Origin of the sequence: Acidovorax sp. (assembly GCF_034519795.1) — a bacterium.
Lineage (GTDB): Bacteria > Pseudomonadota > Gammaproteobacteria > Burkholderiales > Burkholderiaceae_C > Acidovorax.
In genome coordinates this window covers 113541-565155 of sequence record NZ_JAXHOB010000020.1, presented here as the reverse complement: position 1 = coordinate 565155, position 451615 = coordinate 113541, and the positions used below count along the sequence as shown (strand labels likewise).

Annotated in this window: 399 protein-coding genes, 5 tRNA genes, 4 pseudogenes and 1 riboswitch (2 of these 409 only partly in view); of the genes and pseudogenes, 169 read left to right on the top strand and 239 right to left on the bottom strand. The window is 67.6% G+C overall.

Translation table 11 applies throughout. The features are described 5' to 3' along the window. From clsB to U5N23_RS23820, 7 genes are all read left to right on the top strand, one after another. A protein-coding gene (gene clsB / locus U5N23_RS23850; protein WP_322595192.1) for a cardiolipin synthase ClsB crosses the window boundary here: on the top strand, positions 1–859 show its 3' portion. Its footprint begins 359 nt before the window's first position; only the last 859 of its 1218 coding nucleotides appear in the window; its start codon lies off the left edge, out of view; it ends in the stop codon at positions 857–859. Between the two features lie 119 nt (positions 860–978). Then, entirely contained in the window at positions 979–1707 is a 729-nt protein-coding gene (gene folE, locus U5N23_RS23845) for a GTP cyclohydrolase I (RefSeq protein WP_322595191.1), read from the top strand. A gap of 2 nt (positions 1708–1709) precedes the next feature. Further along, the gene (locus U5N23_RS23840; protein ID WP_322595190.1) at positions 1710–2132 is read left to right on the top strand and encodes a BLUF domain-containing protein; all 423 of its coding nucleotides are present in this window, start codon (positions 1710–1712) and stop codon (positions 2130–2132) included. Between the two features lie 104 nt (positions 2133–2236). Beyond that, positions 2237–3118, top strand: a complete 882-nt coding sequence (locus U5N23_RS23835; protein WP_322595189.1) for a DMT family transporter — start codon at positions 2237–2239, stop codon at positions 3116–3118. 3 nt (positions 3119–3121) lie between these two features. After that, positions 3122–3979 carry a DUF429 domain-containing protein gene (locus U5N23_RS23830; protein ID WP_322595188.1) on the top strand — a complete coding sequence of 286 codons (858 nt, stop codon included), beginning with the start codon at positions 3122–3124 and terminating at the stop codon, positions 3977–3979. Continuing rightward, on the top strand, positions 3976–4218 hold the full coding sequence (locus U5N23_RS23825) for a hypothetical protein (RefSeq protein ID WP_322595187.1): 243 nt from the start codon (positions 3976–3978) through the stop codon (positions 4216–4218). Before U5N23_RS23830 ends, U5N23_RS23825 begins: the two co-directional genes overlap by 4 nt. 75 nt (positions 4219–4293) lie before the next feature. Next, positions 4294–4980 (top strand): histidine phosphatase family protein, encoded by a 687-nt coding sequence (locus U5N23_RS23820; RefSeq protein ID WP_322595186.1) that lies wholly within the window; start codon positions 4294–4296, stop codon positions 4978–4980. Between the two features lie 21 nt (positions 4981–5001). On the opposite strand, the gene U5N23_RS23815 is transcribed toward U5N23_RS23820, so the two are convergent. The 12 genes from U5N23_RS23815 to U5N23_RS23760 form a co-directional block, all read right to left on the bottom strand. After that, positions 5002–5703, bottom strand: coding sequence for a hypothetical protein (locus U5N23_RS23815; RefSeq protein WP_322595185.1), 702 nt, complete (start codon positions 5701–5703; stop codon positions 5002–5004). A gap of 26 nt (positions 5704–5729) precedes the next feature. Next, a complete protein-coding gene (locus U5N23_RS23810; RefSeq protein ID WP_322595184.1) occupies positions 5730–6131 on the bottom strand; it encodes a response regulator in 402 nt (133 codons plus the stop codon). A gap of 5 nt (positions 6132–6136) precedes the next feature. Next, positions 6137–8368, bottom strand: coding sequence for an ATP-binding protein (locus U5N23_RS23805; RefSeq protein ID WP_322595183.1), 2232 nt, complete (start codon positions 8366–8368; stop codon positions 6137–6139). Continuing rightward, positions 8365–9006 (bottom strand): biliverdin-producing heme oxygenase, encoded by a 642-nt coding sequence (locus U5N23_RS23800; RefSeq protein WP_322595182.1) that lies wholly within the window; start codon positions 9004–9006, stop codon positions 8365–8367. Before U5N23_RS23800 ends, U5N23_RS23805 begins: the two co-directional genes overlap by 4 nt. Before the next feature lie 172 nt (positions 9007–9178). Continuing rightward, the gene (locus U5N23_RS23795) at positions 9179–10525 is read right to left on the bottom strand and encodes a tetratricopeptide repeat protein (RefSeq protein WP_322595181.1); all 1347 of its coding nucleotides are present in this window, start codon (positions 10523–10525) and stop codon (positions 9179–9181) included. Between the two features lie 44 nt (positions 10526–10569). Beyond that, a complete protein-coding gene (locus U5N23_RS23790; RefSeq protein ID WP_322595180.1) occupies positions 10570–11178 on the bottom strand; it encodes a hypothetical protein in 609 nt (202 codons plus the stop codon). Between the two features lie 3 nt (positions 11179–11181). After that, positions 11182–12585, bottom strand: a complete 1404-nt coding sequence (locus U5N23_RS23785) for an amidase (protein ID WP_322595179.1) — start codon at positions 12583–12585, stop codon at positions 11182–11184. 153 nt (positions 12586–12738) lie between these two features. Then, complete coding sequence (locus U5N23_RS23780) at positions 12739–14229, bottom strand: ABC transporter substrate-binding protein (protein WP_322595178.1); 1491 nt, start codon at positions 14227–14229, stop codon at positions 12739–12741. A 95-nt stretch (positions 14230–14324) separates the two neighbouring features. After that, a complete protein-coding gene (locus U5N23_RS23775) occupies positions 14325–15203 on the bottom strand; it encodes an ATP-binding cassette domain-containing protein (RefSeq protein ID WP_322595177.1) in 879 nt (292 codons plus the stop codon). Further along, positions 15200–16240, bottom strand: coding sequence for an ABC transporter ATP-binding protein (locus U5N23_RS23770; protein ID WP_322595176.1), 1041 nt, complete (start codon positions 16238–16240; stop codon positions 15200–15202). Before U5N23_RS23770 ends, U5N23_RS23775 begins: the two co-directional genes overlap by 4 nt. Before the next feature lie 15 nt (positions 16241–16255). Beyond that, positions 16256–17140, bottom strand: coding sequence for an ABC transporter permease (locus U5N23_RS23765; protein WP_322595175.1), 885 nt, complete (start codon positions 17138–17140; stop codon positions 16256–16258). 17 nt (positions 17141–17157) lie between these two features. Then, positions 17158–18120 (bottom strand): ABC transporter permease, encoded by a 963-nt coding sequence (locus U5N23_RS23760; protein WP_322595174.1) that lies wholly within the window; start codon positions 18118–18120, stop codon positions 17158–17160. A 231-nt stretch (positions 18121–18351) separates the two neighbouring features. On the opposite strand from U5N23_RS23760, the gene U5N23_RS23755 reads away from it, so the two are divergent. Then, positions 18352–18609 carry a YfhL family 4Fe-4S dicluster ferredoxin gene (locus U5N23_RS23755; protein WP_322595173.1) on the top strand — a complete coding sequence of 86 codons (258 nt, stop codon included), beginning with the start codon at positions 18352–18354 and terminating at the stop codon, positions 18607–18609. A 13-nt stretch (positions 18610–18622) separates the two neighbouring features. Here the strand turns inward: U5N23_RS23755 and pth are convergent, their stop codons facing one another. From pth to U5N23_RS23720, 7 genes are all read right to left on the bottom strand, one after another. Further along, positions 18623–19294: an aminoacyl-tRNA hydrolase gene (gene pth, locus U5N23_RS23750; RefSeq protein WP_322595172.1), complete on the bottom strand. Its 672-nt coding sequence runs from the start codon at positions 19292–19294 to the stop codon at positions 18623–18625. A 929-nt stretch (positions 19295–20223) separates the two neighbouring features. Beyond that, the gene (locus U5N23_RS23745) at positions 20224–20856 is read right to left on the bottom strand and encodes a 50S ribosomal protein L25/general stress protein Ctc (RefSeq protein WP_322595171.1); all 633 of its coding nucleotides are present in this window, start codon (positions 20854–20856) and stop codon (positions 20224–20226) included. A 182-nt stretch (positions 20857–21038) separates the two neighbouring features. Beyond that, complete coding sequence (locus tag U5N23_RS23740) at positions 21039–22013, bottom strand: ribose-phosphate pyrophosphokinase (protein WP_322595170.1); 975 nt, start codon at positions 22011–22013, stop codon at positions 21039–21041. Positions 22014–22063: 50 nt separating this feature from the next. Continuing rightward, positions 22064–22140, bottom strand: a tRNA-Gln gene (locus tag U5N23_RS23735). Between the two features lie 24 nt (positions 22141–22164). Beyond that, a complete protein-coding gene (gene ispE / locus U5N23_RS23730) occupies positions 22165–23028 on the bottom strand; it encodes a 4-(cytidine 5'-diphospho)-2-C-methyl-D-erythritol kinase (protein ID WP_322595169.1) in 864 nt (287 codons plus the stop codon). Between the two features lie 29 nt (positions 23029–23057). Then, positions 23058–23606 (bottom strand): outer membrane lipoprotein LolB, encoded by a 549-nt coding sequence (locus U5N23_RS23725; RefSeq protein ID WP_322595168.1) that lies wholly within the window; start codon positions 23604–23606, stop codon positions 23058–23060. After that, positions 23606–25405, bottom strand: coding sequence for a tetratricopeptide repeat protein (locus U5N23_RS23720; protein WP_322595167.1), 1800 nt, complete (start codon positions 25403–25405; stop codon positions 23606–23608). The genes U5N23_RS23725 and U5N23_RS23720 overlap by 1 nt, the downstream gene beginning before the upstream one ends. A gap of 29 nt (positions 25406–25434) precedes the next feature. Between U5N23_RS23720 and mutM the strand changes: the two genes are divergently transcribed. The 3 genes from mutM to mutY all read left to right on the top strand — a co-directional run bounded on the left by mutM (position 25435) and on the right by mutY (position 29448). Next, positions 25435–26250 (top strand): bifunctional DNA-formamidopyrimidine glycosylase/DNA-(apurinic or apyrimidinic site) lyase, encoded by an 816-nt coding sequence (gene mutM / locus U5N23_RS23715; protein WP_322595166.1) that lies wholly within the window; start codon positions 25435–25437, stop codon positions 26248–26250. Positions 26251–26404: 154 nt separating this feature from the next. Further along, on the top strand, positions 26405–28381 hold the full coding sequence (locus tag U5N23_RS23710) for a dynamin family protein (protein ID WP_322595165.1): 1977 nt from the start codon (positions 26405–26407) through the stop codon (positions 28379–28381). Further along, positions 28378–29448, top strand: a complete 1071-nt coding sequence (gene mutY / locus U5N23_RS23705) for an A/G-specific adenine glycosylase (protein WP_322595164.1) — start codon at positions 28378–28380, stop codon at positions 29446–29448. Before U5N23_RS23710 ends, mutY begins: the two co-directional genes overlap by 4 nt. 172 nt (positions 29449–29620) lie before the next feature. Here the strand turns inward: mutY and rapZ are convergent, their stop codons facing one another. The 3 genes from rapZ to U5N23_RS23690 are packed head-to-tail and all read right to left on the bottom strand — an operon-like array spanning position 29621 to position 33115. After that, positions 29621–30499: an RNase adapter RapZ gene (gene rapZ, locus U5N23_RS23700; RefSeq protein WP_322595163.1), complete on the bottom strand. Its 879-nt coding sequence runs from the start codon at positions 30497–30499 to the stop codon at positions 29621–29623. After that, complete coding sequence (gene recN / locus U5N23_RS23695; protein ID WP_322595162.1) at positions 30489–32201, bottom strand: DNA repair protein RecN; 1713 nt, start codon at positions 32199–32201, stop codon at positions 30489–30491. The genes rapZ and recN overlap by 11 nt, the downstream gene beginning before the upstream one ends. Positions 32202–32203: 2 nt before the next feature. Continuing rightward, on the bottom strand, positions 32204–33115 hold the full coding sequence (locus U5N23_RS23690) for an NAD kinase (protein ID WP_322595161.1): 912 nt from the start codon (positions 33113–33115) through the stop codon (positions 32204–32206). 213 nt (positions 33116–33328) lie between these two features. Here U5N23_RS23690 and hrcA point away from each other — a divergent pair, with 213 nt between their 5' ends. From hrcA to greB, 6 genes are all read left to right on the top strand, one after another. Beyond that, positions 33329–34327 (top strand): heat-inducible transcriptional repressor HrcA, encoded by a 999-nt coding sequence (hrcA, locus tag U5N23_RS23685; RefSeq protein ID WP_322595160.1) that lies wholly within the window; start codon positions 33329–33331, stop codon positions 34325–34327. Positions 34328–34379: 52 nt separating this feature from the next. Continuing rightward, positions 34380–34456 (top strand) — tRNA-Ile (locus U5N23_RS23680). A gap of 531 nt (positions 34457–34987) precedes the next feature. Then, positions 34988–36085 carry a hypothetical protein gene (locus U5N23_RS23675; protein ID WP_322595159.1) on the top strand — a complete coding sequence of 366 codons (1098 nt, stop codon included), beginning with the start codon at positions 34988–34990 and terminating at the stop codon, positions 36083–36085. Between the two features lie 265 nt (positions 36086–36350). After that, a tRNA-Arg gene (locus U5N23_RS23670) sits at positions 36351–36427 on the top strand. Between the two features lie 210 nt (positions 36428–36637). After that, positions 36638–36967, top strand: a complete 330-nt coding sequence (locus U5N23_RS23665) for a hypothetical protein (RefSeq protein WP_322595158.1) — start codon at positions 36638–36640, stop codon at positions 36965–36967. A gap of 236 nt (positions 36968–37203) precedes the next feature. Next, complete coding sequence (greB, locus tag U5N23_RS23660) at positions 37204–37797, top strand: transcription elongation factor GreB (RefSeq protein WP_322595157.1); 594 nt, start codon at positions 37204–37206, stop codon at positions 37795–37797. A gap of 26 nt (positions 37798–37823) precedes the next feature. On the opposite strand, the gene U5N23_RS23655 is transcribed toward greB, so the two are convergent. The 4 genes from U5N23_RS23655 to U5N23_RS23640 all read right to left on the bottom strand — a co-directional run bounded on the left by U5N23_RS23655 (position 37824) and on the right by U5N23_RS23640 (position 41996). Further along, a complete protein-coding gene (locus U5N23_RS23655; RefSeq protein ID WP_322595156.1) occupies positions 37824–40100 on the bottom strand; it encodes a bifunctional (p)ppGpp synthetase/guanosine-3',5'-bis(diphosphate) 3'-pyrophosphohydrolase in 2277 nt (758 codons plus the stop codon). 98 nt (positions 40101–40198) lie between these two features. Then, on the bottom strand, positions 40199–40402 hold the full coding sequence (gene rpoZ / locus U5N23_RS23650) for a DNA-directed RNA polymerase subunit omega (RefSeq protein WP_005794722.1): 204 nt from the start codon (positions 40400–40402) through the stop codon (positions 40199–40201). Positions 40403–40421: 19 nt separating this feature from the next. Then, the gene (gene gmk / locus U5N23_RS23645) at positions 40422–41042 is read right to left on the bottom strand and encodes a guanylate kinase (RefSeq protein WP_322595155.1); all 621 of its coding nucleotides are present in this window, start codon (positions 41040–41042) and stop codon (positions 40422–40424) included. Between the two features lie 36 nt (positions 41043–41078). Continuing rightward, positions 41079–41996 (bottom strand): YicC/YloC family endoribonuclease, encoded by a 918-nt coding sequence (locus U5N23_RS23640; protein ID WP_322595154.1) that lies wholly within the window; start codon positions 41994–41996, stop codon positions 41079–41081. 75 nt (positions 41997–42071) lie between these two features. Here U5N23_RS23640 and U5N23_RS23635 point away from each other — a divergent pair, with 75 nt between their 5' ends. The 5 genes from U5N23_RS23635 to hemW all read left to right on the top strand — a co-directional run bounded on the left by U5N23_RS23635 (position 42072) and on the right by hemW (position 47041). Further along, complete coding sequence (locus U5N23_RS23635) at positions 42072–43088, top strand: serine/threonine protein kinase (RefSeq protein WP_007855567.1); 1017 nt, start codon at positions 42072–42074, stop codon at positions 43086–43088. Between the two features lie 79 nt (positions 43089–43167). Then, positions 43168–44070 carry a PP2C family serine/threonine-protein phosphatase gene (locus U5N23_RS23630; protein ID WP_322595153.1) on the top strand — a complete coding sequence of 301 codons (903 nt, stop codon included), beginning with the start codon at positions 43168–43170 and terminating at the stop codon, positions 44068–44070. 128 nt (positions 44071–44198) lie between these two features. Beyond that, positions 44199–44930 carry a ribonuclease PH gene (rph, locus tag U5N23_RS23625; RefSeq protein WP_322595152.1) on the top strand — a complete coding sequence of 244 codons (732 nt, stop codon included), beginning with the start codon at positions 44199–44201 and terminating at the stop codon, positions 44928–44930. A gap of 53 nt (positions 44931–44983) precedes the next feature. After that, on the top strand, positions 44984–45583 hold the full coding sequence (rdgB, locus tag U5N23_RS23620) for an RdgB/HAM1 family non-canonical purine NTP pyrophosphatase (protein ID WP_322595151.1): 600 nt from the start codon (positions 44984–44986) through the stop codon (positions 45581–45583). Positions 45584–45763: 180 nt separating this feature from the next. Further along, a complete protein-coding gene (gene hemW / locus U5N23_RS23615; RefSeq protein ID WP_322595150.1) occupies positions 45764–47041 on the top strand; it encodes a radical SAM family heme chaperone HemW in 1278 nt (425 codons plus the stop codon). Here hemW and U5N23_RS23610 read toward each other — a convergent pair whose 3' ends face one another. After that, positions 47042–48235, bottom strand: coding sequence for an MFS transporter (locus tag U5N23_RS23610; RefSeq protein WP_322595149.1), 1194 nt, complete (start codon positions 48233–48235; stop codon positions 47042–47044). It lies immediately after the preceding gene. Between the two features lie 101 nt (positions 48236–48336). Next, positions 48337–48675, bottom strand: a complete 339-nt coding sequence (locus U5N23_RS23605) for an I78 family peptidase inhibitor (protein WP_322595148.1) — start codon at positions 48673–48675, stop codon at positions 48337–48339. 258 nt (positions 48676–48933) lie between these two features. Between U5N23_RS23605 and U5N23_RS23600 the strand changes: the two genes are divergently transcribed. Together U5N23_RS23600 and U5N23_RS23595 are read left to right on the top strand one after the other, a co-directional pair. Beyond that, positions 48934–49134, top strand: coding sequence for a hypothetical protein (locus U5N23_RS23600; RefSeq protein WP_322595147.1), 201 nt, complete (start codon positions 48934–48936; stop codon positions 49132–49134). 23 nt (positions 49135–49157) lie between these two features. After that, a complete protein-coding gene (locus U5N23_RS23595; protein ID WP_322595146.1) occupies positions 49158–49505 on the top strand; it encodes a hypothetical protein in 348 nt (115 codons plus the stop codon). A gap of 108 nt (positions 49506–49613) precedes the next feature. Here the strand turns inward: U5N23_RS23595 and U5N23_RS23590 are convergent, their stop codons facing one another. Beyond that, positions 49614–50048, bottom strand: coding sequence for a hypothetical protein (locus U5N23_RS23590; RefSeq protein WP_322595145.1), 435 nt, complete (start codon positions 50046–50048; stop codon positions 49614–49616). Between the two features lie 191 nt (positions 50049–50239). Here U5N23_RS23590 and U5N23_RS23585 point away from each other — a divergent pair, with 191 nt between their 5' ends. Continuing rightward, positions 50240–51397 (top strand): ABC transporter substrate-binding protein, encoded by a 1158-nt coding sequence (locus U5N23_RS23585; RefSeq protein ID WP_322595144.1) that lies wholly within the window; start codon positions 50240–50242, stop codon positions 51395–51397. Between the two features lie 9 nt (positions 51398–51406). Here U5N23_RS23585 and U5N23_RS23580 read toward each other — a convergent pair whose 3' ends face one another. Both U5N23_RS23580 and U5N23_RS23575 read right to left on the bottom strand, forming a co-directional pair. After that, positions 51407–52438, bottom strand: coding sequence for a tripartite tricarboxylate transporter substrate binding protein (locus U5N23_RS23580; RefSeq protein WP_322595143.1), 1032 nt, complete (start codon positions 52436–52438; stop codon positions 51407–51409). Then, positions 52422–53357, bottom strand: a complete 936-nt coding sequence (locus U5N23_RS23575) for a LysR family transcriptional regulator (protein WP_322595562.1) — start codon at positions 53355–53357, stop codon at positions 52422–52424. Before U5N23_RS23575 ends, U5N23_RS23580 begins: the two co-directional genes overlap by 17 nt. Before the next feature lie 179 nt (positions 53358–53536). Here U5N23_RS23575 and U5N23_RS23570 point away from each other — a divergent pair, with 179 nt between their 5' ends. Continuing rightward, the gene (locus tag U5N23_RS23570) at positions 53537–53866 is read left to right on the top strand and encodes a hypothetical protein (protein ID WP_322595142.1); all 330 of its coding nucleotides are present in this window, start codon (positions 53537–53539) and stop codon (positions 53864–53866) included. 257 nt (positions 53867–54123) lie between these two features. After that, positions 54124–55191, top strand: a pseudogene (locus tag U5N23_RS23565) (hypothetical protein); the annotation flags it as partial. Between the two features lie 27 nt (positions 55192–55218). Here U5N23_RS23565 and U5N23_RS23560 read toward each other — a convergent pair. From U5N23_RS23560 to U5N23_RS23545, 4 genes are all read right to left on the bottom strand, one after another. Continuing rightward, positions 55219–55839, bottom strand: a complete 621-nt coding sequence (locus U5N23_RS23560; protein ID WP_322595141.1) for a hypothetical protein — start codon at positions 55837–55839, stop codon at positions 55219–55221. Positions 55840–56044: 205 nt separating this feature from the next. Continuing rightward, entirely contained in the window at positions 56045–56608 is a 564-nt protein-coding gene (locus U5N23_RS23555) for a hypothetical protein (RefSeq protein WP_322595140.1), read from the bottom strand. A gap of 1060 nt (positions 56609–57668) precedes the next feature. Next, positions 57669–58463 (bottom strand): carboxymuconolactone decarboxylase family protein, encoded by a 795-nt coding sequence (locus tag U5N23_RS23550; protein ID WP_322595139.1) that lies wholly within the window; start codon positions 58461–58463, stop codon positions 57669–57671. After that, the gene (locus tag U5N23_RS23545; protein ID WP_322595138.1) at positions 58429–58932 is read right to left on the bottom strand and encodes a cupin domain-containing protein; all 504 of its coding nucleotides are present in this window, start codon (positions 58930–58932) and stop codon (positions 58429–58431) included. The genes U5N23_RS23550 and U5N23_RS23545 overlap by 35 nt, the downstream gene beginning before the upstream one ends. A 166-nt stretch (positions 58933–59098) precedes the next feature. Here U5N23_RS23545 and U5N23_RS23540 point away from each other — a divergent pair, with 166 nt between their 5' ends. After that, complete coding sequence (locus U5N23_RS23540; RefSeq protein WP_322595137.1) at positions 59099–59995, top strand: LysR family transcriptional regulator; 897 nt, start codon at positions 59099–59101, stop codon at positions 59993–59995. A gap of 113 nt (positions 59996–60108) precedes the next feature. Here the strand turns inward: U5N23_RS23540 and U5N23_RS23535 are convergent, their stop codons facing one another. Continuing rightward, positions 60109–61014: a LysR family transcriptional regulator gene (locus U5N23_RS23535; RefSeq protein WP_322595136.1), complete on the bottom strand. Its 906-nt coding sequence runs from the start codon at positions 61012–61014 to the stop codon at positions 60109–60111. Between the two features lie 168 nt (positions 61015–61182). Here U5N23_RS23535 and U5N23_RS23530 point away from each other — a divergent pair, with 168 nt between their 5' ends. The 7 genes from U5N23_RS23530 to U5N23_RS23500 all read left to right on the top strand — a co-directional run bounded on the left by U5N23_RS23530 (position 61183) and on the right by U5N23_RS23500 (position 68706). Further along, positions 61183–62325: an alpha/beta hydrolase gene (locus U5N23_RS23530; protein ID WP_416208658.1), complete on the top strand. Its 1143-nt coding sequence runs from the start codon at positions 61183–61185 to the stop codon at positions 62323–62325. After that, positions 62325–63542, top strand: coding sequence for an MFS transporter (locus U5N23_RS23525; protein ID WP_416208657.1), 1218 nt, complete (start codon positions 62325–62327; stop codon positions 63540–63542). Before U5N23_RS23530 ends, U5N23_RS23525 begins: the two co-directional genes overlap by 1 nt. 188 nt (positions 63543–63730) lie before the next feature. Further along, on the top strand, positions 63731–64072 hold the full coding sequence (locus U5N23_RS23520) for a cyclophilin-like fold protein (protein WP_179683697.1): 342 nt from the start codon (positions 63731–63733) through the stop codon (positions 64070–64072). 208 nt (positions 64073–64280) lie between these two features. Next, the gene (locus tag U5N23_RS23515) at positions 64281–65120 is read left to right on the top strand and encodes a 2Fe-2S iron-sulfur cluster-binding protein (RefSeq protein ID WP_322595135.1); all 840 of its coding nucleotides are present in this window, start codon (positions 64281–64283) and stop codon (positions 65118–65120) included. Beyond that, entirely contained in the window at positions 65107–66099 is a 993-nt protein-coding gene (locus tag U5N23_RS23510; protein WP_322595134.1) for a xanthine dehydrogenase family protein subunit M, read from the top strand. The genes U5N23_RS23515 and U5N23_RS23510 overlap by 14 nt, the downstream gene beginning before the upstream one ends. A gap of 13 nt (positions 66100–66112) precedes the next feature. Continuing rightward, positions 66113–68305: a xanthine dehydrogenase family protein molybdopterin-binding subunit gene (locus U5N23_RS23505; protein ID WP_322595133.1), complete on the top strand. Its 2193-nt coding sequence runs from the start codon at positions 66113–66115 to the stop codon at positions 68303–68305. A 44-nt stretch (positions 68306–68349) separates the two neighbouring features. Further along, positions 68350–68706 carry a cyclophilin-like fold protein gene (locus U5N23_RS23500; RefSeq protein WP_322595132.1) on the top strand — a complete coding sequence of 119 codons (357 nt, stop codon included), beginning with the start codon at positions 68350–68352 and terminating at the stop codon, positions 68704–68706. 112 nt (positions 68707–68818) lie between these two features. On the opposite strand, the gene U5N23_RS23495 is transcribed toward U5N23_RS23500, so the two are convergent. The 9 genes from U5N23_RS23495 to U5N23_RS23455 all read right to left on the bottom strand — a co-directional run bounded on the left by U5N23_RS23495 (position 68819) and on the right by U5N23_RS23455 (position 74785). Further along, positions 68819–69520, bottom strand: a complete 702-nt coding sequence (locus U5N23_RS23495; RefSeq protein ID WP_322595131.1) for a glutamine amidotransferase — start codon at positions 69518–69520, stop codon at positions 68819–68821. 62 nt (positions 69521–69582) lie between these two features. Then, positions 69583–69670 (bottom strand) — tRNA-Ser (locus U5N23_RS23490). Between the two features lie 19 nt (positions 69671–69689). After that, positions 69690–70373, bottom strand: coding sequence for an urease accessory protein UreG (ureG, locus tag U5N23_RS23485; protein WP_322595130.1), 684 nt, complete (start codon positions 70371–70373; stop codon positions 69690–69692). Next, positions 70370–71089 carry an urease accessory protein UreF gene (locus U5N23_RS23480; RefSeq protein WP_322595559.1) on the bottom strand — a complete coding sequence of 240 codons (720 nt, stop codon included), beginning with the start codon at positions 71087–71089 and terminating at the stop codon, positions 70370–70372. The genes ureG and U5N23_RS23480 overlap by 4 nt, the downstream gene beginning before the upstream one ends. 39 nt (positions 71090–71128) lie before the next feature. Continuing rightward, on the bottom strand, positions 71129–71710 hold the full coding sequence (gene ureE, locus U5N23_RS23475) for an urease accessory protein UreE (protein ID WP_322595129.1): 582 nt from the start codon (positions 71708–71710) through the stop codon (positions 71129–71131). A 27-nt stretch (positions 71711–71737) separates the two neighbouring features. Next, on the bottom strand, positions 71738–73456 hold the full coding sequence (gene ureC / locus U5N23_RS23470; RefSeq protein WP_322595128.1) for an urease subunit alpha: 1719 nt from the start codon (positions 73454–73456) through the stop codon (positions 71738–71740). Positions 73457–73527: 71 nt separating this feature from the next. Further along, positions 73528–73833: an urease subunit beta gene (locus U5N23_RS23465; protein ID WP_179683720.1), complete on the bottom strand. Its 306-nt coding sequence runs from the start codon at positions 73831–73833 to the stop codon at positions 73528–73530. Between the two features lie 28 nt (positions 73834–73861). Continuing rightward, entirely contained in the window at positions 73862–74458 is a 597-nt protein-coding gene (locus tag U5N23_RS23460; protein WP_322595127.1) for a HupE/UreJ family protein, read from the bottom strand. A 24-nt stretch (positions 74459–74482) separates the two neighbouring features. Further along, complete coding sequence (locus U5N23_RS23455) at positions 74483–74785, bottom strand: urease subunit gamma (RefSeq protein WP_055399013.1); 303 nt, start codon at positions 74783–74785, stop codon at positions 74483–74485. Between the two features lie 203 nt (positions 74786–74988). On the opposite strand from U5N23_RS23455, the gene U5N23_RS23450 reads away from it, so the two are divergent. Beyond that, positions 74989–78588 carry an ATP-binding protein gene (locus tag U5N23_RS23450; protein WP_416208656.1) on the top strand — a complete coding sequence of 1200 codons (3600 nt, stop codon included), beginning with the start codon at positions 74989–74991 and terminating at the stop codon, positions 78586–78588. Continuing rightward, positions 78585–79631: a response regulator gene (locus U5N23_RS23445; protein WP_322595126.1), complete on the top strand. Its 1047-nt coding sequence runs from the start codon at positions 78585–78587 to the stop codon at positions 79629–79631. Before U5N23_RS23450 ends, U5N23_RS23445 begins: the two co-directional genes overlap by 4 nt. Here U5N23_RS23445 and U5N23_RS23440 read toward each other — a convergent pair. After that, positions 79628–79954, bottom strand: coding sequence for a plasmid stabilization protein (locus U5N23_RS23440; protein ID WP_322595125.1), 327 nt, complete (start codon positions 79952–79954; stop codon positions 79628–79630). The two genes, U5N23_RS23445 and U5N23_RS23440, sit on opposite strands and share 4 nt — an antisense overlap. A gap of 381 nt (positions 79955–80335) precedes the next feature. Here U5N23_RS23440 and U5N23_RS23435 point away from each other — a divergent pair, with 381 nt between their 5' ends. Both U5N23_RS23435 and U5N23_RS23430 read left to right on the top strand, forming a co-directional pair. Next, the gene (locus U5N23_RS23435) at positions 80336–81232 is read left to right on the top strand and encodes a hypothetical protein (protein ID WP_322595124.1); all 897 of its coding nucleotides are present in this window, start codon (positions 80336–80338) and stop codon (positions 81230–81232) included. Between the two features lie 330 nt (positions 81233–81562). Continuing rightward, a complete protein-coding gene (locus U5N23_RS23430) occupies positions 81563–84487 on the top strand; it encodes an EAL domain-containing protein (protein WP_322595123.1) in 2925 nt (974 codons plus the stop codon). Between the two features lie 18 nt (positions 84488–84505). Here the strand turns inward: U5N23_RS23430 and U5N23_RS23425 are convergent, their stop codons facing one another. Both U5N23_RS23425 and U5N23_RS23420 read right to left on the bottom strand, forming a co-directional pair. Continuing rightward, positions 84506–85138 carry an FMN-binding negative transcriptional regulator gene (locus U5N23_RS23425; RefSeq protein WP_322595122.1) on the bottom strand — a complete coding sequence of 211 codons (633 nt, stop codon included), beginning with the start codon at positions 85136–85138 and terminating at the stop codon, positions 84506–84508. 70 nt (positions 85139–85208) lie between these two features. Next, positions 85209–86093 (bottom strand): LysR family transcriptional regulator, encoded by an 885-nt coding sequence (locus U5N23_RS23420; protein ID WP_322595121.1) that lies wholly within the window; start codon positions 86091–86093, stop codon positions 85209–85211. A 74-nt stretch (positions 86094–86167) separates the two neighbouring features. Here U5N23_RS23420 and U5N23_RS23415 point away from each other — a divergent pair, with 74 nt between their 5' ends. Beyond that, entirely contained in the window at positions 86168–86893 is a 726-nt protein-coding gene (locus U5N23_RS23415) for a glutathione S-transferase family protein (RefSeq protein WP_322595120.1), read from the top strand. On the opposite strand, the gene U5N23_RS23410 is transcribed toward U5N23_RS23415, so the two are convergent. Both U5N23_RS23410 and U5N23_RS23405 read right to left on the bottom strand, forming a co-directional pair. Further along, positions 86853–87662, bottom strand: coding sequence for a helix-turn-helix domain-containing protein (locus U5N23_RS23410; protein ID WP_322595119.1), 810 nt, complete (start codon positions 87660–87662; stop codon positions 86853–86855). The genes U5N23_RS23415 and U5N23_RS23410 overlap by 41 nt on opposite strands. Positions 87663–87688: 26 nt before the next feature. Further along, the gene (locus tag U5N23_RS23405; RefSeq protein WP_322595118.1) at positions 87689–88393 is read right to left on the bottom strand and encodes a DUF3334 family protein; all 705 of its coding nucleotides are present in this window, start codon (positions 88391–88393) and stop codon (positions 87689–87691) included. A gap of 164 nt (positions 88394–88557) precedes the next feature. Between U5N23_RS23405 and U5N23_RS23400 the strand changes: the two genes are divergently transcribed. Both U5N23_RS23400 and U5N23_RS23395 read left to right on the top strand, forming a co-directional pair. After that, positions 88558–89748 carry a DUF917 family protein gene (locus tag U5N23_RS23400; protein ID WP_322595117.1) on the top strand — a complete coding sequence of 397 codons (1191 nt, stop codon included), beginning with the start codon at positions 88558–88560 and terminating at the stop codon, positions 89746–89748. 340 nt (positions 89749–90088) lie between these two features. Continuing rightward, positions 90089–91144 carry a sensor domain-containing diguanylate cyclase gene (locus tag U5N23_RS23395; protein ID WP_322595116.1) on the top strand — a complete coding sequence of 352 codons (1056 nt, stop codon included), beginning with the start codon at positions 90089–90091 and terminating at the stop codon, positions 91142–91144. Between the two features lie 39 nt (positions 91145–91183). Here the strand turns inward: U5N23_RS23395 and U5N23_RS23390 are convergent, their stop codons facing one another. From U5N23_RS23390 to U5N23_RS23380, 3 genes are all read right to left on the bottom strand, one after another. Then, positions 91184–91645: a (2Fe-2S)-binding protein gene (locus tag U5N23_RS23390; RefSeq protein ID WP_322595115.1), complete on the bottom strand. Its 462-nt coding sequence runs from the start codon at positions 91643–91645 to the stop codon at positions 91184–91186. A 182-nt stretch (positions 91646–91827) separates the two neighbouring features. Continuing rightward, positions 91828–94101, bottom strand: coding sequence for a xanthine dehydrogenase family protein molybdopterin-binding subunit (locus U5N23_RS23385; protein ID WP_322595114.1), 2274 nt, complete (start codon positions 94099–94101; stop codon positions 91828–91830). A 96-nt stretch (positions 94102–94197) separates the two neighbouring features. Then, on the bottom strand, positions 94198–94806 hold the full coding sequence (locus tag U5N23_RS23380) for a glutathione S-transferase (protein ID WP_322595557.1): 609 nt from the start codon (positions 94804–94806) through the stop codon (positions 94198–94200). A gap of 144 nt (positions 94807–94950) precedes the next feature. Between U5N23_RS23380 and U5N23_RS23375 the strand changes: the two genes are divergently transcribed. The 6 genes from U5N23_RS23375 to urtE all read left to right on the top strand — a co-directional run bounded on the left by U5N23_RS23375 (position 94951) and on the right by urtE (position 101970). Beyond that, the gene (locus tag U5N23_RS23375) at positions 94951–95409 is read left to right on the top strand and encodes an Lrp/AsnC family transcriptional regulator (protein ID WP_322595113.1); all 459 of its coding nucleotides are present in this window, start codon (positions 94951–94953) and stop codon (positions 95407–95409) included. Positions 95410–95646: 237 nt separating this feature from the next. Then, positions 95647–96909: an urea ABC transporter substrate-binding protein gene (urtA, locus tag U5N23_RS23370; RefSeq protein ID WP_322595112.1), complete on the top strand. Its 1263-nt coding sequence runs from the start codon at positions 95647–95649 to the stop codon at positions 96907–96909. 122 nt (positions 96910–97031) lie between these two features. Beyond that, a complete protein-coding gene (gene urtB, locus U5N23_RS23365; RefSeq protein WP_322595111.1) occupies positions 97032–98606 on the top strand; it encodes an urea ABC transporter permease subunit UrtB in 1575 nt (524 codons plus the stop codon). Between the two features lie 16 nt (positions 98607–98622). Beyond that, complete coding sequence (gene urtC, locus U5N23_RS23360) at positions 98623–99771, top strand: urea ABC transporter permease subunit UrtC (RefSeq protein WP_322595110.1); 1149 nt, start codon at positions 98623–98625, stop codon at positions 99769–99771. After that, positions 99768–100643: an urea ABC transporter ATP-binding protein UrtD gene (gene urtD, locus U5N23_RS23355; protein ID WP_322595109.1), complete on the top strand. Its 876-nt coding sequence runs from the start codon at positions 99768–99770 to the stop codon at positions 100641–100643. Before urtC ends, urtD begins: the two co-directional genes overlap by 4 nt. A 634-nt stretch (positions 100644–101277) precedes the next feature. Then, positions 101278–101970 (top strand): urea ABC transporter ATP-binding subunit UrtE, encoded by a 693-nt coding sequence (urtE, locus tag U5N23_RS23350; protein ID WP_322595108.1) that lies wholly within the window; start codon positions 101278–101280, stop codon positions 101968–101970. Here the strand turns inward: urtE and U5N23_RS23345 are convergent, their stop codons facing one another. Continuing rightward, positions 101971–102819, bottom strand: a complete 849-nt coding sequence (locus U5N23_RS23345) for a phosphatase PAP2 family protein (protein WP_322595107.1) — start codon at positions 102817–102819, stop codon at positions 101971–101973. Between the two features lie 198 nt (positions 102820–103017). On the opposite strand from U5N23_RS23345, the gene U5N23_RS23340 reads away from it, so the two are divergent. The 3 genes from U5N23_RS23340 to U5N23_RS23330 all read left to right on the top strand — a co-directional run bounded on the left by U5N23_RS23340 (position 103018) and on the right by U5N23_RS23330 (position 106253). After that, positions 103018–104115: a diacylglycerol/lipid kinase family protein gene (locus U5N23_RS23340; RefSeq protein ID WP_322595106.1), complete on the top strand. Its 1098-nt coding sequence runs from the start codon at positions 103018–103020 to the stop codon at positions 104113–104115. 49 nt (positions 104116–104164) lie between these two features. Beyond that, the gene (locus U5N23_RS23335; protein ID WP_322595105.1) at positions 104165–104977 is read left to right on the top strand and encodes a metallophosphoesterase family protein; all 813 of its coding nucleotides are present in this window, start codon (positions 104165–104167) and stop codon (positions 104975–104977) included. A 190-nt stretch (positions 104978–105167) separates the two neighbouring features. Continuing rightward, a complete protein-coding gene (locus U5N23_RS23330; RefSeq protein ID WP_322595104.1) occupies positions 105168–106253 on the top strand; it encodes an adenylate/guanylate cyclase domain-containing protein in 1086 nt (361 codons plus the stop codon). Between the two features lie 16 nt (positions 106254–106269). Here U5N23_RS23330 and U5N23_RS23325 read toward each other — a convergent pair whose 3' ends face one another. After that, positions 106270–106995: a haloacid dehalogenase type II gene (locus tag U5N23_RS23325; protein WP_322595103.1), complete on the bottom strand. Its 726-nt coding sequence runs from the start codon at positions 106993–106995 to the stop codon at positions 106270–106272. A 239-nt stretch (positions 106996–107234) separates the two neighbouring features. On the opposite strand from U5N23_RS23325, the gene U5N23_RS23320 reads away from it, so the two are divergent. The 3 genes from U5N23_RS23320 to U5N23_RS23310 all read left to right on the top strand — a co-directional run bounded on the left by U5N23_RS23320 (position 107235) and on the right by U5N23_RS23310 (position 110290). Next, positions 107235–108467, top strand: a complete 1233-nt coding sequence (locus U5N23_RS23320; protein ID WP_322595102.1) for an MFS transporter — start codon at positions 107235–107237, stop codon at positions 108465–108467. Positions 108468–108600: 133 nt separating this feature from the next. Beyond that, entirely contained in the window at positions 108601–109833 is a 1233-nt protein-coding gene (gene alaC, locus U5N23_RS23315; RefSeq protein ID WP_322595101.1) for an alanine transaminase, read from the top strand. 166 nt (positions 109834–109999) lie between these two features. Beyond that, the gene (locus U5N23_RS23310; RefSeq protein ID WP_322595100.1) at positions 110000–110290 is read left to right on the top strand and encodes a hypothetical protein; all 291 of its coding nucleotides are present in this window, start codon (positions 110000–110002) and stop codon (positions 110288–110290) included. Between the two features lie 43 nt (positions 110291–110333). Here U5N23_RS23310 and U5N23_RS23305 read toward each other — a convergent pair whose 3' ends face one another. From U5N23_RS23305 to U5N23_RS23225, 17 genes are all read right to left on the bottom strand, one after another. Further along, positions 110334–110630, bottom strand: a complete 297-nt coding sequence (locus U5N23_RS23305; RefSeq protein ID WP_322595099.1) for a BrnA antitoxin family protein — start codon at positions 110628–110630, stop codon at positions 110334–110336. Next, positions 110590–111033 (bottom strand): transcriptional regulator, encoded by a 444-nt coding sequence (locus U5N23_RS23300; RefSeq protein ID WP_322595098.1) that lies wholly within the window; start codon positions 111031–111033, stop codon positions 110590–110592. Before U5N23_RS23300 ends, U5N23_RS23305 begins: the two co-directional genes overlap by 41 nt. Before the next feature lie 449 nt (positions 111034–111482). Then, entirely contained in the window at positions 111483–112586 is a 1104-nt protein-coding gene (locus U5N23_RS23295; protein WP_322595097.1) for a M14 family metallopeptidase, read from the bottom strand. Positions 112587–112632: 46 nt separating this feature from the next. Beyond that, positions 112633–113472 carry an urease accessory protein UreD gene (locus tag U5N23_RS23290; protein ID WP_322595096.1) on the bottom strand — a complete coding sequence of 280 codons (840 nt, stop codon included), beginning with the start codon at positions 113470–113472 and terminating at the stop codon, positions 112633–112635. Positions 113473–113541: 69 nt separating this feature from the next. Next, complete coding sequence (locus tag U5N23_RS23285; RefSeq protein ID WP_322595095.1) at positions 113542–114903, bottom strand: FAD-binding oxidoreductase; 1362 nt, start codon at positions 114901–114903, stop codon at positions 113542–113544. A gap of 268 nt (positions 114904–115171) precedes the next feature. Next, a complete protein-coding gene (locus U5N23_RS23280) occupies positions 115172–116071 on the bottom strand; it encodes an ABC transporter permease (RefSeq protein ID WP_322595094.1) in 900 nt (299 codons plus the stop codon). Then, positions 116068–116907 (bottom strand): ABC transporter ATP-binding protein, encoded by an 840-nt coding sequence (locus U5N23_RS23275; protein WP_322595093.1) that lies wholly within the window; start codon positions 116905–116907, stop codon positions 116068–116070. The genes U5N23_RS23280 and U5N23_RS23275 overlap by 4 nt, the downstream gene beginning before the upstream one ends. Positions 116908–116982: 75 nt before the next feature. Further along, positions 116983–117975 (bottom strand): ABC transporter substrate-binding protein, encoded by a 993-nt coding sequence (locus U5N23_RS23270; RefSeq protein WP_322595092.1) that lies wholly within the window; start codon positions 117973–117975, stop codon positions 116983–116985. A 76-nt stretch (positions 117976–118051) separates the two neighbouring features. Then, positions 118052–118915 (bottom strand): creatininase family protein, encoded by an 864-nt coding sequence (locus U5N23_RS23265; RefSeq protein WP_322595091.1) that lies wholly within the window; start codon positions 118913–118915, stop codon positions 118052–118054. Between the two features lie 189 nt (positions 118916–119104). After that, on the bottom strand, positions 119105–119575 hold the full coding sequence (locus tag U5N23_RS23260) for a RidA family protein (RefSeq protein ID WP_322595090.1): 471 nt from the start codon (positions 119573–119575) through the stop codon (positions 119105–119107). Continuing rightward, positions 119572–120906 carry an amidohydrolase family protein gene (locus U5N23_RS23255; RefSeq protein ID WP_322595089.1) on the bottom strand — a complete coding sequence of 445 codons (1335 nt, stop codon included), beginning with the start codon at positions 120904–120906 and terminating at the stop codon, positions 119572–119574. Before U5N23_RS23255 ends, U5N23_RS23260 begins: the two co-directional genes overlap by 4 nt. Positions 120907–120915: 9 nt before the next feature. Further along, a complete protein-coding gene (locus U5N23_RS23250; RefSeq protein ID WP_322595088.1) occupies positions 120916–121503 on the bottom strand; it encodes an NAD(P)H-dependent oxidoreductase in 588 nt (195 codons plus the stop codon). 16 nt (positions 121504–121519) lie between these two features. Next, positions 121520–121822: a 2Fe-2S iron-sulfur cluster binding domain-containing protein gene (locus U5N23_RS23245; RefSeq protein WP_322595087.1), complete on the bottom strand. Its 303-nt coding sequence runs from the start codon at positions 121820–121822 to the stop codon at positions 121520–121522. Positions 121823–121993: 171 nt separating this feature from the next. Further along, a complete protein-coding gene (locus tag U5N23_RS23240) occupies positions 121994–122578 on the bottom strand; it encodes a TetR/AcrR family transcriptional regulator (protein WP_057265004.1) in 585 nt (194 codons plus the stop codon). 124 nt (positions 122579–122702) lie between these two features. Next, positions 122703–123218 carry a nucleoside deaminase gene (locus U5N23_RS23235; RefSeq protein ID WP_416208668.1) on the bottom strand — a complete coding sequence of 172 codons (516 nt, stop codon included), beginning with the start codon at positions 123216–123218 and terminating at the stop codon, positions 122703–122705. 117 nt (positions 123219–123335) lie between these two features. Then, the gene (locus U5N23_RS23230; protein WP_322595085.1) at positions 123336–123857 is read right to left on the bottom strand and encodes a nucleoside deaminase; all 522 of its coding nucleotides are present in this window, start codon (positions 123855–123857) and stop codon (positions 123336–123338) included. Beyond that, positions 123854–124897 (bottom strand): ABC transporter substrate-binding protein, encoded by a 1044-nt coding sequence (locus U5N23_RS23225; protein WP_322595556.1) that lies wholly within the window; start codon positions 124895–124897, stop codon positions 123854–123856. Before U5N23_RS23225 ends, U5N23_RS23230 begins: the two co-directional genes overlap by 4 nt. Before the next feature lie 646 nt (positions 124898–125543). Between U5N23_RS23225 and U5N23_RS23220 the strand changes: the two genes are divergently transcribed. Next, on the top strand, positions 125544–126578 hold the full coding sequence (locus tag U5N23_RS23220) for an isopenicillin N synthase family dioxygenase (RefSeq protein WP_416208655.1): 1035 nt from the start codon (positions 125544–125546) through the stop codon (positions 126576–126578). A 26-nt stretch (positions 126579–126604) separates the two neighbouring features. On the opposite strand, the gene U5N23_RS23215 is transcribed toward U5N23_RS23220, so the two are convergent. From U5N23_RS23215 to U5N23_RS23170, 10 genes are all read right to left on the bottom strand, one after another. Next, complete coding sequence (locus U5N23_RS23215; protein WP_322595084.1) at positions 126605–127096, bottom strand: ribosomal protein L7/L12; 492 nt, start codon at positions 127094–127096, stop codon at positions 126605–126607. Between the two features lie 40 nt (positions 127097–127136). Further along, entirely contained in the window at positions 127137–127562 is a 426-nt protein-coding gene (locus U5N23_RS23210) for a VOC family protein (protein ID WP_322595083.1), read from the bottom strand. Then, positions 127559–128539, bottom strand: coding sequence for an isopenicillin N synthase family dioxygenase (locus tag U5N23_RS23205; protein ID WP_322595082.1), 981 nt, complete (start codon positions 128537–128539; stop codon positions 127559–127561). The genes U5N23_RS23210 and U5N23_RS23205 overlap by 4 nt, the downstream gene beginning before the upstream one ends. A gap of 13 nt (positions 128540–128552) precedes the next feature. Beyond that, complete coding sequence (locus U5N23_RS23200; RefSeq protein WP_322595081.1) at positions 128553–129584, bottom strand: ABC transporter substrate-binding protein; 1032 nt, start codon at positions 129582–129584, stop codon at positions 128553–128555. Positions 129585–129937: 353 nt separating this feature from the next. Further along, positions 129938–130570, bottom strand: a complete 633-nt coding sequence (locus U5N23_RS23195; RefSeq protein ID WP_322595080.1) for a hypothetical protein — start codon at positions 130568–130570, stop codon at positions 129938–129940. Between the two features lie 264 nt (positions 130571–130834). Next, the gene (locus U5N23_RS23190; protein WP_322595079.1) at positions 130835–131887 is read right to left on the bottom strand and encodes a patatin-like phospholipase family protein; all 1053 of its coding nucleotides are present in this window, start codon (positions 131885–131887) and stop codon (positions 130835–130837) included. A 188-nt stretch (positions 131888–132075) separates the two neighbouring features. After that, positions 132076–132552 (bottom strand): nucleoside deaminase, encoded by a 477-nt coding sequence (locus tag U5N23_RS23185; protein ID WP_322595078.1) that lies wholly within the window; start codon positions 132550–132552, stop codon positions 132076–132078. Between the two features lie 4 nt (positions 132553–132556). Next, a complete protein-coding gene (locus tag U5N23_RS23180) occupies positions 132557–133324 on the bottom strand; it encodes an ABC transporter permease (RefSeq protein ID WP_322595077.1) in 768 nt (255 codons plus the stop codon). A 15-nt stretch (positions 133325–133339) separates the two neighbouring features. After that, positions 133340–134176 carry an ABC transporter ATP-binding protein gene (locus tag U5N23_RS23175; RefSeq protein ID WP_322595076.1) on the bottom strand — a complete coding sequence of 279 codons (837 nt, stop codon included), beginning with the start codon at positions 134174–134176 and terminating at the stop codon, positions 133340–133342. Positions 134177–134280: 104 nt separating this feature from the next. Next, complete coding sequence (locus U5N23_RS23170) at positions 134281–135312, bottom strand: ABC transporter substrate-binding protein (protein WP_322595075.1); 1032 nt, start codon at positions 135310–135312, stop codon at positions 134281–134283. Between the two features lie 327 nt (positions 135313–135639). On the opposite strand from U5N23_RS23170, the gene U5N23_RS23165 reads away from it, so the two are divergent. Beyond that, on the top strand, positions 135640–136458 hold the full coding sequence (locus U5N23_RS23165) for an HDOD domain-containing protein (RefSeq protein WP_322595074.1): 819 nt from the start codon (positions 135640–135642) through the stop codon (positions 136456–136458). 177 nt (positions 136459–136635) lie between these two features. Here U5N23_RS23165 and U5N23_RS23160 read toward each other — a convergent pair whose 3' ends face one another. The 13 genes from U5N23_RS23160 to U5N23_RS23100 all read right to left on the bottom strand — a co-directional run bounded on the left by U5N23_RS23160 (position 136636) and on the right by U5N23_RS23100 (position 151898). Next, complete coding sequence (locus tag U5N23_RS23160) at positions 136636–138942, bottom strand: NADP-dependent malic enzyme (protein ID WP_322595073.1); 2307 nt, start codon at positions 138940–138942, stop codon at positions 136636–136638. Between the two features lie 238 nt (positions 138943–139180). Further along, positions 139181–139498 (bottom strand): DUF6471 domain-containing protein, encoded by a 318-nt coding sequence (locus tag U5N23_RS23155; RefSeq protein WP_322595072.1) that lies wholly within the window; start codon positions 139496–139498, stop codon positions 139181–139183. Then, complete coding sequence (locus U5N23_RS23150) at positions 139495–141318, bottom strand: ATP-binding protein (protein WP_322595071.1); 1824 nt, start codon at positions 141316–141318, stop codon at positions 139495–139497. Before U5N23_RS23150 ends, U5N23_RS23155 begins: the two co-directional genes overlap by 4 nt. 27 nt (positions 141319–141345) lie before the next feature. Next, the gene (locus U5N23_RS23145; protein ID WP_007861927.1) at positions 141346–142050 is read right to left on the bottom strand and encodes a PspA/IM30 family protein; all 705 of its coding nucleotides are present in this window, start codon (positions 142048–142050) and stop codon (positions 141346–141348) included. 16 nt (positions 142051–142066) lie between these two features. After that, positions 142067–142921: a hypothetical protein gene (locus tag U5N23_RS23140; protein WP_322595070.1), complete on the bottom strand. Its 855-nt coding sequence runs from the start codon at positions 142919–142921 to the stop codon at positions 142067–142069. 8 nt (positions 142922–142929) lie between these two features. Next, positions 142930–143820 carry a hypothetical protein gene (locus tag U5N23_RS23135; protein ID WP_322595069.1) on the bottom strand — a complete coding sequence of 297 codons (891 nt, stop codon included), beginning with the start codon at positions 143818–143820 and terminating at the stop codon, positions 142930–142932. Next, positions 143817–144659: an ABC transporter ATP-binding protein gene (locus U5N23_RS23130; RefSeq protein ID WP_322595068.1), complete on the bottom strand. Its 843-nt coding sequence runs from the start codon at positions 144657–144659 to the stop codon at positions 143817–143819. The genes U5N23_RS23135 and U5N23_RS23130 overlap by 4 nt, the downstream gene beginning before the upstream one ends. 48 nt (positions 144660–144707) lie before the next feature. Continuing rightward, positions 144708–145511, bottom strand: a complete 804-nt coding sequence (locus tag U5N23_RS23125) for an ABC transporter permease (RefSeq protein WP_322595067.1) — start codon at positions 145509–145511, stop codon at positions 144708–144710. Positions 145512–145521: 10 nt separating this feature from the next. Further along, positions 145522–147237 carry a phosphate ABC transporter substrate-binding/OmpA family protein gene (locus U5N23_RS23120; protein WP_322595066.1) on the bottom strand — a complete coding sequence of 572 codons (1716 nt, stop codon included), beginning with the start codon at positions 147235–147237 and terminating at the stop codon, positions 145522–145524. Between the two features lie 13 nt (positions 147238–147250). Continuing rightward, positions 147251–147922, bottom strand: a complete 672-nt coding sequence (locus U5N23_RS23115) for a hypothetical protein (RefSeq protein ID WP_322595065.1) — start codon at positions 147920–147922, stop codon at positions 147251–147253. Positions 147923–148176: 254 nt separating this feature from the next. After that, a complete protein-coding gene (locus tag U5N23_RS23110) occupies positions 148177–149664 on the bottom strand; it encodes a nucleobase:cation symporter-2 family protein (RefSeq protein WP_322595064.1) in 1488 nt (495 codons plus the stop codon). A gap of 210 nt (positions 149665–149874) precedes the next feature. After that, complete coding sequence (locus U5N23_RS23105) at positions 149875–150576, bottom strand: GntR family transcriptional regulator (RefSeq protein WP_322595063.1); 702 nt, start codon at positions 150574–150576, stop codon at positions 149875–149877. After that, a complete protein-coding gene (locus U5N23_RS23100; protein ID WP_322595062.1) occupies positions 150573–151898 on the bottom strand; it encodes a C4-dicarboxylate transporter DctA in 1326 nt (441 codons plus the stop codon). The genes U5N23_RS23105 and U5N23_RS23100 overlap by 4 nt, the downstream gene beginning before the upstream one ends. 173 nt (positions 151899–152071) lie before the next feature. Between U5N23_RS23100 and dgt the strand changes: the two genes are divergently transcribed. Both dgt and U5N23_RS23090 read left to right on the top strand, forming a co-directional pair. Beyond that, a complete protein-coding gene (dgt, locus tag U5N23_RS23095; RefSeq protein ID WP_322595061.1) occupies positions 152072–153562 on the top strand; it encodes a dGTPase in 1491 nt (496 codons plus the stop codon). Next, positions 153559–154140, top strand: coding sequence for a hypothetical protein (locus U5N23_RS23090; RefSeq protein ID WP_322595060.1), 582 nt, complete (start codon positions 153559–153561; stop codon positions 154138–154140). The genes dgt and U5N23_RS23090 overlap by 4 nt, the downstream gene beginning before the upstream one ends. Before the next feature lie 496 nt (positions 154141–154636). Here the strand turns inward: U5N23_RS23090 and U5N23_RS23085 are convergent. The 11 genes and pseudogenes from U5N23_RS23085 to U5N23_RS23035 all read right to left on the bottom strand — a co-directional run. Beyond that, a pseudogene (locus U5N23_RS23085) lies at positions 154637–154992 on the bottom strand (gamma-glutamyltransferase); the annotation flags it as partial. A gap of 92 nt (positions 154993–155084) precedes the next feature. Beyond that, complete coding sequence (locus U5N23_RS23080) at positions 155085–156278, bottom strand: 2OG-Fe(II) oxygenase (RefSeq protein WP_322595059.1); 1194 nt, start codon at positions 156276–156278, stop codon at positions 155085–155087. A 253-nt stretch (positions 156279–156531) separates the two neighbouring features. Beyond that, positions 156532–157824 (bottom strand): ATP-grasp domain-containing protein, encoded by a 1293-nt coding sequence (locus tag U5N23_RS23075; protein ID WP_322595058.1) that lies wholly within the window; start codon positions 157822–157824, stop codon positions 156532–156534. Beyond that, positions 157799–158635 carry a hypothetical protein gene (locus U5N23_RS23070; RefSeq protein WP_322595057.1) on the bottom strand — a complete coding sequence of 279 codons (837 nt, stop codon included), beginning with the start codon at positions 158633–158635 and terminating at the stop codon, positions 157799–157801. The genes U5N23_RS23075 and U5N23_RS23070 overlap by 26 nt, the downstream gene beginning before the upstream one ends. A gap of 470 nt (positions 158636–159105) precedes the next feature. After that, positions 159106–159333, bottom strand: a pseudogene (locus U5N23_RS23065) (gamma-glutamyltransferase); the annotation flags it as partial. An 86-nt stretch (positions 159334–159419) separates the two neighbouring features. Then, the gene (locus tag U5N23_RS23060; protein ID WP_322595056.1) at positions 159420–161042 is read right to left on the bottom strand and encodes a PAS domain-containing protein; all 1623 of its coding nucleotides are present in this window, start codon (positions 161040–161042) and stop codon (positions 159420–159422) included. Positions 161043–161575: 533 nt separating this feature from the next. Continuing rightward, positions 161576–163369 (bottom strand): gamma-glutamyltransferase, encoded by a 1794-nt coding sequence (ggt, locus tag U5N23_RS23055; RefSeq protein ID WP_322595055.1) that lies wholly within the window; start codon positions 163367–163369, stop codon positions 161576–161578. A gap of 154 nt (positions 163370–163523) precedes the next feature. Then, complete coding sequence (locus U5N23_RS23050; RefSeq protein WP_322595054.1) at positions 163524–164783, bottom strand: ArgE/DapE family deacylase; 1260 nt, start codon at positions 164781–164783, stop codon at positions 163524–163526. Then, a complete protein-coding gene (uraD, locus tag U5N23_RS23045; protein ID WP_322595053.1) occupies positions 164780–166564 on the bottom strand; it encodes a 2-oxo-4-hydroxy-4-carboxy-5-ureidoimidazoline decarboxylase in 1785 nt (594 codons plus the stop codon). Before uraD ends, U5N23_RS23050 begins: the two co-directional genes overlap by 4 nt. 5 nt (positions 166565–166569) lie before the next feature. Next, the gene (gene puuE / locus U5N23_RS23040; protein ID WP_322595052.1) at positions 166570–167541 is read right to left on the bottom strand and encodes an allantoinase PuuE; all 972 of its coding nucleotides are present in this window, start codon (positions 167539–167541) and stop codon (positions 166570–166572) included. A 4-nt stretch (positions 167542–167545) separates the two neighbouring features. After that, positions 167546–168235, bottom strand: a complete 690-nt coding sequence (locus U5N23_RS23035; RefSeq protein WP_322595051.1) for a GntR family transcriptional regulator — start codon at positions 168233–168235, stop codon at positions 167546–167548. A gap of 90 nt (positions 168236–168325) precedes the next feature. On the opposite strand from U5N23_RS23035, the gene uraH reads away from it, so the two are divergent. Then, a complete protein-coding gene (uraH, locus tag U5N23_RS23030; protein WP_322595050.1) occupies positions 168326–168676 on the top strand; it encodes a hydroxyisourate hydrolase in 351 nt (116 codons plus the stop codon). An 11-nt stretch (positions 168677–168687) separates the two neighbouring features. Here uraH and U5N23_RS23025 read toward each other — a convergent pair whose 3' ends face one another. After that, entirely contained in the window at positions 168688–169173 is a 486-nt protein-coding gene (locus U5N23_RS23025; RefSeq protein WP_322595554.1) for a hypothetical protein, read from the bottom strand. Positions 169174–169300: 127 nt separating this feature from the next. On the opposite strand from U5N23_RS23025, the gene xdhC reads away from it, so the two are divergent. Together xdhC and U5N23_RS23015 are read left to right on the top strand one after the other, a co-directional pair. After that, complete coding sequence (gene xdhC, locus U5N23_RS23020; RefSeq protein ID WP_322595049.1) at positions 169301–170158, top strand: xanthine dehydrogenase accessory protein XdhC; 858 nt, start codon at positions 169301–169303, stop codon at positions 170156–170158. A 217-nt stretch (positions 170159–170375) separates the two neighbouring features. Next, positions 170376–171680: a urate hydroxylase PuuD gene (locus U5N23_RS23015; RefSeq protein WP_322595048.1), complete on the top strand. Its 1305-nt coding sequence runs from the start codon at positions 170376–170378 to the stop codon at positions 171678–171680. Between the two features lie 26 nt (positions 171681–171706). Here U5N23_RS23015 and U5N23_RS23010 read toward each other — a convergent pair whose 3' ends face one another. After that, positions 171707–173578 (bottom strand): phosphodiesterase, encoded by a 1872-nt coding sequence (locus U5N23_RS23010; protein ID WP_322595047.1) that lies wholly within the window; start codon positions 173576–173578, stop codon positions 171707–171709. A gap of 103 nt (positions 173579–173681) precedes the next feature. Between U5N23_RS23010 and U5N23_RS23005 the strand changes: the two genes are divergently transcribed. Further along, positions 173682–175034 carry a glycerate kinase gene (locus U5N23_RS23005; protein WP_322595046.1) on the top strand — a complete coding sequence of 451 codons (1353 nt, stop codon included), beginning with the start codon at positions 173682–173684 and terminating at the stop codon, positions 175032–175034. Positions 175035–175064: 30 nt separating this feature from the next. Here U5N23_RS23005 and U5N23_RS23000 read toward each other — a convergent pair whose 3' ends face one another. After that, positions 175065–176102: a porin gene (locus U5N23_RS23000; protein ID WP_322595045.1), complete on the bottom strand. Its 1038-nt coding sequence runs from the start codon at positions 176100–176102 to the stop codon at positions 175065–175067. A gap of 231 nt (positions 176103–176333) precedes the next feature. Between U5N23_RS23000 and U5N23_RS22995 the strand changes: the two genes are divergently transcribed. After that, positions 176334–176957 (top strand): Crp/Fnr family transcriptional regulator, encoded by a 624-nt coding sequence (locus U5N23_RS22995; protein ID WP_322595044.1) that lies wholly within the window; start codon positions 176334–176336, stop codon positions 176955–176957. A 163-nt stretch (positions 176958–177120) separates the two neighbouring features. Continuing rightward, complete coding sequence (locus tag U5N23_RS22990) at positions 177121–179232, top strand: diguanylate cyclase domain-containing protein (protein WP_322595043.1); 2112 nt, start codon at positions 177121–177123, stop codon at positions 179230–179232. Positions 179233–179238: 6 nt separating this feature from the next. Here U5N23_RS22990 and xdhB read toward each other — a convergent pair whose 3' ends face one another. Continuing rightward, positions 179239–181665 (bottom strand): xanthine dehydrogenase molybdopterin binding subunit, encoded by a 2427-nt coding sequence (xdhB, locus tag U5N23_RS22985; protein ID WP_322595042.1) that lies wholly within the window; start codon positions 181663–181665, stop codon positions 179239–179241. After that, positions 181662–183158, bottom strand: coding sequence for a xanthine dehydrogenase small subunit (gene xdhA / locus U5N23_RS22980; protein WP_416208654.1), 1497 nt, complete (start codon positions 183156–183158; stop codon positions 181662–181664). Before xdhA ends, xdhB begins: the two co-directional genes overlap by 4 nt. 267 nt (positions 183159–183425) lie before the next feature. On the opposite strand from xdhA, the gene U5N23_RS22975 reads away from it, so the two are divergent. The 14 genes from U5N23_RS22975 (at position 183426) to guaD (ending at position 201016) form a co-directional block, all read left to right on the top strand. Then, complete coding sequence (locus tag U5N23_RS22975) at positions 183426–184097, top strand: GntR family transcriptional regulator (protein WP_322595040.1); 672 nt, start codon at positions 183426–183428, stop codon at positions 184095–184097. A 90-nt stretch (positions 184098–184187) separates the two neighbouring features. Then, entirely contained in the window at positions 184188–184823 is a 636-nt protein-coding gene (locus tag U5N23_RS22970; protein ID WP_322595039.1) for a flavin reductase family protein, read from the top strand. A gap of 220 nt (positions 184824–185043) precedes the next feature. Beyond that, entirely contained in the window at positions 185044–185976 is a 933-nt protein-coding gene (locus tag U5N23_RS22965) for a LysR family transcriptional regulator (RefSeq protein ID WP_322595038.1), read from the top strand. Between the two features lie 79 nt (positions 185977–186055). Further along, complete coding sequence (locus U5N23_RS22960) at positions 186056–187645, top strand: ABC transporter ATP-binding protein (RefSeq protein WP_322595037.1); 1590 nt, start codon at positions 186056–186058, stop codon at positions 187643–187645. Continuing rightward, a complete protein-coding gene (locus U5N23_RS22955) occupies positions 187638–188711 on the top strand; it encodes an ABC transporter permease (RefSeq protein WP_322595036.1) in 1074 nt (357 codons plus the stop codon). The genes U5N23_RS22960 and U5N23_RS22955 overlap by 8 nt, the downstream gene beginning before the upstream one ends. Positions 188712–188762: 51 nt before the next feature. After that, the gene (locus U5N23_RS22950) at positions 188763–189683 is read left to right on the top strand and encodes an ABC transporter permease (protein ID WP_179683822.1); all 921 of its coding nucleotides are present in this window, start codon (positions 188763–188765) and stop codon (positions 189681–189683) included. Between the two features lie 189 nt (positions 189684–189872). Then, positions 189873–191042 carry a BMP family ABC transporter substrate-binding protein gene (locus tag U5N23_RS22945; protein ID WP_322595035.1) on the top strand — a complete coding sequence of 390 codons (1170 nt, stop codon included), beginning with the start codon at positions 189873–189875 and terminating at the stop codon, positions 191040–191042. Between the two features lie 120 nt (positions 191043–191162). Continuing rightward, the gene (locus tag U5N23_RS22940) at positions 191163–192140 is read left to right on the top strand and encodes an aromatic ring-hydroxylating dioxygenase subunit alpha (protein WP_322595034.1); all 978 of its coding nucleotides are present in this window, start codon (positions 191163–191165) and stop codon (positions 192138–192140) included. Continuing rightward, a complete protein-coding gene (locus tag U5N23_RS22935) occupies positions 192140–193192 on the top strand; it encodes an adenosine deaminase (RefSeq protein ID WP_322595033.1) in 1053 nt (350 codons plus the stop codon). The genes U5N23_RS22940 and U5N23_RS22935 overlap by 1 nt, the downstream gene beginning before the upstream one ends. A gap of 174 nt (positions 193193–193366) precedes the next feature. Next, the gene (locus U5N23_RS22930) at positions 193367–194941 is read left to right on the top strand and encodes a methyl-accepting chemotaxis protein (protein WP_322595032.1); all 1575 of its coding nucleotides are present in this window, start codon (positions 193367–193369) and stop codon (positions 194939–194941) included. 99 nt (positions 194942–195040) lie between these two features. Further along, entirely contained in the window at positions 195041–195850 is an 810-nt protein-coding gene (locus U5N23_RS22925) for a helix-turn-helix transcriptional regulator (protein WP_322595031.1), read from the top strand. Positions 195851–195946: 96 nt separating this feature from the next. Next, positions 195947–198391: a penicillin acylase family protein gene (locus U5N23_RS22920; protein WP_322595030.1), complete on the top strand. Its 2445-nt coding sequence runs from the start codon at positions 195947–195949 to the stop codon at positions 198389–198391. Positions 198392–198515: 124 nt separating this feature from the next. Next, on the top strand, positions 198516–199649 hold the full coding sequence (locus U5N23_RS22915; protein WP_322595029.1) for a BMP family ABC transporter substrate-binding protein: 1134 nt from the start codon (positions 198516–198518) through the stop codon (positions 199647–199649). 77 nt (positions 199650–199726) lie between these two features. Next, positions 199727–201016 (top strand): guanine deaminase, encoded by a 1290-nt coding sequence (gene guaD / locus U5N23_RS22910; protein ID WP_322595028.1) that lies wholly within the window; start codon positions 199727–199729, stop codon positions 201014–201016. On the opposite strand, the gene U5N23_RS22905 is transcribed toward guaD, so the two are convergent. Next, on the bottom strand, positions 201006–201311 hold the full coding sequence (locus U5N23_RS22905; RefSeq protein ID WP_322595027.1) for a hypothetical protein: 306 nt from the start codon (positions 201309–201311) through the stop codon (positions 201006–201008). The genes guaD and U5N23_RS22905 overlap by 11 nt on opposite strands. A gap of 111 nt (positions 201312–201422) precedes the next feature. On the opposite strand from U5N23_RS22905, the gene dcd reads away from it, so the two are divergent. Then, positions 201423–201995, top strand: a complete 573-nt coding sequence (dcd, locus tag U5N23_RS22900) for a dCTP deaminase (RefSeq protein WP_057201405.1) — start codon at positions 201423–201425, stop codon at positions 201993–201995. A gap of 142 nt (positions 201996–202137) precedes the next feature. Beyond that, positions 202138–202479, top strand: a complete 342-nt coding sequence (locus U5N23_RS22895; RefSeq protein ID WP_322595026.1) for a hypothetical protein — start codon at positions 202138–202140, stop codon at positions 202477–202479. Here the strand turns inward: U5N23_RS22895 and U5N23_RS22890 are convergent. The 3 genes from U5N23_RS22890 to pcp are packed head-to-tail and all read right to left on the bottom strand — an operon-like array spanning position 202422 to position 205865. Further along, positions 202422–204128 carry a sensor domain-containing diguanylate cyclase gene (locus U5N23_RS22890; RefSeq protein ID WP_322595025.1) on the bottom strand — a complete coding sequence of 569 codons (1707 nt, stop codon included), beginning with the start codon at positions 204126–204128 and terminating at the stop codon, positions 202422–202424. The two genes, U5N23_RS22895 and U5N23_RS22890, sit on opposite strands and share 58 nt — an antisense overlap. Continuing rightward, positions 204125–205141, bottom strand: coding sequence for a delta(1)-pyrroline-2-carboxylate reductase family protein (locus U5N23_RS22885; RefSeq protein WP_322595024.1), 1017 nt, complete (start codon positions 205139–205141; stop codon positions 204125–204127). The genes U5N23_RS22890 and U5N23_RS22885 overlap by 4 nt, the downstream gene beginning before the upstream one ends. Positions 205142–205193: 52 nt before the next feature. Continuing rightward, positions 205194–205865 carry a pyroglutamyl-peptidase I gene (gene pcp, locus U5N23_RS22880; protein WP_322595023.1) on the bottom strand — a complete coding sequence of 224 codons (672 nt, stop codon included), beginning with the start codon at positions 205863–205865 and terminating at the stop codon, positions 205194–205196. Positions 205866–206003: 138 nt separating this feature from the next. Here pcp and U5N23_RS22875 point away from each other — a divergent pair, with 138 nt between their 5' ends. From U5N23_RS22875 to U5N23_RS22865, 3 genes are all read left to right on the top strand, one after another. After that, positions 206004–206891, top strand: a complete 888-nt coding sequence (locus U5N23_RS22875) for a neutral zinc metallopeptidase (RefSeq protein WP_322595022.1) — start codon at positions 206004–206006, stop codon at positions 206889–206891. Further along, positions 206891–209062, top strand: a complete 2172-nt coding sequence (locus U5N23_RS22870) for a SulP family inorganic anion transporter (protein WP_322595021.1) — start codon at positions 206891–206893, stop codon at positions 209060–209062. The genes U5N23_RS22875 and U5N23_RS22870 overlap by 1 nt, the downstream gene beginning before the upstream one ends. 159 nt (positions 209063–209221) lie before the next feature. Then, positions 209222–210742, top strand: coding sequence for a DEAD/DEAH box helicase (locus tag U5N23_RS22865; protein WP_322595020.1), 1521 nt, complete (start codon positions 209222–209224; stop codon positions 210740–210742). A 61-nt stretch (positions 210743–210803) separates the two neighbouring features. Here the strand turns inward: U5N23_RS22865 and U5N23_RS22860 are convergent, their stop codons facing one another. Beyond that, the gene (locus tag U5N23_RS22860; protein WP_322595019.1) at positions 210804–211646 is read right to left on the bottom strand and encodes a symmetrical bis(5'-nucleosyl)-tetraphosphatase; all 843 of its coding nucleotides are present in this window, start codon (positions 211644–211646) and stop codon (positions 210804–210806) included. A 21-nt stretch (positions 211647–211667) separates the two neighbouring features. Here U5N23_RS22860 and U5N23_RS22855 point away from each other — a divergent pair, with 21 nt between their 5' ends. After that, positions 211668–212972, top strand: a complete 1305-nt coding sequence (locus U5N23_RS22855; protein WP_322595018.1) for a hemolysin family protein — start codon at positions 211668–211670, stop codon at positions 212970–212972. Positions 212973–213109: 137 nt separating this feature from the next. After that, positions 213110–213400 (top strand): H-NS histone family protein, encoded by a 291-nt coding sequence (locus U5N23_RS22850; RefSeq protein ID WP_322595553.1) that lies wholly within the window; start codon positions 213110–213112, stop codon positions 213398–213400. A gap of 134 nt (positions 213401–213534) precedes the next feature. Here the strand turns inward: U5N23_RS22850 and U5N23_RS22845 are convergent, their stop codons facing one another. Next, positions 213535–214410: a helix-turn-helix transcriptional regulator gene (locus U5N23_RS22845; protein ID WP_322595017.1), complete on the bottom strand. Its 876-nt coding sequence runs from the start codon at positions 214408–214410 to the stop codon at positions 213535–213537. A 117-nt stretch (positions 214411–214527) separates the two neighbouring features. On the opposite strand from U5N23_RS22845, the gene U5N23_RS22840 reads away from it, so the two are divergent. The 5 genes from U5N23_RS22840 (at position 214528) to U5N23_RS22820 (ending at position 225478) form a co-directional block, all read left to right on the top strand. After that, positions 214528–214932, top strand: coding sequence for a hypothetical protein (locus tag U5N23_RS22840; protein ID WP_322595016.1), 405 nt, complete (start codon positions 214528–214530; stop codon positions 214930–214932). Positions 214933–215109: 177 nt separating this feature from the next. Further along, positions 215110–218010: an aconitate hydratase gene (locus tag U5N23_RS22835; RefSeq protein WP_322595015.1), complete on the top strand. Its 2901-nt coding sequence runs from the start codon at positions 215110–215112 to the stop codon at positions 218008–218010. 307 nt (positions 218011–218317) lie between these two features. Continuing rightward, positions 218318–221644 (top strand): EAL domain-containing protein, encoded by a 3327-nt coding sequence (locus U5N23_RS22830; RefSeq protein WP_322595014.1) that lies wholly within the window; start codon positions 218318–218320, stop codon positions 221642–221644. After that, positions 221641–224202, top strand: a complete 2562-nt coding sequence (locus tag U5N23_RS22825) for a putative bifunctional diguanylate cyclase/phosphodiesterase (protein ID WP_416208653.1) — start codon at positions 221641–221643, stop codon at positions 224200–224202. Before U5N23_RS22830 ends, U5N23_RS22825 begins: the two co-directional genes overlap by 4 nt. A gap of 37 nt (positions 224203–224239) precedes the next feature. Then, positions 224240–225478: an FAD-dependent monooxygenase gene (locus tag U5N23_RS22820; protein ID WP_322595012.1), complete on the top strand. Its 1239-nt coding sequence runs from the start codon at positions 224240–224242 to the stop codon at positions 225476–225478. A 5-nt stretch (positions 225479–225483) separates the two neighbouring features. Here the strand turns inward: U5N23_RS22820 and U5N23_RS22815 are convergent, their stop codons facing one another. Beyond that, positions 225484–225837, bottom strand: a complete 354-nt coding sequence (locus U5N23_RS22815) for a MerR family DNA-binding protein (protein ID WP_322595011.1) — start codon at positions 225835–225837, stop codon at positions 225484–225486. A 91-nt stretch (positions 225838–225928) separates the two neighbouring features. Between U5N23_RS22815 and U5N23_RS22810 the strand changes: the two genes are divergently transcribed. Beyond that, positions 225929–226387, top strand: a complete 459-nt coding sequence (locus tag U5N23_RS22810; protein ID WP_322595010.1) for a hypothetical protein — start codon at positions 225929–225931, stop codon at positions 226385–226387. Here U5N23_RS22810 and U5N23_RS22805 read toward each other — a convergent pair. From U5N23_RS22805 to U5N23_RS22770, 8 genes are all read right to left on the bottom strand, one after another. Further along, the gene (locus tag U5N23_RS22805; RefSeq protein WP_322595009.1) at positions 226359–227540 is read right to left on the bottom strand and encodes an MFS transporter; all 1182 of its coding nucleotides are present in this window, start codon (positions 227538–227540) and stop codon (positions 226359–226361) included. The genes U5N23_RS22810 and U5N23_RS22805 overlap by 29 nt on opposite strands. A 174-nt stretch (positions 227541–227714) precedes the next feature. Beyond that, on the bottom strand, positions 227715–228605 hold the full coding sequence (gene kynA / locus U5N23_RS22800; RefSeq protein ID WP_322595008.1) for a tryptophan 2,3-dioxygenase: 891 nt from the start codon (positions 228603–228605) through the stop codon (positions 227715–227717). A gap of 3 nt (positions 228606–228608) precedes the next feature. After that, a complete protein-coding gene (gene kynU, locus U5N23_RS22795) occupies positions 228609–229916 on the bottom strand; it encodes a kynureninase (protein WP_322595007.1) in 1308 nt (435 codons plus the stop codon). A 25-nt stretch (positions 229917–229941) separates the two neighbouring features. Next, positions 229942–230598: an arylformamidase gene (kynB, locus tag U5N23_RS22790; RefSeq protein ID WP_322595006.1), complete on the bottom strand. Its 657-nt coding sequence runs from the start codon at positions 230596–230598 to the stop codon at positions 229942–229944. Between the two features lie 109 nt (positions 230599–230707). Beyond that, positions 230708–231040: a YkgJ family cysteine cluster protein gene (locus U5N23_RS22785; protein WP_322595005.1), complete on the bottom strand. Its 333-nt coding sequence runs from the start codon at positions 231038–231040 to the stop codon at positions 230708–230710. A 104-nt stretch (positions 231041–231144) separates the two neighbouring features. Beyond that, complete coding sequence (locus tag U5N23_RS22780) at positions 231145–231825, bottom strand: hypothetical protein (protein ID WP_322595004.1); 681 nt, start codon at positions 231823–231825, stop codon at positions 231145–231147. A 172-nt stretch (positions 231826–231997) separates the two neighbouring features. Further along, entirely contained in the window at positions 231998–232906 is a 909-nt protein-coding gene (gene argF / locus U5N23_RS22775) for an ornithine carbamoyltransferase (protein WP_322595003.1), read from the bottom strand. A gap of 33 nt (positions 232907–232939) precedes the next feature. After that, on the bottom strand, positions 232940–234136 hold the full coding sequence (locus U5N23_RS22770; protein WP_305745130.1) for an aspartate aminotransferase family protein: 1197 nt from the start codon (positions 234134–234136) through the stop codon (positions 232940–232942). Between the two features lie 246 nt (positions 234137–234382). On the opposite strand from U5N23_RS22770, the gene U5N23_RS22765 reads away from it, so the two are divergent. Next, positions 234383–234718 carry a DUF3579 domain-containing protein gene (locus U5N23_RS22765; RefSeq protein ID WP_322595002.1) on the top strand — a complete coding sequence of 112 codons (336 nt, stop codon included), beginning with the start codon at positions 234383–234385 and terminating at the stop codon, positions 234716–234718. A 192-nt stretch (positions 234719–234910) separates the two neighbouring features. Here U5N23_RS22765 and rpsT read toward each other — a convergent pair whose 3' ends face one another. After that, positions 234911–235210, bottom strand: coding sequence for a 30S ribosomal protein S20 (gene rpsT / locus U5N23_RS22760; protein WP_007848982.1), 300 nt, complete (start codon positions 235208–235210; stop codon positions 234911–234913). Positions 235211–235503: 293 nt separating this feature from the next. On the opposite strand from rpsT, the gene murJ reads away from it, so the two are divergent. Both murJ and U5N23_RS22750 read left to right on the top strand, forming a co-directional pair. Beyond that, positions 235504–237075, top strand: coding sequence for a murein biosynthesis integral membrane protein MurJ (murJ, locus tag U5N23_RS22755; RefSeq protein ID WP_322595001.1), 1572 nt, complete (start codon positions 235504–235506; stop codon positions 237073–237075). Between the two features lie 89 nt (positions 237076–237164). Then, entirely contained in the window at positions 237165–238016 is an 852-nt protein-coding gene (locus U5N23_RS22750) for a SirB1 family protein (RefSeq protein ID WP_322595000.1), read from the top strand. Positions 238017–238049: 33 nt separating this feature from the next. On the opposite strand, the gene U5N23_RS22745 is transcribed toward U5N23_RS22750, so the two are convergent. After that, positions 238050–238892 carry a plasmid replication/partition related protein gene (locus U5N23_RS22745; protein WP_322594999.1) on the bottom strand — a complete coding sequence of 281 codons (843 nt, stop codon included), beginning with the start codon at positions 238890–238892 and terminating at the stop codon, positions 238050–238052. A gap of 65 nt (positions 238893–238957) precedes the next feature. Further along, entirely contained in the window at positions 238958–240037 is a 1080-nt protein-coding gene (locus U5N23_RS22740; protein WP_322594998.1) for a transporter, read from the bottom strand. Positions 240038–240205: 168 nt separating this feature from the next. Here U5N23_RS22740 and ppk2 point away from each other — a divergent pair, with 168 nt between their 5' ends. Next, a complete protein-coding gene (gene ppk2 / locus U5N23_RS22735; protein ID WP_322594997.1) occupies positions 240206–241120 on the top strand; it encodes a polyphosphate kinase 2 in 915 nt (304 codons plus the stop codon). Positions 241121–241149: 29 nt separating this feature from the next. On the opposite strand, the gene U5N23_RS22730 is transcribed toward ppk2, so the two are convergent. Genes U5N23_RS22730 through U5N23_RS22720 form a run of 3 tightly spaced genes read right to left on the bottom strand, consistent with a single transcriptional unit; the run spans position 241150 to position 243049 of the window. Then, positions 241150–242142, bottom strand: a complete 993-nt coding sequence (locus U5N23_RS22730) for a GlxA family transcriptional regulator (protein ID WP_322594996.1) — start codon at positions 242140–242142, stop codon at positions 241150–241152. Between the two features lie 17 nt (positions 242143–242159). Beyond that, a complete protein-coding gene (locus U5N23_RS22725; RefSeq protein WP_322594995.1) occupies positions 242160–242468 on the bottom strand; it encodes a DUF1272 domain-containing protein in 309 nt (102 codons plus the stop codon). Positions 242469–242482: 14 nt separating this feature from the next. Beyond that, complete coding sequence (locus tag U5N23_RS22720; protein ID WP_322594994.1) at positions 242483–243049, bottom strand: isochorismatase family protein; 567 nt, start codon at positions 243047–243049, stop codon at positions 242483–242485. Between the two features lie 295 nt (positions 243050–243344). On the opposite strand from U5N23_RS22720, the gene U5N23_RS22715 reads away from it, so the two are divergent. Continuing rightward, a complete protein-coding gene (locus U5N23_RS22715; RefSeq protein WP_322594993.1) occupies positions 243345–244451 on the top strand; it encodes a PHB depolymerase family esterase in 1107 nt (368 codons plus the stop codon). A 125-nt stretch (positions 244452–244576) separates the two neighbouring features. Here U5N23_RS22715 and U5N23_RS22710 read toward each other — a convergent pair whose 3' ends face one another. Both U5N23_RS22710 and purM read right to left on the bottom strand, forming a co-directional pair. Further along, positions 244577–245722 (bottom strand): permease, encoded by a 1146-nt coding sequence (locus U5N23_RS22710; protein WP_322594992.1) that lies wholly within the window; start codon positions 245720–245722, stop codon positions 244577–244579. Positions 245723–245736: 14 nt separating this feature from the next. Next, a complete protein-coding gene (purM, locus tag U5N23_RS22705) occupies positions 245737–246780 on the bottom strand; it encodes a phosphoribosylformylglycinamidine cyclo-ligase (RefSeq protein WP_322594991.1) in 1044 nt (347 codons plus the stop codon). A 379-nt stretch (positions 246781–247159) separates the two neighbouring features. On the opposite strand from purM, the gene hda reads away from it, so the two are divergent. Genes hda through folK form a run of 4 tightly spaced genes read left to right on the top strand, consistent with a single transcriptional unit; the run spans position 247160 to position 250790 of the window. Next, the gene (gene hda / locus U5N23_RS22700) at positions 247160–247858 is read left to right on the top strand and encodes a DnaA regulatory inactivator Hda (RefSeq protein ID WP_322594990.1); all 699 of its coding nucleotides are present in this window, start codon (positions 247160–247162) and stop codon (positions 247856–247858) included. Positions 247859–247912: 54 nt separating this feature from the next. Next, positions 247913–248617, top strand: coding sequence for an HAD family hydrolase (locus U5N23_RS22695; RefSeq protein ID WP_322594989.1), 705 nt, complete (start codon positions 247913–247915; stop codon positions 248615–248617). Then, entirely contained in the window at positions 248614–250278 is a 1665-nt protein-coding gene (gene pcnB, locus U5N23_RS22690; RefSeq protein WP_322594988.1) for a polynucleotide adenylyltransferase PcnB, read from the top strand. The genes U5N23_RS22695 and pcnB overlap by 4 nt, the downstream gene beginning before the upstream one ends. Before the next feature lie 14 nt (positions 250279–250292). Next, positions 250293–250790, top strand: a complete 498-nt coding sequence (folK, locus tag U5N23_RS22685) for a 2-amino-4-hydroxy-6-hydroxymethyldihydropteridine diphosphokinase (RefSeq protein WP_322595552.1) — start codon at positions 250293–250295, stop codon at positions 250788–250790. Here folK and U5N23_RS22680 read toward each other — a convergent pair. Next, positions 250787–251524, bottom strand: a complete 738-nt coding sequence (locus tag U5N23_RS22680) for a TetR/AcrR family transcriptional regulator (RefSeq protein WP_322594987.1) — start codon at positions 251522–251524, stop codon at positions 250787–250789. The genes folK and U5N23_RS22680 overlap by 4 nt on opposite strands. A gap of 118 nt (positions 251525–251642) precedes the next feature. Between U5N23_RS22680 and U5N23_RS22675 the strand changes: the two genes are divergently transcribed. Then, positions 251643–252956, top strand: coding sequence for an aspartate aminotransferase family protein (locus tag U5N23_RS22675; protein ID WP_322594986.1), 1314 nt, complete (start codon positions 251643–251645; stop codon positions 252954–252956). A 43-nt stretch (positions 252957–252999) separates the two neighbouring features. On the opposite strand, the gene U5N23_RS22670 is transcribed toward U5N23_RS22675, so the two are convergent. Then, positions 253000–253983, bottom strand: coding sequence for a tripartite tricarboxylate transporter substrate binding protein (locus tag U5N23_RS22670; protein ID WP_322594985.1), 984 nt, complete (start codon positions 253981–253983; stop codon positions 253000–253002). Positions 253984–254042: 59 nt separating this feature from the next. Then, positions 254043–255104 carry a CDP-6-deoxy-delta-3,4-glucoseen reductase gene (locus U5N23_RS22665; protein WP_322594984.1) on the bottom strand — a complete coding sequence of 354 codons (1062 nt, stop codon included), beginning with the start codon at positions 255102–255104 and terminating at the stop codon, positions 254043–254045. 43 nt (positions 255105–255147) lie between these two features. Here U5N23_RS22665 and U5N23_RS22660 point away from each other — a divergent pair, with 43 nt between their 5' ends. After that, entirely contained in the window at positions 255148–256095 is a 948-nt protein-coding gene (locus U5N23_RS22660; protein ID WP_322594983.1) for an SDR family oxidoreductase, read from the top strand. A gap of 150 nt (positions 256096–256245) precedes the next feature. Here the strand turns inward: U5N23_RS22660 and U5N23_RS22655 are convergent, their stop codons facing one another. The 6 genes and pseudogenes from U5N23_RS22655 to U5N23_RS22630 form a co-directional block, all read right to left on the bottom strand. Beyond that, positions 256246–256989, bottom strand: coding sequence for a DUF4124 domain-containing protein (locus U5N23_RS22655; RefSeq protein ID WP_322594982.1), 744 nt, complete (start codon positions 256987–256989; stop codon positions 256246–256248). Positions 256990–257181: 192 nt separating this feature from the next. Then, positions 257182–257682 carry a hypothetical protein gene (locus U5N23_RS22650; protein ID WP_322594981.1) on the bottom strand — a complete coding sequence of 167 codons (501 nt, stop codon included), beginning with the start codon at positions 257680–257682 and terminating at the stop codon, positions 257182–257184. Positions 257683–257956: 274 nt separating this feature from the next. Then, a complete protein-coding gene (locus U5N23_RS22645; protein ID WP_057203486.1) occupies positions 257957–258916 on the bottom strand; it encodes a chemotaxis protein in 960 nt (319 codons plus the stop codon). 192 nt (positions 258917–259108) lie between these two features. Then, positions 259109–259303: pseudogene (locus U5N23_RS22640) on the bottom strand (antibiotic biosynthesis monooxygenase family protein); the annotation flags it as partial. 2131 nt (positions 259304–261434) lie between these two features. Further along, positions 261435–261590, bottom strand: coding sequence for an antibiotic biosynthesis monooxygenase family protein (locus tag U5N23_RS22635; protein ID WP_416208652.1), 156 nt, complete (start codon positions 261588–261590; stop codon positions 261435–261437). Between the two features lie 777 nt (positions 261591–262367). After that, the gene (locus U5N23_RS22630) at positions 262368–263270 is read right to left on the bottom strand and encodes a LysR family transcriptional regulator (RefSeq protein ID WP_322594980.1); all 903 of its coding nucleotides are present in this window, start codon (positions 263268–263270) and stop codon (positions 262368–262370) included. A 108-nt stretch (positions 263271–263378) separates the two neighbouring features. On the opposite strand from U5N23_RS22630, the gene U5N23_RS22625 reads away from it, so the two are divergent. Continuing rightward, a complete protein-coding gene (locus U5N23_RS22625; RefSeq protein ID WP_322594979.1) occupies positions 263379–264020 on the top strand; it encodes an NAD(P)-dependent oxidoreductase in 642 nt (213 codons plus the stop codon). Between the two features lie 27 nt (positions 264021–264047). Here the strand turns inward: U5N23_RS22625 and U5N23_RS22620 are convergent, their stop codons facing one another. Beyond that, a complete protein-coding gene (locus U5N23_RS22620; protein ID WP_322594978.1) occupies positions 264048–264716 on the bottom strand; it encodes a CPBP family intramembrane glutamic endopeptidase in 669 nt (222 codons plus the stop codon). Positions 264717–264967: 251 nt separating this feature from the next. On the opposite strand from U5N23_RS22620, the gene U5N23_RS22615 reads away from it, so the two are divergent. Then, the gene (locus U5N23_RS22615; protein ID WP_322594977.1) at positions 264968–265915 is read left to right on the top strand and encodes a class I SAM-dependent methyltransferase; all 948 of its coding nucleotides are present in this window, start codon (positions 264968–264970) and stop codon (positions 265913–265915) included. 6 nt (positions 265916–265921) lie between these two features. On the opposite strand, the gene U5N23_RS22610 is transcribed toward U5N23_RS22615, so the two are convergent. From U5N23_RS22610 to U5N23_RS22585, 6 genes are all read right to left on the bottom strand, one after another. Next, positions 265922–266242, bottom strand: coding sequence for a hypothetical protein (locus U5N23_RS22610; protein ID WP_322594976.1), 321 nt, complete (start codon positions 266240–266242; stop codon positions 265922–265924). 113 nt (positions 266243–266355) lie between these two features. After that, positions 266356–267636, bottom strand: coding sequence for a TRAP transporter large permease subunit (locus U5N23_RS22605; protein ID WP_322594975.1), 1281 nt, complete (start codon positions 267634–267636; stop codon positions 266356–266358). After that, a complete protein-coding gene (locus U5N23_RS22600) occupies positions 267633–268217 on the bottom strand; it encodes a TRAP transporter small permease (protein WP_322594974.1) in 585 nt (194 codons plus the stop codon). Before U5N23_RS22600 ends, U5N23_RS22605 begins: the two co-directional genes overlap by 4 nt. A 38-nt stretch (positions 268218–268255) precedes the next feature. Beyond that, on the bottom strand, positions 268256–269479 hold the full coding sequence (locus U5N23_RS22595) for a fumarylacetoacetate hydrolase family protein (protein WP_322594973.1): 1224 nt from the start codon (positions 269477–269479) through the stop codon (positions 268256–268258). A 51-nt stretch (positions 269480–269530) separates the two neighbouring features. Beyond that, positions 269531–271312, bottom strand: coding sequence for an IlvD/Edd family dehydratase (locus tag U5N23_RS22590; RefSeq protein ID WP_322594972.1), 1782 nt, complete (start codon positions 271310–271312; stop codon positions 269531–269533). Between the two features lie 68 nt (positions 271313–271380). Beyond that, positions 271381–272391, bottom strand: a complete 1011-nt coding sequence (locus tag U5N23_RS22585; protein WP_322594971.1) for a TRAP transporter substrate-binding protein — start codon at positions 272389–272391, stop codon at positions 271381–271383. A 147-nt stretch (positions 272392–272538) separates the two neighbouring features. Between U5N23_RS22585 and U5N23_RS22580 the strand changes: the two genes are divergently transcribed. The 3 genes from U5N23_RS22580 to U5N23_RS22570 all read left to right on the top strand — a co-directional run bounded on the left by U5N23_RS22580 (position 272539) and on the right by U5N23_RS22570 (position 275091). Then, entirely contained in the window at positions 272539–273516 is a 978-nt protein-coding gene (locus U5N23_RS22580) for a LysR family transcriptional regulator (protein WP_322594970.1), read from the top strand. A 123-nt stretch (positions 273517–273639) separates the two neighbouring features. Then, a complete protein-coding gene (locus U5N23_RS22575; RefSeq protein ID WP_322594969.1) occupies positions 273640–274125 on the top strand; it encodes a hypothetical protein in 486 nt (161 codons plus the stop codon). A gap of 84 nt (positions 274126–274209) precedes the next feature. Further along, positions 274210–274407: riboswitch (FMN riboswitch) on the top strand. Positions 274408–274593: 186 nt separating this feature from the next. Next, positions 274594–275091, top strand: coding sequence for a 6,7-dimethyl-8-ribityllumazine synthase (locus tag U5N23_RS22570; protein WP_322594968.1), 498 nt, complete (start codon positions 274594–274596; stop codon positions 275089–275091). A gap of 36 nt (positions 275092–275127) precedes the next feature. On the opposite strand, the gene U5N23_RS22565 is transcribed toward U5N23_RS22570, so the two are convergent. The 3 genes from U5N23_RS22565 to U5N23_RS22555 form a co-directional block, all read right to left on the bottom strand. After that, positions 275128–276717, bottom strand: a complete 1590-nt coding sequence (locus U5N23_RS22565; protein WP_322594967.1) for a methyl-accepting chemotaxis protein — start codon at positions 276715–276717, stop codon at positions 275128–275130. A gap of 191 nt (positions 276718–276908) precedes the next feature. Next, positions 276909–278162: a CaiB/BaiF CoA-transferase family protein gene (locus U5N23_RS22560; protein ID WP_322594966.1), complete on the bottom strand. Its 1254-nt coding sequence runs from the start codon at positions 278160–278162 to the stop codon at positions 276909–276911. 102 nt (positions 278163–278264) lie between these two features. Next, on the bottom strand, positions 278265–279464 hold the full coding sequence (locus U5N23_RS22555; RefSeq protein WP_322594965.1) for an acyl-CoA dehydrogenase: 1200 nt from the start codon (positions 279462–279464) through the stop codon (positions 278265–278267). A gap of 210 nt (positions 279465–279674) precedes the next feature. Here U5N23_RS22555 and U5N23_RS22550 point away from each other — a divergent pair, with 210 nt between their 5' ends. From U5N23_RS22550 to U5N23_RS22540, 3 genes are all read left to right on the top strand, one after another. Continuing rightward, on the top strand, positions 279675–280604 hold the full coding sequence (locus U5N23_RS22550; RefSeq protein WP_322594964.1) for a LysR family transcriptional regulator: 930 nt from the start codon (positions 279675–279677) through the stop codon (positions 280602–280604). A 222-nt stretch (positions 280605–280826) separates the two neighbouring features. Next, positions 280827–281060 carry a hypothetical protein gene (locus tag U5N23_RS22545; RefSeq protein ID WP_322594963.1) on the top strand — a complete coding sequence of 78 codons (234 nt, stop codon included), beginning with the start codon at positions 280827–280829 and terminating at the stop codon, positions 281058–281060. 106 nt (positions 281061–281166) lie between these two features. Beyond that, positions 281167–281373 (top strand): hypothetical protein, encoded by a 207-nt coding sequence (locus U5N23_RS22540; protein WP_157421847.1) that lies wholly within the window; start codon positions 281167–281169, stop codon positions 281371–281373. A 349-nt stretch (positions 281374–281722) separates the two neighbouring features. On the opposite strand, the gene pcaC is transcribed toward U5N23_RS22540, so the two are convergent. Beyond that, positions 281723–282121 (bottom strand): 4-carboxymuconolactone decarboxylase, encoded by a 399-nt coding sequence (gene pcaC / locus U5N23_RS22535; protein ID WP_322594962.1) that lies wholly within the window; start codon positions 282119–282121, stop codon positions 281723–281725. Between the two features lie 164 nt (positions 282122–282285). Here pcaC and U5N23_RS22530 point away from each other — a divergent pair, with 164 nt between their 5' ends. Further along, the gene (locus tag U5N23_RS22530; RefSeq protein WP_322594961.1) at positions 282286–282957 is read left to right on the top strand and encodes a GntR family transcriptional regulator; all 672 of its coding nucleotides are present in this window, start codon (positions 282286–282288) and stop codon (positions 282955–282957) included. A 14-nt stretch (positions 282958–282971) separates the two neighbouring features. Here the strand turns inward: U5N23_RS22530 and U5N23_RS22525 are convergent, their stop codons facing one another. From U5N23_RS22525 to U5N23_RS22495, 7 genes are all read right to left on the bottom strand, one after another. Then, the gene (locus U5N23_RS22525; RefSeq protein WP_322594960.1) at positions 282972–283196 is read right to left on the bottom strand and encodes a hypothetical protein; all 225 of its coding nucleotides are present in this window, start codon (positions 283194–283196) and stop codon (positions 282972–282974) included. Between the two features lie 217 nt (positions 283197–283413). Further along, a complete protein-coding gene (locus tag U5N23_RS22520; RefSeq protein WP_322594959.1) occupies positions 283414–284109 on the bottom strand; it encodes a SprT family zinc-dependent metalloprotease in 696 nt (231 codons plus the stop codon). Continuing rightward, positions 284106–287405: a type I restriction endonuclease subunit R gene (locus tag U5N23_RS22515; RefSeq protein ID WP_322594958.1), complete on the bottom strand. Its 3300-nt coding sequence runs from the start codon at positions 287403–287405 to the stop codon at positions 284106–284108. Before U5N23_RS22515 ends, U5N23_RS22520 begins: the two co-directional genes overlap by 4 nt. A gap of 295 nt (positions 287406–287700) precedes the next feature. Then, positions 287701–289377 carry a DNA glycosylase AlkZ-like family protein gene (locus U5N23_RS22510; protein WP_322594957.1) on the bottom strand — a complete coding sequence of 559 codons (1677 nt, stop codon included), beginning with the start codon at positions 289375–289377 and terminating at the stop codon, positions 287701–287703. Next, entirely contained in the window at positions 289374–290648 is a 1275-nt protein-coding gene (locus U5N23_RS22505; protein ID WP_322594956.1) for a restriction endonuclease subunit S, read from the bottom strand. Before U5N23_RS22505 ends, U5N23_RS22510 begins: the two co-directional genes overlap by 4 nt. Beyond that, entirely contained in the window at positions 290641–293100 is a 2460-nt protein-coding gene (locus U5N23_RS22500; protein ID WP_322594955.1) for a class I SAM-dependent DNA methyltransferase, read from the bottom strand. Before U5N23_RS22500 ends, U5N23_RS22505 begins: the two co-directional genes overlap by 8 nt. Positions 293101–293397: 297 nt before the next feature. Further along, positions 293398–293482: transfer RNA gene (locus U5N23_RS22495), tRNA-Leu, on the bottom strand. A 41-nt stretch (positions 293483–293523) separates the two neighbouring features. On the opposite strand from U5N23_RS22495, the gene cysM reads away from it, so the two are divergent. From cysM to U5N23_RS22480, 3 genes are all read left to right on the top strand, one after another. After that, a complete protein-coding gene (gene cysM, locus U5N23_RS22490) occupies positions 293524–294426 on the top strand; it encodes a cysteine synthase CysM (RefSeq protein WP_322594954.1) in 903 nt (300 codons plus the stop codon). A gap of 123 nt (positions 294427–294549) precedes the next feature. Further along, positions 294550–295116: an NUDIX hydrolase gene (locus tag U5N23_RS22485; RefSeq protein WP_322594953.1), complete on the top strand. Its 567-nt coding sequence runs from the start codon at positions 294550–294552 to the stop codon at positions 295114–295116. Positions 295117–295121: 5 nt separating this feature from the next. Continuing rightward, entirely contained in the window at positions 295122–295361 is a 240-nt protein-coding gene (locus tag U5N23_RS22480) for a sulfurtransferase TusA family protein (protein WP_322594952.1), read from the top strand. Positions 295362–295484: 123 nt separating this feature from the next. Here U5N23_RS22480 and galU read toward each other — a convergent pair whose 3' ends face one another. After that, on the bottom strand, positions 295485–296372 hold the full coding sequence (galU, locus tag U5N23_RS22475; RefSeq protein WP_322594951.1) for a UTP--glucose-1-phosphate uridylyltransferase GalU: 888 nt from the start codon (positions 296370–296372) through the stop codon (positions 295485–295487). A gap of 85 nt (positions 296373–296457) precedes the next feature. Then, positions 296458–299439, bottom strand: a complete 2982-nt coding sequence (locus U5N23_RS22470) for a valine--tRNA ligase (protein WP_322594950.1) — start codon at positions 299437–299439, stop codon at positions 296458–296460. Between the two features lie 307 nt (positions 299440–299746). Between U5N23_RS22470 and U5N23_RS22465 the strand changes: the two genes are divergently transcribed. From U5N23_RS22465 to U5N23_RS22450, 4 genes are all read left to right on the top strand, one after another. Further along, positions 299747–301600, top strand: coding sequence for a M48 family metallopeptidase (locus tag U5N23_RS22465; RefSeq protein WP_322594949.1), 1854 nt, complete (start codon positions 299747–299749; stop codon positions 301598–301600). Positions 301601–301894: 294 nt separating this feature from the next. Beyond that, a complete protein-coding gene (locus U5N23_RS22460) occupies positions 301895–303817 on the top strand; it encodes a PrkA family serine protein kinase (RefSeq protein WP_322594948.1) in 1923 nt (640 codons plus the stop codon). A 326-nt stretch (positions 303818–304143) separates the two neighbouring features. Next, entirely contained in the window at positions 304144–305415 is a 1272-nt protein-coding gene (locus tag U5N23_RS22455) for a YeaH/YhbH family protein (protein WP_322594947.1), read from the top strand. 38 nt (positions 305416–305453) lie between these two features. After that, positions 305454–307046: a SpoVR family protein gene (locus U5N23_RS22450; protein WP_416208667.1), complete on the top strand. Its 1593-nt coding sequence runs from the start codon at positions 305454–305456 to the stop codon at positions 307044–307046. 31 nt (positions 307047–307077) lie between these two features. On the opposite strand, the gene U5N23_RS22445 is transcribed toward U5N23_RS22450, so the two are convergent. From U5N23_RS22445 to U5N23_RS22435, 3 genes are all read right to left on the bottom strand, one after another. After that, positions 307078–308520 carry an aldehyde dehydrogenase family protein gene (locus tag U5N23_RS22445; protein WP_322594945.1) on the bottom strand — a complete coding sequence of 481 codons (1443 nt, stop codon included), beginning with the start codon at positions 308518–308520 and terminating at the stop codon, positions 307078–307080. A gap of 10 nt (positions 308521–308530) precedes the next feature. Further along, positions 308531–309853: an aminotransferase class III-fold pyridoxal phosphate-dependent enzyme gene (locus U5N23_RS22440; RefSeq protein ID WP_322594944.1), complete on the bottom strand. Its 1323-nt coding sequence runs from the start codon at positions 309851–309853 to the stop codon at positions 308531–308533. A gap of 146 nt (positions 309854–309999) precedes the next feature. Further along, complete coding sequence (locus tag U5N23_RS22435) at positions 310000–310875, bottom strand: GntR family transcriptional regulator (protein ID WP_322594943.1); 876 nt, start codon at positions 310873–310875, stop codon at positions 310000–310002. Between the two features lie 81 nt (positions 310876–310956). Here U5N23_RS22435 and U5N23_RS22430 point away from each other — a divergent pair, with 81 nt between their 5' ends. From U5N23_RS22430 to U5N23_RS22410, 5 genes are read left to right on the top strand one after another with little or no spacing between them, the layout of a single operon-like run. Then, complete coding sequence (locus U5N23_RS22430) at positions 310957–312117, top strand: C45 family peptidase (protein ID WP_322594942.1); 1161 nt, start codon at positions 310957–310959, stop codon at positions 312115–312117. Positions 312118–312169: 52 nt separating this feature from the next. Further along, positions 312170–313747 carry an ABC transporter substrate-binding protein gene (locus U5N23_RS22425; RefSeq protein WP_322594941.1) on the top strand — a complete coding sequence of 526 codons (1578 nt, stop codon included), beginning with the start codon at positions 312170–312172 and terminating at the stop codon, positions 313745–313747. A 32-nt stretch (positions 313748–313779) separates the two neighbouring features. Next, complete coding sequence (locus U5N23_RS22420; protein WP_322594940.1) at positions 313780–314736, top strand: ABC transporter permease; 957 nt, start codon at positions 313780–313782, stop codon at positions 314734–314736. Positions 314737–314747: 11 nt separating this feature from the next. Further along, positions 314748–315563: an ABC transporter permease gene (locus U5N23_RS22415; protein WP_322594939.1), complete on the top strand. Its 816-nt coding sequence runs from the start codon at positions 314748–314750 to the stop codon at positions 315561–315563. 38 nt (positions 315564–315601) lie between these two features. Further along, positions 315602–317230 carry an ABC transporter ATP-binding protein gene (locus U5N23_RS22410; RefSeq protein ID WP_322594938.1) on the top strand — a complete coding sequence of 543 codons (1629 nt, stop codon included), beginning with the start codon at positions 315602–315604 and terminating at the stop codon, positions 317228–317230. 68 nt (positions 317231–317298) lie between these two features. Here the strand turns inward: U5N23_RS22410 and U5N23_RS22405 are convergent, their stop codons facing one another. Next, entirely contained in the window at positions 317299–317919 is a 621-nt protein-coding gene (locus tag U5N23_RS22405; protein ID WP_322594937.1) for a VOC family protein, read from the bottom strand. Between the two features lie 225 nt (positions 317920–318144). On the opposite strand from U5N23_RS22405, the gene U5N23_RS22400 reads away from it, so the two are divergent. After that, positions 318145–319851, top strand: coding sequence for an ABC-F family ATP-binding cassette domain-containing protein (locus U5N23_RS22400; protein WP_322594936.1), 1707 nt, complete (start codon positions 318145–318147; stop codon positions 319849–319851). A gap of 60 nt (positions 319852–319911) precedes the next feature. On the opposite strand, the gene U5N23_RS22395 is transcribed toward U5N23_RS22400, so the two are convergent. From U5N23_RS22395 to hemC, 7 genes are all read right to left on the bottom strand, one after another. Further along, a complete protein-coding gene (locus U5N23_RS22395; protein WP_322594935.1) occupies positions 319912–320496 on the bottom strand; it encodes a YceI family protein in 585 nt (194 codons plus the stop codon). Positions 320497–320564: 68 nt separating this feature from the next. Then, a complete protein-coding gene (locus tag U5N23_RS22390) occupies positions 320565–321137 on the bottom strand; it encodes a YceI family protein (protein ID WP_322594934.1) in 573 nt (190 codons plus the stop codon). A 48-nt stretch (positions 321138–321185) separates the two neighbouring features. After that, complete coding sequence (locus U5N23_RS22385) at positions 321186–321761, bottom strand: cytochrome b (protein WP_322594933.1); 576 nt, start codon at positions 321759–321761, stop codon at positions 321186–321188. A gap of 314 nt (positions 321762–322075) precedes the next feature. Then, positions 322076–323353 (bottom strand): heme biosynthesis HemY N-terminal domain-containing protein, encoded by a 1278-nt coding sequence (locus U5N23_RS22380; RefSeq protein WP_322594932.1) that lies wholly within the window; start codon positions 323351–323353, stop codon positions 322076–322078. 14 nt (positions 323354–323367) lie between these two features. Then, positions 323368–324444, bottom strand: coding sequence for a uroporphyrinogen-III C-methyltransferase (locus U5N23_RS22375; RefSeq protein ID WP_322594931.1), 1077 nt, complete (start codon positions 324442–324444; stop codon positions 323368–323370). Beyond that, positions 324441–325244 carry a uroporphyrinogen-III synthase gene (locus U5N23_RS22370; RefSeq protein ID WP_322594930.1) on the bottom strand — a complete coding sequence of 268 codons (804 nt, stop codon included), beginning with the start codon at positions 325242–325244 and terminating at the stop codon, positions 324441–324443. The genes U5N23_RS22375 and U5N23_RS22370 overlap by 4 nt, the downstream gene beginning before the upstream one ends. A 165-nt stretch (positions 325245–325409) precedes the next feature. Then, positions 325410–326333 (bottom strand): hydroxymethylbilane synthase, encoded by a 924-nt coding sequence (gene hemC, locus U5N23_RS22365; protein WP_322594929.1) that lies wholly within the window; start codon positions 326331–326333, stop codon positions 325410–325412. A gap of 112 nt (positions 326334–326445) precedes the next feature. Between hemC and ppc the strand changes: the two genes are divergently transcribed. After that, positions 326446–329235: a phosphoenolpyruvate carboxylase gene (gene ppc, locus U5N23_RS22360; protein ID WP_322594928.1), complete on the top strand. Its 2790-nt coding sequence runs from the start codon at positions 326446–326448 to the stop codon at positions 329233–329235. A 165-nt stretch (positions 329236–329400) separates the two neighbouring features. Next, entirely contained in the window at positions 329401–331422 is a 2022-nt protein-coding gene (locus U5N23_RS22355) for an EAL domain-containing protein (protein WP_322595551.1), read from the top strand. A 178-nt stretch (positions 331423–331600) separates the two neighbouring features. Here U5N23_RS22355 and U5N23_RS22350 read toward each other — a convergent pair whose 3' ends face one another. Next, a complete protein-coding gene (locus U5N23_RS22350) occupies positions 331601–332965 on the bottom strand; it encodes an AI-2E family transporter (protein ID WP_416208651.1) in 1365 nt (454 codons plus the stop codon). A gap of 138 nt (positions 332966–333103) precedes the next feature. Here U5N23_RS22350 and U5N23_RS22345 point away from each other — a divergent pair, with 138 nt between their 5' ends. Both U5N23_RS22345 and U5N23_RS22340 read left to right on the top strand, forming a co-directional pair. Next, the gene (locus tag U5N23_RS22345) at positions 333104–333961 is read left to right on the top strand and encodes a hypothetical protein (RefSeq protein ID WP_322594927.1); all 858 of its coding nucleotides are present in this window, start codon (positions 333104–333106) and stop codon (positions 333959–333961) included. Then, positions 333958–334524 carry a FlgO family outer membrane protein gene (locus tag U5N23_RS22340; RefSeq protein ID WP_322594926.1) on the top strand — a complete coding sequence of 189 codons (567 nt, stop codon included), beginning with the start codon at positions 333958–333960 and terminating at the stop codon, positions 334522–334524. Before U5N23_RS22345 ends, U5N23_RS22340 begins: the two co-directional genes overlap by 4 nt. Positions 334525–334623: 99 nt before the next feature. On the opposite strand, the gene flhC is transcribed toward U5N23_RS22340, so the two are convergent. The 5 genes from flhC to U5N23_RS22315 form a co-directional block, all read right to left on the bottom strand. Next, positions 334624–335178 carry a flagellar transcriptional regulator FlhC gene (gene flhC, locus U5N23_RS22335; protein WP_322594925.1) on the bottom strand — a complete coding sequence of 185 codons (555 nt, stop codon included), beginning with the start codon at positions 335176–335178 and terminating at the stop codon, positions 334624–334626. A 49-nt stretch (positions 335179–335227) separates the two neighbouring features. Continuing rightward, entirely contained in the window at positions 335228–335554 is a 327-nt protein-coding gene (gene flhD, locus U5N23_RS22330) for a flagellar transcriptional regulator FlhD (RefSeq protein WP_007853391.1), read from the bottom strand. Between the two features lie 247 nt (positions 335555–335801). Then, positions 335802–336704, bottom strand: a complete 903-nt coding sequence (locus U5N23_RS22325; RefSeq protein ID WP_322594924.1) for a sulfurtransferase — start codon at positions 336702–336704, stop codon at positions 335802–335804. A gap of 67 nt (positions 336705–336771) precedes the next feature. Continuing rightward, positions 336772–337683: a DMT family transporter gene (locus U5N23_RS22320; protein ID WP_322594923.1), complete on the bottom strand. Its 912-nt coding sequence runs from the start codon at positions 337681–337683 to the stop codon at positions 336772–336774. Positions 337684–337809: 126 nt separating this feature from the next. Then, positions 337810–338949, bottom strand: a complete 1140-nt coding sequence (locus U5N23_RS22315) for an aromatic ring-hydroxylating dioxygenase subunit alpha (protein WP_322594922.1) — start codon at positions 338947–338949, stop codon at positions 337810–337812. Positions 338950–339300: 351 nt separating this feature from the next. Here U5N23_RS22315 and xseB point away from each other — a divergent pair, with 351 nt between their 5' ends. From xseB to U5N23_RS22290, 5 genes are all read left to right on the top strand, one after another. After that, positions 339301–339543 (top strand): exodeoxyribonuclease VII small subunit, encoded by a 243-nt coding sequence (gene xseB / locus U5N23_RS22310; protein WP_322594921.1) that lies wholly within the window; start codon positions 339301–339303, stop codon positions 339541–339543. Further along, positions 339540–340487: a farnesyl diphosphate synthase gene (locus U5N23_RS22305; protein WP_322594920.1), complete on the top strand. Its 948-nt coding sequence runs from the start codon at positions 339540–339542 to the stop codon at positions 340485–340487. The genes xseB and U5N23_RS22305 overlap by 4 nt, the downstream gene beginning before the upstream one ends. 111 nt (positions 340488–340598) lie before the next feature. Beyond that, positions 340599–342482, top strand: a complete 1884-nt coding sequence (gene dxs, locus U5N23_RS22300; protein ID WP_322594919.1) for a 1-deoxy-D-xylulose-5-phosphate synthase — start codon at positions 340599–340601, stop codon at positions 342480–342482. A gap of 181 nt (positions 342483–342663) precedes the next feature. Beyond that, positions 342664–343746, top strand: coding sequence for a TRAP transporter substrate-binding protein DctP (locus U5N23_RS22295; RefSeq protein WP_322594918.1), 1083 nt, complete (start codon positions 342664–342666; stop codon positions 343744–343746). 252 nt (positions 343747–343998) lie between these two features. After that, positions 343999–345081, top strand: a complete 1083-nt coding sequence (locus U5N23_RS22290; RefSeq protein WP_322594917.1) for a TRAP transporter substrate-binding protein — start codon at positions 343999–344001, stop codon at positions 345079–345081. A 411-nt stretch (positions 345082–345492) separates the two neighbouring features. On the opposite strand, the gene U5N23_RS22285 is transcribed toward U5N23_RS22290, so the two are convergent. From U5N23_RS22285 to U5N23_RS22275, 3 genes are all read right to left on the bottom strand, one after another. Next, positions 345493–347274 (bottom strand): TRAP transporter large permease subunit, encoded by a 1782-nt coding sequence (locus U5N23_RS22285; protein ID WP_322594916.1) that lies wholly within the window; start codon positions 347272–347274, stop codon positions 345493–345495. Between the two features lie 18 nt (positions 347275–347292). Then, on the bottom strand, positions 347293–347913 hold the full coding sequence (locus U5N23_RS22280) for a TRAP transporter small permease subunit (RefSeq protein WP_322594915.1): 621 nt from the start codon (positions 347911–347913) through the stop codon (positions 347293–347295). A gap of 318 nt (positions 347914–348231) precedes the next feature. Then, positions 348232–349374: a substrate-binding domain-containing protein gene (locus U5N23_RS22275; protein WP_322594914.1), complete on the bottom strand. Its 1143-nt coding sequence runs from the start codon at positions 349372–349374 to the stop codon at positions 348232–348234. A 49-nt stretch (positions 349375–349423) separates the two neighbouring features. Between U5N23_RS22275 and U5N23_RS22270 the strand changes: the two genes are divergently transcribed. The 4 genes from U5N23_RS22270 to U5N23_RS22255 are packed head-to-tail and all read left to right on the top strand — an operon-like array spanning position 349424 to position 352573. Further along, entirely contained in the window at positions 349424–350161 is a 738-nt protein-coding gene (locus U5N23_RS22270; protein ID WP_322594913.1) for an ABC transporter permease, read from the top strand. A gap of 20 nt (positions 350162–350181) precedes the next feature. Continuing rightward, entirely contained in the window at positions 350182–350913 is a 732-nt protein-coding gene (locus U5N23_RS22265) for a phosphate ABC transporter ATP-binding protein (RefSeq protein WP_322594912.1), read from the top strand. Then, positions 350910–351746, top strand: a complete 837-nt coding sequence (locus U5N23_RS22260; RefSeq protein WP_322594911.1) for an extracellular solute-binding protein — start codon at positions 350910–350912, stop codon at positions 351744–351746. The genes U5N23_RS22265 and U5N23_RS22260 overlap by 4 nt, the downstream gene beginning before the upstream one ends. A gap of 14 nt (positions 351747–351760) precedes the next feature. Further along, a complete protein-coding gene (locus U5N23_RS22255) occupies positions 351761–352573 on the top strand; it encodes a molybdate ABC transporter substrate-binding protein (protein WP_322594910.1) in 813 nt (270 codons plus the stop codon). Positions 352574–352580: 7 nt separating this feature from the next. On the opposite strand, the gene U5N23_RS22250 is transcribed toward U5N23_RS22255, so the two are convergent. The 7 genes from U5N23_RS22250 to modA form a co-directional block, all read right to left on the bottom strand. Further along, the gene (locus U5N23_RS22250; RefSeq protein ID WP_322594909.1) at positions 352581–353060 is read right to left on the bottom strand and encodes a DUF2269 domain-containing protein; all 480 of its coding nucleotides are present in this window, start codon (positions 353058–353060) and stop codon (positions 352581–352583) included. After that, a complete protein-coding gene (locus tag U5N23_RS22245; protein ID WP_322594908.1) occupies positions 353057–353425 on the bottom strand; it encodes a DoxX-like family protein in 369 nt (122 codons plus the stop codon). Before U5N23_RS22245 ends, U5N23_RS22250 begins: the two co-directional genes overlap by 4 nt. Continuing rightward, positions 353422–354567 carry a saccharopine dehydrogenase NADP-binding domain-containing protein gene (locus U5N23_RS22240; protein WP_322594907.1) on the bottom strand — a complete coding sequence of 382 codons (1146 nt, stop codon included), beginning with the start codon at positions 354565–354567 and terminating at the stop codon, positions 353422–353424. Before U5N23_RS22240 ends, U5N23_RS22245 begins: the two co-directional genes overlap by 4 nt. After that, positions 354564–356267, bottom strand: coding sequence for an EAL domain-containing protein (locus U5N23_RS22235; RefSeq protein ID WP_322594906.1), 1704 nt, complete (start codon positions 356265–356267; stop codon positions 354564–354566). Before U5N23_RS22235 ends, U5N23_RS22240 begins: the two co-directional genes overlap by 4 nt. A gap of 92 nt (positions 356268–356359) precedes the next feature. Continuing rightward, entirely contained in the window at positions 356360–357451 is a 1092-nt protein-coding gene (gene modC, locus U5N23_RS22230; protein WP_322594905.1) for a molybdenum ABC transporter ATP-binding protein, read from the bottom strand. Next, positions 357448–358128: a molybdate ABC transporter permease subunit gene (modB, locus tag U5N23_RS22225; RefSeq protein WP_305745215.1), complete on the bottom strand. Its 681-nt coding sequence runs from the start codon at positions 358126–358128 to the stop codon at positions 357448–357450. The genes modC and modB overlap by 4 nt, the downstream gene beginning before the upstream one ends. A 42-nt stretch (positions 358129–358170) precedes the next feature. Continuing rightward, positions 358171–358896 (bottom strand): molybdate ABC transporter substrate-binding protein, encoded by a 726-nt coding sequence (modA, locus tag U5N23_RS22220; RefSeq protein ID WP_322595549.1) that lies wholly within the window; start codon positions 358894–358896, stop codon positions 358171–358173. Positions 358897–359083: 187 nt separating this feature from the next. Between modA and U5N23_RS22215 the strand changes: the two genes are divergently transcribed. Then, entirely contained in the window at positions 359084–359863 is a 780-nt protein-coding gene (locus U5N23_RS22215; RefSeq protein WP_322594904.1) for a TOBE domain-containing protein, read from the top strand. A gap of 12 nt (positions 359864–359875) precedes the next feature. Here the strand turns inward: U5N23_RS22215 and U5N23_RS22210 are convergent, their stop codons facing one another. Continuing rightward, positions 359876–361039 (bottom strand): helix-turn-helix domain-containing protein, encoded by a 1164-nt coding sequence (locus tag U5N23_RS22210; protein ID WP_322594903.1) that lies wholly within the window; start codon positions 361037–361039, stop codon positions 359876–359878. 218 nt (positions 361040–361257) lie between these two features. Between U5N23_RS22210 and U5N23_RS22205 the strand changes: the two genes are divergently transcribed. Genes U5N23_RS22205 through U5N23_RS22175 form a run of 7 tightly spaced genes read left to right on the top strand, consistent with a single transcriptional unit; the run spans position 361258 to position 368923 of the window. Continuing rightward, positions 361258–361728: a (2Fe-2S)-binding protein gene (locus tag U5N23_RS22205; RefSeq protein ID WP_322594902.1), complete on the top strand. Its 471-nt coding sequence runs from the start codon at positions 361258–361260 to the stop codon at positions 361726–361728. A 33-nt stretch (positions 361729–361761) separates the two neighbouring features. Beyond that, positions 361762–364149 carry a xanthine dehydrogenase family protein molybdopterin-binding subunit gene (locus U5N23_RS22200; RefSeq protein ID WP_322594901.1) on the top strand — a complete coding sequence of 796 codons (2388 nt, stop codon included), beginning with the start codon at positions 361762–361764 and terminating at the stop codon, positions 364147–364149. Between the two features lie 13 nt (positions 364150–364162). Then, complete coding sequence (locus U5N23_RS22195; protein ID WP_322594900.1) at positions 364163–364954, top strand: xanthine dehydrogenase family protein subunit M; 792 nt, start codon at positions 364163–364165, stop codon at positions 364952–364954. A 4-nt stretch (positions 364955–364958) separates the two neighbouring features. Further along, positions 364959–365867 (top strand): MoxR family ATPase, encoded by a 909-nt coding sequence (locus U5N23_RS22190; protein ID WP_322594899.1) that lies wholly within the window; start codon positions 364959–364961, stop codon positions 365865–365867. Between the two features lies 1 nt (position 365868). Continuing rightward, complete coding sequence (locus U5N23_RS22185) at positions 365869–367086, top strand: vWA domain-containing protein (RefSeq protein ID WP_322594898.1); 1218 nt, start codon at positions 365869–365871, stop codon at positions 367084–367086. 24 nt (positions 367087–367110) lie between these two features. Then, positions 367111–367791 (top strand): carbon monoxide dehydrogenase subunit G, encoded by a 681-nt coding sequence (locus U5N23_RS22180; protein WP_322594897.1) that lies wholly within the window; start codon positions 367111–367113, stop codon positions 367789–367791. A 58-nt stretch (positions 367792–367849) separates the two neighbouring features. Continuing rightward, positions 367850–368923 carry an XdhC family protein gene (locus U5N23_RS22175; protein WP_322595548.1) on the top strand — a complete coding sequence of 358 codons (1074 nt, stop codon included), beginning with the start codon at positions 367850–367852 and terminating at the stop codon, positions 368921–368923. A 23-nt stretch (positions 368924–368946) separates the two neighbouring features. Here U5N23_RS22175 and U5N23_RS22170 read toward each other — a convergent pair whose 3' ends face one another. The 9 genes from U5N23_RS22170 to U5N23_RS22130 all read right to left on the bottom strand — a co-directional run bounded on the left by U5N23_RS22170 (position 368947) and on the right by U5N23_RS22130 (position 375575). Then, a complete protein-coding gene (locus tag U5N23_RS22170) occupies positions 368947–369318 on the bottom strand; it encodes a transcriptional regulator (protein ID WP_322594896.1) in 372 nt (123 codons plus the stop codon). Positions 369319–369335: 17 nt separating this feature from the next. After that, on the bottom strand, positions 369336–369647 hold the full coding sequence (locus tag U5N23_RS22165) for a type II toxin-antitoxin system HigB family toxin (RefSeq protein ID WP_322594895.1): 312 nt from the start codon (positions 369645–369647) through the stop codon (positions 369336–369338). 115 nt (positions 369648–369762) lie between these two features. Next, positions 369763–370269 carry a low molecular weight protein-tyrosine-phosphatase gene (locus tag U5N23_RS22160; protein WP_322594894.1) on the bottom strand — a complete coding sequence of 169 codons (507 nt, stop codon included), beginning with the start codon at positions 370267–370269 and terminating at the stop codon, positions 369763–369765. A 63-nt stretch (positions 370270–370332) separates the two neighbouring features. Next, complete coding sequence (gene phhA, locus U5N23_RS22155; RefSeq protein WP_322594893.1) at positions 370333–371232, bottom strand: phenylalanine 4-monooxygenase; 900 nt, start codon at positions 371230–371232, stop codon at positions 370333–370335. An 18-nt stretch (positions 371233–371250) separates the two neighbouring features. Beyond that, positions 371251–371550, bottom strand: a complete 300-nt coding sequence (locus tag U5N23_RS22150; protein WP_322594892.1) for a 4a-hydroxytetrahydrobiopterin dehydratase — start codon at positions 371548–371550, stop codon at positions 371251–371253. Beyond that, positions 371547–372653 (bottom strand): 4-hydroxyphenylpyruvate dioxygenase, encoded by a 1107-nt coding sequence (gene hppD, locus U5N23_RS22145; RefSeq protein WP_322594891.1) that lies wholly within the window; start codon positions 372651–372653, stop codon positions 371547–371549. The genes U5N23_RS22150 and hppD overlap by 4 nt, the downstream gene beginning before the upstream one ends. Positions 372654–372904: 251 nt before the next feature. After that, complete coding sequence (locus U5N23_RS22140) at positions 372905–373591, bottom strand: glutathione S-transferase (protein ID WP_322594890.1); 687 nt, start codon at positions 373589–373591, stop codon at positions 372905–372907. Positions 373592–373692: 101 nt separating this feature from the next. Continuing rightward, entirely contained in the window at positions 373693–374571 is an 879-nt protein-coding gene (locus U5N23_RS22135; RefSeq protein WP_322594889.1) for an N-formylglutamate amidohydrolase, read from the bottom strand. Positions 374572–374576: 5 nt separating this feature from the next. Next, on the bottom strand, positions 374577–375575 hold the full coding sequence (locus tag U5N23_RS22130; protein ID WP_322594888.1) for a tripartite tricarboxylate transporter substrate binding protein BugE: 999 nt from the start codon (positions 375573–375575) through the stop codon (positions 374577–374579). Between the two features lie 126 nt (positions 375576–375701). On the opposite strand from U5N23_RS22130, the gene U5N23_RS22125 reads away from it, so the two are divergent. Then, positions 375702–376619 (top strand): LysR substrate-binding domain-containing protein, encoded by a 918-nt coding sequence (locus tag U5N23_RS22125; RefSeq protein WP_322594887.1) that lies wholly within the window; start codon positions 375702–375704, stop codon positions 376617–376619. Between the two features lie 104 nt (positions 376620–376723). On the opposite strand, the gene U5N23_RS22120 is transcribed toward U5N23_RS22125, so the two are convergent. The 3 genes from U5N23_RS22120 to U5N23_RS22110 all read right to left on the bottom strand — a co-directional run bounded on the left by U5N23_RS22120 (position 376724) and on the right by U5N23_RS22110 (position 378664). Continuing rightward, entirely contained in the window at positions 376724–376894 is a 171-nt protein-coding gene (locus U5N23_RS22120; protein ID WP_164470704.1) for a hypothetical protein, read from the bottom strand. A 108-nt stretch (positions 376895–377002) separates the two neighbouring features. Beyond that, positions 377003–377911, bottom strand: a complete 909-nt coding sequence (locus U5N23_RS22115) for a transglutaminase family protein (protein ID WP_322595547.1) — start codon at positions 377909–377911, stop codon at positions 377003–377005. Positions 377912–378295: 384 nt separating this feature from the next. Then, entirely contained in the window at positions 378296–378664 is a 369-nt protein-coding gene (locus U5N23_RS22110) for a hypothetical protein (protein WP_322594886.1), read from the bottom strand. A 100-nt stretch (positions 378665–378764) separates the two neighbouring features. On the opposite strand from U5N23_RS22110, the gene U5N23_RS22105 reads away from it, so the two are divergent. The 6 genes from U5N23_RS22105 to U5N23_RS22080 all read left to right on the top strand — a co-directional run bounded on the left by U5N23_RS22105 (position 378765) and on the right by U5N23_RS22080 (position 389810). Further along, entirely contained in the window at positions 378765–379403 is a 639-nt protein-coding gene (locus U5N23_RS22105; RefSeq protein WP_322594885.1) for an ABC transporter ATP-binding protein, read from the top strand. 80 nt (positions 379404–379483) lie between these two features. Further along, entirely contained in the window at positions 379484–380116 is a 633-nt protein-coding gene (locus U5N23_RS22100; protein WP_322594884.1) for a LysE family translocator, read from the top strand. A 294-nt stretch (positions 380117–380410) separates the two neighbouring features. Next, entirely contained in the window at positions 380411–382054 is a 1644-nt protein-coding gene (locus U5N23_RS22095) for an MdtA/MuxA family multidrug efflux RND transporter periplasmic adaptor subunit (RefSeq protein ID WP_416208650.1), read from the top strand. A gap of 36 nt (positions 382055–382090) precedes the next feature. Continuing rightward, positions 382091–385222 (top strand): MdtB/MuxB family multidrug efflux RND transporter permease subunit, encoded by a 3132-nt coding sequence (locus U5N23_RS22090; RefSeq protein ID WP_322594882.1) that lies wholly within the window; start codon positions 382091–382093, stop codon positions 385220–385222. Beyond that, complete coding sequence (locus U5N23_RS22085; RefSeq protein WP_322594881.1) at positions 385219–388356, top strand: efflux RND transporter permease subunit; 3138 nt, start codon at positions 385219–385221, stop codon at positions 388354–388356. Before U5N23_RS22090 ends, U5N23_RS22085 begins: the two co-directional genes overlap by 4 nt. Next, the gene (locus tag U5N23_RS22080; protein WP_322594880.1) at positions 388356–389810 is read left to right on the top strand and encodes an efflux transporter outer membrane subunit; all 1455 of its coding nucleotides are present in this window, start codon (positions 388356–388358) and stop codon (positions 389808–389810) included. The genes U5N23_RS22085 and U5N23_RS22080 overlap by 1 nt, the downstream gene beginning before the upstream one ends. Positions 389811–389816: 6 nt before the next feature. Here U5N23_RS22080 and U5N23_RS22075 read toward each other — a convergent pair whose 3' ends face one another. The 4 genes from U5N23_RS22075 to U5N23_RS22060 all read right to left on the bottom strand — a co-directional run bounded on the left by U5N23_RS22075 (position 389817) and on the right by U5N23_RS22060 (position 392585). Then, positions 389817–390446 carry a LysE family transporter gene (locus U5N23_RS22075; RefSeq protein WP_322594879.1) on the bottom strand — a complete coding sequence of 210 codons (630 nt, stop codon included), beginning with the start codon at positions 390444–390446 and terminating at the stop codon, positions 389817–389819. Between the two features lie 140 nt (positions 390447–390586). After that, entirely contained in the window at positions 390587–390982 is a 396-nt protein-coding gene (locus tag U5N23_RS22070) for a hypothetical protein (RefSeq protein WP_322594878.1), read from the bottom strand. Further along, positions 390979–391677, bottom strand: coding sequence for a nucleotidyltransferase domain-containing protein (locus U5N23_RS22065; RefSeq protein ID WP_322594877.1), 699 nt, complete (start codon positions 391675–391677; stop codon positions 390979–390981). Before U5N23_RS22065 ends, U5N23_RS22070 begins: the two co-directional genes overlap by 4 nt. Continuing rightward, positions 391674–392585, bottom strand: coding sequence for a LysR substrate-binding domain-containing protein (locus U5N23_RS22060; protein WP_322594876.1), 912 nt, complete (start codon positions 392583–392585; stop codon positions 391674–391676). Before U5N23_RS22060 ends, U5N23_RS22065 begins: the two co-directional genes overlap by 4 nt. 166 nt (positions 392586–392751) lie before the next feature. On the opposite strand from U5N23_RS22060, the gene U5N23_RS22055 reads away from it, so the two are divergent. The 5 genes from U5N23_RS22055 to U5N23_RS22035 are packed head-to-tail and all read left to right on the top strand — an operon-like array spanning position 392752 to position 397048. After that, positions 392752–393534, top strand: a complete 783-nt coding sequence (locus U5N23_RS22055; protein ID WP_322594875.1) for an ABC transporter permease — start codon at positions 392752–392754, stop codon at positions 393532–393534. Continuing rightward, positions 393531–394559: an ABC transporter ATP-binding protein gene (locus U5N23_RS22050; RefSeq protein ID WP_322594874.1), complete on the top strand. Its 1029-nt coding sequence runs from the start codon at positions 393531–393533 to the stop codon at positions 394557–394559. The genes U5N23_RS22055 and U5N23_RS22050 overlap by 4 nt, the downstream gene beginning before the upstream one ends. A gap of 44 nt (positions 394560–394603) precedes the next feature. Next, positions 394604–395686 (top strand): extracellular solute-binding protein, encoded by a 1083-nt coding sequence (locus tag U5N23_RS22045; RefSeq protein ID WP_322594873.1) that lies wholly within the window; start codon positions 394604–394606, stop codon positions 395684–395686. Between the two features lie 14 nt (positions 395687–395700). Continuing rightward, the gene (locus tag U5N23_RS22040; protein ID WP_322594872.1) at positions 395701–396513 is read left to right on the top strand and encodes an ABC transporter permease; all 813 of its coding nucleotides are present in this window, start codon (positions 395701–395703) and stop codon (positions 396511–396513) included. Then, positions 396500–397048, top strand: a complete 549-nt coding sequence (locus U5N23_RS22035) for a TIGR00725 family protein (RefSeq protein ID WP_322594871.1) — start codon at positions 396500–396502, stop codon at positions 397046–397048. Before U5N23_RS22040 ends, U5N23_RS22035 begins: the two co-directional genes overlap by 14 nt. Positions 397049–397069: 21 nt before the next feature. On the opposite strand, the gene U5N23_RS22030 is transcribed toward U5N23_RS22035, so the two are convergent. Further along, on the bottom strand, positions 397070–397729 hold the full coding sequence (locus U5N23_RS22030) for a hypothetical protein (RefSeq protein WP_322594870.1): 660 nt from the start codon (positions 397727–397729) through the stop codon (positions 397070–397072). Further along, positions 397726–398712, bottom strand: coding sequence for a YafY family protein (locus U5N23_RS22025; RefSeq protein ID WP_322594869.1), 987 nt, complete (start codon positions 398710–398712; stop codon positions 397726–397728). Before U5N23_RS22025 ends, U5N23_RS22030 begins: the two co-directional genes overlap by 4 nt. 123 nt (positions 398713–398835) lie before the next feature. Here U5N23_RS22025 and U5N23_RS22020 point away from each other — a divergent pair, with 123 nt between their 5' ends. Then, positions 398836–399447 carry a glutathione S-transferase family protein gene (locus tag U5N23_RS22020; RefSeq protein ID WP_322594868.1) on the top strand — a complete coding sequence of 204 codons (612 nt, stop codon included), beginning with the start codon at positions 398836–398838 and terminating at the stop codon, positions 399445–399447. Here the strand turns inward: U5N23_RS22020 and U5N23_RS22015 are convergent, their stop codons facing one another. The 8 genes from U5N23_RS22015 to U5N23_RS21980 all read right to left on the bottom strand — a co-directional run bounded on the left by U5N23_RS22015 (position 399448) and on the right by U5N23_RS21980 (position 405697). Beyond that, a complete protein-coding gene (locus U5N23_RS22015; protein WP_322594867.1) occupies positions 399448–400716 on the bottom strand; it encodes a putative Na+/H+ antiporter in 1269 nt (422 codons plus the stop codon). A gap of 122 nt (positions 400717–400838) precedes the next feature. Further along, positions 400839–401666, bottom strand: coding sequence for a LytTR family DNA-binding domain-containing protein (locus tag U5N23_RS22010; protein ID WP_322594866.1), 828 nt, complete (start codon positions 401664–401666; stop codon positions 400839–400841). Then, positions 401663–402730, bottom strand: coding sequence for a sensor histidine kinase (locus U5N23_RS22005; RefSeq protein ID WP_322594865.1), 1068 nt, complete (start codon positions 402728–402730; stop codon positions 401663–401665). The genes U5N23_RS22010 and U5N23_RS22005 overlap by 4 nt, the downstream gene beginning before the upstream one ends. 21 nt (positions 402731–402751) lie before the next feature. Beyond that, entirely contained in the window at positions 402752–403054 is a 303-nt protein-coding gene (locus U5N23_RS22000; RefSeq protein ID WP_322594864.1) for a 2TM domain-containing protein, read from the bottom strand. Positions 403055–403252: 198 nt separating this feature from the next. After that, complete coding sequence (locus U5N23_RS21995) at positions 403253–404317, bottom strand: alpha/beta hydrolase family protein (RefSeq protein WP_322594863.1); 1065 nt, start codon at positions 404315–404317, stop codon at positions 403253–403255. Positions 404318–404338: 21 nt separating this feature from the next. Next, a complete protein-coding gene (locus tag U5N23_RS21990; RefSeq protein WP_322594862.1) occupies positions 404339–404635 on the bottom strand; it encodes a 2TM domain-containing protein in 297 nt (98 codons plus the stop codon). A gap of 41 nt (positions 404636–404676) precedes the next feature. Further along, a complete protein-coding gene (locus tag U5N23_RS21985; RefSeq protein ID WP_322594861.1) occupies positions 404677–405240 on the bottom strand; it encodes a DUF6622 family protein in 564 nt (187 codons plus the stop codon). Positions 405241–405286: 46 nt separating this feature from the next. Next, complete coding sequence (locus tag U5N23_RS21980; RefSeq protein ID WP_322594860.1) at positions 405287–405697, bottom strand: DUF2306 domain-containing protein; 411 nt, start codon at positions 405695–405697, stop codon at positions 405287–405289. 207 nt (positions 405698–405904) lie between these two features. Here U5N23_RS21980 and U5N23_RS21975 point away from each other — a divergent pair, with 207 nt between their 5' ends. Together U5N23_RS21975 and U5N23_RS21970 are read left to right on the top strand one after the other, a co-directional pair. Further along, positions 405905–406729 (top strand): undecaprenyl-diphosphate phosphatase, encoded by an 825-nt coding sequence (locus tag U5N23_RS21975; protein ID WP_322594859.1) that lies wholly within the window; start codon positions 405905–405907, stop codon positions 406727–406729. 128 nt (positions 406730–406857) lie between these two features. Continuing rightward, positions 406858–408186 carry a diguanylate cyclase domain-containing protein gene (locus tag U5N23_RS21970; RefSeq protein ID WP_322594858.1) on the top strand — a complete coding sequence of 443 codons (1329 nt, stop codon included), beginning with the start codon at positions 406858–406860 and terminating at the stop codon, positions 408184–408186. A 12-nt stretch (positions 408187–408198) separates the two neighbouring features. Here U5N23_RS21970 and U5N23_RS21965 read toward each other — a convergent pair whose 3' ends face one another. From U5N23_RS21965 to U5N23_RS21930, 8 genes are all read right to left on the bottom strand, one after another. Then, the gene (locus U5N23_RS21965; RefSeq protein WP_322594857.1) at positions 408199–409698 is read right to left on the bottom strand and encodes an FAD-binding oxidoreductase; all 1500 of its coding nucleotides are present in this window, start codon (positions 409696–409698) and stop codon (positions 408199–408201) included. Positions 409699–409799: 101 nt separating this feature from the next. Beyond that, a complete protein-coding gene (locus tag U5N23_RS21960) occupies positions 409800–411560 on the bottom strand; it encodes a diguanylate cyclase (RefSeq protein ID WP_322594856.1) in 1761 nt (586 codons plus the stop codon). Positions 411561–411601: 41 nt separating this feature from the next. Then, positions 411602–413455 carry a diguanylate cyclase gene (locus U5N23_RS21955; protein WP_322594855.1) on the bottom strand — a complete coding sequence of 618 codons (1854 nt, stop codon included), beginning with the start codon at positions 413453–413455 and terminating at the stop codon, positions 411602–411604. 134 nt (positions 413456–413589) lie between these two features. Further along, positions 413590–415326, bottom strand: coding sequence for a diguanylate cyclase domain-containing protein (locus U5N23_RS21950; RefSeq protein ID WP_416208666.1), 1737 nt, complete (start codon positions 415324–415326; stop codon positions 413590–413592). A gap of 89 nt (positions 415327–415415) precedes the next feature. Continuing rightward, positions 415416–416909 (bottom strand): oxygenase MpaB family protein, encoded by a 1494-nt coding sequence (locus U5N23_RS21945; protein WP_322594853.1) that lies wholly within the window; start codon positions 416907–416909, stop codon positions 415416–415418. Continuing rightward, positions 416906–417730: a carotenoid biosynthesis protein gene (locus U5N23_RS21940; RefSeq protein WP_322594852.1), complete on the bottom strand. Its 825-nt coding sequence runs from the start codon at positions 417728–417730 to the stop codon at positions 416906–416908. Before U5N23_RS21940 ends, U5N23_RS21945 begins: the two co-directional genes overlap by 4 nt. A gap of 228 nt (positions 417731–417958) precedes the next feature. Then, positions 417959–418777, bottom strand: a complete 819-nt coding sequence (locus tag U5N23_RS21935; RefSeq protein WP_322594851.1) for an alpha/beta hydrolase — start codon at positions 418775–418777, stop codon at positions 417959–417961. Between the two features lie 206 nt (positions 418778–418983). Further along, positions 418984–419811, bottom strand: a complete 828-nt coding sequence (locus U5N23_RS21930; protein ID WP_322594850.1) for a proteasome-type protease — start codon at positions 419809–419811, stop codon at positions 418984–418986. A gap of 475 nt (positions 419812–420286) precedes the next feature. Between U5N23_RS21930 and U5N23_RS21925 the strand changes: the two genes are divergently transcribed. Continuing rightward, positions 420287–421489: an alpha/beta hydrolase family protein gene (locus U5N23_RS21925; RefSeq protein ID WP_322594849.1), complete on the top strand. Its 1203-nt coding sequence runs from the start codon at positions 420287–420289 to the stop codon at positions 421487–421489. A gap of 8 nt (positions 421490–421497) precedes the next feature. Here U5N23_RS21925 and mutS read toward each other — a convergent pair whose 3' ends face one another. The 4 genes from mutS to msuE all read right to left on the bottom strand — a co-directional run bounded on the left by mutS (position 421498) and on the right by msuE (position 427208). Continuing rightward, the gene (mutS, locus tag U5N23_RS21920; protein WP_322594848.1) at positions 421498–424122 is read right to left on the bottom strand and encodes a DNA mismatch repair protein MutS; all 2625 of its coding nucleotides are present in this window, start codon (positions 424120–424122) and stop codon (positions 421498–421500) included. A gap of 351 nt (positions 424123–424473) precedes the next feature. Beyond that, positions 424474–425499 (bottom strand): methionine synthase, encoded by a 1026-nt coding sequence (locus U5N23_RS21915; RefSeq protein WP_322594847.1) that lies wholly within the window; start codon positions 425497–425499, stop codon positions 424474–424476. Positions 425500–425582: 83 nt separating this feature from the next. Then, complete coding sequence (locus U5N23_RS21910; RefSeq protein WP_322594846.1) at positions 425583–426569, bottom strand: DUF1852 domain-containing protein; 987 nt, start codon at positions 426567–426569, stop codon at positions 425583–425585. 45 nt (positions 426570–426614) lie between these two features. After that, positions 426615–427208 carry an FMN reductase gene (msuE, locus tag U5N23_RS21905; RefSeq protein WP_322594845.1) on the bottom strand — a complete coding sequence of 198 codons (594 nt, stop codon included), beginning with the start codon at positions 427206–427208 and terminating at the stop codon, positions 426615–426617. Positions 427209–427285: 77 nt separating this feature from the next. Between msuE and U5N23_RS21900 the strand changes: the two genes are divergently transcribed. After that, a complete protein-coding gene (locus U5N23_RS21900; protein WP_322594844.1) occupies positions 427286–428203 on the top strand; it encodes a LysR family transcriptional regulator in 918 nt (305 codons plus the stop codon). Here U5N23_RS21900 and U5N23_RS21895 read toward each other — a convergent pair. Then, positions 428200–429729: a carotenoid oxygenase family protein gene (locus U5N23_RS21895; protein WP_322594843.1), complete on the bottom strand. Its 1530-nt coding sequence runs from the start codon at positions 429727–429729 to the stop codon at positions 428200–428202. The genes U5N23_RS21900 and U5N23_RS21895 overlap by 4 nt on opposite strands. A 23-nt stretch (positions 429730–429752) precedes the next feature. Further along, positions 429753–430211 carry a DUF2141 domain-containing protein gene (locus U5N23_RS21890; RefSeq protein ID WP_322594842.1) on the bottom strand — a complete coding sequence of 153 codons (459 nt, stop codon included), beginning with the start codon at positions 430209–430211 and terminating at the stop codon, positions 429753–429755. Between the two features lie 373 nt (positions 430212–430584). On the opposite strand from U5N23_RS21890, the gene U5N23_RS21885 reads away from it, so the two are divergent. Genes U5N23_RS21885 through U5N23_RS21875 form a run of 3 tightly spaced genes read left to right on the top strand, consistent with a single transcriptional unit; the run spans position 430585 to position 439184 of the window. Further along, positions 430585–433131 carry an EAL domain-containing protein gene (locus tag U5N23_RS21885; protein WP_322594841.1) on the top strand — a complete coding sequence of 849 codons (2547 nt, stop codon included), beginning with the start codon at positions 430585–430587 and terminating at the stop codon, positions 433129–433131. A gap of 27 nt (positions 433132–433158) precedes the next feature. Beyond that, on the top strand, positions 433159–438027 hold the full coding sequence (locus tag U5N23_RS21880; protein WP_322594840.1) for a PAS domain S-box protein: 4869 nt from the start codon (positions 433159–433161) through the stop codon (positions 438025–438027). A 26-nt stretch (positions 438028–438053) separates the two neighbouring features. Then, positions 438054–439184: a two-component system response regulator gene (locus U5N23_RS21875; protein WP_322594839.1), complete on the top strand. Its 1131-nt coding sequence runs from the start codon at positions 438054–438056 to the stop codon at positions 439182–439184. Between the two features lie 46 nt (positions 439185–439230). Here U5N23_RS21875 and U5N23_RS21870 read toward each other — a convergent pair whose 3' ends face one another. After that, on the bottom strand, positions 439231–440163 hold the full coding sequence (locus tag U5N23_RS21870; protein WP_322595546.1) for an inositol monophosphatase family protein: 933 nt from the start codon (positions 440161–440163) through the stop codon (positions 439231–439233). A gap of 157 nt (positions 440164–440320) precedes the next feature. Here U5N23_RS21870 and U5N23_RS21865 point away from each other — a divergent pair, with 157 nt between their 5' ends. Together U5N23_RS21865 and cysE are read left to right on the top strand one after the other, a co-directional pair. Beyond that, on the top strand, positions 440321–441124 hold the full coding sequence (locus U5N23_RS21865; RefSeq protein ID WP_322594838.1) for an RNA methyltransferase: 804 nt from the start codon (positions 440321–440323) through the stop codon (positions 441122–441124). A 34-nt stretch (positions 441125–441158) separates the two neighbouring features. Next, a complete protein-coding gene (cysE, locus tag U5N23_RS21860) occupies positions 441159–441935 on the top strand; it encodes a serine O-acetyltransferase (RefSeq protein ID WP_322594837.1) in 777 nt (258 codons plus the stop codon). Between the two features lie 33 nt (positions 441936–441968). Here the strand turns inward: cysE and U5N23_RS21855 are convergent, their stop codons facing one another. From U5N23_RS21855 to yjgA, 3 genes are all read right to left on the bottom strand, one after another. Further along, positions 441969–442859, bottom strand: coding sequence for a hypothetical protein (locus U5N23_RS21855; protein ID WP_322594836.1), 891 nt, complete (start codon positions 442857–442859; stop codon positions 441969–441971). Between the two features lie 177 nt (positions 442860–443036). Next, on the bottom strand, positions 443037–443645 hold the full coding sequence (mog, locus tag U5N23_RS21850) for a molybdopterin adenylyltransferase (RefSeq protein ID WP_416208649.1): 609 nt from the start codon (positions 443643–443645) through the stop codon (positions 443037–443039). Then, entirely contained in the window at positions 443638–444297 is a 660-nt protein-coding gene (yjgA, locus tag U5N23_RS21845; RefSeq protein WP_322594834.1) for a ribosome biogenesis factor YjgA, read from the bottom strand. The genes mog and yjgA overlap by 8 nt, the downstream gene beginning before the upstream one ends. A 64-nt stretch (positions 444298–444361) precedes the next feature. Between yjgA and pmbA the strand changes: the two genes are divergently transcribed. Further along, positions 444362–445792 carry a metalloprotease PmbA gene (gene pmbA / locus U5N23_RS21840; protein ID WP_322594833.1) on the top strand — a complete coding sequence of 477 codons (1431 nt, stop codon included), beginning with the start codon at positions 444362–444364 and terminating at the stop codon, positions 445790–445792. 78 nt (positions 445793–445870) lie between these two features. Here the strand turns inward: pmbA and hpaI are convergent, their stop codons facing one another. The 4 genes from hpaI to U5N23_RS21820 are packed head-to-tail and all read right to left on the bottom strand — an operon-like array spanning position 445871 to position 450755. After that, positions 445871–446674 (bottom strand): 4-hydroxy-2-oxoheptanedioate aldolase, encoded by an 804-nt coding sequence (gene hpaI / locus U5N23_RS21835; RefSeq protein WP_322594832.1) that lies wholly within the window; start codon positions 446672–446674, stop codon positions 445871–445873. A 12-nt stretch (positions 446675–446686) separates the two neighbouring features. Beyond that, positions 446687–448156 (bottom strand): NAD-dependent succinate-semialdehyde dehydrogenase, encoded by a 1470-nt coding sequence (locus U5N23_RS21830; protein ID WP_322594831.1) that lies wholly within the window; start codon positions 448154–448156, stop codon positions 446687–446689. A 27-nt stretch (positions 448157–448183) separates the two neighbouring features. Then, positions 448184–449731 (bottom strand): altronate dehydratase family protein, encoded by a 1548-nt coding sequence (locus U5N23_RS21825; protein ID WP_322594830.1) that lies wholly within the window; start codon positions 449729–449731, stop codon positions 448184–448186. A 31-nt stretch (positions 449732–449762) separates the two neighbouring features. Further along, positions 449763–450755, bottom strand: coding sequence for a tripartite tricarboxylate transporter substrate binding protein (locus U5N23_RS21820; protein ID WP_322594829.1), 993 nt, complete (start codon positions 450753–450755; stop codon positions 449763–449765). Positions 450756–450870: 115 nt separating this feature from the next. On the opposite strand from U5N23_RS21820, the gene U5N23_RS21815 reads away from it, so the two are divergent. Then, positions 450871–451615, top strand: partial view of a LysR substrate-binding domain-containing protein gene (locus tag U5N23_RS21815; protein WP_322594828.1) — the 5' portion only. 209 nt of this gene lie beyond the right edge of the window; only the first 745 of its 954 coding nucleotides appear in the window; the start codon lies at positions 450871–450873; its stop codon lies off the right edge, out of view.

Here is a 451615-nt window from a genome sequence, read left to right as displayed (position 1 = left end):
GGTCGATGGCTGCATGCTGTTCTGCGGCGGCATCAACGTGCTGGACGACCTGCACGACCCCAACCACGGCGCCCTGGCTGCGCCGCGCTTCGACTTCGCCGTGCAGGCCACGGGCAGCCTGGTGGCGGTGGCCAGCGACACCATGGACCAGCTGTGGTGGCGCATGCAGGCCGTGCGCGACATGCGCGAGCGCCGCCTGCCCGAGGCCCTGCAGGCGCTGCGCGCGGCCAGCGCCGCCCGGCATGCGGCCCAGGTGGCCGAAGACGGCCCGCGCATGCGCGCCGCGCTGCTGCTGCGCGACAACGTGCGCAACCGCAGCCGCATCGAGCGTGCCTACCGCCGCGCGATTGGGGCGGCGCGGCACGAGGTGATCATTGCCAACGCCTACTTCCTGCCCGGCGGCAAGCTGCGCCGTGCACTGCTGATGGCGGCGCGCCGCGGCGTGCGCGTGCGCCTGCTGCTGCAGGGGCGCTACGAGTACTTCATGCAGTACCACGCGGCGCGGCCGGTGTATGGCGCGCTGCTCGCGGCGGGGGTGGAGATCCACGAGTACGCACCGAGCTTTTTGCACGCCAAGGTGGCCGTGATCGACGCGCTGGGCGAGCGGCCCTGGGCCACGGTGGGCTCGTCCAACCTCGACCCGCTGAGCCTGCTGCTGGCGCGCGAGGCGAATGTGGTGGTGGAGGATGCGGCCTTTGCCGCCGACCTGCGCGCACGCCTGGTGCAGGCCATGCAGCAGGCCGGCCGGCGCATGGAGCCGGCGCGCTACGCGGGCCGGCCGCTGCGCCAGCGCGTGCTCGACCAGGTGGCCCATGCGCTGATGCGCCTGGCCCTGTGGATCACCGGACGCCGCTACTGAGCCCGGCAGCCTGGCTTTGTTGCTATGCAAATGGTAGCTGTATCGCAATATGGGCTGGGCGGTAGGTGCGTAAAACCTTTGCCAGACGGCCGGCTCGGTTCACTGTTACGATGCCGGACATGTCCAGTCCCACTGCCGCCGATATGACGACCACCCCGCCGGACGAAGAAGGCACGCCCGTCTCCGTCAAGATCCGAGAGCGCCTTGCCGCCGCGCGCAAGCGTTTCCACGCCAACGACAACATCGCGGAATTCATCGAGCCCGGCGAGCTGGAGAGGCTGCTGGACGAGGTCGAGGTCAAGATGCAGGGCGTGCTCGACAGCCTGGTCATCAACACGCAAGGCGACCACAACACGCACAACACGGCACGCCGTGTGGCCAAGATGTACCTCAACGAGGTGTTCAAGGGCCGCTACGTGGCGCAGCCTCCGATCACCGAGTTCCCCAACGCCGAGCACCTGAACGAGCTCATGATCGTCGGGCCCATCACCGTGCGCAGCGCCTGCAGCCACCATTTCTGCCCGGTGATCGGCAAGATCTGGATCGGCGTGATGCCCAACGAGCACACCAACGTGATCGGCCTGTCCAAGTATGCGCGCCTGGTCGACTGGGTCATGGGCCGCCCGCAGATCCAGGAAGAGGCCGTGGTGCAACTGGCCGACCTGATCATGGAAAAGACCCAGCCCGACGGCCTGGCCATCGTGATGGAGGCCAGCCACTTCTGCATGTCCTGGCGCGGCGTGCGCGAGATGGACAGCAAGATGATCAACTCCGTGATGCGCGGCGTGTTCCTCAAGGACCCCTCGCTGCGCCGCGAATTCCTGTCCCTCATCCCCGGAAAGAACTGACCATGCTCGTACGCCTGCTCTATGCCAGCCGCGCGGTGGATACCTCGCCCTCCGCGATCGAAGCCATCCTCACGCAATCGCGCCAGCACAACCCGGGCAGTGGCATCACCGGGGTGCTGTGCTATGGCGGCGGTATCTTCCTGCAGGCCATCGAGGGCGGCCGTTCTGCCGTGAGCGACCTGTACGGCCACATCCAGCGCGACCCGCGCCACCAGAACGTGGAGCTGCTGCACTACGAGGAGATCACCGAGCGCCGCTTCGGCGGCTGGACCATGGGCCAGGTGAACCTGTCCAAGATCAACCACTCGATCCTGCTCAAGTATTCCGAGAAGCCCGAGCTCGACCCGTATGCGGTGTCCGGCAAGGTGTCGTTCGCGCTGCTCGAAGAACTCATGGCTACGGCTTCCATCATCGGGCGAGCTTAAAAAGGACTGGCCTCCAGGCCTGCCCTCTTTTCCAGACATCCGAACCCGGGCCGCAGCCGCCGACGCGCTGCGGCCTTTTGCATTCCCTTCCCCGCTTTTTCACCGTGACCCTCAACGCCTTCGGCCTCATCATTCTGGCGGGCCTGATCCATGCCTGCTGGAACATCGTGGCCAAGAAGGCGGGTGGGGATTCGCGCTTCGCGTTCTTCACCTCGGTGCTGATGATGCTGGTCTGGGCGCCGCTGGGCTGGTACCTGGGGCGCGATGCGGTGCCGCTGTGGGGCGCGGTGGAGTGGGGCTTCGTGGTGGCCAGCGGGCTGCTGCACGTGGGCTACTTCGTCATCCTGCTGCGCGGCTACCGCAGGGCCGACCTCACCGTGGTCTACCCGCTGGCGCGCGGCTCGGGGCCGCTGATGTCGTCGCTGGTGGCGATCACGCTGCTGGGCGAGCGCATTTCGGCGCTGGGCGTGGCCGGCATCGCGGGCGTGGTGGGCGGGGTGTTCCTGATCGCAGGCGGCCCGGGCCTGCTGCGCGCCGCGCACGATCCGGGCGCGCGCGAGCGCGTGCACAAGGGCATGTTCTACGGCCTGCTCACGGGGGCCTTCATCGCCAGCTACACGGTGGTCGACGGCTACGCCGTCAAGATCCTGCTGATGTCGCCCATCCTCGTGGACTACATGGGCAACTTCGTGCGCGTGGCACTGCTCGCGCCTGTGGTGCTGCGCGACCTGCCCACCGCCGGCCAGCTGTGGCGCGCGCAATGGCGCTTCGCGCTGCTGGTGGCCATGGTCAGCCCGGTGGCCTATGTGCTGGTGCTGTATGCGATGAAGGAGGCACCCCTGTCCCATGTCGCGCCAGCACGCGAGGTGTCCATGCTCTTTGCCGCGCTGATCGGCGGCCACCTGCTGGGCGAAGGCGACCGCGTGGCGCGCATCTGCGGGGCCGTGCTCATCGCGGCCGGCGTCACCGCGCTGGCCCTGGGGTAGGCCATGCTGCTCGGGTGCGACTTTTCGAGCAGCCCCACGCGCCGCAAGCCGGTGGTGCTGGCCCTGGGCCGGCGCGATGGTGCGCGCGTGCAGCTCACGGAACTGGTGCGGCTGGAAACACTGGCTGCGGTGGGCACCTGGCTGGCCGAGCCGCGCCACTGGGTGGGCGGGTTCGACCTGCCCTTCGGCCTGCCTCGCGAGCTGCTGCAGACCCTGGGCTGGCCGCTGCAGTGGCATGCCAGCATGCAGCACTACCGGTCGCTCACCCGCCCACAGATCCGCGAGGCCTTTGCCGGCTTCTGCGATGCGCGCCCCGTGGGCGGCAAGTTCGCGCACCGCGCGACCGATGGGCCCGCGGGCTCCAGCCCGTCGATGAAATGGGTGAACCCGCCCGTGGCCTACATGCTGCATGCCGGGCTGCCGCTGCTGCTCGATGCCGGCGTGCACCTGCCCGGCCTGCATGCCGGCGACCCCACGCGCGTGGCGCTGGAGGCGTATCCTGGCCTGCTCGCGCGCGAGGTACTGCAGCGGCGCAGCTACAAGAGCGACGACGTGGCGAAACAGACGCCCGAGCGCCTCATCGCGCGCAAGGACCTGCTGACCGCGCTGGAGCTGGGGCAGACGCGCCTGGCGCTGCGCCTCAAACTCAGCCACGCCCAGCGCGATGCCCTGGTGGCCGACGCCAGCGGCGACAGCCTGGACGCCGTGCTGTGCATGCTGCAGGCCGGCTGGGCCGAGCTGCGCCATGCCGAGGGCGACGCGCTGTATGGCCTGCCGCCCGGCCTGGACCCGCTGGAAGGCTGGATCATCACCGCGCCCATGCCCCTGGCGAGCGCAGGGGTGGACACAATGGCGCCATGACAGTTGCCATCGCTTCCATGCAGGCTTGCCGGCGCTGGGCCGGGGTGCTGGCCTGCACGGTCGCCGTCACGGCGGTATTCGCCGCGCCGGCCCCCTGGTTCTACTGGCGCAGCAAGGTCGATGGCCAGCGCGTCTGCGCCCAGACCTCGCCCGGCAGCGGCTGGGAAAAGGACAGCCCGCCCTACGACGGCCCCGGCTGCGCCCCGCGCCGCAAGGTGCTCATCGTCCCGATCCGTTGAGGGCCGAAACGCCGGGCATGCGAATTTTCACCGTCATGGCTTGCAATACTGTGCATGCATTCGATAATGGTCAGGATGACCGAACTGATCTTGATACGCCACGGCGAGACCGACTGGAACCGCGAGCTGCGCTTTCAGGGGCAGGTGGACGTGCCCCTGAACGCCACCGGCCATGAGCAGGCGCGCCGCCTGGCCGAACGCCTGGGGGCCGAGCGCCTGGCGGTGGACCACCTGGTCTGCAGCGACCTCATCCGCACGCGCCAGACGGCGCAGCCCGTGCTGGGCACCTTGCTGCCACAGCTGCACATCGACAACGTGTTGGATGCCAGCCTGCGCGAGCAGAGCTTCGGCCTGGTCGACGGCATGCGCGTGGACGACATCAAGCTGCAGCATGCCGAGGCCTGGGAGAACTGGCTGCGCTTCGACGCCGATGGCGGCATGCCCGGCGGCGAGACCACGCGCCAGTTCCACACCCGGGTGATGGGCGCCGTGCGCCGTCTGGCGCAGGAGCATGCGGGCAAGACGCTGATGGTGGTGACCCATGGCGGCGTGCTCGACATGGTCTGGCGCACGGCCCGCGGCGTGGGCCTGCACGGCCCGCGCCAGAGCGACATCCCGAATGCCGGTTTCAACCGCGTGCGCCTGGATGGCGAGGCCATCGAGCTGCTGCACTGGGGCGATGTGCGCCACCTGGCGGACCTGCCGCCGCAGCCGGTGTATGACCAGGCCAAGCTGCTGGTCACGGAAGGCAGCACGGACTGAGCATGCCGCGCGCTGGAGCCGTCAGGCTCCGGGCAGGGTGATGTCGATCTGACGCTCGCTCGCCTGTACCTGCACGCCCAGGGGCTGGGCCAGCCGCAGCAGGGCGGCCAGGTCCAGGGCCGGGGGCCGCGCGGGGCCTCCGGCCTCGGGTGGGGGCAGAAAATTCTGCGACGCGGTCGAGGTGCCGTGTGAGCGCACCCGCACGCCGAGGGCACCCACGGGCTCCACCGTGACCTGGGCGGGCGCCGGACCGGGCTGTTCGGCCAGGTGGTAGATGGCAGCCAGCACCAGGTACAGCAGGCTGTGGAGCACCTTGGCATCGCCTTCCCAGCCGGGGGCGTCCTCGGCCAGGGGCTCCATCTCGGTGCCGCGCACCATCAGCATCGGGCGCGCCAGTTCCACCGCTTCGCGCGCCAGTTCCAGCACGGTGTGGCGGTCGTTGATCTGCAGGTCCCACAGCCGCAGGCGGCGGATGTGGCGCGAGATCTCGTTGAGCTGTTCTTCCAGCTGCTCCACGCGCTCCACGGCCTGCTCGGGTGCCATGTCGCCCTGGCCCAGGCGGCGCTTGAGCAGCATGGTGCCCATGCGCATCACCGACAAGGGGCTGGCCACGTCGTGCCGCAGCACCGGCATGGCACGCATCAGCACGGCATGCTGCAGGCCGGCATCCGTCAGCTCCCGGTCGTGGTCGGGCACAGGGGGCGCAGATTTCTGGGCAGGCATGGGGTGGAGGGCTCGGGTTGTGGTGCTCAGGGAGCGGGAGGGGCCTGCAGCGCGGCGGCGCAGCGTGCCAGCAGCGCATCGAAGGCGTCGAAGTCGAGCGGCTTGCCCAGGATGTAGTCGAACACGCCCATCTGCCCGGACGCCGTGCGGGCGTTGCCCGAGGCCATGCCGGTGATGGCGATCGCAAAGCAGGGGCCACTGCCATGCGCGGCCACGCTCTCGCGCAGCAGGGGCACGAGGTCCGAGCCGCTCATGTCCGGCAGGTTCTGGTCCACCAGGAAGATCTGCACCGGCTTTTCGCGGGCCAGTGCCAGGGCGCGGGCCGCAGTGGCGGCCGTGCGCACGGCATGGCCTTCCATGGTCAGCAGTTCTTCCAGGAGTTCGGTGGCGTCCTGGTTGTCGTCGATGACGAGGATCTCTAGCGGCATGGTGGTCAGGCAAGGGGGTTGTTGGCGGCGCCCGGGGGACGCAGGGGCAGGTGCACGGTGAAGACCACGTGCGGCGCTTCGTGCGCGTAGCCGATGCGGCCGCCGTGGCCCTGCACGATCTGGTGTGCGATGTACAGGCCCAGGCCCAGGCCGGAACGGTTGCGCACCTTGCCCACGGACGAGGACTTGAACGGGGTGAACAGGTCGGCCGCCACCTCGGGCGCGATGGCCGGCGCCACGTTGCGCACCTCGATCACGGGCCCGGCCGGTGTGCCATGCGCATGCACCTCGACCGGGTGGCCCGCATCCCCATGGTGCCGTGCGTTGCTGATGAGGTTGGCAAACACCTGGGCGATGCGGTCGGGGTCGGCCTCGGCGCGCAGGCTGTCCGGCAGGTGCCCCACCAGTTGCATGCCGGGGTGGGCCGTGCGCGCCTCGTCCATCAGGTCGGCCAGCAGCTGCACCAGGTCGAGGGTTGCGGGCCTCAGGTCCAGTCCCAGACGGCTTTGCAGGCGCGACATGTCCATCACCTGGCTCACCAGGCGCTGCATGCGGCTGCTGCTGGACTGGATGCGCTGGCCCAGCCGGCCGGTGCTGCCATCGGTGCCGCTGTTTTTTTCGAGCACCCGTGCCGCCATGCTGATGGAGTGCAGCGGGTCGCGCAGGTCGTGGCCGAGCACGGCCATCAGGTGGGCGCGGGCGTTGTTCAGTTCGGCATGGCGGGTGCTCTGGGCGCGCACCAGCTCGGCGAGCAACTGGCGGGCAAGGTCCAGGTCGTCGCCGGCCCATGGCTCGGCGGTGGCGCGCACGATTTCCTTCCACAGGTCGAACGAGCCGCGTGGCGTCAGGCGCGGGCCCAGCGGGCCGGCTCGCACCTCTTTCTCGGGCTTGCCGCCCCAGTGGATGGTCTCGATCTGTTCCTTGCGCAGGAACACCAGCCAACTGCCGCGGTGCATGTCCAACGGCAGGGCCAGCACACCGCACCAGGGGGACAGCTGCACGCCGACCTCGGGCGCCTCCAGCGGCAGGGCATGGGTCGCATAGAGGGCGCCGCCGGCATGCGTGGCATCGAGCCAGTGCAGCAGGGCCTGGGCGGCCGAGTCGCTGATCTCGCCTTCGGTGCACAGCTTGCTGCTTTCGGACACGATGACGGCCCCGGCGTGCATCGATGTGGCCAGGGCGGCCGCATGGGCACACAGCGCGGCGAACTCATCGTCGGAGTGCAGCACGCTCTCCATCACGCGCGTGCGCAGCTCGGACACCTGCTGCTGGCGCTCGGCCTGCTTGCGCGCCAGGGCCGCCTGGATGGTGGCACCCAGCATCTGCGCCATCACGTCGCAGGCCATGCGCACGCTGTAGGGCACCTGGCGCGGGCCCATGTGGTGGCAGGCCAGCAGGCCCCACAGCCGGTTGTTGATGACGATGGAAATGCTCATGGACGCGCCCACGCCCATGTTGGTGAGGTACTCGATGTGGATCGGCGAGACGCTGCGCAGGATGGCGGCGCTCTGGTCCAGTGGCTTGCTGCCTGGGGCCTGTGCCAGGGGCACCGGCGCGGCCTGCACGTCCGCGATCACGCGCAGGGTGTTGGCCACGTACAGGGCACGCGCCTGCGCCGGGATGTCGCTGGCGGGGTAGCGCCGGCCCAGGTAGGGGTCCAGGAAGTCGGCACGCGACTCGGCCACCACGTCGCCGCTGCTGTCGGGCCGAAAGCGGTAGGCCATCACCCGGTCGAAGCCGGTGAGCGCCTGCAGTTCCTGCGTTGCCAGCTGCAGCAGGTCGTCGATGGAGGCGCGCGGGCGGCGCAGCTTCTCCATGGCGCGGTGCGCCTGCATGGCAAAGCCCGTCAGCGCGTCGGAGGATGCCTGGCGCGCCTCGAACTCGATCACCAGAAGCTCGTGCGACTGGTGCAGCACCACGTCGAAGCTGCGGCCTGCGGCCAAAAGCTCGGTCGGCATGGGCAGGTCGGCCGCAGCGCCCAGCGCGGCCAGACCTTCGTCGAGCAGTTCTCCCAGCACCGGGTGCTGCGCGACCAGTCTGCTGCCGCGCAGCAGCTCGCCCGGCTGCAGCGCATGCCCGAGCAGCGCATGGGCATTGCCGCTGGCATGGCGCACCAGGCCGCTCGCATCCACGGCCACGAGCACGCCGTGGGACTGGATGGAGCCCGGGATGTGGATGGGCTCGCGGTCGCAGTTTTCCAGCGTGGTGGGCTGCACAGGGGCGGTGCCGGAGCTCATGCGGGCGTTCCCTGCGTGGCATCGAAATGCAGCTGCAGGCCCTGGAAGGCGGCCAGCGCGCCGTCGCACGCGGCCGCGATGGCCGGGGGCGACACCACGTGCGCGCGCAGCAGTGCCATGAACGCCTTCCAGCGCGCCCCGGTGCCAGCGCCATCGCCCTGCAGGGTGCGCAGGGGGTGCGGTGCCAGCCGGGACGCAAGGCCGCGGTACAGCACCTGCGCGCCGAGTTGCGAGCCTTCGACCACGTAGGCCAGGCCCCAGCGCACGGCATCGGCCTGCTCCGGATGGTGCGACAAGGCCTGTTCCACGCCCAGCGCAGTGGCCGCGCTGGGCTGGGGCCAGGGCAGGCTGGCCTGGCCTGCGTGCGCCAGGTCCTCGCGCAGCGCCAGCAGCCGACCCGCAGGCGCGAAGCCAAAGCCGGGTGCTTGCGCCTGCAGGCATTGCAGTGCAGGCCAGAGCGCCTGCAGCCAGGCAGACAGTGCGTGGACATGCTCCAGGTAGTCGGCCAGGCTGGCGTCCGTGCGGGCAATGGGCAGGCGGGAGTCGAGCTGCGCATGCCGCGCGGCCGTGGCATGCCGCAGCGCTTGCAATGCATCGGTCGTGGCGGGCTGCAGTGGCGTGAGAGCAGTGTGCGGCAAGGTACGGGTGACCTGTGGAGGGGGGAGGGTGCACCGCACCCCAGGGCACCGTGCATCCCCATTCTAGAACCGGATTGCCCTGTGCAGGCCCCGTGCCAGCAGGGGTTTGCACCGCCGATGGCGTGCCGCCGTAGCGGCGGGCTGTGCGGCTACGATGCCACGCAGCCTTGTCCTACGCGTGGCCCAGGGCGCTGTCGAGGGCCAGGGCGGTGTACACCCCCCGAAGCTGCCGCGCCAGGCGCAGGGATTCAGGCTGCGCGTTGGCCTGGGGCTGCAACAGGTTCTGCAGCGTGGCCCACTGGCCGCTTCGGGCCAGGGCGTCGAGGTAGACCTGGTGGAACAGGTCGCGCTGGGCGTGGCTGCCGCCCACGGCCACCAACTGGGGCAAGGCCTGGCCCAGCTGGTGTGCCGCCGTGGCCCAGTCGCCGGCCGCATGGGCGAGCAGGCCGTGGGCGGCGGGCACACTGACCTGTTGCCACACCCTGCGCTCGTGCGCCTCGGTGCGGTTGGCGGCGTGCTCCTCGATGTGGCGCAGCAGTGTGCGCGCCTCGTCCAGGCGCCCGGCGCGCGCCAGGCCGTAGAGGTACTGCAGGTCCAGGAAGGGCAGCACCTGGTCGGACAGGCGCAGCGCAAGGTGGGCGGCCAGGTCGTCCCAGCGTGCGCGTCCCACGTCCACGCCAGCCAGCTCCAGCCGCGCCAGCAGCGAGACGGCGTTGATCTGGTCCTGCGTGTATTCCTTGACCACGCCCCAGACCTGCTGGTCGTACAGTGCCAGCACCTCGGCGTGGCGCTCCTGCTCCAGCAGGAACAGGGCCTGGTGCCACCAGTTGTGCGTCACCATGAAGGAGTTCAGGCCGGTCCAGGTGTCGGCCACGCTCGCCATGAAATCGGTGCCTTCGGCGATGCGGCCCTGGGTCAGCATCACATGCGCCAGCGCATGGTGGGCCCAGGGCTCCTTGCGGCACAGGGCCACCGCATGGCGCGCAGCGGCTTCCGCATGGTCGAGCAGATGGCACTGCTCCCAGCCGAAGGCCAGCATGCCATGCAGGTAGGGCACCTCGGCTGCGGCGGGCAGGGCGGCCAGGGCGATGCGCAGCATGCCCGGGGAGTCGCCTCGGTTGAACAGGTGGTACTGCCCCAGCTTGAGCGAGGCCAGGTCGCGCGGGTGCAGCCGGGCCTGCTCCTCGTGCAGCGCAATGGCCCGGGGCAGGTCGCCCGCCACCCAGGCGGCCACGGCGGCGACGAAGCGTTGCTCGCGCTCACTGGCCTGGCCGGCGGTCGCCTGTGCGCGCGCCAGGTAGGGTTGTGCGTTGCGCGGTGCATCGGCCGATTCGGCAAACATGTGCAGCGCCGCGCAGCAGGCCTGCACGATGGCGCTTTCGTCCTGCTCGGCCGCGAGCACGTTCACGGCACGCGCTTCGCAGCGGATGAACCCTTCGACGAAATCGTTCAGGGCGGCAAGGCTGCCCGGCTCGTGCAGGGTGACGGGGTTGCCCAGGCTGTCGGTGGCGGTGTGCATCGGTGCATTGTGCGGGGCAAGAAGCTACCCCGTCTGGCGGTCACTCATTTCCCGTGGATGAGCGCGAGGTACGCGGTGCGCGTGGGGGCGGACACCGAGGCCACGAGTTGCTCGTGCGGCGTTTTGTGGCGCGCCAGCATGCGCGCCGTGGCAATCGTCTTGGACTTGCAGAACCAGTGGCAGCTGTGCTGCATGAGCAGCAGTTCGGCCGTCATCACGAAGGCCTTGTCCTTGGGCGTGCGGTGCTCGCTGTTCTCCGCCACGCTGGCGATGCCGCGCGCGTGCACGGCCAGTGCGCGGCGCATGTCGAAGGTAGCGGCGGGCAGGATGGCCTGCGCGAAAGGAATGGCCAGGGCCAGGCGGCTGACGCGGGACTGGGCCTCGTCCACCTTGGCGAAGTCGGCTGCAAAGCGCGCGAACTGCTCGGCCAGCTGGGATTCGGTGGTTTCCAGCAGCGACCAGATCTGGCCGCGCCGCTCGTCGGTGCCCTCGCCCAGGGCGCGCAGGTAGCCCTCGGTCAGCGCCTCCATGAGCTTTTCGATCTGGTAGTTGGCCAGGTGGCTGCCCAGCAGCGCAATGCGCTTGCGCTGCTCCTTGGCATTGAGCATGTAGATGCCGCTGGCGATCAGGATCGACAGGATCAGGACGTCCATGGCTCAACCCCGGGGCGGCTGCGGCCAGGGGCGCTGCGGGCCACGGACCAGCTCGAAAGCGCGCGAGACCTGCAGCACCCCGAGGTCGTCGAAGCGTGCGCCCGCAATCTGCAGGCCGATGGGCAGGCCGGCCTCCGTGTAGCCGCAGTTGACCGATGCGGCCGGTTGCTCGGACATGTTGAAGGGCACGGTGAAGCCGATGTGCTCCAGCGGGCGCAGGGGGTCGTTGGTGGGCGAGGGCAGCTCGGCCTGGAAGGCGACCATCGGCGCCACCGGCGAGATCACGTAGTCGAACGCGCTGCAGGCCTTGACGGCCGCTACGCGCGTGAGGTGGAACTGCTGGCTGGCGTTGAACACCGCGGTGCCCGACATGCCTTCGGCGCTGTCGGCCCAGGCGCGGATGTAGGGCAGCACCTTCTCGCGCTTGGCCGCAGGCAGGGCCTGCATGTCGGTGAAGGAGCGCATGCGCCAGAAGTGGTCCATGCCGTCGAGCATGGCCTCTGTCATGAAGGGCTGCATGGGCACGATGGTGGCCCCGGCGGACTCCATCAGGCGCGCGGCGTTTTCCACGGCGGCGCGCACCTCGGGGTCCACCGGCAGGCCGCAGCCGGCGTCCAGCAGCAGGCCGATGCGCAGGCCGCGCAGGCGCTCGGCGCCTTGGTCGAACCGGTCCCAGGCGATGTCCTGCGCGGGCAGGCCCATGCTGTCGCGCGCGTCGGGGCGGCTGAGCACCTGCATCATCAGCGCGGCATCGGCCACGCTGCGTGTCATGGGGCCGGCGGCGCGGCCGGTGTAGGGCGGGTCGATCGGTATGCGGCCCAGGCTGGGCTTGAGGCTGAAGATGCCGCACCAGCTGGCCGGCAGGCGCAGCGAGCCACCGATGTCGGTGCCGATGTGCAGCGGGCCGTAGCCGGCCGCAGCCGCTGCGCCGCCACCGGCGCTGGAACCACCCGGGCCCTTGCTCGTGTCCCAGGGGTTGCGCGCCAGCGGGTGAAAGCTCGACAGCCCCGATGACAGCATGCCGTAGTCGGGCATGGTGGTCTTGGACACGATGACGGCACCGGCCTCGCGCATGCGCGCGGCGGGGGGCGCATCGGCCGCCGCGGGCACCAGGTCCACGGCAGCCGTGCCGGCCGGCAGCGGGTCGCCCTGGGTGGCGATGTTTTCCTTGATGGTGGCGGGCACGCCGTCGAGCGGGCCCATGGGCTCGCCGCGCTTCCAGCGGGCCTCGGAGGCACGGGCCTGGTCCAGCGCCAGGTCGGGGCGCAGCAGGTAGGTGGCCCGGATGTGGGGCTCCCACGCCTCGATGTGCCTGAGCACGGCTTCGGTGACCTCGACGGGAGACAGCGTGCGCTGGCGGTAGGCAGCGATCAGGGCGTGGGCGGGCAGGTCGTGGAGGTCACTCATGGCAGGAGGCTGGGGCAGGAGAGGGGGAGAAAGGTGGCTGCACGGCGGCGTGGCAGCGATAAGGGGGCAGGGGCGCACAGCCTGTGGCTGGCGCCCCTGTCGCCCTGGCGGCGGTGGGCCCGCAAGGGCCGATCCGCCGCCGGGTGGTGGTCATCAGGCCCAGGACAGGACCGAGATGTCGTTCACGAACACGGGCATGTCTTTCCACAGGCCCTTGAGGTTCTTGTTGGCCACCGTGATCCACTGGTTCGAGTACAGGAAGGCGTGCACCGAGTCCTGCGCCAGCAGGCGCTGCGCGTCGCCCAGCAGGCGCGAGCGGTCGGCCGGACGGGCGGCGTTCTTGATCTGGTTGAAGATTTCGTTGAACTTGGGCGAGTTGTAGCCCCAGTAGTAGTCGGGCTTGGCGAAGTTGCCCAGGTCGAACGGCTCGACGTGCGAAATGATGGTCAGGTCGTAGTTCTTGTTGCCGTAGGTGCCGCTGAGCCACTGCGCCCATTCCACGTTCTGCAGCTTGGCCGTGATGCCGATCTTGGCCAGTTGGGCCGCGATCACCTCGCCGCCCTGGCGCGCGTAGGGCGTGGGCGGCAGGGTCACGGTCAGCTCCAGCGGCGTCTTCACGCCGGCCTCGGCCAGCAGCTTCTTGGCCTTCTCCACGTCGTAGGGGTTCACGCCCGTGGTGTCCACGTAGCCGAAGGCCCCGGGCACGTAGTGGCTGCCGATGGGCGCGCCATAGCCGTCGGCGGCGCCCTCGATCACGGCCTTGCGGTCCACGGCGGCGGCGATGGCGCGGCGCACGCGCACGTCATCGAGCGGCTTCTTGGCGTTGTTGATGGCCAGGATGGTCTTGGCGCGCGAGCCGCACACCAGCACCTGGAAGCGCGGGTTGGCCTTGAACTGGCTCACGCTGCGTGGCGTGACGCGCTGGAAGGCATCCACGTCGCCCGCCAGCAGGGCGGCGACCTGGGCGGCCGGGTCGGAGATGAAGCGGAACGTGGCGCGCTTGATCTTGATGCTGGCCGGGGCGCGAAAGCCGCTCCAGGCCGTCAGCACCACGGAAGAGCCCTTGTTCCATGCGCTGAGCTGGTAGGGGCCGGTGCCCACGGGCTTGGTGGCATTGCCATCGACGCTCTTGGGCTCGACGATGATGGACGTGGCCTGGCCCAGGATGAACAGCAGATCGGGGTCGATGTCCTTGTTGAGCAGCACCACGGTGTAGTCGTCCACCACCTGCGTGGTGAGGTTGGCGAAGGTGCGCTTGTCCTTGTTGGTGCTCTTTTCGCCGCCGGCGCGGTCGTAGGAGAACTTCACGGCAGCGGCGTTGAAGGGCTCGCCGTTCTGGAAGGTGACGCCGCGGCGCAGCTTGAAGGTGTAGGTCTTGAGGTCGGGCGAGACTTCCCAGCTCTCGGCCAGCAGCGGCGAGACGCTGCCGTCGGCATTGATCTTGGTCAGCGTCTCGAAGATGTTGTACTGCACGATCTCGGCGATGGCCGAGGCGGCGCCGGCCGTCGGGTCCAGCCCTGGCGGCTCCAGCGTCATGGCCAGCACCACGGCGTCCTTGCGGCCCTGGGCAAGGGCGCCGAACGGGGTGGCGAGGGGCACGGTGGCGATGGCGCCAGTGGCAAGAACGGTACGGCGGTTCAGCATGTTCGGACTCTCCAGACAAAAAACTGACGAAGACCCCGGTGCAAATTGTTACCGGGGAGCACGGAAGCTTTGTACACCATTGGTGGCGCTTGTGGTTATGCGGTTTTCGCGGCTGCGGCCGCAGCGGCGCGCCGGGCACGCGCGCGGCCGGGCTGCACCTGGGGCACCGCGCCCACCAGCGAGCGGGTGTAGGGATGCTGCGCATTGCGAAACAGCTCGGCCGGCGAGCCGCGCTCGACGATGCGCCCCTGGTAGAGCACCACCACTTCATCGCACAGGTGGTTGACCACCGCCAGGTCGTGGCTGATGAGCATGTAGGTGATGCCGAACTGCTGCTGCAGGTCCTGCATCAGGTTGAGCACCTGGGCCTGCACCGAGACGTCGAGCGCGCTCACCGGCTCGTCGGCCACGATCAGGCGCGGGCGCGTGATGAGCGCCCGCGCGATGGCGATGCGCTGGCGCTGCCCGCCCGAGAACTCGTGCGGGTACTTGCCCAGGTCGCTGGTGCGCAGGCCCACCTGCGCAAGCACCTGGCCGGCCTGCTCGCGCTGCTCGGCGCGGCTGGTCTCGCCCTGGGCCTGCAGTGGCTCGGTCACGATGCGCTCCACCGTCTGGCGCGGGTCGAGCGAGCCGTAGGGGTCCTGGAACACCATCTGGAAGTCGCGCCGCGCCTGGCGCAGCTCGGCCGGCGCCAGCGCGTGCAGGTTGCGGCCGAGCAGGTGCACCGTGCCGGCGGTGGGCGCGTCGAGCGCCATCACCGTGCGAGCCAGGGTGGACTTGCCCGAGCCTGATTCGCCCACGATGCCCAGGCTGCGGCCCGAGGCGATGGAAAAGCTCACGCCGTTGACGGCATGCACCTTGCCCGGGGGCTTGAAGAGGTGCTCGCGCGGCAGAGTGTATTCGCGCACCAGGTCCGTGACCTGGAGCAGGGCGGTGTCGGCGCTGGCTGCTGCCGAGGGCTGCTTGCTGCTCATGCGGCCACCTCCACGACTTCGACCGCCTGCTGCGCGCTCAGCGCCTGGGCGATGGCGTCGCGGCGCAGGCAGCGTACCTCGTGGTCACCGTCTGCATCACGGGCCACCAGCGTGGCGGCGGGGCGCTCGTGGTGGCAGGCGTCCACCGTGTAGCTGCAGCGGCCGGCGAACGGGCAGCCGGCGGGCAGGTCCACCAGCTCGGGCACGGTGCCGGCAATGGTCGACAGGCGCGGGCGCTGGCCCGGCGCATGCACTGCGCCCAGGTGCGGGCGGGCGGCGAACAGGCCGCGCGTGTAGGGGTGGGCCATGGCGGAGAAGACCGAGGCGGTGGAGCCGCTCTCGACCACGCTGCCGCCGTACATCACCATCATGCGGTCCACGTTCTGCGAAATCACCCCGAGGTCGTGCGAGATCAGGATGAGCGCCATGTTGCGCTCGGCCACCAGGTCGCTGATGAGGTCCAGGATCTGCTGCTGGATGGTCACGTCCAGCGCGGTGGTGGGCTCGTCGGCAATCAGCAGGTCGGGCCCGCAGGCCAGGGCCATGGCGATGGTGATGCGCTGGCGCTGCCCGCCCGAGAACTGGTGCGGGTAGGCGTCGAAGCGCTGCGCGGCATTCGGTATGCCCACGCGGTCGAGCAGCGATATCGCTTCCTGCCGTGCCTGGGCGGCGCCCATGCCCCGGTGCAGGCGCAGCGGCTCGGCCACCTGGCGGCCGATGCTGTGCACCGGGTTCAGGGCCGTCATGGGCTCCTGGAACACCATGCCGATGCGGTTGCCGCGCATGCGGCACATCTGCGCGTCGGTGCGGCCCACGAGTTCCTCGCCATCGAAGCGGATGCTGCCGCTGACCTGGGCGCTGTCGGGCAGCAGGCCCATGAGCGACATGGCGGTGATGGACTTGCCGCAGCCCGATTCACCGATCAGGCCCAGGGTTTCGCCGCGCTCCAGGGCAAAGCTCACGCCGCGCACGGCGTCGGCAGGGCCCCGGTGGGTCTGCAGGCGGATCTGCAGGTTGGAGACTTCAAGCAGGGGCATGGCAGAAGGTCGTCTTCATCGTTTGCGAGAGAGGCGCGGGTCCAGCAGATCGCGCAGGCCGTCGCCCAGCAGGTTCAGGCCCAGCACGGCGAAGGCGATGGCCAGGCCCGGCCACACGGCCAGCAGCGGCGCCTGGAACATCAGGGTCTGCGCCTCGCTGAGCATGCGGCCCCACGAAGGCTGCGGCGGCTGCGTGCCCAGGCCCAGGTAGGACAGCGCGGCCTCGGCCAGGATGGCGATGGCGAACTGGATCGTGGCCTGCACGATCAGCACCGACAAAATGTTGGGCAGCACATGCTCGATGGTGATGCGCCAGGCGCCCTTGCCGCAGGCGCGCGCCGCCAGGATGTACTCGCGCGACCACACGGCATTGGCCGAGGCGCGCGTGACGCGCGCGAAGGTCGGGATGTTGAAGATGCCGATGGCGATGATGGAGTTGACGATGCCCGCGCCGAACACCGCCGTCATCATGATCGCCGAGAGGATGGCCGGGAAAGCGAAGGTGAAGTCCGCGAGCCGCATGATGAGTTCTTCCACCCAGCCGCGCTTGGCCGCGGCCAGCAGGCCCAGTGCCGTGCCGATGGACAGGCCGATGCCGACCGCGATCACGCCCACCAGGATGGAGTTGCGCGCGCCCACCAGCAGCAGCGAAGCCACGTCGCGTCCGAAGGCATCGGTGCCCAGCCAGTGCGCCAGGGTGGGGCCTTGCAGCTTGCCGGGCAGGTCCATCTCGTAGGGGGACCAGGGGGTCCAGACCAGGGACAGGCTGGCCGCGAGGAGCAGCAGCAGCGACAGCACGGCGCCGATGACGAAGCTGCGGTGGCGCAGCGCGCGGTGCCACCAGCCGGGCGGGGGCGTGCCAGCGGGGCGGATGGAAGGAGTGGAGGGAACGGCGCTCATGGGGTTCGGGGTGTCGTTCAGATGTCGCTGGCTTTGACGCGCGGGTCGATCACGGCGTAGAGGATGTCCACCACGAAGTTCACGATGACCACCATGGCTGCCAGCAGCATCACGCAGTTGCGCACCACGATCAGGTCGCGGTTGGAGATGGACTGGAAGATCAGCCGGCCCAGGCCCGGCAGGTAGAACACATTCTCGACCACGATGGTGCCGGCGAGCAGGTTGGCGAACTGCAGGCCCATCACGGTGATCACCGGGATCATGGCGTTGCGCAGCACATGGCCCCAGAGCGCGGCACGCTGCGACAGCCCCTTGGCGCGCGCGGTGCGCACGAAATCCTCGCGCAGCACCTCGAGCACGGCCGAGCGCGTGATGCGCGCCAGGATGGCGGCCTGCACCACGGCCAGTGCGATGGCGGGCAGCAGCAGGGCCTTGAGGGCTTCGAGCGGGCTGCCGCCAGCGTCTTCCGTCCAGCCCGGAAAGCCTCCGGCCGAGAACCACTGCAGCTTGACCGAGAACAGCAGGATCAAGAGGATGGCGAACCAGAAATTGGGGATGGCGATGCCGATCTGCGCCAGGCCCATCACGCCCACATCGCCCACCTTGTTGTGGCGCGAGGCCGCGTACACGCCTGCGATCAGCGCCAGCACGGTGGTGATCACCATGGCCATCAGGGCCAGTGGCACCGTGAGGGCCAGGCGTTCGAGCACCAGCTCCAGCACTGGCGTGCTGTAGGCGTAGCTGTTGCCCATGTCACCCACCACCAGGCCGCTGATCCACTCCCAGTAGCGCTGCATGGCCGGCTGGTCCAGGCCCAGCTTGGTGGCCAGGGCGGCCACGGCGTCGGGCGATGCGTCGGGCCCCATGAGCATCTGCGCCGCATTGCCCGGCAGGATCTCCAGCACCAGGAAGACGACGATGGAGGCGCCGATCAGCGTCGCCAGGAGCGTGATGAACCGCTTGAGAAAGAACAGTCCCATGGTGGGGTGTCGTGTGGGTGAGGTGGTTGTGCGTGGCGCCCGGTCCGTGGAGATACCCAAGCGTCACAATTAATGTGTATACACAGCATAACGGCAAAAACCCCCACGCTGGCGGTGTTGTGATGTGGTGTGGCTCGCAAGGTACATGCCCGGACCCACGATAATGTGCACCATGAAGCGCGCACTGTCTCCCCCTGTCTTGACCGCACCCCGTGCGCTGGGGGGCGTGCCATGGCACTGATGATCACCGACGAGTGCATCAACTGCGACGTCTGCGAGCCCGAGTGCCCCAACGACGCGATCTACCTGGGCCAGGAGATCTACGAGATCGACCCGCGCAAATGCACCGAGTGCGTAGGGCATTTCGACGAGCCCCAGTGTGTGCAGGTCTGCCCCGTGGCCTGCATCCCCGTGAATCCCCAGCATGTGGAGACCCGGGAAACCCTCTGGCAAAAGTTCCAGCGCTTGCAGGCGCCCGCCCAGGGCTGAACCGCGAACCCTCTCAACTCGCCGCGTCCGGCTGCTTGGCGGCAAGCGGCGGGCTTGCCGTTGCCAGCTCGGGCGGGCGGGGCGGCTTGGGGCGGGGCGGCTTGGGGCGGGGCGGCTTGACCGTGTGGATCAGCAGCGTGGCCTTGTCCATCTCGCCGGCCAGCATCGCCGGGTAGGACTTGAGCGAGTGGCTGATGCTGTCCTCGATCAGCGTGCGCTGGTCGGGGGCGGGCTTCTTGAGCACCCAGTTGGCGACTTCCGACTTCACGCCCGGGTGGCCGATGCCGACGCGCAGTCGCCAGTAGTCGGCCGAACCCAGCTGTGCATGGATGTCGCGCAGCCCGTTGTGCCCCGCGTGGCTGCCACCGCGCTTGAGCTTGACCTGGCCCGGGGGGATGTCGAGTTCATCGTGCACCACCAGAACTTCCTCGGGCGCGATCTTGAAGAAACGCGCGAGCGAGGCCACGGATTTGCCAGACAGGTTCATGAACGTCTGCGGCTGCAGCAACCACACGCTCTGGCCGTGCACGGTGGCACGGGCGGCCAGGCCGTGGTAGCTGCGTTCGGGAACCAGGTGTACCTTCAGTTCGCGCGCGAGGGCGTCGATCCACCAGAAGCCGGCGTTGTGGCGGGTGGCTTCGTAATCGGGGCCTGGGTTGCCCAGGCCTACAAACAGCTTGATCATGGGGGGATTATCGGTGGCTTGCTGTCTGTGGTTGCTGTGTGCCTTCGTTGAGGGCGGAGGCCGGGTCTCGGCCCGGCGGCCGAGGTACTTGTTCTTTGCTTCGCCTAAGAAAAGTACCCAAAAGAAAGGCGACCCCGCTGCCCGTGTCCCCCTCGCCGGTGGCGAGGGGGCAGCCTGCGATGCTCGGACCTGGGGTGACGCCGAAGAACTCCCTGCGCTGCCTCTTCGAGGCAGCTCCGGTCAAACAGCTTCGGCGAGCCAGACAACGATGCGCGTGTCCTTCGGCACGCGCTCACCCCAGGCCCTGCGCTTCTCGGCACGGTCAGAAGGGGGTGGGAGCGGGCTCCCTACGGGCCATTGCTTCGCTCGGCCCGGTGCGCCGTCGCTGCGCTCGGCCTGGGCAGAGAGATCGCGCCCAGGCCGTCGGCAGCGCGCAACGCGCGCGTCCCCGACCCGAGGCGCAGCTGCGCAGCAGCAGCCGTACGTGACCCCGTTTCCACCCCTTCTGGCTGCGCCGAGAAGCGCAGGAGCTGGGGTGGGCGTGTGTGCCGAAGGACACACACGCTTCGTGATCTGGCTTGCCGATGCTGTTTGAGCGGAGTTCGGAGAACGCAGCGAGTTCAGCGGCACCACCCCAGGCCCGAGCATCGCAGGTTGCCCGCAGCGAAGCGAAGGGACGCAGACTGCGGGGCGCTGTTTCTTTGCCTACTTTCTTTTTGCGCAAAAAAAAGTAGGTGCGCCGCCGGGCGCACATCCCGGCCTCCGCCCTTTACACACGCACGCAGCCACCACAGACAAACAAGCGTCCACAAACTCTTCACACAATACCGCTCGAACAAAACAAAAACGGCCCACCGAAGTGAGCCGTTCTTGTTGCTGGAAGCAGCGCCACCAGGGCAACGCTGATCCGGACAGGGAAAAGCCAAGAGTTACTTCTTGCCCTTGCCCTTGCCCTTGGCGTCCGCAGCAGGAGCGGCTTCCACAGGCGTCTCGACAACCACGACCGGGTTGGTCACAGAGACCAGCACGGGGTTGTTCTGGCCACCGCGGATCACGGCGCTCACGCCCTTGGGCAGCTTGATGTCCTTGAGGTGCAGGGAGGTGCCCTTTTGCAGCTTGGACAGGTCCACAGCGATGAACTCGGGCAGGTCCGAAGGCATGCAGGTCACGTCGAGTTCGTTCACGACGGGGTTCACCAGGCAGTGGTCCACCTTGACGGCGTTGGACTCTTCGGCACCGCTGAAGTGCAGTGGCACCTTCATGTGCAGCTTGGTCTTGGCATCCACGCGCTGGAAGTCGATGTGCAGCACGAGTTGCTTGTAGGGGTGGTATTGCACGTCACGCAGCAGGACCTTGCTGGTGGCGCCGGCAACTTCCATGTCCAGCACGCTGGAGTGGAAGGCTTCCTTCTTGAGGGCGTGCCACAGTGCGTTGTGGTCGATCTCGATCAGTTGGGGTTCGGCAGCACCGCCGTAGACGATGCCAGGCGTCTTGCCCGAATTGCGCAGACGGCGGCTCGCACCCGTACCTTGCTTGGCGCGCTCAAAAGCGACGAAGTTCATAACTAGCTCCTGAAAGGGCAGACCGCGACCAGTCGTGCCCTGTTTTAAAAAGACCTGCGTTGCCATGGGGCAGGCAGGCCACATTGCGTTCCCGAACCAACAGACAAGCCTCCCGAAGGAGGCTTGATGTCAACAACAACCGTCTTGCACCACCGAGGGCCTCCTGCGAGGCCCGGGGCATGTCAGAACAGGTTGTCCTGGTCCGAGAACAGACTCATCACCGACTCGCCCTTGGCAATGCGCTGGATCGTTTCGGCGATCAGCGGGGCCACGGAGAGCTGGCGGATTTTTGCGCATCCCCTGGCGTTGTCGTTCAGGGGAATCGTGTTGGTCACCACCACTTCATCGAGGGCCGAGCCCTTGGCGATGCGTTCGATGGCAGGACCTGAGAAAATGGGGTGCGTGCAATAGGCATACACGCTCTTGGCACCGCGCTCCTTGAGCACTTCGGCGGCCTTCACCAGCGTGCCGGCGGTGTCGATCATGTCGTCCATGATCACGCAGTTGCGGCCTTCGATCTCGCCGATCACGTGCATCACTTCGGACACGTTGGCCTTGGGGCGGCGCTTGTCGATGATGGCCAGATCGCAGTTGAGCTGCTTGGCCAGCGCACGGGCGCGCACCACGCCACCGACGTCGGGCGAAACGACGATCAGGTCTTCGTAGTTCTTCTGGCGCAGGTCGCCGAGCAGCACGGGCGATGCGTAGATGTTGTCCACCGGGATGTCGAAGAAACCCTGGATCTGGTCGGCGTGCAGGTCCATGGTCAGCACGCGCGCCACGCCCACGGCCTGCAGCATGTTGGCCACCACCTTGGCGGTGATAGGCACGCGCGACGAGCGGGGGCGGCGGTCCTGGCGGGCGTAGCCGAAGTAGGGGATCACGGCGCTGATGCGCTCTGCCGATGCACGCTTGAGCGCATCGACCATGATCAGCAGTTCCATCAGGTTTTCGTTGGTCGGGGCGCAGGTGGACTGCACCACGAACACATCGCGCGCACGCACGTTCTGCTTGATCTCGACGGTGACTTCACCATCGGAGAAGCGGCCCACATCGGCGGCGCCGAGCGTGGTCCCGAGGTGTTGGGCAATTTCAGCTGCCATGCCAGGATTGGCATTGCCGGTGAATACCATGAAGTCGGGTTGATTGCCTTGCATGAGCGTCCCAGCGGTCTGAAAAAAAAGCCCGTACTACGCGAGTAGATATTTGGCAGGGGAAGAAGGATTCGAACCTTCGCATGCCGGAATCAAAATCCGGTGCCTTAACCAGCTTGGCGACTCCCCTACACGGGTCAACTGCCGAAAGCAGCTAACCGAAATTCTCGTCCGATGCCCACCCTGCCAGAGGATGAACCATCAGATTGTCACATGCCTTGATCTGCCAATCGCCGGGGGCGCCTTCCAGATCTGCTGCATGTGGCATTTGTGCAAACACAGCACTTCCCGAGCCTGTCATCCTGGGCCGCATCCCGCGCTGTTCAAGCCATGAAAGGGCTTGCTTCACATCGGGGCACAGTGCCTCGGCAACTGGCTGCAGATCGTTTCGACCGAAGTCAAAGTGTGTTGCAGCAAAGCCTAAGATTGTAGCACAGCCAGAATCGCGTTTCAAACTCGGCGAAGAAAAAATTGCTTTTGTCTCCAATCCTGCTGCGGGCTTGACGACCGCGAAGCGTGCTTGCGGAAGTTGCTGTGCATTCTCAAGCGGCGTGATTGTCTCACCAATTCCTTCGACAAAAGCGTTCGTGCCGCATAAAAAAAACGGAACGTCCGCGCCGAGGGCCAGGCCGATCTTCTGCAGCGCCTGGCGCGAGAGGTTCAGGCCCCACAGCCGGTTCAGCGCCAGCAGCGTGCTGGCCGCATCCGACGAGCCGCCGCCCATGCCGGCCTGCGCAGGGATGCGCTTGGTGATGCCGATGTGTGCGCCCTCGGTGCAGCCCGTCGCCGATTGCAGGGCATGTGCCGCGCGCAGCACCAGGTCCATCTCGGGCAGCGCCGGGCCCAGGTCTTCGCGGCTCAGGGCGCCGGCCGGCCGGCGTTCGAAGTGCAGGGTGTCGCACCAGTCGATGAGCATGAACACCGACTGCAGCAGGTGGTAGCCATCGGCGCGCCGGCCCGTGATGTGCAGAAAAAGATTGAGCTTGGCCGGTGCGGGTACGTCGAACAGCGATTGCATGGAAGGAAAGGCGGAGGGTAGCGCGCTGCTCAGCGGCTGAACGCGATGCGCAGCGTGGCTTCGGGGGAGGGGTCGTGGCGCCGCGCGACCAGGCGGCCGTCGGCACTGCCCGAGAGGTCGGCCTGCCAGCCGGTGGCCGTGGCCTGGTTGCCGTTGAGCCACTCGAAGATGGCGGCCACGGGGATGGCAGTGCCGGTGGCTTCGCGCAGCAATTCATCCAGCGAGGTGGATTCGCGCTTCTCCTGCCCGGTCAAGAGCTGGGCCCGGCCGTCTTCCCAGTGCAGGCGCGCCAGGGTATTGCCCAGTGGGCTGGTCAGCACCAGTTCGCCCTTGCCGGGGTTGCCCTGCAGGTCGAACAGCGCGGAGAAGGACTGCGATGCCTGGCCTTCCACCTGCAGTGACAGGCGGCCCGACCAGGAGGCCGAAGCAGCAGAGGGGGTGCCGGAGGCCGTGGCGGCCCGGGGCGGCTGGGCGCAGCCCGTGAGCCACAGCATGCAGGCCAGGGCCAGCCATGCCATCCACCGGCCCAACGGCAGGCCATCGCCCGGCCTGCCGGCGGCGCTGCCAGTGCTGCGCATCAGGGCTTGGCCCCCAGGCGCTTCAAGGTGTCCTTGAGGCTGTCGTTCTCGGGGTTCAGGCGCAGGCCTTCGCGCCAGATGCCCAGGGCCTTGTCGCGCTCGCCCATGCTCCAGACCACCTCGCCCAGGTGGGCGGCGATCTCGGCGTCGGGCCGGGCCTTGAAGGCGGTCTCCAGCAGGTCGCGCGCCTTGGCCTTGTTGCCCATGCGGAACTCCACCCAGCCCAGGCTGTCGGTGATGAAGGGGTCGCCAGGGGCCAGCTCCAGGGCCTTGGCGATCAACTGGCGGGCCTCGGGCAGGCGCTGGCCGCGCTCGGCCATCGAGTAACCCAGCGCGTTGTAGGCGTGGTGGTAGTCGGGCTGGCGCGCGATGATCTGGCGCAGCAGCTTTTCCATGGTGTCGAAGCGGCCGATCTTCTCGGCCAGCATGGCCTGGTCGTAGAGCAGTTCGCTGTCCTCGGGGGCCAGGGCCACGAGTTCGGTTTGCACCTCGTAGGCGTCCTGGAAGAGGCGCTGGTCGCGCAGCAGTTGCACTTCGGCCAGCAGCTTCATGCGCTTGTCGTCTTCGGTCACGCCGGGCAGGGCACGCAGCAGCGCCCGCGCCTGGGCGACCTTGCCTTGCTTGGCGAGCAGCGAGGCGCGGCGGCTCTGGGCGCTGAACAGCTCGCCCGAGTTCTCGATGCGGGCGAGCCAGCCTTCGGCCGCAGCGAAATCCCCGCGCTTTTCGGCAATCTGCGCGTACAGCAGATGGGCCTGGTTCAGGCTGCGCTGGCGCGCTTCGCGGTTGATGCCCGGGCCCTCGATGAGCGCCAGAAAGCGCTTGAGGGAGGTTTCGGCCAGGTCCAGGCGGTTGTCCTGCAGCTGCAGCGTGGCCAGGATCAGCCAGGGCTCCGGCAGGTCCGGCTTGGCCCGGGTCACGGCTTCGAGCTGGGTCTTGGCTTCGGCATACTTCTGCTGGCCGAGCAGCACGCGCGAGTAGGCCATCTGCATTTCGGGCGTGGCCTGCGGCTGGCTGGCGAAATAGCGGGCCACCAGCGCTTCCCCTTCGGGCACGCTCTCTTCCTGCAGCTCCAGGCCCAGGCGGGCAGGGCCTTCACTGGCCGGGTCCAGATCCTGGGCGGCGCGGGCGCTGGCCAGCGCTCCGGTCTTGTCGCCGGCGGCCAGGCGCACGCGCCCGATGGCAATGTGCGCGGCGGCCGCGTTGTCAGGCTTGGCCAGTTCGTCGACCAGGGCCTGCTCGACCACCTTGGCGGCCAGGGGCTTGTCGCTGGCGCGGGCGAACATCTGGGGCACGATGCCCAGGATGGTGGGCTTGGCCTGGACCGGGGCCTGGGCCAGTTCCTGGCGCAGCAGCTCCGGCGTCTCGCCGATGCGGTTCAGGGCGATCAGGATCTGTAGCACATAGCGGTTGGCCTCGCGCGAATCTGGCTGGGCGTCGCGCCAGGCCTTGGCCGCTGCCAGCGCATGGTCGCCCGCGCGCGCCTGCAGGGCCATGTCGGCGGCGCGCTGGTAGAGCTGGGGGTTGTTGGTGCGCCGCGCCGCCTCCAGCATGAGGGCGTAGCCCGTGCCCGCCTCGCCGGTTCGGGCGTTGATCTCGCCCATGAGGATTTCATAGAACAGCTCTGCATCCAGGGCAGGGTTGCTCGAAGGGGCGCCGTCGGATGGGGGGTCGGCCGCCGGTGGCGCTGCACCGCCGGGTGGCTGCTGCGCATGGCCCACGCTGGCGATAGCTGCAAGAGCAACTGTCAATACGGCAGACCGAAAGTAGTTTGAAGGCACCATCGACCCATAATAATCCATGCATGATTACCTGTTTGTAAGGGCTTTGGATGCCTGAGTTGCCCGAAGTGGAAGTAACACGGCGCAGTTTTGCGCAGGCCATCGCTGGCGCCCGGGTCACGGGCGTGCGGCTGGGCAAGCCGCTGCGCTGGCCGCTGGGGGCCGAGGGCGATGCCCTGGTGGGGCGGCAGGTGCTGGGCGTGCGCCGCCGCGGCAAGTACCTGCTGGTGGACCTGGACGAGGGCATTCTGCTGGTGCACCTGGGCATGTCCGGCAGCCTGCGCTTTGCTCACGCCCTGCCGCCGCCGGGCCCGCACGACCATTTCGACCTGGCCACCACCCAGGGTACCCTGCGCCTGCATGACCCGCGCCGCTTCGGCGCGGTGGTGCATGCCGCGGGCGAAGCCGACGCCGTGGCGCACAAGCTGCTCGGTGGCCTGGGCATGGAGCCCCTGTCCGACGATTTCACCCTGGACGCCTTCAGCCGGGGCATCAAGGCCAGCCGCGCGCCCATCAAGCAGATGCTGCTGGCGGGCAAGGTGGTGGTGGGGGTCGGTAACATTTATGCGTCGGAGGTACTGTTTCTGTCGGGTATTCGCCCGCAGACCCCCTCGGCGCGCATCGGTCCCGCCAGGATGGGGCGCCTGCACGCCGCCATACGCCAGGTGCTGGAGCGCGCCGTGGAGCTCGGGGGCAGCACGCTCAAGGACTTCTCGAACGCCGACGGCGCCTATGGCAGCTACCAGGCCCACGCCAATGTGTACGGGCGCGAGGGGGCGCCCTGCAAAGTCTGCGGCACGCCCATCCGGGCCCTGCGCCAGGGCCAGCGCAGCAGTTTTTTCTGCCCGCGCTGCCAGCGCGCCTGAGGGCCTCCCGCAGGGCGGCCGGCCCGGCCGAGTGTGGTGTATGCGGCCCATCGTGACGGGTAAGCACCATCCACAGCTATGGCCGGCGCACAGTCGATGCTATATTTTGTTCAGTTCAGAACAGAAACAGTCGTTATCGAACGCCGGGAGCAAAGTGGGACCTTCATTCAACGAGCAGTTTGACCAGCATGGCGCGTGGAGACGTGCGTTCGCTCAGCAGCTCAAGCAGCTGGCCGAGTGGATGTCTTCGCACGAGCTGATGGACGCATCCGTCCAGGAGCGCCTGCAGCGCCTGGAGAGCCAGGTCCGCACCGACAAGGTGATGGTCGCGTTCGTTGCCGAGTTCTCGCGTGGCAAGTCCGAGCTGATCAACGCGATCTTCTTTGCCGACTATGGCCGGCGCATCATGCCCGCCAGCGCCGGGCGCACCACCATGTGCCCGACCGAACTGGGCTACGACGCCGAGTTCGCCCCCAGCCTGCGCCTGTTGCCCATCGAGACGCGCCTGCAGATGCACGGCCTGGCCGAGTGGCGCCTGAGGCCCGAGCGCTGGCAGGAGATCCCGCTGGACGTGAACGACCCCGACCAGATCGCCAAGGCCCTGGAAAAGGTGGCCGAAGTGCGCCGCGTGAGCCTGGACAACGCCCGCGCGCTGGGTTTCTGGCACGACGATCTGGTGGACGAGAACCCGATTCCGGACGCCAATGGCCTGGTCGAGGTGCCCATGTGGCGCCACGCCATCATCAACATCCCCCATCCCCTGCTCAAGCAGGGGCTGGTGATCCTGGACACCCCGGGGCTGAACGCCGTGGGTGCCGAGCCCGAACTGACGGTCAATCTGATTCCCCAGGCCCATGCCGTGGTGTTCATCCTGAGCGCCGACACCGGGGTGACCCGCTCGGACCTGTCCATCTGGCGCGAGCACCTGGCCACCTCGACCGAGAGCCTGGACGGCCGGCTGGTGGTGCTCAACAAGATCGACACCCTGTGGGATTCGCTCAACTCCGCCGAGCAGATCCAGGCGCAGATGGTGCGCCAGGTCAACACCGCAGCCGAGATGCTGGGCGTATCCCCCGACAAGGTGGTGCCCGTGTCCGCCCAGAAGGGCCTGGTGGCCAAGATTTCGGCCGACGACCTGTTGCTGGAGACCAGCGGCCTGCCCGTGCTCGAAGAGGCACTGGCCAAGGGCATCATGGGCCAGCGCCAGGCCATCCTGCGCGCGGCAGTGGCCACGGGCGTGGCGGGCCTGCGCGCCGAGACCGGGCGGGTCATCAACATCCGCCGGCGCGACCTGGACGACCAGATGGCAGAGCTGCGCAGCCTGCGCGGCAAGAATGCCTCGGTCATCGAGTCCATGCGCCAGCGCATCGAGCAGGAGCAGCACGAGTTCGACCTCTCCGCCTCCAAGATCCAGGCCGTGCGCGCCGTGCACCTAAAGCTCTTGCGCGATGTGTTCCAGCAACTGGGTTCCAAGGCGCTCAAGGTGGAGCTGGCCGAACTGGCCCAACTGCTGCAGCAAAAAGGCCTCAAGCTCGGCGTCAAGAAGATCTACGTGCAGACCTTCGACAAGCTGCGTGGCACGCTGGACAAGGCCCAGGCCTCGGGCACCGAGATCCAGGCCATGCTGGGCGGCACCTTCCGCCAGCTCAATGCCGAGTTCGGCTTCTCGCTGCAGGTGCCACCGCCCCCGCAGCTTGAGCATTTCTCGCACGACCTGTCGCAGATCGAGCAGAGCCACCTGCAGTACCTGGGCCTGGGCAACTCGCTCAAGCTGGCCCAGCCAGAATTCTCCGAGCGCCTGGTGCGCGCCCTGGCCATGCGCCTGCGCACGGTGTACGAATCCGCCGCCAACGACCTGGAGCTGTGGAGCAAGTCCGCCACGGCGCAGCTCGACGCGCAACTGCGCGAGCGGCGCCGCAGCTTTGCCCGCCGCATGGAGGCGGTGGACCGCATCCAGCAGGCCGCCAGCGGCCTGGTCGAGCGCATCGCCGAAATCGAGGAGGGCGAGGGCGAGCTGATCCAGCTGGAGCACCGCCTGCAGGAGCTGACCTCGCAACTGATCGCGCCGCCAGCGGCCGACCCGGCTGCGCCCGAAGAGTCCGCCGTGGACCTGGCACTGCCGCTTTCATGAGCGTTGCGGCAGGGGAGGTCGCCCGGCGCGTGGTGCGCTGGCAGGCGACGGCCGGGCGCAACCACCTGCCCTGGCAGAACACGCGCGACCCGTACCGGGTCTGGCTGTCCGAGATTATGCTGCAGCAGACCCAGGTGAGCACGGTGCTGGGCTACTACGCGCGCTTTCTCGAAAGATTCCCCGATGTGCAGGCCCTGGCCGCAGCCCCGCAGGACGAGGTCATGGGCCTGTGGAGCGGCCTCGGTTACTACAGCCGCGCACGCAACCTGCACGCCTGCGCCCAGGCCGTGGTGGCCCTGCACGGCGGCGCCTTCCCGCGCACGGCCGAGGTACTGGCCACCCTGCCGGGCATCGGCCGCTCCACGGCCGGTGCCATCGCCTCCTTCTGCTTTGCCGAGCGCACACCCATCCTCGATGCCAACGTGCGCCGCGTGCTCACGCGGGTGCTGGGCTTCGACGCCGACCTCGCCGTGGCGAAGAACGAGCGCCTGCTCTGGGACCAGGCCGAGGCGCTGTTGCCCACCGAGGATCTCGGCCACGCCATGCCGCGCTACACCCAGGGCCTGATGGACCTTGGCGCCTCGCTGTGCAGCCCGCGCAGCGCCGATTGCCCGCCCTGCCCGTTGCTGGACATCTGCGTGGCCGGCCAGGCTGGCGATGCCGAGCGCTACCCGGTGCGCACGCGCAAGCTCAAGCGCCGCGCAGAATCCTGGTGGCTGCTGGTGATGCGCGATGGAGAGGGCCGCGTGTGGCTGGAACGCCGGCCCGACTCGGGCATCTGGGCCGGGCTGTTCTGCCTGCCTGTGTTCGCCGACGAGGCGCACCTGCACGAGCACCTGGCCCACCTGCCCGTGCCGGTGGTCCCGGGGCAGACCGAGGCGCTGAGCGCCTTCCTGCACGTGTTGACCCACCGCGACCTGCACCTGCACCCTGTGGTGCTCACGGCGCCTGCGGCGCGCGATGCGGCCGGGGAGGGCGGCTGGTTCGGCGCCAGCGAGTGGGAGGCGATGGGCCTGCCCGCGCCCATCCGCAAGCTGCTGGGCAATCTCTTCGGCGGCCTGTTGTAAGGCGTCCGCTCAGAGGCTGGGAATATTTTGGCCGTGTCCGAATGGCGCGTCAAAACGCCCTGGATCCAGGCGCAAAGCACAGCCATAGCTCGGGCTATGGCGAGCATTTGCTTTCGACGAGCCGGGGTGTTCTGGCGTGCAAGGCGGGCATGGACGAAAGATTCGCAGCCTCTCAGCGCCCGTCCAGCTCGCGGTGGCGCCGCAGCGTCGCCCAGCGCTTGCCGAAGGCCTCGGCCAGCCGTTCCACCAGGTACACCGAGCGGTGCTGACCCCCGGTGCAGCCGATGGCCACCGTCACGTAGCTGCGGTGGTTGCGGTCCAGCATCTCCAGCCAGTGCGCCAGAAAACCCTCGATGTGGCCCTGCATCAGCGATGCATCGGGCTGCGCGCGCAGGAAGTCGGCCACGGGCGCGTCCAGCCCCGTCAGGTCGCGCAGCTCGGGCTCGTAGTGCGGGTTGGGCAGCATGCGCACGTCGAACACGTAGTCTGCATCCACCGGTATGCCGCGCTTGAAGGCAAACGACTGGAACACCAGGGTCAGCTGCCCCGGCGCCGTCGCCATCAGCGTCTTTACGTAACTTTGCAATTGCGAGGCGCGGATGGCGCTGGTGTCGATGACATGCGCCTCCTCGCGCAGGTCGGCCAGCAGCTCGCGCTCGAGCTCGATGATCTGCACCAGCGCGCGCCGGCCCTGCTTGAGCGCGTCCGGGGTCAGTTCGTCGTGCGACAGCGGGTGGCGCCGGCGCGTTTCGGAGAAGCGCCGCACCAGGGTGTCGATGGTTGCGTCCAGGAACAGCGAATGCACGACCACGCCCTGCTTGCGCAGCCGGTCGAGCTCCAGCGGCACCAGCGGCAGCGACGTGGCACTGCGCACGTCCATGGCGATGGCCACGCGGTTGCCGTGGTGGCGGTGCTCCAGCGACACGAAGGCCGGCAGCAGCTCGGGCGGCAGGTTGTCCACGCAGTAGTAGCCCGCATCCTCCAGGGCATGCAGTGCCACCGACTTGCCCGAGCCGGACATGCCGGTGATCAGCACGATCTCAAGCGCCATCGGCCTGCTTCCTTCTCTTGGGGCGGCGCACGGGGGCGGCGGGCGGCGCGATGGCGAGCATCTCGCGCGCGTGCGCCACGGTCACCTTGCTGGAGTCGTCGCCGCCCAGCATGCGCGCCATTTCGGAGATGCGGTCCTCGCCCTGCACGGCCACCACCTGGCTGGCCGTGCCCTTGGCGCCGCTGCGCTTGGAGACCACCAGGTGGTGGTCGGCCCGCGCCGCGACCTTGGGCAGGTGGGTGACGGTGAGCACCTGGCGGTCGCGCCCCAGCTGCTGCATGAGCCGGCCCACGGTGTCGGCCACGGCCCCGCCCACGCCCGAGTCCACCTCGTCGAAGATCAGGGTGGGCGCCTCGCCCAGGGCGCTGGTGGTGACCGCGATGGCCAGCGAGATGCGCGACAGCTCGCCGCCCGAGGCCACCTTGCCGATGGGCCGGGGGCTCGCTCCCGGGTGGCCCGCCACGAGGAAGGCCACGTCGTCCGTGCCATGGGCGGCAGGCTCGGCCAGCTTGCCCAGGGCCACCTCGAACTGGCCGCCGGCCATGCCCAGGCCCTGCATGGCCTGGGTGATGGCGGCCGACAGCCGGGGCGCGCCTTTGGCCCGCGCCAGCGACAAGGCGCGCGCCGCGGCCTGGTAGGCCCGGGCGCTGGCGGCCTCGGCCTTTTCCAGGGCCACCAGGTCGGCTGCGGCGTCGAGCTGCTGCAGCTCGGCCTTCCAGCCGTGCAGCAGGGCGGGCAACTCCACCGGGCTGCGTTTGTAGCGCCGCGCAAGCGTCATCCACAGCGACAGCCGCGCATCCACGGCGGCCAGCCGCTCGGGGTCCAGGTCGTTGTGGCGCAGGTAGGCGTGCAGCGAATGCACCACGTCGCTGGCCTGCGCCACGGCGGAGTCGAGGATGTCGGCGGCGCTGGCGAACTCGGCTTCGAGGTGCTCGTGGCCTTGCAGCAGGTCCTGGGCGCGCGAGAGTCCGTCCAGCGCGCCGCCGCCGCCCTCCGCATCGCCACCCGACAGGGCCGCGATGGCGGCGTTGGCCGCGTCCATCAGCGCGGAGGCGTTGGACAGGCGCTTGTGCTGGGCGTCCAGCTCGCTCCATTCGTCGTCGCCGGGCGCCAGCTTGTCCACTTCGGCGATCTGCCACTGCAGGCGCTCGCGCTCCTGCTGCAGGGTGGCCTGGGCGGCGCGGGCCTGGGCCAGGGCCTTCTGATCCTGGCGCCACTGGTTCCAGCGCTCGACGGTGGGCCGGTCGCTGGTGCCGGCGTAGGCGTCGAGCAGGCCGCGCACCGATTCGGGCCGGGTCAGGCTCTGCCAGGCGTGCTGGCCGTGGATGTCCAGCAGCAGCTCGCCCAGCGCGCGCAGTTGCGTGGCCGTGGCGGGCGTGCCGTTGATCCAGCCGCGGCTCTTGCCCTGGGTGTCCACCGTGCGGCGCAGCAGCAACAGGTCTTCGCCCTCCAGCCCCGCCTCTTCGAGCCAGGGCCGGATGTGGCCGGTCGCGTCGAATTCGGCGCACACGTCGGTGCGCGCACAGCCCTCGCGCACCAGGGCCGCATCGGCGCGGGCGCCGAGCACCAGTTGCACGGCGTCGATCAGGATGGACTTGCCGGCGCCGGTCTCGCCGGTGAGCACGGTGAAGCCGCCTTGCAGCTCCAGCTCCAGCGCCTCAACGATGACGAAATCACGCAGCGTGATGCGCCTCAGGGCCATGGTCAGGAACCCCCTTCGTTCCAGCGCAGCTTCTTGCGCAGGGTGGCGAAGTAGTTCCAGCCCAGCGGGTGCAGAAAGCGCACGCAGTGCTCGGAACGCTGCACCAGGATGCGGTCGCCGTGCAGCAGCGAGGCCAGGGACTGCATGTCGAAATTGGCGCTCACGTCGCGGCCACTGACCACCTCGACGGCGATCTCGGTCGCATCCGAGAGCACGATGGGCCGGTTGGACAGGGTGTGCGGCGCGATCGGCACCAGCACCCAGCCGGGAATGGACGGGTGCAGCATGGGGCCGCCGGCCGACAGTGCATAGGCCGTGGAGCCCGTGGGCGAGGCGATGATCAGGCCGTCAGCCCGCTGGTTGGCCACGAAGCGGCCGCCCACCTCCACGCGCAGCTCCACCATGCCCGAGGTGGCGCCCCGGTTCACGACCACATCGTTCATGGCCAGCGCCTCGAAGACCACCTGGCCGTCGCGCACCACGCGGGCATGCATCAGCGGCCGCAGGTCTTCCTCGTACTCGCCCTGCAGCATCGGGGGCAGGGTGGCCTGGTAGGTGTCGAAGGGAATGTCGGTGATGAAGCCCAGCCGCCCCTGGTTGATGCCGATCAACGGTGTCTTGTGGCGCGCCAGTTGCCGGCCTATGCCCAGCATGGTGCCGTCGCCCCCCACCACCAGCCCCAGGTCGCACTGGGTGCCGATGGTGTCCACGTCCATCGCCGCGTAGCCGGTCAGGCCGGTGTTGGCGGCGGTCTCGGCCTCCAGCACCACGGTGCAGCCCTGGCCCTGCAGAAACTGGGCGATGTCCTGCAGGGCCTGGCGCGAGCTCTCGGTCATGGAAGAGGCCGCCGCAGCCGTCGCCGGTGCCTGCTGGTACTTGCCGATGAGCGCGACATGGCGGAAATTGGAGGTCATCGTCAAATTACATCATTGTTGTAGGAACACCGGGCCCGCGCGGGGCCTTGCACGTGCCGCTGCGGCCACCGTGGGCCGCGAAGGCGCCAGCTGAAACGGCCCAAAAAACCGTGCTCGGTGTTTAATGCTAGTGCATCCCATGCGGACTTCTCCGTACAACGATAGACGAAACCCGACAGGGAATCACCCACTTCCCTCATTAAAATCGACCGCATGCTCGATGACCGCGCCAAGTTGTTGCTCAAAGCGCTCGTGGAGCGCTACATAGCCGATGGGCAGCCCGTCGGCTCGCGCACGCTCTCGCGCGCCTCCGGCATGGACCTGTCGCCAGCGACCATCCGCAACGTGATGGCCGACCTCGAAGAGCTGGGCCTGATCGCCAGCCCGCACACCTCGGCGGGGCGCATTCCCACGGCCAGGGGCTACCGGCTGTTCGTGGACACCATGTTGACGGTGCAGCGTGACCCTTTGATTTCACCACCGCTGGCGCCCGAGCAACCGCAGAAAGTGATCGCCAACGCGGCCAACCTGCTGTCCAACCTGTCGCAGTTCGTCGGTGTGGTGATGGCGCCACGGCGCACCTCGGTGTTCCGGCACATCGAATTCCTCAGGCTGTCGGAGCGGCGCTTCCTGGTGATCATCGTCTCGCCTGAAGGCGATGTGCAGAACCGCGTGATCTTCACTGACATCGACCACTCGCAGTCGCAGCTCATCGAGGCCGCCAATTTCCTCAATGCCAACTACGCCGGCCTGGCGATGGAGCAGGTGCGCGAGCGCCTCAAATCCGAGGTGGACGCGCTGCGCGGCGAGATCGGCACGCTGATGCAGGCGGCCGTCAACGTGGGTTCGGAGGGCGAGGCGCAGGACGAGGTGGTCATCTCCGGCGAGCGCAACCTCCTGTCGGTGAGCGACTTCTCCAGCGACATGGGCAACCTGCGCCGCGCCTTCGACCTGTTCGAGCAGAAGACGCAGATCCTGCGCCTCATGGATTTTTCCAGCCAGGCCGACGGCGTGCGCATCTACATCGGCGGCGAAAGCCAGGTCGTGCCCTTCGAGGAACTCTCCATCGTGAGCGCCCCGTATGAGGTGGATGGCAAGGTGGTCGGCACCCTGGGCGTGATCGGCCCCACGCGCATGCCCTACGACCGCATGATCCAGATCGTGGACATCACCTCCAAGCTGGTGTCCAACGCGCTCAGCCACCGGCGCTGAGCCCCTGGATACACCCTACAATACCGCGTGCCCCATCTTCGGTCAGGTACACGGGGCGTTAGCTCAGTTGGTTAGAGCAGAGGACTCATAATCCTTTGGTCGCGGGTTCAAGTCCCTCACGCCCTACCATATCCCGCTTAGGTTTTCTGCTATTGTTTTTGCAGAAAACCGCCAAAGCCGACCAGGCCGCCCAAGGCCATGGCATATGGCTTTGAAGTCCTCTCGCTCAAAGGCGTGTGCTTTCCCATCGTATGGCCCTGGGCTGCAGCCCAGTTCAGGCCCGCGTGCGCTCGGAAGTCCTTCATGCGAAGTTGGTCTTGATCCTTTTCATGTCCTACGCTGTCAAACTACGTATGTTTGTAGGCGTTTGCCGCGACCGGATGTCAGTATGTAACTTGTGCGCCACGTCACTGCATTGACGACGGACCATCGATACCATTTGAAGACACGCAATGTCACGCTTCTTGCGAGTCCTGCGGCAATCGGGGTGTGATGGCGCAGGGTGCCTGCGTCCGTACGCGCGGTGGGCCATTCGGGTCTGCGCAACTTTCACCCAAGGGGTGGTGGGCTTTGCTGGAGGAAGCCCGCCGACACTGCTCGGCCATTTTTGTTTTTGGAGTCCATTCAATGCGGTATCTAATTGTTTTGTTCTTAGCGGCAGTGACCACGTTTGCCCAGGCTGCAAATTTCGTTTCGATGCACCAGTCGGCGCACAAGATCGCGCTGCCTCCGGCGCCCGGCACGTTCAACTACACCTTTGATACCAAGGTCGGCTTCAAGGAGCAGTACGCGCCTACCGGCGTGACGGGTTGCGCGATCGGTTTCGGCACCGGCGGCTGTGCCTTCCCTGGCGCAGGTTCCCTCTCCCTGCCTGAATTCACCGGTTTCCAGATGCAGAACCAGGAATTCAAGATCTTCATCCCCGCAGGGACCCGTTCGTTCCTGTTCTCGGGCTATGCGGCCCAAGGCACCCAGTCGGCCTTCGTGCTGCGCTACGGCAAGGAGCCGACCCGTGTCGCCGCCCTGAGCGGCAGCGAGTACCAGGCGGCACAGACCGGCGAGCGCATCGATTCCTCGTTTGCGCGCCTGGTCACCCAGGACGTCGACCATTTCGTCGTGCACGATGGTGGCGGTACCCTGCGCTTCGTGGGTGGTCAGCTCGACGTCAACCGCGGCAGCACCAACCAGGGCCAGTGGCTCTATGTTCGCCAGCTCAGCGGCGCCGCGCTGTTCGACTACCAGGGCGCCCTGGACGTGGACATGCCCAAGTACGCAGCGGGCTACAACGCCATCACCTGGACCACCAGCCCCTTCCCGGATCCCGTGGACACTGCAAGCCCTGGCGGCGGCGGTGGCACCACCAACCCGCCGGTTGCAGGCACGACGGTCACCACCTCGGTGGCCTCTACCGCTGGCCAGCCCCTCAAGCTGGACATCACGATGACCCAGTCGGCCACCGAGGTCGCTGCCAACCCGCAGATCAGTGCCTGGGTGGCTGCACGCATTCCCGCCAACGGCCTGTTCTTCACGACCGATGTCTGGTTCTTCCGCAAGGTCGATGGCTGGGCCCAATTGGTATTGCCCAACCCCGAGCTCGTGGCCTACTCCAGCCTGGGCACGAACGCGACCACCCTGAAGTTCTCGCCCTCGCTGGACCTGACGGACACGGACCTGCGCGCCTTCAATGTCGAGATCTACTTCGGCTACAAGACCAGCACGGGCGCCTTTGTGAGCAAGGGCAAGGTCTGGCCCCAGTAAACGGGTTGGCGCGCGGCGCTTGCCCACTTCGCAAAAAGGCCCTTCGGGGCCTTTTTGCATGGGGTCACCGACAAGAGGGGCAACTGGCCGATCAGGGGCGCAGTTCAATAAATTTGGACCTTTTGCCTGGAGGCTCCTTTTGCGTGCGCTACAATACGTGCAGCAGACGGGTTCTGTGATTGCACCAGGGTTTCACGTTGAGGCAAACGCAGCAAGCAGCGATTTTTTGAAATGTTGAAAAATCCATGCTATAATTCGAAGCTTAGCGGCTGTAGCTCAGCTGGATAGAGTACTTGGCTACGAACCAAGGGGTCGTGGGTTCGATTCCTGCCAGCCGCACCAACAGGTAAGCCCTGATATCGCAAGGTATCAGGGCTTTTTCCTTGGTGGGTCCTGCTCTCATGCCGCATCTGGCCAGATGCCGCTGGGGGCCTTGAGATGACCCCGCTCTTCTTACGCACCTCACGCCGTCTTCCTACACGTCACCCGCTCCGGCCGGCGCACCCTGTGGGGCAGAGTTCACTGCAAAGAAGACCTCCGTCTCCCACAGCCATGCCCGCCCACGCCGTCACCTGCCAGTTCCAGCGCGATCCTGGATCCGAGCGCCTTGCCTCCACACCGGTGGAGGCGGATGCGGAAGCTGTGCTCTTCAGTTGGACAGACCAGGAGGGCCGGGGCTATGAAGTGTTGCTGCGCGGCGGTGACCGGCTGGTGGCCACGCTCCGGTTCGATGCGCAGGAGCGCGATGTCGCCACCGAGGAACTGCACCTGCAATGCCGGGCGCTGGGACTGGTGTGGGAGGCAGCGACTTCCGCGTCGGGTGAAGGTGTGTCGGTAGCCGAAGAGATTCCCCTCCCAGGAGTTGACCACCATGGCCACTGATCCCAAGGACCATCCGCAGCACCGCGCGCCCGAGCACCTGCCCAGGCCATTCGTCAGCGCACCGCATCCATCCGCGCCCCGGCAGTAACCCGGCACGGTGCCATCGCCAGACGGGGCCGGGGCTTTTGCGGGCGAAGTGGAGGACGAAGCCGACGACCCCGTGGGCAAGCCCCCCAGGACCTGAGGGGCGCCAAGGCGCGCGGCGGTCCACGCTGCGGCACGGGTAACATGCCCCCATGAGCAAGGCTTTCACCAAGGAATCCGACACGCAGGCCGATGACGACGAAGGGCCGGCGCTGCCTCCCATCCCTGCCGGGTCGCGCAACTACATGACGCCTGCGGGCTATGCGCGGCTGCGCGGCGAGCTGCTGGACCTGATCGACAACGAGCGCCCGAAGATCGTCGAGGTGGTGCACTGGGCGGCCAGCAATGGCGACCGCTCGGAAAATGGCGACTACCTCTACGGCAAGAAGCGCCTGCGCGAGATCGACCGGCGCATCCGCTTTCTCACCAAGCGGCTGGAGGTGGCCGAGGTGGTGGACCCGCTGGTCCACGCCGGCAGCGACCAGGTGTTCTTCGGCGCCACCGTGACCTACGTGGACGAGGAGGACGCCACGAGCACCATCACCATCATGGGCATCGACGAGGCCGACAGCGGCCGCGGCCAGGTGAGCTGGGTGTCGCCCGTGGCGCGGGCCCTGCTCAAGAGCCGGGTGGGCGACGAGGTGCCGCTGCCCACGCCGGGCGGCGTGCGCTCGCTGGAGGTACTGGAGGTGCGCTACGAGCGGCACGATCCCCCGCCTGCGGCGCAGGATGCAACGGCCTCCTGACCGCCGAATCGCGGTGCCAGCGAGGTTCAGGCCGCAGGCGTGATGCGGCTGGCGCGGATGACGGCGGGCGTGCGGCGCAGGTTGCGCAGCGCGGCTTCGATATGGGCCTGGTCGCGCACGGCCACGATGAAGCGCAGGTCGGTGGTGTCCAGCGCCACCTCGTCGTCCATGTCCACGTGGGTGATGTCGGCCTCGGCGCTGGCCAGGTCGGCGGCCACGCGGGCCAGCACGCCCTTGCTGTTGGTGATGGTGACGACGATGCCGGTCTCGAACATGCGCACGGGTTCGTCCGCCCAGTCCACGGCGATGAAGCGCTCGCTGTCCTTGTGCTGCAGGCGCTTGGCCACGCCGCAGTGGGTGTTGTGCACCACCAGGCCTTCACCGCGGCCAAGGTAGCCCACGATCGCGTCGCCCGGCACGGGGCGGCAGCAGTGGGCGTACTGCACCGATGCGTTCTCGCTGCCGTCCAGGGTGACCGCGCCCTGCGACAGCCGTTCGTGCGAGGTGTAGCGCTCGCGGCTGAGCAGCAGCGCGTCGGGCCGGTGGCCGTGCTCGCTCATCAGCACCATGAGCCGCTTGGCCACGATGCTGGCGATGCGCTTGCCCAGGCCCAGGTCGGTCATGAGCTCGCTGCGCGTGCGGTTGCCCGTGAAGCGCAGCAGCTTGTCCCACATCGGCTGGGTCTCGGCGTTCACCGGGGGCAACTGCTCCAGGCCTTCGGAGCGGATGGCCTGGGTCAGCAGCTTCTCGCCCAGGCCTTCGGACTCGGCATGCGCCAGGGTCTTGAGGTAGTGGCGGATCTTGGAGCGCGCGCGCCCCGTGCGCACAAAGCCCAGCCACGCCGGGTTGGGCGTGGAGATGGGGGCGGTGATGATCTCCACCACGTCGCCGTTCTTGAGCTCGGTGCGCAGCGGCACCTGCTCGTTGTTGATCTTGGCGGCCGTGGTGCGGTCGCCCACGTTGCTGTGAATGGCGTAGGCAAAGTCCACCACCGTCGCGCCCCGCGGAAGGGCCATGATCTGGCTCTTGGGGGTGAACACGTAGACCGCGTCAGGAAACAGGTCCACCTTGACGTGGTCCCAGAACTCGGCGGCGTCGCGCGTCTCGTTCTGGATGTCGAGCAGCGACTGCAGCCATTTGGTGCCCAGGCGCTCGGCCGAGGTGCCGTCGCCGTCCTGCGCCTTGTACAGCCAGTGCGCGGCCACACCGGCCTCGGCGATCACATGCATCTCGTCGGTGCGCATCTGGAACTCGATGTTCACACCCGAGGGGCCCACCAGCGTGGTGTGCAGCGACTGGTAGCCATTGAGCTTGGCGATTGCGATGTGGTCCTTGAACTTGCCCGGCACCGGCTTGTACATCTGGTGCAGCACGCCAAGGGCCGTGTAGCAGTCGGTCACCGTGGGCACGATGACGCGAAAACCGTACATGTCCGTCACCTGGGCAAAGCTCAGGTGCTTCTGGTCCATCTTCTGGTAGATGGCGTAGAGCGTCTTTTCGCGGCCGGCCAGGCGCACCTGCATGCCGATGCGCGAAAACGCCGCGTCCACCTCGGTCTGCACACGCTGCACCAGGTCGCGGCGGCGGTTGCGCGACTTGTTCACCGCCTTGGCCAGCGTGGCGTAGCGCCAGGGGTGCAGGTGGCGGAACGACAGGTCCTGCAGCTCGCGGTAGGTCTGGTTCAGGCCCAGGCGGTGGGCGATGGGGGCGTAGATCTCCAGCGTCTCCGACGAGATGCGGCCCCACTTGCTGCGCGGCATGTCCGACAGCGTGCGCATGTTGTGCGTGCGGTCGGCCAGCTTGATGAGGATGACGCGCACGTCGCGCGCCATGGCCAGCAGCATCTTGCGAAACGACTCGGCCTGGTTCTCCTCGCGCGTGTTGAACTGCAGCTTGTCGAGCTTGGTGAGGCCGTCGACCAGTTCGGCCACCGGCGCGCCGAAGCGCTCGATCAGGTCCACCTTGGTCACGCCGCAGTCTTCCATCGCGTCGTGCAGCAGTGCGGCCATCAGGGCCTGGGCGTCGAGCTTCCAGGTGGCGCACTGGGCGGCCACCGCGATGGGGTGGGTGATGTAGGGCTCACCGCTGTTGCGCAGTTGGCCCAGGTGGGCCTCGTCGGCGAAGCGGTAGGCCTGGCGCACCTGCTCGATGCTGTGGGCGTCCAGGTAATCCAGGTTGTCGGTGAGCGCGGCAAAGCTGGCAGCCGCTGCATTGGCCGCTGCCGCAGAGGCACTGACTGGCGCGTGGGTGTCGCCAGGCCGGGCATGCGTTGCTGCCGAAGGAGTGTTGAACACCGCGTTCATGCCTTAAATGTAGCGCGGGTGCGCCATACGGGTCGCCGAGGAAAAAAAAAGCACCGCATGAAAGCGGTGCTCTCGGGGGCCGGTGCCCGCCGAAAGATTCAACCAGGAACCTTCTTGAGCATTTCCAGGCCGACCTTGCCTTCGGCGATTTCGCGCAGGGCGGTCACGGCGGGCTTGTTGCGGCTTTCGATGCGCGGGGCATGGCCCTGGCTCAGCATGCGGGCGCGGTAGGTGGCAGCCAGCACGAGCTGAAAGCGGTTGGGGATCTTTTCCAGACAGTCTTCTACGGTGATGCGTGCCATCGGTGGGTACTCCGGGGATTCAGGTGATATTGAGCGACTGGAAGGTGTCAGCACGGGCGCGTCGCTGGGCGGCGTACTTCAGGCGCTGGGCGTGCACGACGGCTTTCAGGTCGAAAAGCGCGCGCTCAAACAACTCATTGATTATAACGAAGTCGAATTTGCTGACCTGCGCCATCTCGGTAGCCGCGTTCTTCAGGCGGACTTCGATCACCTCCGGAGAGTCCTCGCCCCGGCGTTCCAGGCGCGAGCGCAGCTCCTCCCAGCTCGGCGGCAGGATGAAGACCAGCAGGGCATTGGCGAATGCCTCCTTGATCTGCAGTGCGCCCTGGAAGTCGATTTCCAGGATCACGTCCGAGCCCTGGGCGATGCGCTCTTCGATGGCTTTCTTGGAGGTGCCGTAGCGGTTGCCGTGCACGTGCGCCCATTCCACGAAGGCATTGCCCTCGACCATGGCGTCGAACTCGGACTGCGACGCGAAATAGTAGTCGCGGCCGTGCTTTTCCTGGCCGCGGGGGGGGCGCGTGGTGTGCGAGATGGACAGGTGGACGTGCGAGTCCAGTTCCAGCAAGGCCTTCACGAGGCTGGATTTGCCGGCGCCGCTGGGGGCTGCCACTACGATGAGATTTCCTGGGTAGTCCATAGGTGATGTGCGCGGGGCGCTATCAAAACATGAGTGTCATTCGATATTTTGCACCTGCTCGCGCATCTGCTCGATCAGGACCTTCATGTCCACGCTGATGCGGGTCAGGTCCAGCGCGGCCGACTTGGAGCCCAGGGTGTTGGCCTCGCGGTGCAGTTCCTGGATCAGGAAATCCAGGCGCTTGCCGACTTCGCCGCCCTTCTTGAGCAGCCGCTCGATCTCGTCCAGATGGGAGTCGAGGCGGGTGATCTCCTCGGCCACGTCGATGCGGATGGCGAAGGCGGTGGCCTCGGTCAGTGCGCGGTCGCGAGCGGCCTCGGGCAGGGTGGCGCCATCGGTCAGGGCCATGGCCTCCTTCCAGCGCTCCATGAAGCGCTGGCGCTGCTGCTCCACCAGCAGGGGCACCATGGGCACGGCCTGCTCGGCCAGGGCGCGCAACTGCTTCAGACGGTCCAGCAGCATGGCGGCCAGGCGCTTGCCTTCGCGCTCGCGGGCCGACATCAGGGCGGTCAGGGCTTCTTCGGCCAGGACGGGCACGGCCTCGCTCCAGTCCTCGTTGCCCGAATGCGCGTTGGCGCACAGGCGCAGCGCGTCGGCCACGCTCAGCGGCGCGGCGTTGGGCAGCCAGGACTTGACCGAATCCTGCAGGGAATTGAGGCGCTGCAGCAACCGGGCCGGCGGGTCCTGCAGGGTGTTGCTGTCTTCGTTCTCCAGCGCGGCGCGCACCTCCACCTTGCCGCGCTTCAAGCGCGCGGTCAGCAGGGCGCGCAGGGCGGGCTCCATGGCACGCAATTCGTCGGGCAGGCGAAACGACAGGTCCAGGAAGCGGCTGTTGACCGAACGGATCTCCAACCCCAGGCGGCGCGACTGGGTGGCGCGGCCTTCGGTTTCAGCGCCGGCGGCGGACGTGCCGTGCTGCGCGCTGGCATAGCCGGTCATGCTGTAAACTGGCATTGGACTTTTTGATGGTTGCTTGCGATCCGGCGATTATCCGGGTTCCGCCTTACCCCCGAGTCATCTTCGCAAAATATGTCAAAAATCAAACCGGCCCCCTTGCCACCCGATACCGCGATTGGTGGTTACCGTGTGGTGCGCCGGTTGTCGTCCGGCGGCTTCGGGGTGGTCTACCTGGCCCTCGACACCGAAGGCCAGCAGGTCGCCATCAAGGAATACCTGCCCTCGTCCCTGGCCACCCGTGCCCCGGGCGAGCTGCTGCCCAAGGTGCAGTCCGAGAAGCTGTCGCTGTACCGCCTGGGCCTCAAGAGCTTCTTTGAGGAAGGCCGCGCGCTCGCACAGATCTCGCACGCCTCGGTGGTGAGCGTGCTCAACTTCTTTCGCGAGAACGAAACCGTCTACATGGTGATGAACTACCTGGAGGGCGCGACCCTGCAGGACTTCATCATCACCGCGCGCGACCTCAAGACGCAGAAGGTGTTCCGCGAGTCCACCATCCGCTCGCTGTTCGACGAGGTGCTGCGCGGCCTGCGCATCGTGCACCAGCACAAGATGCTGCACCTGGATATCAAGCCGGCCAACATCTTCATCACCGATGACAACAAGGCGGTGATGATCGACTTCGGCGCCGCGCGCGAGGTGCTGTCCAAGGAGGGCAACTTCATCCGCCCCATGTACACGCCGGGCTTCGCCGCGCCCGAGATGTACCGGCGCGACTCGTCCATGGGTCCGTGGACCGACATCTACGCCATCGGCGCCTGCATCTATGCCTGCATGCAGGGCTTTCCGCCCAACGAGGCGCCCCAGCGCATCGAAAAGGACCGCCTCTCGCTGGCCCTGACCAAGCTGCGCGGCGTGTACTCCGACAACCTCATTGAGGTGGTGGAGTGGTGCATGGCGCTCGACCCGCTGTCGCGCCCGCAGTCGGTGTTCGCCCTGCAAAAGGAGCTCAGCCGCGAGGGCGAGCGCCGCTACACCAAGCTCACGGTGGCCGAGAAGATGCGCCTGCAGCTCGATACCCTGGTGTCCGACACCAAGAAGAATGTGCAGAAGGTGGGTGAAGCCACCGGTATCGGAGCCAAGCCCAAATGAACACGACGGCGCACGCAAAGCAGGTCCAGGCGACGAGGTGCCTGTCCATCCTGGTGCCCCCTTGCCCGGGTGAATCACTATGAAGTTCTCGGTGTTCCAGATCAGCCGCCGCGGCGGCCGCGAGAAGAACGAAGACCGCATGGGCTATTGCTACACGCGCGAATCGGGCCTGTTCGTGCTGGCCGACGGCATGGGCGGCCACCCCGAGGGCGAGGTGGCGGCGCAGATCGCGCTGCAGACCATCTCGGCGCTGTTCCAGCGCGAGGCCAAGCCCCAGCTCAAGGACGTGCAGGAGTTTCTCTCGGGCGCGCTGCTGGCCGCGCACCACCAGATCCTGCGCTACGCCACCGACAAGGGCATGCTCGACACGCCGCGCACCACGCTGGTGGCCGCCGTCATCCAGGCCGGCACGGCCACCTGGATCCACTGCGGCGACTCGCGCCTGTACATGGTGCGCGACGGCGACCTGCTCACCCGCACGCGCGACCACTCGTACATGGAGCTGCGCAACAACCCGCCACCGGGGCTGGAGCGCATCAACCGCAACGTGCTGTTCACCTGCCTGGGCTCGCCGACCAAGCCCATCTACGACATCACCGGCCCGGTGTACCTGGAGCAGGGCGACCGCATCCTGCTGTGCTCCGACGGCCTGTGGGGCACGCTCAGCGACGAGGAGATCTCCAAGCAGATGTCGCGCCAGACGGTGTCGCATGCCGTGCCCGAGCTGGTGGAAGAGGCCCTGCGCACTGCGGGTGACAGCAGCGACAACGTGACCGTGGTGGCGCTGGAGTGGGAGACGCCCGATGCCTTCGAGTCCACCCAGGGCGTGTCCACCGACAGCATCAGCGACGACGTGTTCGCCTCCACCATCCAGGCCGGCCCGCTCGACGGGCTGGTGGACGACCTGGACGATGCCGCCATCGAGCGCTCGATCGCCGAAATCAACGAAGCCATCCGCCGCTCCGCAGCCCGGAAAGCCTGACCGGACGAAGAACAGGCGCGCAGCGCCCTGTGCGGACCGCCTCTGGCCCCGCCCCCAGCCTCGCCTGTCGCACGCTCACCGTCCCGGGTGCGGCGCGCGCGGGCTTTCCCTTTGACACTGGAAACCACATGACCACCACCTTCACCCGCACCGGCGCCCGTGCCGCCGACCAATTGCGCCCCGTGCGCATCACGCGCCACTACACCATGCATGCCGAGGGCTCGGTGCTGATCGAGTTCGGCAACACCAAGGTGCTGTGCACCGCCTCGGTCGAAGAGCGCGTGCCGCCGCACAAGCGCGGCAGCGGCGAAGGCTGGGTGACGGCCGAGTACGGCATGCTGCCGCGCGCCACCCACAGCCGCAGCGATCGCGAGGCCGCGCGCGGCAAGCAGAACGGCCGCACGCAGGAGATCCAGCGCCTCATCGGCCGCAGCCTGCGCGCCGTGTTCGATTTGAAGCTGCTTGGCGAGCGCACCATCCAGCTCGACTGCGACGTGATCCAGGCCGACGGCGGCACCCGCACCGCCGCCATCACCGGCGCCTGGGTGGCCGCGCAGGACGCCGTCACCAAGCTGCTGGCTGCCGGCAAGATCACCCAATCGCCCCTGCTGCAGCCCGTGGCCGCCATCTCGGTGGGCATCGTCGAAGGCACGCCGCTGCTCGACCTGGAATATGTGGAAGACGTGGGCTGCGACACCGACATGAACGTGGTCATGACCGGTGCCGGACACTATGTGGAAGTGCAGGGCACGGCCGAGGGCGTGGCCTTCACGCGCAAGGAGATGGATGCGCTGCTGGCCCTGGCCGAAAAAGGCATTGCCGAGCTGATCACCCTGCAGCAGCAGGCCTTGCGCGACTGATTCCGATGCCCTCGGGCCGCTCCGGCCCCCCATAACAAGATGGTTCCTCTACGATGAAACTGGTCCTCGCATCCAACAACCGTGGCAAGCTGGCCGAGCTGCAGGCCATGCTGGCGCCGCTCTCGGTCGAACTCGTGCGCCAGGGTGACCTGGGCGTGGGCGAGGCCGACGAGCCGTTTCGCACCTTTGTCGAGAACGCCCTGGCCAAGGCGCGCTTTGCCGCCGCCCACACCGGCCTGCCGGCCCTGGCCGACGACGCCGGCCTGTGCGTGGACGCCTTCGGCGGCCTGCCGGGCGTGGACACGGCCTACTACGCCACGCAGTTCGGCTACGAAAAAGGCGACGACACCAATGTGCGCGCCATCCTGGAGCAGATGCAGCACATCGACCAGCGCCGCGCCGCCATGGTCAGCACCCTGGTGGCGGTGCGCAGCCCCGAAGACCCGGAACCGCTGATCGCCGTGGGCCGCGTGGTCGGCGAGATCACGCGCGAGCCGCGCGGCAGCAACGGCTTCGGCTTCGACCCCGTGATGTTCATCCCCGAGTTCGGCAAGACCTTTGCCGAGCTGCCTGTGGAAGTGAAGAATGCCCACAGCCACCGCGGCCGCTCGGCCCAGCAGATGCTGGCGCTGATGCGCGAGCGCTGGTTCTGAGAGGCTGAGAATCTTTCGTCCATGCCCGCCTTGCACGCCAAAACACCCCGGCTCGTCGTTGCAAATGCTCGCCATAGCCCGAGCTATGGCTGTGCTTTGCGCCTAGATCCGAGGCGTTTTGGCGCGCCCCTCGGACACGGCCAAAAAATTCCCAGCCTCTGAGCCGGCCGCCGAAGTCCCATGACCCACATCCCCATCGTCCCCGACACCGAGGCCGCCGAGCCCGCCGTGGTGCGCGACATCCAGCACTACATGCGCGCCGGCCTGCTGCAACTGCAGAGCCTGCCGCCGCTGTCGCTGTACGTGCACCTGCCCTGGTGCATCCGCAAGTGCCCGTACTGCGACTTCAACTCGCACGAGTACCGGGGCGCCGCCGCAGGGGCCGATGGCGCGCCCGCTGCCCCCGGCCAGGTGCCCGAGCAGCGCTACATCGACGCCCTGATGGCCGACCTGGAGGCCGCGCTGCCCCTGATCTGGGGCCGCTCGGTGCACAGCATCTTCATCGGCGGCGGCACCCCGAGCCTGTTCTCTCCGGCGGCCATCGACCGCCTGGTGGGCGACATCCGCGCGCGCCTGCGCCTGGAGGCCGACTGCGAGATCACCATGGAGGCCAACCCCGGCACCTTCGAGAAGGACCGCTTCAAGGCCTTTCGCGCCGCAGGCATCACGCGCCTGTCCATCGGCGTGCAGAGCTTCAACGACCGGCATCTGCAGGCCCTGGGCCGCGTGCACGACCGCGCCCAGGCCCTGGCCGCCGTGCGTGAAGCCGCCGAGGCCTTCGACACCTTCAACCTCGACATCATGTACGCCCTGCCGGGGCAGACCCCGGCCGAGCTGGAGGAAGACATGGCCACGGCCCTGTCGCTGAATCCCCCGCACATCTCCATCTACCACCTGACCATCGAGCCCAACACCTATTTCGCGAAGTACCCGCCGGCCATCCCCGAGGACGACCAGGCCTACGCCATGCTCGACCGCATCACCGAGATGACGGGCGCGGCGGGCCTGTCGCGCTACGAGATATCGGCCTATGCGCGGCCCGGCCACCAGTGCTGGCACAACACCAACTACTGGCAGTTCGGCGACTACCTGGGCATCGGCGCGGGCGCACACAGCAAGCTCAGCTTTGCCCACCGCGTGGTGCGCCAGGTGCGCTTTCGCGACCCGGGCCGCTACATGGACAACGCCCTGGCTGGCCACGCCGTGGCGCAGGACGAAGAGGTGCGCCGTGCCGACCTGCCGTTCGAGTACATGCTCAACGCCCTGCGCCTGCGCGAGGGCTTTGCGCTCAAGGACTTCACCGAGCGCACCGGCCTGCCCGTCACCGCCATCGCCAAGGCGCTGGAGAAGGCCGAGGCCAAGGGGCTGATCGTGCGTGACCTGGCAGGCCAGGTGCGGCCCACGGAGCGGGGCTTCGACTTCCTGAGCGACCTGCAGGAGCTGTTCCTGGCCGACTGATCAGGCGCTGCGGGGGGCGCCCTGCAAGCGCCACAGGCCGAACAATGCGCCCAGCGCCAGCAGCGATATGCCGAAGGCCAGCCACAGGGCTGCGTGGGGTCCCGCCGCGGCCATGATGGCGGCGAACACCGGCGGCGCGGCAGCGAACGAGAGGTTCAGCGGCATGGCCAGCCGTGCCGACGCGCGCGCATAGGCGCTGGCCGGAAAGACCAGCAGCGGCAGTGTGGCGCGGCTGACGGCGATGACGCCGCCCGCAACCCCGTACACCAGCGCAAACAACAGGGCGCTGGCAAAGCTGCTGCCCATCAGCAGCACGATGAAGCTCAGTGGAAACAGGGCTGCGGCTGCCAGGCCCATGGCGAAGCCCGACCAGCGGCCGCCGCCGAGGAAGTCGAACAGGCGCCCGGCCCATTGCGCGATGCCGATGAAGGAGGCGGCAGCCAGCGCGCTTGCATGGCTCAGGCCCGAAGCCTCGAACAGGATGATGATGGTCAGGGCAAAGCCCCAGGTCACGAAGCCATTGGCCGCAAAGCCCACGGCCAGCAGGGCGAAGCGGGGGCGGTCGATTTGAGCCGGCGCGGCCGGCGCCTTGGTGGCGGTTTTCCCCCGGGGCCGGCGCGCCAGCATGGTCCAGTGCAGCGGCAGGCAGACCAGCAGCACCAGTGCGGCGAAAGCCAGCGTCGCCGCGCGCCAGCCCCACTGGGCCTGCAGCAGCCCCGTGAGCGGCCAGAACAGCGTGGAAGTAAGGCCCCCGGCGAGGATCAGCACACCCAGCGCCCGGCGCGCCTTGTCGCCAGCGATTTCGGTCACCGCGATCTGCGCCGGCGTGCTCAGCATGCCGGCACCGGCCAGGCCCAGCACCGTCCACGCCAGCAGGTAAGACACCGGGCCCTGCGCCAGGCCCACGAGCATGAGGCCGAAAGCGCCCAGCAGCGAGCCCAGCACCATCACCGGGCGCGCGCCATGGCGCTCGAACACGGCGCCCAGCGGCCACGAGACCAGGGCCATCACCACCAGCATGGCCGTGGGCCCGGCCATCACCAGTGGCAGCCCCATGCCCAGTTCGGCCGCCATGGCCGGCCCCGTGACGGCAGGCAGCCAGAAGGTGGAGCCCCAGCCGATGAGCTGGGTGAGCGACAGCGCGGCGATGGCGCGGGTGGTGCGGGACGGGGTGGTGAGCGAGCGCAGCGGCATCGGGCAGGAAGGTGCGGCGCGAAGGGGTGGAAAAGAAGGAGAGGGCGGGCCGCCCCGGGCATGATATCCGGCCCTGCCCGGCACCTGCCCGCAGCGCTCGCTCAGCCGCAGCGCACGGTGGTGATCTTGCCGCTCGCGTCGGTCACCAGGTTCAGCCGCTCGGCGTTGAACTCCATCGTGACGGGCTGGTTGTCGCGCAGCACGCGCGCCATGGCCGCGCCCGAAGCCACGCGCGCCTGTTCCACCGTGCTGGCCGTGGGCTGCTTGCCCTTGGCGCCCTGGGCCGGCGCGGCATTGCAGGTGCCACCCCTGGGGCCGGGGCCCACGGACGGCGTGTCGGCCGCTGGCGCGCGCGCGGGGGTGCCGGCACAGCCCGCGATCAGGGCCAGGGCGAGGCCCGCGCAGGTGGCGAGAAGGGGGCGTTGGGGAATGCGGCGCATGGAATGAATCTCCTGAAAGTGACGGCGGAACGCGCAAGGGAGCCCGTTGGAACAACGGGGTACGCCCACCACCATACCGCCTTGCGCGCCGCCCATTTGTGACGCGGCGTAACCGCCATGGCCGTGCCTACTGGGGAGCTGCCATGGTGCAGGACATTTCCTACACCGGGGGCCTGGGCTCTCCGACCCCGCTCCACAGCCGGAAGTGCGCCAATGCAGCCATAGCCACTGTTTTTGCCGAACGCGAGGATGGACACCATGCACTTCGAAGACCTTCAGATGAGGCGCCTTGACCTGATCGGCGAGCCCAATCCGCTGCAGATGGGCCAACCCATGCGTGCGGCCTCCCAGTCCCAGCAGAGCGAGTACCTCATGGTGGGCCGGACCGACATGGCCCATGTGCAGGTGGAGCCGCAGTTCGGGGACACCTTCCGTGGCGAATTCCAGGCCATGGGCTGATGGCCTTGCAGGACAACACCACCATGCTTGCCGCCATTGCCAGCCCCAGCCCCGACCCGCGCCAGGGCGGGGCGCGTGAGGAGGACAGTCATTTGCCAGGCAGCCTTATCCTGCACATCGCCCACGACGGCGCGCACAGCTACCGTGCGCGCATGTTCGATGAGCGCGATCAGGTCGGCACGCCCACCTACCACTCGCGCATCGACGAAGCCATCCGCTGGTATGGCGAGCACTCGCCCGCTGCTGGCGTGAAGGCCTTCCGCATCTGGTACGGGGGATGGTGCGCGGGCAGCTTCAGCCTGGCAGAGATGGAGCAGGATGCCGACGACATCGCTGAGCGCCTGCTGGTCCTGGCTCTTGTGGCGCGCTGACCGGGTCATGTCCCCTCGCACCGCCGCGTGCGCTGCTGCCGGTACTCTGCATGCCGCTTTTGCCGATGCGCTGTGCTGCCCTTTGGGCGGGCACGGAGCGCTGCCCTGTCAGGGGATCAGGTAGTAGTACCAGATCCAGGGCGCGTAAACCAGGTTGGGCGCCCAGGCCACCACGATGATGCCGTTGTAGAAGGGGCAGTTGTACCGGTCCGCGACGTAGCCGTCGAACGGGACGAAGGTGCCCGCTGTCGTGCAGCCCAGATAGCCGGTCAGTTCGTTGAAGGCATCGTTGCGCGTCAGGTAGCCGAGGCTCTGGGTGGCCACCGGGTACGTGGTGCCTGTGCTGGTGCTCAGCAGGTAGGTGTAGAAATAGGTGGGCTCGATCACCAGAGCCTGGCCGGTGGCCCCTTTGGGGGCGGGGCTGGCCGCAGGCCGTTCGAGGAGCGGCAACTGCACGGCATCGAGGGTCGGCGCCTCGCTGGCCTGCGCCAGCGCGCCATGCGATACCACCAAGGCCAACAGCAGCAAGAGCAGCTTCTTCATGGTATTCCCCCGGGAATTGGATACCCATGGTTGCACTCTCCAGGCCAGAGCGCAAGCCCGCATGGCCAGTTTTCTCCCAAATCAAAGCTGACAGAAGGCTGTCGACCGGGTGAGGGTGCTGGTATAAACGCGCTCGGCCACCGGCGCGCCTGCGCCGGCATGTCCATAACGAGATAAAACCGAGGAGACACATGAACCCGAGCGCCGCCGCAACCACTGTCCGCCACTGGCTTGCCAGCCCTGTTCTATGTGTGGGCGTGCTGCTCGCCGCCATGGTGGGAGCGGCGCAGGCAGCCCCCATCGTGGTCGGCCAGGTGGCGCCGCTGTCGGGCCTCAAGGCCAGCGACGGCCGGGGTTACTCGGCGGGCATGCAGATGTACTTCAACCACGTCAACAAGGCCGGTGGCATCAACGGCAACACCCTGGTGCTGGCCCGCAAGGACGATGGCGGCCGCGCCGACCAGACGCTGGCAGCCACCCAGCAACTGCTGGCCGAGCAGCGCCCGCTGCTGCTGGCCGGCTACATGGGCGCCGGCAACCTGGCCGCGCTGCAGAAGTCCGGCCTGCTGGCCAAGGAGAAGATCGCGCTGGTGGGCTACCGCAGCAGCACCTTCCAGCCCGACTCGCCCCTGCTGTACAACGTGCGTGCCGGCCTGCGCGACGAGATCGGCAAGATCTCCGAGCACCTGGCCACCGTGGGCATCACCAAGCTGGGTCTGCTGTACGAAGACGGGCCCGACGCCCCGGCGCTGCTCGCCAGCGCCGAAGAGGCGGTGAAGAAGAACGGCGGCAGCCTCGTGGCCAAGGGCTCCTACGAGATGGACACCCTGCGCATGGAGAACGCCAACAATCTGCTGCAGGCGGCCAAGCCCCAGGCCATCATCCTCATCACCAGCGGCGCCGCCGCCTCGGCCTTCATCGAGAAATACCGGCTGGAAGGCGGCACGGCGCGGCTCTTCGCCTCGTCCGATGTGGACCTGGAGCAACTGGCCAAGCGCTTGGCCGAAGAGCACATGCAGGGCATCTCGATCGCCCAGGTCACGCCCAACCCCTACCGCCCATCGAGCAAGCTGAGCAAGGAATTCCGCGAGGTGCAGGCCAAGAGCGGCGACCCCGACGTGCCCGTGAGCTACGCCATGATGGAAGGCTACATCACCGCCAAGGTGATCGCCGAGGCCACCCGCCGCGCCGGTGCCCGGCCCACGCGCGAGAACCTGGCCGCTGCGCTGGACAGCATCGACAGCCTGGACCTGGGCGGCTACACCGTGGGCTACCGCCCCGGACAGCGCGGGGGCTCGCGCTTCGTGGAGCTGTCCATCGTGAGCGCCACCGGCCGCATCCGGCAGTAACCACCCACCTCAGCGCAGCACGGCGCCGCTCTGGCGCACCAGCGCCTCGTTGCCCTGCCGGTCGGCGGTGATCTGCTGCGCGAAAGCGGCCACCGTGCCGCCTGCGGGCAGCAGGTGCTTGTCCCTGAGCATTGCGGCGAAGCCCCCGGCGTTGAGAATGCGGTTGACGGCATCGTTGAGGCCCTGCACCACCGCTGCGGGCGTGTGTGCGGGCGCGAACAGGCCGAACAGCGAGCTCAGGTTGGCGCGCGGGTAGCCCAGTTCGGCCAGGGTGGGTACCTCGCGCAGCGCTGGCATGCGCGCGGGCGAGCCCACGGCCAGCGCGTGCAGGCGCCCGGCGCCCACGTACTCGAGCTGCTGCGCCGCAAGGTTGGAGGACAGCACCTCGAACTGGCCGCCCAGCGCGTCGTTGAGCTGCGCGCCGCCGCCCTGGTAGGGCACGTGGGTGATGTCGGCACCGCTGTGCAGCCGCGTCTGCACCAGCACCATGTGCCCGGTGGTGGCCACACCCGAGCTGGCCCAGCGCACCGCGCCGGGCCGCGTGTGGGCCAGGGCGACCATCTCGGTGAACGAGCGCGGGCCCAGCGCCGGCGTGCCCATCACCAGCACCGGCGTGTGCATGATGCCCACGACGGGCGCCACCAGGCCCAGCGGGTCGCGCAGGCCGCCGGATACCAGCAGCGGCTGCAGCGTGAGCGGTGTGATGGCCGAGAACGCCAACGTGTGCCCGTCGGGCGCGGCCCGGGCCAGCAGGTCGATGCCCACCGAGCCGCCGGCCCCTGCACGGTTGTCCACCAGCACGGGAACGCCCAGCGCGCGTGCCAGCGGCTGCGCCAGCGCGCGCGCCGTCGCATCGCTCACGCCGCCGGGCGGGTACACCACGATCAGGCGCACCGGGCGGTTGGGCCAGCGCGGTGCGGCGGCTGCATGCAAGGCCGGTGCTGTAGCCACCAGGGCCGCGCCGCCCGCGGCCCAGCGCAGCAGGCGGCGGCGGGCCAATGCGGCGATGGCGGGCCGCGGGGGCTCAGGGCTTCGCGGCAACTTTGGCCCTCCCGGCCGCGATCTTGGTGACCAGCTCGACGAAGGCGGCCGTGGGGCCGTGGCAGTCGCTCTTGCGCCAGGCCAGCGTCAGCGGTGCACCGAGCTTGACCGCGCGCGCCAGCGGCCGGTAGACGATGGCGTTGTGGTGCGTGCCCTGCATGGACGAGGGCACCACCGAAATGCCGGCACCGGCGGCCACCAGGTTCAGGTTGGTCATCATGCGGTCCACCTCCGAGACCACGTTGATGGCCACGCCCTCGCGCGTGCACAGCTCCAGCAGGTTGGCATACAGCCCCGGTGCGCCGGGCTTGCGCACGAAGATGAACTTCTCGCCCTGCAGCTCCTTGAGCTGCACGGGCGGCTGCTTCTTGCCCACAGGCGCCTGCGCCAGCGGGTGGTCGCGCGGCATGGCCAGCACGGCGGGCTCCTGCAGCAGGGTCTTGAGCACCACGCCCTTGGGCCAGGCCACGGGCACGCGCAGAAAGCCGCAGTGCAGGCGCGACGAGGCCACCGCCTCGGTGATCTCGGCGGCGTTGTTCTCGCTCACCACCAGCTGGATGCCGGGGTGGGTGGCGCGGCACATGCGCAGGGCCTCGGGCGTGAAGTCGTGCGCCGCCGACGAGCTGGTGAAGCCTATGGACAGCATGCCCTGGCTGCCGTCGGCAAAGGCCAGCATGCGCTCCTGCATGGCCGCGCAGTCGCGCAGCAGGCGCGTGGCCTCGGCGTAGAAGAGCTGGCCCGCATCGGTCAGCGTCACGCCCTTGGGGTGGCGCAGGAACAGGGGCACACCGAGCTCCACTTCCAGTCCCTTGATCTGCTGGCTCAGCGGGGGCTGCTGCATGCCCAGGCGCTCGGCGGCGCGCGTGATGTGCCGGGCATCCGCGACGGCGACGAAGTAGCGCAGGTGCCGAAACTCGATATTCATAACGTATGGACCACAGATTATTCAGGTGTTTGGCATGTGCAGCCTACGCTTCTAGGATACGCCCTGTTCCCTGCAACCGGCCTCGTCGGTTTCCCTGTGGCGGGCTGCGCGCCCGCCTGTGCATTGCGCAGAGGAGCACGCTTTTGCCACAACAACATCCGGAGACACAATCCATGCGTTCCACCACCGGCCCGCGCAGCCCGGTCGCTTCGTCGACCCTGTCCGTCCTGACCACCCTCTCGACCATCACCCTGCTGTCGGCCTGCGGCGGCAGCGACAGTCCCTCCCACCCGCCCGAGGCCAAACCCGTCGCAGTGGCCTGCCCGGCAGAAGTGCCCGCCACGGCCACCTGCCTGGGCGGGCGCGACTCGGCCGGCGCCTATTACCTCATCGCCACGCCCAAGGACTGGGGCGGCAACCTGATCCTGCACGCCCACGGCGGGCCCGACCTGGCCGCCCCCACGGCCGAGCGCGCGCGGGAAGACCCTAGAGCCTGTTCATAGTCTTTTTGAAGCCGCGCAAGTCCCTTTTCGGGATGGGATGCAAGGCGCGGTGCGCAGTTGATAGCTCGGCTATCAACAAGCGCCGCAACGCCGCAGACCGCCCGAAAAGGCACTTGCCCGAAGGGTTGGAGTGAAATCGGGCGATTGGACGCCCCGGCTGCTTGCATGGGCATGGGCCCATGCGGCGCACCCGAAGCATCCACTCATCCCGATTGCACTCCAACGCGGCTTCAAAAAGACTATGAACAGGCTCTTGCCGCTGGGCCATCATGGTCAAGGCCGGCTACGCCTGGGCGGGCTCCACCTTCCGCCAGGGCGGGGTCGAAGTGCGCGCCGCGGCCGAGGACACCGAGCGCCTGCGCCGCATCTTCAACGAGCATGTGGCGGTGCCCAAGCGCACGGTGCTGCACGGGCAGTCGTGGGGCGCGGGCGTGGCCGCCAAGGCCGCCGAGATGTTCACCGCGCAGACCGTGGGCGCGCAACCGTACGACGCGGTGCTGCTCACCAGCGGTGTGCTGGCCGGCGGCACGCGCTCGTACGACTTCCGCCTGGACCTGCGCGCCGTCTACCAGTACCTGTGCAACAACCACCCGCGTCCCACCGAGGCGAGCTACGCGCTCAACCTGGGCCTGCCGGCCACGCTGACCCTGGCACGCGACGACTTCAACGCCCGTGCCAACGAATGCCTGGGCCTGGACAAGCCCGCCGCGCAGCGCACACCCGAGCAGCAGCGCAAGGTCGAGACCATCGAGAAGGTCATCAAGATCCCCTCCAGCTCGATATCGGCCCACCTGAGCTGGGGCACCTACCACTTCCAGGACGTGACAGCCAGGCGCACCGGCGGCGCCAGCCCCTTCGGCAACACCGGCGTGGTCTACAGCGGCTCGGCCGACGATGCCGCGCTCAACGCCGGCGTGTTGCGCTACCGCGCCGACCCGGTTGCCGTGCAGCGCTTTGCCGACGACACCGACCCCAAGGGCACCATCCCCGTGCCCGTGCTCACCACCAAGTGGATCAACGACCCCACGGCCTTCGTCGAACTGGACGCCTACTTCAAGACCGTGATGGACCGCGGCGGCAGTGGCGACCGCCTGGTGCAGACCTTCGTGACCAGCGGCACGCACAGCTACATCAGCGACCCGACCTACCCGGCGCTGGTGACCTCGCTGCTCGACTGGGTGGAAACGCGCACCAAGCCCACGCCCGCCAGCGTGGCGCAGCGCTGCACCGCGCTGGAAGCGCGTTTCGGCACGGGCTGCACCTTTGCGCCGGCCTATGTGCCCAGCGCGCTGGAGACGCGTGTGCCGGCGCGCACGCGGCCGTAAGGCCATCGGGGACGGTGCGGTCGGCTTTCAGGCCGCAGTGGTGAAACTGTCGGCCAACCGCGCCTCCACCACCGCATTGCGCGACTGCTTGATGGTGCGGCGTTGCTGCGCACTCCCATCGCGCAGCCACTGCAGCGCATGCGGGCCCACCCAGACCTGGGCGTCGGGCTTGCCGAGGTTGGCCGAGCGCCCCGGCCCGGCCGGGCCGAAGGGCAGGCTGGGGTTGCACCAGCTGACCACCGCGTTGATGTAGTGCTTGCGCACGAAGCGGCCCAGCGCCTTGTAGCGCCGCTCCACCCCCTGGGCGGCCTGCGCGCTGGCGATGCCCGTGGCCACCGCGATGCGCCCCTCGGTGAGCACGCCTTCCGCGAAGAGCTCGGAGCGCAGGAACTGAACGGTGGCGTCTTCCGATTCGCAGTACCAGTCGTTGCAGCCGGCGATGTAGCGGGCTTGCAGCGCTGCCTGGTCATCGGGCGACCAGAGGATGCAATAGCTGCCGCGGATGGCATCAAGGGAGCGGAAGGTCTGCGGCGCGGCGGCTGGCCAGCGCGGCCCGTCGATCAGCAGCACCGCAGGGTCGGCAAGAACCTGCGCGGCAAACTCACGCTCATCGTCGGGGTGCATCACGAAGCGAAGCTGGCTGTTCATCGGCGAAGAAGGGCGGGGGTGTCGCCGTTAGGAGGCTGTCGGACTTGAAGCGTCGAAAGCGAAAATCGGCCCCAGCGAGGACAGTTTTTGCCGGATTTGCAGCCCCATAGCCAGGCTATGGGGCAAAAAGACGGTGAAAAATGGACCGCTGCGGCCGATTTGCAGCCGACGATTTCCAAGTCCGACAGCCTCCTGGAATGCACCGTCAGCGGTCCACGTACTGCGCGTCGAAGCGCTTGCGCGCCGCGAGGTGGGCGTCGGCGCAGGCGCCGGTGGCCGGGTCGGCGCGGCACACCGGGCTGGGCTGGAAGTAGCGGGCCCAGGCGTCGGCGCGGCGCTGCTGGCGCTCGGATTCGAGCCGGGCGGCCAGGGCCTGGGCGGTCTTGAGCTCGTCGTCGACCTTCTTCTGGCCCGCGTCCTGCACCGGCGCAGTGGGCGGCGGGGCCTCGACCTGGGGTGCTGCGGTCTGTGCAGACGCTGGCGGCGCGGGTTCGGGGGCGGGCGGTGCCGGTGGCGGCGCGGGCTGGGCCACCATGGGTGGAGGGGCAGCCTGCGTGCTGGGTGTGCCGCTGCTGGTGCTGTCATCGCCCACGGGCCGTGGCGGTGTCTGCACGGCGGGCGTGGCCGCCGGTGGTGGCGGGCGCTGGCCGACGATGGCATCGTGGGCGAACAGGGCGGCCAGACCGCCGATGAACACGCCCAGCGCGATCCTGGCAACGTCCGGCAAAAAGGGGCCCTTGCCGGCCGCGGGTGACGAATCTGCTTGCATGGCACACCTCCTGCAGGCAGTGTAGCCGCGCATGCGGCGGTGGATTGGTCAAATCGCAGGCACCGCGTTGCAACCCGCGCCGGCACTGGGCCTGGCCGGCATGCACAGGGGTTATCCACAGAGTCATCCACGGTGGCTGTGGACTGCTGCAGTGGGCTGCGTGGCAAGGTGTACCGGGGAGGTGCGCGGCGCTACAGTCGGGCCATTGCCAACCATGCGCCAGGGCCTGAAAAGTGGCCCACCACTATGCTGCGGCGCGCGGAAGTGGGCTGATGAAAGAACAGGCACCGCGTCGTAGACCGCGCCAGTGCTGGCTTTGCGGTGCATCCATCAGGGTTTTCCACAGGGTCATCCACGGTGGCTGTGGATGGTGTGGCAGCGCACGCAGGCTGCGCTTCCGGCGCGCCTTGCGGCAGGCAAGGGGGGCGGCTGCGGCGCGCGGCTGATGAAATCGCAGGCACTGCGTTGCAGGCCGCGCCAGTGCTGGATGTGGCGTGTCTGCACAGGGGTTATCCACAAAGTCATCCACGCCGGCTGTGGACTTTGCGGACGCCGTTTGCGCTCCCTGCACGGTCATTGGTCAATCCGCAGGCACCGCGTTGCAAGCCGCGCCGGCATTGGCTTTGCGCGGCATGCACAGGCCTTTTCCACAGGGTCATCCACGGTGGCTGTGGACTGGTTCGGCCGCCGGTGCGTGGCAGGCGCCAAAGGCATGGCAAGGAGCCGGGCCGGTTTGCGGCGGACAGGCCAGGCTCTCCGGTACCCGCGCCGCGCTGATGAATTCGCAGGCACCGCGTTGCAGGCCGCGCCAGTGCTGGATTTGACGTGCATGCCCAGTGCTTGTCCACAGGGTCATCCACGCCGTCTGTGGACCGTGCATGTGGACGCAGGGCACCCTCACACTCGCCCGCTCGGGGCATTGATGAAATCGCAGGCACCGCGTTACAGCCCGCGCCGGCATTGGCTTTGCGCCGTATCCATCAGCGTTTTCCACAGGGTCATCCACGGCGGCTGTGGACTGTGGGCCCGGTGTCGGCGCTGCTGCCCTTGCCAACTGCCGCTACTTGCCACCCCGAGCAGCCAGGGCCCGCACCAGCGCCGCGTCGGCGCGGGCCGCATGGGCGCCATCCACGCGCTCGGCCAGCACCTGCGCGAGCTGGCGCAACTGGCCAGGCGTGAGCCCCACGTTCATGCTGATGCCCATGTGCGACTGCAGCTGCGATTCGGCGCCGGCCAGGGCCGAGAGCATGCCTACCGTGGCGATTTCCCGGCTCTGCCAATCCAGGTTGTCGCGCTCGAAGATGTCGCCGAACAGGTGGGTCTTGAGGTACTCGTCGATGGCCGGCGCGAAGTCGAACAGAGGGCCCTTGACGGGCGCACCCACCAGGCGGGTCTGGTTGGCCGTGCCGGCTGCCAGCAGGGCATCGCCCTGCGGGATGGGCCGGCTGGGCGGGCGCCCGGGGGCGTCCTGCACGCCGCGCTGGCGGCGGGCCTCCAGCACCTTCATGAGCTCGCCCAGCGCGTTCAGGCTGCGCGGGAAACCCGCGTAGGCATACACCTGCACCAGCACCTCGCGCGCATCGGCCACGGTAAGGCCCGCATCCAGGCCCTGGTTCAGCGCGGGGCCCAGGCGCGCGATGTCGCCGGCCGCCGCGAAGGCGGCGATGGGCACGATGGCCTGCTGGCGCGGCGATAGCGTCTCGCTGGTCTGCGCGGTGGTGGGTTGCATGGCCTTGGGTTCCTGGGGGCTGGTGGATGCATGGCTCGGTGCAAGTGCCAGGCCCGCCAGCAGGCCGATGGCTGCGAGCCGGGCCATGCGCTCAACGCGCCGTGGTGTTGCTGTGGTATTGCTCATCGCTGACCTTTTCCATCCATTCGACGTTCTTGCCATCTGCCGTGCCCGTCACGGCCAGGTGGGTCATGGCCGTGCTGGGCGCAGCGCCGTGCCAGTGCTTCACGCCGGGCGGGCACCAGACCACGTCGCCAGGGCGGATCTCCTGCACCGGCTTGCCCCATTCCTGCGTGCGGCCTGTGCCCGAGACCACCACCAGCCGCTGGCCTGCGGGGTGGGTGTGCCAGGCAGAGCGGGCGCCCGGCTCGAAGGTGACATGGGCGCCCGAGGCGCTGATGCCCTTGTCGGCAGGCCAGACCGGATCGACGCGCACGCGGCCGGTGAAGAAGGCATCGGGCCCGGCGGCCGAGGCCTGCGCGCCGGCCCGGGTGATCTGCTGCGTGCTGGTGGCGGTGGGTGCCTCGGTGGCGGCCGCCGCGCCGCCCTGGGCCACGGCCAGGACCAACGCGGTTCGCATGAGGGTGGGGTTCATAGGCTGGGGTTCCTGAAGGATGAAAAGGAGGGAGGGGAGGGGATCTGAGGGGTGCGGGAGGTTGGCTGTGACCACCCCCGGCCCGCTGCAGTGACTGTAGGCAGAGGCGATTGGGCTGAGAAGATGCCAAAATCGGCATGCACTTGTGCAGCACATTCACCAATCCATGTCCCCCGGCGAAAACCTCAACGATCTGCGCGCCTTCGTGGTGGTGGCGCGCGAGCGCAGCTTCACCCGCGCCGCGGCGCAGGTGGGCCTGTCGCGCTCGGCGCTCAGCCATGCCATGCTGGCGCTGGAGGCGCGCCTGGGCGTGCGCCTGCTGGCCCGCACCACGCGCAGCGTCTCCACCACCGAGGCCGGGGCGCGCCTGCTGGCCACGGTCGCCCCACGCCTGCAGGAAATCGAGGCCGAGCTGGGCGCCCTGAGCGCCATGCGCGACAAGCCTGCCGGCACCGTGCGCATCACCGCGCACGACCACGCCATTGCCACCGTGCTCTGGCCCCGGCTGCAACCGCTGCTGCTGGAGTACCCCGACATCCGCATCGAGTTCAGCGTGGACTACGCCTTCACCGACATCGCCTCGCAAGGCTTCGATGCGGGCGTGCGCGTGGGAGACCGGGTGGACAAGGACATGGTGGCGGTGCGCATCGGGCCGCCGCTGCACATGGCGGTAGCGGCCTCACCGGCCTACCTGGCGGGCAAGGCACTGCCGTTCACGCCCCACGAGCTGACCGGGCACCAGTGCGTGAACCTGCGCCTGCCCACGCACGGCGGCCTGTATGCCTGGGATTTCGAGAAGGACGGGCAGGCCCTGGCCGTGCGCGTGCAAGGACAGGTGGTGTTCAACAACACCCAGCTGATGCTGCAGGCGGCGCTGGACGGGCTGGGCTTTTGCTACGTGCCGCTGGAGCTGGTGCAGCCGCACGCCGAGCAGGGCCGCCTGGTACCGGTGCTGAAGGACTGGTGGCCCAGCTTCTCGCCCTACCACCTGTACTATGCCAACCGCCGCCAGACTGCGCCCGCGCTGGCCCTGGTGATCGAGGCACTGCGCTGGCGTGGATAGGTAAAGCGTGCAGCAGCGGCATGGGTCATGCAACCATCACCCTCACCAGTCGGCCCGCAGTGCACAACAGAAGTCTTGGCAGATCGGGTGTCTCGTTCTGGCGCACTCGGCGACTAGGCTGCTCGTGACCCGCTCAAGCGCAGCGCCTTCACCACCAGCGAAAACGCGGGCGAGGGCTGGCGCTTGCTGGGGTAGTACAGGTGGTAGCCGGCAAACTTGGGGCACCAGTCCTGCAGCACGCGCACCAGCCGCCCCGATGCGATGTGCGGCATCAGCTCATCTTCGGGCAGCAGGGAGATGCCCAGCCCGGCCAACGCCGCGTCGACTTGCGGCGCGGAGGTGTTGAAGATCAGCGGCCCATCGACACGCACATTCATCTTGCGGCCGCGCTTCTCGAAATCCCAGACATACAGGCCGCCCGATGTCGGCATGCGCTGGTTGATGCACTGGTGGCTGGTGAGGTCTGCGGGTGTCCTGGGAATGGGGTTGGCCGCGAAATACCCGGGAGAAGCGACCACGGCCATCTGCAGCGGCGGGCCGATGGGCACGGCAATCATGTCGTTGTCGATCGTGTTGCCCATGCGCACACCGGCGTCGAACCGGTCGGCCACGATGTCCCGAAAGCTGTAGTTCACGTCGAACTCCAGCTTGATCTCGGGGTACTCGCGCAGCAGTGGCGCGAGCTTGGGCAGCAGCACCGTGTGCAGCACGTTGTCGCCACAGGTGATGCGCACCGTGCCTGCGGGCTTGTCCCGCAGCTCGGTCAGTGCGTCGAGCTCGGCCTCGATTTCCTCGAAGCGGTGCCCGATGGCCTTCATGAGCCGCTCGCCGGCCGATGTCGGCGCGACGCTGCGGGTGGTGCGCGTCAGCAGGCGGATCTGCAGGCCCTCTTCGAGTCCGCGGATGGCCTGGCTGAGTGCGGATTGGGTGACCCCCAGCGTGCCCGCAGCGCGCGTGAAGCTCCCCTCGCGCGCGACCGTCACGAAGGCCAGCAGATCGTTGAAATTGCGTCGTGGCATCGATGGCGCTTCCTTACAACTTGTTATTCGACTTGTTATCAAGGCTAATAAATGTATTAAGCATTCATTACCTAGTCAATGGATGCCTCGACCGGCACACTTGCCTGCAAGCCTCAGGGCATGAGCGCAGGCAGCCGCGGCGCACCCACAGCACAAGGAACTCCGGCCATGAAACATCAAGCAGACCACACCCTCCCATCCGCCGTCGGGCAAGCCGAACCGTTGCCCGACCGGCGCGAATTCCTGAGGATCGCCGGCACCAGCGCAGCCGCCGGCATGCTGTCGACCGCGGGCAGCACGGCATTCGCAGCTGCACCGAAGATGGGCGCATCGGTGCCCCCTGGCGCCGACAACTTCTACACGAGCAACCAGGTCATCGTGCAGCAAGTGAGCTTCAAGAACCAATACCGCATGACCGTGACTGGCACCCTGTTCGTGCCCAGCACGCTGGACCGCAACAAGCGCACCCCGGCCATCGTGGTCGGCCACCCCATGGGCGCGGTCAAGGAGCAAAGCGCCAATCTCTACGCAACGAAGATGGCCGAGCGGGGCTTCGTGGCCCTGTCGGTGGATCTGGCATTCTGGGGCGGCAGCGAGGGCCAGCCGCGCAATGCGGTGTCTCCCGACATGTATGCCGAAACCTTCAGCGCCGCGGTCGACTTTCTGGGCAGCCAGGCGTTCGTGGACCGGCAGCAGATCGGCGCCATCGGCGTGTGCGGCAGCGGCAGCTTCGTCATCAGCGCCGCCAAGATCGACCCGCGCCTGAAGGCCATCGCCACGGTCAGCATGTACGACATGGGGGCGGCCAACCGCAATGCGCTCAACCACTCGCAAACGCTGGCGCAGCGCAAGCAGATCATCGCTTCCGCCGCAGCGCAGCGCGACGTGGAGTTCAACGGCGGTGCAGTGCAGTACACCGGCGGCACGGTGCTCAGGCTGAAAGCGGACACGCACCCGATCCAGCGCGAATTCTTCGACTTCTACCGCACCCCGCGCGGCGAGTTCACGCCGCTGGGCGCTTCGTCACAGACCACCACCATGCCAACGCTGAGCAGCAACGTGAAGTTCATGAACTTCTACCCGTTCAACGACATCGAGACGATCTCGCCCCGGCCGCTGCTGTTCATCGCCGGCGACCAGGCGCACTCCAAGGAGTTCAGCGAAGACGCCTATAAGCGCGCTGCCGAGCCCAAGGAACTGCACTACGTGCCCGGTGCTGGCCATGTGGACCTGTACGACCGGGTGACCCTGATCCCATGGGACAAGCTGGCATCGTTCTTTGACCGCCACCTCATCAAGGCCCGGGTCTGATGGCGGCCCCTGCCATCACCGCGACCGCCGGCATACCGCTTGACCAGGAAAGCGGTGGTCGCTCTGCGCACTGGGGCGGAGTCTTCGCGATGACGCTGTGCGTCTTTGCGCTGATCGCTTCGGAATTCATGCCCGTGAGCCTGTTGACGCCAATGGCATCGGACCTGCAGGTCACCGAGGGCATGGCCGGGCAGGGCATTGCCATCTCCGGCGCTTTTGCGGTGCTTGCCAGCCTGTCGATCCCAGCGGTTGCAGGGCGAATCCATCGCAAGGCGCTGCTGCTCGCGCTGACGGCGATGATGTGTGTTTCCGGTGCCATCGTCGGCCTTGCGCCCAACTACCTCACGTACATGGTGGGCCGGGCGCTGATCGGCGTGGTCGTCGGCGGCTTCTGGTCCCTGTCGGCTGCCACTGCCATGCAGCTGGTGCCACCGTCCAAGGTGCCCCGCGCGCTGGCGATCTTCAACGGCGGCAACGCACTGGCCACGGTCATCGCCGCGCCGCTGGGCAGCTACCTTGCGTCCATCATGGGCTGGCGCGGGGCCTTCTTGTGCCTGGTGCCCATCGCTGTGCTCGCATTCGCCTGGCAGTGGTTCAGCCTGCCCGCCATGCCGGCCTTGCCGCGCGCAGGGTCTGGCAACGTGCTCCGACTTTTCAAGAGCCGGCGGTTCGTGCTCGGCATGCTGGCGGTGGGCATCTTCTTTATGGGGCAGTTTGCGCTGTTCACCTACCTGCGGCCGTTCCTGGAGGCGGTGACAGGGGTCGGTGTGTCCATGCTGTCTCTCATCCTGCTCGCGCTCGGCGTCGCGGGCTTCATCGGCACCCTGCTCATCGGGCGATTTCTGAAAGCAGGTTTCTATGCCACCCTGGCCATCATCCCGGTGGTGATGGCTGCCATCGCGGTGCTGCTCACGGCCCTGGGCAGTTCCGTGGTCGCCACCACCGTGCTCCTGGCGCTGTGGGGCCTGGTGGCCACTGCAGCCCCGGTCGGCTGGTGGACCTGGATCGCGCAGACCCTCCCGCAGGACGCCGAGGCGGGCGGCGGGCTGATGGTGGCGGTGGTGCAGCTGTCCATCGCACTGGGGTCCACCGCCGGTGGACTGCTGTTCGATGCCAGTGGTTACCAGGCTACTTTCGCCTTCAGCGCCGCACTGCTCCTGGTCGGCGCATTCCTCGTCACCTTGACGGCGCGTGCGAGCCACGCTGAATCCACATGACGCAACATGACCCATTGCCCGCCCCCACGGTGCGCGCTCACCGTCCCTCGCAGATGCTGGCTACTGGCCTGGCCGCCGCACTCCTTATGTTTGGCGTCGGCAATGCTGCTGGACAGGCGCGGCCCAGCGCGCCCTTGGCAAGCCAGGCAGACGCAGCACTGGCATCCGACACTTCAAAGGCAACGCGCATGCAGCTCACCGTTGGAAACCGTCGTTTCACACTCACGGTGGCCGATACCGATGCCGCCCGCGCATTTGTCAGCCAATTGCCGCTGACGCTGGACATGCCGGACCTCAACAGCAATGAGAAGCACGCCAAGCTGCCCAAGGCACTGCCCGCAAATGCAATTCGACCGGGCACGATAAGCAACGGCGACCTGATGCTGTACGGCTCAGACACCCTGGTCCTTTTCTACTTGGGTTTCGAGTCGGCCTATTCATACACGCGCCTTGGCCGCGTCGACGACCCGAGCGGCCTGGCGCAGGCGCTCGGCCAGGGCACCGCTCGCATCACGTTCTCGCGCTGGTAGCGGTCACTCCATTGCGCGCCCGCCTTGCATTGCGGGGAATTATTAGCCAAGGTAATAGCAGCAATAAGCAATCGTTCGGTAGTCAAACACCCGGCTGCTCGACAAACTCGATGTGCGGCAAAGAACGATGAGAACAACACGCCCAGCCCCATCGGCCAGCGCCCCTGCGTGGCCTCCACGAATGCGGTTTTCAAGAAGGACACAGTCCATGCCCCACGAAACACACAACGATCTGCCAACGGAAATCAGTGCCGACGAGGCCGCCCTGGTGCGTGACATGCCTGAGCTCAAGGGCGTTGGCCAGGCGCGGCGCACGTTCATGGTGCAGACCGGTGGCGGTGGCATCGGCCTGTTTGCCGCCAACCTGCTGGCCACGGAGTCCGCGCTGGCGCAACTGCCGCCGGTGCCGGGTGCGGCGTCTGCGCCCATCGTCGCGCAGAACGTCGTGGGCGTGACGTTCAAGGTCAACGGCACACCGCAGACGCTGCAGCTCGACTCGCGCGTCGTACTGCTCGATGCGCTGCGCGAGCGGCTTGCGCTCACCGGCTCCAAGAAGGGGTGCGACCAGGGCCAGTGCGGCGCCTGCACGGTGCTGGTCGACGGGCAGCGTGTGCTCTCGTGCCTGACCCTGGCCGCCACGCTCGAAGGCCGTGAAGTCACGACCATTGAGGGCTTGGCAAAGGGCGGCCAACTGCATCCGATGCAGGCCGCTTTCATCAAGCACGATGGCTTTCAGTGCGGCTACTGCACATCGGGGCAGATCTGCTCTGCCGTCGGCATGCTGGCCGAGGCCCGGCGCGGCCAGGTCAGCCACGTCACCGAGAACGTCGGCAGGACAACGACCCGCCTGACGGACGACGAGATCCGCGAGCGCATGAGCGGCAACATCTGCCGCTGCGGCGCGTATCCAGGCATCGTCGCCGCGATTCAGGAAGTCCATTCGGGCCGGCAGGCAACCCAGACCTGGGGCTTTGCCACCGAGGCGCAAATTGCGATGGCATCCACCGCTTCCAGCCCTTCAAAGGAGGACGGCCATGAGACCGTTTGAGTATGTTCGCGCCGCAGATTCCGCTGCCGCTACCGCAGCGGTGTCGGCCATGCCCCAAGCCCGGTACCTGGCCGGTGGCAGCAACCTGCTGGACCTGATGAAGGAGGACGTCGAGCGGCCCACGCGGCTGGTGGACATCACGCGGCTGCCGCTGCGCGAGATCCAGCGCACGCGCTCCGGCCTGTCCATCGGCGCGCTGGCAACCAACAGCGAGACCGCCAACCACCCGTTGGTCCGCGAGAGCTACCCGCTGCTGACGCAGGCGATCGTGGCAGGCGCCTCCGGGCAGTTGCGCAACATGGCGACCAACGGCGGAAACCTGCTTCAGCGCACGCGCTGCAACTACTTCTACGACACATCGATGCCCTGCAACAAGCGCGAGGCCGGCAGCGGCTGCGGCGCACGGGAGGGCCTGAACAAGATCCACGCGATCCTGGGTTGGAGCGAATCGTGTGTGGCGACCTACCCTGGCGACATGGCAACGGCCTTGTACGCGCTGGATGCCAAGGTGCGTGTGCGCGCACCGGATGGGCGTGAGCGGCTGATCGCCATCACCGACTTCCACCGGCTGCCGGGCGATACGCCGCAGCGCGACAACAACCTGGAGCACGGCGATCTGATCCTGGCCATCGAGCTCCCGGTGCCGTCGGGCGACTTTGCGCGCCACTCGCACTACCTGAAGGTGCGCGACCGCGCCTCGTACGCGTTTGCGATGGTCTCGGTGGCCGCCGCGCTGCAGCTGGACGGCGGCACGATACGGCAGGCGCGCGTGGTGCTGGGAAGCGTCGCCCACAAGCCCTGGCGCAGCGCCGAGGCCGAGGCCGTGCTGGTCGGCCAGCGCGCCGATGAGGCCATCTTTCAGCGCGCGGCTGAAGCCGCGCTGCGCGATGCGCGGCCACTGGCGCACAACGCCTACAAGGTGGAACTGGGTCGTCGTTCTGTCGTGCGGGCGCTGATGCGCGCGTCGCGACTGGCTTGAGGAGAAGATCGCCATGGCACGCCATCTGGGCAAAGAAACCACCCGCGTCGACGGACTCGCCAAGGTCACAGGCCAGGCGAAGTACACCGCCGAGTTCCAGATCCCGAATATCACCTACGGCTTCATCGTGCTGAGCACGGTGGCCAAGGGGCGCATCTCGGCCATCGACACACGGCAGGCAGAGCAGGCGGGGGGCGTGATCCGCGTCTTCACGCACCTGAATGCGGGCCGGCTGGGGCCGCCACCGGCTGCCGGGGCGGCGCCCGGGTGGGCGTGGCCGCTGCAGTCGGACCGGGTGTTCTTCAACGGCCAGCCGATTGCCCTGGTCGTTGCGGAGACCTACGAACAGGCCCGGCACGCGTCGAGGCTGGTGAAGGTCAGCTACCAGACCGAACCCCACAACACCGACCTCGCCACGGTGCTGGAACGGGCGCAGCCCGACCCGGCCTCGGCCAAGGCCGTGCCCCGCGGCAACCCGGTGGCCGCCATGCAGGCGGCGCCGGTCAAGGTGGCGGCGGAGTACCGCATCCCCATCCACCACCACAACCCGATCGAGCCGCACGCAGCCATTGCCTTCTGGCAGGGCGATCAACTCACCATCTTCGACAAGACACAGGAGGTCTTTGGCGTACAGAAGCACCTGGCCGCGGGCCTGGGCGTGCCGGCCGAGAACATCCGCGTGGTGTCCCCGTTCGTCGGTGGGGCCTTCGGCGCATCGCTCAAACCCAATTACTACCCCTCCCTGACGGCGATGGCCGCACGCGAACTCAAGCGCCCGGTGAAGGTGGTCTACACGCGGGCGCAGATGTTCACCGGCCATGGCTATCGGCCCCACACCATCCAGAAGGTGGCGCTGGGGGCAGACCGCGATGGCAAGCTGTCGGCCATCATCCATGAAGCCTTTCACAACACCTCTTCGTTCGAGCCGTTCTCGGACGCCACCACCAGCTTTTTGAAGCAGGTGTATGCGTGCCCGAATCTGCATGCGCCGCTGAAGGTGGCCGCCACCGACCTTGCCACGCCCACGTGGATGCGCGCACCGGGCGCCGTGAGCGGCATGTTCGCCCTGGAAAGCGCGATGGACGAGCTGTCGTACGCGCTCAAGATGGACCCGTTGGCGCTGCGCCTGGCCAACTACGCCGAGGTGGACCCCGAAAGCGGCAAGCCTTTCTCGAGCAAGGCGCTGCGCGAGTGCTACCGCCTGGGCGCAGAGAAGTTTGGCTGGGGCAACCGCAAGGCCGAGCCGCGCTCGATGCGCGATGGCCGGCTGCTCGTCGGCTGGGGCATGGCCTCCAGTGTCTGGGGCGCCTTCCAGCAGCCGGCCAGCGCGCGCATTGTGTTTCGCGCCGACGGCACGGCAAGTGTCACCAGCGCAACCAGCGACATCGGGCCAGGCACCTACACCGTCATGACCATGATCGCGGCCGAATTCCTGGGGCTGCGGCTGGACCAGGTGCATTTCGAGCTGGGCGACACGCGCCAGCCCAAGGCACCGGCGCAAGGCGGCTCATGGACCACATCCAGCGTGGGTTCCGCTGTTCGGGGCGCTGCCCTGGCTATCACAGCGAAGCTCCTGGAGCTGGCGAACCGGGATGCAACATCTCCACTGCGGGGGAAGGCCCCTGACGAGGTGGAGATGCTCGACGGGGTTCTGCGCCCCAAGGGCGATGTGTCGCGATCGGTGGCCATTGCCGACGTGATGCGGCGCACCGGTACGCACGAGATCGTCGAGACCTACGACTCCACGCCATCGCCAGAGCGCGCAAAGTACGCATCGCTGGCCCACGGCGCCCAGTTCGTCGAGGTGAAGGTCGATCCCGACCTGGGCACCGTCAAGGTCACCCGCGTCATCGAGGTGACCGCCTGCGGCAGGATTCTTAACCCGCTGGCCTCGCACAGCCAGGAGATCGGCGGCGTGGTGTGGGGCATCGGCATGGCTTTGGAAGAAGCCACCGAGATCGATCACCGCTACGGCCGGATCATGACGGCCAGCCTGCAGCACTACCACGTGCCTGTGAATGCGGACATCCATGCCATCGAGACCATCTTCGTGGAGGAGGAGGACACCATCGTCAACCCGCTGGGGGTGAAGGGAATGGGTGAGCTCGGCATGGTGGGCATTCCCGCTGCCATCGCCAATGCGGTGTTCCACGCCACCGGCAAACGCATCCGCGATCTGCCGATCACGCCCGACAAACTGCTGTGACCGCCAGGCGCTCCGGCCGCAAGGTCCGACCTGGTTGAGCCTTCATGAAAGTCGATGTCATCCTGAACGGTGCGGTGGTCGCGACGGCAACGCTCGACGACAACGCGAGTGCGCGCGATTTCGCGTTGCTGCTGCCGCTGGATTTGGCGCTGGAGGACTACGAGGCGACCGAGAGGATTGCAGGCTTGCCTCGGTCACTGGCCACCGAGGGAGCGCCTGCCGCCCATAGGCCAGTCGCCGGGGACCTCTGCTTTTATGCGCCATGGGGCAACCTGGCCATCTTCTACAAGGATGGGCAACTCTCGGACGGCCTGGTCAGGCTGGGCCGCCTTGAACCGGGATGGGACCCTGCCTGGCTCTTCGACGACGCCATTGTGCGGCTGGTGGTCGCTGCCACCTGAAGAGCTGCTTGACGCAGAGGCAGGGCCGTCGGCGGCGGGCACCCTGGGCGGCGCCCTGCAAATGCAGGTGCAGCTCGTACAAGGCGGGTACGGACGAAAGGTTCTCAGCCTCTCAGTCCCGTGCCGCCACCATCGCGGCGAAGCGGCCGAGCAAGCTGGCCGCGTCAGGCGTGGCGCTGACGGCGGCATCGTGGGGCCCGTTGACGTGGCCCACATAGGCCTGCATCGCCTGCGCCGAAAATTCCGGGTGGAACTGCACGCCCCAACCGCAGCCTCCCACTCGAAAGGCCTGGTGCGGCTCCAGGGCGCTGCGTGCCAGCAACACGGCCTCCTGCGGCAGGCGCAGCACCGACTGGTAATGCACCAACTGCGCTGGGAACTGTTCCGGCAGCCCTGAGAACAGCGCATCGTGCCTGGCCTCGGGCATCAGCCGCACGGCGTGCGTGCCCACCTCCGGGCCACCCGGCAGGTCGTCCACCTGTCCGCCAAACGCATGCGCCAGCAACTGGTGGCCGTAGCAGATGCCGAGCACCGGCACCTGCGCCTCGACACAGCGCCGCATCCACAGCGCGAGCCGCTCGCTCCACGGCTCGCGGTGCGACACCATGGCATGCGAGCCGCTGACCACCACGGCCGACAGCTCGGACGGATCGGGAAGGGCGGCTGCCTCTTGCTGCGCATCGATGCGCCGGTGGGGAAGTGCGTCGCCCAGGCCTGCGGCGATCCAGTCGTCGAAATCCCCCTCGGTCTCACGGATGCCGGGCAAGGTCTTCCCGGCGGCGACGATGAGGATGGGTTTGGAGCTTGCGGTCATGGGTGCAGCAGCATGATGGCCCAAAGAAAAAGCGCCCGGAGGGCGCCTGCTTTCCCTGTCACTGGCGGAGACTGTGAGATTCGAACTCACGGACGGTTGCCCGTCGGCAGTTTTCAAGACTGCTGGTTTAAACCGCTCACCCAAGTCTCCGGGAGGGAAGGCGCATATTCTAGCCGGCCGCAGCGGTCGCTTTGGCCAGCATGCCCTTGGTCTCGATGAAGCGCACCACATCGGCCAGGCCGGTCAGGGTTTTCAGGTTGGTCATCACGAAGGGGCGCAGGCCCTGGGGCGTGGTGCGCATGCGCACGGTGTCCGACGCCATCACCGACAGGTCAGCGCCCACGTGCGGCGCCAAATCGGTCTTGTTGATGATGAACAGGTCGCTCTTGGTGATGCCGGGGCCGCCCTTGCGCGGGATCTTCTCGCCGGCGGCCACGTCGATCACGTAGATGGTCAGGTCCGACAGCTCTGGGCTGAACGTGGCGGCCAGGTTGTCGCCGCCGCTCTCGACGAAGACCACGTCGGCATCCGGGAACTGCTCGAGCATGCGGTCGATGGCTTCGAGGTTGATCGACGCATCCTCGCGGATCGCCGTGTGCGGGCAGCCGCCGGTCTCCACGCCCAGGATGCGTTCGGCCGGCAGGGCGCCGCTCACCGTCAGCAGGCGCTGGTCTTCCTTGGTGTAGATGTCGTTGGTGATGGCGATCAGGTCGTAGTCGTCGCGCATGGCCTTGCACAGCATTTCGAGCAGGGTGGTCTTGCCCGAGCCGACAGGGCCGCCGATGCCCACGCGCAGCGGGGGCAGGTGCTTGGTGCGGCGGGGGATGTGGTGCAGGGGGCTGGTGGTGGTCATGATCTGAAAAGGCGGGAGTACTGGGTTTCGTGCCGGGCCGACAGGATGGCCAGCATCGGTGAAAAAGCCTGGCGCTCGCCGTCGGGCAGCGCCAGCGCATGGGTGGCGGCTTCGGGGATGGCCTGGGCCAGCCGCGCCAGGATGCGCTGGCCCGCGCTCTGGCCCAGCGCCATGGACTTGAGCGCGGCCTGCACCATGTTCTCGGCCCAACCGAAGGCAAAGGCCAGCAGCACATCGTAGACCGATGCCTCGGTGGTGGACGCGGCCAGTGCAAAGGCCACGGGGTAGGTGGGGGGCAGGGCGGCCAGGGCCTGCACCGCCGGCATGCGCGCCGCGTCGCCCTGGTGCTGGTTGCGCAGCCAGTCGGCCAGGGAGCGGCCCATCTGCTCGGTCTGCAGGCGCAGCTCGCTGGTCTCGCGCGTGTGCAGCACCCAGTCGTTGAGCTCGCGCACATGCGCCATGTCGCCCTGGCGCCAGGCGCCCACGGCCTGCGCCACCACGGCCATGTCGCCGCGCGCCTGGGTGATGTGCAGTTGGTCCAGCAGCCAGGCGGCCACGGCCGCTTCGGACGCGACGCCCGCGCTTTCAATGGCGCTTTCCAGCCCTTCGGAATACGAGAATCCGCCCACGGGCAGCGCAGGCGATGCCAGCCAGATCAGCTGCAGCAGGCTGCTTGCGGGCAGTGCCGTGGCGGCATGGGGCTCGCGCATCATCATCATGGTGCTGGTGGCTTGCAATGCCGCGTGGCGCAATGCTCAGTGGGCATGCTTGTGGCCGTGCCCATCACCATGGTCGTGATCGTGCCCATGGTCGTGGGAGTGTTCGTGTGCGTGGCCATGGTCCCCATGCTCATGCCCATGGTGGCCGTGCCCGCCGCCATGCCCTGCCGCATAGGCGCCGCCCTCGGGCTCGAACGCCATGTCTTTCGCGTGCACGATCAGGTGCATGGCGCGCAGCATGTCGGCCAGCACATGGTCGGGCTCGATCTTCAGGTGGTCGGGCTGCAGCTCGATGGGCACGTGGCGGTTGCCCAGGTGGTAGGCGGCGCGCGTCAGGTCGAACGGTGTGCCGTGGTTCTGGCAGTGGGTGATGTAGAGCACCGGCTGCGGCGCAGCCAGCACGCGCACCAGCGAGCCGTCTTCGGCCACCAGCACATCGCCGCCGCGCACCAGCGTGCCCCGGGGCAGGAAGACGCCCAGCTCGCGCCCGGCAGAGTCGGTGGCCGAAAAGCGGCTTTTCTGGCGCACATCCCAGTCGAGCTCCACCGTGGTGGCGCGCTTGAGCAGCACGGGGGCCAGGCCGCGGCCCTGGGCAATGAGTTTGGATGCCTGGATCATCGGATCAAATGAAGGTGCGGTGTCGGTTCAGAAGAGGAAGTAGCGCTGCGCCATGGGCAGCAGCGTGGCGGGCTCGCAGGTCAGCAACTGGCCGTCGGCGCGCACCGTGTAGGTCTGCGCGTCCACCTCCATGCGCGGGGTGTAGTGGTTGTGCACCATGTGCTGCTTGCGCACGCCGCGGATGTTGCGCACGGCGACGAGCGTCTTGGCCAGGCCGAAGCGCTCGCCGATGCCCGCATTGAGCCCCGCCTGCGAGACGAAGGTCAGCGAGGTGCGCGCAATGGCCCCGCCAAAGGCACCGAACATGGGCCGGTAGTGCACCGGCTGCGGCGTGGGGATGGAGGCATTCGGGTCGCCCATGGCCGCCATGGCGATGAAGCCGCCTTTCAAGATCAGCGCCGGCTTCACGCCGAAGAAGGCCGGCTTCCAGATCACAATGTCGGCCCACTTGCCCACCTCGATCGAGCCCACCTCGTGGCTGATGCCGTGCGCGATGGCCGGGTTGATGGTGTACTTGGCCACATAGCGCTTGATGCGCGTGTTGTCATTGCGCGCGCTGTCGCCGTCGAGCGAGCCGCGCTGCGCCTTCATCTTGTGCGCTGTCTGCCAGGTGCGCAGGATCACCTCGCCCACCCGGCCCATGGCCTGGCTGTCGCTGCTCATCATACTGATGGCGCCCAGGTCGTGCAGGATGTCTTCGGCCGCGATGGTCTCCTTGCGGATGCGGCTCTCGGCAAAGGCCAGGTCCTCGGCAATGCCGGCATCGAGGTGGTGGCACACCATGAGCATGTCCACATGCTCGTCCAGCGTGTTCACCGTGTAGGGCATGGTCGGGTTGGTGGAGGATGGCAAAAAGTTCGCCTCGCCCACCACGCGCAGGATGTCCGGCGCATGGCCGCCGCCCGCGCCTTCGGTGTGGAAGGCGCAGATGCCGCGCCCGCCCACGGCGGCAATGGTGTTCTCCACAAAGCCCGACTCGTTGAGCGTGTCGCTGTGGATGGCGACCTGCGTGTCGGTCTCTTCGGCCACGTCCAGGCAGTTGCTGATGGCCGCGGGCGTGGTGCCCCAGTCCTCGTGCAGCTTCAGGCCAATGGCCCCGGCCTCGATCTGCTCGCGCAGCGGCGCCGGCAGGCTGGCATTGCCCTTGCCCAGAAACCCGAGGTTCATCGGGAAGGCATCGGCCGACTGCAGCATGCGCTCCATGTTCCAGGTGCCGGATGTGCTGGTGGTGGCCAGCGTGCCCGTGGCCGGGCCCGTGCCGCCGCCCAGCATGGTGGTCACGCCCGAGGCCAGGGCCTCTTCGATCTGCTGCGGGCAGATGAAGTGGATGTGGCTGTCGATGCCGCCAGCGGTGACGATGTTGCCCTCGCAACTGATCACCTCCGTGCCCGGGCCGATGATGATGTCCACGCCCGTCTGCGTATCGGGGTTGCCGGCCTTGCCAATGGCCACGATGCGCCCGCCCTTGAGGCCGATGTCCGCCTTCACGATGCCCGTGTGGTCGATGATGAGCGCATTCGTCAGCACCGTGTCCACCGCGCCCGCGTCGCGCGTGCGCTGGCTTTGCGCCATGCCGTCGCGGATGGTCTTGCCGCCGCCGAACTTCACTTCCTCGCCGTAGCCGCCGGCGCGCAGGGTGTAGTCCGCCTCCACCTCGGCGATCAGGTCGGTGTCGGCCAGGCGCACGCGGTCACCCACGGTGGGGCCGAACATCTCCGCATAGGCGCGTCGTCCAATGGTTGCCATGGTTCAAAACCTTTTGCTGGTGCCCGACGCGGGGCTGGAAAGGGGGATGGAGAAAAGGGCAGGGCGCTGCATCACAGCGGCCCCTGCACCAGCCCGCGAAAGCCGTACACCGTGCGGTCGCCCGCATAGTCCACCAGCTCCACGGTGCGCTCCTGCCCGGGCTCGAAGCGCACGGCCGTGCCCGAGGCGATGTTCAGCCGCATGCCGCGCGCGGCCTCGCGGTCGAAGCCCAGGGCGCCGTTGGTCTCGGCAAAGTGGTAGTGCGAACCGACCTGGATGGGCCGGTCCGCCGTGTTGCGCACCAGCACGGTCAGCGTGCGGCGCCCGGGGTTCAGGGCATGCTCGCCCGCGTCGATCAGCAGCTCGCCTGGGGTCATGGTGGCGTGTCCTTGTGCGTTGGTGGGGTCAAGCCAGTTGCAAGAGCAGGGCGCCGCCCAGGGCGGCCACCCCGGCACCGGCCGCACGCGCCAGCCACACGGTGCGCTGGCGCAGCGCCCAGCCAGCGGCCAGGCCCGCGCAGTGCAGCAGCACCGTGGCGCACAGCATGCCGGCCAGGGTCTGCCAGGCGCTGTCGCTGCCGGCCAGTTCGTAGCCGTGGGCCAGGCCGTGGAACAGCGCGAACACGCCCACGCCCAGCGCCGCCACCATGCCCGGCACGCGCAGGCGCGATGCCACCAGCAGGCCCGTTGCCAGCAGCGATGCGGCGATCATCGGCTCCACCGCCGGCAGCGCCACGCCCTGCAGGCCCATCACCGCGCCCACCAGCAGCAGGCTGGCAAAGCCCAGCGGGCCCCACAGCAGCTCGGGCCCGGCGCGGCGCGCGGCCAGCGCGCTCCACAGGCCCACGGCCACCATGGCGGCCAGGTGGTCCAGCCCGAACAGCGGGTGGGTGAAGCCGCTGAAGAAGTCGTTGTGCACGTGCGCGCCGCCATCGGTGTGGGCGCTGGCGGCCGTGGCCAGCGTGGCCAGGGCGATGAGGGCAAGGGTGCGGGATGCGCGCATGAAGTGGATCTCCAGGAAGAATGCTTAGACGATGGGTTGATGGACCGTGACCAGCTTGGTCCCGTCGGGAAAGGTGGCCTCGACCTGGATGTCCGGGATCATCTCGGCGATGCCGTCCATCACGTCGGCGCGGGTCAGCACCGTGCGCCCCTCGCTCATGAGCTGGGCCACGGTCTTGCCGTCGCGCGCGCCCTCCATCACGGCGGCGCTGATCAGGGCCATGGCCTCGGGGTAGTTGAGCTTCAGGCCCCGCGCCTTGCGGCGCTCGGCCAGCAGGGCCGCGGTGAAGATCAGCAGCTTGTCTTTTTCGCGGGGGGTGAGTTCCATGGTCTTGGCGGTGTGGTGATCGATAGGGCGGTGCGGTGCCGTGCGCTGGAGCAAGGGCCGGCCCTGGTCCGCACCATCATAGTGAGCAAGCCCCGTGCCGGCCATACGTCGATTGGCGCATCCGCCCCGCCTGGGGTGGCGCCAGTGGCATGGAAACTGCACCACCACGGGGACTGTCGCCCCGCATCCATTGACGCCCCTCCATGTCTTCCACCACCCCCACCATCGCCTCGTCTGACGCGGGCACTCCCTTACAGGGTGGCATGGACGTGGACGCACAGGCCCCGCAGCAGGTCGTCAAGGTCCGGCGCGACTACAACAGCTGGGTGGCCACCGAGACCATGGAAGACTATGCGTTGCGCTACACACCGCAGCGCTTTCGCAAGTGGTCCGAATGGCGCGTGGCCAACACGGCGTTCGGCGCGGCCTCGTTCCTGATCCTGGAGGCCGTGGGTGCCACGCTGCTGGTGCAATACGGCTTCATCAACGCCTTCTGGGCCATCGTCGCCACGGGGCTCATCATCTTTCTGGCGGGCCTGCCCATCAGCGTCTATGCCGCGCGGTATGGGGTGGACATGGACCTGCTCACGCGCGGCGCGGGTTTCGGCTACATCGGCTCCACCCTCACCTCGCTGATCTACGCCTCGTTCACCTTCATCTTCTTCGCGCTCGAGGCGGCCGTCATGGCCTATGCGCTGGAGCTGGCGCTCGACATCCCGCCCACCTGGGGCTACCTCATCTGCGCGGTGGTGGTGATTCCGCTGGTCACCCACGGGGTCTCGGCCATCAGCCGGCTGCAGGTGTGGAGCCAGCCGCTATGGCTGGTGATGCTGGTGGTGCCCTTCGTCTATGTCATTGCGCACGATCCTGGTGCGTTCGCGGGCATATCGCACTATGGCGGTGAATCGGGGCGCGGTGCCAGCTTTCAATTGCCCTTGTTTGGTGCGGCTCTCACGGTCGGCATTGCGCTTATTACCCAGATGGGGGAGCAGGCCGATTACCTGCGCTTCATGCCGGCCAGCACCCCCGCCACGCGCGGGCGCTGGTGGCTGGGGGTGCTGGCCGGCGGGCCCGGCTGGGTGGTGCTCGGGGTGCTCAAGATGCTGGGCGGCGCACTGCTGGCCTACCTGGCGCTCACCCACATGGTGCCGGCCGACCGCGCGGTCGACCCCAACCAGATGTACCTGGTGGCCTACGGCTACGTGTTCTCGCACTACGGCTGGGCGGTGGCGGCCACGGCGCTGTTCGTGGTGGTCTCGCAGATGAAGATCAACGTCACCAACGCCTACGCGGGCTCGCTGGCCTGGTCCAACTTCTTCTCGCGCCTCACGCACAGCCACCCGGGGCGCGTGGTGTGGGTGGTGTTCAACACGCTCATCGCCTTCATGCTGATGGAGATGAACGTCTTTCGCGCCATGGGCGAGGTGCTGGGCCTGTACTCCAACATCGCCATCGCCTGGATCATGGCGGTGGTGGCCGATCTGGTCATCAACAAGCCCCTGGGCCTGTCGCCCAAGGGCATCGAATTCAAGCGCGCCCACCTGTACGACATCAATCCCGTGGGTGTGGGCTCCATGGCGCTGGCCTCCGTCCTGTCCATCAGTGCCCACCTGGGCCTGTTCGGCCCGCTGCCGCAGGCCTTCTCGGCCGTGATCGCCATGGCGGTGGCCTTCGTCACCGCGCCGCTGATCGCCTGGGCCACCCAGGGGCGCTACTACATCGCGCGCCAGCCCGAGCCGGCGGCCGTGCCCATGCACGGCCCGGTCAGCGGCCAGGTCGCGGCGGACCTGGGTACGTACACACGCTACAGCGTGCAGCGCTGCGTGGTCTGCGAGCGCGAGTACGAGGCGCCCGACATGGCCCAGTGCCCGGCCTACGGTGGCGGCATCTGCTCGCTGTGCTGCACGCTGGATGCGCGCTGCGGCGACCTGTGCAAGCCCCACGCCAGCATGGCGGTGCAGTGGTCCTCGGCCTTGCGCTGGGTGCTGCCGCGCGCCGTCTGGCGTTACCTGGACACGGGCCTGGGCCATTTCCTGCTGCTGATGCTGGTGATTGCGCCGCTGCTGGCCTCCGTCATGGGCCTGCTGTACCACCAGGAGCTCAACACCATCGCCCAGGCCATGACCGATACCGAGGTGCTGGCCGCGCCCGAGGTGGCGCTGCGCTCGGGCCTGCTCAAGGCCTATCTGGCGCTGCTGGTCATCTCCGGCATCGTCGCCTGGTGGCTGGTGCTGGCGCACAAGAGCCGCCAGGTGGCTCAGGAGGAGTCGAACCGCCAGACCGGCCTGCTGGTGCGCGAGATCGAGCTGCACCGCCAGACCGACGAGGCCCTGCAGAACGCCCGCAGCGTGGCCGAGCAGGCGCGCCAGGTGGCCGAGGAGGCCAAGCGCGCCGCCGACCAGGCCAACCAGGCCAAGAGCCGCTACATCAGCGCCATCAGCCATGAGATCCGCACCCCGCTCAACTCCATCCTGGGCTACGCGCAGCTGATGGGTGAGGACGCGGGCGTGCCGCCGCACCGCAAGCAGGCCGTGCACGTCATCCGCCGCGGCGGCGAGCATCTGCTGTCGCTGATCGAGGGCACGCTCGACATCGCGCGCATCGAATCGGGCAAGCTCACGCTCGTTGTCACGCCCATGCGCTTTGCCGACGGCCTGCACGAGATGGCCGGCCTGTTCGAGCTGCAGGCTGCCGCCAAGGGCCTGGCCTTCCAGTTCGATGTGCAGGGCGTGATCCCCGAGGTCGTGCGCGCCGATGAAAAGCGCCTGCGCCAGATCCTCATCAACCTGCTGGGCAACGCCGTCAAGTTCACCGCGCACGGCCGCGTCACGCTGCGCGTGCGCTACGCCCGGGAGATCGCGCGCATCGACGTGCAGGACACGGGACCGGGCCTGAGTGCCGACGAGATCGAGCGCATCTTCGAGCCCTTTGCACGCGGCGGTGGTGCCAGCAGCGCTGCGGCCGTGGCCGCCGCGCCGGGTGCCGGCCTGGGCCTGACCATCGCCAAGATGCTCACCGCGCTCATGGGCGGCGAGCTCACCGTGACCAGCGAGCCGGGCCTGGGCTCGGTGTTCCACGTCAAGCTGTTCCTGCCCGAGGTGCATGCCGATGCCCTGGGCAAGGCCGCAGCAGCGCCGCTGGCGCGGGTGCAGCGGGTTCGCAAGGGCTACGCCGGCGAGCGCCGCCGCATCCTGGTGGTCGACAACGAAGAGCCCGACCGCGAGCTGCTGGTGCAACTGCTCGAACCCCTGGGCTTCGAGCTGCGCCAGGCCGCCAGCGGCCACGACGCCCTCGACCTGCTGGCCACCGGCTACCGGCCGCACGCCATCTTCATGGACCTGGCCATGCCCGGCATCGATGGCTGGGAGACCCTGCGGCGCGTGCGGCAGATGAATCTGCCCCCTGTCCAATGTGCCATTGTTTCGGCCAACGCCTTCGACAAGGCCCTGGACAACGACGTCGATATCCGCCCCGAGGACTTCATCGTCAAGCCCGTGCGCCACAGCGAACTGCTCGACTGGCTGGAGCGGCGCCTGGCGCTGCAGTGGCTGGGCGAGGCAGGGCCCGAGACGGCGCTGCCCGCGCCCACGCCGGACGCTGCCCTGAGCTACCCCGACCCCGGCGCGCTGACAGCCCTGGCGCAGGCCGTGTCGCTGGGCTATTACCGTGGCATCCTCAACGCCCTGGAAGACATCGAACGCCACCAGCCCGCCCACGGCGCCTTCGTGCACACCATGCGCGGGCTGGCCCGGCAGTTCCAGTTCGACGCCATGGGGCAGATACTTGAGCAGGCACCACCGTGAACACCGCAGCACCCACCCACGGCCCGCTGGCCGCATCCTCCCCCGGCGACACGCTCGACCGGGGTGACAGCGACGTCGTGCTCATCGTCGACGACGTGCCCGACAACCTGGCCGTGCTGCACGATGCGCTCGACGAGTCGGGCTACACCGTGCTCGTGGCCATGCACGGCGAAGCGGCGCTGCAGCGCGCCGCGCAGGCCCTGCCCGACATCGTGCTGCTCGACGCCATGATGCCCGGCATGGATGGCTTCGAGGTCGCGCGCCGCCTGAAGGCATCGCCCCTGACGGCGCACATCCCCATCATCTTCATGACCGGCCTGACCGAGACCGAGCACCTGGTGGCCGCGCTGGAGGCGGGCGGGGTGGACTATGTCACCAAGCCCATCAAGCCGCGCGAGGTGATGGCACGCATGGGCGTGCACCTGGGCGCCGCGCGCAAGGCCCGGGCCGACGCCAGCCAGGCGCGCGAGGCGCGCAACGCGCTCGACGCCTTCGGCTACGCCAGCATCACCGTGCGCGCGGTGGATGGGCGCATCGTCTGGCAGACCCCGCTGGCGCGCGATCTGCTCAAGGCCTACTTCGGCGAGGCCAGCCCCTGGGCGCCCGAGCAGGTGCAGGCCTGGTTGCGCCGCCATGTGCTGGCCGAAAACGCTGCCGAGCTGCTGGCCCATGCCCAGGCCGAGCCCCCGCGCCTGGCCATCGACCAGGGCGCGCGGCGCCTGACCTTCCGCCTGCACCAGCAGGCCGGCGACAGCGAGGGCGGCGGCGACTGGCTGATCGTCATGCGCGAGGTGTCCGACGCCAAGATCATCGAGTCCATGAGCCTGTCCTTCAAGCTCACCGCGCGCGAGGCCGAGGTGCTCTACTGGGTCGTCAAGGGCAAGATCAACCGCGACATCGGCGACATCCTGGGTGCCAGCCCCGCCACCGTCAAGAAGCACCTGGAGCGCGTGTTCGCCAAGCTCGGGGTGGAGACGCGCACGGCGGCGGCCGGCATGGCGATGAACCGCATCCGGCAGCTGCACCCGCAGTTCGAGGGCTAGCGGTCTACGGCCTTCTGCAACTGGGCCTTGTTCATTTTCGAGCGGCCCTGGATGCCCTTGCGTTTGGCGTCTTCATACAGCTGCTCGCGCGTGCGGCCCTGCGCGCCCTGGTGCGAGCGCTGGCCGCCGCGCACCGGGGCGGGCGTGTCCTTCAGGGTCTTGGGGTTGGCCTTCTCGGCCTCGCCGTGCTGCGCGCGCTCCTTGTTCACGGTGCGCGCGGCGATCTGCTCGGCCGTGCGCTCGCTCTTGCCGCGCTCGAGCAGGCTGTCCTTGATGTGGCCGTACTGGCGTTCGCGCTTGGCGCTCCAACTCGTTTGGGGCATGGCGTCCTCCATTGTGGTGTGTCCAGTACCCCAATCTATGCGCCATGACACGCGGCCCGGATAGGACGGCCCATCGCCCCGGTGTAGGACAGGCCTACAACCTCTGCGCCCTGCGCACCCGCATCACGATGCTTTGAGCCCAACAGGGTCATTTTTCGGGGATGCGTGCGGTCCGCTGACAAGGTCTTTGAACGCCAGTGATCGCAAGGGAGACACGCCACTGCCCGCCAGGGAGACAGGCCTGTCAGGCAACTTCGCACCAGGCGTGTCCGAAGAAAAGAGACAGGATTTCCATCCCGGCCCTGACTCAAGAAATCCGGAGCGGCCTCTACATTGGAATTGCGCAATTTGCCAATTTTTTCTTGTCACCGAGGCCCGATCATGTTTGAGTCCATCGCCACTGCTCCCGCCCCTACCGTGCGTGTGCACCCGCCGCTGCCGTCGCGGGCCTTTGGCGTGGCCTCCAGGGAGCGTGGGGCGCGCACTGCCTTGCGCCCCACGCGCATGGACGCGCTCAACCGCCTGGCCGCCAAGGAGGAGCGCCTGCCCTTCTGGGTGCGCCTGGTCAGGAACGAGGCCGACCTGCGCAAGGCCGTGCACATCCGCCACGCGGCCTATGCGCGCCATGTGCCCGACCTGGCGCACCAACTGCAGGAGCCCGAGGCCACCGACTACGAAGACGGGGTCGTGGTGCTGCTGGCCGAGTCCAAGCTCGACGGCTCTCCCCTGGGTACTGCGCGCATCCAGAGCAACCGCTTTCGCGCCCTGAGCGTGGAGCAGTCGGTCGACCTGCCGGCATGGATGGACGGCATGCACCTGGCCGAGGTGACGCGCCTGGGCATCGTGGGCGGCACCATGGGCCGGCTGGTCAAGACGGTGCTCATCAAGGCCGCTTTCCAGTACTGCGAGCGCCAGGGCATCGAGCAGGCCATTGCCGCTGGCCGCGCGCCCATCGACCGGCACTACGAGCAACTGCTGTTCGAGGACCTGTTCCCTGCCAAGGGTTTCATTCCCCTGGCCCACGCGGGCAACCTGCCACACCGGGTGATGGCTTTCGACATCGACAGCGGCCCGGCACGCTGGCAGCAGGCGCAGCACCCGGCGCTCAACTTCTTTTGCCACACCCGCCATCCGGACATCGACATGGGCCCGGTGCCCGTCCATGGCCTGCCCGCCAGCGACAAGCCGGCCGTGGTGGTGCCGACCCCGCGCCGTGCGTCGGCCAGTGGCCGGGGTCGGGAGCTGCCCCCGCGCATCAGCAACCGGGCATTTGCCTGAGCGATCCCACCCCCGGTGGGTGGGGTGAAAGGTGCGAGCTGGTCCCTCCAGAAAAATCACCTGTTGGTAAAAAGGCCACACCTGCCGTGGCCTTTTTTGTGTGCGTTGCTTTGTAAACTTCCAAAAAAATGGGGAACGTGCAAAGACTTGCGATGCAGGCCGTGTGTTCCGTGACAAGATGGAAGTTTGCGCGTGATCGCGGCCTTGCCTGGCCGGGTTCCATGCGCGATCCAGCGCGTGGCCGAGGGGGCTGCGTATCCACACGAACACATGGGGTCAGCGCGATTGCAGGAGCACGCACGGCATTGGGTACGGCGCGGCGTAGTCTGGATGGACTGGCTGCTGCGCACGATGTCCATCTACATCATTCCCATTGCCATGGCTGGCGTGGCCGTGTGGGCGCTGCTGTTCTGGCAGAGCAATTACCTGTCGGCCGGCGGCCACACCTTGATGATGCGCGTGCTGCCGCAGGCCGCCGCAGAGCTCACGCCCGAGCAGGCACTCGCCGCATTGGCGGATCGGCCCCTCAAGTCCTTCCACGATACCAACCTGTCCGAGGCGCCCCTCTGGCTGCTGGTGGACTTGCCGGTCTCGATGGCGCAGCCGCCCTCGCTGCTGTTCCCCTCGCGCCATGCCGTGGCCATGGCCTGCTGGGACGGCAAGAGCCTGGTATCGCTCGGCCAGTCCACGCGTGAGCAGGCCAGCGGCAGTCTCGTCCCCCTGAAGGCCGGTTTCGGCCTGCCCGAGGCCAGTGCCGGCCAGCGCGTGCTGTGCCGTGCGTCCTTCGTCGGGCCGGCACGCCTGCAGGCCGACTGGTGGGCGCAGGCCGATCTGCAGGCCTCGGTGCTCGAGTTCCACCGCAACCTGGGCCTGCTCGAAGGCGGCCTGGTGGTGCTGGGCATGTTCGTGCTCATGACGGCGCTGATCAATCGCCAGTCGCTGTACGTGCTGTTTGCCGCCTGGCTGGTGGTCACGCTGCGGGTGGGTGCCATCTCGGCCGGCTGGGACGTGCAGTGGCTGGGCCACCTGGTGCCCACGCCCTGGCTGTTTCCGACCCGTGCGCTCACCGTGGCGGTGTACGGTTTTCTGACCATCACGCTGTACAAGAACCTGTTCCAGGAAGACCTGGACCGTTCGCGCCTGGGGCCCTGGATACGCGGCGCGCAGTGGGCCTGCATTCCCCTCCTGCTGGCCGCCGTGTTCCTGCCCTACGGCCTGTACCTGCCCATGATGTGGGTCTCCACCGGCCTGGGGTTGCTGCTCATGACGGTGAGCCTGGTGCGCATCGTGTTCAAGACCCGCTCGCGCGTGGCCATGTGGTACGGCGCTTCGCTGGGGGTCACCTTCCTGTCGAGCTTTTCGGAGATCGTGGCGGCCGCCTATGGCATGAAGGTGCTGGTGGGCACCGTGAACCACGTCACGGCGGCCCTGTCGTCCAGCTTGCTGGCGGCGCTGGCGATTGCCGAGCAGATGCGCCAGGAACACGTCAAGCGCCTGGAGGTGCAGGCCCAGCTGCAGTATGCCTACGAGGCCATGCCCATCGGCCTGTTCACGCTCGACCTGCAAGGCCGCTTCCTGAGCGCCAACCCCGCACTGGTGGACATGCTGGGCGACGGCCTGCTGGACAACGGCGGGCGCACCTGGCGCGCGCAGTTCGGCGACGCGGCCTGGCTGCAGCTCGACCAGATGGTGCACGGTCAGGGCGAGACGGAAACCGAGTTCGCGGTGAGCGGGCGCGATGACGGAGAGCTGACCCGGCGCTTCATGGTGCGTGCCACCCAGGCGCGCGGCCGCATCGAAGGCTCGCTGCAGGACGTGACCGAGAAATCGCGCGCCACCGAAAACCTGCGCGTGCTGGCCCACCACGATGCGCTCACGCGCGTGCTCAACCGCCGCGGCATCGAGCAGGTGCTCGAATCGGCCCTGGCCCAGCGCAACCAGGGCAAGCCGCTGGCGCTGGCCTACCTGGACCTGGACCGCTTCAAGCTCATCAACGACCTGTTTGGCCATGCGGCCGGGGACGACGTGCTGCAGCAGGTGTGCGCGCGCGTCTCGCAGATGCTCTCGGGCAACATGCAGATCGGGCGCGTGGGAGGCGATGAATTCCTCATCGTCTTTCCGGACACGCACATCACGCTGGCCCGGCTCATCAGCCAGGGCATTGTTGCCAGCATCTGCACCAGCCCCTACCGGGTGGGGGCGCGCTCGTTCCACGTGCGCGGCTCCATCGGCCTCATCGAGGTGGCGCCGGGCAGCACCATCCGCGATGCGGTCTCCACCGCCGACCATGCCTGCCGCGATGCCAAGCGCGGCCTGCAGCACGGCCTGGCGGTGTATGAGCGCGATGCGCCCGGGCTGATCGCCCACGAGACCGAGATGAAGCTGGTGGAGCGGCTGTCGTCCGACGAACGCATCGAGGGCCTGTACCTGGAAATGCAGCCCATCATGTCGCTCACCGCGCCGACCGAGTCGCTCAACTTCGAGGTGCTGCTGCGCATGCGCGATGCCAGCGGTGCGCTGGTGCCCACGCCACGGCTGATCGCCGCCGGCGAGCACAGCGGGCGCATGGGTGTCATCGACCGGTGGGTGCTGGGCACCGTGTTCGAGTGGCTTGGCAAGCACCATGGCCAGCTCGGGCGCACCCAGTTCGTGTGCCTGAACCTGAGCGGCGCCTCGCTCAACGACGAGGCCTTCATCGACGACGTGTTCGCGCTGTTCGACGAGCACCCGCACCTGGCCAGCTGGCTGTGCCTGGAGATCACCGAAAGCGTGGCCCTGCACGACCTGGAGAACACGCGCCGTTTCATCAGCCAGGTGCGCTCCTATGGCGCCAAGGTGGCGCTCGACGACTTCGGTGCCGGCTACACCTCGTTCTCCTACCTCAAGGACCTGCCGTCCGACCTGCTCAAGATCGACGGCAACTTCATCGTCAACATGAACCGCCACCCCGCCAACGTGGCCATCGTCGAGGCCATCGTGAGCCTGGCGCGCAATCTGGGCATGAAGACCATCGCCGAGTGGGCCGAAGACCACGCCACGGTGCAGACGCTGGCCGAGATCGGCGTGGACTATGTGCAGGGCTTCATCGTGGCCCGGCCCCAGTCGCCCGAGAAGCTGCTCGGTGCATCGTCCGCCGCCAGCTTCATCGAAGACCCGCAGCTGGCGCAGTTCGTTCAGATGCTCGGTGCGTCCGGCCCGCCATCAGGGCAGGGCGGGCTGTTTGGCGAGCGCCGCTCCGACCCATCTGCCCACTGACGCCTGCAGATTCCGGGGTCAGGGGGTGATCAGCTGTGCCACATCGCGCGCCATGCCCGAGGGCTCGCGTGCCAGGTGCTCGACCAGGCTGTGCCGGTCGGCCTCGGTGCGCTGCTGCGACAAAAAGCGCTTGCCCTGCAGCGCCGTGACCTCGATCTCGAACCCGACCAGGCGCCGCGCGGCGTCCTGCACGTAGTTGGGCGCCGCCAGCTCCAGCGACCAGGGCTCGCTGCGCCCGGACTCCTGCGCGGCGGTCAGGGCCGCCAGGTGGGCCAGCAACCACGCGGGGTCGTCCTCCACCCAGCGCAGGCGCCCGCGCGCCTGCACCGCCACGTAGTTCCAGCTGGGCGCCAGGCGCGCGCTGCGCTGGCCATTCACATACCAGCGTGGCGAGATATAGGCGTTGGGCCCCTGGAACAGCACGAGCATGCTGCCGCCATCGGCCACGTCACGGCGCAGCGGATGGTCGCGCACCACATGGCCCCGCAGGCGGGCCGGCGCAGCGTTCTGCTGACGCAGCTCCAGAGGCAGCAGATGGGCATCGGCCGCCCCGCTGGTGCGGGTGCTGACCAGCGTGGCCAGCGGATAGCGGGCCATCAGGCGGTAGAGCGTGGCCGGGTCGTTCTCGGCAAAAAGGGGCTGTATGTGCATGTCCCCAGTATCGGCCGGCGCGCCGGGGGCGTATTGAACGTTGCGGCCAATGGCCCCCGTTCAGCCTTGCTCACTCCAGCACCAGCGTGCGCGCTAGGTGGCCGTACACCGTGGCCACGCGGCGCAGGTGGCGCGACTCGGGGTGGGTGAGCAGCCACAGCCCGGTCTCGCACTCGTCGAGCGCGCCGGTCAGCGCCACCAGGCCGGGGTGTGGCTGGGCCAGGAAGACCGGCAGCACGCCCACGCCCAGCCCCAGGGCCACCAGCTCCATCACGGTGAGGATGCTGCCCACGCGGTAGCGCGCCACGGCCTTGGGAAAATGCCGCTTGCGCCATAGCACCGAGGGGTGCTCGGGCAGTGCATCGTCGGGCGCCACCCAGTCCTGCGGGGCTGCCTGCACGTCGGCCAGCTGCTGCACAGGCCCCTGGCGCGCGGCATACAGCGCCATGCGGATGGGGCCTACCTGCCGCCCCACCAGGTGCGCGGGCGGGCGGCGCGTGGCGCGCACGGCGATGTCGGTGTCGCGCCGGGTCAGGCTGGCCAGGTCGTTGCCCGCATGCAGTTCGAACTCGAGCAGCGGGTGCTGCCCCTGCAGCGTCTGCAGCGCGGGCGCCACCAGGCCGTGCAGGATGGTGTCGGTGGTGGTGATGCGCACCGTACCCGAGACGCGCTCGGGCTGCGCCTGCGCGGCGGAGCGGGCCGATTCCAGCGCCGACTCCAGTTGCTCGGCATGTCCGGCCAGGGTCTGCGCCAGCTCCAGCGCCTGGTAGCCGGTGCGCGAGCGCGTGAACAGCGCCTGCCCCAGGCCCCGTTCGATGCGCTGCAGCGTGCGGAACACGGTGGACGGATCCACCCCCAGGCGCTCGCCGGCCCCGGCCAGCGTGCCGGCGCGTACCAGAGCGAGCACAGTCTCCAAGTCGGCGGGGTCCAGCTGGTATTGCGTTGGTGCAATCATGGGTTGCGAGTGTGCCTATTTTCATTTCGCAGATGCAATCATAGATTCAGCGCTCCCACTCTTGAAGGACCACCATGCCGCACGCACTCACCCTCATCAGCCACCCGCTGTGCCCCTATGTCCAGCGCGCTGCCATCGCCCTGGCAGAAAAAGGCATTGCATTCGAACGCATCGACATCGACCTGGCCGACAAGCCCGGCTGGTTTCTTCAGGTCTCCCCGCTGGGCAAGACGCCCGTGCTGCTGGTCGATGGTCAGCCCATCTTCGAATCGGCCGCGATCTGCGAGTACCTGGACGAAACCGCGGCGCCCCGCCTGCACCCGCAGGATGCGCTGGCCCGGGCCCGGCACCGGGCCTGGATGGAATTCGGTTCTGTGGTGCTCCACGCCATCGGCGCCTTCTACAGCGCACCCGACGAAGCCGCGCTGGCCGGCCGGGCTGCGGACCTGCAGCGCCTGTTCGCGCAGGTCGAGGCACAGCTGGCCACACGCATCGAAGCGGGCCCTTACTTTTCCGGGGCGGATTTCACGCTGGTCGATGCGGTGTTCGGCCCGGTATTCCACTACTTCGACGTGTTCGACCGGATCGGCGACTTCGGGGTTTTCACCGGCCTGCCGCGCGTGGCGGCCTGGCGCACGGCGCTGGCGGCCCGGCCCGCGGTGGCAGGCGCCGTGGGCGCGGACTATGGGGACCGGCTGTGCGCCTTTCTGCGTGCGCGCCAGGGGGCGCTGGCGGAGCGCATGGCGCGGGCAGGCCGCGCTATGCCACCACCGGCACGGGCTGCGGAAGTGCCGGCGTAAAGCCACCCAGTTTGCGGAATTGCCGCGTCATGTGCGCCTGGTCGGCATAGCCTGCCTCGTGTGCCAGGTGGGCCAGCGAGGGCAGGGCACCACCCTGCACCAGCGCCATGGCGCGCTGAAAGCGCAGGATGCCGGCCAGGCTGCGCAGCGGCAGGCCCACGGCGGCCAGCATGTCGCGGCGCAAGGTGCGCTCGGGCAGGGCCAGGGCGGCGCTCAGCGCATGCAGCGGGGCGCCGGGGTGCTGGCGCAGCCAGCGCAGGGCCTGCAGGGCGCGGGCTTGCGAGGGGTTGGTGGCCGGGGCCGGCCCGGCCCGTTGCGCCAAGGCCGCCGCAGCAGCCACCAGCGCAGCCTGCAGGGCGTGGCTATCGGTGGCGGCGAGCAGCGGGGAGGCCAGCGGCCCGAGCGCCTGCTCGGCCGCAGTCCCGGTCAGCACCTGGTTCACCAGCGTGGCCGGCTCCAGGCCCAGGCAGGCGCCGCCCCAGCCGAGCTGGAAGCGCACACCCATGCTCCAGACCGGGGCGCGGTGGGCTACGGTGGCAGGGCGGTCGGCCGGGCCGGCAATGGCCAGGGTGATGCGGGTGATGTGGCCGCTGGCGCCATGCTCCAGTGCAGCGTGGGCCACCAGGTCCATGCGCCCGTCGGGCAGCACGGTCTGCCGGCGCGGCGCACCCGGGTGGTAGCGCCAGAGCGCTTCGATGCGCGCGCTGTCCAGCCGGCCCAGCGGCAGTTCCTCGTAGGGAAGGGGTTCCCGCGGGGGCGGCGGGCGCATGCTGGCAGGTGCGGGGGCTGGCGGGCCTACATCCCGAGGGACTTGAGCAGTTCGTCCGTATCGGATCCGCCGCCGCCGGTGTCCGCTGCGGGCGCCGGGGCCGGGGGCTTCTGTGTGCCCTGCGCGTTCTGGGACATCAATGCATCGGCATCGGGTGTGTCCTGGGCTTCGAAATCCACCACCTTGATGAATTCGGTGCGGTCGATGGCCAGCTCCAGGTAGAAGATGTTGTTGCTGGCGGTGTAGAAGGTCACGCGCCGGGCTTCGGGCTTGTCCAGGTTGGCGTCCACGCTGAGCATCACCTGCTTGTTGAGCACCAGCATCTTGGGCTGGTTCTGGGTGATGTGGGTCTGCAGCTCGCGCCGCACCTTGCCGGTGAAGTCGCCCACCACCTGGTTCATGAGCTCGCCCATGACGTTGCTCACTTCGTCCGAGGTGTAGGAAGAGACCAGGTCGTCCTTGGACATGCCCATGTTCAACAGGTAGCTCGAATACAGCTCCATGGCCGCCTGGGCCGAGAAATTGATGATCACCAGCCCCGAAAAGCCGCCGTCGAACAGCACGAAGCAGCCGATGTCGGGTTTCAGGCAGGTCTTGCTGATGCGCTGCACCATCCCGGAGTAGTGGATCTGGCTGTGGGTGGCCACATTGAGCACGCGGGTGACCGAGTTGCACAGGCTGATCAGCAGGTCTTCGGTGCCGTAGATGACGGAGGTTTCGGTGTGGCTCATGGTATTGGCGGGGTTGCTACTCGGAAAAATGGGGCTGTACGGAGCATAGGCGAAGCCGCCGCGCTCGGCCAGCGTGCTTTCCTGCCACTGTGGCCTGCTTCGGGTTGACAATCAGGCGGCAAGGCGTATCGTGCCAGCCAACCAAGACTACAGGGAGGAATCCAATGGCGGCTGCAGTGTTTACCTATGGGCTGGGCGATCTGGAGGCCGTCGCGGCGGGCGCCGCGGTACTGGCCAGTGGCGGCGGTGGCAGTTACAACGATGCCTGCACCATCCTCCAGCAACTGGCGCAGCAGGGCAGCTTCACGCCGGTCACCGTCAAGGACTACGATGGCGCCACCGCATCCTGCGTGCTGGCCATCATGGGCTCGCCCGATGCCGCCGACGGGCTGACCCTCGCGGCCATCCAGAACTCCATCACCAACACCTCGCAGGTGTTCGAGCAGGCCACCGGGTCGCCTCTGGGCTGCGTGATCCCGGTCGAGATCGGTCCCATCAACTCCCTGGTGCCCCTGATCGGGGCCGGCATGTCCCGCGGCACGGTCTACGTGGTCAACGGCGATGGCGCCGGCCGCGCGGTGCCCGAGCTGCCGCAGACCACCTTCACCGGCAGCGCCCAACTGGCGCCATGCCCCTGCGCGCTGGCCAGCGATGCCCCCCCTTCGCCGCTGGTCGAATCGGCCGTGCTGGGCGCGCCCACCGCGGACAAGGTGGAAACGCTGGCGGGCAGCGTGGTCGGCGGTTTCGGGGGCTACTCGGGCATTGCCATGTGGCCGTCCAACGAGGGCAACGGCTACGCGCTGTCGGGCAACTACATACCCGGCACCCTGGAGCAGGCGCGCCAGCTGGGGCTTTCGCTGCTGCAGGCGGCCAGCCCGCCGTCCACGGCGTCCGTGGCGGCCAACATCACCCAGCTGACCGGCCGGTCCGCCAAGGCGGTGCTGACCAACTTCTACATCACGGCGGTCACGCAGTCCACCTCCAGCGCGTCCTCGCTCGACTCCGGCATCATCCGCCTGGACAACGCGCAGGACCCGTCGCAAAGTACCGAGACCCACTACCTGTACAACCTGAACGAGAACCTCATCATGTACAGCACGGCGAGCACCTCGCCCGACATCATCGCGCCCGACTCGATCTGCTACTACTCCGAGAGCACGGGCCGGGGCTTCTCCAACGCCAGCGATGACCTGGCCATCTACTTCGACACCGCCACTGGCCAGAGCACCGGCCGGCAGGTCAGCATCATCCAGGTGCAGACCGCGCCCCAGCTGTACAACACGCCGGGCGTGGTGGCATCGTTTGCCGGGCTGCTGCGCAACATCGGCTATGCCGGTGCCATGCCCTCGGCCTGAGAGGCTGAGAATCTTTCGTCCATGCCCGCTGTGCACGCCAAAACACCCCGGCTCGTCGTTGCAAATGCTCGCCATAGCCCGAGCTATGGCGGTGCTTTGCGCCTAGGAGCGTGCGCGGCAGAAGGAGCATCGGCTGCAACGCCCGACAAACCGGTCTCGCCGGGTATCACCTCCGGCGCCCAGGGGGCCACCCTGGGCTTGTCGGTACTACCCAGCGATCCTCGGTTTTCGGACGTTTCGCTTCGATGCCTTCTGCCGCGCACGCTCCTAGATCCAGTGCGTTGTGACGCGCCCCTCGGATACGGCCAAAAATTCCCAGCCTCTGAGTGGATGGGCCACCATGGGTGAAGCAGATCTGAACCGGGAACGGCTGGAGCTGGCGCTGGAGGCGGCTGGCCTGGACCTGTGGGAGAACGATCTGCTCACCGGCAACGTGACCCGCAAGGCCACCAAGACCTTCCTGGAGCTGGGGTTCACCGAGGAGGAGATCGTCTCGGGCCTGCAGGACGTCTACGGCCTGTTCCACCCCGATGACCTGGCGACGGTGCAGCAGGCCGTGTCCGACCACATGTCGGGTGTCACGCCGCAGTACCGCTGCGAGTTCCGGCTGCGCGCCAAGAGCGGCGAATGGGTCTGGTATGCCAACTACGGCCGCATCATGGACGGCCATACCGACACGCCGGGCAAGCGCCTGATCGGGGTGACCTTCAACATCGACGACCGCAAGCGCAAGGAAGACGAGATCGCCCAGATCAACCGCCAGCTGCGCGAGCAGAACGCCCTGCTGCAGCAGCTCAACACCGCGCTGGAGCAACTGGCCGCGTGCGATTCGCTCACGGGCCTGTCCAACCGGCGCACGCTGATGGACCTGGGCGCGCGCGAGTGCCTGCGCACCGGGCAACTGGGCCAGCCGCTGTCGCTGATGGTGGTGGACATCGACCATTTCAAGGCCGTCAACGACGCCTGGGGCCACCTGGCCGGGGACCGGGTGATCTGTGCCGTGGCCCAGGCCTGCCTTGCACGCGCGCGCACGGCGGTGGACATCGTGGCCCGCTTCGGGGGCGAGGAGTTCGTCATCGTGCTGCCGGGCATCGATGCCCCCAATGCGCTGCGCCTGGCCGAGTCGCTGCGCACGGGCGTGTCGGACCACAACGTGCTGGTGGATGCGGACGGCGCCTGCGTCACCGTCACCGTGAGCATCGGCGTGGCCACCCTGTACGACGTGCGCGGTGCGAGCTTCGAGGAACTGGTGAACACCGCCGACAAGGCCCTGTACCGGGCCAAGCAGGCCGGGCGCAACAACGTCCAGTCGGCGGTGGCTGCAGAGTCTGCCGCCCGTGCAGAGGCCCACATGCTGCACGATCCGGGGCCAACCCAGGGCGCATTGGCCAGTTGAGCGGGGCCGTGCCCCGCTGGCGCATTCCGGCGGCGTCTGTCAGCCGGGTTGCTTGCCTGCGGCCTGGTGGATGGCCGCGCGGATGCGCGGGTAGGTGCCGCAGCGGCAGGCATTGCCCGACATGGCGGCGTCGATGTCGGCATCGCTGGGCTGCGTGGTCTTGGTGAGCAGCGCGCAGGCCGACATCAGCTGGCCGCTCTGGCAGTAGCCGCACTGGGCCACGTCCAGCGCAATCCAGGCGTTGCGCAGGGCTTCGGCCTGGGGGCCGACCAGGCCCTCGATGGTGGTCACATCGGCCTCGCCCACGGCGGACAGCGGCGTGACGCAGGCGCGCATGGGCTCGCCGTTCAGGTGCACGGTGCAGGCGCCGCACAGCGCCATGCCGCAGCCGAACTTGGTGCCGTTCATGTGCAGCTCGCCGCGCAGCACCCACAACAGGGGGGTGTCGGGCTCGGCGTTCACGGAGACGGCCTTGCCGTTGATGCGAAGGGTGGTGGGCATGGATGGGGCTCCTTGAGGGGTCAGAGGCTGGGAGTTTTTTGGCCGTGTCCGAAAGGCGCGTCAAAACGCACTGGATCCAGGCGCAAAGCACAGCCATAGCTCGGGCTATGGCGAGCATTTGCAACGACGAGCCGGGGTGTTTTGGCGTGCAAGGCGGGCATGGACGCAAGACTCTCAGCCTCTCAGGCCAGGCGCAGCGGCAGGCTGCGCAGGCGCTGGCCATTCAGCGCGAAGAGGGCGTTGGCCACGGCCGGGGCGATGGGCGGAACGCCCGGCTCGCCCACGCCCTCGGGCGGCTCGGCGCTGGGCACGATGTGCACCTCGATGCGCGGGCACTCGGCCATGCGCAGCAGCGGGTAGTCGTGAAAATTGGCCTGCTGCACCTGGCCCTTGTCCACGGTGACCTCGCCATGCAGCGCGGCCGTGAGGCCGAAGACCACGGCGCTCTCCATCTGCTGGGTGATGAGGTTGGGGTTGATGGCCGCGCCGCAGTCGATCACGCAGACCACGCGGTGCACGCGGATGGCCTTGCTGTCTGCCGCCACCGACACCTCGGCCACCTGGGCGACGATGGAGCCGAAGGACTGGTGCAGCGCAATGCCCCGGGCGCGTTTCGCGCCCGATGCATCGGCTGCCAGCGGCTGGCCCCAGCCCGCCAGCTCGGCCGCCTTCTTGAGCACATGCAGGTGGCGCGGGTGCTTTTGCAGCAGGCTGGCCCGAAAGGCCACCGGGTCCTGCTTGGCCGCAGCTGCGGCCTCGTCCATGAAGCTTTCCTTGAAGAAAGCCTGGTGCGAATGCCCGACCGAGCGCCAGAAGCCCACCGGCAACGGCAGCGCGATGATCTCGTGCGCAATGCGTGCGTTGGGCCATTCGTAGGGCTGGTCGAAGGCGCCTTCCGAGGTGGTCTTGTCCGGTCCGGCCCCGGGCAGGCCGAAGATGCGCCCGAGCACCTGAGGCACGATGGCCTGGCCCACCGAGAGGTTGTCCCAGGCCACCAGCCGGCCCTCGCCATCAAAGCCGGCCTTGAATCGCGCCATGCACGCAGGGCGGTAGAAATCGTGCTGCGTGTCCTGCTCGCGCGTCCACAGCGTCTGCACCGGTGCGCCACCGGCCTCGCGCGCAATGGCGGCGGCCTGGGCCACGTAGTCCACCTCCAGCCGGCGGCCGAAGCCGCCGCCCAGCAGCAACTGCTGCACGTCCACCTTGTCCTCGGCGATGCCCAGTACCTTGGCCGCAGCCGTGCGCGCCAGGTCGGGCACCTGGGTGGAGGTCCACACCGTCGCCGCTCCGTCCTTGAAGTGCACCGTGCAGTTGATGGGCTCCAGCGCCGCGTGCGCCAGGTAGGGCGCGCGGTAGTCGGCCGTGAGGGTGCGCGCCGCGCCCTGCATGGCCACCTCGGCATCACCGCTCTGGTGGTAGCCAAAGCCCTTGGCCTGGCCCAGCGCCTGGGCCAACTGGGTGTATACCGCCGCGCTTGACAGTGCGGCCGCCGGGCCGTGGTCCCACTCCACGGTGATGGCCGCCACGGCCTTGCGCGCATGCCAGGGCGTGTCGGCGATCACGGCCACGGCGCCGGTGCTGCCGTTCAGCGCATCCACGGTCAGCACCTTCTTCACGCCCGGCAGCTTCTCGGCAGCCGCGCCCTCCATGCGCGCCACCTTGCCGCCGCGCGTGGGGCACATCACCACGGCGGCATGCAGCAGGCCGGGCGGGTTGGCGTCGATGCCGAAAACAGCCGTGCCATCGAGCTTGCTGCGCGCCTCGATGCGCGTGAGCGGCTTGCCGATCAACCGGAACTGCGCCGCCTCCTTGAGCGCCACCTTGCCCGGCAGCGGCTGCTGCGCGGCCAGGGCCGCCAGCTCGCCGAAGCTCGCGCGCTGGCCCGCGGCATGCTCCACCACGCCGGCCTGCACGCTGCACTCGGTGGCCTGCACGTTCCACTGCGCGGCCGCTGCGCGCACCAGCATGGCCCGGGCGCTGGCGCCGGCCTCGCGCATGGGCAGCCACAGGTCCTTGATGCTGGACGAGCCGCCCGTCATCATCACACCCACCTCGCGCATGGTCTTGGCGGTGAGCCAGCCGGCCACGGCCTTCATCGAGCCATCGTTGTCGGGGTGGAAGGGCAGGCCGTCGACCACGGTGACCAGGTTGTTGTAGATGTCGTCGATGGGCGCCATCTCCAGCCGCACCTGGGGCCAGTCGGCATCGAGCTCCTCGGCCAGGATGGCGGCCAGCCCGGTGTGCGTGCCCTGGCCCATCTCGGCCTTGGCCATCATCACCGTGACGGTGTTGTCGGCGCCGATCTTGAGCCAGCCATTGAGCGCCGCCTGGCCGCCCGCCGTGGGCAGGGGATCGCCCGTGCGCAGGCGCTGGCGCGGGGGCAGCACCCCCCAGCCAATCACCAGCGCGCCGGCCGTGGCGGCGCCTCCCCAGAGCACTGTGCGTCGTTTCACCATGGTTGTTGCCTGCCTCTCGTCGGAGCGATGGGTAGGGGCCATCGTATACCGGCAGGATGTCGGGCGCGATGCGCCCAGGCGACACAAGCGCCCGATTCAGCGCGCCGGCCATGCGGCAAAGGCCGGCAAGCGCTCTGCCTGCTCCGCATGGGCGGCCAGCGCCGGGTAGCCAGCCGCCGCCACCGTGTCGGGCACCATCATCTGCGTGAAATCCCAGGCCACGGCGATGGTGATGCCCGCGTCGCCGATCTCGCTGGCGGGCGCAGGCAGGGGCGTACGCGCCAGTTCTGCCTCCAGCAGCGCGCAGGCGGCCAGCAACTGGCCCGTCACGCGCTCCAGCCAGGGGGCGTGCAGCTTCTCGGTGGGCCGCAACTGGTGCTCGTAGACGATCTGCACCGCCTTCTCGCACACGGCCAGCGCCAGGCCCGTGAGGCGCAGCTCGCGCTGCAGCGCCGGGCCGCCCGCTGGCTGCAGCCGGCGCGGCGACAGCGTGGCCGCCCACTGCAGTATCAGCGTCGAATCCATGAGCACGCCGCCGTCGTCGCAGACCAACGTGGGCGCCTTGACCACGGGGTTGATGCGCCCGAACGCATCGAAGGTGCTGAACACCGACAGCGGCAGGTGCGTGAACGGCACATCGAGCACCGTGAGCGCGATGGCGACGCGGCGGACATAGGGCGAATCGAGCATTCCAACCAACTGCAGCATGGGTTTCTTTCCTGAAAGATCGTGAAGAGGTTTTGGGACGATAGGCGCCCCAGCGCTGCGCAGGAAGGGCAAGGCATCGGAACAATGGACGCCAAACCGATGGATGATCGGCTCCTGCACCACCCCCTTCCCCCACCCACCATGCAACTCGACAAGAAAGACTGGCTCATCCTCGAAGCCCTGCAGGCCGACGCCCGCCAGAGCCTGGCCGCCCTGGGCAAGCGCATCGGGCTGTCGCAACCGGCCATGAGCGAGCGCGTGCGCAAGCTCGAAGACGCGGGCGTGATCGAGGGCTACGGCGCGCGCGTCAACCTGCGCGCCATCGGCGTGCGCCTGCAGGCCCTCATCCGCATACAGACCACGCACGCCGGCATTGCGCCCTATGTGAAGCTGTTCGAGACCATGCCCGAGGTGCTGGAGGCCGACCGCGTCACGGGCGAGGACTGCTTCATCGTGCGCTGCGCCATCGCCGAGCCCGAGGACCTGCAGCGCGTGGTCGATGCGCTGGCGCAGCACGGCGGCGTGACCACCTCGCTGGTGCTGTCCAGCCCGGTGCGCAAGACCACCACCGTGCATGCGCTCAAGCGGCCGGCGCGCTGAGCGGGCGGTGGCGTATGCCGAGGGGAAGGTTTCTGCTCTGCTTTTGGTAGCTGAAGGCGACCGAACAGCTTGGGTGAAGTGGCGATTTTTGCCCCGCTTGTAACTGGCCGTGTACGCCACCCGGCGTATTCCCGATCCGGGGGGCTGTCTCCAGAATCCATTCCATCGACCGAACCATGCGCCCACCAAGGCGCCATCGGGCGAAGCGGTTTGAACCCCTCTACTGGAGAAGCACACATGCAACGTCGTTATTCCCTCAAGGCCCTCGCGGCCGTCGCTGCGCTCGCTGGCCTGTCTGCCTTGCCAGCCCACGCGCAGGACACCATCAAGGTCGGCATCCTGCACAGCCTGTCGGGCACCATGGCCATCTCGGAGACCGTGCTCAAGGACACCGTGCTGATGGCCATCGACGAGATCAACGCCAAGGGCGGCGTGCTCGGCAAGAAGCTCGAACCCGTGGTGGTGGACCCGGCCTCCAACTGGCCCCTGTTCGCCGAGAAGACCAAGCAGCTGCTGGGCCAGGACAAGGTTTCGGTGATCTTCGGCTGCTGGACCTCGGTGAGCCGCAAGTCGGTGCTGCCCGTGGTCGAGGAAATGAACGGCCTGCTGTTCTACCCCGTGCAGTACGAGGGTGAAGAGCTGTCCAAGAACGTTTTCTACACCGGCGCCGCGCCCAACCAGCAGGCCATCCCCGCGGTGGACTACCTGATGAGCAAGGACGGCGGCAGCGCCAAGCGCTGGGTGCTGCTGGGCACCGACTACGTGTACCCCCGCACCACCAACAAGATCCTGCGCGCCTACCTCAAGTCCAAGGGTGTGAAGGACAGCGACATCGACGAGAAGTACACCCCCTTCGGCCATTCCGACTACCAGACCATCGTCGCCGACATCAAGAAGTTCAGCCAGGGCGGCAAGACGGCCGTGGTCTCCACCATCAACGGTGACTCCAACGTGCCCTTCTACAAGGAACTGGGCAACGCCGGCCTGAAGGCCAAGGATGTGCCCGTGGTCGCCTTCTCGGTGGGCGAAGAAGAGCTGCGCGGCGTGGACACCAAGCCGCTGGTCGGCCACCTGGCCGCCTGGAACTACTTCCAGTCCATCAAGAGCCCGGCCAACACCGAGTTCATCAAGAAGTGGGGCGACTACGCCAAGGCCAAGGGCATCGCCGGCCACAAGGACAAGCCGCTCACCAACGACCCGATGGAAGCCACCTACATCGGCATCAACATGTGGAAGCAGGCTGTCGAGAAGGCCAAGAGCACCGATGTCGACAAGGTGATCGCCGCCATGGCCGGCCAGACCTTCAAGGCACCGTCGGGCATCGTCTCCAAGATGGACGAAAAGAACCACCACCTGCACAAGAGCGTGTTCATCGGCGAGATCAAGGCCGACGGCCAGTTCAACGTGGTGTGGAAGACCCCTGGCCCCGTCAAGGCCAAGCCATGGAGCCCCTACATCGAAGGCAACGACAAGAAGCCCGACGAACCTGCCAAGAAGTAACGGCATCGCCCAAGGCGGACAGGCGCCTTGCAAGGGGAGGGGCGCTGCCGTGCCCCTCCCTTTTTTCTTTCCGGGCGCACCCCGCCTTGCGGGGTGCCTCCACAGGCATTGACTGACGCACTATGTTCAGATTTCTTTCGATGGCATGGCTGTGCCTGCTCGCGTGGGCCGGCCCTGCGCAGGCACTCACGGCCGAGCAGGCGCTGGCCATGGCCGCCGGCGACACCGACGAGCGCGTGGCCGCCGTGCAGCAGGCCATCGTGCAGCCTGACGAGCGCATCGCTGCCTTCCTCCAGGCCCTTGCCGCGGACGAGGTGAAGATCGTGGCGGGCAAGGCCATCGTCGTGCGCGACGGCAAGGGGCAGGACCCCGTCACCGGCACCGAAGTGCCCGTGCCCGAAGACGCCGAGGACATCATCAACAACAACCGCATGCGCGGCGAGATCGACACCGCCATGGCCGGCCTGGCCCTGTTCGGCAAGGACGAGGCCAAGCGCCTGGCCGCTGCCAAGGCCCTCACGCGCGAGCCCGACGCCGGCCGCCTGCCGCTGCTCGACAAAGCCCTTGCGCAAGAGACACAACCTGCCATCAAGGCGCAGCTCGAACTGGCCCGCTCTGCCACCCTGCTGGGCAGCGACGACGCGGCCCAGCGCATCGCCGCCGCGCAGGCCCTGTCGCTGAGCGCCACGCCCGACACGCGCCTGTTGCTCAACGAACGCGCCACGGTGGAAGAGGACGCCAAGGTCAAGGCCGCGCTGCAGGCGGCCCTCAGGGCCATCGACGGCGAGCTCGCCTGGGGCGAGCGCCTGGGCGCCGCGTTCTCGGGCATCAGCCTCGGGTCCATCCTGCTGCTGGTGGCGCTGGGCCTGGCCATCACCTACGGCCTGATGGGCGTGATCAATATGGCCCACGGCGAGCTGATGATGATCGGCGCCTATGCCACCTACGTGGTGCAGGGCCTGTTCCAGAAATACCTGCCCGGCGCCTTCGACTGGTACCTGGTGGCTGCGGTGCCGCTGGCCTTCGGCGCATCGGCCCTGGTGGGCGCGGTGCTCGAGCGCAGCGTGCTGCGCTTTTTGTACGGCCGCCCGCTGGAGACGCTGCTGGCCACCTGGGGCATCAGCCTGGTGCTGATGCAGCTGGTGCGCACGATTTTCGGTGCGCAGAACGTGGGTGTGGAAAACCCCGCCTGGATGAGCGGTGGCGTGCAGGTGCTTTCCAACCTCACCTTGCCCTACAACCGCCTCGTGATCATCGGCTTTGCGATTGCGGTGCTGTTGTCCATGGGCTGGCTCATCGGGCGCACGCGCCTGGGCCTGTTCGTGCGCGGCGTCACGCAGAACCGGCCCATCGCCTCGTGCATGGGCGTGAACACTGCGCGGGTGGACACCATGGCCTTTGCGCTCGGCTCGGGCATCGCGGGTCTCGCCGGCTGCGCCCTGAGCCAGGTGGGCAACGTCGGCCCCGACCTGGGCCAGAGCTACATCGTCGACGCCTTCATGGTCGTGGTGCTGGGCGGCGTGGGCCAGCTGGCCGGCACCGTGTATGCGGCCCTGGGCCTGGGCGTGCTCAACAAGTTCCTCGAAGGCTGGGCCGGCGCCGTGCTGGCCAAGATCGCCGTGCTCGTGTTCATCATCATCTTCATCCAGAAGCGGCCCCAAGGGATCTTCGCGGTGAAGGGTCGTACAGCGGACTGAACGGGCAAGCCATACCATGATTACCAAGCCTTCTCTCCAACTGCCCGCCTCGGCCCCGCTGCTCACGCGCACCGGCTGGTCGGCCTTCATCGTCGCCCTCATCGTGGTCTGCGCCCTGGCGCCGCTGCTCAACCTGGTGGTGCCCGCCGGCAGCGTGTTCCACATGAGCGATTACGCCGTGGCCTTGCTCGGCAAGATCATGTGCTACGCCATCTGCGCGCTCGCCATGGACCTGATCTGGGGCTACACCGGCATCCTGAGCCTGGGCCACGGCCTGTTCTTCGCACTCGGCGGCTATGTGATGGGCATGTACCTCATGCGCCAGATCGGCCGCGACGGCAACTACAAGAGCGAGCTGCCCGACTTCATGGTGTTTCTCGACTGGAAGGAACTGCCCTGGCACTGGATGCTGTCCGACAGCTTCATCGCCACGCTCATACTGGTGGTGGCCGTGCCCGGCCTGGTGGCCTTCGTGTTCGGCTACTTCGCCTTCCGCTCGCGCATCAAGGGCGTGTACTTTTCCATCATCACCCAGGCCATGACGTATGCGGCCATGCTGCTGTTCTTTCGCAACGAGACGGGTTTTGGCGGCAACAACGGCTTCACCGACTTCAAGCGCATCCTGGGCCAGCCGATTGCCACGCAGAACATGCGCATGCTGCTGTTCGTGCTCACGGGGCTCACCTTGCTCGGCTTCTTCTTGCTGGCCCGCTGGCTGGTGCGCAGCAAGTTCGGCCGCGTGCTGCAGGCCGTGCGCGACGCCGAAACGCGCGTCATGTTCTCGGGCTACTCGCCGCTGCCCTACAAGCTCACCATCTGGACCATCAGCGCCATGATGTGCGGCGTGGCCGGCGCGCTGTACGTGCCCCAGGTCGGCATCATCAACCCCGGCGAGATGAGCGCCGCCAACTCCATCGAGATCGCGGTCTGGGCCGCCGTGGGTGGCCGCGCCACGCTGATCGGCCCCATCGTCGGCGCCTTCATCGTCAACGGCGCCAAGAGCTGGCTCACAGTGACGGCGCCCGAATTCTGGCTGTATTTCCTGGGGGCGCTGTTCATTGCCGTCACCCTGTTCCTGCCCAACGGCGTGGTGGGCCTGGTGAAGAAATTCGGTTTCGGCAGCAAGAACAAGAACAACGACGACAAGAAGGGAGGCACGCAATGACCCCGGACCTGATGGAAGAGGGCGCGCGCCGCATTGCTGCCAAGGCCGCCCCGGTGGCCTCCGGCCAGACCGAATCGGGCGGCCGCGCCGCGGGCTTCTCGCGCATCGCCACACCCGGCGAGGTGGACGTCACGCATGGCCGCATTTTGTACCTCGAAGACGTGAACGTGAGTTTTGACGGCTTCAAGGCCATCAACAACCTGAGCCTCGATATCGCCCCCGGCGAGCTGCGCTGCATCATCGGCCCCAACGGCGCCGGCAAGACGACGATGATGGACATCATCACCGGCAAGACCCGGCCCGACAGCGGCACGGTGTTCTTCGGCAGCACCATCGACCTGCTGCGCCACAACGAGCCCGAGATCGCCAGCCTGGGGATAGGCCGCAAGTTCCAGAAGCCCACGGTGTTCGAGCAGCTCACCGTGTTCGAGAACCTCGAACTGGCGCTCAAGACCCACAAGGGCGTGTCGTCGAGCCTGTTCTTCAAGCTCGATTCGGCCCAGTCCGACCGGCTGGCCGAGATCCTGCACACCATTCACCTGGCGGGCAGCGTGGCGCGCATGGCGGGGAATTTGAGCCATGGGCAAAAGCAGTGGCTGGAGATCGGCATGCTGCTGATGCAGGACCCGAAGTTGTTGTTGCTCGACGAGCCTGTGGCCGGGATGACGGATGACGAGACGGCTCGCACGGCCGAGCTGTTCCTGACCCTGAAGGGCAAGCACTCGCTGATGGTGGTGGAGCATGACATGGGGTTCATCCGCACTATTTCTGAGATCGTGACTGTGCTGTGCGATGGGTCTGTGCTGGCGCAGGGGACCTTGGACCAGGTGCAGTCGGATGAGCGGGTGATTGAGGTTTATCTGGGGCGGTGATGGTTTGCTGCTCTTCGTTCTTCTGTGCTTTGTTTGAGGGCGGAGGCCGGGATGTGCGCCCGGCGGCGCACCTACTTTCTTTTGCGTCGCCAAAAGAAAGTAGGCAAAGAAAAGGCGACCCCCAGTCTGCGTCCCCCATTCGCCCTGTCGGGCGAATGGGGGCAACCTGCGATGCTCGGACCTGGGGTGGTGCCGCAGAACTCGCTACGTTCTTCGAACTTCGCTCAGACAGCTGCGGCAAGTCAGTTCACGAAGCGTGTGTGTCCTTCGGCACACACGCCCACCCCAGCTCCTGCGCTTCTCGGCGCAGCCAGAAGGGGTGGGGAGCGGGGACAAACACGGCTGCTGCTTCGCAGCTGCGCCTGGGGTCGGCTCGCGCTGTGCGCTGCCGACGGGCGGCGCAGCCGCCCTGGCGAGCCGAGCGCAGCGAAGGACCACAGGCCGAGCGAAGCAATGGCCCGAGTGGAGCCCGCTCCCACCCCCTTCTGACACGGGCAGCGGGGTCGCCTTTCTTTTGGGTACTTTTCTTTGGCGAAGCAAAGAACAAGTACCTCGGCCGCCGGGCCGAGACCCGGCCTCCGCCCTCTGCACAAGAGCAGAAGTAACCATAGGCACCCGACATAGGCCAACCAACATGCTCACCGTCCAAAACATCAACCAGTACTACGGCGGCTCCCACATCCTGCGCGACGTGAGCCTCACCGCCGAACCCGGCAAGGTCACCGTCCTGCTCGGCCGCAACGGCGTAGGCAAGACCACCCTGCTCAAAAGCCTCATGGGCCTGGTCCCCATCAAGAGCGGCGCCATCAGCTTCGATGGCAAGGCCATCGACAAGGCGACTCCGTATGACCGCGCCCGCGCAGGCATCGGCTTCGTGCCCCAGGGCCGCGAGATCTTCGGCCGCCTCACGGTGGAAGAGAACCTGCGCATGGGCCTGGCCTACAAGAGCGGCTCCACCCCCGTGCCGCCGCACCTGTACGAGCTGTTCCCGGTGCTCAAGCAGATGCTGCGCCGCCGTGGCGGCGACCTCTCGGGCGGGCAGCAGCAGCAGTTGGCCATCGCGCGCGCCCTCGCGCCGGGGCCGCGCCTGTTGATCCTGGACGAACCGACCGAAGGCATCCAGCCGAGCATCATCAAGGACATCGGCCGCGTCATCCGCATGCTCGCCGACAAGGGCGAGATGGCCATCCTGCTGTGCGAGCAGTACTACGATTTCGCGCAGGAGCTGGCCGACCAGTACCTCGTCATGGAGCGCGGCGAGGTCATCGCGCGCGGGCCGGGCAGCGAGATGGAAGCCAAGGGCATCCGCAACCTGGTGGCCATTTGATCAGGCTGCGGTCGTGCGTGCCACATCCCCCCGGTGCCGCCAGCGCGCCACGCCCTCGATCACCAGCACCGTGCACACCATCCAGGTGCCGCCCAGCAGCCAGCCGGCCAGCACGTCGCTGGCGTAGTGCACCTGCAGCACCATGCGGCTCCAGCCGGTGGTGAAGACCAGCATGCCCGCCAGCACCACGCAGGGCACATGCCAGCGCGGTGGCAGCAGGCGCGTGGCCAGGTAGGCCAGCAGGGTGTAGCCCACCATCGAGGCGCTGCTGTGCCCGCTGGGAAAGCTGTAGCCATCGGCCTGCGCCACGCCGTGGTGCAGGTGCTCGGGTCGGGCGCGCTCGAAAATGCTTTTCAGGATGCGCGTCAGCGCCCCGTTGCCGCCCATGGCCGCCAGCCAGCCGGTGGCCAGCAGGCGGTGGCCGCGCCACCACAGGCCGGCGGCCACCAGGGCCGTGAGCGCGGTGAGCACGGCGGTGTCGCCCAGGTGGGTGAGGGCGGCAAAGAAACGCAGCACCCCGGTGGCGGCGTGCAGGCGCAGGGCTTCGGCAATGGCATCGTCCACCGCGCCCCAGTCACCGTCCTGCTCACTGCCGCTCTCGGCCAGCTCGGCCATCACGCTGCCCGCCAGCACCACGGCGCAGGCAGCGGCCAGCATGCCTGCCAGCAGGGCCCAGCGCGGGTCGATGGCCGTGGGCAGCGTGCGCTGCAGCAGCGGCCCGCCGTGTCGGCGCACCGTGCGCAGGCCCCACAGCGCAAGGGGCCCCGCCAGGCCGGCCAGCGCCAGGCCCGCCAACCACCAGCCCATAGGGTGGCTGGCGATGAGGTGGCCGATGGCGGTGGTGTTCATGGGATTCACTGGCAAGCGTTCGGTTTCGGGTGGATACTGCGGTTGTATCGCACCGCCCATCACCCCTTTGCGCCGGGCGTGAATGTAGGACAAGGCGCCGACAGATTCACAGCGCCGTGGCTGACAGTGCCGGGCGGGTGCTCAGGGCACCATGGATACAGTGGCGCCATGCCGCCTATCGGAGCCTGCCTTTCATCCATGACCATCGCCCATCGCCCCCCTGCCGTCCATCCCCATGGGCGCATCCACCTCGTGGTACCCAAGCGCCCCGGCGCCGACTTCGACCTGGTGCGCGCCAAGCTCGAAGGGGCCTTTGCAGCCCATGCGCACGACGTGGTCTGGCACGTGCCCGACCAGCGCGGCGACATCGTCGAGCTGGCCTACCAGGCGGTGCGCGACGCGCAGGCCGATGGCGGGCTGGTCGTGGCCGCAGGCGGCGACGGCACCATCAATGCGGTGGCGGCGGCGGCCCTGCGCGAGGCGGTGCCCATGGGGGTAATACCCATGGGCACGTTCAACTACTTCAGCCGCGAGCACGGCCTGGCGCTCGACCCCGAGATCGCCGTGCAGGACATGCTGCACGCCATGGAGCGCAGCGACATGCGCCCCGTGCAGGTCGGCTTCGTCAACGAGCGCATGTTCGTGGTGAACGCCGCCGTGGGCCTGTACCCGCGCCTGCTGGCCGAGCGCGAGATGGCCTCCAAGCGCTTTGGCCGCTCGCGCATGGTGGCCATCCTGTCCGCGGTGTGGAGCATGTTCCGCCCCGCCGGCGGGCGGCGCTGGCGCGTCATCATGCGCACGCACGAAGGTGCCCAGGCGCAGCAGGAGGAGCACCTGGTCACCACCCTGTTCGTCGGCAACAACCCGCTGCAGCTGGGCCGCATGGGCCTCACGCAGGCCCAATCCGTGGCCGACGGCGGGCAGCTCGGCGTCGTGCTGCTGCAACCGCAGGACCGCTGGTCAGTGGCCCGCACGGTCTGGAACGCGGCCACCGGCCAACTGGCGCGCGACAGTGCCGTGGTGAGCATGGCCTGTGCCGAGATGACCGTGGCCCCCGCCAGCTGGCGCCCCGCGCAGGTCAAGGTGGCTTTCGACGGTGAGCGTGAATGGATGGCGCCACCGCTGCGCTTTCGGGTGCACGACAAGCCGCTGTGGCTGGTCACGCGCACCACGCTCGACCGCGACAGCTCCGCCGCCCCGCAGCCAGAACAGGAGCCCGACCACGTTGCCGCCGAGCCCGAGGCCCCCGCGATCGTGCCCCTGCCCGCGTTGGGTGGCGCCATGGCAGCCGGCTGACCGGGCCCGAATCCGCCCGCTCACGCCCTGGCGCCTGTACCCTACGCCCATGTCCGTCTTGATGCACCTGTCCGACCTGCACTTCGGCGCCCACGAGCCTGTGGTCTGCCGCGCGGTGCAGGCCCTGGCGCGCCAGCTCGGGGTCTCAGTGGTGGTGGTCTCTGGCGATGTCACCCAGCGCGCCACCGCTCCCCAGTTCGCGCAGGCCGCCAGCTTCATCCGCGGGCTCGATGTCGGCGCCACGGTGGTGCTGCCCGGCAACCATGATCTGCCGCTGTTCGCCTGGTGGCTGCGCTGGGGTCGCGCCTACGACCGCTTCGAGCACGAATTCGGCAAGGACCTGGAACCCGTGCGGCACCTGGGCCGCTTCTTCATCGTGGGAGTGAACACCACGCGCCCCTGGCGGCACGAGCGCGGCAGCCTGTCCAGCGCCCAGATCGCCCGGGTCGAAAAACAACTGGCCGAGGCCTACGAAGAGCCCTGGCGCATCGTCGTCGCCCACCATCCGCTCGCCGCCCGCAACACGCAGGATAGGGAGCACCGCCCCGCGCGCGCCGACGAGGCCCTGCTGCGTTGGCGCGATGCCGGTGCGCAGATGCTGCTGTCGGGCCACACCCACGCCGCCGGCCTGCTGCAACCGCTGCCGGGCCTGTGGGCCAGCCAGGCCGGCACGGCGGTATCGCACCGCCTGCGCCATGGCTACCCCAACAGCCTGGTCATCCTGAGCCATGAGGCCGATGCGCAAGACCCCGACAAGGTGCTGCGCTGGGCCGCGCGCTGGGACTACGACCCCGAGCGTGCCGCCTTCCACTGCGTGCAGCGGCAGTGGGTGGACGACCCGACAGGGGCTTTGGCGGTGTGAATGCCCGCACGGTGCGCATGCGCGCACGAGTTGCCGTGCCGGGCCCGCCGCGCTCCGCCCACTCGCTGGTTGTTTTCCTGGTCGTTTTCCCGCGGGCGGCTTGACCGATGGCCCGGCGCGCCCCTATTCTGGCTGGCGGGCGCCTCCATGGCCCCGGCCCTTCCCATTGGAGCCCCTGCGCTTGCCGCCCATGCACAAAGAATTCAACCACGATGCCCTGCGTCGCCTGCAGGCGCTGATTGCCCGCGAGACGGGTGCCCCGCTCAACGAGGCGGCCACGGCCGAGATGGCGGCCATCCTTCGCGGTAGCGAGGGGCCGGATGGCGTACTCAACGAAGGCTTGGTAGTGGCACCGCGCGAGGTCACCATTTTGCTGGCCGACCTGCGTGGCTTCACGGCGCTGTCGGCATCGCTGCCTGCGGGCGTGGTGATTCCCGCGCTCAACCGCTGCCTGTCCCTGCTCAGCGAGGTGGTGTTCAAGCATGGCGGCGCCATTGACAAGTTCATGGGCGACTCCATCATGGTGCTGTTCGGCGCGCCCGTGGCGCGCGAGGACGATGTGGACCGCGCGCTGATGTGCGCGGTCGAAATGCAGATGTCCATGCGCGACCTGAACCTGGCCCACATGCGCGAGCGCCTGCCCGAGGTGTTTCTGGGCATCGGCGTGAACACCGGCACGGTGATGGCCGGGCGCTTCGGGTCGGACGTGTATTCCGAGTACACCGTCATCGGCGAAGAGGTCAACCTCGCCTCGCGCATCGAGGCCTTCAGCCTGCGTGGGCAGGTGCTCATCAGCGAGGCCACCTACCAGCGCTGCTGGGGGCTGGTGTCGGCGTCGGCCCCCATGCAGGTCTATGTCAAGGGGCGCCAGCAGCCCGTGGGCCTGCGCGAGCTGGTGGCCATCCCCTCGCGCAAGCTCAAGGTGCCGCGCCAGGAGTTTCGCCGCAGCCACCGTGTGGACACGCGCCTGCCCTGCCTGTGCCAGCGCATCCAGGACAAGATCATCGTGCCGCAGATCGTGCACGCCGCCATCCGCGACATCGGCTACCACGGCCTGCTGGTCGAGCTGACCGAAGAACTGGCCCTGCACAGCGAGCTCAAGCTTGAGTTCGACCTGACGCTGGTCGAATACCACGCCACCGACGTCTACGCCCGCGTCATCACCTTGAAGCCCGAGGGCGGGCAGTGGCTGGCGGGGCTGGAGTTCACCTCCATCAGCCCCGAGTGCCATGCCAAGGTGCAGATGTTCGTGCAGCTGCTGGTGGCGGCGCGATAGGTTCCGAGGCCTGCGCTCAGCAACCCAGCCGCTGGGCAAGATCGAGGATGCTGGACGTGTGCAGGTCGTTGCCTGGCTGCGGCGTGCAGTCCTTGGGGCGGGCTGCGCCCAGTTCCAGCGGCCGCTCCACATAGATGGTGCGCAGCCCGCAGGCGCGCGCAGCCTCCAGGTCGTCGTGGTGGGTGGCCACCAGCGCCACCTGCGCGGGTTCCAGGTCAAAAGTGCGCGCCACGCCCAGGTAGGTGTCCGGGTGGGGCTTGTAAGCGCGGAACACCTCGGCGCTCAGCACGCAATCCCACGGCAGGCCCGCACGCTTGGCCATGTGGGTCAGCAGGCTGATGTTGCCGTTCGACAGCGTGGTGATGGTGAAGCGCGTCTTGAGCCGCGTGAGCCCGGCCACGCTGTCGGCCCATGGGTCCAGCCGCTGCCACACGTGGTTCAGGTGCCAGCGCTCGGCCTCGGTGAGGTGGGCCAGGCCGAATTTAGGCAGTATCTCGTCGAGGATGCCGCGGTGCAGCGCGTCGATGCGCGTCCACCCCTGCTCGCCACGCATCACGCGCGCCATGGCCGGCTGGTAGCCGCTGCGCCAGGCAATGGCAAAGGCATCTCCATCCACGGCCGGGTACAGCGCCTGCATCTCGCGCACGATAGAGCCGTGCCAATCCACCACGGTGCCGAAAATGTCGAAGGCCAGCACCTTGACGGTGTCGGCAATGTGGTCGGCTGTGCTGGGTGTTGTCATTCGCGGTCCTTGGTGGGAGGAGGGGCGTGCTCAGTCCACTAGCGTAGCAGCCCCGCTGGCGAGGCCTGTTCACCAAGGTTACAGATATCCCCGCCCCTGCAGCGCAGCGCGGGGCGTGATATGGTTACATGAATCGGGTTTACCCCCGTAACTCCGTTTCTTCCCCATCCCGTGCTTCTTCTGCGCCGCCTTGCCCATGGCTGGTGCGGCGTTGCCCTGTTGCCGTTGCTGCTGCCGCCATGACCGCGCCCCTGTCCCCCACGTCGTCGCCCATCGCCCACACCCCTACCGACGACCGCACCCTGGTGCGCGCCGTGCTGGCCCTGGGGGTCGGTGGCTTTTCCATCGGCACGGGTGAATTCGTCATCATGGGCCTGCTGCCCGAGGTGGCGCGCGACATCAACGTGAGCATTCCGCAGGCCGGCCACGTCATCAGCGCCTATGCGCTGGGCGTGGTGGTGGGCGCGCCCGTGCTGGCCGTGCTGTGCGCCAACTGGGGCCGGCGTGCGCTGCTGATGGCATTGATGGTGGTGTATGCGCTGGGCAACTTCGCATCGGCCCTGGCACCCGGCTACGGTTCGCTCAGCGCCATGCGCCTGTTCACCGGCCTGCCACACGGCACCTACTTCGGTGTGGCGGCCCTCGTTGCCGCCGCGCTGGCACCCCCGGGGCGCCGCGCGCGCGCCGTGGGCTGGGTCATGCTGGGGCTGACCACGGCCACGCTGGTGGGCGTGCCCATTGCTGCGGCGCTGGGCGAGCATTTCGGCTGGCGCGCGGCCTTTGTCTTCGTGGGGCTCATCGCCGTGGCCGCCGTGGTCATGGTGCGCCTGTGGGTGCCCGAGATGCCGGCATCGCACGGCGCCAGCCCGCTGCGTGAGCTGGGTGCCCTGGCGCGCAAGCAGGTGTGGTTCACCCTGGGCATCGGCGCCATCGGCTTTGGCGGCATGTTCGCGGTGTTCAGCTACATCAAGCCCACGTTGCTGGAGGTGGCCGGCATGCCGCCTGCGCTCATGCCCTTCGTGCTCGCGCTGTTCGGCCTGGGCATGGTGGTGGGCAACATCGTTGGCTCGCGCATGGCCGACAAGGCCCTCATGCCCACCGTGGGCACGGTGCTGCTGTGGTCCATCGTGGTGCTGGCGCTGTCCGTGCCCGCGGCCCACCATCCCGTCACGGCTGCGCTCTCCACCTTCTTCCTGGGCACGCTGGTCGCCATCGGCCCCGCACTGCAGATCCGCCTGATGGACGTGGCGGGCCATGCGCAGACCCTGGCTGCCGCGCTCAACCACTCGGCCTTCAACGCCGCCAACGCGCTGGGTGCGTGGCTGGGCGGTGTGGCCATTTCGGCCGGCATGGGGTGGACCTCCACCGGCTGGGTCGGCGTGGTGCTGGGCATCTGCGGCGTGGGCATCTTCGCGTGGTCCATGTCGAGCGAAAAGGCCACCACGCGCGCTAGCACAGGCCTGAACGCCTGAGCGTAGCGGCGGTGCGACACCGCCGCAATGTGAGGAACGAACACCGCGTTTGATGTACATTGAATGCGGGCCGGCCTTTCTGCCAGCCACGTCGCTCGGACGGTTCCGGGCGCTTACGTGAAAGTTCATCAGCATGTCTGCTTCTCAGGGCAAGCGCCGCTTTGCGCGCATCGATCGCCTTCCCCCCTACGTCTTCAACATCACGGCCGAGCTCAAACTCGCGGCCCGCCGCCGTGGCGAGGACATCATCGACATGAGCATGGGCAACCCCGATGGCGCCACCCCGCCGCACATCGTGGCCAAGCTCACCGAGGTGGCCCAGCGGCCCGACACCCACGGCTATTCGGCCAGCAAGGGCATCCCCCGCCTGCGCCGCGCCATCAGCCACTGGTACAAAGACCGCTATGCCGTGGACATCAACCCCGACACCGAGGCCATCGTCACCATCGGCTCCAAGGAAGGGCTGGCCCACCTGATGCTGGCCACGCTGGACCGGGGCGACACCGTGCTCGTGCCCGACCCGAGCTACCCCATCCACATCTACGGCGCGGTGATTGCCGGGGCCGACATCCGCAGCGTGCCCGTGGCGCCCGATGTCGACTTCTTTGCCGAGCTGGAAAAAGCCATCCGCGGCAGCTACCCCAAGCCCAAGATGATGATCTTCGGCTTCCCGAGCAACCCCACCGCGCAGTGCGTGGAGCTGTCGTTCTTCGAGCGCGTCATCGCCCTGGCCAAGAAGCACGACATTCTGGTGGTGCACGACCTGGCGTATGCCGACATCGTGTACGACGGCTACCGGGCCCCCAGCATCATGGAAGTGCCCGGCGCCAAGGACGTGGCCGTGGAGTTCTTCACCCTCTCCAAAAGCTACAACATGGCCGGCTGGCGCGTGGGCTTCATGGTCGGCAACCCCGACCTCGTGGCCGCGCTCGCCCGCATCAAGAGCTACCACGACTACGGCACCTTCACCCCCCTGCAGGTCGCGGCCATCGCCGCGCTCGAGGGCGACCAGCAGTGCGTGAAAGACATCGCCGCCCAGTACCAGCGCCGCCGCGACGTGCTGTACAAAGGCCTCACCGAATCGGGCTGGGTCGTGGACTGCCCCAAGGCCAGCATGTACATCTGGGCCCGCATCCCTGAGCCCTACCGCGCCCTGGGCTCGCTCGAATTCGCCCGCCAGTTGCTCGACAAGGCCAAGGTCTGCGTGTCCCCTGGCATCGGCTTTGGCGACCAGGGGGATGAGTACGTGCGCTTCGCGCTGATTGAGAACGAGGCCCGTATCCGCCAGGCCGTGCGCGGGATTCGGGCGATGTTCAAGGCCGATGGGTTGTTGAAGGTGCCTGCGGTGGCATCGGTTGCCGCCTGATAGTCATGCCGTTCTGCTGATGTGCTGTAGCAGTCGCAACCAATGGACTGTTGCGGCCCATGGTGCCGGGCTGGGTGGCCGCAGAGCGCGGCCAACAAAGCTCAGCGAAGCGGTTCTGGCCAGGTGCTACATCGCAGGGCGCCGGTTTGCGCCCGTCGTGGCAGGCATGTCCGACCCGGCCGAAGAAAGCTGGTGCCCGTATGCGGTCGAAGGCCGCTTGCCAGAAAAGATCGACAATGCCGTGCCTCTCGTCAAGGCAGGCCAGGCGCCCGACCCCGGGTTCGACATCGGCACTCATCTGAGCACCCCCGTGCGCCTGGCAGACGGCCAGGTCTATGGCACCCTGTGCTGTTTCAGCCGGGGCGTGCAGAGGGATGCGGATATCGACCGGCTGCGGTACACCGCCAACCTGCTGGGCGAAAAGCTGTCGGAAGGGGCTGGCGAGGCATCCCGCTGAATGGGCTGTGACTGGTTGCGCACGCTTTTGCGCACTTGTGCACCTACGCCTTCTCCGTATGGCGCCCCGCCTGAATGTCCGCGCGCAGCAGGTCATTGATCCGGGTCTGCCAGCCGCTGCCCGTGGCCTTGATCGCATCCAGCACATCGGGGTCCACCCGCAGCGTCACCCGCTGCTTTGCATCGGCCTTCGTGGTGCCCGCAGGGCGGCCCCGCTTGCGCGCCGTGATCTGCTCCGGCGTGTGCACCGCACCCACCTCGCCCGCCAGGGCCTGGCCCACGCTGCGCAAAAGCGCCGCTTCAAACTCGGCCACTTCGGGGTCCATCTTTTTGTTGGGCATCGAATTTCTCCTTGATTGCTTTCAGCACAGCGGCGCTGATGTTGTCGAACTTGGCCTTGGCATAGACCAGCACCAGCACCACCTCGCCCTTTTCGTTGCGGGTGAAGTAGATCACCCGGGCGCCGCCGCGTGTGCCCATGCCAGAGCGGCTCCAACGCACCTTGCGCAGGCCTCCCGAACCGGGGATCACATCACCAGCTTCGGTGTTCACAGCAATCCAGCTGATGAAGTCGGCGCGCTCTGCATCGCTCCAGACCCCTGCGGACCAACTGATGAACTCCGGGGTCTCGATGACTGTGAACATAAATTTATTGTAGTGCCAATTAAATTGGCGTGCAATTATTTTTTTGTATGCACGTAAAAATCTACCACGCTCTTCACAATGCAGTTCGATCATGGCCATGGGATATGGGCTGATCACAATCTCTTGGTTCGGGGGTATTGGAGATGCGAACCGACCGCCTACTCCGTTGGAGTCACCTTCCTCCGTCAGCAGCCTTGCCCCTGCACTGAGGCGGCACCGGTGCCAACGGTTGCCATCGGGACGGCAGCACAGGTCTTGGCCGCCGCCCCTTGCGCCCAGGTCACGCACCAGCGCAGGTCTGCGTAGGGGTAGCAGTCACCCCATCACCGATGGCGACACGCTGCACGTGAACACACCCACGGGGCCCGAGCGCGTGCGCATCAGCCAGATTGATGCCCCCGAGCGCGGCCAGCCCTATGGCATCGATGCCACGCAATGCCTGGAAAGCCTTTTGCAGGACCAGTCCGCCGTCATGTGCCGAGAAGGCAAGGCCCACCGCAGCCCACCCCGAACGTCGACTTCAATCCGGCACGCCTGCCCCGACCCCATCAACCCTTGCGCAACCCCTGCACCGTCTGCAACAACACCACCCGCGTCTGCCCCAGCACCATGCCCTTCCACTCCTCGTTGTCGCAGTAGAACGCGTCGCGCAACTGGGTGCGTATCTCGCGCTGCTGCGCCGCCGGTGCGTCGGGGTGGCTGCGCAGCCAGGTGTCTGCGCGCAGGCGCAGCAGCATGTCCGCCTCGGGCAGGGTGCCGAACTCCAGGCCCATGGGGGCGATGCGGGCGTGGGGGCATTCGTCGAACGCGGTGGTGACCACCGGGCCCGACACGTCGGCCGAGGCGGAGTCGCCGGAGAAGGGCGAGAACACGTCGGCGCCCCACCAGGACTGGGCCAGCGCCAGGTCCTCGGGCGTGTTGCGGCCGGGGTAGATCTTTTCGCCGTGGCCGTAGGGGCCCAGGCCCGTGTGCACGTCGATCCAGCCCAGGTGCGTGGCGGCAGCAGCGTACTTGCGCAATATGGCGCGGATGGTCCGGTTGCTCCACGATGGCGCGGTGCCGCCGTAGAACAAGCCGTCGGGCGAGGTGTACTGGCCCTTGAACACGGCGTTGCGAAACGCGGCCAGGCCGTGCTGGGCAATGTAGGCGTCCACCGCCGCGTCGTCGGCGGGCGTCGGCGGCCAGGTGGCCGGCAGCATCAGCGGCTCCACGTCGGCATACGCGGCGTTCACCGGCAGCGGCGCGCTGAAGTCGATGTGGTTGCGGTTCAGGTCGATGTTGTCTTCGTTGGTGCGGTGCAGGTGCGAAAACCCGTGCGGGTTGACCGCATGCACCAGCAGCAGCGCCACGCCGGCCTGCTGCAGCCGCGCCAGCAGGTCGGCATCGTGCAGCGTGGCCACCTGCGTGCCCGACCCGCAAAAGCCCTCGGGCCCGTGCGTGCCCGAGGTGACGAGCAGGATCTTCTTCGCATCAATGGCGCCGATCAGCGCCACGTCGGTGGCCAGCTCTTCGCCCAGCGCGCCGCGGTGCTCCGGGTGCACGAAGGATTCGACGGCCGCGCCGCTCTGGGCAGCAGCATCGAGGAACTTGGCGCGGGCTTCGGCATACGTGCCCGAGAAATACCGCGTGGCGGCGCTGGGTTGTATGGACATGGTGCGTGGGGTTCCTGTGTTGTGACGGGGGTTGGGTGCGTTGCGGCTACATCGCCCAGATGCGCGGCGCCTCGCCCTGCAGCGCCCACATCTCTTTTCTCCAGGCCATGCGCACCGCCTTGAGCAGCTTCATCGCCGGCTCCACTTGAGGGGCCAGCACGCGCACCACCACCATCTGTGCGTTGGGGCTGGTGGCGCCTGCGGTGGCGGTCAGGGTGGGGTGCGCATCCATCACCGCGCGCGCCGCGTCCAGCGCGGCGTCGCGGCGGTTGCGCTCCAGCGCGCTGCCGGCGGCAAAGAACATGCTGGCCATGCAGCGCTGGCCGGCCAGGCCCAGCGGGCTTTGCAGCAGGCGCTCGTCGGCCGCGTCGATCACGCCGCGCTCCAGCCACAGGCCGGGCACGGTCAGGTGCTGCACGAAGCGGCCCTGCACAAAGGGCTGGTCGGCATGGGGCAGGCCCAGGGCGGTCACGTCCCAGCCCATGCATTCGGCGCCAGGGGCCAGGTTCAGGGTGAGGTGGTTCTCGGCATTGCAGGCGCTGTAGCACAGGGCCTCCAGCGGCAGCCATTCCAGGCGCGCGCCTTCGGCCAGCGTGAGGTGGCTGCGCTGCAGCGCCAGCGGGCCGGTGGAGCGGTAGAAGCGCGTCGCCCCTGGCGTGGTGATCAGGCCATGCGCGCCAGGCCCCACGGTGGTGGTGATGTCCAGCGTGTCGCCGCCCACCAGGCCGCCGGGCGGATGCACCAGCACGTTGTGGCAGATGCCTTCCCCCTCGGGGTACAGGCTTTGCAGGATGCGCAGCGGCCCATCGTGCTGGTAGCGCGCCACGGTGCGGGTGGTGGGGCCTTCAACGGTGTAGTCGAGCTGCAGGCGCGCGTGCCAGGACATGGATGGGAACTGCTATTAAATGAATAGCTGATTATGCCTTTGCACCGCCTGCAGCCGCTGCCCCAGGGGCTATGCGGCTTTCGCCACCGGCGGCACCCAACTGCGCAGCTTGCCGGGGTTGAGCAAACCTTGCGGGTCAAAGCGCTGCTTGATCCCCACCACGGCGGGGTCCAGGTTGTTCTGCTTGCCGTCTTCCACGATGTACACGTGCGGGTTGTTGATCTGCACGCCGTGGTCGCGGTAGATCTGCATGATCTGGTTCAGGCGCTCTTCGGTGCTGTAGCGAATGAGCTGCAGCCCGCTGCAGTTGAATGCGCCTTCCTTGGTGCGCAGGAACTCCAGGTGCATCATCACCTCGCCGCCCAGGGCTTTTTCGAGCGCCTTCACCTGCTCCAGCCGGGTGGCGGGGGTGAAGCCGCTCTGGATGTAGGTGAGCGATTTGTCCACCTTCAGCGCGTGCAGGGTGGTGTGGTTCCAGGTGTATTCGAGCAGGGTCTTGTGGCTCTTGTCCACCTCGTCGGCGCTCTTGCGGTAGCTGACGCTGCCGCCGTATTTGGCGGCCATGTCGCGCATGCCGTCTTCGGAGTGCGGGGCCACCAGCAGCATCACCGCATGGCAGCCCTTGGGCAGGTGCTCGGCCAGGCTGGTGAAGTAGTCGGGGATGGGCGCGGCCAGGAAGCACACCTCTTTTTTCTCCAGCCCCGGCGCGGCGCCAAAGCGGTCGGCAAACTCCAGCGCGGCGTCGAATTCGGTGAAGGTGACGATGCACTCCGTCCACGCCACGGTGGGGGTCAGGGCCACTTCCAGCTCCAGCACGATGCCGTTGGTGCCGTAGGTGTGGTGCAGCAGCATGGCCTCGGGGCCGCGCAGCTCGATGACCTGGGGCTCGGGCTCCACCGTCATGGCGCGCACCGCCAGCACGTTGCCGGGCGCGGCCAGCGGGCCGTGGTTGATCGACCCGGCTCCGCCAAACCCGCCGCCAAACAGCCCGCCCAGCGTGGCGCTGCGGTAGGTGGAGGGCAGCCAGCGCAGCTCCTGCCCCTGGGGCTTGGCCTGCGCGTCGAACTCCGACAGGCGGATGCCGGCCTGCGCGCGGCCCACGCCGCCGCGCACCCAGCCAAAGCCGTTGTAGCCCGACAGGTCCAGGATCACCCCGCCATGCAGCGGCGTGCTCTGCCCGTAGTTGCCGGTGCCGCTGCCGCGCACGGTGAGGGGGATCTGCGCCTTGGCGCAGGCCGCCACCACCTGGCGGATCTCGTCCTCGGTGCGCGGGCGCACGGCCACGTCACCGCGCTTGCCGGCCAGGTCGCGTTTGAGCACGGGGCTGAACCAGGCAAAGTCCTGCGACAGGCGGCCCACGCGCAGCGGGTCGGCAATCCAGTCCAGGCCGGGCAGTTGTTCGGGCAGTTGGTGGGCGGTGGTGGTGGTCATGTCTGTCTCTCCTGTCGGTGCAGTGGGTGGTGTGTGGCGGGCAAAGCGGCGCCCCCACCACGCGTGCGCGGTGTCAAAAAATGGATGTGGCCTGGGTGGGTGGGGCTAGTGTCCTGTCCCGCAAATAAATGCCAATAAAACCGCGTCTTTCACGCCAGGGCCGCGTTGCAAATCCTCGCGATAGCTACGGCTATCGCTGCGGTTTGCGCCTTGCCCTGGCGCGAAATCCATCGGTTTTATTTTTGGCATCTATTTACGGGACAGAACACTAGTCGTGCGAGTTTTCGCTGGCGTGCCAGCTCCCGAGGGCCAGGCGGGTACCCCAGGCCATCAGTGCAAACAGTGCGACCCCGGTCAGCGATATCAGCAGCAGTGCGGCGAACATGCGCGGTATGTTGAGCTGAAAGCCGGCCTGCAGAATCTGGTACGCCAAACCCGCGCCCTGGCCGCCCGTGCCCGCCACGAACTCGGCCACCACGGCGCCGATGAGGGCCAGCCCGCTGGAGATGCGCAGCCCGCCAAAGAAGTAGGGCAGCGCGCTCGGTATGCGCAGGCGCAGCAGGGTCTGCATGCGCGTGGCGCGGTTGAGCTGGAAGTAGCTTTGCAGATCGGGCTCCACGCTGCGCAGGCCCAGCGTGGTGTTGCTGATGATGGGGAACAGCGCCACCAGCGCGGCGCAGATCACCATCGACGCGGTCGGGTCCTTTACCCAGATGATGATCAGCGGCGCCACGGCCACGATGGGCGTGACCTGCAGCAGCACGGCGTAAGGGAACAGGGCCGTCTCGATGCGCTTGCTCTGCACGAACAGAAACGAGATCAGCACACCCGCCACGGTGGCCACGCCAAAGGCCAGCACCGTGATCTTGACGGTGACCCACAGCGAGCCGCCCAGGGCCGCCCAGTCGGTGAACAGCGTCTTGAGCATGAGCAGGGGCGAGGGCACCAGGTAGGGCGGCAGCTCCAGCGCCGTGACCAGGCCCTGCCACAGCGCGATGAGCACCAGGCCCACCAGCAGCGGGTAGACCACGCGCTGCACGCGCGGCTGGGCCATGAGGGGAATGCGCGGCTTGGCGGGCTTGGCTGGGGCTGGTGCGCGCGCAGGCTGTGCGCTGCGCTCGGCAGCGGCAGCAGGGGCCACGGAGGCCGCAGGGTAGGGCGTGCTCATGCTGCGGTCTCCTCGACGTCTTCGGTACTGGCGCTGGCGCGCAGCAGGCTGTCCTGCAACTGCTTGGCGTAGCGGCTGAACTCGGGCGACACCATGAAATCGGCGGTGCGCGGGTAGGGCGCGTCGATGGTGAACTGCTCCACCACACGCCCGGGGCGCGCGGCCATCATCACCACGCGGCTCGACAGGAACACCGCCTCGTGGATCGAGTGGGTCACGAAGATCACGGTGAGCTTCTTCTTGCGCCACAGGTCCAGCAGGTCGGCGTCGAGCTTGTGGCGCGTGATCTCGTCGAGCGCGCCAAAGGGCTCGTCCATCAGCAGCAGATCAGGCTGGGTGACCAGGCCGCGCGCGATGGAAACGCGCATCTGCATGCCGCCCGACAGGGCGCGCGGCAGCGCGCTGGCAAATTTCGACAGGCCCACGAGGGCCAATGCCTCGGCCACGCGGCCATCGGCCTCCTGGCGCGGCACGCCGGCCAGATCCAGCGGCAGGCGCACGTTGGTCTGCACGCTGGCCCAGGGCATGAGCGTGGGCGACTGGAAGACGAAGGCCATCTTCTTGCCGCTTTCGTCCAGCTGCGCCACGGGCTTGTGCCACAGCTGCAGGCGGCCGTCGGTGGGCTCCAGCAGGCCGGCCACCATCTTCAGCAGCGTGCTCTTGCCGCAGCCCGAGGGGCCGAGCAGGGTGACGAACTCGCCCTCTTCGATGGTCAGGTCCACCGGCAGCAGGGCCTGCGTGCCGTTGGGGTAGGTCTTCTCGGCCGACAGCACCTGCACGGCGGGCGTGGGGCGGTGGGTCGCGAGAGGGGCGGGGGTGGACTCGGCGGACTGCATGGGGTGGCCTTTCGATGGATGCGGCCCGCCCCGCTGCGCGCGGGGCAGAGGCCGCTGTTTCAGGGCAGGGTGGGCTTACGGAAGGACTTTCAGGTCCTTGACGAAGGCGGTGCTGTACGTGTCGGCCAGCTTCACCTTGGCGGGGTCGATGAGCTTGGACTCGACCAAGAAGTCGTAGCTCGCCTTGGCGCGTGCGTCGGTCATGGTGCCGATGCCCATGCTGGCCGCGTCGCCGCCCGTCACCATGCCCATCTCCTTGAGCTTGGCCACGCTGTAGGCCAGCTGTTCGTCGGTCATGTTGGGGTTGTCCTTCTTGATCAGGACGTTGCCGGGGGCGGGGTCGGCCAGGTAGCTCTTCCAGCCTTCCATCGACGCCTTCACGAACGAGGCCACGGCGGCGCTGCGCTCCTTGAGCGTCTTGTCCATGCAGCTCACGGTGGTGGCGTAGGCGGGGTAGCCCTGGTCGCTGAACATCAGGGTGTTGGCCTTGACGCCGGCCTTGGCGATGGCAAACGGCTCCGACGTCAGGTAGCCCTGCTGGGCGGTGTTCTTGTCGGCCACGAAGGGCTGGATGTTGAAGGTGTAGGGCCGCGTCTGCGAATCGGTGAAGCCGTACTTGGCCTTGAGCCAGGGCCAGTAGCCGCGCTGGGCCGACGAGGCGATGAGGATGGTCTTGCCCTTCAGGTCCTCGAACTTCTTCACGTCGTCATGCGCGATGAGCACCTGCGGGTCTTTCTGGAACACCGCTGCCACCGTGGTCACGGGTACACCGCCCTCGCGCATCTGGATCATCTGCAGGTCGCTCGATCCCATCACGCACTCGGCCTGGCCGGCCGCCATCATCTGCACGATGTTGACCTGCGGGCCACCCATCTTGATGCTCACGTCCAGGCCGTACTTTTTGTACAGGCCCGTGGCCACCGCCTGGTAGAAGCCGCCGTGCTCGGCCTGCGCGTACCAGTTGGTCATGTAGGTGAACTTTTCCTGCGCTTGGCTGGTGCCGATGGCACCAACAGCGAGCAGGGCGGCTGCACCAAGTTTGGAAAGGCGGGAGGCGGTCTTCATCATGGCAGTTCTCCGGTAGGGTGATGGGCGGGGATGGAACAGGGGCGTCAGGGATGGCGGTGTGCGGGCTTCGCAGGTTTCAGGCCAGTGCGGAGGAGTTCTCCACATGGCCCGTGTGGTTGGCGCGGCCCCAGGTGGGCTCGGGGCGGGCGGCCCACTGCAGCTTGTGCAGCTCGGTGATGGCGGCGGCCCAGCTCACGGCCAGCGAATCGAGGATGGCGTGGCCCTGCTCGGCGGTGGCGGGCAGTGGGTCGCCGATGATGCCGCTGGGCCCGAAGTCGCGCGCGCTCCAGGCGCAGGCGGGGCGGCCGTCGGGCGACAGCAGGGGCGAGTCGAACACGGGGGGGTAGTTCACCACCGCGCGCTCCATGTGCACGGTGTCGGGGGCCAGGGCCAGCATCAGCGCCGTTTCGGCATGGCCGGCGTGCATGGCCAGCTTCTTCTCCTGCTCCGACAGGTACTTGCCCGCCACGTGCGGCACGCGCCAGGTGAAGCTGGGCACCACGATGAAGTCGCCATGGCGCAGGCGCAGCTCGCGCGCGCACATCTCCATGACCTGCGGCTGGCCGCCGTGGCCGTTGACGAACAGCAGCTTGCGAAAGCCCGCGCGGTAGACCGACTCGCCCACCTCGTTCATGGTGGCCAGCAGGGTCTCGCCGCTCAAGGTGATGGTGCCGGGAAAGTGCAGGTGCTCCTCCGACTTGCCGTAGGTGATGGGCGCCATGGCAAAGGCCGGCACCTCGGCCGGCAGGCGCGCCAGGGCATGGCCCACCACGCCGGCGCTGATCACCGTGTCCACCGCGCAGGGCAGGTGCGGGCCGTGCTGCTCGGTGGCGCCCGTGGGCAGCACGATGACGGTGTTCTCCTTGTCCGGCAGGTCGACGATCTCGGTCCAGCTCAGGTAGGGCAGGTAGCGGTGGGGCGGGTTGTAGCCGTGCAGCATGGATGGGCTTTCGTGGGTAGGACGCTGGTTCAAAAAAGCAGTGGTGAGAGGTTCTTCAATCGCAGGTGGGTGCCGCCATCAGCGGCCGTGCAACTGGCATGGCCGAGGCCAGTGCCGCCGTGCAAGGGCCGCCCCGCCGCACTGGCGGCGTCCCCCTGAGGGGGAAGGCGCGAAGCGACTCAGGGGGCTTCATTTCAAGGGCAGGTACGCCGTGGCTTCGACTTCGATCAGGATGTCCGGGGTCGGCAGCATGCCGCTGACCTCGACCACGGTGGAGGCCGGGGGCTCGCCCGGGAAGAACAGCTTGCGCACCCGGCTGTACTGGGGAAAGTGGTCCAGGTTCTTGAAGTACTGCACCAGCTTGAACACGTCCGACATCTGCCCGCCCGCGGCCTCGATGGTCAGGCGGATGCGGTCGAGCACGTACCAGCTCTGCGCGAGGATGGGGCCCTCCTTGGTGTCGCTGCTGAACTCGCCCGTGCGGCCGACCAGCGTGGCCGCCTCGTCGGGGATGTCGGCATAGCCGCGCACGATACGGCTGGCTGCAGGGTCCACGGCGATGATCCCGGACAGGAACACCAGGTCGCCCGCGCGGCGCCAGGCGGCATAGCGGGCCAGGGGCTGGGCGATGCCTGGGGTGTTGGGTGCGTTGTCGCTCATGCAAGGCTCCGTGCAGGGATGGGTGTGGATGGTGCGGGGGTGGCATTCGCCAGGTGCCAGGCGGCGCTGGCATGGCCGCTGGCCACGCGGCCGTTGCGCAGCACTACGCGGGGCTGCGTGCGCGAGGGAAAGCCCCAGCGGTCGGCCTGCTGAAAGACGATCAGGTCTGCCGCGCTGCCGGGCTGCAGGGGCAGTGCGTCGGGCCCGCGGCGCAGCCAGTCGCCGCGGCACAGTGCTTCGGACCAGCGGTCGAACGGCGCGTCGAGCTGCGCGGCCAGCACGCCGGTGGCCAGGGCCTCCAGCGGGTCGAAGCTGCCCACGGGGCAGAACGGGTCCTGCACGTTGTCGCTGGCCACCAGCACGGGGATGCCGCGCGCATGGGCTTCCTTCACCAGGGTCAGGCCGCGCTGGCGCGGCGTGCGGCCGGTCACTGCGTCCTGCAGCAGCAGGTTGGTGATGGGCAGGGTGACCAGGGTGATGGGGCTTGCCGCCACGGCGTCGAGCGTGGCCAGGGCTGTCGCCTCGTCCTGCGCGGCCAGTGCGCAGGTGTGGCCGCAGACCACATGGCCTTCGAAGCGCAGTTCCTGCAGCAGCGCAGCCGTGGTCGCCAGGCCCAGGGCGCCGGGGTGCAGTTCTTCGTCCACATGCAGGTCCACGTTCAGGCCGTGGTGCTGTGCGGCCTCGAACAGGTGGCGCAGGGCCTGCGGGTTCCAGTTGGTCGAGTGCACGAAGCCGCCCAGCAGTGCGCCCGGGCCGCTGGCAGCCACAGTGGCGGCCAGTTGCATGGCGGTGGCGCGATCGGTGTACAGGTGCAGGGGGATCAGGCCCACGCGCTCCAGCGTGATGCGGCCGGCCCACTCCTGCGCCAGCTCACGCAGCACGCCCCAGGCCAGGGGCTGGGCCTCGGGCTCCCACCAGTCGCAGTGGGTGCGCACATGCACCGTACCGGCCTCGCAGGCCCATTGCAGGGCGCGGCTGGCACGCTGGCGTATGTCGGCCTCGGTCCAGCCCTGGCGGTCGACCATCATGGCCTCGATGGCGCCCAGCAGGCCGGGCTGGACGCTGCCCATGCGCGGCAGGGTGAAGGCCTTGTCCAGATGGGTGTGGGCATCCACCAGGCCGGGCAGCACCAGCGCGCCGGCCAGGTCCCAGGTGCTGCCCTCGGGCAGGGCGCGGGCCGGGTCGTGCGGCGCGATGGATGCCATGCGGCCCTGGGCCAGGTGCAGGTCGGCCAGGGCGGGCTGGCCGGCGCTGGTGGGCCAGGCGTGGGGCAGCAGCCAGCGCGGCAGGCGGGCGTTCAGGATGTGATCGGGGGCGTTGGATGCGTGCATGAAAATCCCTTACGCAAAGCGCGCCATGGCCTGGCCTACACGGGCCTTGAAGGCTGCGAGCCGCGGCGGGGTGGCCACGTTCATGTGGTAGTAGGCGTGGTAGTCCACCCGCGCCTTGCCGCCCGTGAGCAGGCGCATGTAGCGTGTGACGGACTTGCGCGGCGGGTCGCCCATGAGCAGCGCCGTCCAGCGCGGGCGGCCATAGGTCACCACGGCCGAGATGCGCTTGATGTGCGTGAGCGAGGGCTTGACGTTGTGCGGGTCGCTGATGTCGAAGGCCACGCCGGGCATCAGCACGCGGTCGAAAAAGCCCTTGAGCATGGCCGGCATGCCGAAGCACCAGGTGGGAAAGCAGAACACCACCGCCTCGGCCTTGAGCAGCCGGTCCACATAACCCTGCACCGGCAGGCGGTTGCTCGGCACCTCGTGGTAGCCCAGGCGCTCCTCGCGGCTGAGCACGGGGTTGAAGTCTTCGGCATACAGGTCGCAGTCGTCCACCTCATGGCCGGCCGCGCGCAGGTTGCGCACCACCTCGTCGTGCAGGGCGGCGTTGTAGCTGGCCTCCACCGGGTGGCAATAGATCACGAGGATGCGCATGGCGAGGTGTCCTTCTTCAAAGGTCGAGCGTGAGCGTGGGGCCGTGGCTGCGCGCGCAGCACACGGCCACACGGGTGGCCTGCTCTTCGGGGCTCAGGCAGCTGTCGCGGTGGTCCGGGGCGCCTTCGAGCCAGCGCGTGGCGCAGGTGCCGCACACGCCCTGTTCGCACAGGGTGTCGATGGCGATGCCGGCGAGCTGCAGCACATCGGCCATGCTTTCGCCGGGCTCCACCGGCAACCGCATCTGGCTGCGCGCAAGCACCAGTTCAAAAACCTGTTCCGTGGCGGGCAGCGGCGCTGCCGTGGCTGGGTTGTGCATGTTTGACCACTTGATTTGATCGATTGGTCAAACTATTGCAAATGCTGTGCCAGCAAGGCCTGGTGCGGGTTTCGGCTGGCCCGGGGGTCTTGCCCTGGGTCAAGGGGCTGTGCGTGGCCTGCTCAGGCCACTGGCGGGCAGGCATTGCGCCCGCCAACGTGCATGCTGTGCTTAATCTGGTGCGAGGCCGCAGCCCAGCAGCACAAATGTGGTGAGCTGGCGCACGATGGGCTCACGGTCGATGGCTTCGTCGGGTGCCAGGCCCAGCATGATGTGCACCTGCACGCCGTAGTCGGCGTAGTGCTGGGTCATGCCCCAGATCTGCATGAGCAAGAGGCGCGCGTCCAGCGGGCGCATGCGGCCCTCGGCGATCCAGCGGTCGATCAACTCCACCTTCTGCTGGGTCGACTTGACGGCCACGGGCCAGTACTTGCCCAGGTTGCGCCCGCCGCCCAGCACCTCGGTGGTGAAGATGCGCGACAGGCCGGGGTTGTCCAGCGCGTAGTCGAGCTTCTTGCGCACATAGCTGCTCAGCACCTTCTTGGGGTTGTCGCTCTGGCTGTCGAACTGGAAGGCGCCCGACCAGCCGTTGAGCACCGAGTACAGCAGCTCTTCGTAGAGCTCTTCCTTGCTGGCGATGTAGTAGTGCAACTGCGGCTTGGTCAGCCCCGCGCGCTCGGCGATGGCCTTGGTGGACGCACCCTTGAAGCCATGGCGGCTGAACTCGGCAATCGCCGCCTCGCGGATCGCGCCCATGATGCGCTCGCGCCCCTGCTTGGAGCGGCTGAGCAGGGTTCCCGAGACGACATTGCTGCCGGTCTCGATATCGGCTTCGTTCACGGGCGGGGCGTTGGTCGGCATGGTGGGCGATTGTCGCTGCTCACGACTTCCAGAAGCCGACATGGGGTGCGCTGGCCTCTTCGATCAGCGCCGGGCCGATGCATTCGATGGCGTGTGGCGATGCGGCGAACACATCGCGGCACGAGAGCTCGGCGTCGCGTTGCTCGGGGCGCTCGCCGCGAAACTCGCGCAGGCGCACCGCATCGATGCCGAACACCACGCGGCCGATGCCCGACCAGAAGATGGCGCCCGCGCACATCACGCAGGGCTCGGCCGATGAGTACAGCGTGGCCTGGGCCAGCGCGTCGCGGCCCACGCGCGGGCTGAGTTGGCGCACGGCATTGGTCTCGGCGTGGCCGGTGCAGTCGCCGGTTTCGCTGGTGTTGCAGTAGGCCTCGGCCAGCAGCGTGCCGTCGCCGCCGATCACCACCGCGCCGAAGGGCCGGTTGCCGCGCGCACGCGCCGTGCACGACCAGGCGATGGCCTGGCGCAGGTAGGAGCCGTCGGTTGCGTCGATCTCGGTCGGGTCGTCGAACTGGCTGGGCATTGCGGACATCAGGGCATGCATGGGGTGTCTCCGTCGAAGGGTTGGCTTGCCCCCGTTATGCATTTGGCATGCCATGAACAATGTGTGACATGTATGCATGCCTTCTGCCGCCGTACGCGCCGGTGCTCAGCTCTTCCACGCGCCCTGGTGCGAGGTGGACGATTCTTCGATCAGCGCTGGCCCTATGCAATCGATGGGGTGCGGCGAGCTGTTGAAGACGTCGCGGCAGAACAGTTCGGCATCGCGCTGGTCCAGCCGCTCGCCGCGGAACACGCGCAGCCGCACTGCGTCGATGCCGTACACCACGCGCCCGATGTTGGCCCAGTAGATGGCGCCTGCGCACATCACGCAGGGCTCGGCCGACGAGTACAGCGTGGCGCCGGCCAGGTCCTCTCGGCTGTGCACGGGGCTTGCCAGGCGCACGGCCGAGGTTTCGGCATGTGCAGTGCAGTCGCCGTTCTCGCCGGTGGCGTTCCAGGCCTCGGCGAGCACGCGGCCATCGGCCGCCACGATCAGGGCGCCGAAGGGCCGGTTGCCGCGCGCGCGGGCCTTGTCGGCCAGGGCGATGGCCTGGCGCAGGTAGCTGCCGTCGCGCTCGTCCAGCTGTGCCTCCTGCGGCAGCAGTTCTGCCGGTGCGGCGCTGTTCATGCCACCACCTTGCGCTCGGCCAGGGCCGGCAGGAAGGCGGGGTTGAACACGCGCTCGGGCGCGGGCTTGCGCGCCAGGTTGAACACGGTGCCCACCTCCTCGATCTGGTGCGCCAGCACGGTGCCCTGCACGCCACCCAGGCCCACGGCCTGCGATTCGGCCGTTTGCAGGTACTGGCGCGTGATGGCCCAGCGCTCGCGCTCCACCTCCATGTTCAGGATGGCTTCGCGCGCCTTGATGGCGGCAAACGCGGCCTCGGGGTTGGCCAGCGTCTCGCGCAGCGCGCGGTTGCTGGCGCGCAGGAAGGCCTTGGCCACCTCGGGCTTGTCCTGCAGCAGCTTGCCGGCCAGCACGGCGTTGCCATACAGGTGCAGGCCTGCCTTGTTGTATTCGAGCACCGACAGGTCCTTGGGTGGCACGCGCGCGAACAGCGACACGGCGGAGTCGTGGAAGTAGGTGGCGGCATCCACATCGCCGCGCACCACCACGTTGTCGCGCGCGCTGAAGTCGGTGGTCACCCAACTGAACAGCTCGGGTGGGGTCTTGAGCGCGCGGGCCACCATGGGCCAGCTGCGGCGCGTGGCTTCCACGGCGGCGGCGGCCACCTTCTTGCCCTTGAGCGACTGGAAGTCGGTGGTGATGCCGCGGTCCTTGCGGCCGATGATGACGAAGGGCGCGCGGTTGTAGTACTGGTAGATGGCCTGCACCGGCGTGTCGGCGTTCTGCGCGTGGAACTCGGCCAGCGCGCTGATGTCGCCCAGGCCGATGTCGTAGGCCCCGCTGGCCACGCGCGTGATCGATGCGACCGAGCCTGCGCCCACGTCGATGCTCACGTCCAGGCCCTCGTCCTTGAAGTAGCCCTTGGCCTGCGCCAGGAAGAAGGGCGAGGTCTGGCTGGTGACGCGGAAGTCGAGCGTGAACTTGAGCGGGGTGAGGGCGCCCTGCGCATGCACCACGGCAGGCGCGGCCAGGCTGGCTGCGCCCAGCGTGGTGGCGATGGAGGAGGCGAGGGTGGTCGAGAGAAAGCGGCGGCGTTGCATCATGGCGGAGGCCCAGGTTCGGTGGAATGTCCCGGGCCCACGGGCGTGTGCGCCGCAGAACCGGGTCGAACTGAGCAATTTCCGGGCGCCACCATCAGAAAAGGGTGGCAGCGCTGAACGCTTCTACTCGGCAGGGGCTGATGCAGAAAGCGTGCCCGGTGCCGCGAAAGCGCTGCGCTGTGCTGTGCGCCAGGCCCTTGCTTGCCAGGGCCTTGCCTTGGCGCGAGTCCCTGCCGGGCCTCTTGTGCATCGGGGTTGGCAGCCGCTGGGCACGCACCCGCAGTGCGCTGGCTTGGTGCGTTGGCGCCCTGGTTTGGTGAGGGGCAGGCCCTGGGCCTGAAGGTGCCAAGGGGCTCTCCTGGGAGGAGCATGGCGGTGTTGCTGGCCTGCTGTTTGCTAGCATCCGCAATGAGAGTAGAAGCGTTCAGTCCAGCAGATCCGCATTGCGCGGGCCGGCTGGCGGGTCATTGCTCTTGAAGCCGGTGGCGGCTTGTGTGCAGTGCGCGTGCCTTTTTGCGGGCCCGCGCAGCCTGCGGGCCGTTGCCATTGTTCCCTTCAAGAGCCACATGGCGCCGTGCCGCTTCTTCATGCCTTGCGGTCTGCCATGTGCCTTGTTTGCCATTGATCCAACGAGGAAACAGACCCCATGCAGAGCATTGCCACACCCTCCCCATCTTCCGTCTACGAACCCACCGTCGCCCCCGATGTGCTGGGCGAGCTCGAAAAAGAATCGCGCATGGGCGGCGCGATGGACGGCGAGACCTCCACGCGCGAAGTGCGCCGCATCGACATATCGAACTTCGACGAGCGCAAGGAAGAGATCGCCGAGCAGCTGTGGGCCGCATCGGTCGATATCGGCTTTTTCCAGGTGACGAACCACGGCATCCCCATCGAGGACATCCGTGCGGCCTTCGCGCGGGCACAGGCCTTCTTCGACCAGCCCAAGGACACCAAGGCCCAGTGGCCGCTGTCGCGCAACTCCGGCTGGGAGCACAAGGCGCAGATCCGCCCCTCCACGCGCACGCCGGACCAGAAGGAGTCCTACCAGGTCACGCGCCCGCGCATGGCCGGCCTGTGGCCCACCGAGGCCGAGCTGCCGGGCTTCCAGGCCGCCACGCTGGCCTTCGAGCGCCAGTGCTGGGAGGTGGGCATACGCCTGCTCTCGTGCTTTGCCTACAAGCTGGGCTTCGACGCGGACTTCTTCACCCGCGCCCACAACCCCGACCTGCCCACCTACCAGAGCACGCTGCGCATGCTGCATTACTTTGCGGTGGACCCGGCGCTCAAGGACGAGCTGGGCCTGTGGCGCGCCGGCGCCCACACCGACTTCGACTGCCTCACCCTGCTGTTCCAGCGCCCCGGCCAGGGCGGCCTGCAGGTGCTGCCCGGCAAGGAAGCCGAGGGCCGCCAGTGGACCAGCGTCGAGCCGGCCGAGGGCGTGATCACCTGCAACATCGGCGACATGCTCACGCGCTGGAGCGACGACCAGCTGCCCAGCAACTTCCACCGCGTGCGCAACCCCCTGCCGAACGAATACCAGGGCGCACGCTACAGCCTGGCCTTCTTCTGCCAGGCCAATGAAGACGCCGTCATCGAAGGCCCGGCGAAGAAGTACCCGCCCATCACCGGCGCCGAGTACCTGCGCCAGCGCATCAGCGCCAATTTCTCCAACAAGTACTGATGGATGGGCAGCGGGGCGGGGCTTGACTAACCCCCGCCCCGCATCCAGAAGTAGGCGCCTGCGGCAATCGCCACCACCACGGCCACCGCAAGCCAGTTGCCTGCGCCGCCGCCGGGCTGCTGGCCGGGCGAAAGGCCCGGGGTGCCCGCACCCATGCCGATGGAGGTCGGCTCGGCCATGGACTGCTCGATCGCATCGGCCCGCTCCTTGGCCTCCTTGAGGCCCAGCCCCTCATGGTCGCGCAGCAGGCGGATGGCCTCGATCTTGTTGCCGTCGGCCAGGGCCTGGCGCACCGCGTCGGGCACGTGGAAGCTGCCGTCCAGCGGCTGTTGTGCCGCACGGGCCGCTACCGACACCGCCTCGCCACGCTGGTGCGCATCGATCAGGTCCTTGGCCTCCTTGAGGCCCAGGCCCGTGGCGGCGCGCAGGCGTTTGATGGCTTCGATCATCTGGCCCGCGTCGAGCGCGGCCTGCACGTCGGGCGGCAAGGGGTGTCCGGGGCGGGGGGTGTTCTGCATCGGCGCGTTGTACCACGGCGCCCCGGTGCCCCGGTGCCGCTCATGCCGATGCGGCAGCCCGCCCGAACGCGCTGAGGCGAAACACATTGTCCTCCGGGTCCGCCAGCACCACCTGCCACTGGCCGTAGTAGGTGGCGTAGGGCGGCTTGATGAGCTGCCCGCCCAGCACCGTGGCCTGGTGGCCCGCGGCGTCCACGGCCTCGGGCGTGGCAAGCATGAAGGTAGCGTAGCCCGTCACGCTGCGGGGTGGCAGTTGGGCCTCGTCGGGCCGGCGGTCGGCCAGGCCCAGCAGGGCATAGGCCTCGGACGCATTGAAGCCCAGCTGGAAGTGCTCGGTCTCCACCGCGCGGTAGATGGGCGAGCGCGTGCCCACCGCCTCGGGCAACTGCAGCAGCGCCTGGTAGAACTGCAACTGGGCCTCGATGTCGCGGCAGAACAGGTTGAACCAAAGCTTGGTCGCCGTCATGCCATCGCCGCCTTTCTCGTGCTGTCGGCCAGGCCATAGGTCTTGCGGTACATGGCCTGCAGGTGCTCGCCCACGGTGCAGGGCTCGAAGCGCGGCGCCTCGCCAGCGGGCACGCAGGTAGCGACCGGGGCCACGCGCGCTTCGTAGTCGGGCGTGTAGAAAAAAGGGATCGAGTGGCGCGGCGCCCCGCCGCTGTGCACGTTGCGCACGCGGTGCGGGTTGGAGCGGTACAGGCCATTGGTCCAGCGCGGAATCATGTCGCCAAGGTTCACGACGAGCGCACCCTCAATGGGCGTGGCAGCGGCCCATTCGCCGCCAGGCAGCTTCACCTCCAGCCCGCCATGGCGGTCCTGCGCGAGCAGGGTGATGGCGCCCCAGTCGGTGTGCTCGCCGGCCCCGAAGGTGAGCGCATCGGCCCCCTCGGGGTGCGGCGGGTAGCGCAGCAGCCGCAGCGTGAGCATGGGGTTGGCGTGCGTGTGGTCGAAGTAGCCCTCGGGCAGGCCGAGCGACAGCGCCAGGAGCTGCATGAGCCGCAGCGCCAGTTGCTGCATAGCGGCGATGTAGGCGCGGCACTGCTCGCCGAGTTCGGGCAGCTGCGCGGGCCACTGGTTGCTGCCGTACGAGTGGTAGCCGCGCTGCACGTAGGGGTGATCGGCCGCATAGTCGAGCCCGCAGTAGAAGCTCTCTTTGAGGTCGGGCCGCGCGCCGGCATCGAGCGTCTGGCCGCCCAGGCTCTCATAGCCGCGCATGGAGGGCGAGCGGTGCAGCGAGATGGCCTCCTTCTCGGCCAGGGGCAGGTCGAAAAACCGCTGCACCAACGCGAACTGCCGCGCGATGAGTTCCTGCGGCACGCCGTGGTTCACCACATAGAAGAAGCCGGGGCCCATGCAGGCCTGGCGCAGCGCGGCAGCCACGTCGGCGCCGCGCGGGGCGCCGGTGTGCAGTGCCCCGGTGAGGTCGATGAGGGGGATGCCCATGGCAATGCCTCGGTCAGCCCTTGAGCTTGCGGTCTGCCGCCGTGGGCAAAAAGCGCTCGGTCCAGATGTCGGCCACGGCCAGGCTGGATTTGAGGCCGAAGGCCGCCACCGTCTCGTCGATGGTGGCCTGCAGGCGTGCCGGGGTGGCGGCGCCCCAGCCGTTGGCGCGGGTCTCGGCGGTCTTCATGGTGCCGTCCACGATGAGCTGCAGGCGTTCGAGCTCGATGGCCTCGTTGGCCAGTGGTTCGCGCGCCTTGATGGCTGCGGCGCCCGCCTTGGGGTCAGCTATGGCCTCGATCCAGCCGCGCGTGGTGGCCTTCACAAAGGCCTTCATCGCATCGGGTGACTCCTGCATCGTCCTGGGGCTGGCCACCAGGCCGTTGCCGTACGACTGCATGCCGAAGTCCGAGAAGCGGAACACCGTGAGCTGCTCGGGCCCCATGCCGCGCGCCTTGAGGTTGAGCAGCCCGGTGAAGAAGAAATAGGCCGCCGCGTCGAAGTCGCCCTTGACGAAGCGCGTGTCGCCGATGTCGGGCGCCACGTTCTCCCACTTCACGCCGCCGGTGTCGAAGCCCTGGGCCTTGGCGAACACCGGAAACAGCTTGCGCGAGGCGTTGAAGGGCTGGCCCAGGATGGTCTTGCCGGCCAGATCGGCAGGCTTCTTGATGGGGCCGTCCTTGCGCACCATCACCGCGTTGGGGTTCAGGTCGTACTGGATCGCCACGGCGGCCAGCTTGGCGCTCGGGTTGGCGGTGTTGAACTCGATCATGGTCGACAGGTCGGCCGAGGCCACGTCGTAGGCCCCGCCCGCCACCAGGCTGATGGCCGACGCCGAGCCGTTGCCCGTATCGATGGCCACATCCAGCCCCGCGTCCTTGTAGTAGCCGCGCTGGTGCGCAAGCAGAAAGCCCGCGCCCGAGGCCTCGACCTTCCAGCCCAGGTTGAACTTGAACTTCTGCAGGTTGCCCTGGGCAAAGGCCAAGGGAGAAGCGGCGCCGACAAAGGCTGCGGCGCCGGCGGCTTGAAGCAGGGAACGACGTTTCATCATGATGGCACTCCGTCACAGGTGGGTCGGAACCACCGGCGGTGCCAGCAAGGCGGGTGCGGGGGAGAGATGAACGAAGCCGGTGCACCCGCGCGCTTGAAGACACAGCCGGTGCCCATGCGGCGCACGGGCAGCGGTCTTCAAGAGCAATTTCCGGACGCCCGGGCCGTGCGCGGCACCGGGGCGGTGCAGGCGCGGGCCATGGCGGTGAACGCTTCTACTCTTGCGGGTGCAGGTGCAACATCCGTGCCACGGGGCCGGCGGCACGCCGGAGCGCCCGGCCGGCTCCCGGCCTGCCCTTCGCACCGGCGTGAAAGCACCCGCGCCGCCAGCTCGCTCGCAGAGCGCGTGGCCTACTCCTCGTACAAGCCGTTCAGCGCTGCAAAGACATGCCGCTGCCCCAGGAGCAAGGCCAGATAGCCGAGCAGCTCCATCCATTCTTCCAGAACGACCTCATGCCCGTGGAGCATCTGCACAATGGGGAGTCCGAACAGATGCCCGTCCGCGTAAGTGCTGACCAGCGCCGCGAGCAGCAGAATGGTGAACTCCGCCGTCGGAAAATTCCCCGTGCGCACAAGCCGCCACAGCATCCGGCCGAGACGCAATCGCGCGGCAAAGCCCAGTGCGCAAAGGGCAAAGACAGCGACCAGTGGCCGGATCGCCTCGTGGTACCACAGGACCGACGAGGAGTAAAAAGGGCCGTCGGGCATGACCACCACGGGAGCGCCCAACGCGGCGCCCCAGCTCAGCTCGCGTGCGACCATCAGGAACCAGGTGGGCGCACAGAGCAGGCCGAACGCCCTGATCGCGGATGGAAGGCCCTCGCGCCTGCTGACCCGGGCAAACTGCACTGCCATCAGCCCGCCACCGACCAGTATCAGCAACTGGCTGTTTTCGATCCAGCCGTTCTCCCATCCGGCCGCTGGTGGCAGGCGGATGGCAAGGGCGTATCCCAGCACCAAAGCCAGGGACAGGAAGGTCAGCAACACTCGCCGCCCTGTTGCGGTCGGCCACCAACCCGATTGCCGCCCCAGTACCACCGTCCCTGGTCTGCCCATCACCGGTGGCCCTTCATGGGTTGGCGGGCCTGGGTCCACGTCGCCTTCGACCTGGATACTCTGTAGTCGCTCTTCATCGAGCCAAGTCTCGCACTTTCGGGCGCCGGGTGCTTGCGGCGGGTCTTGCAGGGCATGCCACCGCGCCCCGGTGCGCGAGTGCGGGTTCTTTTGCCGCCTTTGCCTGGCAGGCCTTTACCTGGCCGATGGCGCGGGGCAGCCCTCGCCCATGCCTGCCATGCCGGCCAGCCGCTGCAGGCGCGAGCGCTTGTCCAGGCAGGCCTTGTGCTCGGCCTCGATGATCTGCTGGCGGGCCACCTGCGCAGCACGCGCACGCTCGGTCTGCAGTTGGGCAATCCGCTCGCGCAGCTGCGGCATGGCGGCCAGCGCGGCCTTTTCACCTTCGAGGATGGCACTGGCACGCTGGCTGAAATCAGCCGCGCCGATGTCCAGCACCAGCGGGCGGATCACCACGTCGGCGCGCGCCAGTTCGGCCTCGCCCAGCTTCTGGCCCATGATGGCGATGGACTGGCCCAGCGTGCCCAGCATGTCGCCGGGCGACCTGCCGCGCGCCTTGTTCGAGATGTCCACGGCCACCACCACATCGGCGCCCAGCTGGCGCGCGGCGTCCACCGGCACGGGGCTGACGATGCCGCCGTCCACGAAGTGGTACTTGCCGATGGTGACGGGCTGGAACACGCCGGGCACGCTGCTCGATGCGCGCACCGCCTGGCCGGTGTTGCCGCGGGCGAACACCGTGCGCTCGCCATCCTCCAGGCGCGTGGCGACCACCGCGAAGGGTTTGGCCAGTTGCTCCAGCGGCTTGCGGCCGACCTGCTCGTTCACATAGTCTTCGAGCTTCTTGCCCAGCACCAGACCGCCGGTGGAAAACTGCAGGTCGCGGATCTTGGCCTCGTCCAGGGCCACGGCCTTTTCCTGCATCTCGAAGGCGTTCATGCCGCTCGCATACAACGCGCCGACCACGCTGCCCGCGCTGGTGCCGGCAATGAAAGCGGGCGCGAAGCCATTGGCCTCCAGCATCTTGATCACGCCGATGTGCGCAAAGCCCTTGGCCGCGCCACCGCCCAGGGCGATGCCGACCTTGATGGGCGCCGGGCCGGTGGCCTGGATGGCAGGCGCCGGCGCAGCGGCTGCCGGCTGGCTCGGGGCGGTGCCGCCGCCGCACGCGGCCAGGCCGGCCACGGCCAGTGCAAGCGCCAGGGGGTGCAGAAAAGTGTCCAGGCGCATGCCGAAATATCCTGTGGTTACAGGGCGGCGAGTATATCGACGGGCGCTTTCCGGCGTTGCCTACAGGGTCGGCTCAGAGCGGATAACAAAACTCAGCGAAGCGGTTCTGGCTAGGCGCTGCATCGCAGGCAGTACGAGTAGTACGACAAGACGCGGCAACGACGCCAGAAGAGTTTTGTTAGCCGCTCTCAGCGCCAGAAGTCCCGGTGCAGCGCCGTGATCTCGTCTTCAAGCGCAGCCACCGGCCCCAGCACCTCGGTGGCGCGCTGGCCGGCGGCGAAGACCGTGCGGCAGGGCAGGTCCAGCGTCGGGTTCTCGGGGTGGTCGCCGGTCAGTGCCTTCAGAGACGACTCTTCGGCGCCATACAGCACCCTGCCGATGCCCGCCCAGTAGATGGTGCCGGCGCACATGGCGCAGGGCTCGAAGGTGGTGACCAGCGTGCACTGCGCCAGGTAGGCGCCGGGGTAGTTGGCCGCCGCCGTGCGCGCCAGGGTGCTTTCGGCATGGTTCACGGTGTCGATGTTGCCCTGCTCGGCCAGCACGGTCTGGCCATCGGGTGCGACCAGCAGCGCGCCGAAGGGATGGCGACCCATGCCCATGGCGCGCTGCGCCACGGTGTTGGCGCGGCGCAGCAGCGTGGCGGCTTGGGCATCGCTCAACGCCATCGCGTTATTCACCCTGAGACCCGCGATGTGCCCAGCCCGTGGTGCGCTTCTCGATCCAGCTGAACAGTTCGTACATCACCATGGCCATGGCGCCCACCACCATCAGGCCGGCAAAGGCCAGGCCCATCTGCATCGACGAGCCGGCGCTGATCAGCAGGTAGCCGATGCCCTCGTTGGCGGCGGTCATCTCCGACACGGTGGTGCCCACGAAAGCCAGGGTGATGGCCACCTTGAGCGAGCCGAAGAAGTAGGGCATGGAGCGCGGCAGCCCCACCTTGGTGAGCACGTCCCAGCGCTTGGCGCCCAGCACGCGCAGCACGTCTTCGAGCTCGGGCTCCAGCGTGGCCAGGCCGGTGGCGATGTTCACCATGATCGGAAAGAAGCTGATCAGAAAAGCCGTGAGGATGGCCGGCCCCACGCCGATGCCGAACCACACCACCAGGATGGGCACGAAAGCCGCCTTGGGCAGGGCGTTGAAGGCTGTCATCAACGGGTAGACGGCGGCATAAGCCAGGCGCGAGGAGCCGATCACGAAGCCCAGCAGCACGCCGACCACGATGGCGATGCCAAAGCCCGCCATGGTGACCCAGTAGGTGCGCCAGGCGTGGCCGGCGATGACGCCGCCAAACTCCACCAGCTGCGTGCCGATGGCCCAGGGGCTGGGGAAGATGAATTCCGAGACGTTGAAGGCCGAGCAGATGATCTGCCACAGGATGATGGTGGCCACCAGCAGGATCCAGGGCGACCAGCGTTCGAGGTTCTTGTTGTGCATGGGAATCTATGGAGCCTATTGCGGGATGGGGGCGGCAGGCTTGCCTGCACCCTGGCGTATGGCGCCGATGTGGCCGCGCAGCTCGTGCACGATGTCGCTGAACTCCTTGGTGTAGGTCAGCTCCAGGTCGCGCGGGCGCGGCAGCTCGATCTCGCGGCGCACCACGAAACGGCCGGGGCTCTTGCTCATCACGTACACCGTATCGGCCAGAAAGACCGATTCGCGCAGGTCGTGCGTCACCAGGATGACGTTGAATTTCTGCTCGGTCCACAGATCGCGCAGAATGCACCACAGCTCCTCGCGCGTGAACGCGTCGAGCGCGCCGAAGGGCTCGTCCAGCAACAGCATCTTGGGCTCGTGGATCAGCGCGCGGCAGATGCTGGCGCGCTGCTGCATGCCGCCCGACAGCTGCCAGGGGAACTTGTCCTCGTAGCCGCCCAGGCCTACCTTCTGCAGCAGCTTGCGCGCACGCTCCTCGTACTCCTTGCGCTTTTGTTTGAAGTGGCTGCGGTAGGGCTCCACGATCTCCAGCGGCAGCAGCACGTTGTCCACCGTGGTGCGCCAGGGCAGCAGCGAAGGCGCCTGGAAGGCCATGCCCGAGATCTTGAGCGGCCCGGTCACGGGCTTGCCGTCGATCAGGATCTTGCCCATCGAGGGCATCTTCAGGCCCGTGGCCAGTTTCATGAAGGTCGACTTGCCGCAACCCGAGGGGCCGACAATAGCGATGAACTCGCCCTGGCGGACCTGCAGGTCGATGGCCTCGACGGCGAAGTGGTTCTGCGCGCGCAGCTCGTCGTTGTAAGCGAGCCAGACGTCACGAAAATCCACGAAATAGGAATCGGCAGCCGTCATTGGATGGTGTTCTTGTGGGCTGGGCCCGCCAGCCCGTAAAAGGCGGCTGGGCGGGCGGGTCGGAGGGAATGCATCGGCCAGCGGCACGCCGCTGGCCGCAGAGGTCACTTCTTGGGCAGGATGTTGAGATCGGCGGCGCTGGGCAGGAAGGCGTCGGTCCACACGTCGTCGGCCTTCACGCGGGTCTTGGTGTTGAAGGCGTCGGACACCTGCGAGGCCATCAGCGACAGGCGGCCGGGCACGGCCTTGCCGAAGCCTTCGGCGCGCGCGTCGGGGCTGTTGATCACGGTGTCGATGGCCAGCTGCAGGCGGCGCGTTTCGAGCGGCACGTTGACGATGCCGTCACGCGCCTTCACGTGCTCGATGGAGGCGGCCGGGTTGGCCATGACTTCCTTGGCGCCCTTGGTGAAGGCCTTCAGGAAGGCCTTGATCGCGGCGGGGTTCTCCTTGATGAGCTTGGGCGAGGCGATGATCACGTTGCCGTAGAGCTTCACGCCGAAGTCGGCATAGGGCAGCACCACCACGTCGGCGGCCTTGGCGCCGCGCGCCTCCAGGTTCAGCAGCGAGGTGAAGGTGAAGCCGGTGATGGCGTCCACGTCGCCGCGCACCAGCATGGTCTCGCGCAGCGGCGGGTCCATGGCGGTCCACTGCACGCTGCCCACGCCGTTGGCCTTCTGGAAGATCGGGAACGCGCGGCGGCCGGCGTCGAACACCGGGGCGCCGAGTTTCTTGCCTGCCAGGTCGGCGGGCTTGGTGATGCCGCTCTTCTTGAGCGCCATGACCGAGGCCGGGGTGTTGTTGTAGACCACCATCACTGCCACGGGCTTGTTCTGCGCGTCGGGGTTGTTGGCGTGGAATTCCATCACCGCGGCCAGGTCGGCAAAGCCCATGTCGTAGGTGCCCGAAGCCACGCGCTGCACGGCGCCGCCCGATCCGTTGCCAGCGTCCACCGACACATCCAGCCCCGCTGCCTTGAAGTAGCCCTTGGCCACGGGCTGCAGGAACAGGGCGGACGGGCCCTCGAAGCGCCAGTCGAGCTGGAACTTGATGGGCGTGGTGGCCTGCGCATGGGCCAGGGAGAAGCTGCCGGCGGCGACCAGCAGCACAGCGGCTTGCAGGAGGGAGCGTTTGTTCATGGGTAGGATCCTGTCGGGAGTGGCAGAGAAATAAAAAGCGAAACGCGCTGGCGGCCGGGATGCACCGCCTGTGTGCGATGCCGAGCAATCAGCAAAAACGATGCCCGCTTTCAGGGGAGCGGGACCGGGGTGGCGCCTATTGTTCGCCAGTTTGGTGCATACGGCCCTACAGGCTTTCCCGAAATGGTGCATCAGCACTGTATGCCACGGTGGTACATCCGCGATGCCCCAGCCAGGTGCGCGCATTGGGGCAAACGTGCACCCGCGGCCGGCGTGCCGGTGGTACAACGAAAGTCCATTCGTTTCCAATGGTTGAGGGGGGTCTCCATGGCAAATATCCAGGAATTCTTCGAGAACGTGCAACTGCCCACCATCCCCGACGTGGCGCGCGAGCTGATCGCCACCATGAAGGACGATGACATCCCCTTCGAGAAGGTGCGCAGCGCGATTTCCAAGGACCCGGCCCTCACGGCCAAGCTGATCCGCCTGGCCAACAGCGCCCGTTTCGGCCTGCCGCGCCAGGTGGCCTCGCTCGACGATGCCATCACCATGGTGGGCCTGAACCAGGTGCGCACCCTGGCCCTGGCGTCGTGCATGTCCGGCGTGTTCAAGGATGCCTCGGGTGTGGACGCCGAAGCCTTCTGGAGGGAAAGCATGGCCATCGCCGGCTACTCGCAGTGGCTGGCGCGCACCCTGGGCTCGGACGTGCAGGAGTCCTGGCTGGCCGGCTTCCTGGTGCGCCTGGGCGAGCTGATCATTGCGCAGAAGATGCCCGAGCAGATTCCCGCCATCGAACAGCTGCCCCACCATGCGGGTGGCCGCTGGGAGCGCGAGCGCTCGCTGCTGGGCTTCACCGAAGCGCAGGTCACCGGCGAGCTGGCGCGGCGCTGGCGCTTTCCGGACACCATCGTGCGTGCGCTGGAGACGGCCGAGGACCCCGTGGCCTCCAACCCGTTCTGCCGCCTGGGCGGCATCCTGCACGTGGCCACCCTGCTGGCCGAGATCGGGCTGGAGGAACCCAAGTCCCCCGCCGACACCATCGCCAGCCTGCCCGCCGAAGTGACCCGCGCCCTGCAGCTCGATGCCGACTGGCTCATCGAGCACCTGCCGCCCGTCGCCGGCTACGTGGACGTGTCCGTGCGCTGAGAGGCTGAGAATCATTCGTCCACGCCCGCCTTGCACGCCAAAACACCCCGGATCGTCGACCCAGTGCGTTTTGACGCGCCCTTCGGGCACGGCCAGAAAATTCCCAGCCTCTGAACCCGCACGGCGGATCGAAAAAAAAGGCCCGAGGGCCTCTTTTTTTGTAAGCGCTGCTGCAGATCAATGCGCGCGCGTGGCTGCGCTGGCAACGGCCAGGGCGGTCATGTTGAAAACCCGGCGCACCGTCGCCGCAGGGGTCAGGATGTACGCCGTGGCAGCGCCGCCCATGAGGATAGGGCCCACGGTCACGCCGCCGCTGGTCGTGGTCTTGAGCACGTTGTAGAGGATGTTGGCCGCGTCCAGGTTGGGGCAGATCAGCAGGTTGGCCGAGTCGGTGAGCGTGGAGTCCGCCATGTAGGCATTGCGGATGTTGGGCTCCAGCGCGGCGTCGCCGTGCAGCTCGCCATCGCACTCGATCTCGGGGTGGGCGGCCACGAACAGGTCGCGCGCCTCGCGCATCTTGCGGGCCGAGGCGCGCTTGGACGAGCCATAGCTGGAGTGCGACAGGAAGGCCACCTTGGCCGGCAGTCCGAAGCGCTGCACCTCCTGCACGGACATCCAGGCGATGTCGGCCAGTTGCTGTGCCGTGGGGTCCTCGTTCACGTAGGTGTCGGCGATGAAGAGCGTGCCCCGGTTGGTCATCAGGGCATTGAGGGCGGCATAGTCGTTCACGCCTTCCTGGCGGCCCAGGATGCTGTGGATGCGCTCCAGGTGGGTTTCATAGGTGCCCACCAGGCCGCAGATCATGGCATCGGCATCGCCCAGCGCCACCATCAGCGAGGCGATGATGGTGTTGGAGCGGCGCACGGCGGCCTTGGCCACTTCGGGCGTGGCACCGTTGCGCTTCATGAGGCCGTGGTAGTGCTCCCAGTACTGGCGAAAGCGCGGATCGTCCTCGGGGTTGCACACCTCCACATCCTTGCCCAGTTGCATGCGCAGGCCGGCTTTTTCGATGCGGGCGGCGATCACGGCGGGGCGGCCAATGAGGATGGGATGGGCGATCTTGTCGTCAATGACCATCTGCGCGGCACGCAGCGCGCGCTCGTCCTCGCCATCGGCGTAGGCCACGCGCTTGCTGCCTTCTGGCAGCGCCTTGGCCGCAGTGATCACCGGGCGCATCAGCATGCCGGTCTGATACACGAAGCGCGACAGGGCTTCCTTGTAGGCCTCCATGTCGGTGATGGGGCGTGTGGCCACGCCGGACTCTGCCGCCGCCTTGGCCACGGCGGGCGCGATCTTCAGGATCAGGCGCGAGTCGAACGGTGTGGGGATCAGGTAGTCGGGGCCGAAGGTGAGCTCCTTGCCCGCATAGGCGCTGGCCACTTCTTCGCTGACGTCGGCCTTGGCCAGGTCGGCGATCTCGCGCACGCAGGCCAGCTTCATGGCCTCGGTGATCTTGGTGGCGCCGCAGTCCAGCGCGCCGCGGAAGATGTAGGGGAAGCACAGGACGTTGTTGACCTGGTTCGGGTAGTCCGAGCGGCCCGTGGCGATGATGCAGTCCGGCCGCACAGCCTTGGCCAGCTCGGGGCGGATCTCGGGCTCGGGGTTGGCCAGCGCCAGGATGATGGGCTTGGCGGCCATGGTCTTGCACATCTCGGCCGTGAGCACGCCGGGGGCCGAGCAGCCCAGGAAGACGTCGGCACCATCGACCACATCGGCCAGGGTGCGGGCCTCCGTCTTTTGCGCATAGCGCTGCTTGGAGGCATCGAGCCCGCCGGGGCGGCCTTCGTAGATCACGCCCTTGGAGTCCACCATGAAGACGTTCTCGCGCTTCACGCCCAGGCCCACCATCACGTCCACGCAGGCAATGGCGGCGGCACCCGCGCCCGAGACGGCGATCTTCACCGCGCCGATCTCCTTGCCCACCAGCTCCAGGCCGTTGAGCAGCGCAGCGCTGGAGATGATGGCCGTGCCGTGCTGGTCGTCGTGGAAGACGGGGATGTTCAGCCGGTCCGACAGCTTCTTCTCGATGTAGAAGCACTCGGGCGCCTTGATGTCTTCGAGGTTGATGCCGCCCAGCGTGGGCTCCAGCGCCGCAATGATCTCGACCAGCTTGTCCGGGTCGCGCTCGGCCAGCTCGATGTCGAACACATCCACGCCGGCGAACTTCTTGAACAGGCAGCCCTTGCCCTCCATCACCGGCTTGCTGGCCAGCGGGCCGATGTCGCCCAGGCCCAGCACGGCCGTGCCGTTGGTGATCACGCCCACCAGGTTGCCACGCGAGGTGTAGTCGAAGGCCTTGGACGGGTCGGCCTCGATATCGAGGCAGGGATAGGCCACGCCCGGCGAGTAGGCCAGCGACAGGTCGCGCTGGTTGGACAGGGGCTTGGTGGGGGTGACTGCGATCTTGCCCCGGCTGGGGTTGCGGTGGTATTCGCGGGCCGCGTCGCGCAATGCCTCTTCGGCAGCGGAAAGGTTCTGTGTCATACGGAAATCCTGCAGGAGATTCTCAGCAAATGCCAAAAATGAGCTTACTCCATGGAGGAAGCTATCGGGGTGAGGGTTAATGCGTTGATTGCATGGATTCCAACCTGGGGTTCCATCGATGGAATGGTCACGGGGTGGAGGCCTGACCTGGCCCGGTGGGGCCGGTGAGGTGGGCGGGGCGGTGGGCCCGGTGCACGGCAAAAATCGGATTGTCTTCCTTTTCAGAAAGCCAATAGGCCTATCCAGGTTTGGACAGCCGTGCCTTTTTGTTGGCCTCCACCTTGCGGGTGGCCGGCGCCAGGCCGGGGATTTCGAGGGCGCTCAGGTCCAGGTGCGTCACGCCCATGCTGCGCAGCAGCAGCAAAAAGTCAGACGCCTTGAACGCACCCCGGCTCTGGCGCGTGGTGAGGTTGTTCGGGGTCTGCTCGATGCCCAGCTCGGTGAGCAGCTCCGACACCTCCTGCCAGCCCCAGCGCTTGTCGTTCTTCGCGGCGGTCAGTGCCTTGCGCACCTGCTCCTTGGCAAGGGTGTGCACATGGTCGCTGGCGCTGCTCATAGGCGCAGCTGGCTGCGCACGCGCTTCATCTCGGCGTGCAGCTCGTCGGTGGTGCGGTGCTTGAACTTCTCGGGCAGCAGGCTGCGGCGCGATGCTTCGGAGATGGCCAAAAGCTCCATGTACTCGATCATCAGCGTGTCGCGCGTGGGCATGTAGTCCACCGCGGCCTGCAAAAACACCTCGCGCGTGAGCCGGCCATCGGCGCGCTCGGCCAGGTCGATGGACAGCAGGGTCAGCGCCTCCAGCTCGGCGTTCGAGAACTCGGTGTCTTCGAGCGCCGCCTCCATCCAGCCTGCGCTGGTGCCGTCGTCGTCATCCTGCGGCGCCGGCTCCTCGACGGCCTTGCCAAAGCGCTTCAGGATCACGCGCACGATGTTCGCGCGCTCGGCCCCGTTCTCGGGGAAGAACAGCGGTATCTTGGTGTCGAAGCGGCCCGGCCGCTTCATGTCGGCATCGAGCTTGTCGGGCCGGTTGGTCATCATGATGAACAGCACCTGGCCGCGGTTGTCGGTGTCCGACATGAACTCCTTGAGCCGCGCCGTGACGCGCGACGAGGTGCCGCCGTCCTCGTCGCCCTCACCACCCAGGCTGCGGTCGCCCTCGTCGATGATCAGCGCAATCGGCCCCATGGCCTTGACCATGGCCAGCACCTTCTCCAGGTTGCTCTCGGTCGCGCCCACCCACTTGGAGCGGATGTTCTTGAGCATCACCGCCGGTATGCCGGCCTCGCGCACGAAGGCCTTGGTGACAAAGGTCTTGCCCGAGCCCATGGGCCCCACCACCAGAATGCCCATGGGGATGCGCGCCACGTTGCCCGAGCGGATGGCGGCGGCAATGGCGGCCAGCTCGGCCTTCACCATGGTCATGCCGCCCACGCCTTCAAGGCCGAATTTCGGCTCGACAAACTCGATCAGGCCAAAGCACTCCTGCGTCACCAACTCGCGCTTGCGCGTGCGCAACAGCGCCGCGATCTCCTCGAAGGCGTTGCCCTTGGCCGGCGCCTTGCTGCCCGGCTGCAGCAGGTGGCGTATCTGCTCGTTGGTCTGCCCGCTGGTCAGCTTGGTCAGCTGCTTGGCGCGCGCCTCGGCGTCCTCGGTGCCGGCGATCAGCTCGCGGATCAGCGCCTCGCGCTCGGCATCGTTGGGCGCGGGCGCCTTGCTGTCATTGCCCAGCAGACCGAACAGCTGCACCAGGCGCAGGCCCGAGGCCTGCTGCGCCAGCCGTGTGACCTGGCCGGCGTCGAGCGAGGCGTCGGCCATGCGGATCGTGGTCTCGCGCTCGGCCTGGCCGGGCATGGGGATCTCGACCGTGGCGATGCGCGGGTTCGACAGGATCTGTGCGTTCAGCTCGGTCAGCGACTCGACCAGCAAAAACACCACGTTGTCGCTGTCGCCGATCTGCGGGTCCAGCGACCAGCGGTGCAGCTTGGCAATCGCCTGGCGGTCCTGCATGGTCATCATCGACGGGTCGCCCGCCGGGAACAGCGAGCCCGCGTAGTGGATCACCACCGCCGTGCCGCTCTCGTGCGTCAGCGCCTGCTCGATGCCATCGAGCGGCTCGGCCTCAGCGTCGAAGGCCCGGCCCGCCAGCGCCTGCGTGCCCGAGGCGATGCTGTGCGAAAGCACGCGCTTCTTCTTGCCCTCCAGCAGCGAGCGGAACAGGTACTGCTCCAGTTCGACGAACTTGCCATCGAGCAGGATGCGGTCGTAGATGTTGCGGTACAGCACGAAGACCGAGGCATCGCCGCCCAGGTAGCGCCGGCGCACGGTGTCGACCCAGGCCGGCGTGGCGGGCACTGAGGAGGGGGTAGGTGTGCTCACGGGTTTCCTTGGGCGATGGCAGGCTGGTTACATCTGCTTGGCGCCGGCACCCTGTGCGCGTGCCGCCTTGAGTTGCGCCAGCTGCGCTTCGGCCGTGGCGCGCGAGGCGCCCTTTTGCAGGCCCTTCATGCGCACATCCAGGTCGGCGCCGCGCAGCTCGTCGCCCAGGTTGGCTTCGGAGATCACGTTGGCGATGTGGCCGCGCACGTTGTCCAGCGCGCGAATCTCGGCATCCACCGACAGGCCTTCGAGCTGGCTGTGGATCTGGATCTTGGCCTTGGCACCGGCCAGCTTGGCCAGGTTGCGGTCGCGCTCGTCTTCCACGCGCTTGATCTCGCTCTTCATCTCCAGCAGCGCGTCCTTGATCTTCTCGGCCTCGGCCATGGCCGTCTCGGCCTCGGCCGTGAGCTCGGTCACCGACTGGTCGTTGTCGTTCTTCATCTGCAGAATGCTCACCGCCAGGTCGTCCTGGTTGGTGTCCATGGCCTGCTGCAGGTTGGCTTCGAGCTGCGCCTGCTTCTGCTTGGCGTTGTGCAGGCGCGTGGTCACGTCGTCGCGCTGGCGGATGATGGCGCCCGCCGCCTTCTTCAGGCGGTCGTAGTTGGCCTTCATGCTGTTGATCGAGTTCTCGTACGCGATCTCGGGGTTGTTCTTTTCGATGCCCGAGACGAACAGCGAGAGAAAGCCGGTGAACAGGTTGCTCAGGCGGCCGAGGAAGTTGGAAGAAGCCATGGTGCAGGTCCCTTGCTTAGCTGATGTTGACGTTGTCGAAGAAGGTGCGGTGGTCCTGGGCAAAGGCGGCAAAGCCCTGCTCGACCTGGGTCAGCATGGCCGCGCGCTGCGCGGGGTCGATGAAGTCGAAGGCGGCGTTCACGCCCTGGGTGGCCCACTCGAAGTGGTCGGCCTCCACGGCGCCGCCCTCGCCCGAGTGGATGCCCACCCAGGACAAGGCCTTGTGCTTGGTGCTGCCGATGTCCACCTCGGTGTGGAACAGGCGCTCGGCCAGGCCGCCGCCGGCCTCGCGCAGGGTGGCGCCGATCACGGTGAACTCGCGGTCGGCCAGCAGCTCGCTGCCCAGGTGGTAGCCCATGGCGTGGAAGATGGATGCGAGCGAATCGTCCTGCCCGCCGCCATAGCCGCGCATCACGCCCTGGTTCAGCGCCTTGAGCCAGGCGGGCTCGGCCGCCAGCGCATTCAGCGTGGCCATGTCGGCCCCCGGCATGGTGGTCTGCACGATGCCCTTGAGGAAGGCCTGTGCCAGGCTGCGGTGCGGGTCGCGCGCGCGGGTCGAATGGTCGTCGAACTCGTCGCGCGCCGCATCGAAGATGTAGCTGGCCACCAGCACGTTGCGGTCGGCCGCCGGCAGAAAGGGCTCGGCCGGGTCGGTGAACAAATGCCGTGCGCAGCCGATCTTGCCCGCCAGCGACGCCACGCTGCAGCCGAAGTAGCCGTTCCAGGCGATGTAGCGCGCAAAGAAGCGCACCAGCCGGCCCGGCTCGTCGGAGACGATGGCAGCCTTCAGCGCGGCCTCCATCAGGCGCGTGTACTCGTCGAAATCGACGAGGGTCTGCAGGTGCGATTTCTGTACGGTGGTGGTCTTCATGGCAGGGGTCATTTCATGGTTTGTGCCACGGGGCGGGGCACGGGGGCCGCGGCAGCTTTTGCCACGGCGGGGCTCGGTACATGGACGCCGATGGTGTCCAGCTCCTCGCTGATGTCGGCCTCCAGGTTTTCTTCGATTGCCAGGCGGTCCACGCTCTCGCGCAGCCGGGCCGATGCATCGCTGGCCATGGGCATCGACACGGCCTGCTGAAAGACCTCTTCGATGATGTCGGGCATGGAGACCATGGCCGCCTCGATGGCGAACATGCGGCTGCTCAGGCGGCTGCTGCTCTCCATCAGCCGCAGGTAGTCCTTTTTGGCCTGCAGCAGCTGGCGGCGCTCGCGCTCGCCGGTGGTCGCTGCCAACTGCTCTTCCACGCTGCGCAGGCGGTCGGCGATCTCTTTCTTGCTCAGCTGGCTCTGGCGCTCGTTGGCGCTCACGATGGCCAGCCAGCGCGCCAGGTAGTCGCGTGTCACGTCCTTCAGGCGGTCGATGTCCTCCACGCTCAGCGCGCAGGTGCGGGCCTTGACCATGCGCTCCAGCGCGTCGATGCGGTCCAGCGTCTGCAGGTACACGCGCATGCGCTTGGAGCTGGGGTCGCATTCATTGCGGTCGCCCAGCTCCTTGAGCAGGCTGTCCACCTGCGCCTGGTAGCGCAGCGTGGCGTACTTGCGCCGCACGCTGTAGCGAAAGGTCGACATGCCCGGCACGTACAGCAGCGCCAGCCCTTCGATGGCCGCGTACGCCGTGCCCACGAAAATGAAGCCCGGCAACCCGTACGGGAAGGACGCCAGCACCGCTAGCGCGGCCGCGCCCAGCGAGGCCGTGACGTTCCACTTGCTGGTCAAAAACTCCTGGATGTACGGGGGCTCTTCCCGTTCGCCCGGGTCGAATTTCATACGCTCAGCGTGATCTGGCCATGGCCCTTCGCGTCGCGCAGCGACGTGAGGATGCGGTCCTGCATGCGCAGGGTCTCGGTGGACCGCGCCCAGGCCTCCGAGCGCGGGTGCTCGGCGTGGATGGCAAAGTCATCGGCAATCTTTGCGGGCTGGGGCGAGAGCACGATCACCCGGTCGCCCAGCGCCAGCGCCTCGCTCACGTCGTGCGTGACGAAGACCACCAGGCAGGGGTTGGCCTTGCACAGCGACAGCAGCAGCCGCTGCATCTCCTCGCGCGTCTGCGGGTCCAGCGCGCCAAAGGGCTCGTCCATCAGCAAGATGCGCGGGCGCAGCACCAGGGCGCGCGCCAAGGCCACACGCTGGTTCTGCCCACCCGACAGCTGCGCCGGGCGCATGGCCTTCTTGTCGGCCAGGCCCACCGCGGCGAGGATGGTGTCCACGCGCTCCTTGATCTCGGCCTGGGTGATGCGCCCCTTCCACAGCTTGAGCGTGAACGGAAAGGCCACGTTGTCCCACACCGTCAGGTCTGGGCGGTTGGCGTACTGCTGGAACACGGTCACCGCATCGTCGTGCTGGTCCAGGCACTCGCGGCCGTCGATCTCCACCCGGCCGATGGTCGGCGTCTTCACATTGAACGGGCGCACCCCGCCCATCATGCGCATCAGCGTGGACTTGCCGCAGCCCGAGGGGCCCAGCAGCATGTTGATGCTGGGGTTCGTGAGCTGCAGGTCGATGCCGTCGATCACGCGCAGCACGCCCCGGCCGTTGGCGGCAGGGTACTCCTGCACGATGCCGCTCATGTGGATGGAAATGCTCGCAGCGCTCGGGGTCGATGTCATGCTTGGCTTTGTTGTATCAGTTCTTATTGGTGGTGCATGCCCGGGCCGTCAAACGCTCTGTTCCCAAGGGAACATCTTGCGTTTTGCCCATGTCATCAGGCGGTGCGTGATCAGCGCCAGCGCAATGATGGTGATGATGCCCGCGAACACCTGGTCCATCGCCGAGAAGCGGCGCGCGTTCTGGATCAACTGGCCCAGGCCCTCCTTGGCGTTCACGTACTCGGCCACGGTGATGTAGGTCCACATCACCGAGATGGCGATGATGATGCCGTCCACGATGCGCGGCATGGCCATCGGTATCACCGCGCGGCGAATGCACTCCCACGGCGTGGCGCCCAGGTCGCGCGCGCTGATCCAGTACGACTGCGGCACCGAGCGGATCGCGTCGCGCACCAGCGGTATCAGGTAGACCACCGCGCCCGAGAACAGGAAGACGATCTTCATCTCCTCGCCAATGCCGAACCACATCACCATGATGGGCAGCAGCGCCACGATGGGCGCCGAGCGGAACGGGTCGATCAGCGGCGACAGCGTGGCGTTGATGCGCGGCGATGCCCCCATCAAAATGCCGATGGGCAGGCCGATCAGGATGACCAGAATGCCCGCCACCACCAGCCGCCCGCCCGACCACAGCACCGAGGTCAGCAGCAGGCTCTCCTGGCGCACGGGGTCCCACGCCAGGCGCGAGAAGGCCATGGCCACCTCCCACGGTGCAGGCAGCCGGTTCGAGTTGACCAGGCCCGATGCGCTCACCAGCGCCCAGGTCGCCAGCACCACCACCACGGCGCCCACGCCCAGCATGCGCTGGGTCTGGGGCGAGATCGGATGGCTGGGGTTCCAGAATTGGGCCATCGCCGGCCCCTCAGCGTGCCAGCACGGCGATGCGGGTGGCGCGGTTCATCTGGCGGCAGGTGTCCAGGTCCACCTCCAGCGCGCCGGGGTTGGCTTCGTTGCAGATCGGGTTGTTCGAGCCATTGCCCACCACCTTGAAGCGCGCGGCCGGAATCTCCCACTGCGTCACCACGTACTTGGTCACCGCGTCGGCCCGCGCCTTCGACAGGCGCTGGTTGGCCTGCGCACTGCCGGTCGAATCGGTGTTGCCCGAAATCTCGAAGTACGCCGAGCCATTGCTGTTGATGAAGGGCACCACCTGGGTGTCGATCACCTCCTGCGCCTTCTTGGTCAGCTCGGCCTGGCCCACGGGGAAGTTCACGCTCACCGGCTTGGTCAGCGCGGCGGGGCGGGTTTCGGCCTTTTGCATGCCGGCCGTGTCGAAGGTGAACTCGGGCTTGGCGGCGGCGGCGCGCGCAGCCTGGTTGTCCTTGAGCAGGGCGTTGATGAAGCGGTAGTCGAACGAGTTCTGCGGCGAGACCACGGGCGAATTCGGGTTGGCCAGCGAGCCGGCGGCGCGGTAGATCGCGTCGAACTCGCGGTACACGCGCTCATAGTGGTTGGTGTCGCCCGCCAGGCCCAGAATGCGGGCGTTGTCGTCCAGGCCCGTCCACACCAGGTTCGAGAACAGGCTGGTGATGAAGGGCATGCCCTCCTTCTTGGCCAACTGGTCGAAGAAAGGCTCGGTGCGCACCAGCGCCTCGGCAGCGCCTGCGGGGTTGGCGCGGGCGGCGATCACGCCGTCCATCCAGCCCTTGACGAAACCCTGGAAGGCCTGCTGGTTGGCAGGGTCCTGCAGCATCTTCTGGTTGCAGACCATCACGTCGTAGATCAGGTTGGTGGCCACCTTGGTGGAGTACACCACGCGCGCACCGGGCGTGGCCTTGACGGCCAGCGACAGGTCCGGGTCCCACAGCACGGCGGCGTCCACGCTGCCGGCGGCAAACGCGGCGCGCACGCCGGGCGTGCCCTCGTCGGCGTTGATGTAGACCACGCGGTCGAGCACGTTGGCCTTTTGCTTGGCGCTCAGGCTGGAGTTGTTGATGGCGTTGATGAACAGGCCGTGCGAAGGCGTGTACTTGAGCAGCGCCACCTTCTTGCCCACCAGGTCCTCGATGCGCTTGATGTCCGGGTCACGCGCGATCACGGCGTCGGCGCCCTGCGTGTTGTCCACGATCATGATGGCGCGGCCATCGTGCTTGGTGTTGATCAGGTTGGGCTGCTCCTGCGCCCAGAAGTCCGAGGTGCGCCAGGCGCACTGCGCCGTATTGCTCTCGAAGATGGTGGTCAGCGTCGGGATGTCGTCCTGGATGATGAACTCCACGTTCACCCCGGCCTTCTGGAAGATCGAGCCCGGCTGCGTCTTCAGGCTGTTGCCGTTGGCCACCAGGGCCGGCGCATAGCCGTGAAAGCTCACGATGCTGACCTTGAGCGGGTTGCCGGCCGAGCCCAGGGCGCCGCCCTTGGGCGCCGCCGCAGCGGGTGCGCTGGGCGCCGTGTTGCCGGCCACCACTGCGGGCGCCGCGCTGCCGTCCTGCGGGCTGCTGCCGCTGGCCGGGGCCGACGCCTCGGTCTTGCCCAGCTTGTCCTGCACCCACATCTTGCCGCCCATGTTCCACAGGACGGATCCCGCAGCCCCCACGACGATGACCGCGATCAGCGCCTTCCCCATGCCAGTCAATTGCATTGCTTACTCCTCTTTATTTTTGAACCTGTGATTGGCCCGAGAACGTGATGACGATCTGGCCCAGCCGGTTCATTTCTGCATCCAGCCGGGCGGATTCCCTCTCCCCGGCCTCCTGATTTGTCCTGGCCGCCGCACGCACATCGGCCGTCTGCTGCGCGGCGCGCGCCACGCCCCGGTCCAGCAGCGCCGTCAGCTCGGCGATCTGCTTGCGCACCTGGGCGCTCTTGTCCTGTTCTTCGGCCTGGATGGCCGCGATCTCGCGGTCCGCATTTTGCAGTGCAGAAGCCACCTGCTGCGCAATCTTTTGCTTGGCGATGGCCAGCGCCTTGACCTTGCGTTGCGCGTCCAGCACGGAATCGTCCACCGTCCAGGTCTCGTCGGCGTCGTCCATGGCCTTGATGGCCTGCTTGCGCACCTCCATCGGCATGCTCTCCAGGCCCCCCATCAGCTTGAGCAGCTTTTCGGCGCTGTAGGCCACCACGGGCACGTTGGCCTCGCGGTACAGGTCGGCAAAATCCTTTTGCTCGGCCACCACGCTCTGCTCGGGCGCCAGCACCGGCGCGGGCGCCGCTGGCGCAGGCGCGGGTTCGGGCTCCGCCTCGGGCTCGGGGTAGGCCTCGGCGGGCGCGTCCAGGTGGGTATCTTCCTCCGGGTCGAGCGTCACAAGACCGGTGGCCGCCAACATTTTGCTGAATTTTGTGCGCATTGGATTCCTTGCAAAGGATCAATGTAACGTACCAAGGGGTACGCTATGTTGCACGGGCGCAAGTTGTCAACCTCTGTTGCGCCTTCCCCGGCACTTTTCCACAGAGGCGCGGGCTTTTGGGCGTGTGGCCCGCTTTTCCATCGGCGTTGCATGGACTTTTGGGCGAGGCCTGAAAAAACAAAGCCCCGCGGGCCGCACAGGGCGGGCCGCCGGGGCTGTTGGGTGACTGGGGGTCAGTGCGCTTCTGCCTGGCGCGCTGCGTTCACGGCAGCGCTGGTGTCCTTGCTGGCACCGTTGAAGAACACATTCAGCGCCACCGCCGTGATCGAGGCCAGCAAAATGCCCGATTCGATCAGCGGGTGGATGGCATGCGGCATCCACTGGCGGAAGTTGGGTGCGATCAGCGGGATCATGCCCACGCCGATGGACACCGCCACGATCATGCCGTTGAAGCGGTTGTTGCGGAAATCCACCCCGCCCAGGATGCGGATGCCCGTGGCCGCAACCATGCCGAACATCACCAGCCCCGCGCCGCCCAGCACCATGGTGGGCAGCGATTCCACCAGCGCCGCCATCTTGGGCAGCACGCCCAGCACGATCAAGATCACGCCGCCAGCCACGCAGACAAAGCGGCTCTTCACGCCCGTCACCGCCACCAGGCCCACGTTCTGCGAGAAGCTGGTGTACGGAAAGGTGTTGAAAATGCCGCCCAGCAGCGTGCCCAGGCCATCGGTGCGCAGGCCGCGGGTCAGGTCGTCCTGCTCGATCTTGCGGTCCGTCATGTCCCCCAGCGCCAGGAACATGCCGGTCGACTCGATCATCACCACGATCATCACCAGCGTCATCGTCAAAATCAGGATGGGGTCGAACACCGGCAGCGCGATCTCGAAGGGCAGCACCAGGTCGAACCAGTCGGCCTTGCCCACCTTCTCGAACGACATCAGCCCCATGGCCGCCGCCACCACGCCACCGATCACAATGCCCAGCAGCACCGAGATATTGGCGACGAAGCCCTTGGCAAACTTGGCGATCAAGAGGATGGACACCAGCACCAGCGCCGAAATGCCCACGCCCGTCAGGTCCGCATAGCGCGGGTTGGGCACCGTGGGCACCACCGCAAAGCCCTTGGGCACCGGCGGCAGCGACGAGCCCGGCGCCCCGGCGGCCGACTGCGCCTCGGTCAGCCACTTGATGTGCTCGGGGTTCACCACATTGGGCGCCGTGGGGCCCACCGGGTTGCCAAAGATCCAGTTGATGCCCACCCGCATCAGGCTGATGCCGATGACCGCGATGATGGTGCCCGTCACCACCGGCGGAAAAAACCGCAGCATGCGGCTGACCATGGGCGCGATCAGGATCGATATCACCCCTGCCCCGATCACCGAGCCGAAGATCAGCCCCGCGCCCGCCGTGCCGCCCGTGCTCTGCGCCATGGACACCATGGGCGCCACAGAGGCAAAGGTCACCCCCATCATCACCGGCAGCTGGATGCCGAACCAGCGCGTGGCGCCCAGCGCCTGGATCAGCGTGACCAGCCCGCAGACGAACAGGTCGGCCGAGATCAGCTTGGCCACCTGGTCGGGCGTGAGGTTGAGCGCCCGGCCCACGATCAGCGGCACCGCCACGGCCCCCGCATACATCACCAGCACATGCTGCAAGCCCAGCGCCCCCAGGCGCCCAATGGGCAGGTGTTCATCCACAGGGTGCACGGACGGTTGCATGGCAAAGCTCCTTCGGGGTGGGTCTGTCGGGTGTGGTTGGAAAGTTGGATGGTCTGCACACAGGTGGGTGTACAGCGATCCATACAAAAAGTGTATACACGTTATGGCGACAGTCTTATCCCGGTAAACCCTAGCCAGGGGCGTGGCTGAGCACACCACCTTGCTGGGCGCAAGGTGGTGGCAAGGAGAGGGGAGGAAGTGGGGGGAGGACTACCCCGGCGCTGCCAGGCGCGTGCCTGTCAGCGGCGTGAGCGAATCGCGCAACCGGTCGCGCACCAGCGGCTGGCCGGGGTTCAGCGCCGCCTCCACATGGCCGATGTGGGCCAGCAGCCGCTCGCGCGCCAGGGCGGTGTCGCCGGCTTCCAGCGCCTCGACGATGGATTCGTGCTCCGCGCACGATTGGCTGGCCTCGTGCCGCGACTGGTACAGCGATGCCGCCAGCGTGGTGCGCGCCGTCAGGTCGCGCAGTATGTCGCTCAGGCTGCGGTGGCCCATGCTCTCGGCCAGGCACACATGAAAATCGGCCAGCAAAAAGGCGCGCGTGGCCGCGTCCGCCCCCTCGATGGCCAGTTGCTCCTCGGCAATGTGGGCGCGCAGCCGGGGGGTGACCGACTGCAGCGGCCGCCCCGCATCGGCCAATATGCCCGACTCGATGATGCGCCGGGCCGAGAACGCGTCGCGTGCGTCCTCCACCGTGGGCTCCACCACATACCAGCCCTTGCGCGGGCGCACCTCCACAAAGCCGCGCGCCTGCAACTGCATCAGCGCCTCGCGCACCAGGGTGCGGCTCACGCCGAACAGGTCGGCCAGCTCCTGCTCGCCCAGGCGCTCGCCGGGGGCGAGTTTCTGGGCCAGGATGGATTCGACCACCTGTTGTGCGATCTGGGTCTGGCTGGTGGTTGGAGTGCTCATGCGGCCGATTGTGGCGCCACTTGGGCCGCTGCCATCTCAGGGGCGGGCTCAATGGGCGCCACGTCCTGCCCGTCCAGCACCGCATGCGCGCGCTCGCGGTCGATGTCGCCCTCCCACGCGGCCACGGCCACCGTGGCCACGCAGTTGCCGATCAGGTTGCCCAGGGCCCGGGCAATGCCCATGAACCAGTCCACCGACAGCACCAGCACCAGCCCGATGGCCGGAATGGCGGGGATGGCTTGCAGCGTGGCCGCCAGCACCACGATGGCCGAGCCCGGCACGCCGTGCGCGCCCTTGGACGTGACCAGCGATATCGCCAGAATCGTCAGCAGGTCCGCCATCGAGATCGGCGTGTTGGTCGCCTGCGCAATGAACACGGCGGCGAGGGTGATGTAGATCGAAAACGCGTCGAGGTTGAACGAATAGCCCGTGGGGATCACCAGCCCCACCGTCGAATCGCGAATGCCCATGTGCTTGAGCTTGGCCATGATCTGCGGCAGCACGCTGTCCGACGAGGTGGTGGCAAACACCACCGCCAGTTCCTCGCGCAGGTAGCGCAGCAGCTTGAACAGGCTGAAGCCCGACACCCGCATGATGGTGCCCAGCACCACCACCACGAAGATCGCCACCGCTGCATAGAACAGCACCACCAGCATGCCCAGCTGCTTGAGCGAGCCAATGCCGTACTTGCCCACCGTGAAGGCAATGGCACCCAGCACGCCCAGCGGCGCCAGCTTGATGATGATGCCCATGGTCTTGAACAGCACGTGCGACAGGTCCTCGATCAGCACCGTGACCCGCGCCCCGCGCTCACCCAGCATCGCCAGCGCGCAGCCGAACACGATGGAGAACAGCAGCACCTGCAGCACATCGCCATTGGCAAACGCGCTGACCGCCGTGTTCGGGATCAGCTTGAGCAAAAAGTCGGTGAATCCGCCCCCCGTCAGCTTGCCCGCGTTCTCCACATAGGCGCCCATGGCCTTGGGGTCGAGCGCCCTGGGGTCCACGTTCATTCCCACCCCAGGCTCGAAGATAAAGGCCAGCGCCAGCCCCAGCACCAGCGCCACGGTGGTCACCACCTCAAAGTAGATCAGCGACTTGATGCCCACCCGGCCCACGCGCTTGAGGTCCCCCGTGCCCGCGATGCCATGCACCACCACGCAGAACACAATCAGCGGGATCAGCATCTTGATGAGCTTGATGAAGCCATCGCCCAGAGGCTTGAGGGCAATGGCGGTGTCGGGCCACACCAGGCCCACCACCACGCCGGCTATGAGGGCCAGGATCACCTGGCCAAAGAGGGATTTAAAAAACCGCAGCATGCCCCGTCTCCTTCAGTTGTGTCTTGAAAGCAAATCTTGCATACAAGAACTGTAGGCAAGTTGGAGCGGGCGCGTATGAGGGTATGCCCGGGGTTCCACCTCGTGATGTGAGTGGCCCTTATGCGATTTCACCTAAGATGACGGGGGAATAAATTTGGGCAATGGAGATGAGAATGAATAAAGCGAAGATTGCATCTATTTATAAAAAGCTTATAAGTGAAAAGCGTAGGCGAAAAACGACTGGTCCAAAAGGAAGGACTTTAGCTTTGCAGGCTGCAAGTGATAGGGGGCGTCTACTTTTCTCGGCAAGTTTCCGTAGGTTGCAGTTAAAAACACAAGCGTTTCCTCAGGAGTCGAATGCCGCTGTCCGTACGAGGCTAACTCATTCGCTTGAAGTTGCCTCTGTCGGAACGTATATCGCCGAGGGGGTTGCTCAAAGACTTCTAGCAGATGGATTGTTAGGGCGGCTGAATGACCCCAAAAGCCATAATTCAGCAAATGCACTGATTACATTCGTAGAAGTTGCTTGTTTGATGCATGACTTGGGTAATCCGCCATTTGGACATTTTGGCGAGGAATCGATTCGTGAGTGGTTTTCATCTCGCCAATATCAATTTAAAAGTAGGTTGAATGATGATGAGCTTTTTGATCATCTATTCAAGGATTTCCTGTATTTTGATGGTAATCCTCAAGGGTTTAGAATGGCGACGCGCCTACAGTGGGTTGGGGACGAGTTTGGATATAATTTGACCTTGACCCAACTCGCGGCTACGCTAAAATATCCATGGACGCCAGATAAGGTTGGTGAGAAAAAAGATGGGTCGAGAATTAAAAAGGCAGGAGTTTTCTTCTCTGAAGCTGATATTCTTACTGAAGTGCAGAGAGGACTCTCGTTAAATCCGGAGGCTAGGCATCCACTGACCTACTTGATGGAGGCGGCGGATGATATTTCATATTGTTTGAGTGATATTGAGGATGCGTTAGAAAAGCGAATTATTAGAAATGATGATGTAATTAAAGCTCTCCGAGAAGCGCTTTCCAAAGTTGGCTCGCGTCAAGCAAAGGCAATGCTTGGTGCTATTCCCCAGGCTGGAAAAGTTGGCGATGACTCTGGATGGTTTGTAAGATTTAGGACTACCACAACAAATGAGCTGGTGAAGAGGGCCTGCGAGCTATATGGAACCCATCATGATGATATATTGCGAGGGGAGTATTTTCAGCTCTTTGAGCGTTCTAGAGCCGCAAATGCGCTATTGGAAGTTGTTCGGCAATTTTCAAATGATCACCTATACACGTGTTCTGTGGTCAGAGAAAGGGAATTGGTAGGTTTTCAAGTGGTCTCAGGAATTCTTGATAAGTTCAGTTTATTGCTTGATTTATCAACCTATGATGCTGTCGCATTACTTTGTCAAGATTCACCTGGCAAAGTGAACGGCGCCGCACTTGCATGCACCCTTAAAAGCTTGCTTCCCAAGAAGCACCTTAAAGTCTATCAGCATGAGGTCAAGCGATTAAAGACGCTGGACCTTTCTCGAGAGAAGCTAGACGTCCTTGAATGGGCTGCGAGAGCGCATCTGATTGTGGACTACCTTGCAGGGATGACCGACGAATTCTCGATTATAATGTATCGTCGCTTTTATGGTGGGGGGGCTCATCAGTTATGATTAAAGCCTATGCTTCGCATCCAGTTAACCTGGTTCCGCAGTGGGTAAATGCTCTTGGGGATGGTGAGTGGATTGCGTCATTTTCCTGTTATAAATACGTTCCTCAGACAATCGTCGATAAGAGGGAGCGTTTTAAAATTCCGATTGCTCGGATTACACCTCAGTGGCTTGAAGCAAAAATTGCCGAATTGCCAGCTGATAGTGAACTTGCTCTAGATTCTGTATTAAGGTTTGGTCGGCATGAAATGCATATTCCGATGGTGGATTTTGCTGCTGATCTGTGTAGGCGCAAGGAAGTCATTGCTTGGGTCGCTGAAAATTTGAATTTCGAACTGCAGCTTTTTTCTAGCGGGCGCTCATATCATGCATATGGTATTAAGCCAGTCTCACGAAAGAAGTGGGTGCATTTGATGGGGTTGTTGCTGCTCGCGAATATGCCGGATAAGCCCGCACTTATCGATACGAGATGGGTTGGGCATCGATTGCTTGCCGGATATTCTTCATTAAGATGGAGTCTCAATTCTTCACACTACTTGTCGATTCCTACTTCATTGCTGCCTGGCAAGAAAAGGGAATGAATTTTAAAAATTCATGCCATTTTTGATGGTTTGAAAATTCCAAGGACATGTGCGGGAGCTTCGATTGTCGATCATAGGCCGATATGCGATTCATATCGAAAGTGTGGCGATGTCTAATCGAGAGTCTGACCTATTTGAAACTGGGGTGCGCTTCTTGTGCAGCCTTGGCTGGCACACTCGTGGATTTCGAACGGGCCTTCGATTAGATCTGTAGAGATTATTGGCCATGCTCAGCAGCGCCGTGGTTTTCTGGCTACTGTTCGCAGGCCGTGCGGTCCGCTATGGGGGGCTTATTATGGCCTGCTGAGAGACGAAATGATGGTGCCTAACTGGGCTCTATTGCTCCTACCCGCGCTTTTTCCCGTCTCGCTGGCGCCCTGACGAAAATGGAGGCCGCATTTCCATTCGCAGCGGTGGCGGCGCAATCAAAAAGGCCGCGCCCTGTGAGGGTGCGACCTTTGCCACGTAATGGTCCATCAAACGGGCCAACCATCAATCAATACCCCAACGTCTTCCCATCCGGATTCCGCGGATCCGAGTACCCATACAGTGCACCGCCCCACAGCTGAATTGTCTGCGTACGCCCCATTGACGGCTTCACCGCGATGTTGTGCCCACGTTGCTTGAGCAATGCCAGGGTGGCGGGCGACAAGCCCTTTTCCACGCGCCAGTTCATCAGACGTCAACTGGTGGTGCACACGCGGTGCGGGAGCGGCCTCAGCGGGGTTCATGCCAAAGTCGATAGTGTTTCACTACCGTCATCAGCACGGTGGTGATGGTGCGCGCGCCACCGGGGCTGCCGTTGACCAGGGTGGGCGTCAACGACGACAAGGGGAGCTTCTTGGCGGCCACCTCTTGGCGTCGCGGTTCCTTGCGCTTATGACTCACCTCAAGCGTTGGGGCTGATTAACTCCCACATGAGAAAAATTAAAATAACCCAGAGGTTAAATGCGATCAAGCTCAGTACAGTTATTCATCGCTGTGAAATGACAAAACAGATTGGCATACCGGGACCCGCGCAAGGGGCGGGATCTCTCATGTTGCAGTCTAGTGCCTTCATAAAATAACATCTCACCCGGGCGCAGTAGTATGTCATAGTCTCGACAGTCATTATCTTCAATAGTGAGCGGCCAATCCTCTTCAACATCCTGATCAATATTTATCAAAACACCGATTGTGTGTGTGGCCGCTCTATCCCTGTGGCGCAATAATATGGCCCCTCTTCGATAAACACGAATTCCATATACGTATGTAGGTACTAAAGATGTTTGTGCCCAAGTTTCAACAAGCGGTTTCAGTGATGCCTTGATTTTTTCGCAAAGCGATTCATCAATCGGCACTATTTCACTTTTGCTTTGCAATTTTGATTCGCTGACAATGAGATGGTCGCTGCCAATCTCGGTAGTCGCTTTGTTGATGTTTGCGTGATAATTTGCTGCTATTTCGTGAAATAGTTCTTCTGGAGCTGCACATTTTTTTAAACCAAGGCGAGTATGGGCCTTTATGAAATATTTGGTTGATGTTTCTATTTTTGGTAGATTTTTTTTTAAGCGAAACCATTTCGTGACAATGAATTTCTCGCCATTAATTACGGGCAATCCTTGATGCAGTGAATGTGGATTTTGCGCGCTTTCTTTGTCTAAGTTGTTCCATATCAGAGCTTGCCCTTTGCGGGGCGAGAATTTCAGTCCAAGCGACGGGAAGAAAGTCTCCCCTCCCTCTTCGACATCGTTAAGATACACCATGAATGTGTACGTTCTCTGGCCAAGGCCTCGCGAGTGGATTAAAAGCTCCTCCTCGGAAAAGGAGTCGTGGTGAGCCTTGAACTGTTGGCCAATTCCGTAAAATTGACCTTGCATGAATTCACTATCCTCCGGGTCAAAGTCTAGGATTCTCGACATTCGCAAGTCGATCTGGACAGCAAGACTGGAGTCCAGTTCATCTATGTCGCAGCTTTTATTCGTCCGAAAATCCTTGTCCTGTTCATTAAGTGAAGTAAGCTCAGAATTACGAAGGTTTTTGCTTATTAAATCAATGAGGTGTTGGCACTCCGCACTGTTTAAAAAATCATCAAAGACATAAATCTCGGCTTTTGTCGATGCAATTCGCTGACTGTTGGGGATGTAAAGCTCAGCCATGAGCGCCTCCATATACCCCGCTCCTTGAAAGGGCGGGGTGGGTTTTTTAGCTTCTTGGTAGATCTGGATGCCTAAAGTTTATCCCTGCATCCGGTTTCTCCCTGCTATTGGAGGGGATTGAACTTTGTTTGGGTGTCGGCTTCGGCTTAGGCTTAGGAAGCGGCCCAGGAGGAGGAGTACTCATGATAAATCCTTTTTTACCAAGCGATTTCACTAGGCTGCTTGGTTATGCCTTTTTTTTGGTTGTGCAAGCTCAATAATTTTTAGGCCAAGGTAGTCGCCCCCTCAGAAAAATCTTGCCTGTTATTTCTTCCAGTTTTGCAACAATTTGATTTAATTTAGAGAAGGCTGTAATTGAGTTGCTGTCGATGAGAATTATTCTTGCCAAAACCTCGAGGGCGTCTATATTACGGCCACTTTCAAGTGAGTAATTTCGATAATAAAGCTCGCCGTCAAATTTAGACCACCAAGATTCGTCAAAGCCATCCGGCAATTTTGTCGATTCAGATGCAATAACCTTTCGGATTACAGCCGTACGTGTGGAGTTGGGCGGTTTATTGATTGATTTTCCAAGGTAGGCATTCAAGAGAAAATCTGAGAAATTTTCACCCGTAGCCATCTCATAGGCTACAGGCATAACGCCACCCATTCTTCGCGCATTCACCTCAATAAGAATGGGGCCGTTAGAGGTCCATGCCATTTCAATGTCGAAAACACCAATGTCAAGGTTCAATGCTACGCATACTGATGCAGCGTATCTCTCGCATTCCTCCGTGACTCTAGGGTTTTCGATAAATGGAATAACTGATCCAAAGCCTGAGCATGGCGCGTCATCGGAAACGCTGCCCAACGCGACCGAAACTGGTACCAAGCAACCAAGAGAAGCTGCTATAGAAACAGACATCACTGGTCCTTCGAGCCATTCCTCACATATAAAACCATTTTTTAATGACCAAGTGCTTTCGGAAAAAATATTATCGACCATATATTCTAACTCTTCAGCTACCCTGATTCTTTCATCACTAGACAGGATTTTGAAGCAAAGCCAACTTTGGTGCCCGCTGCATGGCTTTACGATGCAAGGGTAGCCGATACTTTCCGCAACCTCTAGGACTTCTTGAGGTTTCTCAAAAGTCTCCATTCTCGGCATTCGAAACCCCAACTCACCCATACGTCGGCGCATGGCAGCTTTGTTTCGGGCAAAGTTAACTCCAACACACGATGTAAATGGGATATTTAATTTTTCAGCGACTGCCGCTAAAACAGGAAGAATCGCATCATTGGATGTAAGCAATGCTGTGGAGTCAGATAGATGAATTTTCTGGATCGAATTTGAAAGATCCAGCAGGTGGGAGGTATTGGCTGTGATGTGACCATCCACACTCTCCCGTATCATCGGGTAGGCATGCGCATACCGCTCAGATTGGATCGCGATTGCTTGCATGCCGCGCTCTCGGGCTCTGCTGATTGTTTTAATCCAAGTAATATCTGGGTCAACAAAAATTGCATGTGGCATAAAGTCAGCCCTGCGCTGGATTTCGTACAAAGAGCATGCTCCCAACTGAAGAGTCGGGTGGAGCGCACATGTCAAGCAATTGCCATCCCCACTTCGCAAAATCCGTCGATGGCACTAACTCTCTCCACATTGCATGAAGCCCGAGCGGCATTCTCGGTGCGAAAAAAGCGTCAGGAGCCGTTTCCGCTACTCGCGCGGAGATTTGCGCCTTTTTTTGCACCAATGTGGCAACTACGATCATCGAGGCACCCGTGTAGTCAAACTGACAGCCATCTTCATTAAATACTTCGAGGTGCGAAAATCCAGTCTTTTTCAGAATTTTCCTACACAGTTCAGCAGATTCTGCATGGCAATCCACTGAAATAACTTTGCAGCCAAGCTGTTTGTGTAGAAAAACCTGAGTCTGTGGTAGCGCACCACCGCCAACAATTACAACAGCCCCGGACATAATCTTTGATAGATTATTGCTTGCTTTCCAATTTTCAAGCTGCATGTGGAGAAGACGAGAAAATCCTTTATTAACCCATGATCCTTCAAATGGATCCTCTTGATTGTCACTAGCCAAAAATCGCTGAGCAAGAGCAATCTCAGTCTTTTGATGCATCTCTGCATTCAAGGCAATCAGGGAATCTCTTAAACTTATTGCATCGGCACAGCCAAGAATTGCGTCAGTATCCTCAATTGATGCTGCATCAAGACACAAAAGAATCCGATCATGCACATTTCTAACACGCTCATTGACCATGCTCAAAGCTGAAAAATGCGACGCTTCCTGCAAAAGGGTCTCCAATTCGACAAGCGTAGATCTTGCAGTGTTAGACAAGGTACTATCATTCTTCATAGTTCTCCCTCTATTCGCTATGAAATTCGAATGGATGTGAGGAGACACCGCTCGGAATGCTGATCGGCGGGAAATCCTTTGACATCCTAGTCACTACACCGTATAAAATCAACGACTTACGGGTGGCAGCGTGAGATTTAAGCGGTTTTTCAACAAGATTGATAATTTGCGTAACAGTCTGCCGGTGTACAAGGGAAAAGTCTAGAAAAAACTTCCTCGCAGCCAGTCACTCGAATAGTTCTGATGCATCATCTATCGCACATTCCTAGCATGCCATCAAGATGGTCGCTCTACCTTGCAGACGATGAGTTAGTCGTGCTATGAGTTTCTTCAGAGGCTTTGAGAATCCTCGGCGGCAGGAACTGGCATTGCTGTGGTCGTGGTGACGGCAACAAAAAAAGCCACACCCTGTGAAGGGCGCGGCCTTTTTGCTTGGGTGCTGGCCCGCTAGGCAGGCTACCCATCAACCATCAATACCCCAACGTCTTCCCATCCGGATTGCGCGGATCCGAGTACCCATACAGCGCGCCACCGCGCAGCTGAATCGTCTGCGTGCGCCCCATCAAAGGCTTCACCGCGATGTTGTGGCCGCGCTGCTTGAGCAGTGCCAGGGTGTCGGGCGACAGGCCCTTTTCCACGTGTAGTTCGTCCGGCGTCCACTGGTGGTGCACACGTGGTGCGGCGGTGGCTTCGGCGGGGCAGGTTCACGTCCTGTCCGGACCACAAGGGGGACGAGTCAAACGAGCCATGAGTCAGCCGCGCAGGAAGTCGTCTCTGGCACCTTTTATTGAAACACGCACACGCCCGATGACTGGCTTTTGGCCTGGTACATTGCGGTGTCTGCGGCGCGCAGGTATTCGTCCACCGTCGCCAGCCTGGATGCACTGCTGACAAGTCCAATACTCGCGCCACTGATCACGGTGTGTTCGCCGACCACATAAGGCGCTGCGAGGGCGGCGGCGATCTGTTGAGCGCGGTTGCTGGCTTCAGCGGGATCAATGGACTCCAACAGCACATTGAATTCGTCGCCACCCATGCGGGCGACCAGATCAACCGCCCGCACGCAGGATTCGAGCCGCCGCGCCACCTGCTGCAACAGCCGGTCGCCCACATGATGCCCGTAGTTGTCATTGACGGCTTTGAACCCGTTGAGATCCAGCAGCAGCACGGCGAACATGGTGGTTCCATCGCGTGTTGGCACGCCATCACCATTCGCAGCCTCGTTCTGGTGCAGCGCCATGAGATTCGCGAGGCGATCGCGGAACAACGGCCGGCCGGGCAAGCTGGTCAGCGCATCGTAGGAACTGCCACGGTCCGCCAGATCGCTCAACGAGCCCGCCATGCGCACCGCAACGCCGTCTTCAAACTCGGCGAGCCCGCGCCAATTGACCCACACCAGCCGTCCAGCCGCGTGGAACGCGCGGAAATCCACCGAAAAGTTCGGGCTGTTCCCCGACAGATGCCTGTGGTAGGCCGCCTGCACGCGCACGCGATCTTCGGGATCGATGAGTTGCTCCAGAAAGCTCCAGCCACCGTCGTGTACAAGATCGCCGCTACCCAGCCCGACGATCTGGTGAAAGCGCCCGGACACATGCAGGGCGTCAGTTCGCAAGTCCCAGAACCAGATGCCGTCATTGGATCCAAGGGTCGCCAGCGAATAGCGGTTTTCGGAGCGCAGCAACTCAAGTTCGGTGTTCTTCTGCTGGGTGACGTCGATCATCAGGCCGATCATGCGGTTCGGCCGCCCCGGCTCGACCACTGCGCGGCACAGATCGCGCACCCACACGACCTTGCCCGACTTGGCAATCAGTCGGTAGTTCATCTCGTAGGCATGGCTGTGCGTGGCGTTGTAGGCGGCATCGTCGATCACCAAGGCCGCCTCCAGGTCGTCGGGATGCACATGCGCTCGCCAAAAGCCCGGGTCAGACCGCCACTCCTCCACGGAGAAACCGAACAACCGTTCGACCTGCGGGCTGAGGAAGGTATTGCCCACGCCGATTTCAGCCTCCCAAACTACGCCATCAATGGTTTCCAGCAAGCGCAAAAAGCGCTGGCGGACCTCCACCAGCACCTGCTCGGTGACCTCGGTAATCTCGATCAGGACACCCTGGCGGCTGATCACCCGCTCCGCTGCATCCGTCTCCGGGTGGAGTTTCAGTCGCACCCAGCGATAGCTCGCGTCGGCAAATCGCAACCGGAACACCGGCATGCCCGAGCGCATGGTGCCAATGTCGCCGGGATGCACAAATTCAAGCAGAGACCTGCCGAGCGCTGCCTCCACCGAATGGCCGGTGAGCGTTGTCCACGCCGGATTCAGGTAAGTGATCTCCCACAGCGCATCGGTCTGCACCACCGCCTCGGGTAGCAGTTGCAACAGTTTTGCGGACGGCGTGAGAGTGGTAGGCATGCGGGGCTGTCGCAAAAAGGGAGTCAGGTGAAACCAACGGATAGGATAATCAACCACACCAGATCAAGTATGGCAGGGGTTTTGGGCAGGCTCGTGCCATAAACCACTGACGAGTCGTTAGGGCCTGTTCGCACTAATTTCGGGGATAGCGAAATTCGTGTGAACAGGCTTTGAATTACTGAGAAGCGGTCGGTTGCGCGGTACCAGTTGGGTCGCGAAATGATATGGCAGCAGTACCTTCTCCAGCGCCAGTCGGGCCGGGGTAAGTCCAAGCGCCTTGCAGTCGCTTGCTCTCCGGCTTTTTGCCGATGCTGGCCATCACCATGGGCTTCTGCCTGGTTTTTTGCGTTCTGCGCCGTCCGCTACGGTGATGATTTTTGGCACGGCCTGATGAGGCGATAAAGCCGGCACAGGCGCTACAAAGACAAAGGCCGCGTCCCTGACAGGGCGCGGCCTTTGTTCGTTGGTGCCTTGTTGGCTGAGCTATGGATCAACCATGACGGGCCTGCGGCGCGGGCCCGTCAGACCATGCATCAATACCCCAACGTCTTCCCATCCGGATTGCGCGGGTCCGAGTACCCGTACAGCGCACCACCCCGCAGCTGAATCGTCTGCGTACGCCCCATCGACGGCTTCACCGCGATGTTGTGGCCGCGCTGCTTGAGCAGTGCCAGGGTGTCGGGCGACAAGCCCTTTTCCACGCGCAGTTCGTCCGGCGTCCACTGGTGGTGCACACGCGGTGCGGCGGCGGCTTCGGCGGGGTTCATGCCGAAGTCAATGGTGTTGACCACCGTCTGCAGCACCGTGGTGATGATGCGCGCGCCGCCGGGGCTGCCGGTCACCAGGGTGGGCTTGCCGTCCTTGAGCACCAGGGTGGGGGTCATGGAAGACAGGGGGCGCTTCTTGGCGGCCACCGCGTTGGCGTCGCCGCCGACCAGGCCGTAGGCGTTGGCCACGCCGGGCTTGGCCGAGAAGTCGTCCATCTCGTTGTTGAGCATGATGCCGGTGCCCTTGGCGACGATGCCGCTGCCGAAGTTGGTGTTCAGCGTGTAGGTCACGGCCACGGCGTTGCCGGCCTTGTCCACCACCGAGTAGTGGGTGGTCTGGTCGCTTTCGTACGGCTGGGGCTGGCCGGGCTTGATGCTCTTGCCGCTGCGTGCGGTGTTGGCGTCGATGCCCTTGGCCAGTGCGGCGGCGTAGCGCTTGGAGGTCAGGCCCTTGAGCGGGATCTTCACGAAGTCCGGGTCGCCCAGGTACTCGGCGCGGTCGGCATACGCCAGCTTCATGCTCTCGGCCATGTAGTGGATGGTCTGCGCGCTGTTGGGGCCCCACTGGGCCAGGGGCAGGGGCTCCAGCATGTTCAAGATCTGCACCAGGTGCGGACCGCCGGAGGAGGGTGGCGGCATGGTCACGATCTCATAGCCGCGGTAGGTGCCGCGCGTGGGCACGCGCTCGGCCACCTTGTACTCGCGCAGGTCCTGCAGCGTGAGGGCGCCGGCGTGCGGGGCCATTTCGGCGGCGATCTTCTGGGCGATCTCGCCTTCGTAGAACGCCTTGGCGCCCTGCTGGCCAATGAGGCGCATGGACTGGGCCAGGTCTTTCTGTACCAGCGCGTCGCCCACCTTCAGGGGCGCGCCGTTCTTCCAGAAGATGGCCTGGGTGGCGGGCCACTTGCCCATGTTCTTCTTTTCCTGGTCCAGGATCTTGGCCAGCGTTTCGCTCACGGGGAAGCCCCGGTCCGCCAGCTCGATGGCGGGGGCAATCACGCGCGACAGGGGCAGGGTGCCCCAGGTCTTGAGCGCATGCTCCATGCCGGCCACGGTGCCGGGCACGCCCACGGCGTAGTGGGTGTACAGCGACTTGCCGTCCACCACGTTGCCCTTGGCATCGAGGTACATGTCGCGCGTGGCCTTGTTGGGCGCCACTTCGCGGAAGTCCAGGGCCACGCTCTTGCCGGTCTTGGCGTCGTGCACCATCATGAAACCGCCGCCGCCCAGGTTGCCCGCATTGGGCAGGGCAACGGCCAGCGCAAAGCCGATGGCCACGGCCGCATCCACCGCGTTGCCGCCGGCCTTCAGGATATCGAGGCCGATCTGCGAGGCCAGCTCCTGCTCGGTGGCGACCATGCCGTTGCGCGCCACCACGGGGTGGAACACGTCCATGTCGAAGTCATAGGCGGCGCTGGCGGCCTGGGCCGCTGCGGTCTGCTGTACTGCGGCCACTGGCGGGGCCGAAGCCGTAACGGCCGGGGTGGTGCTGCCGCAGGCGGTCAGGCTGGCCAGGGCCAGTGCGACGCTGCTGGCCAGCAAGGTGTGGCGGATGCTCATTGGGTAGGTGCTCCTCTGTTATCGGTCTTTTGGGTGTGTCCGTCCGGGTGTCGGAATGACAAACGGGCGCATCCCTGGTGGAATGCGCCCGCAGCAAGTGTAGGTCGGGTCGGCATGGCGGTTGGACTCCACGCCATGCCGATCTGTAAGCGAGTTATGCGAGCAAGTCCTTCAAGGTGCGCGCGATCACCTTGGTCGCGCGGCGCAGGTCCTGCAGGTCCAGCCGCTCATCGGCGCGCTTGGCATGCGATTCGAGCACGGTGCGCGGGCCGGCGCCGTAGATCACGCCGGGAATGCCGCGTTCCACGTACAGGCGCACGTCGGTGTACAGGGGCGTGCCCAGGGCGGGCACGGGCTCGCCCAGCAGCTCCTGCGCGTGCTTCTGGATGGCATCGACCAGCGGCTTGTTGCCGGCCAGCGGCGTCATGGCGTTGGCCAGCAGCAGGCGGCGAATGTCCACCGAGATGCCGGCGCGCTCGGCCGCTGCCTGCTCGATCACGCGGCGGATGTTGGCTTCCACCTCCACCGGGTTCTCTTCGGGGATCATGCGGCGGTCGAGCTTGAACGTGACCTTGCCGGGCACCACGTTGGTGTTGGTGCCACCCTCGATGCGGCCCACGTTCAGGTAGGGGTGCTTGATGCCGGCCACGTTGGAGGTGACCTTCAAGTATTCCTGGTTCTGCGCGTACAGCGCGTTCAGGATGTGCACGGCGCCCTGCAGCGCGTCCACGCCGGTGTGGGGCACGGCGGCATGGGCCATCTTGCCGTGCACCGTCACCTCCATCTGCAGGCAGCCGTTGTGGGCGGTGACCACTTCGTACGAGAAGCCGGCCGCGATCATCAGGTCCGGCTTGGTCAGGCCCTTTTCGAGCAGCCAGCCCGGGCCGAGTTCGCCGCCAAACTCTTCGTCGTAGGTGAAGTGCAGCTCCACCGCGCCATGCGTTGGCTTGGCCACGGCTTCGAGCGCGCGCAGCGCAAAGGTGAAGCTGGCGAAGTCGCTTTTGCTCACGGCGGTGGCGCGGCCGTACATCTTGCCGTCCACGATTGCGGCGCCGTAGGGGTCGTGCGTCCAGCCTTCGCCGGGGGGCACCACGTCGCCGTGGGCGTTCAGGGCGATGGTGGGGCCCTTGCCGTCACTGCTGCCGAACTTGCGGCGCACGATCAGGTTGGTGATGGACTCCATGCCATAGGCCTGCACGTCGGCGGCAGGCACGGCGTGCTTTTCGGCCTCGTAGCCAAAATCACGCAGCAGCTCGGCCGTGCGCTCGGCGTGGGGCGCGTTGTTGCCCGGGGGCGTGTCGGTGGGCACGCGCACCAGCGCCTGCAGGAACTGCACTTCCTCGTCGAAATGCTGGTCGATCCACGCGTCCAGGGCGCTGTAGGTGGAGGTCAGTGGAGCGGTGGTGGCGGTCATGCGGGGGTTTCCTCGGCGATCTGGTTCAGGACATGCGTGAAGGCGTCCACGGCCAGTTGTATGTCGTTGTTGGTGGTGGATTCGAGCGGGTTGTGGCTGATGCCCGCGTTGAGCCCGCGCACGAAGAGCATGGCCTGCGGCATGATTTCGTGCAGCTTCATCGCGTCGTGCCCGGCGCCGCTGGGCATGCGGAACACGGGCACGCCCAGGGCGTCCACGGCGCGTTCCCAGCGGTGCTGCCAGGCGGGGGCGCTGGGGGCAGCGGCGGCGCGCATCGATTCTTCCAGCGTGTAGCGCATGCCGCGGCGCGCGGCAATCTGGCCCAGTTGGTCGATCACGTCCTTGACCAGCGCATCGCGCTGCGGGTCGGTGGGGGCGCGCAGGTCCAGGCTGAACTGGCAGCGGCCCGGCACCACGTTGATGGAGCCGCCGGGCACATTGAGCAGCCCGATGGTGCCCACCGAGTCGCCGTCCTTCGCGGCGCGCTGCTCGATGTACAGGGCCAGCTCGGCCACGGCCACGGCGGCGTCGCGGCGGCGGTCCATGGGGGTGGTGCCGGCGTGGCTGGCCATGCCGACCATCTCGCCGATGTAGCGCACGCCGCCATTGATGGAGGTGACCACGCCCAGCGGCAGGTCCAGCTCGTTGAGCACCGGGCCCTGCTCGATGTGCACCTCGATGAAGCCCAGGTACTGGGCTGCGTCGCGCTGCAGCTTGGGGATGTCGGCGATGCACAGGCCGGCATGCTCCATGGCGGCGCGCATGGTCACGCCGTCGGCGTCCTTCTGGTCCAGCCAGGCGGGGTTGAAGTGGCCGATGAGCGCGCCCGAGCCGAGGAAGGTGGCCTTGTAGCGCTGGCCTTCTTCCTCGGCAAAGCCGATGACCTCGATGCCGAAGGGCAGGCGCTTGCCGGCGCGGTGCAGCTCGCGCACGCAGGCCATGGGCACGAAGATGCCCAGGCGCCCGTCGTACTTGCCGCCGTTGCGCACCGTGTCGTAGTGCGAGCCGGTCATCAGGTACTTGGCCTGGGCTGCACCGGGGGCAGGGTGGTAGCGGCCCACCACATTGCCCACGGCGTCGATCTCGACTTCGTCGAAGCCGCAATCACGCATCCAGTGGCTGATGCGCTGGGCGCAGGCGCGGTGCGCGTCGGTGAGGTAGGTGACGGTGAGCTGGCCCTTCTCGGCAAAGCCGGGGTCGGAGTGCTGGGCCAGGGTCTCCTGCCAGTCCCACACGTCGTTGCCCAGCACGGGCTCGGCGCCGAACTTGTCGTTCAGGCGGATCTCGGCAATGCGGTGGATGTTGCGCAGCGCCTCGGCCAGCTCGAAGTCGGGGTGGTTGTCGAGCCGGCGCGCAAAGGTGGCGATGATCTCCTGCCGTGGCAGGCCCGCGCCGCGCGGCCCGCGCACCGCCAGGATGAAGGGGAAGCCGAAGCGCGTGTTGTAGTCCGCATTGAGCTGCTGGATGCGCGCGAACTCCTCGGGCGTGCACTGGGCCAGGCCCGCCTTGCTCTGCTCGTTGGTCGATTCGGCCGTGAGGCTGTTGGCCACCATGGCCTTGCCCGCGAGCTCGGGGTGGGCGCGGATCAGCGCCAGCTGCGCATCCTGCGGCGCGGTGCGCACGGCGTGGGCCAGCGCGTGGCGCAGGTGCGCCAGCGAGCGAAAGGGGCGCTGGGCCAGGGCCTGCTCGGCGATCCAGGGCGAGTGCTCGTACACGCCGTCCAGCCATTGCAGGGCATCGGCCGGGGTGGCGGCGTTGAGTTGGTCAAGGGTGAGTGCCATGGTGGTCAGGCCTTGCTGCTGGTGACAGCGGTGTCGTTGAAGGGGTGTACCTGGGCCCAGTGGCGCGCGATGTCGACGCGGCGCGCCACCCACACCTTGTCGTGCCGGGCGATGTGGTCCAGAAAGCGCTGCAGCGCCGTGATGCGGCCGGGGCGGCCGAGCAGGCGGCAGTGCATGCCGATGCTCATCATCTTGGGCGCGTTGTCGCCATCGGGGTCGCCTTCGGCGTACAGGGCGTCGAAGGTGTCCTTGAGGTATTGGTAGAACGGGTCGGCATGCGAGAAGCCCTGGGGCAGGGCAAAGCGCATGTCGTTGCAGTCCAGCGTGTAGGGCACGATGAGCTGGGGCGCCACGCTGCCGTCGCTGCGCTGCACCTTCATCCAGAAGGGCAGGTCGTCGCCGTAGTAGTCGCTGTCGTACTCGAAGCCGCCGAAGTCGGCCACCAGGCGGTGGGTGTTGGGGCTGTCGCGCCCGGTGTACCAGCCGGTGGCGCGCTGGCCGGTCATGCGCTCGATGATGGCCATGGCCTCGGCCATGTGGGCGCGCTCCACCTCTTCGGGGATGTGCTGGTAGTGGATCCACTTGAGGCCGTGGCAGGCGATCTCGTGGCCGGCCTGCACGAAGGCCTGGGTCAGCTCGGGGTGGCGCTGCAGCGCGCTCGACACGCCGAACACGGTGAGCGGCAGGCCGCGCTTGTCAAACTCGCGCAGGATGCGCCACACTCCGGCACGCGAGCCGTATTCGTAGATGCCCTCCATGCTCATGTGCCGCTCGGGGTAGCTGGCGGGGTTGAACATTTCCGACAGGAACTGCTCGGAGCCCGCGTCGCCATGCAGGGTGGCGTTTTCGCCGCCCTCTTCGTAGTTGAGCACGAACTGCACGGCAATGCGCGCCTGGCCGGGCCACTGCGCATGGGGCGGGTTGCGGCCGTAGCCGACGAGGTCGCGGGGGTAGGGTTGGGTGGCGTCGTAGATCATGGTGTCAGTGGACTTGCGAAGCGGTCACGGGGGCGAGCGCCATGGCCAGGTCGCTGGCGGGGCGCTTGCGGTCGAAGGTCAGGCTGGCCTCGACATGTTCGAGGTGCGACTGCATGAGGGCCACGGCATGGTCTTCATCGCGCTCGGCCAGCGCCGTCACGATCTCGCCATGCTCTTCGTGCGAGTGCTCGGCGGCGCTGGCCGACTGGTACATCAGCGTGATCAGCGCGCAGCGCGAGATCAGATCGCCCAGCAGGTGGGCCAGCACCTCGTTGCCCATGAGCTCGGCCATGCGCACGTGAAAGTCGCCCAGCAGCTCGGTGCGGCTGCTGGCATCGGCCGTGCCCATGGCGGCCTTCTCGCTGGCCACATGGGCACGCAGGGCCTTGATCTTGGCGGGGGTGACGCTGCGCACGAAGGCGCGGGTCATCTCGGTCTCCAGCATGCGGCGCACGGCGAACACCTGGCGCGCCTCTTCGACCGACGGGGTGGAGACGAAGGCACCGCGCGCGGGCTCCAGCGTGACCAGCTTGTTCTGCGCCATCTGGAACAGCGCCTGGCGCACCAGCGTGCGCGATACGCCAAAATGGTCGGCAAGCTTCTGCTCGGCGAGCTTGGTGCCCGGCTGCAGGCGGTGTTCAACGATGGCGCGGGTCAACGCCTCGACGATGGCACTGGTGGATGAAGATTCCATGGCGACATGATAGGAGGATTGGCCAAAAGTGTATACACTTTTAGTCTACAGGTCGCATTTTTACGGCCTCCATCCTTCAGGAGATTCCCTATGGGCTTGAGCACACATGTTCTGGACACGATGCACGGCTGCCCCGCCGCCGGCATGGAAGTGGCCCTGTATTCCACCCACGGCGACGCCGCCACGCTGCTGCAGCGCCTGGTGCTCAACCACGACGGCCGCACCGATGCGCCGCTGTTCGACAACGCCAGCCTGCGCGCTGGCACCTACCGGCTGCGCTTCGACGTGGCGGGGTACTTCAAGGCCAAGGGCGTGCAGCTGCCCGAGCCGAACTTTCTGAACCAGGTGAACCTGGACTTCGGCATTGCGCACGAAGACCAGCACTACCACGTGCCGCTGCTGGTGAGCCCGTGGAGCTACTCGACCTACCGGGGCTCCTGATTAATTCTTGATCAGTCCTGGCCTTCGGTGAGGGTGTCGAGCTGGAACTTGCCGCTCTTGTGCCACAGCCAGGTGTCGGTGTAGGTGACCTTGCCCAGGCGGGTGGGCACGGGGAACGGGGCGGCGGCCCGCACGGTGCGCTCGATCTCCTTGACCACCTCGGGCGCATGGCGCGGGGCGCGCAGCCAGTTCAGCCGCGAGACCTTGCCGGTGCGGTCGATGTCCACTTCGAGCACGCCAATGGCATACAGATGCGCAGGCAGCCGGCCCTTGAAGATGCGCTCGGCGTTCAGGCCGTAGACGTGGGTGGCACCATCTTGCCGGTAGGCGCGGGGCGTGGCGGCGGCAGAGGCCCGGGCGGAGCCGGCAGAGGCCGGCACGGGGCCCCGGACGGTGGAGGTATCGGTGGTGGTGCTGGTGGGTGGGCGGCTCTCTGGCGCCAAGGGGGGTTCTGGAGTGCCTTTGCAGGCTGCGACCAGGGCGGCGCCCGCGGCCATGATGCCTGCCAGCAGCCAGTGGCCGCGCTTGCCGGGGTTGCTTGGGGGCGGGGTAACGGACATGGTGGGCTTTGTGTAGGTGGCTACGGCCGCTGCAATAGGCAGTGGCACCGGGCATTTCGAAAGGATGGCGGTGACGGATTTGCGTTTGCTGCTGGAGGGCCTTGCGGCTGCTCCGGCGTGTCTGGTCAGGGTGGAGTCTACCCAAGGGTCCGTGCCGCGTGAATCCGGGGCCTGGATGGCCGTGTTCGCCGACCGGTTGGTGGGCACCATCGGCGGCGGGCACCTGGAGCACCAGGCGATTGCCGAGGCGCGCCGCCGCCTGGCGCTCGCGCAGGCGAGCGACCCCGCACCTGTGCGTTTTGCACTGGGGCCGGCGCTGGGCCAGTGCTGCGGCGGGGTGGTGCACATCGTGTTCGAGCGGGCGTGCGCTGCCGACGTGCCGGCCCTGGCTGCGCGCCTGGCGCCCCGCTTGCACCCCGTGGCGCTGTTCGGTGGCGGCCATGTGGGTCACGCCCTGGCCCGCACGCTGGCGCCGCTGCCCTTTGCGCTCACTTGGATCGACAGCCGCGACGGGATTTTTCCGGACACGCTGCCGCCCAATGTGCACTGCGAGCATTCCGAGCCCGTGCAGATGGCCGTGCCCACGCTGGCACCGGGCTCGCGCGTGCTCATCATGAGCTTCAGCCACGCCGAGGACCTGGACGTGGTGGCCGCGTGCCTCAAGCGCCAGCGCGAGCGCGGCGACCTGCCCTTCATCGGGCTCATCGGCAGCAAGACCAAGTGGGCCACCTTCACCAGCCGGCTCACGGCGCGCGGCTTCAGCCCGAGCGAGCTGGCGCATGTGACCTGCCCCATCGGCGTGCCGGGCATCCCCGGCAAGGAGCCCGAGGTGATTGCCGTGGCGGTTGCGGCACAACTCTTGCAATCAGTGGCGGCAGTGCAGGCTGTGGCAAATCCGCTGCAAGGGTATTCCCAGGCCTGATTGCTACCTTACAGACTGGAATTGAGAACAGTTTTTGCATACACTTTCACCCGGGATCTGGCAGGCCGTTGCGGCACCGGTCCCATGGGTCGCAGCGGTGCCCCGGCAAACCTGGTTTGCCATGGTGCGCGACCCCATCTTCTGCTCAGAGCGCCCGCAGTGGTGAGCAGGTTGTTCAGGCGGTGTGTCCCCCCACGCCGCCAAGGTTGAGAAAAAAATGGAACACTACCTTCTCGACTGGGCCAACCTGCTGTTGCGCTGGGTCCACGTCATCACCGCCATCGCCTGGGTTGGCTCGTCGTTCTACTTCGTCTTTCTGGACAGCAGCCTCACGCCGCCCGAAGACGAGGACCTGAAAAAGCAGGGCGTGAGCGGCGAGCTCTGGGCCGTGCACGGCGGCGGCTTCTACCACCCGGTCAAGTTCGCCGTCTCCCCGCCCGAGCTGCCCAAGCACCTGCACTGGTTCTATTGGGAAAGCTACAGCACCTGGCTCAGCGGCTTTGCGCTGTTCACGGTGTCTTACCTGTGGAGCGCGGGCACCTACCTGATCGACAAGTCGCGCATGGACTGGGCGCCGCCGGCGGCCATTGGCGCGGCGCTGGCCTTCCTGGTCGTGTTCTGGCTGCTGTACGACGGCATCTGCCGCATCTTCGGGCAAAAGAAGAATGGCGACGCCATCGTCGGCGGTCTGGTGCTGGTGCTGGTGTGCATCGCCTCGTGGCTGGCCTGCCATCTGTTCGCCGGGCGCGCGGCCTTTTTGCTGGTGGGCGCGATGATCGCCACCTCGATGAGCGCCAACGTGTTCTTCTGGATCATTCCCGGCCAGCGCACCGTGGTGCGCCAGATCCGCACCGGCCAGAAGGTGGACCCGATCCACGGCAAGCGCGGCAAGCAGCGCAGCGTGCACAACACCTACTTCACGCTGCCGGTGATCTTTGCGATGCTGAGCAACCACTACAGCTTTCTGTGGAGCCATGCGCAGAACTGGCTGGTGCTGATCGTCATGATGTTCGCGGGTGCCGCCATCCGCCAGTTCTTCGTGATGCGCCACGGCTACAAGCTCGGCCGCAACCCGAACCCGCTGCCCTATGCCCTGGTGGGCGTGGTGGCCTTGCTGGGCGCCATTGTCTGGATGCGGCCGGCACCGGTGGCTGCACCGGTGGCTGCCGCCAAGCCGGCGGCGGTTACAGCGCCTGCGGTCACCGGGGCTCCTGCAGCCTCGCAGGCTGCGCCTGCAGCCGCAACCCCGGCTGCAGCAGCCCCCGCTGCAGCGGGCGCCGGTGGCGAATTCGCCGCCGTGCAGACGGTGCTCGAACAACGTTGCTACCTGTGCCATGGCGCCCAGGTGCAGATGAAGAACCTGCGCCTGGATTCGCCGACCCTGGTCAAGCAGCATGCCCAGGCGGTGTACCAGCAATCGGTGGTGCAAAAGCTCATGCCCATGAACAACGCCACGCAGATGACCGACGCCGAGCGCGCGCTGATCGGGCGCTGGTTCCAGGACGGGGCGAAGGTGCCCTGATGCTGCGCTGAGCCCGGCGCAGCCTCTCAGGCTGCGAGCACGCTCTGCAACGCGCGCAGCGCGTTGTGCGGCGGCCCGGGCAGCTCGCCGCCGTGCAGCACCACGCCGGTGGATGCCAGCTTGGCCTCGTGCTTGGCCACGGCGGCCAGGTTGGCCACCTCTTCGGCGTGGCGGTAGATGCCGGGCTGTATGCGCACCGCGCCGATGGCCAGCGTGGTGCACGGAAAGAAGCGGCGCACGCCGTGGCGGTCTTCCGCATGGATGCCGCCTGCCGCGCGCGCGCCGTCGTCGAACAGGGTCAGCGCTTCGCGCGCGAACTCGTCCACGATGTTCTTGCAGCGCTGCAGCCAGTTGCTGCTCTGGAAGATCAGCATGAAATCATCGCCCCCCACATGGCCCACGAAGTCACGGCGTGGATCGCAGTGCGTGGTGGCCAGGCGCGCCACCAGGCGAATCATCTGGTCGCCGCGCCAGTAGCCGTAGTGGTCGTTGAAGGGCTTGAAGTTGTTCAGGTCGGCATAGCAGGCGACGAACTCGGTGCCGCTCTCCAGCAGGCGCTGCATGTGCATGCTGATGGGGATGTTGCCGGGCAGAAAGGTCAGCGGGTTGGCATGGCGCGCGGCCTCGATGCGCGTCTCGGTCACGGCGCGCACCAGCTGGTCGCCGGTGCCCAGGCCCACGTAGCGGCCGTTGTCGGTGACGATGTAGCCGTCGCTCAGGTAGCGCTGGTCCTGCGAGGTGAGGATGCCCACGAGCTGGTCCACGTCGCAGTCGAGTTCCACCACGCGGGGCGTGCTGTTGGCAAAGCCGATGCAGGGCTTGCGGCCATGCACTTCGCGAAAGTACAGCGTGGCGTAGTGGTTCATGAACTGCTGGCGGTTGATCAGCGCCACCGGGCGTGCGCCATCGACCACCGCCAGCGCATGCAGGTCCACCCGCTCCTGCAGCAGGGCGGCCACTTCGTCGTTGGTGGAGGAGGGCGTCACGGTGGGCGCCTGCACCACCAGCAGGCTGCGCAGAATGCCCGGGCGCGCCGTCTGGCCCAGGTGCGGCAGCACTGCCACGCGGCGGTCCTGCAGCACGTCGAGCGCCGGGCCGTCGATCGCTTCGCGCGGGGTGCGGGCAGGGCGGCCCAGCACCCAGCCCTGGCCGTAGGGGATGGCCAGGTCGCGCAGCGCGCGCAGGTCGTCGCGCGTCTCGATGCCCTCGGCGATCAAGGTCGTGCCGAACACGTCGGCAATGCCCTTGATGGCCTGCAGCATCTGCAGGTTCTCGGGGTGCTCGCTGATGTCGTGGATGAAGTAGCGGTCGATCTTCACGAAGTCGGGCTTGACCTCGGACCACAGGCGCAGGCTGGAGCGCCCGTCGCCGAAATCATCGAGCGCCAGGCGCGCGCCGCAGGCATGCACCTCGCGGATGGCCTCGCGCAGCGCCGGCATGTCGGTCACGCGTTCGTGCTCGGTGATCTCGAACACCAGCATGCGCGCGCTCACGCCGAAGCTGCGCACCGCCTCGCCCAGGCGGCGCTCGCCGCACAGCTCCACGGCGTGGACCAGTGCATCGGCGCTGATGTTCACGAACAGCCGGCCGGGGGCACCGTGGTCGCCCCAGTCGCGCAGCGCCGTGAAGACGCACACCAGCTCGAAATCCAGCAGCAGGCCCTCGCGCCGCGCCAGGTCCAGCAGCACGTCGGGGGTGTGCAGGGCCGAGCCCTCGGGGCCCCGGATCAAGGCCTCATGGGCGAAGATGCTGCCTTCGCGCAGGTCCCCGAGCGGCTGGAAAACGCAGTACAGGCCGTCACTGCGCATCAGCCGCGCCAGCGGTCCCGACCCCAGCCGCGCCGCAGGCGACAGCAGCGCCAGCATGCGGTCGAGACGTTCTTGCTTGGGATGCGCCATGGTTGCAATTTGTCACTTCTAGGGGGTCCACCATACCGGCTGGCCGTGACAGTTGCGTTACAGCGGCTTCGGGTTTCCACTGGTTCGCCCGAGGCCGCGCACAATGGGCTCCATGTCCGAAACTTCTTCTTCCCAAGCCGGCGGGTTGCCCGATTTCCACACCGATCCGCGCGGCTTTCTGCGCGGCCTGTTCGACGTTGCCGTGCGCAGCGCCCAGCCCCTGCACGGCATGCGTGCCTGGCTGCCCGCGCCGCCCCGCGGGCGCACCCTGGTGCTGGGGGGCGGCAAGGGCGGTGGGGCGATGGCCCAGGCGCTCGAAGCCCTGTGGCCGCACGATGCGCCGCTGTCGGGCCTGGTGGTCACGCGCTACGGCCACATCCCGCCCCGGCCCGAGGGCCTGGCGCAGCGCATCGAGGTGGTCGAGGCCGCGCACCCCGTGCCCGATGCCGCCGGCGCGGCCGCCGCACAGCGCCTGCTGGACCTGACCGCAGGCCTGACGGCCGACGACCTGGTGCTGTGCCTGATCTCGGGCGGGGGCTCCTCGCTGCTCACCCTGCCGGGCGAGGGCCTGACGCTCGAAGACAAGCAGCGCATCAACCGCGCCCTGCTGGAGAGCGGGGCCGACATCGCCGAGATGAACTGCGTGCGCAAGCACCTCTCGCGCATCAAGGGCGGGCGGCTGGCGGCGGCCTGCGCGCCGGCGCGCGTGGTCACGCTGACCATCAGCGACGTGCCGGGCGACGACCCCTCGGTCATCGCCAGCGGGCCCACCGTGCCCGATGCGACGACCTGCGCCGATGCGCTGGGCATCCTCGCACGCTACGGCATCGCGCTGCCGCCGCAGACCCAGCAGGCGCTACGCGACGGGGCGCTGGAAACCCCCAAGCCCGGCGATGCCGTGTTCGATGGCCACGCGGTGCACCTGGTGGCCACGCCCTGGCAGGCGCTGGAGGCGGCCGCCGCGGCGGCGCGCGCGGCGGGCGTGGATGCCGTCATCCTCTCGGACGAGATCGAAGGCGAGTCGCGCGAGGTGGGCAAGGTGCACGCGGCCATGGCGCGCTCTGTGGCGCGCCGGGGCCAGCCGTTCACCAAGCCCTGCGTCATCCTCTCGGGTGGCGAGACCACGGTCACGGTGCGCCCGCGCGCGCCCGGCACCCCGCGCGGGCGTGGCGGACGCGCCGGTGAGTTCTGCCTGGGGCTGGCCAAGGCGCTGCAGGGCGAAGCGTCGGTCTGGGCCCTGGTTGCCGATACCGACGGCATCGACGGCGTGGAGAACAACGCGGGGGCCTTCGTGGTGCCCGACACCCTGCACCGCGCCCACGCGGTGGGCGCCGACATCGAAGACGCCCTGCAGCGCAACGACGCCTGGGGCTACTTCGCGGCCCTGGGTGACCTGCTGGTCACCGGGCCCACGCACACCAATGTGAACGACTTCCGCGCGATCCTGGTGCTGTAGCTTGCCAGGGCCGCTTGCGCGGCCCTGGGGTCAGAACCTGTGGCGGATTCCCAAGCCGAAGCTGTTGCCGGTGGTACGGGCGGTGATGCGATCGTTCATCAGCATGGCGTACAGGTCTGTGCGCTTGGACAGGAAGTGGTCGTAGCCCAGCGTGAAGGTCTTGCGCGAGACGTCGGTGGCCGTCATTTCGGTCCGGGCCCATGATGCGAGCACCTTGCCGGTGCTGAACACCGGCACGGACACGCCCAGTTGCAGCGTCTTGGCCTTGTTGGCGGTGTTGTCGGCCTTGGCCTGGCCGTAGCTGGCAAACGCCTTGACCACGGTGAAGTCGTAGGCGCCGCCCAGCATCCAGTCGCTCTTGGTGGTGCCCAGGTAGGTGCTGGGCACGGCGGGGTTGCCGACCTGGTCGCGTTCGTAGAAGCCGGTGAGCGTGAGCGGCCCGTTGAAGTACAGCGCGTTCAGGCCGATGTTCTTCTTGCCGTTGTCATTGGCGACCTCGCCCACCTGGTAGTGCGCGTTCACTGTGAGCCCGCCCAGGCTGGGCGTGCTGTAGATGATTTCGTTGGACCAGCCGGTGTCCGAGGGCGTGGTGGCCGTCCAGCCGGTGCCGTTGAACAGAGGCACGTTCATGTGCAGGATCAGCGGCGCGAAGGTGAACGAATCGCCCAGCGGGTTCGACAGGATGGAGGGCAGGAAGTTGGGCGCCAGGCCCCGGCCCACCGTCACCGTGCCGAAGCCGCCCGACAGGCCCACGTTGGCATCGCGCGAGAAGAAGGTGTCGTTCACGAAGCGGCCCTGCACGCCGCTGTCCACCTTGATGAACGAGGTCAGCGCGAAGTTGGCCTTGAGGCCGCCGCCGAGGTCTTCGGTGCCCTTGACGCCGAACCACGAGGTGGTCATGCCGCCGCTGTTGAGCACCGTCGCGCGGCCGGCATCGCCGGCGTTGCGCAGGGAGCCGACGAACACGTCGGTCAGGCCCATCAGCTGGACCGAGCTCTGGGCCTGGGTGGCTGCGCTGGCGCACAGCAGGGCGCCACCGAGTGATAGGGCAATCAGGTTTGTTTTCATTGTGTACTCCTGGGGGTGAAGAAAGGGCCGGAAATCCGGCACAGGGCTCTGGTACCGGCCGCATGCCGCACCATGGTGCGCGGGCGGAACCAGCCGGCCGGGTTTGCAAGTTCCATGCCCCTGGCCGAACAACTGCTTACAGAAAACGGACGCCGGGCCGAGGCCGCGCCTGTGGCGCCGGTTTGATCTTGCTCAATGCGCTCCACGGCACCGCGCGGCACAGTTCGGGCCATGCTGCCCACTTCGCTTTTCTCCCTGCCTGCTCAGGTCCAGATCGCTGCGGCCGGTGACGTGCTGCGCCACCGCCACCAGACCCTGGCCACCGTGGCCCACCTGGAGCGCGGGCGGGTGCTGCTGGGGGTGTGCGAGCACGGCCAGATGCGCCACCAGCTCGGTGTGGTGGAGGCGCCGTTCTGGCTCGACGCTGCCTCGGCGCTGCTGGGCGAGCCCTGCGCCATGGACATGGTGGCCCAGACCCCTGTGCACCTGCGCCATGTGTCGGTGGAGGCCTTTCGCAGCCACTGCGCCGAGCTGCCGCCCGCCGTGCAGGCCCTGCTGCGCAACATGGCCACGGGCTACCAGCAGCAGTCGGGCCTGGCCGTGAGCCGCCTGGCGCAGGACGCCCAGGCGCGCTGCGCCCAATGGCTGCTGCAGAACGCCGAGCCCGACACGGGCGGCGCGATGAGCGTCACCTTGCACCAGCGCAAACGGCTCATCGCCGCCCAGCTGGGCATCGCCCCCGAGACCTTCTCGCGCGTGATGCGCCACCTGCGCGAGCACGGCCTGGTCGCGGGCACCGGCAACGTGCTCAGGTTGCCGCAGCCGATGGCGCTGCAGTCCGTGGCGGGCGGCTGACTCAACTCCACTAGGGTTTTTCCTTGGGGCGATGTGAGGGTTCCACCCAAGCCCGGGCGGGCGGGTGCTGCGTATATTTGTTGGAAGCCCTGTTGTTTCCTACAGCTTCCATGCCTGCCTCCTTCATCGTCCGTACCTGCAGCCCTCCAGACCGGGACAGCGCATGACGCCACCCGCCAACCCCGTCGCTGCTGCGCAAGAGCCTGCCTGGAGCCTGCCGGGCTCTCTGGTGCTGCGGCTGATGGCGGTGGCGGCGCTGGTGATGGTGCTGGCCAGTGCGGCATCGGTGTGGCTGGTATCGCGTGCCGCAGGCCAGGAGGCCATGCGCCGCGTGGTCGGCCAGCAGACCGATGAGGTGGAGGTGGTGGCACGGCTGTTGGCCAGCAAGATCGAGCAGAGCCAGAAGGTGCTGCGCACGGTGGCACAGGGCATCACCCCGGCCATGCTGGAGTCGCCGTCGTCGCTGGACTGGCTGCTGCAGCAGGGCCTGCCCGCGGTGGGCTTCTTCGACGCCCTGCACGTCGCCCGCAAGGACGGTGAGCTGCGTCTCAACATCCGCGCGGGCCAACTGGTCAAGGCGGCCGATCTGGACCCGTCCGAGCGCGATGCCCTGCGCCGCACGCTGATCGACGGCAAACCGCAGGTGTCGGAGTTGATTGCCGGGCGCACCAGCGATGCGCGCATCCTGTTCACGCTGCCGCTGCACAGCGAGGAGGGCGCCGTGCTGGGTGTGGTGGCCGGGGCGCTCAGGCTGCAGTCGCAGGGCCTGCTGCCGCAGTCCATGGCGCTGCCGGCGCGCGATGATTCGCGCCTGGTGGTCTTCACCCGCGACGGCACCATCCTCTCACACACCGACCCCGCGCGCATCATGGGCCAGGTGCGCGACGAGCCGGGCCTGGCCCCCGTGTTCGCCGAGTGGCTGCGCCGTGCGCAGCCGGTGGTCGGGCGCGGGGTCACCGAGGTGCAGCCCGAGCACATCGTGAGCGTGGCCGGCATGCCGCTGCCGCAGTGGTTCGTGGCCCGGGTCAGCAATTCGCAGGCGCTGCTGGCGCCGCTGCAGGGCGCCCAGCGCGATGCCTGGTGGCTGGCCGCGGCGGTGATTGCGCTGGGCGTGCTGCTGCTGGCCGTGGCCATGGCCTGGATGGCCCAGCCCCTGGCCCAGCTGTGGCGGGGCGCGCAGCAGCTGCTTCGGCATGATTCCCGGGGCCCCGTCGAGTGGCCCGGTGGCCGGGGCGAGGTGGGCGCGCTGGTGCGGGTGTTCGACGGGCTGGCGCAGCAAAAGCGCCAGCAGGACCACCTGCACGCGCTGCTGCACGGGCAGTTCCAGGCCATCCTGGAGAACGCCTCGGTGGGCATCGTCATCACGCGCCACGGCATTCTGGAAGTGGTGGGGCGCCAGGCCTGCCTGATGCTGGGCTATGCCGAAAGCGAGCTGCAGGGCCGGCCGGCACGCACGCTGTACGGCTCGGACGCCGACTACGCCCGCCTGGGCGAGCGTGTGCAGTCGGCCTTTGCGGCGCATGGCACCTTCGATGGCGACGTGTGCTTTGTGCGCAAGGACGGCAGCCCGGTCTGGGCCCGCGTGCAGGGCCGCAAGGTGGACTCCGAGGCGCTGGGCGGGGGCACCGTGTGGATGCTGGAGGACATCACCGCCGCGCGCGAGGCGCAGTACCAGCAGGCCTGGGAGCTCACGCACGACGCCCTCACCCAGTTGCACAACCGCTCGGCCTTCGACCACCGGCTGGCCCTGCTGCTGGCCGAGCGCTCGGCACGCACGCGAACCAACGGTGCACCGGGCGCATCGGACGCACCGGTGGACGATGCGCCCGACGACGGGGTGGTGCTGTTCCTCGACCTCGACCATTTCACGCTGGTCAACGACGTGGCCGGCCACGATGCGGGCGACGACGTGCTGCGCCACGTGGCGCGGCTCATCGAGACCCAGGTGCGCCAGGTGGGCTGGTCTGCGCGCCTGGGCGGCGACGAGTTCGCCGTGGTGCTGCCCGGCTGCCCGCTGGCGCGCGGCCAGGCCGTGGCCGAGCAGCTGCGCGCCACGGTGCAGGCCTGGGAGCCGTCCTACCAGGGCCGCAGCTTCACACTGGGCGTGAGCATCGGCCTGGTGGTGCTCGACGCCCACCTGCACGATGTGGCCTCGGTGCTGAATGCGGCCGACATGGCCTGCTACGACGCCAAGCGCGCCGGGCGCAACCGGGTGGAGACGCGCCACGCGCGCGACATGACATCGTCCGGTCGCATGGCGCTGGGGCCGTATTGATGCCCGTCAGCCGCTGACCTTGCCCAGCGCCCGCAGCACGTTCTCGGCCGTGGCGGGCGCGGTCAACTGTACCGGCGCACGCTCGTTCTCGCCTGCGCCGCGCGCAGCCGCCACGGCATTGCGCAACGCCTCGTAAACGCTGATGGCCAGCATGAAGGGGGGCTCGCCCACGGCCTTGCTGCCGCCCACGTTGTCCTCGCGGTTGGCCTCGGGCCACAGGCTCACGCGGAAATGCGCGGGGATGTCGCCCGTGGCCGGGATCTTGTAGGTACTGGGGGCGTGCGTCGCCAGGTAGCCCTTGTCGTTCCACACCAGTTGCTCGGTGGTGAGCCAGCCCATGCCCTGCACAAAGCCGCCCTCGATCTGCCCGATGTCGATGGCCGGGTTGATGCTGTGGCCCACGTCGTGCAGGATGTCCACGGCGATCACGCGGCTCTCGCCGGTCAGCGTGTCGATCACCACCTCGGTGCAGGCCGCGCCGTACGAGAAGTAGTAGAACGGCCGGCCCGTGAGCGTGGTCTTGTCGTAGTGGATCTTGGGCGTGCGGTAAAAGCCGTCGCTCCACAGCTGGATGCGGTTGGCATAGGCCTCCTTGACCACGTCGTCGAAGGCGCGCACCTTCTTGGGCGAGATCACCTGCCCGCCCGCGAACTGGATGGCGCCCGCGCCGCAGCCATCGAGCCCGCAGACATAGGCCGCCAGGTTGTCGCGCACGTGGCGCGCGGCGAACTGGGCCGCGCGGCCGTTCAGGTCGGTGCCGCTCGATGCGGCAGTGGCGCTGGCGTTGGGCACCTTGCTGGTGTCGCTGGCCGTGACCAGCACGCGCTGCAGCGGCACGCCCAGCTCGTCGGCCACGATCTGCGCCACCTTGGTGTGCAGGCCCTGGCCCATTTCGGTGCCGCCGTGGTTCACCTGCACGCTGCCGTCGGTGTACACATGCACCAGCGCGCCGGCCTGGTTGAACAAGGTGGCCGTGAAGCTGATGCCGAACTTGACCGGCGTGATCGCCAGGCCGCGCTTGAGCACCGGGTTGGTGGCGTTCCAGGCCGCGATGGCGGCCTGGCGCTCGCGGTAGTGGGCGTCGCGCTCCAGCTGGGGCATGAGCTCGTGCAGGATGTTGTCCTCCACGGTCATCTGGTAGTGGGTGACGTTGCGGCCCTCGGATTCATCACGGCCGTAGAGGTTGCGCAGGCGCACGTCCTGCGCATCCAGCCCCAGGGCGCGTGCGATGTCGCCCAGGATGGCCTCGATCACGATCACGCCCTGCGGGCCGCCGAAGCCGCGGAACGCCGTGTGGCTCTGGGTGTTGGTCTTGCAGCGGTAGGAGGCGATCTCCACGTCGCTCAGGTAGTAGGCGTTGTCGCTGTGGAACACGGCGCGGTCGGCCACCGGGCCCGACAGGTCGGCCGAGAAACCGCAGTTGGCCGCCATGTGCAGGTTCAGGCCCGTGATGCGCCCCGTGCCGTCGAAGCCCACGTCGTAGCGGTAGGCGAACGGGTGGCGCTTGCCGGTGACCATGAAGTCCTCGTCCCGGTCCAGGCGCAGCTTGATGGGCCGGCCCAGCTTGTGCGCCGCCACGGCGGCCCACACGGCCAGGTGGCCGGCCTGCGTCTCCTTGCCGCCAAAGCCGCCGCCCATGCGCCGGCACTCCACGCGCACCGCGTGGTTGTCGATGCCCAGGGCATGCGCCACCCAGTGCTGCACCTCGCCCGGGTGCTGGGTGCTGGAATACACCCACCGCTGTTTCTGCTCCAGCGGCATGGCATAGGCGATCTGGCCCTCCAGGTAGAAGTGCTCCTGCCCGCCGACTTCGAAAGTGCCTTCCAGGCGGTGCTCCGAGCCGGCCAGGCCGGCCGCAGCATCGCCGCGGCGCACAAAAACGGGGGGCAGCACATAGCTTTCGGCCGCCAGCGCGTCCTGCACCGTGAGCACGGCCGGCAGCGGCGTGATGTCGAGCTTCACGGCGCGCACGGCGCGGCGCGCCTGCATCACCGTGTCGGCCACCACCAGGCCGATCACCTGGCCGATGTGCTGCACCGTGTCCATGGCGAACACCGGCTCGTCGTGCGCAAAGGCGGCCAGCATCTTGTCGCCCGGCACGTCAGCCGCCAGCACCACGCCGCGCACGCCGGGCAGGGCCAGGGCGGCGCTGGCGTCCACGCCGTTCAGGCGCCCGTGGGCCACGGTGGAGAGGATGGGCGAGGCATAGAGCGTGCCCTTGATCTCGGGCAGGTCGTCGATGTAGTGGGCGGCACCGGCCACCTGGGCGCGTGCGCTTTCGTGGATGTGCGAATGGCCCATGGCCCGCAGGGCTGCGGGCGGGGTGGCCGTCAGCGGCGTCGCCACGGGCTGGTCGGCATGCGCATCGGCCTGCGCCACCACCGGATCGTCCACGGCGTCGCGGCTCAGGGGAGAGGGGTCACGCTGGTTCATACGCTGGCCTCCAGTCGGAAATTTTCCACGCTCACCGCGTCCTGGCCCTGGCTTTCGAGCCAGAAGCGCTGCAGCAGGCTGGCCAGCACGGTGCGCCGGTAGGCGCCGCTGGCGCGCATGTCGGAGATGGGGTTGAACTCGGCCTGCAGGGCGTCGGCCGCCTTCTGCACGGTCTCGGCCGACCAGGGCTGGCCGGTGAGGGCGGCTTCGGCCTGCCGCGCGCGTGCCGGCGTGGCGGCCACGCCACCGGCGCCGAGGCTGGCGCGGCGCACCACGCCGGCCTCGATGTCCAGGTTGATGACCAGGCACACGGCGGAGATGTCGTCGTCGAAGCGCTTCGATATCTTGTAGGCCCGCAGGGCCTCGGTCACGCCCGGCCGTGGCACCACGATGCGCACCAGCAGCTCATCGGCCGCCATCACGTTCTGGCGGTAGCCGGTGTACAGGTCTTCCAGTGCCAGCGTGCGCTCGCCGCGCGTGCTGGCCAGCACGACCTGGGCGCGCAATGCGATCAGCAGCGGCATGGAGTCGCCGATGGGCGAGCCATTGGCGACATTGCCGCCCAGCGTGCCCGAGTTGCGCACCGGCAGGCCTGCGAAGCGTGTGGCAAAGCTGTGCAGCTGCGGCCACTGGCGCGTGAGGGCGGCAAAGGCATCGGTCAGCGATACCGCTGCGCCGATGGTGATGCGCTGCGTGTCTTCATCGAGCTGCAGCAGCTCGGCCGTGCGCGTCACGTCCAGGATCTGCGCGTACTGCTTGTGCATCTTGGTGACCCACAGGCCCACATCGGTGCAGCCGGCCACCACCTGGGCACCGGGGTGCGCAGCGCGTGCGGCGAGCAGGGCGGGCAGGGTGGTGGGGGCCAGGTAGGCCGTGCCGTCGGCCGCCGGTGCCTGCAACTGGGCCAGTTGGCGCAACACCTGCGCCTCATCGACGGCCACGGGGGGCAGGGCGGCCATCTGCTGGGCGGCGTCGAGGATGGGGCGGTAGCCTGTGCAGCGGCACAGGTTGCCCGAGAGTTCTTCCTGCGCCAGCTCGCGCGTGATGGGCTGGCCGTGGCAGACATGGTTCTGGTACATGCCGAACAGGCTCATCACGAAGCCCGGCGTGCAGAAGCCGCACTGCGAACCATGGCACTGCACCATGGCTTCTTGCGCGGGGTGCAGGGCGATGGCTTTCTCGGCCGCCGCGGCCGGGCCGGCGGGGCGGATCAGCGGGTCTTCGGCCAGGTCTTCCACGGTCCACAGCGCCATGCCGTCCACCGAGTGGGCCAGGCGGATGCAGCTGTTCACGGCGCTGTAGTGCAGCTTGCCGCCACGCTCCTCGCCCAGCACCACCGTGCAGGCTCCGCAGTCGCCTTCGCCGCAGCCTTCCTTGGTGCCGGTGCAGCCCAGGTCCTCGCGCAGTACCTCCAGCAAGGTGCGGTCGGGCGGTACGTCGTGCAGCGCCGCGGGCTGGCCGCGGCGGATGAAGCGAAGAGGTCGGTGGGTCATCGTCATGCGTGGGGTGCTCAAAAACGGGCAAATCGGTCAGAACCAGAGCGTATGCGCGCCTGCAACAGACCGCATATGCCAGAGCGTATAACGAGGATGCCTGCCGCGCTATGACTGCGCGCCCATCGGGGGCAAAAAAGGCCGCTGCCCCACACCCCGTGGGGGCCGGCCGGCTGCCGTGACACCGGGGCGGCTGGCTACACTGGCGCGCACACCGCACCCTTGCAGCTTTCCACCGTCGCACGCCACCGCGCCCCCTTTCTGCCCATGCCCGCCGCAACGCCTTCCCGCCCACCCGCCGCCACCCTGGACCAGCCGGTGTACGAGGCCGTGCTCGACGCCGTCATGCACGGCCGGCTGCGCCCCGGTGAGCGCCTGGGCGAGCCCGCGCTGTGCGAGCGCTTCGGCGTGAGCCGCACGGTGGTGCGCCAGGCCCTGCACCGGCTGGCCGAGCTGCGCATCCTGGACATCGTGCCCAACAAGGGCGCGATGGTGGCCCGGCCCGGCCCGAAGGAGACGCGCGACATCTTCGCCGCGCGCCGCGTGATCGAGGCCGGCATCGTGCGCATGTTGGCTGCGCGCATCACGCACGGCGAGCTGCAGCGCCTCAAGCAGCGCATGCGCGCCGAGCACGAGGCCCTGCACCAGCAGGACCATGCGCGCTGGGTGGCGCTGGCGGGTGGCTTTCACCTGGCGCTGGCGGAACTGTCGGGCAATGCCGAGCTGCAGCGCATCCTGTCGGAGTTGATGACGCGCTGCTCGCTCATCGTCGCGCTGTACGAGGCACCCGGCGAATCCACCTGCGAGCACGAGGAGCACGAGCAGCTCGTGGAACACCTGGCCCTGCGCGATGGCGCCGCCGCCGCCGACGCCATGGACCGCCACTTGCTGGCGCTGGAGGCGCGCCTGTCTCTGCCGGAAGAGCTGCCGCAGGGCTGATTGCGAAAATCGTATACGATCTGTGCGATGTCGATCTGAATCAACGGCATGTTCTAAAATTTCGTATACGATTTATTCAAGCGCGGCGCCATGGACATCGACTTCTCGCAGATAGACGCCTACCAGCGCTACAAGCTCATGGCCAGCCTGATCGTGCCGCGCCCCATCGCGTTGATCACCACGCTGGGCGAAGACGGCACGGTGAATGCCGCCCCGTTCAGCATGTTCAACATGCTGGGCGAGGACCCGCCGGTGGTCATGGTCAGCATCAACCGCCTGAAGGACGGCCTGCTCAAGGACACGGCGGCCAACATCCTGCGCACCGGTGAGTTCGTGGTGCACATCACCGACGAAGCCATGGCCGCGCAGATGCATGCCTGCGGCGACAGCCTGCCGCCTCACGAGAGCGAGCTGGCGCATGCCGGCCTCACGCCCGTGCCGTCGCGCAGCGTGGCGCCGCCGCGCATCGCCGAGGCGCCCGTGGCCTTCGAATGCGTGCTGCACGAAACGCTGGAGACCGCCAGCCGCTACGTCTTCATCGGCCGCGTGCAGTGGCTGGGCGTACGCGAGGGCCTGGTGGACACCGAACGCTGGCGTGTGCGCCTGCAGGATTTCCATCCCGTGGGGCGCTTCGGCGCCAGCTTCTACGTGAAGACCGGCGAGCGCTTCGCCATCGGCGCGGACACGCCCGCGCAGGCCCGCAGCACCGCCATCGACGAGATCTGAGCGCCATCGCGAGGCGGTAGCCGCACTGCGCGGGGCTTGACCGCGGGCCTGCGGTCCTGCACAGGGATTTCCAGGGGCACGGCGCTGGGGGTGTGCGGTGTACAGTGCGCCGACACTTTTTCCCCCACCCCACCCGCGCCCCCACTCCCCACACCGCGCAGCGCAGCCCTCGCGCACAGCGGCATACGTGATGGCGTATGACAAGAATGCAGGCCCCTGTATGCGAGACCACGCCCTTTTCGACAAGATAGACCTCCATCTCATAAGGGTCTTGCACACCGTGTTGACTGAACGCAGCGTATCGAGGGCAGCCGTCCGCCTGGGCATGCACCAGCCGGCGGTGTCGGCCGCGCTCAAGCGGCTGCGCGACCTGGCGGGCGATCCGCTGCTGGTGCGCTCGGGCGCCAGCATGATGCCCACCGACGCCGCGCTGCGCATGGTGGAGCCGGCGGCGGCCATCCTGCGCTCGGCCGAGGCCCTGTTCTCCGATGCGCGCGGCTTCGATCCGCGCACCGCCACGCGCACTTTCCGCGTGGCCGCCAGCGACTACCTGGACCCGTTCTTCCTGCCCCAGCTCGTGGCGCGCATCAAGGTCGAGGCGCCGATGTGCCCGATCGAGATCCTGCCGCTGTCGGGCGACACGCACTACCACGCCCACCTGGCGCAGGGCGATGTGGACGTGGTCATCGGCAACTGGCCGCAGCCCCCGGACGACCTGCACATGGGGCGCCTGTTCGGCGACGAGGTGGTGTGCCTGGTCAGCCGCGACCACCCCGCCGTGCGCCGCGGCTGGGACGCCGAGAGCTGGCTGGCCGCCGAGCACATCGCCCCCACGCCCACCCACCCGGGGGCGCGCGGCGTGATCGACGTGCACCTTGACGGCCTGGGCCTGGCGCGCAACATCACGGCGCGCTGCGCGCACTTCAGCGCCATACCGCACATCGTGGCATCGAGCTTGCTTGTGCTGACCACCGGGCGCCAGTACTGCGAGCGCTATGTCGGCCACCTGCCGCTGGCCATCTTGCCAGCCCCCGTGGAGTTTCCGCGCCTCATGTACTACCAGCTGTGGCACGCCCGCACGCACCACTCCGCCGCCGCCGTGTGGCTGCGCGACTGCGTGAAGGCGGTGGCCGCTTCGCTACGAAAAGAATAGCTTCGCGTTCATGCTGAACAAGCGATGGCAGGCAGTTTCAACCCCATAACGACCCACAAACTGAGAGACAATCCACCGCATGAGTTCACCACCTCTTTCCAATGCCCCGGGCTTGGCGCCCCGGCTGCAGCTCACAGGCATCACCAAGCGCTATCCCGCCGTGGTGGCCAACAGCGGTGTCTCGCTCACGGTGCAGCCGGGCGAGATCCATGCCGTGCTGGGCGAGAACGGCGCGGGCAAGTCCACGCTGATGAAGATCATCTACGGCTCGGTCAAGCCCGATGAGGGCAGCGTGCACTTCAACGGCCAGGCCGTGCAGGTGCGCAACCCGCAGGAGGCGCGGGCCCTGGGCATCGCCATGGTGTTCCAGCACTTCAGCCTGTTCGATACGCTGACCGTGGCCGAGAACGTCTGGCTGGGCCTGGACAAGAGCCAGGACCTGGCGGAGGTGACCCAGCGCATCACCGCCAAGGCTGCCGAATACGGCCTTGACATCGACCCGCTGCGCCCGGTGCACACGCTCAGCGTGGGCGAGATGCAGCGTGTGGAGATCATCCGCGCACTGCTCACCAACCCCAAGGTGCTGATCCTCGACGAGCCCACCTCGGTGCTCACGCCCCAGGCGGTGGAAAAGCTCTTCGTGGTGCTGCGCAAGCTCGCGTCCGAGGGCTGCAGCATCCTCTACATCAGCCACAAGCTGCACGAGATCCGGGCGCTGTGCACCGCCTGCACCGTGCTGCGCGGCGGCAAGGTCACGGGCGTGTGCAACCCGGCCGAGGAGTCGAACGCCTCGCTCTCGCGCCTGATGATCGGCGCCGAGCCGCCGGCGCTGGAACACCGCACCGTGCAGACCGGCGCCACCGTGCTCAACGTGCAGGGCCTGTCGCTGCCGCGTGCCGACCAGTTCGGCGTGGACCTGGTGGACCTGGCCTTCGAGGTCAAGGCCGGCGAGGTGGTCGGCATTGCCGGTGTCTCGGGCAATGGGCAAAAGGAATTGCTCTACGCGCTGTCGGGTGAAGACCAGCGCGCCGAGCCGGCCAGCATCCAGGTGTCCGGCCAGAACGCCGGCCGCATGGGCCCGAGCCGCCGCCGCGCGCTGGGCCTGCATTTCGTGCCCGAGGAGCGCCTGGGCCGTGGCGCCGTGCCCACCATGGGCCTGGCGCACAACCTGCTGCTCACGCGCACCAATTCGGTGGCGGGCAGTGGCTGGATCAAGGTGGGTGCGCTCGAATCGCATGCGCGCGCCATCATCGAGCGCTTTCACGTCAAGGCCGGCGGGCCGCATGCGGCGGCCAAGTCGCTGTCGGGCGGCAACCTGCAGAAATTCATCGTGGGCCGCGAGATCGATGCCAAGCCCCGGCTGCTCATCGTCTCGCAACCCACCTGGGGCGTGGACGTGGGCGCCGCCGCGCAGATCCGCGGCGAAATCCTGGCGCTGCGCGATGCCGGCTGCGCCGTGCTCGTGGTCAGTGAGGAGCTGGACGAACTGTTTGAAATCTGCGACCGCCTGCATGTCGTGGCCAAAGGCCACCTCTCGCCCTCGGTGCCGCGCGCCGAGGCCACCGTGGAACGCATCGGCGAATGGATGAGCGGGCTGTGGCATGCCGACGTGCAGGGCCACCTGGCGCAGGCGGCTGTGGCCGCTGGCGGGGAGCACCACCATGCTTAAGCTCGAACCGCGCCCCCAGGCTTCGCGCCTCTGGACCTTCGGCTCGCCGCTGCTGGCGCTGGCCTTTACCGTGCTGATCGGGATCATCCTCTTCGCTGCGCTGGGCAAGGACCCCGTGCGTGCGCTGCAGATCTTTTTCTGGGAGCCGGTCAAGACGCCCTACGCCATCGGCGAGCTGATGGTCAAGGCCACACCGCTGCTCTTGATCGCGCTCGGCCTGGCGGTGTGCTTTCGCTCCAACGTCTGGAACATCGGTGCCGAAGGCCAGTTCGTCATCGGTGCCGTGACCGCCGGTGGTGTGGCGCTGCTGGCCGACAAGACCACCGGGCCCTGGATCGTGCCCGCGATTCTGCTGGCCGGCGTGCTCGGCGGCATGGCCTGGGCGGGGCTCACGGCCCTGCTGCGCGACAAGTTCAACGCCAGCGAGATCCTGGTGAGCCTGATGCTGGTCTACGTGGCCACGCTGGTGCTCGGCTACCTGGTCTATGGCCCGTGGAAGGACCCCATGGGCTACAACTTCCCGCAGACCAAGACCTTCGAGCGCGTGACCCAGATCCCGCGCCTGATGCAGGGCTCGCGCGTGTCCATCGGCCTGCTGCTGGCCCTGGCCGGCGCGGCCGCGCTGTGGGTGTTTCTGTTCCGCACCCGCGCCGGTTTTGCCCAGCAGGTGGGCGGGTTGGCGCCGGCGGCCGCGCGCTATGCGGGCTTCTCGTCGCGCCGTGCGCTGTGGGTGGCGCTGCTGATCTCGGGCGGGGCCGCAGGCCTGGCCGGCGCGCTCGAAGTGGCCGGCCCCATCGGCCAGCTCACGCCCTACGTGCCGGCGGGCTACGGCTTCGCGGCCATCATCGTCGCCTTCGTCGGGCGGCTGCACCCGGTGGGCATGGTGCTCTCGGCCATTTTGATGAGCATGTTCTACATCGGTGGCGAGCTGGCGCAATCGCGCCTGGGCCTGCCCAAGTCGCTCACCGGCGTGTTCCAGGGCCTGCTGCTGTTCACGCTCCTGGCCTGCGATACGCTGATCGCGTACCGCGTGCGCTGGGTCGGCACGAAAGGGGTGAAGGCATGAACCACCCCCACACCCTCTGCGTGAATCTCTCGGCCTGGAAGGAAGCTTGATATGGAATCCTATGCACTGCTCATAGGCGCCACGCTGAGTGCGGGCACCGTCCTGGCCATCGCGGCCCTGGGCCTGTTGATCAACGAGAAGGCCGGCATCGTCAACCTCGGTGCCGAGGGCATGATGCTGTGCGCCGCCATCGCCGGTTTTGCCACGGTGGTGCACACCGGCAACAGCTGGCTGGGCTTCGCAGCCGGCATGGCTGCCGGGGCCTTGCTGGCCGCCATCTTCGGCGTGCTGGTGATCTGGCTCAACACCAACCAGTACGCCACCGGCCTGGCGCTGAGCCTGTTCGGCGTGGGCTTTTCGGCCTTCCTGGGCATCAGCTACGTGCAGGCCAAGCTGCCCGAGATGCCCAAGTACGCCATCCCCGGCCTGTCCGAGGTGCCCCTGCTCGGGCCCGCGCTGTTCCAGCAGCACCCGGTGGTCTACCTCACCATGCTGCTGGTGGCGGCGCTGATCTGGTTCCTGTACCGCTCGCGCGCGGGCCTGGTGCTGCGCTCGGTGGGCGAGTCGCCCGAGTCGGCGCATGCCCTGGGCTACCCCGTGCGCCGCATCCGCCTGGCGGCCGTGGTGGCCGGCGGCGCGCTGTGCGGCCTGTCGGGGGCCTACATCTCCACGGTCTACACCCCTTTGTGGGTCGAGGGCATGGTGGCGGGCCGCGGCTGGATCGCACTGGCGCTGACCACCTTCGCCACCTGGCGCCCGGCGCGCGTGCTGCTCGGGGCCTACCTGTTCGGCGGCGTGACCATGCTGCAGTTCCACCTGCAGGCCACGGGCGTGCAGGTGGCCAGCCAGCTGCTGAGCATGCTGCCCTACGTGGCCACCATCGTGGTGCTGGCCCTGATCTCGCGCAACCCGGCGTGGATCCGCATCAACATGCCCGCCTCGCTGGGCAAACCTTTCTACCCGGGCTCTTGAATACGGGCGAATGCTTTCCCGTGGGGCACGGCCTCGGCTTGGATCTTGCATCCTGCCGGGTGCTGGAGCCTTGCCGGTCGCATCTCCCCCAAAAACCTTGGGTTACCGCCCGGTAGATCACCCCATAATCGCTGTTTTCGTTCCCCCGCTGTTGCAACACTTTCTTTCTTCTCTTCAAAAGGAACCGACATGACTGATCTGCAGAAACGCTCCCTGCTCAAGGTGGCTGCGCTCTCCGCTGTAGCCGCTGCCGCACTGGTGGGCTGTGGCAAGAAGGAAGAGCCGGCCGCTGCGGCGCCTGCGCCCGCCCCGGCACCCGTGGCCTCCGCACCCGCGCCCAAGCCCGAGCCACTGAAGATCGCGTTCGCCTATGTCGGCCCCGTCGGTGACGGCGGCTGGTCGTTTGCCCACGACAACGGCCGCAAGGCCATCGAGAAGGAATTCGGCGACAAGGTCGTCACGAGCTTCGTCGAAAGCGTGCCCGAATCGGCTGACGCCGAGCGCGTGCTGCGCGACCTGGCCGGCCAGGGCAACAAGCTGATCTTCGGCACCACCTTCGGCTACATGGAGTCGATCCAGAAGATCGCCCCCGACTTCAAGGACGTGAAGTTCGAGCACGCCACCGGCTACAAGACCGCCGACAACGTGCGCACCTACGACAGCCGCACCTACGAAGGCGCCTACATGGCCGGCGTGATCGCCGGTGCCATGACCAAGACCAACACCCTCGGAGTGGTGGGCTCGGTGCCGATCCCCGAGGTGATCCGCAACATCAACAGCTTCACGCTGGGTGCACAGTCGGTCAACCCCAAGATCAAGACCAAGGTGGTCTGGGTCAACGAATGGTTCAGCCCACCCAAGGAAACCGAAGCCGCCACCTCGCTGATCAACGGCGGCGCCGACGTGCTGTTCCAGAACACCGACTCGCCCGCCGTGCTCAAGACCGCCCAGGAAAAGGGCAAGCGCGCCTTCGGCTGGGACAGCGACATGACCGCCTACGGCCCCAAGGCCCACTTGGCATCGGCCGTGATCAACTGGGGCCCGTACTACATTAAGGCCACCAAGGACGCACTGGAAGGCCAGTGGGCCACGGGCCAGAGCTGGTGGGGCGTGAAGGAAGGCGCGATCGACATCGTCTCCATCGCCGAAGACGTGCCTGCCGATACCAAGACCAAGGTCGAAACCATCAAGAAGGGCCTGGCCGATGGCAGCTTCCAGATCTGGAAGGGCCCCATCGTCGGCCAGGACGGCAAGGAAGTGGTGGCCAAGGACACCGTCGCCGACGACAAGTTCCTGAGCGGCGTGAACTTCTACGTCAAGGGCGTGGAAGGCAAGATCCCCGGCGGCGACAAGAAGTAAGCACTCCGGTGGCTTGATCCACGAAAGGGAACGTGCTGCGCACGTTCCCTTTTTCGTTGGGGCCGTACAAAATGCCCCAAAGGCGCGCACGCCGGGCCTTTGAAAATACAACGCTTTCCCATGATCGAAACCACCCTCTGGCACCCCGTGGCCCTGGCGCACGAGGTGGTGCAGGCGCCGCTGGCCGTGCAGCTGCTGCAGCGCGGCCTGGTGCTCTGGCGCGACGCGCAAGGCCAGGTGCAGGCCTTCACGGACCGGTGCCCGCACCGCGGTGCGCGCCTGTCCCTGGGCCGGGTGCAGGGTGGCCGCATCGAGTGCCCCTACCATGGCTGGCAGTTCGCGGCTGGCGGGCAGTGCGTGCACGTGCCGGCGCTGCCGCAGTTCACGCCGCCCGCCACGCACTGCGCCCGGCACCATGGCGTGGTCGAAGCCAACGGTCTGGTGTGGGTGCAGCTCGAAGCAGGCGATGCTGTGCCGCCCGCTTTCGAGGCCGAAGGCGATGCCCGCCTGCGCAAGCTCCACTGCGGCCCCTACGACGTGGCCACCAGCGCCCCGCGCATCGTCGAGAACTTCCTGGACATGGCGCACTTCGGCTTCGTGCACGATGGCTGGCTGGGCATGCGCGAGGCCACGGCCATCGACGACTACCGCGTCGAGCCCACGCCCACGGGCCTGCGCGCCACGGGCTGCAAGGCCTGGCAGCCGCAGTCCAACCTGCACTCGACGGCGCCGGCCCAGGTGGAGTACACCTACGAGGTCACGGGCCCCTACACGGCGGTGCTGACCAAGGTGCCCGAGGTCGGTACCACCGCAGTGGTCGGCTGGCGCGAGTCCATCGCGCTGTTCGTGTGCCCGCTCACGCCCGAGATCAGCCGCGTGTGGTTTCGCCTGGCCGTGGCCGATTTCGAGTCGCCCGACGAGAAGCTGCAGGCCTTCCAGCACACCATCTTCACCCAGGACCAGCCCGTGCTGGAGTCCCAGACACCGCAACGCCTGCCGCTGGACCTGCGCGCAGAGTTGCATACCGCCGCCGACAAGGCATCATCCGCCTACCGCCGCTACCTGCGCGCGAGCGGCATCACCTTTGGAGTTTGCTGATGTTCAAGGTCCCCCCCATTCCCGCCGCGCGCATCCCCGAGCTGCTGCGCGCCATGCCCAAGGCCGAGCTGCACATCCACATCGAGGGCTCGCTCGAACCCGAGCTGATCTTCGCGCTGGCGCAGCGCAATGGCCTGTCGCTGCCCTATGCCGATGTGGAAGCGCTGCGCAGCGCCTACGCCTTCACCAACCTGCAGAGCTTCCTCGATATCTACTACGCGGGCGCCAGCGTGCTGCTGCACGAGCAGGACTTCTACGACATGGCGCGCGCCTACCTGGTGCGCGCCGCGGCCGACAACGTGCTGCACACCGAGCTGTTCTTCGACCCGCAGACCCATACCGAACGCGGCGTGGCGATGGAGACGGTGATCAACGGCCTGCACCGCGCCTGCGTCGATGCGAAGGCAGACCTGGGCATCAGCGCCACGCTGATCCTGTGCTTCCTGCGCCACCTGAGCGAGGAGTCGGCCTTCGAGACGCTGGAGCAGGCGCAGCCCTTTCTGGACAAGATCGTCGGCGTGGGCCTCGACAGCAGCGAGGTCGGCAACCCGCCCGAGAAGTTCGCGCGCGTGTTCGCGCGCTGCCGCGAGCTGGGTCTGCACCTGGTGGCCCACGCGGGCGAGGAGGGGCCGCCGGCCTATATCTGGAGCGCGCTCGACGTGCTCAAGGTCGAGCGCATCGACCACGGCGTGCAGGCCGTGCACGACGCCGCGCTGATGCAGCGCCTGGCCCAGGACCGCATCGCCCTCACCGTGTGCCCGCTGTCCAACCAGAAGCTGTGTGTGTTCCCCAACCTGGCGGACCACAACCTGGCGAAGCTGCTCGATGCCGGCCTGGCCGCCACGGTCAATTCGGACGACCCGGCCTACTTCGGCGGCTACATCAACGACAACTTCACCGAGGTGTTCGCCGCCACCGGCATGACGGTGCGCCATGCCTACCAGCTGGCGTTCAACAGCTTCGAGGCCAGCTTCGCATCCAACGCCGACAAGCGTGTCTGGGAGCACAAGCTCAAGGAACGCTTCGAGCGCTTCATGGAACATGACTATTGAGGCTCCCACCGCGGGGAAAATTTTCCTGGCCGGCAGAAATTCAGGGTAAACCCTATAATTCAACTTTCTGTAAGCATTTGTTGGTCCCATGAGGCGCTGGCACTGCTGAATACGGCCCCTGGGGCCGTATTTTTTTGCGCAAGCTGCGCGCCCTTCCAGACCGGAGCCTTCCCCATGTTTCTCAATCAGCTGTCCATCGGCAAGCGCCTGACCCTGGTGCTTGGTGCGATCCTTGCCCTGTTCCTGCTCAGTTCCATCGTGGCCGTGGTCCGGCTGGGCCAGCTCGGCACCGAGATCGACACCATGGTCAACGACAACATCAAGACCGAGCGTGCCGGTGCCGACTGGCTGCGCCACACCACCTCGGGCGTGCAGCGCGCGGCGGCCATCGCCAAGAGCAGCGACGCGGCCCTGATCCCGTATTTCGCACCGGCCACGGCCGCCTCGATCAGCCAGACCAACGAGCTGCAGAAGTTCATCGAGTCGAAGATGGACACGGCCGAGGAGAAGCAGCTGTTCACCAAGGTCGGCGAGCTGCGCAAGAGCTACCTGGCCGCGCGGGAGGAGGTCAGCAAGTTCAAGCAGGCCGGCGATGCGGAGAACGCCAACAAGGTGTTCACCGAGCGCTTCGAGCCCACCTCGCGCGACTACCTGGCCGGCGTGCAGCAGATGGTGGACGCGCAGCGCGCCCAGCTGGACGCCGCCGGCAAGCGTGCCGAGGACCTGCGCGCCCAGACCACCCTGCTGCTGCAGGTGTGCACCGCCATCTCCCTCGTGCTCGGTGCCTTGCTGGCCTGGCTGCTGGCCATCAGCATCACCCGCCCCCTGCGCCAGGCCGAAGCCATTGCCGAATCCATCGCCGGCATGGACCTGACCGGCGCACCCCAGGCCAGCTACGCCAACGACGAGACCGGCCATCTGCTGCGCTCGCTGGACGTGATGCGCAGTGCTTTGCACGGCTCGCTGCAGCAGGTGCGCGGGGTGGTGGACAGCATTTCCACCGCCAGCACGCAGATCGCCATCGGCAACCAGGACCTGAGCGCGCGCACCGAGCAGACGGCCGCCAACCTGGAGGAAACGGCCAGCTCCATGGAAGAGCTCACCAGCACCGTGCGCCAGAGCGCCGACTCGGCCGTGCAGGCCAACCAGATGGCCGCCTCGGCTGCCCAGGTGGCGCAGCGCGGTGGCGAAGTCGTGGCCCAGGTGGTGAGCACCATGGACGCGATCAACGCCAGCAGCAAGAAGATCGCCGACATCATCGGCACCATCGACGGCATCGCCTTCCAGACCAACATCCTGGCGCTCAATGCCGCCGTGGAAGCGGCGCGTGCCGGTGAGCAGGGCCGCGGCTTTGCCGTGGTGGCCAGCGAAGTGCGCAGCCTGGCCGGGCGCAGCGCCGAAGCGGCCAAGGAGATCAAGACCTTGATCGGCCAGTCGGTCGAGAAGGTGGAGTCGGGCGCCGCACTCGTGCAGAACGCGGGCAGCACCATGGACGAGATCGTGAGCTCCGTGCGCCGCGTGACCGACATCATCGGCGAGATCAGTGCTGCCGCTTCGGAGCAGAGCCAGGGCATCGGCCAGGTGAACGTGGCCGTCAGCCAGCTCGACCAGATGACGCAGCAGAACGCTGCGCTGGTGGAGGAATCCACCGCCGCTGCCGAAAGCCTGAAGGACCAGGCCGCCCGCCTGGCGGACGTGGTGGGCGCCTTCCGCCTGGGTGCCGCCACCGGCACATTGCGCCTGCATTGAGCACGCGCCCGCCGTGCAGGTGGGCAACGCGCGCTGGCCCTGATCGGTCTTCTGCCCCACAATGGTGCAGGAGACAACACCACCGATCAGGCACCACGCATGCCGACACCCAACCACCTGCACCTCTGGGACGACCGCTTCTTCTACATCACGCCGGCCATCCAGTCCGGCCTCACGGCACGCTCTTCGGCCACCTTGCTGGCCTCCGTCAGCGGGCACCCGTTCACGCTCGTCACCGTGGACGGCAGCGTGCTGCGCTGTACCGCCGCGCTGGTGGCGCCCCATGTGCCGCGCCAGCTTGATGCCGATGGCTGCGGTCTGCTGTCGCTGAACATCGATCCGGCCTCGGCGGCTTTTCGCGAGCTCTCGCTCACCCTGGGCGAGCGCCCCATCCTGACCATCGATGCAGCCTGCTTCGGTGCGCTGCGCGACCAGTTCGCGGGTGCGCTGCACGGCCAGCTCAGCTCCGCGCAACTGCGTGAACTGAGCAACCGCATGGTCCAGTGCATCTGCGGCGCCCAGGCGCAGCGGGCCCTGCTGGACCCGCGTGTGGACCGGGTGCTTCACCGCCTGCACGTCGCTTCGGGGCAGGGCAGCACCATCGCGCTCAAGGAACTGGCCAGCCTGGCCTGCCTGTCGCCGGACCGCATGACCCACCTGTTCCGCGAACAGACCGGCATGTCGATCAAGCGCTACCTGCTGTGGGCCAAGATCCGGCGCACGGTGCAGCTCATGGCCACGGGCGGCTCGCTGACCGAGATCGCCCTGTCCGGCGGCTTCACCGATGCGGCGCACATGAGCCGCACCTTCCAGCGCTACTTCGGCCTGCCACCGTCCTTCCTGGCCAACGCCGGCAGCGTGGCCGTGGTGGTGGACGAACACGCCCTGCGCACCTGGCAGGCCCAGTAGGCCCTGGTCAACCTAGCCGCTGCGTTCAAGCCAGCGCCGCCGCAGCTGCCTAAGCTGCCTGTGCCCCACCAAAGAGGGCACAAGGAGACAACAGCAATGAAGCATCTGATACGCAGCGGCTCCCGGCCGCTTTCCCTGCTGGCCCTGGCGGCGCTGCTCGCCGCGTGCGGCGGCGACGATGGCGGGAGCGGCTACAGCGCCGAGATCCGCCGCACCGAGATGGGCGTGCCGCACATCAAGGCTTCGAACTGGGCCGGGGCGGGTTACGGCTACGGCTACGCGCAGGCCGAGGACAACCTGTGCACCATGGCCGATTCCTTCCTGACCTACCGGGGCGAGCGCTCGCAGTACCTGGGTGGCGAAGCCACGCTGCTGCACGACAGCACCATCGGCCAGCCGAGCAACCTCGATTCGGACTTTTTCCACCGCCACGTGCTCTCGCCCGACGCCGTGGATGCCATGGCGGTCGCCCAGCCGGAGAACATGCGCAAGCTGGTCGAGGGCTTTGCGGCCGGCTACAACCGCTACGTTTTGGAAGCCAAGGCCGGCACCCGCGCCCATGCGGCCTGCCGTTCCGAGAGCTGGGTGCTGCCCATCACGGCGCAGGACATCTGGCGCCGCATGTACGCCGCCAATCTGGCGGGCGGCTACAGCAACTTCCTGCCCAACATCGCCAATGCCCAGCCGCCAGCGGCTGCCCGCCTGGTCGGCAATGGTGCGGCCACGAAATCTGCGGCCCGCCAGGTCGCCGTGCTCGACCCGGCGGACACCCGGGCGCCCCAGTTGGCGGTGGGCGGCACCGAAGGTGTGGGAAGCAACATGTACGGCTTCGGTTCTGCGGTCACGGGGGAGGGCAGCAGCGTGCTCTTCGGCAATCCGCACTGGTACTGGACCGGGCCGGACCGCTTCTACCAGGCGCAGCTCACCATCCCGGGCGAGCTCAACGTCAGCGGTGTGTCCTTCCTGGGCATCCCGGTCGTGCTCATCGGCTTCAACGACAACGTGGCCTGGAGCCACACCGTTTCCACCGCGCGCCGCTTCGGCTTCTACGAACTCACGCTCACGCCGGGCGACCCGACCAGCTACGAGCGCGATGGCAAGAGCGTGAAGATGGCGGCCAAGGCCATCACCGTGCAGGTGCGCAATGCGGCGGGTGCCACCACGGCCGTGACGCGCACGCTCTACAAGTCCGAGTACGGACCGATGCTGAACATGGGGCTGCTCAACCCGGCCCTGGGCTGGAGCGGCACCAAGGCCTTCGCGATCCGCGACATCAATGGCGAGAACTACCGCACCTTCCGCAACTGGATGCGATGGAACCAGGCCGGCTCGCTCGACGAGTTCATGGCCATCCAGCGGGAGGAGGCGGCCATCCCCTGGGTCAACACCGTGGCCGTGGGCCGTGGCCATGCCAAGGCCTGGTATGCCGACATCGGCGCCGTGCCCAACGTGTCGCCCGAGCAGGTGGCCAGTTGCACCACCACCTTCGGCAAGGCCATGGCGGCGGCGATCCCCAATGCGCCGTTCTTCGATGGCTCGCGCAGCGCCTGCGACTGGGGCAGCGATGCCGACTCGGTGCAAAAGGGGGCGGTGGGCCGCTCGCGCATGCCCAGCCTGCTGCGCGAGGACTATGTGGGCAACATGAACGACAGCTATTGGTCCACCAATGCCAAGGCCCTGCTGACCGGCTATCCGGCCATCTTCGGCGCCGCCGGCACCGAGGCGCTGAGCCTGCGCACCCGCCTGGGCCACCAGATGGTGCAGGACCGCTTCGCGGGCACCGATGGCTACCCGGGCAAGCAGGCCAGCAGCGCCATCGTGCGGCAGATGGTGCTCAACAGCCGCGTCTACAGTGCCGAGCGCTTCAAGTCCCAGACGCTGGACATGGTCTGCAGCACGCCGCAGATCGCCGTCGTCGCCGTGGGCACGGTGGATGTCACTGCTGCCTGCGCCGCGCTGCGTGCCTGGGACAACACCGGCAACACCACGGCACGCGGCTCGCATGTCTGGGACGAGTTCTGGAGCGCCAAGCAACTGCCGGCTTCGCAACTCTATGCCGTGCCCTTCGACCCCGCCGACCCGCTCAACACGCCGCGCGACCTCAGGCCCGGTGCGGCGGATGCCTTGCGCCAGGCCTTCGGCGCCGCGGTGGCCAAGGTGCAGGCCAGCGGCTTTGCCATGGATGCGCAGCGCGGCGATGTGCTGTACTCCCTGCGCAACGGCAGCAAGATCCCGCTGTACGGTGGCTGCGGCGGGGCCGGCTACTTCACCATCACCTGCTCCGACAACCCCATCGCAGAGGGTGGCTATTCCATGGTCGGCCAGTCCTACGGCAACAGCTACATGCAGGTGGTGAGCTTCCCGGCCGGTGGGGTACAGGCCCATACCTTCCTGACCTTCTCGCTGTCCGACGACCCGGCCTCGCCGCACTTCGCCGATTACACCCGCGCCTACGGCGCCAAGCAGTGGCTGCGGGTGCCCTTCACCGAAAGCGAGATCACCTCCGCCGCAGGCTACACCACCACCAGCGTGCGCGACTGAGGCACCGGGCGCTGCCACTCGCGCAGCGCCTTTTCCGGCGCCTTGGTACAATGGCGCCCCGCAAAGGCTGCTGTCCCGGCAGCCTTTTGCTTTTTCTGCCATCGGGACCATGTAGAGGACTACCATGTATAAAAACCTCGCCACCGCACTGCGTGCGGTCTGTGTGAGTGCGCTTTTCGGCGCCGTTTCCATCTCCCCCGCCCTTTCTCAATCCCCTGGCCAGCCAGCGGCCGCAGCGCCCAAAGCTGAGCCACTCAAGGCCGGCTTCGTCTATGTTTCGCCCATCACCGCAGCGGGCTGGACCCGGCAGCACGACGATGGCCGCAAGGCCGTGGAGGCGGCGCTGGGCAACCAGGTCAAGACCACCTTCGTCGAGAACGTGGCCGAGGGGGCCGACGCCGAGCGCGTGATCCGCGACCTGGCGGCCACGGGCCACCAGATCATCTTCACCCCCAGCTTCGGCTACATGGAGCCCACGCTCAAGGTAGCGCAGGACTACCCGAACGTGAAGTTCGAGTCCATCACCGGCTACAAGACCACGGCCAACGTAGCCGCCGCCAATGCGCGCTACTACGAGGGCCGCTACCTGGCGGGCATCACCGCGGGCCGCATGAGCAAGACCGGCGTGGCCGGCTATGTGGCGGGCTTTCCCATCCCCGAAGTGCTGCAGGGCATCAACGCCTTCACCCTGGGCATGCGCTCGGTGAACCCCCAGGCCACGGTCAAGGTGGTGTGGCTCAATGCCTGGTTCGACCCGCCCAGGGAGCGCGATGCCGCCATGGCGCTGTTCAACCAGGATGTCGACGTGATCGCCTTCCACACCGGCTCCACCGCCGTGATGGCCGCCGCGCAGGAGCGCGGCAAGATGGCCGTGGCCTACCACTCCGACATGCGTGGCGTGGGCCCGGATGCACAGATCATCGCCGTCACCCACCAGTGGGGCAAGTACTACACCGAGCGCCTGCGCGCCGTGCAGGCCGGCACCTGGAAGAGTGGCACCGTGTGGGGGGGCGTGCGCGAGGGCATGATCCGTGTGGGCGATTTCGGCCCCAAGGTGCCCGCCGCCGTGCAGCAGGAGGTGCTGGCCGCGCAGAAGGCCGTGGGCGCAGGCACATTGCACCCGTTCCGGGCAGGCAAGGCGGCCGTGCGCGACAACGAGGGCCGCGAGGTCATCGCTGCGGGGCAGGTGCTCGGCGACGCGCAGATCCTGAAGATGAACTGGCTCGCCGAAGGCGTGCAGGGCAAGCTGAGCCACTGATCCTGCGTCGCCAGGGCGCATAGGCATTATGGGCAGCCGCTTATGCAGCGGCGCGCCGCTGCCGCTAAGCTAGCGCCATGCGTGTCTACCGTTCTGCCCTTTTGCGTTTCGCCGACGATGGCTCGGCCCTGTACGACGAGGATGGCCTGCTGGCCATCGCCCCCGATGGCGCAGGTCGCCAGCGTGTGGTGGCCGCGGGGGCCTGGACGGCCCTGGCACCCACCTACGGCCAGGGTGCGGTCGAGCACCTGCCCGGGCGCCTCATCGCGCCCGGTTTCGTGGACATGCACATCCACTTTCCCCAGACCGACGTGATCGGCGCGCCCGCCGATGGCCTGCTACCCTGGCTGGAGAACTACACCTTCCCGCACGAATCGCGCTTCGTCGATCCGGCCTACGGGGCCCAGGTGGCGGGCTTCTTCGTCGAGGAGTTGCTGCGCAATGGCGTGAGCACCGCGCTGACCTTCGCGACCTCGCACCCGGCCAGCGTGGACGCGCTGTTCACCGAGGCACAGCGCCAGCAGCTGCGCCTGATCACCGGCAAGGTGCTGCAGGACCGCCACTCGCCCGATGGCGTGCGCGACCAGACCGAGCAGAGCCTGATCGACACCGAGGCACTGATCCGGCGCTGGCACGGTGTGGACCGGCTGGGCTATGCCATCACGCCGCGCTTTGCACCCACCAGCACGCACGAGCAACTGCAGGGCGCGGGCGAACTGGCCGCGCGCCACCCCGAGGTGTGGATCCAGTCGCACGTGGCCGAGAACCTCGACGAAGTGCGCTGGGCGCGCGAGTTGTTCCCGGCTTCGCGCAGCTACCTCGCGGTGTACGGCGACTACGGGCTGATGCGCGAGCGCGCCGTGTATGCCCACTGCATCCATTTCGACGACGACGACCGGGCGCTGATGCGCGACACCGGCACCGTGGCCGCCGTCAGCCCCACCAGCAACCTGTTCCTGGGCAGCGGCTTCTTCGACTACGCGGGCGCCGACCGGGTGGGCTTTAGCTACGGCCTGGCCAGCGATGTGGGTGGCGGCACCAGCTTCAGCCCGTTTCGCACCATGCTGGCCGCCTACTACGTGGGCCGCGAGGGGCAGACCAAGCCCGGCCTGAGCCTCTCGCCCCAGCAGCTGTGGTGGCAGCACACGGCAGGCGCGGCGGCAGCGCTGGGCCTGGCTGGTGTGGTGGGCAACCTGCAGCCGGGCTGCGAGGGCGATTTCGTGATCATCAACCCCGCCGCCACCCCGCTGCTGGCGCGCAAGACCGCCCAGGCCGATAACCTGGACGAGCTGCTTTTCGCAATGATCGTGCTGGGCGACGACCGCCTGGTCGAGCGCACGGTGATCAGCCAGGCCCTCAGCGGTTGAGCTTTTTGTCGCGGATATAGCGCGCCAGGCCGCAGTAGCCGTCCTTGAACAGGATGTCGCTCTCCAGCTTGGCAGGCAGCAGCTTTTCCTTGAGGTCGGCCGCAGCCTGGTTGCCTTGCGAGCGGCGAACGAAGCCGATGGCTTCCTCGAACTTCGAGACCTCGGTGCGGCATGCGTCCTGCGCCTGTTTGGCTGCGGGCGAGTCGCTGGCCAACTGGGCCCGGGCGGCGCCGCAGGCCAGAAGGGCGGCCGTGAGGACCAGGGAGATCAGAGCGCTTGGTGGGTTGGGCTGCATGGTGTCAGGCAAGAAGAGGGACACGGTTTCTTTAGCAAGAAGCATGCAAAACATCCGTGTCAGGGCGGTGATACGCGGCGAACTCCTAAAATACGGGCAGGAGTGAAGTCAATGAGCATCAAAAGCGACAAATGGATCCGCCGCATGGCGGCCGAGCACGGCATGATCGAACCTTTCGCGCCCGGCCAGGTGCGCGAGGCCGAGGGCCGCAAGATCATCAGCTACGGCACCAGCAGCTATGGCTACGACATCCGCTGCGCGCCCGAATTCAAGGTCTTCACCAACATCCACAGCACGGTGGTGGACCCGAAGAACTTCGATGAAAAGAGCTTCGTCGATTTCCATGGCGACAGCTGCATCATCCCGCCCAACAGCTTTGCGCTGGCGCGCACCATGGAGTATTTCCGCATTCCGCGCAATGTGCTCACCATCTGCCTGGGCAAGAGCACCTATGCGCGCTGCGGCATCATCGTCAACGTGACCCCGTTCGAGCCCGAATGGGAGGGCTACGTGACGCTGGAGTTCTCCAACACCACGCCGCTGCCGGCCCGCATCTATGCCGGGGAGGGCTGCGCGCAGGTGCTGTTCTTCGAGAGCGATCCGGACGACGTCTGCGAGGTCTCGTACAAGGACCGGGGCGGCAAATACCAGGGCCAGGTGGGTGTGACCTTGCCCAAGGCCTGATGCTCCTGTCGGGGCCGGCTACTGCCCGGTGGCGCCGTCCTACAAGGGCAATGCACTTCGGCTGAAGTGCAAGCGTTGGTAAGTTCCATAGCATGGATGCATGCCTGCGGATGTTCGCAGGGCCCGTGTGAAGGAGTCCAACATGATCGACTTTGTTGAACCGTCCGCACCCCGCGCCACGGCGGGTGCCGACCTGCCCAGCCTGTCTGCCCCCCACCCCGCCCGCCATGACCAGCATGGCGAGGCTGACATCCACTACTGGCCCTGTGAGGTGCTGGATGCCTTCATCCTGCACATGGCCAAGCGTGGCCACTGCGTGAACACGGCGATGATGCTGGGCCACCCGCCCTATGCGCAGGAACAGCTTGCCACGGCGCGCCTGCACCATGACGGCGAACTGGACGCGCTGGCCAACCGCCTGGGGGACTACTTCGGTGGAGATTCGGCGCACACCCTGTTGCGCCCCTGGCCCTTCGCTTCGTAGAGCGCTGCGTCGCTGCGGCGCAGCATCTCGTGGGCGTTGTCCTGTCCACCGCGCAGGCTCGATATGCCGGCGCTCACCGTGATGCGCCCCACCAGCGGGTCTTCCTGCGCGCCCATGCCGTCCACAATGGACTGGGCGATGGCGCGGGCACCTTCCAGGTCGGTGTCCGGCAGCACCACCGCAAATTCCTCGCCCCCCATTCGTGCGATCACGTCGGACGCGCGCAGGCGCTGCTGCAGCGTCTGTGCCAGCCGGCGCAGCACTTCGTCACCCGCTTCATGCCCGAAGCTGTCGTTCACGCGCTTGAAATGGTCCACGTCCACGGAAATCAGGCTCAGGTGCCGGCCGCTGCGGCGCGCCAGGGCCAGCGCAAACTCCATCCGGCTTTCGAAGCCCCGGCGGTTGAGCAGGCCGGTGAGCGCGTCGGTACGGGCCTGCAGGTCCAGCGCGCGGTTGGCGGCTTCCAGTTCCAGGGTGCGCAGGCGCACCTGATCCTCCATGGCTTCGTGGGCCCCCATGAGGCGCTGCGTCATGGCGCTCAGTGCCGACGACAGCTGGTGCACCTCGCGGTTGCGGGTGACGAGGGGAATGGTGGCGCCAGGCTTGCCGGACTCCACCAGGCTGGCGGCATCGGCCAGGACGTAGAGGTCCTCGCTCAGGCGGCGCGCCGCGATCCATGCCAGGGCGGAGGCCAGCGCGGCTGCCAGCAGGCCGATCACCAGGGCCATTTGCACCGCACGGTCGGCGTCTGCAAAGGCGATTTCCACCGGTTCCCGGGCCACGATGTGCCAGCCCAGGTCGCTCGGGGCATTGCGGGCTTCCATGCGCACGCTGGCGGTCAGGTAGTCCTTGCCATCGGCCCAGGGCACCACGGTCGCGGGCCGGGCGCCCGACTCCCGGGTGGCCACGGTCAGCGGCAGGGGCACACGTTGGCCGCCGGCTTCGAGCTGGCTGCGGTACTCCGGTGGCGAGAAGATGAGCTGGCCCGTGCGGTCAAAGACGAACAGGTCCACCGAGGCGCCCTGGATGCCGATCGGGGCCAGGCTTTGCAGGACCTCGCGGGTCCACTCCCAACTGCCGTGCATGCCCAGCACGCCCACGGTGGTCGGCCCTGCGCGGATGGGGGCGGCGAAGTCCACGAAGCGGTAGGGCTCGCCCGAGGCGTTGGGCGGCAGCAGTGCCTCCAACAGCTTGGCCGGGTGCACGTCGCCCACATGCAGCTCCTGCAGGCCGGCGATGAACCAGGGGCGCTCGCGCACGCTCTGGCCTTCCAGCAGCCGCTTGGTGGCGGCCCGTACCACGCCCTGGGCATCGGCCACGCCGATCCACAGGCTGTGCGGGTCGATGGCCTGGGTGCGCGCCAGCAATTGGCGCACTTCTGGCGAATCGAGCCCCCGTTCCCAGATTCCCGGCGCATCGGCCAGCACCTGCACCGCGCGGCTGCGCTCCAGCAGACCGTTGGCCAGCTGGCGGCTGGCATTGTCGGCCACGGTGTGCAGGGCATGGCTGGCGTCGCGCTGCACGCGCAGCTTGAGCAATTCGCCAAAACCCAGAGACAGCAGCACGGCCAGCCCGACCACCAGCAAGGCAAACACCAGCGAGATCTGCGTGCGCAGGCTTTGACCGCGAAAACGGCGGGGGTGGGTCATGGTAGTGGTCGACTCCCTGCCGGGGAATGTGCGCCTGGTCCGGTGTGCCCGTCAATGGCCAGGGGTGCGGCGGCGCCCGCACGCAGCACCAGGCGGGCGGCCGCCAGGTCCCAGCCGGCCCAGCCGCAGCTCTTGAACAGCACGGGCCCGGTGTGGGCGCGCGCAGCAGCTTCTTGCCGCACCATGTCCTGCAGCGTGGGCAGGCGCGCCACGTCGATCCCGGCCTGCAGCAGGTCGCCGGCCTCGTGCACGGCATCGGCTGTGTCCACCACCACCATGCCCTGCTGGGCCATCCACCGGCACAGCCCGGGCGAGAGTTCCGCCATGGCGGGGGTGTAGGCGCCGACCGCCGCCACGAAGGCATCGGGCCGGGGCGGGGCGCTCAGCACCACGGCCGTGCCCGGGGTGCATGCGGCCACCAGCGGGCAATGCGCCAGGGCCGCGTCGGCGTCCTGCACCACCCGGGCCTGGGCACCGAGGGCGCGGGCCGCCTGCGCCAGGGCCTCGGCACTGGCCGCACTGCGCGATGCCACCCAGACCTCGCGCACGCCGAGCACTTGCACGAAGGCCTGCACATGGGCCAGGCCCTGCACGCCGGCACCCACCACCAGCAACGGGCCCTGCGGCACCGGCGCCAGGCGCTGTGCCGCCAGCAGCGAGACGGCCGCCGTGCGCCGGGCCGTGACGGTGGGGCCGTCCAGCACCACGCGCCGCTCTCCGCTGGCCACGTCGAACACCACCACGTCACCCTGGATGGTGGGCCGGCCGCGCGCCGCATTGCCAGGCGTCAGGGTGATCAGCTTGGCCATGGCCACCCTGCGGTCGCTGGCCGGCATCACGAACAGGCGCGCGCCGCCCGCCAGCGGCAGCACGCTGCGCGGCGGCACCGCAACGCCGTCCTCCAGCAGCAGGGCCGCGATCTCGTCGGCCAGCGCGGCCCAGGGCAGCAGTTCTGCAGTGGCCTCGGGGCCGAGCACGGCAGGGGAGGAGGCTGTAGGCGGTACGGGTTGCATCCGCAGACTGTACACAGCCTGGGCGCGCGCCGGCAGTGGGCCAGCCCGCAGTTCAGTGGGTGGCGCCGGCGCCGAGCGCAATGTCCTGCTGCGCCAGCACAGCCGCCCACAGCGCGGCATGCAGGCCGCGCACCATGTCGCGCAGCGCCATGGGGGGCGTGCCCTGGCCGGGCAGCCAGGGCACATGCACGAAGCCGCCGCGCATGCCGGCAGCCCCCTCGGTCGCCAGCAGGTGCATGAGGCCGTAGAGCACATGGTTGCAGACGAAAGTGCCGGCGGTCTGCGACACCTCGCAGGGCACGCCCGTGCGCTGCACCGCCCGCAGCATGGCCTTGATGGGCAGGCTGGCGAAGTAGGCCGCCGGGCCGCCGGGCTCGATGGCCGTGTCGATGGGCTGGGCGCCCCGGTTGTCGGGGATGCGCGCGTCGTCCACGTTGATGCCGATGCGCTCGATCGACAGGGCCGCCCTGCCGCCGGCCTGCCCCAGGCACACCGTGAGCGCGGGGCGCAGTTGCTGGTGCAGGGCGGTGAGGCGCGCGAGGGCCTGGCCGAACACGGTGGGCAGTTGCGCCGAGACCACGGTATGCCCGCCGATGCCCTGTCCCTGCAGCGCCTGGGCCAGCAGCCAGCTGGGATTGATGGCATCGCCGCCGAAGGGGTCGAAGCCCGTGAGAAGGATGACGGGATTGCTGGCGCCGTGCGGGGGGTGGGGGTGGTGCAGCATGGAGTGGGGCGCTCAGGTACGAGAAACAGACTGCATGGTAGCGCGCTGCTCTCCTACTTGTGCGGGCTGCCGAGGAGGGCGCGCCGCGCGTAACATGCTGTCCATGCCCCCGTCTGGTGGGGGCGCTGGAGAACAACGATGAAATGGGAAGGCAATCGGGAATCCGACAACGTGGAGGACCGCCGGGGCGGCGGTGGTGGCGGCGGCGGTTCGCCCATCTTCGGCGGCCGCAGCATCGGCATCGGCACCATCGTCATCGCGCTGGTGGGCGGGTGGGTGCTGGGCATCAACCCGCTGACCATCCTGGGCCTGCTCAGCGGAGGGGGGCCGCCCGCACAGGTGCAGCAGCAACCGCAGGGGCCGGCGCAGCGCCCGCCGGCCGACGACACCATGGCGCGCTTCGTCTCCACCGTGCTGGCCGACACCGAGGACGTGTGGAAAGCGGTGTTCCGCCAGGGCGGCGGCACCTACCAGGAGCCGCGGCTGGTGCTGTTCCGCGGCTCCACGCCCACGGCCTGTGGCGCGGGCCAGGCGGCCATGGGGCCGTTCTACTGCCCGGCCGACCAGAAGGTCTACATCGATCTGGGTTTCTACGAAACCCTCAAGAACCGCCTGGGTGCGCCCGGCGATTTTGCCCAGGCCTACGTGATCGCGCACGAGGTCGGCCACCATGTGCAGAACCTGCTGGGCATCAGCGGCAAGATGGACCAGATGCGCGGCCGCGTGAGCAAGGCCGAGTACAACGCCCTGTCCGTGCGGCTGGAGCTGCAGGCCGACTGCTTTGCCGGCGTGTGGGCGCACCACGCGCAGGCGGCCCGCAAGATCCTGGAGCAGGGCGACGTGGAAGAGGCCATGAACGCGGCCGCCAAGATCGGCGATGACGCCCTGCAAGGTGCCGGCGGCGGCCGGGTGGTGCCCGAGAGCTTCACCCACGGCAGCAGCGCGCAGCGCCAGCGCTGGTTCAACAACGGCCTGCAGAACGGCAGCGTCAAGGGCTGTGACACCTTTTCCGCCCGCAGCCTGTGATGGGCGCTGAGCCGTCCTCCGCTGCAGTTCGCGAGGGGACGGCCGGCGCCGGGCCCGCGGTGTCGCCCCCCTCGGGCGCAGCCGCTGCCTGGTCGGCGGCGGCGGTCACGGTCCCGCATGCGGTGGGTTTGGGGTTGCTGGCCTTCGCGCCGCTGGCCGGTGGTTATTCGCTGGCGGCCCTGGCCCTGTGGTCGGCCGCCTTGCCCGGCCTGCTGCTCACGGTGTTGGCACCGCGCCCTGGCGTGGTGTACGCGCCCACCACCGTGGTGGCCCTGCTGTTCGCTGCGGTGGTGGCCACGGCCCATGGCGCGGCGGGCACCCTGGGCCTCACGGCGCGCCAGGTGCTGGCGGTGAGCGGGGCCACCGTGGCGCTGGCTTTCGGCTTCCAGTGGCTGCTGGGCGTGCTGCGGCTGGCCTCGGTGGCGCGCTTTCTGCCGATTTCGGTGACCCATGGCTTTGCAGCGGGCGTGGGCCTGTCCATGGTCGTGGGGCAGTTGCGCAATGGCCTGGGGGCGGGCGCCGGGTGGGGTTGGGACCTGCGTACCCTGTGGCACGCCGTGGCCGCCCTCGCGGTGGTGGGCCTGGCGGTGCTGCTGCGCCGGCGCTGGCCGCGCATGCCGGGCCTGCTCACGGCCGTGGTGCTGGTGGCACTGGCCGTGGCCGTGGCCGGCCTGTGGGGTGTGGGCTTGGGCAATGTGTTCGCCCCGGCCGTCAGCCAGAGTGCCTTTGCCGGGCCGCTGTGGCCCGACTGGACGGGCATACCCTGGCTGGAGCTGGTGCACCGGCACGGCTCGGCGCTGGTGCTGCTGGCATTGCTGATGGCGCTGGTCAACAGCCTGGAGATTTTGGTCTTCAACCAGGAGCTGGAGCTCGACCATGGCCTGCGTGGCAATCCCAACCAGGCGCTGCGGCGAGAGAGCCTGCTGGGCGTGCTGTGTGGCCTGGCGGGCATGATCCCGGCGTCCACCAGTGCCTCGCGCTCGCGCATCGTGCTGGCACAGGCCGGCGCCTCGGCCAGCGCGCCGCGCTGGCATGCCGGCATCATGCTGGTGGTGGCCGTCACGGGCGCCTGGTGGCTGCATTGGGTGCCCATGGCCTGCCTGGCCGGCGGGCTGGTGCTGGCGGGGCTGATGCAGGTGCCCGGGCTGCTGTGGTCGCCCGGCTACGCGCGCCGCTCGGGCGTGACCTGGGCGCAAAGCTGGCTGGTGGCGCTGGTGTTCGCCATTCTGGGCGGTGTCGGGGCGCTGGTGGCCGGGCTGGTGGTGGCCACCTTCGTGCTGTTGCGCGATTCGGCCTCCAAGGTGCTGCGCCATGTGCGGCTCGATGGGCAACTGCGTTCGCGCCGCCTGCGCCGGGCGGGCTCCGACACCTGGCTGGCCCCGCGCATGAACCAGGTGGCGGTGTTCGAGCTGCAGGGCGTGATGTCCTTCGGCGTCGCGGCGCACCTGGCCGAGCAGGTGCGGCTGATGCTGCAGCCGCGCCACCGCTGGGTGGTGCTGGATGCCAGCCGCGTGCCGGCCTGGGACAGCACGGCCCTGGCGCAGCTGCGGGCCCTGGCTCGCGACCTCGGCCAGCAGGGCGTGGCCTGCGCCGTGGCCGCGCTCGACCGCGCGGCGGCCGAGCACGTGGGCCCTGGCGTGCGCTGCTTCGCCGACGGCGACCGGGCCCTGGAATGGGCCGAGGCCGCCATCCTGGCCGAGCGGCCCGAGCACGAACGGCCCGTCTATCCCGAGCAGGACAGGCTCGGCGAAATCGGCGAGGGCATGGCTGCCGAGGCCCGGTTGGCGCTGGAAGCGGTGCTGGAGGCGCTGCCCCTGGCAGCCCACGGCGTGGTGTTCAATGCCGGCGATACCGACCGCGACCTGCTGGTGGTGCAGTCGGGACACATCACGCTGGCAACGCAGTGGCCGCCCGAGCGCGGCCTGCGCCTGGCCACCGTGGGGCCGGGCATGGCGTTCGGGGAGATGGCGTTCCTCAATGGTGCAGCCCGCACCGCCAGCGCCGGAGCGGAACTGGGGCCGGCGCAGCTGGCGCGGCTGTCGCGCGCGCACTTCGATGCCTGGGCGCAACGCTATCCCGAGGCCGCCCTCACGGTGATGAACAACATCGCCCAGATCGGCGCGCGCCGTCTGGCGGTGACCACGCGCCAGCTGCGCGCGGTGCTCGAGTGAGCTTCTGAAATTTCCATCTGTGTGCGGATGGTTATTCTTTTGGTGCTATCGAATTAAAAGCACCAAATCCAGTCCTCTGGCGGCATGGCTCGGTGAATACACCCTTGCTTACCACCCCCATGGTGTGTTTGGGCCACCGGTGCGACAATAGAGGGCTAAATGACAAGTTCTTTTTCCAATCTATCGCTGGCCGAGCCGCTGGCACGCGCCGTGGCCGAAATGGGCTACGAGTCCATGACGCCCATCCAGGAGCAGGCCATCCCCGTGGTTCTCACCGGCCAGGACGTGATGGGCGCTGCCCAGACCGGCACCGGCAAGACGGCGGCGTTCTCGCTGCCGCTGCTGCAGCGCCTGCTCAAGCACGAGAGCAGTTCCACATCGCCCGCGCGCCACCCTGTGCGCGCGCTGGTGCTGCTGCCCACGCGCGAACTGGCCGACCAGGTCGCCCAGCAGATCGCGCTGTACGCCAAGTACACCAAGCTGCGCAGCACCGTGGTCTTTGGCGGCATGGACATGAAGCCCCAGACCCTGGAGCTCAAGAAGGGTGTCGAAGTGCTGGTGGCCACCCCCGGCCGCCTGCTGGACCATATCGAGGCCAAGAATGCGGTGCTCAACCAGGTCGAGTATGTGGTGCTCGACGAGGCCGACCGCATGCTGGACATCGGCTTCCTGCCCGACCTGCAGCGCATCCTGTCCTACCTGCCCAAGCAGCGCACCACGCTGCTGTTCTCGGCCACCTTCTCGCCCGAGATCAAGCGCCTGGCCAGCAGCTACCTGCAAAACCCGATCACCATCGAGGTGGCCCGCCCGAACGAGACGGCCTCCACGGTGGAGCAGCGCTTCTACAGCGCCAACGACGACGACAAGCGCCGCGCCATCCACCAGGTGCTCAAGACCCGGGGCATCAAGCAGGCCTTCATCTTCGTGAACAGCAAGCTCGGTTGCGCCCGCCTGGCGCGCAGCCTGGAGCGCGAAGGCCTCAAGACCACCGCGCTGCATGGCGACAAGAGCCAGGACGAGCGCCTGAAGGCCCTGGAAGCCTTCAAGAAGGGCGAAGTCGACCTGCTGGTGTGCACCGACGTGGCCGCGCGCGGCCTCGACATCAAGGATGTGCCGGCGGTGTTCAACTTCGACGTGCCCTTCAACGCCGAAGACTACGTGCACCGCATCGGTCGCACGGGCCGTGCCGGTGCCTCGGGCCTGGCGGTCACGCTGGTGTCGGGCAGCGATGCCCGCCTGGTGGCCGACATCGAGAAGCTCATCAAGAAGAAGATCGAGCTCGAAGCCGTCGAGTACGACGAAGACCAGCCCCGTGGCCGCATCAACGATGGCCGCCGTGCCTGGCGTGAAGCGGGCGAGACCGGTGACGGGCGCGATGCCATTGCCTCCGCCGCGCCGCGCCGCGAGCGCGAACGTGACCACCGCCCTGGCCGTGAAAGCCGCGAGCCGCGCGAGCAGCACCGGGGCTTTCGCCCTGCGGTGGCGTCGCGCGACCCGTTCTTCGAAAAGCCCTACGAATCCAGCGCGGCAGCCGATGCAGCCCCTGCCTGGGAATCGGCCAAGTCGGCGCCGCGCAGCAGCGTGTCGGCCAACATCAAGCCCAAGCGCAAGGTGGCGGCGCTGTTCAAGGCGGCCGCCCCTGTGGCCGCCGATCAGGCGCAGGCTGTCACAGCCGACTGAAGCGCAGGTCGGGCGGGTGGATGGATCTTTCAAGGGCTGCTTCGGCAGCCCTTGTCACGCCTCAACCCGGCTGCTGTGACTGCTCGCAGTGCACCTGCAGCAGCTCGCGGTCGGCCAGCGTGGCGCCAAAGCGCATCGCGCTCAGGCAGCCGCCCCATACGCAGCCTGTGTCCAGCGCCAGGGTGTCCGGTCGGTCGAGCAGGCCGAGCGTGGACCAGTGCCCGAAGGCCACCAGCGTACCGCCCGCCCGCCGGCCCGGTACCTCGAACCAGGGCATCAGGCCCTCGGGGGCCGTGCCTGCGCTCTCGGTGCTCTCGAAATTCATCACCCCGTCCGCCGAGCAAAAACGCAAGCGCGTCATGGCGTTGACGATGGTGCGCAGGCGGTCCATGCCCGTGAGCGCCGGGTCCCAGCGGTCCGGGCCGTTGCCGTACATCTGGTGCAGAAAGTCCGACAGCCCCGGGCCGCGCAGCACCTCCTGCACTTCCCTGGCCAGCGCCAGCGCTTCGTCCACCGTCCAGGCGGGCAGCAGGCCGGCGTGCACCATCGCGAGCCGCTCGCCTGCATGCAGGTGCGTGCGCATCAATGGTTGCTGGCGCAACCAGGCGAGCATGGCGCTGCGGTCGCTCGCATCCAGCACCTGGTCCAGTGTGTCGCGTCTGGAGGGCTTGCGTGCGCCGTGCGCTGCAGCCAGCAGGTGCAGGTCGTGGTTGCCCAGCAGCGGGCGCAGTGCATCGCCCTGCTGCATGCAGCGGCGCAGCACGGCAGCCGACCCGGGGCCCCGGTTCACCAGGTCGCCCAGCAGGTAGACCGTGTCGCGGCTCGCAGAAAAGCCGATCTCGTCCAGCAGGCGCCCGAGCGCGCTGTCGCAACCCTGGATATCGCCAATACAGTAAAGTGCCATCGTGTTCCTATGCCCTGAATCATGGATTTTCTGCTGATTGCGCTGCTCACGCTGCTCAATGGCGTATTTGCCATGTCGGAGCTGGCATTGGCATCGAGCCGCAAGTCACGCCTTGCGGCCATGGCCGAGGGCGGCGACAAGGGCGCGCAGGCCTCGCTCACCCTGCTGGAGAACCCCACCCAGTTCCTCTCGTCCGTGCAGGTGGGCATCACCTCCATCGGCATGCTCAACGGCATCATCGGCGAGGCCGCGTTCAGCGATGACCTGGCGCGCTGGCTGCTGGCCCTGGGTATGCCCGAGCGCGCCGCCGGCATCACGGCCACGGCGCTGGTGGTCACGGTGATCACCTTCATCACCATCGTCTTCGGCGAACTGGTGCCCAAGCGCATCGGGCAGCTCTACCCCGAAACCGTGGCCCGCCTGGTGGCCAGGCCCATGGCCTGGGTGGCACTGGGGGCCAAGCCTTTCGTGCGGCTGCTGTCGCTGTCCACCCAGGGCGTGCTCGCCCTGCTGCGCATCGACAACAACGCCGGCCGCGCAGTGACCGAGGAGGAGATCGTGGCCAGCCTGGAGGAGGGGCGCGATGCCGGCGTGATCGAGCACCACGAGCACCAGATGGTGCGCAACGTGTTCCGCCTCGATGACCGGCCGCTGACCTCGCTGATGGTGCCGCGCACCGATCTGCAGTGGCTCGACGCGCGGCTGAGCGTGGCCGAAGCCCTGCAGATGGCGGGCACCGGTGGCGGCCACGGCGCCCATTCCTGGTATCCGGTGTGCCGCGGGTCGCTCGACGAGGTGGTGGGTCTGGTCAGCGTGGCGCGCCTGCTGGAGCTGGGGGTGCAGGCCCCAGGCGCCATCGAGCAGTACGTGCTGCCGGCGGCTTTCCTGCCCGAAACCCTGAGTGGGATGGAACTGCTCGAACAGTTCCGCGCGCGCTCCGGCCGGATGGTCTTCGTGGTGGATGAATACGGCGTGGTCCAGGGCATCATGACGCCGCGCGATCTGCTGGAGGCGATTACCGGAGAGCTCCAGCCCGGCGCCGCCACCGACGCCTGGGCCACGCGGCGCGAGGATGGCGCATGGCTGCTCGACGGCCTGATGCCGGTCAACGAACTCAAGGCACGCCTGGATATTCGCGATTTACCCGGGGAGGAGCGGGGCCGTTACAACACCCTCGCAGGATTGCTGATGGCCGAATCGGGCCATTTGCCTGGGGTGGGCGAGCACATTGCCTGTGCCGGGTGGATATTCGAGGTGCTGGGCCTGGAGGGCAAGAGAATCGACAGGGTATTGGCGCAAATGGACCAGCCCGACCAGTCCGGCTGATTACCTGGACACATGGATTTATTTTCAACCAGGGCTTGTTTCAACAGCTTGTCACGAATTTTTTGGCAAACCCGGCAAAGTTTGCCCATTATTCCTATAATGGGGCCTTCTTTGTCCACCCAGCAGCCCAACATACCATGACAACCAGCTATAAAGAACTCCTCAAGCAACGCGAAGCCCTGGAACAGCAAATCGGTGAGGCGCGCAAGCGCGAGCTGTCGGATGCCGTGTCGCAGGTGCGCGCTCTGGTGGCGGAGTTTGGTCTGACCGCGCAGGACGTGTTCCCCAGTGGCCGTGCACGCAGCGCCAGTGCGGGCACCAAGGTGGCACCCAAGTACCGTGATCCATCCACCGGCCAGACCTGGACGGGCCGTGGCAAGGCGCCGAAGTGGATTCAAAACGAAAACCGCGAGAAATTCGCCATTTGATGGATTGAATCCGCCATGGATGGGCGGCCCTTTGCCGGGCCGCATAAAAAAAGCCCGCAGCTGCGGGCTTTTTGCTTGGCGCGCCCCATATGGCTGCCCGGAGGGTGCGGCACAGGGCGCATCGGCCGCGCTGCTCAGACAGGGGCTGCGGCGATCTCGCGCAATACCTGCGCCGTGAATTCGTCGGCCGGGAAGAATGATTCCACGGCCAGCTCCTGCAGGGTCACGTCCACCGGGGTACCAAATATGGTGGTGGTGCTGATAAACGAAAGCGTTCCCCGCGCGCTTTGAAAGCAGAACGGCATTACCACGCCCAGCAATTCCCCGTCGAGCACCAGGGGGCTCGATTCCTCGGGCGCCGGATATTCCAGCAGTTCGGCCTGCAGTGCGATCAGCACCGGGTCGGCCGTGGCCTGGATCTGCTGGCGCAGGCGCTCGAACAGGTGGGCGCGCCACTGGGCCAGGTTGGCGATGTGCGGTGCCAGGCCTTTGGGGTGCAGGCTCAGGCGGAACACGTTCACCGGCCCTTCCAGCAGTTCGGGGCTCACATGGTTGGCCAGCAGCGCCTGGGCGGCGCGGTTGGTGGCCACCACGTTCCAGCAGCGGTCCAGCGCCAGCGCCGGGCAGGGTTCGTGCCCCTTGAGCACCAGTTCCACGGCCAGGCGCGCGGCGGCCAGTGCCGGGTCGTCCAGGGCGCGCTCGCGGTACATGGGCGCATAGCCGGCGGCCACCAGCAGGGCATTGCGCTCGCGCAGCGGGATCGCCAGACGCTCGCACAGACGCAGCACCATCTCGCGGCTGGGGTTGGTGCGGCCGGTTTCCATGAAGCTCACATGGCGGGTGGAGATGTCCGCCTCGTCGGCCAGTTCCAGCTGGCTCAGGTGGCGTTGCTGGCGCCAACTGCGCAGGTGGTCGCCGAACGAGGCGGGGCCCGGCGTGCTGCCGCGATGGCCAGCGGCCGCAGGCCGGTGCGGCAGGGAGGGGCGTGGGGGGCGGTGGGTGCTGGTCATGCCCTCCATCCTAGGGCCAGTCGGCGTGCAGGCCATTACCTGGCATGTCATCGACGCGGTGCAGCCGGGCCGCAACCATGGAGGCTCTTTCAACCCGATCGCTTCAAGGAGTCCACCATGTCCCTTCTGTCCTCTCCCTCGTTCCTGCGTGCCGTCGTCTGGTTCGATGCCGCCACCGGCGTGCTGCTCGCCGCCCTGCACCTGGCGCTGACCGACACGCTCGCCGGGTGGCTCGGGCTGCCGGTGGGGCTGGTCTCGGCCAGTGGGCTGGCGCTCATTGCCTATGCGGTTCTGGCCATGGCGATTGCCAGCCCGCGCAATACCCCCCGCGGCCTGCTTTGGCTGCTGATCGTGGGCAATGCCGTGTGGGCTCTTGCAAGCCTGGCATTGCTGCTGTCATCGGCCATCGCGCCCAGTGGGTGGGGCCAGGCCTACCTGGTCATGCATGTGGTGTCGGTGGGCCTGCTGGCCGAGCTGCAATGGTTTGGCGTGCGCCGCCTGCCGTCGATGGCCGTGGCCTGAACGCGGGGCACGCGCACCGGCCGCGTGGCCGGTGCATGCAGGTGCCGTTGGAGAGGGGCTTCGGCCCCTCTTTCGGCGTGCAGGCGGGCACCAGGTCCATGCGCGTTCATACCCCCACCGTTCCATCCGCCACGCGGGACTGACAGAATAGGCCTTGTCGCACAACAGGAGTCAGCCATGGCCACATCGACCAAGTCGTCGCCCCAGCCCGCCCGCCACGCGTTTGCCAACACGCTCAAGAGCTTCAAGACCGCGTCCGGCAAGACCGGACAGTTCTATTCGCTCCCTGCCCTCGCCAAGGAGTTTCCTTCCGTCAAGCGCCTTCCGGTGTCCATTCGCATCGTGCTCGAATCGGTGCTGCGCAATTGCGATGGCCGCAAGGTCACGGCCGAGCATGTGCGCCAGCTCGCGCACTGGGCCCCCACGGCCGAGCGCAAGGACGAGATCCCCTTCGTCGTCTCGCGCGTGGTGCTGCAGGACTTCACCGGCGTGCCGCTGCTGGCCGATCTGGCCGCCATGCGCAGCGTGGCCGCCAGGCTGGGCAAGAACCCCAAGAAGATCGAACCCCTGGTGCCGGTGGACCTGGTGGTGGACCACTCCATCATGGTCGACCATTACGGCAAGAAGAATTCGCTCGACCTGAACATGAAGCTCGAGTTCCAGCGCAACCGTGAGCGCTACGAGTTCATGAAGTGGGGCATGCAGGCCTTCAGCACCTTCGGCGTGGTGCCTCCGGGCTTTGGCATCGTGCACCAGGTGAACCTGGAGTACCTGGCGCGCGGTGTGCACAAGGCCAAGGACGGCGTGCACTACCCCGACACCCTGGTGGGCACCGACAGCCACACCACCATGATCAACGGCATCGGCGTGGTGGGCTGGGGCGTGGGCGGCATCGAGGCCGAGGCCGCCATGCTGGGCCAGCCTGTGTACTTCCTCACGCCCGACGTGGTGGGCTTCGAGATGACGGGCCAGCTGCGCGAGGGCGTGACCGCCACCGACCTGGTGCTCACCGTGACCGAGCTGCTGCGCCAGCACAAGGTGGTGGGCAAGTTCGTCGAATTCTTCGGCGAGGGCACGCGCACCCTGGCCTTGCCCGACCGGGCCACCATCGGCAACATGGCACCCGAGTACGGTGCCACCATGGGCTTCTTCCCGGTGGACGAGAAGACCATCGACTACTTCCAGGGCACGGGCCGCACCAAGGCCGAAATCGAAGCCTTCGAGGCCTATTTCAAGGCCCAGGGCCTGTTCGGAGTGCCATTGGCCGGCGAGATCGATTACTCGCAGGTCGTGAAGCTCGACCTGGGCAGCGTCACGCCCAGCCTGGCCGGCCCCAAGCGCCCGCAGGACCGCATCGAGCTGGGCAAGGTCAGCAGCCAGTTCATCGACCTGTTCAGCAAGCCCAACGCCGAAAACGGTTTCAACCGCCCGGCCGAGCTGCTGTACACGCGCCACCACATCCACCGCGGTCAGGACCTGGTGCAGGATGCCGCCCCCAAGGACAAGCCCGCACCCGCGGGCGCTCCGCGCTCCGTGGCCGAGATGGAGGGCAACAAGCCCGCGCTGGCCACCGCCCATGCCGATGCCGCCGCAGCCATGCCCACCAAGGGGGCCGATCCCACGGTGGGCAACGGCGACGTGCTGATCGCCGCCATCACCAGCTGCACCAACACCTCCAACCCCAGCGTGCTGCTGGCCGCCGGCCTGCTGGCCAAGAAGGCCGTGGAGGCGGGCCTCAAGGTCAAGCCGCACATCAAGACCTCGCTGGCCCCCGGCTCGCGCATCGTCACCGACTACCTCACCGAGACCGGCCTGCTGCCGTACCTGGAGAAGCTGGGCTTTGCACTGGCCGGCTACGGCTGTACCACCTGCATCGGCAATGCGGGTGACCTCACGCCCGAACTCAACGAGGCCATCACCGGCAACGACCTGATCTGTGCGGCCGTGCTCTCGGGCAACCGCAACTTCGAGGCGCGCATCCACCCCAACCTCAAGGCCAACTTCCTGGCCAGCCCGCCGCTGGTGGTGGCCTATGCCATTGCCGGCACGGTGCTCAAGGACCTCATGACCGAGCCCGTGGGCAAGGGCAAGGGCGGCCGCGACATCTACCTGGGTGACATCTGGCCGAGCAGCGAGGAAGTGCACCAGCTCATGAAGTACGCGATGAACGGCAAGGCCTTCCGCGAGAACTACGCCAAGGTCGCCACCGACCCCGGCAAGCTCTGGGAAAAGATCAAGGGCGTGAGCGGCAACGCCTACACCTGGCCTGCCAGCACCTACATCGCCGAGCCGCCTTTCTTCGCCCAATTCACGCTCGAGCAGGGCGCCGCGACGGCCTCCGAAGTGCACGGCGCGCGCATCATGGCGCTGTTCGGCGATTCCATCACCACCGACCACATCTCGCCCGCAGGCTCCATCAAGGCCACTTCGCCCGCCGGCCAGTGGCTGCAGCTCAACGGTGTGCAGAAGGCCGACTTCAACAGCTATGGCGCGCGCCGCGGCAACCACGACGTGATGATGCGCGGCACCTTCGCCAACGTGCGCATCAAGAACCTCATGCTTCCGCCCACGGCCGATGGCTCGCGCGAAGAGGGCGGGGTGACGGTGTTCCAGAACGAGGGACCCCTGCAGGGCGAGAAGATGTTCATCTTCGATGCCGCCATGCAGTACATGGCGCAAAAAACGCCCACGGTGATCTTTGCCGGCGAAGAGTACGGCACCGGGTCGAGCCGCGACTGGGCCGCCAAGGGCACGCAACTGCTGGGCATCAAGGCCGTGGTGGCGCGCAGCTTCGAGCGCATCCACCGCTCCAACCTGGTCGGCATGGGCGTGCTGCCCCTGCAGTTCAAGGGCACGGATTCGTGGGAATCGCTGGGCCTTACGGGCAACGAAACCATCAACGTGCTGCCCGATCCGGCGCTCACGCCCCAGAGCGACGCCACGCTGGTGATTCGCCGCAGCGATGGTTCCAGCCAGGAGGTGGTGGTCACGCTGCGCATCGACACCCCCATCGAAGTGGACTATTACCAGGCGGGCGGTATTTTGCCGTTCGTGCTGCGCCAACTGCTGGGGGGCTGAGAGGCTGAGAATCCTTCGTCCATGCCCGCCTTGCACGCCAAAACACCCCGGCTCGTCGAAAGCAAATGCTCGCCATAGCCCGAGCTATGGCTGTGCTTTGCGCCTAGATCCGAGGCGTTTTGACGCGCCCTTTGGACACGGCCGAAAAATTCCCAGCCTCTGAGCCGCGGAGCAGCGGGTCGGCGAGCCGGCCCACTGCCGGCGTTTGTGGCGCCGGTGCAGCGGCGTTCCGCCGGGAATCGCCGCTGGCGCTTACTGGCCGATACACTTGTGAGGTCCGGTTGTCGACAGCCTACCCACAGGTTCCATGAATCCACCTGCCCACCGCCCGCTGCGGCGGAATTTCGCGTCGGAGAGCCCTGCCCTCACGGTGGTGCTGGTCGTGGCCGCGCTGGCGCTGGTGGTGGTGCTGCTGGGCCCTGTCCTGGGCCATGGGGCAGGCACCGGACCTGAACTCGAACCCTTCATGGAACTGGTGGCCATGCTGCTGGCGTTGCTGGTGGTGTCGGTGTCCCTGCATGTGCTGGACCGGCAGACCCAGGGCTATGCGAATGGGCTGGTGGTGGGGTTCGGTGTGGCGGTCGTGTGCAACTTTTTGCACGGTGTGCCGGCGCACGCTACCCCGGCTTCGGTGTCAGGCACCGTGGCCGACACGGCCCTGTGGCTGGAAGGCTGGGTGCGCGTTGCCGAATGTGCCACCCTGCTGTTGGTAGCGTTGCGGGTGTCCTTGCTCGGTCCCGCCCGGATGTGGGCCGTGGTGGCTGGCGCGATTTCGCTGGCGCTGGCATGGATGGGCATGGGGCCCGCTGCGCGTTGGGTGGCCCAGGCGTCGGGCGGGGTATGGCATGGCTTGCTGCTTGCCGGGCTGGTCAGTGGCCTGGGGCTGGCGGCCTGGCTCATGCTGCGCAATACCAATGGCAGCGGCAGCGGCAGCGGCAGGGAGCGTGAGCGGCTCATGGGCTGGGCTGCCGTGGCCTTTGCCGGCAGCGAATTGCTGTTGGGGATCGAGGCATTCGCGCATGCCAGGCAGGCGGATGTCCTTTCGCACGCCCTGCGCGTGGTGGGTTACGCGCTGCTCTACCAGGCCGTGTTCGTGGCCGGTATCCGCCTGCCCTACGCCCGCCTGTCCGAAGCCGAGGCCCAGCTGCGCGAAAGCGAAACCCGCCTGCAGCTGCTGGGCCGCAACCTGCCCCTGAGCGTGCTCTACCAGGTGGTGCGCGAGGCCGACGGCCGAATGCACTTCGCGCACATCGGCGATGCCATCGAGCGCCTGAACGGCCTGCGCGCCGAGGATGTGCTGCGCGACCCCGATGTGCTGTACCAGCAGGTCCTTGCCGAAGACCTCCCCGCGCTGGAGGAGGCCAGGGAGCGCTCGCTGCGCACCATGGGGCCCATGGAGGCCACTTTCCGCATGCGCGTGTCCTCGGGGGCGGTGCGCTGGATACACCTGAGTTCCTCGCCCCGGCTGCTCGATGGCGGGCGCGTGATCTGGGATGGCGTGCAGAGCGACATCACCGCCGTGCGCGAGGCCGAGCAGGCCGCCCACGCGCACGAGGTGCAGATGGCCAACATGCTGCGCCAGGTGCCGGGTGGCGTGGCGCGGCTGGACCGCGACCACCGGGTGCTCTATGTGAACGAGCAGCAGGCCCGGTGGCTGCACCGCACCCCCGAGCAGTTGCAGGGGCAGCTGCTGCAGGAGGTGATTCCCGCCGCAGTCATGGCGCGCATGCTGCCCCAGCTGCAAAAGGCCTTTGCCGGAGAGACGGCGGTCTTTGAAAACCGCATCGATGGCCTGGATGGCGCGCAGTACCGCCACACCACGCTGGTGCCCGAGTCCATCACGGAGCAGGGCGTGATGGCCGTGGTGGTGTTCGCCTACGACCTGACCGAGCTCAAGCGCATCGAAACCGAGCTGGCCCAGCAAAAGGCCCACCTGGCGCGCGTGGTGAACGCCATACCGGACATGGTCTTCCTCAAGGATGCGCAAGGGGTCTACCTGTCCTGCAACCCGGTGTTCGAGCGCTTTGCGGGCAAGCCCGAGCGCGAGATCATCGGCTGCACCGATTTCGATATTTCGCCTGCAGCGGAGGCAGAGCAGTTCCGTGCCTACGACCGGCGCGCCATGCAGGCCTGGCAGCCCCTGGTCTATGAGGAACAGCTGACTTTTGCCGAGGATGGTTACCAGGGGTATTTCGAGACCATCAAGACACCCATCCGCGACCTGCATGGCCGGGTCACGGGCGTTCTCGGGGTGTGCCGCGACATCACCGACCGCAAGCGCGCAGAGCAGGAGATCGAGCGCCTGGCGTTCTACGACGCACTCACCGGCCTGCCCAACCGCCGCCTGCTGCTCGACCGCCTGCAACGCTCCCTGGCCGCCTGCCAGCGCAGCAAGAACCTCGGGGCCCTGCTGTTCATCGACCTCGATAACTTCAAGGACCTCAACGACACCCTGGGCCACGACATGGGCGACCAGCTGCTGTCCCAGGTTGCCACCCGCCTGGTGGGCAGCGTGCGCGAAGCCGACACTGTGGCGCGCTTTGGCGGCGACGAATTCGTCGTCATGCTGGACAACCTGAACCCCGAACTGGCCGACGCCGCCGCCCAGGCCGAAACCGTCGCCGAAAAACTCCTGGCCAGCCTGAACCAGCCCTTCGCGCTCGGAGGCCAGCAGCACTACAGCACCCCCAGCATCGGCATCACCCTGTTCGGCGACGAACGCCTGTCGGTGGACGAACTGCTCAAAAGGGCAGACCTGGCCATGTACCAGGCCAAGGCCGCCGGGCGCAACACCCAGCGCTTCTTCGACCCCGACATGCAGGCCGCCGTCAACGCCCGCTCCAACCTGGAAGCCGACCTGCGCCAGGGCCTGGCCCGCAGCGAACTGCTCGTGCACTACCAGCCCGTCGTCGACCACCAGGCCCGCCTGGTGGGCGCCGAAGCCCTGGTGCGCTGGCGCCACCCCCAGCGCGGCATGATCAGCCCCGGCGACTTCATCCCCCTGGCCGAACAGACCGGCCTCATCCTCCCCCTGGGCCAGTACGTGCTGGAGACCGCCTGCAGGCAACTGCAGCGCTGGGGCCAGAGCCCCGCCACCGCCCACCTGAGCATCTCCGTGAACGTCAGCGCGCGCCAGTTCCGGCAACCGGGCTTCGTCGCCGAAGTGCTGGGCACCCTGAAAGACTGCCAGGCCAAACCCCAGTTGCTCAAGCTGGAACTCACCGAAAGCCTGCTGCTGGGGGACATCGAAGACACCATCGTGCGCATGGAGCAGCTCAAGGCAGAGGGGGTGGGCTTTGCGCTGGATGACTTCGGCACCGGCTACTCGTCCCTGTCCTACCTCAAGCGGCTGCCGCTGGACCAGATCAAGATCGACCAGAGCTTCGTGCGCGACGTGCTGAGCGACCCCAACGACGCGGCCATCGTGCGCACCATATTGGCGCTGGCCAAGAGCCTGGACCTGCAGGTGGTGGCCGAGGGGGTGGAGACGACGGGGCAACTGGGGTTCCTCAGGCTGCATGGCTGCGAGGGCTTCCAGGGCTATCTGTTTGGCAGGCCTGTGCCGGTGGACCTGTTCGAGCGCGAGCACCTGCCCGAGCCCCCGGTGCCGGCCCCTGCTGCCCAAGTGCCATGACTGCCGTGCCGGACCCCGCTCTCCCAGTGCCTGTTTCCGCCGCCACCGTGCTGTGGGTGGACGGGGATGCGCTGCACGCCCAGGCGGCCATCGCCGTGCTGGCCCAGCGCTGCCCGGCTTGGCGCGTGGTGCACAGCCCCTCGGCCGATGCCGCCTCCCTGCTGCTGGCCGCGCAGACCTGGGATGCACTGGTGCTGTGCCTGGATCCGCAGATCCAGGACCTGCCCAGCCTGCTGGAGCTGTGTGCGGGGCGCCCCGTGCTGCTGTGCCTCGATGCGCACCAGGAGGTCCTCGCGGCGCGTGGCTTTCGCTGCGGCCTGGGGGACTACGCCCTGCGTGCCGCAGATGGCAGCCACCTGCCCGAGCTGGTGCACCGCCTGTCGGCGCTGGTGGGCCGCCAGGGCCTGGCAGCCGCCCCCGGGGCGGCGCAGCCCTTGCGCACCGTGGATGCACGCATCTGGCACGAGGCGCTGACCCTGCTGCAGGAGCAGCGCCAGGGCCTGCAGGTCACGCTGGCCAGCATGAGCCAGGGCATCTTCAGGACCGGGCCGGACGGGCGTATCACCATCTACAACCAGCGCGTGCTGGAGCTGCTGGACCTGCCCGAATCGCTGATGGCCGCCCGCCCCACCCTGGCCGAGCTGACGCAACTGCAGGCCCAGCGCGGTGACTTCGGCGCGGGCTACAACCTGGTGGACCACCGCGGACGCGACTACGTCGCACGCTCCGCTGTGGATCCCGCGCCCGAAGTCTACTGGCGCACCACGCGCGACGGTTGCACGTTCGAAGTGCGCACCACGCGCCTGCCCGATGGCGGGATGGTGCGCACCTTCACCGACGTGAGCGACTATGTGCGCGTGGAAAACGAGCTGCGCGAGAGCGAGGCCCGCTTTCGCGGCCTGAGCGACCTGTCGTCCGACTGGTACTGGGAGCACGACGCAGACGGCCGCTTCGTGCAGCTGGCGGGCGACCTGAGCGTTAACGGCATCCCCTTGTCGAGCGTGATGGGCCGCACCCGCTGGGAGATCGGTGCGCTCAACATGAGCGATGCCGACTGGGACGCCCACCGCGCGGTGCTCACGGCGCAGCAGCCGTTCCGCGACCTGGAACTGCAGCGCCAGCGGCCCGACGGCAGCATGCACTGGATCTCGGTCAGCGGCGTGCCGGTGTTCGATGCCCAGGGCGTGCTGCGCGGTTACCGCGGCGTGGGGCGCGACATCACCGAGCGCAAGCAGGCCGAGTTGCAGATCGAGCGGCTGGCGTTCTTCGACGCACTCACCGGCCTGCCCAACCGCCGCCTGCTGATGGACCGCCTGCAGCGCGCCACCGTGGCGACCGGACGCAACCACGCGCACGGTGCGCTGCTGTTCATCGACCTGGACAATTTCAAGGACCTCAACGACACGCTGGGCCACGACACCGGCGACCAGTTGCTGGTGCGCGTGGCCAGGCGCCTGCTGGCCTGTGTGCGCGAGAGCGATACGGTGGCCCGTTTTGGCGGTGACGAGTTCGTGGTGCTGCTCGATGGCCTGCACACCGAGGTGGCGCATGCCAGCAGCGAGGCGGCGGCCATCGCGCAACAGATCCTCACCGCCCTGGGCAAGCCCTACGACATGGACGGCATCAGCCACCACAGCACGCCCAGCATCGGCATCGCGCTGTTCGGGCAACGCCCGTCCACGCCGGACGAACTGCTCAAGCATGCCGACCTGGCCATGTACCAAGCCAAGGCGGCGGGGCGCAACACGCAACGCTTCTTCGACCCCGACATGCAGGCCGCCGTGAGCATGCGCGCGGCGCTGGAGGCCGACCTGCGCCGCGGCCTGAACCAGCAGGAACTGCTGCTGTACTGCCAGCCCGTGGTGGATGGCTCCGGCAAGCTGCTCGGTGCCGAGGCCCTGGTGCGCTGGAACCACCCACGCCGCGGGCTGGTGCTGCCCGGCGAGTTCATCCCGCTGGCCGAGCAGACCGGGCTCATCCTGCCGCTGGGCCAGTGGGTGCTGGAGGCCGCCTGCGCACAGCTCGTGCACTGGTCGCAAAGCGCGCTCACGCGGCCCTTCTTCCTGTCGGTCAACGTCAGTGTGCGGCAGTTCCGCCAGCCCGATTTCGTGACCCAGGTGCTGGGCGCGCTGCAGGCCAGCGGCGCCAACCCCGAGCGCCTGCGCTTCGAGCTGACCGAGAGCCTGCTGCTCACCGACGTGGAGGACAGCATTGCCCGCATGGAGCAGTTGCGCCGCCATGGGGTGGGCTTTTCGATGGACGACTTCGGCACCGGCTACTCGTCCCTGTCCTACCTCAAGCGCCTGCCGCTGGACCAGCTCAAGATCGACCAGGGCTTTGTGCGCGACCTGCAGACCGACCCCAACGATGCCGCCATCGTGCGCACCATCCTGGCCCTGGCGCGCAGCCTGGACCTCTCGGTGGTGGCCGAGGGGGTGGAGACGCCGGGCCAGTTCGAGTTCCTGCAGCGCCATGGCTGCCAGGCCTTCCAGGGCTACCTGTTCGCCCGCCCCATGCCGGCCGAGATGCTGGAGCGCGCCCTGCTTCCTGCGCCATGACAAACGCAGGCCGCGCCCGGCGCGCGACAATCGGCGCATGAAGAAACAGGTGCTGGTGGCGGGCGGTGGCATAGGGGGGCTGGCAGCAGCCCTGGGCGCATCGCGTGCCGGGTGGGATGTGCGGCTGTACGAGCGTGCCGCGGCCTTCAGCGAGGTCGGGGCGGGCGTGCAGCTGGGACCCAACGTGGTGCGCCGGCTGCAGGCCTGGGGTCTGCAGAAGCCGCTGCAGTCCGTGGCGGCTTTCCCGGCCCGGCTGCAGGTGCGCAGTGCCCTGTCGGGGCGCGAACTGGCCGAGCTGGCGCTGGGCGCCACCGCCATCGAACGCTATGGCGCCGCCTACGCCACCATCCACCGCGCCGACCTGCATGGGCTGTTGCTGGCGGCCGTCACCAAGTACACCGACACCCGGCTGAACCTGGATCATGCCATCGAGGGTTTCAGCGACGGCAGCACCTGTGGCACCGCAGTTCCTGGCGCCGAGACCGTCGTCACGGTGCGCACCAGCCGAGGCAAGGAGGTGGAGGGCGATGCGCTGGTCGGGGCCGACGGCCTGTGGAGCGGCACGCGCCTGCAGTTGCTCGGCGATGTGCCGCCGCGCGCCACGGGCCACCTAGCCTACCGCGCCCTGGTCCCGCAGGACGCCCTGCCCAATGCCCTGCGCACCCAGCAGATCACCGCCTGGCTGGGCCCGCGCCTGCATGTGGTGCAGTACCCCGTGCGGCGCGGCGAGCTGCAGAACCTGGTGGTCATCATCGAAGGCCCGGCGCCTGCGGACAGGCAGGGCTGGGACCATGCCGCGAATGCCGCCGACCTGGAGCAGGCCCTGCAGGGCGCCTGCCCGGCGTTGCAGCACGCCGTGTATGGTGTCGCGGCGGCCGGCGGTGGCTGGCGCCTGTGGCCGCTGTGCGACCGAGCGCCCGTGCGCGGTGCCGCAGAGATGGCGCAGGGTCTGGTGGCGCTGCTCGGCGATGCCGCCCACCCCATGCTGCCCTACCTGGCCCAGGGGGCCGGCATGGCCATCGAGGACGCGGCCGAGCTGCAGCGCGCCCTGTCCATGCATGACCTGGAGGTGCCGCTGCGCCTGACGCGCTACGCCCTGAACCGCTGGCAACGCAACGCCCGCGTGCAGGCCCGCGCTACGCGCAATGGCCGCATCTTCCACGCCATGGGCCCTGTGCGCTGGGGCCGCGACGCTTCGCTGCGCCTGCTGGGCGCGCGCGTGCTGGACCTGCCCTGGCTGTACCGGGGCGATGGCTCGGTGGCCAGTTCGCTCTGAGACGGTCAGGACGCAACCAGCGGACAGTCCGCCAGCACCCGCTCCGCCAGCGTCTGGCGCAAGGCCTGCAGCGCGGCGATGCGTGCGTCGATTTCGAGCAGCTTGGCGGACAGCACTTCGGTAACGGCGGGCGCGGGGTCGGGTGCGTCCCAGATCGCGGGCAGGCGGTCGCCGATTTCGGCGAGCGTGAAGCCCAGTTGCTGCGCCGTGCGGATGTACTGCACCAGCATCAGCACCTCCTCGGGGTAGTCGCGGTAGCCGTTGGGCAGGCGGCGCGCGCGGATCAAGCCCTGTTGCTCATAGAAGCGCAAGGCCTCGCGGCTCAGGCCGGCGGCGGTGGCGAGTTCTCCGATCAGCATGGGGCGCGTCTTTCCAAAAAAAGTGCTTGACCCTGAAGCGTACTTCAAGGTGGAAGCTCGGAGCCTTCTTCACTCCGATCTTTTTTGCACCATGCACATCCCCGCCTTTCCCTCTCCGCGCTACCTGAACATCGTGCGCGCTGGCGGCTGGTACGACCTGTTCGTCACCTGGCCCTTTGCGCTGCCGTGGACCTTTGCCTGGCTCTATGGCCTGCTGACCTCGGTATCCACCACACTGGGCCTGCCCGGTACCCTGCACCCGCTCGATGGCACGCACATGCTGCTGGCCAACCTGCTCGGCTCGGTGGTGGTGGTCTGGTCCATCGCGCGCATTGCGGCACCCAGCCTGCTGCTGGGCCGGCTCGATGGGGTGGCGCGAGTCCTGTTCGCAGCCTGGCAGATCTACGCGGTAGCCCATGGGGCCAGCGCCATCGTTCTCGGATTCACCGCATTCGAGCTGCTGTTCGGCGTGCTGCAGTGGTGGCGCGTGAGCGGGCAAGGTGCCACATGCCCGCCGCAGATCAATGCGCGGGCGCCGGCAGCAGCCTGAACGACAGCACCCCGGCCGCCAGCAGCGCCGAGATGGTCAGCATCACGGCCACATACGGATCGATGCCGTGCGCAGAGGCCAGCGAGGCGGCCAGCCCCGTGAGCCACTGCATCAGCGCCACGCCCAGGAACAGCGCCATGGTGAACACCGCCATGGCGCGCCCGGTCATGGCCGCCGGGTAGGCCGAGCGCACGTCCGCGTACTGCAGCACCATGTAGCCCGAGAGCAGGCCCACGGCGATGGCGCCGCCCACGTCCAGCCACTCCCGGTGCAGCAGGCTGATGGCCAGGAACAGGCCGCACAGGATGGCGGTGAAGCCCATGATCCAGCGCCGGCGGTGCGCAGGCCCAGGGTCCATGCGCCCGAACCAGGCCGGGGTGAACAGCGACACCAGCGAGGACAGCATGGCCACGTTGCCGCTGGCCACCAGCGAATAGCCATGCCGCTCGATCAGCAGTGGCCCCAGCCACAGCCCGCGCAGCGTGAGGAAGGAGGCGTAGGTGGTCAGCGCCAGCAGCATGATGCCGGCGGTGTGCGGCAGCAGGAACAGCGCGCCGAAGCCGCGCACGGCCGAGGCGATCGATTCGCGTGGCACATCTGCGGCGTGCTGCGGCTGCGCGGGCTCGTGCACCTGCCACCAGATCAGCAGCCAGGCCAGTGCCGCCAGGCCGGCCAGCACACCGAAGCCCGCGCGCCAGGAGGAGTGCTGCACCAGCCAGGCCAGCGGCGTGCCGGTGAACAGCATGCCCAGGCCACCGACCCCCATGGCCACGCCCGAGACCATGGCAAAGCGCCCCGGGGGAAAGTAGCGTGCGATGAACACCGTGCACACCAGGAAGGCCGGCGCGCAGCCCACGCCGATCAACACCTGCCCGAGCAGCACCATGGCGTAGCCCGGCGCCAGCGCGGACAGCAGCGAACCGGCAATCGTGAGCGGGAAGGCCACCAGCAGCGTGCGCCGCACGCCGTACAGGTCGATGCCCACGCCCATGAACAGCTGCATGCCGCCGAAGGCAAACGCAAAGGCACCGGCGAACGCGCCCAGCGCCTGCGCCGACAGGCCGAACTCCGCGCGCAGCCCGGTGGCGATGATGGCCGTGATGGTGCGAAACGCCTGGCTCAGCGCGAAGCCCGAAATCAGGGCCAGCAGCATGACCCAGGCGACACGGGGTGCGAGAGGGGAGTGTGGCGAAGAGGAGGGGGCGGACTCGGGTGGCTGGGGCGGCAAGGCGGTGTCTCCGGGAGGGCGTGCACGGTTGCGCCGCCCTTGCCGAGGTTACACGCTGTGGCGACAGGCTGCTGTCGCTGCTGCGCAGGCCGCAGGCACTCACAGATCGGTGCGCAGCTTCCAGATCTCGGGGAAGAGCACCACGTCCAGCATCTTGCGCAGGTAGCTCACGCCGCCCGTGCCGCCGGTGCCGCGCTTGAAGCCGATCACGCGCTCCACCGTGGTCACATGGCGAAAGCGCCACAGGCGAAAGGCGTCTTCCAGGTCGGTGAGCTCCTCGCCCAGCTGGTACAGGTCCCAGTGCTTCTCGGGCGCGCGGTACACGGTGAGCCAGGCCTGCTCCACGCCATCGCTTTCCTCGTAGGGCAGGGTCCAGTCGCGCGCGGTGTGGCTGGCCGGCACGGCAATGCCGCGGCGCGCCAGCAGGCGCAGGGCTTCGTCGTAAAGCGACGGCGCTTCGTAGGCGGCCTGCACCTGGGCCAACAGGTCGGCGCGGTGCTCGTGCGGTTTCAGCATGGCGCGGTTCTTGTTGCCCAGCGAGAACTCGATGCTGCGGTACTGGTAGCTCTGAAAGCCGCTGGACTGGCCCAGGTAGGGCCGCATGGCACTGTACTCGGGCGGCGTCATGGTGGCCAGCACGTCCCAGGCATGCACCAGCTGCTCCATGATCTTGGAGACGCGCGCCAGCATCTTGAAGGCCATCTGCAGTTCGTCTCGGGCGATGTGGCCGATGGCCGCGCGCAGCTCGTGCAGCATGAGCTTCATCCACAGCTCGCTGGTCTGGTGCTGCACGATGAACAGCATCTCGTCGTGCGCGGGCGACAGGGGCTTCTGTGCGGTGAGGATCGCATCGAGCTGCAGGTAGTCGCCATAGCTCATGGATTGGCTGAAGTCGAGCTGGGCGCGCTCTTCGTGCACGATGGATTCGGGCTTGCCTGCGGCGGGCGCTGCTGCACCGGGCTCCGAAGCGGTGTTGGAGAAGGGGCACATGGCTCAGGTCACCGCGTGGATCTGGTTGAACTCGGGGCGTTGCCACTCGGCCGCGTCGAGCACCTGGCGCAGGTGCTCCACGGCATTCCACACGTCCTCGTAGCCGATGTACAGGGGCGTGAAGCCAAAGCGCAAGATGTCCTTGTGCGGGCCCTGGCCGCCGTCGCCCTTGCGGAAGTCGCCGATCACGCCGCGCGCGATCAGCGCCTGCACGATGGCGTAGGCGCCGCTGCCCTGGCCATGGAGGCCCTGGCCCTCGTCGCGCGTCAGGCACACCTGCGAGCCGCGCTGCGCGTGCGCAACCGGCGTCGCCAGGCCCAGGCCGTGGCCGGCGCAGCGCTCTTGCACCAGGGTGATGAACAGATCGGTCAGCGCCAGCGACTTGGCGCGCAGCGCGGCCATGCCGCCCAGGGGCTGGGCCGCGTCGAACACGTCCAGGCCGCACTGCAGGGCCGACAGGCTGATGATGGGCTGCGTGCCGCACAGGTAGCGTGTGATGCCGGGGGCCGGTTGGTAGTCCGGCGTGAACTGGAACGGCGCGGCATGGCCCCACCAGCCCGACAGCGGCTGCCAGAAGCGGTTGGCGTGGCGCGGGTGCACCCACACGAAAGCCGGTGCGCCGGGGCCGCCGTTGAGGTACTTGTAGCCGCAGCCGATGGAGAAGTCGGCGCCCGCACCATGAAGGTCCACCGGCACGGCACCGGCGCTGTGCGCCAGGTCCCACACGGTGAGGATGCCGGCCGCGTGTGCGGCGGCCGTGGTGGCTGCCATGTCATGCATGGCGCCGGTGCGGTAGTTCACGTGCGTGAGCATCAGCACCGCCACGTCGGCCGTCAGCGCGGCGGCGATGTCCTCGGGCTCCACCAGCACCAGCTCCAGCCCGCGCTCCCGGCACAGGCCTTCGGCGATGTACAGGTCGGTCGGGAAGTTGCTGCGCTCGCTGACCACGCGCCTGCGCGCGGGGCTGTCCTCGCGGGCGATGTTGAGCGCGGCGCTCAGCACCTTGTACAGGTTGATGGAGGTGCTGTCGGTGCACACCACCTCGTCCTTGCCGGCGCCGATGAAGGGCGCGAGCTGGTTGCCCAGGCGCTGCGGCAGGTCGAACCAGCTGGCGGTGTTCCACGAGCGGATCAGGTCGGTGCCCCATTCGCGCGTGACCACGTCGGCCACGCGGGCCGCAGCCGCCTTGGGCAGTACGCCCAGGGAATTGCCGTCCAGGTAGATCACGCCCTCGGGCAGGCTGAAATGCCCGCGCAGCGGGGCCAGGGGGTCTTGCGCGTCGAGGGCGCGGCAGTCTTGCAGTGTCGTCATGGGAGTCGTGGGATAAGTCTTGGAATCAGTCCAGTGCGCGCAGTACGGCGCGCACGGGGGAGGCATCGGCCGTGGTGAGCTTCAGCGGCAGGGCGATCAGCTCGTAGTCGCCCTCGGGCACGCCGTCGAGCACCAGGTTCTCGAGCACGCGCAGGCCGCGCTGGCGGATGACCTGGTGGCTGTCCAGCGTCTTGCTGTCGGCCGGGTCGATGCTGGCCGTGTCGATGCCGACCAGCAGCACCCCGAGGTCGGCCAGGCGCGCGATGGTGGCGGGGGCGTAGGCGGCCAGGGCGTCGTCCCAGCGGTCCACCGGCATGTGTTCGTAGGTGCGCACCAGCACGCGCTGGGGCAGGGTGGCATCGACCGCATGGGCAATGTGCTCCCACTCGATCAGCGGACCGCGGCCGATGGCATGGATGACGCGGCAGGGTCCGAGGAAGGCATCCAGCGAAACATCGCCGATGGTGGCGCCCTCTGCGTCGTAGTGCAGCGGCGCATCGGCGTGCGCGCCCACGTGGGGCGACAGGGTGATGGCACTCACGTTCACCGGGCAGCCCGGCCCGATGGTGGCGCACCACTGCTGCGAATAGGCCGTGTCGCCGGGAAACACCGGGCTGCCCGCATGCACGGGTGGCGAGATGTCCCAGAGCTGGCGTGCGGTGGGGGTGTGGCGGGCTTGCATGGGACAAAGTTTGCATGTCCCGCAAAACCCGTGGTGTCGGTTAATTCCAACAGCAGAGGGATTTTTTGTTGAAGCCTAAACTACTTTCCTGACTGCGCTGGCACCTGTTTCAGAAGATCAGGCCCTCTTCGAGGGGTGGCAATCCGTGGCGCGTGCGTGCCTTGTTGCACGCATGGTCGCCGGCCTCGAACTCGCGGCATGGCGAGGGGCGCCACTCGTAGATGCCGCAGGCCGCTTTTTCGCCCACCTTGCCGGTCAGGGCGGCGCAGCGCGCAGGCACATGGTCGGTGCCGCGCATGCGGCAGGTGCTGCTGGTGACCTCGACCGCGAGCCCGTTGGGCACCGTGCCGCCCATGGCCTGCGTCTCCTCCACCGCAAAGTCCACGCGAAAGCTGGCGCAGCAGGCGCCGCAGGTCAGGCAGGGGTGGAGGGAGTCGGACATGGGGGAGCGTGCCGCTGGGGCGGGAAGGGCTGGTCGAGGGGGAAGAAATGGTACGTCAGGCTGTTTGCCGACCGGCGGTTTGCCAGGGTGATCGCGTCGGGCTTTCAGCCGTACAGCCGGCCCTGTGCCAGTGCTGCCAGGGCGTTTGCCAGGTTGGCGCGCGCCTGCGCCTCATGGCGACCGTGGAACCACTCGGTGCCGTAGATGCGCGGCCGCTCCAGAAACCCCCGCAGCACCGCGCTGCGGCCCGCCACATAGCGCGGCCAGCGCACGAAGAAATACTCGCGCCGCACGTTGCGCTCGAACTGGCGGTACACCGCTTCGCTCTGGCCCAGCACCGCCAGGTCGATATCGACGACCCACTGCGCATCGCCGGTGAGCGGGTCGGGGTTGTGGCGCGTGTCGAGGATGAACTGGTGCACGGCCTGCACCAGCGAAGGCGGCACGCCCTGCGCGGCCAGGAAGCGGCTGGCCCAGTCGGCGCTCTTTTCTTCGTTCAGGCGGCCCCAGGGCCGGTAGACGGCGTCGTGGAACCACAGGGCCAGGGCCACCGCATGCGGCTGCAGCAGCGCGCCCGGCTCTGCAGCCTGCACCGCCTGCAGGTGGCGCAGGCAGGCCCACAGGTGCGTGGTGTCATGGTAGGCGCGCGGCCAGCGCGCCCAGGCCAGCACCAGGCGCCGGCCTTCGCTGCGCCAGGCGGGCGTATCGTGGCCCAGGGCCTGGCCCAGCGATTGCCAGTGCGCCAGCAGCTCGGCGCAGTGGGCGGGCTGGCGGCGCCAGGGCATGGGCAGAAAACTCAGGCCACCTTGCCCAGCAAAAGGTACTCCATGAGTGCCTTTTGCGCGTGCATTCTGTTGTGGCTGCGGCACGCAGTCTTCGACTGCTTCACGTCCGCGTTGCGGACATGGGCCTGCGCCGAAACAGTCTGCTGGCGCTGTCGCGCCACCGTGACGCATTTCATGCGACACGGCCGAGCAAAAGGTACTCCATGAGAGCCTTTTGCGCGTGCATTCTGTTTTCTGCCTCATCCCAGACCACGGACTGCGGCCCGTCGATCACATCGGCTTCCACCTCTTCCCCCCGGTGCGCAGGCAGGCAGTGCATGAACAGCGCATCGGGTTTGGCGGCCGCCATCATCTCGGCGTCCACGCACCAGTCGGCGAAGGCCTTCATGCGCGCTTCGTTCTCGGCCTCGTAGCCCATGCTGGTCCACACGTCCGTGGTCACCAGGTCGGCACCCTTGCAGGCTTCGAGCGGGTCGCTGAAGAACTGGCAACTGCCGGCAGTGGCGCCGGCCAGCTTCTCGTCCACCTCGTAGCCGCGCGGCGTGCTCACATGCACCTTGAAGCCCAGCAGCGCCGCGGCCTGCAGCCAGGTGTTGGCCATGTTGTTGCCGTCGCCCACCCAGGCCACCGTCTTGCCCGCGATGGAGCCGCGGTGCTCGATGAAGGTGAAGATGTCGGCCAGGATCTGGCAGGGGTGGAACTCGTTGGTCAGGCCGTTGATCACGGGCACGCGCGAGTGCGCCGCGAAGCTTTCGATCTTGGTCTGCTCGTAGGTGCGGATCATCACCAGGTCGACCATGCGGCTGATGACCTTGGCGCTGTCCTCGATCGGCTCGGCGCGGCCGAGCTGGCTGTCGCCCGTGGTCAGGTGCACCACGCTGCCGCCCAACTGGTACATGCCGGCCTCGAAACTCACGCGCGTTCGGGTGCTGGCCTTCTCGAAGATCATGGCCAGCGTGCGGTCCACCAGGGGGTGGTGCTTTTCGTAGGCCTTGAACTTCTTCTTGATGAGCGCCGCACGCTCGAACAGGTAGGTGTACTCGTCGGCGCTGAGATCGTTGAACTGCAGGTAATGTTTCATGGCATTGCGGCGCGCTGCATGCGCGCCCAGGGTTTATTCGGCCAGCAGGGCTTTGACCAGCGGGACCAGCTTGGCGACGATCTCGTCGGCCTCGGCGGTGGACAGGATCAGCGCGGGCACCAGGCGGATCACCTTGTCGGCAGTCACGCTCAGCAGCAGGCCGGCCTCGGCCGCCTGGGCCACCAGCACGCCGCAGGGCTTGTCCAGTTCCACGCCGAGCATCAGGCCCTGGCCGCGCACTTCCTTGACCCCGGGCAGGCTGCCCAGTTCGCGCACGAGCGCGGCCTTGAGGTGCTCTCCCACGGTGGCAGCATTGTGCAGCAGACCGTCTTCTTCCATGATGCGGATGGTTTCCACGCCGGCGCGCATGGCCAGCGGGTTGCCGCCGAAGGTGGTGCCATGGTTGCCCGGCTGCAGCACGTTGGCGGCCTTGGGGCCGGCCACCACCGCGCCGATGGGCACGCCCGAGCCCAGGCCCTTGGCCAGGGGCATCACGTCCGGCACGATACCGGCCCATTGGTGCGCGAACCACTTGCCGGTGCGGCCCATGCCGCACTGCACTTCGTCGATCATCATCAGCCAGCCGCGCTCGTCGCACAGCTTGCGCAGCTGCTGCAGGTACTCCACCCGCATCGGGTTGATGCCGCCTTCGCCCTGGATGGTCTCGAAGAACACGGCCACCACGTTGGGGTTGCCCTCGGTGGCCTGCTTGATGGCCTCGATGTCGTTGAGCGGCACGCGCACGAAGCCTTCCACCAGCGGGCCGAAGCCGTTGTGGATCTTGGGGTTGCCGGTGGCCGACATGGTGGCGATGGAGCGGCCGTGGAAGGCCTTCTCGTAGACCACGATCTCGGGCTTGGCGATGCCCTTGTCCACGCCGTACTTGCGCGCGATCTTCAGGGCTGCCTCGTTGGCTTCCAGGCCCGAGTTGCAGAAGAACACGTTGGTCATGCCCGACAGCTCCACCAGCTTGGCCGCCAGGGTCTCCTGCAGGGGCACGTGGTAGTAGTTGGACGAATGCATGATCTGGCTGATCTGGTGCTGCAGCGCGGGCACCAGCTGGGGGTGGTTGTGGCCCAGCGTGTTCACGGCGATGCCGCCCAGGCCATCGAGGTATTCCTTGCCGTTCACGTCCCACACGCGGCAGCCTTGACCACGGGCCAGCGCAATCGGCACGCGGCCATAGGTGTTCATCACGTGGGGCGAGGCGGCCTCAATGAAAGCGGTCATGCAGAAATCTCCTGGCGGTGCGGTGAGAGGGTGGGCTTGTCCACCCCGAAAACGAAGCACGATTCTAGGGGCCATGCGATGACCCGCTGTTGACGATTGCGCATCACTGCAATGCGCGTGGCCGGCGATGCCTTGTGCTCCGGTAGGAAATAGGGAGGTAGCTCTTATATAAGAGTTAGAATGCTACGCTGCAGTGCAGCATGCAGTGATCCTGTGGCTGCCGGCTGTCCATTACACTTCGACCCGATGGTTTCCCCCACCTCCAAAGAGATCTTCATCCAAGGCGTCACCCACGACGGGAAAACCTTCCGTCCCAGCGACTGGGCCGAGCGTCTGGCGGGGGTGATGAGCAGTTTTCGCCCCGGGGGGGCGCGGCCGGGTAGCCACCTGAGCTATTCGCCCTGGTGCATTCCCACCACCCTCAATGGCATCAAGTGCGTGGTGGTGCACCGCGATTTGCGCGACCACGAGCCCATGGCCTGGGATTTCGTCGTCAACTTCGCGCGCGACAACAACCTGCAGGTGGCCGAGGCCTGCCTGGTGCCGGATGCTCCGGTGCTGTCCCCTCCCGTCAAGTCCTGAAAGGGCGCCCGTATTGCAATCATGAAGGCCCCTCGGGGCTTTTTTTGTACCTGACGGGGCATGGCATCTGCCGCATTCGCGCCCCGGAAACGAAAAAACCGCCCCAGGGCGGTTCGTTCGTTTTTTGCTGGCAGCGCACCCGTTACAAACGGCGAACGGCGTGGGCCGTTCGGGCTGTTTGCCTGAAGAGGGTCAGGCGGCCAGGGCCAGGGCTTTCACCTTGGCAGACAGACGGCTCTTGTCGCGTGCGGCCTTGTTCTTGTGGAAGATGCCCTTGTCGGCCACGGAGTCCACCACGGCTTGCATCTTGGCGAACAGTTCGGTCGCCTTGGTCTTGTCGCCGGTCAGAACAGCCTTTTCGACGTTCTTCACAGCGGTACGGTATTTGGAGCGCAGCGAGGTGTTCGCGGCGTTGAGTTTCGTGTCCTGACGGACGCGCTTGCGGCCCGACGCCAGGCGCGGGTTCTTCTTCTTGGGTTTAGCGGATGCCATTGATGTGTTTCCTTAAGGTCTGAGGATGATGCCAGCAAAGCCCGCGATTATAGCCCAGTCGGCCAACCGGGCCTAGATGCTGCATCTGTACCGCCAACGCGAGGGCTATTGGTGAACGGGTGAAACACTGGGCGCCACTTCACACCCGCCTCGCAGACTTCATCTTCACTTCACGGTCGTCGCCAAGACTGCCTCGTCCCTTCCACGCGGAGACTCTCTTGGCCCCCCTTTTGCCCAACACTCCGGCGGTGGCTGCCGCCGCCGGCCACCCGCCAGCGCATACACTCCCGGCGGTGTCATTGCTCAAAGCTGCTTCCACTGTCTCCCTGCTGACCCTGGCCTCCCGTGTGACGGGCCTGGCGCGCGATCTTCTGATGGCCTCCCTCTTCGGGGCCAACGCCCTGACGGACGCCTTCAACGTCGCCTTCCGCATCCCCAACCTGTTTCGCCGCTTCTTCGCCGAGGGGGCGTTCAGCCAGGCCTTCATCCCCGTGCTGGCCACCAGCAAGGCGCAGCAGGGGGAAGACGCCACGCGCGTGCTCATCGCCAACGTGGCCACGGCCCTGGCCTGGGTGCTGCTGCTGACCTGCGTGCTCGGCGTGGTCGGGGCGCCGGTGCTGGTCTGGGCCCTGGCCAGCGGCATGCGCCAGACCCCGGCGGCCTACGACGCCGCCGTGCTCATGACGCGCTGGATGTTCCCCTACATCGGCTTCATGTCGCTGGTCGCCCTGTCGGCGGGTGTGCTCAATACCTGGAAGCACTTCACCGTGCCGGCGGCCTCGCCGGTGCTGCTCAACCTGTCCATGATCGGCGCGGCCCTGCTCGGTGCCCCCCAGTTGGAGGCGCGCGGCATCGAGCCCATCTACTCCATGGCCGGCGGGGTGCTGCTGGGCGGGGTGCTGCAGCTGGCGGTGCAGATTCCGGTGCTGGCGCGCATGGGGCTGCTGCCGCGCATCGGCGTCCGCTGGCGCGCCATCCGCACGGCCTGGGCCGACCCGGGCGTGCGCAAGGTGCTGTCGCTCATGGGCCCCATCCTGCTGGGCGTGGGCGTGGCGCAGATCTCGCTGATGATCAACACCCAGATAGCGTCCTACCTGGCGCCGGGCAGCGTCACCTGGCTGTTCTATGCCGACCGGCTGATGGAGTTCCCGACCGCGCTGCTGGGCGTGGCCCTGGGTGTGGTGCTCACCCCGCAGCTCACGGCGGCCAAGGCCGCGGGCGATGCCGACAGGTACTCCGCCATGCTCGACTGGGGCCTGCGCATCGTGGTGCTGCTGGCCGTGCCCTGCGCGGTGGCCCTGCTCACCTTCTCCAAGCCGCTGGTGGCCACGCTGTTCCACTACGGCAAGCTGCAAGATGGCGACGTGGGCCAGATCGCGATGGCCCTGTCTGGCTACGGCGCGGGCCTGCTCGGACTGGTGGCCATCAAGGTGCTGGCGCCGGGCTACTACGCCAGCCAGGACGTGCGCACGCCAGTGAAGATCGCCATTTCGGTGCTGGTCATCACGCAACTGCTCAACGTGGCGCTGGTGTGGTGGCTTCGGATTGGGCACGCCGGCCTGGCCCTGTCCATTGGCCTGGGAGCCCTCATCAACGCGCTGTGGCTGCTCATCGGCCTGCTGCGGCGCGGCAGCTACCAGCCGCTGCCGGGCTGGGGCCGCTTCATCCTGCAGGTGGTGGCTGCAAGTGCCTTGCTGGCCACGCTGCTGGTGTGGTCGTCGTACCATTTCGACTGGCTGGGCCTGCGCGCCGCCAAGTGGCAGCGCATCGGCCTGCTGGCGGCGCTCATGGCGGCATCGGCCGCGCTGTACTTCGGCGCCCTGTGGGCGGCCGGGCTCAAGCTGCGCAAGATGCTGCGGCGCTGAAGCGGCCTGGCCGTGGCCAAGCGAAATAACCCTGTCCCGCGTGACTTTTGCAGCTTGACGCGGCCGGGTCAGAACCTTACAACCTTGCCATGCCACTGAGCCTGACCGTACCGACCTCGCTGGAGTACTTTGCATCGCTGGTGCAAAGCGATGACCACTTCCCCCTGCTGGAGGCCGCCGCCAGCCTGGCGCAGGACGAATACCCCGAATTCGACGTGCAATTGCTGCTGGGCGACATGGACCAGCTGCAGGCGCGCATCAAGCGCCGCCTGCCGGCCGACGCGCCCGCGCTGCAGCGCCTGCGCACGCTCAACCAGTTCTTCTTTGCCGACATGGGTTTCGGCGGCAACGTCAACAACTACTACGACCCCGAGAACAGCTACCTCAATGCCGTGCTGCGCACGCGCCGGGGCATCCCCATCAGCCTGGCCGTGCTGTGGATGGAGCTGGCCCAGGGCCTGGGCCTGCATGCACGCGGCATCGCCTTTCCGGGGCATTTCATGGTCAAGGTGCTGCTGCCCAAGGGGCAGGTGGTGCTGGACCCGATCACCGGCCAGTCGCTGAGCCGCGAAGAGCTGGGCGAACGGCTGGAGCCCTACAAGCGCCGCAACGGCCTGGTGGACGACTACGACGTGCCCCTGGGCCTGTACCTGCAGGCCGCCACGCCGCGCGACATCATCGCGCGCATGCTGCGCAACCTCAAGGAGGTGCACCGCACCCAGCAGGATTGGCAGCGGCTGATCGCGGTGCAGGACCGGCTGATCGTGCTGCAGCCCGAAGCCTGGGGCGAGTGGCGCGATCGCGGGCTCGCGCACGCCGAGCGCGGCAACCTGCCCGAGGCCATCTTCGACCTGGAAACCTACCTCCAGCATGTAGAGGACGGCCTGGACATCGACCACATCACCGAACGGCTGATTGCCTTGCGCAGCGCGAACGAATAGGCACGAACCTTTTCTCGCGCAGGGCTGCCGGCGTCAGCCCTGCAGCCGGGCCAGTTCTGCCCGCAGGGCTTCGTTCTCTGCGGTCAACTCGGCCACCCGCAGGCGCAGCGCCTGCAGTTCGCCGCCAGCATGGGCATCCGATGCCTCTTTTTCGGGCGCCGCGTCTTCCTTGTCTTCACGCGGCTTGCGCTGCTTGGCATCGCGCACGCGCTTGGCGGCCTGCTTGAGCTCGTCCTTGCCGCCCTTGGCGGCGGCGACCTGTTCCTCGGCCGGCAGGGTGGCCACGGTGGCGGCGGTGGCCAGCGAGATGGTGCCGGACTTGACGGCCGCCACCAGCTCGGGCGCCGCCTGCTTCTGGATCTTCTCGATCGCCACCACCTGGCTGCTGCTCAGGCGCGCCGCGCGGGCAATCGCCTCGCGGCTGCTCAGGGTCTCGGAGGGCTCCTCGGGCGCGGGGGCGGGCGGCGGGGGCGCTGCCACCGGGCCGTCGGACGACCAGGGCAGGTCGGCCTCGTCCACCGGCTCGGGCGGTATGGCGGCGGCACGGCTGCGGCGCGCGGCCACGATCTCGCGCTTGCGCAGGGCCAGCACACCACGCTGGAAGTCCGAGACGCTGCGGCGGCCCAGGTGCTGGTCGATCATCCACAGGTGCACGTCTTCCATGCTCTGGAATTGCGTGTTCTGCACCGTCTGGAAGGGCAGGCCGTGCTTTTGGCAGATGCCGTAGCGGTTGTGGCCGTCCACCAGTACGTCACCCCAGAGCACCAGGGCATCGCGGCAGCCCTCGGCCAGCAGGCTGCGTTCCAGGGCGTCGTGTTCGTCGCGGGTCAGGGGATCGATGTAGGCTTTGAGTTCTTCGTTGACGACGATGTTCATGGTGGCGCGGAATCCGGGGAGCGAGGCAAGGGGCGGGATTGTAATGGCCCGCCCTGTGGCGCCTCCTACCGGTCCCGGGTGCCCCGCAGGGCGATCCAGGCCGCCACGGCGGTGAACACCACGAGGATGCCCACGATGATCCAGAAGCCGTGCGGGCTGTCCGCCAGCGGCACGCCGCCCACGTTCATGCCCAGAAGGCCGGTCATGATGTTGATGGGCAGCGCCAGCACCGTCACCACCGTCAGCACGAACAGGCTGCGGCTGTTGGCCTCCTGCACGTTGGCGGCCACTTCTTCCTGCAGCAGTTTGATGCGTTCCTGCAGGCCCTGCATGTCGCGCAGCACCACCGAGAACTCCTCGGTCGAGTCGCGCAGTTCCTGGGCGTCCTCGGCGCCCATCCAGGCCGGCGGGTTCTGCAGCAGGCGGAACAGGGCCGCCGGCTCGGGCGCCAGCAGGCGCTGCAGGCGCACCAGCAGCCGGCGCAGCACGCCCAGGCGGGAGCGCTTGTAGTCCAGCCGGCCGGCCAGCAGCTCGTCCTCGATGCGGTCGATGCGCTGCGTGACGCCGCGCACGATGTCCACCAGGCCGCCGGCCTGGGTGCGCATGAGCTGCTCGAGCAGGGCCACGCTGGAGCGTGGCGAATGCCCATTGCGCACCGCCGTGCGCAGCGCATCAACCGAGCGCAGCGGGTGGGCGCGGGCGGTGACCACCAGCTGCGGCGCCACGCTGATCCACAGCGTGGCGATGTCGAAGGGCTCGAAGGCGAAGTCGAAATGCGCGTCGTTGAGCACGGCAATCAGCGTGTCGTCGTCGCGCTCGATGCGGGTGGAATGCGAGCCGTCCTTGAGCGCCTCGAAAAACGCGTCGGGCAGCCCGGCGTGGCGCTCCATCCAGCGCACGGCCTGGATGTGGCTCAAGTTGAAATGCAGCCAGACGAAGGGCAGGGCCTCGCCGTCCCCGGCCAGGTCGGCAGGCGGGTGGTCTTCCAGTGCCTGGGCACTGGCAAGCGACTGCAGCCATTGCGCGGCCTCCACCGAGTCGATGGCCTGCGCCGGGCCCGGGGTGCCCATGCGGTAGCCGCAGATCAGGCCTGCGGCATCTCCCCCATAGTTCTGGCCTGCGGTACTGGCGGCGGATGCGTTCATGAAAGGCTGGAAAAAGGACGAAAAGGCCGCAGCTGCAACAAAAGCGCCAGCGCATGGCCACCGATACTGCTGTTACCGCATGACAGCGGTGTGACACTTCATGGCGTTGTCATGCATTTGTCACCGGACGGGCGCATCATGGGAAACCCTATTTGCCCCTCCGAAGCCATGTTCCAAAACGCACCCATCGATGCCCAGGACCTGATGCAGCGCATCGCCAACGACCTGATCGACAGCTACGACGAAGAGCTGGAGCTGGAGATCGAGGACCGCAACGTGGACGATGTCGGTGAGCTGGTGCCTACCGACCGGCAAGCACGCCAGCAGTACTTCAAGGAGCTGTTCCGCCTGCAGGGCGAACTGGTCAAGCTGCAGGACTGGGTGCAGCACAGCCGCCAGAAGGTGGTGATCCTGTTCGAGGGGCGCGACGCGGCCGGCAAGGGCGGCGTCATCAAGCGCATCACCCAGCGCCTGAACCCGCGCGTGGCCCGTGTGGCGGCGCTGCCGGCACCCAACGACCGCGAGCGCACGCAGTGGTACTTCCAGCGCTACGTGGCGCACCTGCCTGCCGCCGGCGAGATGGTGCTGTTCGACCGCAGCTGGTACAACCGCGCCGGCGTCGAGCGCGTCATGGGCTTTTGCTCGGACGACGAATACGAGGAGTTCTTCCGCACCGTGCCCGATTTCGAGAAGATGCTCGTGCGCTCGGGCATCACCCTGGTCAAGTACTGGTTCTCCATCACCGACGAAGAGCAGCATCTGCGCTTTCTGGGCCGCATCCACGACCCGCTCAAGCAGTGGAAACTGAGCCCCATGGACCTGGAGAGCCGCGTGCGCTGGGAGGCCTACACCAAGGCCAAGGAAACCATGCTCGAGCGCACCCACATCCCCGAAGCCCCCTGGTGGGTGGTGCAGGCCGTGGACAAGAAGAAGGCGCGCCTGAACTGCATCTCGCACCTGCTGTCGCAGTTCCCCTACCAGGATGTGCCGCACCCGCCCGTGGTGCTGCCCGAGCGCGTGCGCAACCCCGAGTACCTGCGCCAGCCCGTGCCCGCAGGCATGTACGTGCCAGAAATCTACTGACGCCCCACCGGGCTGGGCCTGACCCTCGGTCAGTGGCCGTTCACAGCATCCCGGGCCGGTGTACCCGGGCGGCCGAACTGGTGCCAGGCTCGGCGCAGCTGCGTGTCCGAGCTGAAGCCCGCCAGAGCCGCTGCCTGCGTCACGTTGTGGCCCGACTGCAAGGCCGCCTCGGCGGCGGCCAGGCGGATGCGGCGCAGGTACTGCAGTGGCGCAATGCCCGCATGCTCCAGAAACAGCCGGTTCAGGTGCCGGGGCGAGGTGTGCGCCACCTCGGCCATGGCGCCCACGTTCCAGGGCGCCTGGGGCTGCTGGCCCACGGCATCCTGCACGCGGTGCAGGGGACCGTGCAGGTGGTTGCGGTGGTGCAGAAAGGGCGAGAGCTCCGGGTCCTGCGGGCCACGGCGCAAGGCCACCACCATGGTCTGGGCCACCTGGGCGGCCATCGCCGGGCCACAGATGTCGGCAATGCGGTAGAGCACCAGGTCGATGCCGGTGGTCACCCCGGCGCTGCTGTGCAACGCGCCATCGTGCACGAAGACGCGGTTGGACACCACGTCGCAGTGCGGGTCCACCAGGGCCAGCTCGCCCAGGTGCTGGTGGTGCGTGGTGGCGCGCCGGCCGGCCAGCAGCCCGGCGTGCGCCGCCAGTACCGCGCCCGCGCAGATGGTGACCAGCTCCAGCCGGCCTGTGGCCAGGCGCAAGCCGCGCAGCCAGTGCAGCAGGTCGCGCGCCTCGCTGCTGTCCACCGCGATGGCCTGGCCCGGCAGGCCCACCAGCACCACCCAGGCCGGTTGGGGCAGGGTGGCGGGCAGGGGCTCCAGCCCGGTCAGCATGGCGCCCACCGAGGTCACCGCCTCGGGCCTGGGGCTCGTGAAGTGCTGCACGAAGCGCTCCGGCTGGCCCTGGGCGCGCAGCAACTGGTTGGCAATGCGCAGCGCCTCGGCCGGGCCAGCCCAGTCCAGCACCAGGCTGCCGGGCAGCAGGGCGAAGTAGACGTGGATGGGAAGCGGCGGGCTGTTCATGGCGGGGCCTGCGGAGCTTAGCGCTGCTCGGGCGCCAGGCCGCGCAGGCTGGCAGCCAGGGCAGCGTGTGCCTGCAGGTCCACCGGACGGTGGCGTACCTGGGTGCTCGCCGGGTCATTGCCCAGGTAGTTGCCGTTGATGCGGTCCTGTGCGGGGCGGATGGGGCGCGGCGCGAAACCGCCGCCGCAGTTGGGGCAGACGTTGCCGAGCACTTGCTCGGCGCAGTCTGCGCAAAAGGTGCATTCAAAGCTGCAGATGCGCGCTTGCAGGGAGGCCGGGGGCAGGGCGGTGTTGCAGTGCTCGCAGGAGGGGCGCAGTTCCAGCATGGTCGCTCCCGGGTTCAGGAAGCCTGCGCCAGCCGTGCCAGCGCCTGTTCGGCGCTGCAGACGGTGGCGAAGCGGCCTGCCAGCACGGTGGCGGTGCGGGCCTTGATGTCGGCGGCGGGCAGCGTGCGGCCATCAGGCTGCACCATGTCCCAGGTCAGGGTGGCGTCGGTCACGAAGTCCACCTCCCAGCCCAGGTCCGAGGCGTGGCGCGTGGTGGTTTCGCAGCACTGCTCGGTGCGGATGCCGCTCACCACCAGGCGCTGGATGCCGTGCCGGGTGAGCCAGACACCGAGGTCCGTGCCCACCAGCGCACTGTGGCGCGACTTGGTGAAGGTGGCCGCAGCGTCGAAGGCCGCCAGGCCTTCGAGCGCCCGCACATGGCCGGATTCGACAGCGAAGGCGTTGCTGGCCTCGGCCGGGCCGTCGCTGTGGAGGATGCGCACCACCGGCACGCCCCGTGCCACGCAGCCCGCGATCAGCGCGTTCTGCGCCGCCAGGTAGGCGGGCACATCGTCTTCCGTGAAGTAGGGGCGTTGGCGGAAGGATTCCTGGGAATCAATCACAATCAGACAGGTTTTCATGGTGGTTGCCCTGGGGCTCGGGTTGCAATGGACGTATCTTCCCCTTTGAAGATCCGTGCAGTCCCGCCCGGCATGGACATCTATCGATCAATTTCTGCCATGATTCTTTGCCTGGGCTGCAAACCTGCAGGCGGAGGCCTGCCGAATACCCCTCGTATTGGCACCCTGCACGGCGTGAACGTTGGCTGAAAACGCTTGCGTGCTATTGATTGAATAGCGTCAGGCGCACGAAGCCATAAGCTGCTATGGTGCATAGGGTTTTCCCTATCTATGCATAGCATCCGCACCTCTGCCCATGGCCCGCCGCTCCCGTCTCTTCTCGCTGTCAGCGCTCACCCGCGCCTACCAGCGCAACCTCAAGGCCTTTGAGAAGGCGGCCAGGCCCATGCGCGCGCAGGCGGTGACGGCGCTGCGTGCCGTGCCCACGCTGGCCCAGAAAACCGCCAGGCAGCCGCCCATTCGCAGCGTGGCCCCGCGCCCACGCAAGCCCCAGCCCGTCAGTGGCGAGTGGCTGGCAGGCATTGCGCCGGGGCCTGCGGGAGCGCGGCGTTTCCATCTGTACATCCCGCCCGCACTGGCGCTCAAGAAGGGCGAGACCCTGCCGCTGCTGGTCATGCTGCATGGTTGCGGCCAGACCGGGCGCGACCTGGCCGCCAGTTCGCGCATGAACCGGCTGGCAGCGCGCAAGCGCTTTCTGGTGCTCTACCCCGAGCAGGAGCGCATGGCCAACGCCCATGGCTGCTGGAACTGGTTCGAGCGGCGCAATGGCAAGGCCGCTGCCGAAGCCGCCACCCTGCTGGCGGCCGTGGACCAGGTGGCGCGCCGCCATCCGGTGGACCTGAACCGTGTGGCGGTGGCCGGCCTGTCGGCCGGTGCCAGCATGGCAGCCCTGCTGGGCGCGACCTACCCGGAGCGCTTTTGCGCCGTGGCCATGCATTCCGGCGTGGCGCCGGGCACGGCCGAGTCGGCCGCCACGGCCATGGCCGCCATGCATGGCAAGCGCGAGGCGCACCTGCCCGAGCCGCCAGGCGCCAGTGCCCTGGTGCCGGGCCTGCGCATCGACGGTACGCCGCTGCCGCCACTGCCCCCCTTGCTGATATTGCATGGCGATGCCGACGGCGTGGTCTCCGTGCGCAATGCGGTGGCCACGGCCACGCTGTGGGCCGGGTCGCTGGGCGCACGCGCCGGCACGGCGCGCATGCTGCAGCGCGGCAAGCGCCATGCGACGCGGGTGACCGAATACCGGGCACGCGCCCGCTCGGTGGTGGCGCTGCGCGAAATCGTGGGCCTGGGCCATGCCTGGAGTGGCGGTACGCCGAGCCTGCCCTACAGCGACCCGCAAGGGCCGGACGCATCCACCCTGGTGTGGGCCTTCGTGGAAAAGCAGTTCGCGCGCAAATGACCGGGCTGCGCCGGCTGGCTCATACGGATTTGCCTTCAATCGTATAGCTAGGCGGGAGGCCGCAGACAGTGCTGCAGCACGGCAAGGCGGACCAACGACGTTAGACGGTTGAAGGCAAATCCGTATCACACCAGCCGCGCTGCGACCAGTTCCTTCTTGAGGTAGGCGTAGAACAGCGGGGCCGCCACCAGCCCGGCGGGGCCGAACACGGCCTCGGCCACGAACATCACGCTGAGCAGCTCCCACACGCCCATGTGCGTGCGCCGGCCCACGACCTTGGCGTTGATCACGTATTCGGCCTTGTGGATCAGGATCAGAAAGCCCAGGCAGGCCGCGGCCGCCATGGGCGACACCGACAGGCCGACGATGGTGATCACCGCATTGCACAGCAGGTTGCCGACGATGGGCACCAGCCCGGCCACGAAGGTCAGGGTGATCAGCACCGGGGTGTAGGGCAGCTCCAGCTTCCAGATGGGCAGCACGAACAGCAGGAACAGCGCCGTGAGCAGGGTGTTGAAGCTCGCGATCCAGAACTGCGCGGCCACGATCTGGCGGAAGGCCTCGCCCAGCAGCGTGATGCGCTGCTGCAGGGCGATGGCCAGGGGGCCGCGCGGCGGTGCCATCGGCCGCACGGCCGCCAGCGAACCGATCAGCAGGCCCACGTAGGCAAACAGCAGCCCCGCCAGCCAGGCGCGCCCGGCCATGGCCAGGGCGCCGGCCTTGGCCCCCAGGTAGCTGGCGATGATGCGCTGGATTTCCGCCGCGCCCTCGGGCAGGTGGCTGGCCATGTCGGCCGGCAGCTTCAGGCGCAGCTCCAGCACCGTGCGCGCCATGTAGTCGAGCAGTTCGCGGTACTGCTGGGGCGCTTCCACCAGGTAGCCACGCGAATGGGTGACGCCAATGGCCAGCAGCACCAGGGGCGAGAGCATCACCACGGCCGCCGCCGCCAGTTCGGCCATGCGCGGCAGCACGCTGGGGTGCGGCCCTGCGCGGCGCTGGGCCAGCCGCGCGAACCAGCGCGCCAGCGCCCGGGTGGCGAGAAAGCCCAGGCACACGCACAGCAGGCCGGGCAGCAGGTTGCGCCACATCACCAGCAGCAGCGCACCGGCCATCAACAGGTAGCTGGCCAGCGCCACGCCGCGGGGCAGCGGACCGAACGGCAGCGGATGGCTCGCCCCGGACAGGGAGGCCGGCACGGCAGGGGTGTCGGGCAGGGAAGCGGGCACGATGTCGGTGCCCGCTTCAGGCGGTTCCAGCGGTGGCTGCGCCATGGCGCCGGGCCGCCTCAGGCAACGACCACGGCGGCGCCGTCACCACGTGGCGCAATGGCGCCAATGGTGTACACCGTTTCGCCCGCGGCGGCCAGCGTGGCGGCCGTGGCGGCGGCGTTGGCGGCATCCACCACCACCACCATGCCGATGCCATTGTTGAAGGTGCGGTTCATCTCGATGTCGTCGATGCCGGCAGTCTTCTGCAGCCAGGCGAACAGCTCGGTCTGGGGCCAACTGCCCTTTTGCAGGTGCGCGGCCGTGCCTTCGGGCAGCACGCGCGGAATGTTCTCGAGCAGGCCGCCACCGGTGATGTGGGCCAGCGCCTTGATGGGGTGGGCGGCCAGCGCGGCCAGCACGTTCTTCACGTACAGGCGGGTCGGCTCCATGATGGCCTGCTTGAAGGGCTTGCCGTCCAGCGTTGCGGGGGTCTGGGCGCCAGCGCGCTCGATGCACTTGCGCACCAGGCTGAAACCGTTGGAATGCACGCCATGGCTGGCCAGGCCCAGCACCACATCGCCGGGCTGCACGTCCTTGCCCGAGAGGATCTTGGATTTTTCGACCGCGCCCACGGCAAAACCGGCCAGGTCGTATTCGCCCGCAGGGTACATGCCGGGCATTTCAGCCGTTTCTCCACCGATCAGCGCGCAGCCGCTGAGCTCGCAGCCCCGGGCGATGCCGCCCACCACGGCGGCCGCCGTGTCCACGTCGAGCTTGCCGCAGGCGAAATAGTCGAGGAAGAACAGCGGCTCGGCGCCCTGCACCAGCACGTCGTTGACGCTCATGGCCACCAGGTCGATGCCCACGGTGTCGTGCATGTTCCACTCGAATGCCAGCTTGAGCTTGGTGCCCACGCCATCGGTACCGGAGACCAGCACGGGCTCCTTGTAGCGCTTGGGCACCTCGAACAGCGCCCCGAAGCCGCCGATGCCGGCCAGCACGCCTTCGCGCATGGTTTTCTTCGCCAGGGGCTTGATGCGTTCGACCAGCGCGTCGCCCGCGTCGATGTCAACGCCGGCGTCTTTGTAGGAAAGGGGTGTGGGGGTCGCGGAAGAGCTCATGGAGGGTGTGTGCTGGTGGGCCCGCCGGGCGGGCTGGAATCCCGTGATTTTAAGGTGCATCGACGCGCCGTCCCGTCAGCCCTGCGCGGGCCGGGGCTTTGGCGATCGCGCTGCATTCGCACCCGGAATGGGGTGCCTGTGCCATCCAGGTGCGGGCGGCAGACTAAAATCGGCCGTATTGTCGCTGCCGGGGCTGCCTGCAAGCTGCCGCCTGGCGCCCTGAAACAGGCCCTGTGCCATCCCTTTCGCTGCGTTCCGCCGCAGTCACCTACGGCTGACCCCTATCCATGCCACCTGTGATGCCGCTGCCGATTCTTTCACTGCCCGCTGCCTGCGCACCCACCGCCACGGGCTGGGCCCTCCTGTCCGGGTGCCGCGCATGAAGCAACTGGCGCTCGACATCGGCCTGGCCACCGGGCCTACGCTTTCCCGTTTCTTCGCCGGCCCGAACGAGGCCGCCTTGCAGCACCTGCGCCTGGCGACCGGGGTCGGCAGCAGCCCGGCCACCCGTTCACCCGTGCCGACCTACCTCTGGGGTGAGTCGGGCAGCGGCAAGTCGCACCTGCTCCATGCCGTGCGCCAGGCGCTGCGCGAGCAGGGCGACGCCGTGGGCTGGCTCGATCCTTCCATGGGCGAGCCGCCCGAGTTCGACGAAGGCTGGTCCGCCGTGCTCATGGACGATGTGCATTTGTACAGCACGTCCCAGCAGGCCACGGCCTTCAACTGGTTCGTCAACGCCATCAGCCCGGCCAGCGGCAGCCAGCGCTGGGTGCTGGCCGCCGGCAGCCTGCCGCCGGCCGACCTGCCGCTGCGCGACGACCTGCGCAGCCGCCTGGGCTGGGGCCATGTGTTCCAGCTGCAGCTGCTGGGCGAGCCCGAGCGCCGCGCCGTGCTGCGCCAGGAGGCCGACGCCCGCGGCGTGTTCCTGAGCGACGATGTCATGGACTACATGCTCAACCGCTTCTCGCGCGACCTGGGCAGCCTGATGCAGTTGCTTGACCAGCTCGACGCCTATGCCCTGCGCGCCCAGCGCGCCATCACCATCCCGCTGCTCAAGGCGATGCTCGAGTCCGAATGATTCCCGCGTGCCCGATCCGCATCCCCATGCCGCTGCACCCCGGCAACTGACCGAATGACCCTCCCTGCTTCCCCGGCCACCCGCCCCCGGCTCGCGCTGTTCGACCTGGACCACACGCTGCTGCCGCTCGACTCCGACTACGAATGGGGCGAATTCACCATCCGCATCGGCTGGAACGATCCCGTCGAGTTCGCGCGCCGCAATGGCGAGTTCTATGCCCACTACCAGGCAGGTACACTCGACGTGCACGATTACGTGCGCTTTGCCACCGAGGCCGTGCGCCTGCGCGGCCCCGAGGCGGCGGCCACGGCGCATGAACAGTTCATGCGCGAGGTCATCACGCCGGCTATCCAACCCCAGGCCCTGGCCCTGGTGCAGCAGCACCTCGCCGCCGGGGACGAGGTCCTGATCGTCACCGCCACCAACGAATTCGTGACCACGCCGATCGCCAAGGCGCTCGGCGTGCAGCAGTTGCTGGCCGTGCAACTGCTGCGCGACGCGAGCGGCTGGTACACCGGCGAGATCGACGGCGTGCCGACCATGCGTGAAGGCAAGGTGACGCGCATGGAACAATGGCTGGCCGAGCGCCGGCTCACCTGGGGTGATGTCGAGAGCACGTTCTACAGCGACTCGATGAACGACGTGCCCCTGCTCGAAAAGGTCGACCACCCGGTCGCCACCAACCCCGACCCGCGCCTGCGGGCGCTGGCCCAGGAGCGCGGCTGGCGCATACTGGACCTGTTTACTGCACACCCATGATCAAGAAGTTCATCGACAAACTGCTGGGCAAATCGACGCCCGGCACCTCGGGCGGCAAGCCGCATTTCGGCAAGCGCGAAGAGGTGCCCGCCACCGTGCACGGCATCAACCCCGAGCTGGTGGACCGCCGGGCGGCCGAGGTCGTGGCCACGCTCAAGCAGGCCGGCTATGAGGCCTACATCGTCGGCGGTGCCGTGCGCGACCTGTTGCTGGGCCTGCGCCCCAAGGATTTCGACGTGGCCACCAACGCCACGCCCGAGCAGGTCAAGGGGCTGTTTCGCCGCGCCTTCATCATCGGCAAGCGCTTTCGTATCGTGCATGTGGTGCATGGCCGGGGCCGCGAGCACGAGGTGATCGAGGTCTCGACCTTCCGCGCCTACCTGGACAACGCCGCGGCCGGCCAGGTCGCGGGCAACGAGAAGACCAGCAAGCAGCAGCTGTCGGGCATGCAGCATGCCGTGGACGCCAGCGGCCGCGTGCTGCGCGACAACGTCTGGGGCCCGCAGGACGAGGACGCCACGCGCCGCGACTTCACCGTCAACGCCATGTACTACGACCCGGTCAGCCAGATCGTGGTGGACTACCACAAGGGCATCCAGGACGCCAAGAAGAAGACGCTGCGCATGATTGGCGACCCGGCCACGCGCTACCGCGAAGACCCGGTGCGCATCATCCGCGCCGTGCGCTTTGCCGCCAAGCTCAGCGCCCTGGGCTTCACCATCGAGACCAAGACGGCCGCGCCGCTGGTGCAGTCGCAGGCGCTGCTCGCCGACGTGCCGCAAAGCCGCATGTTCGACGAGATGCTCAAGCTCTTGCAGACCGGCCACGCCATCGCCACCATCGCCCAGCTCAAGAAGCTCGGCATGGCCAAGGGCATCTACCCGCTGCTGGACGTGGCGGTGGAACGCGCCGACACGCCGTTCGTGAGCGCCGCCCTGGCCGACACCGACCGCCGCGTGGGCGAAGGCAAGCCCGTGGCGCCGAGCTTCCTGCTGGCTTGCGTGCTGTGGGAAGACGTGCGCAATGGCTGGGATGCGCGCATGACCAACCAGCGCCAGCACGCGCTGCCGGCGCTGCAGGAGGCCATCGACGAGGTGTTCGACAAGCGCATCGGCGACGTCTCGGGCCGCGGCAAGCTGGCGGCCGACATGCGCGAGATCTGGGTCATGCAGCCGCGCTTCGAAAAGCGCGTGGGCAGCACACCCTTTGGCATGGTCATGCAGCCGCGCTTTCGTGCCGGCTTCGACTTCTTGCGCCTGCGGGCTGACGTGGGCGAGATCGGCGAGGCCCTGGCCGAGTGGTGGCAGGACTTCCAGGCCGCCGACGATGACCGCCGCGAAGACCTGATGGACCAGGCCCGCGAGGAACAGAAGGCGCGCCAGCGCGTGGCCCAGCCCACGGCGCGGCGCGTGCCCAAGGCGGCGCCCGCTGGCGAGGGCCAGGCCCCGGCGGCCGCGCAACCCAAGCCGCGTGCGCCCCGTGCCGCCTCGGCCGACGGCGCGCAGGACGAGGGCGATGATTTCGCCCCCGAGCACGGTGGCGATGCCGTGCCCCCCGACGGCAGCGCCCCCAAGAAGCGCCGCCGCCGTCGCCGCAAGCCCACGGGCGGCGGTGGTGCGGGTGGTGGCAGTGCAGGCTCTGCCGCGCCCGCGGCAGAGTGAGCGGCTGCACCGGCATGGCCGTGGTAGCGGCCTTCATCGGCCTGGGTGCCAACCTCGGTGACCGGGGCGCCGCGCTGCAGCAAGCGCTGGCCTCCCTGGCCACCCTGCCGCAGACGCAGGTGCGCCAGGTGTCTTCGCTGTACCGCAGCGCGCCGGTGGATGCCGATGGCCCCGACTACCTGAATGCCGTGGCCGAGCTGGCCACCGGGCTGTCGCCCACGGCCCTGCTGCAGGCCCTGCAGGCCATCGAAGTGGCGGCGGGCCGGGAGCGCCTGTACCGCAACGCGCCGCGCACGCTGGACCTGGACATCCTGCTCTATGGCGGCGAGACCATCACCTCGCCCGATCTCACCGTGCCGCACCCGCGCATGGGGGAGCGGGCCTTCGTGCTGCTGCCCTTGTCCGAGCTGGCGCCCGAGCACGTTACGCCAGGCCAGTTGGCGGCAGTGGCCGGCCAGCGCATCGAGCGCACCGACACCCTGCTCTGGCCGGTGGCAAGCGCCAGCAGCTAATCCGCCTGGGGCAGCCGAGCGGCCAGCCCCTGCACCACCACCTCCGTCCAGGCATCGAAGCCTGCATCCAGCGGGTGCGTGCTGCCGCTGCTCCAGCGCACCACGAAGGCGCGGTTGGCCATCTGCGGCAGGTGGCGCGCCAGGGTGGGGCAGGCCGTGGCGTCGATCTGTGCCAGCCGCGCCTGGTGGCTTGCGGCCCAGCCATCGGGGTCGTCCTCGGGCTGCGGCGCAAGTTCCAGGGTCACGAAGCTGACCATGGCGGCGATCACCACGTTGTAGGCATCGAACAGGCCCTGGTCCGCGAAGCCGGCCGATTCCAGCAGCGCCAGGATGCTCTCCAGCAGCAGCGGGTCCAGGCTGGCGTTGGAGACCAGCTGCGCACCGAGCACCGGGGCGATGCGCGGGTGCCGTTGCACGGCCCGCCGGTAGCGTGCGAACAGGGCGCGCAGCTCGGCTTGCCAGTCGCCTGCTGCGTCAGGGGGTTCCAGCGCGCCCACCGCGGCCGTCACCGCTCCGGCGATCAGCGCATTGCGGCCCCCGGGCACATGCCAGTACAGCGCCGTGGGGTACACGCCGAGCGAGCGGGCCAGGTCGCGCACGCTGAAGGCCTCCACCCCGCGCTGGTCGATGAGCGTGAGGGCAGCGGCCAGCACGCTCTCGCGCGACAGGGGCGTGGCCGCAGCGTCGGCGGCGGTGTCGGCGGAAACAGGGGCTTTGGTGCGGGCGCGGGGCATGGGGAACAAGGGCGATGGCAGTGGCTGGATTGTCGGGCATCCGGCTGCGCTGAACGCCGCCCCTTGCCAGATCGCCTCCTGGGATCCATAATTTATTGTACACCGTACAGGAGATCGCATGAGCGCCACCCAGACCCCCTTGGACCACGCCCTTTTCGAGGCGGTGGAGACCTACCGCGCCCGCAATCCGCGCAGCGCCGCCCTGCTGGCCGAAGCGGAAACGGCGCTGCCTGGCGGCAACACCCGCAGCGTGCTGTTCCACGGACCCTTCCCGCTCAGCATGGCGCGCGGGGAGGGCTGCAGGGTGTGGGATGCCGATGGCCACGAATACATCGATGCGCTGGGCGAGTTCACGGCGGGGCTCTACGGCCACTCGCACCCGGTCATCATGGGCGCCATCCAGGAGGCGCTGGCTGGCGGCATCAACCTCTCGTCCCACACGGCGCGCGAGGGGCTGCTGGCGCACGAGATCCGGCGGCGCTTTCCGTCCATGGAGCTGCTGCGCTTTGCCAATTCGGGCACCGAGGCCAATCTGCTGGCCCTGGCCGCCGCCAAGGCCCACACGGGGCGCAGCAAGGTGATCGTGTTCGATGGTGCCTACCACGGCGGCGTGCTCACCTTCGCGGGCGGGGGCTCACCGATGAATGTGCCGCACGATTTCGTGCTGGCGCGCTACAACGATGCCGACAGCGTGCGCGCGCTGGTGGCCACGCACGGGGCAGACATCGCCGCCATCCTGGTCGAGCCCATGCTTGGGGCTGGGGGCTGCATCCCTGGCGAGCCGGCATTCCTGCAGGCGCTGCGTGATCTGGCCGACGATTGCGGTGCGCTGCTGGTGTTCGACGAGGTCATGACCTCGCGCCTGTCCTTCGGTGGGCGCCAGGCGCTGCTGTCCATCCGGCCGGACCTCACCACGGCGGGCAAGTACCTTGGGGGCGGCATGTCGTTCGGGGTGTTCGGCGGGCGCCGCGACGTGATGGAGCGCTTCGACCCGCGCCGCCCCGATGCGCTGGCCCACGCCGGCACGTTCAACAACAACGTGCTCACCATGGCCGCTGGCCATGCGGGCCTCACGCAGGTGCTCACCGCCCAGGTGGTTCAGGCGCTCAACCAGCGCGGCGAGCAGCTGCGCGCGCGCTTCAACGCCGTGCTGGCCGGCCACGGTGTGGACATGGCCTTTACCGGCACCGGCTCGCTGATGGCGTTGCACGCCACGGCTGCGCCCGTGCGCTCCCCCGCCGACCTGCAGGTCACCGACGGGCGCGCCAAGGACCTGGTGTTCTTCGGCCTGCTGGAAGAGGGCGTGTTCATGGCCCGGCGCGGCCTGATCGCGCTGTCGCTGCCCGTGGGTGACGCCGAATGCGATGCCCTGGTGGCCGCGCTGGAGGCCGTGGTGGCAAGGCAGCGCAGCGTGCTGCCGGCCCGGGCATGAAAAAGCGCCCCGGAGGGCGCTGAAGAAGGGGGCGGTGGGACGGTCAGTCGACCTTTGCCCCAGAGGCCTTCACCACCTGCTGGTACTTGGCGCGCTCGCTGGCCATGAAGGACTCGAACTGCGCCGGCGTGGTGGGCACGGGCTCGGCCAGCAGCAGGCCGAAGCGGGTCTTGGTCTCGGGCGCATTCAGGGCCGCGACGAAGGCCTTGTTGAGCTTGTCGATCACCGGCTTGGGCGTGGCCGCAGGGGCCACCAGGCCCCACCAGGTGTCGATGGAAAAGCCCTTGAAGGTGTCCGACAGCGGGGGCACGCCCGGCAGCGAGGGGCTGGCGGCCAGCGAGGTCACGGCCAGGGCCTTGAGCTTGCCGGCACGGATATTGGGGGCCGCAGCGGCCAGGTTGTCGATGTTGAAATCCACCTCGCCGGCCAACAGGGCCAACTGCGCCGGGTTGGCGCCGCGGTAGGGGATGTGCAGCGCGAAGATGCCGGCGCGCTGCTTGAACATCTCGCCCGCCAGGTGGCCGGCGCTGCCGTTGCCGCCGCTGCCGTAGTTGAGCTTGGCCGGGTTGGCCTTGGCATAGGCGATCAGGTCCGCCAGGGTGTTGATCTTGAGCTGCTCGGCCTTGGCGGCGTTGATCACCAGTACATTGGGCACGCGCACCATCTGCGTGATGCCGGCGAAGTCCTTGCCCGCGTCGTAGGGCATGCGGCTGTACAGCCAGGGGTTCACCGCGTGCGTGGCGGTGGCCGCGATGCCGATGGTCAGGCCGTCCGGCGCCGCCTTGGCGATCGCGTCGGCACCGATGTTGCCGCCAGCACCGCCCTTGTTGTCGATGATCACCGTGCCCAGCGAGTCGCGCACCCGCTCGGCCAGCGCGCGCGCCGTCACGTCGATGGGGCCGCCCGGTGCATAGGGCACGATCAGGCGGATCGGCTGGCCCGAATCCTGGGCCATCGCGGCGTGTGGAAGGGCAGCGGCCATGACGGCGGCGCTGGCGAGTAGGGTGGTGAGGTTTCTGCGGTTCATGGCGCCATTGTGCAAAAAATGGAGTGCCCACTCCAAAAAGAACGGTCTTGCCGGCGATGTCAGCCGTGCTTGTCGGCCTCGGAGGTGAAGGCGTCGGCAAAGAACTCCTCGGGCGGCAGGCCGCGCTGGGCGCTGTAGGCGTCGCGTGCCGACTCGACCACGATGGGGGCGCCGCAGGCATAGACCTGGTGGCCCGAGAGGTCGGCGAAATCGTCCATCACGGCCTGGTGCACGAAGCCCGTGCGGCCCGTCCAGCCGTCTTCGGGCTGCGCGTCGGAGACCACGGGCACGTAGCGCAGGTTGGGCATCTCGGCCACGCGCTCCTGCACCCAATCGGCCATGTACAGGTCCTGCGGGCGGCGGCCGCCCCAGTAGAGCACCGTGGGCCGGGTGCTGCCCTTGAACTGCAGGTGCTCGATCAGTGCCTTGGTGGGTGCAAAGCCCGTGCCCGAGGCGAGCAGCACGATGGGCTTGTCCGAGTCCTCGCGCAGGAAGAAGCTGCCGAACGGGCCTTCCACGCGCAGGATTTCCTTTTCCTTCATGGCACCGAACACGTGGTCGGTGAAGCGCCCGCCCGCCATGTGGCGGATGTGCAGCTCCACTCCCGGCGCATCGCCCTGGGTGTGCGGTGCATTGGCCATGGAGTATGCGCGGCGCGCGCCATCGCGCAGGATGAACTCGATGTACTGCCCCGCGTGGTAGCGGAAGGTGTCGGCCGCCGGCAGCTGCAGGCGCAGCTGCATCACGTCGTGCGACTTCTTGGTGAGGGTGGATACGCGCACCGGCATCTTCTTGACCGGGTAGGCGCTCTCGTCCGTCACCTGGCGTGATTCGAGCACCACGTCGGTCAGGGGCTTGGCGCAGCAGGTCAGCACGAAGCCTGCGGCCTCCTCGTCGGCCGAGAGCGCCTTGGACTGGTGGTTGGCGTGGAACACCGCGCCGCTCAGTTTCTTGCACTTGCAGGAGCCGCAGGCTCCGTCCTTGCAGCCATAGGGCAGCCCCACGCCGCTGCGGATGGCGGCGGCCAGGATGGACTCATCGCCCTGTGCGGCAAAGGCGCGGCCGCTGGGCTGCACGGAAATCTGGAAACTGGTCGCGGGGGCCGCCTCGGCGCTGGTCATGTTGTGGGTATCCTTGGAACTTGTCTTCTTCGCGGACCCGATTTTGCCCTCAAACCAAAGCCCCCTTGGCGCCCTGCCGGCGCGCTTTCGCCGTGAACGCCTGCTGATCGTTGGCTGTGGCGACGTGGGCCAGCGCGTGGTGCGCCAGTTGCAGACGCCCGGCGCCACGGCCCCGCGCCTGCGCGTGCTGGCGCTCACCTCCAGCCCCACCCGGGTCGACGACCTGCGCGCGCGGGGTATCACCCCCCTGCTGGGCAACCTGGACGATGCGGCCAGCCTGCGCCGCCTGTCGGGCGTGGCCACCCGGGTGATGCACCTGGCCCCGCCCCCGGGCGAAGGCGCCGGCGGCGCTGCCTGGTGGCGCGATCCGCGCACCGTGGCGCTGGCGCGCGCGCTGCGGCTGCGCAGCCAGCCGGTTTCGATGGTGTATGCCTCCACCAGCGGCGTGTATGGCGACTGCCAGGGCGCGCTGGTGCCAGAGACGCGGGCCCTGGCCCCCGCCACCCCGCGCGCGCAGCGCCGCGTGAATGCCGAGCGCGCCGTGCGCCACCTGGGCCGTGCGGGCGTGCGGGCCAGCATCCTGCGCATTCCCGGCATCTACGCCCCCGACCGCGCAGGCGGCACGCCCGAGGCGCGGCTGCGCAAGGGCACGCCGGTGCTGGTGGCCGAAGATGACGTGTACACCAACCACATCCACGCCGACGACCTGGCCCGTGCCTGCCTGCGTGCATTGTGGAAGGGGCGCGCGCAGCGCATCTACAACGTCAGCGACCAAAGCCACATCAAGATGGGCGACTATTTCGACCTGGCGGCCGACCTGTATGGCCTGCCGCGCCCGCCGCGCCTGCCGCGCAGCACGGCGCAGACCGAGCTGCCGGTGGTGTTGCTGAGCTTCATGAGCGAATCGCGCCGGCTGGACAACCGGCGCATGCTGCAGGAATTGGGCCTGCGCCTGCGCTACCCCAGCGTGGTGGAGGGCTTGCGCAGCTGACGCACCGGGCAGAGCCCGGCGTCTGCTTGCGTGTGCGTCGCCACAGGCACCATTGCGCAGCCTGTGAGCCAGCGGCCCGCGCCGGGCCTGCCCATGGCATCCGTGGCGCCGCAATTCACCCCGTGGAGCGTGCGCCGGGCCGGCACCGGTTCAGCAGGGCGCCTGCCCGCCGTTCGAGCGGCACACACCACCCTGGCCCGGGAAGCGCCCGGGACCGTTGCGTGGGTAGGTGTTGCCCTGGTTGTCGGTGCAGCGGTAGTCCGAGCACTGCGTAAGCCGTGGCGGGGGCCGCTGGGGCGTGGTGGGAAAGGGCTGGGGGAAGACCGCAGGGGGTGGGTAAGGCGCGGGGTAGCCGATGCCGTAACGCGGCGGCACGACCACCACGCGGGGCTGGGCGGCGCGGGCACGCTCTATTTCGGCATAGCCCTGCGGGCCCAGGCAATCGAGGTCCATCTGCCGCTGGGCGGCTTCCAGGCGCTGCCCGTGCTCCTGCGTGGAGCGGGGGCCTTCGCCGGCCAGCAGGTCGTAGTTGCGGCGCGAGCGCGCGCACTCGGGCGAACGGGCATAGTCCTGCGGCAATGGGGCGTTGGCGGCGCGTTCACGACGCTGTTCGGCCGCACGCCGAGCCTCAGCCTCGGCTGCATCGTTGTCCGCCTGCTGGCGCTGCTGCTTGCGCTCCAGCGCCTCGGCGGAAAGTTGCCGGTCGAGCAGTATCTCCTGCGGCGTACGGCGAGGCTCCACCTCGCGGGCCGCCTCGCTGCTGCTGCACGTGCCATCGGTGTACGTGACCTTGCCTGTGCGCGCGTCAGTGCAACGCGTGACCTGGGCCTGCGCGCCAACGCACCATCCCGCGAGAACAAGGCCGCAGATCGTGGGTAGGTGGGCGCGGATCATGGCATCTGGTCGCCGAAGGCCGCTGGCCACTCAGAGGCCGAGAGTTTTCTGACCGTGCCCGAAAGGCGCACCACAACGCCCTGAATCCAGGCGCAGAGCGCAGCCATGGCGCGGGCTCTGGCGAGCACTTGCCACGACGAGCCTGGGTGCTTTGGCGTGCGAGGCGGGCATGGTCGAAAGGCTCTCAGCCTCTCAGGGCTTGTCGGGGTTGTTTGAAAATTGGCGGGCACGCCAGTCGCCAGGTGCCGGGCCAGGGGCGTACTGCATAGGCGGGCGGGCGCGATCGGCGGCTGCGCGCCTGTCACGCTCGGCCTGCTCGCGGCGCGCCTGCTCCTGGTTGGCCTGGTTGCGGCGTTCCTGGTCACGGCGGGCGTTGTCGCGATCACGGTCCCGGTCGCGGCGTTCGCGCTCGGCCTGGTCGCGCCATTGCTGCTGTGCGCGCTCGCGTTCACGTTCGCGCGCCCAGTCGCGCTCGTCGCGGCGGTTGCCGTAGTACACCGCTGGCGGCGGTGCCACGTACACGGGAGGCGCCGAGCGGTAGACCGGCGGCGCGTCATAGATGATGGTCGACGAGCTTGGCGGGTAGTAGGTGGGGGCGGGTGCGTAGTACGGATCACCCGGTACCGTGGCACAGCCAGTCAGCACGGCGCCCAGGACCGTGGCGGAAAGAACGCGGGCAATGGTATGTGTCATGTGGATTCAGACTCCCGGCGCACGAGGCGCGTTCCGCGTTGCAGGTAAAGCCCCGGAAAACAACACCATGAAGGTGTTACATCCCGAAGGCGGCTTGCAACTTGACGTTTGAGCCCTGTGTTTGGTTGACCGGCACCCAGTGTGCCGCAGACGCGCACGCAGCGATAGCCCTTGCAGGTAGGCCAAATGCCATTGGGTGGGTAGGTGCGTGACATCGTTCACGCCGATGGCAGGGCACCCTACAGGTACCTGCCACCTGCAGAGCGTTAGCTTCTTACTTGGGCAGCACGCGGCGAATGGTCTCCGCCAGGTCTTCCGCCACGAACTTGGCCACGTAGCCATCGGCGCCCACGCTGCGTACATGGTCTTCGTTGGCCGAGCCCGACAGCGAGGAATGGATGACCACCGGCAGGCCGTGGAAGCGCGCATCCTGTTTGATGTTGCGGGTCAGCGTGAAGCCGTCCATCTCGGGCATTTCCAGGTCGGTCAGCACCATGGCCACACGGTCCAGCACGGTCTTGCCTTCGGCCTCGGCGCTCTTGGCGATCGCGTTCAGGCGGTCCCAGGCCTCCTTGCCGGACTTCACCATCTCGTAGGGCGCGTGCAGCACCTTGAGCTCCTGCTCGATGAGCGAGCGCGCCACGAAGGAGTCGTCCGCCGCCAGGATGATGGAGCCGGGCTTGAGCTTGAGCTTGGCGCCCACCTTCTCTTCGGTGACTTCGTGGCCGTCCGAGGGCGAGACCATCTGCAGGATGGCTTCCACGTCCAGCACCTGGGCCAGGCGCGACTCGTCGGTGTTGCCGTCCAGGCGGGCGATGCTGGTCACCAGCTTGCCGGCGGCGCCGCTGGTTTCGGCCGAAAGCACCTGCTTCCAGTCCAGTCGCACGATGTCTTCCACCGATTCCACGGCAAAGGCCTGGGTGGTGCGTGCGTATTCGGTCACCAGCATGATGTTCAGGCCCGTCTGGGGCTTGCAGCCCACGATGGAGGGCAGGTCCAGCACGGGGATCACCTGGCCGCGCAGGTTGACCACGCCCAGCGAGTGGGCCGTGGTGCCGGCGATGGGGGTGATGCTGGGCATGGCCACGATCTCGCGGATCTTGAACACATTGATGCCGAAGAGTTCGGACTTGCCCAGGGCACTGTCGGTGCCCAGGCGAAACAGCAGCAGCTCGAACTTGTTGGTGCTGGTGAGGTTGGTCCGCTCGTCGATGTCCTGCTGCACTGCTTTCATGGGGATGTCCTTTGCGCGGATACGCGCGTTTACAAATTCTAGGATCAGAACGGTGTGCGCAGCACGTTAAATTGTCAGGTCGTACCCGAATGGGGTCTGCCCGCACCCCAACGTCGCGGCGCCGAGACATCTGCCCACGCACGCCCCATGCCAGCCCCCGCCCGGCGGGGCGCAGAGGCTCCCTGCATTGTGCTACAGGCCTGCCACTGGGCCGCAGTGCAGTACGGCGGGGAAAGGGTTATAGAAGTGGTGCAGCAAGGCTTTCCACTCCTGGTACAGCGCGGATTGGCGAAAACCCACCTCGTGGTCCTCCAGTGTGGCCCAGCGCACCAGCAGCACATAGTCGTCTGGCCGCTCGATCCAGCGGCTAATATTTAAATTTAAAAAATAAAAAACAAACACTAAAAACAAAAAAAAAAAAAAAAAAAAAAAAAAAACAGAAAAAAAAAAAAATAAAAAAAAAAAAACACCCCAAAACAAAAAAACAAAACCAACACAAACCCAAACAAAACAAAAAAACACAAAATCACAAAAAAACACAACAAAACAAAAAAAAAAAAAAAAGAGAAAACCAACACAAACAAAAAAAAAACAAAAAAAGGATAAAATAAAAAAAGAAGAAAAAAAAAAAAAAAAAAAAAAAGAAGAAGAGGAAAGGGGAAGAAGGCAGAAACAAGAAAAAAAGAAAAAAGAAAAAAACAAGAAAAAACGGGAAAACGGGGAAAGCAAGAACAAACAAAAACAACCAACACCCCGGCGGGAGTACAATAGGAAGACCCAGCGAAAACAACAACCCAAACATAAAACAACACACCCCCACAGAAAAAAAAACCAACAACAAAATAAACAAAAAAAAAAACAAAAATAAAAACCCAACCAAACACCACCAACAACACAACCAACACCAACAAAAATACACACACCCCCACCCCCACAACCAACCACCCACCCACAAACCACACAAAAACAAAACAAACAAAAACCCCAAAACACCACCCCCCCCCCACCCACCACAACACCCCCCCCACCCCACCAACACCTACCGCACTACCAACAAATCAACCCATCAACACAAAACAACCAAACACACCACAAAACCACCACCACCTCACCACCCCCCCACCAACAACCAACCCACAATAAAGACGACACAGACTAGCCCCAATACGCCCCCACCGCATGTGAAAAAAAATACACACACCCACCACCAACCAGGGGCGGTAAAATCGGGCTAAGGGAACCCAACCCACTTAAACACACACGGACGAAGCGGAAGACGCCCCCCAAAAAAATACCATAATTAACTAGACCCCCACCAAAGGCCCAGCCCTTCCGAAAAAAACTAGACTCGAGAGAAACCACCCAACAACACCACCGCACCAATCACACCCCCCACCACCCCCTCCATCCTCCCCCACCCACAACAAAAAAATACCATAAAAACACCATCTCAAAAACACAAACAAAAACAAAGACCCACCTCCTCTCTTACCCAACGCACCGCACTCTCCCAGACAGGTACCCGCCCCCCCCCCCCCCTAAAAAAAAACATTACATCAACCCCGAACAAACCCGCCTTTCCCCCCTAATGAGACAAGCCGAATTTCCGGCCCTTTGAATCACCTGGAAACCCCAGACTCAATGCCACCGCCACACCTAAAAGGCCACCATGGCAACACCCACGTCCTCCGAAGAGATATTTTGGAAAAGGGAGGCGACCCAAACACCCCGAATCCAATACTCAACACACACAGCTCACACGTCCGCTCGCCCCTCTGCCTTCTCCCCCCTCCCTCCCCCCCCCTCCCGCTAAAGCCACTGCGACCGTAGAAATAGAGAGGATTGATGGTACCGGCCCGCGCTGCAAATTTCAAATTACTAATCAGTCATATATCCTACTCAACCCACCCCAACAATAACATCAAAATATCTAACCACCCAACAAGACGCTACTACATCCTCCCCCCTCGTCCTCTCCCTCAACAAATTCACTTCACTCTCTTCCTCCTCTCCTCTTCTCTATCTTTGTATGGATAGACACCCTCACCCCTCCCCTACCCTACCATTTTTCATTCATTTCACTCCCTCCGCACCATTACAGAATCCACCACCCCCACGATCGCGTTGGACGTCTCTTTTCTACTACGATCTACATCACCACTACCGACTGCCGACTGCCTTCTAACTTCTCCTCAACCCACGCCCCCGCCCCCCGGCCCCTGGATGTCGGGTTGGGGGTTCTTTGTATTTAATAAAATAATGTTGTTCGCCCCACCCCTCACAGCATTGTGATCTTCTATATTATTTTCTTCCGTCAAATGGGGCCACCCACAACGGCCATTGGATATTCGCACCGGGATTGGGTGGGAATACGCATAACATTTTTTAAAATCCATTTCCAAACCTTAAGGCGCCAAGGGACGAGCTGCTGTCGCTTTGTCTTCGATGGTCGTGAGTGACATGTCTGCTGAGGGCGATCAACAACAAGGTGCCGCCGCCAGTTGACTGTCCATTTGTTTCACAGGTCGTCGTTGCTGCCGAAATTTATGAGTAGCACTCCGTCCGACTGGTAGCCCTGCATCGAGGCGATGATGCGCTGGGCCTGGGCAAAGGCCTGCTCGAAGGCGCCGGTCTGGCCGGGGCGGATGGTGAGTTGGGCGATTTCCAGGATCATCGGGTGGCCTGCTGGGTTGGTACAGCCCTGGTTGTACCGCACCCCCCCCCCCCGGATGCCCCCCCCCCCCCCCCCCCCCCCCCCCCCCCCCCCCTCTCCCCCCCCCCCCCCCCCCCCCCCCCCCCCCCTCCCCCCCCCCCCCCCCCTCCTCTCTCCCCCCCCCCCCCCCGCGGGCTCTCTCCCCCCCCCCCCCCCTCTCGCTCGTCACCTCATACGGACCGGCCTTTAACCGTGTAAGCTTCCGTTCGGTTCGCCTTGCCGTGCTGACAAACGCAGGACTCGTCTGCGGCTCCCGTCTCAGCCCCCCCCCCCCCCCCCCCCCCCCCCCCCCCCCCCCCCCCCCCCCCCCCCCCCCCCCCCCCCCCCCCCCCCCCCCCACCCTCTTTTTCCCCCCCCCCCCCCCCTCCCCCCCCCCCCCTTCTCTTGGTGTGGATATACTTTCTCCCCCCCCCCCCCACCCCCCCCCCCCCCCCCTCCCGCATATCCATCACACCCCCCCCCTCCCCCCCCCCCCCCCCCTTCTCGCCGCCCCCCCCCCGGTCTTGTTAGTGCCCCACACCCCCACCCCCCCCCCCCCCCCCCCCCCCCCCCCGCCCCCCCCCCCCCGCAAAAACCCACCACCCCCCCCTATAGGGGGGGCCGGGGGGGGCCGGGTTGAGCCTCCACCAAAAGCCCCCAAAGGAAAAAAAAACCCGCAACTGTAGGCAGGCCCCAGCCTTCGCACAACGATGGAATTTATGGTCTGCACCGATAAAAAATCGATGGATCGCCGAATCTTCAGTCCAGCATGCCGGGCACCTGGCGCAGGTAGGCATGCAGCGCCGCGATCGCCTGGCGCACCTTGGCGGGCTGGGCATCGCGCTGGGGCGTCACGGCCCAGACATCGAGCGTGCCCAGCTCCCACTGCGGCAGCAGCCGCACCAGGCGGCCTGACTGCAGTGCGCCGTGCACGTCGCTGCTGCCCAGCATGGCCACGCCCAGGCCGGCCTCGCACATCTGCTGCAGCGACAGCTGGTTGTTGCTGGCGATGCGCGGCTCCATGCGCAGCGCGCGCGCCTCGCCCTGGGCGTTGCGCAGCTCGGCGAACATGGCCTCGCCGTCGCGCACCAGCCCGAGCCAGCTGTGCGACAGCAGCGCATCGGGGTGCGCAGGCATGCCGTGCCGCGCCACCCAGTCGGCCGAGGCGCACAGGTAGACGTTCATCGCGCACAGGCGCCGTGCCGCCCAGCTCGAATCCTGCAGCCGGCCGAAGCGCACGGCCAGGTCGATGCGCGCGTTGATCAGGTCGATGGGCGCGTCGTCCACCAGCAGGCGCAGACGCAGGGCCGGGTTGGCCGCCAGCATCTCGCCCAGGGCCGGCGCAATGTGGCGCGCAAACCCCACCGTGGCCGACAGGCGCAGTTCGCCGCTCGGTGCATCGCGCGAGGCCGCCAGCTCGGCGCGCGCCTGGTCGGCTGCCGCGCACATCGCCGCACAGCGCGCGTGGTAGCGCTGGCCGGCCTCGGTCAGCGCCAGCTGGCGCGTGGACCGGTGCAGCAAGGTCACGCCGCCATCGCTTTCGAGCTTGCGCACCTGCTGGCTCACCGCCGAGGTGCTCATCCCGAGGGCGCGCGCGGCGCCGCTCATCGAGCCCTGCTGCACCACGGCGGCGAACACGGCCATGCGCTTTAAATCGTCCATGGGGCTTTCGTGAAGCTGTGCTTCAAGGTGAAGGCGATTTTTGGCATCTACCGCCTTGTTTGACAAGCCCCTATTCTCACTGCATCGACTTCAACCCAAGGAAATGACATGAACATCGCATTGATCGGCGCCACCGGCTTCGTCGGCTCGGCCGTGCTCGAAGAACTGCTGCGCCGCCAGCACCAGGTGACCGCACTGGCCCGCAACCCCGGCAAACTGGCTGCGCGCGACGGCCTCACCGTGGTGCAGGCCGATGCCCAGGACGCCGCCCAGGTCGCCAAGGCCGTGGCCGGCCACGACGCCGTGGTCAACGCCTACAACCCCGGCTGGACCGTGCCCGACATCCACGACCAGTTCCTCGTCGGCACGCGCGCCATCTATGCAGGCGTCAAGCAGGCCGGCGTCAAGCGCCTGCTCGTGGTGGGCGGCGCGGGCAGTCTGTTCGTGGCACCCGGCGTGCAACTGGTGGATACGCCCAACTTCCCCGCCGAATACAAGGCAGGCGCCTTGGCCGCACGCGAGGCGCTGAACCTGATCCGCAGCGAAACCACGCTGGACTGGACCTTCCTGTCGCCCCCCATCCTGCTGGCCCCCGGCGAGCGCACCGGCCAATACCGCCTGGGCACCGATGCACCGCTGATGAACGGCCAAGCCCCCGGCGGCATCAGCGTGGCCGACTTGGCCGTGGCCATCGCCGACGAACTGGAGAGTCCGCGCCATGTGCAGCAGCGCTTCACCGTGGCGAGTTGAGTCCGCTGCGCTCCGCAGGACCTGGGGTCAGGCAAGTAACGCCAGGTCCACCATGCTGTGGCCGAACACCACCGGCCACAGCGTTCTCCAGCGGAAGAACCAGGCACAGAGCACCAGGTGGGCGAAGAACGCTGCGACCACGAGGTGGCTGCCTTGCTCCCAGTGGGCCGACGCGAAGATGGCCGACACGGCCAGCACGAACCATCGCGGCGAGGGCCTTGGGCGGCAACTGGCGTACAGCAGCCAGGGCAGTCCGATGAAGAAGATGCTTTCCACCAGCCCCGCGCTGATGGCTGCATAGGCGCGGGCGGCCGCCCCGGCCAGGCCATTCGGAAACATCTGCACCAACGGCAAGGAGCTTGCCGGTGGCCTGAGCACCGTCCACGCCAGGTTGCGCGCCACGAGAAATGCCAGGCCTGCCGTCACGAAGACCGCCAGCGCCCGCCATGCCAGGCTTTGCCAATCCATGGCCGGAGCGGCCAGGCCATAGTGGCTGGGTCGCAGCGAGGCCGCGCGCGCAAGCAGCCACAACAAAGCCGTGGGCAGGACCACCCATTGGCACAGATCCGCCATCCAGAACAGGTGCATGCCCCCTTGGGCGAGCGTGGGCAGGTACAGGCCATTGGCTTGCCAGACAGCCAGAATGGGAAGCAGGGCGCAGGCAACGACCCGCTGCTGGCGCTTATCGATGGGCATTGGGGGGGCCGACGGTGGTGGCAAGGGTTTCTCCGGCAGAGGCTGTGCCAAGGGTGTGGAAGATGCGCCTCGGCGCCACTCGCAAAGTCGCAGGTACGATCCAGGACACCATGTCATGTTCATGCCTTTTGGCAGGCGGGGCCGCCAATGCCGCAAGCCTTTCGTGAACAAAGTCGCGCTGTGCATACACTCCCTGTTGCCGGCTGCATGTGCGTCCTGCCCCCTTCCAGATTTCGTAGATCCCCGCTCCCATGCAAGCCCTGTTGACCGCCATCGCCACGATGGCCCCCCTGCCCGCCGACGCCCAGCGCGTGTTCCATGGCCGCGGCGGCCTGCACCCGGGCTGCGAGCACTGGGTGCTGGACGTGTTTCCGCCCGTGTGGGTGCTCACCAGCTTCCAGCCGGTGGCCGAGGAGGAACTGGACACCATCGGCGCCGCCCTGGTCGCGCGCTGGGAGCAACTGCACCCCGGCGAGCTGCTGAACTGGGTCTTTCAGACCCGGCACGAGGGCCGCAGCGAAACCCGGCTGATGGCTGGCAGCGTGCCCGACCCGCATGTCGTCACCGAGCAGGGCGCCCGCTACCGCGTGCACGTGGCCCGGGGCCAGAACCATGGCCTGTTCCTCGACATGGCCGAAGGCCGCCGCTGGGTGCGCGACTACGCCGCCGCGCGCAGCACCGACCGCTACGGCCTCAAGGTGCTCAACCTGTTCGCCTACACCTGCGCCTTCTCGGTGGTGGCCCTGCAGGCCGGTGCCAAACAGGTGGTCAACGTGGACATGGCCCAGGGAGCCATCGCCATCGGCCAGCAGAACCACCAGCTCAACGGCCTCACCACCGGCGCGAGCTTCCTCGCGCACGACATCTTCTCCACCTGGGGCAAGATCACGCGCGGCGGGCCCTACGGCCTGGTGATCGTGGACCCGCCGAGCTTTCAGCGCGGCAGTTTCGTCGCTACCAAGGACTATGCGCGCCTCATGCGCCGCCTGCCGGACCTGCTGGCCCCGGGAGGGCATGCGCTGCTGTGCCTGAACGCGCCCGAACTGGGCCTGGCCTTTTTGCAGGACCAGATGCGCGAGATCGCACCGGAGCTGGAATTTGTCGAGCGCGTGGCGAATCCGGCGGTGTTCGCCGATGTGTCGCAGGAGCGCTCGCTCAAGGTGCTGGCGTACCGGCTGCCCGCACTGGAGCCGGTGTGACCCAGTCTACCGGCTGGCCCGTTGATGGCGCTCCTTGAGCTTCGCCACCTCCTTCACCTGCAGCCGGAAGGCCTCCACGGCGTCCCTGGATTCCGCGTCCCAGGTGTCGGTCTTCATGTGCTGCAGCACGGCCAGGAGTGCGTCGCTCAACTGCCCGATCTGGCGGCCATAGCTGCCCACGTCTTCGATGATCTTCTGCTCCAGCGCGGGGTCTGAGGATTTGCCCATGTTGATGTTGATCAGGCCCACCTGGCCCATCGTCATCTTCGTCCAGTACTGGAAGGCCTGGTTCACGGGGCCGGACAAGGGCATGTAGAAATCGGGCATGGCGCATATCTCCAGGTGGGTTGGCTGCGGCAGAAGAAGGGATTGCACGCCAAAAGCCGCTCCCGATCCAGAAAATTCTGGCGATCTCCTGCCCCGGAGCACGCGCCTGCGGGTCAGCCCGTGAGCCAGCGCAGCGGCGCCAGCACCGTCTGCGGAAACAGCACCATGATGAGCAGCACGGCGAACTGGGCCGCCATGAAGGGCAGCACGCCCCGGGTCACCTCGTCCATCTTCATGCGCCCCACGCCCGCCACCACGTTCAGGATGGTGCCCACCGGCGGGGTGACCAGGCCGATCGAGTTGTTGATGATGAACAGCACGCCGAAGTAGATCGGGTCGATCCCGGCGGCCTTGATGACGGGCATCAGCACCGGGGTGAGGATCAGGATGGTGGGCGTCATGTCCATCGCGGTGCCCACCAGCATCACCAGCACCATGATGGCGATCAGCAGCAGCGTCTGGTTGCCCATCAGGGGCTTGAGCAGCTCGACCATCTGGGCCGGCAGGTTGGCCACCGTGATCAGCCAGGAGGACACCATGGCCGCAGCCACGAGGAACATCACCACGGCGGTGGTCTTGGCGGCGGTGGTGAAGATCGGCAGCAGGGCGGACAGCGGCAGCTCGCGGTAGATCACGCTGGCCACGAACAGCGAGTACACGGCCGCCACCACGGCGGCTTCGGTGGGCGTGAAGACCCCCATGCGCAGCCCCACCAGGATGAACACCGGCAGCGTCAGGGCCCAGACCGATTCGCGAGCGGCGCGCCAGAGCTCGGCGGTGCTCTTTTTCTCGGGCAGGGCCAGCACCTCCTTGCGCCCCACCCACCACCAGGTGACCGCCAGGCCCAGGCCGATCATGATGCCGGGGAAGATGCCGGCGATGAACAGCTTGCTGATGGAGACGTTGGCGGCCACACCGAAGATCACGAAGCCGATGCTCGGCGGGATGATGGGCCCGATGACGCCCGAGGCCGCGATCAGCCCGCCCGACACCTCCTTCTTGTGCCCGGCCTTGACCATCATGGGCAGCAGCAGTGCCGTCAAGGCCGCAGCGTCGGCCACGGCCGAGCCCGACAGCGAGGACAGCAGGCATGCCGCCAGGATCACCACATACCCGAGGCCGCCCTTGACGTGCCCGACCAGCGCCAGCGCGAAGTTCACGATGCGCTGCGACAGGCCGCCCACGTTCATGATCTCGCCCGCCAGCATGAAGAAGGGCACGGCCAGCAGCGGAAAGCTGTCCGCACCGTTGATGAAGTTCTGCGCCAGGATCTGGGAGTCGAACAGATCCAGGTGCCACATCAGGCCGACGCCTGAGGCCAGCAGCGCATAGGCGATGGGGATGCCCAGGGCCATGGCGCCGAGCAGGCCGCCGAGAAAAATCAGCACGGTCATGGTCTTGTCTCCGGTTTTCCGGGGGCGGCGTTTTCGCGTGCGAGTTCGGCCTGCAAGGCCTCCAGCTCGGCCTGCTCTTCGGACTCCTTGACCATCACCAGTTCGGCCTCGCTGAGCTTGCCGGCCAGCACGCGCAGCAACTGCAGCGCCAGCAGAAAGCCTGCGCACACCGAGAACACCACGCCCGAGGCATAAAAGAAGGCCATCGAAGCCCCGGTGACCGGCGCCTCCACATCCCAGTTGATCTTCATCTGCTTGTAGCTGCCTTCGAAGAAAAGCCAGGTGATGTAGAGCATCAGCACCTGCCCGATCACCATGCAGACCTTCTTGCCCCTCACGGGCAGCCGGGACACCAGCATGTCCGTGCCCAGATGGGCGTTCTCCTTGATGGCGGCCACCGCACCCAGGAAGGTGATCCAGATGAAGAGCCAGCGCGAAAGCTCTTCGCTGACCGTGATGCCGGAGTTGAAAACGTAGCGCAGCACCACGTTGCCGAAGACCAGCACCACCATGGCGGCCAGCGCCAGCGCGATGATCAGGTTGAGGGCCCGGACGTACCGGTCGATGAAGCGGTCGAGCATGTGTTGATTGCCTCCTGGGTGGCGGAACCAGCGGCTCCTCAGAGCACCGCGTTGTGCAGCAGGCCGCGCGCGGCCAGGTTGGCGATGAAGGCCCTCAGGCCGAAGCGCCAGGGCGCTGCCGTCTCGCTGTGGGTCACGGTGTTGTGCAGGGCGCCGAGCCAGGCGCTGTGGATGGTGACCACGTCGCCCAGCTTGTGGGTGAAGCCGCCGCCGGGCTGGTCGCGGTCCTCGATGGGGGCGAACAGGGTGCCCAGGAACAGCATGAAGCCATCGGGGTACTGGTGCGCGGCCAGGGTCTGGGCCACGAGGTCGACCGGGTCGCGGCTGATGCTGGCCATGGTGTTGATGCCGCGCAGCTCGAAGCCGTCCGCACCCGCCACGCGCAGGTGCACGGTCTCGCTGCGCACCTGGTCCAGGCCGAAGCTGGCATCGAACAGGCGGATGAAGGGGCCGATGGCGCAGGAGGCGTTGTTGTCCTTGGCCTTGCCCAGCAGCAGCGCGCTGCGGCCTTCGATGTCGCGCAGGTTGACGTCGTTGCCCAGGGTGGCGCCGACGATGTCGCCACGGCTGTTCACAGCCAGCACCACCTCGGGCTCGGGGTTGTTCCAGGCCGAGTCGGCGCGGATGCCGATCTCCTCGCCCGTGCCCACCGAGGCCAGCACGGGGGCCTTGGTGAAGACCTCGGCATCGGGGCCGATGCCCACTTCGAGGTACTGGGACCACAGGCCCTTGTGCTGCAGCAGGGCCTTCAAGGCCATGGCCTGCTCCGAGCCCGGGCGGATGTCGGCCAGGCTGTCGCCGATCAGGCCGATCACCTGGCTGCGCAGGCCCTGGGCGCGGCTGGCGTCGCCCCGTGCCTGCTCTTCGATCACCCGTTCGATCAGGCTCGCCGCGAAGGTCACGCCAGCGGCCTTGACCACCTGCAGGTCGCAGGGCGCCAGCAGCCAGGGGCGTGCCGTATCACGTTGCCCGTGCATGCCGGGCTGGCTGTTGGCCAGCAGCTCCAGCACGCTGCACAGGTAGCGGCCCGGGGCCGCCTGCGCCGCCTCGGCGGGCCGGGGCGTGTCCAGCAGGGTGCTCATGGTGGGGTAGTGCTGGCTCAGGTCGTAGACGCCATCGGCGCGCAGCACCACCACGGCGGGCCCGGGCGGGCTGCCATCGACCCAGGCGCGGCCCACCAGGGTGCCGGCCAGGCCGTCGTCGGGCAGGATATGGGCGTGCGTCGCCGCACCGGCCACGGCGGCCGCTGTTGTGTCACTCATCGGGAAGTCCTTGAAAGTTCGAGATCGGTGCCAACCCGCCCCGGGGGCCGGTCAGTGGTTGTGGCGCGGGGTGTTTTCTGAGATGCGGCGGTAATCGAGGGCAAAGTCGAGCGTGGCGCCATCGACCAGTTGGCCGGTCTTCTCGCGGTACAGCGCCTCCCAGGGCGACTGGCTTTTGGGCACTGGGGGCGCCGGCAGCTCGCGGCGGCGGCGTGCGATCTCTTCGGGCGCCACCAGCGCATCGCAGCGGCCGGCCGAGAGGTCGATGCGCAGGGTGTCGCCGCTCTGCAGCCAGCACAGGCCGCCGCCGACCGCGCTTTCGGGCGAGGCGTTGAGGATCGAGGGGCTGTCGGCCGTGCCCGACTGGCGGCCATCCCCCAGGGTGGGCAAGGTGGTGATGCCGCGGCGGATCAGGGCGTCGGGCGGCTGCATGTTGACCACCTCGGCCGAGCCCGGCCAGCCGATGGGGCCGGCACCGCGCATCACCAGGATGCAGCCTTCGTCGATGCCCAGCGCCGGATCGTTGATGCGCGCGTGGTAGTCGTCGGCACCGTCGAACACGACGGCGCGCGCCTCGAAGATGCCTTCTGCCCCGGGCCGGCTCAGGTAGCGCTGGCGAAACGCCTCGGAAATCACCGAGGTCTTCATGATCCCGAAGTCGAACAGATTGCCCTGGAGCACCAGGAAGCCGGCCTTGTGCATCAAGGGCGCCGCAAAAGGGAAGATCACCTCGCGGTCGCGCGTCTCGCGGCCCTGCAGGTTGTCGGCCACGGTCTTGCCGGTCACGCTCAGGCAATCGCCACGCAGGCGCCCGGCCTGCTGCAGCTCCCACATCAACGCCGGCACGCCCCCGGCGCGAAAGAAGCGCTCGCCCAGGAACTTGCCGGCCGGCTGCATGTTGAGCAGCAGGGGCAGGTCATAGGCGTGCTCGGTCCAGTCCTCTGCGCGCAGGTCCACGCCGGCATGCCGCGCCATCGCCATGATGTGCACCTGCGCATTGCTCGATCCGCCCGCCACGCTGACCACCGACAGCGCATTGAGAAAGCTGTCGCGGTCCAGGATGCGCGAGGGCCGCAGGTCCTCGAAGGCCATCTCGACGATGCGCCGCCCGGTCTCGTAGGCCATCTGGCCGCGTTCGCGGTAGGGCGCGGGGATGGCGGCACAGCCCGGCAGCGACAGGCCCAGGGCCTCGGCCACCGCGTTCATGGTGGAGGCCGTGCCCATGGTGTTGCAGTGGCCGGCCGACGGGGCGCTGCTGCAGGCGCGCTGCAGAAATTCCTCTTCGCCGATCTCACCCGCCGCCAGCTGGCGCCGGCTGCGCCAGATCACGGTGCCCGAGCCCACCAGCTCGCCATCGTGCCAGCCGTCCAGCATGGGGCCACCCGAGAGCACGATGGCCGGGATGTCCACGGTGGAGGCCGCCATGATGCCGGCCGGCGTGGTCTTGTCGCAGCCCGTGGTCAGCACCACGGCGTCGATGGGGTAGCCGTACAGGATCTCCACCAGGCCCAGGTAGGCCAGGTTGCGGTCCAGCGCGGCCGTGGGGCGGCGGCAGTTCTCGAAGATCGGGTGCACCGGGAACTCCATCGGAATCCCGCCGGCATCGCGGATGCCATCGCGCACGCGCCGCGCCAGGTCCACATGGATGCGGTTGCAGGGCGACAGGTCGCTGCCGGTCTGCGCAATGCCGATGATGGGCCGGCCCGAGCGCAGTTCCTCGGGCGTGAGCCCGTAGTTCATGAAGCGTTCGAGGTAGAGCGCGGTCATGTCCGAGCGCTCGGGGTCGGCGAACCATTCGCGCGAGCGAAACGGGCGGACGGGTTTCTTGTCCATGGGGTGGCTTCTGAAAAAGGGGAGAAGGGCTGTCGCGCTGGCGCGGGGCAGAGCCCGCGCCAGCCGGATCACTTGGCGGTGCCGCGCACCTTGGCCAGCTCGGCGTTCAGCTCACCGGTGGTCTCTTCCCCGAACTCCTTGCCGTACTTGGCCAGCACCGGCTGCAGCTTGGCGCGCATGCGGGCCTGCTCGGCGGGCGACAGCTCGGTCACCTGCATGCCCACCTTCTTGAGCTCTCCCAGGGCCTTGTCGCTGAAGGCGCGGATGGTCTTGCGCTCGAACAGCGTGGCCTCGCGGGCTGCCTCCTGCACGATCTTCTGCTCCTGGGCCGACAGCCCGTCCCAGGCCTTCTTGGACATCAGCAGCACCCAGGCGCTGTACATGTGGCGCGACAGCACCAGGTGCTTTTGTACCTCGTAGAACTTGCTCGACAGGATGGTGGCGGGCGGGTTCTCCTGGCCATCCACGGCGGCCTGCTCCATCGCCGAATACAGCTCGGTGAAGGGCATGGGCGTGGCGTTGGCCCCGAGGGCGTTGAAGGTGTCCAGGAACAGAGGGCTCTGGATCACGCGCAGCTTCAGCCCGGCCAGGTCATCGGCCTTGGTGATCGGGCGGCGTGAATTGGTGACGTGGCGAAAGCCGTTCTCCCAGAAGCCCAGACCCACCAGGCCTTTTTCCGGCAGCTTGGCCAGCAGCTTCTGGCCGAAGGGGCCATCGAGCACGGCATCGGCTTCCTGTTCGGTGTTGAAGGTCAGGGGCAGGTTCAGCACGCCGAAGGGCTTGATCAGCGACATCAGGGTCGAGCTATCGGGAATCGTCATCTCCAGGGTGCCGCCGCGCAGTGCCGAGGTCATGGTCACGTCGTTGCCCAGCGACCCGCTCGCATACAGCCTGGCCACCAGCTTGCCACCACTCTTGGCCGACAGCTGCTCGGCAAAGTGCTTGACGGCCAGCGCCTGCGGGTGGTCATCGTTCAGGCCGATGCCCACCTTGAACACGTGTTCCTTGATCTGTGCAGAAACCGGAGTGGCCAGGGCGGCCAGGATCGTGGCCGCCAGGGCCAGTGCTTTGAACTTCATGAATGTCTCCAAATATGGAATGGCTGGACACGGTGGGCTGCCCCATCGGCGCCATCAGGTCTCTGACGGACCCTCCTGAACGCAAGGCAGAGATTAGGTTTTGGGCCTTGCCGGGTCCACTCACTTTTTTGCTAGCATCCATTCCAAATGCTTATGACTTCAGGCCCGTTTCCGGGTAAACCCCTGTCCCTGGCCCAGGCCTGCGCGAGGCTGCGTTTTCGGCACCTGCAGTTTCTGGACATCCTGGGCCAGACGCGCAACCTGCGCCTGACGGCCGAGCAGATGCACATCACCCAGCCGGCGGCCACCAAGATCCTGATGGACATCGAGGAAATCCTCGAATCGCGCCTGTTCGAGCGCCTGTCGCGCGGCATGCGGCCCAATGAACTGGGCCTGTTCACCTTGCGCTATGCCGCCTCCTCGCTGGCCGGGCACCGCAAATTCGTGGAAGAGTTCAATGCGCTCAAGCAAGGCGGGCACGGTCACCTCACCATAGGCGCCATCACAGGGTCTGCTGCGCACGTGCTGATCGCGTCCGTGGCCGAGATACAGCGCCTGCGCCCGCTGCTGGTGCTCAAGGTGCTGGAGCAGAGCAGCGACCAGCTCGTCGCCTGGCTGGCGGAGCGCAAGATCGATCTCATGATCGGCCGCTTCACCGACGACGCGCAGCGAACGCAGTTCCAGTACGAGCGCCTGTCCAGCGAGCCGCTGCAGGTCGTGGCGGGCGTGCACCACCCGCTGCGCGGCGCGCGCGACCTGGGCATGGCGGAGCTGTCCCACTGGCCCTGGATCCTGTACCCCGCATCCACCGCCTTGCGCAAGGTGTCCGACGACATCTTCGGGCGCAACGGGCTGGCACTCGCTTCGGGGGTGGTCGAAACCCCTTCTTTCCTGTTCGCGCTGGAGATGATGCAGGCGACCGACATGCTCTCGCTGCAGCCCTCGGCCCTGGTGGAGCGCTACATCCACAAGGGGCTGCTGGCGCGCATCCCGGTGGAGCTGCCGGACCGCATGCCGGACTACGGCCTCATCACGCGGCTGGGCGAGCCGCCCCCGCCGGCCGCGCAGGCCTTCATCGAGGTACTGCGCGCGGTGGCGGCCCCGCCCACCGAGGCTGCACCGTGAGCGAGCCGCCTGTAGTGCCTCAGGCGCTCCATCGATAACAAAAGGTTATTCGAAAATAGACGCTGCCATTGGCCAGTATGCTCTGCGCCCTTTCTCTCATTGAATCCTTGCGGGACCTCCCCCATGCCAGACGACCAGGACATCCCCGAACCCATCAACGAGCCCCGCCTGTGGAGCGACGAGCGCTGGATGGCGCGCGTCATCAAGAACGAGGACGACGATGGCTGGGCCGTGTCCATGACCCTGCACGGCGAGGCCGAGCCCGCGCTGGTGGGCCCCTGGACCATGGGGCGCGACAAGAAAAACCCCAAGCCGCTCGACGTCTCGGCCTTCAACACCCTGGTGAAGACCGCCAGCGAGGTGCTGCGCCGGCACGAGCAGCAACTGCACGCCCAACTCAACAAGAACCTGGCCATCACCACGGCGCAGGGCCAGCGCCTGCGCGTGGCGCTGGCCATCGTGCCCGACGAGGAGGGCGCCACGGCCACGCTGAGCGCGCAGGACGAGCTGGGCGAAGAGCTGGCGCGTGTGCCCGTGTCGCCGGGCTTCAAGCTCACCGTGGCCAGCGCCACGGCCTGGGTGGAAGGCGGTTTTGAAAAGCCGCGCTGAGACCAGGCTGGTCTTGCAGGCGACTGCAAGAGTGCGGGTTTTTCCCTAGAATAGCGCTGCCGGGCAGAAAAGCTTTCCGCCCGGCAGCGTTCTCAGGGCGGGGTGCAATTCCCCACCGGCGGTATCTGTGCAGTCTTGGGCCATCCGGGGCCGCGCAGCAGCCCGCGAGCGCCCGTGGCAACTGGCCGGTGCATCTTCGGATGCATGGCAGGAGCGGCGGGGTCAGCAGATCTGGTGCGATGCCAGAGCCGACGGTCACAGTCCGGATGAAAGAGATCGCGAAACCATGGGCCCCTGCCGCCGGTGTGGGCGCCCGCGTGGGCAGGCTGCCGCCGCTGGGCGTGGCCGGTTTTCGGACCGGCGACGCCATAGGGCCGGCCGTCTCGCGCGTGCGCCTTGCCGTGGGCAGCCGCCTTGTTCGCGCGCGCCCTGATTCTGGTAATCCTTTTCTTTCGTACGAGAAAATCCATGAATCAGCCTCTCCCTCCCCATGCAGTCACGGCCATTGCCGGCAGCGGTGCCCCGCGCGGCGAACGCGTTGCGGTGATCTGCGCCAGCTGGCACCGGGACATCGTCCACCAGGCCCGCGATGCGGCCGTGGCGGAATTCGGCCGCAATGGCCTGGCGGCCGACCAGGTCGAGCATTTCGACGTGCCCGGCGCATTCGAGATTCCGCTTTTGGCCAAGAAGCTCGCGCAAACCGGGCGCTACGATGCCATTGTGGCCTGCGCCCTGGTGGTCAATGGCGGCATCTACCGCCACGAGTTCGTGACCACCGCCGTCATCGATGGCCTGATGCGCGTGCAGCTCGACACCGAGGTGCCCGTGATGAGCGCCGTGCTCACCCCGCGCGACTTCCATGAGCACGAAGAGCATGTGCGCTTCTTCCGCGAGCACTTCGTGAAGAAGGGCACGGAAGTGGCCCAGGCCTGCCTGGCCACCATGGCGCACCTGCGCGCCTACTGACAGCGGGCTAAAACCAGCAGTAGCGCCTCGCGTTCTTCATGCCGCTGCGAGGCGGGGCACCCGACCTGCGCTGGCGGAGGGGCGGGCGACCTGGTCGCCGCCTTGCAGCCGGAACACGGCCACCGCGTCCACCAGTTGCTGCGCCTGCACCTTCAGACTGTCGGCGGCCGCAGCGCTTTCTTCCACCAGGGCCGCGTTCTGCTGCGTGGCCTGGTCCATCTGCGTGATGGCCTCGCCCACCTGCGATACGCCCAGGCTCTGCTCGGTGCTGGCCGCACTGATCTCGCCCACGATGTCCGTCACGCGGCGGATCGCTGCCACCACCTCGGTCATGGTGGCGCCGGCCTTGTCGACCAGGCTCGTGCCCTGCTCGACCCGCTCCACGCTGGCATGGATCAGGCTCTTGATCTCCTTGGCCGCCTCGGCACTGCGCCCGGCCAGGCTGCGCACCTCGCTGGCCACCACGGCAAAGCCGCGGCCCTGCTCGCCCGCGCGCGCGGCTTCCACGGCGGCGTTGAGCGCGAGGATGTTGGTCTGGAAGGCGATGCCGTCGATCACGCTGATGATGTCGGCGATCTTCTTGCTGCTGTCGTTGATGCCCTTCATGGTCTTGACCACCTCCGAGACCACATCGCCGCCCTGCACCGCCACGGTGGAGGCATTGAGCGCCAGCTGGTTGGCCTGGCGGGCGTTGTCGGCGTTGGCCTGCACGGTGGAGTTGAGTTCCTCCATCGAGGCCGAGGTTTCTTCGAGCGCGCTGGCCTGTTGTTCGGTGCGGGCCGACAGGTCGTTGTTGCCCTGCGCGATCTCGGCACTGGCCAGGGCCACGCTGTCGGCGTTGGTGCGCACGTTGCTCACCACGTTCGACAGGCTGCCCTGCATGGCGTGCAGGGCGTTGAGCAATTGCGCGATCTCGTCCCGGCCACGCACCTCGGTGGCCACCGTGAGGTCGCCGCCCGCCACGGCCTGCGACACCAGCACGGCATTGCCCAGCGGCTGCGTCACCGTGCGGCTGAACACGATGGCGCCGGCGATGCCCGTGGCACACACCACCAGCATCACGGCCAGGCTGATGGTGGTGGCGCGCTGTGCCGTGGCAGCGGCGCGGTCGGCCACCTCGCCGCTGGCCTTGCCGATCAACTCGCCCGCCTGGTCGAGCAACTGCGAGGGCTCCCGGTCCATGCCCTGCACGGCCTTGTCGCCGGCTTCCACGTCCTGCCCTGCGGCCTTGAAGGCCTCGAAGCCCTTGCGGTAGGCCGCACCCATGCGCTCATGGGCCTGCACGAACTTCGCCACACGCTCGCGCCCCTCGCCCGGGGGCAGGGCGGCCAGCAGCTTCCGGGCCTGGTCGCCGACGGACTTTTCCTGCTTCTCGAACGCTGCCCAGTAGCGCGTGAGCTGGGCCGGGTCCTTGCCGCGGATCAGCACGTTCTTCCATTCCTGCACCTGCACCTTGAAGCCATTGAGCACATCCGACGCCATGCGTTCGTGCTGGAAGCTTTGCGCCACGGTGGTTTCGTAGGTGTCCAGGGCCTGGTTCAGGCGGCTGATGCCGAACATGGCCGCTGCAAACAGCAGCAACAGCGACGCGGTAAAGGCCAGGGGGAGCTTGAGGCTGAGCTTCATGACGGGACTCCTTGGATTCCACAGATCACCGCAGCAATGGCAGAGGGACGCCAAGGCGCTCCACTGCATTATGGGCGTTGTAAATGTTTGTGTACGGCTTTTTGTGGCGCGGTCGGTGCACGCCAATGGCCTTCAGAAATGAAAAAGGCCTGGCTTGCAAGGCCAGGCCCGGGACTGGTGCGGGGTTGGCGCTACAGCACGCCGGCCGCCCGGAGCTGGGCGATGCGCGCTGCATCCAGCCCCAGCTCGGCCAGCACTTCGTCGGTGTGCTGCCCCAGGGCTGGCGGCGCGTTGCGCAGCGTGGGCGGGTTGGCCGACAGGCGCAGCGGGCTGGCCACGCCGGTGATGTGCGCCACGCCGTCGCCCGCCTCGCCATCTTTCCAGCGCGGCAGGGCCACGGCCAGGCCGCGCGCCTTCACCTGCGCATCGTCAAAGGCCTGGGCAATGGTGTTGATGGGGCCGCAGGGCACGGCCTTGTCTTCGAGCAGGGTGATCCACTCGGCCGTGGTGCGCGTGCGGGTGAGCGCCTCCATGGCAGGGATCAGCTCGGCGCGGTGCTTCACGCGCAGGGTGTTGCTGGCAAAGCGCTCGTCGCCGGCCCACTGGGGCTGGCCGGCGGCTGCGCAAAAGCGCGCGAACTGGCCGTCATTGCCGATGGCCAGCAGCATGGCGCCGTCCTGCGTGGGGAAGTCCTGGTAGGGCGCCAGGCTCGGGTGGCTGTTGCCCTGGCGCGTGGGCGCATTGCCCGTGGCCAGAAAACCCGCAGCCTGGTTGGCCAGAATGGCCATGCCCACGTCCAGCAGCGACATGTCGATGTGCTGGCCTTCGCCCGTGCGGTGGCGCACGTTGAGCGCGGCGACGATGGCCGTGCTGGCGTACACGCCAGTGAACAGGTCGGTCAGCGCCACGCCCACGCGCAGCGGGCCGCCGCCGGGCTCGCCATCGGCGCGGCCGGTGATGCTCATCATGCCGGTCATGGCCTGGATCATGAGGTCATAGCCCGCGCGCTCGGCATACGGCCCGTCCTGCCCGAAGCCCGTGACCGAGCAGTAGATGAGGCGCGGGTTCAGTGCGCGCAGGCTGGCATGGTCCAGGCCGTACTGTTTAAGGCCCCCGACCTTGAAGTTCTCGACCACGATATCGCTTTGCAGCGCCATGTCGCGGATCAGTTGCTGCCCCTCGGGCGTGGCCATGTCGATGGTGACAGAGCGCTTGTTGCGGTTGCAGGCCGTGAAGTAGCTGGCCTGCGTGGTGTCGTTGCCCTCAGCATCCTTGAGGAACGGAGGGCCCCAGTGGCGCGTGTCGTCGCCCACGCCGGGGCGCTCCACCTTCACCACGTCGGCGCCCAGGTCCGCCAGGATCTGCGTGCACCACGGGCCCGCCAGCACGCGCGAGAGGTCCAGGACTTTGATGCCATCGAGGGCGCCGACAGAAGGTGTGGTCATAGGATCAGGAACTGCAAATCATGAAAGGACAGACGGCCGCCGCACCATGCAAGGGGCAGCGGCCGTAGAAGGGCAGGGCGCGTTGGCGCGCCCTTGGTGGGCTTAGTTGCTGAAGGCAGCAATACCCGTTTGCGCACGGCCCAGGATCAGTGCGTGCACGTCGTGCGTGCCTTCATAGGTGTTCACCACTTCCAGGTTCACCAGGTGGCGGGCCACGCCGAACTCGTCGCTGATGCCGTTGCCGCCCATCATGTCGCGGGCCAGACGGGCGATGTCCAGCGCCTTGCCGCAGCTGTTGCGCTTGATCAGGGAGGTGGCTTCCACCGCGGCCGTGCCTTCGTCCTTCATGCGGCCCAGGCGCAGGCAGGCCTGCAGGCCGATGGCGATCTCGGTCTGCATGTCGGCCAGCTTCTTCTGGATCAACTGGTTGGCGGCCAGGGGGCGGCCGAACTGCTTGCGGTCCAGCGTGTACTGGCGCGAGGTGTGCCAGCAGAACTCGGCCGCGCCCAGCGCACCCCAGGCAATGCCGTAGCGTGCGCTGTTCAGGCAGGTGAAGGGGCCCTTCAGGCCCTGCACTTCGGGGAAGGCGTTTTCTTCGGGCACGAACACGTCGTCCATCACGATCTCGCCCGTCACGCTGGCGCGCAGGCCCACCTTGCCGTGGATGGCGGGGGCCGTCAGGCCCTTCATGCCCTTTTCCAGCACAAAGCCGCGGATGGGGCCCACGGCGCCGCCTTCGGAGACTTCCTTGGCCCAGACCACGAACACGTCGGCCACGGGGCTGTTGGTGATCCACATCTTGCTGCCCTTGAGCTTGTAGCCACCGTCCACCTTGTAGGCGCGCGTGGCCATGCTGCCGGGGTCGGAGCCATGGTCGGGCTCGGTCAGGCCGAAGCAGCCGATCCACTCGCCGCTGGCCAGCTTGGGCAAATACTTCTGGCGCTGGGCTTCGGTGCCGAATTCATAAATGGGCACCATCACCAGCGAGCTCTGCACGCTGGCCATCGAGCGGTAGCCCGAGTCCACGCGCTCCACCTCGCGAGCGATCAGGCCGTAGGCCACGTAGTTCAGGCCCGGGCCGCCGTATTGCTCGGGGATGGTGGGGCCCAGCAGGCCCACTTCGCCCATCTCGCGGAAGATCGTCGTGTCCATCTTCTCGTGGCGGAAGGCTTCCAGCACGCGCGGTGCCAGCTTGTCCTGGCAGTAGGCCGCAGCCGCGTCGCGCACCATGCGCTCGTCGTCGCTCAGTTGCTGGTCGAGAAGAAAGGGGTCGTCCCAATGGAAGGCGGCGTTTTTGGCCATGGTGCGTGTCTCCGTGAAGAAGCAGATGAAAGAGGGGGCACGGTACGGGGCCGTGCTGCGAATGGGTGCCATCGTAGGCCTGCCTGGGGTTGTCAGCAAGCGAGTTCTTTTCATCCAGAAATGCGTTTTTGGAATGTATGGAATACTGCGCACTTAGTTGGCCAAAGGTCGATTGGGTGCCGATTCGGTGTTTTCAAGTTCCTGTTCAGCATGCGCCGCAATATTCCCTCTACCCAGGCCCTGGCCTGTTTCGAAGTCGCCGCCCGGCACGAGAGCTACACCCGTGCTGCGCAGGAGCTGTCGCTCACGCAAAGCGCCGTGTCGCGCCAGATCCAGGCACTGGAGGAATTTCTGGGCGTGGCGCTGTTCCGACGCACACGCCATGGCGTGGTGCTCACGCCCGCCGGCGCGCACTATGGCCGCCAGGTGGCACGCTGGCTGCAGGGGCTGGAGCGCGACACGCTCGATGTGATGGCCCACCAGGGCCAGGGCGGCACGCTGAGCCTGGCGGCGGTGCCGACCTTTGCCACGCGCTGGTTGATACCGCGCCTGCCGCAACTGGCCCAGCTGCACCCCGACATCGTGGTCCACATCGAGACGCAGACCCGCCCCTTTTTGTTTGCCGACGCCCCGTTCGACGCCGCCCTGTACGCCGGCACGGCCGAGCAGGTGGCCAACTGGCCTGGCATCACCGCCCAGTTGCTCATGCACGAGGACGTGGTGCCCGTGTGCAGCCCGCGCCTGCTGGAGGCCGCCGCCCAGCGCGGCCTGGGCCGCGCTTACCAGCCCGTGGCCCCTGCGGTGCTGACCGAGCTGCCGTTGCTGCAGCAAAGCACGCGCCCCTACGGCTGGCGCCAGTGGTTCGAGGCCATGGGCGTCGATGCGCCGCATGCGCTCGACGGCCCGCGCTACGAGCTGTTCTCCATGCTCGCCTTGGCCGCCACCTGCGGCCTGGGCGTGGCGCTGATCCCGCCCTTGCTCATCGAGGCGGAGCTGGCACGCGGGGAGCTGGTGGTGGCCTGCAACCAGCCGCTGCAGGGCGAGCGCGGCTACTACCTGGTGAGCCCTGCGCATGTGCAGTCGCCGGTTCTGGCAGCGTTTTCGCAATGGCTCCAGGAGGCCGCTCAGGGCAGTGCCTGAGCAAGGGGCTCCCCCGCTTGCGCCTTGCGACGGACAGGTCTACGCTGGTGGCGCGGGCAATGGTGGGATGAGGGCCGCGTCCTCCCTGGTCCTACAGCCCGGTTGGAAAGATGGACGGAACGTATGCGCGGTGCGCGGGTCACACCCGTGTGTGGCTTGGGGGAGGCATCCCCGGGGCCATGCAGGCACCTCATACCTTCACTATTTCATCAAGGAGCCGTCATGACATTGAACGCGAACTACATCCCCGTCTACCATGCCCCCCATTTCGAGCCCACGGTGGACGAACTCGCCGCCCTGAAGCACCTGGAGATGGAGAACATCAGCGTCACCTCGGCGCTCAAGGAGCATGTGTCCGGGCGCTTGTACGAGCACGGCTTCATTGCCAAGAATGCGCATGGCCAGCTGACCATCACCGACACCGGTCGCCACCTGGTGCGCAGGCAGAACAACTGACTGACCCACGGCGCTCGCGGCCTGCCGTCTTGGGCAGGCCCTGCGCACTGCGCCTACACACCGGGGCAGCAGGTCATCGCACAATGGCAACCACAAGGAGGCCATGATGCAAGACCCGCACGAAGAGAACGTTTTCGGTGAGTACGACGGATCGACCTACTCGGCCACGCTGCGCGAGCAGGCGGGCCGGTACTACTGCAGCAACCTGGTGGTGGACGGCCACAACACGCTGGTCACCAACGATGGCTGGGCCAGCCGCGAAGAGGCCATGCAGGCGCTGGACGAAATCGCCTCGGGCGCGCGCAAGCCTTAGGGCCTGTTCACACTAATTTCGGGGTCGCGAAGGCCCTTGCCGGCGTGCCAGTCCAGGCGCGTGACGCAGCGTGTGCATTTGCACACGCAAGGAGCGCAACAACGAGTGGCGCGCCGGCAAGGGCCTTCCCTTCGGGTTGGCCGGCCTGGGGGCCGTCTGCGGCGTTGCCCGCGCTTGCAAGGTGCACACCTTGCTGCACGCGGGCGCCTTGCATCCAGCCCCCAGGCCGGGCAACGCGATCCCCGAAATTAGTGTGAACAGGCCCTAGCCCGCCCGCCCCTCAGGCTCGGTTGCAGAGCCCGTAGGCCCAAGGCGCCACACCCCGGTGTGGTGCCTTTGTTCGTGCCGGTTACTGGTCCATTTCTTTGAAGACCTCCGCCGCCACGCGGAAGGAGTCGATCGCTGCGGGCACGCCGCAGTAGATCGCGGTTTGCAGGAACACCTCCTTGATCTCGTCGCGCGTCACGCCATTGTTGATGGCGCCGCGCACATGCAGCTTGAGCTCGTGCGGGCGGTTCAACGCCGTCAGCATGGCCAGGTTCAGGAACGAGCGCGTCTTGCGTTCCAGCCCCGGCCGGTTCCACACATCGCCCCAGCAGTACTGGGTCACCATCTCCTGCATGTCGATGTTGAAGTCCGTCGCGTTCTGGATGGCGGCATCGACGTAGCCGGCACCCAGCACCTCGCGGCGGGTGGACAGGCCCTGGTCGAACAGGGCAGGGTTCTTGGGGGCGAGGGCTCGGGTCATGAAAACTCCTGGATGGCAAAGGACTGGAAAGCGCAGCGGAAGCTTGTGCTGCAGATTAAATACAATAAGATTGTCAGACAATCATATTATGGCAGCTGGTCTTGGACAAGCGTTGTATGGTTTTCAGACAATCTGTTTGCAGGAAGATCCGCTAGGATGCCGCGATGACCGCCATGCTCCGTGTGCCCCGTGAAGAAACCTCCCTGCGCGAGCGCGCCACCAGCGCGCTGCGCCAGGCCATCCTCGACGGGGTCTTTTCGCCCGGCCAGAAGCTTTCGGAGCGCGAACTGTGCGAAAGCCTGGAGGTCAGCCGCTCTTGCGTGCGCGAATCCCTGCAGCACCTGCAGGCCGAGGGGCTGATCACCATCGTCCCGCACCGCGGGCCGGAGGTGAGCACCATCTCACCCAGTGAGGTGCGCGACATCTACGAAGTGCGCGCCCACCTCGAAAGCCTTGCCGCCCGGGGGTTCGCGCTCAAAGCCCCGCCCGAGCAGGTGCGCGCCCTGCGCGCCAAGCTCAACGAACTGGCCAAACCCGCCCTGGCGCAGGACCGGGCCCGGCTGCTCCAGGCCAAGAACCAGTTCTACGAAATCCTCGTCGACGGCTGCGGCAACCTCGTCGCCGGCCAGATGCTGCGCCAGCTCAACAACCGCGTGACGGTGCTGCGCCGCATCTCCATGGCCCAGCCCGAGCGGCTGCCTTATACGCTGCAGGAGTTGAACGCCATCGTGTCGGCCATCGAGCGCGGCGATGGCGACGCTGCGGCCAAGCTGTCTGCCGCGCATGTGCAGAAGGCGGGGGAGAACGTGCTCCGCAGCATGGAGCACAAGCCGTAGCGGGAGGGGCCGGCCTATTCCCGGGTGAAACGCAGAAGCAGCGAACTGGTCGCAGGCGCGATTACCAATTCGCCCTCGATGAAGCCAAACAGCCGCCCCTCGGGGCCGGCGGAGTAGAGTTCATTGCCGTCGATGCGGTAGAGCAGGTGGTCGCCATCGCGCACATACTCGTCGCCATCGACCACGCCAACCTGTCGCCCGGCCGGGTCGGTCACATTCCATCGGCCTGTATCGAACATGAGTAACCTCCGTTTGCCGTTGTCGCGGCGCCACCGCCGCGTTCAAGTCAAGAAGGGGAAAACGTATCGGGAACCCGCTTTTTTGAAAATATCGTCCAAAAGAAAAGAGACACTACCTTTGCAGAGTGTTAAGGCGGCGTGATCCGCAACAAACCCATCACACTAGGGATCTCTGCAAAAAAATCATCTCAAGGCTTGCAGCGTCGGCCAGCAAATCTCACAAACCTTCGACTTCCATCCCGCGCTCGGCAAGCCACACCTTGCGCCGCTCGTAGTCCGGCATGGCGCGCTCTACACGGCGCCAGAACTCGGAAGTGTGATGTGGCTCGTGAAGGTGAGCCATCTCGTGCACCACAACATACTCTGCAATGCGTGCTGGCAGCAAGATGGTTTTCCAGTGGAAATACAGCAGGCTGCCCTTGCCACATGAACCCCAGCGGTAGCCCAAATCCTGAACGCGTACGCCAGCCGGCTCCACTTCCATTCTGGCCGAAAAGTCCTGCACCTTGCTCATTAGCCAAGGCCGGGCCCGCTCGCAGTACCAGCGGACCAGGTGTTCTCGGCCATCTTGAGCCAGCGCCTTGGGCATCACGAAACGCCCGCTGACCAGCTTTACTGCGGCGTCCGATTCGGGCACCAGGCGCAAGCGGTAGTTGCGGCCCAGGTAGGCGAAGCCCTCGCCATCGGTGAAGACCTTGTGCGGTGGCTCGTTTGCTAGTAACTCCCTGCGTGCCATCTGCTTGTAGATCCACATGCGCTTGCGCTGCACGAAGTCGCGCAGTGCAGCGTCTGGCACCTCGGGCGGTGCTGACAGGATCAGTTCACCACTCCGGTCCACGGTAATCTCCAGCGCGCGCCGCAGGTTGCTGCGCCGCACCTCGAAACGCAGGTCGTTGACGCTCAGCGTGCTCATGCTTTCAGCAGCCGGTCGTGGTTTGCCCGCGCCAGTTCCATCAGCTTGTCGACCAGTGCTTCGATATGAGGCGTCGGCATCAGGCGCGACTTCATCAGGATTTCAAAGATCCGCGTGCCGAGCGCGTCCTGTGCCGGTTGCCGGTTCGGCCGCCAGAAGTTGTCGGTCAGCTCCGACACCATGGTGTCTACCACCTCCACGGACAGGTCGACCAGCTTCTTTTGCTCGGCCTGCGTGATGGCACGGTCGCCAGCCGCAGCATCGACCACCAGCCGCAGGAATGGCCCATACTGCGCGGGCAGGTCCGGCAGGCGCTCATCGTGCACGGCGTGCCCCGTGCGGATCTCGTCTATCAGCACCTGCAAGGCCTTGGTCAGTTCATCCCATTGCTCGCCAAGCTGGTGGAGCAACTCACGCAGGCGCTCACTCAGCTTGCGAAAGGCCACCGGGTCCTGGTCCAGATGCTCCCGGATGTGTGCCCGGATGGCGTGCTCCATCTCCGAAGCCTTGGCCCGGTCGTTGGGCTCGCGAGCCACCTTGTTGCCAAAGTCGGCATCGGTCAGCGAGATGGGCGGGATCTTCGGGTCCACACCCATCGAAACCACATGATCGTCGATCAGCTTGCGCACCTTGGCACCCACATCCTTGCCAAGCACCGGTGTGTCGCGGTAGCGGTTGCGAGCCCGGGCGTAGATGAAGGCAAGCAGCTTGGCATCGGGCGAAAACGGCAGACCCTCGGGGCGCGGCAGCACCACGTCCAGGGTGTCCAGAAAGGCCTTGAGCTTGACCGAGAATTCGGCGCGCAACCGCTCGTTGGCCAGCAACTCGACACAGGCCTCCACGTCGGTCAGATTCTCCACGCCGCAGCTGCGGAACAGGTCCACCACCCGCAGGTGGCGGTCACGCAGCACAGGCACCTCGTCCTTCAGGCTCTGCAACGCGCCGTCGACATCGTCGTCGGCATAGGCGTTCAGCGCCTCCTTCAGGTGGTGGGCCAGCCCGAAGTAGTCCACCACGATGCCGAACTTCTTGCCGTGGCCCGTGCGATTGACCCGCGCAATGGTTTGCAGCAGTTCCGCCTCGCGTATCGGCCGGTCCAGGTACATCACGCCCTCGATCGGCGCGTCAAAGCCCGTGAGCAGCATGGACTTCACGATCAGGAAAGCCAGGGGATCGGCCTTGGCCGGCTCCTTGTGCAGCAGCGGCTGCTTGAAGCGCTTGATGCGCTGCTCCTGTGCTGCGCTATCGGTCCAGTGCTTCCACACCGGGTCATCGTTGTTGCTGCCCGAGATGATGGGTGCAAACTCAATCCGGCCCAGCACCTCGCGGTAGCGCCAGGCCTGCACCTGTGCCTGCACGGCCGGCGGCCGTTGGCAAAGGGTTTCATCGTCCATCGCCTTGTCGTCGGTGCTCAGGGCCCCGGCCTCGGCCAGCAACTCGTCGCGCGCTGCAATAAAGGCGTCCAGGTAGCGCACCGCCGCCAATCGGCTGTAGGCCACCACCTGGGCCTTGAAGCCATTGGGCAAGATGTTGGTGACGTAGTGCCGCAGCATGTCGCGCGCCTTGTCACGAATCATGTCCGGCGCCTCGAAAATCTGGCCCTTGGTGGCGTACTTCTTCTTGATCGCCTCCAGCTCCTCGGCCGTGTGCTCGCGGAACAGGTCCTCGAACAAGTCGTCCATGCTGGCGCCGTCTTTCAGCGCGCCATTGGCCGTGCGGCCCTCGTAGAGGATGGGCACGATGGCACCGTCGGCCTCGGCTTCGCGGATGGTGTAGCGGTCAATGAACTCGCCGAAGATCTCGTGCGTGCGCTTCTTGTCGCCCATCAGGATCGGGGTGCCAGTGAAGCCGATGCGCGCGCAGTTGGGCAGGCCCACCTGCAGTGCCGCCTGCAGATCGCCGGCCTGGCTGCGGTGCGCCTCGTCCACAAGAACCAGGATGTGTTCGTCCGCGTTCAGCACCTCGGAGAGGTAGGCGCCCGGCGACGGCTCGCGTGTGCTGGTTTTGGGGAAATCTTCTGCCTTCAGGCCTGGCTCACCGGCCGCATCGCCGCTGCGTTGCTTCTGGATCATGCCAAACACAATGTCAGGCCCCTGGCGGCGCAGGTGGCGCTTCAGATCCTCGGCCGAGGTAGCGCGCAGGACGTTCTGCCCCGTGAGTGTGGCAGTCGCAGAAAGCTGCTCTTCCAGGTCGGTGCGGTCGGTCACCACCACCACCTTGAAGCGGCGCAAAGCCGGGTCGGTGCGCAGCTTGCGCATCAGGAACACCATGGTCAGGCTCTTGCCCGAACCCTGCGTGTGCCAGACGATGCCGCCGCGCCGGTCGTGTTCGCCGTCTTGTGCCCGGGTCTTGCCGGTGCGCAAGCGCATTGCGGCACGGCCCACGGCGCGGTATTGCTGGTAGCGGCACACCGCCTTCACGGTCATGCCCTCTACCGCCATGAACAGGGTGAAGTGCCGCACCACGTCCAGCAGGTTGGCTGGTCGCAACAAGCCGGCCACCAGTCGCTCCTGCTCTGAGAGCTGTTCTTTGCCCAGTGCCGCAGCCACATCGGCCTCCGTGCCCTGGCCATCGGCGCCCACTACCGTTTTCCAGGCAGCATAGTGGCGAAAGGCGGCACCCACGGTGCCCACACGGGCCTCGTCGAAGCTCGTTGCAATCAGCAACTGGTTGGTGTGGAACAGCGGTTCATTGCCTTCGTTGTCGGCCACCTCGCCGCTGGCGTGGCGCTGGTTGCTGTAGCGGCGCAGTTGGTCCACGGCATCGGCCAGCGGCTCGGGCACACTGGGGCTCTTGCACTCGACCACCACCAGGGGGATGCCGTTCACCAGCAGCACCAGGTCGGGCACGATGAAGGCCTTGCCGCGTGTGTAGCCCGGCAGGCAGTCCACCCGATACTGGCTGACCACCACGAACTCGTTGCGCTCGGGGTGCTCCCAGTCAATGAAATGGATGGTCTGGTTGCGCCCACCGTCCCACCCCGGCAGGCCTTCGACCGTGATGCCGCCCAGCAGCAGTTCGGTGGCGGCGCGGTTGGCCTCCATCAGCCGATGGGCCGGAAGGCGGGTGATGGCGCCCACGGCCTGTGACAGGCGCTCGGCATCGAGCCAGGGCTGGCCGTCGCGCAGGTTCAGCGCGAGGAGCTGGCGGCGCAGCGTCGCCTGATGGATCACCTCGGCAAAGCTGGCCCGGCCCGTGGTGTCCGGGCTGTCCAGGTGGCCGGCCACGTGCTTCCAGCCCAGGGTCTGCAGTTGCTCGACAAAAGGTCGCTCGACCTCGTCCAATTCCCAACCCATATACATCCCCAGGTTCAGTGATCACCAAGGCGCTGCGCGTCGATCAAACAGCCATCAAACAGCCATCAAACAGCCATCAAACAGCCATCAAACAGCATTGACTCATATAAATCAACGGCTTATGTGCAAATCGCCTTGCAGGTGCGCCACCCGTCCAACAGTCCATCCATTTCCCAGTCCAAATGGCGCCCCCGCTTGGGCCGAATGCTGGATGTGCGGGCTTTCACGCGCGGTGCAGGCGTCCATATCCGTCCATATCCGTCCATATCCGTCCATATTCGTGCACCACGGCTATTCAGCCCTGGGCAGGTTCAGCCAGGGTGTAGTAGGCCCCACGGCGCTCGCCATGCTGCACCAGCCGCCCGGCCACCTTCAAACGTTTTAGCAGGTCGCGCGCCTGCGGGGCGGTCAGCCGGCACAGCTCCACAACCTCGCTGCGCCGAATACTGCCGTGTTGCCGTGCATAGTTCAGTACCAGCTGTTCGTGCTGCAAAGCGCTGAAACCTGCCTGCCGTGTGTAGGCCGCCTTGTTGCCGTCTGCCATATACACCCCTGGCGACAGCGTGTAGGTGCGGCCCTTGGTCGCGCCATGCGCCTGCACCAGGCCCGCCTCCAGCAGTGTTTCCAGGGTGCGCTTGGCCTGCGCGATGTCGCGCTGGATGTGCGCGGCAAGGTCTTCGGAGGTCAGCCGCTTCAGCTCTCGCAAGGCCGCCAGTGCGATCAGGCTGTCAATGGGCAGGGCTGTGCCAAGCCGGCCTTCTTCGGCCACCACCAGTTTCAGGAACGCCTCGTCCGCGTCCACCGTGGCCAGCCGCAACACCACGTTCTGCGAATCGGTGCGCCGATAGTCAGGCTCAGGCCTGCCAAAGCGCAGCATGCCTCGGTAAATCTTGTCCACGCCCCGGCCCGAGCGTTCCACCACGCCCACGCGCTTCATGGCATCGGCCAGTGCCCGGTTGCGCGGTCGCGGCTCGGTGGTCAGCAGATTGGCCAGCGTCACTCCGTCCACCAGGCCGCCTGGGTTGCTGATGGTCAGGCCCTCATCGTCCAGGCGCACGTGCACGGCGCCCAGGCGGTGGTAGTCGCGGTGCACCAGCGCGTTGGCCACTGCTTCGCGAAAGGCGCCGAAGTCCACCCGCGGCACAGGCACCCGGAACAGGCCGACCTGAATCTCATGCTCAGGGTTGTAGGGGCGAAAGTTGGTTTCCAGCCAATCGAGCGCCTTGAGCAGCGGGAAGCGGCGGAACTCGTTGAAGCCCACCGCCTCGCGCGCCAGCACCTGAAACGCGAACTCGTGCGTGGGCACCAGGTCGCGCAGCGCCTGTTCACGGCCCACCAGCAGCAGGCCGGTCAGCGTGGGCGCACGCGTGCCATTGGCTTGGCGTGCCGTCAGGCCCAGCGCGCCGTCCAGTGCCTCGTCGTCCAGGTCCAGTAGCACGCGGTCACCGCCATATTGCTGCACGCTCTGGCGCAGGCGCTCGCGCTCCAGGGGGTCCAGATCGGCCAGGGTGGCGCCTGCCACTGGCAGGGCCGACGCATCGGCCAGGCCGAAGTGCGCTGTGCGGCTGGCGCGGTCGTGCGGCAGCATGGGAGCACATTCGGGCGTGCCGTCGTGCTTGATGCGGCGGCGCAGGTAGACGCCGCCGCTGGTGGACACCTCGGCACTGCCCTTGGGCACGGCAATGTGGGCGAGATTCACGCCACCCAGAAAGACCGGCGTGACGGTGACCGCCACGGCCGGCGAGGTGCGTGCAGCCACCAGCCCACCCAGGCCTGCCAGCTGCAAATGTTCGGTGTGCAGGCCGGTCGGCGTGCCGTCGTCTTCCACGCCCAGCCACAGCTCGCCACCTTCGGCATTGGCCAGGCAGACCACTGCCTCCACCAGGTCGGTGTCCGACAGGCGCTTGCGGTCGCTCTTGAATTCGACCGTCAGCGACTCTCGGGCGGGCAGTGAGGGCGGGGTGCTGTTCATGGAGCGGTGTCGATCAGCGAAGTGACGCGGACGCGGCCGGTGAGGAGGTCGTCCATGAGGCCGGATTTCACTGCACTTAGCTGTTTACAAGATTCGAGTTCGAGACGGATGCGTTCATCGTACGCACTCACGAAGTTAAGCATGCAATGCTGCTCATCGAGGCAAGGGGCGGCAATGCTCAATGACATTACGATGTCACTGCTGATTTTGACCATGCTGCCTGAAGTTCCGGATGCCGAAGCTTGGATCTGTCGACGCGCGGCGGGTGCACCCAGAACCAGTTCCAAGAACATCGCCGATGTGCGCGAATTTGGAGTCAGTTTCATCATAAGGTCGGGATAGCAACATGGAGTACCGATGTCGCGGTAGGTGCCGACCATTCCAACAAGCTCTCTTGTATTGGCGCGGCTCATGAGCAAGTCGCCTGGAGCTAGGAAAGCTGGTTTGACTAGGGGATCGCCTGCGGGCGCATCCTTTAACTGGCGTGGTTGAAAACCCGTCGCAGTCAAGCAGCCAAGACCAAGCATCTGGATACCGGTCCATCTGCCGGCTGGCTGAGGTGAGTATCCATTCTTTGGTCTGCCTTCAAGCCAATCTGCGAGCATGCCGGCCTCCCACTCTCTCGGGATCCACCCCAGCGGCGATTCCTTGTAGAGGTGAGGCGCCTCGCTCTGCGGCGGGCGCAATTCGCCGTTGGCGTCGATGCCGCGGGTCAGCAGGTCGTGCAGTAACCCCTGCTTGACCTGCTTGAGCTTTTTGATGATCGCTTCGGTCTGGCGGATTTTACCGTCGAGGGCGTCGAGGACTCGCGCCAGAGCCCGCTGCTCGTCAGCCTCGACAGGCACTGACACGATGAAGTCCCGGAGTTCGCCACGTTTGATGTGCTTCATTGTGCTGCCGTGAGTCCGCTTGTCCATCTCGGCAACGGAAGCCTGCAGCAAGTGAAACAGTAGGTCGCGATCAACGCCCTTTCGCGGGATCACCTTGAAAAGGTGCTGGTTCAACCATGCCGGGCCGCCATTCCATCGTACAACCGCCAGAGTGCCGCTCCAAGAGAAGATCAGATCTCCGTCGGTCAATCTAAAGGTGTCAGACAGCAAACCTTGGTAGCGATCAACGATGCCTTGCGAGCCTGTAATTTGTGCGATTCGGACAATAGGCAAGCCTTCGTTCGACCAGTAACTGTCGGTGAATGCGAAGCCATTGATGTATTCTGCAAGACCATCAAGACTAGTCTGCTTCCATGCTGAAGGCCCCAATTCCTCAGGCATAGCCGAGCTCTTGAAAAAAGTTGCGCAATACTGCGGATGCCGCGTCTCGCTCTCCCTCGATATCGTTCAGTGTCACCCGGTACTTGTCCCACCAATTCTCAAACGCAGCGACCACTTGCTGCCGCTGCGCATTGATATATCGATCCAGGATCATCTGCATATCGTTGTGCAGGATCGCCAGCAACAACGTGGCCGCACAGGCTTCGTCCAGGGCATTGACCGCCGCATTGAGCTGCTGGGCGAAAGTCTGCTCCTTGGCCTTCATCTCCTTTTTCAAAGCGGCGAGCTGCTTCTTCCATTCCTTGAGCTGTGCCTCATCGACCACGGTCTCCTCGTCAGCGGGCTCTGATTCATCGCCATCCTCGCCATTCGTCTTGTCCGGCGTTGCCGCCTTGATCTGACCGTCCAGCGCAGCCTTGCGTGCTTCAAGATCGGCCAACGCCTCGACAAACTCCGCCATCAGAAACTTCACCAGCTTGTGGTCCAGCGGGTTGTCCTTGGCCTTTTCGTCGTCCAGCGCGGTGAGGATGCTGGTGCGCCAGGCATCTACCACGCCATGGGCGCCGCGCGCCATCAAGGTCATGAACTCGTACTTGGCATCGTCCCAGAAGCCGGCCACGATGCCGCGCACCTGAAACCGCCCGAGCACCCCTACCGGCTCCAGCGCGGCGGCGAAGCTGTGCAGCATGTCATTGCGCAGGCCCACCAAGCCCGATGCACCCGCCAGCGCGGTGATGCGCGGGCTGTGTTCCATCCACCAGGCATCAAAGGCGTCCCGCACGGCCTGCTCGCGGGCCATGAGGCCGGGGTTGGCCTCGACTGCGGGCTTGATGGCCTGCCGCTGGTCCAGCTCGGCGCGGAAGTCGAAGTAGTGGGCATCGCGCTCTGCAAATATTGCCAGCGGGTCCAGGCCGTGTGCGGCGAACAATGCGGCCTTGGCTTGCACTTCGGCCTTGGGCACGCCGCCCAACAGGTGGGCGCGCACGTCGTGGGGTTCGGGCGGTGGCGCGTTGTCGGCGTAGCGGCGGATGTTGAGGTTGAAGTCGTTCTCGCGCAGCGTGGCGGTCGAGACGATGGCGGAAAAGCCCGGCACCTCGGCAAACGAATCGAAGGTGTTGACGATCTTCTCGATGTGCTCGGGAAGCAGGTGGTTTTGCGCCCGGCCCTCGAAGTATTCGCGGTCGGCGTTGATGAACAGCACCTTGCCCTGGCGCTCGGCCGGTTTGCCGCTGGCGTTGCCCTGGCGCTGGCGCATCACCAGCACGCAGCCGGGGATGCCGGTGCCGTAGAACAGGTTGGCGGGCAGGCCAATCACGGCTTCCAGCAGGTCGGCCTCGATCATGGCGGAGCGAATGGCCCGTTCTTCACCGCCTCGGAACAGCACGCCGTGCGGCATCACGGTGGCCAGCATGCCGCCCTCGCGCAGCACAGCCACCATGTGTTGTAGGAACATCAGGTCGGCCTTCTTGCTGCCCAGCGGTACCTCGCCATATTTGAACCGCTCGGCGCGGAACTTGGGCGCCCAGGTGGACTGGCCCGTGCGGTCGCTGTCGGTGCTGCCCCAGTTGATGGAAAACGGCGGGTTCGACAGCACCCTGTCAAAGCGCATCAGTTCGCGATCTTCCACATGCTGCGGTTCGGCCAGGGTGTCTTCGTTGCGCAGGTCGGCCGTGCTGATGCCGTGCAGCAGCATGTTCATCTTGGCGATGGACCAGACGGTGCCGTTGGCCTCCTGCCCGCACAGGTCGGCCCGGCGCCCGTCGCCACCGTGTTCGTCGATGTATTCCTTGGCCAGGATCAGCATGCCACCCGAGCCTACGCAAGGGTCGTAGATGCTGTGCCGCTGCTCGGGCTTGACCAGCCGCACCATCATGCGCACCACCGAGCGCGGGGTGTAGAACTCTCCGCCCTTCTTGCCGGCCGAATCAGCGAACTCGCCGATCAGGTACTCGTAGGCGGCGCCCAGCAGGTCCGGGAACTCGAAATCCTCGTTGCGCAGGCGGTAGGTGCTGAAGTGGCTGATGAGCTGGCGCAGCTTGATGTCAGGTATCTTGCTTTGACCCACTTTGCGCGAAAAGTCGATGTGCTCCAGTACCTCACTCAGACTGGAGTTGTTGCTTTCCAGGCCACCCAGTGCCCGGTTCAGAAAGCCGCCAACATCGACATGCGCGTCGTTGACCAGATACTGCCAACGGGAATCAGGGGGTACATAAAACGACTGGCCGTACCAGCGCCGGGTTTCGGAGCTCATGATGGCGTCCACCTGGCTGCTTCCGGCCGCTGTCTCCTGGGCGATGACTTCCTCGCGGCGCTGGTCGAAGACATCGGAGCAGCGTTTGAGGAACAGCATGCCAAAGATGTATTCCTTGAACTCCGAGGCATCCATCTTGCCGCGCAAGATGTCTGCAGCTTTGAAAAGGTGGCGTTCTAACTGGGGAAGGGTGAGGGGCATCGTGGGGCTTGTCGGAAGTTCTGGCGCTTCAAATTTCGAAGGCAAAAACCATGTGCTGGCAATAGGTTACCTTACACGGTCGCCCTAGCGGCCATGCTTTTGGGGCCGCCTGAGTGGAGCTACAGTTTCTGGCTTCTTGTGCGTGCTGCCTGCCCTGTCCGTCGCACCGGTGTCGAGCCATTGAGGTGCTTCGTGCAGGTCATGGAAGCCTGCTTATATGGGACAGGGCAAAGAAAAACCCGCTTCACCTAGGAGATGTAGCGGGTTGGATTCATCTGGATGCATGGGTGCATTCGATGGTGCCCGGGGCCGGAATCGAACCGGCACGCCTTGCGGCGGGGGATTTTGAGTCCCCTGCGTCTACCAATTTCACCACCCGGGCAGGGAATTCGTGAAGACTCAAATTATGGCACAGTAGGGCGCATGAAATATCCGACGATTGAAGACGCGATTGGCAAGACGCCGCTGGTGGCGCTGCAGCGCATTGGGGCGGCAGACAACACCGCGCGGGGCAACGTGATCCTGGGCAAGCTCGAAGGCAACAACCCCGCGGGCTCGGTGAAAGACCGGCCGGCGCTGTCGATGATCCGCCGCGCCGAAGAGCGCGGCGACATCCGCCCGGGCGACACGCTGATCGAGGCGACCTCGGGCAACACCGGCATCGCGCTGGCCATGGCGGCGGCGATCAAGGGCTATCGCATGGTGCTGGTGATGCCTGAAGACCTGTCGGTCGAACGTGCCCAGACCATGAAGGCCTTTGGTGCGGACCTGGTGCTCACGCCCAAGAGCGGCGGCATGGAGCATGCGCGCGACCTGGCCGAGGCCATGCAAAAGCGGGGCGAGGGCAAGGTGCTCGACCAGTTCGCCAATGCCGACAACCCGCGCATCCACTACGAGACCACGGGCCCCGAGCTGTGGGAGCAGACGGATGGGCGCATCACCCACTTCGTGAGCGCCATGGGCACCACGGGCACGATCACGGGCGTGTCGCGCTTCCTCAAGGAAAAGAACCCTGGCATCCAGATCATCGGCGCCCAGCCGCAGGAGGGCTCGCGCATCCCCGGCATCCGCAAGTGGCCGCAGGAGTACCTGCCCAAGATCTTCGACCCGCGCGCCGTGGACGAAACCGTGAACGTGAGCCAGGACGATGCCGAGGACATGGCCCGGCGCCTGGCGCGCGAAGAGGGCATCTTCGGCGGCATCTCGGCGGCCGGGGCCTGCTGGGCGGCGCTGCAGCTGTCGCAGCGCGTGAGCAACGCGACCATCGTCTTCGTGGTCTGCGACCGGGGCGACCGGTATCTCTCCACCGGCGTGTTCCCCGCGTGACGGCGCTGGCCGGCCACCGCTGCTACGCTGTGGTGGCGCGGCCCGCTGGCCCGCACGATGAACCAATCCATGCAACAGCCCGCCCACATCCGGGGCGGGTGATGCTATAAAATCCAGAGCAACATGCAGTACGAACCCCGCCATTGCACCCACTGCGGCACGCCGCTGGCCCTCATCACCGTGGCCGAAGACGGCGGCGACAAGCAGCGCCTGCGCTGCCCGGCCTGCGGCTGGACGCACTGGAACAACCCCACGCCGGTGCTCGCCGCCATCGTGGAGGTCAACGGCCAGGTGCTGCTGGCGCGCAATGCAGCCTGGCCGGGCAAGATGTTCGCGCTGATCACCGGCTTCATGGAGGCGGGTGAATCGCCGCAGGAAGGCATCGCGCGCGAGGTCAAGGAAGAGACGAACCTCGACGTGACCGCCACCACGCTGGTGGGGGCGTACGAGTTCCTGCGCATGAACCAGGTCATCATTGCCTACCATGTGGTGGCCCATGGCGAGGTGAAGCTCTCGCCCGAGCTGGTGGACTACCGGATGTACGATCTGGCAGACCTCAAGTGCTGGCCCGCCGGCACCGGCTATGCGTTGGCCGACTGGTTGCGCACGCGCGGGCACGAGCCGGTGTTCTTCACCGCCGAAGAAAATGCAGAGCGACGCCGCGGCCTGGACCTGCCGCCAAAGGACTGACGACCATGGACATCCACAAAGAAATCGACACGCGCGGGCTGAACTGCCCCCTGCCCATCCTCAAGGCCAAGAAGGCGCTGGCGGACCTGGCCAGCGGCCAGTTGCTCAAGGTCGTGTCCACCGACGTGGGCTCGGTGCGCGACTTCCAGGCGTTTGCCAAGCAGACCGGCAATGAGCTGGTGGAGCAGACGAGCGAAGGGGCAGACGAGGCGAAAGAGTTCATCCACGTCCTGCGCCGCAGGTAACACCGATGGTCTGGATGGAGCGAGGAAAGTTCTCGCTCCACAGCAAAAAGTCCTCCAGCTGTGCTTGCAGCAGGAGGACTTTTTTGTGCGTCGGCCGCACCCGGTGCGACATGGGGATGTGCCTTACAGGCTCAGCCCCTTGAGGTATTCACGGAAGTGGGCGCCCACCTGCGGGTGCTGCAGTGCGAGTTCCACCGTGGCTTCGAGAAAGCCTTCCTTGCTGCCGCAGTCGTAGCGCTTGCCTTCGTACTGGAAGGCGTACACGGCCTCGTGCTGCATCAGGCGGGCGATACCGTCGGTGAGCTGGATCTCGCCGCCCACGCCGCGCGGCTGGTTGCGGATCTCGTCGAACACGCCGGGCGTGAGGATGTAGCGGCCGGCCACGCCCATGCGCGAGGGGGCCACGTCGGCCTTGGGCTTTTCGACGATGCGGTCGATGCGGATCAGCGGGCCCCCGGCGGATTCACCGGCCACGATGCCATACTTGTGCACCTGGTCCTCGGGCACCTCCTGCACGGCGATGACCGAGCGGCCCTGCTGGCGGAAGGCCGCGGCCATTTGCGCCAGCACCGGCTGTCCGCCCTTGGGGCCGACCATCAGATCGTCGGCGAGCAACACGGCGAACGGCTCCTTGCCCACCAGGGGCTCGGCGCACAGCACGGCATGGCCCAGACCCAGCGAGCGGGGCTGGCGCACGAAGGCGCAGTCCATGTCGTCGGGCTGCACCGAGCGCACCAGGGCCAGCAGCTCCTGCTTGCCGGCGGCTTCGAGTTCGCTTTCAAGCTCGTAGGCGGTGTCGAAGTGGTCCTCGATGGCGCGCTTGCTGCGCCCCGTCACGAAGATCATGTGGCGGATGCCGGCAGCATAGGCCTCTTCCACGGCGTACTGGATCAGCGGCTTGTCCACCACGGGCAGCATCTCCTTGGGGGATGCCTTGGTGGCGGGCAGAAAGCGCGTGCCCAGACCGGCAACGGGAAAAACGGCTTTGCGGATGGCGGATGCAGCGGTCATGGGGCTCCTTGCAGGAAAGGGAAATAGAAAGAGGGCAGGGCCCGGCACGGAGCCGGGCGCATCTGCCCTCAGTATCGCGGGATTTTTACCCCAGGCGTGTAAGCTGATCGCGCAATCGGCCCAGCGTGGCAGTGAAGTCGGCGATGCGCTTCTTGGCCTCGTCGATCACCGCGGGCGGTGCCTTGGCCACAAAGGCCTCATTGCCGAGCTTGGCGTTGGCCTTGGCCAATTCACCCTCCAGGCGGGCGATTTCCTTGGAAATACGGGCCTTCTCGGCTTCGACGTCGATCTCCATGTGCAGGCACATGCGCGCCTCGCCCACCACAGCCACGGGGGCGGCCTGTGCGGCGGCGGCCCAGGCGGCCTCGTCGTCGAACACCTTGACTTCGCTGAGCTTGGCCAGTGACTGCAGCACCGGTGCCACACCGCGCATGAAGTCCGTATCGCCCACGGTGTACAGGGGCAGGCGCGTCGATGGCGAGACGTTCATCTCGCCGCGCAGGGTGCGGCAGGCGTCCACCAGGCCTTTGACGCGCTGCATGTGCGCAATGGCGGCTTCGTCGATCTTGCTCGGCTGCGCCTCGGGGTAGCGGGCGATGCTGACCGAGTCGCCTTGCAGGCCGGCCACCGGCGCCACCGTCTGCCACAGGGCTTCGGTGATGAACGGGATGATCGGGTGCGCCAGGCGCAGGATGGCTTCGAGCGTGCGGATCAGCGTGCGGCGCGTGGCGCGCTGCTCGGCCTCGGTGCCGGTCTGGATCTGCACCTTGGCGATCTCCAGGTACCAGTCGCAGAACTCGTTCCAGACGAAGTCATAGATCGTGTTGGCCACGTTGTCCAGGCGGAACTCGGCAAAGCCCTTGGCCACCTCGGCCTCGGTCTTCTGCAGCAGCGACGCAATCCAGCGGTCGGCCTGGCTGAACTGCATGTAGCCGTGGGCCGGGCCGCCGGGCTGGCACTCTTCCTTGGTGTGCTCTTTGAGGCCGCAGTCCTGGCCCTCGCAGTTCATCAGCACGAAGCGGCTGGCGTTCCAGAGCTTGTTGCAGAAGTTGCGGTAGCCCTCGCAGCGCTTGCTGTCGAAGTTGATGCTGCGGCCCAGGCTGGCCAGCGCCGCAAAGGTGAAGCGCAGCGCGTCGGCGCCGTAGGCCGGGATGCCCTCGGGGAACTCCTTTTGCGTGTTCTTGCGCACCGTGGGCGCGGTCTCGGGCTTGCGCAGGCCGGTGGTGCGCTTGTCCAACAGCGGGTCGAGCGCGATGCCGTCGATCAGGTCCACCGGGTCGAGCACATTGCCCTCGGACTTGCTCATCTTCTTGCCCTGCGCGTCGCGCACCAGGCCGTGGATGTACACGTGCTTGAACGGCACGCGGCCCGTGAAGTGCGTGGTCATCATGATCATCCGGGCGACCCAGAAGAAGATGATGTCGTAGCCCGTCACCAGCACGCTGCTGGGCAGGTACAGGTTGTAGTCGTCGGTCGGGCCGTCGCCCGTTCCGCCGCCGGGCCGCCCCAAGGCGGAATGCGCCCCCTCGGGGGGCAGCGAGGACACGCCAGTGCCGAGCGTGGGGGCTACGATGTCAGGCCAGCCCATGGTGCTGAACGGCACCAGGGCCGAGGAGTACCAGGTATCGAGCACATCCTCGTCGCGGCGCAGCGTCTTGCCCGGGGCCTTGGCCTGGGCTTCGGCTTCGTTGCGGGCCACGATCACGTTGCCGTCTTCGTCGTACCAGGCCGGGATCTGGTGGCCCCACCACAGCTGGCGGCTGATGCACCAGTCCTGGATGTTGTTCATCCACTGGTTGTAGGTGTTCACCCAGTTCTCGGGCACGAACTCCACTTGGCCGGTGGCCACGGCGTCGATGGCCTTCTGCGCAATGCTCTTGCCCGTGGGGTCCTTGTCGCTCACCTTGCTCATGGCCACGAACCACTGGTCCGTCAGCATGGGCTCGACCACCTGGCCGGTGCGCGTGCAGATGGGCACCATGAGCTTGTGCTTCTTGGTCTCCACCAGCGCGCCCGAGGCTTCCAGGTCGGCCACGATGGCCTTGCGCGCCACGAAGCGGTCCAGGCCGCGGTACTTTTCAGGAGCGTTGTCGTTGACGGTGGCCTGCAGCGTCAGCACCACGATCATCGGCAACTGGTGGCGCTGGCCCACGGCATAGTCGTTCGGGTCGTGCGCAGGCGTGACCTTGACCACGCCGGTGCCGAACTCCTTGTCCACATAATCGTCGGCAATGATGGGGATCTCGCGGCCCACCAGGGGCAGCACCACGTTCTTGCCGATCAGGTGGGTGTAGCGCGCATCCTCGGGGTGCACCATCAGCGCCACGTCGCCCAGCATGGTTTCAGGGCGGGTGGTGGCCACGGTGAGGCTGCCCGAACCGTCGGCCAGCGGGTAGGCGATGTGCCACAGCGAGCCGTCCTTCTCTTCGCTCTCGACTTCCAGGTCGGACACGGCGGACTGCAGCTTGGGGTCCCAGTTCACCAGGCGCTTGCCACGGTAGATCAGGCCCTGCTCGTACAGCTTCACGAAGGTATCGGTCACCACCTTGGAGAGCTTGTCGTCCATGGTGAAGTACTCGCGGCTCCAGTCCACGCTGTCGCCCATGCGGCGCATCTGCGTGGTGATGGTGTTGCCGCTCTGTTCCTTCCACTCCCAGACCTTGGCGACGAAGTTCTTGCGCGCCTCGGGCGGGGTCGGGCCCATATCGTGGCGGCTGATGCCCTGCTCCTGCAGCTGGCGCTCCACCACGATCTGCGTGGCGATGCCGGCGTGGTCGGTGCCGGGCACCCAGACCGTATTGAAGCCGCGCATGCGGTGGTAGCGCGTGAGGCTGTCCATGATCGTCTGGTTGAACGCATGGCCCATGTGCAGCGTGCCGGTCACATTGGGTGGTGGCAGCTGGATGGAAAAGGCCGGTTCGCCCGCCTGCGCCGTGCCGGTGCCCCGAAAGCCCGCTACACCGTAGCCACGGCGTTCCCATTCGGGGCCCCAATGGGCCTCCAGGGCGGCGGGTTCAAAGGACTTGGAAAGGCTGTCGAGGCCGGTTTGTTGCAGGGGCGAGCTCATGGGTGGGGCAGGTGGTGGAGGCGGCCCGGTAGGCCCGCCTTCCGCTTTCGAGAGGGTGGACCGGGCATTTTAAGTCAGCTGTGGGCCGGGGCCGGCAGGCGCTTTGCGGGTGGTGGCGGGTATTTGCCTTTCAGCCGGGTGCTGCCGCCATTGGTCCCATTGTTGCCTGGCACGGACTGGCGCAAGGCAGGGGTTTGCCGATAATCCGGCGCGAGGGGTGAGGACATGGTGCGCTGCAGGCGTGCCTGGGCCCCTTTGTGCTTCGCCGGATCCCAAAAACCATTCCAACCACCTGTCGGCTTTCCGTATGAACATTCCATCCGCCCTGCGCCTGGGCCTGGCCAAGGTGTTTGCCTATTCGCTGCTGTCGCTGTTTTTGATCCCGCTGGCTGCCTACCTGTTCACCGGCTACGCCCAGCGCGACGAGGACGCCCAGTTCGTCGCCCGCATCAGCCAGCGCATCGACGCCGAAAAAGGCATGCCTGCGGCCGAAAAGCAGGCCCGCAAGGACTTCTACCGTGCCAACCCGCCGTCCCGGGTCTGCACCAACCCTGCGGCCGAGGTGCAGGAGTACCGCGCGGCGGTGTGCGAGCAGTACGGCGAGCTGTGGCAGTTCAACCTGGTGCGCAAGGCCTCGCTGTGGACCCTGTTGGCGGGCGGGGTGCTGCTGGCGGCGGTGCTGGGCCTGGGGGCGCTGGCCTTCGTGGACCGCAAGATGCAGTACACCAGCTTTGTCACCGGCTGGCACCTGACCACCTGGGCGAGCGCTGCCGCGCTGGTGGTGCAGGGGGCGCTGGCGGTGTGGCTGTCGTTCTGGCTCACGGCCTTCTTCTTCCAAAAATACTCGCCCAAGCTCATCATCTTCGTGGGCATTGCGGTGGCCATCGGCGTGCTCATGGCGATCAAGAGCATCTTCACGCGCGTGCAGTTGAACAACCGGGTGGACGGCGAGCCCGTGACCGAGGCCGACGCACCCGTGCTGTGGAAGCGCATCCGCCACATGGCCGAGCGCCTCAAGACCGAGCCGCCCCGGCACATCGTGGCCGGCATCGACGCCAATTTCTTCGTGACCGAGGCACCGCTGGCCGTGGGCGGCAAGGCGCTCACGGGGCGCACGCTGTTCGTGAGCATTCCGCTGCTGCGCCTGCTGGACCAGCAGGAGGCCGATGCCGTGCTGGGCCACGAGCTGGCCCACCTGCGCGGCGGTGACACCCGGCGCAGCGCCATGCTCGGCCCCAAGATCGCCCAGTACGACCACTACCGCCATGCCATGCGCACGGGCGGCCTGTCGGCCGTGGTCTCGCCCCTGCTGGACCTGTACCGCATGGTCTTCGAGATCGCGCTGGCGCGCGAGAGCCGCGAGCGCGAATTCAAGGCCGACCGCATTGCCGCCAAGCTCATCTCGCCCAACGCCATCGCACAGTCGTTGGTGAAGATCGCGGCCTATGCGCAGTACCGCTCCAGGATCGAGCACGAACTGTTCGGCCAGAACCGCCGGCACGATGCCGCACTGGGCATTGCCAGCTACGTGGCCCAGGGCCTGCCGCCCTATGCGGCGTCGCCCGACTTCCTTTCGGAGATGAAGAGCGCCAACGTGCCGCACCCGTTCGACTCGCACCCGGCCATGACCGAGCGCATGCGCGCCGTGGGGGTGAACCTGCCCGAGAGCGCCTATGGCGCCATCGTCGTGCGCCCGCCGGCTGCCACCTGGGTGCAGCACATCCTCACCGCCGATGCCATCGAACAGCGCATGTGGGGCGAATACGAGCAGGCCTTTGCCGCCGACCACGAGCGCAGCCTGGCCTACCGCTACGAGCCCGCCACCGACGAGGAGCGCGCGCTGGTGCTGCAGTATTTTCCGTCAGTGGTCTTCGCCCTGAAGGGCAGCGACACCGTGACCGTGAGCATCGACGGCATCAGCACCTCGGCCGACAGCACCACCGTGTACTGGGATGCCGTGAAGGCGCTGGAATTCAAGGAAAGCAGCTTTGGCAACGCGCTGCTCGTGACCCACCCCGAGAAGAACGCCCTGGGCCTGGGCGCCAGGAAAAGCAAGATCAAGCTGGCCGGCCTCAAGAAGGAAAAGGACGACTTCAACGCCACCGTGGGCCACTACTGGCAGCGCCACCAGATCATGCGCGCGCACCAGGGCCAGGCGTGATCCCGCAGCCTTGCGCCCCGGCACCGCGTCCCTGCATGCCGTGCGGCAATCGCGGCATGTGCCCATACCCAGGAAATCCCTGACGCTCCACGTTCACTGAATGCGCGCGGCGAGTGAACTTGTGCAGTGTGCCATGCTCTACCGAAGCATGTGCAGGGCGCAAGAAAAGCGTTGCGCGCCTACACGAATTCCCTGTTCAAAGACAGGCGGTGGTGCTAAAAAGGACCAGAACCGGTAGCGATTCCCACTGCAAACCGTGGCCCCGATGCGGAGGGTGCCACCACAGGAGGACGTATGGATGCCATCAGCAATTTCGCAGCGCGCTATGCCCGCGGCCGCGAAGAAGAGATGTCGATCGACGAGTACCTTGCCGAGTGCAAGCGCGATCCCATGGTCTACGCCACGGCGGCCCAGCGCATGCTGGCCGCCATCGGCGAGCCCGAGATGGTCGATACGCGCAACGACTCGCGCATGTCGCGCATCTTTGCCAACAAGGTGATCAAACGCTACCCCGCGTTCGCCGAGTTCTACGGCATGGAAGACGCCATCGAGCAGGTGGTGAGCTTCTTTCGGCATGCCGCACAGGGGCTGGAGGAGCGCAAGCAGATCCTCTACCTGCTGGGGCCCGTGGGCGGGGGCAAGAGCTCGATCGCCGAGCGGCTCAAGCACCTGATGCAGAAGGTGCCGTTCTATGCGCTCAAGGGCTCGCCGGTGAACGAGTCGCCGCTGGGCCTGTTCGACGCCCTGGAGGATGGCCCGGTGCTCGAAGAGCAGTTCGGCATCCCCCGGCGCTACCTGCAGCGGGTGCTTTCGCCCTGGGCGGTCAAGCGGCTGGAGGAGTTCGGTGGCGACATCCGCCAGTTCCGTGTGGTCAAGCGCTACCCCAGCATCTTGAAGCAGGTGGGTGTCGCCAAGACCGAGCCGGGCGACGAGAACAACCAGGACATCTCCAGCCTGGTGGGCAAGGTCGACATCCGCAAGCTCGAAACCTTTGCCCAGGACGACACCGACGCCTACAGCTACAGCGGTGGCCTGTGCCTGGCCAACCAGGGGCTGCTGGAGTTCGTGGAAATGTTCAAGGCACCCATCAAGGTGCTGCACCCGCTGCTCACCGCCACACAGGAGGGCAACTACAAGGGCACGGAGGGCTTCGGTGCCATCCCGTTCGACGGCGTGGTGCTGGCCCACAGCAACGAGAGCGAGTGGAAGGCGTTTCGCAACAACAAGAACAACGAGGCCTTCCTGGACCGCATCTACATCGTCAAGGTGCCGTACTGCCTGCGCGTGAGCGAGGAGATCCGCATCTACGAAAAGCTGATCCGCGAATCGTCGCTGGGCAACGCCGTGTGTGCGCCGGGCACGCTCAAGATGATGTCGCAGTTCGCCATCTTGACGCGCCTGAAGGAGCCCGAGAACTCCAGCATCTTCAGCAAGATGCAGGTGTACGACGGCGAGAGCCTCAAGGACACCGACCCGCGCGCCAAGAGCTACCAGGAGTACCGCGACTACGGTGGCGTGGACGAGGGCATGACCGGCATCTCCACGCGCTTTGCGTTCAAGATCCTGTCCAAGGTGTTCAATTTCGACAGTGCCGAGGTGGCGGCCAATCCGGTGCATCTGATGTATGTGCTGGAGCAGCAGATCGAGCGCGAACAGTTCGCCGCCGAGCTGGAGACCAAGTACACCAGCTACATCAAGGAATTCCTCTCGCCGCGCTATGCCGAATTCATCGGCAAGGAGATCCAGACCGCCTACCTGGAGAGCTACAGCGAGTACGGGCAGAACATCTTCGACCGCTACGTCACCTACGCCGACTACTGGATCCAGGACAACGAGTACCGCGACACCGACACCGGCGAGGTGTTCGACCGCAGTGCGCTCAACGCCGAGCTCGAGAAGATCGAGAAGCCCGCCGGCATCGCCAACCCCAAGGACTTTCGCAACGAGATCGTCAACTTCGTGCTGCGCGCACGCGCCAACAACCAGGGTAACAACCCGAGCTGGACCAGCTATGAGAAGCTGCGCCTGGTGATCGAGAAGAAGATGTTCTCCAACACCGAAGAGCTGCTGCCGGTCATCAGCTTCAACGCCAAGGGCAGTGCCGAGGAGGCGCGCAAGCACGAGGACTTCGTCACCCGCATGGTGGAAAAGGGCTACACGCCCAAGCAGGTGCGGCTGCTGTGCGAGTGGTACCTGCGCGTCAGAAAAAGCAGTTGATCGACCGGGTTGCCAGCGTGTCTCTAAGAACCTGTTCAATATCTTTTTGGAGCCGCGCAAGCCCCTTTTCGGGATGGGATGCTAGGCGCGGTGAGCAGCCAATAGCTCGGCTATTGGCAAGCGCCGCAACGCCGCAGACCGCCCGAAAAGCGACTTGCCCTCCGGGTTGGAGTGAAATCGGGCGATTGGACGCCCCGGCTGCTTGCATGGGCATGAGCCCATGCGGCGCATCCGAAGCATCCACTCATCCCGATTGCACTCCAACGCGGCTGCAAAAAGATATTGAACAGGTTCTAAGGGGCGCTGGCCCATGATGGGGGCAAGGGATGGCATTGCAAATCATCGACCGCAGGCTCGCCGGCAAGAACAAGTCGGTGGGCAACCGCGAACGCTTCGTGCGCCGCTTCAAGGAGCAGATCGCCGAGGGCGTGCGCCGTGCGGTGTCGCAGCGCGACATCCGCAGCATCGAGCAGGCCGAGAACATCACCATTCCCAGGAAGGACATCGGCGAGCCCGCGTTCCACCATGGCCGGGGCGGCATCCACGACCGGGTGCACCCGGGCAATGCCGAGCACGTGCGCGGCGACCGCATCCAGCGGCCCCAGGGGGGTGGTGGAGGCGGTGGCGATTCGCAGGCCAGCGATAGCGGGGAGGGGGAGGACGACTTCACCTTCACCCTGACCAAGGAAGAGTTCATGCAGCTCTTCTTCGAGGACCTGGCGCTGCCCAACCTGCTGCGCACGCACATCGGCGAGACGCCCAAGTACAAGCCGCGCCGCGCCGGCTACAGCCAGAACGGCATTCCCAACAACCTGGCGGTGCTGCGCACCATGCGCGGGGCGCTGGGGCGGCGCATCGCGCTGGGCCAGTCGGCGCACCGCGAGCTGGCGGCGCTGCAGGTGCAGCTCGATGCCCTGGTGGAAGAAGGCCAGGGCGCCAGTGACGAGGCGGCAGTGCTGCGGCTGCGCATCGACGAGCTCAAGGCGCGCACTGGCCGCATCCCTTACCTGGACCCCATCGACCTGCGCTTTCGCTCCCGCGTGCAGGTGCCCGTGCCCAACAGCCAGGCGGTGATGTTCTGCCTGATGGACGTGTCGGGCTCCATGGACCAGGCGCGCAAGGACCTGGCCAAGCGCTTCTTCATCCTGCTGTACCTGTTCCTCACGCGGCACTACGAGAAGATCGACATCGTCTTCATCCGCCACCACACCCAGGCCGCCGAGGTGAGCGAGGAGCAGTTCTTCCACTCCACCGAGAGCGGGGGCACGGTGGTCAGCAGCGCGCTGGTGCTGCTCGACCAGATCATCCGCGCGCGCTACCCCGCAGGGGACTGGAACATCTACGTGGCCCAGGCCAGCGATGGCGACAACTTCACCAACGACAGCGGCAACTGCCGCACCCTGTTGGTGGACCGCATCCTGCCGCTGGCGCGCTACTTTGCCTACGTGCAGGTGGCCCAGGAAGAGCAGAACCTGTGGGAGGAGTACAGTCAGCTGCTGCCGCTGTTCCCCCACTTCGCCATGCGCAAGGTGTCCGAGCAGGGGGATATCTACCCCGTGTTCCGCGACCTCTTCAAGAAGGAAGGGGTGCAGGTATGAACCACCACATGGCCCAGTACCCGGTGCTGGAGCGCCGCATGCGCGACAACCCCTGGAAGACCGCCATCGTCGGCGAGCGCCGCCACCGCACCGTGCCCGAGCAGCCCCTGCCCGCCGGGGCGCGCCCTGCGCAGCCGCTGCCCGACCCGAGCGACTGGACTTTCGAGCTGATCGAGCGCTACCACGCCGCCATTGCCGCCACTGCCGAGCGCTTCGGCCTCGACACCTACCCCAACCAGCTCGAAGTCATCACCGCCGAGCAGATGATGGATGCCTACTCCAGCGTGGGCATGCCGGTGAACTACCGCCACTGGAGCTACGGCAAGGAATTTTTGGCCACCGAGCGGCGCTACCGGCGCGGCCACATGGGCCTGGCGTATGAGATCGTCATCAACTCCAACCCCTGCATCAGCTACCTGATGGAGGAGAACACCACCGCCATGCAGGCGCTGGTGATCGCCCATGCCGCCTACGGCCACAACAGCTTCTTCAAGGGCAACTACCTGTTTCGCATGTGGACGGACGCCTCCTCCATCATCGACTACCTGGTGTATGCCAAGGACTACGTGGCCCAGTGCGAGGAGCGCTACGGCTTCGACGAGGTGGAGCGGCTCATGGACTCCTGCCATGCGCTGGCCAACTTCGGCGTGGACCGCTACCGCCGCCCGTCCAAGAAGAACCTGGCGCGCGAGCGCCTGGAGCGCGAGCAGCGTGAGTCGTATGCGCAGCAGCAGGTCAACGACCTGTGGCGCACCCTGCCCACACGCCCCGGCAAGGAGGGGGCGGCACAGGAGAACAACCGCTTTCCGAAGGAGCCGCAGGAAAACATCCTGTACTTCATCGAGAAGAACGCCCCGCTGCTGGAGCCCTGGCAGCGCGAGATCGTGCGCATCGTGCGCAAGATCGCGCAGTATTTCTACCCCCAGCGCCAGAGCCAGGTCATGAACGAGGGCTGGGCCACCTTCTGGCACTACACGCTGCTGAGCACGCTGTACGACGACGGCTACCTGAGCGACGGGGTGATGGTCGAGTGGCTGGGCTCGCACACCAATGTGATCTTCCAGCCCCCCGTGGGGCACCGGGCCTACAGCGGCATCAACCCGTATGCGCTGGGTTTTGCCATGTACCGCGACATCCAGCGCATCTGCCAGAACCCCACGCCCGAAGACAGGCACTGGTTCCCCGACATCGCGGGCACCCCCTGGCTGCCCACGCTCGACCATGCCATGCGCAACTTCAAGGACGAGAGCTTCGTCGGCCAGTACCTGAGCCCGCATTTGATGCGCGAGATGCGCCTGTTCGCCCTGCACGACGATGCCCGCGTGAACGAGCTGGTGGTCAGCGAGATCCATGACGAGAACGGCTACCGCAACCTGCGCCAGCTGCTGTCGCAGCAGTACGACCTGGGCACGCGCGAGCCCAATATCCAGGTGTGGAACGTGAACCTGCGTGGCGACCGCAGCCTGACCCTGCGCCACACCCAGTACCAGGGACGCCCGCTGGGCGATGACACGCAGGAAGTGCTGCGGCACGTGGCACGCCTGTGGGGCTTTGGCGTGCAGATCGAGAGCGTGGACGCCTACGGCAACCACCCGGTGACGCTGCACTCGGTGCCCGCGCCCACGGAATGAATTGAAACACCCCCTGAGGCGCGAAAGCGACTCAGGGGGTGGTCACTTCCTCCTCGTACCCGAACATGGACTTGGCCTCCAGGTACTCCTCGAAACCCATGCGCCCCCACTCGCGCCCGTTGCCCGACTGCCGGTAGCCGCCGAAGGGCGCCGCGTGGTCGGCGCGTGCGCCGTTGAGGTGCACCATGCCGGCGCGCAGGCGCCGGGCGATGCGGCGGGCATGGGCCAGGTCGGGCGCGCTCACATAGGCCGACAGGCCGTAGGGCGTGTCGTTGGCCATGGCGATGGCCTCTTCCTCGGTGCCATAGGGCAGGATGCAGAGCACCGGGCCGAAGACCTCCTCGCGCGCAATGGCCATGGTGTTGCGCACCTCGGCAAACACCGTGGGCTGCACGAAATAGCCCTGGGCCAGGCCGGCGGGCCGCTGCAGCCCGCCGGTGGCGAGCCGGGCCCCTTCGCCCAGGCCGGTGGCGATGCATTCGCGCACCTTGGCGTACTGCCCCGCGTTGGCCACCGGCCCGAGCGTGGTGGCCGCGTCGCGCGGGTCGCCCATGCGCAGCGACTGCGCCACGTCCACCGCGATGGCCGTGGCGGCATCGTGCAGGTGCGCGGGCACCAGCAGGCGCGTGGGCGCATTGCACGACTGGCCGGTGTTGCGAAAGCACTGCAGCGCCGCCTGGCGGATGCTGGCCGGCAGGTCCACGCCGTCCACCACGATGCAGGGCGACTTGCCGCCCAGCTCCTGCGCCACGCGCTTGACCGTGTCGGCCGCCGCCTTGGCCACGGCCACGCCGGCACGCGTGGAGCCTGTGAAGGAAATCATGTCGATCTCGGCATGCGCCGCCATGGCCGCGCCCACGCCCGGCCCGTCGCCGTTGACCAGGTTGAACACCCCGGGCGGCACGCCTGCCTCGTGCAGCACCCGCGCGAACAGCAGGGCCGACAGCGGCGCCGTCTCGCTGGGCTTGAGCACCACGGTACAACCTGCGGCCAGCGCGGGTGCCACCTTGCAGGCGATCTGGTTCATGGGCCAGTTCCACGGCGTGATCAGGCCGCACACGCCGATGGGTTCGCGCGCCACGCGGGTGCGGTTCACCACCTCGTCGAAGGCATAGCTGGCCAGCACATGGGCCGCCTGCTTCAGATGCGACAGGCCTGCCACCGCATGGGCCTGGCGGGCCAGTGCGATGGGTGCCCCCATCTCGAGTGAGATGGCCATGGCAATCTCGTCCATGCGGCGCTCGTAGGCGGCAATCACCGCGTGCAGCACGGCCAGGCGCTGCTCGCGGCTGTGGGCCGCCCAGGCGGGGAAGGCGCGGCGCGCGGCGGCCACGGCGCGGTCGAGGTCGCGCGCATCGCCCAGCGCGATGCGCGCCACGGGCTGTTCCGTGCTGGGGTCGATGACGTCCTGCGTGCGCGTGCCTTGCGCGGGCGTCCAGGCGCCGTCGATGTAGAAATCCAGGTGTTGCTGCATGGCGCTGGCCTCAGGCGGTGGCCCGCAGGGCGGTGCGGATGCTGTCCACCACCTCGCCGATCTGCGCCTCGCTGATCACCAGCGGCGGTGAGAGCACCAGTGTGTCGCCCGAGTTGCGCACCAGCACGCCCGCCTCGAAGCAGGCCACATGCACGGCATTGCCGCGCGCGCCGGCAGCGCCTGGGCGCGATGCCAGGTCCACGGCGCCGAGCAGGCCGATGTTGCGCACGTCGGCCACATGCGGCGCGTCGCGCAGGCCGTGCAGGGCGGCTTCCCACGCCGGGGCGATGGCCTGCACGCGCGCGGCCAGGCCCAGTTCTTCGTGCACATCGAGCGTGGCCAGGCCGGCCGCGCAGGCCAGCGGGTGGGCCGAGTAGGTGTAGCCGTGGAACAGCTCGATCACGCCCGACGAGCCCTGCATGAACGCGTCGTACACCGTGTTGCCCACGAGCACGCCGCCCATGGGCACGGCACCGTTGGTCATGCCCTTGGCGCAGCAGATCAGGTCGGGCGTGACGCCGAAGGCCTGGGCCCCGAAGGCGGCGCCCACCCGCGCAAAGCCGGTGATCACCTCGTCGAAGACCAGCAGGATGCCGTGCTGTGCGCACAGCTCGCGCAGGCGTTGCAGGTAGCCCACGGGCGGCGGGTACACACCGCCCGAGCCGGTGACCGGCTCGACGATCACGGCCGCAATGGTGGCCGGGTCGTGCACCACGAACAGCTGTTCCAGCGCATTTGCGTAGTGCGCGCCCGTGGCCGGCTGGCCGCGCGAAAAGCGCGCATCGGCGTCGTAGGGCAGGGGCAGGTGGGCGGTGTCGGGCAGCAGCGGGCCGAAGTCGCGCTTGTGGCGCCCGAGCCCGGCCACCGAGAGGCCGCCAAAGCCCATGCCGTGGTAGCCCTTGGCGCGGCCCACCAGCAGCGTACGGCGCGCATCGCCACGCGCCTGGTGGTAGGCACGGGCGATCTTCAGGGCGGTGTCCACCGCCTCGGAGCCCGAATTGGTGAAGAACACATGGTCCATGCCGCCCGGCGCCAGGTCGGCGATGCGCCGGGCCAGCGTGAAGGCGGCCGGGTGGCTCATCTTGAACGACGAGACGAAGTCCATGCGGCCCGCGGCCTCGCGGATCGCCTCGGTGATGCGCGGCTGGCCGTGGCCTGCGTTGCAGCACCACAGGCCGGCCATGGCGTCCAGCACCTGGCGGCCATCGTCGGTGGTGTAGTGCATGCCCTGGGCGGCGGTGAACAGCATGGGCTGCTGCTGGAACTGGCGCTGGGCGGTAAAGGGCAGCCAGAAGGCATCGCCCTGGGTGCTGGGGGTAGTGGCGGAAGTCATGGGGGCTTTCGGTGGGTGCAGTACAGGCAAGGGCAGGGAGCCGCGTGCCCGCCATGGCGGCATCGGCCCCTGCATGCCTTGTATTATGTTTTTTGTTTTAACAAAAATCAATACACCAGCGCGAAGCCTTCGCGCGTTACGTCCGCTCAGGCTTTGGCAGGAGGGCGCAGGCGGCTGGCCACGTCGAGATGGCGCTGCATCAACAGGGCAGCCAGCTCCGTGTCGCCGGCCTGCAGGCGGTCGAGCATCTCCAGGTGCTCGCGGCAGTTCACCTGCATGCGCTCGGGGCCGTACTTCCAGTCGTAGTTGGACAGGCGGCGCAGGCGGTTCTGGCGCTGGATGTCCATATGGAAGAAGCGGTTGCCCGAGGCGGCGGCCACGCCCTCGTGGAAGGCGGCGTTCATCTCGAAGAAGGCGATGCTCGACGAATCCTCCGACAGGGTGCGCAGAAACTCCTCGTGCTGGCGCCGCATGTCCTGCGCCCAGGCGGGCGGCAGCGCAAAGCCGGGCTCGCGGATCGCGGCCGGCTCGATCACCATGCGGTAGCGGTAGCTCTCGTGGCGCACGCTGGCGTCCCAGGCGCCTGTGGCAAAGCGCCAGCCATAGCCGAGCTTGGGCTCGATGGCGCCCAGGTCGGCCAGGCGCTCCAGCGCGTTGCGGATGGCCGGGCGGCCCAGCTCGTAGGCCTCCATCAACTCCTTTTCGGAGACGTATTCCCCCAGGTTGCCATGCTGGCGGTCGTAGGCAATGCGCCGCAGCAGTTCGTCGCTGCCATCGGCCGCCTCGCGTGCGGGGGAGGGCAGGGGCGGCAGGCGCAGCAGCTCCACCCCGCGGTGTGGCTTGCGCTCGGCAAAGCCCTGCTGCGCAAGGTGGTCGAGTGCGGCGCGCACCGGCGTGCGCGAGACGCCCAGGCGCTCGGCGAGCTGGTTTTCATTGAGGCGCGCACCGGCCGCCAGGCCGTCCTCGTGGATGAGGCGGCTGATGCGGTCTGCCAGCTCCAGATGCAGGGGGGTAGAAACCATAGCTAGAAACAGTTGATGTTTTTTATTCTACAAAATACAATTCAGTCCATCGATCAATGATCGCTCACTCCACCCATCGCCATGGACCAGACTTTCCCTTGGGGCACCGACCAGCCCATTCCTTCCTGCCCACTGATCGAGGTCCGCGGCGCACCGCGCGAGCGTGGCCGCCAGTATGGCGAACAGGCCAAGGCGCGCATCCTGCGCGGCATCGCACATTACTCCACCCAGCTCGAAGGCAGCCAGCTCGGCTGGCCCGAGATCGGCACGCTGGTGAAGACCTTCGAGCCCACCATCGAGGCCTTCGATGCCGCCTACCTCGACGAGATGCGCGGCATCGCCGAGGGAGCCGGTGTGTCGTATGAAGCCGTGGTGATGCTCAATGCGCGCACCGAGATCCTCAAGCTGGCCGACCGGCGCCGCAAGGGCCAGCCCGCGCAGATCGACCCCGACGGCTGCACCGGCGTGGTGGCGATGCCCGAAGCCACGGCCTCGGGCCGTGTGATCCATGCGCAGAACTGGGACTGGAAGGCCGAGTGCGCCGAAACCGCCGTGGTGCTGCGCGTGCTGCGCGACGACGGCCCGGACATCCTGACCTTCACCGAAGCCGGCGGCATGGCGCGCTCGGGCATGAATTCTGCGGGCATCTCCATCACCGCCAACTACCTGGAGTCCGACCGTGACTACCGCCAGCTCGGCGTGCCGCTGGCACTGCTGCGCCGCAAGGCGCTGGAGCAGGTGCAGCTGGCCCTGGCCATGCGCATCGTGTACTGCACGCCCAAGTCGGCATCCAACAACGTGATGGTCTCGCACGCCACGGGCGTGGCCATCGACTTCGAATGCGCGCCCGACGAGACCTTCCAGATCCACCCGGAGCGCGGCGTCATCGTGCATGCCAACCACTTCCAGAGTCCGATTGCGCTGGCCAAGATCAAGGACATGGGCATCGTCAACACGCCCGATTCGCTGTACCGCGACCTGCGCGTGCGCGCGCTGGTGGAGCCGCACATCGGCGCGCTCACGCGCGAGCACATCAAGGCCGCGCTGTTCGACGACTTCCAGTCGCCCTGGTCGGTGTGCCGCCCGCCGCGCCCCAACTCCAGCAGCAACCTCTCGGCCACGGTGGCCATGGTGGTGATGGAGCCGGCCCTGGGCGAGATGGAAGTCGCCATGCTGCCCGCGCTCAGCCGCCGCTTCGAGACCTACCGCCTGGATCTGGAACGCCACCTGGCGCTGGCCTGAGCGCACCCGCCTCCCGCCCGATTGCCTGCCCCCCCGAAGAAAGGACCCCGAGATGACTACTGCCCCCTCGCGCTGGCTGTCCCAAGGCCTGGCCATGTTCGCCGGCCTGTGCACGTTCGGCCTGGCCCAGGCCCAGCCGCAAGCCGATACCCTGCGCATCCGCCTGAATGCCGACATCCGCTCCACCGACCCCGGCATCAACCGCGACAACAACACCGACGCGGTGATGATGCATGTGCTCGAAGGCCTGGTGGCCTACCGCGAGGACGCCTCCGTGGCGCCGCTGCTGGCCCAGTCGGTCAGCACCTCGGCCGACGGCAAGACCTACACCTTCAAGCTGCGCCAGGGCGTCAAGTTCCACAACGGGGCGCCGCTCACGGCCGACGACGTGCTCTTCGCCTGGAACCGCTACATGGCCCCGGCCAACAACTGGCGCTGCCTGGCCGAGTTCGACGGGCGCGGCCTGGCCAAGGTGGTCAAGGTGGATGCGCCCGATGCCGCCACCGTGGTCTACACGCTGGACAAGCCCTCGGCCCTGTTCCTGGCGACGCTGGCGCGGGTGGACTGCGGCGGCACCGGCATCTACCACCGCAGCTCGCTCGAAGCCGACGGCAAGTGGCGCGAGCCCGTGGCCACCGGACCCTACAAGCTCGGTGAGTGGAAGCGCGGCCAGTACATCGAGTTGCTGCGCAACGACGGCTATGCGGCGCTGCCCGGCGCGCGCGACGGCAACACCGGCGCCAAGATCGCCGAGACACCCAAGGTGCGCTTCATCATCATCCCCGATTCCTCGGCTGCCAAGGCGGCGCTGTTTTCGGGCGGCATCGACCTGAACTACGACATCAACGACGAGGACATGGCCGAGTACAAGGGCCGCAAGGACGTGCTGATGGAGACGCAGGCCACCATGAACGTGCAGGGCCTGCTGTTCCAGACGCGCGACCCGCTGCTCAAGGACGCGCGCATCCGCCGCGCCATGGCGCTCGCGCTGGACATGCCCGAACTGGTGGCCGCCGTCACCTCGGGCAATGCCCCGCCCAGCCGCTCGGTGGTGCCCACGCCCAGCGCCTTCTACAAGAAGCCGCAGGCGGCGGTGCCGCCGCGCAACCTGGCGCTGGCCAAGAAGCTGCTGGCCGAGGCCGGCTACAAGGGCGAGCCCATCAAGATCCTGGCCACCAAGCGCTACAACAGCGTCTTCAACATCGCCGTGCTGACCCAGGCCATGGTGCAGGAGGCCGGCATCAAGGCCGAGGTGGAAGTGCTCGACTGGGCCACGCTGCTCGACCGCTACACCAAGGGCAACTACCAGGCCATGGCCTTCACCTTCTCGGCCCGGCTCGACCCGGCGCTGTCGTACGAGATGGTCACGGGCTACAAGGACAAGCAGCCGCGCAAGGTGTGGGACGAACCCCTGGCCCACGAACTGCTGGCCAAGAGCATGGAGACCAGCGACGCGGCCCAGCGCCAGGCCCTGTTCGACAGGCTCGAAGCCCGCATGCGCGAGGACGTGCCCGCGATCTTCATGTACTCGGCCGTGAACACCAGTGCCGCCCGCTCCTACGCCAAGGGCTACAAGGGCTGGGCGCTGGGCACGCCGCGGGCCTGGGGCGTGGCGCTGCGCGCACCGTGAAGCCGATGGCCTGCTGACCTGGTACACGCACCATGGGTTCCTCCTTTCCGCTTTACGTCGGCCGGCGCCTGTTGTGGACGCTGCCGACCCTCTTCCTCGTGAGCCTGATGGTCTTTGTGCTCATGCGCCTGGTGCCCGGCGATCCGGCACTGCTCATCCTGGGTGACAGCGCCACGCCCGAGCAACTGGCCGACCTGCATGCCCAGTTCGGGCTCGACCGGCCGATCCCCGTGCAGTTCACGCTGTGGCTGGGCAAGATGCTGCAGGGCGATCTGGGCCATTCCATCACCAGCGGCGAGGCCGTGCTGCCGCTGCTGCTCGAACGCTTCCAGGTGAGCGCTGCCATCGTGCTCGTGGCCGTGGCCCTGGCCGCGCTGCTGGCCGTGCCTGCGGGCCTGTTGGCCGCGTGGAAGCAGAACAGCGTGCTCGACACCATGGTGGTGGCTGCCGCCACGTTCTTCCTGTCCATCCCGAGCTTCTGGCTGGGCCTCTTGCTGCTGCTCTTCATCGGGCTCAAGCTCGGCCTGGTGCCGGTGGTGGGCTACGTGCCCTTCAGCGAGGACTGGCGCTCGGCGCTGACCTTCCTGATCCTGCCGACCATCACGCTGGCGCTGATCGAGCTCGGTATCCTGACCCGCATGGCGCGTGCCAGCGCCGTGGAGGTACTGCGCCTGGAGTACGTGACGCATGCGCGGGCCAAGGGCCTGTCGGAGCGGCGGGTGCTGCTGCGCCATGTGCTGCCCAATGCGTTCGCGCCCACCTGGACCATGATCGGCCTGGTTCTTGGCAACCTCTTGGGCGGCATCGCGGTGCTGGAGACGGTGTTCACCCTGCCCGGCCTGGGCCGCCTGCTGGTGGATGCGATCTTTGCGCGCGACTACCCCGTGGTGCAGGGCTGCCTGCTGTTCACGGCTGCCATCTACGTGCTCGTCAACCTCGTGGTGGACCTGTGCTATCCCCTGTTCGATCCCCGGGTGTCCGCGTCATGATGAAGCGCCTGATGAAACGTCTGCGTGCCAACGCCCTGGTCGGCGGTCTGCTGGTGTCCCTGGTGGGCGCCATGGCCCTGCTGTCGGTGTTCTGGACGCCCTACAACCCCATGGGCGTCGCGCTGCGCCAGCGGCTGCAGCCGCCCTCGGGCAGCTACCTGCTGGGCACCGACGAGTTCGGGCGCGACATCCTCTCGCGCCTGATGGCCGGGGCCGGCACCAGCCTGCTGGTGGCCGCGCTCACCGTGGCCCTGGCCCTGGTGCTGGGCGTGGTGATCGGCCTCGTGGCCGGCTACTTCCGTGGCTGGCTGGACCGGGTGCTGATGGTCTTCAACGACGCCATGCTGGCCTTCCCCGGCATCCTGCTGGCCCTGGGGGTGATGGTCATCGTAGGCGCCAACCAGTGGGGCATCATCGTCGCGCTGGGCCTGGCCTATGCGCCCACGGCGGTGCGCGTGGTGCGCGGCTCGGTGCTCTCGCTGCGCGAGAAGGAGTACATCGAGGCCTCCGAGGTCATTGGCAACTCCGGCCTGCGCACGGTGTTCGCGCACATCCTGCCCAACTGCGTGGCGCCCCTGGTGGTGCTGGCCACGTCCATGTTCGGCTGGGTCATCCTGGCCGAGAGCGCGCTGAGCTTCCTGGGCCTGGGCGTGCCGCCGCCGGCACCCACCTGGGGCAACATGCTGGCCTCGGGCCGGCCCTACATCGAGACCGCCGCCTGGCTGGGCATTGCGCCCGGCGCCTGCATCGCGCTCACGCTGCTCGGCGTGAACCTGCTGGGCGACGCGCTGCGCGACTGGCTCGACCCGCGCATGGAGCACCGCTGATGCGGCCATCGTCCTCCCCTTTGGCCGAAAGAACCGACATGACGACCGAGAACAACCCGCAGCCGCTCCTGTCCGTGCGTGAGCTCACGGTGCACGGCCCCCACGCCCGTCCGCTGCTGGACGCCGTCTCCTTCGACGTGCCCGCCGGCGGCGTGGTCGCCCTGGTGGGCGAATCGGGCAGCGGCAAGACCATGGCCGGGCGCGCCGTGCTCGGCCTGCTGCCGCCCCAGGTGCGCCAGAGCGGCGGCAGCGTGCTGCTGCAGGGGCGCGACGTCGGGGCCATGTCGGCGAACGCCTTGCGCGCGCTGCGCGGCTGCGACGTGGGCATGGTGTTCCAGGAGCCCATGGTCTCGCTCAATCCGGCGATGACCATTGCCGAGCAGCTCTTCGAGGGCCTGCGCCTGCATGAGAAGCTGAGCGTGGCCCAGGCACGCGAGCGCGCCATCGCCATGCTGCGCCGCGTGCAGATCGCCGACCCCGAGCGCTGCCTGGCCGCCTACCCTCACCAGTTCTCGGGCGGCATGCGCCAGCGCATCATGCTGGCCTCGGTCATGCTGCTCAAGCCGCGCTTGTTGATCGCCGACGAACCCACCACGGCGCTCGATTCGCTGAGCCAGCGCGAGGTGATGGAGATCATGGCCGAGCTCACGCGCACCGAGGGCACGGCCGTGCTGCTCATCACGCACGACCTGGGGCTGGTGGCGCGCTACGCGCAGTCGGTGGTGGTGCTCGAAAAAGGCCGGCTGGTCGAGGCCGGCCCCGTGCGCAGCGTGCTCACGGCGCCGCGCCAGGCCTATACCCGAAGTCTCATCGACGCACTGCCCCAGCGCAGCGCCCCGCGCCCGGCACGGCCGGTGCGGGCGCCGCTGATCGAGGCCCGGGACGTGCATGTGAGCTTTCCCGGTGCGCGCCAGGGCTGGTTGTCCAAGGCCGCGCCCAAGCTGGCGGTGCGCGGCGTGTCGCTGGCCATCCAGCCGGGCGAGGTGGTGGCCGTGGTCGGGGGTTCGGGCTCGGGCAAGACCACGCTGGGCCGCGCCATGATCGGCCTGTTGCCCGTGGCGGGCGGCGACGTGTGCTTTCGCGGCACGCCGCTGGGCCAGGCCGATGCGGCGGGGCGCCGCGAGTTCCGCCTGGCCTGCCAGCTGGTGTTCCAGGACCCGTATTCCTCGCTCGACCCGCGGCAGCGTGTGCGCGACATCGTGGCCGAGCCGCTGCGCCACGGCCCGCCGCTCACGCGCGATGCGCTGCAGGCCACGGTGGACGCCATGCTCGACGAGGTGGGTCTGGCCGGCTTTGGCGAGCGCTACCCGCACGCCCTGTCGGGCGGGCAGCGCCAGCGCGTGGCGATTGCGCGGGCCCTGGTGCGCAAGCCGGCCTTCGTGGTGGCCGACGAGCCCGTCTCGGCCCTGGACATGACCATCCAGAAGCAGGTGCTGGAGCTGCTCAAGCGCCTGCAGGCCGAGCGCGGCTTCGGCTGCCTGTTCATCTCGCACAACCTGGCCGTGGTGTCCGAGATCGCCGACCGCATCATCGTGATGGAGAACGGCCGCATCGTGGAGGAGGGCAGCGTGGCCGACATCTTTGACCGGCCGCAGCAGCCCTACACGCGCGCGCTGCTGGAGGCGGCCACGACCAGCGACCTGCTGGCCGAGCTGGATGCGGTGTAGCTTTCGGACCGCGCCGAAAGAAAAAGGCGCCGCCCGCGAGGGTGGCGCCTTTTTTGCTGAGGCCGACTTCAGCCCTTGGCGAATTCAGGCCGGTCGTTGGTCTGGGGCTTGAGCGGCTCGGCCGCCTTGCCCTCGGCGCGTTCCTTGCGCCATTGCTCCTTGCGGGCCGTCCATTCCTTCAGGCGCGCATGCGCCACGGCGCTGTCCTTGGCCATGGCGTTGGCGTCGGCCAGTTGCGCCGTGAGTTCCAGGCGGATGCCGTTGGGGTCGAAGAAATAGATGCTCTTGAAGATGTGGTGGTCGGTCACGCCCAGCACCTCGATGCCGAAGGCCTCCAGCCGCTCCTTGGTGTTCTGCAGTTCCTGCACGGTGTCCACGCGGAACGAGATGTGGTTGACCCACAGCGGTGTGTTGGGCGAGGGCTCGGCCTTCACGTCGTCGCCCAGGTCGAAGAAGGCGATGAACGAGCCGTCCTTCAGGCGAAAGAAGAAGTGCGTGTAGGGGCAGTACTCGCCCGTGCTCGGCACGTGGTCGCTCTGGATGATGTGGTACAGCGGCAGGCCCAGGATGTCCTCGTAGAACTGGCGCGTCTCCTCGGCGTCGCGCGCCTTGTAGGCGTAGTGGTGCAGCTGCTGGAAGGCGGCAGGTGCGGGCAGGCTGGCGAGGTCGGGCTTCGGAACGGCATTCATGCGGTGGTCTCCTGGGGTCGATGCTGGTGTCGATGTAGAAATTCTACTATTCGTAATCAATTTACGTAAAGGGAATTTTGAAAGAGGGGGTATCTGCGGTACATTGCGCCTCTCGCCAACCACCCGGGGTGTTTTCACCAATGCGCCTGTAAGCCCGTTTTCACGCTGTCCCGCACCTGCCCGAAGGCTGGTGCGGTCTTGTGGTGACCGTGGAGTGCTTCAGGTATGGCGACGACCAATCATTCGGGCCAGCGCGCCCGTGGCGGCAGCAAGGCGGCTGCCGCTTCTGTTCCCCTTTCTTCTTTCTCTTCTTCTCTTTCGCTCCAGTTCCAGGGCGTTGTCTGGGCGCTGCCCGATGGGCAGCCCTTGTGGAGCCAGCCCCTGGACATGGCCCTGGGCGCCGGGTCCACCGGCATCGTGGGCGCCAACGGCGTGGGCAAGAGCGTGTTCCTGCAACTGCTGCTGGGCCGGCTGCAGCCCACCACGGGCACGGTGCTGCGCAGCGCACGCCTGCATGCCGTGGCCCAGGAGGTGCAGGTCACCCCCGGCAGCACGGTGGCCGACCTCGCGGGCCTGGCACCCGTGCTGCGCGCGCTGGCGCGCCTGCAGGCGGGCCAGGGCACGCCCGAAGACCTGCTGCAGGCCGATGGCCAGTGGGACCTGCCCGCGCGCTGGCAGCGCGCGCTGCAGGCGCTGGGCCTGGGGCATCTGCCTGCCGACGGCGGTGCGGAACGCCTGAGCGGCGGCGAGCGCATGCGCGTGGCGCTGGCCGGGGCTTTCGTCAGCGACGCCCAGGTGCTGGTGCTCGACGAGCCCACCAACCACCTGGACCGCAGTGCACGGCGCTGGCTGCTGGACCAACTGGCGGCACGGCGGGGCGGCACGCTCGTGGCCAGCCATGACCGGGAACTGCTGGGCGTGGTGGATGCCATCGTGGAACTGTCGCCCGCCGGGCTGCGGCGCTATGGCGGGAACTGGGCCTTGTATGCGGCGCAACGGGACCAGGAGCGGGCCGCAGCGCAGGCCGCTCTCGACCATGCACGCACCGAGCGCGAACGGGGCCGCAGGGCGCTGCAGCGTGAGCATGACGCGCAGCAGCGCCGCACCGCGCAGGGACGCCAGGTGGGGCGCACAGCCAACCTGGCCGCTATCCTGCTGGGCCGCATGAAGAACAGTGCCGAAGCCCAGGCCGGGCGCGAGCACGAGCGCCAGCAGGAGGCGCGCGAGAAGCTGGATGCAGCCGTGCGCGATGCCGCCCGCCAGGCGCCGCAGCAGGCACCCGTGGCACTGGCCCTGCCCGGCAGCAGCGTGCCCGCCGGCAAGCAGGTGCTGGCGCTGGAGCAGGTGCGGGCGCCCTTTGCACCGCAGGCCCTGCCCGCCCTCGATGGGGTCTGGTGCGGCCCGGTGCGCATTGCCATCACCGGGCCCAACGGCTGCGGCAAGAGCACCTTGCTGCGCCTGGTGGCCGGGCAGGTGGCGCCGGTGGCCGGCCGTGTGGTGCGCGGCGTGCGCGCGGCCTGGCTGGACCAGCACAACGCCGCGCTGCTGCCGCCGCACGCGAGCGTGCTGCAGCGCCTGGCCGAACTGGGCTCGCTCCTGCCCGAGGCCACGCTGCGCACGCGCCTGGCGCAACTGGGCCTGGATGCAGACCGCGTGCAGCGGCCCGCCGGGGTGCTCAGCGGTGGCGAGCGCATCAAGGCCGCGCTGGCCTGCGCCCTGTGGTGCGGCGAGCCGGCGCAGATGCTGCTGCTGGACGAGCCGACCAACCACCTGGACCTGGCCTCGGTGGAGGCCTTGCAGGCGGCGCTGCAGGGCTTCACCGGTGCGCTGCTGGTGGTGTCGCACGACCAGCATTTCCTGGCGGCGCTGGCGCCCACGCATGTCTGGGCATGGCATGCCGAAGGCTGGCGGCTCGATGCACGCCCGGCATGAAAAAAGCCACCCGTGGCCGTGCCGCGGGTGGCTTGTGCGGACCAGAAGGTTCGTTGTGGATTACTGCTTGATGGCTTCGATCTGCACCACCAGGCGCACGTTCTTGGGGAAGCCGTATTGCACGCCGTAGTCCAGGCCCCATTGGGTGCGGTCGATGGTGGCTTCGAAGTCGCCGCCGCAGACTTCACGCTTGAGCATGGGGCTTTGGTAGCAGTTGAACTGCGTGGCCTTCAGGGTCACGGGCAGGGTCTTGTCCAGCAGCGTCAGCTGGCCGGCCACTTCGCTGACCTTGTCGCCGTTGAAGCTGAACTTGTCGGACACGAACTTGATCGTGGGGTACTTGGCCGCGTTGAAGATGTCGGGGCTTTGCAGGTGCTTGTCGAACGCAGGCGTGCCGGAGTTGATCGACGTGGTGTCCACGGTGATCTCCACCTTGCCGGTCTTGCCGGCGCGGTCGAACTGCACAGTGCCTTCCTTCTTGTCGAAGCGGCCGCGGTTGGTCGTGGCGCCGAAGTGGCTGATCTCGAACGTCACGAAGGTGTGCGTCGGATCGATGGCGTAGGCGGCGCTCTGGGCCTGGGCTGCGCCCGTGGACAGGACGGCGGCTGCAGCCAGGGCGAGCAGGGCGAACGAAGACTTGCGCATGTAAACAACTCCTGAAAAAGGAAGGGTCAAGGGAACAGGGAACGCGGAAAAGGGAGAGCGCGGGGCGATCAGAGCTTGCCCACACCGGTGAGGGCCAGCTTGAACTTGACGGTCACGTCGTCGGCCACCATGGAGGTGTCGGCCCATTCGTTCTCACCGATCTTGAAGGCCAGGCGCTTGATGGGCAGGGTGCCGGTGGCCGTGGTGGTGGCGCCGCTCTGGGCGAGTGCCACGGGCACGACCACGTTCTGCGCATTGCCCTTGATGGTGAGCTTGCCGGCCACTTCGAACTTGCCGCCGCCCAGCGCCTTGATGGTGGTGGATTCGAACGCGGCCTGCGGGAACTTGGGCACGTTGAACCAGGTGGGCTTGGGCAGCTCGGCATCGGTCTCGCGCGAGCCCAGCGTGGCGCTGCCGGTGTCCACGGTGAAGCTGATCTTGCTGGTCTCGGGCTTGGCCGGGTCGAACGCCACCTTGGCATCGAACTTCTTGAAATGGCCTTCGAGCGGCACACCCATCTGGCGCGCGGTGAACTGCACCTCGCTCTGTGCGGGGACCAGTTGCTGCTGGGCGAAGGCGGACGGTGCGGCCAGCACGGCGGCAGCCAGCACGAGGCCCGAGGCGAAGGAAGATGCTTGCATGAAGGCTCCTGAAAAATCGGTGCGGAAGAACAAGGAAGAGAGGTCAGGTCAGCGCGGGCCGGGCAGCATGCGGCCGATCAGGCCGTCCCGGTCGACGAACTGGTGCTTGAGCGCAGCGGCCACGTGCAGCACCACCAGGCCCGCCATGGCGAAGGCGGTGTACTGGTGCCAGGGCTTGATGGCTTCGGCCAGCTCCTTGCTCACGGGCACGAAGTCGGGCAACTGCCACAGGCCGAGGAAGACGATGGGGAAACCCGCCGCCGAGCTGTAGGCCCAGCCGATCAGCGGCACGGCCAGGAACAGCGCGTACAGCAGGCCGTGCGTGGCATGGTGCGCCAGCGCCTGCCAGCGCGGCATGGCCTGCACCATGGCAGCCGGCAGGGCCGGCGGGCGGTGCGTCAGGCGCCAGAGGATGCGCAGCACCGACAGCGTGAGGATGGTGACCCCGGCCCACTTGTGCCAGTTGTAGAGTTTGAGGCGCGCTGGTGAGAAGGGCAGGCTGGTCATGTACAGGCCGACGCAGAAGGCACCGATCAGGGCCAGGCCCAGCACCCAGTGCATCAGCATGGCGGTGCGGGTGTAGCGGGCCGGTCGGCTGGTGGAGGGCGGTGTGGAGGTGGGCATCGTGGGTGAGTCGGCGGTGGGGTGGCAGGGCAGGGGTGGGCAGCAGGCAGGTGCTTGGAGCAGGTTTTTTCAGGCCGGCGCATCCGTCGCTGCCCCGCACGCCGCACCCTGTGCCGTGTGCACAAGGCTCCGCGATGAGCGCAGTGTAGGAAGCTGCCAGCGCCTTCGGCTTCAGCAGGATTGATGCTTCAGTTCAAAAAAACTGAATTGATAGGGGGCGAGCGCTCAAAGTTCCCTCTTGTTCCGCAAAAGGTGGGCGCAGAGGGATGGCCGGTAGATGGCCGGGGGATGGGCGGACAGCCCCGCCTGCCTGGTCAGCGGGCGAGTGCGGCTTTTTTCCAGGCCTCGGCGGCGGCGGCCTCGTCGTCGCGCTGCTCGGCCAGTTCCGCCAGGTGGCGCCAGGCGCTGGCGCGCAGGCTGGCGTCGGCGAGCTGGTGGGCCGCCTGGGTGAGCAACTGCTGGGCCTTGCCCCAGAGCTGGCGCTTGAGGCAGGCCATGCCCGCCAGGTACTGCAGGCGCGCATCGCGCGGGTTGGCCTGCTGGGCCGCTTCGATGCGTGCCAGCCAGGGCGCGTCCACGGCGTCCAGGCCCGATTCGAGCGCGCGCACCAGCTTGAGCGCATGGTGTTCGGCCAGCGCATCGGGCAGCTCCACCATGCGTTCCCACACCGGCAGCAGCCAGGCGCGCACCTGCGTGGCGTCGCCGCCGAGGGCAGCCATGCGCTGCGCGGCCTGGATGGCCAGCTCGGGCATGTTGCGCTCGGCGGTCTCCAGGTCGTCCCACACGCGGCGCAGCTGCGCCGTGTCGTGGGCGCTCTGGATGAGTTCGGTGGCCAGGCCGCGCACGATGCTCTGTGCCGCTGCGGGTGAGAAGGCGCGGTGCTTGGCCAGCAGGCGGGCCGTGTCCAGCGCCTCCTGCGTGCGGCGCGCCAGCCGCGTGGCCTTGAGCTTGATGCGCAGCGCCAGGGTGCGGCGTGCGGCGCCCTGGGGCAGGGCGGCCAGCCATTCGAGGGTGGCATCGGCGTCGCGGTCGTCCAGCGTCCAGCGCGCGGCGCGCATCTGGGCGCCTTCGCGCAGTTCCAGCTCCAGCGCCGTGCCGCGCGCGGGCGCGTCTTCCAGCGCGCGCTGCAGGTGGCTGTCGCGCGTGGCGGAGTCCTGCAGGGCGTGCGAGCCCTCGGCCGCCACCAGGTGGGCCAGCGAGCGCAGCTGGTGGCTGTGCGGCACCGACTCGCCAGCGGCTGCCAGGGCGTTTTCCTGGGCCAGTGCGGCCACGGCGGCCTTGCGCGAGCGGATGAAGCGCCCGCCCAGCAGGTGCGTCATGGCGTCGAGCAGCGCGCTGTGCATGGCGCGTTCTTTCTGCTGCACGCGCCAGCGGCGCGCCTGGTGCGGCAGTTCCAGCAGGGCCGCCAGGGCCCGCAGGGCGGCATGCACGGTGACGAAACCGCCGACGAGCAGCAGCACCACCATGTTCAGCGACAGATCGACGCGGTAGGGCGGCCAGTAGAGCGTGATGGTGCCCTGGTTGTTGCCCGCGAACAGCGCGGCCGCGACGGCCACGCCGAACAACGCCAGGAGCCAGAGTGCTGCGCGCATGCGTGCTGCCCCTCTCAGCGCCCCGCAGCGGCCGTGGCCAGTGCGGAGAGGGTTTCATCCAGGCGCGGCAGTTCGGCCGCCTTCATGCCGGCCTGGGCCTGCTGCAGGGTGGTGGCGGCTGCCTGGGTGCGGCGCGAGGCCGGGTCGAAATACTTGTTGAGCGCCGTGGTCGCCGCGGCCAGGTCGGCGCGGGCCGAGTCGAACTGGCGCGCCAGCACGCCCAGGCGGGCATTGAGCAGCTTGAGCTTGAGGTTTTCGCGCAGGAAGAAGGTCTGCTCGGGGGCGAGCAAAATGGCCTCGGGGTTGTCCACCCGGCTCACGCGCACCAGGCTGCGGGCTTCGTCGCGCACCACCTCCCAGCTGCGCTGCAGGGTGGCCCGCCACCAGGGCAACTCGGCACCCGGCGCGGTGCCGGCCGGTGCGGCCGATGGGGTGGACGAACCCAGGCGCCGGGTGGCCGCAGCCTGGGCCACGGCATTGAGCACGGGCAGTTCGTCCACCTGGCGGACCAGGTCGTCCAGGCGGGCCAGCAGGCCGGCGGTGTCGGTCACCTGGGCGCGGTTGATGCGCTCGATGTCACGGCCGATGGCGCGCTGCACCGGCGTCAGGCGCGGCTGCGCGGCGCGCTCGATGCGCTGGTCGGCCGTCTTGAGCGCGGCCAGCAGCGGCTCCAGGCTGCCGGTGAGCTGGGCCTGCTGCTGTGCCAGGCGAAGGGCGGATTCGATGTCCACCACCAGGTTTTCGTCGCGCGAACGCGACAGGCTCTGCATCAATTCTTCGAGCTGGCTGCGCTGCAGCGCCACTTCGCTGACGCGGGCTTCGGCCACCGAGAGGCGGGCGGCGGTCTCGCGCACCAACTCCTCGGCCTGGCGCGCCATGGTGCGTGCCTCGATGGCCAGCGCCCCGGAATCGGCCGACTGGCGCGCCAACTGCTCCTGGATCACGCTCAGCTTTTGCCACAGCAGGCCACTGCTGGCCACGGCGGCCACGGCCAGCACACCCACCAGCAGGGTGGGCAGGCTGCTGCCACGAGGCGAGGCGGGAGTGGAGGGGGCTGCGGCGGGCAGGTCGTTGGGGGGCGCGGAACTCATGGGGCCGATTCTATCGAGGCCACCACGTCTTCCAGCGCCGGCCGACACTCCCTTACATGGCCAAAGCCCATGGCGTGGGCGGTCTGGGCGATGCGCGGGTGGGTGGCCAGGGCCCGTGCAGCCGTCCAGGACCGGCCGGGCAGGGCGTCGGCCAGGTTTGCCACCGCCTCGGAGCTGCTCAGCAGCCACAGGGAGCCGTCGTGGGCGGCCACCTCTGCCAGCGCGGTCTGCTCGGGGGTGAAGCGGGGCGCGCCGCGCTCGTAGGCCACGGCCCAGTCCACCTGGCCGCCTGCGGCCTGCACATGGCGCGCCAGCCAGTCGCGGCCCGAACCCTCGGCGGATTCATGCACCCCGGCCGAGCGGCCACGCACGATGAGCACGCGGTCCCCGGCTCGGATCTGGGGCGCCACCTGCTGCCACAGCGATTCGGAGTCGAACTGCGCGGCATCGGCGGCGGGGCCGTCGATGGCGGCGGGCGCTACGCCCAACTGCGTGAGGGCACGCGCCGTGCCCGGGCCTGGGGCCCATGCACGGGTATCGGATGGCAGGGGCGGGGCTCCGTGCAGGAAATGCAGCACTGCATTGCTGCTCACGAACATCAGCGCACGGTAGCCGGGGGCCTGGGCCAGCCGTGCGCGGGCTTCGGCCAGGGCCTGCACGGCCTGTGGGTCGGTGCAGGGGCCGATGGCGATCAGGGGCAGGGCCGTGGCGGCCAGGCCGAGCGCGGTGAGCTGCTCCACCCACTGGGCCGCCTCGCGCTCGGGCCGCGTGACGATCACCCGGGGCGCCGTGGCGGCCATGTCAGCGGACCATAGCGCTGCGCACCACCCGCAGCCCATGAAACTGTCGCCGCGCAAGCCAGCACCCCCGCGCAAGGGCCGCCCCGCCGCGCTGGGGGTGTCCCCCTCCCGCGTCGCGCAGCGAGGCGAGAGAGGGGGAAGGCGCGAAGCGACTCAGGGGGTGCTTCATCCTGCACCGCCTGCGCGCAGGCTGCGGGCGATTTCGTCACCCAGCGCCTCGGCCTGGGCCAGGGTGGCCACAGGGGCGCTGGCATGGGCGCGCACCAGCGGCGCATGGGCGCTTTCGGGGTCGCCCCAGGCGGCATCGAGCTGCAGCGTGCCGTCGGCGCCCAGGGTTCCGTGCGCTGCCAGCGGCATGGAGCAGCTGCCGCCCATGGCCCGGCTCACGGCGCGCTCGGCGGCCACCGTGAGCCAGGTGGGCTGGTGCGCCAGCGGCGCCAGCGCGGCGATCAGGTCCTGCCGCTCGCTGCGCACCTCGATGCCCAGGGCACCCTGGCCGGCTGCGGGCAGCATGGTGGTGGCTTCGAATGCGACGCGGATGCGGGATGCGAGCCCCAGGCGCTTGAGGCCGGCGGCCGCCAGCACGATGGCGTCGTACTGGCCTTCGTCGAGCTTGCGCAGGCGCGTATCGAGGTTGCCGCGCAGGGGTTCGATGCGCAGGTCGGGCCGCAGCGCCTGCAGCAGCACCTGGCGGCGCAGGCTGGAGGTGCCCACCACCGCGCCCTGGGGCAGTTCGTCCAGGGATGCGTAGCGGGGGGAGACGAAGGCATCGCGCGGGTCCTCGCGCTCCATCACGCAGGCCAGGGCAAAGCCCTCGGGCAGCTCCATGGGCACGTCCTTGAGCGAATGCACGGCGATGTGCGCGCGGCCTTCTTCGAGCGCGACTTCGAGCTCCTTGACGAACAGGCCCTTGCCGCCCACCTTGGACAGCGATTTGTCCAGGATCTGGTCGCCCTTGGTGGTCATGCCCAGCAGCTGTACGGTGTGGCCGCGCGCCTGCAGCAGGGCCTGCACATGCTCGGCCTGCCAGAGGGCCAGGCGGCTTTCGCGCGTGGCGATCACGATGGGATGGGGCAAATGGCGGCTCAAGTTCGTAACCTGTTTGTAATTATTCAGGGGCGGGCGATGCTAGCATGCGCCCGCACTGGTGGTTTTCAGGGTACGCCTGTGGGCCGCCACCCCCCATCCCGGAGACCCTCGCATGAAACGATCCGACAAGGACCAGCCCCTGATTGACGACATCCGCCTGCTCGGCCGCATTCTGGGGGACGTGATCCGGGACCAGGAGGGCGTGGCCGCCTATGAGCTGGTGGAGCAGGTGCGCAAGCTCTCTGTCGCCTTCCGCCGCGACGCGGACCAGGAGGCCGACCGCGCGCTCAAGAAGCTGCTCAAGTCCCTCTCGGGCGACCAGACGGTGAGCGTGATCCGCGCCTTCACCTACTTCAGCCACCTGGCCAACCTGGCCGAGGACCGCCACCACATCCGCCGCCGCGCCGTGCACGAGCGCGCGGGCGACACCCAGGAGGGCAGCATCGAAGTCGCCCTGTCGCGCCTGCGCTGGGCCGGCATCGCGCCCAAGACCATCTCGCAGACCCTGGCCGGCAGCTATGTGGCGCCGGTGCTCACGGCCCACCCGACCGAGGTGCAGCGCAAGAGCATTCTCGACGCCGAGCGTGACATCGCCCAACTGCTGGCCGCGCGCGACGACATCCAGGTGCGTGCCCAGCTGTACAACACCGCCAAGGACGCGCTCACCCCGCGCGAGCTGGCCGCCAACGAGGCCCAGCTGCGCGCCCGCGTGGCCCAGCTGTGGCAGACGCGCCTCTTGCGCTACAGCAAGCTGACCGTGGCCGACGAGATCGAGAACGCGCTGTCGTACTACGAAGCCACCTTTCTGCGCGAGATCCCCAAGATCTACGCCGACCTGGAGGCCGAGCTCGGCCAGTACCCCGTGCACAGCTTTTTGCGCATGGGCCAGTGGATCGGCGGCGACCGCGACGGCAACCCCAACGTGACCGCGCAGACCTTGCAGTACGCGCTGGGCCGCCAGGCCGAGGTGGCGCTGCGCCACTACCTGACCGAGGTGCACTACCTGGGCGGCGAGCTGTCCCTGTCGGCCCGCCTGGTGCAGGTGTCGGCCGAGATGGAGGCCCTGGCCGCGCGCTCGCCCGACACCAACGAGCACCGCCAGGACGAGCCCTATCGCCGCGCCCTGACTGGCGTGTACGCGCGCCTGGCCGCGTCGCTCAAGGAGCTGACCGGCGGCGAGGCCGCGCGCCATGCCGTGGCCCCGCAGAACCCCTACGTGAGCGCCGAGGCCTTCCTGGCGGACCTGCGCGTGATCGAGGCGTCGCTCAAGTCGCACCACGGCGAAGCCCTGGCCGCCGAGCGCCTGCACCCGCTGATCCGTGCCGTCGAGGTGTTCGGTTTCCACCTGGCCACGGTGGACCTGCGCCAGAGCTCCGACAAGCACGAAGAAGTGGTGGCCGAGCTGCTGGCCACGGCCCGCATCGAGACGGCGTACTCCGCGCTGTCCGAGGCCGACAAGCGTGCCCTGCTGCTGCGCCTGCTCAACGACGCGCGCCCGCTGCGCGTGGTGGGCGCCAGCTACTCGGACCACGCCCGGGGCGAACTGGCCATCTTCGAGGCGGCCCTGGTCATGCGCCAGCGCTATGGCCACCAGGCCATCCGCCACTACATCATCAGCCACACCGAGACGGTGAGCGACCTGCTCGAAGTGCTGCTGCTGCAAAAGGAGGTCGGGCTGATGCGCGGCACGCTGGACGGCGATGCGCGCAACGACCTCATCGTCGTGCCGCTGTTCGAGACCATCGAAGACCTGCGCAACGCCGCGCCCATCATGCGCGAGTTCTACGCCCTGCCCGGCGTGGCGGGCCTGGTGCACCGCAGCGGCAGCGAGCAGGACATCATGCTCGGCTACTCCGACAGCAACAAGGACGGCGGCATCTTCACCAGCAACTGGGAGCTGTACCGTGCCGAGATCGCGCTGGTGGAGCTGTTCGACGAACTGGCCACCAACCACGGCATCCAGCTGCGCATGTTCCATGGCCGCGGCGGCACCGTGGGCCGCGGCGGCGGCCCGAGCTACCAGGCCATCCTGGCCCAGCCGCCCGGCACCGTGCGCGGCCAGATCCGCCTCACGGAGCAGGGCGAGGTCATCGCCTCCAAGTACGCCAACCCCGAGATCGGCCGGCGCAACCTCGAAACCCTGGTCGCCGCCACACTCGAAGCCACGTTGCTGCAGCCCACCAAGCCGGCCACCAAGGCCTTCCTGGAGGCGGCTGCACAGCTCTCGCTGGCCAGCATGGGCGCCTACCGCGCGCTGGTGTACGAGACCCCGGGCTTCACCGAGTATTTCTTCAACTCCACGCCGATCCGCGAGATCGCCGAGCTCAACATCGGCTCGCGCCCCGCGTCGCGCAAGGCCAGCCAGAAGATCGAGGACCTGCGCGCCATCCCCTGGGGCTTCAGCTGGGGCCAGTGCCGCCTCACGCTGCCGGGCTGGTTCGGTTTCGGCGCCGCGGTCGACGCCTTCGTGAATGCCGAGGGCAAGGATCCGAAGGCGCAACTGGCGCTGCTGCAGAAGATGTACCGCCAGTGGCCGTTCTTTCGCACCCTGCTGTCCAACATGGACATGGTGCTGGCCAAGAGCGACCTGGCCCTGGCCTCGCGCTACAGCGAGCTCGTCACCGACGCGCGCCTGCGCAAGAAGGTCTTCACGTCCATCGAGACCGAGTGGCACCGCACGGCCGAGGCGCTCACGCGCATCACCGGCGACAAGCAGCGCCTGACGCACAACGCGGCCCTGGCGCGCTCCATCAAGCACCGCTTCCCCTACATCGACCCGCTGCACCATTTGCAGGTCGAGCTGGTGCGCCGCTGGCGCGCAGGGCAGGGGGACGAGCGCGTGCAGACCGGTATCCACATCTCCATCAACGGGATCGCGGCGGGGCTGCGCAACACGGGCTGAGTGGTCGGGCTGGGCGGGTTCAGCCGCTTTGCCATCCTGGTGTCCGCCTGCTAGCATGGGCCTGACCGCAGTGCGCGGCAGGGAGGGCATGGTGTGGGCATTGGTATCGCGGCCCTGAAGGTGCGGCTGTCGCTGCGGCTGCAGGCGGTCGCGCGCGCCGACTCCATGCGCGCCATCCGCGAGGGACTGCTGTGGGTGCTGCCCTGCCTCATGGTGTCGGCGGTGTTCCTGGTGTCGTCGGTGCTCACGCGCATGCTGGGCCTGCCCACGCAGACCACGGATCTGCTGGCCGGCCTGCATGCCGAGATCAGCCGCATCCTGCCGCTGCTGATCGCGGCCTCCATCGGCTACATGCTGGCCATCCGCCACAGCCTGCCGCGCCTGCCCGTGGCCTTCCTGTGTTTTGTGTACGTGGCGCTGGCGGCCTACCTGCTGCGCGGGCACCCGCGTGCCGCCGCCACGCTGGTGCTGTTCATCGCCATCGCCTCGCCCATCATCAACGTGCCCCTCATGGCCCGGCTGATGCGGGTGCGCTGGCTGCAGCTGTCGCGCGGCTCGCTGGTCAGCGACAACGTGGAAGATGCCATGAACATGGTGTTGCCCGGCGTGCTCACGGCCGGATTGCTGGTCGTGGTGCTGACGCTGCTGCAGCAGTGGTCGGGCCTGGCGCACTGGAGCCTGCCCCTGGATGTGGTGGACCCGGACCGGCCCTACCTGAATGCCGTGGCGATCACGGGGATGAATTCTCTGCTGTGGTTCTTCGGCATCCATGGCTACCATGCCTTGCAGCCCCTGTTCCAGGTGCTGGAGCTGGCCGTGGGGTGGAATGCCATCGAGGTGCTGGCGGACCAGCCACCGCCCTACGCGCTCAACGCCGGCCTGCTCGGGGCCTTCGCCTTCATCGGCGGTGCCGGTGGCACCCTGTCGCTGGTGGTGGCCGTGCTCTGGCGTGCGCGCAGTCCCGGCCTGCGCCTGCTGGCCCTGGCCAGCCTGCCCATGGCCCTGCTGAACGTGAATGAACTGCTGCTGTTCGGCATTCCACTGATACTGAATCCGCGCCTGCTGCTCCCCTTCATCCTCGTGCCGGCCGTCAACGCCTGCCTGGCGCTCGGCGCGGTGCAGGCGGGCTGGGTGCCTGTGGCCACGATGGCGATGCCGCTGAATGCCCCCGTCCTCTTCAACGCCTATGCCAGCACCCAGGGCTCCTGGCCGGCGGTGGTGCTGCAGCTGGCACTGGTGCTGCTGGGCGCCTGCATCTACGCACCGGCGGTGCGGGCGCTGGAGCGCCACAACGCCACCACGGTGCACCTGCCGGGGCTGGACACCACGTTCTCGCGCCTGCAGGAGCAGGGCCGCCTGTATGCCAGCGACCCGGTGGTCCTGGCGCAGCAGCGGCAGGCCGGCCGCGAGGAACTGCTGGCCCAGGTGCGCCGCATGGGCGAGTACGAGTTCTTCCTGGAGTACCAGCCCCAGGTGTCGCCACGCACGGGCGAGTGCGTGGGCTGCGAAGCCCTGCTGCGGGCCCGCGATGCCACGGGCCGCACGCAGTCTCCGGGGGCGTTCCTGGCCTGGCTGACCGAGGCCGGGCTCATGAAGGATGTCGATCTGTGGGTGGCCGACGCGGCCCTGCAGCAGTACCGCCGCTGGCGCAGCGCGGGCTTCGAGTTGCCCATCTCCATCAACGTCACGGGGCCCACGCTCATGTCGGCCGCGCACTGCCAGCGGCTGGTGGCGTTGATCGCGCCTGCCGGCGGCTGCATCAGCGTCGAGCTCACCGAGGATGCTCTGGCCGCCGACGTGGGCCAGATGCGCGACGCCATCGCCCGCATCCACGCCGTGGGTGCCCAGGTGGCCATCGACGACTTCGGCACCGGCTATTCCTCGCTCAGCTACCTGCACGCCTTTGCGGTGGACACCATCAAGATCGACCGCAGCTTCGTGGTGGCCAGCGCCGATGCCCGGGGGGCTCGCCTGCTGCAGGGTCTGCTGCATTTCTGCCAGAGCCTGGAGGTGGCCATCGTGGTGGAGGGGGTGGAGACGCAGGCGCAATTGCAGGTACTGCCCGCAGACATGGACCTGCAGGTGCAGGGCTGGTACTACGGCCGCGCGATGGCGGCCGACGATCTGCCGGCCTTCGTGCAGCGCTGCGCGGCCGGGGCGGCTGCCGCGCAGGAGGTCGCTGGATAAGGTCTTCTATCCGTTGTCCATGGCGCTGTGCACAACCCGCATCGCATGAAACTGGCGTGGCGCAGGCCAGCGCCCCCGTGCAAGGGCCGCCACCCCGCGTAGGCGGCGCTTCGCTTGCGTGCACCGGGGGCGTCCCCCTCCCGACTCGCGCAGCGAGGAGGGAGAGGGTGGGCTTGATCTAATCCCCCAGCAGCTCGCCGACCGGTTTGAGGTCTTCCACCCGGTCGCAGACCGCCTTCACGGCCATCATGACCGGGATGCCCAGCAGCAGGCCCCACAGCCCCCAGAGCCAGCCCCAGGCGAGCACGCTCACGAACACGGCCACGGGGCTCATGCTGCTGGTGCGGCTGGTGAGCCAGGGGGTAAGCAGGTTGCCGATGAGGGTGTGGATGACCAGCGAGGCGCCGCCGATGGCCAGGGCCATGTCGATGGTGCCGAACTGCAGGAAGGCCACCAGCGCCGAGGCGCCGGCCGTGAGCGCCGAGCCGATGTAGGGCGCGAGGTTGAGCACGCCGGCCACCACGCCCCACACGGCCGCATTCTCCAGCCCCAGCGCCCAGTAGGCGCAGCCCGTGGCCAGGCCCACCAGGATGCTGGTGAACACCTGCACCAGCAGGTAGCGCTGGATCTGGCCGGTGATGTCGTCGAGCACCTGCATGGTGATGTTGCGCCGCTCCAGGCTGCTGCCGGCAATGCGCACCAGCTTCTGGCGAAACAGGTTGCCCGAGGCCAGGGCGAAGTAGGTCAGGAACACCACCACCGTGAGCTGGCCCACGGCCGAGACCAGGCCCATGGTGCCGCTCCACAGGTAGTCGCGGATGTTGAAGGGCGGGCGCTCCACCACCACGCGCTGCACGCCGCGCCGGGCGGGGGCGGCGGCGCTGTTCTCGGCGGCAGCCTGTTCGATCTGGGCGGCGGCCTTCTGCATCGTGTCCAGCCTGCTGGGCATACCGGCCTGGGCGCGCAGGTTGTCGCGCACCTTCTTGGCCGCCACGGGCAGCGAGTCGACGAGCTGCACGGCCTGGTCGCTCAGGGACCAGGCCATGCTGGCCATGCCCCCTACGATGGCCATGAGCAGCAGGGCGGCGCCCAGCGGGCGCGGCAGGTGCCAGCGGCGCAGGATGTTGACGCCAGGGCGCAGCGCCGTGGTCAGCAGCAGGCTCAGCATCAGCGGAATGAACACCGCGCTGGCCCAGTGCAGCAGGGCCACGCCGGCAAACAGGGCCAACAGCGCCAGGGACATGTTGCGCACGTCCACCGGCATCTGCAGCGTCAGCGGGCTGGGTGGGGCATGCGCCGCCACAGTGGGCGAGGCGGGCGAGGCGGGCTGTGCAGGGTGCGCGGCTGCAGCCAGGGTGGCGGCATCGGGCGGGCTGGCAACGCGCTCCGGCCCGGGTTCGGGTTGGGGTTGGGGGTCGGCGGCGCCGGGCATGGCCGGTGGGCCTGCCGGCGCTGTGCCGTTGCACGCCTCGCCAGCTTGCGGCTGCTGCGGCAGGGCCGGGGGTGGAGCGTTCGATTGGGAGGGGGCAGGCACGGCGGTCATGCGCGGATTGTCACGCACTGTGAGCAAATGTTGTGTAGGCGCCCGCCCCACGCGCAGCCTGCATGCCGCGCAAAAATACAGCGCGATTGCCTCGCTATTCACGCGATGGGGGCGGCGGCGGGCCGCTAGCATGGCTGCATGCAAGTTGAACCATTGCCTGGCGGCATGCCGCAGGGCCCCTCCCAAGGACCACTGCCCGCCGGGCAGTCCGGTACGGCCTCGACCACGCAGGGCGATGTCCCCGCCCGGCCCGTCGTGCACCGGGTGGTCGTGCCGCTGCTGGCCGTGGCATCGCTGCTGGCGGCCGGCTGCTCGTCGCTCGATGTGCCGCGTGCCGACAACTACCCGGCATCGAACCAGAAGAAGGCCCGCGCGGTGCACCACTGGGATGTGCTGGCCGACGATGTGGCCACGCGCATCACCGACAAGATCCGCACCTGGCCAGCGGGCGAGCACCCGATCTACGTGTCCGCCTCGGGCGACACCAGCTTCAACAACGGCTTTCGCAAGCTCCTGATCACCCGCCTGCTGGACCGGGGTGTGGTGCTCACCAACCAGCCCTCGGCCGTGACCCTGGCGTTCGAAACCCAACTGGTGCAGCACCCGGGCCGCGTCTCCAACAGCCTGCCCATGCCCTGGACCCGGCTGGCCCTGGGTGTGGGCGTGGCGCGCGACTGGGCCCACCGTGCGCCCGGCGCCGGCTCCATCGTGGCCGGGACGATCGCCATCGGGGCGCTGGCCGATGCCGCGCAGTACACCACCGATGGCCCCGCCGCTGGCGGCCCCACGCGCACCGAGGTGCTCATCACGACCTCGCTGGAAAGCGGCGACCGCTACCTGGCCCGGACTTCGGACGTGTACTACATCGAGCAGGATGATGCGGTGCTCTACCAGGTGCAGCAGCCGCCACCACCTCCACCCCCGCCGCCCGCGCCCACCCCGGTCAAGACCTGGCAGGTGGTGAGCCCGCCGGTGATGATGATGGTGGCGCCATGAAGCGACGCGCCCTGTTGCGCACGGCCGGCGCATGGCTGCCGGTGCTGGCCCTGCCGGGCTGCGCCTCGTACTACTACGGTGACAAGGCAGGTGGAAGCGGTGGCGGGCTGATGGACCTCATCACCCCCAGCACCATCGAGCGCAACCACCGCGCGGCTGATGCGCTGCTGCTGCAGGCACCGCTGGATCCCCAGCATGCCGTGCTGGTCGCCACGCTGGTGAATGTGGACCGCTTGAACGAGTCCTCGCGGCTGGGGCGCATCTTCTCCGAACAGATCGGCTCGCGCCTGGTGCAGCGCGGCCTGCGCGTGACCGAGCTCAAGCTGCGCGAGAACGTGGCCATGCAGCGCGGCACCGGCGAGCTGCTGCTCTCGCGCGAGGTGCGCGAGGTGAGCCGCGCGCACGACGCACAGGCCGTGGTGGTGGGCACCTACGCGGTTTCCACGAGCACGCTGTTCATCAGCCTCAAGATCGTGAACCCGGTGGGCAACACCGTGGTGGCCGCGCACGATTACGCGATGCCGGTGGACGAGAACGTGCGCTCGCTGCTGGCGGCGCGGTAGGCCCCGGCCGGTACAGGCGCTTTTCAGCAAAAAGCCCCGCGCGGCGAAACCGGCGGGGCTTTGTCATTCTTGCGCAGTCCGGCGTTGCCGGGCTGGGGATCAGTGCAGCATGAGTGCACCGGCGTTCTTGCTCTTGCCGGCGCGGGCGGGCGGGTTGCACAGGCCGCAGGTGTAGTGGCGGTTTTCATAAAGCTCGGTGACGAACTGGCCCTTGCAGTCGGCGCACTGGGTGCGGGTGAGCATGCCCGCGTCCACGAACTTCACCAGGCGCCAGGCGCGGGTGAAGGACAGCAGGGGTTCGATCTCGGCGGTGGTGACCTGCTCGTTGTACAGGCGGTAGGCCTTGGTCAGCAGTTCCACCGAGTCCAGGTCCACGCCCTTGGACAGGTATTCGTAGATGTTCAGGAACAGCGAGCTGTGGATGTTTTCCTGCCAGGTCAGGAACCAGTCGGTCGAAAAGGGCAGTTGGCCCTTGGACGGCGACTTGCCGGCGATCTCCTTGTACAGGCGGATCAGGCGTTCGTACGACAGCGTGGTCTCCGACTCCAGCACCTGCATGCGGGCCCCCATGCCGATCAGCATCGCAGCGCGCTCGATCTGCTTGGATTCGTTGAGGACGCTCTTGGCCGGGGCTTTTGCGGGAGTGGCGGTCATGGCAGGCTTTCGGAGGTGCGGTGGACGAACGGGGCAGGAGGGCAGTGCTTCAGAGCACTTCCGACACGCGGCTGGCCATCAGGATGTTGGCGTGCAGGGTGTTGGTGGCTTCGTTGCCCACCTTCTTGGCCGTGTGGTTGGTCAGCAAGCTCCACACCAGGTTGTCGTCCACGCGGAAGCTGCAAAGAAGCGTGTTCCGGGAGGCCAGTTTGAGCACTTGGGCTGCCGACAGCGATGCCAGAATATCGGCAGCGTCTTCGTTCATGCCCAGACGGAACACTGCTTCTGCCTTGTCATGGCGAATCAGGTTCTGCGCCAGCATCAGGTAGGTCAGGTTGGCTTCGCGGATTTCGGCGAGCAGTTGTTCGTTGGTCATGGCAGGGTTCCTTTGTTCCAGTTCCGGGTCTTCGCCTTGCCATGCTGTTTGCATGTTTTGCGTGATCCGTTGAAATGGATTGTGAAACCGGGCCAATCAAAAATTAAGTCAGCGTTGCTCTGTGCTGCGTGTCTGGTTCAGGGGTGGTGCCTGTAGGAATTTGCCTTACAGAACACCAAGCCCCGGTCCTGCCCGCAAGAGCGTTGCGGCCTGCTGCCGCCAGGCGGTCAAAGCGCCCGAAACCCGCTCAGCCGCGTTCCACCGGGCGCGAAGAATCGCTCACCCATTCGCTCCAGCTGCCCGCGAAAAGCGATGTTTTTCCGAGTCCGGCGACTTCCATGGCGATCAGGTTGGGCAGGGCGCTCACGCCGCTGCCGCACTGGTGCACCACGCTGGCCGGATCGCGGCCTGCCAGGAGGGTGTCGAACTCGGCGCGCAGCACCGCCGCAGGCTTGAACTTGCCGTCGGGCCCGATGTTTTCGACGAAGGGGCGGTTCAGCGCGCCGGGAATGTGGCCCGCCACCGGGTCCAGCGGCTCCACCTCGCCGCGGTAGCGCGGCGCGGCGCGTGCATCCACCACCGTCTGGCCGGGCTGCTGCAGGTTGGCCAGCACGTCGCTGGCCGTGGCCAGGCGGCGCAGCGGCTCCCTGAGCTCGAAGTTGGACTGGAAGTGCGCGGGTTCTTCACCGCTGGCCACAGCGCCGCCCGCAGCCTGCCAGGCCTGCAGCCCGCCATCGAGCACGGCCACGGCATCGTGCCCGGCCCACTTGAGCATCCACCACAGGCGGCCGCAGTAGTTGGCGCCCTGGCGGTCGTACACCACGGCCTGCATGCCATTGGCAAAACCCACGCTCGACAGCCAGATGGCGAAGCGCTCGCGGCTGGGCAGCGGGTGGCGGCCGCCCGATGCAGGCATGTCCGCCTCCTGGGCCGTCAACACGGTGCGGGATGCGCCGGGCACGCCGTGTTTTGCGCTCAGGTTCTCGTTGAGATCGGCATACACCGCGCCCGGGACATGGGCCTGGCCGTACTGCTGTGCGCCCGCGCTCGATTGCATCAGGTCGAAGCTGCAGTCGAACACCATCAGCGGCGCGCCGCTGGCGATCAGGGTTTGCAGTTCGGTGGCGGAGATCAGGGTGGTGTAGGTCATGGCAGCGGTTGGGGCAGGGGCGAAGGGATGCCCTGCATTGTGTCAATGGTTGGCCCCGAAAGGCGTATCAATGTTCTTCGGCGGGGGCTCCAGGGGCCGCGCGGGCGCGCAGCACGGTGGCCGCAATGCCGCTGCCCACGATGAGCACCATGCCGGCCCAGGCGATGGGCGGCAGCACGTCGCCGAACAGCGCCACGCTGTAGATGGCCGCGAAGACGATGCCCGAGTACTGCAGGTTGGCCACCACCAGTGTGCCGCGCTGCGTCTTGGCGCTGGCGTAGGCCCGGGTCATGCACAGCTGGCCGCCTGCAGCCAGTATGCCGATGGGCAGCAGCCACAGGGCCTGCCAGCCGGGCCACACCGAGGTGCCCGTGAACAGCAGGGCCACGCCGCCCGCTACCGCCGAGCCCACCGCGAAATAGAACACCGTGCGCGACTCGGGTTCGCCCAGGCGCGACAGGGCCACCACCTGCATGTAGGCAAACGCGGCCGACAGGCCCGACAGCAGGCCGATCATGCCGGCGAAGGCCTGGTTCTGGTCCAGGCTGGGGCGCAGCATCATCACCACGCCGACGAAGCCGGTGAGCACGGTGACGATCAGCGTGCCCTGCAGCGCCGGGCGCGGCGTGGCGGCCGAGGGGCGCCATGCCAGCAGCGTGCCGCCGACCAGGAAGGCCGCGATCCACACGCTGCTCATGTAGTTCAGGGTCATGGCCGTGGCCAGGGGCAGGTGGGCGATGGCATAGAACCAGGCGCCGAGCGACACCACTCCCACCAGGCTGCGCCAGGCATGCATGCCCGGGTAGGCGGTGCCCAGGGTGACCTTCTGCGAGCGCGCCAGCAGCCACAGGATGGCCATGCCGATGAGGCCCCGGTAGCAGACCAGTTCGGCCGAATTGAAGTGGGCCGAAGCGATCTTCACGCACACCCCCATGCTCGCAAAGAGGAACGCGGCCAACACCATCCAGAGGGCTTGCATGGGGAAATGAAATCCGAAAGTGAAAATAGCTGCCGTGCTTGCGAAACAAGCACTGGCAGCTATTGTAATGAGAGCGCTTTGGGCAATGGCCGCTATTCGGCGGCGTTTACCTCGCTGTTCGGATTTTCACCGTTTGGGAACCGCGTCACCCATGGCGTTGCGGTACCACTCGTGGAAGTGCTGCATGCCGTCTTCCATCGGGCTTTGGTAAGGGCCCACTTCGTTGTCGCCGCGCGCCAGCAGGGCCTTGCGGCCGGCGTCCATGCGCTCGCCGATCTCGTCGTCCTCGACGCAGGTCTCCATGTAGGCGGCCTTCTGCGCCTCGACGAACTCGCGCTCGAAGGCCGCGATCTCCTCGGGGTAGTAGAACTCCACCATGTTCAGCGTCTTGGTCGGGCTGATGGGGTGCAGCGTGGACACGGTGAGCACGTGCGGGTACCACTCCACCATGATGTGCGGGTACAGCGTGAGCCAGATGGCGCCGTGCTTGGGCGGCTTGCCGCCGCGGAAGGCGAGCAGGGCCTCGTGCCAGCGCTCGTACACGGGGCTGCCGGCCTTGCCCAGGCGGTTGGCCACGCCCACGGTCTGCACCGAGTAGTTCTTGCCGAATTCCCAGCGCAGGTCGTCGCAGGTCACGAAGCTGCCCAGGCCCGGGTGGAAGGGCCCCACGTGGTAGTCCTCCAGGTAGACCTCGATGAAGGTCTTCCAGTTGTAGTTGCACTCGTGCAGCTCCACGTGGTCGAGCACGTAGCCGCCGAAGTCCAGGTCGGCGCGCGGGCCCATCCGGGCCAGGTCGGCTGCCACGTCGTAGCCGTTGTCCTCGAACAAAAGGCCGTTCCACTCGCGCAGCGGGTAGTTGTTGAGGTTCAGGCAGGGGTCGTCGGCGAAGTGCGGCGCGCCCAGCAGCTCGCCCTTGGGGCTGTAGGTCCAGCGGTGCAGCGGGCACACGATGTTGCCGCCCGCGCTGCCCTTTTGCTGGGTGTGCAGCGAGCCGCGGCCCTTGAGCATGACGGCCTGGCGGTGGCGGCAGACGTTGGAGACGAGTTCCACCCCGCCCTGGGCATTGCGCACCAGGGCGCGCCCCTCGGCCTCGTGGGGCAGGGTGTGGTAGTCGCCCGCATTGGGCACCGACAGTTGGTGCCCCACATAGCGGGGCCCGCGCTGGAAGATGGTGTCCAGCTCGCGCTGGAACAGCGCCTGGTCAAAATAGCTTGAAACTGGTAGTTGGCTTGCGGCCTGCTGCAGTTGAAGACTTAAATCAGACATGGAGGACCTGACCTAAAGACTCCCCACAGGGAGGTGTGCCATGCTTGGCACATCTGGAAAAAAGAAACCGGCGCATAGGCCGGCTGGACGAGAATGGGATTATAGCCAATGGGGTTATTCGCCGTCCCCCATTCCCGCACCCCCCCTGCGTGTATTGGCGAGCGGGCTGCGGCCCGCGCCCGGATGGGGCAGGGTTCGTGCGCTCGGTGTCCCGGGTGCACGGGTCCGTGGGGCAAGCCCTTCTTTACCGGCTGCGCTCTCCAAACCGGGGACCTGTGTGCAGGGGGGCCATGCGCTGGGCCTAAAATCAGCGGTTTTTCCATTCGCGGTGCTTGTCCACCGCCTCCTCCCATGCCCAAGGCCCCCGCCACCGCCGCGCCCCCTGCAGAACCTGCCAGCTACGAAGCGGCGCTGGAAGAGCTGGAGCAGCTCGTGGGCCGGATCGAGTCGGGCCAGATGCCCCTGGAGCAGATGCTCGCGGGCTACCAGCGCGGTGCCGCACTGCTGGCCTTTTGCCGCAAGCGCCTGGATGCCGTGCAGGACCAGATCAAGGTGCTGGACGAAGGCGGCCTGCACGCCTGGACGCCCGAATGAGCGCGGCGCCCGTGGTGAACGCCCCCCTGGACCTGGCTGCCTGGAGCCAGCGGCACCTGGCCCGCGTCGAACAAGCCCTGTCCCGCTGGGTGGGCGAAGGTGCGCCCGCCGGCCTGGGCGAGGCCATGCGCTATGCGGTGCTCGACGGCGGCAAGCGCCTGCGCCCGCTGCTGGTGCTGGCGGCCGAGGAGGCCGTGTGCAGCGGTGTGGCCCCCGATGAAGCGGCCTTGCGCGCGCAGTCCGACGGCGCGGCGCTGCGTGCCGCATGCGCCGTCGAGCTGATCCATGCCTATTCCCTGGTGCACGACGACATGCCGTGCATGGACAACGATGTGCTGCGCCGTGGCAAGCCGACGGTGCATGTGCAGTTCGGTGAGGCCCAGGCCTTGCTGGCGGGCGATGCGCTGCAGGCCTTCGCCTTCGAGCTGCTGACCCCCGACGACGGCAGCGTGCCCCCGGCCGTGCAGGCCGTGCTGTGCCGCCTGCTGGCGCGCGCGGCCGGTTCGGCCGGCATGGCCGGCGGCCAGGCCATCGACCTGGCCAGCGTGGGCGTGGCCCTCACTGAAGACCAGTTGCGCCACATGCACCGCCTCAAGACCGGCGCGCTGCTGCAGGGCAGCGTGATGATGGGCGTGGCCTGCGGCCCGGCAGATGCGCAGGCGCACGAGGCCCTGTCCGACTACGGCGCCGTCATGGGCCTGGCCTTCCAGGTGGTGGACGATATCCTCGATGTGGTGGCCGATTCCGCCACACTGGGCAAGACGGCCGGCAAGGATGCCGCGAGCGACAAACCCACCTATGTGTCCCTGCTCGGGCTTGGCAACGCGCAGGCCTATGCCCGCGAGCTGCAGGTGCAGGCCCACGCGGCCCTGGCGCGCAGCGGCCTGGCCGACACCCGCGCGTTGGCAGCCCTGGCGGACATGGTGGTAGACCGCACGCATTGATGGCTGCGGCTGCACTCCCCGCGTCCGTTGATACGATGCACCCAGACCAGGTGCCCGCCGGGGGCTGTCTCTTGCCCAGTGAGCACTGATCGATCCGAAAAAGAATAGCCAATGTCCACGACTTCCTACCCCCTGCTGCAGAACGTGAACGACCCGTCGGACCTGCGCGCCATGCCGCGGGCCGACCTCAAGGCCCTGGCCACCGAACTGCGCGCGTTCGTGCTCGACAGCGTGTCGCAGACGGGCGGGCACCTGAGCTCCAACCTGGGCACGGTCGAGCTCACCGTGGCCCTGCACCACGTGTTCAACACCCCCGAAGACCGGCTGGTGTGGGATGTGGGCCACCAGACCTACCCGCACAAGATCCTCACCGGCCGGCGCGAGCGCATGAAGACGCTGCGCCAGATGGGCGGCATCTCGGGCTTTCCGCAGCGCGCCGAGAGCCCCTACGACACCTTCGGCACGGCCCATTCGAGCACCAGCATCTCGGCCGCCCTGGGCATGGCGCTGGCGGCCAAGGTCAAGGGCGAGAACCGCCATGCCGTGGCCATCATCGGCGATGGCGCCATGACGGCCGGCATGGCCTTCGAGGCGCTGAACAACGCCGGCGTGGCCGATGCCAACCTGCTGGTGGTGCTCAACGACAACGACATGAGCATCAGCCCGCCCGTGGGCGCGCTCAACCGCTACCTGGCCCAGCTCATGAGCGGCCAGTTCTACGCCGCCGCCAAGAACATGGGCAAGACCGTGCTGCGCCCGGTGCCGCCGCTGCTGGAGCTGGCCAAGCGTTTCGAGCAGCAGGCCAAGGGCATGGTGGTGCCGGCCACGCTGTTCGAGAAGTTCGGCTTCAACTACATCGGGCCCATCGATGGCCACGACCTCGATTCGCTGATCCCCACGCTCGAGAACATCAAGAGCCTCAAGGGCCCGCAGTTCCTGCACGTGGTCACCAAGAAGGGCCAGGGCTACAAGCTGGCCGAGGCCGACCCCGTGGCCTACCACGGCCCCGGCAAGTTCGACCCGGCCGTGGGCCTGGTCAAGAGCACGGCGACCCCCAAGCAGACCTTCACCCAGGTGTTCGGCCAGTGGCTGTGCGACATGGGCGCAGCCGACCCGCGCCTGGTCGGCATCACGCCCGCCATGCGCGAGGGCTCGGGCATGGTGGAGTTCGAAAAGCGCTTTCCCGAGCGCTACTACGACGTGGGTATCGCCGAGCAGCATGCCGTCACCTTCGCGGCCGGCATGGCCTGCGAGGGCATGAAGCCCGTGGTGGCGATCTACTCGACCTTCCTGCAGCGCGGCTATGACCAACTGATCCACGATGTGGCGCTGCAGAACCTGCCCGTGGTGTTCGCGCTCGACCGCGCCGGCCTGGTGGGGGCCGATGGCGCCACGCATGCCGGCGCTTACGACATTCCCTTCGTGCGCTGCATCCCCAACATGAGCATGGCCTGCCCGGCCGACGAGCGCGAGTGCCGCCAACTGCTCAGCACCGCCTTCGGGCAGAGCCACCCCGTGGCCGTGCGCTACCCGCGCGGCAGCGGTGCCGGCGTGGCGCCACTGGCCGGGCTCGAAGGCCTGCCCTTCGGCAAGGGCGAGATCCGCCGCGAGCGCAAGGCCACTGCCGGTGCAGCGGGCCCGCGCATCGCCATCCTGGCCTTCGGCACCCTGCTGTACCCCGCGCTTGAAGCGGCCGAGGCGCTCGACGCCACGGTGGCCAACATGCGCTGGGCCAAGCCCGTCGACGTGGAGCTGCTGCGCGACGTGGCCGAGCGCCACGATGTGCTGGTCACGGTCGAGGAAGGTGCCACCATGGGGGGGGCCGGCAGCGCCGTGACCGAGGCCTTGAACGAAGCCGGTATCGTGCGCCCGGTGCTGCAGCTGGGCCTGCCCGACCTGTTCATCGAGCACGGCGACCCGGCCAAGCTGCTGTCGCTGCAGGGGCTGGATGCGGCAGGCATCGAGCGCTCCGTGCGCGCCCGCTTCCTGGCCTGACTACACGGCAGCGGTAGCCCCCGCAGCGTCCCACTGCGCGGGTGCTGTCGAAAACCCGCACAGCCGCTGGCGGGGCACCTCCTACAATGCAGGCGCGCTGCACCGATCTGCACGCGCGCCCCTGCGCAGCAAGCCACCGCTGCCGCATCCTCACCCCCCGCGGAAACAGGAGACCAGCCGTATGCATCGCCGTTCGCTCATCAAGCACACCGGCCTGGCGGGTGTACTGGCCTCTGGCGTCGCGCCGGCCGTGCACGCCCAGGCCACGCTGCGGTGGCGCATTGCATCGAGCTTTCCCAAGTCGTCGGACACCATCTACGGCGGTGCCCAGGTGTTCGCCAAGGCGGTGCGCACCCTGTCGGGCGGCAAGTTCGAGATTTCCGTGCACCCCGGTGGCGAGCTGATGCCGCCCTTCGACGTGGTGGATGGCGTGCAGAGCGGCACTGTGGAGATGTGCCACGCCGTGCCCTATTACTTCTATGACAAGAACCCGGCGTTTGCACTGGGCTGTGCCATCCCCTTCGGTTTCAACGCGCGCCAGATGGGCGCCTGGATGCTGCACGGCAACGGGCGCCGGCTCATGAACGAGTTCTATGCCGGCTTCAATATCGTGAGCTTTGCCTGCGGCAACACCGGCACGCAGATGGGTGGCTGGTTCCTGCGCGAGGTCAGGTCCCCGGCAGACTTCAAGGGCCTCAAGATCCGCGTGGGCGGCGGCCTGGTGGCCGAGGTCATGCAGCGGCTGGGGGCCATTCCCAAGAGCCTGCCGGGCGGCGAGATCTACCAGGCACTGCAAAAGGGCAGCATCGACGCGGCCGAGTGGATCGGGCCCTACGACGACCAGAAACTGGGCTTCAACAAGGTCGCGCCGTTCTACTACTACCCCGGCTGGTGGGAAGGCGGGCCCGAGGTGGACCTGTTCGTGAACAAGAAGGCCTACGACGCGCTCACCCCGGACTACCGCTTCATCATCGAGGCTGCGGCGTCCTTCGCGCACGCCGACATGCTGGCGCGCTACGATGCGCTCAACCCCAACGCGCTCAAGCAACTGGTGGCCGCCAAGACCAAGGTGCTGCCGTACTCTGCCGCCATCCTGGATGCAGCGTTCCGTGCGTCGATGGAGGCCTTTGCGCACAACGACGCCAGGAGCCCCGAGTGGAAGCGGATCTACGCCGACATGCGCAACTTCCAGCGTGACCAGATTCTGTGGTTCCGTTTTGCCGAGTCGCGCTACGACACCTTCATGTCGGCGCAAAAGATCTGACCCCCCGCAGCCCTCGGCGCGGGGCGGCCCTTGCTCGGCTGCCCCGGCCTGGGCGCGCCGGTTTCCAGCAGCGTGAGCGGATGCTTGCAGAACCCTGAAGCCCGCTCGCGATAGCCGGGATTTCACGGGAAAACCCGCAAATCCGCAGGGGGGCATGTTCCTACAATGAACCCGGCTGAAACCAGTCCCGGGCTTGCCGTGCACAACGCGTGCTGCCCGGGTTTTGCAATCAAATACATTGGAGAGAACCTCATGGATCGTCGCTCAATCATCAAGAATGCCGGCATCGCTGGCGTGCTGGCCGCAGGCATTGCGCCGGCCGTCCACGCACAGGCCGCCATTCGCTGGCGCCTGGCTTCCAGCTTCCCCAAGTCGCTGGACACCATCTACGGCGGTGCCGATGTGTTCTCCAAGGCCGTCAAGGCCATGTCGGGCGGCAAGTTCGAAATCTCCGTGCATGCTGGTGGCGAGCTGATGCCTCCCTTCGGCGTGGTGGATGGCGTGCAGCAGGGCACCGTCGAAATGGCGCACACCGTGCCGTACTACTTCTATGGCAAGAACCCCGCGTTCGCGCTCGGTTCGGCCGTGCCGTTCGGCCTGAATGCCCGCCAGATGACCGCCTGGATGATGCATGGCAACGGCCGCAAGCTCATGAACGAGTTCTACGCCGGCTACAACATGATCAGCTTTGCCGGCGGCAATACCGGCACCCAGATGGGTGGCTGGTTCCGCAAGGAGATCAAGTCGGCGGCCGACTTCAAGGGCCTGAAGATGCGCCTGGGCGGCGGTCTGATCGGTGAAGTCATGCAGAAGATGGGTGCCGTGCCCCAGAGCATTCCTGGCGGCGAAATCTACCAGGCGCTCGAAAAGGGCACGCTGGATGCCGCCGAGTGGGTGGGTCCTTACGACGACCAGAAGCTGGGCTTCAACAAGGTCGCTCCGTTCTACTACTACCCCGGCTGGTGGGAAGGTGGTCCGGAAGTGGACTTCTACGTCAACCAGAAAGCCTTCGACGCCCTGTCGGCCGAGAACAAGGCCATCATCGACGCCGCCACGAAGGTGGCCCACGTCGACATGCTGGCCAAGTACGATGCCCTGAACCCCACGGCCCTCAAGCAACTGGTGGCCGCCAAGACCAAGGTGCTGCCTTTCTCGCAGCCCATCCTGGAGGCATCGTTCAAGGCCTCGATGGAAGTGTTCGCCGAAAACGACGCCAAGAGCCCCGAGTGGAAGAAGATCTACGCCGATCTGCGTTCGTTCCAGCGTGACCAGGTTCTGTGGTTCCGCTTTGCCGAATCGCGCTTCGACACCTTCATGGCTTCCCAGAAGCTCTGAGCTTTGCCAAGGCGTGGCGGCAGACGCTGCCGCGCCGAGGTCGAAAACCCGCCTGTTGCTGGCGGGTTTTTTTTCGCCCGCATTTTCCGGGCTGTGCCGGGGTGCGGGCGCCCATGGCCACCCTCTGCCTGCACTGCACAGCCAGTGCTCCCGCCGCATGGGCGAGTTCGCCCTGCAGGCGCGCAGGGCCGCCCGGGTGGTGGAAGCGGTGGCCGATTTTCACGTGGATGCAAGTGGCCCCGCTTGGGCGGGGGCGCGAGGCCGGCGGGTGCCACGGCATCGCTGGCCATGGCGCGCCTGGACAAGGTTTGCCGCCCATAAAAAAGCCCCTGCAGATCCGGAGAGCCTGTCTCCATCTGCAGGGGCTGCCGGGGCGGGGCCAACCAGGCCCCGCCCCGTACGGCGTATCGGCTACTTCTTGTCGCTGGACATCGAGTCCTGCAGTGCCTTCATCGGGTCGTCGGCCGCAGTTGCCGCATCCGAGGACGGCGCAACTGGCGCGCCGCCCTCCATGCCCGCCGTCGGGTCTGCAGCCTCGGGTGCGGACCGCATGGTGGCCTCCATTTCCTGGCGGACCTTGTCGAGGTCATACACGACCTCCTTGTCCAGCCCGCTGGAGACGATGCCCGGGAATGCAATGACCAGGCCCACCATGATCAGCTGGATGATCACGAACGGCACGGCGCCCCAGTAGATCTGCATGGTGGTGATCGGCTGGGTCAGCTTGCCGGTCACCTTGTCTATGTACTCCTTGGTCGGTGCCACGCTGCGCAGGTAGAACAGCGCGAAGCCGAAGGGCGGGTGCATGAACGAGGTCTGCATGTTGATGCCCAGCAGCACGCCGAACCAGATCAGGTCGATGCCCAGCTTGTCGGCCACCGGCGCGAGCAGCGGAACCACGATGAACGACAACTCGAAGAAGTCCAGGAAGAAGGCCAGGAAGAAGATCATGATGTTCACCACGATCAGGAAGCCCATCTGGCCGCCCGGCAGTCCGGTGAGCAGGTGCTCCACCCACAGCGGGCCATCCACGCCCTGGAAGGTCAGGCCGAAGATGGTGGCTCCCACCAGGATGAACACCACGAAGCAGGACAGCTTGGTCGTGGTCTGCATTGCCTGCTTGAGCAGCGACATGCTCAGGCGGCCGCGCACCAGGGCCATGATGAAGGCCCCCAGGGCGCCCATGGCGCCGCCTTCGGTGGGCGTCGCCACGCCCAGGAAGATGGTGCCCAGCACGAGGAAGATGAGCAGCAGGGGCGGGATCAGCACGAAGGTCACGCGCTCTGCCACGCGCGAGAGCAGGCCCAGGCGGGCGACCTTGTTGACCATGGCCGCGATGAACGCGAGGGCCACGCCGAAGCACATGGAGACCACGATGGTTTCGTCGAGTGCCACGCGCTCCACCGCTTCGCCGGACCACCACGTGTGCAGGGCGGGCATGTTCTTGGCCACGTAGACCGAAGCGGCCGTGCAGACGGCGGTCAGCACCGCCAGCGAGGGCAGTCCGTTGTTGCCGTTGTCTTCGCGCAGGGTGCGGGCTTCCGGGGGCAGTGCAGGGGCCCAGTTGGGTTTGAAGATCGCGATCAGGATCACGTACAGGGCGTAGAAGCCGCACAGCATCAGGCCAGGGACAAAGGCGCCCTTGTACATGTCGCCCACCGAGCGTCCCAACTGGTCGGCCAGGATGATGAGCACCAGGGACGGGGGAATGATCTGCGCCAGCGTGCCGGATGCAGCGATGACCCCGGTGGCCAGACGCCGGTCATAGCCGTAGCGCATCATGATGGGCAGGGAGATCAGGCCCATCGAGATCACCGAAGCCGCGACCACGCCGGTCGTGGCCGCCAGCAGGGTGCCCACGAAGATGACGGCCAGGGCCAGGCCGCCGCGCACGGGACCGAAGAGCTGGCCAATGGTCTCCAGCAGGTCTTCCGCCATCCCGCTGCGCTCCAGTATCAGCCCCATGAGCGTGAAGAACGGAATGGCCAGCAAGGTGTCGTTCTGCATGATGCCGAAGATCCGCAGCGGCACGGCCTGCAGCAGGGCTTCGGGCAGGGCGCCCAGCTCCACGCCGATGAAGGCGAAGAACAGGCCGCAGGCCCCCAGGCTGAACGCCACGGGAAAGCCCATCAGCAGGAAGACGATCAGCCCCGCGAACATGATCGGGGCGAGGTTGTGTACAAGGAATTCCATGGTGTGGGGTCTTTCCGCTCAAGCGGCCTTGTCGGCGGTGTTGCCAGTGTTCTTGGCGGCTTCGGACAGGCGGCGGATCGAGTCGGCCAGCTCTTCCTCGGCCGTCTTTTCGGCCTTCTTCGCCGTGGGATCCTCGATCAGGCCTTGCAGGAAGGCAATGCGCTTGATGAGCTCGGACCAGCCCTGCAGCAGCAGCAGCCCGAAGCCCAGCGGCATCATGAGGTAGACCGGCCAGCGCAGGAGGCCGCCCGCATTGTTCGACATCTCGCCCGAGACGAACGCGCGGTAGAAGAACGGAATGCCGTACCAGAGCACGGCCAGGCACATGGGCGTGAGAAACACGATGAAGCCGAAGATGTCGATCAGGATCTGCTTGCGCTTGGACAGGCGGCCGGAGATCACGTCGACCTTGACATGCTCGTTCTGCAGCAGCGTGTAGCCCGCAGCGAGCAGGAACGACGCCGCAAACAGGTACCACTGCACTTCGAGGAAGGCATTGGAGCTGATGTTGAATGCCTTGCGGACGATGGCGTTGACGGCGCTGATCAGGGTCGAGGCCAGAATGAGCCAGATGACGTACTTGCCGATCTGGGTGCTTAGCCAGTCGACCCCCCGTGAAAATTTAAGTAGAGCCTGCATGGTGTCTCCAATAAAAAGGCTGTGCGTAGGACATGCGCGACGCGCCCGCGGGTAGGCGGGGGCACCGTACAAACTGTGACAACGGCGCGATTCTACGGAGCACTTTAAATCGAGCCTGACGGCAGTGTGACGGTGTTATCCCTCGGTGTGGCCTCAATTCTTTGCTCTCAAAATTGAAGCAATTAGGGTTTCTTCCTAGGCGCAAAACTGCGCCGAACGCAGGCAAAAGCGGCCCAGGCGCACGGATGCCGGGGTGAACGGGTCCTGACCAGGGGATACACCTGGCGCTACCCGATCGGTCCGTACCGTCGCGGCCTCTCAGCCAGGTCCTTGCGCTTCATGGGGCGGGCGGCCGTGGGGGCGTTTGGGCCGGGCAAACTGCCACCAGGGCAGCACGGAGCTCATGGCCAGCACCTCGCCGCAGTGCATGGGCGCGTAGCCGGGCAGCGCCGCCATCTGCGCCTGCCAGGCGGGGGTCTGCAGCAGGTCGCGCAGCGCCTGGGTGGCCGGCTGCTCCAGCGTGGATTTCAGGCAGGCCAGGTGGTAGCGCTCCTGCACCAGGGGCACGAAGGCCAGCCCCCGGGCATGCGCCGCCAGTTCGATGCCCATGCCCACGTCCGCGGCGCCGGCCGCCACCGCCTGGGCCACGGCCGTGTGCGAGGGCTCATGGCGTTCATAGCCTTGCAGGTCGCCAGGGCCCAGACCCGATTGCGCCAGCAGGTCGTCCAGCAGCACCCGCGTGCCCGTGCCCAGGGGCCGGTTCACGAAGCGCACACCCTGGCGGGCCACGTCGGCCAGCGTCTTGAGGCCCAGCGGGTTGCCGCGCGCCACGATCAGGCCCTGGGTGCGCTGGGCAAAGCCGATGATCTTGTGGCGCCCGGGCCGCAGCAGCGGCTTGTAGGTGCGGGCGGCCAGCGAATCGGCGGCGGGGGTCTCGCGCGTATGGAAGCCGGCGATCGTGCAGCGGCCTTCGTTGAGCGCGCGGATCGCGTCCACGCTGCCGGTGAAGCGGATGTCGAGGTGCAGCGCGCCGGTCTCGCCCGGCGTGGCCGCATAGGCACGCAGCGCGGCCAGCGCATCGTCATGGCTGGCATACATGGTGAGCACATGCGCGTGTTCGTCGAAGGCCACCGCGAAGGCGCGCTCCAGGTCGGCGTGCAGGGCGGCGATCTGCGGCGCCAGCCGGGCCTGGGCCTGGCGCTCGGCCCACAGCAGCTTGGCACCGAACTCGCTCAGCTGGGCGGACTGCCCCTTGCCCCAGACGATGAGTTCGCCCCCCAACTGCTCCTCCCAGCGCTTGAGGGCGCCCCACACGTGGCGGTAGGACAGCTGCAGCGCGCGCGCCGCACCCGAGATGGAGCCCTGCTCGGCCACCGCCTGCAGCAGTTCGGGCAGGGGGTTGCGGATCTGGGTGTCGCCCGCATCGCGGCTGAGCGTGTAGTGAAGTTGGACCCTATGCACGGACGTTCATATCGCTGGAGAAGGAGGAGGCCCCTACGATAGCCCAAGCATGTCCACCCTGACGCAAAGCGCCGCCACCGCCCTCGAACTGACCTTGTCCGGGGATCCGGCGTTGTGGACCATCGTCGGCCGCTCCCTGTCGGTCAGCGCCACGGCCTGCGCGCTCGCGTGTGCCGCGGGCCTGGTGCTCGGGGCCTGGCTGGGCGTGGCCCGGTTCGCGGGGCGGGGCGCGGTGCTGGCACTGCTCAACACCTTGCTGGCCGTACCCTCGGTGGTGGTGGGGCTGGTGGTCTACCTGCTGCTCTCGCGCAGCGGCCCGTTCGGTGCCCTGGGCTGGCTGTTCAGCTTCAAGGCCATGGTGCTGGCCCAGGCCATCCTGGTGCTGCCGGTGGTCACCGCGCTCACGCGCCAGGTGGTGGAAGATGCCGAGCGCGCCCATGGCGAGCAACTGCGCTCGCTGGGCGCCGGCACGCTGTTGCGCAGCCTGCTGCTGGCCTGGGACGAGCGCTATGCGCTGCTCACTGTATTGATCGCTTCGTTCGGGCGCGCCATTTCCGAAGTGGGTGCTGTGATGATCGTGGGCGGCAACATCGATGGCTTCACCCGCGTCATGACCACGGCCATCGCACTGGAGACGAGCAAAGGCGACCTGCCCCTGGCGCTGGCGCTGGGCCTGGTGCTGCTGGGCGTGGTGCTGGCGCTCAACGTGCTGGTCGCGCTGCTGCGCCGCTGGCGCGAACGTGTGGACGGTGGCACGTCCGACGCCATGGTGGGGGTGGCCGCGTGAGGTATCCGGCGCCCCTCCCCGTGGCCTTGCCCGTTGTCTCCCCGCTGATCGACCTGCGCGGCGTGGCCGTGCGCTACGGGCGCGTGCAGGCGCTGGCCGACATCGATCTGCGCATTGCCCCCGGTGAGCGCGTGGCCCTGGTGGGGGCCAACGGCAGCGGCAAGAGCACCCTGCTGCGCGTGCTGCACGGCCTGGTGGCACCCAGTGCCGGCCAGGTGCAGCGCGATGCCACGCAGCGCCAGGCCATGCTGTTCCAGCGCCCGCACATGCTGCGCACCAGCGCCCAGAACAACGTGGCGCTGGCGCTGTGGCTGCGCGGCACGCGCTGGCGCGATGCGCGGGACCAGGCGCTGGCGGCGCTGCGGCGCGTGGGGCTCGAAGCCATTGCCCTGCAGAACGCGCGCACGCTCTCGGGCGGCCAGCAGCAGCGGGTGGCGCTGGCGCGGGCCTGGGCCCTGCGGCCCGCGGTGCTGCTGCTCGATGAGCCCACTGCCAGCCTGGACCCGCATGCCAAGCGCGAGGTCGAGGGCCTGATGGCCGACCTGGCCGGCAGCGCGGTGCAGGCGGACGGCAGCGCACGGGCCGTGACCATGGTGTTCAGCAGCCACAACCTGGGCCAGGTCAAGCGGCTGGCCAGCCGCGTGGTCTACCTGGAGCAGGGCCGCACGGTGGCCGACCTGCCGGTGCATGACTTTTTCAACGGCCCCCTGCCGGAGGCCGCGCGTTTGTTCGTCAAAGGAGAAATCGGATGAGTCACCACTACAAGACCCCACGCAGCCGCCTGCCGTTCGCACCCCACGTGCTCGCACTGGCCATCGTCTTTGCGCACGGCGCGGCGTCGGCGCAGGCCACGATCACCATGGCGTCCACCACCTCCACCGAGCAGTCGGGCCTGTTCGGTCACCTGATGCCCGAGTTCAAGAAGGCCAGCGGCATCGACATCAAGGTGGTGGCCCTGGGCACCGGCCAGGCCCTGGACATGGCGCGCCGCGGCGATGCCGACGTGCTCTTCGTGCACGACCAGGTGGCCGAGGAGAAGTTCGTGGCCGATGGCTGGGGCGTCAAGCGCTACCCGGTGATGTACAACGACTTCATCCTCATAGGCCCCAAGGGCGACCCGGCCGGCACGCGGGGCAAGGACATCGTCGAGGCCCTGAAGAAGCTGGCCACCGGAAACGTCGCCTTCATCTCGCGCGGCGACAAGAGCGGCACGCACGCCGCCGAACTGCGCTACTGGAAGCTGGCGGGCGCCGAGGCGGCCAAGGGCAGCGGCTACAAGGAATGCGGCTGCGGCATGGGCCCGGCGCTGAACATCGCCGCCTCCAGCGGCGCCTATGTGCTGGCCGACCGAGGCACCTGGCTCAATTTCAAGAACCGCGCCGACATGGCGGTGCTGGTGGAAGGCGACACGCGCCTGTTCAACCAGTACGGGGTGATGGTGGTCAACCCGGCCAAGCACCCGCAGGTCAAGGTGCAGGACGCGCAGAAGTTCGTGGACTGGGTGGTCTCGCCCGGCGGCCAGGCCAGCATCGCCGGCTACAAGATCGGCGGCGAGCAGCTGTTCTTCCCGAACGCTGGCAAGTAGGGTGGGCCCAGGCCATGCACCACCGGTGGATGCCCACGGCCCTGGCGGCAGGGGCCATGCTGGCCATGGCGGGCTGCGCTAGCCCGAGCGCCGCGCCGCCGGCCCTGCAGGTCTATGCCGCAGGCAGCCTGCGCGAGGTGTTCACCGAGGTGGTTGCCGCGCACCAGGCACGCACCGGCCAGCCGGTGGCGCTGAGCTTCGGCGCCTCGGGCCTGCTGCGCGAGCGCATCGAGCTGGGCGCGCCGGCCCATGTGTTTGCCTCGGCCGATACGCAGCACCCGGCACGCCTGGCTGCCCGGGGCGGCTGGCAGGCGCCTGTGGTGTTCGTGCGCAACGGCCTGTGCGCATTGGCCGGCGAGCGGGTGCCGGTGGCTTCGGCCACGCTGCTGGCGACCCTGCTGCGGCCCGACATCCGGGTGGGCACCTCCACACCCGTCGCCGACCCGTCGGGCGACTATGCCTGGGAGCTGTTCCGGCGTGCCGAGGCAGTGCAGCCGGGGGCCTTCGCCGTGCTGGACGCCAAGGCATTGCAGCTCACGGGCGGTGCCCACTCGCCCAAGCCGCCTGCAGGGCGCGGCACCTATGCCTGGGTCATGGAGCAGGGCCAGGCCGATGTCTTTCTGACCTACTGCACCAACGCCATCGCCAGCCAGCGCGAACTGCCGCGTCTGCAGGTGGTGCAGGTGCCCCCCGAACTGCAGGTGGGCGCGGCCTACGGCGTGTCGGTGCGCTCGGACGCACCGCCTGCCGCCCAGGCATTCGTGCAAGCCCTGCGCTCGGAGCTGGCCCAGGCAGTGTTCCGACGGATGGGCTTTGTGGCGCCCTGAAGGGCGCTCAAAAATTCAAGGAAGGCTTGGCCACCATGAGGTAGAACACCACGGCCATGGCCACGAAGGCCGGGTAGCCCAGCGCCTCCCACCAGCGGGCATGGCGCCAGTAGGTGGCGGGCAGGGCGTCGCTGCCGGCGTCAAGCGCCTGCTGGGCCAGGGCACGCATGCGCAGTTGCAGCCACACCACGGGCAGCCAGCACAGGCCGGCCAGCACGTAAAGCCCCAGCGAGACGGCGAGCCAGGGCGTGGACAGGGGCAGCCCCGCCATGTGCGCCATGGCCAGCCCCGTGGCGGGCTGGATGAACACGGTGGGCGTGGTGAACCACCAGTCCGCCCGCACCACCAGCCGTGACACCACCACCTGGGCCTGCAGGTTGCCGCTGCGGTTGGCAAAGAACATGTAGTAGGCCGAACCCAGGCCCGTGCCCACCAGCAGCACGCTGGAGACGATGTGGATCCATTTCAGGGTGAGGTACAGGCTCATGGCTTGGCGTCGCGCAGCAGCACGATCAGGATGGCGGCGATCGGCAGGTTCTTGGTCAGCGGGCCGAAGGGGTGCAGCCACCACCCGGGCTCGATGGCGGTGGCCAGCAGCGTCATCGCCCCCATCAGCAGCAGCGCCACGGCATACGCCGCGCGGCCGGGCCACAAGGCGATCCACAGGCCCACCACGGCATCGGCCGCGGCACCGGCGAGTACCAGGGCGGTGATGGCTGCGAGGCTGTTGAAGGGCAGGGTGGCCAGCAACTGGCGGCTCTGGCCGTCGAGCTCCCAGACGCTGACGACTGCGGTGGCGAGCCAGACGAAAACCAGGCTGTAGCGCAGCAGGCGGCGGTGGGCTGGGCTCATGGGGCGGGTGCGTCCTCTTCCACCACGTCCGTCACCATGCCCCATTTCGCGAACTCGGGTGCAAAGGATTCCAGCGGCAGCAGGCTGGTGCTGGTGTGGGCACCAAGGGGCAGGACGGGTGGAGCGGCCTGGCCGTGCGCGAGCTGGCGCGCCAGCAGGATGGCGGCCATGCAGGGGATCTCGGGGCCGTGGTCGTTGTCGGCGGCAATGTGCCAGGCGCGGCGCTGCGCAGCGCCCTCTGCATCGGCGCCGGCCACGCGCACCACCATGCCGCCCAGCGGCGTGCCCAGAAAGTCGAACACCCCGCCCGTGCGGTGCATGAGCCCGGCCAGGCGCTCGGGGCGCTGCAGCAGGCCCCAGGCGCGCAGTGCGGCGATGGCGGCAAAGGCGCGCTGGGCCAGGCCCACTTCGAGCGCGGCGCGAAAGCGCACGCGCTGCGTGACCCGGTAGTGGGCGGGCAGCAGTTCCAGGTCGGGGATGTCGCACACCGCTGCCAGGCGCGGGCGCAGGCGCTGGAACTGCACCGGGGTGGGCGCTGCCCAGCCGAGCCGGTCCTGCCAGCGGCCTTGCTCCCACACGGCAATGGCCGCGCCGCAGTAGCTGAGCACGGCCTGCAGCGTGGCCTGGCCGCGCGGCGCACGCTGGGCCGGGGCGATGCAGATGTCGATGCTGTCGATGCGCTGCCAGCCGGCGCACAGGTGGTCCACCACGGCCGAGGACAGGGCCGGCACCGTGCTGGCCCCGCAGACGGCCGTGCGCCCTGCGGCGGCGAACCGGGTGTGCAGCGCCGCCGGGAAGTCGCAGACAAAGCGCCGCCCGTCGGCCAGGTCGATGTAGTGGGCACCGGCTTCGGCGGCCGCCTCGGCCACCGAATAGCCCTGCGCCTGGAACGGCCCGGCCGTGTGGACCACCAGGCCCACGCCGAGCGCCTGCAATGCCTGCACCAGGCCAGGCGCACTGTGGTCCAGCGCGACGCCCCAGGCGCCACCGCCCAGCGTGGCGGCGAATGCCTGGGCGCTGGCGGCGCTGCGCCCGGCCACCAGCAGCTGGATGCGCTCGTCGCCGGCCAGCGCGCGGCAGATGCGTGCGCCGAAGTTGCCATAGCCCCCCAGCACCAGCGCGGTCAGCGGCGCAGCGCTCATCGGCCGGCCTCCTGGGGTTGCTGCATCCAGGAAGCCGCCGCCGCAAGGGCTTCACCTGCGCCCGGGGGCTCGCTCGTGTCGCGCTGCGCGCGCAGGGCTGCCAGGCGTTGGGGCCACTGGGCGTGGTTCCAGCCGGGCACGTCGGCGGCCGGCATGGGCTTGCAAAAGACATAGCCCTGGATGGTGGGCAGGCCGCAGGCCGCCAGGGTCTGCAGCTCGGCCGGGGTCTCGACCCCTTCGACCACCACCGACAGGCCGAACTCGCTGGCCAGCGCCCCCACGTGCCGCAGCAGCGACTGGCGCCGCGGGTCCTGCGCCAGCTGGCGCATGAACAGGCGGTCGCACTTGATGCCGGCAATCGGCAGGTCGGCCAGCATGCCCAGGGAGGAATAGCCGGCGCCGAAGTCGTCCATCAGCACGCCCACGCCAATGGCCTGCAGGCGGCGGATGGACTCGAGCATGCGCGGGCCGCTGGCGATCAGCGCGTGTTCGGTCAGCTCCAGCTTGAGGGCGCTGCCGGGCAGGGCATGGCGCGCGAGCCCGGCCTGCAGCCAGGGCGCAAAGTCTTCTTCGAGCAGGGTGGCCGGCGCCACGTTCACGCTGAACTTCGCGCCGGCCATGCCTTCGCTGCGCCATTGGCAGGCCGAGGCCATGGCGTTGGTCAGGATCAGCCGGTCCACCAGGGGGGTCTTGCCCTGCAGTTCGCAGACCAGCAGAAAGGCCTCGGGGTGGATGGCCCCGAGCAGCTCGCTGCGCACACGCAGCAGCGCCTCGAACTGCACCTCGCCGCGGTCCAGGTCGGCAATCGGCTGGAAGTGCAGGGCCAGTTGATCGGGCTGCAGCAGCGTCGGCAACTGGTCGGCGATCAGCGACAGCTGGATGTCTCCCTCGGGCGGCCGCAATTCGTAGCTCGAGGTGCGCATCAAGGACAGGCCGCGGCGCAGCAACTGCTGGCGCGCCTGGTCGAAGCGCATGTTGCTTAGCTGCTCGGTGGCGATGGCCATGCCGAACAGCAGCACGATCACCAGCAGCGCCACCCCGTCGGTGGGCGCGGCGCTGTCCGGCCATTCCAGGGGAAAGGTGTTGACCAGCAGCCAGTGCAGCACCAGGATGGCGGCGCCGGCCAGCAGCTTGTCGTGCCATTGCTGGGGAATGTAGATGCGCGTCAGGGCCTTCATCTTGGCCGCGCGGTGGCGTATCGAGGTGTACGCGGTGATGCCGATGGCCGTGGCCAGGGCCAGCACGATGGCCAGGCCGTTGACCCGCGCGTAGCTCGATACATAGCCTTCGGAGATGGTGAAGTGCGCTGCCAGCATGCCCAGCGACAGCCCGGCCCCGGCCAGCAGGATGCGCGCCTTGCGGGTGCTGGTGCTCAGCGTGGGAACGGTTAGCCGCGCGCTCAGCGCCATGATGACCAGGCCCGTGAGGGCTGGCACCAGGCCCAGCGTGTGGCCGGCCAGCTCGGCATACATGAGCATGCCCACCACGTCCAGCGCCCAGACGACGCAGCCGATGCACAGGGCGGCATGGGAGGCGCTGATGCGCCGGCTCGACGGGTCGATGGCAAAGGCCGTGTGCTCCACGAGGCGCTGGCACACGTGCACGACCAGCGAGGCGAAGATCCAGAACAGCAGGCTGTGCAGAAGCGGCGGAAAACCCACCGCGAACACCTGCGTGGCGTCATGCCCGATTGAAAACATTCTTTCCCTTCCCCCCGAATCTTGTGCAGTCATCATACGACCTGGCGGTGGCGAGGCCCGGGAGGATTGTCGGTGACAGGGGGCCTCGCAGATCAGTTCACGATGGCGACGCCCTTGACCTGGGCGTACAGGCGCTGGCCCGGCGCCAGCGCCAGGGCCTGGGCCGAGCGTTGCGTCACCCGGGCGAGCAGCCGGGTGGGGCCGGCATCGAGCGCCACCATGCACTGCCCGGGGCTGTCGGTATCCACCTGCACCACCGTGGCCGGCAGGATGTTGAGGATGCTGGTGTCCACCTGCTCGGCCAGGGTCAGGCTCACATCGCGCGCCTGGATGCGCAGGCGCACCGGCGCGCCGCCCGGCCGCTGTGTGGGGCTGGCCAGCAACAACTGGCCGCCGGCGAACTGCACGGTGGTGATGTGGTCGTGCGCGTCGTGGCGCAGCACCGTGCCCTCGACCACCGAGGCAGCCGTATCGCCGTGCGCCAGCGGCAGGTCCAGCCGCACCAGCATGTCTTCGGTGCGCCCGCTGGCCAGCACCCGCCCGTCCTGCATCAGCACCATGTGCGCGGCCAGGCGCGCCACCTCGTCGATGGCGTGGCTTACATAGAGCACGGGGATGTCCAGCGCCTGGTGCAGGCGCTCCAGGTAGGGCAGCACCTCGGCCTTGCGCTCTCCGTCCAGCGCGGCCAGGGGCTCGTCCATCAGCAGCGCGCGCGGGCTGGTGGCCAGGGCCCGGGCCATGGCCACGCGCTGGCGCTCGCCGCCCGAGAGGGCATGGGGCTTGCGGTCCATCAGGTGGGCGATGCCCAGCAGGTCCACCGCCTGGTCCAGTGCCACGCTGTGCTGCCGCTCCCGGGGCGTGCGCTTGCGGCCATAGTCGATGTTGCCGCGCACGCTCAGGTGCTCGAACAGGCTGGCCTCCTGGAACACATAGCCCAGCGCGCGCTGGTGCGTGGGCCGCCAGATGCGCTGCGCATCGTCCTGCCAGACCTCGCCATTGACCACCACGCGGCCCGGCTGTGCGCGTGCCAGTCCCGCGATGGCGCGCAGGCAGGTGGTCTTGCCGCAGCCCGAGGGGCCGAACAGGGCGCTGACGCCGCGCCCGGGCAGCGTGAGGTCCACGTCGAGCGTGAAGCCAGGGCGCGAAACGCGCAGGCGCGCGCTGATCTGCTGGGCGGCGCTCATGACACCATGGACGCGCGGCGGCGCGTGAGGTTCAGGCCCAGCAGCACCACGAAGGAGAACAGCACCATGCCGCCCGCCAGCCAGTGCGCCTGCGTGTATTCGAGCGCTTCCACATGGTCGTAGATCTGCACCGAGACCACGCGCGTCACGCCCGGAATGTTGCCGCCCAGCATGAGCACCACGCCGAACTCGCCCACGGTGTGCGCAAAGCTCAGGATGGCTGCGGTGATGAAGCCCGGGCGTGCCAGCGGCAGCGCCACGGTGAAGAACCGGTCCAGCGGCCCGGCACCCAGCGTGGCCGCCGCTTCAAGCGGCCGTGTGCCGATGGCCTCGAACGCCGCCTGCAGCGGCTGCACGGCGAACGGCAGCGAATAGATCAGCGAACCCGCCACCAGGCCCCAGAAGGTGAAGGGCAGGGTACCGACGCCCAGCCACTGCGTGAACTGCCCGACGGGCCCGCTGGGCCCCATGGTCACCAGCAGGTAGAAACCGATCACCGTGGGCGGCAGCACCAGCGGCAGCGCCACCACGGCCGACACCGGCCCGCGCCAGCGCGAGGGTGTGTGCGCCAGCCACCAGGCCAGCGGCGTGCACAGCACCAGCAGCAATGCCATGGTGGTGCCCGCCAGCCGCAGCGTAAGGCCGATGGCCGCAAGATCGGCGCTGGAGAAGGGCATGGGTGGTTGAATCGGTCGTATGTATTTGAAAGCAGTCGCCCGTCAGAAACTATAGCCGTGGGACTTGATGATTGCCTTGGCCTTGTCACCCTGGAGGTACTGCATCAGCGCCGTGGCCGCCGCATTGCCCTTGCCGGCTTCCAGCAGCGCCGCATCCTGGCGGATCGGCTCGTGCAGGTCGGCCGGCACCTGCCAGGCCGAGCCCTGGCCGATCCTGCCGTCCACCATCACCTGCGACAGCGCCACGAAGCCCAACTGCGCATTGCCGGTGGCCACGAACTGGTAGGTCTGCGCGATGTTCTCGCCCTGCACGAGGCGCGGCTGCAGCGTGGCGGTCAGCCCGAGCTTGTCCATCACCTGCGTGGCGGCCAGGCCATAGGGCGCGAGCTTGGGGTTGGCAATCGCCAGGTGCTTGAAGTCGCCGGTCTTGAGCACGGCGCCCCTGTCGTCCACATAGCCCTCTTTCGCGCTCCACAGCACCAGCGTGCCGATGGCGTAGGTGAAGCGCGAATGGGCCACCACCTTGCCCTCGCGTTCGAGCCTGGCGGGCGTGGTGTCGTCGGCCGAAAGCAGGACCTGGAACGGCGCGCCGTGGGTGATTTGCGCGTAGAACTTGCCCGTGGCGCCGAACGACAACTCGGCCTTGTGGCCCGTGTCGGCCTCGAACGCGGCGGCGATCTTCTGCATGGGCGCCGTGAAGTTGGCGGCCACGGCCACCGAGACCTGACCGGCATGGGCTGCATGCATTGCGCCCAGGGTGAGGGCCATGGCGCCAAAGGCATGGCGCAGACGGGTGACAGGCAGGTACATGGTGGCAAAGGCGCGCATTCGCTATTCATTTGTAGAATAGCGCTATTGTAGAACCTCGCCGCATGGTGAAGCGCTCCGTCCGATCCCTGCCGTGTGGGATTGGCGGCGTGGAAAACGTTTGCGATCTCCCATCGGCCTTTCACCCATGCCCTTGACCTCTCCTGTTTCCTTTGCCGGTGCCCTGGGCCACGATATGGCGGACAAGCGCATCGCCATCCTGCGCGAGATCGGCGCGGGCGGCTCCATCTCGCAGGCCGCGCGCGCCGTGGGTGTGAGCTACAAGGCCGCCTGGCAGGCGCTCGACACCCTGACCAACCTGGCGGGCACGCCCCTGGTGCACCGCGCCGTGGGCGGTGCCGGCGGCGGCGGTGCGCAACTGACCGATGCCGGCCACCAGTTGCTGGATGCCGCCGATGCCATGGCCGAAGCGCGCAGCGCCGTGCTGGCCCGCTGGGAGGGCCGGGCTGGCCCGGCGGCGGCGCGCCTGGCGGTGCGCACCAGCATGCGCAACCAGTGGCCCTGCACCGTGCAGCGGCTGGAAATGCTCGGCCAGATCGTGCGCGTGCACCTGGGCCGGACTGCGGGCAGTGGCGATGCCTTTCTCAGCGCGCGCATCACGCGCGAGAGCGCCGAACTGCTGGGCCTGGCGCCCGGCCTGGTGGTGCAGGCGCTGTGCAAGGCCACGGCGGTGCAGGTGGAGCGCGCCGGGGCCGACTTGCCGTTGGCCGAGCCCGGTGTCTGCCGGCTGCCAGCCAAGGCCGTGCGCGTGGTGCGCGGCGAAACGGGCGATGAGGTGTCCGCTGGGCTGGAAGGCGGTATCCAGATGGTGGGCTTTGCCCAGCCCGACAGCGGCTTGCGCGCCGGCAGCCGCGTGCTGCTGGTGGTAGAGGACAACGCCGTTGTGATCGCCCTCGCACAGGGCTGAGCAGCGCCTTCTTCAGTGCCCCTTGGGCGTGCCGAGCTTGCGGTAGACGGTCGCCCGGCTGATGCCCAGCGCGCGCGCCGCTTCGGCCACATTGCCGCGGGCGTCCTGCACGGCCTGGCGGATCAGCGCGGTTTCGGCCTCGCGCAGCGGTGCGCTGGCCGCAGCGTGTAGAGGTGCGGGTGCCAGCAAGGGTGCGAAGCTGGTGCGTTGGCCGGCAGGCCGGGCGGGCAGGGCCAAGCCCTGCAGGCGCAGGCCTGACCACAAGGGCATGTCCATCGGCACGGGGCCGCTGCGCTGCTGTTGCAGTGCCGCATCGAACAGCAGCGGCCAGGGCAGGGCCAGCAGATCCCCCGCGTGGGGCCGCGTGTCCGGCGCGCGCAGCGGCTGCGGCACCAGCTGGCGCGCCGTGCGGTTGGTGCCCACCACATAGCCATCGGCGTCCAGCAGCATCAGGCCGTCGCCTTCGCCGCCCAGCGTGCTGCCGGGCCAGTTCAGGCGCAGCAGCAGGGCATGGGGCTGCTGCAGCAGCAGCGCGTCCTCGATGGCACGGGCCGAGCGGTCCACCAGGTGGCGCAGCTCGGGCCGCTCGGGCACGTCCACACCGGTCAGGTCGAGCATGCCGATGCACTGGCCCTGCGGGTCGAACAGCGGGGCGCCGGCGCAGCTGTAGCTGGTGTTGTCGTTGAAGAAGTGCTCGCCCCGGTGCAGCCACACGGGCTGCAGCTCGGCCAGGGCTGCGCCGATGGCGGTGGTGCCCACGGCCGCCTCCGACAGGTCGATGCCCACGCGCCCGATGGCATGCACCCGTGCGTCGCCGTGGTCGATGGCGCCCTGCACGTCCACCGCCACGCCGCGCGCATCGGTGAGCACCGCGAAGTAGTGCATGCCGGCGATGGCTCGGGTGAGATGGGCCAGCACCGGCCGCGCCGCCTGCAGCAGATCGCGGTGCTGCTCTGCCACGCTGCGCAGCATGGCGGCGCTCACCAGGTCGAACGCCACGCGCTGGCCGGGCGCATGCCCTTGCGCCAGGCAGCGCTGCCAGGAGCGCACGATCCAGGGCTCGATGCCCAGCGCCGCCGGCACCTGGCCCTGGCTGAGCAGGGCGGTGCGGGCGCGGGCAATCAGGTCCTGGCGCTCGTCTGGCGATGATGGCGTGGCGACAGCTGCGGACAGCATGGCGGGCTCCCGTGGGGTGGCGGGCCGGTGCACCCAGTGCGGGGTGCTTCGGTGTGCAGTGCGCATGATGCGCGGGCGGTGCACTGCAACATGTTTCATTTTGAGAATATCCGCGGCCGGGCGCCACCGATCTAGGGTTGACCCTAGGAATCCGCCACCGCGCCCGGCCCAAGATGCGGCTTGCAGATCCAGCCAACACCCTCCGAGGAGACAGCCAGATGCAAGTCCAGTTCACCGTCAATGGCCGCGCGGCCAGCGTTGACGTTCCCCCCAACACCCTGCTGGTCCACGCGCTGCGAGAGCACCTGCTGCTCACCGGCACCCACGTGGGCTGCGACACCAGCCAGTGCGGCGCATGCACGGTGCATGTCAACGGCCGGGCCGTCAAATCCTGCGCCATGCTGGCCGTGCAGGCCCAGGGCGCCGAGGTGCAGACCATCGAGGGCCTGGCCGCGCCCGACGGCACCATGCACCCCATGCAGGCGGCGTTCAAGGAATGCCATGGCCTGCAGTGCGGCTTCTGCACGCCGGGCATGGTGATGAGTGCGGTCGACCTGTGCACCCACCACCCCAAGGCCGACGAGGGCGAGATCCGCGAGCTGCTGGAGGGCAACATCTGCCGCTGCACCGGCTACCAGAACATCGTGCGCGCGGTGCAGCATGGCCAAAAGGCCATGGCCTCCGCCTGAGTCACGTCCCTCATTCCACCAGGAGACAAGACCATGGGTGCATCCGACTTTTCCAAGCTTCCGCACATCGGCGAATCGCTTCGCCGCAAGGAAGACTACCGTTTTCTGACCGGCGCCGGCCAGTACACCGACGACGTGGTGCTGGCGGCGCAGAGCCATGCGGTGTTCCTGCGTTCGCCGCACGCGCATGCGCGCATCGTCAGCATCAACATTGACGCGGCCAAGGCCGCGCCTGGCGTGCTGGGCGTGTTCGTGGGCACCGATGTGGCGGCCGACAACATCAACGGCCTGCCCTGCGGCTGGCTCATCACCAGCACCGATGGCCAGCCCATGAAGGAGCCGCCGCACCCCATCCTGGCGCAGGGCAAGGTGCGCTACGTGGGTGACCAGGTGGCCATGGTCGTGGCGCTCACGCAGCAGCAGGCGCGCGATGCGGCCGAGCTGGTGGAGGTGGACTACGACGTGCTGCCCGCCGTGGTCAGCGTGGCCGATGCCGCTGCCGGCAAGGTGGCCGGTGCCGGCCTGCACGATGCCGCACCCGACAACCACTGCTACAAGTGGGCGATTGGCGACAAGGGCGCGGTGGACTCGGTGTTCGCCAATGCCGCGCACGTGACGCAGCTCGACCTGGTGAACAACCGCCTGATCCCCAACGCGATGGAGCCGCGCACGGCCATCGGCTCGTACAGCCGCGCCAACGACGAATACACGTTGTACGTCAGCAACCAGAACCCGCACGTGGAGCGCCTGTTGATGACCGCCTTCGTGATGGGCCTGCCCGAGCACAAGGTGCGTGTGATCGCGCCCGACGTGGGCGGCGGCTTCGGCTCCAAGATCTTTCTGTACGCCGAGGATGTGTGCCTGACATGGGCCGCCAAGAAGCTCAACCGCAACATCAAGTGGGTGGCCGACCGCAGCGAGTCCTTCCTCACGGACGCGCATGGTCGCGACCATGTGAGCCATGCCGAGATGGCCATGGACAAGGATGGCAAGTTCCTGGCCATGCGCGTGCACACCGATGCCAACATGGGCGCCTACCTGTCGACCTTTGCCAGCGCCGTGCCCACCATCCTCTATGCCACGCTGCTGGCCGGGCAGTACACCACGCCCCAGGTCTATGTGGAGGTCGATGCCTGGTTCACCAACACCTCGCCGGTCGATGCCTACCGCGGCGCCGGCCGGCCCGAGGCGACCTACCTGCTCGAACGCCTGGTGACCCGCTGCGCCTGGGAGCTGGGCCTGTCGCAGGACGAGATCCGCAAGCGCAACTTCATCACCGCCTTCCCCTACCAGACGCCGGTGGCGCTGCAGTACGACGTGGGCGACTACCACGCCTGCATGACCCAGGCGCAGGAGCTGGCCGACGTGGCCGGCTTCGAGGCGCGCAAGAGCGCCAGCGCCGCCAGGGGCCTGCTGCGCGGTGTGGGCTACAGCAGCTACATCGAGGCCTGCGGCATCGCGCCGTCGAACATCGCGGGGGCCCTGGGCGCACGCGCCGGCCTGTTCGAATGCGGCGAGGTGCGCGTACACCCCACGGGCAGCGTGACGGTGTTCACCGGCTCGCACAGCCATGGCCAGGGGCACGAGACCACCTTTGCGCAGGTGGTGGCCGCGCGCCTGGGCATCCCGGTGGAGAACGTGGACATCGTGCACGGCGACACGGGCCGCGTGCCGTTTGGCATGGGCACCTATGGCTCGCGCTCCATCAGCGTGGGTGGGGCGGCCATCATGAAGGCGCTGGACAAGATCGAGGCCAAGGCCAAGAAGATCGCCGCCCATTTGATGGAGGCCAGCGATGCCGACATCGACTTCAGCGGCGGCGAGTTCACCGTGCGCGGCACGGACAAGAAGATCCCCTTCGGCCAGGTGGCGCTCACGGCCTACGTGCCGCACAACTACCCGCTCGACAAGCTCGAACCGGGCCTGAACGAGACGGCCTTCTACGACCCCACCAACTTCACCTTCCCGGCCGGCACCTACATCTGCGAGGTGGAGGTGGACCCCATGACCGGCTCCACCCGGGTGGATCGCTTCACGGCGGTGGACGACTTCGGCACCATCATCAACCCCATGATCGTCGAGGGCCAGGTGCATGGCGGGCTGGTGCAGGGCATCGGCCAGGCGCTGATGGAGAACTGCGTGTACGACCGCGAGACCGGCCAGTTGCTCACCGGCAGCTTCATGGACTACGCCATGCCGCGCGCCGATGATTTCCCCGAGTTCAAGCTCGGCCATGTCTGCACCCCCTGCACGCACAACCCGCTCGGTACCAAGGGCTGCGGCGAGGCCGGGGCCATCGGCTCGCCGCCGGCGGTGATCAACGCCTTGCTCGACGCCTTGCGCCCGCTGGGCGTGAAGGATTTCGACATGCCGGCCTCTCCTCACCGCGTGTGGGATGCCATTCAATCCGCCAAGGCCTGAGGAGAAGCACACCATGTACGCATTCACCTATGAAACCCCGGCCAGCGTGGCCGATGCGGCGCGCCTGGCAGCGGCCGGCGGCAAGCCCATCGCGGGCGGCCAGAGCCTGCTGCCCTCCATGCGGCTGCGCCTGGCCAACCCGGGCCAGATCATCGACCTCAATGGCATTCCCGAGCTGGCAGGCATCCGCCGCGAAGGCAATGCCCTGGTGATCGGCGCGATGGCGCGCCACATGGACGTGGCCGCCAGCGCGGACGTCAAGGCCGCCATCCCGGCCCTGGCCGACCTGGCCGCGCACATCGGCGACCGCCAGGTGCGTGCCCGCGGCACGCTGGGCGGCTCGGTGGCCAACAACGACCCCGCCGCTTGCTACCCCAGCGCCGTGCTGGGCCTGGGCGCCACCGTCATCACCGACCAGCGCGAGATCGCGGCCGATGACTTCTTCGTGGGCATGTACACCACGGCGCTGCAGGAGGGTGAGCTGATCACCGCGATCCGCTTCCCCGTCCCGAAGCGCGCGGCCTACCTCAAGTTCAAGCAGGCGGCGTCGCGCTTCTCGCTGGTGGGCGTGTTCGTGGCGCAGACCGATGCTGGCGTGCGCGTGGCCGTGACCGGCGCCGCGAGCAGCGTGTTCCGCCAGCAGGCACTGGAGGCCGCGCTGAACAAGGACTTCTCGGTAGCCTCGGCCGCCGGGGTGAAGGTGGACGCCAGCGACCTGAACACCGACATCCACGCCAGCGCCATCTACCGTGCCAACCTGATCAGCGTGCAAACCCAAAGGGCCGTGGCCCAGATGCTGGGCTGACGCCTTGCCACCAGAACTGGCCTCCATCGACGAGCTGGTGCAGGCCCTGCAGCGCGTGGGCTATTTCGCCGACCGGCGGCTGGCGACCGCCGTGTTCCTGGCGCTGCGACTGCAGCGCCCGCTGCTGCTCGAAGGTGAGCCCGGCGTGGGCAAGACGGCGCTGGCCAAGGCCCTGTCCGAAGTGCTGGCGCGCAGCCTGATCCGCCTGCAATGCTACGACGGCCTGGAGCAGCGCGAGGCGCTGTACGAGTGGAACTACGCGGCCCAATTGCTGCACATGCGTGCGGCGGAACTGGAGCCGGGCGGTGCGCGAGACATCGAAGCCGAGGTCTACCAGGAGCGCTACCTGATCCGCCGCCCCCTGCTGCAGGCGCTGCAGGCCCCCGCACCCGGCGCCGTGCTGCTGATCGACGAGGTGGACCGGGCCGACGAGCCCTTCGAGGCCTTTCTGCTTGAATACCTGGGCGAGTACCAGGTCAGCATTCCCGAGATCGGCACGGTGCGCGCCACGGCCACCCCGGTGACCCTGCTCACCAGCAACCGCACGCGCGACCTGCACGATGCCGTCAAGCGCCGCTGCCTGTACCACTGGCTCGACTACCCCGAACGCGAGCGCGAACTGGCCATCGTGCGCGCCCAGGTGCCCGGCGCCAGCGAAGCCCTGGCGGCCCAGGTGGCCGACTTCGTGCACCGGCTGCGCAGCCAGCCGTTTGCCAATGCCTTCCAGCGCGCGCCCGGCATCGCAGAGAGTGTGGAATGGGCCAAGGCGCTGGTGGCGCTCGACACCTTGGTGGTGGACCCCGAGATCGTCTCCGACACCGCCGGCATTCTGTTCAAGCAGCGCGAGGATGTGGCGGCGCTCACGAAGGACATGGCGGCAGAGTTGCTGAAGCCGGTGGAAGAAGCGGGCTGACATGAATGCCGCACCCTCCGCCGCCACGGCATCCCAGCTCGGCGACGCCCGCACCGGCAAGCTGGCCGACAACCTCACGGGCTTTGGCCGCACCCTGCGCCGCGCTGGCGTGCAGGTGGACGCTGCGCGCATGGCCCTGGCCCAGCAGGCGGTGATGCTGGTTGGCATGCCGCGCCAGGATTTCGCGGCTGCGCTGGAGACCGTGCTGGTCAGCCGCGAGCAGGACCGCCTGGTGTTCCGCGAACTGTTCGACGCCTATTTCAAGAACCCCAACGTGGCGCAGAAGCTGCTGGCGCAGATGCTGCCCAGCGCCGAGTCGAAAGCCGAGCCCGCGAAGCGCCGCCCGCGCGTGAGCGAGGCGCTGGCGCCCGTGCGCGCCGCGCGCAACGCCCCGCCGCGCGAGGAGGACAAGGTCGATTTCGACGCCGCGATGACCGCCAGCGATGTGCAGCGCCTGCGCCAGGCCGATTTCAACCAGCTCTCGGCCAGCGAGTACCGGCTGGTGGCGCAGCTCGCGCGCGACATCCCGCTGCCGCTGCCCGACTTTGCCGCGCGCCGCACCCGGCCCGGCGCGCGCGGCAGCCGCCCGCACTGGCCCGGCGCCATGCACCAGGCGGCGCGCACGGGTGGTGAGTTCCTGCAGCTGCCGCTCTTGCAGCGCCGGCGCCAGCCCCTGCCGCTCTTGGTGCTGGTGGACGTGTCGGGCTCCATGGAGCGCTATGCGCGCCTGCTGCTGGCCTTTTTGCACGCTGCCACCGCGCCACGCCGCGCGGGCGCTTTGCGGCGCGACGTGTTCGCCTTCGGCACCGGCCTCACGGACCTGACCCCGGCCTTTCGCCTCTCGGACACCGACGCCATGCTGGAGACTGCCAGCCACGCCATCGACGATTTTGCCGGCGGGACGCGCATGGGCGAGAGCCTGCGCACCCTGCGCCTGCGCCACGCGCGCCGGCTGGTGGGCCGGCGCACGCTGGTGCTGCTGATCACCGACGGCCTGGACACGGGCGCGCCCGGACTGCTGGCGCAGGAGCTTGCCTGGCTGCGCCGCCACTGCGCACGCCTGCTGTGGCTCAACCCGCTGCTGCGCTTTGGCGGCTACACACCCACGGCGCGCGGCGCTTCGGTGCTGCACCGCGAGGCCCATGGCATGCTGGCCGTGCACAACCTGAGCCGCCTGCAGGACCTGGCCGGCAGCCTGGCGGCCGTGCTGCGGCAATGACCTGAATCACCGAGGAATACCCCCATGGAAATGCAAGCCAGCCGCCCCCTTGCCGCGAGCCAGAGCCAGGCCTGGGAAGCGCTCAACGACCCCGAGGTGCTCAAGCTGTGCATCCCCGGCTGCGAAAAGATCGAGCCCACGGGCGAGAACCAGTACAGCGTGGCCATGGCCCTCAAGATCGGGCCCGTGTCGGCCAAGTTCGCGGGCAAGATCACGCTGTCCGACATCGTGCCGCCCGAAAGCTACACCATCGCCTTCGATGGCTCGGGCGGCGTGGCCGGCTTCGGCAAGGGCAATGCACAGGTGCGCCTCGCGCCTTTGCCGCCCGAAGGTGGCGAGGAGCGCTGCGAGCTGCACTACACCGTGCACGCCACCGTGGGCGGCAAGATCGCCCAGTTGGGCCAGCGCCTGATCGACGGCGCCGCCAAGGGCATGGCCGAGGACTTCTTCAAGCGCTTCGACAACGAGATGCAGCGCCGCCACCCACCGGCTGCCCCTGCCGTCGAGGGCGGGCCGGACACCGTGCCCACCGAAATCCCCACCCAGCCGGGCGAGGACGCCGGGCCGCCGAGCGGCTTCGTGCCCAGCCAGCGCGCCGGCCTGCAGGCCGCAGGCGGCTCCGAAGGCCCCGGCGGCGGCATTCCCGTCTGGGTCTGGGTGGCCGGTGCCGTGGTGTTGGTGGCCTTGGCCTGGTGGCTGAACTAGCGGTACCCCTCTGCGCACGGAACCGCCGGGCCTTGGGCACAATCTACGCACGATGACGATGGAAAACCTCGATGTGATGGTGCTGCGCTCCCTGCACGGCTGGCGTGCCGCCGGCCGGCGTGCGCTGCTGGCCACGGTGGTGCGCACCTGGGGGTCATCCCCGCGGCCCGTGGGTTCGATCATGGCGCTGTGCGACGACGGCGCGGTGGTGGGCTCGGTCTCGGGCGGCTGCATCGAGGACGACCTGATCGACCGCCACACCCGTGCCTATGCGCAGGAGCGTGCTGGTGCCACGGGGCATGAGCACCGCATTCCCCAGGGCCCGCCATCCTTCGTCAAGTACGGCATCACGGCCGACGAGGCGCACCGCTTTGGCCTGCCCTGCGGTGGCACGCTGGAATTGCTGCTCGAATACGACCCCGACCCCGCGGGCCTGGCCGAGCTGATCGCCGCGCTGGAGGCCGGCCGGCTGGTGCAGCGCACCGTCCGCTTGGCCGATGGCACGGCCACCCTGGCCATGGCCACCGAGCCCGCCGAACTGGCCGTGGATGGTCAGGAGTTGACCAACACCTTCGGCCCCGAGTACCGCATGCTCATCATCGGTGCCGGGCAGATGGCCGAGTACCTGGCCACCATGGCCCTGTTCAACGGCTTCGCCGTGACCGTGTGCGACCCGCGCGAGGAGTACCGCCATGGCTGGAAGGTGCCTGGCGCTACGCTGGTGAGCGACATGCCCGACGATGTGGTGGTGCAGTTCAAGCCCGACCGGCGCAGCTGCGTCGTGGCCCTCACGCACGACCCCAAGCTCGACGACCTGGCCCTGCTGGAGGCCCTGTCCACCGAGGCCTTCTACGTGGGGGGCATCGGATCGCGCCGCAACAACGAGGCGCGGCGCGCGCGCATGATCGAGCACTTCGAGCAGACCGAAGCCAGCCTGGCGCGCCTGCGAGGGCCCATCGGCATCTACATCGGCAGCAAGACACCGCCCGAGATCGCCGTGAGCGTGATGGCCGAGATCCTGGCCGTGAAGAACGGCGTGGCCCTGCCGCGCTTGATGGAGGTCGGCCAGGCGAAGAACGACCGGGATGTGGCGCACAATGATCCTGGGCCTCTGGTCTGCGCGGTACGCTGAGCGGTCCCGCGCATCGGGCGTGGCTATGCGAGGGTGTAGTCGGAAATAAGCACCGACGCGGGAATTCCGAGCCGGGTGTTGAGCCGGCGGATCATGGCGAGGGTGAGGGGGCGTTTGCGGGCGAGCACTTCGTACACGCGATTGCTCTTGCCGATGATCGGTTCCAGATCCTTGATGGTGATGCCGCTCTGTTCCATCCTGAATCGGATGGCTTCGATGGGATCGGGGGAGCCGATGGGGTAGTGCCTGGTCTCATACGCTTCGACCAGCGTTCCCAGAACTTCCAGTTCTTCACCTTCCGGGGAGTCGGGTGCCGGGTCCAGATCGACGAGGGCAGAGACGCGCGCCAGGGTGGTGCGGTAGGTCTGTTCATCTCGGATGGCTTTGACTTCCATGCTGGTGCTCCTCGGAGTTAGTTCGACTGATCAACTGTTGTGGCATCCACTTTGTCGTACTGGGTGTGAGTCCCGACAAACTTGATGTACACCCACTGCATGCGGTAGGCGATGGCGACGATGAGGCGGTAGTCGTTGCCCTTGATGTTGAACACCACGCGGTTGTTGCCCACGATGCTGGCATTCCCGAACTGGGCCTTGACATCGGCCGGGGTGGTCCACGAGGCTGCTTTCACCTCTTCGTGCCAGGCCTCCAGTGCTCCACGTGCATCTTGGTACTGGGGCTGGCTATAGAAGCCGACCAGTGTGGAATGGGCAACGATGTGCATGCCGGGATTTTAGTCCCATTTTGGGATCAAGGGTTCTGGCGCTGCCTTTGACGCATCTGCGTCGAGAGCACCGGTCCTCTTTTTGTCTGAGCGGGTTGGCGTCAGTCGCCAGGGGTTAGCGGCGGCCGTGCAACTCCCGCTGCACATGCAGCAGCAGCCCCTCGCAGGCATCTTCCACCAGGTCCAGCACATCATCGAAGCCCGTGGCGCCGCCGTAGTAGGGGTCGGGCACCACAGGGCTTTGCATGTGCAGGCAGAACTCCGTGAGGCGCCTGAGCTTGTGCGCGTGCCCGGGCGGGCACAGCGCCTGCGCCATGGCCAGATTGTCCCAGTCCATGGCGAGGACCAGGTCGTGCGCGGCAAAGTCGGCCAGCAGCATCTGCCGCGCCCTCAGGTCCGACAGGTCGTAGCCGCGCCGTGAGGCATGGCGCTGGGAGCGGTGGTCCGGCGGCTCCCCCGGGTGGTAGTTGTGCGTGCCGGCCGAATCCACGCGCACCCTGTCGGCCAGGCCGGCCGCCTGCACGCGGTGGCGGAACACGCCGTGCGCGGTGGGGCTGCGGCAGATGTTCCCCATGCAGAGAAAAAGGACGGAGTAGCCTGCTGCGGTTGGTTGCTGTGCCATGTGTGTGCCCCTCATGCAAAACGGCCCGCGTGGGGCCGTTCTGGAGTGTCGCATGGCAGGCGATCAGGCAGGTGCCGCCTGGCGCTTGGCGTCGTGGTAGGCGAGGGTTCCGCGGGTCACCACGCTGTCGCTGGGCAGCACCGCGCCCGCATCATGTTCCGGGGCCCCCTTCAGCCGGTTGTAGATCGGCGCGAAGTCGATCTTGGCCAGTTCCAGCAGCTCGTCCAGGTGGCCCAGCACGAAGTAGGTCTCCTGGAAGTCGTCGATGCGGTAGTTGGTCTGCATCACCCGTTCGAGTTCGAAGCGCACGCGGTTGGGCGAATCGCTTTCGACGGAAAAGCGCGTCTCGCTGGCCGAGGAGGCAATGCCCGCGCCATAGATGCGCAGGCCATCGCTCTGCTGCACCAGGCCGAACTCCACCGTGTACCAGTAGACCCGGGCCAGCTTTTCCAGCACGCCCAGGCGGTAGGCCCTGAGGCCGCCTTCGCCATAGGCCTGGATGTAGTCCGCGATCACCGGGTTCATCAGCATCGGCACATGGCCGAACACGTCGTGGAAGACATCGGGCTCTTCCAGATAGTCGAGCTCATGCGGCTTGCGGATGAACTGGCCTGCGGGAAAGCGCCGGTTTGCCAGGTGCTCGAAGAACACCTCGTCGGGCACCAGGCCGGGCACGGCCACCACTTCCCAGCCGGTGCGCTTCTTGAGCACCTTGGACATCTGCTCGAAATCGGGAATCTGCTCGGGGCCGATCGGCAGGTCCTGCATGCCGCAGATGAACTCGTCGCAGGCGCGCCCGGGCAGCAGCTTGGACTGCCGCTCGAACAGGGTGCGCCAGACGGCGTGTTCTTCCTTGGTGTAGTTGGCCCAGCCTTGGTCGATGGTCCAGTCGGGGCGCTCTGGCGCGTGCGCGTCCCCGGCCGCCAGGCCGTGCTTGGCGGTTTCCTTGAGCTGCTGCAGCATGTGTGTCTCCTGGGCCGTCTATGCCGTGAAGGCTGCGGCGATGCGGTTCATCAGCGTGGCCATCTCGATGTCCTTGGCCGAGATGCCGTCCACGTCGTGCGTGGTCAGCGTGACCGACACGCGGTGGTAGACGTTGGACCACTCGGGGTGGTGGTTCATGCGTTCCGCGTGCAGGGCGACCTGGGCCATGAAACCGAAGGCCTGCACGAAGTCCGCGAACTGGAACTCCTTGGTGATCAGGCCGCCGCGCGCCTCGGCATGCGTCCAGCCGGTCAGGGAGGGCAGTTGCGTTGCCAGCTCCTCGGGCGTGAGCTTCATGCCGCTTCCTTGGCGGGCGCCTTGTCGGTGGCGGTGAGCACGCCGCGGTTGATCTGGTCGCGCTCCAGCGACTCGAACAGGGCCTTGAAGTTGCCTTCGCCAAAGCCTTCGCGGTAGTTGCCCTTGCGCTCGATGAACTCGAAGAACACCGGGCCCAGCATGGGCTGCGAGAAGATCTGCAGCAGCAGGCGCGGCTGGCCGCCTTCGGTGGTGCCGTCCAGCAAAATGCCGCGGGCCTGCAGTTCGCCCACGGGCTGGCCGTGGCCGGGCAAGCGCTTTTCCAGGTTCTCGTAGTAGACCTCGTTGGGCGCGGTCAGCAAGGGGATGCCGGCCATCTGCAACTGGTCGATGGATTCGAGCAGGTTGTCGGTGAGCAGCGCGATGTGCTGGATGCCTTCGCCGTTGAACTGCATCAAAAACTCTTCGATCTGGCCACCGCCCTGGCGCGACTCCTCGTTCAGGGGGATGCGGATCAGGCCGTCCGGCGCCGTCATGGCCTTGGAGGTCAGGCCCGTGTACTCGCCCGAGATGTCGAAGTAGCGGATCTCGCGGAAGTTGAACAGCCGGGTGTAGAAGTCGGCCCAGTAGGCCATGCGGCCGCGGTACACGTTGTGCGTGAGGTGGTCGACCACCTGGAAGCCATGGCCCTTGGGGTGCAGGTCCACGCCGGGCAAAAACTCGAAGTCGATGTCGTAAATCGACTTGCCGTCCTCGAAGCGGTCGATCAGGTACAGCGGCGCGCCGCCGATGCCCTTGATCGCGGGCAGGCGCAGCTCCATCGGGCCGGTGGGGATCTCGATGGGCTGGGCACCGAGTTCGAGCGCCCGGTTGTAGGCCTTGTGGGCATCGCGCACCCGGAACGCCAGCCCGCAGGCCGCAGCGCCGTGCTCGCCGGCAAAGTAGGCCGCAGTGCCTGGCTCGTTGTTTACGATGAAGTTGATGCCGCCCTGGCGGTACAGCAGCACGTTCTTGGAGCGGTGCTTGGCCACCAGCGAAAAGCCCATCTTCTCGAACATCGGCTCCAGCAGGCCGGGCTTGGGCGAGGAGAATTCCACGAACTCGAAGCCGCACAGGCCCATGGGGTTGTCAAACAGATCGGTCATACATCGTCTCCAGAAGGGGGCAGCCGTGGATCGGCTGGGGGTATGGAGACTGTAGAGATTGTTGTGCGCATTTATCTTGCAAGATCAAGGCGCCACGGCCTGGTATGCGCTTGATTCGTGCGAAAAATCAAGTGCCGAGCAATTGAAAAGCTCTGAAGCCCCAGTTGGCGCAAGCTTGCTGCTCTTCGGGGCGTTATCGCCCCTTCGTGAGAGACCCTGCCGCCGTGTCGGCAGAGCGCCCAAAGGTCCGTTCAGGACATCACCACCGGCCCACCCTTCTGGATGCCGCGCTGGTAGGCGGGCCGTGCCTCCATGCGCTTCTTGTAGGCCAGAATGTTCGGGCAGGTGCTGGCCTTGCTGGAGCGCGACAGGGCCGCTTCCACCGCAAAGCTCATCTGGAAGTCGGCCATCGTCAGGTGCTCGCCCGCGAACCAGGTGTGCTGGCCCAGGTGCTGCTCCATGAAGTCCATGGCGGTGTTCACGTTCGGGTCCACCACCTTGTCGAGCACCTTGCCGCACAGCGCCTTGGCGATGGGCTTGACGAAGAAGGGCATGGGCTGGCGCGGGATGGTCATGAACACCAGTTTCATCACCAGCCAGTTCATGAGCGAGCCTTCGGCATAGTGCATCCAGAAGCGGCACTGGCGGTACTCGGGCGTGCCGCGCACGGGCTGCAGGTGGGCCAGGTCGCCTCCGGCCTGTGCGCCATAGGTCTCCACCAGGTACTCGACGATGGCGCCGGACTCGGCGACCACTTCGTCGCCATCGGTGATCACGGGGGATTTGCCCAGCGGGTGGATCTTCTTGAGCTCGGGCGGGGCCAGCTTGGTGGCCTTGTCGCGCTGGTAGATCTTGAGCTCGTAGGGCACGCCCAGTTCTTCGAGCAGCCAGAGGACGCGCTGCGAGCGCGAGGTTTCAAGGTGGTGGACGGTGATCATGCGCGCATCTTAGGCGCTGTTGCCGATGCTTTGTGCGCCCTTTGTGCACCCTTTGTGTCGCCTGGGCGATGCTGGGGCCCATCTGGCCCTGTGCCTGGCGGTCAGCCCCGTGCGTGCATGGAGGGGTGCTCGCGCAGGTAGCCTGCAATCGCCTGCAGCACGCCGGCAAGGTCGCGCTGCACCGTGCCGAAGTGCGCGCCACGTTCTCGGCTTGTCTCGTCCATGTAGACCGGCCGGCGTATCTCCACCTGCATGCTGTGCCGGTGGTGCGCGGGCTGGCCGATGCGCGCGATGAGCTGCACGCCCTTGTAGGGGTCATTGCGGGCCACGGTGTAGCCGCGAGACTTGAGCTCCTTTTCCACCAGGTCCACGAAGGCCGGCTCGCAGGTGGTGCCATCGCGGTCGCCCAGCACGAAATCGGCCAGCGGGTGTGGGCTGTCTATCTGCAGCCGTTCGTAGGCGTTGTTGGGCATGGAGTGCAGGTTCAGGTGCCAGACGGCGCCGAATTGCGCATGCGCCCGGCCGATGGCGGCCGCCAGCGCTGCATGGTAGGGCTGGTAGCAGCGCGCAATGCGTGCCTGCACCTCGGCCACCGTGAGCTTGCGGTCGTAGATGGGTGTGGTGGCGTTCACGTTGCGCCAGATGAGGCCGTAGCCCAGGCGCGTCTTCTCGCCCGGGGCCAGCGGCTCGGGCCAGGGCGCGTCGAGCAGGGCCGGGTCCAGGTCGTCGAGCGTGCGGTTGGCATCGATGTAGCTGCGCGGGAAATGCGCTTGCAGCAAGCTGGCGCCCACCTCGGGCGCGGCCTGCCACAGGGCTTCGACATGCGTGTCTTCGGCCGCGCGCAACAGGGAACGGGGTAGGGCATGGCCAAAATCCGCAGGGTAGGCGGTGCCGCTATGCGGCGAGTCGCAGACCAGGGGAATGGCCGGGCCGACCGGCGCGTGCAGGGTGAAGGCAGGGATTTCCGGGTGCAGGTCCATGCGCGTCATTCCGCCGTCAGCTTGGCGACCTTGGCCACGCGCGCGTAGCGGTCCAGTGCCTGGCGGATCTGCACGCCGAATTGCGCGGGCGTGCCCGGGATCAGCGTGGCGCCGGCCTCGTCCATCTTCTTGATGAAGTCGGGGTGTTTCATGGCCGCGTGGATCGCCTGGTTGAGCCGGTTGACCACGGGCGCGGGCGTGCCCGCCGGTGCCACCACGCCGAACCAGCCGCCGGCACCCATTTCCTTGAAACCCAGGTCGCCGTAGGTCGGCACATCGGGCAGCAGGGGCGAGCGGGTCTCGGAGAGCACTGCCAGCGCCCGCAGGCGCCCGGCCTTGATGTGCGGCAGGGCCGAGGGCAGGTTGTCGGTGATGCCGTCGACCTGGCCTGCCACGGCGTCGTTGAGCGCCATGCCCGCGCCCTTGTAGGGAATGTGCAGCAGCTCGATCTTGGCCAGGCTGGAGAAATGCTCCACGTTGGCATGCCCGAGCGAGCCCGTGCCCGGCGATGCGAAGTTGTACTTGCCCGGGTTGGCCTTGGCCAGCGCGATGAACTCCTGCATGGTCCGGGCCGGGAAGTTGGCGTTCACTGCGAACACGCTGGGCACCGTGGCCACGTTGGAGACCGGGGCGAAATCCTTCACCGGGTCGTACTTCATGCGGCTGCCATAGGCGGCCGCGTTGGAGCCGTGCGTGCTCATGGTGGCCATGCCCAGGGTGTAGCCGTCGGCACGGGCCTTGGCCACCTGTTCCATGCCCAGCGAGCCGCCGGCGCCGGCCTTGTTCTCCACCACGATGGGCTGGCCAAGCTCGCGCCCCGCGAATTCGGCAATCAGCCGCGCCGCCAGATCGGTCGAGCCGCTGGGTGCGAAGGGCACAATCAGCTTGATGGGCCGGTCCGGGAACGCGGCTTGCGCATGCACCGCGCCAGCCAGCGGTGCCAGGGCCAGGGCCAGCAGGGCGGCCCGGCGGTTGAAGGAGGAAGGGAGGAGGGTGCTTGCCATGGTGTGGGGGTTCTCTCGGTGGCCAAAGGGTGCTGGCAGTCTCTGGCGAACAGCGCTCACCCGCAAACGACAGTCCGGCATTCCTGTATTACCATTGGTCATACACCATCCCTGCCTTGCTGCCCCATGCGCCTGCATTCGCCATCGATGTCCGAGCTGCACGCGTTCGTTACGGTGGTGCGCACCGGCAGCTTTTCGCGCGCGGCGGACGAGCTGTGTGTGACCCAGGGTGCCATCAGCCGGGCGGTGGCGCGGCTGGAGGGCCATTTCGGCAAGGTGCTGCTCAAGCGCAGTTCGCAGCAGATGCTGCTGACGGAGTCGGGCGCACAGTTGCTGGCTGCCGTGCGCGAGCCGCTGGCGGCGATCGAGGCGGCCAGCGAGGCCCTGCGCGTAGGGGCGTCACGCACCACGGAGCTGGTGCTGTCCGTGGTGCCCACCCTGGCCAGCGTGTGGCTCGTGCCGCGCCTGCCGGACTTCCAGGCCCGGCACCCGGATGTGCGCCTGCGCTTCGTTCCCTACCGCAAGGACGAGGATTTCTCGGGCCCCACGCCGCATGCCGCCATCCTCACCGGGTTGGGTGCGGCGCAGTGGCCGGGCTGGGAGTGCGACTACGTCATCGGCCGCGAAGTGGTGCCGGTGTGCCACCCCGCGCGTGCCGCCCGGCAGCGCTGGCAGCACCCGGCGGACCTGGCCGCCGAGCCGCTGCTGGCCCATTCCACCTCGCCCGGCAATTGGGCGCAGTGGCTGCGCGCCGTCGGCGCCACGGGCGCCGAGCCCGAGCTGTCGACGGTGTTCGACCAGGTGTCCATCCTGGTCCAGGCGGCCATGGCCGACATGGGCGTTGCACTGGTGCAGCGCTGCCTGGTGCGGGCCGAGCTCGATGCGGGCCGCCTGGTCACGCCGTTCGACCTGCCGATCACCCTGCAGCGCGGCTACTTTCTGTGCCGCCTGCCCGGGCGCCGGGCGGCTGCAGCCAGCCTGCCTGTGTTTCGCCAGTGGCTGCTGGAGATGGCGCGCGAGGACATTGCCGCCATGCCTGCGTGATCGGGGCGCCGGAGGCCCCAAAGCGCAGCCAGAATGCAAAAAGCCCTCGCAAGAGGGCTTTTTTGCAAGGTGCCAGCCGCAGCCGGCCCGTGGCGATCTGGCGATCAGCCGCCCTTCTTGGAGCGCTTGCCAGGGTTCTTCTTGCTGCGCGTGGCGACGCCGCGCTCCAGGCTCACGCGCTGGCCGCGACCTGGGGTGGCCAGGTTGTAGCCGGGCACTGGCGTAGGGCGGGGGGTGCGCTTGCGGTCTGCTTCGGTGACGATCTTGTTGCCCATGGGAATTCTCTGGAAAAGATGGTGGAAAAACGTGTATTAGGCCATAGGTCGGGCCCGGTGCCGAAAATGTGCTTTATTCCGCGCCCACGACAGGGTGGTTGAAACGCCCTATTTATCGGCAAACCGGGTGGCGAAAGCCGCCCCATGGTCGGTCGACAGCGCCTCGCGGCAGTGGTGCGGCAGCACGAAACCGCGGCCCGCATCCTCCACGGCCTTGGTGCGTATCACCGGCGGTTGTGCCCGCACGCCGCCGAAGATCGTGGCAAACGCCACGTCGGCCGCATCGCGCCCGGTGCCAAAGCGGATCAGCCCCATGGGAATGGCCGTACCCGAGGGGTCGAACAGGTACCAGCGGTCGCCCAGGTAGGCCTCTACATAGGCGTGGAAGTCGGGCGGGCCCAGGGCGGGGTCGGCGCCATAGTCGGTGCCGGTGGTGAAGCGTGCGGGGATATTGATCGCGCGGCACAGCGAAATCATCAGGTGGGCAAAGTCGCGGCAAACCCCCACCTGCTCGACCAGGGTGTCCACGGCCGAGGTGTTGGAGTTGGACGTGTTGGACGTGAACGCCACGTGCTTTTGCACCCAGTCGCGGATCGCCTGCACCCGGCTGTGGCCCTGCCACAGGGCGCCGAACTCGTTGAGCGCCAGGCGCAGCAGCCGGTCGGACTGGCAGTAGCGGCTGGGGTAGATGTAGCCCATCACCTCCTGCGGCAGCCGCCGCACGGGCACTTCGGCCAGCTGCATGGGGTCGGTGCGGTGGTGGGTGATGTCCACCGTGGCCGAGTACGCCACGCTGAGCGGCCCAGGTTCGCCATGCAGGCGCAGGTAGCGGTTGCCGGTGGCCGGGTCGGTGTGGATCTGCTGCGGGATGTTCTGGTTGATCACCAGGCGTTCGTTGCTGACGGCCTGACTGGGCGTGTGCGCGGCGTGGATGTTGAACACGAAGTCGGCACCGTACTGGTCGATCTCGTAGTGCAGCTCGATCTCCAGCTCCATGCGCACCCGGGTGTTGGCCATGAACGGTGCTGCGGTGGCCTGCATGGGCGCAGTCTGCATGCCTTGCGACTGCTGGAGGTGGTTGGCAGCAGGTGTGACCGCAGCAGGCGACTCGTTGGCCGCTGCCAGGGGCAAGGGCGCCGTCATCGGGTTGAAGGGCGGGGCCATGGAAGAAGACGATTGCGCGAGCATGAAGTGAGCCTCTCTGGTGGGTGCAGCTCTGCCAGGCGCTGTGCGCCTGACCTTGGGCTTTGCGTGGCCAGTGCAAGGCAACCCCTGCACACCGCTGCCATTGCAGGATAGGCGTTTACCCGGGTGTTGTATGTAGGCTGAGAGCCTGTTGCCGTGGTGACCGGCACCGACAGCTGCGTCTTTACACAATCGGGGCTGGGAGGCCGCGCTGGCTCAGCCCAGTGCGAAGGCCTCGCGCAGCGCGCTGCAGAACATGCTGCTGCCGCTGATCGACAGGGTGACGGTGGTGCGCGCCGGGCCGGGCGTGCCCGGCTGCACCGCAATGGTGCCGCTGGCGTCGTCGAATGCCAGGTCCAGGGGCGTGGCCACCTCCTGCACGGCAGAGAGGTCGTAGTCCCATTCACCGCCCTCGTCGGCCGGGCCGCAGCCGCCGGGAAACTGCGCATGGGCCCAGGCCAGCACCTGTGCGACCTCGGCATGCAGGGCCGCCAGCTGCGCGGGGGCCACCGCAGCCATCGCGTCGAACGTGCCGGTGCCCTCGAAGTCTTCGCTGTAGTCGAAATCCAGGTAGTGCAGGGGCATGGCGTGCGGTCGGGGGCAGGGTGGGGCCGTGCATTGTCGCGCAGGGCCGGGCGGCAGTTCCTAGAATGGTCGGCTTCGCTTCTCCAAGGTCTTGCGTTCCATGCCTGCTGCCAGCACCGATGCCATCCTGCACATCAACGGCCTGTGCTTTGCCTACCCCGAATGCCCGTTGTTCCAGGGCCTGGACGCCCGCTTGCCGGCCGGCACCACGCTCGTGCTCGGCGCCGACAGCAGTGGAAAGACCAGCCTGCTGCGCCTGTTGGCGGGCGAGCTCGCCCCTGACGCCGGCCAACTGGTGCTGCAGGGTGTGCCTTTGCACGCCTCACCTGCCGCCTACCGCGCCCAGGTGTTCCAGGGCGACCCGCGCTCGGACGCGCTGAGCGAACAGGTGGCGCAGGACTGGCTCGCCGCACTGCCCGCCCGCTACCCGCAATTCGATGCGGCGGCGCTGGCCAGGCACATCGAGGGCTTCGGGCTGCAGGAGCATCTGCACAAGCGCTTCCTGATGCTGTCCACCGGCACGCGGCGCAAGGTCTGGACGGCCGGGGCGCTGGCCTCGGGCGCGGCGCTGACGCTGATCGACGAGCCTGTGGCTGGGCTCGACAAGCCCTCGGTGCAGTACCTGCAGCAGGCGCTGGCCGCCCTGGCGACCCAGGCGGACCGTGCCCTGGTGGTGGCCCACTACGATGCGCTGGTGGGCGTGCCCTGGCAGGCGACCATCGCGCTGCCTGACCGGTAACCCTGGCCGAACAGGATCGTTTTCCAAGCCCTAAACTGGGGTCTGTGCCGCCAATGCGGCCGTTTTCACCGGAAACTCCCATGGACGCCCTTCTCTTCGCCCCTGTCGCCGTGGCCATCGCCCTGACGCCCGGCCCCAACAATTTCTGCGGCCTCAACAACGGCATCCGTGCCGGTGTGGGCGCAGCCCTGGTGGGCACCCTCGGGCGCGCGGCGGCGTTTGCGATCTTTCTCACCGTGTCGGCCGTGGGCCTGGGGGCCATGCTGCTGGCGTCCGAAGCCGCCTTCACTGCCGTGAAGTGGGTGGGCGCCTGCTACCTGTTCTGGCTGGGCTGGCGCGCCTGGCGCAGCCGCGAGTTCAATGGCCTGGAGGTCGTTGACGGGGCAGAGGTGGCTGCGAGCGCGGCGCCGGTTCGCCTGTGGTCGCTGGTCACGCAGGAGTTCCTCCTGGGCATCACCAACCCCAAGGCCATCATCCTGTTCGCGGCCATCTTTCCGCAGTTCATCGATCCGGCGCAGCCGGCGGCGCGCCAGTTCCTGGTGCTGGGCAGCGTGTACCTGGTGGCCGAGTTCGTCGCCACGGCGGTCTATGCCGCCGGTGGCCGGCAGATCCGCCGCTTCATCCGCACCTCGCGCGGGGTGGTGCGGCTGAACAAGGCCACGGGCGGCTTCTTCATGGGCGCGGGCGGTCTGTTGCTGGCCACCAACCGCTGAAATGAAACACCCCCTGAGCCGCTTCGCGCCTTCACCCCTCTCTCGTCTCGCCGCGCGAGTCGGGAGGGGGACGCCCCCGGTGCGGCGGGGCGGCCCTTGCACGGGGGCACTGGCTTGGGCCGCGCCAGTTTCATGCGATGCGGGTGGCGCGCAGCGCCATGGGCAACTGAATTGCGTTTCGGCCTTGAAAACGCCGTAAAGCGAGGGTAAAGGCGGGGTAAATCCCTTTGCCTGCGCGCCGGAGTGTCGCGGCGCATGGCTACCATAGCCACGATTCCACCTGTTGCGTCCACCATGCCGTCCCTCCGTTTCCTGCCTGTGTCTCCGCGGTCCCTCTTGCGCCAACAGGGGCGCGCCCTGTGGTGGGTCGTGCTGCTGGTGCTCATGGCGGCTGCTGTGGGTGGCGGGCTGTGGTGGAAGCAGCGCCAGGCGGCGCCGGCCCAGGCCGATGCGTCTGCGGGGCGCGGCGGCCCGGGCGGCCCTGGCGGCCGAGGACCGGCACGCTTCAGTGCCGGCGGCCAGACCCAACCCGTGTCGGTGGGCGTGGTGCGGCGCCAGGACGTGCGGGTGCAGGTCAATGCCATCGGCACCATGAGCGCACGCGCCACGGCCGTGGTGCGCGCCAAGGTCAGCGGTGAGCTGATCCGCCTGCACTTCAAGGAAGGCGAGGAGGTCAAAGCCGGTCAGTTGCTGGCCGAGATCGACCCGCGCAGCTACCAGGCATCGCTCGGCCAGGTGCAGGGCAACCTCGCGCGTGACCAGGCCCTGCTCAAGAACGCGCAGCTCGACCTCCAGCGCTACCAGGACCTGCTGGCCAAGGATTCCATCGCCAGCCAGCAGGTGGACACCCAGGCCGCCCAGGTGCGGCAGCTCGAAGGCACCGTGGCAGCCGACCAGGCCCAGGTGGACGCCGCCAGGCTGCAGCTGAGCTACACGCGCATCACCGCGCCCATCGCCGGGCGCCTGGGCCTGCGCCAGGCCGACCGGGGCAACGTGGTCGGCCCCTCGGACGCCACGGGCATCGTCACCATCAACCTGGTGCGCCCCATCGACGCGGTGTTCTCCGTGCCCGAGGCGCACCTGGCGCAGATCAACCAGCGCCTGGCCCAAGGCGCCGAGCTGCCCGTGGAGCTGTGGGACCGCGAGCAAAAGCGCCGCCTGGCGCGTGGCCGCCTGGGTGCCCTGGACAACGCCATCGACGCGACCACCGGCACCATCAAGGTCAAGGCCAGCTTTGCCAACGAGGACGGCACGCTGTTCCCCAACCAGTTCGTGAACGTGCGCCTGCAGGTCAATCTGCTGGAAAACGCGCTCACCGTGCCCGGCACGGCCATCCAGAACAACTACGTCTACCTGGTGCAGCCCGATGGCACGGTGACGCAGCGGCGCATCCGCGTCGGCGTTGCCGATGGCGACCGCGTGGCGGTCGAAGGGGAACTCAAGGACGGCGACCAGGTGGTGGTCGACGGCATCGACCGCCTGCGCGAAGGCGCCAAGGTGGCCGTGATCGATTCGGGCGCTGCCGCCCGCGCCGACGAGGCTGTGCAGGAGGGCGGCGCGCGCCGCGCCGCGATGCGCAACCTGACCCAGGAAGAGCGCGACAGGTTCGCCAAGATGACGCAGGAAGAGCGCCGCGCCTTCTTGCGCAGCAAGCGCAACCAGCCCGGCGCGGCCGGACCTGCAGGGGCAGCCAGCGGGACGGTGGGTGGCGAGCCCGCGACTGCGGCACCGGCGCCTGCCGCATCGGCCGAAGGCGGTGCCCCTGGCGGTGAGCGCCGCCCCGGCATGTCACCCGAGGTGCGCGCCCTGCTCGACAAGATGAGCCCCGAGGAGCGCCAGAAGCTGCAGGCCATGGCGCCCGACGAGCGGCGTGCCTTCATCGGCGGCAAGATGCAGGCGGCCGGCATGGCGGCCCCTGGCGCAGCGGCCTCGCGTTGACGCGGCCCCGATCACCTTGAAGCGGGCACCGCCCCCATGAACCTTTCGCGCATCTTCATCCTGCGCCCCATCGCCACCTCGCTGCTGATGGTGGCGCTCTTGATCGCAGGCCTGCTGGCCTACCGGCTGCTGCCCATCTCGGCCCTGCCCGAGGTGGACTACCCCACCATCCAGGTCACCACGCTGTACCCGGGCGCCAGCCCCGACGTGATGACCTCCAACGTCACCGCGCCGCTGGAGCGCCAGTTCGGCCAGATGCCGGGCCTCGCGCAGATGTCCTCCACCAGCTCGGGCGGGGCTTCGGTCATCACCCTGCGCTTTGCGCTCGACATGGCCATGGACGTGGCCGAGCAGCAGGTGCAGGCGGCCATCAACGCCGGCAGCAACCTGCTGCCGAACGACCTGCCCATGCCGCCCATCTACAGCAAGGTGAACCCGGCGGACGCACCCATCCTCACGCTGGCCATCACCTCGCCCTCGCTGCCCGTGATCCGCGTCAACGACCTGGTGGAAAACCGCCTGGCGCCCAAGCTCTCGCAGGTCAAGGGCGTGGGCCTGGTGGCCATCGCGGGCGGGCGGCGGCCGGCCGTGCGCATCCAGGTCAACCCGGTGGCGCTGGCGGCCGTGGGCATGACGCTCGAAGATGTGCGCGGCGTGATCGCCTCGTCCAACGTCAAGCAGGCCAAGGGCGGGTTCGACGGGCCTGCGCGGGCCTCGACCATCGATGCCAACGACCAGTTGCAGTCGGCGGCGGAGTACCAGAACCTGGTGATCGCATTGCGCAATGGCGTGCCGGTACGCCTGAGCGACGTGGCCGCCACGGTGGACGATGCCGAGAACACCCGCCTGGCCGCCTGGGCCGGCACGCCCGACACGGGCGCGCGCGCCGGTGTGATCCTCAACATCCGCCGCCAGCCCGGCGCCAACGTGATCGAGACGGTGGACCGCATCAAGGCCCTGCTGCCCCAGCTGCAGAGCACGCTGCCGGCTTCGCTGGACGTGCAGATCCTGACCGACCGCACGGTGACGATCCGCTCGTCGGTGAAAGACATGCAGATCGAGCTGGCGCTGGCCATCGGCCTGGTGGTGGCGGTGATCTTCGTCTTCCTGCGCAGCGCCTCGGCCACGCTCATCCCCAGCGTGGCGGTGCCGCTGTCGCTGGTGGGCACCTTCGGCGTGATGTACATGGCGGGGTTCTCGATCAACAACCTCACGCTGATGGCGCTGACCATCTCCACCGGCTTCGTGGTGGACGATGCCATCGTGATGATCGAGAACATCGCGCGCTACGTGGAGGAGGGTGAGCACCCGCTGCAGGCGGCGCTCAAGGGCGCCAAGCAGATCGGCTTCACCATCATTTCGCTGACCATCTCGCTGATCGCCGTGCTGATCCCGCTGCTCTTCATGGGCGACGTGGTGGGCCGGCTGTTCCACGAATTCGCGATCACCATGGCGGTGGCCATCCTGATCTCGGCCGTGGTCTCGCTCACGCTCACGCCCATGCTGTGCGCGCGCCTCTTGCGCCACACGCCCGAGGAAAGCCATGGCCGGCTGTACCAGGCCACGGGCCGCTTCTTCGATCGCACCATCGCCCAGTACGGCCGCGCGCTGAACTGGGTGCTGGGCCACCAGGGGCTTACCTGGATCGTCTTCATCGCCACGCTGGCGCTCACGGTGCTGTTGTACATGGTGGTGCCCAAGGGCTTCTTTCCGGTGCAGGACACGGGCACGCTGCAGGCGACCACCGAGGCCGACCAGTCGATCTCGTTCGCCGCCATGGCCGAGCGCCAGCAGCAGCTGGCCGAGCGCATCCTGCGCGACCCGGCGGTGAAAAGCGTCTCGTCCTTCATCGGGGTGGATGGCGCCAACACCACGCTCAACACCGGCCGCCTGCTGATCGACCTGGTACCCCATGGCGAGCGCGACAGGGCGTCCACCGTGGTGCGCCGCCTGGCCGACGACACGGCCGACCTGCCCGGCATCCGCCTGTACGCCCAGCCCGTGCAGGACCTGACCATCGAAGACCGCGTGGCGCGCACGCAGTACCAGTTGCTGATCTCCTCGCCCGATTCGGCGCAGCTGCAGGCCAGCACCGCCGACCTGGTGCGCCGCATGCGTGGCCTGCCGCAACTGGCCGACGTGGCCAGCGATCTGCAGAGCCAGGGCCTGCAGGCCTTCGTGCAGATCGACCGGGCCCAGGCCAGCCGCCTGGGGGTGACGGTGGCGGGCATCGACACGGCGCTGTACAACGCCTTCGGCCAGCGGCTCATCTCCACCATCTTCACCCAGTCCAACCAGTACCGCGTGGTGCTGGAGGTGGCGCCGCAGTTCAAGGTCGGGCCCGAGGCGCTGGCGAACATCTACGTCACCTCCACGGCCGGCAAGCCGGTGGCGCTGTCCACCGTGGCGCGCATCGAAGAGCGTCCCATGGCCCTGGGCGTGAACCACGTGGGCCAGCTGCCCGCCGCCACCATTTCGTTCAACACCGCGCCCGGCGTGGCGCTGGGCGATGCGGTCAAGGCCATCCAGGCCGAGCAGGCCGCCGCCAAGGAGGCGGGGCTGTTGCCGCTGTCGGTGGAGACCAGCTTCCAGGGCGCGGCGCTGGCCTTCCAGGCCTCGCTGTCGAACACGCTGCTGCTCATCCTGGCGGCGGTGGTCACCATGTACATCGTGCTTGGCGTGCTCTATGAGAGCACCATCCACCCGGTCACCATCCTGTCCACGCTGCCGTCGGCTGGCGTGGGGGCGCTGCTGGCCCTGCTGGTCATGGGGCTCGATGTGGACATCATCGCCATCATCGGCATCGTGCTCTTGATCGGCATCGTCAAGAAGAACGCGATCATGATGATCGATTTCGCGCTGGAGGCGCAGCGCGACCAGGGCCTGCCCGCGCGCGAGGCCATCTACCAGGCCTGCCTGCTGCGCTTTCGCCCGATCCTGATGACCACGCTGGCAGCCTTGCTGGGCGCGCTGCCGCTGATGCTGGGCACGGGCGTGGGCAGCGAGCTGCGCCATCCGCTCGGGGTGACCATGGTCGGCGGCCTCATCGTGAGCCAGTTGCTGACGCTGTTCACCACGCCGGTGATCTACCTGACCTTCGAGAACGCGGCCGAGCGCTGGCGGGCACGGCGCGCGGCCAAGGCGGCACATGCCGAGGGAGCGGTGTGAGCCTGTCCACCCCCTTCATCCACCGGCCCATCGCCACCATGCTGCTGACCATCGGCCTGGCGCTGGCAGGGGCGGTGTCGTACTTTCTCTTGCCCGTGGCGCCGCTGCCGCAGGTGGACTACCCGACCATCTCGGTCTCGGCCAGCCTGCCCGGCGCCAGCCCCGACACCATGGCCGCCACCGTGGCCACGCCGCTGGAGCGGGCCCTGGGGGCCATCGCGGGCGTCAACGAGATCACCTCGCGCTCCATACTGGGCAGCACCTCGATCACGCTGCAGTTCGACCTGGGCCGCACGGTGGACAGCGCCGCGCGCGACGTGCAGGCGGCCATCAACGCGTCGCGCACGCTGCTGCCCACGGGCATGCCCAGCAACCCCACCTACCGCAAGGTGAACCCGGCCGATTCGCCCATCATGATCCTGGCGCTCACGTCCGACTCGCTCACGCGCGGGCAGATGTACGACGCGGCCTCCACCGTCATGGCGCAAAAGCTCTCGCAGGTCGAGGGCGTGGGACAGGCGTCGATCAGCGGCGGTGCGCTGCCCGCCGTGCGCGTGCAGCTCGACCCGCTGCGCCTGGCGGCCAACGGCGTCTCGCTGGAGCAGGTGCGCGCGGCCATCACCAGCACCAACGCCAACCGCCCACTCGGCTCGGTGGAGCGCGAGGACCACTACTGGCAGGTGACCGCCAACGACCAGGCCCGCGTGGCGGCCGACTACGCGCCCCTGGTGCTGCGCTGGAAGGACGGCAACGCCATCCGCCTGGCCGACGTGGCCCAGGTCACCGACTCGGTGCAGGACGTGCGCAACTTCGGCGTGGCCAACGGCAAGCCGGCCATCCTGCTGCAGGTGTACAAGCAGCCGGGCGCCAACATCCTCGAAGCGGTGGAGCGCGTGCGCGCGCTGCTGCCGGCGCTCAAGGCCTCCATCCCGGCCGCCATCGACATTGAGATCGTCTCGGACCGCACGCCCACCTTGCGTGCCTCGGTCAGGGAGGTGGAGAACGCCCTGCTGATCGCCGTGGCGCTGGTGATCATGGTGGTGTTTGTGTTCCTGCGCAATGCGCGCGCCACGCTCATCCCCAGCGTGGCGGTGCCGGTGTCGCTGGCAGGCACCTTCGGCATCATGTACCTGGCGGGTTACACGCTCGACAACCTGTCGCTGATGGCGCTCACCGTGGCCACCGGCTTCGTGGTGGACGACGCCATCGTGGTGCTGGAGAACATCATGCGCCACATGGAGCGCGGCAAGAGCGCGCTGCAGGCCTCGCTCGACGGCGCGCGCGAGATCGGCTTCACGGTGGTGTCGATGAGCATCTCGCTGATAGCGGTGTTCGTGCCCATTTTGTTCATGGGCGGCATCGTGGGGCGCTTCTTTCGCGAGTTCGCCATCGTCATGTCGGCCGCCATCCTGGTGTCGCTGCTGGTCTCGCTGACCACCACGCCCATGATGTGCGCGGTGCTGCTCAGGCAGCACCGCGCGCCCAGAGCGCCCAGCCAGTCGTGGTGGGCGCGCTTTTCGCGCTGGGTCGACCGGCTGCAGGAGCGCGGCCTGCGCGGCTACCGCCGCAGCCTGGCCTGGTGCCTGCGCCACCAACCCGTGGTGCTGCTGGTGCTGGCCGGCGTGGTGGCCGGCAACGTCTACCTGTACACCGCCATCGACAAGGGCTTCATGCCCGAGCAGGACACGGGCCGCATCTCGGGCTTCATCCGGGCCGACCAGGCCACCTCGTTCCAGGCCATGGAGCAGCGGCTGCAGCGCTTTCTGGCCATCGTGCAGGCCGACCCCGCCGTGGAGCATGTCACCGGCTTCACAGGCGGCTGGCAGCGCAATGCGGCCATGATGTTCATGTCGCTCAAGCGCGGGCCGGGGCAGGAGAGCTCCGAGGTGGTGATCAACCGCCTGCGCGAGCAGCTCAAGAACGAGCCCGGCGCGCGCCTGTTCATGACGCCCCAGCGCGACATCCGCATCGGCGGGCGGCAGAGCAGCGCCTCGTTCGATTACACCCTGCAAGCCGACGACATCGCCGAGCTGCGCACCTGGGAGCCGCGCATCCGCCAGGCCCTGTCGCAGCTGCCCGAGCTGGAGGACGTGAACAGCGACGTGCAGGACTACGGCCTGCAGACCACGCTGGTGATCGACCGCGACGCGGCCACCCGCATGGGCCTGACGGTGGCCACCATCGACGCCACGCTCAACGACGCCTTCGGCCAGCGCCAGGTGGGCGTGATCTACAACCCGCTCAACCAGTACCGCGTGGTGATGGAGGCCGCACCCCAGTACCTGCAGGACCCCGAAACGCTGCGCAGCTTCTTCTTCGTGAACAACCTGGGTCAGCAGATCCCGCTCACGGCGTTTGCGCGCATCACGCAGACCAACACGCCGCTGTCGGTCAGCCACGACCGGGGCACGCCGGCCAGCACGGTGAGCTTCAGCCTGGCGCCGGGCATTTCGCTGTCGCAGGCCACCGATGCCATCCACAATGCGGTGTCGGAGCTCGGTGTGCCGGTGGGCATCCGCGGCACCTTCGGTGGCACGGCCGGGGCTTTCCAGGACGCGCTGGCCGGGCAGCCCCTGCTGATCCTGGCGGCCATCATCACCATCTACCTGGTGCTCGGCATCCTCTACGAGAACCTGGTGCACCCGCTCACCATCCTGTCCACCCTGCCATCGGCCGGCGTGGGTGCGCTGCTGGCGCTGATGCTGTTCAAGACCGAGTTCTCGCTGATCGCGCTGATCGGGGTGATCCTGCTCATCGGCATCGTCAAGAAGAACGCGATCATGATGATCGACTTCGCGCTGGTGCGCCAGCGCGGCGGCCACGTGAGCGCCGCCCAGGCCATCTACCGCGCCTGCAACCTGCGCCTGCGCCCCATCCTCATGACCACCATGGCCGCCATCTTCGGCGCGCTGCCGCTGGCCCTGGGCCGGGCCGACGGCGCCGAGCTGCGCCAGCCGCTGGGCATCGCCATCGTGGGCGGGCTGCTGTTCAGCCAGGTGCTCACGCTCTATACGACGCCCGTGGTCTACGTGGCGCTGGACCGCCTGCGCGCCCGCGTGCTGCGCACGGCGCGCCGCTGGCGCAGCCAGCGCCCGGCGCAGGGCCCCGTGGTGGCGCTTCAAGGAAACGATTGATGCCTTCCCCTGTCTCCCCTTCCTTCTCTGCACGGCTGGCGCTCTCGCTGGCCGTGCTGGCCCTGCTCGGCGCCTGCGCCAGCCAGCAGGCCTACGAGCGCCCGGCCATGGACATCCCGCCGGCCTACAAGGAAGGCGGCGCCGCCGCCCAGGGCCTGTGGCAGCCCGCCCAGCCCGGTGGCGACCATGCCGTGCCCACGGCATGGTGGTCGCTGTATGGCGATGCCACGCTCGACACGCTGCAGCGGCAGGCGGCTACCGGCAACCAGGACATTGCGCAGAGCGTGGCCCGCCTGCGCTCCGCGCAGGCGGCAGTGGCCAGCAGCAGCGCCAGCCTGCTGCCCAGCCTGGGCGCCAGTGCCAGCAGCGCGCGCTCGCGCAGCGGCAGCGCGCTGCAGGCCGACGGCAGCAGCAATGCGCGCATCAGCACCAGCCATTCGCTGGGCCTCAACGCCAGCTGGGAGCTGGACCTGTGGGGCCGCATCTCGGGCACGGTGGACGCGGCACGCGCCAGCGCCCAGGCCAGCGCCGACGACCTCGCCGCCATGCGCCTGTCGGTGCAGGCCACGGTGGCCCAGACCTACTTTGCGCTGCGCGCCGCCGAAGCCCAGGCCCGGTTGCTGCGCGAGACGCTCGATGCCTATGCCCGCAGCTGGGAGCTCACGCGCAACCGCCAGGCGGCCGGCGTGGCATCGCTGGCCGACGTGGCCCAGGCCGAGGCGCAGTACAAGACCACCCAGGTGCAGTTGCTCGAATCCGAGACCAGCCGCACCCAGCTCGAACATGCGCTGGCCGCCCTGGTGGGCCAGGCGCCCGCCGCCTTCAGCCTGCCGGCCACGGCCGAGCTGCCGGCCCCGCCGCCCGTGCCCGCGCAGCTGCCCTCGCAGCTGCTGGAGCGCCGCCCCGACATCGCCGCCGCCGAGCGCCGCGTGGCCGCCGCCAATGCCCAGATCGGCGTGGCGCGCGCGGCCTTCTTCCCGGCGCTCACGCTCTCGGGCTCGGCCGGGTACCGGGGTTCGGAGCTGTCCAAGCTGCTGAGTGCGCCCAACCTGTTCTGGTCGCTCGGCCCGGCCCTGGCCGTGTCGCTGTTCGATGGCGGTGCGCGCACTGCCGCCGTGGAATCGGCCCGCGCCAGCAACGACCTGGCCGCCGCAAGCTACCGCCAGACGGTGCTCACCGCGCTGCAGGAGGTGGAGGACAACCTCACGGCCGCCACCGCCCTGGCGCAGGAGCAGCAACTGCAGACCGAGGCCCTGGCCGCCGCCCAGCGCGCGCTCGACGTGGTCAACAACCAGTACCGCGCCGGCACCGTGGGCTTTCTCAATGTCATCACGGCCCAGGCCTCGGTGCTTTCGTCGCAGCGCAGCCTGATCGATGTGAAGAACCGCCGCCTGGTGGCCGTGAACACCCTGCTCAAGAACGTGGCGGGGAACTGGGAGCCGCTGGCAAGGTGAGAGTGCTCACGGTGTGCTGCGCAATTCCTGGCCGGTGGCCGCCAGCAAACGCAGCCCGAATGCGCCCACCAGCAGGCTGGCGAGTCGGTTGAGCGCCGTGCGCTGGCGCGCATAGGCCGCTTGCACCGGCGCCGTGGCAAAGGCAAATGCCAGCAACAGGTGCCATGCGAGCGCATTGGCCAGCACCACCCCGACGGCCGCCATCAACAAGGCTGCAGAAGGCTGGGGCGGCAGTGCCGTGGCGAACACGCTGCCGAAGAACAGGGCGGACTTGGGGTTCAGGATGTTGGTGAAAAAGCCCAGCCGGAAGGCCGCCAGGAGCGATAGCCGCCCGGCCACCGCCGGTGCATCGCCGCCCTGGCTGCTCCACAGCCGCACGGCCACATGCAGCAGGTACAGGCCGCCCGCCACTTGCACCGCGATGCGCAGGTAGGGGTGTGCTGCAAAGACCGCGCCGATGCCCATCATCGCCAGGGCCGACCAGATCACCGCCACCGTGGTCACGCCAACCGCTGCGCAGCACGCAGCCCGGCGCTGGCCGCCGGCCGCCAGGTGGGTCACCACCAGGACATTGGCGCCCGGGGTGACCAGGACGACCCAGTGGAGCAAGGCGATGGCAAGCAAGGTGGGCAGCATGGTGTGGTTCCTGGTGGATGGTGCGCGGGTGGAGGATCTCTTGCGGGCCATCACGAAGGGGCGCCACAGACGCGATGGTATCCGCGGCGGCCAGTGCCTCAGGGCACGGTGCAGGTCGCATGGCGGCTGCGATGGAGCCGTCAGCCGGCATGGTCCGTGGAGGTGGCAACGCGCAAACCATCCCCCGTGCGAACGAGGTGGTAGGACTCACGCCATGTGGTGAGGATGCTGCCGTCGCCACGCAGCAGCTCCCAGGTGACCGTGGCCAGGGTGCTGCTGCAGCCCATGGCCACCACCTCCGGATCACTGAACCGGCATGAGCGGCAGCCTTGCTCCTGGTAGGTCGTCAGCACAGATTGGAAGTAGTCCGCGGTCTCTGCCCGGGTGCGGAAAGACCGCAGCTTGCCTTGCGCGTCCACCGACATGCAGGGCGAGGTGTAGCGCTGGGCCACGAGCGGTCCGTCGAACTCCCTGAAAGCCGCCACGAAAGCGTCAAAGAATTCCCGGACCTCGTGCTGCAGTGGGGTGGTGCTCATGGCAAGGCTTCTCTTGGTGCATTGTGGGGACTCGCGCCCGGTGGTGCTCCCGCTACGCAGGTCACCGCATGGCGGATGCTGGCCTGCGATGCCCCGGGCGACAGCGCCGCTTCCATCGCCGCCGCCGTTGCAGCGTCGTGCTCGCCCAGCCACTGCAGCGCCTTCTTCGGGCCTTCGTACCACAGGCCGCGCAAGGCGAAGTAGTCTTCCAGCAACGAGGTCAGCAGCCATGCGCGGCGGTAGTGGCCTTCGGCATCGCCGCGCTCCATGCGCGCCACCATCTTCCAGGCCCAGGATCTGCGGGCGTGGGCCTCATCGGCAGGCAGCGCGGGTGGTCCTTGGGCGAACAGGGCTTGCAGTCCTTGCAGAAAGCGGTCGGCCTGCTGTGCGCGCTGCACCAGCACCACGCTCTGGCGCAGCTTCAGGAACTCGGTGGCGGGCTGCTGCAGCAACACCGATTCGGGGTAGACGAATACATCGAGAAAGACGCCGTCCACCACCCGCGTATCGCGGCCCGTGTCCTCGCGCGGGGCGAAGGCGGCGATGTCGCAGTCGCTGTCCTGGTCCTCGCTGCCGTTCGCGCGCGAGCCGTAGAGCAGTACCGTGTGCGCCCCGCCGTCCTGGACCAGTTCGTCGCGCAGGGTGCGCAGCCAGGGTGTCCAGGTAAAGGCCGTGGGCTGGTGGTGTGCGGTCATTCTGCAGATCCTCCGCGCGACCTCGCCCCTTCGGTCAGGATCCAATCCCGGAACGCCGCGAACGCCGGCAGGTCCAGCCGGTCGGGCCGGTAGCACAGGTAGTGGCCCTGGTCCACGCGGATGGGGCTGCCGCAGGGGGCGAGCAGCGAGCCCTCGGCAAACTCCTTTTGCACCAGCAGGGCCGGCACCAGCCCGATGCCCAGGCCGTTCAAGGCGGCCTGGATCAGCGCCGAATACTGGGCGAAGCGCGGGCCGGCCAGGGTCTGCACCTCGGGCACGCCGTGCTGTGCGGCCCACTGCCGCCAGGCCGTGGGCGCGCCCTCGTGGTGCAGCAGGGTGTGGCCCAGGATGTCGGCCGGCTGGGCAATGCGGTGGCGCCCTTCGACCAGGCTGCGCGCCACGATGAGCACGAACTCGCGCCCCGCGATGTACTCGGACACCACGCCCGGCCAGCCATCAGGCCCGTAGCGGATGGCGGCATCCACACCGGCCGGTATGCCGTCGCTGGGCTCCAGGTGGCGGCTGAAGCTGAGCATCACGTGGCGGCTTTGCTGGCTGAAGGCCGGCAGGCGCGGGATCAGCCATTTGGTGAGGAAGGTGGGCACGCTGGCCAGCGTGAGCAGGCCCGCGCCCGCGTCGCCCGAGCGGGCCTCGAAGGTGGCCGCCTCGATGGCGCGCAGCCCGCCCGAGATCTTCTGCCAGTACACCCGCCCTTGCGGTGTCAGCTCCACCCCGCGGCCGTTCTTCTGCAGCAACTGGCGGCCCAGAAAGGACTCCAGCCCCGCGACCTGCTTGCTCACGGCGCTGGCCGTGATGCACAGCGCGCCCGAGGCCAGGGTAATGCTCTGGTGCCGTGCCACGGCGTCGAAGGCCAGCAGCTCCTGGATGGTCGGGCAGTCGCGTTTCATATCCGGGTTTGATGAAGGCCGTGTGAAAAACGTTTTCCAATTGCTCAGCTGTCCTCATCCAGGTTTCACCCATGATGGGGCGGTCTCTCCCTAGAATTTGGCCAGTGCTGCGGCATGCCTTGTGGCGGACAGTAGCGCATCCGGAAAGTGTGCCGGTGATTCTGACATGGGAGACAACAACGTGGTTCGCGGTATTTCCCTCCTCTACGGCCTGTACCTGCTGCTGCCCATCGCGCTGCTGGTGGTCGGCAGCGTGGGCGGCAACTGGACCAACACGCTGCTGCCCACGGGCACCACGGGCCAGTGGTACCTCGACCTCTGGCAGGACACCTCGTTCCGCAAGGCCTTCGTGAGCAGCCTGCTGGTGGCCATGGCGGCCTGCACTATCAACACCGTGCTGGCGCTGCCGCTGGCCTATGCGCTGTACCACGGCGCGCGGCGTGGTGGTGGGCTGGCGGCGCGCGTCGTGAGCGCCATGCCGGTGGCCGTGCCGGCCATCACCCTGGCCTTCGGCTACATGGTGGTGTTCAACACCGACCTGGCGCCCTGGCTCGGTTCCATGCCGCTGCTCATCGCCGCGCACGCCATTCTCACGCTGCCCTACCTCACCAATACCCTGCTGGCCGATCTGCGCCACCTCGACCTCTACCGGCTGGAGCAGGCCGCTGCCACGCTGGGCGCCTCGGGCTGGCAGCAGTTCAGCGGCATCGTGCTGCCCAGCCTGCGCCAGAGCCTGCTCAGCGGCCTGGTGATGGTGGCCGCCATCTCGGTGGGCGAGTTCGGCGTGTCCAACCTGCTCACCAGTTTTCAGAACCGCACCTACCCCGTCGTGCTGCTGCAGGCCTTCTATGGCGCCACGGGCTTTGCCTGTGCCGCCACAGTGATCCTGCTGGTGCTGGCGGGTGCATCGGCCCTGCTGTCCTCCTCCCTCGTCAAAGCCCGCCCATGAGCCTCGTCCTCGACAACGTCAGCTACCACTATCCCGGCAGCACGCACGGCCTGCACGAGGTCTCCCTGGACGTGCGCGCCGGCGAGCTGGTGGCGGTGATCGGGCCCAGTGGCTCGGGCAAGTCCACGCTGCTCCAGCTGGTGTCGGGGCTCACCACCGGCCACTCGGGCCGCATCGTCTTCGGCGGGCAGGACATGTCGGCCACGCCCGTGCACCAGCGCCGCATGGGCATGGTGTTCCAGAGCTATGCGCTGTTCCCGCACCTGTCGGTGCTCGACAACGTGGCCTACGGCCTCAAGCTGCGCAAGGTGGCCGTGGACCAGCGCCACCGGCGCGCGCAGGAGCTGCTCGACATCGTGGGCCTGGGCAGTTACGCGCAGCGCGGCATCGGCCAGCTCTCGGGCGGGCAGCAGCAGCGCGTGGCATTGGCACGCGCTCTGGCCATCGACCCGCTGGCGCTGCTGCTCGACGAGCCGCTGTCGGCGCTCGATGCCTGCGTGCGCGGGCACCTGCGCGACGAGATCCGCGCCATCCAGCAGCGCTTTGGCGCCACCACGCTGCTGGTCACGCACGACCAGGAGGAGGCCCTGGTCATGGCCGATCGCGTGGCCATGCTCAAGGACGGGCGCCTCTTGCAGATCGCCACGCCGCGCGCGCTATACGAGCAGCCTGCGAGCTGTGCGGTCGCTCAATTCGTGGGCCTGTCCACCATCCTGCCCGGCAAGGTCAGCGCGCCGGGCCGGGTGGATTTGGGCTTTGCCGAACTCCACGCCCATACGGGCGGACGCGCTGTGGGCGCCGCACTGTACGTGATGGTGCGGCCTGAGCACATGCGACCCGATCCGGCCCCCGGCAGCGTGAACCGGCTGCAAGGGCAGTGCGGCGCCCAGCGCTACCTGGGCGCACTCACGCGCTACGACTTTGCCGTGCCGGGCGCAGACAAGCCTTTTCTTGCCGAGTCGGCTGTGCCGGCTGTCGAGGCGATCGCCATCGCCCCTGAGCACATCCGCCTGCTAGACCACTGATGTCTTCCTTACCCCTCCCAACCCGAACCCGAGGAGTCTTCACCATGCACCGCAGACAACTGATCCAGGCCGCCGGCGCTCTGCCCCTGGCAACGCTTGCCGCCCGCAGCGCCTTCGCCTTCGATGGCCCCGAGCTCTATGCGGGCGAGAAGGCCCTGTATGCCGAGGCGCAGAAGGAAGGCCTGTGCGTCTCGTTCGACACGGGCCCCGAGTGGGCCAACTGGAAGTCGCTGTTCCGCGACTTCAAGAAGCGCTACCCCGAGATCGAGCTGACCTACAACGACATCGGCTCGGCCGCCACCGTGGTGGCGCTGGAGAAGACCCGCCGCCGCCCGCAGGCCGACACCGCCTACTACTTCGCCGCGTCGGCGGTGGATGCGGCGAAGAAGGACGTGGTCGCTCCCTTCAAGCCCGTCAATTTCGACAAGCTGCCACCGGTGTTCCGCGAGGCCGAGGGCCGCTGGTTCACCATCCACACGCTCAACATCGCCTTCCTGGTGAACAAGAAGCTGGTGAAGAACGTGCCCACCGGCTGGGCCGACCTGCTCAAGCCCGAGTTCAGGAACACCGTGGTCTACCTGGACCCGCGCTCCACCGGCATCGGCCAGGTGCTGACCTTTGCCGCAGCCTACGCCAACGGCGGCGGAGTGGACAACGTGCAGCCCGGCACCGACTACCTGGGCAAGCTGCATGCCGCCGGCAACGTGCTGCGCGTGGAGGGCACCACGCCCTACGCCAAGTTCCTGAAGGGCGAGATCCCCGTCTGGATCAGCTACGAGAACGACGGCCTCAAGGCCAAGCATGTGGACGGCATGGGCGATGCGGTCGAGGTGGTGATCCCCAAGGAGGCCAGCGTGGCCGCGCCCTATGCCATCAGCCTGGTGAAGAACGGCCCCAACCCGAATGCCGGCAAGCTCTGGCTCAACTTCATCATGAGCGAGGCCGGGCAGACACTGTTCGCGCAGGGCTTCGTGCGCCCCGCCGTGCCGGGCACGCCGCTGTCTGCCGACGTGGCCGCGAAGATGCCGGCCGCGCCGCAGATCCGCCCGCTCGACGTGGTCAAGGCTTCCGAGCGCAAGGCCGAGGTGGACCGCCTGTGGGCCCAGGCGGCCCTGGGCAACAAGTAAGCAGGCCCTCGCGCATGCGACGCTTCGGCGCCTGGCCCGCATGGGCTTTCATGGCGCTCTTTTTTGCGCTGCCGCTGGCGGCCTTGCTGCCCGAGGCGTTTGGCGATGGCGGCAGCGCCTTTGCGCGGCTGTTCGGCAACCCGCTGTTCCTCGGTGCGCTGCGCAACACGCTGGCCCTGGGGCTGGCGGCGGGCGCGGTGTCGGCGCTGGTGGGCGCCTGCATCGCCATCGAGCTGGCACGCCAGAGCCCGTCGCGGCGCCAGTGGATGATGACCTTGCTGGGCCTGCCGCTGGCCTTTTCGGGGCTGGTGATCGCCTATGGCTTCATCCTGGCCTTCGGGCGCGCGGGCTTCGTCACGCAACTGCTGGCGGGGCTGGGCGGTGACCCGGCGGTGATCGGCAGCTGGATCTACAGCGTCTCGGGCCTGGGCGTGGCCTATGCCTACTACCTGATCCCGCGCGTGGCGCTGTCGCTGTACCCGGTGTTCGCCAACCTGGACCTGCGCCCGGTGCAGGCCGCGCGCACGCTGGGCGCGTCGCGCGCGCGGGCCTTTTGGGACACGGTGGTGCCCGAGGTGCTGCCCTCGGTGCTCTCCAACGCCTGCATGGTGGCCGCAATCGCCATGGGCACCTACGGCACGGCGCTGGCGCTGGTGGGCACGCAGCTCAACATCCTGCCGCTGATGTTGCTCGCGCAGGTCAGCGATGGCGGGTCGGATTTCGCGGTGGCGGCGGCCTTGTCGCTGGTGCTGATGGTGGTGTGTGTGGTGGTGATGGGAGTGGGCGATGTCTTTACGCGAAGGCGCGAGCGCAATGCAGGCCATTGAACGGCCCCTGCAGGCCTGGCCGGCACCGGCGGTGCAGGCGCTGCAGCGCCTGGCCGCCAGGCAGCAGGGTCCTTCACGCCACCGCCAGCCGGTGGCCGTGATCGGGCCCGGCGATGCCAACGAGGCCGAGTGCGCCGCTGCCCATGCCGTGGCGCACGCATTGGCCGGGGCGGGCATGGTGGTGATCTGCGGTGGGCGCGGCGGCGTCATGGCGGCTGCATCGCGCGGGGCCAGCGAGGCCGGGGGAATTGCCGTGGGCATTCTGCCCGAGGACGACGACTCCCAGGCCAACGGGTGGCTGAGCGTGGCGGTACCCACCGGCATGGGCGAGATGCGCAATGCCATCATCGCGCGCGCCGGCGTCTGCCTGGTGGCCATCGGTAGCAACATGGGCACCTTGTCGGAGATGGCCATGGGGCTCAAGTGGGGCAAGCCAGTCTTCGAACTCTACGGCGGCGTGCAGTTGCCGGGGGTGGTGCCGGCCAGCGATGTGAACGATCTGTTGACCAAGGTGCTTGGCTGCCTGCTGGGATAAAAGTGTGCGGTGCCCAGCCTCTCAATCGCCAGCCTCCAGCACCACGCCCAGCGCATCCTGCAGCGCCCATAGCGTGTCGTCGCTGAGTGCCGCCACGAAGACCCGCATGCCATCGCTCCATTCCACCAGGCAGGCAGCATGCCCGGGCTGGACGTAGGCGCGCATTTCGTTGACGGTGCCCACATGGCGCCACCGGGCCTGCAGCGCGCTCTCGGTGCCGGGCCCGGCCAGGCCCGAGGCGGCATGCGGCAGCGCCCCGCCGAAGGTGCACTGCCAGACCAGCATGGTGGCGATGAACTCCGAGCAGCCCTCGCACACGCGGTACCACTCCGTGGCATCGCCCGTGGTGGTGAGCCATACCGGTGGATCGTCGCCTGCCGCGGCGCTGCAGTCCACGCCGTAGTGCACCACGTCCTGGTTCTCTTCGAGGAAGACGAGCTTGCCGTCCTGCACGCTCCAGTCGGCCGGCGGCAGGAACTGGTCGTACACCGTGGTGAAGTCGCGCGCGTTGCCGGCCAGCAGGTAGAACTCGCGCAGGGCGCGCGGTGCGGTGAGGCCCAGGGCGTGCTCGGCCTTGGTGATGGCAAGCGGGTCCACCGCATCCGTGGGCCTGAGCGCGCGGCCCAGCATCTGGAACAGGTCGGGGTAGGGCAGGTGCGGCATGGGGGCGGGGGTGGTCATGGCGAAGGCACCATGGTGCCAGACCCGCGCGCCAGTCCACGCGCCACGCGCTCGGTGGCGGCCTGCAGGTAGGCGCGCAGGCTCTTCGGCTCCAGCACCTCGAACTCCACATCCAGCGCCAGCAGCCAGTACACCAGCGTGGCTTGCTGGTGCGAGCCGCAGGCCAGCACACACCGCGTGTCGTCCAGCGCCTCCAGTACGCCAGCCGAGGGCGGTATGCGCCGTGCCATGGTGGCATGCGGCTGGTGCAGCACGATGCGCGCCTGCTGCGGGTACTGCGTCAGCGCCACCGAGCGCGAGACATAGGCCCGCAGGTCGCCGCCCTCCGGCCCGGCGCGGGGCGCGAAGTGGCTGCCGGCCACGGCGTCGCCCGCAATGCGGTCGATGCGAAAGCTGCGCCAGTCGCTGCGTGCCGGGTCCCAGGCCACCAGGTACCAGCGCTGGCCGGTGTGCACCAGGCCTTGCGGCTCCACCGTGCGCTGGCTGGCCTGGCCCTTGCCGTCCAGGTAGGCGAAGTCCACACGCAACTGGTCGCGGCAGGCCGTGGCCAGCACCGAGAGCACGGCGGCGTGCACCGTGGGGCCTACGTGCTCGGTGGGCAGGATGGCCGAGCGCAGCGCGTCGATGCGCTTGCGCAGGCGCGCGGGCATGACCTGTTCGAGCTTGACCATGGCGCGCAGCGAGCTTTCCTCCACCCCGCCCACGGTGCCGGCCGTGGCCAGGCGCAGGGCAATCGCCACGGCCAGCGCCTCCTCGTCGTCGAGCAGCAGTGGCGGCAGGGCCTGGCCGGCGCGAAAGGCATAGCCACCGGCCACGCCGCTGCTGGCGTGGATGGGGTAGCCCAGTTCGCGCAGCCGGTCGATGTCGCGGCGCAGGGTGCGCGGGTGGATTTCCAGGCGCCCGGCCAGTTCGGCGCCGGCCCAGTGGCTGCGGGTCTGCAGCAGGGAGAGCACACGCAGGAGGCGGGAGGACGAAGACAACATGAAACAACTGTAGCTCTTATTGAGGGCGGAATCTGTCCGCAATCGATCCTACATTGCATCCACGTTCACGGCGCAGTGCCGAAGCGGATTGAACCCTCAACCAACCACGTCAAGGAGCCTTCCATGTCCATCGTCCTCTACTGGCACCCCATGTCCAGCGCCACTCCCATCGCCAGCGCGCTGGTCGAACTGGGTATTCCCCACGAGCGCATCGCGCTCGATCTGAAGGCCGGCGACCAGCGCCGCCCCGCGTTCCTGGCCCTCAACCCGAATGGCAAGGTGCCGAGCATCACCGTGGACGGCAACCCCATGTTCGAGGCGCTGGCCATCCACTTCTGGCTGGCCGGCCAGTACGGCGTGGAGCGCGGCCTGTGGCCCAAGGAGGGCACGCCCGAGCGGCTGCAGGCCATGTCCTGGGCCACCTGGGCCTATGTGACTTACGGCACCGTGCTGGTGCGCCTGCAACTGGCCACGCAGGGCGACGCGGCACTGCGCAGCGACGCCTGGGCAGATGCCGCGCGCAGCGGCCTGGACCAGTTGCTGGCCCTGCTCGATGCGCGCCTGGCCGCACAGCCCTGGATGCTGGGCGCCGACTACTCGCTGGTGGACCTGATCGTGGGCTCGGTCATCGGCTACAGCGTCTACATCGGCGCGCCGGTGGCCTCGCACCCGCATGTGCAGGCCTGGTTGGACCGCGTGCAGGCGCGGCCCGCCATGCAGCTCAAGGCCGATTGATCACAGCAGCAGGAACGCGGCGGCTGCCACTGCCGTGGGTGCCAGTGCGCCGAGCAGCAGGCCGCCTGCGCCGATCGTCTCGTCGGCAAAGCCGCGTTTGAGCAGGGCCACGCCGGCCGGGTTGGGGGCATTGGCGATCACGGTGAGGCCTCCCCCGGCGACGGCACCGGCCACCAGCATGTACTTGGCGGGGTCGGAGATGCCTTCGATGAGCGAGCCCAGGTAGGTCAGCGCCGCGTTGTCGGTGATGGCCGTGAGACCCAGGGCGCCGGCAAACAGGGCCAGCGGCTGCAGGCCCGCGACGATGGGCTGCAGCCACCATTGCTGCATGCCGCCCAGCACCACCAGCCCGGCCAGGAAGAAGCCCACCAGCAGGGCCTCCTTGATGATGAGCGGGCTCTGGTGCCGCTCATACGCCTGGGTATAGCCCAGGAACATCAGGAACAGGCCCAGGAACACGACGGGATGGTGCGCGAACAGCACCACTCCGGCCAGCAGCGCCAGGTGCACGGCCACCACGGTGGCAGGCACTGGTGCGTTCTGCATGCCGGCGTCCGCTGCCGCCGGGTCGTTGGCGGCCCGCAGGTGCTTGCGCAGCACCACGGCGCAGGCCGTTGCGTTGACCAGCACGGCCAGCGCGGCCTTCCAGCCGAAGGTGGCCAGCATGAAGGCGCTGTCCCACTGCCAGGTGGTGGCCACCATCAGCACCGGGGGGGCCGCATAGGAAGTGAGCGTGCCGCCGATGGACACGTTGACGAACAGCACCCCGAGCGCCAGGTACTTCACGGGCTCGGGCACGGCCGGGCGAAAGATCTGCGGCGCCAGCATGAGCGCCGCAATGGTCATCGCGGCGGGCTCGGTGATCAGCGAGCCGAGCAGCGGCACGGCGGCCAGCCCGAGCCAGGCGGTGGCCAGCGGGGTGGGCACGGGCACGAGGCGCGCGATGGCATCCACTGCCGCCATCACGGTGCGCAGCACCGGGCGGGATGCGGCGATCACCATCACCACGAAGACGAACAGGGGCTCGGTGTAGTTGCGCGATTCGGCGTAGTCCAGCGCCTGTGCGCCACCTGAAACGAAGGCCATGGCCAGCACCAGCACGATGGCCCAGAAGCCGAAAACCACCTCCACCTCGCCCAGCAGATGGAACAGCCCGGCGTGGCGGGGATAGCGGTGGGAGAGGCGTTCGAACTGTTTGGCAGCGAAGGTGTGGAGCAGGGCAATGCCGAAAAGGCTGGCCGCAATCCATTGGATGGCGTGGGAATGCATGAAATCCAGTCGCAAAAAAGCCGCGTGGCGGCCCGACCGACGCATGAACCTGCCATGCCCCTGCGGCATGTACACCCAGCGCCGATTTTACCAGAGCGCGTGCACGCGGTCCGGCACCGACTTTACATGGCCTTGAACAGGTGCGCGTACAGCCTGCTCACGGCCAGCTTTTCGGGCCGGCCCGAGAGGGCCAGGTGCAGCTTGCCGGCCTCATCGCGCGTCACGGTGGTGATGGCGCTGGCGCGCACCAGGGTGCTGCGGTGGATCTGCCAGAACACGCTGGTGTCGAGCTGCTCCGTGAGCTCCTTGAGCGGCGTGCGGATCAGGAACTCGCGCGCGGCCGTGAGCACGCGCACGTACTTGTCGGCGGCCTCGAAGTACAGCACCTCGGCCACCGGCACCATGTGGATCTGGCTGCCGCTGCTGGCCTGGATCAGCGTGAGCGGCGCTGCGGCCACGGGAGGGTTGGCAGGCGCCGCAGCCGCGACCCCGGGGGCTGCCAGCAGATGGCGCAGCTGGGCCATGGTGGCTTCCAGCGCGCTGGCCGCAGGGGGCCGGGTGGCCAGGGCCTGCTGCAGCTTCTGCACGGTTTTCTGCAGGCGCGCGGCCTGCACGGGCTTGAGCAGGTAGTCCACCGCCTGGGCCTCGAAGGCCTGCACGGCGTACTGGTCGTAGGCCGTCACGAACACCAGGGCCGGGAAGGGCCTGTCCGCAGGCCAGGCATCGGCCAGCTCCACGGCGGCGTCCAGCCCGCTCTGGCCCGGCATGCGGATGTCGAAGAACAGCACCTCGGGCTGCAGCGCCAGCGCCTGGCGCACGGCCGACAGGCCATCGCCCACGGTGGCGGCGATCTGCAGCGCCGGCCAGGCGCGGGCCAGTTCCTGCTGCAGCGCTGCCGCCAGCAGGGGTTCGTCTTCGGCGATCAGGGCGCGCACGGTAGGGGTGTTCATGCCGGGCTCGTAGTCAAGGGAAAGGTGATGGTGGCGCGGGTACCCCGGGGCGCATGGGCGGCCAGCGCAAACTGCCCGGCCTCGCCATGCAGCGTGGCCAGGCGCTCGCGCACCTGGGCCAGCCCGAAACCGGTGCCCGGCGCCGTGGACGCGGCGGGGCGCGCGGCGTCCAGCCCGGCGCCGGTGTCGCTCACCTGCAGCACCAGCAGCGTTGTGCCCGCTGGGCCCGCCTGCGTGCGCGCCTGCACGGTGATGTGCCCGCCCTCCACCTGGGGTTCCAGCCCGTGGCGGATGGCGTTTTCCACCAGTGGCTGCAGCAGCAGCGGGGGCACGGGCACCTCGCGCAAGGCCTCGGGCAGGTCCAGCGTGTAGGCCAGGCGCGGGCCCATGCGCACGGCCATCAGCTCCAGGTAGTCGGCCAGGCGCTGGAACTCGTCGGCCAGCGGGTGCTGGGTGCTGCGCGACGCGCTCAGCGTGGCGCGCAGGTAGGCGATCATGCGGTCCAGCATGTCCTGGGCGCGCGCCGGGTCGGTGCCGATCAGCATGCGCAGGTTGGCCAGGGTGTTGAACAGCATGTGCGGTTCGAGCTGCGTCTCCAGCAGCTTGAGCTGGGCTTCGGTGGCCTGGCTGCGCACCTCGGTCATGCGCGCCTGCATCCAGGCGCTCTTGCCGTTCACGTAGAAGTAGTAGCAGATGACGGTTCCCGCCACCACGGTGATACCGATGGAGATGCGCAACTGTGCGCGCCCCGCACTGCCCCATGACGAGGCGCCGCACAACCAGTCCGCCAGCAGGGTGCCGCCCAGGTAGCCCAGCACGATGCCCACCAGGGGCAGCGCGAAGCCCGCAATGCCCTTGGGCCAGCCGAACTCCTCGCTGGAGGAAAACAGGTGGCGGCCAAAATCGACCAGCGCCCAGGTCAGCGTGCCGATGGCCAGCGAGTAGGTGGCTGGCAGGTAGTAGGGCTTGTCGGGCCGGAAGGCGTACTGGATGCCGGAGACCGCCAGGCAGAAGGCCAGGGTCTGCAGCAGGCGCTGCAGCTTGTCGAGCCAGTCGATCTTCATGGCGCGCCGCCGTCCCTGGAGTCAGCGGCCATTGCCGTCGCGCTGGCGCAGCAGGCGCTCGCGCTCCTTTTGCACCATGCGCTCGCGCAGGCCGCTGCCGGTGCCCAGCACGAACACCGAGACACCGTGCAGAGCCAGCCCCAGCCCCCAGCCCAGCAGCGGGTACACCGACCAGGGGCGGTGGCCGAATCCGTAGCGCGACATGGAGAACACGACCAGGTTGACCACCACGTACAGGACGGCATGCATGTACCAGCCGAGCTTGGCGCCTGCGCGTTTGCGGGCGAGTCGCTCGATGGCTTCGGGGGTCAGGGGGGCGGTCATGGTTGGGGTGATTCTAGGAGGCTGTCGGACTTGGAGCGTCGAAAGCGAAAATCGGCCTCAGCGAGGACAGTTTTTGCCGGATTTGCAGCCCCATAGCCAGGCCATGGGGCAAAAGGCGGTGAAAAATGGACCGCTGCGGCCGATTTGCAGCCGACGATTTCCAAGTTCGACAGCCTCCTAGGCCGCAGCGTGGCGTAGTTAGGGGGCCTTGGCCTGCACGGGCGCAGGCGCCCGCAGGTGCTGCTCGAAGTAGCGCACGATCTGCGTGTCCACCGCGCGCATCTGGCCACGGTCGAAGCCGGGCGGGTCGCCCAGCAGGCGCACGGCGAGCTCGGACATGTGGGCAAGCGGCGGCTGCGGCGAGAGCAGGGCCCCGTGGCCTGCGTCGGGCAGGGCGGCCAGCACCGTGCAGCGCCCGGCGCAGGCCTCGGTCACCCGGTCGCTGTGAAAGCGCGGCACCAGCCACAGGTCCTTGCCCGCGGTGATCAGCGCCAGCGGCACCCGGGGGCGGGCCAGCGATTCCATGTCGAAGTCCGCTGCGACCGGCACCCCCGACACCACGGCGGCGATGCGGGGTTCTTCGTGCGTGTACCAGGTGGCGTCGTCATAGCGCTGGCGGATCACGCCCAGCGCCACGCTCTTCTTCACGCCGTCGAGGAAATTGCCCTTGAGCTCCGTGAGCAGTCCCACGCAGGTGGCGAAGTCGTCGGCGATGTTCGCCTCGCAGTGCTGCCGGTACCGGGCCGGGGACCAGCGCCCGCCCGCCAGGCTCAGCGCCGTGTGGCCGCCGGCGGACATGCCGTACATGCCAACCTTGTCAAGCGAGAGCAGGGGCGCCAGCGCAGCGTCCTTCGCGATGGCGTCGATGGCGCGCGAGACTTCGGCGGGGCGCTTTTTCCAGCTGTCGGGCCCGGGCCTGGACGGGTCTTTGGCGTTGTCGCCTGCATGCTCGGGCATGGCCACCACGAAGCCTGCGGCCACCAGTGCGCGCGCCAGATCCGAGTACACCCAGGGGTTGCCACCCGAACCGTGCGAGACCACCACCAGCCGGCCATTGCCTGCCACCGGCGCGCCCTGCCAGGCGAGCTGCAGCTGGAACGGGCCGCGCTGCAGGGGCTGGTCGGCGGCATTGCTGGGGTAGTAGACCGTCACCGGGCCGTCGCCGTGCAGTCCGGCGATCTCCCGAAGGCCGACACCCGCCTGTGCCAGGCCCGCCGACAGCGCCAGCAGGCCTGCGAATGCCAGATGGAGGGGGTTGTGCATGGCGCGCTCCTCGGCCCGTGTTCAGGGGCGGTTGTGGTTCTGGGCAATCCGGTCGCGCTCGGATTGGACCATGCGTTCGTGCCAGTGGGAGCCACCGGCCAGGAAGAACACCACCATGCCGTGCACCAGCAGGCCGATGCCCCAGCCGGCGAGGGGGAACACCGCCCAGTGCCGGCCGCTGGACAGCGACAGCGATACCAGCAGCAGGTTGACCAGCACATACACGGTGGCATGGATGAACCAGCCCAGCTTGGCGCCGGCGCGTCGGCGGGCCAGGTTTTCGATGGGGTCGCTCGACAAGGGGTAGCGGTGGGACATGGTGGATCTCCTGGAAATGGTGGTTGTGGGTCGACGGGGGATCAGGCTGCGGCGTGGGCGGTGGCTTGCGGGGCCAGGGCCATGCGCCACAGGCGGGCCGAGCGGGCGATGAACAGGCCGTTGAACACGCCGTACAGCGCTGCGATCTGCAGATCGAAGGTGGCGTCGTGCGCCAGGGCCGGCTGCATGGCCAGCTCGATGCCGACCAGGTACTTGGTCAGGAAGATGCCCAGGATCAACAACAGCGGCAGCGGGCTGCCGGGCAGCTGGAAGCTGCGCGAGGCGGCCAGGTAGCGCGCGCCGGTCGGCGCGGCGGGCCACCGCGCCAGGGTGAGGGTGGCCACGACGGCGGCCGCGGCCAGCCAGGCGGCCAGGGCACCCAGCACCTGGCCGGAGCTGCCGAAGGCCGACACCAGGCCATAGGCCGAGAACAGGGCCATGGCCACGGGCATCACGGCCACGCGGGTCAGGCTGGCGCTGCGATCTACGAGTTGGCTGCCGCCCAGGGCGAGGAGCCCGGCGAGCAGGCCCCAGACCCAGGTGGGGGTCTTCTGCAGGACGGTGCCAATCGCTTCGGGGTGGTGGATGAGAAGGTCGATGACCATGGCGTTGCTCCGGTGCGGGGGACGAAAAGTAGGCGGTGGTGGGTGGTCAGGCGATGCCCAGCTGGCGCCAGAGCCACTGGCCGAGCAGGCGGTCGGGCAGCAGGGTGAAGGCGCCCGCCACGAGGCAGGAGCCCACGTAGGTGCCCTGCATGATCCGGCGGTGCGCCATCACGTTGCCGTGCACCAGGAAGTAAAACGACAGGGCGATCAGGCCCAGGGTGATGGGGATCAGCAGGTGGATGACGCCAAAGCCTGCCAGGCGCGGGCCCTTGTCGCCGCTGATGAACACGGCCGATACGGCGACCATCACCATCAGCGTGACCCAGGCGTAGCCGGCGGCGCGGTGCAGGCGGGGGCGCTGGTCGCGGCTCCTGCGGGCCCACAGGGCCAGCGGGCCGATGGCAACCGCAGCCAGCGCGGCGGCCATGTGGATGGCGATGACGGGGGTGATCTGCATGGTGGGCTCCTGGGGTCAGGTTTCAGCGGTGGGCGTACTGTGCCGATCCCCTTGCGGGCCTGCCACGGGGCTGCGATGAAATGCGCGGGCGAGGGAGCGAAATGCAGCGGACCGGAGCCAAGTGCAGGTGTCTTGGCGCCGGCCGGGAGCGGTCGGCAGGGATAATCGGCAGCTTTTGCCGGCCCTGTGGGCCATAAGGACGCACGCGTGGACCTCGTTTTGCTGGCCAAGGCCGCCCTCATGGGTGTGGTCGAAGGCCTGACCGAATTTCTCCCCATCTCCTCCACCGGCCATCTGATCCTGGCAGGCTCCCTGCTCGGCTTCGACGATGCCAAGGCCAAGGTGTTCGACATCGCCATCCAGACGGGCGCCATCTTCGCGGTCATCCTGGTCTATTGGCAGAAGATCCGCGCCACCCTGGTGGCGCTGCCGCGCGAACGCAGCGCCCAGCGCCTGGTGCTCAACGTGCTCATCGGCTTTTTGCCGGCGGTGGTGCTGGGCCTGCTGCTGGGCAAGGCCATCAAGGCGCACCTGTTCGTGCCGGTGGTGGTGGCCAGCACCTTCATCCTGGGCGGCTTCATCATCCTGTGGGCCGAAAAGCGCCCGGCTGCGGCCACGCGCGTCCACGAGGTGGACGACATGACGCCGCTTGATGCCCTCAAGGTCGGTCTGGTGCAGTGCCTGGCCATGGTGCCGGGCACCAGCCGCAGCGGCGCCACCATCATCGGCGGCATGCTGCTCGGGCTGTCGCGCAAGGCGGCCACGGATTTCTCGTTCTTCCTGGCCATGCCCACGCTGATCGGTGCCGGGGTGTACAGCCTGTACAAGGAGCGTGCACTGCTGTCCGTGGCCGACATCCCGATGTTCGCCACCGGGCTGGTGTTTTCGTTCTTCAGCGCCTGGCTGTGCGTGCGCTGGCTGCTGCGCTACATCAGCAGCCACAGCTTCGTGCCGTTTGCCTACTACCGCATCGTGTTCGGCATGGTGGTGCTGATCACGGCCTGGGGTGGCTGGGTGCGCTGGGCCGAATAGCGGGCACGCCCCAGCCATGCAAGGGCCACGAAGGTGATAAGCTGTAACTTGTGAGTAGCGCTGTCCTGCAGCGCCCACCCTGCTTTCGCTTGGCCAATAGATGATCCTTGCCCCGGGACTTTCGCCACATGACGCCAGATGAGCCAGAAAGATTGCTCCGCCGTGCCAGGCATACCGACTGGTCCAAGGAAGAGTTGCTTGAACTGATCACGAAGAGTGCGGGCGCTACCCTGGCCGCAGTGGACCGGGGCCTGCAGATGGTCTACGTGAACGAGGAGTACGCGCGCTGGTTCGGCAGCACGCCCGAGCGCCTCGTGGGCAAGACCCTGGTCGACCTGTACGGCGAGAACGACTGCGCCCGCTTCATGCCCTTCGTCGAGCGCGTGCTCGGCGGCGAGCGCGTGCAGTACCAGCGCCTGCTGCGCACCCCGTACGGCTTCGACGAATGGCGCACGATCTGCCTGACCCCATGGCCTGCGCGCAATGGCGTCATCGACGGCTTCATCACCACAGCGCTGGACGTGCATGAACTGCAGGTCACCATGAACGCCTTGCGCGCTGCCAACCAGCGGCTGTCGTCGCACATGGAGAACAGCCCTCTGGCGGTGATGGAGATGGACCAGGACCTGCGCCTGCTGCACTGCTCGCAGCGGGCAGTGCAACTGATGGGCTGGCTCCCCGTGGCGCACCTGGAAGGGCGCTCGCTCACCCAGCTGCTGGGCCACACCTCGGACGAAGGCCTGCACGAGGCACTGCAGCGCTTGCAGGAAGGCCAGGAGGCGCAGAACCGGGCAGAGACCTCCTTCACGCGCGAGGACGGCTCCGAGGTGCACTGCGAGTGGTTCAACTCCGCGCTGACCGATGCCGAAGGCCGTGTCACGTCCATCATGGCCCTGGTGCAGGATGTCTCGGCCAAGATCCAGATCGCGCGCCAGCAGCAGTACCTGGCCAACCATGACTCACTGACGGGGCTCTACAACCGTGCGGCGTTCCACAGCCGCCTGGAGCAATCGCTGGCCCGGGCGCGGCAGAACGCAGGCTCGGTGGCGCTGCTGTTCATTGACCTCGACGGCTTCAAGCGCGTCAACGACACGGAAGGCCACCGAACGGGGGACGAAGTGCTGCGCACGGTGGCCCAGCGGCTCGCGTCCATGGTGCGGGCGGGCGACACCATCGCCCGGCTGGGGGGCGACGAGTTCCTGGTCATGCTCGACCGCGAGGTCACGCGCGACGTGACCGATGGAATCGGCCAGCGCATCATCGACGCTCTGCAGGAACCCATGTGGGTGCAGGGCCGCGAGCTGCGCGTCGGTGCCAGCATCGGCGTGGCGGTGCATCCCCCGCTCGAAGGGGAGACCGACGCCCTCATGAACCGCGCCGACCAGGCCATGTACTCCGCCAAGCGCGCGGGCAAGGGACGGCTGCACTACGCCGAGCGCGCACTGCAGCAGACCTGAGCGTGCGTGTGCCTATTCAGCGGGCAGGCGAATGCTCTGCTGGAATTTGAAGAAATTGGTCGGGTCGTACTCCTGCTTGGCCTGCTGCAGGGTGGGGTAGGCAGGGCCCCAGTAGGCCTGTTCGAAATCCTGCAAGCTGGCATCGGGGTAGTTCTGGTAGACATGCCCGTTCAGGAAGGGCTGCACCAGCTTCATGAAGCCGGCCAGCCAGGCCTCGGTCTGCGCGCGCTCGGCCGGATTGCGCCAGAACACGTCCACCACCAGGTCGGCATCCACGCGGCGGTGGATGAAGGCGCTGGCCTCGATGGGATAGCGGTTGATGGCGCCGCCGTAGGGCTCCAGGTAGGCCAGCGACCACTGGTTGGGCGAGGTGAGGAAGTAGTCGATGATGGCCTGCCAGTCCGCCGTGGTGAGCGGGCGGCTGATGTAGCCCGAAGCCTTGCTTTCGGCAATGCCGTCGGGCAGGTTGTCGGGCAGCGAATAGGGGTGGTCTTCGAGCCAGATGTTCATGTCCGGGTAGGTGCCGGTCTGGTCCACCAGCAGCTGGGCGCTCGGGATTGCCATCAGCGGGGCAATCGCCTGCAGGCCGGCCTCGCGCGTGCCGCAGAACATGCCCTGCACCATGGCCACCGGCTTGCCGCCGTAGTAGCCCAGGTTCATCATGTAGCCCAGGGCATCGGGCGCGCCGCTCTGCATGTAGCGCTGCTGCATCATGGTGAGCACGTTGGCGGCCTCTGACATGTCCCAGCCGATGGACCAGGCCCACACCGTGTCCAGCGGCACCATGCTGTAGGTGACCTGCAGCAGCACGCCGAAGTTGCCTCCCGTGCCCCCGCGCATGGACCAGTACAGCAGCGGGTTTTCGCTCTCGCTGGCCGTCACGATGCTGCCGTCGGCCAGTGCCACGCGCAGGGATTCCACCATGTCGCTCTGGATGCCGTAGCGCCGCGAGGTGTAGCCGTAGCCCCCGCCCTGCACGAAACCGCCCACGCAGACGCTGCCGCAGGCGCCGGTGGGCACGTGCCAGCCGGTGTGGTTCATGGCCCCGTTGAAGTGGTCGAAGTCGGTGCCGGGCCGCACGTACACGCGCTGGTTCGGCGGGTCCAGCACCACGCCCTGGATGTCGCTCAGGTCGATCACCATGCCGTTGTTGACCGAGTAGCCGGCCGTGCTGTGCCCGCCGCAGCGCACGGCCACGGGCACCTTGTACTTGCGTGCCACGGCCAGGCATTCGAGCACGTCGTTCTCGACCGCGCAGTAGACGATGATCTTGGGGAACGACTGGAAGGCGGGGTTCGATTCCTGGCGGGCCGTGTCGTAATCGGGGCTCGACGGCAGCACCACCCGGCCGACCAGCATGTGCTCCAGGTGGGCCAGCGACTCCAGCGCGATCGCGGTTTCGGAGGCATCGCCGGTGTCCCCCGCGGCATCGGCTGCCGAGGCGGCAAGGGCATGGAATTGCGCGACACGCGCAGCTTTGGCAAGGCGGGCGGGACTTTTGCGATGGGCCATGGCACAGGATCCGTAGAGAGTTTGCGAGGCCTCCTGTGTAACGGAACGCTCCGCGTTTGACCAGCAATGGATTCCCCAGGTACCCGCAGGGCCTGGCGATCCTATGCCGACGAAAGTGCCAGGTCCCCGGTGTTGCGCCGCAGGCAGAACTTGCCGCTTTGCTTGCCGCTGTACATGGCGGCATCGGCGAGCTTGAGCAGGCCGGCAGCGTCGCTGCTGTCGTCGGGGGCGATGGCGTAGCCGACGGTCAGGCCCACATGGACCTGGATGTTCCCCAGCGAGAAAGGCAGGCGGAAGGCATCGAGCAGCTTGAGCCCCAGCTCCTGCGCCTGTTGGACGCTTCCCAGGTGCCCGGCCATCACCACGAACTCGTCGCCGCCCAGGCGCGCGACCACGTCGCTTTGCCGCACATGGCCCTGCAGGCGGCGCGTCACGGCCACCAGCAGCTCGTCGCCGACATCGTGGCCGTGCTGGTCGTTGACGGGCTTGAAGCCGTCCAGGTCCATCATGTAGACGGCCAGCAGGTCGCCCTTGCTGCAGCGGGGCAGGGCCGCCGCGAGGGCCATGTTCAGGCCGCGGCGGTTGGGCAGGCCGGTGAGCGGGTCGGTGTGCGCCAGCGAATGCATGGCATCGCGCTCGCGGTTGGCGTGCAGCGCCTCCAGCTGCAGGGCATGCGTGCGCAGGCCCAGCACGCGCATGAAGAGCAGCATGTCGATGGTGGCGCCGAACTGGAAGGAGTGCAGCGTCCAGAAGTTCACGGGCACCCAGCCGTTGATCACGCCGATCATCACCGCCGTGGTCACGAAGTAGATCAGCCAGGCCAGCAGCAGGCTGGTGCCCACGCCGTCGCCCGCGAGGGCCTTGCGCACCGCACCCGGAATGCCCATGAGCGCGGGCACCAGGCCCAGGATGCTGACGATGGCGGCGATGGCGCGCGTGCTCAGCACGTCCAGGCTGTAGGCCAGGCCCAGCAGCACGCACAGTGCGGCGCCGCAGCGCATGGCGCGCAGGAAGCGGCTCTTGGGCCGGTCGCCCGCCAGGGCCTGGCTGATGAACAGGAAGGAGCCGCAGGTCGCCAGCAGGGCCGACAGGCCCGCCGCATGCTCGGTGAACCACAGGCTGTTGCTCCACAGGTACTGCCGGCCGATGCCGAACAGGTGCAGCGAGAACATCAGGCTGCCCGTGATCAGCAGCGCGTAGAAGATGAACAGCGGCTCGCGCAGGCTGGTCCACTGGGCCAGGCTGTAGATCAGCAGGCACAGGGCCAGGCCGGTGAGCACGCCCTGCAGCATCTGCTCATCCACCGCCGTGGCGAGCATGGCGGACGATTTGTTGAGCGTGATGGGCAGGATCATGGCCGCCCGGGTCTCCACGCGCATCAACAGTTCGTAAGCCTGGCCGGGCAGGAACTCGAGCGCCACGGCGTGTGAGCGGCTTTGCAGCGGCCGCTGCGAGTAGGGCTGCAGGCTGCCCAGCACCACATGTTTCGTCACCTGGCCGGCACTGAGCACGTAGACGTCGATGCGGTTGAGGTCCGGGTGGTTGAAGTCCAGCGTCCAGCGGCCGTCGGAGGTGAGGTGCACCAACAGCGGGGCACGCAGCCAGATGGCGTCCGAGCGCACACCCAGCGTGGCGCCCTTGGACGGAGGGGGCACGAAATCGCCCGCGCGCGCCTGCACCTCTTCGAGCCCCAGCTGGAGCGTCGGGTCGGAGAGCATGGTCACGCCGGGCCACAGCTCGACGGAGGCCCTGCTGTCGTGCAGCACCAGAGGCTCGGCGCCGTGGGCCTTGCCGGCGCCCGCCAGCATGCCCAGCAGCAACACCCAGGCTGCGACCACCCAGAACCTGCGCAGTGCGGCCATCGGGCGGGCGGTGGGTGGGGGGGCCAGGGCTTGCTGCATGGTCAGGATGCGAGTGCCACGGGGCTGTCGCCACGCAGCAGGCAGTGCTTGCCGGTCTGCTTGCCCCGGTACATGGCGGCGTCGGCTTTGCTGATGAGTTCGCGCACGTCCTTGCCGTCGAAGGGGGCCAGCACGTAGCCGATGGTCAGACCCACGCTCACGCGCAGGTTGCGCAGCGTGAACGGCTCGCGGAACGCTTGCAGCAGGCCTTCGCCGATCTCGCGGGCCTGCTCGGGCCGGGTCAGTTCGGGGGCCAGGATGATGAACTCATCGCCACCGGGGCGCGCCACCACATCGCTCTGGCGCCGCATGTTGTCCCGCAGCCGCTTGCCCACCGCCACCAGCAGGTCGTCGCCCACGTCATGGCCATGCGTGTCGTTGACGGGCTTGAAGCCGTCCAGGTCCAGCAGGAACACCGCCACCATGCGGTCGGCCGCGCACTGCTGGAGCGCCGAGTTCAGTGCGATCTGCATGCCGCGGCGGTTGGGCAGGCCCGTGAGCGGGTCGGTATGCGCCAGCGAGCGCATGGCATCGCGCTCGCTCAGGGCATCGAGCGTGGCCTTGCGCAAGGCCTCCGAGCGCAGCCCCAGCACGCGCAGGAAGAGCAGCATGTCCACCGTGGCGCCGAACTGGAAGGCATGCAGGGTCCAGAAATTCACCGGCACCCAGCCCTGGACCAGGGCCGCCATCAGCAGGGCGGCCGCGCCATAGACGGTCCACGCCACCAGCAGCGTGGCGCCGATGGGGTCTTTGCGGCGTGCGCGGCGCAGTGCGGCGGGCAGGCTCAGCAGGGTCGGCAGCATGCCGAACAGGCTCATGAAGAGGGTGGCCGCCTTGACGCTCAGCAGGTCGAACACGAAGGCCAGGCACACCAGGGCCGTGAGTGCAGCGCCGCCCTGCATGGTGCGGGCGTAGCGGCTGTGTGGGGCGTCGCCGGCCATCGCCTGGCGCAGAAAGAGGAAGGAGCCCACCAGCGCCACCAGGCCGAAGATGATGGCACCGTGCATTTCCATCCACACGCTGCCCGGCCAGAGAAACTGCACGCCGATGCCGAAGAACTGCAGGGAAAAGCCGGCGCTGCCCAGCACCACCAGCGCATAGCAGGCAAACAGGCGGTCGCGCTGGCCGACCCACTGGAGCACGCTGTACAGCAGCAGCCAGAAGGCCAGGCCGTTGAGCAGGCCCTGCAGCATCTGTTCGCGCAGCGCCATCTTCAGCCGGTAGGGTGCCTCGCTGAGCGTGATGGGCAGGATCATCGGTCCTGCGGTGCGCACGCGCACCAGCACGTCGTAGGCCTGCCCGGCCTGCAGGTTCAGGGCCAGCCCTGGCGTCCTGCTGGCGCCTGCGGTTTTGCCGGGCGCGCGCAGGTAGCCCAGCAGCGCCTGCTGCAGCACCTGGCCCTGGCTGGTCAGGTAGATGTCGACCTCCTGCAGAGAGCTGTAGTCGAGGTTGACGATCCACTGGTGCGAGGGGGTCTCGGGCACGGCCAGCGGAATGCGCAGCCACATCGCCTCCTTGTGCGTTCCGATGGAGCCCCCGCGGCGGGCCGGCTCCTCGAAGCGGTCGAGCCGGCGCAGCATGTCGCTGGCCGTGAGTTCGCGCGAGGCATCGGCCTGGAGGGTGATCACGCTCCAGGCGTCCAGGCTCTCGCTGTCAGGGCTGAGCACGAGCGGCGTGGCCGCATGCGCCGGCAGCCCCTGGAGCATGAGCAGGCCCAGCAGCGCCACGGCGGCCATCGCACCGAGGCGGGCCAGCGAACGCAGGAACCCTTGCAACACGCCCGTCGGGTGTCCACCGGGTGGGCCATGCGCCACCGGGGTGGCACCGGCAACGCAAAGGGGGGGGGCGCTGGACATGGTGGGCACAGGGCGGGGCGCGAGGTCGGTGGCGGCAGGCCTTGGTGGCTGGGGTCGACCAGTATGCCTGGGGAACAGGTCCCTATGCACGCAGCGTGCCGACCAGGGGGCGGGGCTCGTCAGGCGCATGGGGTTCAGGCCGGCAGCGCCACGCTGGCATCGTTGCGGATGAGGCAGTGCTTGCCGCTTTGCTTGCCCTGGTACATGGCGGCATCGGCCAGGCGGATCAGCTCGCGGGGCTCGGCGCCATCGAGGGGGGCCAGCGCATAGCCGATGGTCAGGCCCACGTGCATCTGCAGGTGGCTCATCCTGAATGGCTCACGGAACGCGTGCAGCAGCGCATTGCCCAGGTCCTCGGCCTGCTCGGCGCGGACCAGATCGGCGGCCATGATGATGAATTCATCCCCGCCGAGGCGCGCCACCACGTCGGTCTTGCGCCGCACATGGTCCTGCAGCCGGTGGCTCACGGCCACCAGCAGGTCGTCGCCCACATCGTGGCCGTGCAGGTCGTTGATGGGCTTGAAGCCGTCCAGGTCCAGCAGGTACACGGCCACCAGGCGGTTGGGCGCGCACAGCGAGATGGCGCTGCTCAAGGCCAGTTGCAGGCCGCGCCGGTTGGGCAGCCCGGTGAGCGCATCGGTATAGGCCAGGGCCCGCATGGCGTCGCGCTCGCGCAGGGCGTCGTCGGTGGCGGTGCGCAGGGCGTCGGTGCGCAGGGCCAGTACGCGCAGGAAGAGCAGCATGTCCACCGTGGCGCCGATCTGGAAGGAGTGCAGGGTCCAGAACGACAGCGGCGCCCAGCCCTGCACCAGACCGACCATCACGGCGGCGGCAACGAAGTAGGCGATCCAGGCCGCCAGCAGCGTGGTGCTCACGGTGTCGCCCTGGCGCACCCGCTTCAAGGCCAGGGGCAGGCTGATGAGCGAGGGCAGTGGCCCGAAGATGCTCAGGAAGGCGGTGGCCTGCCGGGTGTCGATCAGGTCGGTGAGGAAGGCGATGCCCACCAGCCCGCACAGCGTGGCCCCGCCTTGCATGATGGCCAGGAAGCGGCTGCGCGGATTGTCGCCCGCCAGCGCATAGCCCATGAACAGGAACGAAGCCCCCAGGGCCAGCAGCCCGGCGGCGCTGGCGGCATGGACCTCCATCCAGTGGTTGTCGCTCCACAGGAACTGGCTGCCGATGCCGAAGAACTGGATCGAAAAGCCCGCGCTGCCCGTGACCAGCAGGGCATAGAAGAGGAACAGCTTTTCGCGCTGGCTTGCCCACTGGGTCAGGCTGTAGACCACCAGGCACAGGGCCAGCCCGGCCAGCAGGCCCTGCAGCATCTGCTCGCGCAGGGCCAGCGGCAGGAGCACCGGGGCCTTGCTGATCGTCAGCGGCACGATCATCGCGCCCGCGGTGCGCACGCGCACCAGCAGCTCGTACTGCTGGCCGGGCTGCAGGTTGAGCATCATCGAAGGCGTGCGCCCGCGCAGCGGCCGGTCGGAGAAGGGGCGCAGATTGCCCATCAGGGCCTGCTGAACCACTGCCCCCTGCGATGTGAGGTAAACGTCCACCTCGTTGAGCACGGGGTAGTCGATGCTCAGGATCCAGGGATGGGCCGGTGCCTGGGCCACGCGCAGCGGCAGGTGCAGCCACACCGCGTCCTGGCGCACGCCCAGGGTGCCTTGCGCTCCGCTGGGGCGGGCGAACTCGGGCAGGCGCCCGAGCATGTTCTGCACCGTCTGGTACCGGCTGGCGTCGGGCAGCATGCGCACTTGGGGCCAGGCGTTCACCGAGGGTTGCTGGTCGTCCAGCACCAGCGGCTGGACCGCCGGGGCTGCGGCGGCGGCCAGCGCCGGCCAGAGCAGGACCATGGCCAGCCATGCCATCCACCGCCACGCACCGCGCCGCGCAGGCGGCAGGCTCGCGTGTCCTGCCGACTGGCGGCGGGTGGCGCTGGGGTGGCGGGCCATGGGGACTACGCTGGCTCCTGCGCCGTGGCGGCAGGCTGGGAGGCCGTGGCCGCCGGGCGGGCGCTGGTGGCCAGCTTCAGGCTCCAGGTGCCGCGTGTGGTCAGGCGGTCCTCGATACGGTTGATCCACTTCGGTACATGGGGGTCGTCGCTCCAGCTGTGCACCACCCCGTCCACCTGGTTGAGCAGCTCGCTGGGCAATTGCAGGGGCCGGGTCTGGCTCATCAGCACGCGGCTCATGAAGTGGTAGCCCAGGATGCGCGTGAGCGTGCGCACGATGGAAAAGCGCGGCAGCACCAGGCGCAGCACCCGGTCGATGACCCGGGCCACCAGCAGCACGCCCCAGAACAGCAGGGCCGACGACCAGGGCACCGGCTGGGTCAGGCCCAGGTCGCTCGCCGTGGCCTTGCCGCACAGAAAGCGCGTCATCAGCTGCGGGAAGGGCTTGGCGATGTCCCAGGGGATCGAATTGGCCATGGTCGCCATGAGTGCCTGGCCCAGGCCAGGGCGGGGGTCGGGGCTCACGGGCTCGGCACGGCCGCGCGCCTGCATGCGGGCCATCAGCTCCTTGCCCTGGTCCATGGTCTCGACCATCAGCCCGCGCTCGATGCCCAGCACATGGCCGACCACGTTCCAGGCGTGCAGGTAGGCCTCCTCGTCGTGCTGCGCCAGGCCGATGCCCAGGCGGCGCATGCTGCGCAGGAACACATAGCCGAAGGTGAGCAGCGTGTAGGCCAGCTCTTCCTGGTTGCAGGGCAGGCCGTCGTTGGCCAGGTCCCAGCCGCGTGCGAACAGCGCCTGGTACATGGTGGGCCTGGACGGCAGGCCCGGCAACGCCCCGAGTTTGCCGGCGCCCACGATGTTCAGCTGCGCCAGCAGGTCCTTCACGGCCGATTCGGGCTTGCCGCGCATGATCAGGTTGCGGATGGTGGCGTGGATCAGGCGCACCTTGAGGATCTGCGCCACACCCGCGCCATCGCTGCGGGTCAGGCCGCCGTGCATCATCACCGGGAAGATCATGGCCGCCGTGGAGCGGATGCGGTACTCGGTGTGCTGCTCCAGCTGGCCGGCGGTGTGCAGCACGCTGGAGAGGTCGGGGATCACGTAGCACTCGGGCAGGCTGGCGCAGAACAGCAGGATGCACGACAGCGCGCCATGGTCGAAGAAGATCTTTTCGGCGCGTTCGATCTTGCGGGCGTCCGCCCAGTCGGGCAGCGCCTGGCCTTTGGCCAGGTAGTCCTGCAGCGCCTGGGCCAGCTCGGGCGTCACGCCCTCGCCGCTGGCCTTCCATCCGTCGATGCTGGCATTGGTGGTCCATTCGCCAAACAGGCGGTTGACGGTGGCGATGCGCTCCCACTGGGGCGCATCCACCGACGGCATTCCGGGCGGCCAGGGGCCCAGGATGTCGGCCATGGTGTCGTCGGCCAGCGGATCGGCATGCTGCTGCATGGAGGCCAGGGCCGCGTCGGAGATGGCGGGCTCCGTGTTCTTGTGGCTCATTGTGCGGCTTTCAGCTGGTTGCGCCAGCGCTGCAGGCCGGCGAGGGCGCACAGCAGCGGGATGCCCATGGCAAACGGGGCAATGGATTTGATCTCCACCGGGTGGCCCAGGAACACCTGGAACACCAGACCGGCGCTGTAGATGCCCAGCGGCACGGTGGCGTGGCGCGGCAGGAAGTGGACCGAGCCGGCCTTGAGCGGCATCTTGCGCGTGGCGAAGCGGAAGGCGCACAGGATGCAGAAGCTCACGAAGACCCAGCCGAAGAAGCCCTGCACCGTCTCGCCGAACCAGGCGCCATCGGTCTTGGTCATGATCCAAGCCTTGAGCACATACACCAGGTAGGGGTCGGCCCCCAGATCGAAGGCCGTGACGATCATGGCCGCCAGAAACGACAGGAACAGCGCATTGCCCACCCCGGGAGCCCCATCGACCGGCGCCTGCCAGACGATGAGGTTGCTGATCACGTAGCCCGCATAGGTCAGCGCGAACCACATCATCGGGATGACCACCGGCACGCCGACGAAACGCAGGCCCAGCACGTCGGTATAGGTGTAGCTGCCGAAGAACCAGCCATGGGTGCTGCCCATCTGCTCGGCGAACCAGCCCAGGGAGACGGAGATCGACAGGAAGCGCAGCGCGGCGGACGCCCCCAGCAGCCGTGTGGCGCTGGCCCAGGTGGCGGCGAACATCAGCACCGAGGCGATCGCGATGGCCAGGGTGACGGCTTTACCGGGGCCGATGGACGTGTAGATCAGCCAGGCCGAAACCAGCACGAAGATCAGCAGCGGCAGCCGGACGGTCAGCAAATTGGAAGCAGGCATGAAACGTGTACACGCTGTTACAAAACCCCAGTGTAGGGGATTGTTGCGACACATTCCCCGCTTTTTTGTCCTGAGAATCGGTCAACAGCGCGCTTTTCCCCCTCTATTCAACGGTTCACCCATTGTGGCGTCAATTGCGTGCGCCCGTGAATAGACAGGAAGGATTAGAAACAACCCTCGTTCAGGGGGCGTTCCATGTCCCTGGGGCCCTGGCAGGCCCTTGGGTGGCTAGCCGCGTGCCGCCACGGCCGCCAGGTTCAGCAGCGAGGCCTCGATGGCCGCGGCCGTGGCCTCAGGCTGCTCCATGGGAAACAGGTGGCTGCCGTCGAGCATCATGGTGCGCCCTTCGGTGATGCGCAGCGTCATGGCCATGCCCACCTGCTTCATCTCTTCGGAATCGCGCCCGCCGATGAAGGCTGCGGGGCATTGCAGCGGGTGCCGGCTCAGCAAGCGGCCCAGGTTGTGCGGCAGGGTGTTGTAGATGGCCGTCTCCACCGCACGGTCGAAGCCCAGCACGCGCTTGCCGTCCTGGTCGGCCAGGCCATGGGTGATGTAGTCGCGCAACACCTCGGGGTGCCAGTGCGCAAAGGCTTTCTTGCGGCGAAAGTGCTCCAGCGCCTCCTCGTTGCTGGCCCAGGAAAAGCGCCGCTGGCGGCTGACCTTGCCAGGCGAGATGGAGCCCACCACCTGGGTGCGCTTGGCCACGTCCAGCGCATTGGCGCGCCAGCCGCCGATCAGCGGCGAGTCGATGAGCAGCACGCCGCGCACCAGGTGCGGGTGGCGTGCCGCAGCCATCACGCTCAGGAACCCGCCCAGCGAATGCCCCACCAGAAAGACCGGCTCGCCCAGGCGCTGCATCTGCTCGCCCGCAAAGTCCGCCAGGTGCTGCACCAGGTGCGGCCAGTTGTTGGAAACCGGGTACTGGGGCTCGTGTCCGTAGCGCTCCACCGCGCTGATGTCGAAGCCGCGCTGGCGCAGGAGTTGGAAGAGAAGGCGGTAGGTACCCGCGGGAAAGCTGTTGGCGTGCGAGAAAACGATGGGGAGCATAGAGGGGGAAGCGGGAGGGGCAGGGCGGCAGGCGCGCCCGGCACTCAGAAGGTGGGAATGGATCCGACGTGCCCGAGCAGGTTGCGAAAACGCGTTCGATCTAGGCGCAAAGCACAGCCATAGCTCGGGCTATGGCGCGCATTTGCAACGACGAGCGGGCGTGTTTTTGCAGCATGAGCGGGTATGGCGGATTCGTTCCCACCTTCTTAGATGAGTTTGTCCAGGTGGTTGGTGATCTTCTTGAGCGCCTTGCTGCGCGAGGGGTTCACCATGATCGGCACGGCCGTGTCACCTCCGCCCCAGGCGGGATCTTCGATGCTGTCGAACACCTGGCGCAGCTTCTGCCCCCAGCTGTCGTGCAGCATGCGGAAATAGGGGTTGTGCTCGTCGATGCAGATGATCTTGTCGGTGGCGAAGCGGTCCACTTCGTAGACCACCAGGTCCAGCGGCAGGCCCACCGAGAGGTTGGACTTGAGTGTGCTGTCCATGGACACCAGGGCGCACTTGGCGGCCTCGTCCAGCGGGGTTTCGGGCGTGAGCACGCGGTCGAGCACGGGCTTGCCGTACTTGGACTCGCCGACCTGGAAGTAGGGCGTCTCGGACGTGGCCTCGATGAAGTTGCCGGCCGAATACACCTGGAACAGGCGCATGCCCTCGCCCTTGATCTGGCCACCGAAGACCATGGACACGTTGAAGTCCACGCCCGAGCGCTTGAGCGCCGCGCCATCGCGCTCGTGCACATGGCGCACGGCGGCCCCCAGCACGCGCGCGGCGTCGAACATGCTCTTGGCGTTCCAGATGGTGATGGGCTCTTCCTCGTCGCGGTCGATGATCTGCTCGGTCTGCAGGATCTCGCGCACCGATTGCGAGATGGACAGATTGCCGGCGGACAGCAGCACCATGAAGCGGTCGCCCGCCTTCTCGTACAGCATCATCTTGCGAAACGAGCTGATCTGGTCCAGGCCCGCATTGGTGCGGGAATCGGACAGGAAAACCAGCCCGGCGTTGAGTTTGATGGCGACGCAATACGTCATGGAGGCTTAGGTCGGCAAAAAGGAAGGCATTGTGGGGCGCCTGTCGGCGGCGCGAGGGGCTTGGCCAGGAGCCTGTCGGACTTGGAAATCGTCGGCTGCAAATCGGCCGCAGCGGTCCATTTTTCACCGTCTTCTTGCTCCATAGCCTGGCTATGGGGCTGCGAATCCGGCAAAAACTGTCCTCGCTGAGGCCGATTTTCGCTTTCGACGCTCCAAGTCCGACAGGCTCCCAGGCCCTGCAGTGTGCACCAGCCTGGGCATCGGCGCTGCCGGGGCATTTCAAAAACAATAGCAAAAGTGCCAGGCGGCGCAGTGGCAACCCCCGATTTTATGGCCAATCCGCCGCAAACCACCTTCGCCCGACGAAGCCACTGCCGCAGGAAACAAAATCTGACATCCCCACGGCGTGTTGGCTGACGCGAATTTGCGCTGCCATGCTTACCATCACTCACAACTCATACCTGAAGGCGGTACCTTGTTCCATTTTCCTACCCTTGCAAGGCCTGCGCTCCTGCCGCGCAGCATTCTGGTGGCTGCGGCCATTGCGCTGACCGCCTGCGGTGGCGGTGACAGCAAAAGCGATGGCGACGTCCCGGTGCCGCCGCCCGTGGCCGCCGCAGGTGACCTCAAATCGGCTGCGCTGCTCAACACCATCACCCCGGCCCAGATCACCGAGGCGCTCGCCAAGGATGCCTCCAAGGTGCAGGGCATCGTGCCGCGCTATTCCGTCACGTCCTACCGGCTGGAGTACATCACCTCCGATGCCCAGGGCCGCGAGGTGCGCGCCTCGGGCCTGGTCAGCGTGCCGGTCAAGGCCGCAGGTGCGCGCAGCCCGGTTCTGGGCTACCAGCACGGCACCATCTTCACCAGTGCCGAGGCCCCGAGCAACAACGCCGTGGGCTCCGAGGTCGCGGTGGTGATGGCCTCGCTGGGCTACATCGTCGTGGCGCCGGACTACGTGGGTTACGGTGTTTCCAAGGGCGTGCCCCATCCCTACCTGCTGGCGGCGCCCACGGCGGCGGCCACGCTGGACATGCTGACGGCAGCGCGCACCTGGCGCAGCCAGGGCAATGCGGCCGACAACGGCCAGCTGTTCCTCACCGGCTATTCCGAGGGCGGCTACGCCACGATGGCCGCGCACCGCAGCTTGCAGGCGGGCACTGCGCCCGAGCGCCAGGCCCTGCGCATGGTGGTGGTGGGGGCGGGGCCGTACAACGTGCAGGCCACGCTCGACGGGCTGGTGAACGTGGTGCGCGATCGCGAGCCCGTGCTCGGCGCGCTGATCAACCCCGGCTTTCTGCGCTACCTGGGCGGCAGCGTGCAGCGCGAGGTGCGCCGTGCGCTGCTGAAAGCCTTGCTGCCCGACGAGGCCGACGTGACGTTCGACAACCAGTTCATCGACAACTTCCTGGCCGACGACGTGCAGGCCGTGGCGCGCGTGAGCAACGTGCACGACTGGAAGCCCCAGGTGCCCGTGCGCCTGTACCACGGCCGCGACGACGTCACCGTGCCCTATGGCAGCTCGGTCACCACGCTGCAGGCCATGCGCGCCCAGGGCGCCGGCGACCTCGTGACCCTGACCGACTGCCCCGCCGTGCCTTCAAGCCACATCGGCTGCGTGCCGCCGTTCCTCAACTACATGCTGGGGCAACTGGCGCCGCTGGCACAGGATCTGTAAGGGGGAGGTCAACTGCTCGCCAGCTTCTTGAGCTGGTAGAGCGCATCGAGCGCCTCGCGCGGGCTCAGCGCGTCGGGGTGGATGCTGGCCAGCAGTGCCTCGACCGGGCTGGCACCCGCGCTCTCGGGCATGGCCGGCACGGCGAACAGGTCCACCTGCAGCTCGTCCTCGCCCGCGCGTTCTTCCAGTGAGGCCAGCGCGTGGCGCGCATGGTTCAGCACCGCACCGGGCACGCCCGCGAGCTTGGCCACCTGGATGCCGTAGCTGCGGCTGGCCGGGCCGGGCTGGATCTCGTGCAAAAAGACGATGTCGGCCCCCGCCTCAGCCGCGCTCACATGCATGTTCACCGCATGCCGCGCCTTGGCCGGCAGCTCGGTCAGCTCGAAATAGTGCGTGGCGAAGAGCGTGAAGGCGCGCGTCCTGTCGTGCAGGTGGGTGGCGATGCCGCTGGCCAGGGCCAGGCCGTCGAAGGTGCTGGTGCCACGGCCGATCTCGTCCATCAGCACCAGGCTGTGCGGCGTGGCGGCGTGCAGGATCTGCGCGGCCTCGGTCATCTCCAGCATGAAGGTCGATTGCGCATTGGCCAGGTCGTCCGCTGCGCCGATGCGCGTGTGGATGGCGTCGATGGGCCCCAGCCGGCAGGCGCTGGCCGGCACGTGGCTGCCCATGCTGGCCAGCAGCACGATCAGCGCCACCTGGCGCATGTAGGTCGACTTGCCGCCCATGTTGGGGCCGGTGATGACCTGCATGCGCGTGTTGGCGTTCAGCCGCGTGTGGTTGGCGATGAAGCTGCCGGCCGAGACCTCGGCCAGCCGCGCCTCCACCACCGGGTGGCGGCCGTCCTCGATCTCGATGCAGGGCTCGGCCACGAACTGCGGCGCGCACCAGTTCAGCGTGAGCGAGCGCTCGGCCAGCGCGCACAGCACGTCCAGGGCGGCCAGCGCCTGGGCCAGGCGGGTGAGGGCGGGCACGTGGGGCTGCAACTGGTCCAAGACCTGCTCGTACAACCACTTCTCGCGCGCCAGCGCACGCTCGTTGGCCGACAGCGCCTTGTCCTCGAAGGTCTTGAGCTCGGGCGTGATGAAGCGCTCGGCGTTCTTCAGCGTCTGGCGGCGGCGGTAGTCATCGGGCACCTTGTCCAGGTTGCTGCTGGTCACCTCGATGTAAAAGCCGTGCACCTTGTTGAACTGTACGCGCAGGTTGGCAATGCCGGTGCGGGCCTTCTCGCGCGTTTCCAGGTCGAGCAGAAAGTCGTCGCAGTTGGTCTGTATGGCGCGCAGCTCGTCGAGTTCGCTGTCGAAGCCCGTGGCGATCACGCCGCCGTCGCGCACCAGGGCGGCGGGTTCCTCGGTGATGGCGCGCTGCAGCAGCTCGGGGCAATCGACCGGCGGGTGCAACTGGCCGAAGATCTCCGCCAGGTAGGGCTCGGCAGCCTGGCCGGCACGCGCCAGCAGGGCCGCCTTGTGCAACGTCTTGCACAGGCCCACCAGCTCGCGCGGGCGCACCTGGCGCAGGGCGATGCGCGCGGTAATGCGTTCCACGTCGCTCACGCCCTTGAGTTCGTTGCGCAGCGTAGCCCACGGGCCGGCGCCGCCACCGGCACCGCCCGCACCGCGCAGCGCGGTGGTGGCGGCCAGGCGCTGGCGCGCGGCCGTGCGCTCGCGCGGGGGCTCCAGCAGCCAGGTCTTGAGCAGCCGGCTGCCCATGCCGGTCATGCAGGTGTCCAGCAGCGAGAACAGGGTGGGCGCATCCTCACCGCGCAGGGTGCGCGTGATCTCCAGGTTGCGCCGCGTGCTGGCCGGCAGGTCGATCAGGTCGTCGCCGCGCTGCACCTGCACGCTGTGCACGTGGGTCAGCGTGCGGCCCTGGGTGTGCTCGGCATAGGCCAGCAGGCCGGCGGCGGCGGCATGGGCCTGGGTCAGCTCCTGCGCGCCCCAGGCCTGCAGGCTGGCCGCGCCCAGGTGCTCGAGCAGCTTGCGCTCGCCCAGCGTGGCGTCGAACTGCCAGTCCGGCCGCGGGCCCATGGGGCAGGTGAAGGCACCGCCCTGGCGCAGCACCTGCAGCTGCTGCTCGAAGCGCTCGGTCACGCCCGCGCTGTAGATCACCTCGCTGGGCGCCACGCGCGCCAGCCAGGCGCCCACCTCGTCCTGCGCGCATTCGGCCAGGTACACGCGGCCCTGGGTCACGCTCAGCCAGGCCAGGCCAGCGCGCCCGCGCGGGCCCTGGTGCACGGCCAGCAGCAGGGACTCGGCCTTGTCCGAGAGCAGCTCGGTATCGGTCAGCGTGCCGGGCGTGACCACGCGCACCACCTTGCGCTCCACCGGCCCCTTGGCCGTGGCCACGTCGCCCACCTGCTCGCAGATGGCGACCGACTCGCCCATCTTGATCAGCCGGCCCAGGTAGTTCTCCAGCGCATGGAAGGGCACGCCGGCCATGATCACCGGCTGGCCGCCGGACTGGCCGCGCTGCGTGAGCGTGATGTCCAGCAGGCGCGCGGCCTTTTCCGCGTCGGCATAGAACAGCTCGTAGAAGTCGCCCATGCGGTAGAAGACGAGCGTGTCCGGGTGCGCAGCCTTCAGGGTGAAGTACTGCTGCATCATCGGGGTGTGCGAGGACAGGTCTGCTTTATCCATTTAAATCAATGACTTGGCGGCATGGAGGCCAGCGCTGGGGGTAATTCTGGCGCAATGCGGTGCAGTGCGCGGGGCCGTATTCTCGCCCGCCGCACCAGGTCGCCCTGCCTGGAGTGCAGGGGCCTGGGTAGGGAGAAGCCGTTGACCACCTGCTTTCGCGCCCTCCAGCCATGGGCGGTTGCCGCCGCGCAATGCAAGGCGGAACGCCCGCCGCAGCGGGAGATGCTTTGTGGATGATCCAACGGACCTTTGTGGCCGCAGACCCATCGGACCCACCGGCCCCATGGGTTGCCTTGCGGCCGTTGCGATCAACGGCGGCCGCCTACGCCAGGATGGACGGCCGGGTGAGCGTCACGCCGCGGCAAGCCGCTCCTTGGCCAGCTGGGTGCCTGCCGCCAGCGCTTGCAGCTTGCGCCACGCCACATCCCGCCCCATCGGCGCCAGGCCGCAATTCGTGCACGGGAACAACCGCTCCTTGGGCACGAACTCCAGCGCCCGGGCTATGGTGTCGGCCACTTCCTCGGGGGTTTCGACCACGTCGCTGGCCACATCGATCACGCCGACCATCACGTCCTTGCCGGCCAGCAGCTTCATCAGGTCGGGCGGCACATGGGAGTGGATGCATTCCAGGCTCACCTGGTCGATGCTGCTCTTGGCAAGGGCCGGGAACACCGCCTCGTACTGGCGCCATTCGTCGCCCAGGGTGCTCTTCCAGTCGGTATTGGCCTTGATGCCGTAGCCGTAGCAGATATGCACCGCCGTCGTACAGGTCAGGCCCTGCGCCGCACGCTCGAGCGCCTGCACGCCCCAATCGGCGGCATCCTTCATGTAGACGTTGAACGCGGGCTCGTCGAACTGGATGATGTCCACGCCATCGGCCTGCAGCGCGAGCGCCTCCTGGTTGAGCAGTTCGGCGAAGGCGAAGGCCATCTTCACCTTGTCGCCGTAGAAGCGGTCGGCCACGGTGTCGACGATGGTCATGGGGCCGGGCAGGGTGAATTTGAGCTTCTTCTTCGTGTGGGCGCGCGCCAGCTGTGCCTCGAAAGCATGCACGCGGCCCTTCAGGCGCAGGGCCGAAACCACCTGCGGCACCATCGCGTCGTAGCGGTTGTCGCGGATACCCATCTTCACCTTGTGCTCGAAGTCGATGCCCTCGACCTGCTCCAGGAAGCCGTGCACGAAATGCTGGCGCGATTGCTCACCGTCGCCCACGATGTCCAGGCCTGCATCTTCCTGGGCCTTGATCCACAGCAGGGTCGCGTCGGCCTTGGCTTGGCGCAGCGCATCGCCTTCGGCCATCCACTGGGGCCAGAGCTTGTTGGTTTCGGCCAGCCAGGCGGGCTTGGGCAGGCTGCCGGCGATGGAGGTTTCAAACATCTGAAAATTCCTTTAAAGCAAAGATGGATGGGGTGAGCATATGCTGGGGCCGTCTGGCCCGCTTGGTGCGCTATGCCGGGGTATCAGATCGCGCAGGTGGCAGCCCATTGTTCAAGAACGTTCCTGTACGGCTTGATGAAGTGCTCTTCTGCAAATTTCCCCTGCGTGACAGCCAACTGGCTGCGTTCTTCGCGGTCGTAGACAATCTGGGTCGACGAGTAATCCTGGTTCTTCAGGCTCGGTCGGTAGAGTTTGCCTGCGGCAGAGTTGGCGTTGTAGATTTCGGGGCGGTAGATCTTCTGGAAGGTTTCCATGGTGCTGATGGTGCCGATCAACTCGAGGTTCGTGTAGTCGCCCAGCAGGTCGCCAACAAAGTAGAAAGCCAATGGCGCAACGCCATTGGGCGGCATGAAGAAGCGCACCTGCATCCCCATTTTGGCAAAGTACTGGTCGGTCGAGGATGGTTCATTCTGCTGGTACTCGACACCCAGGACGGGGTGCTGGTTGCCGGTCCGCTGGTAGGTCTTGCTGGTCGAGGCGCTGATGCAGATGACAGGCGGCTTGCCGAAGCGCTCCTTGTAAAGGCCCGAGTTGGCAAACTGCTGGAACAGCTTTCCATGCAGGTCGCCAAAGTCATGAGGCGTGCCGAATTCCGCGCGATGGGCGTTGTATTGCGGCAGCACCACGCTGAAGTCGTAGTCGCGCACGTAGGATGAGAAATTGTTCCCCGCGATGCCGTCGATGCGCTTGTTCGTTTTCTTGTCGAGGATGCAGGGTTTCAGTATCTCGATCAACGGAAACGCAGCACTGCTGCTGCCCTTGGCTCCAAGGCTCATCTCGACGGAGATGATCTCAAGCTCGACCGCGTAGCGATCTCCCGTCGGATTGTCCCAATGCGCCAGGTCATTGAAGCGGTTGTCGATCATCCCCAGCGTGTTGCGCAGGTTCTGTTGCCGGCTTGTTCCGCGGGCCAGATTGGCAAAGTTGGTGGTGATGCGCGTGCTGTCCGATGGCTGGTAGTTTTCATCGAAACGGAGGGTCTTGAGACTAAAGGCAAGTTCTTTGGTCATTGCGATCGGGTGGGCTGATTGTTGAAAGAAAAGACGGTTTTTGCTTCAGGCCGCAACCATTTCCTGGACCACAGAGGGCCGGGCTTGGCGCGCCAATTCGACCAAGGGCAATGCCCTGTGGACCGCCAGCCGGGCGCGCTCGATCAGGGCCTCGTTCTGCAGGCGGTAGCCGGCGAAATCGTGGTCCGTCGCGTAGACGCCCAGCGGCAAGGTGCGAGCCTGGAAGAAGCTGAACAGCGGCCGCAACTGGTGGTCGATCACCAGGGCATGGCGCTCGCTGCCGCCGGTGGCCGCCAGCAAGACCGGCTTGTCGACCAGGGCGTCCTGGTGGATGAAGTCGAAGAAGTGCTTGAACAACCCCGTATAGGAGCCCCGGTAGACCGGTGTTGCCACCACCAGAACGTCGGCTTGTTCGACCGCTGCCAGTTCCCGCTCCACCGTGTCGGGCAGTTGCGAGCGCCAGACCGCGCCGGCCAACTGCGGTGCGAGCTGGCCCAGTTCGACCAGGCGCTGTTCGCACGGGAACGTGTCGGCGATCAGGTCCAGCAGATGCTCTGCCAGGGATGCGGCCTTGGAGGGGCGTTGCAGCCCGCCAGAAACCGCGACGATGCGCAGTGGATGTGCCGTGTGTGCTTTCATGGGAGTCGATGCTATGGGTGCGGAGTGATGAAGTAAAATGGTTTTATTTCACGAATCCATGAATATGGCTCATTTGAATGCTTGAGCGCATCCACCTCAGCATCGTCCAGCAGGTCGAAAAACAGGGGTCGTTGACGGCCGCCGCAGGCGTGCTGAACCTGACCCAGTCGGCCCTGAGCCACAGCATGAAGAAGCTGGAGCAGCAACTGGGCACCGATGTCTGGCTGCGCGAAGGCCGCAGCCTGCGCCTGACGCAGGCGGGCCAGTACCTGCTGGCGGTGGCCAACCGGGTGCTGCCGCAACTGGACCTGGCCGAAGAGCGCCTGGGCCAGTTCGCGCAGGGCGAGCGCGGTGCGCTGCGCATCGGCATGGAATGCCACCCGTGCTACCAGTGGCTGCTCAAGGTGGTGTCGCCCTATCTGTCCGCATGGCCTGACGTGGACGTGGACGTGAAGCAGAAATTCCAGTTCGGCGGGATCGGCGCGCTCTTCGGCTACGAGATCGACCTACTGGTCACGCCCGACCCGCTGTTCAAGCCCGGGCTGAAGTTCGAGCCCGTGTTCGACTACGAGCAGGTGCTCGTCGTGGCCCGGGGCCATGCGCTGGCCGGCGCGGCCTACGTGAAGCCGCAGCAACTGACCCAGGAGGTGCTCATCAGCTACCCCGTGGACATCGAGCGCCTGGACATCTACAACCAGTTCCTGCTGCCCGCAGGCGTCACGCCCCGGCGCCACAAGGCGATCGAAACCACAGACATCATGCTGCAGATGGTGGCCAGCGGCCGCGGTGTGGCCGCGCTGCCGCGCTGGCTGGTCGAGGAGTACGCGGCCAAGATGGACGTGGTGCCGGTGCGGCTGGGCGCGCGCGGCATCGCCAAGCAGATCTTCCTGGGAGCCCGCGATGCGGACACTGCCATCGACTACGTGAGGGCCTTCATCGAACTGGCCCGCCAGCCTGCCATGGCCAGCGCCGGGGGCGAGCCCCTTCGGTCCTAAGCCGGGATGAAGGTCCCGTGAAAGCCCAGGGGCACCGCGCGGTCCATGCTGCCCTGGGCCAGCGGGCCCTGGGCCAGCCGGCGTGCGTCGAACACCGAGAGCAGCGTGCGCTGATTGCGCAGGTCCAGCGCCGTGCCCACCAGCCAGCCCTCGCCCTCCTTGGCGCTTGCGCTGCGGGCGGGGATGAACACATGCTCCTCGACCATCACGTCGGCGCCGTAGCGGTAGCGGTCCACCTTGCCGCTGTCCACGTTCAGCCGCGCCACGCAGTCGAAGCCCGGGCGGTTCGACACGGCTACCCGCTCTGCCATGAAGAGCTGTGTGTGCCGACGGCCAACGAAACGCGGATCAATGCGCGGAAATTCGGCGTGGTGCGCCTGCAGGGTCTGCCGCGCACGGCCGGTGCGCGTGTCGAGTTCGACCAGCGCCACCGCATGCGCAGGCTCGCCCTCGAAGTCGCCGCGCATCAGCGCACGAAAGCCCTGGTTGATCACCGAGTCATCCTCCGAGCGGATGTAGTCGAGGTGGATGACGCCCTTGCCGTCTTCCCAGGCATTGCCGGTGTGGAACAGGAAGCCGGCGGGCAGCTCCATCCACTGTGGCTGGTCGAGCCGGTCCTTGTGCAGCACCAGCGCCCGCATGCCCAGCTGTGGTTTCCAGACATGGCTGTCCAGAAAGGTGCTGCCCGCATGGGCCCGCTCCAGGTCGAAGATGAGCGGGGGCAGCAGAAAGACCAGGTGCTGCTCGGTCACCGCGAAGTCGTGCACCATGGCCATGTCCGGCACCTGGAGCGTGGCAGTGCGCACCTGCCCTTGGGCCGAAACCCGGTAGATCGACAGCAGACCATGGGCGCTGCTCACGCCGAAATTCCACAGCGTACCGTCGGCACCGATCTTGGGGTGGGCCGAGAAGGGCATGCCCGCGTGCTCCGGTGTCCAGGTCTTGAGGCCCCCGGTTTCCAGGGTGGCAGGATCGAACCGCGTGGCCGATCCGCCCTCCCACAGGGCAAGGGTTTCGCCCGCGTGGTGCACCACGCTGGTATTGGCCACGTTGCCCGCATCGGCCGACGCCATGGGGCTGCCCCCGGCCACCTCGGTGCCGAAGCTGTGCAGCAGGCGGCGGCCGGCCGCGTTCTCGGCAACCCACTTCTGCGTGCGCAGAAAGCGTGCCTGGTGCCGCACGCCCTGGTCGCTGAAGCGGTACTGCTGGATCATGCCGTCGCCGTCGAACCAGTGCTGGTAGCGCACATCGCCCAGGCGGTGCTGCGCAGGGCCGTTGCGCAGCAGGGTGCCGCGCAGGTGCTGGGGCAGCTTGCCGCGCAACTGCATCGGCTGGGGCGCGAGGTCGGCCTGCAGGCCCTCGAAGCCGAGGGCCCAGGGCGCGCCGCTGCGGCGCTGGTTGAAGGCGCTCAGCGTGGCGCCGGACTCGGGCCTGCCGGCAGCGTGTGCGGCAGAAAGGGGCAGGGCGCCCAGCGCGCTGCCGGCGGTTCCCAGGGCCAGTGACTGGCAAAAGAGGCGGCGGTCCATGGTGCGTGCTCCTGGTGTGCCGTTCACCGCAACTGGATGGTGATGGTGGTGTCCTGCTGCAGCTCGATGGCCGCGTCCTGGAAGCGGGGCGGGCCCATGTTGCCCTGGGCGTCACGGCTGAAGCCGGTGCGTTCCTGGGGCATGCCGACCAGGTTGGTATCGAGCTTGCCGTTGCCGTTCTCGTCCTGGTACAGCGACAGCGCATAGCTGCCGGCGGGCAGGTCGCGCAGCACCAGCACGGTCTTGTCGCCCGACACCGGGGCCATGCCGCTTTGCACCGCCTTGCTGAACTTCAGCCAGCCGTCGGCGGAGCCATAGACCGCAGCCAGCACCGGCCCCTTGTCCGCCTTGGTGTTGCCCACCTCCACGGTCAGGTCCAGCGCGTGCGCGTTGCCCAGGGCCAGGCATGCGCCGGCCAATGCCAGGGCGCGCGCCGTGCGGGGAAGTTGGCGGGCGGTCAAAAGGGGTGAAGCCATCGTCATGTGCAGTTCTCCAGGGTGGATGGAGACACCGCGTCTCCAGTGCCCGCACTCTAGAAACGCCCTGGCCGTGCTGCCACCGGCGTGCGACGAAGTGGCACGGGCGGGGCGCGAAAGGGGCTTCCAAGGGCGCCGGTGGCGGGGGCGCCCCGCTCCCTGCGGCCGGGCACCGGCCAGGGGGCCGCAGGCCGGGGCACCCATAAATAAGCGCGCCATGGCGGCAGAACGTGGGAACATGCGCCTGTGCCACCGGGGTCACCGCCCAAATGGGTGATTCTGTTTTGTTACGTTTTGACATACTTTGCGGTGTACATTGGTGGCTGCCGCCGCCATGACCCTGTGCGGCCCACCGTTTGTGAGAGGTTTCAGAGCGACTGTGATTTCTGCCGAACTCCTGACCGATCTGTTTGCGGGTGCCAGCGAAGACTTCGCGGAGTCGTCGGCGCAGGCGCGCCTGCAGGCGCTGCTCGATGCCGTTCCCCTGGCACTGATGGAATTTCGCCCGCTGGATGGGCGGCTGCTTTTGCGCGCCGCCAACTCCGCTGCCCGGCGCATGCCGGGCCTGGGGGGCGTGCGCGTCAGCGGTGCCGATGCGGTCGATGTCTTTGACCTGCTGGCGGGCACCAACCTCGTGGACCAACTGCAGACCGTGGCGCGCACCGGCATGCTGCTCGAGTGCCGCCAGGTGGCGCGCGAGCCGGGGCGGCTGCTGGTGGCCTGGGACGTGTCGGCGCGCCGTCTCGACAATGGCTCCATCGTCGTCACGGTGCGCGACGCGAGCGAGGCCGAGGGCCTGCGCGCTGCGCTGGCCGCTGCCGAACATGCGCTGCAGGACGTGCGGCGCGAGCTGCGCGAGCAGACCGATGTCTTCAACACCATGGAAAGCCTGGCCCAGACCGGGCACTGGCGGCGCATCGAGGACCCGGGCGAGACGGTGCTGCTGTGGTCCCCCGGTCTTTGCGATATCGCTGGGGTGGAGCGCCAGGAGTGGATGAGCCCCGAGCGCGCGGTCAGCGGCATCCTGGCCGAGGACCGCCATGTGTTCGAGACTGCGCGCGAGCGCGGCACCGGTGCCGATGTCGAGTACCGCTGGAAGCGCCCGGATGGCGAGATCCGCTGGATGCGCTCGCGCGTGCGCCGGCTCACGGCCAAGGACGGCATGCGCGTGGACATGGGCGTGGTGCAGGACGTGACCGATGAGCGCCGCGCCGCCGAGCAGTTGCGCGAGCAACTGCTGTTCATCCAGCGCATTGCCAGCCGCATCCCCGGCTTCATCTACCAGTACCGCCTGCACCTGGATGGCGTCACCAGCGTGCAGTACATCAGCGATGCGGTGCGCGACTTCATGGGGGTGGAGCCGCACGAAGTGACGGCCGACCATGGTGTGCTCTCCAACTGGGTGCTGGCCGAGGACCTGCAGGCCCTGCAGCGCTCGGCCCTGCAGTCGGTGCGCAAGCTCGTGCCCTGGCAGTGCGAGTACCGGGTGCGCATGCCCGATGGCAGCATCCGCTGGCACATGACGAACGCCATACCGCACCGCGAGGCCGATGGCTCGGTGATCTCGCATGGCTTCACCATGGACATCACCGACCGCAAGCGCGCAGAGCAGGAGATCGAGCGCCTGGCGTTCTACGACGCACTCACCGGCCTGCCCAACCGCCGCCTGCTGCTCGACCGCCTGCAACGCTCCCTGGCCGCCTGCCAGCGCAGCAAGAACCTCGGGGCCCTGCTGTTCATCGACCTCGATAACTTCAAGGACCTCAACGACACCCTGGGCCACGACATGGGCGACCAGCTGCTGTCCCAGGTTGCCACCCGCCTGGTGGGCAGCGTGCGCGAAGCCGACACCGTGGCGCGCTTTGGCGGCGACGAATTCGTCGTCATGCTGGACAACCTGAACCCCGAACTGGCCGACGCCGCCGCCCAGGCCGAAACCGTCGCCGAAAAACTCCTGGCCAGCCTGAACCAGCCCTTCGCGCTCGGAGGCCAGCAGCACTACAGCACCCCCAGCATCGGCATCACCCTGTTTGGCGACGAACGCCTGTCGGTGGACGAACTGCTCAAAAGGGCAGACCTGGCCATGTACCAGGCCAAGGCCGCCGGGCGCAACACCCAGCGCTTCTTCGACCCCGACATGCAGGCCGCCGTCAACGCCCGCTCCAACCTGGAAGCCGACCTGCGCCAGGGCCTGGCCCGCAGCGAACTGCTCGTGCACTACCAGCCCGTCGTCGACCACCAGGCCCGCCTGGTGGGCGCCGAAGCCCTGGTGCGCTGGCGCCACCCCCAGCGCGGCATGATCAGCCCCGGCGACTTCATCCCCCTGGCCGAACAGACCGGCCTCATCCTCCCCCTGGGCCAGTACGTGCTGGAGACCGCCTGCAGGCAACTGCAGCGCTGGGGCCAGAGCCCCGCCACCGCCCACCTGAGCATCTCCGTGAACGTCAGCGCGCGCCAGTTCCGGCAACCGGGCTTCGTCGCCGAAGTGCTGGGCACCCTGAAAGACTGCCAGGCCAAACCCCAGTTGCTCAAGCTGGAACTCACCGAAAGCCTGCTGCTGGGGGACATCGAAGACACCATCGTGCGCATGGAGCAGCTCAAGGCAGAGGGGGTGGGCTTTGCGCTGGATGACTTCGGCACCGGCTACTCGTCCCTGTCCTACCTCAAGCGGCTGCCGCTGGACCAGATCAAGATCGACCAGAGCTTCGTGCGCGACGTGCTGAGCGACCCCAACGACGCGGCCATCGTGCGCACCATATTGGCGCTGGCCAAGAGCCTGGACCTGCAGGTGGTGGCCGAGGGGGTGGAGACGACGGGGCAACTGGGGTTCCTCAGGCTGCATGGCTGCGAGGGCTTCCAGGGCTATCTGTTTGGCAGGCCTGTGCCGGTGGAGGAAATCGATGCAATGCTGGACCCGACGCGCTGACACCTCAACCCGCCTGGGAGGCTGTGCATGGCACAGGTGAACAGGAACGACAAAGAGGGAAGATTCCTGGATCGCGTGCTCGAACGCGATCCGGCCTGGACCCGGGGTCTGGCGCTGGTGGTGGCGTTGTCGCTGCTCGGCGCCTGGCTGGTCGTGCAGGCCGTGGCCTACTGGCGCGGCCAGGAGCGTGCGGTGGAGCGCACGCGCATCGTGCAGCAGGCGGCCGATGCGCTGATCACGCAGACCACGGGCGGGGGCCTGATCGGTGCGGTGTCGCTCATGGGCCTGAGTGAGCCCCAGCTCAAGGACATGGCGCGCGGCTATACGCCGCCGGATGACCCGGGCTCGCTGGCGCGGCTGGCGGTGGCGCGCGGGCGCTTTCTGATCAGCGGCGTGTACGTGATGTCGGCCGATGGCACCGTGGTGGCGCACGAGACCGCTGGCGAGCGTGCGACCGGCTTGAACCTGGCCTTTCGGCCCTATTTTCAGCAGGCCATGAAGGGCGCCATCAGCGTCTATGCGGCCATCGGTGTGAACAGCCAGGAGCGGGGCCTGTACTACGCGGCGCCCCTGTACGAGACGGACTCTCCCAACAGCACCATCGTTGGCGTGGTGATGTTCAAGGTGGGCTTCGAGGTGGTCGATGCGCTGCTGGCGAGCACCGGCATCCCGGCCCTGTTGATGTCCCCTCAGGGCGTGGTGTTCTCTTCCACCCGGCCCGAATGGCAGTTCGCCGTGGCGCCGCCGCTCACGCAGGCGCGCATCGATGCCATCCGGGCATCGCGCCAGTTCGGGCGCCATTTCGAGAACGGCGTGGCCTCCGCACTGCCGTTTGCGCCCGATGCCGGCGAGGTGCTGCTCAACGGGGTGAGCTATGCGGTGGCGAGCCGCAACGTCGAATGGAACGACCCCGGGGGGCAGTGGCAACTGGTGGTGCTCGATGATGTCAGCACCCTGGTGCCGACCCTGCTGCGCTGGCAGGTGGGGGCTGCCGCCTTTGTGCTGCTGGCCTTGCTGGGGCTGCTGCTGCTGGACCTGCTGCGCAGCCGCACCCGCATGGCGGCGGCACTGGAGCGGTTCCGGGTGCTGGGCGCGGCCCTGGAGAGCAGCCCCGTGGCCGTGGTCATCACCGATGGGGAAGGCCGCATCGACTGGGTGAACCCCCAGTACGAGCGCAACACCGGCTATGCGCTGGACGAGGTGCGCGGCAAGAAGCCGTCCATCGTCTCCACCGACCAGACGCCGCCGCAGACCTACAAGGACATGTGGGCCACCCTGCTGTCGGGCCGCTCCTGGCGCGGCAGCTTCGTGAACCGGCGCCGCGACGCGAGCATCTACCACGACGAAGCCATCCTGTCGCCCGTGTTCGATGGGCGCGGCAAGCGCATCGCCATCGTCGGGCTGCACGAGGATGTGTCGCAGCGCATGCGCGCGCAGTCCGAGCTGGAGCGGCGCGAACGCCTGCTCAACGAGCTGCTGGAGCAGCAGACGGCCATCTTCGACAATGCGCCGCCCATCCTGCTGGTCTGCGAAGGGCAGTTCCGCCAGTTCAACCCGGCCTTCGTGGAGCTCATGCGCGGCACGGCCTCGCAGTTGCTGGGCGGCGAGGTGGCCGCGCTGTTCGGCGACCAGGCGCAGTCGGACAGCTTCGCGGCGCTCATCGCGCAGCGGCTCGCCTCGGGCCAGGCGCTGCGCGAGCGCGCCACGCTGCGCCGGCTTGATGGCAGCAGCTTCGAGGCCCGGCTGGCTGGGCGCAGCATCAACATGGAAGGCTACCGCTCGGCCTCCATCTGGGTCATCGAGGACGTGACCGAGACCCGCAAGGGCGAGATCGCCATCCAGCAAGCCAATGAGCGGCTGGAGATCGCCCAGGAAGCCGGCAAGGTGGGCGTGTTCGACATCGATCTGGTGGCCGACACCGTGGTCTGGTCCGACAAGCTCGTCTCCATGCTGGGCCTGCCGGCGGGCACGCAGCCCGCAGGCCTGGGCTACTGGCTTGACCGCCTGCACCCCGATGACCGTGAGGAGGCCAGTGCCAACTTCAGGGCCAGCCTGGACGGGGCCGACACCGATCTGCGCAACTCCTGGCGCATCGTGCGCCCGGACGGCGAGGTGCGCTGGTTCCTGATGGCCGCGCGCATCCTGCGCGACGGCGCGGGCCGCGCGGTGCGTGTGGTGGGCGTGAGCGTGGACATCCACGACCAAAAGCAACTCGAAGAGCAGGTGGAGGAGCAGCTCGGCTTCCAGCAGGCGCTGATCGACGCGATTCCCGTGCCGCTGTTCTACAAGGGGGCCGACGGGCGCTACATCGGCTTCAACCGCGCCTACGAGCAGGCCTTCGGGGTGCGGCGCGCCGACCTCGTGGGCAAGACGATACTCGACCTCGACTTCCTGTCGCCCGAGCAGCGCACGCGCTTCCAGGGCGACAACCTGCAGGCCATGAACGGCCTGCACTCGGTGCACCGGGAGGTGGACATGCCCTATGCCGACGGGCAGGTGCACCACACCCTGTTCTGGCTGCACGCCTTCGCGCGCGCCGACGGCTCGCCCGGTGGCGCCATCGGCACCTTCGTGGACATCACCGACCGCCAGCGCGCCGAGGAGGACCTGCGCCGCGCCAAGGAGCTGGCCGAGGAGTCCACCGCGCTCAAGTCCAACTTCCTGGCCAACATGAGCCACGAGATCCGCACGCCGATGAACGCCATCATCGGCATGTCGCACCTGGCGCTCAAGTCGGGGCTGAACACGCGCCAGCACGACTACGTGAGCAAGATCCAGCAGGCCGGTCAGCACCTTCTGGGCGTGATCAACGACATCCTGGATTTCTCCAAGATCGAGGCGGGCAAGCTCACGGTCGAAAAGCAGCCCTTCGTGCTCGACCGCATGCTGGAGAGCGTGACCGACGTGGTGGGCTACAAGGCCGGTGCCAAGGGGCTGGAGCTGGTGTGCGATGTCGCCGCCAACGTGCCGCCCAATCTGGTGGGCGATTCGCTGCGCCTGGGCCAGATCCTGATCAACTTTGCCAACAATGCGATCAAGTTCACCGACCAGGGCGAGATCAGCATTGCCGTGCGGCTGCTCGAAGAAAGCGAAAAGCGGGTGAGCCTGCGCTTCGAGGTGCGCGACACGGGCATCGGCCTCACGGCCGAGCAGATGGGGCGCCTGTTCGCCAGCTTCCAGCAGGCCGACACCTCCACCACGCGCCGCTATGGCGGCACCGGCCTGGGCCTGGCCATCTGCAAGAGCCTGGCCGAACTGATGGGCGGTGAGGTCGGGGTGATCAGCGAGTTCGGCAAGGGCTCGACCTTCTGGGTCAGCCTGCCGCTGGAGCGCGGCGCTCCGGCCCGGGTGCTGCTGCCGCCGCCGGACCTGGTGGGCCGCCGGGTGCTGGTGGTGGACGACAACCACACGGCTGCCACCGTGCTCTCGGACATGCTGCAGGCCATGGGCTTCGAGGTGGAGCAGGCCTACTCCGGCCTGCAGGCGCTGGAGATCCTGCGCGAGTCCATGGCGAAGAACCGCTTCTTCGGTCTGCTGCTGCTCGACTGGCACATGCCGGGCATGGACGGCGTCGAGCTGGCGGGCCACATCCGCCGCCTGGGCATGCCCCAGGTGCCGCAGATGCTCATGGTCACGGCCTATGGGCGCGAGGACGTGATGCGCGCTGCGCGCGCGCAGGGCATCGAGACGGTGTTGATCAAGCCGGTGAATGCCTCGCTGCTGCTGGAGACGCTGATGCAGCCGCTGGAGCACGCGCTGCCCGCGCTGCAGCGCCAGTACGTGCCGCCGCCCGTGTCCGAAGAGCTGCCGCTGGCCATCCGGGGAGCGCGCGTGCTGCTGGTGGAGGACAACGAACTCAACCAGATGGTGGCCGTGGAGCTGCTGCGCGATGCGGGCTTTGACGTGGACGTGGTCGGCAACGGGCAGGAAGCCATCCGCCGGCTGCACGAAGACAGCTACGACCTGGTGCTGATGGACATGCAGATGCCGGTGATGGACGGCGAGACCGCCACCCGGCACCTGCGCGCCGATCCGCGCTTTGCGCGCCTGCCCATCGTGGCCATGACGGCCAATGCCATGGACGCCGACCGCCAGCGCTGCTTTGATGCCGGCATGAACGACCATGTGGCCAAGCCCATCGACCCGGCCGCCCTGTGGCAGGCGCTGGCGCGCTGGATACAGCCGCGCCCCGGGCTGGGCGTGCCCCAGGGCCTGCCGCCACCGCCCCTGCGCAACGGCGCGGCGCTGCCGCCAAGCCCACCCAAGCCCGTGGCCTGGCCGCTGGTGGCCGGGCTGGATACAGCGCTGGGGCTGCAGCGGGCCCTGGGCAAGCCTGCCCTCTATGGCGACATGCTGGGCCGTTTCGCGCACGGCCAGGCGGCGGTGGTACGGGAGATGCAGGCGGCGCTCGATGCGGGGGAGGTGGGCCTGGCCGAGCGCCTGGCGCACACGCTGCGTTCGGTGGCCGCCAACATCGGCGCGCAGCCCGTGGCAGACCGCGCCCACCAGCTCGAAGACCTGCTGCGCAGGGGCCCGCAACCGCCCGAGACCACGGCACCCCTGCTCGCGGCGCTGGACGGCGCGCTCAAGCCCCTGATCGATGCATTGCAGCAGTGGACCGCCAGCGCGCCGGACCTGGTCGATGCCGGCAGCGTGGCGCCGACCCAGGCCCCCGCCGAGCTGCTGCACCAGTTGCGCACGCTGTTGTTGCAGGACGACCCGGCAGCCGCCGAGTTTTTGCAACACAATGCAATCGTGCTGGAGGCATTTCTGGACCCGGTATTCAAGGCAGTGGATGTGCACATTCGGAACTTTGATTTCGAACAGGCGCTGGATACCATCGCCTCCGTGGTGCCCGAGCCGCCCTCCGCGCCCGATTCCGCCACCGCCCCCTGACCAGTCCTCTCTTCGCAGGAAAGCCCATGGACAACGCGCCCTTCGCTTCGCACCAGCCGACCCTTGTGGACAAGCCGATTGCCACGGTTCTGGTGGTGGACGATACGCCCGACAACCTCACGCTGATGGGCAGCCTGCTGCGCGAGCACTACCTGGTGAAGGTGGCCAACCATGGGGAGAAGGCGCTCAAGATCGCCCAGTCGGACACCAAGCCCGATCTCATCCTGCTGGACATCATGATGCCCGAGGTGGACGGCTATGAGGTCTGCCGGCGCCTGAAGGCCTCGCCCGCCACGCGCGACATCCCGGTGATCTTCCTCACGGCGCGCTCCGACCCCGATGACGAGCGCATGGGCCTGGCCCTGGGCGCGGTCGACTACATCACCAAGCCCATCAGCCCGCCGATCCTGCTGGCGCGCGTGAACACGCATCTGGCGCTCAAGGCCACGGCCGACTTCCTGCGCGACAAGAGCTCCTACCTGGAGCGCGAGGTGGCCCTGCGCACCCTGGAGGTGCAGGCCATCCAGGACGTGACCATCATGGCCATGACCTCGCTGGCCGAGACCCGCGACAACGAGACCGGCAACCACATCCGCCGCACGCAGCTGTACGTGAAGACGCTGGCTGAGCGGCTGCGCCACCACCCGCGCTTCGAGCATGTGCTCAACGACCGCATGATCGACCTGCTGTACAAGTCGGCGCCCCTGCACGACATCGGCAAGATCGGCATCCCGGACAGCATCCTGCTCAAGCCCGGCAAGCTCACGGTCGAAGAGTTCGAGGTCATGAAGACCCACACCACGCTGGGCCGCGCCGCCATCGAGGACGCCGAAAAGCGCCTGGGCATGCGCGTGGCGTTCTTGAGCGTGTCCAAGGAAATAGCCTACAGCCACCAGGAAAAGTGGGACGGCTCGGGCTACCCCGAGGGGCTGGCGGGCGACGCCATCCCCGTGTCGGCCCGGCTCATGGCCGTGGCCGATGTGTACGACGCGCTGATCAGCAAGCGCGTGTACAAGCCCGCGTTCTCACACGACCAGGCCTGCAGCACCATCGTGCGCGGCCGGGGCACGCATTTCGACCCCGACATGGTGGATGCCTTCGTGGACATCGCCGAGGATTTCCGCGTCATCGCGCAGAAGTACCCCGACCCGGGTTGATGGGGTGGGGGAGGGTGGCGATAGTCCACCTCACCCCCAAAGGCTGTCAGAACGGAGCGCTCTCGTCCTTGGCTGCGCCGTCCTGTGCGTCGGGCGCGGCGTCTGCCGCTGGGGCCGCATCCGGCTCACCGGCATCGGCCGCCTGGCGCACGGCCGCCTTGTCGCCGGCACTGGCGAACTTGCTGTACTTGCCCAGGATGGGCACCAGCTGGCCATAGATGCGGGGCGTGCCGGCCAGGCACTCGCGCTGCTCCAGGAACTCGGCCTCACCCGTGAAATTGCCCACCAGGCCACCGGCCTCGGTCACCAGCAGCGAGCCGGCGGCGATGTCCCAGATGGACAGGCCGGTCTCGAAGAAGCCGTCGGTGAAGCCCGCAGCCACATAGGCCAGGTCGAGCGCGGCAGATCCGGGGCGGCGCAGGCCGGCCGTGCGCTGCATCACGTCGGCCATCATGTTCATGTAGCTCTTGAAGTTGTCGCCCGGGCGGAAGGGGAAGCCCGTGGAGATCAGGCAGTCCTTGAGCTGGGTGCGCTTGCTCACGCGGATGCGGCGGTCGTTCATGTAGGCGCCACGGCCCTTGGTCGCGGTGAACAGGTCATTGCGCGAGGGGTCGTAGATGACGGCCTGCTCGATCTTGCCCTTGACGGACAAGGCGATGCTCACGCAGTAGACCGGGAAGCCGTGGATGAAATTGGTGGTGCCGTCCAGCGGGTCGATGATCCAGACGAATTCGGAATCCTTGGCGCCGTATTCCGAACCCGACTCCTCGGCCAGGATGCCGTGGCCGGGGTAGGCCGTCAGCAGGGTTTCGATGATGATCTTCTCGGCCGCGTGGTCCACCTCGGTCACAAAGTCGTTCACCTGCTTTTGCGAAATGCGCACGGCCTCCACGTCGAGGGCCGCGCGGTTGATGATGGCGCCGGCGGCGCGTGCGGCCTTGATGGCCACGTTGAGCATGGGGTGCAGGTTGGACGACATAAATTGTGGTTTCAAGCAGTGCGCCGGCAGGGGCGCCTTGCGAAAGAGGAGCGTGGAACACCGCCCGGCGATGCGGGCGGCGACAATAGGGCGCTAATTTTACCTGCTTTGCCGGTTTTTGTCCCAGTCTGGGGCTGATCCGGTCCCCTGTCACCCCATGAAGACCCGTTTTGTCCTGATCAACACCAGCCATGCCGGCAACGTGGGCGCCGCCGCGCGCGCCCTCAAAACCATGGGCTTCGACGACCTCGTGCTGGTCGAGCCGCGCTGGGCCAACGTGCTGCGGCGTGAAGAAACCATCCAGCGCGCCAGCGGCGCCCTCGACGTGCTGGACAACGCGCGCATCGTCGCCACGCTGGACGAGGCGCTCGGCGGCATGAGCCACCTGTGCGCCACGGCCATGACGCCCAGGGACTTCGGGCCACCGACCCGCTCGCCGCGCGAGCATTTTGCGCAGTTGGTCGCCCCCAGGGCCGCAGACGCCGCCGTGGAGTCGGGAGTGGCTTTCCTGTTCGGCTCCGAACGCTTCGGCATGGCCAATGAGGACGTCTACCGCTGCCATGTGGCGCTGTCGATTCCCACCAACCCCGGGTTCGGCTCGCTCAACCTGGGCGCGGCCATCCAGGTGATCGCCTACGAATGGCGCATGGCCCTGGGCGGTTTCGATGGGCCGGCCGCTGTGCCTGCACCGGAGCGCGAGGTGGCCGATGCCGCCCCAGCGCGTGAGCTGGCCGATGCCGCCCCGGCGCGTGAGCTGGCCGATGCCGCCCAGGTGGCCGGCATGCTGGAGCACTGGGAGCGCGCGCTGGTGGACATCGGCTTCCTTGACCCCGAGGCGCCCAAGAAGCTCATGCCGCGCCTGAACCAGCTTTTCAACCGCGCGCAACTGGGGGCCGAGGAAATCCACATCCTGCGTGGTGTCGCAAAAGCCATGATCGAGACGGCGCAGGCAAAGCGCTAGACTGCATTTCCATATTCCAAAAACAACCATAGCCATGTTTGCACGCCTGCGTTCCGACATCCAGTGCATCCTCGACCGCGATCCCGCTGCGCGCAGCACCTGGGAAGTGATTACCTGCTACCCCGGCCTGCACGCCATCTGGCTGCACCGCCCGGCGCACTGGTGCTGGGGCCATGGCTTCAAGTGGCTGGGGCGCTTTATCTCGCACATTGCGCGCTGGCTCACGGGCATCGAGATCCACCCGGGCGCCAAGATCGGCGAGCGCGTGTTCTTCGACCACGCCATGGGCGTGGTGGTCGGTGAGACGGCCGAGATCGGTGACGGCTGCACCATCTACCAGGGTGTGACCCTGGGCGGTACCTCGCTCTACAAGGGCGCCAAGCGCCACCCCACGCTGGGCAAGGACGTGGTGGTCAGTGCGGGCGCCAAGGTGCTCGGCGGCTTCGAGGTCGGCGATGGTGCCAAGATCGGCAGCAACGCCGTGGTCATCAAGCCTGTGCCTGCGGGCGCCACGGCGGTAGGTATCCCGGCGCGCATCATCCCCTCCAAGGCAGGCCAGAGCGCCGACGTGACCGAGCCGCAGTCGCGCAAGTTCACGGCCTACGGCATCACGCAGGAGGACGATCCGCTGTCGCAGGCCATGCGTGGCCTGATCGACAACGCCTCCTCGCAGGAGCACCAGATCATGCTGCTGTGGCAGGCCATCGAGAAGCTCTCGGCCCACCAGCCGGCCAAGGACTGCGTGCCCTGTGATGCAGCGACCACCGAGCAGTTCGAGGCGGGCAAGCTCAACGAGCTGGTGGGCAAGTAGCACCCGTTCCGAGGCCCCTGCCCACCCGCGGGATCATGGCTTGAGGAACCTGCTGTAGACCGCCCGCGTCTCGGCCTCGAAGTAGCGCCCGGCGGTCAGCCTGGATAGCTCCGAGGTCTCCTGCCAGCCGAAGAAGATGATCGCGTCGTAGCTGTCCGAGATCTGCAGCTCCGTCTGCATGAACTCGCGGAACGCCTGCCTGTCCCATGCGGGTTCGCGGAAGGCCTGGGCGATGTACCAGGTCTCCACCTTGGGCTGCGCGGCCCGCGCGAGGCCCGGCAGGCTGCGCGACCAGTCGTGCAGCGCGGCGGTGGTGGCCTTGTCGCCGAGCCAGTAGGTGGTGGTGCCCACCCAGTCGACCAGTGCGATCGCGCGAGCGATGAACGGCATGACCTTCGGGTGGCCGAAGGTTGCATGCGGGCTGAACGACAGGCCGATCTTCACCTGCGGAAGGCGCTGGCGCACCAGCGTGGCGGCACGCCGCAGGTCGTCGAGCTGCGCCTGGTACTCCACCGGGTCGTCGGCCACCAGCGAGGCCTTGAGGTACATCTCGTCGAGCAGGTACACGTAGACGCCGGGCTGCAGCAGGTCGCTGTTCGTGGCGATGTAGGCCTCCAGCAGGGCCGGGGCGTCGCCCGCGAGGCGCGCAGCCCCCTTGTCGGAGATGTTGAACAGGAACAAGAAGTCCAGCATATTGGTCTTGCCGGCCTTCTGGATCGCGCGCGAGGTTTCCAGTGCGCCGCCGTAGCCGCCGTAGCCGGCATTGGTCACGAGGTCCGAGGTGGCCACCTGTTCGGGCGTGCCGAAGATCTCGCCGACCAGGCGCTGGGGCGCAGGCGTGGGGCCATCGCTGCTGCCGCCGCCACCGCCGCAGGCCGCGAGCAGGGCTACCAGGGTGAGCTGGAGGAGGAGTCTTTTCTTCATCATCATGCGCTTGGTTGGCGTGCAGTGGATAAGCCGGCCAGTCTAGGGGCTGCACACCGCAAGCCCGTGTGACCGGGCGCACCGCTGCCGGTCATCAATCGCATGGATGGTTACAAACTGCAATCGGAGAGCGGCAGCGGGTGCACCCGCAGCGCTCGTGCTGCCTTGCCTTTGCTGTCAGCGGCTGCGCACCGCGCTCTTGGGGCGAAAGGCCTTGCAGACCTCGTCGCGCGTTTCGAGGTAGGGGCCGCCGATCAGGTCGATGCAGTAGGGCACCGCCGCGAAGATGCCGGGCACGCTCTGGCTGCCATCGGCAGCGCGCAGGCCTTCCAGCGTTTCGGCAATCGCCTTGGGCTGGCCGGGCAGGTTGATGACCAGGCTCTGCCCGCGCACCACCGCCACCTGGCGCGAGAGGATGGCCGTGGGCACGAACTTCAGGCTGATCTGGCGCATCTGCTCGCCAAAGCCCGGCATTTCCTTGTGCGCCACGGCCAGCGTGGCCTCGGGCGTCACGTCGCGCAGGGCCGGGCCTGTACCGCCGGTGGTCAGCACCAGGCTGCAGCCGGCGGTATCCACCAGCTCGATCAGCGTGGCGCTGATGCCCGCCTGTTCGTCGGGGATCAGGCGCGCCTCGAACGTGATGGGGTTGAGCAGGCAGCGGGTGAGCCATTCCTGCAGCGCGGGCAGGCCCTTGTCCTCGTACACGCCGCTGCTGGCGCGGTCGCTGATGGAGACGATGCCGATACGGACCGGGTCGTGGACGGCGTCGTGCGCGGCCTCAGGCATGGTCCCCATCCTCGTCGCCGTCTTCGTCGTTCGCCGGCACATCGCCCATGTGCTCGCGCACCAGGCGGAACAGGTCGCGGTAGGCGCGGCCCTTGCGCGGCGCCAGGCCCTGCGACACGGCCGCCTTGTCGGCCGGCGGCGCATCCTTGCGCGCCTGGCGGATCAGGGCACGCAATTGCTGGGTGTCGGTATCGGGGTGCTCGGCCATCCACGGGGCCAGGGCTTCGTCGTCGGCAATCAGGCGGTCGCGCCAGTGCTCGGCCAGGTGCAGGTTGAGCTTTTCGTCGGCCGAGCCCTTGTGCTGCTCTTCGAGCGCCTGGCGCGCGGCCTGCACCAGCTCGGGGTCGAGCTTGCGCATGATCTTGCCCACGTACTGCATCTGGCGGCGCTTGCCCTCGAAATTGGTGATGCGCTTGGCCTCGGCCAGCGCGTCCACCAGCTTGTCGGGCAGGCCCACCTTCTCGAACAGGTCGGCGCGCAGGCTCAGAAGCTCCTTGCCCAGGTCCTGCAGGGCATCGCTTTCGCGCTTGAGATCGGTTCGGCTGGCATCGGGCGTGCCTTTGAGTTCGGCTTTGAGCTGAATGTCCATTTCGCTGCCTTCGGCAACGAACTGGCCCTTCACAAAGTAGCCTTTTTTGGGTTTGCGTGACATGGGTGGGGGCAAATGGGGAGGTGGCGCAGCGCGCGCCACAGCGGCAAGTATCATAGCTGCCGCTATGAATAAACCCTCCATCCGCACGCCGCGCGCCTCCAGCGCCCCGGCCGCCACCGCATCCGGCACCCCCGACAACGGCTTCAGCTACAGCCGTCCGTTCTTCGAAGAACTGGTGGACCGCGCCCTCGCGCATGCCAAAAAGCTCGGGGCCACCGACGCCGGGGCCGAGGCCTCCGAAGGCTGCGGCCTGTCGGTCAGCGTGCGCAAGGGCGAGCTCGAAACGGTGGAGCGCAACCGCGACAAGTCGCTCGGTATCACCGTCTACATCGGCAACCGCCGGGGCAATGCCAGCACCTCCGACTTTTCCAGCAAGGCCATCGAGCAGACGGCGCAGGCCGCCTACGACATCGCCCGCTTCACGGCCGAAGACCCGATGGCCGGCCTGCCCGACGCCGAGGACATCGCGCCCGCCGACAGCCACCGCGACCTGGACCTGTTCCACCCCTGGTCCATCGACAGCGAGCAGGCCGCGAAGCTGGCCATGGAATGCGAGGCCGCCGCCCTCAAGGCCAGCCGCCGCATCACCAACAGCGAAGGCGCAGGCGTGTCGGCCCAGCAGAGCCACTTCTTCAGTGCCCACACGCGCGGCTTTCGCGGCGGCTATGCCTCGTCGCGCCACAGCTTCTCGGTGGCGCCCATCGCCTCGCTGCCCGGCCGCAACGCCGAGATGCAGCGCGACGCCTGGTACAGCTCCATGCGCGACGCGGCCGAGCTGGCCTCGCCGCAGGCCGTGGGCCGCTATGCGGCCGAACGCGCCCTGTCGCGCCTGGGCAGCCGCAAGATCCCGACCACGCAGTGCCCGGTGCTGTTCGAATCCACCCTGGCCGCCGGTTTGCTCGGCGGCTTCGTGCAGGCCGTGAGCGGCGGCGCGCTCTACCGCAAGAGCAGCTTTTTGCTCGACTCGCTGGGCAAGCGCGTGTTTCCCAAGCACATCGACATCGAGGAAGACCCCTTCATCCTGCGTGGCAAAGGCAGCTCGCCGTTCGACGACGAAGGCGTGCGCGTGGCACCGCGCAAGGTGGTCAAGGGTGGGCGCGTGGAAGGCTACTTCCTGTCCACCTACTCGGCGCGCAAGCTGGGCATGAAGACCACCGGCAACGCCGGCGGCTCGCACAACCTGACCATGACCTCGCGCCTGACCCAGGCCAGCGATGACCTCGATGCCATGCTGCAAAAGCTGGGCACCGGCCTGTTCGTGATCGAACTCATGGGCCAGGGCGTGAACTACGTGACCGGCGACTACTCGCGCGGCGCCAGCGGCTTCTGGGTCGAGAACGGCCGCATCGCCTACCCGGTGCACGAGATCACCATCGCCGGCAACCTGAAGGACATGCTGCAGGGCATCGAGGTCGTGGGTGCGGACACCTACAACTACGGCGCCAAGACCGTGGGCTCCGTGCTCGTGAATCGCATGAAGGTGGCCGGTAGCTGAGTTACCTGGCGGGCCGCACAGGGCGAAAAGCCCTCCTGGCGCGAGCCTGGAGGGCTTTTTTGTGGGACTGTTCTGGGCTCAGTACGCCGCGCCAGGCTTGGCAGGCGCTGGTGCCTCGGCACCCGCAAACCGGCCTCTGAGGGCTCTTGCCGCATTCGCGAACAGCAGCACATCCACCCCCACGGCAACGAAGCTGCAACCGAGTTCCAGGTACCGCTGCGCCAGCACCGGGTCGGAGGTCAGTGTGCCGGCGGCCTTGCCGCTGGCGAGGATGGTCTTCATCGCGCCCTCGATGGCGCCCTGCACCTCGGGGTGGCCCGGGTTGCCCCGGTGGCCCATCGAGGCAGCGAGGTCCGCCGGGCCGATGAACACGCCATGCACGCCATCCACTGCGCAGATGGCTTCCAGGTTCTGCAGTGCCTGCACGGTCTCGGCCTGCACCAGCAGGCAGACTTCGTCGTCTGCGACCTGCAGGTAGTCCGTGCGTGCGCTCCACTCGGATGCGCGGCCCACGGCGCTGCCCACGCCCCGGATGCCCAGGGGCGGGTAGCGCGTGGCCGAGACGATGGCAGTGGCCTGCTCGGCTGTGTCCACCATGGGGACCAGCAGGGTCTTGGCGCCGATGTCCAGCATCTGCTTGATGAGGGCCGTGTCGCCCTGCACCACGCGCACCACGGGGTTGGCGCCATGGGGCGCCACGGCCTGCAGCGCGGCCAAGGTGCTGCGCACGTCGTTGGGCGCATGCTCGCCGTCGATCAGCAGCCAGTCGAACCTGGCGGTTGCCGCCACTTCTGCGAGGTAAGGGTCGGCCATGGACAGCCACAGGCCTATCTGCGGCTGGCGTGCGGCCAGGGCGGCCCTGAAGGGGTTGTGGGCGGGCATGGATGGGGTCTTTCAGTCGAGTTGGCCTTGGCAGATGTACTTGGTGTGCAGGTAGTCGTCCAGGCCGTGGGTCGATCCCTCTCGGCCGTAGCCCGACTCCTTGACGCCGCCGAAGGGCGCGGCCTCGGCCGCGATCACGCCTTCGTTGATGCCCACGATGCCGGTCTCCAGCGCGTCCGCCACGCGCCAGATGCGCCGCACGTCGTTGCTGTAGAAATACGCCGCCAGGCCAAAGGGTGTGTCGTTGGCTGCGGCGATCACCTCGGCCTCGGTGGCGAAGCGCGTGAGCGGTGCCACGGGGCCGAAGGTTTCCTCGCAGGAGCAGGCCATGGAGGCGTCGGCGCCCACCAGCACCGTGGGCGCGTAGTAGGTGGGGCCCAGCCCGGGCAGGCGCTGGCCACCGGTCAGCACTTTCGCCCCCCGCGCCACTGCGTCCTGCACGTGGCGCGCTATCTTTTCCACGGCCCGGTCATTGATCATGGGGCCGATCTGCGAGGCCGGGTCGCTGGCAGGACCCACCTTGAGCGCGGCCACGCGGGCGCTGAGCTTGCTGGCGAATTCGTCGTGGACGCGGTCGTGCACGAACACCCGGTTGGGGCAGACACAGGTCTGGCCGCCGTTTCGGAACTTGGCGGCCATGAATCCGTCCACGGCCGCATCCACATCGGCATCCTCGAACACGATGAAGGGCGCGTTGCCACCCAACTCCAGCGACAGCTTCTTGAGCGTGTCGGCGCCGCGCCGCGCCAGGTGCTTGCCCACGGGCGTCGATCCGGTGAAGGTGATCTTGCGCACGCGGGCGTCATCGAGCCACAGGTCCACCACCTCGGGCGTCTTCTCGCGTGAAGCGGTGACGATGTTGAGCACGCCAGCGGGCACACCCGCCTCGTGGGCCAGCAGCACCAGGGCCAGCGAGGTCAGCGGCGTGTCCTCGGCCGGCTTGCAGACCACCGTGCAGCCGGCGGCCAGGGCCGGGGCGATCTTGCGCGCGATCATCGCCGCCGGAAAGTTCCAGGGCGTGATGGCCGCCACCACGCCCACAGGTTCCTTCAGCGCAAGCATGCGCCGGCCCGGCACGGGCGCGGGGATCACTTCGCCGTTCATGCGCGTGGCCTCCTCGGCAAACCATTCGATGTAGCTGGCCGCATAGGCCACCTCGCCCTTGCCTTCTGCCAGGGGCTTGCCCTGCTCGCGTGAGATGAGCTTGCCCAGGTCGTCCTGGTGGGCCAGCACCAGATCGTTCCAGCGCTTGATGATTTGGGCGCGCTGCCTGGCCGGCACCTTCTTCCAGGCCGGGAAGGCAGCATGCGCGGCATTGAGCGCGGCGAGGGCTTCGGCTGCGCCGCTGTCGGGCACCTGGGTGATGGTTGCGCCGGTGGCCGGGTCGGTCACGGCCAGCAGGGCGCCGGGGCCGGGCGTCCACTGGCCGGCGATGAAGTTGGCGCTGCGCAGCAGGTCAGCGCGGGTGAGGGTCAGGGGCATGGGAGTGTGGGGTTCGGTAGGAGGTGTTCAACTGACTATTCCGAGATGCCAGGGCACAAACTCATGGTCGCCCAGGCCCAGGGCCTCGCTCTTGGTGGCTTCGCCGCTGGCGTGGCGCAGGATCTGCTCGAAAATCTGCCGCCCCATCTCGGGCACAGAGATGCCCTCATCGATCACCACGCCGCAGTTGATGTCCATGTCCTCTTCGAGCCGCGTGAACATGGGCGTGTTGCTCGCCAGCTTGATGGTGGGCGCCGGCTTGCTGCCGAACATGGAGCCGCGCCCGGTGGTAAAGCAGATCAGCTGTGCGCCGCTGGCGATCTGGCCGGTGCAGGCCACGGGGTCGTAGCCGGGCGAGTCCATGAAGACGAAGCCGCTCTCGGTGATGGGCTCGGCGTATTCGTACACCGCCTGGAGCGGTGTGGTGCCGCCCTTCATGGCCGAGCCCAGCGATTTTTCGAAGATGTTGGCCAGGCCACCGGCCTGGTTGCCATGGCCCACCACGCCATTGAACTGGGCGTTCTGGCCGGCGGCATAACGCTCCCACCAGGCCAGTCGGTCCAGAAGCTTCTGGCCCACCTCGGGGCTCACCGCACGTCGCGTGAGCATGAATTCCACGCCGTGGATCTCGGGCGTCTCCGACAGGATGGCCGTGCCGCCGTGGCGCACCAGGATGTCCATGGCCGCACCCAGCGCGGGGTTGGCCGTGATGCCCGAGAAGCCGTCCGAGCCCCCGCATTCCAGCCCGATCTTGAGGTGGGCCGCGCTCACCGTCTGGCGCCGTGCGGCGTTGGCCTCCGGCAGCATGGCCTCGATCGCGGCGATGCCGGCTTCGATGGTGGCGCGCGTGCCGCCCACCTCCTGCATCACCAGCGTGCGCATGAGTCGGCCGGCCTTCAGGCCCTGCGAGTCCACCAGCGCATCCACCTGATTGCGCTCGCAGCCCAGGCCCACGATGAGCACGCCCGCCAGGTTGGGGTGGCGCGCATAGCCCGCCAGCGTGCGGCGCAGCACGTCGAAGTGCTCGCTGGGCGAGGACATGCCGCAGCCGCTGGTCTGGGCGAAGGCGGCCACGCCGTCGATGTGGGGAAACGCCGCCATCCGCTCGGGCGTGAAGTGCGCAGCAATGCGCTTGATGACCGTGGCAGAGCAGTTCACCGACGACAGGATGCCGATGAAGTTGCGCGTGCCCACGCTGCCGTCGGCCCGCACGAAGCCCTGGAAGGTAGCGCGCCCGGCCTCGGGCACATAGTCCACGGACCGCACGTCGGCGCCGAAGGCCGGGTCGCGGTAGTAGTCCACGATCTGCAGGTTGTGGCTGTGCACGTAGTCGCCGGGCTCCAGGTCCCGCGTGGCCACGCCGATCACGGTGTCGTACTTGCGCACCTGCTCGCCCTCGGCAATGCGGCGAGCTGCGATCTTGTGGCCGGCGGGCACCTGGGCGCGCGTGCGCACACCGAGTTCGGGGATGGCCTGGCCCAGGGCCAGGGCCGTCTTGGCCACCAGCACGTTGTCGTTGGGATGCAGGTGCAGCAGGGGGCTGGACAGGGCGGTGGGGGCCGCAGGGGTAGTCATCGGGACCTTTTGCTTCTGGGGATGCAGGGACTCAGCTGCGCATCAGCTCGCGCAGCTTGAGCCTGTCGATGAGCACGGTCTCCTTCAGGTAGACCGCGTTCACGTACTTTTCGTAGTCGGGGCCGTCCAGGTACAACAGCGGCGCATCGAGCTTGTCGGCCACCGCCTTGAACTCGGGGCTGGCCACGGCCTGGCGGAAGGCGTCGCGCAGCTTGGCGGCCACGGCCGGTTCCAGGCCCTTGGGCGCGCCGATGCCGTTGGGGGCATCCACCACCACGTTGTAGCCCGAGTCGCGCAGGGTAGGTGTGTCCTTGAAGCGCGCAGTGCGCTGCTCGCCCCAGGTGGCCAAAAGGCGCAGCTTGCCGGCCTCCACATGCGGTGCCCAGGAGCTGGAATCGGCCAGCGCATCCACATGGCCGCCCAGCACGCCCTGCAGCGCCTCGGCACCGCCCTTGTAGGGCACATGGTTGAGCGCGATGCCGGCCGCGGCCGCGAACTCCTCCATGCCTACGTGCGTGGCACCGCCCACGCCGGCGTGGGCATACGTCACCTTGCCGGGGTTGGCCTTGGCATGGTCGACGAAGTCCTTCAGGGTCTTGAAGCGCGAGTCCGCCGGCACGGCGATGCCGAAGGTCTGGCCCGAGGTGCGTGCCAGGTAGGTGAAATCCTTGCGCGGGTCGGCCTGCAAGGTGCCCAACTGCGCAAAGCGCGTGACGGAGATTGGGATCTGGCCGATGGTGTAGCCGTCGGCCTTGGCCGCGGCCAGGGCCTTGGAGCCGATCATGCCCGAGGCGCCTGCGCGGTTCTCCACCGCGATGGCCTGGCCCAGGATGCGGCCGGCGACGGTGCACAGGGTGCGCATCGACTGGTCGGCCGTGCCGCCTGCGGGCCAGGGGCAGATGAAGGTGATGGGGCGTTCGGGGTAGGTCTGCGCGAACAGCGTGCCATGCGTGGCTGCGAGCGCAGTGGCCCCGAGGGCGCCAAGGATGAGCTGCCGCCGGTCCTGGCGTGGGGTGTCGTTCATGTCTGTCTCCATTTTTTTGATCGGGAGCCGCGATTGTTCTCAGGCGATGCATAACAATCCAATGAAACTATGGACTCTCTTCATAGCCTGTAAGACATGAATCAGGAGAAACCCCATGACCCGCATCGACCGTGTCCTGCGCTCCAACCTCAAGCTGCGCCACCTGCAGATGCTGGTGGCGCTGGACCAGTTCCGCCACCTGGGCCGTGCGGCCGAGTTCCTGTCGGTCACGCAGCCTGCTGTCTCCAAGACGCTGGCCGAGATCGAGCGCATGTTCGGCCTGCCGCTGTTCGACCGCTCCACGCGCGGCACCGAGCCCACGGCCGCAGGCCTGAGTGTGGTGCGTTTTGCGCGCTCGGTGCTGGCGGGCTACGACCGCACACGCGCCGAGATCGCCGCCGAGGCCAGCGGTGCCAGCGGCCGCACCAGTGTGGGGGCCATGGTGGTGGCCACGCCGGTGCTGCTGGCGCAGGCCGTGGAGCGGCTCAAGGCGCGCTCCATCCACACCAGCGTGCTGATCGAGGAGGGCGACCTCACACGATTGCTGCCCAAGCTGCGGCTCGGTGAGCTCGACCTGTTCGTGGGCCGGCTGGAGCCGGGCTACGCCTCGCCCGACCTCGAAACCGAAGCGCTGTATGCCGAGCCCATGGCCGTGGTCGTGCAGCCTGGCCATGTGCTGGCGCGCAAGCGCAAACCACATTGGACCGACCTGGCCGCGCTGCCCTGCGTGATGCCGCCGCCCTGGGCCTCGCTGCGCGTCAAGCTCGACCAGATGTTCTTTGCGCACGACCTGCACCCGCCGGCCGACATCGTGGAGTCAGCCTCCTTCCTCACGCAGCTCGCTTTCATCCATCAGCGCG

Coding starts and splice junctions, on each gene's coding strand:
- U5N23_RS22865 (WP_322595020.1), top strand. CDS start 209,222: ATGACAAGTTCTTTTTCCAATCTATCGCTGGCCGAGCCGCTGGCACGC.
- U5N23_RS22340 (WP_322594926.1), top strand. CDS start 333,958: ATGAAGCGACGCGCCCTGTTGCGCACGGCCGGCGCATGGCTGCCGGTG.
- U5N23_RS23025 (WP_322595554.1), bottom strand. CDS start 169,173: ATGGCCGCGGGCGCCGCCCTGGTCGCAGCCTGCAAAGGCACTCCAGAA.
- U5N23_RS23375 (WP_322595113.1), top strand. CDS start 94,951: ATGCAACTCGACAAGAAAGACTGGCTCATCCTCGAAGCCCTGCAGGCC.
- U5N23_RS22550 (WP_322594964.1), top strand. CDS start 279,675: ATGCGCCGCAATATTCCCTCTACCCAGGCCCTGGCCTGTTTCGAAGTC.
- U5N23_RS22870 (WP_322595021.1), top strand. CDS start 206,891: ATGGGCGCTGAGCCGTCCTCCGCTGCAGTTCGCGAGGGGACGGCCGGC.
- rpsT (WP_007848982.1), bottom strand. CDS start 235,210: ATGGCATCCGCTAAACCCAAGAAGAAGAACCCGCGCCTGGCGTCGGGC.
- U5N23_RS23250 (WP_322595088.1), bottom strand. CDS start 121,503: ATGCGCATCCTCGTGATCTATTGCCACCCGGTGGAGGCCAGCTACAAC.
- U5N23_RS23460 (WP_322595127.1), bottom strand. CDS start 74,458: ATGCGCGCATCCCGCACCCTTGCCCTCATCGCCCTGGCCACGCTGGCC.
- U5N23_RS22625 (WP_322594979.1), top strand. CDS start 263,379: ATGAACATCGCATTGATCGGCGCCACCGGCTTCGTCGGCTCGGCCGTG.
- U5N23_RS22405 (WP_322594937.1), bottom strand. CDS start 317,919: ATGAATGCCGTTCCGAAGCCCGACCTCGCCAGCCTGCCCGCACCTGCC.
- U5N23_RS22820 (WP_322595012.1), top strand. CDS start 224,240: ATGAAGAAACAGGTGCTGGTGGCGGGCGGTGGCATAGGGGGGCTGGCA.
- U5N23_RS22415 (WP_322594939.1), top strand. CDS start 314,748: ATGAAACGTCTGCGTGCCAACGCCCTGGTCGGCGGTCTGCTGGTGTCC.
- U5N23_RS22485 (WP_322594953.1), top strand. CDS start 294,550: ATGCAGTACGAACCCCGCCATTGCACCCACTGCGGCACGCCGCTGGCC.
- U5N23_RS23215 (WP_322595084.1), bottom strand. CDS start 127,096: ATGCAGAACACCCCCCGCCCCGGACACCCCTTGCCGCCCGACGTGCAG.
- U5N23_RS22450 (WP_416208667.1), top strand. CDS start 305,454: ATGCGCGACAACCCCTGGAAGACCGCCATCGTCGGCGAGCGCCGCCAC.
- U5N23_RS22015 (WP_322594867.1), bottom strand. CDS start 400,716: ATGCATTCCCACGCCATCCAATGGATTGCGGCCAGCCTTTTCGGCATT.
- U5N23_RS23255 (WP_322595089.1), bottom strand. CDS start 120,906: ATGCACGCATCCAACGCCCCCGATCACATCCTGAACGCCCGCCTGCCG.
- U5N23_RS22080 (WP_322594880.1), top strand. CDS start 388,356: ATGCCTTCCCCTGTCTCCCCTTCCTTCTCTGCACGGCTGGCGCTCTCG.
- U5N23_RS21865 (WP_322594838.1), top strand. CDS start 440,321: ATGAAGACCCGTTTTGTCCTGATCAACACCAGCCATGCCGGCAACGTG.
- U5N23_RS23690 (WP_322595161.1), bottom strand. CDS start 33,115: ATGACCTCCAATTTCCGCCATGTCGCGCTCATCGGCAAGTACCAGCAG.
- greB (WP_322595157.1), top strand. CDS start 37,204: ATGAGCAAGGCTTTCACCAAGGAATCCGACACGCAGGCCGATGACGAC.
- U5N23_RS22435 (WP_322594943.1), bottom strand. CDS start 310,875: ATGGTTTCTACCCCCCTGCATCTGGAGCTGGCAGACCGCATCAGCCGC.
- U5N23_RS22380 (WP_322594932.1), bottom strand. CDS start 323,353: ATGCGCGCAGCACTCTGGCTCCTGGCGTTGTTCGGCGTGGCCGTCGCG.
- U5N23_RS23165 (WP_322595074.1), top strand. CDS start 135,640: ATGGCAAATATCCAGGAATTCTTCGAGAACGTGCAACTGCCCACCATC.
- U5N23_RS23795 (WP_322595181.1), bottom strand. CDS start 10,525: ATGCACACCGCCACCGACAGCCTGGGCAACCCCGTCACCCTGCACGAG.
- U5N23_RS23545 (WP_322595138.1), bottom strand. CDS start 58,932: ATGAACCCCACCCTCATGCGAACCGCGTTGGTCCTGGCCGTGGCCCAG.
- U5N23_RS23120 (WP_322595066.1), bottom strand. CDS start 147,237: ATGCAATTGACTGGCATGGGGAAGGCGCTGATCGCGGTCATCGTCGTG.
- U5N23_RS23535 (WP_322595136.1), bottom strand. CDS start 61,014: ATGCCACGACGCAATTTCAACGATCTGCTGGCCTTCGTGACGGTCGCG.
- U5N23_RS22915 (WP_322595029.1), top strand. CDS start 198,516: ATGTATAAAAACCTCGCCACCGCACTGCGTGCGGTCTGTGTGAGTGCG.
- U5N23_RS22290 (WP_322594917.1), top strand. CDS start 343,999: ATGGATCGTCGCTCAATCATCAAGAATGCCGGCATCGCTGGCGTGCTG.
- U5N23_RS22215 (WP_322594904.1), top strand. CDS start 359,084: ATGCCCTTGACCTCTCCTGTTTCCTTTGCCGGTGCCCTGGGCCACGAT.
- U5N23_RS23140 (WP_322595070.1), bottom strand. CDS start 142,921: ATGAAGACCACCACCGTACAGAAATCGCACCTGCAGACCCTCGTCGAT.
- U5N23_RS23755 (WP_322595173.1), top strand. CDS start 18,352: ATGGCACTGATGATCACCGACGAGTGCATCAACTGCGACGTCTGCGAG.
- U5N23_RS22670 (WP_322594985.1), bottom strand. CDS start 253,983: ATGAACCGCAGAAACCTCACCACCCTACTCGCCAGCGCCGCCGTCATG.
- U5N23_RS22240 (WP_322594907.1), bottom strand. CDS start 354,567: ATGAGCGCTGCGCCGCTGACCGCGCTGGTGCTGGGGGGCTATGGCAAC.
- U5N23_RS22525 (WP_322594960.1), bottom strand. CDS start 283,196: ATGTTCGATACAGGCCGATGGAATGTGACCGACCCGGCCGGGCGACAG.
- U5N23_RS22585 (WP_322594971.1), bottom strand. CDS start 272,391: ATGAAGTTCAAAGCACTGGCCCTGGCGGCCACGATCCTGGCCGCCCTG.
- U5N23_RS22545 (WP_322594963.1), top strand. CDS start 280,827: ATGACATTGAACGCGAACTACATCCCCGTCTACCATGCCCCCCATTTC.
- U5N23_RS23665 (WP_322595158.1), top strand. CDS start 36,638: ATGCCCGCCCACGCCGTCACCTGCCAGTTCCAGCGCGATCCTGGATCC.
- U5N23_RS22765 (WP_322595002.1), top strand. CDS start 234,383: ATGGTTTCCCCCACCTCCAAAGAGATCTTCATCCAAGGCGTCACCCAC.
- U5N23_RS23155 (WP_322595072.1), bottom strand. CDS start 139,498: ATGAGCAGCGCCAGCGACCATGTGCACACCCTTGCCAAGGAGCAGGTG.
- U5N23_RS21980 (WP_322594860.1), bottom strand. CDS start 405,697: ATGCAGATCACCCCCGTCATCGCCATCCACATGGCCGCCGCGCTGGCT.
- U5N23_RS23005 (WP_322595046.1), top strand. CDS start 173,682: ATGGGCTCCATGTCCGAAACTTCTTCTTCCCAAGCCGGCGGGTTGCCC.
- U5N23_RS22280 (WP_322594915.1), bottom strand. CDS start 347,913: ATGCAGGCTCTACTTAAATTTTCACGGGGGGTCGACTGGCTAAGCACC.
- U5N23_RS23655 (WP_322595156.1), bottom strand. CDS start 40,100: ATGAACGCGGTGTTCAACACTCCTTCGGCAGCAACGCATGCCCGGCCT.
- U5N23_RS22130 (WP_322594888.1), bottom strand. CDS start 375,575: ATGGCAAGCACCCTCCTCCCTTCCTCCTTCAACCGCCGGGCCGCCCTG.
- U5N23_RS22295 (WP_322594918.1), top strand. CDS start 342,664: ATGCATCGCCGTTCGCTCATCAAGCACACCGGCCTGGCGGGTGTACTG.
- U5N23_RS22345 (WP_322594927.1), top strand. CDS start 333,104: ATGCAAGTTGAACCATTGCCTGGCGGCATGCCGCAGGGCCCCTCCCAA.
- U5N23_RS23100 (WP_322595062.1), bottom strand. CDS start 151,898: ATGCTGCGGTTTTTTAAATCCCTCTTTGGCCAGGTGATCCTGGCCCTC.
- U5N23_RS21830 (WP_322594831.1), bottom strand. CDS start 448,156: ATGCCCCTGACCCTCACCCGCGCTGACCTGCTGCGCAGCGCCAACTTC.
- U5N23_RS22020 (WP_322594868.1), top strand. CDS start 398,836: ATGTCCATCGTCCTCTACTGGCACCCCATGTCCAGCGCCACTCCCATC.
- U5N23_RS22320 (WP_322594923.1), bottom strand. CDS start 337,683: ATGCAAGCCCTCTGGATGGTGTTGGCCGCGTTCCTCTTTGCGAGCATG.
- mog (WP_416208649.1), bottom strand. CDS start 443,645: ATGCCTGAGGCCGCGCACGACGCCGTCCACGACCCGGTCCGTATCGGC.
- U5N23_RS22100 (WP_322594884.1), top strand. CDS start 379,484: ATGGACGCCCTTCTCTTCGCCCCTGTCGCCGTGGCCATCGCCCTGACG.
- U5N23_RS22045 (WP_322594873.1), top strand. CDS start 394,604: ATGCACCGCAGACAACTGATCCAGGCCGCCGGCGCTCTGCCCCTGGCA.
- U5N23_RS22120 (WP_164470704.1), bottom strand. CDS start 376,894: ATGGGCAACAAGATCGTCACCGAAGCAGACCGCAAGCGCACCCCCCGC.
- U5N23_RS21930 (WP_322594850.1), bottom strand. CDS start 419,811: ATGACGTATTGCGTCGCCATCAAACTCAACGCCGGGCTGGTTTTCCTG.
- U5N23_RS23205 (WP_322595082.1), bottom strand. CDS start 128,539: ATGGGCATCCCCCTCATCGACCTCACCGGGGCACTGCACACCGGCGCC.
- U5N23_RS22135 (WP_322594889.1), bottom strand. CDS start 374,571: ATGGACCTGCACCCGGAAATCCCTGCCTTCACCCTGCACGCGCCGGTC.
- U5N23_RS22645 (WP_057203486.1), bottom strand. CDS start 258,916: ATGAAAGCAGTGCAGCAGGACATCGACGAGCGGACCAACCTCACCAGC.
- rapZ (WP_322595163.1), bottom strand. CDS start 30,499: ATGGCGCTTGAGATCGTGCTGATCACCGGCATGTCCGGCTCGGGCAAG.
- U5N23_RS22350 (WP_416208651.1), bottom strand. CDS start 332,965: ATGACCGCCGTGCCTGCCCCCTCCCAATCGAACGCTCCACCCCCGGCC.
- ppk2 (WP_322594997.1), top strand. CDS start 240,206: ATGTTCCAAAACGCACCCATCGATGCCCAGGACCTGATGCAGCGCATC.
- U5N23_RS23245 (WP_322595087.1), bottom strand. CDS start 121,822: ATGCACAACCCAGCCACGGCAGCGCCGCTGCCCGCCACGGAACAGGTT.
- U5N23_RS23240 (WP_057265004.1), bottom strand. CDS start 122,578: ATGGGCGCGATCCGCGAGGCGGCGATTGCCGAGTTCAGCCGCCATGGC.
- U5N23_RS23340 (WP_322595106.1), top strand. CDS start 103,018: ATGACCATCGCCCATCGCCCCCCTGCCGTCCATCCCCATGGGCGCATC.
- U5N23_RS22260 (WP_322594911.1), top strand. CDS start 350,910: ATGAGTCACCACTACAAGACCCCACGCAGCCGCCTGCCGTTCGCACCC.
- U5N23_RS23430 (WP_322595123.1), top strand. CDS start 81,563: ATGGACTGGCTGCTGCGCACGATGTCCATCTACATCATTCCCATTGCC.
- U5N23_RS22030 (WP_322594870.1), bottom strand. CDS start 397,729: ATGACCACCCCCGCCCCCATGCCGCACCTGCCCTACCCCGACCTGTTC.
- U5N23_RS23405 (WP_322595118.1), bottom strand. CDS start 88,393: ATGAGCCACACCGAAACCTCCGTCATCTACGGCACCGAAGACCTGCTG.
- U5N23_RS22935 (WP_322595033.1), top strand. CDS start 192,140: ATGTTCAAGGTCCCCCCCATTCCCGCCGCGCGCATCCCCGAGCTGCTG.
- gmk (WP_322595155.1), bottom strand. CDS start 41,042: ATGGACTACCCAGGAAATCTCATCGTAGTGGCAGCCCCCAGCGGCGCC.
- U5N23_RS23280 (WP_322595094.1), bottom strand. CDS start 116,071: ATGAGCACGCCCTACCCTGCGGCCTCCGTGGCCCCTGCTGCCGCTGCC.
- U5N23_RS22590 (WP_322594972.1), bottom strand. CDS start 271,312: ATGGACAAGAAACCCGTCCGCCCGTTTCGCTCGCGCGAATGGTTCGCC.
- U5N23_RS22510 (WP_322594957.1), bottom strand. CDS start 289,377: ATGAACAGCACCCCGCCCTCACTGCCCGCCCGAGAGTCGCTGACGGTC.
- U5N23_RS22095 (WP_416208650.1), top strand. CDS start 380,411: ATGCCGTCCCTCCGTTTCCTGCCTGTGTCTCCGCGGTCCCTCTTGCGC.
- U5N23_RS23745 (WP_322595171.1), bottom strand. CDS start 20,856: ATGAACTTCGTCGCTTTTGAGCGCGCCAAGCAAGGTACGGGTGCGAGC.
- U5N23_RS22255 (WP_322594910.1), top strand. CDS start 351,761: ATGCACCACCGGTGGATGCCCACGGCCCTGGCGGCAGGGGCCATGCTG.
- U5N23_RS22070 (WP_322594878.1), bottom strand. CDS start 390,982: ATGAGCACCACCCCACTGCAGCACGAGGTCCGGGAATTCTTTGACGCT.
- U5N23_RS22200 (WP_322594901.1), top strand. CDS start 361,762: ATGGGTGCATCCGACTTTTCCAAGCTTCCGCACATCGGCGAATCGCTT.
- U5N23_RS23230 (WP_322595085.1), bottom strand. CDS start 123,857: ATGAACAGCGCCGCACCGGCAGAACTGCTGCCGCAGGAGGCACAGCTG.
- U5N23_RS21990 (WP_322594862.1), bottom strand. CDS start 404,635: ATGTCCCACCGCTACCCCTTGTCGAGCGACCCCATCGAAAACCTGGCC.
- mutS (WP_322594848.1), bottom strand. CDS start 424,122: ATGGATAAAGCAGACCTGTCCTCGCACACCCCGATGATGCAGCAGTAC.
- hrcA (WP_322595160.1), top strand. CDS start 33,329: ATGCTCGATGACCGCGCCAAGTTGTTGCTCAAAGCGCTCGTGGAGCGC.
- U5N23_RS21855 (WP_322594836.1), bottom strand. CDS start 442,859: ATGAAGAAAAGACTCCTCCTCCAGCTCACCCTGGTAGCCCTGCTCGCG.
- U5N23_RS23550 (WP_322595139.1), bottom strand. CDS start 58,463: ATGAGCAATACCACAGCAACACCACGGCGCGTTGAGCGCATGGCCCGG.
- U5N23_RS22025 (WP_322594869.1), bottom strand. CDS start 398,712: ATGTTGTCTTCGTCCTCCCGCCTCCTGCGTGTGCTCTCCCTGCTGCAG.
- U5N23_RS22410 (WP_322594938.1), top strand. CDS start 315,602: ATGACGACCGAGAACAACCCGCAGCCGCTCCTGTCCGTGCGTGAGCTC.
- U5N23_RS22850 (WP_322595553.1), top strand. CDS start 213,110: ATGACAACCAGCTATAAAGAACTCCTCAAGCAACGCGAAGCCCTGGAA.
- U5N23_RS23760 (WP_322595174.1), bottom strand. CDS start 18,120: ATGGGACTGTTCTTTCTCAAGCGGTTCATCACGCTCCTGGCGACGCTG.
- guaD (WP_322595028.1), top strand. CDS start 199,727: ATGCGTGTCTACCGTTCTGCCCTTTTGCGTTTCGCCGACGATGGCTCG.
- U5N23_RS22395 (WP_322594935.1), bottom strand. CDS start 320,496: ATGCGCAAGTCTTCGTTCGCCCTGCTCGCCCTGGCTGCAGCCGCCGTC.
- U5N23_RS23610 (WP_322595149.1), bottom strand. CDS start 48,235: ATGCCGCTGCGCTCGCTCACCACCCCGTCCCGCACCACCCGCGCCATC.
- U5N23_RS22440 (WP_322594944.1), bottom strand. CDS start 309,853: ATGACTTCCGCCACTACCCCCAGCACCCAGGGCGATGCCTTCTGGCTG.
- U5N23_RS22160 (WP_322594894.1), bottom strand. CDS start 370,269: ATGGCACAGCAACCAACCGCAGCAGGCTACTCCGTCCTTTTTCTCTGC.
- U5N23_RS22050 (WP_322594874.1), top strand. CDS start 393,531: ATGAGCCTCGTCCTCGACAACGTCAGCTACCACTATCCCGGCAGCACG.
- U5N23_RS22680 (WP_322594987.1), bottom strand. CDS start 251,524: ATGCCCCGCGCCCGCACCAAAGCCCCTGTTTCCGCCGACACCGCCGCC.
- U5N23_RS22925 (WP_322595031.1), top strand. CDS start 195,041: ATGCCGACACCCAACCACCTGCACCTCTGGGACGACCGCTTCTTCTAC.
- U5N23_RS23060 (WP_322595056.1), bottom strand. CDS start 161,042: ATGCCTACCACTCTCACGCCGTCCGCAAAACTGTTGCAACTGCTACCC.
- U5N23_RS22465 (WP_322594949.1), top strand. CDS start 299,747: ATGAACATTCCATCCGCCCTGCGCCTGGGCCTGGCCAAGGTGTTTGCC.
- urtD (WP_322595109.1), top strand. CDS start 99,768: ATGACCCCGGACCTGATGGAAGAGGGCGCGCGCCGCATTGCTGCCAAG.
- U5N23_RS23125 (WP_322595067.1), bottom strand. CDS start 145,511: ATGGCCCAATTCTGGAACCCCAGCCATCCGATCTCGCCCCAGACCCAG.
- U5N23_RS23770 (WP_322595176.1), bottom strand. CDS start 16,240: ATGCCCCTGCTTGAAGTCTCCAACCTGCAGATCCGCCTGCAGACCCAC.
- flhC (WP_322594925.1), bottom strand. CDS start 335,178: ATGACCGCCACTCCCGCAAAAGCCCCGGCCAAGAGCGTCCTCAACGAA.
- U5N23_RS22720 (WP_322594994.1), bottom strand. CDS start 243,049: ATGAAAACCTGTCTGATTGTGATTGATTCCCAGGAATCCTTCCGCCAA.
- U5N23_RS23640 (WP_322595154.1), bottom strand. CDS start 41,996: ATGCCAGTTTACAGCATGACCGGCTATGCCAGCGCGCAGCACGGCACG.
- U5N23_RS22805 (WP_322595009.1), bottom strand. CDS start 227,540: ATGCTGCTGGCCCTGATTTCGGGCTTCGCGCTGAGCCAGGCGTTTCGC.
- cysM (WP_322594954.1), top strand. CDS start 293,524: ATGAAATATCCGACGATTGAAGACGCGATTGGCAAGACGCCGCTGGTG.
- U5N23_RS23160 (WP_322595073.1), bottom strand. CDS start 138,942: ATGACACAGAACCTTTCCGCTGCCGAAGAGGCATTGCGCGACGCGGCC.
- U5N23_RS23385 (WP_322595114.1), bottom strand. CDS start 94,101: ATGGTGAAACGACGCACAGTGCTCTGGGGAGGCGCCGCCACGGCCGGC.
- pcaC (WP_322594962.1), bottom strand. CDS start 282,121: ATGACCCGAGCCCTCGCCCCCAAGAACCCTGCCCTGTTCGACCAGGGC.
- U5N23_RS23080 (WP_322595059.1), bottom strand. CDS start 156,278: ATGGCTGAGCTTTACATCCCCAACAGTCAGCGAATTGCATCGACAAAA.
- U5N23_RS22605 (WP_322594975.1), bottom strand. CDS start 267,636: ATGACCGTGCTGATTTTTCTCGGCGGCCTGCTCGGCGCCATGGCCCTG.
- U5N23_RS23840 (WP_322595190.1), top strand. CDS start 1,710: ATGCTCGTACGCCTGCTCTATGCCAGCCGCGCGGTGGATACCTCGCCC.
- U5N23_RS23145 (WP_007861927.1), bottom strand. CDS start 142,050: ATGGCTTCTTCCAACTTCCTCGGCCGCCTGAGCAACCTGTTCACCGGC.
- U5N23_RS23790 (WP_322595180.1), bottom strand. CDS start 11,178: ATGGACGTCCTGATCCTGTCGATCCTGATCGCCAGCGGCATCTACATG.
- U5N23_RS23210 (WP_322595083.1), bottom strand. CDS start 127,562: ATGACGGCGACCAAGCTTTGGTTCAACCTGTTCTGCCGCGACATCGAG.
- U5N23_RS22520 (WP_322594959.1), bottom strand. CDS start 284,109: ATGAGCACGCTGAGCGTCAACGACCTGCGTTTCGAGGTGCGGCGCAGC.
- U5N23_RS22855 (WP_322595018.1), top strand. CDS start 211,668: ATGGATTTTCTGCTGATTGCGCTGCTCACGCTGCTCAATGGCGTATTT.
- U5N23_RS22860 (WP_322595019.1), bottom strand. CDS start 211,646: ATGGCACTTTACTGTATTGGCGATATCCAGGGTTGCGACAGCGCGCTC.
- U5N23_RS23600 (WP_322595147.1), top strand. CDS start 48,934: ATGCACTTCGAAGACCTTCAGATGAGGCGCCTTGACCTGATCGGCGAG.
- U5N23_RS23725 (WP_322595168.1), bottom strand. CDS start 23,606: ATGCGCAGCACTGGCAGCGCCGCCGGCAGGCCGGGCGATGGCCTGCCG.
- U5N23_RS22060 (WP_322594876.1), bottom strand. CDS start 392,585: ATGAAACGCGACTGCCCGACCATCCAGGAGCTGCTGGCCTTCGACGCC.
- U5N23_RS22635 (WP_416208652.1), bottom strand. CDS start 261,590: ATGATCCTGGAAATCGCCCAACTCACCATCCGCCCCGGCCAGACCGGC.
- U5N23_RS23410 (WP_322595119.1), bottom strand. CDS start 87,662: ATGCGCCCGCCGCCCCCGCGGGAACCCCTTCCCTACGAGGAACTGCCG.
- U5N23_RS23310 (WP_322595100.1), top strand. CDS start 110,000: ATGTCCGACCCGGCCGAAGAAAGCTGGTGCCCGTATGCGGTCGAAGGC.
- U5N23_RS23130 (WP_322595068.1), bottom strand. CDS start 144,659: ATGACATCGACCCCGAGCGCTGCGAGCATTTCCATCCACATGAGCGGC.
- U5N23_RS23440 (WP_322595125.1), bottom strand. CDS start 79,954: ATGCCCCAAACGAGTTGGAGCGCCAAGCGCGAACGCCAGTACGGCCAC.
- cysE (WP_322594837.1), top strand. CDS start 441,159: ATGTTTGCACGCCTGCGTTCCGACATCCAGTGCATCCTCGACCGCGAT.
- U5N23_RS23780 (WP_322595178.1), bottom strand. CDS start 14,229: ATGCTGAACCGCCGTACCGTTCTTGCCACTGGCGCCATCGCCACCGTG.
- U5N23_RS23390 (WP_322595115.1), bottom strand. CDS start 91,645: ATGCCCACCACCCTTCGCATCAACGGCAAGGCCGTCTCCGTGAACGCC.
- U5N23_RS23345 (WP_322595107.1), bottom strand. CDS start 102,819: ATGAACACCACCGCCATCGGCCACCTCATCGCCAGCCACCCTATGGGC.
- U5N23_RS22715 (WP_322594993.1), top strand. CDS start 243,345: ATGGCCCGCCGCTCCCGTCTCTTCTCGCTGTCAGCGCTCACCCGCGCC.
- U5N23_RS23585 (WP_322595144.1), top strand. CDS start 50,240: ATGAACCCGAGCGCCGCCGCAACCACTGTCCGCCACTGGCTTGCCAGC.
- U5N23_RS22940 (WP_322595034.1), top strand. CDS start 191,163: ATGATCGAAACCACCCTCTGGCACCCCGTGGCCCTGGCGCACGAGGTG.
- pcnB (WP_322594988.1), top strand. CDS start 248,614: ATGATCAAGAAGTTCATCGACAAACTGCTGGGCAAATCGACGCCCGGC.
- U5N23_RS22540 (WP_157421847.1), top strand. CDS start 281,167: ATGCAAGACCCGCACGAAGAGAACGTTTTCGGTGAGTACGACGGATCG.
- U5N23_RS22815 (WP_322595011.1), bottom strand. CDS start 225,837: ATGCTGATCGGAGAACTCGCCACCGCCGCCGGCCTGAGCCGCGAGGCC.
- U5N23_RS22425 (WP_322594941.1), top strand. CDS start 312,170: ATGACTACTGCCCCCTCGCGCTGGCTGTCCCAAGGCCTGGCCATGTTC.
- ureE (WP_322595129.1), bottom strand. CDS start 71,710: ATGATCCAGGCATCCAAACTCATTGCCCAGGGCCGCGGCCTGGCCCCC.
- U5N23_RS22250 (WP_322594909.1), bottom strand. CDS start 353,060: ATGAGCCTGTACCTCACCCTGAAATGGATCCACATCGTCTCCAGCGTG.
- U5N23_RS22180 (WP_322594897.1), top strand. CDS start 367,111: ATGGAAATGCAAGCCAGCCGCCCCCTTGCCGCGAGCCAGAGCCAGGCC.
- U5N23_RS22960 (WP_322595037.1), top strand. CDS start 186,056: ATGAGTTCACCACCTCTTTCCAATGCCCCGGGCTTGGCGCCCCGGCTG.
- U5N23_RS23015 (WP_322595048.1), top strand. CDS start 170,376: ATGGAACACTACCTTCTCGACTGGGCCAACCTGCTGTTGCGCTGGGTC.
- U5N23_RS23775 (WP_322595177.1), bottom strand. CDS start 15,203: ATGAGCAGCAAGCAGCCCTCGGCAGCAGCCAGCGCCGACACCGCCCTG.
- U5N23_RS21875 (WP_322594839.1), top strand. CDS start 438,054: ATGGACAACGCGCCCTTCGCTTCGCACCAGCCGACCCTTGTGGACAAG.
- U5N23_RS22620 (WP_322594978.1), bottom strand. CDS start 264,716: ATGCCCATCGATAAGCGCCAGCAGCGGGTCGTTGCCTGCGCCCTGCTT.
- U5N23_RS22325 (WP_322594924.1), bottom strand. CDS start 336,704: ATGACCTACACCACCCTGATCTCCGCCACCGAACTGCAAACCCTGATC.
- argF (WP_322595003.1), bottom strand. CDS start 232,906: ATGAAACATTACCTGCAGTTCAACGATCTCAGCGCCGACGAGTACACC.
- U5N23_RS22205 (WP_322594902.1), top strand. CDS start 361,258: ATGCAAGTCCAGTTCACCGTCAATGGCCGCGCGGCCAGCGTTGACGTT.
- U5N23_RS23450 (WP_416208656.1), top strand. CDS start 74,989: ATGTCTTCCACCACCCCCACCATCGCCTCGTCTGACGCGGGCACTCCC.
- ggt (WP_322595055.1), bottom strand. CDS start 163,369: ATGAGCATCCGCCACACCTTGCTGGCCAGCAGCGTCGCACTGGCCCTG.
- galU (WP_322594951.1), bottom strand. CDS start 296,372: ATGACCGCTGCATCCGCCATCCGCAAAGCCGTTTTTCCCGTTGCCGGT.
- U5N23_RS23765 (WP_322595175.1), bottom strand. CDS start 17,140: ATGAGCGCCGTTCCCTCCACTCCTTCCATCCGCCCCGCTGGCACGCCC.
- U5N23_RS22385 (WP_322594933.1), bottom strand. CDS start 321,761: ATGCCCACCTCCACACCGCCCTCCACCAGCCGACCGGCCCGCTACACC.
- U5N23_RS22730 (WP_322594996.1), bottom strand. CDS start 242,142: ATGAACAGCCCGCCGCTTCCCATCCACGTCTACTTCGCCCTGCTGCCC.
- U5N23_RS23400 (WP_322595117.1), top strand. CDS start 88,558: ATGGCGGCTGCAGTGTTTACCTATGGGCTGGGCGATCTGGAGGCCGTC.
- U5N23_RS22840 (WP_322595016.1), top strand. CDS start 214,528: ATGTCCCTTCTGTCCTCTCCCTCGTTCCTGCGTGCCGTCGTCTGGTTC.
- ureG (WP_322595130.1), bottom strand. CDS start 70,373: ATGACCACCACCAGCCCCCTGCACCACATCCCCCGCCGCACCAAGCAC.
- U5N23_RS23720 (WP_322595167.1), bottom strand. CDS start 25,405: ATGGATTATTATGGGTCGATGGTGCCTTCAAACTACTTTCGGTCTGCC.
- U5N23_RS23425 (WP_322595122.1), bottom strand. CDS start 85,138: ATGCACATACAGCCCCTTTTTGCCGAGAACGACCCGGCCACGCTCTAC.
- U5N23_RS21985 (WP_322594861.1), bottom strand. CDS start 405,240: ATGGTCATCGACCTTCTCATCCACCACCCCGAAGCGATTGGCACCGTC.
- U5N23_RS23180 (WP_322595077.1), bottom strand. CDS start 133,324: ATGCACAACAAGAACCTCGAACGCTGGTCGCCCTGGATCCTGCTGGTG.
- ppc (WP_322594928.1), top strand. CDS start 326,446: ATGAAACGATCCGACAAGGACCAGCCCCTGATTGACGACATCCGCCTG.
- U5N23_RS23185 (WP_322595078.1), bottom strand. CDS start 132,552: ATGGCGTTGAGCGATGCCCAAGCCGCCACGCTGCTGCGCCGCGCCAAC.
- U5N23_RS23000 (WP_322595045.1), bottom strand. CDS start 176,102: ATGAAAACAAACCTGATTGCCCTATCACTCGGTGGCGCCCTGCTGTGC.
- U5N23_RS21880 (WP_322594840.1), top strand. CDS start 433,159: ATGGCACAGGTGAACAGGAACGACAAAGAGGGAAGATTCCTGGATCGC.
- U5N23_RS22235 (WP_322594906.1), bottom strand. CDS start 356,267: ATGTTTTCAATCGGGCATGACGCCACGCAGGTGTTCGCGGTGGGTTTT.
- U5N23_RS23820 (WP_322595186.1), top strand. CDS start 4,294: ATGACCGAACTGATCTTGATACGCCACGGCGAGACCGACTGGAACCGC.
- U5N23_RS22825 (WP_416208653.1), top strand. CDS start 221,641: ATGACTGCCGTGCCGGACCCCGCTCTCCCAGTGCCTGTTTCCGCCGCC.
- U5N23_RS23590 (WP_322595145.1), bottom strand. CDS start 50,048: ATGAAGAAGCTGCTCTTGCTGCTGTTGGCCTTGGTGGTATCGCATGGC.
- U5N23_RS23635 (WP_007855567.1), top strand. CDS start 42,072: ATGTCAAAAATCAAACCGGCCCCCTTGCCACCCGATACCGCGATTGGT.
- modC (WP_322594905.1), bottom strand. CDS start 357,451: ATGAGCGCCGCCCAGCAGATCAGCGCGCGCCTGCGCGTTTCGCGCCCT.
- U5N23_RS22580 (WP_322594970.1), top strand. CDS start 272,539: ATGCTTATGACTTCAGGCCCGTTTCCGGGTAAACCCCTGTCCCTGGCC.
- dxs (WP_322594919.1), top strand. CDS start 340,599: ATGTCCACGACTTCCTACCCCCTGCTGCAGAACGTGAACGACCCGTCG.
- pth (WP_322595172.1), bottom strand. CDS start 19,294: ATGATCAAGCTGTTTGTAGGCCTGGGCAACCCAGGCCCCGATTACGAA.
- U5N23_RS22845 (WP_322595017.1), bottom strand. CDS start 214,410: ATGACCAGCACCCACCGCCCCCCACGCCCCTCCCTGCCGCACCGGCCT.
- U5N23_RS23285 (WP_322595095.1), bottom strand. CDS start 114,903: ATGACCACCACCACCGCCCACCAACTGCCCGAACAACTGCCCGGCCTG.
- U5N23_RS22370 (WP_322594930.1), bottom strand. CDS start 325,244: ATGGCCGCCACGGCGCCCCGGGTGATCGTCACGCGGCCCGAGCGCGAG.
- U5N23_RS22615 (WP_322594977.1), top strand. CDS start 264,968: ATGCAAGCCCTGTTGACCGCCATCGCCACGATGGCCCCCCTGCCCGCC.
- modB (WP_305745215.1), bottom strand. CDS start 358,128: ATGCCCTTCTCCAGCGCCGATCTTGCGGCCATCGGCCTTACGCTGCGG.
- U5N23_RS22185 (WP_322594898.1), top strand. CDS start 365,869: ATGAATGCCGCACCCTCCGCCGCCACGGCATCCCAGCTCGGCGACGCC.
- U5N23_RS22055 (WP_322594875.1), top strand. CDS start 392,752: ATGGGAGACAACAACGTGGTTCGCGGTATTTCCCTCCTCTACGGCCTG.
- kynU (WP_322595007.1), bottom strand. CDS start 229,916: ATGACGACACTGCAAGACTGCCGCGCCCTCGACGCGCAAGACCCCCTG.
- pmbA (WP_322594833.1), top strand. CDS start 444,362: ATGAATAAACCCTCCATCCGCACGCCGCGCGCCTCCAGCGCCCCGGCC.
- U5N23_RS23175 (WP_322595076.1), bottom strand. CDS start 134,176: ATGACGGCTGCCGATTCCTATTTCGTGGATTTTCGTGACGTCTGGCTC.
- U5N23_RS22515 (WP_322594958.1), bottom strand. CDS start 287,405: ATGGGTTGGGAATTGGACGAGGTCGAGCGACCTTTTGTCGAGCAACTG.
- U5N23_RS23785 (WP_322595179.1), bottom strand. CDS start 12,585: ATGAGTGACCTCCACGACCTGCCCGCCCACGCCCTGATCGCTGCCTAC.
- dgt (WP_322595061.1), top strand. CDS start 152,072: ATGAATAAAGCGAAGATTGCATCTATTTATAAAAAGCTTATAAGTGAA.
- U5N23_RS21965 (WP_322594857.1), bottom strand. CDS start 409,698: ATGGCCCATCGCAAAAGTCCCGCCCGCCTTGCCAAAGCTGCGCGTGTC.
- U5N23_RS22570 (WP_322594968.1), top strand. CDS start 274,594: ATGAATCAGCCTCTCCCTCCCCATGCAGTCACGGCCATTGCCGGCAGC.
- U5N23_RS23570 (WP_322595142.1), top strand. CDS start 53,537: ATGCGTTCCACCACCGGCCCGCGCAGCCCGGTCGCTTCGTCGACCCTG.
- U5N23_RS23300 (WP_322595098.1), bottom strand. CDS start 111,033: ATGGCCATGATCGAACTGCATTGTGAAGAGCGTGGTAGATTTTTACGT.
- U5N23_RS22125 (WP_322594887.1), top strand. CDS start 375,702: ATGCGCCTGCATTCGCCATCGATGTCCGAGCTGCACGCGTTCGTTACG.
- U5N23_RS23330 (WP_322595104.1), top strand. CDS start 105,168: ATGCACAAAGAATTCAACCACGATGCCCTGCGTCGCCTGCAGGCGCTG.
- hpaI (WP_322594832.1), bottom strand. CDS start 446,674: ATGCCCGCCCACAACCCCTTCAGGGCCGCCCTGGCCGCACGCCAGCCG.
- U5N23_RS23265 (WP_322595091.1), bottom strand. CDS start 118,915: ATGCTGCACGGCTACAACCCGCCCCACCGCTACCTGCCCTACCTGAGC.
- U5N23_RS23520 (WP_179683697.1), top strand. CDS start 63,731: ATGCAGCTCACCGTTGGAAACCGTCGTTTCACACTCACGGTGGCCGAT.
- U5N23_RS23415 (WP_322595120.1), top strand. CDS start 86,168: ATGCCGCACGCACTCACCCTCATCAGCCACCCGCTGTGCCCCTATGTC.
- U5N23_RS22010 (WP_322594866.1), bottom strand. CDS start 401,666: ATGAACACCCCTACCGTGCGCGCCCTGATCGCCGAAGACGAACCCCTG.
- U5N23_RS23540 (WP_322595137.1), top strand. CDS start 59,099: ATGTCCCCCGGCGAAAACCTCAACGATCTGCGCGCCTTCGTGGTGGTG.
- urtB (WP_322595111.1), top strand. CDS start 97,032: ATGTTCAGATTTCTTTCGATGGCATGGCTGTGCCTGCTCGCGTGGGCC.
- U5N23_RS22610 (WP_322594976.1), bottom strand. CDS start 266,242: ATGCCCGATTTCTACATGCCCTTGTCCGGCCCCGTGAACCAGGCCTTC.
- U5N23_RS22170 (WP_322594896.1), bottom strand. CDS start 369,318: ATGGAAGTCAAAGCCATCCGAGATGAACAGACCTACCGCACCACCCTG.
- U5N23_RS22665 (WP_322594984.1), bottom strand. CDS start 255,104: ATGACCAGCGCCGAGGCGGCCCCCGCGACCAGTTTCCAGATTTCCGTG.
- U5N23_RS23740 (WP_322595170.1), bottom strand. CDS start 22,013: ATGCAAGGCAATCAACCCGACTTCATGGTATTCACCGGCAATGCCAAT.
- U5N23_RS23070 (WP_322595057.1), bottom strand. CDS start 158,635: ATGAAGAATGATAGTACCTTGTCTAACACTGCAAGATCTACGCTTGTC.
- U5N23_RS21995 (WP_322594863.1), bottom strand. CDS start 404,317: ATGCACAACCCCCTCCATCTGGCATTCGCAGGCCTGCTGGCGCTGTCG.
- U5N23_RS22575 (WP_322594969.1), top strand. CDS start 273,640: ATGCCAGACGACCAGGACATCCCCGAACCCATCAACGAGCCCCGCCTG.
- urtC (WP_322595110.1), top strand. CDS start 98,623: ATGATTACCAAGCCTTCTCTCCAACTGCCCGCCTCGGCCCCGCTGCTC.
- U5N23_RS22750 (WP_322595000.1), top strand. CDS start 237,165: ATGCCACTGAGCCTGACCGTACCGACCTCGCTGGAGTACTTTGCATCG.
- U5N23_RS22930 (WP_322595032.1), top strand. CDS start 193,367: ATGTTTCTCAATCAGCTGTCCATCGGCAAGCGCCTGACCCTGGTGCTT.
- U5N23_RS22005 (WP_322594865.1), bottom strand. CDS start 402,730: ATGAAGATCGACTGGCTCGACAAGCTGCAGCGCCTGCTGCAGACCCTG.
- U5N23_RS22210 (WP_322594903.1), bottom strand. CDS start 361,039: ATGCTGTCCGCAGCTGTCGCCACGCCATCATCGCCAGACGAGCGCCAG.
- U5N23_RS23010 (WP_322595047.1), bottom strand. CDS start 173,578: ATGGCGCATCCCAAGCAAGAACGTCTCGACCGCATGCTGGCGCTGCTG.
- U5N23_RS22560 (WP_322594966.1), bottom strand. CDS start 278,162: ATGACCACACCTTCTGTCGGCGCCCTCGATGGCATCAAAGTCCTGGAC.
- U5N23_RS22110 (WP_322594886.1), bottom strand. CDS start 378,664: ATGCCCCTGCACTACCTGGATTTCGACTACAGCGAAGACTTCGAGGGC.
- U5N23_RS23830 (WP_322595188.1), top strand. CDS start 3,122: ATGCTGCTCGGGTGCGACTTTTCGAGCAGCCCCACGCGCCGCAAGCCG.
- U5N23_RS21950 (WP_416208666.1), bottom strand. CDS start 415,326: ATGGCATGGCTGGCCATGGTCCTGCTCTGGCCGGCGCTGGCCGCCGCC.
- U5N23_RS23505 (WP_322595133.1), top strand. CDS start 66,113: ATGGCACGCCATCTGGGCAAAGAAACCACCCGCGTCGACGGACTCGCC.
- U5N23_RS22595 (WP_322594973.1), bottom strand. CDS start 269,479: ATGAGTGACACAACAGCGGCCGCCGTGGCCGGTGCGGCGACGCACGCC.
- U5N23_RS22955 (WP_322595036.1), top strand. CDS start 187,638: ATGCTTAAGCTCGAACCGCGCCCCCAGGCTTCGCGCCTCTGGACCTTC.
- U5N23_RS21890 (WP_322594842.1), bottom strand. CDS start 430,211: ATGACGATGGCTTCACCCCTTTTGACCGCCCGCCAACTTCCCCGCACG.
- U5N23_RS22315 (WP_322594922.1), bottom strand. CDS start 338,949: ATGTCTGATTTAAGTCTTCAACTGCAGCAGGCCGCAAGCCAACTACCA.
- U5N23_RS22675 (WP_322594986.1), top strand. CDS start 251,643: ATGAGCGCCACCCAGACCCCCTTGGACCACGCCCTTTTCGAGGCGGTG.
- U5N23_RS23200 (WP_322595081.1), bottom strand. CDS start 129,584: ATGAAACGTCGTTCCCTGCTTCAAGCCGCCGGCGCCGCAGCCTTTGTC.
- modA (WP_322595549.1), bottom strand. CDS start 358,896: ATGGCCCTCACCCTGGGCGCAATGCATGCAGCCCATGCCGGTCAGGTC.
- mutM (WP_322595166.1), top strand. CDS start 25,435: ATGCCTGAGTTGCCCGAAGTGGAAGTAACACGGCGCAGTTTTGCGCAG.
- U5N23_RS23170 (WP_322595075.1), bottom strand. CDS start 135,312: ATGAACAAACGCTCCCTCCTGCAAGCCGCTGTGCTGCTGGTCGCCGCC.
- kynB (WP_322595006.1), bottom strand. CDS start 230,598: ATGCAAGCCCGCCACACCCCCACCGCACGCCAGCTCTGGGACATCTCG.
- U5N23_RS23825 (WP_322595187.1), top strand. CDS start 3,976: ATGACAGTTGCCATCGCTTCCATGCAGGCTTGCCGGCGCTGGGCCGGG.
- rdgB (WP_322595151.1), top strand. CDS start 44,984: ATGAAACTGGTCCTCGCATCCAACAACCGTGGCAAGCTGGCCGAGCTG.
- rph (WP_322595152.1), top strand. CDS start 44,199: ATGACCACCACCTTCACCCGCACCGGCGCCCGTGCCGCCGACCAATTG.
- U5N23_RS23260 (WP_322595090.1), bottom strand. CDS start 119,575: ATGAGCGACAACGCACCCAACACCCCAGGCATCGCCCAGCCCCTGGCC.
- U5N23_RS23190 (WP_322595079.1), bottom strand. CDS start 131,887: ATGCGCCTGGACACTTTTCTGCACCCCCTGGCGCTTGCACTGGCCGTG.
- U5N23_RS22885 (WP_322595024.1), bottom strand. CDS start 205,141: ATGCAACCCGTACCGCCTACAGCCTCCTCCCCTGCCGTGCTCGGCCCC.
- U5N23_RS23105 (WP_322595063.1), bottom strand. CDS start 150,576: ATGAGCACTCCAACCACCAGCCAGACCCAGATCGCACAACAGGTGGTC.
- U5N23_RS22630 (WP_322594980.1), bottom strand. CDS start 263,270: ATGGACGATTTAAAGCGCATGGCCGTGTTCGCCGCCGTGGTGCAGCAG.
- U5N23_RS23110 (WP_322595064.1), bottom strand. CDS start 149,664: ATGCAACCGTCCGTGCACCCTGTGGATGAACACCTGCCCATTGGGCGC.
- urtE (WP_322595108.1), top strand. CDS start 101,278: ATGCTCACCGTCCAAAACATCAACCAGTACTACGGCGGCTCCCACATC.
- U5N23_RS22780 (WP_322595004.1), bottom strand. CDS start 231,825: ATGCCCTGGCGCCGCCAGCCCGCCCACTGCGCCGAGCTGCTGGCGCAC.
- U5N23_RS21910 (WP_322594846.1), bottom strand. CDS start 426,569: ATGACCAAAGAACTTGCCTTTAGTCTCAAGACCCTCCGTTTCGATGAA.
- U5N23_RS22890 (WP_322595025.1), bottom strand. CDS start 204,128: ATGACCCACCCCCGCCGTTTTCGCGGTCAAAGCCTGCGCACGCAGATC.
- U5N23_RS22655 (WP_322594982.1), bottom strand. CDS start 256,989: ATGATCCGCGCCCACCTACCCACGATCTGCGGCCTTGTTCTCGCGGGA.
- yjgA (WP_322594834.1), bottom strand. CDS start 444,297: ATGTCACGCAAACCCAAAAAAGGCTACTTTGTGAAGGGCCAGTTCGTT.
- U5N23_RS23420 (WP_322595121.1), bottom strand. CDS start 86,093: ATGATTGCACCAACGCAATACCAGCTGGACCCCGCCGACTTGGAGACT.
- hppD (WP_322594891.1), bottom strand. CDS start 372,653: ATGACCGATCTGTTTGACAACCCCATGGGCCTGTGCGGCTTCGAGTTC.
- U5N23_RS22460 (WP_322594948.1), top strand. CDS start 301,895: ATGGATGCCATCAGCAATTTCGCAGCGCGCTATGCCCGCGGCCGCGAA.
- U5N23_RS22835 (WP_322595015.1), top strand. CDS start 215,110: ATGGCCACATCGACCAAGTCGTCGCCCCAGCCCGCCCGCCACGCGTTT.
- xdhB (WP_322595042.1), bottom strand. CDS start 181,665: ATGAACCAGCGTGACCCCTCTCCCCTGAGCCGCGACGCCGTGGACGAT.
- U5N23_RS23225 (WP_322595556.1), bottom strand. CDS start 124,897: ATGCAACGCCGCCGCTTTCTCTCGACCACCCTCGCCTCCTCCATCGCC.
- U5N23_RS23275 (WP_322595093.1), bottom strand. CDS start 116,907: ATGCAGTCCGCCGAGTCCACCCCCGCCCCTCTCGCGACCCACCGCCCC.
- U5N23_RS22830 (WP_322595014.1), top strand. CDS start 218,318: ATGAATCCACCTGCCCACCGCCCGCTGCGGCGGAATTTCGCGTCGGAG.
- U5N23_RS23035 (WP_322595051.1), bottom strand. CDS start 168,235: ATGGAATCTTCATCCACCAGTGCCATCGTCGAGGCGTTGACCCGCGCC.
- U5N23_RS23090 (WP_322595060.1), top strand. CDS start 153,559: ATGATTAAAGCCTATGCTTCGCATCCAGTTAACCTGGTTCCGCAGTGG.
- U5N23_RS22920 (WP_322595030.1), top strand. CDS start 195,947: ATGAAGCATCTGATACGCAGCGGCTCCCGGCCGCTTTCCCTGCTGGCC.
- dcd (WP_057201405.1), top strand. CDS start 201,423: ATGAGCATCAAAAGCGACAAATGGATCCGCCGCATGGCGGCCGAGCAC.
- U5N23_RS22285 (WP_322594916.1), bottom strand. CDS start 347,274: ATGGAATTCCTTGTACACAACCTCGCCCCGATCATGTTCGCGGGGCTG.
- xdhA (WP_416208654.1), bottom strand. CDS start 183,158: ATGACCCACCGACCTCTTCGCTTCATCCGCCGCGGCCAGCCCGCGGCG.
- U5N23_RS22090 (WP_322594882.1), top strand. CDS start 382,091: ATGAACCTTTCGCGCATCTTCATCCTGCGCCCCATCGCCACCTCGCTG.
- U5N23_RS22650 (WP_322594981.1), bottom strand. CDS start 257,682: ATGACACATACCATTGCCCGCGTTCTTTCCGCCACGGTCCTGGGCGCC.
- U5N23_RS22175 (WP_322595548.1), top strand. CDS start 367,850: ATGGAAAACCTCGATGTGATGGTGCTGCGCTCCCTGCACGGCTGGCGT.
- U5N23_RS22355 (WP_322595551.1), top strand. CDS start 329,401: ATGCGCGCCATCCGCGAGGGACTGCTGTGGGTGCTGCCCTGCCTCATG.
- U5N23_RS23335 (WP_322595105.1), top strand. CDS start 104,165: ATGTCCGTCTTGATGCACCTGTCCGACCTGCACTTCGGCGCCCACGAG.
- U5N23_RS22195 (WP_322594900.1), top strand. CDS start 364,163: ATGTACGCATTCACCTATGAAACCCCGGCCAGCGTGGCCGATGCGGCG.
- U5N23_RS23270 (WP_322595092.1), bottom strand. CDS start 117,975: ATGATGAAGACCGCCTCCCGCCTTTCCAAACTTGGTGCAGCCGCCCTG.
- purM (WP_322594991.1), bottom strand. CDS start 246,780: ATGAGCTCTTCCGCGACCCCCACACCCCTTTCCTACAAAGACGCCGGC.
- U5N23_RS22725 (WP_322594995.1), bottom strand. CDS start 242,468: ATGCTGGAACTGCGCCCCTCCTGCGAGCACTGCAACACCGCCCTGCCC.
- xseB (WP_322594921.1), top strand. CDS start 339,301: ATGCCCAAGGCCCCCGCCACCGCCGCGCCCCCTGCAGAACCTGCCAGC.
- ureC (WP_322595128.1), bottom strand. CDS start 73,456: ATGGCAACCATTGGACGACGCGCCTATGCGGAGATGTTCGGCCCCACC.
- folK (WP_322595552.1), top strand. CDS start 250,293: ATGGCCGTGGTAGCGGCCTTCATCGGCCTGGGTGCCAACCTCGGTGAC.
- U5N23_RS21945 (WP_322594853.1), bottom strand. CDS start 416,909: ATGAGCCACAAGAACACGGAGCCCGCCATCTCCGACGCGGCCCTGGCC.
- hda (WP_322594990.1), top strand. CDS start 247,160: ATGAAGCAACTGGCGCTCGACATCGGCCTGGCCACCGGGCCTACGCTT.
- U5N23_RS22950 (WP_179683822.1), top strand. CDS start 188,763: ATGGAATCCTATGCACTGCTCATAGGCGCCACGCTGAGTGCGGGCACC.
- U5N23_RS23510 (WP_322595134.1), top strand. CDS start 65,107: ATGAGACCGTTTGAGTATGTTCGCGCCGCAGATTCCGCTGCCGCTACC.
- U5N23_RS22500 (WP_322594955.1), bottom strand. CDS start 293,100: ATGCCCCTCACCCTTCCCCAGTTAGAACGCCACCTTTTCAAAGCTGCA.
- U5N23_RS23515 (WP_322595135.1), top strand. CDS start 64,281: ATGCCCCACGAAACACACAACGATCTGCCAACGGAAATCAGTGCCGAC.
- U5N23_RS22390 (WP_322594934.1), bottom strand. CDS start 321,137: ATGCAAGCATCTTCCTTCGCCTCGGGCCTCGTGCTGGCTGCCGCCGTG.
- U5N23_RS22150 (WP_322594892.1), bottom strand. CDS start 371,550: ATGAAGCTCACGCCCGAGGAGCTGGCAACGCAACTGCCCTCCCTGACC.
- U5N23_RS23135 (WP_322595069.1), bottom strand. CDS start 143,820: ATGAAATTCGACCCGGGCGAACGGGAAGAGCCCCCGTACATCCAGGAG.
- pcp (WP_322595023.1), bottom strand. CDS start 205,865: ATGCTGCACCACCCCCACCCCCCGCACGGCGCCAGCAATCCCGTCATC.
- kynA (WP_322595008.1), bottom strand. CDS start 228,605: ATGTGCCCCTTCTCCAACACCGCTTCGGAGCCCGGTGCAGCAGCGCCC.
- U5N23_RS23480 (WP_322595559.1), bottom strand. CDS start 71,089: ATGATGATGCGCGAGCCCCATGCCGCCACGGCACTGCCCGCAAGCAGC.
- U5N23_RS22305 (WP_322594920.1), top strand. CDS start 339,540: ATGAGCGCGGCGCCCGTGGTGAACGCCCCCCTGGACCTGGCTGCCTGG.
- U5N23_RS21970 (WP_322594858.1), top strand. CDS start 406,858: ATGACGCCAGATGAGCCAGAAAGATTGCTCCGCCGTGCCAGGCATACC.
- U5N23_RS23530 (WP_416208658.1), top strand. CDS start 61,183: ATGAAACATCAAGCAGACCACACCCTCCCATCCGCCGTCGGGCAAGCC.
- U5N23_RS23220 (WP_416208655.1), top strand. CDS start 125,544: ATGCAGAGCATTGCCACACCCTCCCCATCTTCCGTCTACGAACCCACC.
- U5N23_RS22770 (WP_305745130.1), bottom strand. CDS start 234,136: ATGACCGCTTTCATTGAGGCCGCCTCGCCCCACGTGATGAACACCTAT.
- U5N23_RS23295 (WP_322595097.1), bottom strand. CDS start 112,586: ATGTCCATACAACCCAGCGCCGCCACGCGGTATTTCTCGGGCACGTAT.
- U5N23_RS22375 (WP_322594931.1), bottom strand. CDS start 324,444: ATGAGTTCCGCGCCCCCCAACGACCTGCCCGCCGCAGCCCCCTCCACT.
- U5N23_RS22400 (WP_322594936.1), top strand. CDS start 318,145: ATGGCGACGACCAATCATTCGGGCCAGCGCGCCCGTGGCGGCAGCAAG.
- U5N23_RS22995 (WP_322595044.1), top strand. CDS start 176,334: ATGCTGCCCACTTCGCTTTTCTCCCTGCCTGCTCAGGTCCAGATCGCT.
- msuE (WP_322594845.1), bottom strand. CDS start 427,208: ATGAAAGCACACACGGCACATCCACTGCGCATCGTCGCGGTTTCTGGC.
- U5N23_RS22965 (WP_322595038.1), top strand. CDS start 185,044: ATGCGAGACCACGCCCTTTTCGACAAGATAGACCTCCATCTCATAAGG.
- U5N23_RS23435 (WP_322595124.1), top strand. CDS start 80,336: ATGTTTGAGTCCATCGCCACTGCTCCCGCCCCTACCGTGCGTGTGCAC.
- U5N23_RS21955 (WP_322594855.1), bottom strand. CDS start 413,455: ATGTCCAGCGCCCCCCCCCTTTGCGTTGCCGGTGCCACCCCGGTGGCG.
- U5N23_RS22165 (WP_322594895.1), bottom strand. CDS start 369,647: ATGCACATCGTTGCCCATTCCACACTGGTCGGCTTCTATAGCCAGCCC.
- U5N23_RS23815 (WP_322595185.1), bottom strand. CDS start 5,703: ATGCCTGCCCAGAAATCTGCGCCCCCTGTGCCCGACCACGACCGGGAG.
- U5N23_RS22445 (WP_322594945.1), bottom strand. CDS start 308,520: ATGCAGCAACACCTGGATTTCTACATCGACGGCGCCTGGACGCCCGCG.
- U5N23_RS22505 (WP_322594956.1), bottom strand. CDS start 290,648: ATGCCTGAGGAATTGGGGCCTTCAGCATGGAAGCAGACTAGTCTTGAT.
- xdhC (WP_322595049.1), top strand. CDS start 169,301: ATGGCGGTGACGGATTTGCGTTTGCTGCTGGAGGGCCTTGCGGCTGCT.
- U5N23_RS23560 (WP_322595141.1), bottom strand. CDS start 55,839: ATGAACAGCCAGCTTCGCTTCGTGATGCACCCCGACGATGAGCGTGAG.
- U5N23_RS21915 (WP_322594847.1), bottom strand. CDS start 425,499: ATGTTTGAAACCTCCATCGCCGGCAGCCTGCCCAAGCCCGCCTGGCTG.
- U5N23_RS23325 (WP_322595103.1), bottom strand. CDS start 106,995: ATGACAACACCCAGCACAGCCGACCACATTGCCGACACCGTCAAGGTG.
- U5N23_RS23235 (WP_416208668.1), bottom strand. CDS start 123,218: ATGTCCGCAATGCCCAGCCAGTTCGACGACCCGACCGAGATCGACGCA.
- U5N23_RS22970 (WP_322595039.1), top strand. CDS start 184,188: ATGGACATCGACTTCTCGCAGATAGACGCCTACCAGCGCTACAAGCTC.
- U5N23_RS22040 (WP_322594872.1), top strand. CDS start 395,701: ATGCGACGCTTCGGCGCCTGGCCCGCATGGGCTTTCATGGCGCTCTTT.
- U5N23_RS21900 (WP_322594844.1), top strand. CDS start 427,286: ATGCTTGAGCGCATCCACCTCAGCATCGTCCAGCAGGTCGAAAAACAG.
- U5N23_RS21870 (WP_322595546.1), bottom strand. CDS start 440,163: ATGTCGTCCAACCTGCACCCCATGCTCAACGTGGCCATCAAGGCCGCA.
- flhD (WP_007853391.1), bottom strand. CDS start 335,554: ATGACCAACGAACAACTGCTCGCCGAAATCCGCGAAGCCAACCTGACC.
- U5N23_RS23290 (WP_322595096.1), bottom strand. CDS start 113,472: ATGTCCTGGCACGCGCGCCTGCAGCTCGACTACACCGTTGAAGGCCCC.
- U5N23_RS22455 (WP_322594947.1), top strand. CDS start 304,144: ATGGCATTGCAAATCATCGACCGCAGGCTCGCCGGCAAGAACAAGTCG.
- U5N23_RS22065 (WP_322594877.1), bottom strand. CDS start 391,677: ATGACCGCACACCACCAGCCCACGGCCTTTACCTGGACACCCTGGCTG.
- U5N23_RS22600 (WP_322594974.1), bottom strand. CDS start 268,217: ATGCTCGACCGCTTCATCGACCGGTACGTCCGGGCCCTCAACCTGATC.
- U5N23_RS22895 (WP_322595026.1), top strand. CDS start 202,138: ATGATCGACTTTGTTGAACCGTCCGCACCCCGCGCCACGGCGGGTGCC.
- uraH (WP_322595050.1), top strand. CDS start 168,326: ATGGGCTTGAGCACACATGTTCTGGACACGATGCACGGCTGCCCCGCC.
- U5N23_RS22115 (WP_322595547.1), bottom strand. CDS start 377,911: ATGGCCAACACCCGGGTGCGCATGGAGCTGGAGATCGAGCTGCACTAC.
- U5N23_RS22140 (WP_322594890.1), bottom strand. CDS start 373,591: ATGATCACCGTCCACCACCTTGAAACCTCGCGCTCGCAGCGCGTCCTC.
- U5N23_RS22710 (WP_322594992.1), bottom strand. CDS start 245,722: ATGGCGCAGCCACCGCTGGAACCGCCTGAAGCGGGCACCGACATCGTG.
- U5N23_RS22530 (WP_322594961.1), top strand. CDS start 282,286: ATGACCGCCATGCTCCGTGTGCCCCGTGAAGAAACCTCCCTGCGCGAG.
- U5N23_RS23595 (WP_322595146.1), top strand. CDS start 49,158: ATGCTTGCCGCCATTGCCAGCCCCAGCCCCGACCCGCGCCAGGGCGGG.
- U5N23_RS22990 (WP_322595043.1), top strand. CDS start 177,121: ATGACGCCACCCGCCAACCCCGTCGCTGCTGCGCAAGAGCCTGCCTGG.
- U5N23_RS22245 (WP_322594908.1), bottom strand. CDS start 353,425: ATGAGCCCAGCCCACCGCCGCCTGCTGCGCTACAGCCTGGTTTTCGTC.
- U5N23_RS23320 (WP_322595102.1), top strand. CDS start 107,235: ATGACCGCGCCCCTGTCCCCCACGTCGTCGCCCATCGCCCACACCCCT.
- U5N23_RS22480 (WP_322594952.1), top strand. CDS start 295,122: ATGGACATCCACAAAGAAATCGACACGCGCGGGCTGAACTGCCCCCTG.
- U5N23_RS22075 (WP_322594879.1), bottom strand. CDS start 390,446: ATGCTGCCCACCTTGCTTGCCATCGCCTTGCTCCACTGGGTCGTCCTG.
- U5N23_RS23525 (WP_416208657.1), top strand. CDS start 62,325: ATGGCGGCCCCTGCCATCACCGCGACCGCCGGCATACCGCTTGACCAG.
- U5N23_RS22470 (WP_322594950.1), bottom strand. CDS start 299,439: ATGAGCTCGCCCCTGCAACAAACCGGCCTCGACAGCCTTTCCAAGTCC.
- U5N23_RS22035 (WP_322594871.1), top strand. CDS start 396,500: ATGCAGGCCATTGAACGGCCCCTGCAGGCCTGGCCGGCACCGGCGGTG.
- U5N23_RS22785 (WP_322595005.1), bottom strand. CDS start 231,040: ATGTCCGACTCCCTCCACCCCTGCCTGACCTGCGGCGCCTGCTGCGCC.
- U5N23_RS22000 (WP_322594864.1), bottom strand. CDS start 403,054: ATGACCGCCCCCCTGACCCCCGAAGCCATCGAGCGACTCGCCCGCAAA.
- U5N23_RS22565 (WP_322594967.1), bottom strand. CDS start 276,717: ATGAAGCTCAGCCTCAAGCTCCCCCTGGCCTTTACCGCGTCGCTGTTG.
- mutY (WP_322595164.1), top strand. CDS start 28,378: ATGAGCGTTGCGGCAGGGGAGGTCGCCCGGCGCGTGGTGCGCTGGCAG.
- recN (WP_322595162.1), bottom strand. CDS start 32,201: ATGGCCCTGAGGCGCATCACGCTGCGTGATTTCGTCATCGTTGAGGCG.
- puuE (WP_322595052.1), bottom strand. CDS start 167,541: ATGATCTACGACGCCACCCAACCCTACCCCCGCGACCTCGTCGGCTAC.
- U5N23_RS23805 (WP_322595183.1), bottom strand. CDS start 8,368: ATGAGCTCCGGCACCGCCCCTGTGCAGCCCACCACGCTGGAAAACTGC.
- U5N23_RS21820 (WP_322594829.1), bottom strand. CDS start 450,755: ATGAACGACACCCCACGCCAGGACCGGCGGCAGCTCATCCTTGGCGCC.
- U5N23_RS23555 (WP_322595140.1), bottom strand. CDS start 56,608: ATGCAAGCAGATTCGTCACCCGCGGCCGGCAAGGGCCCCTTTTTGCCG.
- folE (WP_322595191.1), top strand. CDS start 979: ATGTCCAGTCCCACTGCCGCCGATATGACGACCACCCCGCCGGACGAA.
- U5N23_RS22810 (WP_322595010.1), top strand. CDS start 225,929: ATGCACATCCCCGCCTTTCCCTCTCCGCGCTACCTGAACATCGTGCGC.
- phhA (WP_322594893.1), bottom strand. CDS start 371,232: ATGCTGCAGCAGCTCAAGGAAACCGCCAAGCACGGCCTGGCGGCCGGG.
- U5N23_RS23810 (WP_322595184.1), bottom strand. CDS start 6,131: ATGCCGCTAGAGATCCTCGTCATCGACGACAACCAGGACGCCACCGAA.
- U5N23_RS21825 (WP_322594830.1), bottom strand. CDS start 449,731: ATGACTACCCCTGCGGCCCCCACCGCCCTGTCCAGCCCCCTGCTGCAC.
- U5N23_RS23455 (WP_055399013.1), bottom strand. CDS start 74,785: ATGGAACTCACCCCCCGCGAAAAAGACAAGCTGCTGATCTTCACCGCG.
- U5N23_RS23115 (WP_322595065.1), bottom strand. CDS start 147,922: ATGTTGGCGGCCACCGGTCTTGTGACGCTCGACCCGGAGGAAGATACC.
- U5N23_RS21895 (WP_322594843.1), bottom strand. CDS start 429,729: ATGGACCGCCGCCTCTTTTGCCAGTCACTGGCCCTGGGAACCGCCGGC.
- U5N23_RS21960 (WP_322594856.1), bottom strand. CDS start 411,560: ATGGCCGCACTGCGCAGGTTCTGGGTGGTCGCAGCCTGGGTGTTGCTG.
- U5N23_RS21940 (WP_322594852.1), bottom strand. CDS start 417,730: ATGCCTGCTTCCAATTTGCTGACCGTCCGGCTGCCGCTGCTGATCTTC.
- U5N23_RS23050 (WP_322595054.1), bottom strand. CDS start 164,783: ATGACCGCCACCACCGCTCCACTGACCTCCACCTACAGCGCCCTGGAC.
- U5N23_RS23630 (WP_322595153.1), top strand. CDS start 43,168: ATGAAGTTCTCGGTGTTCCAGATCAGCCGCCGCGGCGGCCGCGAGAAG.
- U5N23_RS22555 (WP_322594965.1), bottom strand. CDS start 279,464: ATGGCCAAAAACGCCGCCTTCCATTGGGACGACCCCTTTCTTCTCGAC.
- U5N23_RS23465 (WP_179683720.1), bottom strand. CDS start 73,833: ATGACCCCAGGCGAGCTGCTGATCGACGCGGGCGAGCATGCCCTGAAC.
- hemW (WP_322595150.1), top strand. CDS start 45,764: ATGACCCACATCCCCATCGTCCCCGACACCGAGGCCGCCGAGCCCGCC.
- U5N23_RS22975 (WP_322595040.1), top strand. CDS start 183,426: ATGCCCGCCGCAACGCCTTCCCGCCCACCCGCCGCCACCCTGGACCAG.
- U5N23_RS22695 (WP_322594989.1), top strand. CDS start 247,913: ATGACCCTCCCTGCTTCCCCGGCCACCCGCCCCCGGCTCGCGCTGTTC.
- U5N23_RS22875 (WP_322595022.1), top strand. CDS start 206,004: ATGAAATGGGAAGGCAATCGGGAATCCGACAACGTGGAGGACCGCCGG.
- U5N23_RS22745 (WP_322594999.1), bottom strand. CDS start 238,892: ATGAACATCGTCGTCAACGAAGAACTCAAAGCCTACATCGATCCCCTG.
- urtA (WP_322595112.1), top strand. CDS start 95,647: ATGCAACGTCGTTATTCCCTCAAGGCCCTCGCGGCCGTCGCTGCGCTC.
- U5N23_RS23500 (WP_322595132.1), top strand. CDS start 68,350: ATGAAAGTCGATGTCATCCTGAACGGTGCGGTGGTCGCGACGGCAACG.
- U5N23_RS22105 (WP_322594885.1), top strand. CDS start 378,765: ATGCCTGCTGCCAGCACCGATGCCATCCTGCACATCAACGGCCTGTGC.
- U5N23_RS23305 (WP_322595099.1), bottom strand. CDS start 110,630: ATGCCCAACAAAAAGATGGACCCCGAAGTGGCCGAGTTTGAAGCGGCG.
- U5N23_RS22740 (WP_322594998.1), bottom strand. CDS start 240,037: ATGAACGCATCCGCCGCCAGTACCGCAGGCCAGAACTATGGGGGAGAT.
- U5N23_RS22430 (WP_322594942.1), top strand. CDS start 310,957: ATGGACCAGACTTTCCCTTGGGGCACCGACCAGCCCATTCCTTCCTGC.
- U5N23_RS22905 (WP_322595027.1), bottom strand. CDS start 201,311: ATGCAGCCCAACCCACCAAGCGCTCTGATCTCCCTGGTCCTCACGGCC.
- rpoZ (WP_005794722.1), bottom strand. CDS start 40,402: ATGGCACGCATCACCGTAGAAGACTGTCTGGAAAAGATCCCCAACCGC.
- U5N23_RS21935 (WP_322594851.1), bottom strand. CDS start 418,777: ATGCTCCCCATCGTTTTCTCGCACGCCAACAGCTTTCCCGCGGGTACC.
- U5N23_RS22420 (WP_322594940.1), top strand. CDS start 313,780: ATGGGTTCCTCCTTTCCGCTTTACGTCGGCCGGCGCCTGTTGTGGACG.
- U5N23_RS22270 (WP_322594913.1), top strand. CDS start 349,424: ATGTCCACCCTGACGCAAAGCGCCGCCACCGCCCTCGAACTGACCTTG.
- alaC (WP_322595101.1), top strand. CDS start 108,601: ATGTCTGCTTCTCAGGGCAAGCGCCGCTTTGCGCGCATCGATCGCCTT.
- U5N23_RS23395 (WP_322595116.1), top strand. CDS start 90,089: ATGGGTGAAGCAGATCTGAACCGGGAACGGCTGGAGCTGGCGCTGGAG.
- U5N23_RS23495 (WP_322595131.1), bottom strand. CDS start 69,520: ATGACCGCAAGCTCCAAACCCATCCTCATCGTCGCCGCCGGGAAGACC.
- U5N23_RS23605 (WP_322595148.1), bottom strand. CDS start 48,675: ATGCGCCGCATTCCCCAACGCCCCCTTCTCGCCACCTGCGCGGGCCTC.
- U5N23_RS22945 (WP_322595035.1), top strand. CDS start 189,873: ATGACTGATCTGCAGAAACGCTCCCTGCTCAAGGTGGCTGCGCTCTCC.
- uraD (WP_322595053.1), bottom strand. CDS start 166,564: ATGGCACTCACCCTTGACCAACTCAACGCCGCCACCCCGGCCGATGCC.
- ispE (WP_322595169.1), bottom strand. CDS start 23,028: ATGCAATCGCTGTTCGACGTACCCGCACCGGCCAAGCTCAATCTTTTT.